This window comes from Pseudomonas sp. TE21394 (assembly GCF_054057835.1).
Genome location: NZ_JBSRZR010000001.1, coordinates 1,364,784 through 1,767,500, shown reverse-complemented (window position 1 = coordinate 1,767,500; position 402,717 = coordinate 1,364,784). Strand labels below are relative to the sequence as shown.

The following is a 402,717-nucleotide window of genomic DNA, read 5'->3' as shown; positions in this document are numbered from 1 at the left end:
CTGCGAGACAAACACGTCGAGCAGGTACGAAAGTAGGTCTTAGTGATCCGGTGGTTCTGTATGGAAGGGCCATCGCTCAACGGATAAAAGGTACTCCGGGGATAACAGGCTGATACCGCCCAAGAGTTCATATCGACGGCGGTGTTTGGCACCTCGATGTCGGCTCATCACATCCTGGGGCTGAAGCCGGTCCCAAGGGTATGGCTGTTCGCCATTTAAAGTGGTACGCGAGCTGGGTTTAGAACGTCGTGAGACAGTTCGGTCCCTATCTGCCGTGGACGTTTGAGATTTGAGAGGGGCTGCTCCTAGTACGAGAGGACCGGAGTGGACGAACCTCTGGTGTTCCGGTTGTCACGCCAGTGGCATTGCCGGGTAGCTATGTTCGGAAGAGATAACCGCTGAAAGCATCTAAGCGGGAAACTTGCCTCAAGATGAGATCTCACTGGAACCTTGAGTTCCCTGAAGGGCCGTCGAAGACTACGACGTTGATAGGTTGGGTGTGTAAGCGCTGTGAGGCGTTGAGCTAACCAATACTAATTGCCCGTGAGGCTTGACCATATAACACCCAAGCAATTTGCTGACGCAGATTGCGGTGGTGAAGATGATACGAACCGAAAGTTCGCAACGAACCACGAACATCACATATCCGGATTCGCTGGAGTGTCTACCAGGACCTTCTGGCAACAGAATTTCTTGACGACCATAGAGCATTGGAACCACCTGATCCCATCCCGAACTCAGCAGTGAAACGATGCATCGCCGATGGTAGTGTGGGGCTTCCCCATGTGAGAGTAGGTCATCGTCAAGATTCATTTCGCAAAACCCCTATCTGCGCATGCAGGTAGGGGTTTTGTCTTTAAGTAGAAGCTATCGCTTCTCCTGGTTGGCTGAACGGCCGGTCGGTGGCAAAAAGGTGGTTGACAGCGTTTTCGAATGCTGTATTATTCACCTCCCGCGACGAGATATCGAAGCGAGTTAAGTGTCTGAAGTTAAACGAGTTTCTTGCGAAAACTTCAAAATAAACGCTTGACAGGCAATGAGGAAAGCGTAGAATGCGCGCCTCGGTTGAGACGAAACGCTCTTGGCCAAACGCTCTTTAACAAATCGAATCAAGCAATTCGTGTGGGTGCTTGTGAGTACGGACTGATAGTCACAAAGATTATCAGCATCACAAGTGGCCATGCGAGAAATCACATAGTCATTTGAGATTGCTGAGCCAAGTTTAGGGTTTCTTAAAAACCCAAGCAGTATTGAACTGAAGAGTTTGATCATGGCTCAGATTGAACGCTGGCGGCAGGCCTAACACATGCAAGTCGAGCGGATGACGGGAGCTTGCTCCTTGATTCAGCGGCGGACGGGTGAGTAATGCCTAGGAATCTGCCTGGTAGTGGGGGACAACGTTTCGAAAGGAACGCTAATACCGCATACGTCCTACGGGAGAAAGCAGGGGACCTTCGGGCCTTGCGCTATCAGATGAGCCTAGGTCGGATTAGCTAGTTGGTGAGGTAATGGCTCACCAAGGCGACGATCCGTAACTGGTCTGAGAGGATGATCAGTCACACTGGAACTGAGACACGGTCCAGACTCCTACGGGAGGCAGCAGTGGGGAATATTGGACAATGGGCGAAAGCCTGATCCAGCCATGCCGCGTGTGTGAAGAAGGTCTTCGGATTGTAAAGCACTTTAAGTTGGGAGGAAGGGCAGTAAGTTAATACCTTGCTGTTTTGACGTTACCGACAGAATAAGCACCGGCTAACTCTGTGCCAGCAGCCGCGGTAATACAGAGGGTGCAAGCGTTAATCGGAATTACTGGGCGTAAAGCGCGCGTAGGTGGTTCGTTAAGTTGGATGTGAAAGCCCCGGGCTCAACCTGGGAACTGCATCCAAAACTGGCGAGCTAGAGTACGGTAGAGGGTGGTGGAATTTCCTGTGTAGCGGTGAAATGCGTAGATATAGGAAGGAACACCAGTGGCGAAGGCGACCACCTGGACTGATACTGACACTGAGGTGCGAAAGCGTGGGGAGCAAACAGGATTAGATACCCTGGTAGTCCACGCCGTAAACGATGTCAACTAGCCGTTGGAATCCTTGAGATTTTAGTGGCGCAGCTAACGCATTAAGTTGACCGCCTGGGGAGTACGGCCGCAAGGTTAAAACTCAAATGAATTGACGGGGGCCCGCACAAGCGGTGGAGCATGTGGTTTAATTCGAAGCAACGCGAAGAACCTTACCAGGCCTTGACATGCAGAGAACTTTCCAGAGATGGATTGGTGCCTTCGGGAACTCTGACACAGGTGCTGCATGGCTGTCGTCAGCTCGTGTCGTGAGATGTTGGGTTAAGTCCCGTAACGAGCGCAACCCTTGTCCTTAGTTACCAGCACGTTATGGTGGGCACTCTAAGGAGACTGCCGGTGACAAACCGGAGGAAGGTGGGGATGACGTCAAGTCATCATGGCCCTTACGGCCTGGGCTACACACGTGCTACAATGGTCGGTACAGAGGGTTGCCAAGCCGCGAGGTGGAGCTAATCTCACAAAACCGATCGTAGTCCGGATCGCAGTCTGCAACTCGACTGCGTGAAGTCGGAATCGCTAGTAATCGCGAATCAGAATGTCGCGGTGAATACGTTCCCGGGCCTTGTACACACCGCCCGTCACACCATGGGAGTGGGTTGCACCAGAAGTAGCTAGTCTAACCTTCGGGGGGACGGTTACCACGGTGTGATTCATGACTGGGGTGAAGTCGTAACAAGGTAGCCGTAGGGGAACCTGCGGCTGGATCACCTCCTTAATCGACGACATCAGCCTGCTGATGAGCTCCCACACGAATTGCTTGATTCATTGTAAAAGACGATGTTGCACGTGACCCTGTTATAGGTCTGTAGCTCAGTTGGTTAGAGCGCACCCCTGATAAGGGTGAGGTCGGCAGTTCAAATCTGCCCAGACCTACCATTACATGGTTCAGCCGTAGAATACGGGGCCATAGCTCAGCTGGGAGAGCGCCTGCCTTGCACGCAGGAGGTCAGCGGTTCGATCCCGCTTGGCTCCACCACTTTCTGCTGTTGTAAAATTGTTGCAGTTGATCAAACTCAGAAATGAACATTCGCTTCGAATGTTGATTTCTGGCTTTTGTCAGATCGTTCTTTAAAAATTCGGATATGTGATAGATATAGACTGATGGCCAGTTTCACTGCTGGTTATCAGGCTAAGGTAAAATTTGTGAGTTCTGCTCGAAAGAGCAACATGCGAATTTTCGGCGAATGTCGTCTTCACAGTATAACCAGATTGCTTGGGGTTATATGGTCAAGTGAAGAAGCGCATACGGTGGATGCCTTGGCAGTCAGAGGCGATGAAAGACGTGGTAGCCTGCGATAAGCTTTGGGGAGTCGGCAAACAGACTGTGATCCAGAGATCTCTGAATGGGGGAACCCACTCAGCACAAGCTGAGTATCTTGTACTGAATACATAGGTGCAAGAGGCGAACCAGGGGAACTGAAACATCTAAGTACCCTGAGGAAAAGAAATCAACCGAGATTCCCTTAGTAGTGGCGAGCGAACGGGGACCAGCCCTTAAGTTGATTTGAGATTAGTGGAACGCTCTGGAAAGTGCGGCCATAGTGGGTGATAGCCCCGTACACGAAAATCTCTTGTCAATGAAATCGAGTAGGACGGAGCACGAGAAACTTTGTCTGAACATGGGGGGACCATCCTCCAAGGCTAAATACTACTGACTGACCGATAGTGAACCAGTACCGTGAGGGAAAGGCGAAAAGAACCCCGGAGAGGGGAGTGAAATAGAACCTGAAACCGTATGCGTACAAGCAGTGGGAGCCTACTTTGTTAGGTGACTGCGTACCTTTTGTATAATGGGTCAGCGACTTATATTCAGTGGCGAGCTTAACCGAATAGGGGAGGCGTAGCGAAAGCGAGTCTTAATAGGGCGTTTAGTCGCTGGGTATAGACCCGAAACCGGGCGATCTATCCATGGGCAGGTTGAAGGTTAGGTAACACTGACTGGAGGACCGAACCGACTACCGTTGAAAAGTTAGCGGATGACCTGTGGATCGGAGTGAAAGGCTAATCAAGCTCGGAGATAGCTGGTTCTCCTCGAAAGCTATTTAGGTAGCGCCTCATGTATCACTCCAGGGGGTAGAGCACTGTTTCGGCTAGGGGGTCATCCCGACTTACCAAACCGATGCAAACTCCGAATACCTGGAAGTGCCGAGCATGGGAGACACACGGCGGGTGCTAACGTCCGTCGTGAAAAGGGAAACAACCCAGACCGTCAGCTAAGGTCCCAAAGTCATGGTTAAGTGGGAAACGATGTGGGAAGGCTTAGACAGCTAGGAGGTTGGCTTAGAAGCAGCCACCCTTTAAAGAAAGCGTAATAGCTCACTAGTCGAGTCGGCCTGCGCGGAAGATGTAACGGGGCTCAAACCATGCACCGAAGCTACGGGTGTCATCTTTGATGACGCGGTAGAGGAGCGTTCTGTAAGCCTGTGAAGGTGAGTTGAGAAGCTTGCTGGAGGTATCAGAAGTGCGAATGCTGACATGAGTAACGACAATGCGAGTGAAAAACTCGCACGCCGAAAGACCAAGGTTTCCTGCGCAACGTTAATCGACGCAGGGTTAGTCGGTCCCTAAGGCGAGGCTGAAAAGCGTAGTCGATGGAAAACAGGTTAATATTCCTGTACTTCCAGTTATTGCGATGGAGGGACGGAGAAGGTTAGGCCAGCCTGGCGTTGGTTGTCCAGGTTTAAGGTGGTAGGCTGGAATCTTAGGCAAATCCGGGATTTCAAGGCCGAGAGCTGATGACGAGTTGCCTTCAGGCGACGAAGTGGTTGATACCATGCTTCCAAGAAAAGCTCCTAAGCTTCAGATAACTGGGAACCGTACCCCAAACCGACACAGGTGGTTAGGTAGAGAATACCAAGGCGCTTGAGAGAACTCGGGTGAAGGAACTAGGCAAAATGGCACCGTAACTTCGGGAGAAGGTGCGCCGGCGAGGGTGAAGGACTTGCTCCGTAAGCCCATGCCGGTCGAAGATACCAGGCCGCTGCGACTGTTTATTAAAAACACAGCACTCTGCAAACACGAAAGTGGACGTATAGGGTGTGACGCCTGCCCGGTGCCGGAAGGTTAATTGATGGGGTTAGCGCAAGCGAAGCTCTTGATCGAAGCCCCGGTAAACGGCGGCCGTAACTATAACGGTCCTAAGGTAGCGAAATTCCTTGTCGGGTAAGTTCCGACCTGCACGAATGGCGTAACGATGGCGGCGCTGTCTCCACCCGAGACTCAGTGAAATTGAAATCGCTGTGAAGATGCAGTGTATCCGCGGCTAGACGGAAAGACCCCGTGAACCTTTACTATAGCTTTGCACTGGACTTTGAATTTGCTTGTGTAGGATAGGTGGGAGGCTTTGAAGTGGGGACGCCAGTTCTCATGGAGCCATCCTTGAAATACCACCCTGGCAACTTTGAGGTTCTAACTCAGGTCCGTTATCCGGATCGAGGACAGTGTATGGTGGGTAGTTTGACTGGGGCGGTCTCCTCCCAAAGAGTAACGGAGGAGTACGAAGGTGCGCTCAGACCGGTCGGAAATCGGTCGTAGAGTATAAAGGCAAAAGCGCGCTTGACTGCGAGACAAACACGTCGAGCAGGTACGAAAGTAGGTCTTAGTGATCCGGTGGTTCTGTATGGAAGGGCCATCGCTCAACGGATAAAAGGTACTCCGGGGATAACAGGCTGATACCGCCCAAGAGTTCATATCGACGGCGGTGTTTGGCACCTCGATGTCGGCTCATCACATCCTGGGGCTGAAGCCGGTCCCAAGGGTATGGCTGTTCGCCATTTAAAGTGGTACGCGAGCTGGGTTTAGAACGTCGTGAGACAGTTCGGTCCCTATCTGCCGTGGACGTTTGAGATTTGAGAGGGGCTGCTCCTAGTACGAGAGGACCGGAGTGGACGAACCTCTGGTGTTCCGGTTGTCACGCCAGTGGCATTGCCGGGTAGCTATGTTCGGAAGAGATAACCGCTGAAAGCATCTAAGCGGGAAACTTGCCTCAAGATGAGATCTCACTGGAACCTTGAGTTCCCTGAAGGGCCGTCGAAGACTACGACGTTGATAGGTTGGGTGTGTAAGCGCTGTGAGGCGTTGAGCTAACCAATACTAATTGCCCGTGAGGCTTGACCATATAACACCCAAGCAATTTGCTGACGCAGATTGCGGTGGTGAAGATGATACGAACCGAAAGTTCGCAACGAACCACGAACATCACATATCCGGATTCGCTGGAGTGTCTACCAGGACCTTCTGGCAACAGAATTTCTTGACGACCATAGAGCATTGGAACCACCTGATCCCATCCCGAACTCAGCAGTGAAACGATGCATCGCCGATGGTAGTGTGGGGCTTCCCCATGTGAGAGTAGGTCATCGTCAAGATTCATTTCGCAAAACCCCTATCTGCGCATGCAGGTAGGGGTTTTGTCTTTAAGTAGGAACTACAGAGATTCGCAGGCACGTCCGAGGGACGGGCCAGCACACAGAATTTCTTGACGACCATAGAGCATTGGAACCACCTGATCCCATCCCGAACTCAGCAGTGAAACGATGCATCGCCGATGGTAGTGTGGGGCTTCCCCATGTGAGAGTAGGTCATCGTCAAGATTCAAACCCAAAGCCCCTGTCTGCGCTGCAGACAGGGGCTTTGTCTTTTCCCGGCATAACTCTCAAGCTAGGGCGATAGCGGTACAGGAGCCTGCAGCTACCGCGAGGTCAGAACTGGTAGCTGACGGTGGCACTTACATTGCGTTCTTCACCCATGTAACAGTAGTCCAAACTGGCACACGAAGTGATGTAGCTCTCATTGGTCAGGTTGTTGGCGTTCAGGCGAACATCCACACCCTGAAGGCCGAGCTTACCCAGGTCATAGCCGATCGATGCGTCAAATAGGGTGTAGGCAGGCACTTTCATGCTGTTTTCCGCATCGGCCCAGCTGTACCCCACGTATCGCACCCCACCGCCCAGTCTCAGGCCATCCAGAGGCCCCTGCCGGAAGTTGTAGTCGGCCCAAAGGGAGAGCATTTGTTTCGGCGCCTGGGTTGGCGACTGGCCCTTGTTGTCCAGGTTGCCCGACACCAGGCTGGGCATGGATTTGGTGTACTCGATATCGGTGAAGGTATAGCCGCCCAGCAACTTCAGGCTGTCGGTCAGCTGCACATGGGCCTCCAATTCCAGCCCTTGCGAGCGTACTTGGCCTACAGGGCGATAGAAGTCTTCATCAGGCTGCTTGGACGCCAGGTTCTCCTGCTCGATGCGGAACAACGATGCGGTAAACAGATTGTCGCTCCCAGGTGGCTGATACTTGAGGCCGGCTTCCCATTGGGTGCCCTCGGTCGGTGCCAGCGGGCGACCGTCCTGGTCGGAAACGGTATTGGGGTTGAATGACTCCGAATAGCTGACATAAGGCGCAATGCCGTTTTCGAACAGGTAGAGCAGCCCAGCGCGGGTACTGAACCTGGAGCGTTGGTCACTGACCTTGGTGTTGCTATCGCGATTTTCCTCGGACACCTTCACCCAGTCCTGGCGCAACCCCAAGGAGAAGCGCCACTGGTCCAGTTCCACCAGGTCCTGCAAGTACACACCCGTTTGTTGCAAACGGCGCTGGTAGCGGTTTTCGCCCAGCACCTGCAGGTTCCCCTTGTCGTACTGCGGGTTGCTGGCATCCAGCGGGTCGACTGTGCCATAACGCCAGGCCACATCGGCCTTGCGTCGTTGATAGTCGGCGCCCAGCAGCAAAGTATGTTTGGCGGCCCCTGTAAAGAATTCCGCCTGCAGCATATTGTCGATGATGTACGAATGCAGGCGCTCGTCGCCGCCGGTGTAGGCACGGTTGAGGATATTGCTGTCGGCATCCGCCCAACCGGCGGAGTACACCTGGTCCATCGACACGTCCGAATCCTGGTAGCGGAAATTCTGCCGCGCCGTGAACACGTCGTTGAAGCGATGCTCGAACTGGTAGCTGAACGACTGCTGGGTGCGCTCATAGTTGTCGATACCTGGCTCGCCCTCGAAGAAATGGTCCGACAGGCGCAAGCCGTTGCGCTTGTGCAGCATGCCGTCTGCAGGGTTGCCGCCGTGGTACCCGCCGTTGGGGTCGTGTTGCAGGTAGGCCTGCAAGGTAAGCGAGGTGTCCTCGCTGAAATCCATGCTGATTGCCGGCGCGATGGCGTAGCGTTCTTCCTTGTTGTGGTCGAACTGCGTGTCGGAAGCATCCGCAAGGCCAGTCAGGCGATACGCAATGCGCTTGTGGTCATCCACAGGGCCACTGAAGTCGAAACCCATGCCGCGGTGGCCTTGGGTACCGACCGTTGCCTGAACCTGGCGATAACGGGTAAACAGCGGCTTTTTAGTGGTCAGTGCCACCAGACCTCCTGGGGAACTACGGCCATACAGTACCGAAGAAGGTCCCTTCAGGATGTCTATTCGCTCCAGGAAGTATGGGTCCACCTGCATGGTGCTGTAGGTACCGTTGTCCCCCATCGACTTGAGCCCATCGACATAGATGTTGTCAACCGAGCCGTCATTGAAGCCACGCATGGCCACATAGTCGTAGCGGTGAGTGGCACCGTAGGGGTTGGTCAGTACGCCGGGCGTATAGCGCATGGCCTGGGCAACCGTCTGTGAGCCTTGGTCGTCTATCTGCTGACGGGTAACCACCGAGACTGATTGAGATGTCTCTACCAACGGCATGCTGGTCTTGGTCGCTACCTGGCTATGGGTAGCGTTGTAACCATCCATGCTGCCTAGTGCATTGCCTAGGGTGAAACCCCGGACATCGGTGTCTGGCAACGACAGTGCGGCGCCCTGGGGCTGTGCTTGCAGTACATAGCTGCGCCCATCCTGTGTGACCGCTTCCAGGCCGCTGCCATTGAGCAACTGGCGCAGTGCCTTGTCGGTAGGGTATTGCCCCTGCAGGCCGTTGGATTGCAAACCCTGGGTGAGCTGCGGCGTAGCTGAGAGCGTGATGCCGGCCTGTCGGGCGAACTGATTGAGCACATCATCCAGCTGGCCAGCCGGGATTGCATAGTGTGGGTTGAGTTCGACAGTTTCAGCTGCCACCGATACCGGCATGACTGTTGTCAGGCCTAACGCGGTGCCAAACAGCGCAGCCCGGACGGCTTTACGCAATAGAGTTGAGTCTAAGACAGGTCGAAAATCATTCGCATTGATAGAGCGCGTGTTCGCAAAGGCGGTAGGCATGATGGGTCCATCAAGAGTAAGGGCAGGAGGATCGCTTACTGTCCTAGCCGGACCGGCAGCCAAAACCCGTCAAAAAAGCTGTCGGGATGCGCCGCGGCCACGAAGGCAGCAGCCGCTACCAGGTCAGGCCAACCCCTCCACATGCACCCACCAGCGTGTGAGTTGGCGAAGCTGCACAGGCAGTGTCCGGGGCAGTACCAGCAGCAGTTGCTCCGGATCTTCAAGGCGGAATACGCCTGACAGGCGCAAGTCGGCGATGTCATCGCTGCAGCCCAGGTAACCGTGGCGATAACGGCTGACCTGGGTGAGAAAGTCGGACAGGCGAATGTCCCGGGTGACGATCAGCCCTTCCGTCCAGGCCATTGCATCCATGTTCACCTGGTCGAGCCGGTAGGCGCCTTGCGCATCCAGGCGCCAGTTCTGGCCACGTTCGATCCACTCCACAGGGGCTTGGCCAGGCCGATGTATCGCGACCCTGCCATGGCTTACACTCACCCACGTGCAATCGCTGTCCTGGCGTGCCACGAAGCGTCCACCGAACCCTTCCAGCAACCCGTCGCGAGTTTGTACCAGAACCTGTCGCTGAGGGCTGCAGGTAATCATCAACTCCCCTTGCTTCAGGTGGAGCAGGTGCTGCCGCTCAGTGGAAGCCCGGTCCACCGCGCTGCGGGTATTCAGTTGCAGCAGCGTTCCATCGGAAAGCCGGAAGGCGCGCCGTTCGCCGGTGCCGGTGGCATAGTCCGATGTCCAGGCGCTGGTTGTATCGAGGTCCTTGGCCAGCCATGCCGCTGAACCCAGCATGGCAACTCCGCCAAGCAGCTTCAAGGCCTGCCGGCGATGCAGGCGGCGCTGGCTGCTCTCCAAGGTCTGCAAGGCCAACCCGGCTCCGGGGAGGGAGCGCAGGTCCAGTTCTTGTTGCAGGTGAGTCACCCGTTGCCAAGCCAGTTCGTTTTCGTGGCGGGCGCTGCGCCATTGCGCACACTGTTGCTGCAGTGCGGAGTCATGCCCGTTCTCGCGCAGTTTCAGTATCCACTGGATAGCCTGCTTGACCAACGTTGCATCAGGTCGCGCGGCGGTCATTGGTCGCACTCGTCTGTGTAGCGCAACAGGTAGCAATGGTAGAGCGCATCGGCGATGTAGCGCTCCACGGTACGCACCGAGATTCCCATCTGGTCGGCAATGGCCTGGTGCTTGAGCCCCTCGCATTGGGCCAGCAGGAATGCACGGCGTACCTTGGGTTTGAGGCCGTCGAGCATGCGCGCGATGCGCTCCAGCAACTCCAGCAGCAGCTCCCGGGTTTCGGCCGAGGGGGCTTGTGCTTCCGGCATATGAGCCAGCGCCTCGAGATAGGCCCTGTGCAATTCCTCGCGTCGCCAGTGATCGATCACCAGTCCACGCGCGACTGTGCGCAGGAAGGCCCGTGGCGCGTTCAGTTGCAGGTGCTCGCGCCGCTGTAGCAGGCGCATGAACGTGTCCTGGGCCAGGTCCGCGGCATCGGCGGCATTGCCCAGCGTGTTGCGCAGCCAGGCATGCAACCAGCTGTGGTGGTCACTGTACAGCGTTTGCAAGGAATCGTTGCTAGGCATGGGCGAGAACACTGCCATCAATAGACATGAATGATAATTAGTCTCATTGTTGGCGGGGGCGAAGCAATTTGCAACCCATTGCCACCCCCTGCTTGCAATCAGTGCCCGGTTAACGTCTCAACTGGGTGTCCAGGTACATGCGGATAACCCGCGCTGCGGTATTGAGGTGACTTTCCAGTACCGCTATCGCTTCATCTACCAGCTTGGCGCTGGCGGCATTCACCAGCGCGTTGTGATCGTCCTGGGTTAGCTTGCCCAAGCCCATGGTCGAAAGATGAAACCGCAGGAAACGTTCTTCTTCGTTCAATTCGTCTTCGATCAGGCGCAGCAGTTTCTTGTTAGGCGCCTTGTTGTACAACGACATGTGGAACAGGCGATTGAGACGGCCGATTTCCGCATGCCGGGTTTCGTTCTCCAGTTGCTGGATATACCCACGGGCGCTGGCGATGTCGCTGGCATCGAGTAACGGGATGGACTGCCGCAGCGCCTCGGTCTCAAGCAGGACGCGCAGGGCGTAGGTATCCACCGCGTCCTCCCCGATCAACGGCGCAACCACTGCGCCCTTGTGCATCTCGACTTTCAGCAGTGATTGGGCCTCGAGCTGGCGCAAGGCCTCGCGCACCGGCATGCGGCTGACGCCGAACAAGGTCGCGAGCTCTTGTTGTCGAACGGCAGTCCCTGCGGGCAGACGGCCATCAAGAATGGCGCTGCGCAGGCGTTCTTCGATGACGGCACGGGCCTGGTGAGGCAACAGCTGCTCGCTGGCCAGCACATTGCTCAATTTGATTTTCTGGGCCACGCGACGTCTGCCTCAACGATGACTAACTTGGATCCAATGACACTAGTAAAGCTCGCGGAGGTGTCAAACCCGCACCTTCAGTGGAACGGCTGCCGCAAGAGCGCGGCTATGGTGGATGAAGTTGCCGGCCAAAGGAAGCGCCCCATAGAAGGTTATAACCATAAAGTGTAGGTGGTCTGACAAGCGGGTGCATGATTGCAGGGTGCCATTGTCTTTTGCCGCTGCAAGCCGCACCATCGCTGCTTTCGACAGGCCTGAACAGGGCTTCGCAGTGGCGATATCCTGGATGCTCAAAACCGTTGTGCAACGTATCGGCCTTGCTGCGCTGCTGGGCAGTCTGCTGCTGGGCGGCCTGCACGCGGATTGGGACTTTTCCCAGATCAGCCGCAAGTCGCAGGCCCTGTATGGCCCGTTGGGGAGCGGGCAGGGCCGCATCGATGCCTGGCAGAACCTGATGGCTACCCAGAAGCAGGGTACGGAGCTCGAGCGGCTGCAGGTGGTCAACCGCTTCTTCAACCAGCAACTGCGTTATGTCGAGGACATCGACCTGTGGCACGAGGTCGATTACTGGGCTACACCGGTCCAGGCGCTGATCAAGGGCGCAGGGGACTGCGAGGACTATGCCATCGCAAAGTATTTCAGCCTGAGGCGCATGGGCGTCCCCAGCGAGAAACTGCGTATCACTTACGTCAAGGCGCTGCGGCAGAACCGGGCGCATATGGTCCTGACCTATTATTCAAGCCCACAAGCGCAGCCATTGGTGCTCGATAGCCTGATGGACGCCATCAAGCCGGCCAGCCAGCGCACCGACCTGCTGCCGGTTTACGCTTTCAATGGCGAGGGGCTTTGGTTGACCGGGGCCGCAGGCAACAAGAAGGTCGGCGATACCAAGCGGCTGTCACGCTGGCAGGATCTGTTGAAGAAAATGCAGGCCGAAGGGTTCCCGGCCGAACCGGTTTACTGAAGGAGCACAGATGTCACTGTTCAAACAATTGCTGTTGGCCATTTGCCTGTTCCTGGTGGTTGCCTTCAGTGGCAGTTTCATGGTCAGCCTGGAAAGTTCGCGCAACCAGTACGTCAACCAGTTGCGCTCGCACGCCCAGGATGCGGCAACAGCGCTGGCACTGTCGCTGACGCCGAATATCGACGACCCGGCGATGGTCGAACTGATGGTCAGTTCAATCTTCGACAGCGGTTATTATTCGAGCATCAAGGTCATCGACCTGGGCTCCAGTGCGGTACTGGTGGAACGCCATGCCGAACCGGACCCTGGCGGTGTGCCACGCTGGTTTATACGCCTGATCGGCCTGGAAGCCGCCGGTGGTGATGCCATCGTCAGCCGCGGCTGGCAGCAGGCCGCGCGTGTCGAAGTTATCAGCCACCCGATGTTCGCCATTGCCAAGCTCTGGCAAAGTGCCTTGGGTAGCCTGGGCTGGTTGCTGCTGTGTGGCGCGGCCAGTGCGGTGCTCGGCGCCTTGTTGCTGCGCCGCCAATTGCGCCCTCTGGACTACATGGTCGAGCAGTCCCACGCTATTGCCCGCCGCGAATTCCTCAGCCTGCCGGAGTTACCGCGTACGCCCGAACTGCGCCGCGTGGTGCAGGCGATGAACCAGATGGTCGAAAAGCTCAAAGCCCTGTTTACCGAACAGGCCGAGCGCAGTGAGCGGCTGCGTGCCGAGTCCTATCAGGACAGCCTCACCGGGTTGTCCAACCGGCGTTATTTCGAGATGCAGCTGAACACCCGTGTAAGCAACCTGGAAGAAGCGCGCGCCGGCTACCTGCTGTTGTTGCGGGTACAGGGGCTGGCAGGGTTGAACGCCCGCCTTGGTGGTCAGCGTACCGACCAGTTGCTGCAGGCCGTAGGCGAGCAGTTGCGCCGCACCTGTGCCAGTTACCCGGAAACCAACGACCTGATTTCACGCAGCCGGGGTGGCGAGTTTGCCGTGCTCGCGCCAGGCATGGTGCATGAAGAGGCGGTGCATCTTGCCCAAGCCCTGGAGGCGACTCTGCACAGCCTGCATGAGACCGGCGCCAGTGATATAGACCCGGTCGCCTGCATCGGCCTGGCACCCTACAGCCCTGGTGACTCACCGCAGGCGCTGCTGAAGCTTGCCGACGAGGCCTTGGCCCGCGCCGAAAACCAGCCGACGCCGGGCTGGGTCTGCCTCGAACAGGGTGTGGCAGCCGTCGCGGCCGACAGCCAGCATGCCTGGCACGAGCGGCTCGACCAGGCGTTCATCGGCGGGCGTTTCGAGCTGTTCTTCCAGCCTGTGGTGGATTGCGGCACTGGGCAACGGGTGCTGCACCACAAGGTGATCTCACGCTTGCAGGATGGCCAGGGCGAGGCGCTGCCGGCAGGCCGTTTCCTGCCCTGGCTGGAACGCTTCGGCTGGATGCCACGACTGGATGTGCTGGTGCTGGAGAAGGTGCTCGCACACCTGCGCGGGCATGACCAGGTGCTGGCGCTGAACCTGTCTGCAGCGACCTTGGCCGACACCAGGGCCTTGCAGCGTGTCTTCGAATTGCTGAGCCAGCATACGGTGCTGGGGCCGCGGCTGATTTTCGAGATCGGCGAAGAGCAACTGCCCGAGCAGTCAGCTCTGGAACAGCTGACCCGCCGCCTGCACGCGCTTGGCTTCGGTCTGGCGCTGCAACGCTTTGGCGGGCGCTTCAGCATGATCGGCAACCTGGCACATCTGGGCTTGGCGTACCTGAAGATCGACGGCAGTTATATCCGTAACATCGACCACGAGCAGCACAAGCGGCTGTTCATCGAGGCGATCCAGCGCGCGGCACACAGCATTGACCTGCCGCTGATTGCCGAGCGGGTCGAGACGGAAGGGGAGCGGCTGGTGTTGCGCGAAATGGGCGTGGGCGGTATTCAGGGGCAGTTGGTCGGCGAACCTGCGCCCTGGCGCTGACAGTTTACAGGTATCGCCGAGCAACAATGCCTACCTGAGCGGCCTTGTGTCGAGAAAGGGCCGCACAGCGGCCCGCAACTCAGCAGCGATGCATGAATCGCTGGGGCTGCTGCGCAGCCCTTTCGCGACACAAGGCCGCCGCTACGGCGAACTTGGCAGAAATGGCTATCAACGCTCGCGCAGTGCTTCTGAACGCGCCTTCATGATCGGCTTGAGCAGGTAGCTCATGATGGTCTTCTTGCCGGTCATGATGTCCACTGTGGCCACCATTCCCGGAATGATCAGCAACGGTTTCTCGTCAGTTCCCAGGTGGCTGCGATCAGTACGCAGCTTGATCAGGTAGTAGGTGGTCTTCTTGTCTTCATCGGTGATGGTATCGGCGCCGATCTGCTCGAGTTTGGCCTTGAGCCCGCCGTAGATGGTGTAGTCATAGGCCGTGAACTTGACCGTCGCCTCCTGGCCCGGGTGCAGGAAGGCGATGTCCTTGGGCAGGATTTTCGCCTCGATGACCAGCGTATCGTCCAGTGGCACTACCTCAAGTATGTCGCTGCCAGGCTGGATGACCCCGCCAATAGTGTTGACCAGCAGCTGTTTGACGATGCCGCGCACTGGCGACGTGACCAGGGTGCGGTTGACCCGGTCATCCAGGGCCTTGCTGGTCGCAGTGGCCTTGTTCAGCTCGGTACGCGCTTCGTTCAGCTGGGTCAGCGCTTCGCTGCGGAATTTGCCGCGGGTTTCTTCGATCTTGCTTTGCACCTCGCGGATCGCCGCTTCCGCCCGCGGGATGGCCAACGCGGTGGAATCCAGCTGGCCACGGTTCTCCACTTCGGCACGACGCAAGCGCAGCACTTCGACCTGGGAGATCGCACCGGTAGCCACCAACGGCTCGGACATGCTGATTTCCTTGCGCAGCAGCTCCAGGCTGTTGGCGTACTGGGCGCGTTTGGAGCTGTATTCACGCAGCTCCTGCTGGCGCTGTACCAGCTGTTGTTGCAGGCCGCCGATCTCATCCTGCAGTTGCTGGCGCCGGCTCTGGTACAGCGACTCTTCACTGGCGGCCTGGCTTGGTGCGGCCTTGCGCAGCGCCTCGTCGATCTTCAGCGGGCGGTCCTCAACTTCGGCACTCAGGCGCTCAACCCGCAGGGCCATGGACAGGCGGTCGGCCTCGGTTTCACCAACGTTGGAGGCGAAGCGCGTCTCATCAAGGCGCAACAACGGCTGGCCCACTTCGACGATCTGCCCTTCCTTGGCGAAAATCTCGGCGACAATGCCGCCTTCCAGGTTCTGGATCTTCTGTACCTTGGATGACGGAATGGCCTTGCCTTCGCCCCGCGTGACTTCATCGATGGGGGCGACGCTGGCCCATACGATAAGGAACACGAAGAACAGTATCACGCCCCAGATGGTCAGCCGCACGACCCGCGGTGCATCCTCGATCAGGGCCTTGTTGACCTCGGGCAGCGGCTGGCCACCCAGTGAGTCGGAGCCTTTGAAATAGCGGCGCAGGCCATCCTTGAATTGCCCCATATCCAGCTTATGCAACACTGATCTGCCCCTTCTTCAACGCATCCATGACCGCGGCCTTAGGGCCGTCGGCAACAATCTGCCCGCGATCGATCACGATCAGTCGGTCTACCAGCGACAGCAGCGAGGCACGGTGCGTGACCAACAGCACGGTCTTGCCTTCCACCACTGCTTGCAGGCGTTGCTTGAGGCGTTCTTCACCGGTGTTGTCCATGGCGCTGGTCGGCTCGTCCAGCAGAAGGATCTGCGGGTTGAGCAGCAGGGCACGGGCAAGGGCGACGTTCTGCCGCTGGCCACCGGACAGGTTCTGTCCACGTTCACCTACCTGCAGTTCGTAACCGTCCGGGTGGAGCCGGGCGAATTCATGCACGCCCGCCAGCTCGGCGGCTTGCAGGATCAACTCGTCCTCGATGTAACGGGCGCCGCTGACCAGGTTGTCGCGCAAGGTGCCCGCCAGCAACTGGATGTCCTGCGGCACGTAGCCGATGTTGTGGCGCAGTTCGCTGACGTCGATCTGACGAATGTCCACGCCATCGACCAGCAGCGACCCGCCATCGGCCTCGTAGAGACCGACAATGAGCTTGGCCAGCGAGCTTTTGCCCGAGCCGCTGCGGCCAATGATGCCCACCTTCTCGCCGGGGCGGATGGTCAGGTTGATGTTCTTCAGGGCCTGGTTCTGCTGGTTCGGGTAGGTGAAGTCGACGCCGCGGAACTCGACGCTGCCCTGCAGCACCTTGCGGCTCAGCGGGCGCTCTTCGAAGTTGCGCTCTTGTGGCAGCTCCATCATGTGGTCGGTGGAGACCATGGTCACCTTGGCCTGCTGGTAGCGGGCGAGCAAGCCGTTGAGCTGGCCCAGCGGGCCGAGGGCACGGCCGCTGAGCATGTAGCAGGCCACCAGGCCGCCCATGCTGAGGTTGCCGTCGATGATCAGGTAAACGCCGACGCAGATCATCGCCACCCCTGCCAGTTGCTGGATCAGCAGGGTGATGTTCATCGCCAGGCTCGACAGTAATTTCACCCGCAATTCCAGGCGGCTGAGGGTGCCCAAGGTCTGCTCCCACAGGTACTGGCGTTCACTTTCGGCGTTGTTGACCTTGACCGCATCCAGGCCGGCCAGCGTCTCGATCAGGCTGGACTGGCGCTCCGAGGCCAGAGCCATGGTCCGCTCCATGGTCGCCATGAGGGGCCGCTGCAGGGCATAACCGATACCCAAGGCCAGTGGAAAGGCGATAATCGGGATCCATACCAGGTGCCCGCCAATGATGGCGATGACGACCAGAATGAGGATGGTGAACGGCAGGTCGATCAGGCTGGTAAGGGTCAGCGAGGCGAGAAAGTCGCGCAGGCCTTGGAACTCGTGGATGTTCTGGGCAAAGCTGCCGACTCTGGCCGGGCGGTACTTCATCGACATGCCGACGATACGTTCGAACAGCGTTGCCGAGATGATCAGGTCAGTCTTCTTGCCCGCCAGGTCCAGGCACAAGCCACGCAGTCCCTTGAGGATAAGGTCGAAGATGTAGGCGCCGGCGATACCGATGGCCAGTACCCAAAGGGTCGAAGTGGCCTGGTTGGGCACTACCCGGTCATACACGTTCATCACGAACAAGGGGGCCGCCAGGGCGATCAGGTTGATCACCAGGCTGGCGGCGATGGCATCGATGTATAGCCACTTGCTCCGCAGCAAGGTGTCACGGAACCACGATTTCGCTCGCGGGATGAGGTTACCGTGGTTGACGTCGAACTTGTGCTGCGGCTGGGCGAAGAACACCCGGCCACTGTAATCGCTCTGCAAGGCTTCGCGGCTGACATGCACCTCGCCACCATCGCTCTCGCTGAGCAGCAGACGTGCAGTGTCTTCGTTTTCCCAGCCCAGCAGGACGGCACTGCGGCCTTCCTTGAGCAGCAGCATGGCCGGCATGGCGATGCTCGGGATCTGCTCCAGCTTGCGCTGCAACAGGCGCCCCTGCAGCCCGGCTCTGGCGGCAGCTCGAGGCAGCAGCTCGGGGCTCAGGCGCTGGGCTGGCAGCGGCAGGCCGGTGGTGAGCATGACCCGGCTGGCGGGCTTTTGGTGCAGGACACACAGGCTCAGCAGACTATCCAGCAGCGGATCGTCATGCTGACTGCGTGGATCGTGGTTGAGTTGGACTCGACTGACTTCGGATTCCACGCGGCGCTCTCTTCATCCTTGTGGTGGGTGGGAAGGGTGATCGGCCGTTGAGGTCGGCTGGCTCACCTTGGCGTTTCAAATGCTGCTGCCAGGCAGCTTTATCGAGGGCTGCAGCATCTGTCGGCCGGGCAACCGGCCAATGGTCGCCTTGAATCGATATTGAGTAAACACTTCTACGGCCTTCATTCCTGCGCGACGATGCCTCATCGGAGTTGTTTCATTCTTGGAACAGTCAACGTAAAGCGAGGGCTGATTTCCAGCATAGCCTGCCATACAGTTGGCGTCAGCGATGCAACCGGATTCCTCCTTTATCGTTGCCATTAAACAGGCGCTGGCATGTTGACGGTTTTCGACAGCTAGTTAGTCAAAATTCATGTACTGAACCCGCTGCCTTTCATCAGGCCTGGTTGTGGCAATTCGCAATGCGTTCCCATGTTGAGCCCGCAGTATTTCTGCGGTTCTTTTTTATCTCTTTGATCTGACGCAAATCGTCGCGTCGGGTTACGCAGAGCCGCAGGTGAATGCCGAGCGAATTCCCCTGAAACCTTGATTCGGCTTGGCTTGCGGCGAGTATCAGGCCGGAATCGGCAAGGTTTATGCTTGTCCTCCCACCATGGTCGGGTGGGCAAAAGTCTTCCAGAATATTGGCGCCCCCTTCCAAGACAGTTGCCCGATGAACGGTTGGGCTGAACGCCATGTCGGTGTCTATCCAAGCATATGAAATAGCACTCGAAGCAGCCGTCGAACACGCTTTCGATGATGTGCGACAGTTGTTCTCGAGAAACGGTTGGCTAAGGTTCAAATATCAATGTGACATTACATTGCCGATTGTTTAGGATGGCATGTATAAGGTCAATAGTTTGGCAGTTGTACGCCCAAAAAACGTTATAGACGAAATATTGACGCATAAAAGCGTCAAGAGATTATCGACATAGTTCCGCCTGAAGTGGCTTGCGAATGCCGCTCTGGCAGGGAAGTACCCATCGGGTCACACGGAGAGTCCAATGAGCAGCGTTGTAGCCATCGTCAAAAGTATTGTCGGCCAGGTTATTGCGGTATCCCCAGAGGGCATCCGGCGTGTCTTGATCGAAGGGGACCGTCTGTTGGCGGGTGAGGAAGTTCTCACCGGCCCGGGTGGCGCGGTAACTCTGGAGCTGGCCGATGGCCGTCTGCTCGACCTGGGCCGCGACAGCCAGTGGAGCGCTGATGCGCCGGACAGCAGTGCTGACCTTAGCCAGGCGACTGCCCAGGCCGCCCCTTCGGTGGAAGAGCTACAACAAGCGATCGCTGCCGGTCTCGACCCGACTACCGCGCTCGAAGCGACTGCGGCTGGCCCATCGGCAGCGGGCGGTGGCGCGTTGGGCGGTGGCCACAGCTTCGTCATGCTCGAGGAAACCGCGGGCCGGGTTGACCCTACCGTCGGCTTCCAGACAGAAGGGCTGGGCTTCGCCGCCGTGCCTGGTGATGAAGATGTTGGCGCGCTGGACACAACCAGCAATGCCCTCGTGACTACCCCGACCACGGAAGCCAATGTCACTACTGGCCTGGTTCTTGGCGCTACCCCTTCAATCAGCGAAGCGGGTGGCGTTATCGTTTATACCGCCACGGTCGGTCAGGCGCCGACCAGCAACCTGGTTGTCACCCTGTCCAACGGTGCCGTGATCGTCATTCCCGCTGGGCAGACCAGTGGTAGCGTCAATGTGGTGGTGCCCGCGAGCGATACCCCATACATCGACGGTGGCCAGATTTCGGCGACAGTGACGGGTACCAGCGGAGGTAACGGGCTGACGGTGACCGTGCCGCAGACGCCAGCGGTTACCCAGATTACCGATACCATCGATACCACCACCGCGACCCTGACGGCCACGCCGTCGGTGACCGAAGGTGGCGTGATCACTTACACCGTGACCCTGAGCAATCCGGCTCAGACCCCGGTGACCGTGACCCTTTCCAACGGCCAGACCATTACCGTTGAAGCCGGCAAAACCCAGGGCAGCGTTGACTTCGAGACCCCGGCGAACGACGTCTACAACAACGGTTCAACCATCAGCACCACGATTACCGGTGCGACTGGTGGCAACTTCGAACAGCTGACGCCGAACCCGACCTCGGCCCAGACCACCATCAACGACTCGGTCGATGTCACCACCGCGACCCTGACGGCCACACCGTCGGTGACCGAAGGTGGCGTCATCACCTATACCGTGACCCTGAGCAATCCAGCTCAGACCCCGGTAACCGTGACCCTTTCCAACGGCCAGACCATTACCGTTGAAGCCGGCAAAACCCAGGGCAGCGTGGATTTCGAGACCCCGGCAAACGACGTCTATAACAACGGCTCGACTGTCAGCACCACGATTACCGGTGCGACCGGTGGCAACTTCGAACAACTGACCCCGAATCCAACTCCGGCTCAAACCACCATCAACGACTCGGTCGATGTCACCACTGCGACCCTGACGGCGACGCCGTCGGTAACCGAAGGTGGCGTGATCACTTACACCGTGACCCTGAGCAACCCGGCTCAGACCCCGGTGACCGTGACCCTGTCGAACGGCCAGACCATCACTGTTGAAGCCGGCAAGACCCAGGGCAGCGTTGATTTCGAGACCCCGGCGAACGATGTCTACAACAACGGTTCGACCATCAGCACCACGATTACCGGTGCGACCGGCGGCAACTTCGAACAGCTGACCCCGAACCCGACTCCGGCCCAGACCACCATCAACGACTCGGTCGATGTCACCACTGCGACCCTGACGGCCACGCCGTCGGTAACCGAAGGTGGCGTGATCACCTACACCGTGACCCTGAGCAACCCGGCTCAGACCCCGGTAACCGTGACCCTTTCCAACGGCCAGACCATTACCGTTGAAGCCGGCAAAACCCAGGGCAGCGTTGACTTCGAGACCCCGGCAAACGACGTCTATAACAACGGCTCGACTGTCAGCACCACGATTACCGGTGCGACGGGCGGCAACTTCGAACAGCTGACCCCGAACCCGACCCCGGCCCAGACCACGATCAACGACTCGGTCGATGTCACCACTGCGACCCTGACGGCCACGCCGTCGGTGACCGAAGGTGGCGTGATCACTTACACCGTGACCCTGAGCAACCCGGCTCAGACCCCGGTGACCGTGACCCTGTCGAACGGCCAGACCATCACTGTTGAAGCCGGCAAGACCCAGGGCAGCGTTGATTTCGAGACCCCGGCGAACGACGTCTACAACAACGGCTCGACCGTCAGTGTGACCATCGAGAACGCCACGGGCGGCAACTTCGAACAGCTGACCCCGAATCCAACTCCGGCTCAAACCACCATCAACGACTCGGTCGATGTCACCACTGCGACCCTGACGGCGACGCCGTCGGTAACCGAAGGTGGCGTGATCACTTACACCGTGACCCTGAGCAACCCGGCTCAGACCCCGGTGACCGTGACCCTGTCGAACGGCCAGACCATCACTGTTGAAGCCGGCAAGACCCAGGGCAGCGTGGATTTCGAGACCCCGGCGAACGATGTCTACAACAACGGCTCGACCGTCAGTGTGACCATCGAAAACGCCACGGGCGGCAACTTCGAACAGCTGACTCCGAATCCAACTCCGGCTCAAACCACCATCAACGACTCGGTCGATGTCACCACCGCGACCCTGACGGCCACACCGTCGGTGACCGAAGGTGGCGTCATCACCTATACCGTTACCCTGAGCAATCCGGCTCAGACCCCGGTAACCGTGACCCTTTCCAACGGCCAGACCATTACCGTTGAAGCCGGCAAAACCCAGGGCAGCGTGGATTTCGAGACCCCGGCAAACGACGTCTATAACAACGGCTCGACTGTCAGCACCACGATTACCGGTGCGACCGGTGGCAACTTCGAACAACTGACCCCGAATCCAACTCCGGCTCAAACCACCATCAACGACTCGGTCGATGTCACCACTGCGACCCTGACGGCGACGCCGTCGGTAACCGAAGGTGGCGTGATCACTTACACCGTGACCCTGAGCAACCCGGCTCAGACCCCGGTGACCGTGACCCTGTCGAACGGCCAGACCATCACTGTTGAAGCCGGCAAGACCCAGGGCAGCGTTGATTTCGAGACCCCGGCGAACGATGTCTACAACAACGGTTCGACCATCAGCACCACGATTACCGGTGCGACCGGCGGCAACTTCGAACAGCTGACCCCGAACCCGACTCCGGCCCAGACCACCATCAACGACTCGGTCGATGTCACCACTGCGACCCTGACGGCCACGCCGTCGGTAACCGAAGGTGGCGTGATCACCTACACCGTGACCCTGAGCAACCCGGCTCAGACCCCGGTAACCGTGACCCTTTCCAACGGCCAGACCATTACCGTTGAAGCCGGCAAAACCCAGGGCAGCGTTGACTTCGAGACCCCGGCAAACGACGTCTATAACAACGGCTCGACTGTCAGCACCACGATTACCGGTGCGACGGGCGGCAACTTCGAACAGCTGACCCCGAACCCGACCCCGGCCCAGACCACGATCAACGACTCGGTCGATGTCACCACTGCGACCCTGACGGCCACGCCGTCGGTGACCGAAGGTGGCGTGATCACTTACACCGTGACCCTGAGCAACCCGGCTCAGACCCCGGTGACCGTGACCCTGTCGAACGGCCAGACCATCACTGTTGAAGCCGGCAAGACCCAGGGCAGCGTTGATTTCGAGACCCCGGCGAACGACGTCTACAACAACGGCTCGACCGTCAGTGTGACCATCGAGAACGCCACGGGCGGCAACTTCGAACAGCTGACCCCGAACCCGACCCCGGCCCAGACCACGATCAACGACTCGGTCGATGTCACCACTGCGACCCTGACGGCCACGCCGTCGGTGACCGAAGGTGGCGTGATCACCTATACCGTGACCCTGAGCAATCCGGCTCAGACTCCGGTAACCGTGACTCTTTCGAACGGCCAGACCATCACTGTTGAAGCCGGCAAGACCCAGGGCAGCGTGGATTTCGAGACCCCGGCGAACGATGTCTACAACAACGGCTCGACCGTCAGTGTGACCATCGAAAACGCCACGGGCGGCAACTTCGAACAGCTGACTCCGAATCCAACTCCGGCTCAAACCACGATCAACGACTCGGTCGATGTCACCACCGCGACCCTGACGGCCACACCGTCGGTGACCGAAGGTGGCGTCATCACCTATACCGTGACCCTGAGCAATCCAGCTCAGACCCCGGTAACCGTGACCCTTTCCAACGGCCAGACCATTACCGTTGAAGCCGGCAAAACCCAGGGCAGCGTGGATTTCGAGACCCCGGCAAACGACGTCTATAACAACGGCTCGACTGTCAGCACCACGATTACCGGTGCGACCGGTGGCAACTTCGAACAACTGACCCCGAATCCAACTCCGGCTCAAACCACCATCAACGACTCGGTCGATGTCACCACTGCGACCCTGACGGCGACGCCGTCGGTAACCGAAGGTGGCGTGATCACTTACACCGTGACCCTGAGCAACCCGGCTCAGACCCCGGTGACCGTGACCCTGTCGAACGGCCAGACCATCACTGTTGAAGCCGGCAAGACCCAGGGCAGCGTTGATTTCGAGACCCCGGCGAACGATGTCTACAACAACGGTTCGACCATCAGCACCACGATTACCGGTGCGACCGGCGGCAACTTCGAACAGCTGACCCCGAACCCGACTCCGGCCCAGACCACCATCAACGACTCGGTCGATGTCACCACTGCGACCCTGACGGCCACGCCGTCGGTAACCGAAGGTGGCGTGATCACCTACACCGTGACCCTGAGCAACCCGGCTCAGACCCCGGTAACCGTGACCCTTTCCAACGGCCAGACCATTACCGTTGAAGCCGGCAAAACCCAGGGCAGCGTTGACTTCGAGACCCCGGCAAACGACGTCTATAACAACGGCTCGACTGTCAGCACCACGATTACCGGTGCGACGGGCGGCAACTTCGAACAGCTGACCCCGAACCCGACCCCGGCCCAGACCACGATCAACGACTCGGTCGATGTCACCACTGCGACCCTGACGGCCACGCCGTCGGTGACCGAAGGTGGCGTGATCACTTACACCGTGACCCTGAGCAACCCGGCTCAGACCCCGGTGACCGTGACCCTGTCGAACGGCCAGACCATCACTGTTGAAGCCGGCAAGACCCAGGGCAGCGTTGATTTCGAGACCCCGGCGAACGACGTCTACAACAACGGCTCGACCGTCAGTGTGACCATCGAGAACGCCACGGGCGGCAACTTCGAACAGCTGACCCCGAATCCAACTCCGGCTCAAACCACCATCAACGACTCGGTCGATGTCACCACTGCGACCCTGACGGCGACGCCGTCGGTAACCGAAGGTGGCGTGATCACTTACACCGTGACCCTGAGCAACCCGGCTCAGACCCCGGTGACCGTGACCCTGTCGAACGGCCAGACCATCACTGTTGAAGCCGGCAAGACCCAGGGCAGCGTGGATTTCGAGACCCCGGCGAACGATGTCTACAACAACGGCTCGACCGTCAGTGTGACCATCGAAAACGCCACGGGCGGCAACTTCGAACAGCTGACTCCGAATCCAACTCCGGCTCAAACCACCATCAACGACTCGGTCGATGTCACCACCGCGACCCTGACGGCCACACCGTCGGTGACCGAAGGTGGCGTCATCACCTATACCGTTACCCTGAGCAATCCGGCTCAGACCCCGGTAACCGTGACCCTTTCCAACGGCCAGACCATTACCGTTGAAGCCGGCAAAACCCAGGGCAGCGTGGATTTCGAGACCCCGGCAAACGACGTCTATAACAACGGCTCGACTGTCAGCACCACGATTACCGGTGCGACCGGTGGCAACTTCGAACAACTGACCCCGAATCCAACTCCGGCTCAAACCACCATCAACGACTCGGTCGATGTCACCACTGCGACCCTGACGGCGACGCCGTCGGTAACCGAAGGTGGCGTGATCACTTACACCGTGACCCTGAGCAACCCGGCTCAGACCCCGGTGACCGTGACCCTGTCGAACGGCCAGACCATCACTGTTGAAGCCGGCAAGACCCAGGGCAGCGTGGATTTCGAGACCCCGGCGAACGATGTCTACAACAACGGCTCGACTGTCAGTGTGACCATCGAAAACGCCACGGGCGGCAACTTCGAACAGCTGACTCCGAATCCAACTCCGGCTCAAACCACGATCAACGACTCGGTCGATGTCACCACCGCGACCCTGACGGCGACGCCGTCGGTAACCGAAGGTGGCGTGATCACTTACACCGTGACCCTGAGCAATCCGGCTCAGACTCCGGTAACCGTGACTCTTTCGAACGGCCAGACCATCACTGTTGAAGCCGGCAAGACCCAGGGCAGCGTGGATTTCGAGACCCCGGCAAACGACGTCTATAACAACGGCTCGACCGTCAGTGTGACCATCGAGAACGCCACGGGCGGCAACTTCGAACAGCTGACCCCGAACCCGACCCCGGCCCAGACCACGATCAACGACTCGGTCGATGTCACCACTGCGACCCTGACGGCCACGCCGTCGGTGACCGAAGGTGGCGTGATCACCTATACCGTGACCCTGAGCAATCCGGCTCAGACTCCGGTAACCGTGACTCTTTCGAACGGCCAGACCATCACCGTTGAAGCCGGCAAGACTCAGGGCAGCGTGGATTTCGAGACCCCGGCAAACGACGTCTATAACAACGGCTCGACCGTCAGTGTGACCATCGAGAACGCCACGGGTGGCAACTTCGAGCAGTTGACCCCAGACCCTACTCCAGCATCTACCGTCATCAATGACAGCGTCGATACTGTCACGGTGAGCATCGTCAGCAATGGCAACGTGACCGAAGACCAGCAGCCTTCCTTCACCGTGAAAGTAAGCCAGACGCTGGATCGGCCGTTGACTGTAACCCTGTCGAACGGCGACACCGTGACCATCGAGGCAGGTAAAACCGAGGTCGAGTACAAGACTCCAGCCCAGGGCGACGACGTCATCAAGGACGCCGGCTCTGTTACCCTGAGCGTCACTAATGCCACTGTTCCGGGTGCAACTTTCGAGAACCTGGCCTTGGGCGGCCCGGCTACCGTAGAGATCTCGGATACGATCAGTGAGGTCGTGGCCAAGCTGACCGCAACGCCGTCGGTGACCGAAGGCGGTGAAATCACTTACACCATCACGCTGACCAACAAAGACGGCTTGCCGATCAACAACCACTCGGAGCTGTACTTCAAGCTGACCGATGGTACTACCGTTGTCGTGGCAGCCAACAGCACCACGGGCTCGGCCACCGCAACCGCGCCGGATAACGTCTATGTCGGTGCCAACCAACCGGTGGTCAATGCCATCGAGGCGGTCAGCGGTGCGGATGTCTGGAAGTTCGAAAATCTGAATCTGGACCAGACTCCGGTCAGCACTTCCGTCACCGACGAGCCGGGTACCCCGGGCAACGAAGGCGACCTGGTCAAAGTTACCATCACAGCCGACCAGCCTTCGGTAGCCGAAAACGTCAAACCGACCTTCACCGTGCACCTCAATCAGGCGCTGGCCCACGACCTGGTCGTGACCCTGAGCAACAATGCCCAGGTCACCATCAAGGCAGGTGAAACCAGCGCAGCGTACGAGCATGCTGCGCAGGGCGATGACGTCTACAAGGACTCGGGCGAAGTCAGTCTGGGCATCAAGTCCGCTGTGGACGTTGATGGTCGTACCTTCGAGAACCTGCAACTGGGCGATGCGGCCAAGGTCCATGTCACCGACACCACTGACGAAGTCGTGGCCAAGCTGACCGCAACGCCGTCGGTGACCGAAGGCGGCGAGATCACCTACACGATTACGCTGACCAACAAAGATGGTCTGCCGATCAACAACCACTCGGAGCTGTACTTCAAGCTGACCGATGGTACTACCGTTGTCGTGGCAGCCAACAGCACCACGGGCTCGGCCACCGCAACCGCGCCGGATAACGTCTATGTCGGTGCCAACCAACCGGTGGTCAATGCCATCGAGGCGGTCAGCGGTGCGGATGTCTGGAAGTTCGAAAATCTGAATCTGGACCAGACTCCGGTCAGCACTTCCGTCACCGACGAGCCGGGTACCCCGGGCAACGAAGGCGACCTGGTCAAAGTTACCATCACCGCCGACCAGCCTTCGGTGGCCGAGAACGTCAAACCGACCTTCACCGTGCACATCAATCAGGCGCTCGCTCATGATCTGGTCGTGACCCTGAGCAACAACGCCCAGGTCACCATCAAGGCAGGGGAAACCAGCGCGGCGTACGAGCATGCTGCGCAGGGCGACGATGTCTACAAGGATTCGGGCGAAGTCAGTCTGGGCATCAAGTCGGCTGTGGATGTCGATGGCCGTACCTTCGAGAACCTGCAACTGGGCGATGCGGCCAAGGTCCAGGTCACCGATACCACTGATGAAGTGGTGGCCAAGCTGACTGCTACCCCTTCGGTTACCGAAGGCGGCGTAATCACCTACACCGTGACCCTGACCAACAAAGACGGCTTGCCGATCGACAAGCATTCGGCGTTGACCTTCACGCTGAACGATGGCACCACCATCACCGTCCCGGCGAACAGCACCACCGGCAGCACTACCGTCACTGCGCCAGACAACGTCTACGCAGGCGCCAACGACCCTGTGGTCAAGTCGATCGCATCGGTCAACGGCACCGACGCCGGCAAGTTCGAGCAGCTGACCCTGGACAAGACCCCGGTCAGCACCACCGTCACCGACGAACCGGGTACTCCGGGCAACGAAGGCGACCTGGTCAAAGTCACCATCACTGCCGACCAGCCTTCGGTGGCCGAGAACGTCAAACCGACCTTCACCGTGCACATCAACCAAGCGCTCGCTCATGATCTGGTCGTGACCCTGAGCAACAATGCCCAGGTCACCATCAAGGCAGGTGAAACCAGCGCGGCGTACGAGCATGCTGCACAGGGCGATGATGTCTACAAGGACTCGGGTGAACTCAGCCTGGGCATCAAGTCCGCTGTGGACGTTGATGGCCGCACCTTCGAGAACCTGCAACTGGGCGATGCGGCCAAGGTCCAGGTCACCGATACCACTGATGAAGTGGTGGCCAAGCTGACTGCTACCCCTTCGGTTACCGAAGGCGGCGAGATCACCTACACGATTACGCTGACCAACAAAGACGGTCTGCCGATCAACAACCACTCGGCACTGACCTTCACGCTGAGCGACGGAAAAACCATTACCGTGCCGGCTAATGGCACGACCGGTTCGGTCACGGTCACCGCTCCTGACAACGTCTACGCAGGCGCCAACGACCCTGTGGTCAAGTCGATCGCATCGGTCAACGGCACCGACGCCGGCAAGTTCGAGCAACTGACCCTGGACAAAACCCCGGTCAGCACCACGGTTACCGACGAGCCGGGTACGCCGGGCAATCCAGGTGGCAACAACGAAGGCGACCTGGTCAAAGTCACCATCACTGCCGACCAGCCTTCGGTGGCCGAGAACGTCAAACCGATCTTCACCGTGCACATCAACCAGGCGCTCGCTCATGATCTGGTCGTGACCCTGAGCAACAACGCCCAGGTCACCATCAAGGCAGGGGAAACCAGCGCGGCGTACGAGCACGCTGCGCAGGGCGATGACGTCTACAAGGATTCGGGTGAACTCAGCCTGGGCATCAAGTCCGCTGTGGACGTTGATGGCCGCACCTTCGAGAACCTGCAACTGGGCGATGCGGCCAAGGTCCAGGTCACCGATACCACTGATGAAGTGGTGGCCAAGCTGACTGCTACCCCTTCGGTTACCGAAGGCGGCGTAATCACCTACACCGTGACCCTGACCAACAAAGACGGCTTGCCGATCGACAAGCACGGCGCGTTGACCTTCACGCTGAACGATGGCACCACCATCACCGTCCCGGCGAACAGCACCACCGGCAGCACTACCGTCACTGCGCCAGACAACGTCTACGCAGGCGCCAACGACCCTGTGGTCAAGTCGATCGCATCGGTCAACGGCACCGACGCCGGCAAGTTCGAGCAACTGACCCTGGACAAAACCCCGGTCAGCACCACGGTTACCGACGAGCCGGGTACGCCGGGCAATCCAGGTGGCAACAACGAAGGCGACCTGGTCAAGGTCACCATCACTGCCGACCAGCCTTCGGTGGCCGAGAACGTCAAACCGACCTTCACCGTGCACATCAATCAGGCGCTGGCCCACGACCTGGTCGTGACCCTGAGCAACAACGCCCAGGTCACCATCAAGGCAGGTGAAACCAGCGCGGCGTACGAGCATGCTGCACAGGGCGATGATGTCTACAAGGATTCGGGTGAACTCAGCCTGGGCATCAAGTCAGCTGTAGATGTCGATGGCCGTACCTTCGAGAACCTGCAACTGGGCGATGCGGCCAAGGTCCAGGTCACCGATACCACTGACGAAGTGGTGGCAAAACTGACCGCAACGCCGTCGGTGACCGAAGGCGGCGAGATCACCTACACGATTACGCTGACCAACAAAGACGGTCTGCCGATCAACAACCACTCGGCACTGACCTTCACGCTGAACGATGGCACCACCATCACCGTCCCGGCGAACAGCACCACCGGCAGCACTACCGTCACTGCGCCAGACAACGTCTACGCAGGTGCCAACGACCCTGTGGTCAAGTCGATCGCATCGGTCAGCGGCGACGATGCCGGCAAGTTCGAGCAGCTGACCCTGGACAAGACCCCGGTCAGCACCACCGTCACCGACGAACCGGGTACTCCGGGCAACGAAGGCGACCTGGTCAAAGTCACCATCACTGCCGACCAGCCTTCGGTGGCCGAGAACGTCAAACCGACCTTCACCGTGCACATCAACCAAGCGCTCGCTCATGATCTGGTCGTGACCCTGAGCAACAACGCCCAGGTCACCATCAAGGCAGGGGAAACCAGCGCAGCCTATGAGCACGCTGCACAGGGCGATGATGTCTACAAGGACTCGGGTGAACTCAGCCTGGGCATCAAGTCGGCTGTGGACGTTGATGGCCGTACCTTCGAGAACCTGCAACTGGGCGATGCGGCCAAGGTCCAGGTCACCGATACCACTGACGAAGTGGTGGCAAAACTGACCGCGACGCCGTCGGTGACCGAAGGCGGCGAGATCACCTACACGATTACGCTGACCAACAAAGACGGTCTGCCGATCAACAACCACTCGGCACTGACCTTCACGCTGAGCGACGGAAAAACCATTACCGTGCCGGCTAATGGCACGACCGGTTCGGTCACGGTCACCGCTCCTGACAACGTCTACGCAGGCGCCAACGACCCTGTGGTCAAGTCGATCGCATCGGTCAGCGGCGACGATGCCGGCAAGTTCGAGCAGCTGACCCTGGACAAGACCCCGGTCAGCACCACCGTCACTGATGAGCCGGGTACTCCGGGCAACGAAGGCGACCTGGTCAAAGTCACCATCACTGCCGACCAGCCTTCGGTGGCCGAGAACGTCAAACCGACCTTCACCGTGCACATCAACCAAGCGCTCGCTCATGATCTGGTCGTGACCCTGAGCAACAACGCCCAGGTCACCATCAAGGCAGGGGAAACCAGCGCGGCGTACGAGCATGCTGCGCAGGGCGATGATGTCTACAAGGACTCGGGCGAAGTGAGCCTGGGCATCAAGTCGGCTGTGGACGTTGATGGCCGTACCTTCGAGAACCTGCAACTGGGCGATGCGGCCAAGGTTCAGGTCACCGATACCACTGACGAAGTGGTGGCAAAACTGACCGCGACGCCGTCGGTGACCGAAGGCGGCGAGATCACCTACACGATTACGCTGACCAACAAAGATGGTCTGCCGATCAACAACCACTCGGCACTGACCTTCACGCTGAGCGACGGAAAAACCATTACCGTGCCGGCTAATGGCACGACCGGTTCGGTCACGGTCACCGCTCCTGACAACGTCTACGCAGGTGCCAACGACCCTGTGGTCAAGTCGATCGCATCGGTCAGCGGCGACGATGCCGGCAAGTTCGAGCAACTGACCCTGGACAAAACCCCGGTCAGCACCACCGTCACCGACGAACCGGGTACTCCGGGCAATCCAGGTGGCAACAACGAAGGCGACCTGGTCAAAGTCACCATCACTGCCGACCAGCCTTCGGTGGCCGAGAACGTCAAACCGACCTTCACCGTGCACATCAACCAAGCGCTCGCTCATGATCTGGTCGTGACCCTGAGCAACAACGCCCAGGTCACCATCAAGGCAGGGGAAACCAGCGCGGCGTACGAGCATGCTGCGCAGGGCGATGATGTCTACAAGGACTCGGGCGAAGTGAGCCTGGGCATCAAGTCGGCTGTGGACGTTGATGGCCGTACCTTCGAGAACCTGCAACTGGGCGATGCGGCCAAGGTTCAGGTCACCGATACCACTGACGAAGTGGTGGCAAAACTGACCGCGACGCCGTCGGTGACCGAAGGCGGCGAGATCACCTACACGATTACGCTGACCAACAAAGATGGTCTGCCGATCAACAACCACTCGGCACTGACCTTCACGCTGAGCGACGGAAAAACCATTACCGTGCCGGCTAATGGCACGACCGGTTCGGTCACGGTCACCGCTCCTGACAACGTCTACGCAGGTGCCAACGACCCTGTGGTCAAGTCGATCGCATCGGTCAGCGGCGACGATGCCGGCAAGTTCGAGCAACTGACCCTGGACAAAACCCCGGTCAGCACCACCGTCACCGACGAACCGGGTACTCCGGGCAATCCAGGTGGCAACAACGAAGGCGACCTGGTCAAAGTCACCATCACTGCCGACCAGCCTTCGGTGGCCGAGAACGTCAAACCGACCTTCACCGTGCACATCAATCAGGCGCTGGCCCACGACCTGGTCGTGACCCTGAGCAACAACGCCCAGGTCACCATCAAGGCGGGTGAAACCAGCGCGGCGTACGAGCATGCTGCGCAGGGCGACGATGTCTACAAGGATTCGGGTGAACTCAGCCTGGGCATCAAGTCCGCTGTGGACGTTGATGGCCGTACCTTCGAGAACCTGCAACTGGGCGATGCGGCCAAGGTTCAGGTCACCGATACCACTGACGAAGTGGTGGCAAAACTGACCGCGACGCCGTCGGTGACCGAAGGCGGCGAGATCACCTACACGATTACGCTGACCAACAAAGATGGTCTGCCGATCAACAACCACTCGGCACTGACCTTCACGCTGAGCGACGGAAAAACCATTACCGTGCCGGCTAATGGCACGACCGGTTCGGTCACGGTCACCGCTCCTGACAACGTCTACGCAGGTGCCAACGACCCTGTGGTCAAGTCGATCGCATCGGTCAGCGGCGACGATGCCGGCAAGTTCGAGCAACTGACCCTGGACAAAACCCCGGTCAGCACCACCGTCACCGACGAACCGGGTACTCCGGGCAATCCAGGTGGCAACAACGAAGGCGACCTGGTCAAAGTCACCATCACTGCCGACCAGCCTTCGGTGGCCGAGAACGTCAAACCGACCTTCACCGTGCACATCAATCAGGCGCTGGCCCACGACCTGGTCGTGACCCTGAGCAACAACGCCCAGGTCACCATCAAGGCGGGTGAAACCAGCGCGGCGTACGAGCATGCTGCGCAGGGCGACGATGTCTACAAGGATTCGGGTGAACTCAGCCTGGGCATCAAGTCCGCTGTGGACGTTGATGGCCGTACCTTCGAGAACCTGCAACTGGGCGATGCGGCCAAGGTTCAGGTCACCGATACCACTGATGAAGTGGTGGCCAAGCTGACTGCTACCCCTTCGGTTACCGAAGGCGGCGTAATCACCTACACCGTGACCCTGACCAACAAAGACGGCTTGCCGATCGACAAGCACAGCGCGTTGACCTTCACCCTGAACGATGGCACCACCATCACCGTCCCGGCGAACAGCACCACCGGCAGCACTACCGTCACTGCGCCAGACAACGTCTACGCAGGCGCCAACGACCCTGTGGTCAAGTCGATCGCATCGGTCAGCGGCACCGACGCCGGCAAGTTCGAGCAGCTGACCCTGGACAAGACCCCGGTCAGCACCACCGTCACCGACGAACCGGGTACTCCGGGCAACGAAGGCGACCTGGTCAAAGTCACCATCACTGCCGACCAGCCTTCGGTGGCCGAGAACGTCAAACCGACCTTCACCGTGCACATCAACCAGGCGCTCGCTCATGATCTGGTCGTGACCCTGAGCAACAACGCCCAGGTCACCATCAAGGCAGGGGAAACCAGCGCAGCCTATGAGCACGCTGCACAGGGCGATGATGTCTACAAGGACTCGGGTGAACTCAGCCTGGGCATCAAGTCCGCTGTGGACGTTGATGGCCGTACCTTCGAGAACCTGCAACTGGGCGATGCGGCCAAGGTCCAGGTCACCGATACCACTGACCAAGTGGTGGCCAAGCTGACTGCTACCCCTTCGGTTACCGAAGGCGGCGTAATCACCTACACCGTGACCCTGACCAACAAAGACGGCTTGCCGATCGACAAGCACAGCGCGTTGACCTTCACCCTGAACGATGGCACCACCATCACCGTCCCGGCGAACAGCACCACTGGCAGCACTACCGTCATTGCGCCGGACAACGTCTACGCAGGCGCCAACGACCCTGTGGTCAAGTCGATCGCATCGGTCAGCGGCGACGATGCCGGCAAGTTCGAGCAGCTGACCCTGGACAAGACCCCGGTCAGCACCACCGTCACTGATGAACCAGGCAGCGGCCAGGGAGATGTCACCACGGTCGGCATCAGCGGTAGCACCTCGCTGACCGAAGGTGAAACTGGCCACTACACGCTGGCCCTGAGCAACCCGTCGAAGTCTGAGGTCACCATCACCCTCAGCTACAGCGGCACCGCCAAGAATGGCGAGGACTTCACCGGTGTCACCACTGTGAAGATCCCGGCCAACAGCACCGGCACCACATTCGACATCGCGACCATCAACGACAAGCTTGTCGAGGGTACCGAGAACTTCACCGTGAAGATCGAAAACGCCACCGGTGGCGGTTTCGAGAACCTGAAGGTCGACAGCGGCAATGCCAGCGTGACCACTTCCATCCTGGACAATGACCACCTGCCGGTTTCGCCTGGCGGTGCAGTGTTTGGCGTGGAAGACACCGCCTACGTGTTTGCCTGGAGTGATTTCAAGGTCACCGATGCCGATGCCAATACCGGCTTGTCCGTGACTATTACCTCGCTGCCGGCCGCCGGTACCCTGCAGTTCTTCAACGGTACAACATGGGTGAACGTGGCCGTTGGCCAAGTGGTCAGCCAGGCTGACATCACTGCCAGCAACCTCAAGTTCGTGCCGGCCCTCAACCAGTCGGGTACGGATAACTACGGTGGTAATGGCGTAGGTAACCAGCAGGCCGACTACGCGCAGTTCAAGTTCAAGCCGAACGATGGCACCAACCTGGGCAGTGAAGTGACCATGAAGGTCGATATCAGCCCGGTGGCCGACAAACCGACCCTGAGCTTCGGCAGCGCCGAGATCGCGTCCAAAGGCCTGACCAAGGAAGTGTGGACCAGCCTCAAAGGGCTGGGTACCGACGGTAACGGCATTACTGGCGACTCGCTGAAGACAGTCTTTGCCAACTCGGGCAATGCCAACGCCAGCAGCACCACCACCAATGTGCAGTCCGATGGCAGCGTCAGCGCTGGCACCGGCTCGAAGACGTCGGGCCTGATCTATCTGGAAGCCGGCAAGACCTACAATTTCAGCGGGACCGCCGACGACAGCTTCGTGGTCACCATCGGTGGCAAGACCGTGGTCACGGCCACCTGGGGCGCGGGTGGCCAGGTTTCGGGCAGCTTCACGCCGAACTCCAGCGGTTACTACCCGATCGAGGTCTATCATGCCAACCAGAGCGGGCCAGGCAGCTATGACCTGAACATCCAGATCGGCTCGGGTGCTGTCACCGACCTGAGCAGCTCGAACATCAAGATGTACCAGAACGTGACCGAGATGGCCAACGCCGGCCTGGGCGTGTCCGACCTGCACACCGTCAATGGCCAGAGCTATTACGACGGCTACAAGCTCAATGAAGGGCCGGAAGGTGGTTCGGTGAAACTGGTCGGTATCTCGACCGCGCTGACCGATACCGACGGTTCCGAAAGTCTGAACGTGTCCCTCAGCGGCATTCCGAAAGGCACCGTGCTGAGCGATGGCGCAGGCCACACTGTCACGGTCGGTACGGGCCCCGTAGACGTGACCGGCTGGAAACTCAGTAGCTTGACGCTGACTCCGCCGGCCTACTTCAAAGGCTCGTTCGACATCACGGTCACTTCGGTCGCGACCGAAAGCGTCGGCGGTTCGGCTGTCACCACCGGCAATATTCCGGTGACCGTATACGCTGCGACCTACAAAGCCAACGTGGGTACTTCGGGCAACGATGCGATGACCGGCAGCGAAGGCAACGACATCATGGTTGCTGACGTATCCGGCCTGAACGTGGTTCAAGGCAAGAACTACAACATTGCCTTCATCGTCGACAGCTCGGGCAGCATGAGCGACAAGTCGCTTTCCGATGCAAAGACCCAGCTCGCCTCGGTGTTCAATACGCTCAAAGCCAGCCTGGGTTCGGACACCTCGGGCACGGTCAACATCTTCCTGGTCGACTTCGACACCCAGGTCAAGCAGAACGTGGCGGTCAACCTTGCCGACCCGAATGCCTTGAGCAAGCTGCAGTCCGTACTGAACTCCATGTCGAGCGGTGGTGGTACCAACTACGAAGACGTGTTCAAGGCAACGGCCAACTTCTTCAAGAGCACCATGGCCAGCGGTAACACCAATGCCGAGAACCTGACCTACTTCATCACCGACGGCAAGCCGACCTACTACCAGAGCGGGGAGAGCACCAACCCGCGGCTGTGGACCAACGGCAAGTACCTGGACGACGTGGTCAACGTCAACAACTACAAACTTGGCGACACTTTCAGCGTTTGGGCAGACGCCACTCACAAAGTCGAGATCAGCAGCAGTGGCTCGGTCAAGGTGCTGACCTACAGCGAGAACAAACGGGGTGAATTGGTGCTGCAGTCCACCAACACCGTCGGAACCTTGCATGCCCAGGGCGATGGCACCTACGAGTTCTCCAGCCTTGACGGTTCTGGCTACGGTGAGTATTGGAACTACCAGGAGTCGGCAGCAGGCACTACCGCCAGCTTCAACCTGCTTGGCGGCACCAACGGCGTGAGCAAAGTGCAGGCCATTGGCTTGAACAGCGATGTCACGCTGAACGATCTGAAACCGTACGACTCTGCTGGCAAACCTCAAGCAGGCATTGACCCATCCGACTTGGCCAAGGCGATTCTCGGCCATTCCGAGGCGACCTTGCCAGGCGCTGACAGCATTGATGGCGGCAACGGCAACGACATCATCTTCGGCGACCTGATTACCTTCAACGGTGTAGTCAGCGAGGGCTACCAGGCGCTGCAGACATATGTGGCGCAGAAGAGCGGTGTCGAAGCCGGTGCAGTCACCACCAGCAATGTCCACCAGTACATTACCGAGCACTACAACGAGTTCGATATCTCCGGTGCCAACGACGGCCACGACCTCCTGTCCGGCGGCAATGGCAATGACATCCTCTTTGGCCAAGGCGGTAACGACACGCTGGATGGTGGCAAAGGTAACGACATCCTGCTGGGCGGTACCGGCAACGACACCCTCATCGGTGGCCAGGGTAACGATATCCTGATCGGCGGAAGCGGTGCCGACACCTTTGTGTGGAAGGCTGGTGACATCGGCAACGATGTGATCAAGGACTTCAAGGTGGCCGAGGGCGACCGGATCGACCTGAAGGACCTGCTCCAGGGCGAGAAGGGCAGCACCATCGACAACTACCTGAAGCTAACCACGGTGGAAGGCACGACGACGCTGCAGGTCAGTAGCGAAGGCAAGCTGAACGCCGAAGGTGGTATCGCCAATGCCGACGTCACCATCAAGCTGGAAGGGGTGAACTGGTCCAACACCACGATCAACTCGTTGATCAGCGGTGCTGACCCGACCATCATCATTCACAACAAGGACAGCTGATAGCGACGAACCGGCTAGTGTGCTCGCCATAGAAGCGTCCTTGTGTCGCGAAAGAGCTGCGGAGCGGCCCCGGGATTTCGGCAACAATGCTGGAATCGCCGGGACCGCCTTGCGGCCCTTTGGCATCACAAGGCCGCTGCTGCAGATCTTTCCCGCAACCCTGGGACAGCGCATACTCTGTTGCTGTGCCTGCGTGCCCGGCAATCTTTGCCTATGCTGCTGTCTACCACCAAGGAACCATTGTGACGAGGGACGCCATGTTCTATGTGCAACGCGACGCTGCCGGCCAGTTGCGACGGGTAGAGGCAGCTGCTTTCGACGAGTTCACAGAAATGCTCCCTGCCGACCATGCCGATATCCAGGCCTGGTTCGCCGATGACATTGTGGAAAACAGCCTCAACCAGCTCAAGCAAAGCGATCTGGACATGATCCGTGTGCTCGAGGACCTGATCGACGTCCTCACCGCCAAGGGTGTATTCAAGATCACTGACCTGCCCCCCGGGGCACAGGCCAAGCTGCTCAACCGCTCCACTGCGCGCAAGGCGCTGAGCAGCCTGAATAACCTTATTGAGGAAGAAGAGCATGGCGGCCTGATTTGAAGGCAGATACCCGTGCTATGCTTATTCACTAAAGATATTTAAAATATCGCCTTTATGCATTTATAGTCGCTTCCACTGCGTACTCGTCGACCAATCGGCGCGCCGCACGACTTGAACCCACACGGGAAATCCCCGTGCGTTTCTGATCGTTGCGCGCCATAGATGTCGCGCACTGCGTGGGAGTGAAAAATGTCAGCCGCCTCGAACGCCTTGTCGATCATCGACAGCGCCCAGTCGCAACGCTTCGAAATCCGCCCGTTCGCCGGTGCCCCAGGCGCCGAGATCACCGGTCTGGACCTGACCCGGCCGGTCAACGTGGAGGATTTCGCCCGTATCCATCGTGCCCATCTTGACCACCATGTGCTGGTGTTCCGCGACCAGCGCATCAGCCCCGAGCAGCAGATCGCCTTCAGCCGACGCTTCGGCGAGTTGCAGATCCACGTGCTCAAGCAGTTCCTGTTGCCCGGTTACCCCGAGATCCTGATCGTATCCAATATCATCGAAGACGGTCGCAACATCGGTTTGGGCGATGCCGGCAAGTTCTGGCATTCGGACCTGTCGTACAAGGAACTACCGAGCCTCGGCTCCATGCTGCATGCCCAGGAGCTGCCCAGCGAGGGCGGCGATACCCTGTTCGCCGACATGCACAAAGCCTGGGATGCCGTCCCCGAAGCCTTGCGCAAGGTGGTCGAGGGCCGTAGTGCCGCGCACTCCTACACGGCCCGTTATGCCGAGGCCAAGTTCGAAGGCAACTGGCGCCCGACCCTGACCGCAGAGCAGTTGGCGCAAGTTCAGGAAGTCATCCACCCGGTCGTCCGTACCCACCCGGAAAACGGTCGCAAGGCGCTGTTCATCAGTGAAGGCTTCACCACCCGCATCGTCGGCCTGCCAGACGACGAAAGCCGCGACGTGCTGCAACAGCTGTATGCCCTGAGCGTGCTGGAACAGAACATCTACCGCCACCAGTGGCAGCCCCATGACCTGGTGTTCTGGGACAACCGCTCGCTGATCCACCTGGCCACCGGCTGCCCCGCACACCTGCGCCGCAAGCTGTATCGCACCACTATCCAGGGCGATGCCCCGTTCTGACGACTGAGGAACCCGACATGCGCAAATCCATCAGCCGCCTGGCGGCAAGCATCGGCCTGGGCGCGAGCCTGCTGGTCGGCAGCCTGGCCGCCCCTGCCGCGGCGCAGGCAGAAGGCAAGATCCGCATCGCCGAGCAGTTCGGTATCGTCTACCTGCTGCTTAATGTCGTGCGGGACCAGCACCTGATTGAAAAACACGGCAAGGCGCAGGGCATCGACATCGAAGTCGACTGGGCCCAGCTGTCCGGTGGTTCGGCCATCAATGACGCTTTGCTGTCCGGTTCGGTGGATATCGCCGGCGCTGGCGTCGGCCCGTTGCTGACGGTGTGGGACCGCACCCAGGGCCGGCAGAACGTCAAGGCTGTGGCCTCGCTGGGCAACTTCCCGTATTACCTGGTCAGCAGCAACCCCAACGTCAAGACCATCGCCGACATCTCCGACAAAGACCGCATCGCCGTGCCGGCGGTAGGCGTTTCGGTGCAGTCGCGCTTCCTGCAGTACGCTGCCGCCCAGCAGTGGGGCGACAAGCAGTACGACCGCCTCGACAAGTACACCCTGGCCGTGCCGCACCCGGATGCCACCGCTGCGTTGCTGGCCGGCGGCACCGAGCTCAACGGGCACTTCTCCAACCCACCGTTCCAGGACCAGGTGCTGGCCAACAAGGCCGTGCACGTGGTGCTCAACAGCTACGACCTGCTTGGCCCCAACTCGCCGACCTTGCTGTTTGCCACCGAGCAATTCCGCAAGGACAACCCCAAGACTTACAAGGCCTTCGTCGATGCGCTGGCCGAGGCTGCCGACTTCGCCCAGAACGACAAGGCGGCCGCTGCCGACACCTATATCCGCGTGACCAAGGCCAAGATCGACCGCGACACGCTGATAAAGCTGATCGACAACCCGCAGTACGAATTCACCATCACGCCAAAAAACACCTACAAGCTGGCCGACTTCCTCTATCGGGTAGGCGCCATCAAGCACAAGCCGGAGTCGTGGAAGGACTACTTCTTCCAGGATGAACGCCCGCTGCAGGGGAGCTGACCGATCATGACCGCCCCATTGCCAGGCCACACGGCCAGCAACCTGAGCCGTGTCGCCACGCCGCCTCTACTCAAGGTGGACAATCTCAGCCTCGAATATCGCACCGCGCAACGCGTGGTGCGCGCCACCCACCAGGTCAGCTTCGAAGTCGACCGCGCTGACCGGTTCGTGCTGCTCGGCCCCTCTGGCTGTGGCAAGTCCACCTTGCTCAAGGCGGTAGCCGGCTTCATTTCGCCCCAGGAAGGGCAGATCCTCCTGCAGGGCCAGGCCGTCAGAGGCCCGGGCCCCGATCGCATCGTGGTATTTCAGGAGTTCGATCAGTTGCCGCCATGGAAGACGGTGAAGCAGAACGTCATGTTCCCGCTGCTGGTGTCAGGCCAGCTCAAGCGTGTGGAAGCCGAGGAGCGGGCGTTGCATTACCTGGACAAGGTTGGCCTGGCCGCGTTCGCCGATGCCTACCCGCACACCCTGTCGGGCGGCATGAAGGCCCGCGTGGCCATTGCCCGGGCCTTGGCCACGCAGCCGAAGATCCTGCTGATGGATGAGCCGTTTGCTGCACTCGATGCGCTGACCCGACGCAAGATGCAGGAAGAGCTGTTGCTGCTGTGGGAGGAGGTGCGCTTCACCTTGCTGTTCGTCACCCACTCTATCGAAGAAGCGCTGGTGGTCGGCAACCGTATCCTGCTGTTGTCGCCACACCCGGGGCGGGTACGGGCCGAGGTGCACAGCCACCAGTACGGCCTGGGCAGCCTGGGCGGCAACGACTTCCAGGCCAGCGCGCGGCGCATCCACCGTTTGCTGTTCGACGAGGCGGACACGCCGGAACCGGCTGGCGACCTTGGCTTCAACGATATCCGTATCGCCTACTGACAGGAGCTTTCAGCCATGACCACTACACCTGTACGCCAGGAATACGAAGTGCAGTTGCAACCCCTGCTCAGTGTACCCGTGGAACGTCAACTGCCCTTGCTGCAGCGCCTGTGGCAGCAAGGCTGGCTGCGCAAGGCGCTCATCCTGCTGGTGATTGCCGTGCTCTGGGAGGCGGTGGCCCGCTACCAGGCCAATGACTTGTTGCTGCCCAGCTTCCTGCAAACCGCAGTTGCCTTGTGGGACGGCTTGTACAGCGGCGAGCTGCCGGCCAAGGTCGGCGTCTCGCTGGTGATTTTGCTCAAGGGTTATGTGCTGGGCATCGTCCTGGCCTTCGTCCTGACCAGCCTGGCAGTGTCGACCCAGTTGGGACGTGACCTGCTGGGCACACTGACCTCGATGTTCAACCCGCTGCCGGCGATTGCCCTGCTGCCATTGGCCTTGCTCTGGTTCGGGCTGGGCGACAACAGCCTGATCTTCGTGCTGGTGCACTCGGTGCTATGGGCCTTGGCGCTGAACACCTACGCGGGCTTCCTCGGCGTGTCGGAAACGTTACGCATGGCCGGTCGCAATTACGGCCTGAAAGGGTTGCGGCTGGTGCTGCACATCCTGATACCGGCGGCGCTGCCTTCGATCCTGTCGGGGCTGAAGATCGGCTGGGCATTTGCCTGGCGTACCCTGATCGCAGCCGAACTGGTGTTCGGAGCCAGCAGCGGCAAAGGCGGGTTGGGCTGGTACATCTTCCAGAACCGCAACGAGCTCTACACCGACAAGGTATTCGCCGGGTTGGCGGTGGTGATTCTGATTGGCCTGCTGGTGGAAGGGCTGGTGTTCAATACCCTGGAGCGGCTGACCGTGCGGCGGTGGGGAATGCAGCGCTAGCGGGCATGCCTGTACCGGCCCCTTTCTCGGTACAGGCTATGAATTCTGGTATTGCGCAGCCGCATTGCTGAGGATCTTGCCGATTTCCTCCCGCAAGCCGCCAGGCTGTTCAACCACTACCCCGTCGCCATGGCTCAACAGCCACCAGCGCAACGGCCAGCCATCGCTCACCGTGGCCCGCATCCGATGCCCGTGTTCCAGCGCCGTCAGCTGCATGTCGCTACTCAGCGGAGCATCCCGCAGCTGCCGCGCCAGTGCATCGCTGATCCGTGCCACCAGCTCGACCCCCTCTCCCCGTGCCGGTTGCAACGCATCGCCGCGCAAATGCGTCAGCAGGTCGAAATTGCCGCGTAATTCGCCCACGGCACTGGCCGACCAGTGCCAGCCGAACGGAATGCTCTTGTCATTTCGCTCCAGCGGAAAAATCAGCGACAGCTCGTTGAGGTCGCGTTCGACGGTGCGTTTGCTGACAGTGAAGCCCACGTCCCGCAGGCGCCAGACCAGCTCGGCGCTGGTGATGCCTGGAGATCGGCTGGGCAGCTGGCGCAGCAGCGCCCACTGACGGCTGAGGGTGGCGCGGGTAGTGGCGAACGGCAAAAGGTAACGTCCTTGTCTAGGCTTGCCGCAATAGGATGGCGGCAGGCGTGGGGCATGGCAATTGGCCACAGCCTGCTCAGATCAAGGAAGTCGCATTTGGTTGCCCGGTGCCGATTCGTTCGCGACAGGTTTTGACGTGTCGTCACGCAGAATCACGCCTCATCACAGCCGAAGGTTGGGGTTGTGCGTCGTTCAATGAGGATGAACATGTCTGCTGCCAGCAATATCCATTCGCTGCTTGCCCGTCTCCTGCCCGAGCGGGTCATTGCCCCACCGATTGCCGTCGGGAGGCGACAGCGGCTGTTTGCCGGGGTAGGGCTGCCCAGCCAGCGCGCGCTACTGATCAACCGCCTGGACGAGGCCAGCGATTTGCAGGCGGTATATGCCGACCTGCGCCGCCAGGCGCTGCAAGGCAATGTGGCGGCGCTCAATGACCTCGGCTGGGTCTGGCTCAACGGCAAGTACTGGCGTGCCGACACCGTGCTGGCTGGCCACCTGTTGCGCATGGCCGCCCTGCAGGGCAATGCCGCCGCCTGGTTCAACCTCGGGCAGCAACACTACTTCGGTAAAGGTATCGAACCGTCCTACGTGCAGGCGGCAGAGTGCTACCGGCAGGCGTTCGAGCGCGGCCTGTTGCATGCCGCCGCCGCGCTGGGGGACTTGTACGAGGAAGAGGTGTGCGATGGCGACCTGCAGTGGCAAGTCGACCTGGTGCAGGCTTACCAATGGTTCCTGCGCGGCGCTGAGCGCGGCGAGGCGCGTTGCCGTTTCGAGGTGGGGTACCGATTGATGCACGGGCTGTACGTGGAAGCCGATATCAAGGCTGCGTTGTACTGGCTGGAGCTGGCGGCAGCCGCGGGTGTGGTGCAGGCTGCAGAAGAGCTGGCGGTACACTTCAGCAGCCGTGACGAGGTGCGGTACCAGGAATGGCGCGACCGGGCGGTACAGATGGGCAGCACGTTGGCGTTGACCATGAAGCTGGAAGACCAGATTCAGCCATGAGTTGTTCTGCCAGGCCGGTACTGACAAGAAGCATGAACAACATTTCACCCAGGCTATCCATCACCGCTGGTTGACGACAGGGGGAGGGCCAAGCGTATATTGATAGTTAGCAAACTATGAATATCCTTGGTTTCTTCAATGTCCCTTGATCTCCTGCGCCTGCACGTCAGCAGCGGTATGGTGGTGGCCGCCCGGCATTGGCGGCGCATCTGCCACACCGCCCTGACCGGTTATGGCATCTCCGAAGCCTGCGCCACGCCCCTGCTGATGATCGTGCGCTTGGGCGATGGTGTGCACCAAGTTGCCGTGGCCCAGGCTGCGGGCCTGGAAAGCCCGTCGCTGGTACGTCTGCTCGACCAGCTGTGCAAGGCTGGCCTGGTATGCCGCAGCGAAGACCCGCTGGACCGTCGTGCAAAGGCCTTGAGCCTGACCGCTGAAGGCCGCGCCCTGGCCGAATCCATCGAAGCCGAACTGGTGCGCTTGCGTCGAGAGGTGCTGCAGCGAATCGACCAGGCCGACCTGGAAGCTGCCTTGCGCGTGCTGCGTGCCTTTGAAGCTGCCGGCCTGGGCAGCACAGGCGAGGCCGCATGAACGGTTTCTTCAGCTCGGTGCCGCCGGCTCGCGACTGGTTCTATGGCGTGCGTACCTTCGCCGCCTCCATGATCGCCCTGTACATTGCCCTGCTCATGCAGCTGCCACGCCCTTATTGGGCCATGGCCACGGTGTACATCGTTTCCAGCCCCTTCCTCGGGCCGACCAGCTCCAAGGCCCTGTACCGTGCCTTGGGCACGCTGCTTGGCGCCGGCGGGGCGATTTTCCTAGTGCCGCCGCTGGTACAGTCGCCGTTGCTGCTGAGTATCGCCATTGCTCTTTGGACCGGCACCTTGCTGTTCCTTTCGTTGAATCTGCGCACCGCCAACAACTACGTGCTCATGCTGGCGGGCTACACCTTGCCGATGATCGCCCTGGCGGTGGTCGACAATCCGTTGGCAGTGTTTGACGTGGCGTCTTCCCGTGCCCAGGAAATCTGCCTGGGAATCGTCTGCGCAGCAGTGGTCGGGGCCATCTTCTGGCCGCGCCGGCTGGCGCCGGTGGTGGTCGGTGCCACCAGCACCTGGTTCAGCGAGGCGATCCGCTACAGCGATACCTACCTCGCCCGTGAGGCCAGTGCCGACCAGGTGGGCAGCCTGCGCGGCACGATGGTCACCACGTTCAACTCGCTGGAACTGATGATCGGTCAGCTCGGCCATGAAGGGGCTGGCCCGCACACGCTGAAGAATGCTCGTGAATTGCGCGGGCGCATGATCCACCTGCTCCCGGTGATCGACGCTCTCGATGACGCCCTGGTCGCCCTCGAAGGCCGCGCCCCGGACAGGTTCGCCCAGTTGCTACCGCTGCTGGAGGCCGCCCGCGAATGGCTCAAGGGTACTGCCGACAGCGCTTCGCCCGCCCGCTGGGCCGCCCTGCACGAGCAGATCGAGCGCTTGCAGCCTGGCGCCGCCGCCCTTGACCAGCGCGCCGACCTGCTGCTGTCCAACGCCCTGTATCGCCTGACGGAATGGGCCGACCTGTGGCAAGACTGTTGCAGCCTGCAACACGCCCTGCGCAGTGACGACGCCAAACCCTGGCGCGCGGTGTACCGCCACTGGCGCCTGGGCCGCCTGACAGCGTTCTTCGACCGCGGGTTGATGTTGTATTCGGTAGCCTCCACCGTGCTGGCCATCGTTGTCGCCTGCGGCCTGTGGATCGGCCTGGGCTGGCACGACGGGGCCAGCGCGGTCATTCTCGCCGCCGTGTCGTGCAGCTTCTTCGCTGCCATGGACGACCCGGCGCCGCAGATCTACAGGTTCTTTTTCTGGACTCTGATGTCGGTCATCTTCTCCAGCCTCTACCTGTTCCTGGTTCTGCCCAACCTGCATGATTTCCCGATGCTGGTGCTGGCCCTTGCCGTGCCATTCATCTGCGTCGGCACCCTGACCGTGCAGCCGCGGTTCTACCTCGGCACCCTGCTGACCATCGTCAACACCTCGACGTTCATCAGCATCCAGGGCACCTACGACGCAGATTTTTTCACCTTCCTCAACTCCAACCTCGCCGGCCCCGTCGGCTTGCTGTTCGCCTTCATCTGGACCCTGGTGATGCGCCCGTTCGGTGTGGAGCTGGCGGCCAAACGCATGACCCGCTTCGCCTGGCGCGATATCGTCGAAATGACCGAACCGGCCACCCTTGCCGAACACCGCCACGTGGGTGTGCAGATGCTTGACCGCCTGATGCAGCACCTGCCGCGCCTGTCGCAGACCGGCCAGGACAGTGGCGTGGCACTGCGCGACCTGCGCGTGGGGCTCAACCTGCTGGACCTGCTGGCCTACATGCCGCGTGCCGGCCAGCAGGCCCGTGCGCGCCTGGGCTCCGTGATCGAGGAAGTCGGCGCGCATTACGCTGCCTGCCTGCGCGCCGGTGAACGCCTGCATGCGCCCGCCGCGCTACTGCGCAACATGGAGCACGCGCGCCTGGCGCTGAACCTCGATGAGCTGTACGAGCGCGGCGATGCACGCACCCACCTGCTGCATGCCCTGAGCGGTTTGCGCCTGGCGCTGCTGCCGGGTGTCGAGGTCATGCTCGAACCTGCCGAACAGCCGCAATTGCCCCCCGGACTCGACGGAGCGCCCCTGTGATTGGTGAACTGGATATCAGCGGGGTATTCCTGCCCACGTTGCTGGTGATGATGTTTGGCACCTACCTGCTGTTCCTCGGGGTGCACGCGGTGCTGGTGCGCGTGCATTTCTACCGCCTGGTCTGGCACCGGGCGTTGTTCAACGTTGCCTTGTATGCCGTGCTGCTTGGCGCGGTGGACCACTTTTGCCGAAACCTGATGCTGCCATGAAAAAACCTTTGCTGACCTTGGGCCGTGTGGTCCTGACATTGCTGGTAGTGAGCTTCGCCGCCATGCTCGTTTGGCAGATGGTGGTCTACTACCTGTTCGCCCCGTGGACCCGCGACGGCCACATCCGCGCCGACGTGATTCAGATCGCCCCGGATGTTTCCGGGCTGATTCAGAAAGTCGAGGTGCGCGACAACCAGACCGTCAAGCGCGGCGATGTGCTGTTTACTATCGATCAGGACCGCTTCACCCTGGCCCTGCGCCAGGCCAAGGCGACCCTGGCCGAGCGCCAGGAAACCCTGGCCCAGGCTTCCCGCGAAGCGCGGCGCAACCGCAAATTGGGCAACCTGGTGGCCGCCGAGCAACTGGAAGAAAGCCAGTCCCGTGAGGCCCGTGCCCGCTCGGCGGTCAGCGCGGCGCAAGTGGCGGTCGATACCGCCCAGCTCAACCTTGACCGTTCGGTGGTGCGCAGCCCGGTGGACGGCTACCTGAATGACCGTGCGCCGCGTAACCATGAATTCGTCACCGCTGGCCGGCCGGTGCTGTCGGTGGTCGACAGCGCCTCGTACCACGTTGACGGCTACTTCGAAGAAACCAAGCTGGGCGGTATCCACGTTGGCGATGCTGTGGATATCCGGGTCATGGGCGACAACACCCGTCTGAGCGGCCGTGTACAGAGCTTTGCAGCGGGCATCGAGGACCGCGACCGCAGCAGCGGTGCCAACCTGCTGCCCAACGTCAACCCGGCTTTCAGCTGGGTACGCCTGGCCCAGCGCATTCCGGTCCGCATCGCCTTCGATGAGGTGCCGCAGGACTTCCGCATGATCGCCGGGCGAACCGCCACGGTGTCGATCATCGAGGGCCAGCAGCCATGAAAAAGTTGATCCTGGCCGGCCTGTGCCTGTCGCTGGGGGCCTGCATGATGGTTGGCCCCGACTACCAAGTGCCGAAGGATGCCGCGGTGCAGCGCAGCGACCTCAATGGCCCGTTGCGCCAGGATGCTGACAGCGTGATGTCGACACCGGTGCCTGAGGACTGGTGGCAGTTGTACCAGGACCCGCGGCTGAACGAACTGGTGCGCCAGGCCCTGAGAGCCAACACCGAACTGCGTGTGGCCGCTGCCAACATCGCCAAGGCCCGCGCTCAGGTCGAAGTGGCCGAGTCGCAAGGCGGCTTCAACGGCGGCGTCAAACTGGGTGCACAGCGCCTGCAGGAGTCTGGCGAAGCCTTCCTGCTGCCCGAAAAGGTGCCGGTAGCCAACATCGGCGAGGCCATCGTCAGCGCCTCGTACCAGTTCGACCTGTGGGGCACCTTCAAGCGCGGCACCGAGGCTGCCAAGGCCAATGCCGATGCTGTCCAGGCCGCTGCCGATACCGCGCGCATCACCTTGGTGGCAGACGTGGTCAAGGCCTATACCCAGGTTTGCTCGGCCAACGAGGAATACCATATCGCCCGCCAGTCGCTTGGCCTGCAGGAACAAAGCGTCAAGCTCACCCAGCGCCTGCGTGATGCCGGCCGTGGCGATGAAACCCAGGTCACCCGCTCGCAGACCCAGTTCAAGTCCCTGCGTGCCGAGCTGCCACGCTTCAAGGCCGAACGCGAGGCCGGCATGTACACCCTGGCGGCCCTGTTGGCCAAGCCGGTGGAACAACTGCCCGCCGGTACCGCCGATTGTGCCGAACTGCCGCACCTGAACCAGCTGGTGCCGGTGGGTGATGGCGCAGCGCTGCTCAAACGACGCCCCGACGTGCGCCAGGCTGAACGCCAGCTGGCCGCTGCCACTGCCAACATCGGTGTTGCCACCGGCGCGCTATACCCGGATATCAGCATCGGCGCCCAGGTCGGCACCATCGGTCTCGTCGACAACCTTGGCGAGCCCTCGACCAACCGCTGGGGCTTTGGCCCGCAGGTCAGCTGGACCATCCCCACCAACGGCACCCGCGCTCGCATTCGCATGGCCGAAGCCTCGACCCAGGCGGCCTTGGCGAACTTCGACGGGGTGGTGCTGAACGCCATTCGCGAAACCCAGACCCGCCTGGCGCAGTACAGTGCCTTGCTGGATCGACGCGACGCACTGGCCGAGGCGGAGAGGTCGGCCAAGGACGCGGCCGACCAGACCCACCGCTATTACCAGGCGGGGCGTGAGTCGTTCCTGGCGGACTTGCAGGCAACGCGCACCTATACCGACATGCGCGCGCAACTGGCCGCAGCCAATAGCCAGGTGGCGATGGGGCAGATTGCTGTGTTCCTGGCGTTGGGTGGGGGGTGGAAGGAGGCGGGGAAGCAGTGAAGTTGCGCAGTGTCTGACGCAGACCGGGGGCTGACAGGTGCCTGCTTTGGCATTTTCAGCATCACCAATCTCCCGCCGGGCTCCCCAGGCATCCACTGCATTGCCAGCCCACATGCCTTTCCCTCACTTCATCTGATTTGTCACAAGATTTTTCATGAAATTCACCCCCCGACCCTTGAGCGAAGCAAAGTGGAAGTGAACAATGTTCTCTTTCGCATTCCCACCGAGACTGGCCATGAAAACCCGTTCCCGTCTGCTCGCCTGGCTGCCCGCTTTATTGCTGGGCCCGGTACTGGCGCTATGCAGCACCCTGGCGCAGGCTGAAGCCCCCGCTGAGGCCGTCAAGGCCCTGCATTTGCTGGACTATATTGGTGCCGACTACCCGCCGACCGTGGAAAACGGCAAGGTCATCGACGACGGCGAATACCGCGAACAGCAGGAATTCAGCACGGTGCTGGCCGACCTGGTCAAAGGCCTGCCTGCGCACGCCGAGCAAGCGGCACTGGAACAGGGCGTGCAGGCGTTGCGCCAGGCCATCGACCAGCGCCAGGAAGGCCCGACAGTCGCCAAGCAGGCCCGTCAGCTGGGCGCACGCCTGGCGGTGGCCTACGAGGTCAGCCAGGCCCCGGTGATTACTCCAGACCCAGCCCGTGGCGCGGCGCTGTACGCGCAAAACTGTTCGATCTGCCACGGTGCCACTGGAGCCGGCGACGGCCCGGCTGGCGTGGGCCTGGAGCCGGCGCCCGCCAACCTGCGCGATGTCTCACGCCTCGACCAGTTGAGCCTGTTCGACCTCTATAACACCCTGGCCCTGGGGATCGACGGCACCGAGATGCCGTCGTTCGCCGACCAGCTGGATGATCGCCAACGCTGGGACGTGGCCGCCTACATCGCCAGCTTCACCGCCAAGCCGGAAGCCGGAAAAGGCGACAAGACCTGGAACATTGCCGACCTGGCCCGCCAGACCCCAGCTGAAGTCGCCGCCAGCGAAGGCAACGCCGTTGTGGAGGCGTTTCGCGCCCAGCGTGCGCAGCCACCCCAGGTCAAGCGTGGCCCAGCGCAATTGCTCGCGTACACCGCCAGTACCCTGGACAAAAGCCTGGCGGCCTACCGTGCAGGTGACCACGACCAGGCCTATGACCTGTCGGTGGCAGCCTACCTGGAAGGCTTCGAGCTGGTGGAAAGCTCACTGGACAACATCGATACCCAGGCGCGCAAGGATACCGAAAAATCCCTGATGGCCTACCGCCAGGCATTGCAGGATGGGGCGCCTGTCGCCCAGGCCGAACTACGCCTGGGCGAAGCCAAGGCCAAGCTCGAGCAGGCGGCCAAGCTGCTGGGCAGCGATGGCTTGAGCTGGTCTTTGAGCTTCGTCTCCGGATTGTTGATCCTGCTGCGCGAAGGCCTCGAGGCGATCCTGGTCCTGGCGGCGATCCTGGCCTTCCTGCGCAACACCGGCCAGCAGTCGGCGGTGCGTAGCGTCAACATGGGCTGGGGCCTGGCGCTGGTGGCTGGCTTCGCCACCTGGGCCTTGGCAGCCTATGTGATCGACGTGGGCGGCGCCCAGCGTGAGCTGCTGGAAGGCTGCACGGCGCTGTTCGCTGCGGTGATGGTGCTGTGGCTTGGCGTGTGGATGCACGATCGCCGCCACGCCGCCGCCTGGCAGGACTATATCAAGAGCAGCCTGGTCAGTGGCGGCGGGCGTTTCGGCTTTGCCGTGCTGGCCTTCTTCTCGGTGTACCGCGAACTGTTCGAAGTGATCCTGTTCTACGAGACCCTGTGGCTGCAGGCAGGCCCCGGCGGGCACCAGGCTGTGCTGGCGGGGGGCGCCACGGCGCTGGTGCTGCTGGTGGGCTTGGCCTGGGTGATCCTGCGCGGCTCGGCCAAGCTGCCATTGTCGCTGTTCTTCAGCATCAACGCCGGGCTGCTGTGCGCCTTGTCGGTAGTATTCGCCGGGCATGGCGTGAAGGCGCTGCAGGAAGCCGGGGTGCTGGGTACCCGGCCAGTGGCGTTCTTCGAGTTCGATTGGCTGGGGATCCATGCCGATGCCTACTCGCTGTCGGCACAGGCCGTGGCCTTGCTGGCGGTTGTGTTCCTGTACGGGCGCTCACGCCTGGCGGAAAAGCGCAGGGCGGTGGCTAACTGATTGGGGCCGCAGCGCGGCCCCGTACAAGCTTGGCTCAGGCCGGCTGTGGCGTCTTGAGGATGTTCTGCAACAGCTGCACACTTTCAACGGCGTCATGACCCAGGCTGGTCAGGTAGCCGCCATCAGGTTGATCGGTCAGGCCCTTTTCATACAGGCGTTGCGCAGCGGCAACCAAGGCAGGCGAGGCGTTCTTGTGAATCTTGATGCCTTCCTGGCTGCTGTCATGCTTGAACAGTGCGAGCACTTCCAGTTCGGCGATCAGATCGGGGGTGAAGGACATGGCGACTCCAGACTTCCAGACAAGGATGGCGGCACCGTTGACGGTGCCTGATCCTGGAGTGTAGACGGGTTATTCGTCGTCGCCTTGATCCATCTCAGGCGGCAACTCCGGCAGCGCCCGCAACGCGCTTTCATACCACTTGCTGTCGAACGCGCGGTCTTCCACCAGCATGTTGTCGATCTCGAAGGCCAGTACATGGGCCATCAGGTTGAGAGTGTCTTCGCGCGTATAGCCGACCAGGGTCAGCTTGTTGAAAGTGGCCTTGGCCGCAGGCGGCTCGCCGCTTTCGATCTGGTTTTCGATGGCCTGGGTCAGCGTCGCCTCGGCGAAGGCTTCGTCGTCGTCATTGTCGATGTCGGTGGGCTCGCTCATGGCGGTACTCCTGTGATGGGATGCACAGTGTGCCATGCCTGTGGCGGCAATGCCCGGGCATTGACGGGGCGCATGACACTGGTCAAGGGGCTGGCGATCGGTCTATAAAAGCCAGGCCAACCCCTTACGGCCTGGAGGCTGTTACCTCATGCTCAAGCTTCATGGATTCGCGGTCAGCAACTACTACAACATGGTCAAGCTGGCCCTGCTGGAAAAAGGCCTGCCCTTCGAGGAGGTCACCTTCTATGGCGGCCAGGCGCCGCAGGCGCTGGAATTGAGCCCACGGGGCAAGGTGCCGGTGTTGCAGACCGAACATGGTTTCCTCAGCGAAACCAGTGTGATCCTCGACTATATCGAGCAGACGCAGGGCGGCAAGGCGCTGCTGCCGGCCGACCCGTTCGGGCAGGCCAAGGTGCGTGAGCTGCTCAAGGAAATCGAGTTGTACATCGAGCTGCCGGCGCGTACCTGCTACCCCGAGTCGTTCTTCGGCATGTCGGTGGAGCCACTGATCAAGGAAAGGGCGCGTGCCGACCTGCTGGCCGGGTTTGCCACGCTCAAGCGCAACGGCCGCTTTGCTCCCTATGTGGCGGGCGAGCAACTGACGCTGGCAGACCTGATGTTCTGCTTCTCGGTGGACCTGGCCTGTGCGGTGGGCAAGAAGGTGCTGAACATCGACTTCCTGGAAGACTTCCCACAGGCCAGGGCGCTGCTGCAGCTGATGGGCGATAACCCGCATATGGCGCGGATCGTGGCGGACAAGGAGGCGGCGATGCCGGCCTTCATGGAGATGATTCGCAGCGGCAAGCGCTAAAAGCCAGAAGCGGCTTCACAGCCCGTCGCGACCCAAGGCCGCTGCTGCACAGGGTAGACGAACCCCTGCAGCAGCGGCCTAGGGTCGCGATGGGCCGCACAGCGGGCGCAAGGCCAGGGCTTAACGCGAAGCCAGCAACGCCTTGCCGCGAGCCACTGCCGCACGCACCTGCGCCGGTGCGGTGCCACCAATGTGGTTGCGGGCATTCACCGAGCCTTCCAGGGTCAGCACGGCAAACACGTCCTGCTCGATCTGGTCGCTGAACTGGCGCAGCTCGTCCAGGCTCATCTCGGCCAGGTCCTTGCCGGTGTCCACACCATATTTCACTGCATGGCCAACGATCTCGTGGCAGTCACGGAACGGCAGGCCACGGCGCACCAGGTAGTCGGCCAGGTCGGTGGCGGTGGAGAAACCGCGCAGAGCCGCTTCACGCATGATGGCGTGCTTGGGCTTGATCGCCGGAATCATGTCGGCAAATGCACGCAGCGAGTCGCGCAGGGTGTCGGCGGCGTCGAACAGCGGCTCCTTGTCTTCCTGGTTGTCCTTGTTGTAGGCCAGCGGCTGGCCTTTCATCAGGGTCAGCAGGCCGGTCAGGGCGCCGAACACACGGCCGCTCTTGCCGCGTACCAGTTCCGGCACGTCAGGGTTCTTTTTCTGCGGCATGATCGAGCTGCCGGTGCAGAAGCGGTCTGGCAGGTCGATGAACTGGAATTGCGCACTGGTCCACAGCACCAGCTCTTCGGAGAAGCGCGACAGGTGCATCATCGCCACGCTGGCAGCTGCACAGAACTCGCATGGCGAAGTCTCGGTCCGACACGCCATCCAGCGAGTTGCCGGCCACGGCTTCGAAGCCCAGCAGCTTGCAGGTAAGTTCACGATCGATCGGGTAGGTGGTGCCGGCCAGCGCGGCGCTGCCCAACGGCATGCGGTTGGCACGTTTGCGGCAGTCGACCAGGCGCTCATAGTCGCGGCTGAGCATTTCGAACCAGGCCAGCAGGTGATGGCCGAAGGTTACCGGTTGTGCGGTCTGCAGGTGGGTGAACCCGGGCATGATGGTTTCGGCTTCACGCTCGGCCTGTTCCAGCAGGCCCTTCTGCAGGCGGGTGATCTCGCCCAGGATCAGGTCGATCTCGTCACGCAGCCACAGGCGGATGTCGGTGGCCACCTGGTCGTTGCGGCTACGGCCGGTGTGCAGCTTCTTGCCGGTGATGCCAATGCGGTCGGTCAGGCGTGCCTCGATGTTCATGTGCACGTCTTCGAGGTCGACGCGCCAGTCGAAGGTGCCGGCTTCGATCTCACCCTGGATGGTCTTCAGGCCATCGATGATGGTATCGCGCTCGGCATCGCTGAGCACGCCGACCTGCGCCAGCATGGTGGCATGGGCGATCGAACCCATGATGTCGTGGCGGTACAGGCGCTTGTCGAAATCGACCGAGGCGGTGAAACGGGCGACGAAAGCGTCGACGGGCTCACTGAAGCGGCCGCCCCAGGACTGATTGGTCTTGTCGGTGCTCATGAATTCACTCATTGCAGGCGTGAACGAAGGAAGTGGCGCGGATGATAGCAGGGTTGTGCCGGGCGCCGCAGGGCACTGGTCGTGAGAAATGCCGGAAAACCGCGAGCAACGATTTCATGGAATGAACGGCAGTGTTCCACGGACCGTCTACAGTTGGACAGAGGACTGGCAGTGAATCTGCCTGACGAGTGAATCTTTGGCCATCGCACCGGTCTAGAGCCTGACCGCAGTGTCGCTCGAACCACACGTCTACGCTATACCTGTGCGAGACTCATTCAGGAATCCAGCGCAATTATGAATGTCCTGATCGTTGATGACGAACCCCAAGGCCGTGAACGCCTCAGCCGGCTGCTCGGCGAACTGGAGGGATACACCGTGCTGGAGCCTAGCGCCACCAACGGCGAGGAGGCCCTGGCGCTGATCGACAGCCTCAAGCCCGATGTAGTCCTGCTGGACATCGGCATGCCAGGTCTGGACGGCCTGCAGGTCGCTGCGCGCTTGTGCGAACGCGAGGCGCCGCCGGCCGTGGTGTTTTGCACCGGGGACGATGAATACGGTGCCGAGGCATTCAAGGACAGCGCCCTCAGCCATGTGAGCAAGCCTCTCCAGGCCCAGGCTCTACGTGATGCCTTGCGCAAGGCCGAAAAACCCAATCGCGCCCAGCTGGCCGCGCTCACCCGGCCGGGCCATGAAGGTGGCGGGCCGCGCAGCCACATCAGTGCCCGCACCCGCAAAGGCATCGAGCTGATCCCGTTGCCCCAGGTGATCTATTTCATTGCCGACCACAAGTACGTGACGTTGCGCCATGAAGCCGGGGAAGTGCTGCTCGACGAGCCGCTCAAGGCCCTGGAGGACGAATTTGGTGAACGCTTCGTGCGTATCCACCGCAACGCGCTGGTCGCGCGCGAACGTATCGAACGCCTGCAGCGCACCCCGCTGGGGCATTTCCAGCTGTACCTGAAGGGCCTGGACGGCGATGCCCTGACCGTCAGCCGACGCCATGTGGCGGGCGTGCGCAAGATGATGCAAACCCTCTGATACGGCACCCGCATGGCGATGGCTGCGCCCTTGTTCGCGGCTGCAGCCGCGCCCGCAGGTTCAGCATTGCCCTGTCCAGCGGCGCTGTACCCTGTGCGGCGGCTTCAGGCGCAAAGAGGCCCTTGACTGATCCACATCTGCTAGCGATAGCGGCGATGCTGTTATCATCGGCAGCATTTCTCTGGATCGGGGCGTTTCATGTCCACTCGCGAAATCCGCATCGCCACCCGTAAAAGTGCCTTGGCCCTGTGGCAGGCCGAATACGTCAAAGCCCGCCTCGAGCAGGCTCACCCCGGTTTGCTGGTGACCCTGGTGCCCATGGTCAGCCGCGGTGACAAACTGCTCGATGCGCCGCTGGCGAAGATCGGCGGCAAGGGGCTGTTCGTCAAGGAACTGGAAACCGCACTGCTGGACAATGAAGCCGACATCGCCGTGCATTCGATGAAGGACGTGCCCATGGACTTCCCCGAAGGCCTCGGCCTGTACTGCATCTGCGAACGCGAAGACCCGCGCGATGCCTTCGTCTCCAACCGCTTCGCCAGCCTCGACGCACTGCCGGCCGGCAGCATCGTCGGCACTTCCAGCCTGCGCCGCCAGGCGCAGTTGCTGGCGCGCCGCCCCGACTTGCAGATCCGTTTCCTGCGCGGCAACGTCAACACCCGCCTGGCCAAACTGGACGCCGGCGAGTACGACGCGATCATTCTCGCCGCCGCTGGCCTGATCCGCCTGGGCTTCGAAAAACGCATCACCTGCACCATCAGCGTCGAGGACAGCCTGCCGGCGGGTGGCCAGGGTGCAGTGGGCATCGAATGCCGCAGCGCCGACCGCGAAATCCACGCGCTGCTGGCACCGCTGCACCACGCTGACAGCGCCGACCGGGTGGTGGCCGAACGCGCCCTGAACAAACGCCTAAATGGCGGTTGCCAGGTGCCGATCGCCTGCTATGCGGTGCTGGAAGGTGACCAGTTATGGCTGCGCGGCCTGGTCGGTCAGCCCAGCGGCGGCACCCTGCTGGTGGCTGAATCTCGCGCTCCCCGTGGCAGCGCCGAGACGCTGGGCGTGCAGGTCGCCGAAGACCTGCTGCGGCAGGGCGCCGAGGCCATCCTCAAGGAAGTCTACGGCGAGGCCGGCCACCCGTGAGTCCCTGGCGCCTGTTGCTGACCCGGCCTGCCGAAGACTGCGCAGCGCTGGCGCAGAGCCTGGCGGCGGCGGGGGTGGGCAGTAGCTGCCTGCCGTTGCTGGCGATCGAGCCCGTCGCTGTGGATAACCGGCAGCGCCAGGTACTGGAGGGCCTGTCGGGTTTCAAGGCAATCATCGTGGTCAGCAAGTCGGCCGCCAGGTTATTGCTCGAACGACTGGCCCAGGCCGGCCTGCAGCCACCACGGCAAGGCTGGTTCAGCGTTGGCGAGGCAACCGCGGCGGTGCTGCAGGCGGCGGGCCTGGCAGTGAGTGTCCCGCAGAGTGGTGACGACAGCGAAGCCTTGCTGGCCCTGCCAGCACTGCGCCAGGCTGTAGCCGTGCCGACGTCGCGCATCTTGATCGTGCGTGGGGTTGGAGGTCGCGAACTGCTGGCAGAGCGTCTTGCAGAGCAAGGTGCTAGTGTCGATTATCTGGAACTGTATCGTCGTTGTCTGCCGGATTACCCGCCAGGCACCTTGATGCGCCGCATCGAAGCGGAACGCCTCAATGGCCTGGTGGTCAGCAGTGGGCAGGGTCTTGAACACTTGCAGCAGATGGCTGGCGCCGACTGGTCACGGCTGGCGCGCCTGCCGCTGTTCGTGCCCAGCCCGCGGGTCGCCGAACAGGCCAGGGCCGCCGGGGCCCAACAGGTTGTGGATTGCCGTGGCGCCAGTGCCACGGCCTTGCTGGCAGCCGTGCAGCGCAGCGCTGCACCTGCCTCCTAAGGCGCTAAGCTGAACGCGGTGCGCCCCCATGCAAAGGATGGATACGTGAGCGAGACTGTCTTGTCCAAAAACGATCAGCCGTCGGCACAGGCGCCGGCGGAACCCGTCACCACCCCACCTGCCAAGCGCTCCGGCAGTGGTCTGGCAACGCTGGCCCTGCTGCTGGGTGCGGCTGGGGTCGCGGTCGGTGGCTGGGGTGTCTGGCAGGTGCGTCAACTGCAAGGCAGCGAATTCAACCAGGGCCAGCACATCGAGGCGCTGAACCAGCGCGCCGAGGCCCTGCAGCAACGCGAGCAGCAGATCAGCGCGCAGCTGGCCAGCCTGCCGGCTGCCAGCGAGCTGGAAGACCGCCGCCGCCTGGTGGCGCAGTTGCAAGGCGACCAGCAACGCCTCAGCCAACGCCTGGAAACCGTGCTGGGTGAAAGCCGCAAGGAATGGCGCCTGGCCGAGGCCGAGCATTTGCTGCGCCTGGCCACCCTGCGCCTGTCGGCGCTGCAGGACATCACCAGTGCCAAAGCACTGGTCGAGGGTGCCGACGAGATCCTGCGTGAACAGAGCGACCCAGGCGCCTTCGCCGCCCGCGAGCAGCTGGCGCGTAGCCTGGCCACGCTCAACAGCACGCAGCAGCCGGACCGCACCGGGCTGTTCCTGAAGCTGGCTGCGCAGCGCGAACTGGTGCAGCAACTCAGCGCCCAGTCGCCCGAGTTCGCCAGCAATGCCGATGCGCTCGGTGCGCTGACCTCCGACGGCGATGGCGCCAGCCGCCTGTCGCAGTGGTGGGCCGAGATCTCCAAGTACTTCCAGATCGACTTCAACGCCGATGACAACGTGCGCCCATTGCTGGCCGGGCAGCAGCTGAACCAGCTGCGCCTGGCCCTGAGCCTGACCATCGAGCAGGCCCAGTGGGCGGCGCTCAACGGCGAGGCCAAGGTCTATACCCAGGCTCTGGATGATGCCCGCAGCGTGCTGCTGGCCAACTTCAATGCCGACAATCCGCAAAGCAAGGCCATGCTCGACAGCCTCAACGCCCTGGCAGAGCAACCGGTCTCGGTGGTCACCCCCGACCTGAGCGAAAGCCTGGCCGCGGTGCAGGCTTATATCCAGCGCCGCCATCTGTCGGCCGAGCCTGAAGGGGGCAAGCCATGAAGCGCGTCTACCTGTTGGCCGTGCTGGCAATCGTGATCGCTGCTGCGCTGGGTATCGCAGTCGCCAGGCACAGCGGTTATGTGCTGATCTCGTATGGCAGTTTCCGCTACCAGTCCGGGCTGTGGGCAGCCCTGGCCGGCTTGTTGGCGGTGATCGTGCTGCTGTGGCTGTTGCGCTACCTGGTCGGCCTGGTGCTGACCTCCAGCGGCGTGGTCAACCCATGGTCGCGGCGCAACCGCAGCCGGCGCATTCGCTTGTCCATCGAACAGGGCCAGCTGGACCTTGCCGAGGGCCGCTGGGCCAGCGCCCAACGCCACCTGCACCGGGCCGCCGAGGCCGAGCGCCAGCCGCTGCTGTTCTACCTCGGTGCGGCGCGCGCCGCCAACGAGCAAGGCCGCACTGAAGACAGTGACAACCTGCTGGAGCGTGCCTTGGAGCGCCAGCCGCAAGCGGAACTGGCCATCGCCCTGACCCATGCGCAGTTGCAGATGGACCGTGGCGAAAAAGACGGCGCCCTGGAAACCCTGCTGGCCATGCAGGACCGCCACCCGCATAACAGCCAGGTGCTGCGCCTGCTGCAGCGCCTGTACCAGGAGCGCGGCGACTGGTCGGCCCTGATCCGCCTGTTGCCCGACCTGCGCAAAGGCAAGGTGCTGCCGGCTGCCGAGCTGGCGGCCCTGGAGCAGCGCGCCTGGGGGCAGAACCTGAGCCTGGCCTCGACCCGGGGCGAGGATGCGCAAAGTGCGCGTCAGGCCCTGGAGCGCGCCTGGCAGCAACTGACCGCGGCGCAGCGCCAGGAACCACAGCTGGTGCTGGCCTATGCCGAACAGTTGCGCCAGGTGGGTGCCCAGAGCGAAGCCGAGCAAGTGCTGCGCACTGCCCTCAAGCGTGAATACGAAAGCCACCTGGCTCGCCTGTACGGCCTGGTGCGCGGCGATGACCCGGCGCGCCAGTTGCAAACCGCCGAAGGCTGGCTCAAGGCCCACCCGCAGGACGCCAGCCTGCTGCTGACTTTGGGTCGCCTGAGTTTGCAGAACCGTTTGTGGGGCAAGGCGCGCGACTACCTGGAAAGCAGCCTGCGCATGGAGCGCAACCCTGAGGCCTGTGCCGAGTTGGCCCGGTTGCTGGCCAGCCTCGGTGAGACCGAGCGCAGCAACCAGCTGTTCCAGGAGGGCCTTGGCCTGCTGGATGAACGCCTGCTGGCGTTGCCATTGCCAGACGCTGTGCGCGCCTGACCTACCCATGGCCCGCGCCAAGGTGCGGGCCATGGCGCTGGGTAACTTATCCGGTGATGCAAGCTGGATCTGCAGTATCTTTCTTCAGACGTTTCCTACCTATCAGCTAGAAATTTCCTTCGCGATTCAGTGAGTTGTCGTTGTTGTCGTGCCTTGAAACAAAGCGTGTCTTTCCTCTACCGTTTTAAGCCACTTCATCATTCCCGGACCTTCACCTCCCATGCTGCCGGCCCGTTTGCGTACCTTTTTCCTACCCGCCTGCCTGGCCGCACTGGCGGTGCTGGCTGCGTCCTTTCAGCTGGAAAACGCCCCCGGGCTGGTGCCGTGTCCATTGTGTTTCAGCCAACGGCTGTTGCTTGGCCTGTACGCACTGTTGTGCCTCACGGCCACTGTGCAGGCGCCGGGTTCGCGCGGTGTGCGCTGTTATGCGTGGGCGACACTGGGCTGTTCGCTGGCCGGGGCATTGCTGGCCGCGAGGCATGTCTGGTTGCAGGGGGCGGACGATGCCTTTGCACTGTGTCCGGTGCCGATCGGGCGGGTATTTGAGCAATCCTGGAGCGAAGCGGCGCGGCAATTGCTGCTCGGTGGCCCTGACTGCAACGCGCTGACCTGGAGTTTTCTCGACCTGACGCTGCCCGAGTGGAGCCTGTTGGCTTTCCTGCTGCTGGCGGTGCCACCCGCGAGCTGCCTGCTGGCGTATCGTTTCCGCACCCTGGCCATTAATTGACCTGGCGCAAGGCTTGGCCGGTAGCGCGACCAATGGTGGTGTAACAGGGTATTAAACGCTTGTATGAACTTTGTCTGCTGCGTACCTTGATGGGTAGCACGCGCGGGAATAATCTCGCAGCACGCATACCGAAAACACAACTGCTCGATGCCGTCCTGCTGATGTCACCTTTGTGCTGCACGGTCGTAGTGCGAGGTGCAGCGGCATCTACCCAGAAGGGAAGAGATCGCCATGCTCGATAGTTGTCAGAACGCTCAGGAACGCTGGGGTGGGGTTCACAAGCTGATCGACCGCTGGCTGGAGGAGCGCCAGGAACTGGTGCAGGCTTTCCGCGCATTGCGCGATATGAAGCCGACCTTTGCCGACAAGGATAAAAACCGTGATTTCTGCGCGGTTCTGGTCGACTACGTTTCGGCGTGGCATTTCGAAGTCTGCGAACAGTTGGTCAGTGAGGCCAAGGCTTTTGACGACGAGAAGGCGCTGAAGCTGGCCGAAGAGATCAACCCGCGGATAAACGACATCACCCAGATCGCGCTGGCTTTCAATGACCATTGCGAAAAGGGTGAATGCAAGGATACCGAACGCTTCGCCGAGAAGCTGGCCAAGCTGGGAGCCTTGCTGCACGAGCGCTTCGAACTCGAAGACTGCCTGATCGAGGTGCTGCACAACGCGCACAAGGAAGAGGGCGCGGTCGAGGCCTGAAGGCGGAGGTCAATCACCCACCGCCAGCAGTTCGATTTCGAACACCAGAGGGGTGTAGGGTGCGATCAGGTCACCCGCACCCTCGGCGCCATAAGCTTGTGCCGACGGAATTACCAGGCGCCATTTGGCGCCAGCGTGCATCTGCGGCAACGCCACCTGCCATCCTTCGATCACCGAATCCAGGCTGAACCACTGCGGTGTCTGGTTCTGGTCGAATACCGAGCCGTCGGGCAGCCTGCCCACATAACGCACCTGCACCTTGCCACCAGTTTTGGGCTGCGCGCCCGTGCCTGCCTGCAGTTCGCTGTAGAGCACGCCCCCTGGTAGTTCGTGTACACCATAGCGACCGCGCTCGGTGGCCATGAAGCGTGCCTCGGCGGCGTGCTGCTTCTGCATGGCGGCATCGCCTGCCTGTGCTTCATGCTGCTGCAGCACAGCCTGCATGCGTGTCTTGTCGAGCTTCAGCGGTTGCCCTTGGTAAGACGCACGCAGGCCTTCGACCAGCGCATCCAGTTGCAGGCCCGGCATCTCCTGGCGCAGCCGCTCGCCCAGGCTGGCGCCGAGGCTGTAGGCCAAATCGTGTTCGTCGCTGTTGGCCAAGGCGAGAGGGGCCAGCAGGCATAAACCTAAAACCAGATATCGAGGCATGATCAGTTCCTGCGCCAATGAGCGGGGAATTATGCCAGTGTTCAGTTTTTATTGTGGCGTGGTCGCGGTCTTGTAGGCGCGACACAAGGCTGCTCCTGCGGGGCATGGTGCTATTCAGGTAATTGCCGAACATCGGCAATCATTTATTCAGCAACTACACTTGCTCGGAGCTGCAAGATAACAACTTTGCCCAGGCATGCAACGCGGCGTAAACAATACTGTCAACATGCCCTAGCGGCGGTAGCAGCAGAAGCATAGTATGAGCCGCAATCTCATCAGCCAGGAGGTAAACCATGTCGGCCAAAAAGAAGCCAGTAAGTACGCCGTTACACCTGCTCCAGCAACTTTCGGGCAGCCTGCTCGAACACTTGGAGGATGCCTGCTCGCAAGCGCTGGCTGATGCGGAAAAACTGCTGGCCAAGTTGGAAAAGCAACGTGGCAAGGCCCAGGAAAAATTGCACACCGGTCGCCAGAAACTGCAAGACGCGGCCAAGGCAGGTAAAACCAAGGCACAAACCAAGGCGCATAAAGCCATTGGTGAACTGGAAGAATTGCTTGATTCGCTCAAGGAACGTCAAACCCAGACCCGTTCTTATATCCAGCAGCTCAAGCGCGATGCCCAGGACAGCCTCAAACTGGCTCAAGGTGTAGGCAAGGTTCGTGAGGCTGCAGCCAAGGCCCTTGACCAGCGCGCTGCGGCCAAGCCAGCGGCCAAAACCACTGCTGCCAAACCGGCGGCCAAGCCAGCAGCCAAGACCACTGCTGCCAAACCGGCGGCCAAGCCAGCAGCCAAAACCACTGCTGCCAAACCGGCGGCCAAGCCAGCAGCCAAAACCACTGCTGCCAAACCGGCGGCCAAGCCAGCAGCCAAAACCACTGCTGCCAAACCGGCGGCCAAGTCAGCAGCCAAAACCGCAGCTGCCAAACCTGCGACCAAGCCAGCAGCCAAGACCGCTGCCGCGGCCAAACCGGCAGCCAAGCCAGCGGCCAGAACCACTGCTGCGGCCAAACCGGCAGCCAAGCCAGCGGCCAAGACCGCTGCTGCGGCCAAACCGGCAGCCAAGCCAGCGGCCAAGACCGCTGCTGCGGCCAAACCGGCAGCCAAGCCAGCGGCCAAGACCACCGCAGCTGCCAAGCCAGCTCCAGCCAAGACCGCTGCTACCAAGCCCGCCGTGAAACCGGCTGCTGCAAAAGCGCCAACCCGTACCGCGGCCAAACCAGCAGCGGCCAAGCCCGCCGAAACGAAGCCGGCCACGCCCGCTGCCAGCAGCCCGGTCGGCGCGACCAACTCGGCTACTCCTGCCGCTTCGGTGGCCCCTTCGGCACCCGCCAGTACCTCGGTTCAGGCGCCGTCTTCGGCATCCTGAAGCGCGGTCGCCGCGACGCGCAACTGGTCCAGCGCGTCGTGGCGGCGGGCCAGGTCCGGTACCAGCCGGGCCAGCCAGTCGTCCGCGGGCACATCGGCGTCCGCGGGCCACTGTTGTGCACACGCTTGCAAGCGTTCCAGCAAGGCCTTTTCGGCCTGCAATTCCAACTGCTTCACCTGATCCCGCAGCACCGCCAGCTGCGCATCACCCTGCGCCGCCGTGCGCCATTGTTGCCGCAAGTTGCGTAACGGCGCGACCACGTCACGCTGCCAGGGCTCGGCAACCTCGCGCAGCCGCTGCGCGCGTTCGTCCAGCACAGCCACGCCATGCGCTTGCAGCCAGGTTGCGCAAAGCAACAGGCAGACATCGCTACCCTGCGCCTGCAAGGCGAGGCAGGCCGCTTCCACGCCGGGCCTGGCGTACAGGGCCAGGGCATAATTCCACAGGTCGGTGTGCATGGTTCCACTCGCGCTATGGGCCGAGGAAGCTGGTAGACTCCGCGACCATCATGATCAGACTATCCAACCTCACTTTACAGCGTGGTCCGCAGCGCTTGCTAGAAGGCGCCGAGATGACCCTGCACGCCGGTCACAAGGCCGGCCTGATCGGCGCCAACGGTGCCGGAAAATCCAGCCTGTTCGCCTTGCTGCGTGGTGAGCTGTCGCCCGATGCCGGCGATTGCCAACTGCCCGGGGATTGGCGCATCGCCCACATGCGCCAGGAGGTCGACACGCTCGACCGCCTGGCTGTGGACTATGTGCTTGACGGTGATGCGCGCCTGCGCAAGGTGCAGGCCGAGCTGGCTGCGGCAGAGCAGGCCCACGATGGCACCGCCCTGGCACGTCTGCACAGTGAGCTGGAAAGCGCCGACGGCTATACCGCCGATGCACGTGCCCGCAAGTTGCTGGCTGGCCTGGGCTTCACCAACGAGCAGATGGACCGCCGCGTCGGCGACTTCTCCGGGGGCTGGCGGATGCGCCTGAACCTGGCCCAGGCACTGATGTGCCCGTCCGACCTGCTGCTGCTCGACGAGCCCACCAACCACCTCGACCTGGACGCAATCCTGTGGCTCGAGGACTGGCTCAAGGGTTACCCCGGCACGCTGTTGCTGATTTCTCACGACCGCGACTTCCTCGATGCCGTGGTCGACCATGTGCTGCATGTCGAGCAGCGCAAGCTGAACCTGTACAAAGGCGGCTACACCGCCTTCGAGCGCACCCGTGCCGAGCGCCTGGCGCAGCAGCAACAGGCCTACGAGAAGCAACAGGCGCAGCGCGCGCACATGGAAAAGTACATCGCCCGCTTCAAGGCCCAGGCCACCAAGGCGCGCCAGGCCCAGAGCCGGATCAAGGCCCTGGAGCGCATGGAAGAGCTGTCGGCGGCGCATGTCGATTCGCCATTCGACTTCGTCTTCCGCGAGTCGCAAAAGATTTCCAGCCCGCTGCTGAGCCTGTCCGAAGGCCGCCTGGGCTATGGTGACAAAGCCATTCTCGACAAGGTCAAGCTGCAGCTCACTCCAGGGGCACGCATTGGTCTGCTCGGCCCCAACGGTGCCGGCAAGTCGACCTTGATCAAGAACCTGGCAGGCGAGCTCGAGCCGTTGTCCGGCCGCCTGGTACGGGGCGAAAACCTTGCTGTCGGTTACTTCGCCCAGCATCAGCTGGACTCGCTGGACGACAAGGCCAGCCCGCTGCTGCACCTGCAGCGCATCGCCCCTGCCGAGCGCGAACAGACGCTGCGCGATTTCCTTGGCGGTTTCGACTTCCATGGCGACCGTGTCGACGAGCCGGTGGTGAATTTCTCCGGTGGCGAAAAGGCCCGCCTGGCGCTGGCGCTGATCGCCTGGGAGCGGCCGAACCTGCTGTTGCTTGACGAACCGACCAACCATCTCGACCTGGAAATGCGCCTGGCGCTGACCATGGCCCTGCAGGAGTTCGCCGGTGCTGTGGTGGTGGTGTCCCACGACCGCCACCTGCTCAAGAGCACCACCGACGACTTTCTGCTGGTAGCCGACGGCAAGGTTGAAACCTTCGACGGCGACCTGGACGACTACAGCCGCTGGCTGGTCGAATTCCGCCAGCGCAGCGCGCCGGCCAGTAATGCCCCGGTCAACCCGGACAAGACCGACAAGAAAGCCCAGCGCCAGGCGGCCGCCGCATTGCGCCAGCAACTGGCCCCGCACAAGAAGGCCGCCGACAAGCTCGAGACCGAGCTCAACCAGGTACACGCACAACTGGCCGAGATCGAAACCGCGCTGGGTGATGGTGGCCTCTACGACGCGGCGCGCAAGGATGAACTGCGCGACCTGCTGGCGCGCCAGACCAAGCTCAAGCAGCGCGAAGGCGAACTGGAAGAGGCCTGGATGGAAGCGCTGGAAACCCTTGAAAGCATGCAGGCCGAGCTCGAGGCACTGTCCTGATGGAAGAACTGCGTTCGCTGCTGCCAGGGCAATGGATGGACACCTTCTGGCTGGGCCTGCAGATTCTGTTGATCCTGGTGGCGGCGTTCGTCCTGCAGCGCATCATTGCCCGTGGGCTGAGCCGCCTGGGCCAGCGTTATCCATTGCCGCCGGAGTTGCTGGTGCCGGTGCGCGGTGGCCTGCGCTGGCTGATCATGGGCAGCGCGCTGCTGTTCGTGCTGGAGCGCCTGGGTGTATCGGCAACGGTGCTGTGGACGGCATTGTCCGGCTTCGTCGCGGTGGCGGCGGTGGCGTTCTTCGCCATCTGGAGCGTGCTGTCCAACCTGCTGTGCGCGGTACTGATCTTCACGGTCGGGCCGTTTCGCATCGGCGACGTGGTCGAACTGGTCGACACCCTGGACAAGCCAGGGGTAAAGGGCCGGGTTATTGCCATCAACCTGCTGTTCACCACCCTGCTGGAAATGCCCGAGGCGGGAGGGGCACTGGTGCAGGTACCGAACAGCCAGTTTTTCCAGAAGTCGGTGCGGCGCTGGCGCGGCGCTGAGGTGCAGTCGCCGCAACAAGAGTCGCCGGCCGAGGCTGACTGAAACCAGTACCGGCCTCTTCGCGGGTGCAGGCAATACAAATACTGCAAAATCTGCTGGTTATTTTTTCATCAACACCTTAGCTTTACGTTTTGCAACATATGTTCGAGCGAGGTGTGTGATGTCGATGGACGTGTGGTTGGGCTTCTTTGCCGCCTGTTGGGTGATCAGCCTTTCACCTGGCGCCGGGGCAATTGCCTCGATGTCCAGCGGCCTGCAATATGGTTTCTGGCGTGGTTACTGGAACGCCCTCGGCCTGCAGCTGGGCCTGGTTGTGCAGATTGCCATCATTGCCGCCGGCGTCGGTGCCATCCTGGCCGCTTCGGCCACGGCGTTTCACATCATCAAATGGTTCGGGGTCGGTTACCTGGTGTACCTGGCCTACAAGCAGTGGCGGGCCTTGCCGCTGGACATGAGCGATGACTCCGGCGTGCGCCCGATCGGCAAGCCACTGAGCCTGGTGTTCCGTGGTTTCCTGGTCAACGTCAGCAACCCCAAGGCGCTGGTGTTCATGCTGGCGGTGCTGCCACAGTTCATCAACCCGCATGCCGCACTGCTGCCGCAGTACGTGGCCATCACCGTGACCATGGTCGCTGTCGACATGCTGGTAATGGCCGGCTACACCGGCCTGGCTGCGCGGGTGCTGCGCCTGCTGCGTACGCCCAGGCAGCAGAAGCGTCTGAACCGGACCTTTGCCGGGTTGTTCCTGGGGGCTGCAACCTTCCTGGCGACCTTGCGCCGCGCGCCAGTCTGATCGACCCGAGGGGGCTCCTGCAGGCGTTATGCGTTCCTTGCAGGAGCGGCCTGGTGTCGCGCGCAACGGGCCGCCAGTCATTTCTGTTTGTCCATCAACCCCTTGAGCAACTCTACCGGTAGTGGAAAGACAATGGTCGAGCTCTTGTCACCGGCGATTGCCCCCAGCGTCTGCATATAGCGCAACTGCATCGCGCCCGGCTCCTTGCTCAGCATCTGCGCTGCCTGCATCAACTTCTCCGACGCCTGCAACTCGCCTTCTGCATGGATGACCTTGGCCCGCCGTTCGCGCTCGGCCTCGGCCTGGCGGGCAATGGCGCGCACCATCGATTCGTTGAGGTCGACGTGCTTGATCTCGACGTTGGCCACCTTGATACCCCAGGCGTCGGTCTGGGCGTCCAGCACCTGGCGGATGTCCGCGTTCAGTTGTTCGCGTTCGGCCAGCAACTCGTCCAGTTCGTGCTTGCCCAGTACGGCGCGCAAAGTGGTTTGGGCCAGCTGGCTGGTCGCCACCAGAAAATCCTCGACCTGGATGATCGCTTTCTGCGGGTCAAGCACACGGAAGTAGACCACGGCATTGACCTTGACCGAGACGTTGTCGCGGGTGATCACGTCCTGCGGCGGTACATCCAGCACCACCGTGCGCAGGTCGACCCGCACCATCTGCTGCAGCACCGGAATCAACAGGATCAGCCCCGGCCCCTTTACCTGCCAGAAGCGGCCCAGCTGGAACACCACCGCGCGCTCGTATTCGCGCAGGATGCGGAACGCCGACAGCAACAGCATCAGCAGTACGACCAGTACCGCGCCGAAACCCAGTTGCATGAACATGGTCACTCTCCTTGCGCCGCAGGTGCGGCGGCGCTCACTTCCAGCATGACACCTTGGCGGGCTGTCACCCGCACGCGCTGGCCTGGCTGCAATGGCGTTGCACATTGCACCTGCCATTGCTCGCCCTGGGCCAGGACAAAACCGCAGAGCGGGTTGCCGGCCATTACCCCGGTGACCGTGACCATGCTGCCAACCAGGCCTGCATCGCCGCTGAGCACCGCTCGGCGACGGGCCTTGAGGGCCATGCCCATCACACCGCCGATCAGCAACGCCGAGAGCAGCGCCAAGGTGCCGATCAGGGCCAGTGGAATGCCGAAGCCGGGGGCGTCGGTGTCGATCAGGATCAGCGCGCCGACCACGAAAGCGGCTATGCCGCCAAAGCCGACCACGCCGAAACTGGGCAGGAAGGCCTCGCCGATCATGAAGGCGAGGCCGAGCATTATCAGGGCCACCCCGGCAAAGCTCACCGGCAGCAGCTGCAGCGCATACAGGGCCAGCAGCAAGCAGATGCCGCCGACCACACCACCGACCGTCGAGCCAGGGTTCATGAACTCGAACAGCAGGCCGTACACCCCGATCATGATGAGGATCAGCGCCACGCTCGGGTTGGTGATTACCGCCAGTACCCGTGTACGCCAGTCCGGCAAGTGCTCGACCAGGCTGGCGCCGATGGTCTGCAGCTGACGGGGCTGGCCCGCGATAGTGAGGGTTTGGCCATCGAGCTTGCGCAGCAGCCCGGGTAGGTCATCGGCCACCTGATCGATCACGTTCAGTCGCAAGGCCTCGCTGGCCGACAGGCTTACCGCCTCGCGCACGGCTTTCTCCGCCCAGTCGGCGTTGCGACCGCGCAGCTGCGCCAGGCCACGTATGTAGGCCGCGGCATCATTGACCTGCTTGCGGGCGAGGGTTTCGTCAGCGCTGCCTTTGGCCTTGTCCTGTCTGGCAGCGCCGGGCGGGCCGCCGATCTGTACCGGCGTGGCGGCGCCGAGGTTGGTCCCTGGGGCCATGACCGCGATGTGGCTGGCGTAGAGAATGTAAGTACCGGCGCTGGCGGCGCGGGCCCCGCTTGGGGCCACGAAGGTGGCGACCGGTACCGGGCTGGCGAGAATCGCCTTGACCATCTGGCGCATGGCGCTGTCCAGCCCACCCGGGGTATCCATACGGATGACTACCAGTTTCGCGCCCTGCGCCTGGGCCTGGTCGAGGCTGCGCACCAGGTAGTCGGCGCTGGCCGGGCCGATGGCATCGTCGATGCCCAGTACCCACACGGCACCGGGCGCACCCTGGCCGCCCGGCGCGATGCCAAGCAGCAACAGCAGCAACAGCCAGCGCCAGCAGCGGGCAATCACCTGTCGTCACCTCGTGTGTTCTATTGCACAAGTTTAGCCCTGCCGGTCGGTAGCCGACCTAGAATTGGACATTGGGGGACGAAACCGGAGGTGCATCATGCGTATGGCAAAGACTCTGCAGGATCGCCTGAACCAGGCCAACTGCGACTACGACATCATTCCCCATCCCCATTCGGCCACCAGCCTGGAGTCGGCCCGCACGGCCGGGGTGCCCGCGGAACGAGTCGCCAAGTCGGTGGTGCTCGATGACCGTCATGGCAACTACATCATGGCCGTGTTACCGGCCAACCGGCACCTGGACATGACCAAGGTGCGCATGTCCGGGGCCTGGCAACTGACCCGCGAGAGTGGCCTGCCGAGCCTGTTCGGCGATTGCGAGCGCGGTGCCGTACCGGCGCTAGGCGATGCCTACCAGATAAAGATGCTGCTTGATTCGAGTCTTACCCGCCAGGGCGATGTCTATCTGGAGGCGGGTGACCACGATCACCTGATCCACATGAGCATGGAGCAATATCTCAAGCTGGTGCCGCGCGCCGAAGTGCGCGAGCTCAGCTGATGCTCCCAACCCATGCCGGGCCGGCATCGTTGACGACCGGCCCGGCGCCGAGGAGGAACCATGGACAAGCCGATTCATCCGTTGTCTGAGATTTTCAAACAGCTGGGGCTGTCTGACGATCCGGTCGACATCGACCGCTTCATCACCACCCATTCGCCGCTGGATGACGATGTAAAGCTGGTTGACGCGCCTTTCTGGAGCGATTCACAGCGTGCGTTCCTGAAAGAGAAGTACATCGCGGATGACGACTGGATCCCGATGATCGACCAACTGAACGAGGCGTTGCACCCGCGCAAGAAATAAAGCGCCGAGTGGTGGCTGACGAGTGATTGGCCGTTGCTATGCTCAGGAAAACAACAAGGGGATAGCGCGATGAAAGATCCCTATGCACCGGGTTTCTGGTGCTCCGTGACGATCCTGGGCACCCTGACGGCCAGTTACTTCTATGGCATCAGGCAGGCGCAACAGATGAACCAGGCTGTGCATTTCCTGTATGCCGCTGCTGCGGTCACCGTGGCGGTGGCACTGGTGGCGCTGACCTGGATCGCCTGGCAGCAACTGCACCTGAACAAGCGCGAAGTGGTGCAGGGGCGAACGTTACTGACCATCTGGAACACCAAGGTGGCATTGCGCCGCGTCGAAACGGTGTTCGATCGCTATTTCTGGGGCAGCTACTGGCATTCCGGGCGCACCTTCGAAGAAGTCATGGGCGAGCTGAAAGGCACACCGCTGGAGCAGAGTCTGGATGCGCTGAAACACCAATGTCGGGTGCTGGACCGCGAGATTCATGACCATCATCACCACTGGCTGGCCAATGCCCGCGACCTGTCCAGCGTTGCCCAGGCGATGGCCCGTGAGCGCTACCAGCTGGACCTGGGCGAGCCCACCCACAGCGGCCATGGCAACACCGCCGTGCTCAATCGTGACCTGGAAGTGCTGGTGTACACCTGGTCGGCACGCCTGCGCAGCTTCGACCATCAACTGGACGAACTGGAGCGCGCCTACCATTGAGGATATTCATTCGCCGCGGATGTACTGTTCCAGCTGCAGGATCAGGCGGGCCTGTTCGGCGATGGTTTCCTTGACCAGGTCACCGATCGACAGCAGGCCGAGCAGTTCGCCATTGCTGACCACCGGCAGGTGGCGCAGGTGGCGGTTGGTCATCAGGTTCATGCAGTACTCGAGGTTCTGCTTCGGCTCAACGGTGACCACCGGAGCGCTCATGATTTCGCGCACCGGCGTGGCAGCGGAAGAGCGGCCCCTGAGCACCAGTTTGCGCGCATAGTCCCGTTCACTGATGATACCCACCACCTGGTTGCCCTCGACCACGGGCAGCGCACCGACGTTTTTCTCCGCCAGCATTTTCAGGGCGTCGAGTACCGAGTCATCCGGGCCGATGGTGTAAACGGTCTGGTGCTGGGACTTGGTCTTGAGGATTTGTTCGACGGTCTTCATACGAGCCTCTGCGGGTGGAAAAGCCATGTCTCGGAGTAAATAAAGCATCCGGCACTGCGCTCTGCACGGCAATGCAGGAAACGGCATGGAGTCGATTGAAAAACGTCATGAATGTGCTCTGCCTGTACCGCCCCTCGAGGGCAAGCGCGCTGCCACAGGTAGCGGCGGGGCATCCTGTGGCAGCGGGCGTGCCCGCGAAGAGGCCGGTACTGCCAATCAGAGCTTCGGCATCTGCCCGATTCGCGCAACCATCTCGCTCACCACCTGCAGGTCCAGCATGAACTGTTCCACGGTCTTGAACTCGTTGTCGTTGTGCCCGGTGTATTTCACGTCCGGCATGGCCAGGCCGAACTGCACGCCGTTGGGCAGGTCGTGCACCGAGGTTGCCCCTGCCGAGGTACCGAACTCGTGCTTCATGCCCAGGTTCTCGGTGGCGACATCAAGCAGGGCCTTGACCCATTCGCCCTCGGGGTTGCGGTACATCGGCTCGTCCAGGCTGTAGTCGAAGGCCACCGAGGTGTGGCTTTGCCGGGTCCATTTGCCCAGCTTGTCGGCCAGCTCGTCCTTGATCGTGGCGATCGGCTTGCCTTTGGGGATGCGCAGGTTCACGGCCAGTTTCAGGCCTTTGTCATCAACCCCGACAAAAGTCAGCGAAGCCGTCAACGGGCCCATGAATGGGTCCTTGAAGGCCACGCCAAGCTTGTTGCCGAGGTAGTCCAGGCCCCAGTTGTCGGCGGCGTAGCGGGCGGCATCGGTGAAGTGGTTGTGCTTGATTGGCACCTGCTGGCCGAGGCCATTGATGAAATCAAGCATGCGCGCCACTGGGTTCACCCCGGATTCCGGCTCCGAAGAGTGGGCAGAAACGCCGGTCACCGTCAGCACCACGGTGTCGCCTTCGGGCTTGGCGTCGATGCTGAAATCGCCGCCATGCTGCTTCACGTACTTGGTGCCGGCCTGCTGCAGATGCTTGGCAAGCTGTGCCGGGTTATCGGAGACCAGTGTCGCCACCGAGGTGGTCGGGATCTGGTTGGTGGCCAGGCCGCCGGTCAGGTTGACGATTTCCGCACCCTTGCCCGTGCCCGGGCGCTTGCTGAAGCTGGCCATGATCGTGCCGTAGCCTTTCTCGGCGATCACCACCGGATAGCCGCCGTCGAGCGCCAGGTTGTAGTCCGGCGTGGGGTTGCGTTCGAAATAGTACGGGATGGCATCGCCGCTGGTTTCTTCGGTGGTATCGATAAGCAGCTTGAACTGCCGGGCCAGTGGCAGGTTTTCGTCCTTGGCCACTTTCAGTGCGTACATCGCCACGACAATGCCGTTCTTGTCGTCTTCAGTACCGCGCCCATACATGCGGTCTCCGACCAGGGTCACCTTGAACGGGTCCAGGCGCGTGCCATCGGCCAGCTTCCAGTTGTCCGGGTTGACCGGTACCACGTCGGCGTGGGCGTGAATGCCGACCACTTCCTTGCCACTGCCCAGCGAAATCTCGTACACCCGGTTGTCGATGTTGCGGAAGGCCAGGCCGAAGCTCTCGGCAAGGGCCTTTATCCTGTCGGCGATCTTGAGGAACTCGGGGTTCTCGTGCTGCGGTATGCCTGCGACATTGAAGGTCGGGATAGCCACCAGTTCACGCAGGGTTTCGCTGGCGGCCTTGCCGTACTTGATGCGGGTATACAGGCCGAGCAGGCGGTTGATCTCGTTCTGTTGCTCGGCTGCCAGTGGCTTGCCGGCCAGGTAGGCATCCAGCGTTGCCTCGAGATTGTCGGCCTTGGCCAGATCATTGCCCTTGAGCTTGCCGAGGAACTGCTTGAAGTCGCTTGGGTCGCTGCCGTCGAAGGCTTTGACGATGGCAGCGGACTGCTGCTGGGTAAGGTTGGCCTGGGCCGGCAGGGTGAAAAGACCGATGCTGGCTAGCAGCAGGGCGGTGGCGGTAAGTTTTTTCAGGTGCATGGTTGTGCGCATTCCTTCGCCAATCATTGTGTGGGTAACCCGTCGGGAACGGGAAGATGCCCACGCTAACACCAATGAACGGTGGTACGGGAGTGCCAGAAGCGCGACATGGCGCACAAACGAAAAAGCCCGCGCTAGGGCGGGCTTTTGAAGTAGATGGCGCACTCGGCGGGATTCGAACCCACGACCCCTGCCTTCGGAGGGCAGTACTCTATCCAGCTGAGCTACGAGTGCAACGCGCACGCATGATACCCATCTGTGCCGATGGCGTCCATCGCCTTGATCTGTAGCTGTTTTTCCTTCTTCAGGCCGGAGGGGCCAGACACGCCGGCGCAAGCCACTGCAAATCCATCTAACCATATGCGATATCAGTATTTGCCTGTCGAGTCTTATACCCTCTAGGCTCTGGTCACAACTTGTTATAACAAGTCATCGATCAGCGAAGAGACCCATGGCCGAATTGCTTCCCCTGTCCCCGGTACCGCTCTATACCCAGTTAAAGGAACTGCTGCGCGAGCGCATCCTTGACGGCACCTATCCGTCGCACAGCCGCATGCCCTCCGAAAGCGAGCTGGGCAAGGCTTACAATGTCAGCCGCATTACCGTGCGTCAGGCGCTCGGCGACCTGCAGAAAGAAGGGCTGATCTTCAAGATCCACGGTAAAGGCACCTTCGTCGCCAAGCCCAAGGCGTTCCAGAACGTCAGCACACTGCAGGGCCTGGGCGAGTCGTTGACGCAGATGGGTTACGAAGTGATCAACCGCCTGCGCAGCTTCCGTCATGTGCCCGCCAGTGCCATGGTGGCGGCGCGCCTGCAGGTCGAGGAAGGCAGTCTGGTCACCGAGATCCACCGCGTGCGGCTGATCAACCGCGAGCCAGTGTCCCTGGAACTGACCTGGTTGCCCAAGGCCGTTGGCGAAAAACTGGAAAAGGCCGATCTGGTCACCCGTGACATTTTCCTGCTGCTGGAAAACGACTGCGGCATCGCGCTCGGCCACGCCGACCTGGCGATCGATGCGGTGCTGGCCGACAGCGACCTGACCCAGGCGCTGGAGGTGGAAGAGGGTTCGCCAATCATGCGTATCGAGCGTCTGACCCACGCCGCCGATGGCACACCCCTGGACTTCGAACACCTGTATTACCGCGGCGATGCCTTCCAGTACCGCCTGCGCATCGACCGCCAGAAGGGGAGCAAGGAATGAGTATCCAGACCCAGGACTACGACATCATCGTCATCGGCGGTGGCACTGCCGGGCCGATGGCGGCGATCAAGGCCAAGGAGCAAGACAAGCATTTGCGCGTGCTGCTGCTGGACAAAGCCAACGTCAAGCGCAGCGGTGCCATCAGCATGGGTATGGATGGCCTGAACAACGCCATCATTCCCGGCCACGCCACCCCCGAGCAATACACCAAGGAAATCACCGTGGCCAATGACGGCATCGTCAACCAGGCCACGGTCTATGCCTATGCGACCCACAGTTTCCAGACCATCGAGCAGCTCGACCGCTGGGGCGTGAAGTTCGAGAAGGACGAAACCGGTGACTACGCGGTGAAGAAGGTTCACCACATGGGCGCCTACGTGCTGCCGATGCCCGAAGGGCACGATATCAAGAAGGTACTGTACCGCCAGCTCAAGCGCGCCCGGGTGGAGATCAGCAACCGCATGGTCTGCACCCGTGTGTTGCTCGATGGCGAAGGGGCGGCGGCGGGTGTCCTCGGCTTCGACTGCCGCAGCGGCGAGTTCCGCGTGGTGCGGGCCAAGGCGGTGATTCTCGCCTGCGGGGCCGCCGGGCGCCTGGGGTTGCCGTCGTCCGGCTACCTGATGGGGACCTACGAGAACCCGACCAACGCGGGTGACGGTTACGCCATGGCCTACCATGCCGGCGCCGAGCTGGCCAACCTCGAGTGCTTCCAGATCAACCCGTTGATCAAGGACTACAACGGCCCGGCCTGCGCCTATGTCACCGGCCCGCTGGGTGGCTATACCGCCAATAGCAAGGGCGAGCGCTTCATCGAGTGCGATTACTGGAGCGGGCAGATGATGTGGGAGTTTCACCAGGAACTCGAAGGTGGCAACGGTCCGGTGTTCCTCAAGCTCGACCACCTGGCCGAGGAGACCATCCAGACCATCGAAGACATCCTGCACAGCAACGAGCGCCCCAGCCGTGGCCAGTTCCATGCCGGGCGCGGCACTGACTACCGCCAGCACATGGTTGAAATGCACATCTCCGAGATCGGCTTCTGTTCCGGGCATTCGGCATCGGGAGTGTGGGTCAACGAAAAGGCCGAGACCAGCGTCAAGGGCCTGTATGCCGCCGGCGACATGGCCGCAGTGCCGCATAACTACATGCTCGGTGCTTTCACCTATGGCTGGTTTGCCGGGGTGAATGCCGCAAAGTTTGTGGCCGGGCGCGAGTTGGCCGAGGTCGATATGGCGCAGGTCGAACGTGAGCGGGCGCGGGTATTCGCCCCCCTGCAGCGCGAACATGGCCTGCCGCCGGCCCAGGTCGAGTACAAGCTGCGGCGCATGGTCAACGATTACCTGCAGCCGCCGAAGGTGACCAGGAAGATGGAGATCGGCCTGGCGCGCTTCGCCGAAATCGAGCGCGACCTGGCGCAGATGAAAGCCAGCAACCCGCATGAGTTGATGCGTGCGATGGAGGTCTCGGTTATTCGAGACTGCGCCGAAATGGCTGCCCGGGCCTCCCTGTTCCGCGAGGAAAGTCGCTGGGGCCTTTATCACCACCGGGTGGACTTCCCCGAACGCAACGATGGCGAATGGTTCTGCCATTGCCACCTGAAAAAGGGCGGTAACGGTGAAATGACCAGCTTCAGGAAAGCGGTCGAGCCGTACCTGATTGCCGTGGATGCTGAAGAGCAGGCCGCCTACGACCGCTTGCGAGTCAAGGCCGACGTGGAAGCGGGCTTGCCCACCAACATCGGTGAAGCTGCCACGCACTGCGTCGCCTGATCGCGCGCCAGCCCGCGCCCATAGAGAAGGTGCAAACCTCCGTAGAAACGAGGGCCAACGGCCCCGAGGACCCCGTGAAATGGCTTATCAGCCACAGGATATTTTCTTCCGCAGCAGTGCGCCGGTGACCATCGATGAAGACAAGTGCATTGCCGAAAAAGGCTGCACGGTGTGCGTCGAGGTTTGCCCCATGGACTTGCTGGCCATCAACCCGGCGACGCAAAAGGCGTACATGGCCTTCGACGAATGCTGGTACTGCATGCCCTGCGAGAAGGACTGCCCCACCGGCGCGGTCAAGGTCGATATTCCCTACCTGCTGCGCTGAGCCAGCCAGGCAACCCAGCCATCCGGAATACCCCCGGACGCCCACCTGAAATGCCCCTCGTTTCCCACCACCCAAGCCCGGTGGCGGAGACGATGCCAGAACTCAAAACGATTCGAGGGGAGACACCCATGCGCCTTGTAGCAACTGTGGCCGGCCTCGCGCTGGCGTTCGCCGGCCTGCATGCCAGCGCCGAAACCATCCGCATCGCCATCGGCACCCAGGACACCACCATCAACTGCGCTACCGGCGGGCTGCTGATTCGCGAACTGGGCCTGCTCGACAAGTACCTGCCGCACGACGGCAAGTACAAGGATGCCAAGTACCAGATCGAATGGAAGAACTTCACCAGCGGGGCACCACTGACCAACGAAATGGTCGCCGGCAAACTGGATTTCGGTGCCATGGCTGACTTTCCCGGCTCGTTCAATGGTGTCGCCCACCTGGAGGCCGGCAAGCGCAGCCTGTTCATCAGCGTACTGTCGGGCAGCGTGCATGGCAGCGGCAACGGCATTGTCGTGCCGGCGTCGTCAGCCGTGCAGTCGCTGGGCGAGCTCAAGGGCAAGACCATTTCCGTGCCGTTCGCCTCCACCGCCCACGGCATGTTGCTGCGCGCCGTTGCGGCACAGGGCTGGGACCCGCAGAAGGACCTGCGCATCATTGCCCAGGCCCCGGAAATAGCCGGCTCTGCATTGCGCAGCAACCGCATCGATGCGCATGCCGACTTCGTGCCGTTCGCCGAACTGTTTCCCAACCGCGGCTTCGCACGCAAGATCTACGATGGCGCCCAGGCGAATGCCCCGACCCTGCACGGCGCCCTGGTCGATGCCGACTATGCGCAGCAATACCCCGAGGTGGTTACCGCCTACCTGCGCGCCAGCCTTGAGGCTGACCGCCTGATTGCCGCCGAGCCGGAGAAGTACAGCGAGTTGATCGAGCAGGTCACCGGCATCGAAGCCGAGGTCAACTACCTGTTCCATGGCCCACTTGGCCTGCAGACCCGCGACCTGACCTGGAAGCCTGAGTACCGCAACGCCGTAGCAACGTCGATCAAAACCCTCAAGCTGCTGAAGAAGACCAACCGCGGCCTGGACACCGCCAGCTTCATCGATGACCGCTACATCCGTGCTGCCTTCAGCCAGGCCGGCCTGGACTACGACAAGGCACTGCACAACTACGAGCCACTGCCGCTCGTGGCCAACGATGCGCTCACCGGCAAGCCGATCACCGACTTCAGCCGCTTGGCGCAGATCTGGGTGCGCGGTGAAGCCAAGGTCCGCCATTACGCTTCGCCGGAAGCCGCCCTTGGCGCCCTGGCCCAGCTTGAGCAGGAAGGCAAGGATGTTCGCGCCATCTACGCCCAGGCTGCAGACAGTGGTATCAAGTTGCTGGCCAACCAGGCCTGGTTCGTGCGCAACGGCAAGGGCGAACTGACGGCGTTCCTGCTCAAGGACCAGGCCGAGCAGTACGCCAAGGTCCATGGCGGTGAGGCGCTGGACTTCGTCAGCGCCAACCAGAAGCTGGTCGCCCAGCGCTGATCGGGAGGCATGAGCATGATCCACGATCTCAAGCGCTGGCCGTTGCGCCTGGTTTCGCTGCTGGCCTGCCTGCTGTTCTGGAAGCTGGCAGCCAGCGTGAAACTTGACCTTGGCCTGTTGACGTTCACTTATGTCCCGGCGCCCGGGGCAGTGCTCGAAGCAGGCTGGCAGTTGCTCGCCTCCAGCGCGCTGCTGGCTCATCTCACCAGCAGCCTGACGCGGGTGCTGGTCGGGTATGCCGCTGCGGTGCTGCTGGGGGTGACCCTGGGGCTGCTGATCGGTCGCTCCCGATGGGCCGAAGACACTCTGCTGCCACCGCTCGAAGTGCTGCGGCCGATTCCTGCGGTGGCGTGGATCCCGCTGGCGATCCTGATGTTCCCCTCGGCGGAACTGTCGATGGTGTTCATCACCTTCACTGGCGCGCTGTTCCCGATCCTGCTCAATACCGTGCACGGTGTCGAGGCCGTCGACCGGCGCCTGGTCGCGTCGGCGCGCAGCCTGGGTGCCGGGCGTGGGGCGATTCTGCGCGAAGTGGTACTGCCCGGCGCGCTGCCGAGCATCTTCACCGGGCTGGCCATCGGCATGGGCACCTCGTGGTTCTGCCTGGTCACTGCCGAAATGATTTCCGGGCAGTTTGGCATCGGCTACTACACCTGGGAGTCGTACACCTTGCAGAACTACCCGGACATCATCGTCGGCATGCTGCTGATCGGTGTGCTCGGCATGGGCAGCAGCGCCCTGGTCAAGTGCCTTGGGGCGTTTGTCACCCCTTGGTATCGCACCGGGAGGGCCGGCTGATGAACCGTTATCAACAGCCCGGGCGGGTCGACGGGCATGCGCTATCGATCCGTCTGGGGCAGGGCCGCGAGGCGTTCGAGGCGGTGCAATGTGTGGATCTGGCGGTGGAAGCTGGCGAATTCGTCTGCATTCTCGGGCCTTCCGGTTGTGGCAAGTCGACCTTGCTTGGCGCGCTGGCCGGGCACCTGATACCCAGTACTGGCCGGTTGAGCCTGGACGGCCAGCCCATCTCCGGGCCTTCGCCACAGCGTGGCATGGTGTTCCAGCAGCACACCCTGCTGCCCTGGCGCAACGTCCTCGACAACGTCGCCTTTGGCCTGAAGATGCAAGGCCTGGGCAAGGCCGAACGCCATCGAAAGGCGGCTGAATTGCTGCAACTGGTGGGCCTGGCCGAGTTTGCCGGGCGTTGGCCCAGCCAACTGTCGGGGGGCATGCAACAACGGGCCGAGATTGCCCGGGTACTGATCAACCGCCCGCGGCTGCTGCTGATGGACGAGCCGTTCGGTGCGCTCGACGCGCAAACCCGGTCGCGCATGCAGGAGCTGCTGCTGGACATCTGGGCGCGCATCCGTACCACGGTGGTGTTCGTCACCCATGACATCGACGAGGCGCTGTTCCTGGCCGACCGCATATTGGTGATGAGCCCACGCCCCGGGCGTTTCATCGAGGACCTGCGTCTGGACTTCCCGCGCCCGCGCCGCACCAGCCTGCTGACCAGCCCTGAATTCACCCACTTGAAGCGTCACTGCCTGGCCCTGTTGCGCCATGAAGATGGGCGCGAATTGCCGCGCCTGACCCCGCTGGGCTTGCCAGCCACTGACCACCCGCCGCTACGGATCGCGCTATGACTCGAACAAGCACCGATAATCCCGACATTCTCGAACTGCTGCCGCGCCTGGAGGCTGCCGACCCGGGCGTGCGCCATATTGCCTTGATCGCGCTGGCCGACCTTGAGGTCGCAGAAGCCCTGCCGTGGCTCACCGATGCGCTGCTGGTCGATAGCGCAGATGAGGTGCGCGCCGAGGCGGCGCGCCTGCTTGAAGCCTGGGAACAGCCGCAGGTGGTGCAGGCTCTGTGTGCCGCGCTGGCCGACAGCGCAGAGACGGTGCGCCTTGCCGCGGCGCAGAGCCTTGGCGAGCTGAAGAGCGCCGCCGCCGGGCGGTTGATCCTGCCATGGGCCAGCCATGCTGACCCGTTTGTCCGCGCCAGCGCCTTGCGTGCGTTGCGTGAAATACGCCTGGAAGACGCAGCGGCCCCGGCATTGCTGGCGCTGACTGACCCGGACGCTGCCGTGCGCCGCGAGGCTGTCGGGATCCTCGGGTGGCTCAAGCATGAGCCTGCACTGCCAGCACTGGCCGAGTTGGCCGGGCATGAGCCTGATACCGAGGTGCGGCGCGCGGCCATTGGCGCGCTGGGCTTGGCCCGTGATGCGCAGGTGTTGCCAACGTTGTTAGGCGCATTGCATGACCCGGCCTGGCAGGTGCGCGAGGAGGCGGCGACCACACTGGGCAAGGTGGGCTACTCCCAGGCCGGCCCGGCGCTTGAGGCTGCGCTGGGCGATGGCTTCTGGCAAGTGCGCTTGCGTGCCGCCCGTGCGTTGGGCCGACTGCGTCATGCCGAGGCGCTGGATGCCTTGGCCGACCTGCTTGGCCATGCCGTGGCCAACCTGCGCAAGGAAGCTGCGCTGGCGCTGGGTGAACTGGGCCAGGGTCGTGCCCTGGCGGCGTTGCAGGCAGCCGAGCACGACAGTGACCCGGAAGTGCGCAAGGCGGTGCGCATTGCCCAGGCGCAGTTGCGCGGTGTGGTTTGATGGACAGCCCCTGCGCAATCTGCAACCAGCGCGAGGCGCGGCAGCTGATCGTGCGCTGGCCGGGCGCCGAGCAGGCCATCAGCCATCGCCGTTTGCGCGGCGCCTGTCCCTGTTCGCAATGCCGCGCCGCGCGTTTGCGCGGAGGCATCAGCCTGGTGCCAGATGAAGTGCGGGTGGAGCGCATCGAGCCGCAGGGTTATGGCGTGCAACTGCTGTTCAGCGATGGCCACGAACGCGGCATCTACCCCTGGGCGTACTTGCGCAGCCTGGGGTGAATGGCGGCGCGGGATGGAGGCCGATGCCTTCGGCCACAGCCTCGCCTGGGTCACAGCCGGTGAGGCCAGTGCCGCCCATGATCGCGGCTGCGGACTGAGCCTAGAGCGCGATCAGCTCTGGCCGCAACCCTTCTACCCGGGGCGTTGGCGGCGGCAGCTGGCCACCGTCGCCGGTGATCTGATGCAGTACTTTTTCGCGCAGGCTGTGCAGGGCCACGCCGGAGCGCAAGCGCGGGTGCGGCAGGCCGACCTCTACTACCGATTTGATCCGCCCCGGGCGTGGTTCCAGTACCACGACCCGGTCGGCCAGGTAGGTGGCTTCCTCGGCGTCATGGGTGACCAGCAGAATGGTGATACCGGCCCGCTCGCGAATGGCCAACAGCTCGTCCTGCAGTTGCTGGCGGGTCAGGGCATCCAGCGCGCCGAACGGCTCGTCGAGCAACAGAATGCGTGGGCTGGCCACCAGGCCGCGGGCAATCGCCACGCGCTGGGCCATACCGCCGGACAGCTGGTGCGGGTAAGCCGCTTCGAAGCCGACCAGGCCCACCAGCTGTACGAACTCGTGCACACGCCGGGCGCGCTCACCCTGGGTAAGCGCTTCGTTGACCAGCCCCAGGGCAATGTTCTGCTCCACGCTCAGCCACGGAAACAGCCGATGTTCCTGGAACACGATGCCGCGTTCGCCACCGATGCCGCTGACCGCCTGGCCGTCGACTCGGATGCTGCCGCTGTAGTCGGTATCCAGCCCCACCAGCAGGCGCAGCAGGGTGGACTTGCCACAGCCCGAGGCGCCGACGATGGCGATGAATTCGCCCTGGTTGATCGACAGGTTGAAGTTGCGGATCGCCTCGAACGGTTGGCCATCGACACTGAATACCTTGCCGACCCCCTCGAAGCTGACCAAGGGCGGCGTGGCGTCGGGCTGGTTGGCTGCGTGCAGGTGCGAGGTGTTGAAGGCGTTCATGCGGTTCTCCAGCGCGTGGCGCGCGACTCGAAACGTTGTCCAAGGGTGCCCAGCAGCGCACCGACCAGGCCGATCAGCAGCATTGCGGCCATCACCTGGTCCATGCGGAACAGTTGCTGGGCACCGATCATCAGGCTGGCGATGCCCCCGTCCGAGGGCATGAAATATTCAGCGCCGATGGTGCCCAGCCAGGCGTAGATAAGCGACAGGCGCAGGCCGGCGAAAATCGCCGGGGCCGCGCCGGGCAGCACCAGCAGGCGCAAGCGTTGCCAAAGGTTCAGGCGCAGGGTGCGGGCGGCTTCGCCCAGCTGCGGCGAAAGGCTGGCGATACCACGTTGGGTGGCTATCAGCAGCGGGAAGAACGCGGCCATGCCGACAAACACGTGCTTGGCTGCCTCGCCCAGGCCGAACCAGGCGGTCAGCAGAGGTACCCAGGCAAACAGCGCCACCTGGCGCAACGCCGACAGGCTGGGCCCGAAGATGCGCTCGGCAGGGCGGGACAATCCCAGCAGCAAACCGGCCAGCAAACCAGCGCCGCCCCCCAGCAGCAGGCCGGTCAGGGTGCGCTGCAGGCTCAGCAGCAGAGCTTGCGGCAGCGAACCATCGGCCAGGCCGGCCAGCAGGGCGTGCAACACCTCAAGCGGTGACGTCAGGATGTTCGGGTCAACCCAGCCAAGGCTGTTGCTGGCCTGCCACAGCACCAGCAACGCCAGCGGCAGCAGCAGGCTTTGCCAGCCACGCGGCAGCGGCCCGCGCTGTTGTTCGCCAGTGGCCGTTTGCGGCCAGTACAGCAGGCGTTTTTCCACAGCCGAAAAACCGCGCTCCAGCATGGCGCCAACCAGGCCGATCACCAGGATGCACAGCAGCACCAGGTCGAGCATGAACAGTTGCCGTCCCCACACCATGAGGTAGCCAATACCTTCGCTGGACGCCAGCAGTTCGACTGCCAGCAGCGAAGTCCAGCCAGTGGCCAGGGCCAGTCGCACACCGGTGAGAAAGGCCGGCAGGGCGGCTGGCAACAACAGGCGCCGGAACAACAGGTGACGGGGCAGGCGCAGGGCAGCAGCGGCCTCGCGCAGTTTGGGCTGGGCATCGCGCACACCGACCAAGGTGTGCAAGGTGACCGGGACGACCACGGCCTTCACCAGCACGACCAACTTGAGCAACTCGCCGATGCCGAAGAGCAGCATGAACAACGGAATCCAGGCCAGGGTAGGGATCTGGGCCAGCGCGACGAAAGTTGGCAGCAGCAGCGTCTGCGCTTGTCGCGAAGCACCCAGCCAAACCCCCAGCAGCAACCCGCTGGCAATGCCGACAGCCAATCCGCAGAACAGTCGTTGCAGGCTTATCCACAGGTGCCCCCAGAGTTCGCCGGAGCCAAACTCCAACGCGCTCTGCCACACCAGCGTCGGCCCCGGCAGGATCTGCTCGCTCATCCAGTGCTGCCGGGTGGCTGCCACCCACAGCAAAACAACCATCGCAGGCGCCAGGTAGGCGAGGCCTTTGCTGGAGCGGCCTTGTATCGCAATACGGCCGCGCAACGGCCCCAGAAGCCAACCTCGACCTCTGCTCAGAACTCCATTCATGGGCATCTCTCGAAGCGTTGTTAATTTATTCACTTATGGAATTAAAAAATCCAACAAGCGACCTTCAAGAGATAAGAGCATGTGACACAGGTGTTCGGAAGCCCCTACCCGTTGCGTTTTCCTCATATTTTCCATGCGCTTTGCGCAAGCGACCGGCAGACCCGCACAACGCCTGCTTTATGCAATTCAGTTAGTTAAACATGAAGTTTTTGTCTTTGTAGGTTCTAACCAGACCTGCCTAGCTTCTGGCCCAAGCGCCGGCCATCGCCGGTGGCAGCCTGCCAAGGAGCCTTGTCATGAAAATCCCATTACGCCACCTGGCCACCGCCCTTGGGCTGGCTTTTACCCTCGGTACCCACGCGGCTGAGCCTGCCAAGCCCGAAAGCATTCGCATCGCCGTGCCCGACCTGAGCGCGGGTAGCAAGCCCAGCGCTGGCGGCGTGGTCGATGTACTGCGTGACCAGCAGCTGCTGGAGAAAGAGTTCGCCAAGGACGGCATCCGCGTCGACTGGCACTTCTTCAAAGGGGCGGGCCCTGTCATCAACGAGGCCTTGGCCAACGGCCAGGCCGATTTCGCCTACCTGGGCGATCTGGCCGCGATCGTCGGCAAAGCCAATGGCCTGGACACCCATGTGCTGTCGGCTGGCGTGCGTGGCGTGAAGAGCTACCTGGGCGTGGTACCCGGTTCCGGCATCAAGACCCTGCACGACCTCAAGGGTAAGCGCGTGGCGGTGTTCCGCGGCACCGCCAATCAGCTGTCGTTCGCCAGCGCCCTGGCCAGCCAGGGCCTGACCGAGCGCGACCTGAAAGTGATCAACCTGGACTTCAACGCCGCCAACGCGGCATTGGCCGCCAGGCAGGTCGACGCCACCTGGGGCCTTTCCAGCCTGCTGTCGTTACGTGAACGCGGGCTGGTCGAGCTGCCGATCAGCTCCCGTGATCTGCAAGGCGCCGGGAGTACCCAGGCAGTGCTGTTGGGCACGGGCGATTTCATCCGCCACTACCCGGAGCTGGTCCAGCGCCTGGTCAACGCCCAGCAGCAGGCCAGCAGCTGGCTGCGTGACGAGCACAACCGCGAGGCCTATGTCGAACTGGTGGCCGCCAATGCCAACTGGCCGCGCAGCATCCTGCGCGATGACCTTGCCCAGGAAGACCTCGCCCATTACTTCGACCCACGGCTGGACGCCGACTTCGTTGGCCAGTTGCAGCAAGGCGTTGATCTGGCCGCCAAGGAACGTCTGATCCGCCGTGGTTTCCAGGTAGCCGAATGGATCGAGCCACGCTTTCTCGATGCTGCCCTGAAACAGCAGCAGGCCGCCCGCTGAATTCTCACCCCCGACCATGACTGCAAGGACCTAGACCATGAGCAACGCTGCACTGGCCACCGCGCCACAATCCCTCCAATTCGACCTCCATCCGGTTGCCGGCCGCATCGGTGCCGAAATCCGTGGCGTGCAATTGTCTGCCGACCTCGATGCCGCCACCGTTGATGCCATCCAGGCCGCCCTTGTGAAGCACAAGGTGATCTTCTTCCGCGGCCAGACCCAGCTGGATGACCAGAGCCAGGAAGCCTTTGCCAAGTTGCTCGGCGAGCCGGTTGCCCACCCCACCGTGCCGGTGGTCGACGGTACCAGCTACCTGTTGCAGCTCGATGGTGCCGAAGGCCAGCGGGCCAATTCCTGGCACACCGACGTGACTTTCGTCGACGCCTACCCCAAGGCCTCGATCCTGCGCAGCGTGGTGGCGCCTGCCTCGGGCGGTGACACGGTGTGGGCCAACACCGCCGCTGCCTATCAGGAACTGCCGGAGCCGCTGCGCGAACTCGCCGACAAGCTGTGGGCGGTGCACAGCAACGAATATGACTATGCCACGGTAAAGCCCGACGTGGACCCGGCCAAGCTCGAGCGTTATCGCAAGGTGTTCACTTCTACCGTTTACGAGACCGAGCACCCGGTGGTCCGCGTGCACCCGATCAGTGGCGAGCGGGTGTTGCAGCTGGGGCATTTCGTGAAGCGCATCAAGGGATATTCGCTGGCCGATTCGCAGCACCTGTTCGCGTTGCTGCAAGGGCATGTGACACGCCTGGAGAACACCGTACGCTGGCGCTGGCAGGCGGGGGACGTGGCAATCTGGGACAACCGGGCGACGCAGCATTATGCGGTGGACGATTACGGCACCCAGCCGAGGGTGGTACGCCGGGTCACTCTCGCCGGCGAGGTGCCGGTGAGTGTCGATGGCCAATTGAGTCGGACTACGCGTAAAGGCTGATGTCGCCGGGGCCGCTTTGCGGCCCTTTCGTCGGCAGGCCGGCTCCCACGGGAATAGCGCCAACGCTATCGGGCTGAAGCCGGCTTGCCGCTGATTGAGAGCAACCTACAGTTCGGTATCACAGGTAATCAAGTGCCTGACCAGCCCCTGCGCCAAGGGCGACAAGCCATACCCCACTCGGCTCACCACGCCATAACGGGTATAGAACGCCTCGTCCTGCTCCGGCTTGAGCCCGGCCAGCTGCAACGCTACCAACCCGCCCTCGCGCTGATACGGCCGCAGATTGGCATTGCAGGCAATGCCGATGGTGTTCGAATGCATCACCACGTTCAGCAGCGCATAACCATGCTCGCATTCCACTGACGGCAGGAAATCCTGTCGCCCGCTGAGGTCGCTGAGAATCTTGCGAATATTCGGCGGGCGCAAGGTGGTAGCCAGCGGGTAGTCGAACAGGTCCCGGGCCCGCACGCTATCGCGCTCGGTCAGCGGGTGCCCGGTGCGGCAGCAGAAGTGCCAGCGCTGTGGCGTCAGCTTGTGTACCTGGTAGTCCGGGTCGGACTCGAACTGGCGGGTGTCGGCAACGAAGAACTCGATCTCCTCGGCTACCAGCTTGCGGTTCAGTGCCTGCCAGTTATCCACCTGGAAACAGGTGCGCGCCGCCGGGTACTCGGCGACGAAGCGCGCCACTGCGCGCGGCACCAGGTCACCGGCTGGCGCCGGGCCGGAACCGAAACGCACTACACCTGTGGTGGCGCCGTTGAACTGGTGAATCTCGTTGACCAGGTTATGCGCGCCATGCACCAGCCGCCGCGAATGCTCCAGCACCAGCAGGCCCTGGCGGGTCGGTGCCAGTTCCTTGCTGGCCCGGTCGACCAGGCGGCAGCCGATGTTGTGTTCCAGGGTCTGGATGCTTCGGCTGAACGCCGACTGCGAGAGGTTAACCGCAGCCGCCGCAGCGACGAAGCTGCGGTGCTCGACGAGGGCAATGTAGTGGCGCAACTGACGGAGATCGATATGCATTTTTTACATTGAAACTTTCGGTCGAATGCAATTGCTGACAAGGGTTAGCCCCCTTATAAAGGGCGTTACTTATTCCACAAAATATGAATTCAAAATATTTATATTTCTTAAAAGAATATAAGCCCGATTGACCGCGATTCGGTTCCGCCAACGGAAATGCTCGCCAGGGCCTCGCCTCAAGGAGCATTTGCATGTCCCGATTTTCCCGTTGGCCTGCGCGCGCGTCGCGTTTCACCTTGCAACCCCTGGCCGCCGGCGTGTTGCTGGCGGCGTCCAGCGGCAGCTTCGCAGAAGAGCCGGTTACTGCCACCCCCGCACTCGAGCAGGAGGCCAAGCTCGGCACTGTCACGGTCAATGCCCGCCGTCGCGAAGAAACCGCGCAGAGCGTACCCGCGCCGATCAGTGTGCTCGACAGCGAAACCCTGGAAACCCAGCGCATCTACCGCGTGCAAGATCTGCAACAGCTGGTGCCCAGTACCAACGTCGCCTATGTACATGCGCGCCAGTCGAGCATTTCGATCCGTGGCCTGGGCAACAACCCGGCCAGTGACGGCCTGGAGGGCAGCGTCGGCATCTACCTCGATAACGTCTATCTCGGCCGCCCGGGCATGGCGGTGTTCGACCTGCTCGACGTCGAGCAACTGGAGGTGCTGCGTGGCCCGCAAGGCACGCTGTTCGGCAAGAACACCACGGCCGGCGTGCTCAACATCACCACGCGCAAGCCGACCTTCCATCGCGAGGGCAGCCTCCAGCAATCCATAGGCGAAGACGGCTACCTGCAGACCCAGGGCAGCTTCTCGGGGCCGATCAGCGAAACCCTGGCCGGGCGCATCAGCGTCTACCGGACTGAAGACGACGGTTACGTGAAGAACGTCCATGACGGCGAAGACCTCAACGGCGGCAAGCGCCAGGGCTTTCGTACCCAGTTGCTGTTCCAGCCCAGCGACACCTTCAACCTGCGCTGGATCGGCGAGTACAACGAAGAAGATTCGGACAACGGCATCCTCAGCCTGTACAGCACCGGGCCGACTATCAATGGCGTCAACCGCTACGAGAGCCTGGCCGCGCAGGCGGGCGCGACACTGGTATCGGGCAAGGATCGCAAGGTCAATTTCGACGCCGACCAGCAGGTGACGGTGTTCCAGGGCGGTACCTCGGTCGAGGCCAACTGGACCCTGCCCAACGACTTCACCCTGACCTCGATCACTGCCTACCGTTGGTGGGACTTCACGCCGCGCAACGACGACGGCCTCGATGTACCGGTGTTCTACAGTGCCGGGGTGTCGGTGCGTGACAAACAGTATTCCCAGGAAATCCGCCTGGCTTCGCCCACCGGTGGTGCCTTCGACTACGTGCTGGGCGCCTATTACTTCAAGCAGGACCTGGACAACAAGTCCTTCACCTACTACGGGCCGCAGGCGGATATCTGGAACATCACTCCGGCCGGGGCCCTGGCCAATGTCGACACCATCGGCAACGGCCACATCGATACCGACAGTTACGCCTTGTTTGCCCAAGGCACCTGGCACATCACCGAGCGCCTGGACTTCACCGCCGGCGTCCGCGGTACCTATGAAGAAAAGAGTGCCTGGGTGACACGTGATGCACCGGCCGGCGGCGCAGCCGTGACCGGTGCTGCCGCTGCCGCGCGCCAGGCCAGGGTAGGGGCCTATGACTCGGGCGACCTCAACCAGTACAGCTTCAGCCCCTCTGGCCTGCTTGGCCTGAGCTACCGCTTCAACGAGCAATTGCTGGGCTACGCGACCCTGACCCACGGCGAGAAGTCCGGGGGTATCAACCTGACCGTTGGTGCAGCGCCACGGCTGGGCACCGATTCCCTGCTGGTTGGCACCGAGCGGGTCAACAACGCCGAGGTCGGCTTGAAAAGCACGCTGTTCGACGATCGCCTGCAACTCAATGCCAACCTGTTCTGGGCCGAAGTGCATGGCTACCAGGCCAACGTCTACGACCAGGTCAACCGCGTGCAGTACCTGGCCAACGCCGGCAGCGTGCGTTCGCGTGGCCTGGAGTTCGAAGCCACGGCGTTGCCGCTTCGTGGGCTCACGGTCAACTTCAACGGCTCGTGGAACGACGTGCGCTACACCGAGTATGAGGACGCGCCATGCCCACCCGAGGTCAGCCTGGCCAATGCCACCGCCACCTGCGACCTGTCAGGCCACCAGGTGGTGGGTGCCTCCAAGTACATCGCCAACCTCAACACCCAGTACAAGTGGCAGGCCACCGACCATGTCGAGCCGTACGTCACTGCCAGCTACGCCTTCCGCTCGAAGGCGGTTGGCACCATCGATGATTCCGATTTCGGCCAGATCCCCAGCTATGCACTGGTCAACCTTTCCGCCGGTGTGCGCCTGGACCAGGGCGATGGCGTGGTCGACCTGTCGCTGTGGGTAAAGAACGCCGGTGACAAGACCTACTTCACCAGCCTGTGGAACTCCGCCAACGGTGGCTACGCCGGGGTGCTCGGTACCCCGCGCACGTTTGGTGCCACCGCCCGTTACGACTTCTGAGCACAAGGAGCTTTGCCATGAATGCCAAGACCGAAACCCCCGCGTTGCCTGAAGGCGCCTGCCTGACTGCCAAGGTGCCCGAACCTGACGAGACGCTGCTCGGCGACGTGGTGGTCAACCCGTACCGCCTGGCGCCGCTGACCGCGATCATCCGCGACGGCGGGCGGAGCCTGAGTGCCGCCCATGTGCGCGTGCTGGGACGCGGTGAACGCGGCGTGGACATCGCCTACGAGGTGTCCGACCGATCGTTGTGGACCTATGGCGGTATCCCGGTATTCGGCCTGTACCCGGATCACGTCAACCAGGTAGAAGTGACTTACAAGCTCGATGGCGAACGTATTCGCGAGCACTACCAGATCTACGCCCCGGCGGTACGCTTGCCGGTGGTGGCGAAGCAGACCGCAGCATTGCCGGAAGTGGAGCCGATCAAGGTGGCGCCAGGGTTCGAAAAGCGTCTGTACCTGTTCAACCACCTGCTCGGTGACATCCCTGGTGGACGCGCCTTCAAGTGGAATGCCTTGGGCGGCGCGGCGGAATGGGACCAGGTGGGCAACAACTGGATCGCCGACAGTAACGGTGACGTGCGCTGGTACCTGGACATCGAGCAGATCCACGACTCCAACCGCCGTGATGGGCTGGGCGGCACCATGGGCTTCCAGCAGACCCGCGACGGCAAGCTGATCTGGGGCCAGGGCCAGACCTATTCCAAGTACGACCTGCTGGGCCGGCGCATCTGGCAACGCAGCCTGCCCGACAAGTTCGCCGACTTCTCACACGAAATCCGCGAGACAGCCAACGGCACCTACCTGCTGCGGGTGGGCACCAGCGACTACCGCCGGCCTGATGGCAAGCGCGTGCGTTCGATCCGCGACCACATCATCGAAGTCAACGAAGCCGGTGACGTGCTGGACTTCTGGGACCTCAACCAGATCCTCGACCCGTACCGTGGTGACCTCCTCGAAACCCTGGGCAAGGCAGCGCTCCAGTTGCCGCAAGGCGTGCAGAAGCAGGACGAGCGGCTGGCCAACGAGCTGGCCGAAGGCGACTTGCCATTTGGCGACATCCCGGGGGTTGGGACCGGGCGCAACTGGGCGCACGTCAATGCCATCGATTACGACGCCGATGACGACAGCATCATCGTTTCAGCGCGTCATCAGGGCGTGGTCAAGATTGGCCGCGACAAGCAAGTGAAGTGGATCCTCGCCTCGCCCCAGGGATGGCCTGAGCGCCTGCGCAAGAAAGTACTCACCCCAGTCGCGACCGAAGGCTTCGACTGGTCGTGGACGCAGCACACCGCCTGGCTGACCGGCAAAGGCACGCTGACCGTGTTCGACAATGGCTGGGGCCGGGGCTTTGCGCCAACCAGGCTGTCGGGTAACTACAGCCGGGCGGTGGAGTACCGCATCGACGAGTCCAGGGGCACCGTCGAGCAGCTGTGGGAGTACGGCAAGGCGCGCGGCGACGAGTGGTACAGCCCGGTGACCTCGGTGGTGGCTTACCGGCCGGAGACTGACACCCAGTTCATCTACTCGGCTTCGGTGAATTTCCTCACGCCCGAGAAGCTGACCACCACAGTGCTCAACGAAGTACGTCGAGGAACTCAGGAAGTGCTGGTGGAGCTCAAGGTACACAGCCGGCAGCCGGGTTCCGTCGGTTATCGGGCGCTGGTGATCGATCTGGCCAAGGCGTTCTGAGCTTTATGGGTCTGACGTGGATGTGCGTGGATGCGTAAATCGAGCGCCGCCCGCGCGGCGCTCGATCCCTCATGCGCCGACAATGTCACGGCAAGGCCCTCCGGCTTTCACATTTCCTTCCGCTCGATGGTCTAACCTCTAACGACCATTTCGGACAGGCTGTTCAACCATTCGTTCTTTTTTTCGAACAGCCTATTGTCCAACACCCCAGCAGCCGCTTAGCATTCGTTTGAGATTTCAAACGCTCGATGCCCTGCCTTGGGCGCTTTTCAACAATCAACAATTCGGGAAGCCGACATGCAGCTCAAAGACGCTCAGTTGTTCCGCCAGCAAGCCTACATCAATGGTGAGTGGCTGGATGCGGACAACGGCCAGACCATCAAGGTGACCAACCCGGCCACCGGTGAAGTCATCGGTACCGTGCCGAAGATGGGCACTGCGGAAACCCGCCGCGCCATCGAAGCTGCCGACAAGGCCCTGCCGGCCTGGCGTGCCCTGACCGCCAAGGAGCGCTCGGCCAAGCTGCGTCGCTGGTTCGAGCTGATGATCGAGAACCAGGACGACCTGGCGCGCCTGATGACCACCGAACAAGGCAAGCCGCTGGCCGAAGCCAAGGGTGAAATCGCCTACGCTGCCTCGTTCATCGAGTGGTTCGCCGAAGAAGCCAAGCGCGTCTACGGCGACACCATCCCTGGCCACCAGCCAGACAAACGCCTGATCGTCATCAAGCAGCCAATCGGTGTTACCGCGGCCATCACTCCGTGGAACTTCCCGGCCGCAATGATCACCCGTAAAGCCGGCCCGGCCCTGGCCGCTGGCTGCACCATGGTGCTCAAGCCGGCCTCGCAGACCCCTTACTCCGCCCTGGCCCTGGTCGAACTGGCCCACCGTGCCGGCATCCCGGCTGGCGTGCTGAGCGTGGTTACCGGCAGCGCCGGCGAAGTGGGTGGCGAGCTGACCAGCAACTCCCTAGTGCGCAAGCTGTCGTTCACCGGCTCGACCGAAATCGGTCGCCAGCTGATGGAAGAATGCGCCAAGGACATCAAGAAGGTTTCCCTGGAGCTGGGTGGTAATGCCCCGTTCATCGTGTTCGACGACGCCGACCTGGACAAGGCGGTCGAGGGCGCGATCATTTCCAAGTACCGCAACAACGGCCAGACCTGCGTTTGCGCCAACCGTATCTACGTGCAGGACGGCGTCTACGACGCGTTCGCCCAGAAGCTGGCCGCCGCTGTTGCCAAGCTGAAGATCGGTAACGGCCTGGAAGAAGGCACCACCACCGGCCCGTTGATCGACGGCAAGGCTGTGGCCAAGGTCCAGGAGCACATCGAAGACGCCGTCGGCAAGGGCGCCAAGGTGCTGGCCGGTGGCAAGATCATCGAAGGCAACTTCTTCGAGCCGACCATCCTGGTCGACGTACCGAAGACCGCTGCCGTCGCCAAGGAAGAAACCTTCGGCCCGCTGGCGCCGCTGTTCCGCTTCAAGGACGAGGCCGAAGTCATCGCCATGTCCAACGACACCGAGTTCGGCCTGGCCTCGTACTTCTATGCGCGCGACATGAGCCGTGTGTTCCGTGTTGCCGAAGCGCTGGAATACGGCATGGTGGGTATCAACACCGGCCTGATTTCCAACGAAGTGGCACCGTTCGGTGGCATCAAGGCCTCCGGCCTGGGCCGCGAAGGTTCCAAGTACGGTATCGAGGACTACCTCGAAATCAAATACCTGTGCATCAGCATCTGATCGCACGGTAACGGTTTTACCTCTGCCAGCGGGGCGCGAGAGCGACGTCTCGCTGGCCTTTTTGACATCGCAGTACCTGGTGGCCCGGACGTTCACGGCAGTCGATCAACGAATACTGTTCGCTAGCGCATCCAGCCACCCCCGAATAAAAGCGCCATTCAGAACGGCGCAATGAGGGCATTATGAGCAAGACCAACGAATCCTTGATGCAACGTCGTGTCGCCGCCGTCCCACGTGGCGTTGGCCAGATCCACCCGATCTTCGTCGATACCGCGAAGAACTCGACTGTGATCGACGTTGAAGGCCGCGAACTGATCGACTTCGCCGGCGGCATCGCAGTACTCAACACTGGCCACCTGCACCCGAAAGTGGTTGCGGCCGTGCAAGAGCAGCTGACCAAGGTCAGCCACACCTGCTTCCAGGTGCTGGCCTACGAACCCTACGTAGCGCTGTGCGAGAAGATCAACAAGCTGGTCCCGGGCAACTTCGACAAGAAGACCCTGCTGGTCACCACGGGCTCCGAAGCGGTGGAAAACGCCGTCAAGATCGCCCGTGCCGCTACCGGCCGCGCTGGCGTCATCGCCTTCACCGGCGGCTACCACGGCCGCACCATGATGACCCTGGGCCTGACCGGCAAGGTCGTGCCGTACTCCGCTGGCATGGGCCTGATGCCGGGCGGCATCTTCCGTGCCCTGTTCCCGAGCGAACTGCACGGTATCAGCGTTGACGACGCCATCGCCTCGGTCGAGCGCATCTTCAAGAACGACGCCGAGCCGCGCGACATCGCCGCGATCATCCTCGAGCCGGTACAAGGCGAAGGCGGCTTCCTGCCAGCGCCGAAAGAGCTGATGCAGCGCCTGCGCGCCCTGTGCGACCAGCACGGCATCCTGCTGATCGCCGACGAAGTACAGACTGGTGCTGGCCGTACTGGCACCTTCTTCGCCATGGAACAGATGGGCGTGGCGCCTGACCTGACCACCTTCGCCAAATCCATCGCTGGCGGCTTCCCGCTGGCCGGTGTGTGCGGCAAGGCCGAGTACATGGACGCCATCGCCCCAGGCGGCCTGGGCGGTACCTATGCCGGTTCGCCGATCGCTTGCGCTGCCGCCTTGGCCGTGATCGAAGTGTTCGAAGAAGAGAAACTGCTGGACCGCAGCAAGGCTGTCGGTGAGCGCCTGACCACTGGCCTGCGCGAAATCCAGAAGAAGTACCCGATCATCGGCGACGTGCGTGGTCTGGGCTCGATGGTCGCTGTGGAAGTCTTCGAGAAAGGCACTCACACGCCAAACGCTGCCGCTGTTGGCCAGGTTGTGGCCAAGGCCCGCGAGAAGGGCCTGATCCTGCTGTCCTGCGGCACCTACGGCAATGTCCTGCGGATCCTGGTTCCGCTGACCGCCGAAGACGCGCTGCTGGACAAGGGCCTGGCCATCATCGAAGAGTGCTTCGCTGAAATCGCCTGATGTGACGCGCTGCAGAAAAAACCCGCTTCGGCGGGTTTTTTTATGCCCGCAACGTCCACGATGGCGCTATCGTTGTGGGCAGGACTCGCTTGGCAAGCTGCAAGGACTGAATCAGGGATTTTCAGGAGTTTTGGCGATGAACGCTGCGCACCCCTCCCCACCCAGTGTACTGATCGTCGAAGGTGACCCCTGGGTACGCGACATGCTCAGCGAAATGCTGCTTAGCGTGCGCTGCGATGCCCGCCTGCAGGTGTGCGCCGATGGCGAGCAGGCGCTGAGCGCGCTCTCGAGCAAGCCCGACCTGATCATCGCCGCGCGTGAACTGGCCGGTGTCGATGGCCTCGACCTGTTGCGCAAGGTCCGCGCCAGGGGGCCGGGGTTGCCGTTCATCCTCATGAGCAATCGCAGTGACAGCGCCAGCGTGCATGAGGTCCTGCCCCTGCATCCGACCGCATACCTGAGCAAACCGCTGAACCTGGACAATTTGCGCAAGCGCCTGGAAGAGCTGTTGCTCTCTGTTGACGAAGAGGTCGCCTGCCCGCCGCCAGCGTTGCAGGCGGGTGCCAGCCTGCCGGCGTACCTTGAGCAACGTCGCGCCAGCGCCGATGGCGGGCCGCTGATGGCCGATGTGCAGGCGGCGCTCAAGCGCGCGCTCAACCCACAAGGCCTGAACCTGAAAGTGCTTGAAGAGGAGCTGCATGACGACCCGCAGATCACCGCCGTTCTGATCGCTGCGGCCAACAGCGCTGCGCTGCACCGGGAAGCACCGGTGCAGACGTTGTTGCAGGCCTTGAACAAGCTTGGCAGCACACAGAGCATGAACCTGGTCCTGGGGATGACCCTGAAACGCAGTGCCCGCCTCAGCGACCCGTTGCTGACGAAGCATGCAGCCCGGTATTGGAACCTTTCGCTGCATGCTGCCGAATATGGCCGTACCTTGGCACGTATGCTCGAACTGGACGAAGGGCGTTGCTACTGCGCAGGTTTGCTGCATTGCCTGGGCGACCTGGCAGTGCTTCGTTGCCTGCAGGAGTGGCGGCTGGCTGGGGGCGAGCTGGATGAGGGCCAGGTGCAGCGGTCGCTCGACGAGTTTGGAGCTGCGTTCGGCTCGGCGCTGCGCACCCGCTGGCGGTTGCCATTGGCATTGCGCGAGCTGATTGCGGCCATCTACCAGCTGGGTGGCGGGGTGTATTCGCGGGAGATCCTGGCCATGAACCTGGCTGGGCAGTTGGCGCGGCTGCCGGCCGGGCTGGGGCTGGACAAGGTGGCCGACAGCAAGACGGCGCGTTTGCTGAAGGTTGGCCTGCCGGAGCTGAGCCGGTTGCGCAAGGCGGAGAACCCGGAGGCGAAGGCGCAGGAACAGCCGCCGACGGCTGAGGGCTCCAGCTGAGGTTCAGGAGCCGCCAAGCGGCGCCACGGCTCAGGCGCGCACGATCTGGTTCTTGCCCTGGCGCTTGGCCTGGTACATCGCCGCGTCGGCTCGCGCATACAGGCTGTCCAGCGCCACATCTTCATCGGTCAATGCGGTCACCCCCTGGCTCACCGTCACGCCGTAGGTCTGCTCGCCATGGCTGAAACTCAAACGCTGGATATGCCGCTGCAAACGTTCGGCAATCTGCTCGGCCACCAGGGCGTTGCAGCCAGGGAACACCGCCGCGAATTCCTCACCACCAATGCGCCCGAACAGGTCACCACGGCGTAGCACGGCCTTGCCGCTGTCGGCGATGCGTTGCAACACCTGGTCGCCTTCCTGGTGGCCGTAACTGTCGTTGATGCGCTTGAAGTCGTCGATGTCCAGCAGCAGGAAAGCCAGCGGCGTGCCTTCGTCGCGTGCGCTATCGAAGGCCTGCTGGGCGCATTCGAAGAAATGCCGGCGGTTGCTGCTCTGGGTCAGCACGTCGGTAGTGGCCAACCGCTGCAGTTCGCCTTCGAGTTGCTTCTTTTCGGTGATGTCCTCGGCAATGCCGACGATGATTACCCGGTCACCATCGCGTTGCTGGTTGATGTAGCACTTGTCACTCAGCCAGCGCACCTGGCCATCGGCGTTCAGGATGCGGTACTCGCGGTCTTCTACCGAGCCCTTGACCAGCACCTGGGCCAGGCTGCGTTCGGCGAATTCCAGGTCGTCGGGATAGATGCTGTCGCGCCACTCGTTGTAGTCGGCCAGTACCAGGCTGGCGGGGCGGCCGAAGATGCGTTCATAGGCGGGGCTGACGTACAGCACCTGACGGGTTTCCCAGTCGAAGGCCCACAGTACCGCATTGACGCTGTCGAGCAGCGCGCTGAACAACTGCTCACGCTCGCTCAGGCGAGCAACTTCGCCCTGGGCGTGAAGCAGCGCAAGCAAGGTCTGGGCGGCCTCGGGAGGTTGGGTGCCGGGCAGTGTCGTTGGAATGTTCTTGGCCATGTGCACGAAGCAGGTCTCGACGTGAAAGCGTGCGGCCAGCATCCGGCCCGCCACGCGGGGCGATGTGCCAGATTCGAGTGGAAGCGACGGGGGGAAGTTCCGGGCGGCACGCCCTGCCAGGAGGGCGTGCCGATCAACGGTGGTCAGGCGCCGGTCGGGCGCAGCGAGTAGGTCTTGAGTTGCGCCGCGAAGTCGCGCAAGGCATGGATACCGCTGGTTTCGGCCTCGTGGACCCAGTCTTTCATGGCGGCCAGCATGTCGTGGCCATTGGCGCTGGTGCGCGCCCAGATTTGCTGCAACGCCAGGCGTTTTTCGTAGATGGTCTTCAGCGCCTGGCTGTGTGCGAGCATCGACTCGATACGTACATGGTGACGGTCCTGCAGCAGGCTGGTCTCGCGCGACAGCAGGCGCTTGGCGCGGCGGAAATGGTGGCGCACCGAGGCATCGACGCGGGCCAGTTCCTGCTTGACCAGCGGGCCGATCACCAGCTTGCGGTACTGGGCCATGATCTGGAAGCGGTTGTTGAGGATCGCCATGGCAGTGTCCATGTCCAGGCTGGCCTTGCCGGCCACCCGGTGGGCGATGGGCGCCACGCGTTGGACCTTGGCCAGGCGCAGCAGGCAGAACAGGCGGATCCACGCCCAGCCCATGTCGAACTCCCAGCGCCTGACCGACAGCTTGGCCGAGTTGGGATAGGTGTGGTGATTGTTGTGCAACTCCTCGCCACCGATGAGGATGCCCCATGGCACCAGGTTGGTGGCGGCATCGCGGCATTCGAAGTTGCGGTAGCCAAGGGCATGGCCCAGGCCGTTGACCACCCCGGCGGCCCAGAACGGGATCCACATCATCTGCACCGCCCAGATGGTGATGCCGATGGTGCCGAACAGCAGCAGGTCGATTACCGCCATCAGCGCGATGCCGCCCAGCTTGTAGCGCGAGTAGAGGTTGCGCTCGATCCAGTCGTCCGGGCAGTTCTTGCCGTAGATGCGCAGGGTTTCCGGGTTGCGCGCCTCTTCCCGGTACAGCTCGGCGCCCTTGCGCAACACCGTGCCCAGGCCCTTGTACACCGGGCTGTGCGGGTCTTCGGGGGTTTCGCACTTGGCGTGGTGCTTGCGGTGCACGGCGGTCCATTCGCGGGTGTTCTGGGCCGTGGTCAGCCACAGCCAGAAACGGAAGAAGTGCTTTAGCACGCCGTTGAGCTCCAGGGCTCGGTGCGCGGAGTAGCGGTGCAGGTAGACCGTGACGCTGACAATGGTCACATGGGTCATCAGCAAGGTGATGCCGACCAGTTGCCAGGCCGACAAGTCGAGCAGGCCGTTGTACCACATAGGTGCAGATACCCTCGAAATGCAGGGGGAAGGGGGTGATTATCCCTTGGTGAGGAAATAAAGCCAGTCAACCGTTCAGATAGGAAGTCACGACATGTTTCAGCCTTTATAATGCCCCTTCCTTTCTGATGGGCTATCGCACCCGACATGTCTGTTTCCGTTCGCGACGCCTTGCGCATGGCTGCGCTGTATGTGGTGCTATCGGTCCTCTGGCTGACGCTGGCCGAGGTGGTGCTGCAGAGCATGACCGACGACCCACTGGCACAGACCGTGGGGCGACAGATCAACGTGGTGGTCTGGGTACTGTTCAGTGCCTTGCTGATTTATGTGTCGCGGGTGCGCCTGCTCAACTTCATCGGCCGTGGCGCGCGTTTGCGTTGCGAAGACCGCGAGCGGCTACGCATGGCTGCCGCCGTGTTCGACAGCACCCTGGAAGGCGTGCTGGTGACCGACCGCCAGGGCCTGATAGTGCACGTCAACCGGGCCTTCATGCGCATTACCGGCTACCAGCAGGATGAGGTCATCGGCCAGCGTCCGAACAAGTTCAAGTCGGGCCGCCATGGCCTGGCATTCTATCAGCAGATCTACGCCACCCTGGCGGATAGGGGCGAGTGGAGCGGCGAAATCTGGAACCGGCGCAAGAGCGGCGAAATCTACCCGCAATGGCAGACCATCTGCGCCATTCACGACGACGAAGGTGAACTCAGCCACTACGTGGCGGTGTTCAGCGACATCAGCGCGATCAAGCATTCGGAACAGGAGCTGGCCTACCTGGCCCACCACGACCCGCTGACCGGCCTGCCCAACCGCCTGCTGTTCACCGACCGGGTCGGGCAGGCCCTGACCGCAGCCCAGGCCAACAAGCGCGGCTGTGCCCTGCTGTTGCTGGACCTCGACCATTTCCAGAGCATCAACGACGGCCTTGGCCACACCATTGGCGACCAGTTGCTCAAGCTGGTGGGCGAGCGCCTCGGCGAGGTGCTGGGCAGCGGCGTGACCCTGGCGCGACTGGGGGGCGACGAGTTCGGGGTGCTGGCCGAGAACTGCCAGCAGGTCGGCCAGGCCGGCAAGCTGGCACAGGGCATCATCGAGCGCATGCGCGAGCCGTTCCTGTTCGAGGGTCATCGCCTGTTCATCAGTGTCAGCGCGGGTATCAGCCTGTTCCCCAGCGACGCCCTGAGTGCCGAGCAATTGCTGCGAAACGCCGACTCGGCCTTGTACAAGGCCAAGAGCAACGGGCGGGCCTGCTATGCGCTGTACACCGAAGAGCTGACCGCCCACGCCCAGCACCGGGTCGAAACCGCAGGTGAACTGCGCCGGGCGCTGGAGCAGGACGAGTTACGGGTGTTCTACCAGCCGGTACACGACTTGGCGAGCGGCCGCCCGGTCGGGGTCGAAGCACTGGTGCGCTGGCAGCACCCGCAGCGCGGCCTGGTGCCGCCGGGCGAGTTCATCCCGATTGCCGAGCGCACCGGGCTGATCGCCGAGATCGACGCCTGGGTGCTGCGCCAGGCATGTCGGCAGATGGTGCAATGGCAAGGTCAGGGCCGGCAGCTGGCGTTCGTGGCGGTGAACATTTCCAGCCGTCTGTTTGGCCAGCATGAGCTGTACCAGCAGGTGGCCGAGGTGCTGCACGAAACCGGCCTGGCCCCGGCCTTGCTGGAGCTGGAGGTGACCGAGAGCGCGGTGATGGAGGACCCGGAGGTGGCGCTGGAGCAATTGCATCGCCTGCGTGAGCTGGGCGTGACCCTGGCCATCGACGACTTCGGTACCGGGTATTCATCACTGCTGCGGCTGAAGCGTCTGCCGGTGCAGAAGCTGAAGATCGACCAAGGCTTTGTCGCCGGGTTGCCGCAGGACGAGGACGATATCGCGATCGTCCGGGTGATCATCGCCCTGGCTCGCAGCATGGGCATGCAGGTGCATGCCGAGGGTATCGAGCAGGCCGAGCAGGCCAGCTTCCTGCTGCAGGAGTTGTGTCAGCTGGGGCAGGGGTACTGGTTCGGGCGGCCGGTGCCGGCTGCGGATTTACCCTGGCTGTAGGTCTTCAGCGCATTTGAGATCGAGCGCCGCCTGCGCGGCGCTCGATATCCCAGGCGCCACAGCTATCACGCTTGGCACTTCAGCGCTTGTTCAAGCCCTTCGCCAGGCGGTCCCCACCCAGCTGGATCAATGCCACCAGCGCCACCAGCATGGCAATCACGGTCAGCATGATCTGGCTGTCGAAACGCTGGTAACCATAGCGGTAGGCAATATCCCCCAGGCCCCCGGCGCCGATCGCGCCGGCCATGGCCGAAGAGTTGATCAGCGTCACCAGGGTAATGGTGAACCCCCCCACGATTCCCGGCAGTGCCTCGGGCAACAACACATGCCAGACGATGTGCCAACGCCGACAACCCATGGCCTGCGCCGCTTCGACCAGGCCATGGTCGACTTCGCGCAGGCTGACCTCGGCAATCCGTGCGAAGAACGGCGTGGCGGCAATGGTCAGCGGTACCACTGCCGCCCACACGCCGTAGGTGGTGCCTACCACCAGGCGGGTGAAGGGGATCAGCGCGACCATCAGGATCAGGAACGGGATCGAGCGGAACAGGTTGACGAAAGCGCCGAGCACCCGGTTCAGCACGGGGGCCTGGAAGATCCCGCCCTTGTCGCTGGTTACCAGCAATACTGCCATCGGCACCCCTGCCAGCAGGGCGATCAACGACGACACGCCGACCATCAACAACGTATCGAGCAAGCCTTCGAGCAGGCGATCAAACCACATGGCCTAGTACCTCCACGTCCTCGGCCCAGCGGCGGGCGCGTTCCAGCAATTGATGTGGGGCGTGCGGCGAGTGCTGCACCGACAGGATCAGCTGCCCCAGGGCATGCTCGCCGATGATTTCCACGCCACCCTGCAGCAGGCGCACGCGGCCGCCCAGGTCATTGAACAGGGCCGACAGTTCCGGCTCGCCGAGCACAGTCAGCTTCAACACCACGGCACTGTCATGGCTCGCCGGAGTCGCTTGCAGGCTGGCCTGCAACGCCGCAGGCAGCCTGGCCTGCAAAGGCGCGAGCAGGGTCCGGGTGACCTCGTGGCGCGGGGCGCCGAATACCCGCCAGACTTCGCCCTGCTCGATCACTTCACCGCGCTCGAGTACCACCACCCGGTGGCAGATGTCGCGGATCACTGCCATCTCGTGAGTGATCAGCACAATGGTCAGGCCCAGGCGCTGGTTGATATCGCGCAGCAGCTCGAGGATCGACGTGGTGGTTTCCGGGTCCAGCGCTGAGGTGGCCTCGTCGCACAGCAGGATCTCGGGGTCATGCACCAGCGCCCGGGCGATGCCGACCCGCTGCTTCTGCCCGCCGGACAGCTGCGCCGGGTACACGTGGTGTTTTTCCTGCAGGCCTACCAGTTCCAGCAGTTCACGCACTTTGCGTTGGCGCTCGGCCTTGGCTACGCCGGCCACCTTCAGTGGCAGCTCGACGTTCTGCCACACGGTCTTGGCCGACATCAGGTTGAAGTGCTGGAAGATCATGCCGATACGCCGACGCAGGGCTACCAGCTGGTCTTGGTGAAAAGGCGCGATGTCCACCTGGTCGATCAGTACCCGGCCCTGGCTGGGCTGTTCCAGCCGGTTGATAGTACGCAGCAGCGATGACTTGCCGGCACCACTGCGGCCGATGATGCCGAAGATCTCGCCATGGCGGATATTCAGGTCGATGCCGCGCAAGGCCGGTTGCGCCTGGCCCGGGTAGGTCTTGCCCAGGCCGATGAAGCGCACGTGGGCCTGATTGACATCCGGGCGCAGGGCCTGTTCCTTGGCCGTCGCTGGTAGTGATTGTGTGGTGGGCGCCCGGAGCGCGCTGGCCTGGCTCATGTCAGCCCTCCCAGCCGGCCTGGTAAAGCTTGCCGTGGGCCTTGTCGAGGGCCGCGCGCACCGCTGGCGAATGCTGGTAGATGTCGACGAACCTGGCCAGGCGCGGGTCGTCCTTGCTTTGCGGGCGAATGACGAACTGGATGACGTATTCCTTGTTCTCCAGGCCGTCGAACAGCAGCGCCGAGCCAGCGTCGAAGCTGTTCGCCAGGCGGATATATGCCGGGTAGCCCTGCACCAGATCGGCGTCGTCATAGGCTCGTACCAGTTGTACCGCCTCGACCTGGAGGATCTTCAGGTTCTTCGGGTTGGCGACGATGTCGGCCTCGGTGGCTTTGTAGCCCACTCCCGGCTTGAGGCTGATCAGGCCAGCCTTGGCCAGCAGCTGCAGGCCACGGCCGCTGTTGATCGGGTCGTTGGCGATGGCCACGCTGGCGCCTTCGGGCAGGTCGGCGAAACTTTTGTACTTTTTCGAGTACAGGCCGACATTGTTGATGATGCCGGAGGCGTAGGGCACCAGGTTGAAACCTGCGGCAGCCTTGGCGTTCTCCAGGAACGGGATGTGCTGGAAATAGTTCACGTCGATGTCGCCGCTATTGAGGCTGACATTCGGCGCGATCCAGTCGCTGAACTCGATCAGCTTCACTTCCAGGCCTTGTTTGTGTGCTTCTTCCACGGCCGCTTCCAGTGGTATGGCGAAGGCGGCAGTGGTACCGATCTTCAGCGGTTCGGCGGCCAGGGCGCTGGCGCACAGACCGAGGCTGACGGCGATGGCCGCGACGGGCCGGAACAGTTTCTCAAGCATGGTGCAGGGCTCCAGTCGTGGTAGGGGTAGAGGCAAAGCGGTAAGCCGAGCCAGGATGGTCGGCGGGCAGGTACGGGTGGTCGGCCTGGAACAGCTTTTCGCGCAATGTGCCTTCGGCGTAGGCGGTCTTGTAGCGGCCACGCTGCTGCAGTTGTGGGATGACCAGGTCGATGAAGTTCTCGAAGCTTTCCGGGGTGACGGTGCGGGTCAGGTTGAAGCCGTCCAGGCCGGTTTCATCGATCCAGGCGATCAGTTGCTCGGCCACTTGCTCCGGCGCGCCAACCAGGGTCACGTAGCGACCACCCAGGGCGTGCTGCTGCAACAGGCGACGTCGGGTCCAGGCGTTGTCCTGCAACTGGCGCGTGGCGGACTGGATGGCGTTGCCCTGGCGGAAGGCGATCGGTTCATCCAGCTCGAAGGCGGCAAAGTCGATACCGGTGGAGGCTGCGAAATGCGCGACCCCGGCCTCTGCACTGGCATGTTGCAGGTACTCGGCGTGCCTGGCCTGGGCCTGTTGCTCGGTGGCCGCGACGATCACCGTGATGCCCATGAACACCTTGACCGCTTGCGCGTCGCGCCCAGCGGCCTGGGCGGCGGCACGCACCTTGTCGACCTGGGCGCGGGTGGCGGCTTTGTCCTGGCCACTGATGAACACGCATTCGGCATGATTGCCGGCGAAGGCCAGGCCTCGCGGTGAGCTGCCGGCCTGGAACAGCACCGGCGTGCGCTGCGGCGACGGTTCGCTCAGGTGGTAGCCCTCGACCTGGTAGAACTCGCCTTGATGGCGGACCTTGCGCACCTTGTCGGGCCGCGCGTAGATGCGCTGCTGGCGGTCGGCGACCACCGCATCGTCGGCCCAGCTACCCTCCAGCAGTTTGTACAGTATCTGCAGGTATTCGTCGGCCTGGTCGTAGCGGCGGTCATGTTCGGGTTGCTGGGCCAGGCCCATGGCCCGGGCGGCACTGTCGAGGTAGCCGGTGACGATGTTCCAGCCCACCCGGCCATTGCTCAGGTGGTCCAGGGTGGAAAGGCGCCGGGCGAACAGGTACGGCGCCTCGTAGGTGAGGTTGGCGGTAAGGCCGAACCCCAGGTGGCGGGTGACGGCGGCCATGGCCGAAACCAGCAGCAGCGGGTCGTTGACCGGCAGCTGGATCGACTCCTTCAGGGTGACATCCAGCGACTGGCCATAGATATCGTAGGTGCCGACGATATCGGCAAGGAACAGCCCGTCGAACAGGCCGCGTTCCAGCAGCTGCGCCAGGTCGGTCCAGTAGTCCAGGGTCTTGTACTGGGTCGAAGTGTCCCGTGGGTGGGTCCACAGGCCGTGGTTGATGTGCCCGATGCAGTTCATGTTGAAGGCATTGAGCAGGATCTGCCTGGCCATCAGATGGTCCCCCGACGTGGCGGGTTGGCATCGTTGAGGTAGTAATTGCCGATGGCGTGGTATTTCCAGCGTACCGGGTCATGCAGGGTGTGCACGCGGGCGTTGCGCCAGTGGCGATCGAGGTTGTGTTCGGCCAGGGTGGCCTGGCTGCCGCTCAGTTCGAACAGCGTCGTGCCGGCTGCCAGGGCTATCTCGGTGCTGATGGCGCGGGCTTCGGCCACGGCGATGGAAGCAGCGGCAACCTTGGCGGCGGTGCTGTCGTCGCGGGCGCGGTCCAGGTATTCGCCGGCACGCTCCAGCAGGGCTTCGGCGGCGTGCAGACGGATCGCCAGCTGACCGAAGCTTTTCAGCGTCAACGGATCATCGCTGGCCTTGTCCAGGCCGGAGTCGACCCACGGCCGGCTACGGCTGCGCACGAACTGCAAGGCGTCCGCATAGGCGGCGCGGGCAATGCCGGTGTCGATCGCGGCATGAAGAATCTGCGCTAGCGGGCCAACCGGGGTGGGGCGCTCGAAGGCGCTCTGGAACGGCACCACGTCGGCGGCGCTGACATAGACGTTGTCGAACACAACCGAGCCGCTGCCGGTGGTGCGCTGGCCGAAACCGCTCCAGTCGTCGATCACCTGCAGGCCCTGGCTGTCGGCCGGAACGAACGCCAGGTGCTGCACGCCGTGCTCGTCGACCACCGAGGTGGGAATACGCTGGGCGTAGATGGCCCCGGTGGCGTAGAACTTGCGGCCATTGATGCGGAAATCGTCGCCGTCACGGCTCAGGCGGGTGGTGCGGTCGTTGGCGGTCTTGGTGCCCAGTTCGGCCAGGGCGTTGCCGAAGCGACGGCCAGCCAGTACTTCGCCATACAGGCGCTGCTGCTGTTCGGGCGAGCCGTTCACCCGCAGCACTTCCAGGGCGTAGAAGTGGTTCTGCGGAATCTGCCCGAGCGAGCCGTCGGCCTGGGCGATGCGGGCGATGACCTTGGCCAGGGTGACATTGGACACGCCGGCACCGCCGAAGGCCTTGGGCACGCTGATCGCCCACAGCCCGGAGCGGGTGAACAGCTCCAGCTCGGCGTGCGGCAGGCGGCGTTCACGGTCGCGCTGGGCGCTGTCGCGGCGCAGTTGCCGGGCGATGTCTTCGGCGACGGCCAGGGCGTGGCTATCGTTGGTAATGATGGTTGTGGTCATGGTGTTCTCCGGGCTATTGGGGCCGCTTTGCGGCCCATCGCGAGCAAGGCCGGCTCCACAGGGTGCGCACACGGGGCCTGTGCAAGAGCGGGCTGGTGTCGCGATGGGCTGCAAAGCGGCCCCAAAGCCAAAAAATCAGATCCAGGAATGCCGCGCAGGCAGCGTGCCGTTGAGGTGGTAAGCGCCCACCGCGTGGTACTTCCAGCGCACCGGGTCATGCAGGGTGTGCACCCGGGCGTTGCGCCAGTGGCGGTCGAGGTTGAACTCGGCAAGCGTGGCGCGGCTGCCGGCCAGCTCGAACAGCTTCTCGCTGGCCTGCAGGGCGATTTCGGTGGTCAGCACCTTGGCCTCGGCCACCGCGATCGAGGCCCGCGCCGCGCTTGCGGCGTCGATCGGCGCGGCGTTGACTTCGTCGAGAACCCGCGCAGCCTTGCGCAGCAACGCTTCGGCGGCATGCAGTTCGAGCTTCAGGCGACCGACGTCGGCAATCACATACGGATCGTCACTGGCACGCTCGACATTGGCGTCGACCCATGGGCGGGACTTCTCGCGGACGAATGTGATCGCATCATTGATCGCCGCTTCGGCAATACCGGCATCGATGGCCGCCTGGATCAGCTGCGAAGCTGCACCCTGGGTATTGGGGATGTCGCGCTGGCGCCAATTGTCGATCACCAGCTCGGCATCCACCGGCACCTGGTCGAGCAGTACGGTGCCGCTGGCGGTAGTGCGCTGGCCGAACCCGGACCAGTCATCGACGATGCGCAGCCCGGGGCTACCACGGCGGACGAACGCCAGGCGCTGGCGGCCTTCGTCGTCCAGCGCCTTGACCGCCACCCAGTGGGCGAACAGAGCACCCGTGGAATAGAACTTTTCGCCGCTGATGCGATAGCCGTCGCCGGCCCGGGTAAGCCTGGCCTTGAGTGTGAGGGTATCTTTGGTGCCGCGCTCAGGGCCGGCATTGCCGATACGCCAGCCGTCGAGCACGCTGCGGTAGATCGCCGCCTGCTGCGCTTCGGTTCCTGTCAGGCGCAGCAGTTGCAGGATGCCGAACTGGTTCTGCGGGATCTGCCCCAGGGCCGGATCGGCCGCGCTGATCAGGCGGAATACTTCGGCGATGGTCTCGAATGACACCTCGGGGCCGCCGAAGGCTTTGGGGACGCTGATGCTGCCCAGGCCACTGCGGGTGAACAGCTCGATCTCGGCCCATGGCAGTTTGCGTTGCTGGTCGCGGCGGGCGGCCTGCTCACGGGCAACCTCGGCCAGTTCGCGGGCCGCTTGCAAGGCTTCGGCGTCGTTGCGCAGCACCTTGGCTGGCAGCAGCACCGGCGAGCTGTCGAGATCGCTGTGGAATCGGGTATTGGCTTGGCTGGACATCAGTGCCGCTCCTTGGCTGCACTCAATGCCCTGGCGTTGCGCACTGGGGTGATTGCGATCCTGACCATTCCTGACCTCACAAATTGGTTATGTCGCTGTAGCTGGTCGCGACGGATGTGTGCTGGTCCGGTGGTCCGGTTCATATACCCTAATGCTTTATAAAAACTTTATGAACTAACTCTTTGGAATATGTATAGAAGAAGGGATTTGTTGCGGATGTGCCGGCCTCGCGGGCGCGCCCGCGAGGCCGGCACAGGCTTACTCGGAAGCCGCAGTCCCGAGGAACTTGCGCAGGAATTGCCGGGTACGTTCTTCCTTCGGCGCCGCGAACAGCGCCTTGGCCTCGCCCTGTTCCACGATCACTCCCTTGTCGAAGAAAATCACCCGGTTCGCCACGTCCCGGGCAAAGCTCATCTCGTGGGTCACGATGATCATGGTGCGTCGCTCCTCGGCCAGGCCGCGGATGGTCGCCAGCACTTCACCCACCAGCTCCGGGTCGAGCGCCGAGGTCGGTTCGTCGAACAGGATCACCTCCGGTTCCATGGCCAGGGCGCGGGCGATGGCCACCCGTTGCTGCTGGCCACCGGACAGGCGCCGTGGATAGGCGTCTTCCTTGCCTGCCAGGCCGACCTTGGCCAACAGGCGCCGGCCCAGTTCGATGGCCTGCTCGCGAGGCGTCTTCTTGACGATCACCGGGCCTTCGATGACGTTTTCCAGGGCAGTGCGGTGGGGGAACAGGTTGAAGTTCTGGAATACGAACCCGGCCTGCTGGCGCAGGCGGCGGATCGCGCCTTGCTGGCCACCCAGCGGGCGGTTGGCGTCGATGCTGATGTCGCCGATCTGGATCTGCCCGGCATCGGGGGTTTCCAGCAGGTTCAGGCAGCGCAGGAAAGTGGTCTTGCCAGAGCCGCTGGGGCCGATGATCGCCACCACTTCGCCCGGCTGCACGGCCAGATCAATACCGTTGAGCACGGTCTGGCCCTTGAACCGCTTGGTCAGGCCTTTGACTTCAATCATGCTCAATGCTCCTGGTCATGCTGGTTGACGCGCGCTTCCATGCGGTTCTGGAAGTGCGCGAGGATGCTGCACAGCACCCAGTAGATGACCGCGACCGCCACGTACATGGTGAACACTTCGAAGGTGCGTGCGGTAATCAGCTGGGCCTGACGGAACAGCTCGGGCACCTGGATGGTCGCCGCCAGGGCGGTGTCCTTGACCAGCGAGATGAAGCTGTTGCCCAACGGTGGCAGGGCGGTGCGCAAGGCTTGCGGCAGGATGGCCCGACGCATGGCCTGGACGCGGGTCATGCCGATGCTGGCGGCGGCTTCCCACTGGCCGCGGTCGATCGAGGAGATCGCCGCGCGCAGGATTTCGCAGATGTAGGCCGCCATGTTCAGCGACAGACCGATCAGCGAGGCCGGGATCGGGTCCAGTTCGATGCCGATCTGCGGCATGCCGAAATAGATCACGAACAGCTGCACCAGCAGTGGTGTGCCGCGGAAGAACGACACATAGACCCGGGCCAGCCAGTTCAATGGCAGGACCTTCGACAGCCGCATCAGCGCCAGGGCAAACCCCAGCAGCAGGCCGAAGAACATGCCCCCGACGCTGAGCAGCACGGTATAACCCGCGCCCTTCAGCAGGAAGGGCGCAGAATCGACAACGAGTTGCAGGCTTTCAGCGATCATTTGGTGACATCGGCACCGAAGTACTTCTCGGACAGCTTGGCCAGCGTGCCGTCAGCCTTGAGCTTGTCCAGTGCCTTGTTGATTGCCGCCAGCAGTTCCGGCTCGCCCTTGCGCAGTGCCACGCCGCTTTCGAGGCGCGAGAAGGCATCGCCGGCCAGCTGGGTGTCCTTGGCTTTCTGGGCATATTCCAGCGCGGCCAGGCGGTCGATCAGGATGGCATCGATACGGCCGTTACGCAGGTCGGCGAACTTGCTTGGGTCGTCTTCATAGGTGCGCACATCGGCTTGCGGCACGTCCTGTTTCACCCACTGCTCGTAGTTGGTGCCCAGGCCTACGCCAACCTTCTTGCCGGCCAGGTCGGCGGCCTTGTGGATGTTCAGCTGCTCGGCCTTCTTCTTCAGGATCAGCGCCTGGATGCCGGAGATGGTGTAGGGCTCGGAGAAGTCGTACTTCTTCTTGCGCTCTTCGGAAATGGTCACCTGGTTGATCACCACATCCAGGCGCTTGGACTCCAGGGCGGCGAGGATGCCGTCCCACTTGGTCGGCTGCACCTTGGCCTTGACTCCGAGCTCCTTGGCCAGCAGTTCGGACAGCTCGACTTCGAAGCCGGTGAGCTTGCCGTTCTCGTCCTGGAAGCTGAACGGTGGGTAGGTGCCTTCCAGGCCGACGTTGATCACGCCTTTTTCCTGGATAGTCTTGAGCTGCTCGCCGGCAAAAGCCTGGCTGAACAGGCCGGCACCCAGCAGGAGAGCCAGGCTGGCGTTGAGTAGCGGTTTGGCGAATTTCGACATGTGGAAGCCCCGCGCTTGTGATCAGTGGTGGGTGGCGACTATAGGGATGGCCACTTAGGCCAGGAAATAATAAAAAATTATTTTGTTATTTCCTTTTGTGTTTTTGTCAGTCCCGACTGCATTGAGGGTAGGTGAGTATCCGCCCCCCGTCATCGCTGCTTATGCCGGACTTAGTGCAGGATGGAATAAAGCGTTGTTTTTTCCAAGGGATGGTTTTGCCGTAGAGTGGATTGCATGTACGCAGGCCCGGCCCTTTCGCGGGTCAGCCAAATAAAAATGAGTCTGGCCTACTCAGGCAGGAGAAAACCGTGAGCGAACAACCTTCATCCGGGCACTGGCAGCTGCAGAGCATCGTCGCCGGTCTGCGCGGCGCCCGTGAACAATGGCGCGCCCGCAATGGCCGCAGCAGTGGCGAGCAAGGCGGGCGTGAGTTGCCTTCGCGCGAGGCCATGCGGCAGATTCTCGAACAACTGTGCGGCGCGCTGTTCCCCATGCGCCTTGGCCCTGTCGACCTGCGCGAAGAAAGTGAAGACTTCTACGTAGGCCATACCCTGGATGCCGCGTTGACCGCCTTGCTGGTCCAGGCTCGCCTCGAGCTGCGCTACGCCGCACGGCAAAACAAGGCCGAGCTGGACGGCGTTGATGCCCATGCGCTGCGCCTGGTCCAGGGCTTTGCCGCCGCCCTGCCGGGCCTGCGCGTGCTGCTCGATACCGACGTGCTGGCCGCTTACCACGGTGACCCGGCGGCGCGCAGCGTCGATGAAGTGCTGCTGTGCTACCCCGGCATCCTGGCGATCATTCACCACCGTCTGGCGCACCACCTGTACCAGGCCGGCTTGCCACTGCTGGCGCGGATCAGCTCGGAGCTGGCGCATTCGGCCACGGGCATCGACATTCATCCCGGGGCACAGATCGGCCCGAGCTTCTTCATCGACCATGGTACGGGTGTGGTGATTGGCGAAACCGCGATCATTGGCGAGCGCGTGCGTATCTACCAGGCCGTGACCCTGGGAGCCAAGCGCTTCCCCAGCGACGAGTCGGGGACCTTGCACAAAGGCCTGCCGCGTCACCCGATCGTCGAAGACGATGTGGTCATCTATGCTGGCGCCACGGTTCTGGGGCGGATCACCATCGGCAAAGGTTCGACCATCGGTGGCAATGTCTGGCTGACCCGCAGCGTGCCGGCCGACAGCAACATTACCCAGGCCAATCTGCAGCTGGATTGCCAGGACAAGAACTGATATCCGTACCGGCCTCTTCGTAGCCAAGCCCCGCGAAGAGGCCGGCCAGGGAGGGCGCCAGCCAGCGCCCTGATTCGCATTGAAATCCGATCCATGTTTAACTTGAACGCTTGTTCAATGAAAAACGCTGGTCCGCTGCCGGTGTTCAACAGGAGGATTCCTTTGCTGAACCCGTTCATTCCGAACCTTACGTCATTCGACGAGGTGCGCCGCCCATGAGTGCACCGATCCCATCCCTTGCCAATGGCAAGATCCGCATGAACCCCCCGGTGTTCTATTTCGCGGCAAGTTTCATCCTGCTCTTCGGCCTGGTGGTCATTGCCAACCCGCGCAGTGCCGGCGACTGGTTGCTGGCGGCGCAGAACTGGGCGGCCAACACCGTCGGCTGGTACTACATGCTGGCGATGACGCTGTACCTGGTCTTCGTGGTGGTCACCGCCTTGTCCGGTTACGGCAAGATCAAGCTCGGTGCCGACCACGACGAGCCCGAGTTCAGCTATCTGTCGTGGGCCGGCATGCTGTTCGCCGCCGGTATCAGCATCACCCTGTTCTTCTTCTGCGTGTCCGAGCCGCTGACCCACATGCTGCAGCCGCCCCAGGGCGAGGCGGCTACCGCCGAAGCCGGGCGCCAGGCCATGCAGATCCTGTTCCTGCACTGGGGCCTGCATGGCTGGGGCGTGTTCGCCTTCGTCGGCATGGCCCTGGCCTACTTCGCTTACCGGCACAACCTGCCGCTGGCCTTGCGTTCGGCGTTGTACCCGCTGATCGGCAAGCGCATCAACGGGCCGATCGGCTACGCGGTGGACGGTTTCGGCATCATTGCCACGGTGTTCGGCCTGGGCGCCGACATGGGCTTTGGCGTGCTGCACCTGAATGCCGGCCTCGACTATCTGTTCGGCATCAGCCACAGCCAGTGGGTGCAAGTGCTGTTGATCGTCCTGATGATGGGCGCGGCGGTCGCCGTGGCCGTTGCCGGGGTGGAGAAGGGCGTGCGGGTGATGAGCGACATCAACCTGTTCCTGGCCTGCGCGCTGTTGCTCTTCGTGCTGTTCGCCGGCCCTACCCAACACCTGTTCAACACGCTGATCCAGAACCTTGGCGATTATCTCGGTGCCTTGCCACGCAAGAGCTTCGATGTGTATGCCTACGGCGAGAACAGCGGCTGGCTGGGCGGCTGGACCGTGTTCTACTGGGCCTGGTGGATTGCATGGGCACCGTTCGTGGGGCTGTTCATCGCCCGTATCTCCCGCGGCCGTACGATTCGCGAATTTGTCTTCGGCGTGCTGCTGATTCCGCTGGGCTTCACCCTGGCGTGGATGTCGATCTTCGGCAACAGCGCCTTGGACCAGGTGATCAACCACGGCATGACCGCGCTGGGCCAGTCGGCACTGGATAACCCGGCGATGAGCCTGTACCTGCTGTTGGAAACCTACCCCTGGAGCAAGGCGGTGATTGCCGTGACGGTGTTCATCAGCTTCGTGTTCTTCGTTACCTCCGCCGACTCGGGCACCGTGGTGCTGTCGACCTTGTCGGCGACAGGAGGTGATGCCGACGAGGACGGACCGAACTGGCTGCGTATATTCTGGGGCGCAATGACGGCGCTGATCACCAGTGCACTGCTGTTCGCCGGCAGCATCGATTCGCTGAAGTCCGCTGTGGTGCTGACCTCGTTGCCGTTCTCGCTGATCTTGCTGTGCATGATGTGGGGGCTGCACAAGGCGTTCTACCTGGAGTCGCAACGGCAGATCGCGCAGATGCACTCACTGGCCCCGTTCGCGCATTCACGTCGCGGGCGCGGTGGCTGGCGCCAGCGCCTGAGCCAGGCGGTGCATTTCCCGTCGCGCGACGAGGTGTACCGCTTCATGGACGACGTGGTGCGCCCGGCAATTGCCGATGTGCGCGAGGTGTTCGAGCAGAAGGGCCTGGTGCTGATTACCCAGGACGACCCGAGCCATGACAACGTCAGCCTGAAGATTGGCCATGGCGAGGAGCAGCCGTTCATCTACCAGGTGCAGATGCGTGGCTACTTCACGCCATCGTTCGCCCTCGGTGGGCTGGGCACGCAGGAGTTGAAGAACCGCCGTTACTACCGGGCGGAGGTGCACCTGAGCGAAGGCAGCCAGAACTATGACCTGGTGGGCTATAGCAGGGAGCAGATCATCAACGACATCCTCGACCAGTACGAACGGCACATGCAGTTCCTGCATCTGGTCAGGTAACCCGCTGGGGGCCGCCGTGCGGCCCACCCCGACAAGGCTGCGCCTGCAGAGGTACGCGACTCCTGCAGACGCGGCCTTGTGTCACGAAAGGAGGCCCAAGCCTCCCCGGGGTGGTGTCAGAAAGGCACATCCCCAAGGATGGTCGCCCGATGCATCACCCGCCGGTTGGGCCGGTAGTCATCCACGGCAAAGTGCTGCGTTACCCGGTTGTCCCAGAACGCCACATCATTCTCCTGCCAGCGCCAGCGGATACTGAACTCCGGCCGCGTGGCATGGGCGAACAGCAGCTTCAACAGCGCTTCGCTTTCCAGTTCGCTCAGCTCATTGATCCGCGTGGTGAACCCTTCATTGACGAACAGCGCCTTGCGCCCGCTCGCTGGATGCGTGCGCACCACCGGGTGTGACAAAGGTGGGTTGTTGCGCCGCGTGGCCTCCCAGCGCGCCAGGTCCTCTGGCGTGGTACCAAAGCGCTCCAGCGGGAACGACTTGGTGAAGTCATGGGTAGCGTTGAGCCCGTCGAGCAACGTGCGCAAGGGCGCCGACAAGGCTTCGAAGGCCGCGATCCCGCTGGCCCACAGGGTATCGCCACCATAAGCCGGCAGCTGCTTGGCACTGAGGACTGCTCCCAGGGCCGGGGTCGGCAGGAAGGTTACGTCGGTGTGCCACACGGCATTGTCGCGCACATCGGTGACCGCCGTGTCGAGGATCAGCACCTGCGGGGTTTCCGGCACATTGGGATAGATCGGGTGGATGTGCAGGTCTCCGAAGCAGGCAGCAAAGCGTGCCTGCTGCTGCGGGGTGATCGGTTGGTTGCGGAAGAACAGCACCTGGTGTTGCAACAGCGCCTGTTCGATGGCGTCGCGCTGTTCGGTGCTGATGTCGCGGCTGAGGTCCACGCCGCTGATCTGGGCGCCGAGCGCCGGGCTGAGTGGAGTAATGGTCAGGCTCATGTCGGTCTCTTCGTCAGGCGCCAGGCTGCTGGCGTGGTCAACAGGGTTCAGTGGCTTTGCCCGTGCCAAGGCACCAGCTTGCGTTGCAGGGCGCGCAAGCCCATTTCCAGGGCGAAGGCGATCAGGGCGATCAGCAGGATGCCAAGCACCACCACATCGGTTACCAGGAACTGTGCTGCCGACTGCACCATGAAGCCCAGGCCACTGGTGGCCGCGATCAGCTCGGCGGCCACCAGGGTCGACCAGCCGACTCCGAGGCCGATACGCAGGCCGGTGAGGATGTCCGGCAAGGCGCTGGGCAGGATCACATGGCGGATCAGCTGGGCCCTGGTCGCTCCAAGCGACTGTGCCGCCCGCATTTTGGCCGGGTCGACCGTGCGCACGCCGGTGGCTGTGGCGATGGCGATGGGCGCGAAGATCGCCAGGTAGATCAGCAACACCTTCGACAGCTCGCCGATGCCGCACCAGATGACGATCAGCGGCAGGTAGGCCAGCGGCGGGATCGGCCGGTAGAACTCGATCAACGGGTCGAGAATGCCACGGGCCACGCGGTTGTAGCCGATGGCGATACCCACCGGAATGGCCGTAAGAGTGGCGACCAGCAGGGCTACGCCGATGCGCCCCAGGCTGGCACCCAGGTGCTGCCACAGGCTGGCATCCATGTAACCCTGGGTCAGCAAGGTCCAGGCCCTGGCCACGATATCGGCGGGCGCGGGGAGGAACAGCGGCTCGATCCAGCCGGCTGCGGTCACCAACCACCAGGCCAGCAGCAGGCTGGCCAGGGTCAGCGTGCTGATCCAGCGGGTGGCCAAGGGGCTGCGCAGCCTGGCGGTTGGCCGGGGGCCGGCGTTGCGTTTGCCGATGACCGGCAGGTCCAGACTGCTCATGCGCGCTCCTGCAGGCTTTGCCGTTGCGAGAACACCCGCGCCAGCACATGCTCGCGGGTTTCGATGAAGGCCGGGTCGGACTTGATCGCCCGGGCCGGTTCGCCGGCGGCATGACGCTGGCCGAAATCCAGTTGCAGGCGTTCCACCACACGCCCCGGGTTGGGGGCCAGCAGCACCAGCTCGCTGGCCAGGAACACCGCTTCTTCGATGTCATGGGTAATCAGGAACACCGGTTTGGCCGTGCGTTGCCACACCTGCAGCAGCAACTCCTGCATCTGCTCACGGGTAAAGGCATCGAGCGCGCCGAACGGCTCGTCCATCAGCAGTACCCGAGGGTCGGCTGCCAGCGCCCGGGCCAGGCCCACGCGCTGTTTCTGGCCGCCGGACAATTGCCAGATGCGCCGCTCGCCATAACCCTCGAGGTCAACCAGGGCCAGCATTTCGCGGGCTCTGGCTTCGCGCTCGGCGCGGGGCATGCCGGCCAGTTCCAGGCCGAAGGCGACATTGGCCAACACGTTCTGCCAGGGCAGCAGGGCATCATCCTGGAACACCACACCGCGCTCGGCCCCGGGGCCCTGAACCGGTACGCCGTCCAGCGTGATGCGCCCGCCGCTGGGGGCGACGAAGCCGGCGATCAGGTTCAGCAGCGAGGTCTTGCCGCTGCCGGAAGGCCCCAGGGCCACCAGCAACTGGCGCGGCCCCAAGGTCAGGTTGATATCGGCCAGCACCGGGGTAGTGGCGCCGGGGTACTGTGCGCTGATGCGCTCCAGCTCGAGCAAGGCCATGGCAGGCTCCGGTCGGTTTCTACAGGCTTAGTTGGGCAGGTACTGGGCGCTGACGTAGGGCGAGTAATCCGGCAGTACCGCGTCGACCTTGCCTTGCTGCTTGAGGAAGGTGGCAGTGTCGGTCAGCGCCTGGGTGGTCGGCGTGCCCAGCGCACTGGCCTGGTCGGCCGCCAGCGGGTAGACGTTGCCCTGCAGCAGTACCGGGATATCGGTAGGCTTGGCGCCGGAGAGCTTGGCCAGCTTGGCGACGTTGCCCGGGTTGGCGAGCCAGGCTTTGGGATCCTTGCGGTAGTCGGCGTAGGCGTCGAGGGTGACCTTGGCGAAGGCCTTGACCACGTCCGGGTGCCTGGCGGCGAAGTCCTTGCGCACGATCCACGCGTCGAAGGTCGGCGCGCCTTTCTCGGCCAGCTCACCCGAGGTGATCAATACCTTGCCGTTTTCCTTGGCCACGCCCAGGGCCGGGTCCCATACATAGGTAGCGTCGATGTCACCACGCTTCCAGGCAGCAATGATCGCTGGCGGTGCGAGGTTGAGAATCTGTACTTTGGCCGGGTCGATGTTCCAGCTTTTCAGGGCCGCCAGCAGGCTGTAGTGGCCGGTGGAAACGAACGGCACGGCGACTTTCTTGCCGACCAGGTCTTGCGGAGTGTTGATACCGTCGCGGGCGACCAGGGCCTCACCGGCGCCAATCTGCGTGGCGATCAGGAAGGTCTCGACCGGCAGCTTGCGGGTAGCGGCAGCGGCCAGCGGGCTGGAGCCCAGGTAACCGATCTGTACATCGCCACTGGCTACTGCGGTGATGACGTCGGCGCCGTTGTCGAACTTGCGCCAGTCGATGCTGGCCTTGCTGGCTTTTTCATAACTGCCATCAACCTGCGCGACTTTGGCGGGGTCGACGGTGGTCTGGTAGGCCACGGTCAGGTCGGCAGCCTGGGCCAACCAGCTGGCGCTGGCGAGGGTCAGGGCGGCAAACAGACGCAGCGGAGCGTGCGGAATCATGGTGAACCTCTCGTCAGCCATCGGGTGTTGGATGGCGAGAAGGCTAAATGATCTAAGAAAAGTAAAATAAATAACTTTTTTGCATTAGCTTAGGAGCCAATCGCTTTAACCTGTAGGCGCACCGCTTTGGGCTCGATCGGATATGACCACAGCCAATGGCACAACCCGGAAGTGCTGCTAGCCTTTTCCGACTCGTTAGAACGATATGGAATTAGGTTATGAGCAAACGTTTGCAAATAACCTATGGTTATGAGTCGCTTGGTTTTTACAACAAAATCCAGTAACAGTTCCTAACATATTCCAGAAAAATCTTACCAATTCATAAAACGGTCATTTTGGATTTATAGGATTGTCATTATCCTGTAGCGCAGGTGGCGTCTTAGACCAAAGTCGCGAAACGTTTAGAAACGATTGACTTAATGGTCACGCTTTGGGACTAAATCGCCAATCCACGGTGAGCGGGGCAGCAGATCCCGCCGCCAGAGATACACAAGAATTAGAACGTAGAGGAGCAAAATATGTACAAGTCCAGCCTGGCCCTGGCCGTGGCATTGGGGGTTCTCGCCCAACAAGCAGGCGCTGCCGGTTTCGTTGAAGACAGCAAACTGTCGCTCAGCTCGCGCACCATGTACTTCAACGATGACAACCGCGAAAGCGGCATCGACCAGAAGGAAAGCGGACAGGGCTTCAAGCTTGACTATCTGTCTGGCTTCACCGAAGGCACCGTAGGCTTTGGTGTTGACGTTCAAGCATTGTGGGGCATTCACCTGGACGGTGGCCGTGGTAGCCGCCCGGATGCCAACAACACCTTCTTCCCAAGCGACTCGGATGGTTCGGCAGTCCACGACTGGGCGCGCATTGGTGGTAACGCGAAGGCTCGCTTCTCCAAGACAGAAGTTCACTACGGTAGCGCCCTGGCGCCTAACCTGCCGATCCTGGTGTCCAACGATGGCCGCCTGCTGCCGCAAACCTTCGAGGGCGGCACCTTGCAGTCGAAGGAAATCGACAACCTGACCGTCAACGCAGGTCAGCTGACCCACGCGATGGGCCGTGCTTCGAGCAACCGGACCGGTCTTTCCGTTTCTGGCGCCTTCCGTGACAGCAACAAGTTCCAGTTCGCCGGTGGTGACTACAAGCTCACCCCTGACCTGACCTTGCAGTACTACTACTCGAACCTGGAAGACTTCTACAAGCAGCACTTCCTGGGTGCTACTCATGTCTTCAAGATTGCCGACAACCAGTCGTTCAAGACTGATCTGCGCTACTTCGACAGCAGCAGCGATGGCAAGAACGGCCAGACCGGGTACGCCTTCGACAACAATGGTGGCTTCGCGAAGAACACCGGTGAAGTCGACAACAAGACCTGGAGCGCCATGTTCACCTACACCCTGGGTGGCCACGCGCTGATGCTCGGCCACCAGCAGGTGGGGGATGACGGTGGTTTCGTCTGGCTGAACCAAGGTAGCGTACGCAAGGACGGCGCCACCTCTTCGCTGGAAGGCAACGGTGGCTCGAGCTTCTACCTGTTCACCGACAGCATGATCAACCAGTTCGCCCGCGCTGGCGAAAACACCACCTTCGGCCAGTACTCCTATGACTTCGCGGCTCTGGGTGTGCCTGGCCTCAAGGCTTCGGTGGCCTATCTGCGTGGTGACGACGTACGCAACAGGTCTGGTGATGGCACCTATAACGAATGGGAACGTGACGCGCGCGTCGACTACACCCTGCAACAAGGCACCCTCAAAGGCCTGGGCTTCAGCCTGCGTCAGGGCGTCTACCGTGGTAGCGGCGAAAGCGCTGCGGACAAAGACCAGACCCGCTTCATCGTGAACTATACTTACAATTTCCTGTAAGCCGTAGCCAAACAAGAAGCCTCGCCTAGTGCGAGGCTTTTTTGTGTCTGCGCATTGATGTGCTTTTCAGTTATAAATAAATCGTTATTTATTCTTTTTATTTTTATTCCGGCGCAGGCACATTGAACCCACACGCTACAGAACCCAGCACAGGAGCCGCAGCCCATGAGCCTCAAACTCGGCGATATCGCCCCCGATTTCGAACAGGATTCCAGCGACGGCAGGATTCGCTTCCACGAGTGGCTGGGCAATAGCTGGGGCGTGCTGTTCTCGCACCCGGCGGACTTCACCCCGGTGTGCACTACCGAGCTGGGTCTGACTGCCAAGCTCAAGGACGAATTCGCCAAGCGCGGGGTCAAGGCCATCGCCTTGTCGGTCGATCCTGTCGACTCGCACCAGCGCTGGATCGAGGATATCAACGAGACCCAGAACACCGTGGTCAACTTCCCGATCATCGCTGACGCCGACCGCAAGGTGTCCGATCTGTACGACCTGATCCATCCGAATGCCAGCGACACCCTGACCGTGCGCTCGCTGTTCGTTATCGACCCGAACAAGAAGGTACGCCTGACGATCACCTACCCGGCCAGTACCGGGCGCAACTTCAATGAAATCCTGCGGGTGATCGACTCGCTGCAACTGACCGACAACCACAAGGTGGCGACGCCAGGCAACTGGCAGGACGGTGACGACGTGGTGATCGTGCCTTCATTGAAGGACGAAGAAGAGATCAGGCAGCGCTTCCCCAAAGGTTACCGGGCGGTCAAGCCCTACCTGCGGCTGACCCCGCAGCCTAATCGCTGAAGGATTCCTCGTTGCATTGCTCTTAGCCATAGCAGGGATATTCGGGCCGTTTCGACGGCCCTTTTTTATGCCTGTAGAAATTGCCTCGGTTTTTCGCAGGCCGTCAGGATTAAAAATAAAATGGAATAAATAAATGAAAAAATATGATTTCTAGATATATGAATGCGCTGGTAATGTCACTTCCAACCCAGACAAGGAAACGCTGCAATGTTGGTCGTCTCAATCGGTGGTAGTCCCAGTACCCGTTCACGCTCCGGCGTGCTGCTGGAGCGTTCGCGCCTGTGGCTGCAGGATCGTGGTATCGAAGTGGTAACGTTCCAGGTACGAGACTTCCCCGCAGAAGACCTGCTGCATGCCCGTTTCGACAGCCCGCAGGTGCAGCATTTCCTGCAGCTGGTAGCCCAGGCTGATGGCCTGATCGTTGCCACCCCGGTGTACAAGGCCTCCTTCGCCGGCGCCCTGAAAACCTTGCTCGACCTGCTGCCTGAACGGGCCCTGGCCCACAAGATCGTGTTGCCGATCGCCACCGGCGGCAGTATCGCCCACATGCTGGCGGTGGATTACGCACTGAAACCTGTGCTGTCGGCACTCAAGGCGCAGGAGACCCTGCAAGGGATCTTCGCCGACGACAGCCAAGTCGCCTACGCAGACGGCAGCAAGCCCGCGCAGCTGCTACCGGCGCTGGAAGAACGCCTGCAGGAATCGCTGGAGACCTTCCACGTCGCCCTGGCCCGCCGGCCACGCCCTGTAGCCCCCGGCGTGCTGAAAGAACGCCTGATCAGCGCTCGCTGGAGCATCTGACCGGCCTCACTTGCTTGACCACCTTACTCGCCCGACAACGAGGCAAGCAGGTGCAACCCGAACCCCATCGCACAGGAGAGCGCCATGCGCACAGTCTTCTTGCGTCGCGGTCTGGTCGCCCTGTTTGCGGCGGCTGTGTCCTTCGGCGCCATTACCCAAGCCCAGGCCGAGAGCCTGCGTATCGGTTATCAGAAATACGGCACCTTGGTGCTGCTCAAGGCCAAAGGCACGTTGGAGAAGCGTCTGGCCGAGCAGGGCGTGCAGGTGCAGTGGACCGAGTTCCCTGGCGGCCCGCAGCTGCTTGAAGGGCTGAATGTCGGCTCCATCGATTTCGGCGTCACTGGCGAAACACCGCCAGTGTTCGCCCAGGCCGCTGGTGCCGACCTGCTGTACGTCGCCTATGAGCCGCCAGCACCGCACAGCGAGGCGATCCTGGTGCCGAAGGGGTCGCCGGTACAGTCGATCAACGATCTCAAGGGCAAGAAAGTCGCCCTCAACAAGGGCTCCAACGTGCATTACCTGCTGGTCCGCGCCCTGGAAGACGCCGGCCTCAGGTACACCGACATCCAGCCCGTCTATCTGCCACCGGCCGATGCTCGCGCGGCCTTCGAGCGCGGCAGCGTCGATGCCTGGGTGATCTGGGATCCCTACCAGGCCGCGGCCGAACAACAGCTGCAAGCACGCACCCTGCGCGACGGCAAGGGCCTGGTCGATAACCACCAGTTCTATCTTGCCACCCGTAGCTATGCGACCCAGCACCCGGCGGTGATCAACACGCTTATCGAAGAAGTTCGTGCGGTGGGCCAGTGGTCCCAGGCCAACCCGCAGCAAGTGACCGAGCAGGTTGCACCACTGCTTGGCCTGCCTGCCGATATCACCCTGACCTCGGTCAAGCGCCAGGGCTATGGCGCCGCAGCGCTCACCCCGGAAGTGGTGGCTGCGCAACAGAAGATCGCTGACACGTTTCAGGCCCTGAAGCTGATTCCCAAACCACTGAGCATCAAGGACGTGATCTGGACACCCCCGGCCAAGGTCGCCAGTGCGCCTTGATTGACTTGCCGCGCCGGGGCCTTGCCCTGGCTGAGCCCCCCTTGAGGAGACAACTCCAATGAGCCTGAACATTTTCTGGTTTCTGCCCACGCATGGTGACGGTAAGTACCTGGGCACCGCTGATGGCGCCCGCGCTGTCGACCACGGCTACCTGCAGCAGATCGCCCAGGCGGCCGACCGCCTCGGTTTCGGTGGCGTACTGATCCCTACCGGGCGTTCCTGCGAGGACTCCTGGCTGGTTGCCGCGTCGCTGATCCCGGTGACCCAGCGCCTGAAATTCCTGGTCGCCCTGCGCCCCGGCATCATTTCGCCGACCGTGGCGGCTCGCCAGGCGGCCACCCTCGACCGGCTGTCCAATGGCCGCGCGCTGTTCAACCTGGTGACCGGCGGTGACCCGGACGAACTGGCCGGGGACGGCCTGCACCTGAACCACCAGGAGCGCTATGAGGCGTCCGTGGAATTCACTCGTATCTGGCGCAAGGTGCTGGAAGGCGAGGTGGTCGACTACGATGGCAAGCATATCCAGGTGAAGGGTGCCAAGCTGTTGTACCCGCCGATCCAGCAACCACGCCCGCCACTGTATTTCGGCGGCTCCTCCGAAGCCGCCCAGGACCTGGCTGCCGAGCAGGTAGAGCTGTACCTCACCTGGGGCGAGCCGCCCAGCGCGGTCGCGGAAAAAATCGCCCAGGTGCGTGAGAAAGCCGCTGCCCAGGGCCGCGAAGTGCGCTTTGGCATCCGCCTGCACGTAATCGTGCGGGAAACCAACGAAGAAGCCTGGGCCGCCGCCGACAAGCTGATCTCGCACCTGGACGACGACACCATCGCCCGCGCCCAGGCCTCGCTGGCGCGCTTCGATTCGGTCGGCCAGCAGCGCATGGCGGCGCTGCACAACGGCAACCGCGACAAGCTGGAGGTCAGCCCCAACCTGTGGGCCGGCGTCGGCCTGGTGCGTGGCGGTGCCGGTACCGCGCTGGTGGGGGACGGCCCGACCGTTGCGGCGCGGGTCAACGAATACGCCGCGCTGGGCATCGACACCTTCATCTTCTCCGGTTACCCGCACCTGGAAGAGTCGTACCGGGTGGCCGAGCTGCTGTTCCCGCACCTGGATGTGCAGCGCCCGGAGCAAGCCAGTGCTGGCGGCTACGTGAGCCCGTTCGGCGAGATGGTGGCCAACGACATCCTGCCCAAGTCCGTTGCGCAAAGCTGAGGGCCAGGCCATGAGTCGTGCAACTTCCAATAGCCTTGGCCAGCGCCTGGCGCCTTGGGCGCTGCCGGTACTGCTGCTGGCCGCCTGGCAGCTGGCGGTCAGCGCCGGCTGGCTGTCGACGCGCATCCTGCCGGCGCCCAGCGCCGTGGTCAACGCAGGCGTGGAGCTGGTGCGCAGCGGCGAGATCTGGTCTCACCTGGCCATCAGTGGCTGGCGGGCCGGGCTGGGCTTCGTCATCGGCGGCAGCATCGGCCTGGTACTGGGCTTCATCACCGGCTTGTCGAACTGGGGCGAACGCTTGCTCGACAGCTCGGTGCAGATGATCCGCAACGTGCCGCACCTGGCGCTGATCCCGCTGGTGATTCTCTGGTTCGGTATCGACGAGTCGGCGAAGGTCTTCCTGGTCGCGCTGGGCACGCTGTTTCCGATCTACCTGAACACCTACCACGGCATCCGCAACGTCGACCCGGCTCTGGTGGAGATGGCGCGCAGCTATGGCCTGTCCGGCTTCAGCCTGTTCCGCCAGGTGATCCTGCCGGGTGCCTTGCCATCGATCCTGGTCGGCGTGCGTTTCGCTCTCGGCTTCATGTGGCTGACTTTGATCGTTGCCGAAACCATATCGGCCAACGCCGGTATTGGTTACCTGGCGATGAACGCCCGGGAATTCCTGCAGACCGACGTGGTGGTACTGGCCATCGTCCTGTACGCCGTGCTTGGCAAGCTTGCCGACCTTGCCGCGCGGGGCCTGGAGCGCGTGTGGTTGCGCTGGCACCCGGCCTATCAAGTGGCCAAGAAGGGGGGCGCATGACTGTGCTCAAGGAACAGCCGCCACGCCTGTTGCGTGGCATCCCGCTGGCTTCCAGCGGCCTGCGCAAGACCTTCGGCCAGCGCGAAGTGCTCAAGGGCATCGAGCTGCATATCCCGGCTGGCCAGTTTGTCGCCATTGTCGGTCGCAGCGGTTGCGGCAAGAGCACCTTGCTACGCTTGCTGGCCGGCCTCGACCAGCCCTCGGCAGGACAGCTGCTGGCTGGCGCCGCCCCGTTGGAGGAGGCCCGCGAAGAAACCCGCCTGATGTTCCAGGACGCGCGCCTGCTGCCGTGGAAGAAGGTGATCGACAACGTCGGCCTGGGTCTGTCCGGCGATTGGCGCCCGCGTGCGCTGGAAGCCCTGGAAGCCGTTGGCCTGGCCGACCGCGCCAACGAATGGCCGGCAGCGCTCTCCGGTGGCCAGAAGCAACGCGTGGCCCTGGCCCGGGCGCTGATCCACCAGCCGCGCCTGCTGCTGCTGGACGAGCCGCTCGGCGCACTGGATGCACTGACCCGTATCGAGATGCAGCAACTGATCGAACGCCTGTGGCGGCAGCACGGCTTCACCGTGCTGCTGGTCACCCACGACGTCAGCGAGGCGGTAGCCGTGGCTGACCGGGTGATCCTGATCGAGGACGGCGAGGTCGGGCTCGACCTCACTGTCGACCTGGCACGGCCCCGGGCGCGTGGCTCGCACCGCCTGGCCGCGCTGGAGAGCGAGGTGCTCAACCGTGTTCTGTCGGCTCCGGGCGCTGCGCCCGAGCCGGATCCTGTCGCCCCTTTGCCCACGCAACTGCGTTGGGCGCACTGAACCCCAGAAACCAAGAGAAGGAATTACAGCATGACCATCAAAGCCATCAACGTTCGCAACCAGTTCAAAGGCACCGTGAAAGAAATCCTCGAAGGCCCGGTACTGTCGGAAATCGACGTGCAGACCGCCTCGGGTATCGTGACCTCGGTCATCACCACCCGCTCCGTACGCGAGCTTGAGTTGCAAGTGGGCAGTGAAGTCATTGCCTTCGTGAAGTCGACCGAAGTGTCTATCGCCAAGCTGTAAGCGGTCATCACCTGGTCTGTCAGGCAGACCAGGTGATGACGCAGGATCAACTGGCCGGCCGCAGGCCACCAAAAAGCGTGGTGGCTTGCGTCTCGGTCATGCTGCCTCGCCACGCGCCATCGCCCAGGTCGCGTTCGCTCGCCAGTTTCAGGTGACCTGCTTCCAACCGTGTGAAGCCTTGTGCCGGTTTCTGCCGGAAGTGGAAGTGCGCATACCACAATACCTGCCGGGTGCTCCGATCGAGGATGCTGTATTCCTCCAGATACTCGATCGGTCTGCCCTTGCGGTCCAGCTTCGGGCTCAAGGTACGCGACCAGGCAATTTCCACTTCCTGCTGGTCAAGCAGGTATTGCAGGTAACCCACGGTAGGCTTGCTGGTCGCCTTGGTCTGGGCGATGCGCAACTGGCGGCCAAGCGTCTGCATCTGCTCGGCGGCGGCTTCCAGGCTCTGCGTCAAGGCGGTTTGCCCGGTGGTCATTGCGTTGCCTGCTTTCTCGCGAATACTGGCGGCGATGAAGCGCAGCTGCTGCGCGTGCCCTTCGGCGATGTCTTCCAGATCGACAGGCAGCGCTTGCGGCGTCTGGTACTGGCGTAGCCTGGCCTGCTGTCTCGGGACGTCGTCCAGGCGAGCAGTGGCAGCTTTTACCAGGCTCGACATCGACTGGGCAGGCGCTGCGCGTTGTGGCGCGGCTATTTGCCAGCGACCTGCCTCGTTCATGGCATAGACAGTATGGGGCTGATCGGAGTTAGGCTGGTTGATGCGCATGCGCGTCTGCCCGCGTTCCACGAACTGTTCCCCGATCAGTGGCCCGTCCACTGTTTCGAACAAGCGCGGTCGGCTGGTGCCACGGCCGGGTTGAGCGGTCGGGCGTGGCCGGGCTGCGTTGGCGTTGCCGAGGGTATTTTCGATTTCCTCGACAAACTGCCGTAGCAACTGGCGGAGAGCCTCGGTCTCACTGGGTGACAGCAAGTCCTGGAAGTTGTCTTCCCATGCCGTGACATGGTTCAGAAAACGCTTGTAATGGCTTTGCGCGCTGGTCAGGAAAATGCGTTCCTGGGCTCGGGTGAGACCGGCATTGGGCATCTGCAGGTGACTGTAGAGAGTGCTGCGCAACGCAACACCTTGTTCATGGAAATGCCCCATGAATGCGTTCATTTGCGAATGCTCGACGGCGCTTGTCTTGAACAGTGTCGAGGAGAGAATAGAAGCCTGAACCAGTTGGGCATTGGCCACATCAAGCCGCAAACCCGTTTGGTCCACTTTGCGCAGGTACTTGGCCAGTGCGCTGCCCTGCAAGACATTGCGTCTGGCGTGATGGCGGACGGCCAAATGCTCTACCTCTCGCAAGGTAGCGATCATTTCCCGGTTTGCCATCAGCGAGTCCTGTGTCAGGCGCATTACCAGTGCGGTGGGGGCTGTGGGCCCAGGCAGGGCCTGGATTGCATTGATGGCCAACCGTACCTGGTTCGTGGCCATGATGAATCGGTCGGACACCAGATGCATCTCGAGCACGATCATTTCGCTGATGTTCTCCTCGCACAGTGCAGTGAACCGGGTGTAGTCCGCCCTGCTCAACGTTGCCCGATGCTCTCTGAGGCGGGCAATGCTGCGCGAGTTGAATTCGATATTGCGTTGCAGTTCATCGCTCAGTTGTTTGCGTGCCTTGACGATCTCTGCCTTTTGCGCAGCGGTCAGTTGTACGCCTTCGCCAGCCTGGCGTTTGGCTGTGTTGTAGGCCGCCTCCTTGGCACGTTGGCGTATGACGATGCGTTTCAGTTCGTCGTTGATGTCATGTGCGAGCGCCATGCCGGTCAGCCGTGGAGGTTGTCGCCGAAGCACCATGCGCCAATACGCTACGCCATGGTTGTAGAGGGTAGTGAGTGCACCGCCGCCACCCGCCAGGCCGTTGTCGACCAGAAGGCCGCTCAACCTGCCAGGGGTGTCCCATATACCCTGATCACTCAGCCGCACTGCTTGACGGTAGGCGCGAATACCCTGAGGGGTGAGACGCCAGGTAGCGTTTGTCGGGTCCCACTCGACCGCGTGCCATACGTTGTTCCGCGCAATGTAATGTTGTCGGGTTTCTACATGTTGAAATACCCCCGCGCCTTGCGGGTGCGTGGAGCGCACCATTGGGCCGGTCGGCAACTCCACCTCATAACCGGCGAATGGGTTGGGGGGCATCTTGCGCATACTGGCCACAGGTCGAAGGCCGCCAGCGCGTTGGCGCTGCTGGGTCAACAGGCGCGCCGCCGGCACAGGTCTGGCAACGGTGGTGGCCAGGGGCGCGAGCGTGAGGATGGCATCGGTCAATGATTGCAGCAGGCTGGTCAGGTGTTGAAGGCCCTCGTCCACATTGCCCGTCTCGAAGGCCCAGACGGCCGCATTCGCCGCCTGCCAGCCATCGTATAGCGCGATGGCCGTGCCCATGCCCGGCAAGAAGCTGAGCGCCAGTTTCAAGCCTTTGAAAAAATAATGATCGAAGGTGTCGGTTGCACTCAGCGCCAGGTCGGCCTGGCTGCGTGAGGTGGCGCGGTGTTCGCGGATGCGCTCGCCCATGTCCAGGTGAGACTCATGCGTCGGCAGCGATTCCGAGCGCGCCAGACCAATCCCGATGAAGCCTCTGAAGTTCTTTTGCAGTGCAGTATTGATGTAGCTTTCATGGTGGTCGGGGTCGCCAGACAGGGACCGGGTCGCCAGAAAGCGGGCCATCTCGTTGTCCAGTGCCATGGTTTGCAGGGCCTGGCAAGCCTCGTCGGAGCTTGTGTACTGGCTGATGACCTTGCCATTGGGGGCATCCGGCATATACAGCAGCACAGGACCCGTAGCGCCTTTTATGACATAGATGGCAGAAAGCTCCACACTGTCGCTTGAGCCGTCTGCTGCCACGCCAGGTCTGAGCATCACCGAATGATAGGCGATCGTTCTGGCTGTCACGGTATCGGCCTGTTCCTGGCAGAACTGTTCCAACAGTCGCTGGCCATTGGCGTCAAGGCTGGTCGGCCTGGAAAGCACCAGCAGTCGCAAGCGATGTTGGTACGGGGTACGGTAGGTTTCCTGGCGCCACTGCACCTGCCAAGGCGACTCTTCGGCAAACCCCAGATATGCGTTGATGATACGTTTTTCATAGCTGCCCGCGAGGTCCATCTGCTCGATCAGGTTGGCGATGTAGGCCGGGGTAATCGCATTCTGCAGACGTGGGTTGTTTGCCGGCTCGAACTTGACCGTGGCGTCGCCCAGTCGCAGGCGCCCATTATCATCCAGTGCCCTCAGCATGAATGATTCCAGGAGAACCTCACTGCGCGCCTCGCTGAATACGGCTACCTCTCTCGACCCGGCCCCGCCCAGTGCCGATTGGCCGGTCACAATCATTTTCGTGGTGACGCTGTCGGCGATGTCGAGGGAAATCTGCGGTACTGTCTGAAGGTCGAATTCGCTGCGCAGGTGTTGCTGCAACATGAACCTCGCGAATTGCTGGCGCGGTGGCAGGCTCAGTTTGAGCAATTCGCCCGAGGCTTGTAGAGAGCGTTCCAGCGTGCCGACCTGGCTGGCCAGTTCGGTCAGCTGCTCTTTGCCAAGATGCTGCAAGGGTGTCAGTCGCGGCTGGATATAGCTGCTGCGGTTCTGTTCTACGAAGCGTGCCAGGGCGTGGGTCCTGGCGCGGTTTTCACTGACGCACAGGCGCCGTCTGGTCTGCTCCCTGGTAGCATTGGCAGGGAGTGCGCTGATGATGGATTGCACGCAATGCTGCATGAAGTGGGTAACGACAGGCGGGTACCTGAGCGTTACCGTTGGCGAGTTGGCCAGCACCTCGAAGAGCTGTGAGGTATCGGTTGGCAGGGCAGACTCGAGCAGGGCGTCGGGCCACGCGCCATGGAGGGTTGTCAGCAGGCGCCTGGTGAGCTCCGCCTCATTCCTGAAGGCCATCAGGCCGCCAGATTGCCCGGGCCGGTACAACAGCAGCGTATCATCCTCGGGTTCTTCGTCTTCCTTGAGCATGGCGCGGAACGTCATGTAACCCCGCAACTGCCACGTATGGGCGCCGGCGACCAGTTCCAGGGTACTGACCTGCACATGGCGTTGCAGGCTCGGCACCGGCCTGTCGACGAGCTGTTCGACCCAGTCCAGTTGGGTAGCTGAAAGGTCGCCTAACGCATTCTGCAGCCGTGCCTCCTTCAGCAAGGCCTGGGATAACCCTTGGGCGATCTGCTCTGCACGGGTTTGCTCACCATTGCTTGCCAGCAGCTCGGCGTCAGTCACCTGGTCGGGAAGCTCTAGCAGCAAGGTGTCCAGCGAATCCTGCAGCAAGTCCAACGCGGTCTGGCCTTCCCGCAACAGCGTTACTTTGGCCGAAGCGGGTTCAACTTGCCCATCCAGATACTGTTCCAGCAGTGTTGCCTGGTGCTCGACACACTGGTTGCGCCAGCCTATCGGTGTATGGTCTTCCAGGCAGGCAAAGTGGACTTCTTCGTCGGCAAGTGCGATATCGGCTGCGATCACCGCGTCGACGGTGGCTTCGACTGTGGCAGACAGAGAGGCTTGTATGATCGCGCTACGCTCGGCTTCCCAATGCTGTAAGTCGCTCCAGTCCAGTGGGGCGGTTTCGCTTTGCTTGCAGGCCTGCAGCAGATGGTGGTCGGAAACCTCCTGGAACCGCAGCAGCTGTTCCGCTATTGCCGCGTTGAAGCCGTCGTCGTGCAGCCTCGTGACAATAACGTTGTCGCGCGTGCCGGTTGAAATCGGCAGGCCGGGATCCGACCAGAACCAGGAACGGTTCAGGAAGATCCAGTCGCGCATGCTTTCAAGATTATCGAACGACAGCACGGTGTTCGGGGCGCTGGGCCTGTAGATCAACCAGCGTGTATCGCTGGGCTGGGGACAGATCGACAGTGCTGCGGTGCTGATAAGCCTACGCCCGCTTGGAAAGCGCCATTCCACCTGTGCATGGCACAGTTCAGGCTGTTTGCCTTGCTGCCAATCTTGGCTGTCCAGCTCGCCGATACCGAATGCGATATCCACGCTACTGGAAAAATGTTGACGCAGCAGGTCGCATGCATGCTTTTGCCGCGAGACGGCTGTACCCGGCATTCGCCCTGCCCAGTAACCGTCGCTAGCATGCAGTCTTGCTGCGTTCACGATCGGCGTCAGGTGGTATGTCCAGTCCGCGACTGTCCATCTGGCGTGTGCCGGAGAATTGTCGAAACCCCATGTGGACCAGGTGGTGAAAGGGTTGGCGAACACCGGGCTGGCCATCAGCCGAGCGGCGAAGGTCAGCATGGTTACTTGATGGTTGCCATCGTGCAGGCCGCACTGGTAGGGGTCTACCGGCAGGTGGGCTTGCAGCGCGCTGTGCAGGGTGTGGCGCAGTGTGGGCGCTTGGCTGAAAAGGCTGCGCAGTTGCTCGGCGCTTTGCTTCTGCGTTTGCCGAGCGGCCACGAGTAGATTGCTTTTGCCGGCCAATTGTTGGGCGATGACGGCTATGTCGCTGAGGGGCAGTGCCTTGACGATGTCCGCCTGGCTGCTTTCTGACGTTTGCATGAACGGTGATCTCAATGAGGATGCGCGAGCGCTGGAGCCTCATTGAAAGGATCGTGGGGGTGTGCCGGGCGGTAGATGTATATTGGCTCAGGCGGTGCGGCGCAGCGGCAGGAAAGGCGGTAGGTAGAGCGACATATAGGCTTCGAACACACGCATCCCTTCTTCTGCCATGCGTGGCGTAATCTGTTCGAACAGTTGCATCGAGCGGGCGTAGACGCGATCGCTCAGTTCCATGGCCAGGGCGAAGACATCCACATCGCTCGGCATTGTCGGCAGCTGAAAATGCCGGTCGAACAGGCTGTGCATCAGTTCACCCAGCTCCATGTCGTGTTGGCGGTCGGCTTGCACCACTTCGCTCAGACCATGCTGTGCGAGGATCAACTGACGCGCCGCAGCATCCTCGTTGTAGATATCGAGCATGCGCTGTTCGATCAGCCGCGACAGCTGATGCCAGGTGGTGAAAGCGCGGCTGTCGATCGGGGCGCTCAAGGCTTCGCGAAATGCGCGGTGCACGTCGGCGGTCAACGCTTCCAGCAACGCTGGCACGCTGGCGAAGAAGTGATACACCGACGATGGCGGGATCTGGGCGCGCTCGGCCACGCTGTAGATCGACAGTGCTGCCACCCCTTGTTCGGCCAGCAGCTCGCGTGCAGCTGCCAGGATCGCCTCGATCCTGGCCTGGCTGCTGGCGCGCGGCTTGCGCGGGGTGGCCGTGCGGGTCATCAGTTGCTGATCGCCAGGATGCTGGCCTGGTAGGCGCCGACGAACAGGTCGAAGTCGCCGACCTCTTGCTGCTCCAGGCGCGACTGCTCGGCCAGCGAGTCGCGGGCGAGGGTTTCGAAGGCCTGCTGGCGCTCGACCGGCAGCGGTTGCTCGCGGAAGGTCTCGGCGTGGAGACGGCTCTGGCGCAAGGCGAACTGGACGAAGCTTTCGTTGTGCTCGGTCATGCGCGCCAGCACCTGGGCCGATGGGGTCAGCGAGGCATCGTCGACCTTCGCCTGCTGCGCCTCCAGGGCCTTGGCGTGTTTGTCGCCGCCATGTGCCTGGTCGAGCAGGTCGGCCAACTGGCGAATGCGCCCGATCAGCTCGCTGGCCCAGTCCTTCAGGCCGATCGGCTGGCCATCGCGCCGCAGTACCAAGCCAGGGCGACGGCCTTCCTTGACCACGGTCAGGAAGTTGCTGGTGCACTGGCCGCATTCGCCGTTATCCAGTTGCGGGCTGTCTTCCAGGGCACAGAACAGCAGGAACGCATCGAGGAAGCGCGCCTCGGTCAGGTCGATGCCCACCGGCAGGAACGGGTTGATGTCCAGGCAGCGCACTTCCACATACTGCACGCCGCGCGAGGTCAGGGCCTGAATTGGTCGCTCGCCGGTGTAGGTGACGCGCTTGGGGCGGATGTTCGAGTAGTACTCGTTTTCAATCTGCAGGATGTTGGTGTTCAGTTGCACCCACTCGCCGTCCACATGTGTGCCGATTTCAACGTAGGGCGGGTAGGGCGTGCCGACCGCCTTGCGCAGGCTGTCGGTATAGCTGGCCAGGTTGTTGTAGCACGGAGTGAGGCCGGCCTGGGCATTGCTCTGGTAGCCCAGGTCGCTCATGCGCAGGCTGGTGGCATAGGGCAGGTACAGGGTTTCGGCGTCGAACTCTTCGAGCTGATGTGGGCGGCCTCGCAGGAAGCCTTTATCCAGGGCGGGCGAGGCGCCGAACAGGTACATCAACAGCCAGCTGTAGCGGCGGAAATTGCGGATCAGCGCGATGTATGCCGACGACTGGTAGTCGCGGTCGCTCTCGCTGCTGCCCTCGGCGCTGCGCAGCAGCGGCCACAGGGTCTCAGGCAGCGAGAAGTTGTAATGGATGCCGGCGATGCACTGCATGGTGCGGCCGTAGCGCAGGGCCAGGCCCTTGCGGTAGACGTGCTTGAGCTTGCCAATATTGGAGCTGCCGTATTCGGCGATCGGGATGTCTTCCTCGGCCGGCAGCGTGCACGGCATCGATGGGCTCCACAGGTATTCGTCGCCCAGCTTGCTGTAGACGAAACGGTGGGTCTCTTCGAGGCTTTCGAGCACCTTGGCCGGGTCGGGCAGGGCCGGGGTGATGAACTCCAGCAGCGACTCGGAATAATCGGTGGTGATCTGCTCGTTGGTCAGCGCCGACCCCAGTGCTTGCGGATGCGGGGTCTGGGCCAGGCGACCTTCGTCGGTCACACGCAGGCATTCGCGCTCAATACCGTGCAGGCACTGCTTGAGCAGGGGGAGATTGGCGCCGAGCAGGCTCAGGCGGCGGTTGAGGAGGTCGCTCAAGATGTATTCCTTCACGCGTCAGTCGCCCCAATATGGGGGTAGAGATAACGGTCTACAAGGGTAGGAAGAAAGGAACTGGCGTTGTCGCCTGGTTTACGCGGTTCCAGCAGTGCCAGCGCACTGCTGAAAATACCGCACATTCCGCTTGGTGGGCTAGAGAACCGCGAAGGTTCCTTGCGCTTTCGCCACCAGTTTGTCGCCCTGGACTACGTCGGCGTCGACCACCAGGGTGCGCCGCCCGGCATGCAGCACGCGGGCGGTGCACAGCACTTCGCCGTCACTGACGGCGCGCATGTAGTTGATCTTGCACTCGATGGTCACGCTTTGCTGGTCAAAGCCATGGCTGGCCGAGCAAGCCAGGCCCATGGCAATGTCCACCAGGCTGAAGATGGCCCCGCCGTGCAGCTTCCGGCCACGGTTGCGCAAATGCGGCCCGAGTGCCAGGGCTACCTTGGCAACACCTGTGTCCAGGTGTTGCAGGCGGCAACCGAGTAGCTGGCTGAAGGCGCTTTCGACGTATTCGCCGGGTACGTCCATCACTTCTTCTTCAACTGCTTGGCGTTGGCGAACAGCGCGGCCATGGCATTGTTGGCCGGGGCGGCAGTGGCGGCTTCACGTTGGCGCGGCGCCTGCTGCTGGCGGTTGGCGCCCGCGCCACGGTTGCCGCCGCGGTTGCCTTCGACCTTCTCGCCCGGGGTGTCACTCATGCGCATGGACAGGCCGACGCGCTTGCGCGGGATGTCCACTTCCATGACTTTGACCTTGACCACGTCGCCGGCCTTGACCGCCTCACGCGGGTCCTTGACGAATTTCTCCGACAGCGCCGAGATGTGCACCAGGCCGTCCTGGTGTACACCAATGTCGACGAAGGCGCCGAAATTGGTGACGTTGGTCACCACGCCTTCGAGAATCATGCCCGGCTCCAGGTCCTTGAGGTCTTCGACGCCGTCCTGGAAGGTGGCGGTCTTGAATTCGGGACGCGGGTCACGGCCAGGCTTGTCCAGTTCCTGCAGGATGTCGGTGACGGTTGGCAGGCCGAAGGTTTCATCGGTGAATTGCTTTGGGTCCAGGCGCTTGAGGAAGCTGCTGTCACCGATCAGCGAACGAATGTCGCGGCCGGTATCGGCAGCAATGCGCTGCACCAGCGGGTAGGCTTCGGGGTGCACCGCGGAGGCGTCCAGCGGGTTGTCGCCGTTCATCACGCGGAGGAAGCCGGCGGCCTGCTCGAAGGTTTTCTCACCCAGGCGGCTGACCTTCTTCAGCGCCGCGCGGGTTGCAAACGGCCCGTTGGCATCGCGGTGCGCGACGATGTTTTGCGCCAAGGTGGCGTTGAGGCCGGAAATACGGGTCAGCAGCGCCACCGAGGCGGTGTTGACGTCGACACCCACGGCGTTCACGCAGTCCTCGACCACGGCGTCCAGGCCACGTGCCAGCTTCACCTGAGACACATCGTGCTGGTACTGACCGACGCCTATGGATTTCGGGTCGATCTTCACCAGCTCGGCCAGCGGGTCCTGCAGGCGGCGGGCGATGGATACGGCGCCACGGATCGACACGTCGAGGTCCGGGAATTCGCGGGCGGCCAGTTCCGATGCGGAGTACACCGAAGCACCGGCCTCTGAGACCATGACCTTGGTGATCTTCAACGCTGGATACTTCTTGACCAGCTCGGCGACCAGCTTGTCGCTTTCGCGGCTGGCGGTGCCGTTGCCGATGGCGATCAACTCCACCGAGTGCTTGGCGCACAGCGCGGCCATGATGGAAATGGTGCGGTCCCAGTCGTTCTTCGGTGCGTGCGGGTAGACCGTGGTGTGGTCCAGCAGCTTGCCGGTGGCATCGACCACGGCGATCTTGCAGCCGGTGCGCAGGCCCGGGTCGAAGCCCAGAGTAGCGCGCGGGCCGGCCGGGGCGGCCAGCAACAGGTCGTGCAGGTTGTGGGCGAAGACATTGATCGCCTCGCCTTCGGCGTTGTCGCGCAGCTCGCCGAACAGGTCGGTTTCCAGGTGGGTGTACAGCTTGACCTTCCAGGTCCAGCGCACCACCTCGCCGAGCCACTTGTCGGCCTGGCGATCGCGGTTCTCGATGCCGACATGGTTAGCGATCATCAGCTCGCATGGGTGCATGGTGCCGGGCAGTTCTTCGCCAACCTTGAGCGACGCGCTCAGCACGCCCTCGTTGCGCCCACGGAAGATCGCCAGGGCACGGTGCGACGGCGCGTTGCGCAGCAGTTCGTCGTGGGCGAAATAATCGCGGAACTTGGCACCTTCCTCTTCCTTGCCCGGCACCACGCGGGCGCTGAGCACCGCTTCCTGCTTGAGGAAGCTGCGCAGCTTGTCGAGCAGGGCGGCGTCTTCGGCGAAGCGCTCCATGAGGATGTACTTGGCGCCCTCCAGTGCGGCCTTGACATCGGCCACGCCTTTGTCGACGTTGACGAAGCGTGCGGCTTCGCTTTCCGGGGCCAGGTCGGGGTTGTTGAACAGGCCATCGGCCAGCTCGCCGAGGCCCGCCTCCAGGGCGATCTGGCCCTTGGTGCGGCGCTTCTGCTTGTACGGCAGGTACAGGTCCTCGAGGCGGGTCTTGGTGTCGGCCAGCTTGATCTCGCGAGCTAGTTCCGCGGTCAACTTGCCCTGCTCCTCGATGCTGGCCAGGATGCTGGCGCGGCGCTCGTCGAGTTCGCGCAGGTAGCGCAGGCGCTCTTCCAGATGGCGCAGCTGGGTATCGTCCAGGCTACCGGTCACTTCCTTGCGGTAACGGGCGATGAAGGGCACGGTCGAGCCTTCGTCCAACAGGCCCACGGCCGCCTCGACCTGCTGGGGGCGTACGCCCAGTTCCTCGGCGATACGGCTGTTGATGCTGTCCATGTAAACCACCTGACATTATGAATACGGGGGTCGCCGCCTGTGGGCCTTTCGCCCGGCGGCGCTGGATGAAAGCCGCGCATTATACCCATCGCAAACGCCTTGCGGTGATGGCGCCCGGCCAGCCGGAACTGGCGCCGGGGGAAAAATCTGCTAACAATGCTCACGCAACGTGCAGCAATGGCTACGCCATAATGCGCGGCGATACCAGAGGAGTAATTCATGACCGGCACGCCAAACACCGCTGAAGGTGAAAAGATTCTCATCGTCGATGACGACCCGGGGCTGAGCAGCCTGCTGGAACGTTTCTTCGCCAGCAAGGGCTACCGTGCCCGTGCGGTGCCCAATACCGAGCAGATGGACCGCCTGTTGCAGCGCGAGGTGTTCAACCTGGTGGTGCTCGACCTGATGCTGCCCGGTGAAGATGGCCTGTCGGCATGCAAGCGCCTGCGCCAGCAGAACAACCAGATCCCGATCATCATGCTTACCGCCAAGGGCGACGAACTCAGCCGCATCAAGGGCCTGGAACTGGGCGCCGACGACTACCTCGGCAAGCCGTTCAACCCGGACGAACTGATGGCCCGGGTCAAGGCCGTGCTGCGCCGCCAGGCCCCGAGTGTGCCAGGGGCGCCGGGCAGTGAAGACGAGTCGGTCACCTTCGGCGACTACGAGCTGTCGCTGGCCACCCGCGAGCTCAAGCGTGGCGACGAGGTGCACATGCTGACCACCGGTGAGTTCGCCGTGCTCAAGGCGCTGGTCATGCACGCACGCGAGCCGCTGACCCGCGACAAGCTGATGAACCTGGCCCGTGGCCGCGAATGGGATGCGCTGGAGCGTTCCATCGACGTGCAGATTTCGCGCCTGCGCCGCATGATCGAGCCGGACCCGTCCAAGCCGCGCTATATCCAGACTGTCTGGGGCGTGGGCTACGTGTTCGTGCCGGACGGGAACGCCGGCAAATGATCCCTCGCCATTGATGAAAACACCGCTGTGGTTTCCGCAAAGCTTCTTCGCCCGCACGCTGTGGCTGGTGCTGATCGTCGTCCTGTTCTCCAAGGCCCTGACCCTGGTCTACCTGTTGATGAACGAGGACGTGCTGGTCGACCGTCAGTACAGCCACGGTGTCGCGCTGACCTTGCGTGCCTACTGGGCTGCCGACGAAGAAAACCGCGACAAGATCGCCGAAGCGGCAGGCCTTATCCGGGTTACCGGCTCTGGGGTGCCTGAGGGCGAACAGCACTGGCCCTACAGTGAGATCTATCAGCGGCAGATGCAGGCCGAGCTGGGCGATGACACCGAGGTGCGCCTGCGTATTCACGCGCCACCGGCGTTGTGGGTCAACGCACCCAGCCTGGGCCCCGGCTGGCTGAAAGTGCCGCTGTACCCGCACCCGTTGCGGGGGCAGAAGATCTGGAACGTGCTGGGCTGGTTCCTGGCTATCGGCCTGCTGTCCACTGCCTCGGCCTGGATCTTCGTGCGCCAGCTGAACCAGCCGCTCAAGCGCCTGGTGTTCGCCGCACGCCTGCTGGGCCAGGGGCGCAGCGTGCGCTTGCCGATCAGCGATACGCCCAGCGAGATGACCGAGGTGTACAAGGCCTTCAACCAGATGGCCGAGGATGTCGAGCAGGCCGGGCGCGAGCGCGAGCTGATGCTTGCCGGAGTTTCCCACGACCTGCGCACACCGCTTACGCGCCTGCGCCTGTCGCTGTCATTGTTGAACAGCGACAGCGAACTGAGCGACGACATGGTCCGTGACATCGAGGACATGGATGCGATCCTCGATCAGTTCCTCGCCTTCATTCGCGATGGCCGTGACGAACCGCTCGAAGAGGTTGACCTGGCCGACCTGGTACGAGAGGTGGTGGCGCCTTACAACCAGCCGGAAGAACGCGTGCGCCTGTGCCTGGAGCCGATTCCGCCGTTTCCGCTGCGGCGGGTTTCGCTCAAGCGCATGCTGGGCAACCTGATCGGCAACGCCTTGCACCATGCCGGCAAGGGGGTCGAGGTGGCGGCCTATGTGTCGGGCGACGAGAGCGCGCCATACGTGGTGCTGAGCGTGCTGGACCGCGGCACCGGGATCGACGAGTCGGAGCTTGAAACCATCTTCAATCCGTTTATTCGTGGTGACCGGGCTCGCGGCGGCAAGGGCACCGGGCTGGGGCTGGCGATCGTCAAGCGGATCGCGGCGCAGCATGGCGGCAATGTTGAGCTGCGCAACCGCTCCGGGGGCGGGATCGAGGCGCGGGTAAGGTTGCCATTGGGACTGTTGCTGCCGCGTAATGCCGTGTGACTATCGGGGCTGCAAAGCAGCCCCGGAATCTCAACCCTTGCCCTTGGTCCGGGTCTGATTAGGCCCGCCATTCTTCTCCAGATGCTCGATGATCATCGCCGCCACGTTCTTGCCGGTGGTCACCTCTATGCCCTCCAGCCCCGGTGACGAGTTCACCTCCATTACCAGCGGCCCATGGTTGGAACGCAGGATATCCACACCCGCCACGCTCAAGCCCATCACCTTGGCCGCGCGAATGGCGGTCATGCGTTCTTCCGGCGTGATCTTGATCAGGCTGGCCACCCCGCCACGGTGCAGGTTGGAGCGGAACTCGCCGGGCTTGGCCTGACGTTTCATCGAGGCGATGACCTTGTCGCCGACCACGAAGCAGCGGATGTCCGCGCCGCCTGCCTCCTTGATGTATTCCTGCACCATGATGTTCTGCTTCAGGCCCATGAACGCCTCGATCACCGACTCCGCCGCCTTGGTGGTTTCGCACAGCACAACGCCGATGCCCTGGGTGCCTTCCAGTACCTTGATCACCAGCGGAGCGCCGTTGACCATCTGGATCAGGTCGGGGATATCGTCTGGCGAGTGGGCGAAGCCGGTAATCGGCAGGCCGATGCCACGCCGCGATAGCAGCTGCAGTGAGCGCAACTTGTCCCGCGAGCGGGCAATTGCCACCGACTCGTTGAGCGGATACACGCCCATCATCTCGAACTGGCGCAGCACTGCGCAGCCATAGAAGGTCACCGAGGCGCCGATACGCGGGATCACCGCATCGAAACCTTCCAGCGGCTTGCCGCGGTAATGGATCTGCGGCTTGTGGCTGGCAATGTTCATGTAGGCCCGCAGGGTATCGATCACCACCATTTCGTGGCCCCGCTGGGTTCCGGCTTCGACCAGGCGGCGGGTGGAATACAGACGCGGATTGCGCGACAGCACAGCGATCTTCATGCAGCACCTGTGACAGGGGAAAGGGTGGCCGGGAAGGCCGGTTTGTCTTGTACGTATTTCAGCCCGGGGTTGACCACCAGCTGGCCGTGGATCAGTGCCTTGGAGCCCAGCAGCAGGCGGTAACGCATGTTCTTGCGGCAGGCCAGGGTGAACTCCACCTCCCACACACCATCGCCCAATGCCAGTGACGTGCGGATGACATAGCGGGTCTGGGCCTGGCCGTTGGAGCTCTTGATGGTCTTCATGGTCACCAGCGGTGCCTCGCAGCGGCGATGGCGCAACTGCACCACCGAGCCCAGGTGTGCGGTGAAGCGGACCCAGGGCTGGCCGTCGCGCTCGAACGCTTCGATTTCGGTGGCATGCAGGCTCGAGGTGCTGGCGCCGGTGTCGATCTTGGCGCGCAATCCGGCCACGCCGAGGTCGGGCAGGGCTACCCACTCGCGCAGGCCGATCACAGTCAAATGGTCAAATGTCTTCACGAAACGCACCCTGCTGATGAGGTGTTGAACTGTAAGCACGGCGGGGATTTTTTGCATCCGCTCGTTACGGTAGTACAGTTCGATGAAACACAGCGTTCGAGGTAACGGGATGGCACAAAAAGCCGAAGACGACGACAAGGTGCGCCTGGACAAATGGCTGTGGGCGGCACGCTTCTACAAGACCCGCGCACTGGCCAAGGCGGCGATCGAGAGCGGCAAGGTGCATTGCCGGGGTGAGCGCTGCAAGCCGGGGAAGGAGCCGCGAGTGGGCGACGAGTTCGTGCTGCGCACTGGGTTCGATGAGCGCACGGTGGTGGTGAAAGCACTGTCGGTGGTGCGGCGTGGGGCGCCGGAGGCGCAGACCTTGTACGAGGAAACCGAAGACAGCGTGCGCCGGCGTGAGCAGGCGGCAGAAATGCGCAAGGCAGGAGCCATGGGGGTGACGACCGATGGTCGGCCGACCAAGAAGCAGCGGCGGCAGATTCACCAATTGCATGGCAGTTTCGATTGAAAGGGGCCGCTTTGCGGCCCCAGGGGCTAGCGGATAACCGCCAGGCGGCCGACCAACGGTAACTTGCCCGCGATCGAGAACAATGGCCCCGTCCAGCGCACCAACAATGCGCTACCTTTGGCCGCCAGCGGTGTGTAGCAGCTCCAGCCCAACGCCAGCAGCGCCATCAGCAGCCCGCCGATGTAGTCGTCCTGCCCCCAGTGGGCGCCGGCTACCAGGCGCGGCAGCATGAACAGCAGCGCCAACCCCCAGATCACCAGGTACTGCACCACGCGGCGGCTGAACACGCTCATGAACAGCGCCCAGATCAATAGCACCGAGGCGTGGTCGCCAGGGAAACTGTTGCTGGAGCGGTCCTTCAGCTCCCAGGCCTTTTCCAGGTCCGGGTAGTAATCGCTCAGGTGCACGACGTTGTCGAATACCATCGACGGGCTATCGTGTTGCCAGCCCATTGCGTTTACCCACTTGGAAAACAGCGCGCGAATCACCACTAAAAGGATCAGCGTTACCAGAAAGCCGAAAAAGGCCTGGCGAACCTGCGCTGCCTTGAATACCCAGTCGCCACGAATCAGCACTGCCAGCAGGATCAGGCCAACGACGATGTCGAACGGACGCAGGCTGCCGAGCGTCCAGATGTAGCGCCAGGTGGCGTTATCGGCCAGCGGTGCATTCAGGCTGTGGAACAGCCATTCGTCGAAAGTCAGGCACAGGACCTGGCCAACGGGCCATAACCAGAAACACAGTAGAGCGATGGGAAGCAGCGTGCAGGCTGCCAATGGCCCGAAAGACCACCTTGCTTGGAACAGTGGTGGATTGTCCATAAAATGCCTCTATTGCAAACAGGAAGCTGAGCGCACCTGCAGCGCTCTATAACGGGGTTTTCGCTGGTGTTTCGACAACCCTTGTAACCATTTTGTCATTATTTTCAGATAGCCAAAACCTATGAGCGAATTGCCTGATACCGATTTCACCCAACGTTTCATCTTCGACGAGCGCGACGTGCGCGGCGAGTGGGTGTCTCTCGATGACAGCTACGCCGCGGTGCTGGCACGTCATGACTACCCGCAGCCGGTACAGACTCTGCTCGGTGAGCTGATGGCCGCCACTGCGTTGTTGGTCGGGGCGCTGAAGTTCGATGGCCTGCTGGTGCTGCAGGCACGGTCGGAGGGGCCGATCCCGCTGCTGATGGTCGAATGCTCCGGAAACCGCGACATCCGCGGCATGGCCCGCTACGAAGCGGACCAGATCCCGGCTACCGCGACCCTGTCGCAGCTGATGCCAGACGGCCACCTGACCCTGACCATCGACCCGCTCAAGGGCCAGCGCTACCAGGGCACCGTCGACCTCGATGGCGCCAGCCTGTCGGAATGCTTCACCAATTATTTCGTGCAGTCGCAACAGCTCAATACCCGTTTCTGGCTGCATGCCGATGGCGGCAAGGCCCGTGGCCTGCTGCTGCAGCAACTGCCGCGCGATCGCCAGCCCGACGACGAAGAGCGTGAAGAAAGCTGGCAGCACGTGGTGGCCCTGGCCTCGACGCTCAAGGCCGAGGAATGGGCGCTGGACAACGAAACCCTGTTGCACCGCCTGTACCACGAAGATGCTGTGCGCCTGTTCGACATCCAGCCGCTGCGCTTCAATTGCAGCTGCTCTCGTGAACGTTCCGGCAATGCGCTGGTCAGTCTGGGCGAGCAAGACGCCAAGGCGTTGGTGGAAGAGTGCGGCGGGCAGGTCGAGATCGATTGCCAGTTCTGCAACGAGCGCTATTTCTTCGACGCCAGTGACGTGGCGCAATTGTTTGCCGGTGGCGGCACGGACACGGCCTCAGAAACTCGTCACTGAAACGTTTAACTACAGGATAATCTCCTGCCGAATTGCGCAAAAGCGCAGTTCTGACAGGAGGGGCCTACTTTTTTTGGGCGTTTCTGGCATAATCCGGCCACTTTTTTCGCTGTAGTAGTTTTTTCGAGACAACTACAAAACGTTTGGAGCACTCGGCCTCGGGCCGGATGGGGTATCTCATGACGCAAGCCAACAACACCGTGTACACCGACCTGAGTGTCGATGAGCTGGTAAAAGAAGCGCTGCAACGCGGTGAAGGCGTACTAGCCGATACTGGTGCACTGGTCGTGGAGACTGGTCACCGTACTGGCCGTTCGCCGGCTGACCGTTTCATCGTCGAAGAACCTTCCACCCAGGACGCCATTGCCTGGGGCCCGATCAACCGCAAGTTCCCGGCCGACAAGTTCGATGCCCTGTGGGACCGCGTCGAGGCGTTCAACAATGCCCAGGATCACTTCGTTTCCTACGTTCACGTAGGGGCGGCTGCCGAGCACTACCTGCCGGTGAAGATGACCACCCAGACCGCCTGGCAGAACCTGTTCGGTCGTTGCCTGTTCATCAACCCGGAGCAGTACAACCCGGCTGGCCGCGGCGAGTGGCAGATCCTCAACGTCGCCAACTTCGTCTGCGAACCTGAGCGTGACGGTACCAACTCCGACGGTTGCGTGATCATCAATTTCGCCCAGAAGAAGGTGCTGATCGCTGGCATGCGTTACGCCGGCGAAATGAAGAAAGCCATGTTCTCGGTGCAGAACTTCCTGCTGCCGGCTGCCGACGTGCTGCCGATGCACTGCGCTGCCAACATCGGCGAAGCTGGCGACGTGACCCTGTTCTTCGGCCTGTCCGGCACCGGCAAGACCACCCTGTCGGCCGACGAAAGCCGTTACCTGATCGGTGACGACGAGCACGGCTGGGGCGAGGGCGTGGTGTTCAACATGGAAGGTGGTTGCTACGCCAAGTGCATCGACCTGTCCGAGAAGAACGAGCCGGTCATCTGGAAAGCCATCAAGCATGGTGCAGTGCTGGAAAACGTCGTTCTCGACGCCAACAAGCACGCCGACTACACCGATGTCAGCCTGACCCAGAACAGCCGTGCGGCCTACCCGCTGGAGCACGTTGCCAAGCGTTCCGAAGCGAACCTGGGTGGCGAGCCGAACGCAGTCATCTTCCTGACCTGCGACCTGACCGGTGTTCTGCCGCCGGTGTCGATCCTGAACAACGAGCAGGCGGCCTACCACTTCCTGTCCGGCTACACCGCGCTGGTCGGTTCCACTGAAATGGGTTCGGGTGGCGGCATCAAGTCGACCTTCTCTACCTGCTTCGGCGCACCGTTCTTCCCGCGCCCGGCTGGCGAATACGCCGAGCTGCTGATCAAGCGTATCAACGGCTTCAACTCCAAGGTCTACCTGGTCAACACCGGCTGGACCGGCGGTGGCTACGGTGTTGGCAAGCGCTTCAGCATCCCGACTACCCGTGCGGTGATCGCTGCGATCCAGAGCGGCGCACTGGTCGGTGCCGAAACCGAGCACCTGGACATCATCAACCTGGACGTGCCGAAGGCTGTTCCGGGCGTTGAAACCGAACTGCTCAACCCGCGCACCAACTGGGCTGACAAGGCTGCCTACGACGAGGCTGCCAAGGGCTTGGCCAAGCTGTTCATCGAGAACTTCAAGAAGTTCGACGTATCCGACGCTATCAAGGCCGCTGGTCCGCAGCTGTAAGCTGCAGCCGGTTGCAACGAAAAGCCGCCCTTCGGGGCGGCTTTTTTGTTCTTCCCGACTGCCACGCGCCACTACCAAGAGCCCGCACAAGCAGCGCAAATCAGGTTTTTCTGTTTCACTGTCAGCATCCATCGCGAAGACAAGAGCCAGCCAGATGACCGAATCCCCTCAGCGCACTGCCTTCTTCCACTTCCACCCCATCCTCACCCGCCCGCAGGACAATGATGTCAACGGCCACATCGCCGGCGCCACCGTGCACGGCTTCTTCGAGACCGCGATCCAGGCCTTCCTTGTCGAACAGGCCGAACTGGATCTGCGCGACGGCGAACTGGCAACTTTCGTGGTCAGTTCCGCAGCGGACTACTATGCGTTGCCGGGCTTTCCGGATGTACTGGAAGTCGGGTTGGGAGTGACGCGTCAGGTTGGCAGTACGGTGGAGTACCGCCTGGCGCTGTTCCGTCCGGGCGAGCCCGAGGCCTGTGCGGCAGGGACGGTGGTGCAGGTGTTCATCGAACGCGCCAGTGGCCGGCCTGTAGCGTTGCCAGAGACGCTACAGGTGATCCTGTCCGGCGTCATGCTGGAACAGCAGGCATGAAAAAGCCCCGCTGGCAGGGGCGGGGCTTTTAATGCCGGGGCAGGGCCCCAGGCTTTAGTCGCGCCAGTGGCGCTTGTGCTTGCGGTGGCCGTAGTGGTGGCCACGGTCCCAGTGACGGCGGTCGTCATCATAGCCACGACGGTAGCGGCGGCCATCGCGGTAATCATCTTCGTCTGCTTCCTTGCCCAGGTAGTTACCCAGTGCGCCACCGGCACCACCGCCGGCTGCCGCGCCAATGTAGCTACCAGTAGTGCCGCCTACCGAGCGACCGACTACGTTACCACCTGCAGCGCCCAGCGCGCCGCCGATTGCGGCCTCGCCACGCTGGCGTTTGTCAGCGCCCAGGGCGCCACCCGCTGCGCCACCCAGACCCGCACCAATGGCGCCGCCTGTGCTACCGCCGATGGAGTTGCCCACGACAGAGCCCAGTACCCCACCCAATGCGCCGCCAATGCCGGCTTCGGTGGTGCCGCCTGCCATGGCAACGCCGCTGAGCAAGCTGAAAGACAACAACAATATCGAGGAGTACTTCTTCATCAAGAGAGCCTCATAGGGATGACGAGGCGAATTTGAGGCTTACAAGCATGCCTTGCAATGGAAATCCGACGAGTAACACGAGTTGTACACAATTCTCTAAGTTGCTGTATTTATTGTGAAACTTTATCTATTTTTCACTGTCTGAGACTTTTATGACAAAGCCCTGAACCGCACTGGAACAGGGCTTTTTTCGTTTTTGCCGGTGGGGGCTTCTGGCTTCTCCGCGGGCGCGCCCGTGAACAGGCCAACACATTTCCTACAGAATACGCCCGTCGCTCTGCGACCGTTCCAGTTTGATAGCAATGAACTTCGAGGTTGGCGTGTAGCTGCCATCACCAACGCTCTCCAGCGGCACCAGTGGGTTCACCTCTGGGTAGTACGCCGCCGCCTGGCCGGCCGGGATGTCAAAGGCCAACAGGGTGAAGCCCTGCACCCGGCGCACATGCCCATCACTCCACAACGACACGATGTCGACCTTCTGTCCTGGCTGGAAGCCCAGGCGGAGAATATCGGCTTCGTTGGCGAACAATACCTCGCGCTGGCCGCGCACACCGCGGTAGCGGTCGTCCAGGCCGTAGATGGTGGTGTTGTACTGATCGTGCGAGCGCATCGATTGCAGGATCAGGTCGGGCTGTTGGCCGCTGGCGCGTACACGCTCGTCGAGCAGTGTGTCGGGCAGCAGGTTGGCCTTGAAGTTGGCCCGGCTGGTACTGGTTTTCCACTCGCGGCTGGCGGCGCTGTTACCCAGGTAGAAACCGCCCGGTTGGCGCAGGCGCTGGTTGAAACCGCTGAAGCCGGCAATGGTATCGGCAATCAGGTCGCGGATGCGGTCGTAATCGGCCACCAGCCAATGCCAGTCCACGGGGGTCTTGCCCAGGGTCGCGGCGGCGATACCGGCGACAACCGCCGGTTCCGAGCGCATCTGCGGCGACAGCGGTTTCAGCTGGCCATTGGAGGCGTGGACCATGCTGAACGAGTCCTCCACGGTTACCGCCTGTGGCCCATCGGCCTGCAGGTCGATGTCGGTACGCCCTAGGCACGGCAGGATCAGCGCCTGCTTGCCATGCATCAGGTGGCTGCGGTTGAGCTTGGTGCTGATGTGCACGGTCAGCTCGCAGTTGCGCAGCGCCTGGGCAGTGCGCTCGGTATCTGGCGTCGCCTGGGCGAAGTTGCCACCCAGGCCGATGAACACCTTGGCCCGGCCATCGAGCATGGCGTGGATCGCCTCGACGGTGTTGTGGCCATGCTGCCGTGGTACGGGGAAGCCAAAGCGCTTTTCCAGGGCGTCGAGCAGCGCCACTGGTGGCCGCTCGTTGATTCCCATGGTGCGGTCACCCTGCACATTGCTATGCCCACGCACCGGGCACAGGCCCGCGCCTGGCACGCCGATATTGCCGCGCAACAGTTGCAGGTTGACGATTTCCTGGATGGTCGCCACCGAGTGGCGGTGCTGGGTAATGCCCATTGCCCAGCACATGATTACCCGCCTGCCACGGCAATACATGCGTGCAGCCAGTTCGATGTCGGCCAAGGGCAGGCCGGACTGCGCCTGGATGTGTTGCCACGGGGTGGCGTCCACCACCGCCAGGTAATCGTCGACACCATGGCCATGCGCGGCGATGAAGGCGTGGTCGAACACCGCCGGTTCGCCCTTGGCCTGGGCTTCGCGTTCCCACTGCAGCATGAACTTGGCCATGCCGCGCAGCATCGCCATGTCGCCGCCCAGGGCTGGGCGGAAGTACGCGGTGTTGGTCGGGCGGTCGCTGTTGGTCAGCATTTCCAGCGGGTGCTGGGGGTGCTGGAAGCGCTCCAGGCCACGTTCCTTGAGCGGGTTGACGCACACCACCTGGGCACCGCGCTTCACCGCGTCGCGCAGCGGGTCGAGCATGCGCGGGTGGTTGGTTCCCGGGTTCTGGCCCCAGACGAAGATCGCATCGGCGTGTTCGAAGTCGTCGAAGGTGACGGTGCCCTTGCCCACCCCGACGCTTTGCGCCAGGGCCACACCACTGGCCTCATGGCACATGTTCGAACAGTCGGGGAAGTTGTTGGTGCCGTAGGCGCGCACGAACAGCTGGTACAGGTACGCCGCTTCGTTGCTGGCGCGGCCCGAAGTGTAGAACTCGGCCTGGTCAGGGCTCGCCAACTTGTTGAGTTCGCGCCCGATCATGGCGAAGGCGGCATCCCAGCTGATCGGCAGATAGCGGTCGCTGGGGGCGTCGTAGACCATCGGTTCGGTCAGGCGCCCCTGGTATTCAAGCCAGTAGTCGCTCTGACCTAGCAGCGAAGTGACGCTGTAGCGGGCAAAGAAGGCCGCGTCGACGCGGCGCTTGGTCGCTTCCCAGTTCACCGCCTTGGCGCCATTCTCGCAAAACTTGACCATACCGCTTTCCGGCGAGTCGCCCCAGGCGCAGCCGGGGCAGTCGAAACCGCCGTTCTGGTTGGTCTTGAGCAGTGCGCGAATGTTCTTCAACGCGTTATCGCTGCCGACCCAGGCCTTGGCCACGCTGCGCAGTGCACCCCAGCCACCGGCAGGGCCGTGGTAGGGCTTGTAGCGAGGAGGGGAGGCTGGGGCGTTTTCCGGGATGTGCTGGTACGAGGTCACGACTGTTACGACTCCGCCGCGGGGCTGTAGACCCGCGGTGCGCTGTGCTTGGGCAGATGGATGAGATTGAGGTTGTGCTTGCGCGCCCATTGCAGGGCAAGGCCGGTCGGCGCTGACAGGCTGACCAGGGTCTGGATACCGGCGCGCAGCACCTTCTGGATCAGTTCCAGGCTGCAACGGCTGGTGACGATGGCCAGGCCACCGTGACTGTCGATGCCCTGACGCAGCAGGGCGCCAATCAGCTTGTCGAGGGCGTTGTGCCGACCGATGTCTTCGCGGCCGAGCAGCAGTTCGCCGTGGCGGTCCATGAACAGCGCCGCGTGTACCGCGCCGCAATGCTGGCCAAGAGGTTGGAAAGCATCGATGCGTTCACGCAGCCCGGCCAGCCATTGCGCGGGCGGCAAGGGGGCACCAGGCAGCTCGGCCAGCTCCGGCAGTGCCTGTTCCAGTGCTTCGACGCCGCACAGGCCACAACCACTGGTACCGGCCAGCTGGCGGCGCTGGTTTTTCAGGTTCCAGAACGCTCGGCTGGAGATCTCCAGGTCGGCATACATCGCCGAGCCACTGCCGGAGAGTTTCAAGTCGTAGATTTCGGCAGTGCCTTCGACAATACCGCTGCCGACACTGAAGCCGACCGCGAAGTCTTCCAGGTCGGTGGGGCTGACCAGCATGACCGCCTGGTTAAGGCCGTTGTAGGCGATGGCCAGGGCCACTTCTTCGGCCAGGGGGGTGCTGTCGCGTCTGGCGTCGTCGAGCTGGACGTAATCGTAGGTGTTGCTGGCTGCGGGCATGGACAAGGGCGAGGCCGCGCAGAGCGGAGGCTTGCTTTTCATCGGGGCTGGCTGTTCACCGGAGCTATCGGCAGCTTTCTGATAGCACAAGCCTAGGCGTGCAGGCCGGCGGCGTCTAATCGCTAGGGTCTATGCCTTGATAGAGCACGTCGATGAGGTGCACCGGCATGCTCGGCGATTCTTCGCCTAGACTTCACTGTCCAACGGTTTCACGTCAACAAGGAGAGTGTCATGAGTCTGTTCAGCTTTGTGAAAGAGGCGGGGGAAAAGTTGATCGATCTGCTGACTCCGGGGAATGCCAATGCCGAAGAACAGCTGAAGAAGCACGTGGAGAGTGTCGGCTTGGGTAATCCGAACATCAGTGCCACGGTCGAGGGCGACAAGATCATCCTCAAGGGCGAGGTGGCCAGCCAGGAGGAAAAGGAAAAGATCATCCTGGCGGCGGGCAACATCAGCGGTGTGGCCAGTGTGGATGACCAGATCACCGTGACCGGGCCGGTGGCCCAGGCGGCGAAGTTCGTGACTGTGGAGAAGGGCGACACGCTGAGTGCGATTTCAAAGAAGGTGTATGGCGATCCCAACAAGTACCAGAAGATCTTCGACGCCAACAAACCGATGCTCAAGCACCCGGACAAGATCTACCCGGGGCAGGTGCTGCGTATTCCTGACTGATCTCTGCAACTGACAGTGGCCTCTTCGCGGGCATACCGCGAAGAGGCCCTTACAGGCCTGCCAACAGCTCCCGGTAATCCTCGACCGCAGCGAATTCTTCGGTATCCCGTGGCCCCGCCTGGCTATCGGGCTGGCGCACTGCCAGCAGATGCATCACACCAAACCGCCGCGCACTGCGCAGGATAGCCAGGGTGTCATCAATGAACAGGCTGCGCTCCGGTGCAAAGCCGATATCCGCCTGCAAGGCATCCCAGAACTGCGGGCTCTCCTTCGGGTAGCCATAATCATGCGAGCTGATCAGCCGCTCGAAGTACGGCGCCAGCTCCACTCGCTCCAGCTTCAGCGACAGTGAGTCCCGGTGCGCATTGGTGATCATCACCACGCGCTTGCCGGCCTTGCGAATCGCCGCCAGGAATGTATCGGCATCCGGGCGCAAGGCGATCAGGTCGGCGATTTCCCGTTTCAGCTCGCGAATCGGCAGGCGCAGCTCGCGGCTCCAGAAGTCCAGGCAATACCAGTTGAGCGTACCGGCATTACGTTCGAACAGCGGTTGCAGTTCCATTTCCGCCATGGCCCGGCTTACCCCATGCAGCTCGGCATAGCGCTGGGGCAGATGGTCCAGCCAGAAGCGGTTGTCGTAATGCAGGTCGAGCAAGGTGCCGTCCATGTCCAGCAGGACAGTATCGATGGCAGACCAGGGAAGAACAGGCATGGGAAATTCTCGTTCAGTCGGCAAGCCACGGTATAGTAACCCGTTCACGCCAAGGAGCCGCCCCATGCGCCAGAAACCCACCGTCCTCAGCCGCGAAATCGTCGCCAGCAGCCGCCTGTTCCGCGTCGAAGCCGTGCAATTGCGTTTCAGCAATGGCAACGAGCGCACCTACGAGCGCCTGGTGGGGCGCGGCAATGGCTACGGCGCGGTAATGATCGTGGCCATGCTCGACGCCGAGCACGCCGTGCTGGTGGAAGAATACTGTGGCGGTACCGATGAATATGAACTGTCGTTGCCCAAGGGCCTGATCGAGCCGGGCGAGGACGTGCTGGCCGCGGCCGACCGGGAGCTCAAGGAAGAGGCCGGTTTTGGTGCGCGCCAGCTGGAGCACCTGACCGAGCTGTCACTGTCGCCGGGCTACATGAGCCAAAAGATCCAGGTGGTGCTGGCCAGCGACCTGTACGAGGAGCGCCTGGAGGGCGACGAGCCGGAGCCGCTGCGGGTCGACAAGGTCAACCTGCGCGAGCTGTCGGCCTTGGCCATGCACCCGCAGTTCACCGAGGGCCGTGCCCTGGCGGCGCTGTACCTGGCGCGTGACCTGCTGATCCAGCGGGGGTTGCTGGAAGCATGAACGACCTGCAGCTGATGCACGAAGTGGTCAAGCTGGCGCTGAAGGCCGGCGAGGCGATCCTGCCGTTCTGGCGCGCCGATGTGGCCGTGACCAGCAAGGCGGACGATTCGCCGGTGACTGCCGCCGACCTGGCGGCGCACCGGGTGCTTGCCGATGGCCTGCTGGCGCTGGCGCCGCAGATTCCGCTGCTGTCGGAAGAAGACTGTGATATCCCTTTGGCCGAGCGCCAGCGCTGGCAGCGCTGGTGGCTGGTCGACCCGCTGGATGGCACCAAGGAGTTCATTGCCGGCAGCGAGGAATTCACCGTCAACATTGCCTTGGTGGAAAACGGCGAGGTGGTATTTGGCGTGGTCTCGATGCCAACCAACCGGCGCTGCTACTTCGGTGGTCGTGGGCTGGGCGCCTGGCGTGCGCAAGCCGACGAAGCCGCTGAGCCAATCCAGGTACGCAATGCACCACCGCTGGGTGAGCGCTTTACCGTGGTGGCCAGCCGTCGGCATTCCAGCCCCGAGCAGGAAGCGCTGTTGGCCGGGCTGGGTGCTGCGCTGGGTGAACTGCAGCTGGCCAACATCGGCAGTTCATTGAAATTCTGCCTGTTGGCAGAAGGTAGCGCCGACTGTTATCCACGCCTGGCGCCGACCTCTCAGTGGGATACGGCAGCGGCCCAGGGGGTGGTGGAAGGCGCCGGAGGCGAGGTGATCGGGCTGGATGGCCTGCCGTTCCGCTACCCGCCACGGGAGTCGTTGCTCAACCCGCACTTCCTGGCGTTACCGGCCAATGCGCAATGGCGGCAGGCCTTCCTGAGCCTGATCTGACCGCCGTACACGATCGTGTAGGAGCGGCCTTGTGCCGCGAAAGGGCCGCAAAGCGGCCCCAGCAATTCAGGCGGCGAAGCTGAAACCTTGGCGCCGCGTTGCGGCCCGATCGCGGCACAAGGCCGCTCCTACAGGTGGTTCAGCGGTGCAGGACGTACTGCCCGCTGAACCTCACCGCCGGCTCATCACCCCCGGCATTGCTCACCGTGGTTTCCAGCGTCAGCCGCGCCCGCCCGCGACGCTGGTATAGCGTCACGAAGCGTTCCCAGGATTTCTCATCCGGCGCTGCGCAACGTGCCACCGCCGCACCGGTCACCGGCAGCGGATAACTGATCTGCCCCTCCTGGATGACGATATGCCCGTCATCGATACCCAGCTCGCGCAGGCGCAGGTGCAGCCAGCCCCAGCCCACCAATACGGCCGCGCAATACAGGCTGCCACCGAACATGGTGCTCTTGTGGTTGACGTTGGCCGCCAATGGCAATTGCAGGCGCAGGGTGTGCTGCTGCCAGTCGAGCACTTCCAGGCCCATTTCACGGGTGAGCGGGATGTCGCCGTGCAGCACGGCCTGTAGATACTGGCTATCGCTATTCATCAACGGTGGTCCTCGTGATCGTCATGCCCGCCGCTGCCACCGTCAAAGCTCAAGCCATGCTTGCGCAGCTTGTCGTGGAGGGTCTTGCGGGGGATGCCCAGCGCTTCGGCCAGGCTGCGCATGGAGCTGTGTGGCCGGGCCAGTTCGGCGGCGATCAGCGAGCGCTCGAACTGCTCGACCTGCTCGCTGAGGTTGCCGCCCGGCATGGGCGCAGCGGGTTTTGCAGCAGGTGGTGCCTGGCCATCCAGGGCCAGTTCCAGGCCCAGGGCGAAGCGTTCGGCGGCGTTCTGCAGCTCGCGCACATTACCTGGCCAGTCGTGGCGCAACAGCATGGCGCGCTGGGCCGGCTGCAGGGCGTGCGGGGGCAGGCCATGGCGCTGGCTGGCGGCGTCGGCGAAGTGCTGGAACAGTACCAGGATGTCATCGCCGCGTTCGCGCAGCGGGGGAATACGCAGCGGCGCCACGTTCAGGCGGTAGTACAGGTCGGCGCGGAAGCGTCCCTGGTCGGCGGACTGGCGCAGGTCTTCCTTGGTCGCGGCAATGATGCGGATGTCCAGCGGGATCAGCTGGTTGCCGCCCAGGCGTTCGACCACCCGTTCCTGCAGCAGGCGCAGCAGTTTCACCTGGACGTCCAGGCTCATGCTCTCGATCTCGTCGAGGAACAGGGTGCCGCCGTTGGCAAACTCGAACTTGCCGATGCGGCGCTTCTGCGCACCGGTGAAGGCACCGGGCTCATGGCCGAACAGCTCGCTTTCGACCACCGACTCGGCCAGGGCGCCGGCATTGATCGCCACGAACGGGCCATCGCGGCGGCTGGACAGGTCGTGCAGGGCGCGAGCAACAACCTCCTTGCCCGCGCCGGTCTCGCCCAGGATCAGCACGTCGGCGCGGGTGCCAGCCAGGGCGCCGATCTGCTCGCGCAGGCGCTGCATGGCCGGCGAATGGCCCACCAGGCGGGTGGCCAGTTGCTGGCGGTCGCTCAAGGCCAGGCGCAGGCTGCGGTTGTCCAGCACCAGGCGGCGCAAGGCCAAGGCGCGGCGCACGCTGTCGAGCAGCGCGTCGCTGGCAAAGGGCTTTTCCAGGAAGTCGTAGGCACCGGCGCGCATTGCCTGCACCGCCAGCGGCACGTCGCCGTGGCCGGTGATCAGCAGCACCGGCAATTCGTTATCGCGGCCATGCAGTTGTTCCAGCAACTGCAAGCCATCGATACCGGGCATGCGGATGTCGCTGACCACCACACCGGGCCAGTCGGCTTCGATGCGCTCGGCCAGGCCCTGGGCATCGGTCAGCGCGACCACCTTGAGCCCGGCCAGGTCCAGGGTCTGGCTGAGAGCCTGGCGCAGGTGCGGATCGTCGTCGACCAGGATGACCTGGGCTTGGCTGTCGATGAGTGTCTCGGTGGTCATGCCGAGGGGTCCTCCGAATTGGGCAAGGTAGCGCCAGGCGCGGCCACACGCAGCTGCAAGGTCAGCAGTGCGCCCCCTTCCGGGTGGTTGGCCAGCAACAGTTCACCGCCCAGGGCACGCATCAGGCTTTCGCAGATGGCCAGGCCCAGGCCAAGGCCCTGGGTGCGGGTCTTGGTGGTGAAGAATGGCTCCTTGGCGTGTTCCAGGGCCTGGCGGCTGAAGCCGGGGCCGTTGTCGCGAATGTACAAGTAGACGCAGTCATCGCGTTGTTCGGCACTTAGCCACAGGCGACGGGGGTTGGCCTTTTCGGTCAGGGCATCGAGGGCATTGGCCAACAGGTTGCCGAGCACCTGGCGCAGTCGGGTCTCGCCGGCCTGTACCCACAAAGTGGCTTCCGGCAGGTCGCGAATCAGCTCCACGGCCATGGCGCGCCGACGCTTGGCCAGCAGCGCGAGGGCGTCATCCAGGGCCGGCTGCAGGGCCACGCTCTCCGGTGCGTGGCGGTCACGGCGGGCGAAGGCACGCAAGTGAGCGATGATCGAGGCCATGCGCCCGGTCAGCTCGCCGATCAGCTTGAGGTTGCCGCGGGCATCCTCGATGCGCTGGTGGTCGAGCAGGATCTCGGCGTTTTCCGCGTAGCTGCGGATGGCGGCCAGCGGCTGGTTGAGTTCATGGCTGATGCTGGCCGACATCGTGCCGAGTACCGAGAGCTTGCCGGCCTGTACCAGTTCGTCCTGGGCGCGCACCGCCTCCTGCTGGGCGTTCTCGCGTTCCAGTACGGCGCGCTTGAGCCGGGTGTTCAGGCCTTCAAGGTCGGCGGTGCGCTCGGCCACGCGTTGTTCCAGTTCCTGCCGGCCACGGGCCTCGAAGTCGATTCGGTCGATGTAGTGGCGGCGCCGTTGCATCACCAGGCCGGCCAGCAGCATCAGTACCAGCAAGGTACCGGCACCGATGGCCATCACCGTTTGCACCGAGCGGTCGACCAGCATGCGCGGGGCAAGAATGCTCACCTGCCAGCCGGTTTCCTCGATGTCGCGGGTCTGGGTTATCCACGCATCCGGGTTGAGTACCAGCGGTTGCGGGGCCTGGGTCGGGTAGGGCTGGATGGCGATGATGGCCTGGCGCTCGGCCTCGGTCAGCGGGCGGGTGGCGCGGAAGCGCCAGTCAGGCCGTGAGGTGAGGATGACCACGCCATTGTGGTCTGTCAGCAGCAGTTGCTCGGGCGTACGGCCCCACAGGGTTTCGGTGTGATCGAGGTCGACCTTGACCACCAGCACGCCGACGATGCGCTCACGGTCACGTACCGCGGCGGCGAAGAAGTAGCCGCGCTTGGCCGATGTGGTGCCCTGGCCAAAGAAGCGCCCCAGGCGGCCGGCCATGGCTTCATTGAAGTAGGGGCGAAAGGCGAAATTGCGCCCGACGAAGCTGTCGCGTTTGTCCCAGTTGGAGGCGGCCAGGGTGTTGCCGTTGACGTCCATCAGGTACATCACTTCGGCGCCGGTCTGCTCGACGATGCCTTTGAGCAGGCGGTTGGCGTTGGTCACCGCCTCCAGGCGCAACGGGTCGGCCAGTACGCTGCGCAGCGCCGGCAGGTCGCCGAGGATCTGCGGCAAGGTCTCGTAGCGGTGCAACGTTCCGAGCAGGTTGGCCACGTACAGGTCGAGCGTCTGGCGGTTCTGCGAGGCCAGCTCTTGCTGGTAATAACGTTCGGCCAGGTGATGCAGTGGCCACAGTAACGGGACCAGGCACAGGGCCAGCAAGGCCAGGCTGCGCCAGCGGGGACGGCGTGGGGGCGTGGGTTTTGCGATCATCACGTAAGGGCGCCAGAAAAGTCTGACGCAATTATGCGCTAGTTACGGCAGCAGTTCCGCCTCTGCCCATGGCCGGCCAGCTTTGTCCTTGTCGGAAAGCACCGGTGGCTGGGTCAACCCCCAGTCGATCGCCAGGTCGGGATCATCCCAGCGGATGCAGCGGTCGGCGTCCGGGTTGTAGTAATCGGTAGTCTTGTACAGGAACTCGGCGGAGTCACTCATCACTGCAAAACCATGGGCGAAGCCGGGTGGGATCCACAACTGGCGATGGTTGTCGGCTGACAGCTGCACCGTTACCCATTGGCCGAAGGTGGGCGAGCTTTTGCGTACATCCAGGGCTACATCGCGGATTTCCCCCTGCACCACGCGCACCAGCTTGCCTTGGGTGTTCTGTACCTGGTAATGCAGGCCGCGCAACACCCCTTTGATGGAGCGCGAGTGGTTGTCCTGGACGAACTCCGCTTTAACACCGGTCAGGCGAGCGAACTCACGGGCGTTGAATGCCTCGAAGAAAAAACCACGGCTGTCACCGAAAACCTTCGGCTCGATGATCAGGACATCGGGGATTGCGCTAGGGATGATATTCATGCTGGTTCGCTGGCCGGTTAGCTAAATATTGACCCTAGCCGTTCGCGCTGGCTTTGTCCCCCTGCGCCGCAATGGATTCACAGATCGGCCAGGGTGGAACTCAGGGCCGTTCGGACGTTGGGCATGCTTGCGTGTCTGCCGATTGTTATCGGGTTATTTTTGCTTTTTGTACTATTTTAGTCCGTCGTATCGGCTTTAAATATCGATATATATCGGTTATAAATGCGCCGACGCCCCAGCTCAGTCCGGCTCAGGGCCGCCACCACAGAGGTCAACCATGAAAACCCTCAATTCCACCCCCCGTGCCGATGGTTTCCACATGCCCGCCGAGTGGGCCCCGCAAACCCAGGTGTGGATGGTCTGGCCCGAGCGCCCGGACAACTGGCGCCTGGGCGGCAAGCCGGCGCAGGCTGCCCATGTGACCCTGGCCAAGGCCATCGCCCGTTTCGAGCCGGTAACCGTCGCGGTTTCCGCTGGCCAGTACGAAAACGCCCGTCGCCAACTTGACCAGCCGAACATCCGTGTGGTCGAAATCAGCAACGATGACGCCTGGGTACGCGACACCGGCCCGACCTTCGTCATTAACGACCGGGGCGAAGTACGCGGGGTCGACTGGGGCTTCAATGCCTGGGGTGGCTTCGATGGCGGCCTGTATGCGCCGTGGAACCGCGACGAGGAACTGGCTGCCAAGGTGCTGGAAATGGAGCGCTGCCAGCGCTACCACACCGAAGGTTTCGTGCTCGAAGGCGGTTCGATCCACGTCGACGGCGAAGGCACCGTGATCACCACGGAAGAATGCCTGCTCAACCGCAACCGCAACCCGCACCTGAGCCGCGAACAGATCGAAGCGGTATTGCGCGAGCATCTGGCGGTGGACACCGTGGTCTGGCTGCCGGATGGCCTGTATAACGACGAGACCGATGGGCACGTCGACAACTTCTGCTGTTACGTGCGCCCGGGCGAAGTGTTACTGGCCTGGACCGATGATTCCAACGACCCCAACTACGCCCGCTGCCAGGCTGCAATGGAGGTGCTGAAGAACACCCGCGACGCCAAGGGCCGTGAGTTCGTCGTGCACAAGATGCCGATCCCGGGCCCGCTGTTCGCCACCGCTGAAGAGTGCGCCGGTGTCGATCACGTGGCCGGTAGCCAGGAGCGTGACCCGTCGGTGCGTCTGGCCGGTTCGTACGTCAACTTCCTGATCGTCAACGGTGGCATCATTGCGCCAAGCTTTGACGACCCGGCGGATTCCGAGGCCAGGGCGATCCTGGAGAAGCTTTTCCCCGACCATGAAGTGGTGATGATCCCCGGTCGTGAACTGTTGCTGGGCGGTGGCAATATCCACTGCCTGACCCAGCAGCAGCCGGCGCCGCTAAAGCGTTGACCGCACCTTGAAGGAAGAGGCCCGTCACCTGACGGGCCTTTTTTATTTCCGGGCGATATCCGGTGGGCCGTGCTGGCATATGTTTTGTATTGATTTCAAAGGGATAGCCAGATCGATAGCTCGGCCAGGCCGCGCGATCAGATCTGTAACAATACATAAGTAAATTTGCCGTCCATGGGCCAGGGAGTACGTGTAGAAATGAACGCAGCAAGTGAGTCGGCTTCGCGCCCATCGGCAGTGGATCACCAGTCGCTCAAGCTTGTGGCGAAGTGGTTGAAACACCATGGAAGCATCAGGGTCAGGACGACCGACCCACGACGTCTGCTTGCCGGACGATATCCCCAAGGGCTGATCAGCGAAGCAGAAATGCAGGCGCTGATGGCGGTGTGGCACTGATCGATTGCTTGAACCTCTACCGGCCGCTTCGCGGCTGAAGCCGTGAAGGGGCCGGTAAATTGCCAGATATCAGAAGCTGTAGCTGCCAGTCACCACCAGGCTGCGCGGGTCACCCAGCTGGATCTGCGCTGCACTGGTTGCCGAGCTGTAATAAGTCTTGTCGGCAATGTTGCTCAACGCCGCTCGCACATCCCAGTCTTGCGCGCGGTACCCCGCCAGCGCATCCCAACGGCCATAACCCGGTAACACCGTGGTGTTCTGGTTATCGGCATAGCGCTCGCCCACCAGCGTCAGGCCGGTCTCGGCGTACCAGCCCAGTTGCGGCTTCCAGGTGATGAACAGGCTGCCGTTGCGCTTGGCCACGTCATTGATGCGGTTGCCTTGCTGGCCGTTGTTGTCCTTCACGATGGTCGCATCCTGCAGGCCGATGCCGCCGCGCACATACCAGTTGCCAGTGATATTACCGGTGGCGGTCAGCTCGACACCGCGCGAACGCTGCAGGCCACTGAGCAGGATGTTTTCCGGCACCAGCGGGTCACGGGTACGGCGGTTGTACAACTCCAGCTCATAAATGGCCAGGGTGGTGGTCAGGCGCTGGTCAAGCCAGTCGCTCTTCACGCCGATTTCTTTCTGTCGGGTTTCTTCTGGCTTGGTGTCGTTGGTGTTGCCCTTCGCCTGCGGGGTAATGCCGATCAGGCCGCCGCCAACTGGCGAGAAGGTCTTGCTCCACGAGGCATAGAACGAATGGTCGCGCCACGGTGTGTAGACCACCCCCAGGCGTGGGCTGGTGCTATTGCTGTCATGTGATTCGCGGTGTCCATCCTTGTCGGTGGTCTGCACTTCGAACTGGTCGAAACGTACACCGGCAAGGACCTGCCACTGATCGTTCAGGCGGATCTGGTCCTGAAGGTAAAGGCCGCGGCTATCGACCACGGTGTGATTGTCACTCCATAACGCCAGGTTGCCATCGAGCTGGCGGTCGGGCGCTTTGTACAGCACAGGGTCACGCTTCTGGTTGCCGATCTCCAGGCCCAGCAACAGCTTGTGCTCCAGGCCCAGAGTGTCGAAATCGCCCTCGGCCTCCAGGTTGTTGGACAGGTTGCGGGTATTCAGGTCCTGCTGCCAGCGCTGGCGGGTCAGGGTGTCGGTGCTGGCGTCATAGTTGGTGACATAGGTGTTGTCGAACTCGCTGTCGAGCTTGAACAGGCCCAAGGTATGGCGCAATTGCCAGGTTTCGTTCAGCTGGTAGTTCAGGCGCGAGCGCAGCGACTGGGCATGGTCGTCAATGTAGTCGCGCGGGTCGCCGTAGGTAGTGCTGCGGCTGACGTTGGCCGGGCGACCGTTGGCCCCGGGGATACCGCGGTCCGGGGTGCGGTTGTAGCGGCTGTATTCATATTGCACCAGCCAGTTCAGGTCGGGGTTGACCTGCCAACTGAGCGACGGTGCGAACAGTTGGCGGCTGCCGTGGACGCCGTCGCGGAAACTGTTGTTGTCCTGGTTGCCCATGTTCAGGCGCAGGCTGACGGTGTCGCTGGGGTCGGCACTGAGGTCGGCATACAGGCTGCGCAGGTCTTCGCTGCCGGCCTGTGCCTCGAGGGTCGAGCGGCGGCCGGGCTCCGGCGCCTTGCTGACCCGGTTGACGATACCGCCCTGGCTGCCACGGCCATACAGTACCGCCGCCGGCCCCTTGAGCACTTCGACACGCTCGATGTTATGCAGGTCGCGGATGTACTGGCTGTCGTCGCGGATGCCGTCCAGGTAGAAATCGTTGCTGGCCTCGAAGCCGCGGATACGCACGCTGTCGAAACGGGTATCCGCACCACTGCTGACATTCGGGATGCCTTCCAGCGCCTTGCCCAGCGTATTGCTGCCGTAATCCAGCACATTGGCGGTCTTCACCGCGTCGATAGCCTGCGGCACATAGCGCAGCGGCGTCGCCGTGCGGGTCGCCGTGCTTACCTCGCGGACCTGTGGGTTGTCCTTGTCGCGCTCGCTATCGGCGGTCACCGACAATTCCGGCAGGGTGGTGGTGGCAGCACTGGCCAGGCCGGCGCTGAACAGCAGCGACAGGCCAAAGGGCAGGGGTGAGAGACGGCAGGGTACAAGCATGGGCACATCCGGATCGAGCAAGTGAAAAAGAGGTGCGGATGTTAATGCTTGCTATTTGCTATTGCATGGCTATTCGAAATGACTTGTTCTTACATGTGTATCTGTTTGTAAAAAATCCTTCGCATGGGGTTTCCCGCCAGCAGCAGCTGCGCAGGAATTATCCGCTCGGTCAGGAAGCCAATTCCGCCCAGGATAAATTGCCCGCTGATAGCGCAAACCTCTACGTAAATGCACTGAAGTAGCCGTCGATTTTGGTTATATCAACCTTCATTTCACGATTTTTTGACATTTCTAAACGCGCGCGGCTAGGATTCGGCCAACGCCTGCTGGCCACCACCGTGGCCACGCAACTGTCAGTGCCGCCGTTTGATTAACGGCAGGCCTTCCAGTCTGGATCCGCATAGCGTCGAACCTACGAAGGGGCGTGGGTTCCTGGCGTCATATTGCAGAGCGTTTTTGATTAGGAACAAGGAAAACAACATGTTGAAAACCAGGATCAGCCTGGTCGCCCTGGCGATGATCGCCGCGACCCAGGCACAGGCCAATGACCAGGCCGATAGCAAGGGCTTCATCGAGGACAGCCACGCCAACGTCCTGCTGCGCAACGCCTACATCAATCGTGACAAGAAGCACGGCACCGACGACCAGATCGAATGGGGCCAGGGCGTCATCGCCAACTTCTCCTCCGGTTTCACCCAGGGCACCGTCGGTGTCGGCGTCGATGCATTCGGCCTGTACGCCGTGCGTCTGGACGGCGGCAAGGGCCATAACGGTGGCGCCGGTGTCGACTTCTTCAAGCCTTCGGACTTCAAGGACCAGAACGGCAACGCCAACTCGCCGCACAACCTGGCCCGTGGTGGCGCTGCAGTGAAGTTCCGCATCTCCAACACCGTGCTTAAGTACGGTGACCAGATGCCGGCACTGCCAGTGCTGCAGTACGACGACGCCCGCCTGCTGCCAGAAAGCTTCACCGGTACCCTGATCACCTCCAAGGAAATCCAGGGCCTGGAACTGAACGCTGGCCGCTTCACCCAGGAAGCGCGCAAAAGCGCCGAGCGCCGTGACGGTGGTGGCCTGAAGTCGATCAACGTGCTTGGTGGCAGCTACAAGTTCACCGACAACTTCACCGCTTCGCTGTACACCGCCGACAACGAAGACGTGATGAAGAAGCACTACCTGGGCCTGAACTATGTCTTCCCGATCGCCAGCGACCAGTCTCTGACCCTGGACTTCAACGGCTACAAGTCGGACATCGACAACAAGTTCGTCAAGAGCGCCGAACTGAACGGCGACTCCAACACCATCTGGAGCCTGGCCGCCACCTACGCCTACGGTGCGCACTCGTTCACCATCGCCCACCAGCGCAGCACCGGCAGCACCGGCTACAACTACGGCTGGTACCAGAACGCCGGTGGCGTGGGTGACGGTGGTTCGACCATCTACCTGGCCAACTCGTACTGGTCCGACTTCAACGCCGAAGACGAGCGTTCCTGGCAACTGGGCTACGGCCTGGACTTCGGTGCCTACGGCATTCCGGGCCTGACCTACAAGCTGGCCTACGTGGTGGGTGACAACATCAATACCCGCAACGTCGCCAACCCGCAGGGCTTCGGCGAAGGTAAAGAGCGCGAGATCTTCAACCAGATCCGTTACGTGGTGCAGGACGGCCCGGCCAAGGACCTGTCGATCAAGCTGCGTAGCTCGTTCGTGCGTACCAACAACGCCGTGCAGCAGAACGGTTACAACGACGACGGTAACGAAGTCCGCGTATTCGTCGAGTACCCGATCAGTATCTTCTGATCCTGGTCTGATGTATCGAGCAGCCCTGGCCTATGCCGGGGCTGTTTCTTTCCGGCGTACGGTCAGCTGGGGCCTGTCTCCTGCTCGCGATCAATCGGCTTCTCCAGCCAGTCATCAAAACTGTCCCAATCCTCGCCAAACAGTTCCGCCGGATGCATGGTCCGGCTCGCGCCATTGCCACAAGCCAACGCCTTGGCCGAGCAGTAAAGATCGCAACCCCAGCAGATGCGTTCGGGGTGGCTGGGGTTCGTGGGGAATTTCTTGGCCATACTGTGCTTCCCTCGCAACTGCCTGACCTGAGCGTATGCCGCATGTCCTAGGCAGCGTTGATCGATATCAAGCTTTGTCGCATCTGCACAGGCAGTACTTCTTCGGGGAATGGGCATGACGGCACCAGGCTCAGGCTGCGCGCTGACTTTTCATGAGGGTGCCGCCATGGTTCACCTTGCATCCAGCGAGTTCCAGGCACTGGATATCGCCGGACGGTGTGGCGCAGCGCCTTGGCCCGGACTATCCCCCAAAAAAACTGGACCGCCATCGGAGTTTGAAGGCGTAATACGCCCGCCATGAGGCTCGGCGTTTCATCGCATCTGTCCCATTGCTGTATTTCATGAGCATCGCCAAGCCGCACGATAGTCGCGCTAATTCTGGAGAGCAGGGAATGGAACATGTCGATCACGTATTGATCGTGGATGATGATCGGGAGATCAGGGAACTGGTTGGCAACTACCTGAAGAAGAATGGCCTGCGCACCACGGTGGTCGCCGATGGTCGCCAGATGCGGGCCTTCTACCCTTATTAGCGCTGGCTACCCTCGGAATCCGACGGAACGCTAAAACGAAAAAACCCGCCAGAAGGCGGGTTTTTCGGGGGTTCCAGAGATTTTGAAAGCTTTCTATGGAACCTTGAATGGTGCCGGCACCAGGAATCGAACCCGGGACCTACTGATTACAAGTCAGTTGCTCTACCATCTGAGCTATACCGGCAGTGGGGCGTCATTATAACGATCGGTTGGCGCCTGTAAACCACTTCCTTGCGATTGTTCGCAAATGACCTAAGTTACCGGTCTGAAAGAAGAATTTTCCTACCAGCCGCGGTGGATGGTGGTGACGCTTGGCTCGGTTTTGCCCGGGTTGAAGAACAGCTTGTCGTTGTCGCAGCCACGCTTGCGGCAAGGGCTCTCGGTGCGCAGGGGCAGGCCGTTGTCGCCGCCCAGTTGCATACCAGGATGGTTCCAGCCCAGGCTGCTGCGGGGTTGGGGCGGGGTGCTGCTGGCGCAGGCGCTCAGGGCCAGGGTGAGGCACAACAGGGCGAGGGGCTTGGTCTGGGTCACGATGGTCGAGTCCGTTAGTCCATTGTCGGTTCTGGCGCAACGCCAGAAGGTCGCGGGGCTGGCGGGCAGCGCGCGACGTCACTTTTTAATGATTTGGGGGGCGAATGATACACCGTTGCGGTGGTCGAGCATTAGCCTTGTGTAGCCTGGCCGGGGCTCTTCGCGGGTTATCGCGTTCCCAAAGGTGCCGCGCCGCACTGGAGACAGGGGTCAGACAATTCTGCACTTGGGGGCAAATGCTTCAAGGTTTGGATGCTTCGGACCTATCCTACGCGCGCCGCTGAAGTATCGCTGTTGTCGGGGAAATGGCTCACGGATACCGTTTTCGGGTCGCTCTGGCGACCGGGTGTGAGAACCCGACTCGAATAAGCGCTACCCATCTATGGTGGCCGTACGCGGGCAGACTTCGGTCTGGCCGGGCTTCCTTATTCGACCGGTTTCTCACCCCGCGTACGGCTGCCACCCAAATCCGTGAGAAAGATTTATGGCAGTGCCTTCCCCGAATAAGGATTTATGCCATGAAGAAAGCCATCATTGAACCCGTTACCACCGCCGGCGTGGAAACCTTCCTCGCAGCCGGTAACCCGTCCCTCAACTGCTACGCGTCGAGCCCGGTATCCCGGTGGATGCTGTCTACGAGCACGTTTCGATCCTGATGGGCTACATCAAGCACCTGGTGCGCGAGGGGGATATGGAGGATAACCACAAAGTCCTCGGTGCAGCCGACTATTTGTGCGGCATTGCCAAGGCGCTGATGAACGATGTCGAGATTGCCAAAAACAAGGCGCATTGAGCAGACAACGCCCCTCGTGCCAACCACAACAAATGTTTATGCACAAGTGGCATTGATGGCTTGCGCGAAACGCATGCCGGATCGATACGCCGTCGGTCTTTGCGCAAACGCCTGTTTTTACTGGGCTTGAAGTACCGGGCGGAATAAGTCGGCCGCTTGAAATAGCGCTTGGATCCAACAGCTAATCAAAAGCTTGTGCACAGAGTTATCCACAGGTTGTACTGCGGCTAACGGTCGCGTTCGGCGAGGATCAGCAGGTTGCGTGGGGTCAGCGGGTAGTCGCAGAACAGGCCCAGTTGCACGTTATAGCCGCGTTCTTCCAGAAACAGGGCGCGATCCAGTACCAGCCACAGCTCCAGCGGCCGACGAAACAGGTTGCGCACGCGCTCCAGGTTACGGACCTCGACCAGGCGTTGCCAGCCGGCTGCTTCCAAGGCTGCCCAGTCCGGGTTGCCGGTCAATTGCAGTTGCTTGAGCTCGGCCAGGTCGCGGCAGTATTGCTCGAAGGGCTTTTCCAGCCAGGCCACAGGCAACGAAGGCGTCGGTAGGTAGTCGGCGCTCTGGCGTTGCTGGCGTTGCAGCAGGTCGAAACCCAGGCGCCGGGCCATGGAGGCGTCGCGCTGGCGCCGCACGCGGGCGCCTGCGGTGACGGTTTCGCTCAGCGGCAGGCCCAGGTCATCCAGCGACAGCTGCAGGCTGGACGCTTGCGCGGCTGTGGATAACGCCTGGTACTGTTGCGCTGCAATGCGGTTGTAGCAGCAAGGGGCCACGGCCAGTTGCCGGCAGCCTTGCTGGCTGGCCAGCTGTATCAGGTGTACATGCAAGTCGCCACAGGCGTGCAGGGCGACCACGGTTTTGTCGTCTGCCAGGTGGCGGGCGCTGTCCTCGGCCATCACATCCTGCTGCAGGTGCAGCGCCGGCAAATGATGGTGCGCACTCAGGGCCTGGCCGGCGGCGACCAGGGCGGCGTCGTATTCCAGGCAGGTCAGGTGCTGGCCGGGTTGCAGCAGGCGGCGGCCGAGGTGGCCTTTGCCGGCGCACCAGTCCAGCCAGTGGCGCGGCTGCGTGCGGAAGCTCAGGTGGCTGGCGAAGGCTTCGATCTGCTGCCATTTGCGGCCGGGAACGGCGACGTCGAGGCGGTGGGCGGCGGGGCGAAGGTCGGTGGCCGGGAGGTTGCCGAGGGTAGAGAGCTGTTGGGCTTGCCGGGCCAGCTGTGGGAATGGGGCGGGTAAGCTCGCAGCGGTGCTTTCGCTTTCGGCGTCTGCCAGGGAGCATTGGCGCAGGTGGGCGGCAAGCTCGGGATATGCGGTTTCCCAGTCCAGCTGCAGGGTGCTGAAGGGACGGGGTTTCCACAGCCGCTGGTGCTCGATCAGGAACTGGTCGAGGGCCTGGAAACGGGTGCTCAGGTGGTGGCTGTGGAGGTGGCTTGGCATGGCAAGGATGTGCGGTGGGTTTGAGGGCTTCTTCGCGGGCACGCCCGCGAAGAAGGCCAGGAGATGTCAGCGCCCTTGGCAGGCATCCACACGCAGCCAGCGCTCCAGCAGCTTGAAGCCCTGTACCAGCACGAACGAGATCACCAGGTAGAACACCCCGGCGGCAAAGAAGATCTCTACCGGCAGGTAGGTCCGGGCAATGATGGTGCGGGCCATGCCGGTCAGTTCCAGCAAGGTCACGGTACTGGCCAGGGCGCTGGCCTTGAGCATCAGGATCACTTCGTTGCTGTACGCCGGCAGGCCGATACGCGCGGCGCGCGGCAGCATGATGTAGAACAGCGTCTTGCCACGCGACATGCCCAGTGCGCGTGCCGCCTCGATTTCGCCCTTGGGGATCGACTGCAGCGCACCGCGCAGGATCTCGGCGATATAGGCGGCGGTGTGCAGGGTCATGGTCAGCACCGTGCACCAGAACGGATCGCGCAGGTAGGGCCACAGCGAACTCGAACGCACCACGTCGAATTGCGCCAGGCCGTAGTAGACCAGGAACAGCTGCACCAGCAGCGGCGTACCGCGGAAGAAGAAGATGTAGCTGAACGGCACGGCGCGCACGTACCAGTGGCGCGAGGAGCGGGCGATGCCCAGCGGGATGGCCAGGATCAGCCCGGCCACCACGGCAATGGCTACCAGCTCCAGGGTCAGGGTCGCACCCTGGGCCAGGCGGGGCAGCCATTTGATGATCACTTCCCAGTTCATTGCACGGCCCTCGCAAAGCCGCGAGCGGCGCGTTTTTCCATGAAGTGCATGCCGGTCATGGCAATGATGGTCAGGCTCAGGTAGATGCAGGCGGCGACCATGTAGAAGGTGAATGGCTCCTTGGTCACGGTCACGCCGATTTGCGCGTGGCGCATGATTTCTTCCAGGCCGATCACCGACACCAGTGCAGTGTCCTTCATCAGGATCATGAACAGGTTGCCAAGACCCGGCAGGGCGATGCGCCACATCTGCGGCAGGATGATCCGCGACAGGATGCGGCCCTTGGACAGGCCCAGCGCCAGGCCGGCCTCACGGTGGCCCTTGGGGATTGCCAGGATGGCGCCACGGAACACTTCGGTGGCGTAGGCGCCGAAGCACAGGCCCAGGGCAATCACCCCCGCCGCGAAGGCGCTGAGCTCCAGGCCCGGCATGTTCAGGGCTTCACCGAGGGCATTCATCAAGCCTACGGTGCCGAAGTAGATAAGCAGGACCCACAGCAGTTCGGGCACGCCGCGTACCAGGGTCGAATAGAAGCCGCCAAGCCATTGCAAAGGCTTGACCGAGGAAGTCTTGGCCAGGGCGCCGAGCAGGCCCAGCACCAGGCCCAGCAGCAAGGCGCAAAGCGCCAGTTTTACGGTCATCAGGGTACCGGCCATCATGGCCGGACCGAATCCGTGCAGGTCGATATTCATGGGCAGGTCATTCTAGGGACTGGCGCGCCGCAAGGGCGCGCCAGTCAGGGCGGGTCATTCGATGCTGAACGGGAAGTACTTGTCGTTGATCTTCTTGTACGTACCGTCGGCCTTGATTTCTGCCAGGGCTTTGTTCAGGTCGTTGCGCAGCTTGTCGTCGCCCTTGCGCACGGCAATGCCGATCTTGTCGCTGTCCATCACCGGCTCGCCCTTGAACTCGAAGTTCATGCCGTCCTTGCTCTTCAGCCACTCGTACTGCACGTACTTGTCGGCGAGGATACCGTCGATGCGGCCGGAGACCAGGTCGAGGTAGGCGTTTTCCTGGGTGTCATACAGCTTGATCTCTACGTCATCGCCGTAGTTGTCTTCCAGCCAGGTGCCGGCCAGGGTGGCGCGCTGGGTGCCGATCACCTTGCCCTTGAGCGAGGCCTTGTCGGTCTTGAAGTCGACGTTCTTCGGCGCGATGAACTGCAGCTTGTTGGAGTAGTACGGGTCGGTGAAGTCCACTGCCTGCTTGCGCTCGTCAGTGATCGACAGCGACGACACCAGGAAGTCGAACTTCTTGGCATTCAGCGCCGGGATGATGCCGTCCCAGTCCGAGGTGACGACCGAGCATTCGACTTTCATCTTGGCGCACAGGGCGTCGCCGATGTCCTTGTCGAAGCCGACCACGTTACCGCTGGCATCCTTGTTGTTGAACGGTGGGTAAGCGGCCTCGATACCCATGCGCAGTTTTTCTGCGGCCATGGCGTTGGCCGACATCACCAGCGTGGCAGCAGCTGCCAGGAGAAACTTCTTGTAAGTGTGCATGTATTGCTCCGTTAACGGTGGCTGGACATGAATTGCTTGCAACGCGCCGAGGTCGGGTTCTCGAACACCTGCTGCGGCGATCCCTGCTCTTCGACCAGGCCCTGGTGCAGGAAGACGACTTCACTGGACACATGCCGGGCAAAGCTCATCTCGTGCGTGACCAGCAGCATGGTACGGCCTTCTTCGGCCAATGCGCGGATAACGTTTAGCACTTCCTGGACCATTTCCGGATCGAGTGCCGAAGTTGGCTCGTCGAACAGGATGACCTTGGGCTTCATGGCCAGGGTACGGGCAATGGCGGCACGCTGTTGCTGGCCACCGGAAAGCTGGGCGGGATAACTGTGGCGCTTGTCGTAGATGCCGACCTTGTTCAGCAGTGCTTCGGCGGCTTCGATGGCCTCGGCCTTGCTCTGGCCAAGTACGCGGCGGGGCGCCTCGATGATGTTGTCGAGGATCGACATGTGCGGCCACAGGTTGAAGTTCTGGAAGACGAAGCCGATCTCGCTGCGCAGGCGGTTGATCTGGCGATTGTCGGCGGCGACCAGGTCACCGTTCTTGGCGGCCTTGAGCCTGAGCGCTTCACCGGCGACCAGGATTTCGCCCTGGTGCGGGTTCTCGAGCAGGTTGATGCAGCGCAGCAGGGTGGACTTGCCGGAGCCGGACGACCCCAGGATGGAGATCACGTCACCGTCGCGTGCGGTCAGCGAAATGCCCTTGAGAATTTCCTGCTCGCCGTAGCGTTTGTGCAGGTTGCGGATTTCCAGCGCGGGCGTGGCCTGAGCCATGTGCGGTCCTCATTGTGTTCGGGTGCGTTCCCAGCTGTTGGCGGCCTTCCTGGCGAGCGCCAAGCTAGCATAGCGGTATCGCGGCGGCCAACAGGGGCGCCAGGTGCTCGGGGCGCTGGTGGGGCAGTTTGTCGCATCGCTGCAGCGCAACGTCGCGCGGATGTCCGCGAAGGTCTCGCCCAGCACCAGAGCCTTGATGAAAAAAGGCGCGATGGTGCCAGCTTTGGCCGGCTCATGGAAGCGGTTTTAGACCATTCGCGGGTAGTTCCGGACTGACAAGGTAGCAGATCCCGAGAAAACGGGTTCGCCTGCGGAGGCCTTTGCACGGTATGGGGTTGTACCCATAGGTTGCACTTTTTTGCTTTGCATCGGTGCAAAGGTGTTACCGAGGAGCACCTTTGGGGCGTTTGTAAGTGGGTATTTCAGTAATCCGACAGTTTGATGCCCTTTCGGTCAGCTCTTGGCCGAAAGCCCTCCGAACCGTGTGTGGAAAGGCCTCCCGGGCTTTCTGACGAATGCTTTCAGCACATGGCGCACTTATTGCCAGCAGGAAACCGCCGATTGCACCGACGCCCAGGTCAACCCTTGGTGCGCTTTACACCCGCAGTCGGCGTGGTCCACCTCCTTACAAAGGTAGTTTTATGAGCGGTAACAATTCCAATGACCTCGCTCAGGGGCTCAAACAACGGCATGTGACCATGCTGTCCATCGCTGGCGTGATCGGTGCCGGCCTCTTCGTTGGCTCCGGCCACGCCATTGCCGCTGCCGGCCCTGCCGTGCTGCTGGCTTATGCTGCCGCGGGCACGCTGGTCGTGCTGGTCATGCGCATGTTGGGTGAAATGGCGGTCGCCTCGCCTGACACCGGTTCGTTCTCTACTTATGCCGACCGCGCCATCGGGCGCTGGGCCGGTTTCACCATCGGCTGGCTTTACTGGTGGTTCTGGGTGCTGGTTATTCCGCTGGAAGCCAACGCTGCCGCAGCCATCCTGCATGCCTGGTTCCCTGCGGTTGACCTGTGGGCGTTCTCCCTGGTCATAACCCTGGCGCTGACCCTGACCAACCTGTGCAGCGTGAAGAACTATGGCGAGTTCGAGTTCTGGTTCGCCCTGCTCAAGGTCCTGGCGATCATCGGCTTCATCGCCGTGGGTTGTGCTGCCTTGTTCGGCTTCGTGCCGAGCAGCCAGGTCAGCGGTGCCAGCCACCTGTTCGACACCCAGGGCTTCATGCCCAATGGCCTTGGCGCAGTGCTTGCAGCCATGCTGACCACCATGTTCTCGTTCATGGGTACCGAAATCGTCACCATCGCCGCGGCCGAGTCGAAGGACCCGGGCAAGCAGATCAGCCGTGCTACCAACTCGGTCATCTGGCGTATCTGCCTGTTCTATCTGGTGTCGATCTTCCTCGTTGTGGCCCTGGTGCCGTGGAACGACCCGGCGCTGGCCGAAACCGGCTCCTACCAGACCGTGCTGAGCCTCATCGGTGTGCCGAACGCCAAGCTTATCGTCGACATCGTCGTGCTGATCGCCGTCACCAGCTGCCTGAACTCGGCGCTGTACACCTCGTCGCGCATGCTGTTCTCGCTGAGCAAGCGCGGTGACGCCCCGGCCATCGCCCAGCGCACCACCAAGTCGGCGACCCCGCACGTGGCGGTACTGCTGTCCACCGCAGCGGCGTTCCTCTGCGTGTTCGCCAACTTCGTGGCCCCGGCCCAGGTGTTCGAGTTCCTGCTGGCCAGCTCGGGTGCCATTGCCCTGCTGGTGTACCTGGTGATTGCCGTTTCACAGCTGCGCATGCGCGCCCAGCGTGAGGCCCGTGGCGAGAAGATCACCTTCAAGATGTGGCTGTTCCCAGGCCTGACCTGGGCGACCATTGCCTTCATCATTGCAATCCTGGTGGTGATGGCGCTGCGTGAAGACCACCGTGCCGAAATCATCGCGACCGCGCTGCTGAGCATTGGTGTGGTGGCGGCTGGCTTGCTGGTGCACCGCAAGCGTGAAGCTGCCGGGCGGGTAGCGCTGGATAACTGATCCGCGCTGGCTGTTATGAAAAGGCCGCGTCCTGTGCAGGGCGCGGCCTTTTTTATTGCCTGGTGCGGCCCTATCACCGGGCAGGTAATACAGCCCTGTCAGCCAAACTGCTTCTGCTGCTGTTGCTGCTTGGCAACCAGCTCCGAGGCTGCCACATAGGCTGCCTGGAATTCGTCGCTTTCCAGCCAGGCCATGGTGGCTTCTTCATCGGCCCCGTCCAGCCACTTACGGTAGGCGTTGAACACCAGCACGATATAGTCGGTGGCGTGTTCTTCCTTGTGCCCCTTGAGCACCAGGCCCAGCAGTGGGTCTACCAGGAACACCGAGATCATCGGTACCAGGCCGCCCTCCTGGGCTTCCTTCATCTTCTTGAACAGCGCGTCGTAGCTGCCCGACTCCATGGCCTTGTTGTACACCTGCTCGACGCTGGCGCTGTCACCGGCGCTGGCCTTTACCGCCTGGCCACTGCGCACCATGCGGTTCTGTTTGGCCTTGCTGGCAGCGCGTTTGGCACGTTTCTGTTGCTTGGTAGGGGTGGCCATGGGGAATCCTGTTATCTGAAATTGCGCATATTGAAGCGCAATTGCCCGATAAACCCAAGCCGCACTCCGGCGCAACGTAGCTCGGTGAGGTGTGTCCGGGATAAGCATCCAGATTATGCCGGGCGTGAACCCTGCGTAAGTTCTCTCCCGCTGCCGCGCCTGTTGGCTGGCAGCGTGTCGCTAGGCCAATTCGGCATCCGCACAATGCACAGGTTTGCGCTGGAGGAGAGGATCATGAAGCACTTTTATCTTGTCACCCTGTACGGCTACATGGACGATGGTAGCGTTTACTATCCAACCGGTTTCGTCAGTTGCAACGAGCAGATGATTACCAAGGCTGACATCATGGCAATTATCGAAAAGAGCAAGGAACACGGCAGCGAGGTTCAGCTACACAGCATATCTTACATGGGGCACATGACCGAAGACACGTTCGAGAATGTTCGTTCCATGTCGGGCGCATAAGCTTCGACCCGCAGTCTGTCTTCAGGCTGCGGGTGTCTGTCGATCGCGTGGCCAGGCTTCAGGCTGCCGACTGTGGCGTCTCATCTTCTTCGAAGCCGCGTGACGCTCGGCCTACCAGCAGAGGGTCCGGTGCGTATGCCACCTCAGGGTCTTTGCCTGGATAGTCCAGCGAATGCAGGAAGTGCCGGATACAGTTGATCCGCGCCCGCTTCTTGTCATCGGACTTGATCACCGTCCATGGTGCATCGGCCGTATCGGTATGGAAGAACATCGCCTCCTTGGCGGCGGTATAGTCCTCCCACTTGTCCAGCGACTTGATGTCGATGGGTGACAGCTTCCAGTGCTTGAGCGGGTCGTCCCGGCGCGAAATGAAGCGGCGCAGCTGCTCTTCGCGGTTCACCGAGAACCAGTACTTGAACAGCAGGATGCCGCTGTTGCACAGCATGCGCTCCAGCTCCGGCGCCTGGCGCATGAACTCCAGGTACTGCAGTGGCGTGCAGAAATCCATCACCTTCTCGACCCCGGCGCGGTTGTACCAGGAGCGGTCGAAGAACACCATTTCACCCGCCGTGGGCAAGTGCTGGATGTAGCGCTGGAAGTACCACTGGCCTTTTTCCTGCTCTGAAGGCTTCTCCAGGGCCACGATGCGCGCACCGCGTGGGTTGAGGTGCTCCATGAAACGCTTGATGGTCCCGCCTTTGCCCGCCGCATCGCGCCCCTCGAACAGGATCACCACGCGCTGGCCGGTTTCCTTCACCCAGCTTTGCACCTTCAGCAATTCTATCTGCAGCGCGTGCTTGGCCTTTTCATACTCCTGGCGGCGCAGCCGGGTGCGGTACGGGTAGCTTTCTGGCAGGCGGGCTGAAGTGCTGTCTTCGTTGCTGCCTTTGGGTGCTGTGGCCACTTCCAGGGCTGCGGGTTGCTGGCTGACGCGGGTGATGCTCGGCGCTGGCTTGCGCTGGCGTGGGCGGCGGGTGCGGGCTGGTGCGGCAACGGGTTCGCTGGGGGCGGGGAGCAGGAGGGGGGATTCTTCGCTCATGGAGGTCCTTGCAGAATCGATTCGAAAGTCCATCATCGATTATGAAGGTGGGCGAAAAGTGGCTGTTTGATGCTGATCAATGCAAAAACACAGACAACAAAAAACCCGCACCAGGCGGGTTTCTTGTTGTTGCTTCGGGTAACTTTGCAACCACCAGAAGCTGAAGGTGGTGCCCAGAGACGGAGTCGAACCGCCGACACGAGGATTTTCAATCCTCTGCTCTACCGACTGAGCTATCTGGGCGACGAGGTGAATTAAATAGACTTTCAGACCGCCCGTCAACGACTTTTTGAAAAAATTTTAAATTAATTCCGTCGCTTACGTTCCGTGGGGTCATTCCGAGGGTGGTACGTAGCCTTCCGCCTGGGCGTACTCTTCGCCGGCGAAAAACTTGTCCATCTCGCCCTGGAGGAATTTGCGGTCCTCGGCGTTCATCATGTTCAGGCGCTTTTCGTTGATCAGCATGGTCTGGTGTTTCTGCCAGTCGGCCCAAGCCTTCTGCGAGATGTGTTCGAAGATGTCCTGGCCCTTGGCGCCGGGGTAGGGCGGGCGCTCCAGGCCTGGCAGTTCTTCTTTGTACTTGCGGCACATCACGGTGCGGGTCATCGGGCGTCTCCTGCAATCAGTTCGTCGGCCGCGCGTTTGAGCAATTTTTTCACCGGGGCGGCAAGGCCCAGGCGCGGCGGGGTTGCGAGGTTATACCAGAGCCAGTCGGCCTCGGCCACGTGCTGGCCGACCGGGTCGACGCGCACCAGCCAGGGCTCGATCGCCAGCTGGAAGTGGCTGAAGGTATGGGTCAGGCCGTCCATGGCGCGGCTTTCGGCCAGGCGCAGGCCGTGCTGGTAGGCGAGGTCGTCGAGCTGGCCGATGTCGTCCAGTTCCGGCAGGCTCCACAAGCCACCCCACAGCCCGCTGGACGGGCGGCGGTAAAGCAGGATGGCGCCATCGTGGTTGGCCAGCAGCGGCATCAGCGTGCGCCGTTGTGGCAGCGCCTTGCGCGGCTTGGGTTCCGGGTAGCGGGCTTGTTCACCGTGCAGGTGCGCTTCGCAGCCCCGCCGCAGTGGGCAGATCAGGCAGCTGGGCTTGCTGCGGGTGCACAGCGTGGCGCCCATGTCCATCATCGCCTGGGTGTAGTGGTTGGCGCGCTGCTGCGGGGTAAAGCGCTCGGCCGTGGCCCACAGCTGGTTGGCCACCTTGGGCTCGCCAGGGTAGCCGGCCTGGGCAGTGTAGCGGGCCAGCACGCGTTTCACGTTGCCGTCGAGGATCGGTGCGCGGATACCCATGCTGATGCTGGCGATGGCGCCCGCGGTAGAGCGACCGATGCCAGGCAGCTCGGTGAGCTGCTCGACACTGCGCGGAAATTCGCCACCATGCTGCGCGACCACGATCTTCGCAGCCTTCTGCAGGTTGCGCGCGCGGGTGTAGTAGCCCAGGCCGGTCCACAGGTGCAGCACCTCGTCCTCCGGCGCCTCGGCCAGGGCCTGCACGGTCGGCAGGGCCTGCATGAAGCGGTCGAAGTAGTTGAGCACGGTGCTGACCTGGGTCTGCTGCAGCATGATCTCCGACACCCACACCCGGTACGGGGTGATGCCCTGCTGCCAGGGCAGGTCGTGCCGGCCGTGTTCGTCATACCAATCCAGCACAGCGCTGGAGAACTGCTCTGGGGTCATCGCTTGAACAGCCCCTTGAGCGCGTCTTTCACTTCCGGGCTCACTTTGTCTCCGAGTTTTTCGTCGATCTTTTCCTGCAGGCGGTTGCCGGCCAGCTTGGCAGCGACCTTGCCCATGCCATCCTGGTCCAGGCGGCAGGCCTTGGCGCCCAGCTCCAGCGGGCCACGGCAACGCAGTGGCACTTCAACGCCAACATAGCGTTCGTTGACCTGGCAGGCCGGGTCAGGCATGGCACGCTGGTCGCCTTCAACAACCACGCCGACCTTGTAGTCCATGCCCAGCACGCGCAGGTCGAGGTCACCCTGGCCGTTGACGGTGAGGCCCGGGATGCGCGCCTTGAGGTCCGGGTTGCTGGCGACCCCATTGCGTACCACCAGGCTACCGCGCAGTTCCTGGAAGGGGGTGTCCTTGCCACGAGGCTCGCCGCTCAGCGATTTGCGGTTGAGCGTGGCGATGGCCTGGCACAGTTGCTGTTCCAGGTTGGCATTGACCAGCACGCCGTCGTTGATGACGAAATTGGCGTTGCCGTTGACGGTATCGACCAGGGCCTTCTGGCTGTTGCCGGTGGCGGTCAGGTCGCTGGTCAGGGTCAGCAGGCCTTTGACCGGCGGCTGCTGTTCCTTGCCCTCGGTCTTGACGAAGTGCTCTACCGGCACCCGCTGGATGTTGGTGTTCACGCCCAGTTGCGGCACGGCAGGGCGAACATCGACGGTACCCTTGGCCTCGAACGTGCCGTTGTACAGGCCACCGCGCAGGGTTTGCAGGGTCAGCAGGCCGCCCTGGCCGACGGCCTTGAGCTGGGCGTCTTCGATCGGCAGTTTGTCCAGGGTCAGCGAGCCAAAGGCCAGGTCAGCCTGCAAGTCGAGGGCGCGCAGGCGGTCCACCGGCAGCAGCTTGTCGTCGCTCCAGGCAACCTGGGTCGGGGCGTTGGGCAGCGGCGTGGTACCTGCACCGGCGACCGCGCTGGCTTCCTGCTGCTTGACCTCGGCCTGGCGTGCGGCAGTAGCGCCCTTGGCCTGTTCGCTCTTGGCCGGCAGGTAGCGGTCGGCGTCGAAGGTATCGCCTTTGAGCTGCAGGCGCAGGGCCTGCCTGGCGAAGTCTTCAATGGCCACGCGGCCAGTGAAGGTGCTGTCGTCCAGCTTCACGGCCAGGTCTTCCAGGGCCAGGCTGTGCGGCGTGCCTTGCAGGCGGGTGACCATTTCCAGCCTGGAGAAGGCTGCCGGATCGTTGCTGGCCGGCAGCGGGCGACCAATGCTGTCGAGGAACATACGCAGGTCGAACTGGGCGATAGACAGGCCGCCGCTCAGCTGGGGTGTCTTGTCCAGGTCGCGCAGGTTCAGCTCACCCAGGGCACGCAGCTGGTTGGCCGAGACTTTCAGGCCGCTCCACGAAGCGACATTGGCGCCCAGGTCGACCAGCAACTGGCCCTGCGCGGCGAAGGTTACAGTCTTGCCGCCGGTTGGCTCACCCGAGGTTTCGCCCGACAGGCGCATGTCTTCGAAGTTGTAGCGCTTGAGCTTGCGGTCGAAGCGCAGCTCGCCGGCCAGTTCGGTGCGGGCCTTGATGTTCGGCTGGCTGGCGCTGAGGAAGGCGCTGGCCTTGAGCGGAATGTTCGCGCCTTCGTGGACCGGGCCGGTGCTCAGCTGGATGCTCTCGGCGCTATAGCTGTGGCCGGTCTTGGCATCGGTGTACTGCACGCGGGCGTTGTTCACGGTAAGGCTGTCGATGTCCAGCTTGACCGCACGGCCGTCGCTGGTAGCCGGTGCCGGTTGCTGTTCGGCGGGTGCCTGGGCCGGGGCATTGGCTTGCGCGCCGGCGTCCTGTGCGGGCAACGGCTTGCCGATGTCTTCCCAGTTGCCATGTCCCTGTTCGTCACGCGCCAGGTTCAGGTTCAGACCCTCGACGCGTACGTCGCTCATCTGCACTTCGCGGCGCAGCAGCGGCAGCACACGCACCGACAGGCCCAGCATCTGCAGGTCGGCGAACGGCTCCTTGGGTTTGTTCAAGGTGGCGATGCTTGCTTCGTGCAGCTCCAGCCCCAGCCACGGGAACAGGCTCCAGCCGATATCACCGTTGAGGGTGAGCTCGACGTGTGCCTTGTCGCGAGCCAGCTGGCGAATCTCGTCTTTGTAGTCGTTGGGATCGAAGAGGTGGGTCAGGGCGAAGCCCAGCGCCACGATGATCAGCAGCAACCCGAGAAGCCCAAGTCCCAGGATTTTGCCGAACGCTTTCATGGGCGAGTCCTTGTAGTCCGTTTGAAATTCAAGCGCCAGAGTATAGCGCTGCAGTGGTTGTCCCTGCGTATTCGACAAGAGATACAGGGCATTTCCTACGTGTAAAGCACAGGATACGGCTTTCGACAGCCTGGGCGTCGTCAGTTCCGAAAGTGTGGCCGTTACCAAGCATGACCGTTTCAGCCGAGCAAAAAATTGCAATATCAGATTGCCTTCACGCTACTTGATGCTGCTACCCTTGCGCCGCTTTGCTGCACTCTCCCCATATAAGAAGGATTCGATCCCATGAGCAGTACCGTCGCGGCGGGGGCCCTGGTCAGTGCGCCAGGCTTCCTGTCGAAGGAGCGCATTATCGCCCGCCCGGGCTTCAACCGTTGGCTGGTTCCGCCGGCCGCCCTGGCCATTCACCTGTGCATCGGCATGGCTTATGGCTTCTCGGTGTTCTGGCTACCTCTGTCGCAAGCCCTCGGCATCACCGCCCCGGTCGCCTGCGCGGCGGACATGGGCTTCATGGCCCGCATGTTCAGCGCCGAATGCGACTGGCCGATCTCGATGCTGAGCTGGATCTACACCTTGTTCTTCGTCTTCCTCGGTTGCTCGGCCGCGGTGCTGGGCGGCTGGCTGGAGCACGCCGGCCCACGCAAGGCTGGCCTGGTCTCGGCGCTGTGCTGGTGTGGCGGCATGCTGATCTCGGCCGTGGGCGTAAAAACCCACCAGCTGTGGCTGATGTGGCTGGGCTCCGGTGTAATCGGCGGTATCGGCCTTGGGCTGGGTTACATTTCGCCGGTCTCGACCCTGATCAAGTGGTTCCCGGACAAACGCGGCATGGCCACCGGCATGGCGATCATGGGCTTTGGCGGCGGCGCCATGGTCGGTGCACCGCTGGCCACTGCGCTGATGGGGCACTTCGGCAACGCTCAGGAAGTAGGGGTGTGGCAGAGCTTCGTGGCCATGGCCGCTATCTACTTCGTGTTCATGACTGCCGGCGCCTTGGCGTATCGCGTGCCACCGACCGGCTGGAAGCCCGAAGGCTTCACTGCGCCGCTGAAGAAAGCCGGCAACACCATGGTCACCGACCGCCACGTGCATGTCAGCGTGGCGTGGAAAACTCCACAATTCGCGTTGATCTGGCTGGTGCTGTGCCTGAATGTTTCGGCGGGTATCGGCATTCTCGGCATGGCCTCGCCGTTGCTGCAGGAAGTGTTCGCCGGGAAACTGCTGGGCAACGGGTTGAGCTTCAGCGAACTAAACAGCGCCCAGCTGGCGCAAATTGCCGCGATCGCCGCCGGCTTCACCGGCTTGCTGAGCCTGTTCAATATCGGTGGGCGGTTCTTCTGGGCTTCGTTCTCCGACTACATTGGCCGCAAGAACACCTACTTCGCGTTCTTCGCGCTCGGGGTTGGCCTGTACAGCCTGGTGCCGAACATGGGGCACCTGGGTAACGTGGCCCTGTTCGTGGCGGCGTTCTGCATCATCCTGTCGATGTATGGTGGTGGCTTCTCCACCGTACCGGCGTACCTGGCCGACCTGTTCGGCACGCAGATGGTCGGCGCCATTCACGGTCGCCTGCTGACCGCCTGGGCGGCGGCGGGTGTGCTGGGGCCGGTGCTGATCACCTACCTGCGCGAATATCAACTGGCCGCCGGGGTTGAACGTGCCGCAGCCTATGACATGACGCTGTACATCCTGGCCGGCCTGCTGGTGCTGGGCTTTGTCTGCAACACGCTGGTGCGCCCGGTGGCCGACAAGTACTTCATGAGCGATGCCGAGCTGGCTGCCGAGCGTGCGCTGAGCCACGACAAGGGCGCCGATGGTGTCCAGTCGCTGGAGTGGAAAGCAGCGCCGGGCAGCCTGCCGCTGGTGCTGCTGGCCTGGGCGGTGGTGGTCGTGCCGCTGGCTTGGGGTGTTTGGGTGACCCTGCAGAAGACGGCTGTGCTGTTCCATTGATGTGCCAGCCTGGGGGCGCCTTGCGCCCCTTTCGCGGCGCAAGGCCGCTCCTACAGGGATCGCGCGAGCGTCGGGAGTGCGCGATCCTGTGTAGGAGCGGCCTCGCGCCGCGATGGGCTGCAAAGCAGCCCCATGTACCAGGTTGTATAGACCTGTAGGCCCGTCCATCCCCACAGTTCCTTGCCTTGCCATATGTCATCCGCGTTTCAAGCGGGCGCGTTCTGGGCCTATAATGAAGCCCTTTTCGCCCAATGATTTTGCGGAGCTGGTGATGGTTGAACGTAAGGCGTCCGTCGAGCGCAACACCCTGGAAACCCAGGTCAAGTGCTCGATCAACCTCGATGGCAGTGGCAAGGCCCGGTTCGATATCGGTGTGCCTTTCCTTGAACACATGCTGGACCAGATCGCCCGCCACGGGCTGATTGATCTGGATATCGAGTGCAAGGGTGACCTGCATATCGACGATCACCATACCGTCGAGGACGTCGGTATCACCCTGGGCATGGCATTTGCCCAGGCCATCGGTGACAAGAAGGGCATCTTCCGCTACGGCCATGCCTACGTACCGCTGGACGAAGCGCTGTCACGCGTGGTCATCGATTTTTCCGGTCGCCCGGGCCTGCAGATGCATGTGCCTTACACCCGCGCTACCGTCGGTGGCTTCGACGTCGACCTGTTCCAGGAATTCTTCCAGGGCTTCGTCAACCACGCCCTGGTGACCCTGCATATCGACAACCTGCGTGGCCACAATACCCACCACCAGATCGAAACCGTGTTCAAGGCCTTCGGCCGCGCCCTGCGCATGGCCATCACCCTCGACGAGCGCATGGCCGGGCAGATGCCTTCCACCAAAGGGTGCCTTTAAATGCAGACGGTAGCCGTAATCGACTATGGCATGGGCAACCTGCACTCGGTGGCCAAGGCGCTCGAGCACGTAGGGGCCGGCAAGGTACTGGTCACCAGCGATGCCGCAGTCATCCGCGAGGCCGATCGCGTGGTGTTCCCGGGTGTGGGCGCGATTCGCGACTGCATGGCTGAAATCCGCCGCCTGGGCTTCGACAGCCTGGTGCGTGAAGTCAGCCAGGACCGCCCGTTCCTGGGTATCTGCGTAGGCATGCAGGCACTGCTGGAGCACAGTGAAGAAAACGACGGTGTCGACTGCATTGGCCTGTTCCCCGGCCAGGTGCGCTTCTTCGGCAAGGACCTCAAGGAAGACGGCGAGCACCTCAAGGTGCCGCACATGGGCTGGAACGAGGTCGGCCAGACCAACCACCACCCGTTGTGGCATGACATCCCCGACCGTGCGCGCTTCTATTTCGTGCACAGTTACTACATCGATGCCGGCAAGCCGGCGCAGGTGGTCGGGCGCGGCCATTACGGCGTCGACTTTGCTGCGGCGCTGGCCGATGGCTCGCGCTTCGCCGTGCAGTTCCACCCGGAGAAGAGCCATACCCATGGCCTGCAGCTGCTGCAGAACTTCGTCGCCTGGGACGGGCGCTGGTAAATGAGCAGATCGAAGACCAAGGCCCCGGTCGTCACCCTGGCCCCCGAGCAGGAGCGCGCAGCGCTCGACACGCTCAAGCGCTTCCTCGAAGACCGTTTCGAGTTGACGCTGGGTTCGTTCGAGGTGGCCGAGGTCCTCGATGTGTTCAGCAAGGAAATTGCACCCCATTACTACAACAGGGCGATTGCCGATGTTCAGCTGCACCTCAAGGAGCGGTTCGACAGCATCGAAAGCGATCTGTGGGCGCTCGAAAAGCCCTGAAACCCCAAGAACAGACAGGTTCCCAAGATGCTGATTATCCCCGCTATCGATCTGAAGGACGGTGCCTGCGTGCGCCTGCGCCAGGGCCGCATGGAAGACTCCACGGTATTTTCCGACGACCCGGTGAGCATGGCCGCCAAGTGGGTCGAAGGTGGCTGCCGCCGCCTGCACCTGGTCGACCTCAACGGCGCCTTCGAAGGCCAGCCGGTCAATGGTGAAGTGGTTACCGCCATTGCCAAGCGCTACCCGACCCTGCCGATCCAGATCGGTGGTGGCATCCGCTCGCTGGAAACCATCGAGCACTACGTCAAGGCCGGCGTCAGCTACGTGATCATCGGCACCAAGGCGGTCAAGCAGCCAGAGTTCGTCGCCGAAGCGTGCAAGGCCTTCCCGGGCAAGGTCATCGTCGGCCTGGACGCCAAGGACGGGTTCGTCGCCACCGACGGCTGGGCCGAAGTCAGCTCGGTGCAGGTCATCGACCTGGCCAAGCGTTTCGAGGCCGATGGCGTCTCGGCGATCGTCTACACCGACATCGCCAAGGACGGCATGATGCAGGGCTGCAACGTGCCCTTCACCAAGGCGCTGGCAGAAGCGACTTCGATCCCGGTGATCGCCTCGGGCGGTATCCACAACCTGGGCGACATCAAGGCCCTGCTGGACGCCAAGGCCCCGGGGATCATCGGTGCCATTACCGGCCGTGCCATCTACGAAGGCACCCTCGATGTTGCCGAGGCCCAGGCCTTCTGCGACAACTACCAAGGCTGAGGACTGAACCATGGCACTGGCCAAGCGCATCATCCCTTGCCTGGACGTGGATAACGGCCGGGTGGTCAAGGGCGTCAAGTTCGAGAACATCCGTGATGCCGGCGACCCGGTGGAAATCGCCCGTCGCTACGACGAGCAAGGTGCCGACGAAATCACCTTCCTCGACATCACCGCCAGCGTCGATGGCCGCGACACCACCTTGCATACCGTCGAACGCATGGCCAGCCAGGTGTTCATCCCGCTGACCGTGGGCGGTGGCGTGCGCACCGTGCAGGACATCCGTAACCTGCTCAATGCCGGTGCCGACAAGGTCTCGATCAATACGGCCGCAGTGTTCAACCCGGAGTTCGTCGGCGAGGCGGCCGACCGTTTCGGTTCGCAGTGCATCGTCGTAGCCATCGATGCCAAGAAAGTTTCCGCGCCGGGTGAAGCACCGCGCTGGGAAATCTTCACCCACGGTGGGCGCAAGCCGACCGGGCTGGATGCAGTGGAGTGGGCGAAGAAGATGGAGGGCCTGGGAGCCGGCGAGATCCTGCTGACCAGCATGGACCAGGACGGCATGAAGAACGGCTTCGACCTGGGCGTCACCCGCGCGATCAGCGATGCCCTGGGTATTCCGGTCATCGCGTCCGGGGGGGTGGGTAACCTGCAGCACCTGGCTGACGGCATTCTCGAAGGGCATGCCAGTGCGGTGTTGGCGGCCAGCATCTTCCACTTTGGTGAGTACACGGTGCCGGAAGCCAAGGCCTACATGGCTTTGCGCGGAATCGTGGTGCGCTGAAACAGTGATTGGGGCTGCTTTGCAGCCCATCGCGGCTAAAGTCGCGCCTACAGGAACACCTGTTCTCCTGCAGGCTCGGCTTTAGCCGCGATGGGCCGCAAGGCGGCCCCAATGCCATCAACCGTGGTTCTTGCCCAGCAGCGCGTGATACAGCTCGCTGTCGCCGAGAATACCCACCACCTTGTCATTTTCCTGCAGCACCAGCTTGTTGCCGGTGTGGTAGCGAATCTGCAGCGCATCACGCATGCCGATATCCGCCTGCACCAGGGTTGGCTTGCGGCCCAGGCCTTCCACCGACTGCCCCGGTGCCCAGTTCTGCATCTCCAGGCCGTTCTGGCCCTGACGCGCACGCTTGATCGAGTTGCCTTCGCCCAGGTCCAGCCAGGAATCGCCACCCGGGTCCAGGCACACCGAGCCGTTGACCCGCTTGCACTTGTCCAGGCTGCGCATCAGGCTGCGGCCGCACAATACGTTCAGTGGGTTGGTATGAGCGACGAAGGTGCGCACATATTCGTCGGCCGGGTTCAGCACGATCTCTTCCGGCTTGCTGTACTGGATGATCCGCCCGTCCTTCATGATCGCGATGCGACTACCCAGCTTCAACGCCTCGTCCAGGTCGTGGCTGACGAACACGATGGTCTTGCTCAGCTTCGCCTGCAGGCCCAGCAACTCATCTTGCAGGCCCTGGCGGATCAGCGGGTCGAGTGCCGAGAACGGTTCGTCCATCAGCAGGATGTCGGCATCCATCGCCAGCGCCCGGGCCAGTCCCACGCGCTGTTGCATGCCGCCAGACAGTTCGTCCGGCTTCTTGTTGCGCCACTGGGCCAGACCCACCAGTTCGAGTTTCTCGTCAACCAGCTTGCGCCGTTCCTTCTCAGGCCGGCCCTGCATTTCCAGGCCAAAGCTGATGTTCTCGCGCACCGTCAGCCAAGGCATCAGGGCAAACTTCTGGAACACCATGGCAATGCGCTTGGTACGCATCATCTTCAGCTCGGCCGGGGTGCAGTGGGCAATGTCGATGTGCTTGCCTTCGTGTTCGACGAACAGCTTGCCGCGGCTGACAGTGTTGAGGCCGTTGATACAACGCAGCAGGCTCGACTTGCCCGAGCCTGACAAGCCCATCAGTACGCAGATCTCGCCCTTCTGGATGTCCAGGTTGGCCTTCTCGACACCCACCACCAGGCCGGTTTCCTTGAGGATCTGCTCACGTGTCTTGCCTTGGTCGAGCAGCGCCAGCGCCTCGCGCGGCTTGCTGGAGAAGATGACGTCGACGTCTTCGAATCGAATGATACTCATGCTTCACCCCTTGCCGGCAGGTCCGGTTGCTTGCAGATACGGTCGAGCATGATCGCCAGCAGCACGATCGCCAGGCCCGCTTCGAAGCCCAGGGAGATATCAGCGGTGTTCAGTGCGTTGACCACAGGTTTGCCCAGGCCGTCAGCGCCGACCAGGGCGGCAATCACCACCATCGACAGCGACAGCATGATGCACTGGGTTACGCCGGCGGCGATGCTCGGCATCGCGTGCGGCAGTTCGATACGGGTTAGCAGCTGGCGGCGCGAGCAGCCAAACGCCTTGCCGGCGTCCATCAGCTCCTGCGGTACATCACAGATGCCCAGGTAGGTCAGGCGGATCGGCGCGGCGATGGCGAACACCACCGTCGAGATCAGCCCCGGCACCACACCCAGACCGAACAGGGTCAGGGTGGGAATCAGGTAGACGAAGGTGGGGACCGTCTGCATCAGGTCGAGCACCGGGCGCATGGCGGTGTAGAACATTGGCTTGTGTGCGGCGACGATGCCCAGCGGCACGCCGATGGCCACGCACACCACCGTGGCGAAGGTGACCTGCGCCAGGGTTTCCATGGTTTCCTGCCAGTAACCCAGGTTGAGAATCAGCAGGAACGACAGGGCAACGAATGCGGTCAGCGCCCACTTGCGCTGGATCAGGTGCGCCAGGGCGGCGAACAGGGCGATTAGGACGAACGGGTTGAACCAGGTCAGGGCACTGGTGACGCCATGGATCATGAACTCCAGGCCTTGGGCGATGGCGTCGAAATAATTCGCGCCGTTCTGGGTCAGCCATTCGACGAACGACGCGATGTACTGTCCCAGGGGTATTTTCTGATCGATAAGCATGATAGCGAGCTTCCACCTGCATAGATTGAACTCAACCCGGGGCAGACACGCTCCGGCCCCGGGGTAGCGCTATTGCATATTTCGTTATTGCGTCAGCTTGGCCTTGGCTGCCTCGAGGCCTGGTTTGCCGTCCACGGTAGTCACACCGGCCAGCCAGGCATCCAGCTTGGCTGGGTTTTCCTTGAGCCACTTCTTGGCAGCCGCTTCGGGTTTCATCTTGTCGTCCAGGACATAGCCCATCATGGTGCTTTCATCCTTGAGCTCGAACGACAGGTTCTTCAACAGCTGGCCAACGTTGCTGCATTCCTGCACATAGCCCTTGCGGGTGTTGGTCAATACGGTCGCCTTGCCGAACTCGGGGCCGAAGAAGTCGTCCCCGCCGGTCAGGTACTGCATCTTGAAACGGGTGTTCATCGGGTGCGGTTCCCAACCGAGGAACACGATGGCTTCGCCGCGCTTCTGCGCACGGTCGACCTGCGACAGCATGCCGGCCTCGCTGGACTGCACGATCTTGAAACCGGCGTCTTTCAGGCCGAAGGCGTTCTTGTCGATCATGCTCTGGATGGTGCGGTTGCCATCGTTGCCCGGCTCGATGCCGTAGATCTTGCTGTCGAGTTCCTTCTTGAACTTGGGAATGTCGCTGAAATCCTTCAGGCCCTTGTCATACAGCGCCTGGGGCACTGCCAGGGTGTACTTGGCGTTCTCCAGGTTGGCGCGCACGGTTTCTACGGTGCCGGCGTCGCGATACTGCTTGATGTCGTTCTCCATGGTCGGCATCCAGTTGCCGAGAAACACATCCAGGTCCTTGCCGGTGGCCAGCGACTTGTAGGTCACCGGTACCGAGATCATGGTGGTGTGGGTCTTGTAACCCAGTGCTTCGAGCACAACGCTGGTGGTGGCGGTGGTGACCGTGATGTCGGTCCAGCCGACATCCGAGAACCTGACCGTCTGACATTGCTCGGGCTCGGCGGCATGGGCCAGCACGGGCGCTGTCAGCATCGCAGCCAGCAACAGCGAGAGTGAACCTTTCATGGATGGACTCCTGTGGATTTTGTCTTCGGGTTCGCGTGGGTCGCCGGGCATTCTGGGTGTCCGGTCGACAAGGCCTGCAGAGGGCAGGATGCGTGGCCGTGCTTTACGAGTCGCTTTCGATAATCCTCCAGCGCTGGGCAATCGCCTACTGGTGGAGTCGTAACCAGTACGGAACGGGTCGTATCCAGTACAGACGATGTCGCTTATGGATTTTTCCACCCCCTCGACCGCATTTTTACGTCACCAGGCCGCCGTAAAACGGCGTGCTGAGGGCCGGAATCGTGCGGCGCTGCTGGACAAAATTACGTCGGTTGCAGACGGCGAGGGCTACGACAAAAGCCCGATGATGCGTGCATTCAAGGCGGCCTGCTGCTTCAGCCTAGCAGCTGCCCCGCCCTGCGCATGGCGCGCAGAGACAAGCCCAGCAAGAGGTGATTCGACAATGGCCATCAGCGTGTTCGACCTGTTCAAGATCGGTGTCGGGCCTTCCAGCTCCCACACCGTCGGCCCCATGCGTGCCGGCGCCCTGTTCGTTCAGGGCCTGCGCGAACGCGGCGAGCTGGAGCGTGTGAAGCGGATCGAAGTGCGCCTGTATGGCTCGCTGTCAGCCACCGGCATCGGTCATGGCACCGACAACGCCACCATCATGGGCCTGATGGGCGAATGGCCTGATGCCATTGACCCGACCCAGATCGTGCCGCGTATCGCCGACCTGCGGGAAACCGGCACGCTGCTGCTGGATAACCGCCTGCCCATCGAGTTCGTCTGGGCCCGCGACATGCTGCTGCTGGACGAGAACCTTCCGTACCATCCCAACGCCATGACCCTGATTGCCGAAGGCGAGCAGGGCGAGCTGCACCGCGACACCTATTACTCGGTGGGTGGCGGCTTCGTGGTCGATGCCGCCCAGGCTGCCAGTGGCGTGCTGGATGCCGACCAGACCGAGCTGCCATACGACTTCAACAGCGCCGCCGAGCTGCTGCGCCTGTGCAAGCAAAACGACCTCAGCGTGTCGCAATTGATGATGGCCAACGAGAAGGTCTGGCGCAGCGAGGAAGAGATCCGCGCCGGCCTGCACAAGCTCTGGGAGGCCATGCAGGAGTGCGTCAACAATGGCCTGAAGTACGAAGGCACGTTGCCCGGCGGCCTGAACGTGCGGCGTCGCGCTGCCAAGCTGCACCGCAGCCTGCAGGAAATCGGCAAGCCCAACGTGATCGGCTCGACCATGAGCGCCATGGAATGGGTCAACCTGTTCGCCCTCGCGGTCAACGAAGAGAACGCTGCCGGTGGGCGCATGGTCACCGCGCCGACCAACGGCGCTGCCGGCATCATTCCGGCGGTGCTGCATTACTACATGCGCTTCAGTGACGCGGTAACCGAATCCAGCGTGGTCGACTTCTTCCTCGCCGCGGCTGCGGTAGGCATCCTGTGCAAGAAGAACGCGTCGATTTCCGGTGCCGAGGTTGGCTGCCAGGGCGAAGTCGGCTCGGCCTGTGCCATGGCCGCGGCCGGGCTGGCCGAAGTGCTGGGGGCGACCCCGCCGCAGGTGGAAAACGCCGCCGAAATCGCCCTGGAACACAACCTCGGCCTGACCTGCGACCCGGTTGGCGGGTTGGTCCAGGTGCCGTGCATCGAGCGCAACGCCATTGCTGCGGTGAAAGCCATCAATGCGGTGCAGATGGCCTTGCGTGGTGACGGCGAGCACTTCATTTCCCTCGACCAGGTGATCCGCACCATGCGTGACACCGGGGCCGACATGCACGACAAATACAAGGAGACCTCGCGCGGTGGCCTGGCCGTCAGCGCCATCGAATGCTGAGTGTCGAGTCCCCTTGAGGGCCTCATCGCGGATGAATCCGTTCCTGCAGGGTCATGCATTCCCTGTAGGAGCAGCGTCATCCGCGATGAGGCCCTTGAACGTTTCAAGTGCGCCGTGCCCTGTTTCAGTGCGTGACCTGAGCTCACCAATCGTCGGCTGTCGCTATCAGTACGAGCATTGTCGGTGACACTCAATAGTGTCGTTTCTGGGCAACCTGCCCATTGCGTGTCACCAAATTGCTCAGTTGCTGCATGCGAAGCGCTAGGACGGGGCTTTGCGAAGACCAGTCAACGCGATCGAAGTACCTGATTTGCCGGAGGAAGGCGTCGTTTTCAGGTTTTTTTGGATGGCCGTTCAATTTCAGGCACGGCCTTTGCGTTGATATTGGAAACAAGCCCCCTGCACATGAACCCGGGGGCCATAACAAGAAAATCAGTGCCCGCCTGAGGCACACACCCTGCATTTGTGTGAGGAGAAATCGCGATGACGTCGTACACCTCCGGGAACCCAACCCAGAACCGCACAACCCCCCAGTCCATCGGGTTTCTCCTTCTGGACAATTTCACCCTGATTTCCCTGGCATCGGCCGTTGAGCCGCTGCGCATGGCCAACCAGCTGTCCGGTCGCGAGCTGTACCGCTGGCACACCCTGACCGTCGATGGCGGCCAGGTGTGGGCCAGCGACGGCCTGCAGATCACCCCGGACGCGGCCATGCACAGCGCCCCGCCGATGGACACCGTCATCGTCTGCGGCGGCGTCGGCATCCAGCGCACCGTTACCCGTGAGCATGTCACCTGGCTGCAGGCCCAGGCCCGCCAGTCGCGCCGCCTGGGTGCGGTGTGCACCGGCAGCTGGGCACTGGCTTGCGCCGGCCTGCTTGACGGTTTCGATTGCAGCGTGCACTGGGAATGCCTGGCGGCCATGCAGGAGGCCTACCCGCGGGTGAACATGAGTACTCGCCTGTTCACCCTGGACCGTAACCGCTTCACCAGCTCCGGCGGCACCGCGCCGCTGGACATGATGCTGCACCTGATCAGCCGCGACCATGGCCGCGAGCTGTCGGCGGCGATCTCGGAGATGTTCGTCTACGAGCGTATTCGCAACGAACAGGACCACCAGCGCGTGCCGCTCAAGCACATGCTCGGCACCAACCAGCCGAAGCTGCAGGAGATCGTCGCGTTGATGGAGGCCAACCTCGAGGAGCCGATCGACCTGGATGAACTGGCGGTGTACGTGTCGGTATCGCGCCGCCAGCTCGAGCGGCTGTTCCAGAAGTACCTGCACTGTTCGCCATCGCGCTATTACCTGAAGCTGCGCCTGATCCGCGCCCGGCAGTTGCTGAAGCAGACGCCGATGTCGATCATCGAGGTGGCCTCGGTATGCGGCTTCGTGTCGACCCCGCACTTCTCCAAGTGCTACCGCGAGTATTTCGGTATTCCGCCGCGTGACGAGCGTGTGGGTTCCAATACCGCGCAACAGGTGGCCATGATGCCGATCCCGCAGGCCATGACCCTGTCGCCGCACAGCGGCCCGATGGCCGCCTTGAGCCAGGCGCGCAACGAGTCGACCTTTGCCAGTGTAAGGCTCTGAAACGGCACTGGCCTCTTCGCGGGTAAACCCGCTCCCACAGGTACTGCACTGCTTTTGAGTTCAGTGCAGTACCTGTGGGAGCGGGTTTACCCCGCGAAGAGGCCAGTACAGGAAAATCGGTCAGGCGCGCTGGTTGAATTGCGCCAGCGCCGGCAACAGCTGTTTGTCGATGGCCTGGCGCACCGCCGGCAAGATCGTCGCGCTACCGGTATACATCTGCTCCACCATCCCCTTCAGCGCCCGCGCATTGGGCTCGGTCAGCCCGCGCACCACCGCCTCGCAGGCCTGCTCGGCGCTGGCACCGGGCGGAATGTCGAACCCGCGCGCGCGCAGGTGGCCTGCCAGGTCGTCCTGGTCAATCAAATCCGCATGCATCATGGCTGTTGTCCCTTTTATCGCTAAGAGAGTGCTGCTGTGATTTACGACCGATTCTGTGACGCCGGCGACATACCCGCAACCACAGAATGGCGCCATGGCTGCTTTGGCTAAGAACAGGTCGTTTCCGGCTAAATCGAACTGCCGGGAACTGCGCAAACTCAAGCCATCTACCGCAACGGAGGGTTTGGTCACCCTCGTTCGTGCAACGTGGATGCTGCTCGCTCTTGGCCCCGGGTGCTCACGGCTTCCCGGGGCTATTTTTTTGCCTTCGATGCAGGCGGGCCGCTCCTACACGGGCCTGGTGTTCAAGCCCATCACCCGGCCCAGGTATTCGGCGGGTGGCAGATCCTGTTGCTGGTCCAGCAACTCTTGCAGTAACCCGACACTGCGCTCACTGAACGGCGCCGACTTTGGCCCGGCCAGGTCCACATGCAGCAGCATCTGCTCGCTGGCCGCCAGCACCTCGTCGAACCCCGCCCGATGCAGGCTGTGGTAGACGTGCAAGCGCTTGCGATCGACGCCGATGATCTGGGTCTGCACCCACACCTCGCAGCCCAGCTTCACTTCGTGCAGGTAGTTGATGTGCGCTTCCAGGGTGAACAGCGAATTGCCGCTTTGCCCCCGGCTGTCGGCATCCAGGCCGATGCGCTCCATCAGCGCATCGGTGGCATAGCTGAAAATCAGCAGGTAGAAGGCATCGCGCAGATGCCCGTTGTAGTCGACCCAGTCCTTCTGGACCGGGGTGCGGTAGGTGATCAGTGCGGGCATTACAGGGTCCTCAATCGCCGAAGGCCATGCCGTGGTGGGCCTTGCTGGTCTTCACGGCGTCCAGCACGGCCAGCAGGGTGTCATCACGATAGCGCTCCAGCGCGGCGATGCTACGTTCGCCCAGCTGTTCCGAGGTGCCTGCGACCACGTCGTCGATCAGTTTGTCGGTCAGCTCCGGTGCTGGCAGGTAGGTCCAGGGCAGCTTCAGCGCCGGGCCGAACTGGGCCATGAAGTGGCGCATGCCGGCGTCGCCCCCGGCCAGGGTGTAGGTGAGAAACGTGCCCATGAACGACCAGCGCAGGCCGGCGCCGAAGCGGATTGCATCGTCGATTTCGCCCGTGCTGGCCACGCCGTCGTTGACCAGGTGCAGGGCTTCGCGCCACAGCGCCTCAAGCAGGCGGTCGGCGATGAAGCCGGGGACCTCCTTGCGCACATGCAGCGGGCGCATGCCCAGTGCGGTGTAGATGGCCTTGGCTGCTTCGATGGCCTCGGGCGCGGTGCGTTTGCCGCCGACAATCTCTACCAGCGGCAGCAGATACACCGGGTTGAACGGGTGGCCGACCACGCAGCGCTCGGGGTGGGTGGCCGACTCGTAGAACTCGCTGGGCAACAGGCCTGAGGTGCTGCTGCCGATGATGGCGTCGGGTTTGGCCGCGGCGCTGATTTTCGCGTGCAGGTCGAGCTTCAGGTCCAGCCGCTCCGGCGCGCTTTCCTGGATGAAATCGGCGTCACGCACGCATTCCTCGATGGTGGCCACGAACTTCAGCCGGTCCGGGGAAGCACCCGGCGCCAGGCCTTGCTTTTGCAATGCCGGCCAGGCATTGGCAATCCGTTTGCGCAGCGCCTGTTCGGCGCCGGGCGCCGGGTCCCAGGCGACCACGTCCAGGCCGTGGGCCAGGGCGCGGGCGACCCAGCCGCTGCCGATCACGCCGCTACCCAGGGCAGCGAAGGTGTTGATCTGGGTGATGAAGGTCATGCTGTTCTCCTGAATGGCTCAGCGGCGGTTGAGGTTCATCTTTTCCCGGCCTTCAGCCGGGGTAAGCACACGGGCACCAAGGCGCGAAATGATTTCTACCGCGCGCTCGACCAGCTGGCCGTTGCTGGCCAGCACGCCGCGGTCCAGGTACAGGTTGTCTTCCAGGCCCACCCGCACGTTGCCACCCAGCAGCACCGCCTGGGCGGCCATCGGCATCTGCATGCGGCCGATGCCGAAGCCGGCCCAGGTGACATTGGCCGGCAGGTTGTCGACCATCGCCTTCATGGTGGTTGTATCGGCCGGCGCACCCCACGGAATGCCCAGGCACAGCTGGAACAGCGGGTCGTCCAGCAGGCCTTCCTTGATCATCTGCTTGGCGAACCACAGGTGGCCGGTGTCGAAGATTTCCAGCTCGGCCTTGACCCCCAGTTCGGTGATGCGCCGGGCGCCGGCACGCAGCTGCGCCGGGGTGGAAACGTAGATCGAATTGCCGTCACCGAAGTTGAGGGTGCCGCAGTCCAGGGTGCAGATCTCCGGCAGCAGCGCTTCGACATGGGCCAGGCGTTCCAGCGGGCCGATCAGGTCGGTGCCGGGGCCGAACTCCAGCGGCGTTTCGCCCGGGCCGATCTCCAGGTCGCCGCCCATGCCGGCGGTGAGGTTGACGATGATGTCCACATCGGCTTCGCGGATGCGTTCCATGACTTCGCGGTACAGCGCCACGTCGCGGCTGAAGCGGCCGGTCTGCGGGTCGCGAACGTGGCAGTGCACCACGGTGGCGCCGGCTCTGGCTGCTTCCACGGCGGCTTCGGCGATCTGCTTGGGGGTGACCGGGACCAGGTGGCTTTTCGAGGCGGTGTCGCCAGCGCCGGTGAGCGCACAGGTGATGATGACGTCGTGGTTCATGGTGGGTTCCTTTGTTGTCCGTAGTGGCCTTGTCGCCGGCAAGCCGGCTCCCACAGGGTTCGCGGTCAACCCTGGCGAGCATTGTTCCTGTGGGAGCCGGCTTGGCGGCGATGGGGCCTTGTCAGTTGGCGGTGAGCTTGAGGTTGTCCGCCGCCGGCTTGCCATCGAAGGTGGTCACCCCCTCAAGCCAGCGGGCCTTGTCCTGGGGATGGTCCTTGAGCCATTGGCGGGCCGATTCCAACGGGTCCTTGTGATCGAGCAGCGGCTGCATCATGCGGCTCTCGTCTTCGGCGCTGAAGTTGAGGTTGGCCAGCAGGCGGTTGGCGTTGGGGCAGCGTTCGGCATAATCCGGCGCGGTCACTGTCCAGACCGTCGCGCGGCCTTCGTCAGGGCCCAGGGCGTCCTGGCTGTCGCCGAGATAGACCATGTCGATGTTCACGTTCATCGGGTGCGGCGCCCAGCCGAAGAACACCACCGCCTCCTTGCGCCGTACTGCGCGGTCGACGGCGGCGAGCATGCCGGCCTCGCTGGACTCGACCAGCTGGAACTTGCCCAGGCCGAACTGGTTCTTGGCGATAATCGCCTTGATCTGGGTGTTGGCGCCGGAGCCCGGCTCGATGCCGTAGATTTTACCGCCCAGCTCCTTTTCGAACTTGTGGATATCGGCGAAAGTCTTCAGGCCCTTGTCGGCCAGGTACTTCGGCACCGCCAGGGTGGCGCGGGCATCTTCCAGGCTCGGCTTGTCGAGCACCTTGACCTGTTTGGCGTCGATGAACGGGGTGATGGTCTGGGTCATGATCGGGTTCCAGTACCCGAGGAACATGTCCAGGCGTTTGTCACGGATGCCGGCAAAGATGATCTGCTGCGACGCACTGGTCTGCTTGGTCTGGTAGCCCAGGCCGTCGAACAGTACCTGGGCCATGGCGCTGGTGGCGATGACGTCGGTCCAGTTGACCACGCCCAGGCGGACGTTCTTGCAGGCCGCGGGTTCGGCGGCATAAAGCGGGGAAGCGACGATAGTGCTCAGGGCTACGGACAACAGGCTGCGGCGGATCAAGCGTTGCATGGTGGCTCTCCATCGGCAGGGCGTTTTTTATAGGGGCCGGCCTCTCTGGGCCGTGTGAACACGCTACGCTGCTGCCAGGGTGGAAAATCGCACCCTGGCGACCAACAATTGCACGGAGGCGACCACCTTTGCCGTGGAGCATGCAATGCCGCAAATCATCCATTTCCTGCTGTTGCCTGGTTTCTCGGCGATCGGCTTCATCAGTGCCCTGGAGCCGTTGCGGGTGGCGAACCGTTTCAAAGGCCCATCGTATAGCTGGCAGGTGCTGAGCCTGGATGGCGGCGCGGTGCAGGCCAGCAATGGCATGTCGGTGAATGCCGATGCAGCGCTGGCGGCGGCTGAACCTGGCGGTGTCCTGCTGATCGTCGCCGGTTTCGACCCTCTGGCCTGCTACGGGCCGGCCTTGCAACACGCGCTGCGCCGCCTCGACCGCGATGGGGTGATTCTGGGCGGCATAGACACCGGTGCGGTGGTGCTGGCCGAGGCCGGCCTGCTGGATGGCCACCGCGCCACCGTGCATTGGGAGGCGCTCGAAGCGTTCAAGGAGAACTACCCGAACCTGCAGGCGACCCAGGAGCTGTTCGAGATCGACCGGCGGCGCATCACCTGCGCCGGCGGTACCGCTTCGATCGACCTGATGCTCGACCTGATCGCACAAGCCCACGGTAGCGAACTGGCTGTGCAAGTGTCGGAGCAGTTCGTGCTGGGGCGTATCCGCCAGCGCCAGGACCATCAGCGCATGCAGATCGCCAGCCGCTACGGCATCAGCAACAAGAAGCTGGTGAAGGTGATTGGCGAAATGGAGCGCAACACCGAACAGCCGCTCAACACCCAGGTGCTGGCCGATGCGGTGCAGGTGACCCGGCGGCAGCTGGAGCGCCTGTTTCGCCTGCACCTGGACGACACGCCCAGCGGTTTCTACCTGCGCCTGCGGCTGGACAAGGCCCGCCAGCTGTTGCGCCAGACCGACATGAGCGTGCTGGAGGTGGGGGTGGCGTGCGGGTTCGAATCGGCTTCGTACTTCACCCGCTGCTATCGGGCGCGCTATCAGCGCTGCCCGCGGGAGGACCGTCTGGCCCGGGCGGTTTGATTTCCGCCCGTTCTCAGCCTGTCGCCGGCACGGCTACGGGATCTTACTGCTGGCCTATGGACTGCAAATACTCCGAGCGGTCATCACTGCGCTGCGCCACGCAGGTATCCCAGGCTGCCTGGAACGCCTTGCTGCCGGGTTTTTCGGCGAAGGTCTCGACCTTGCAGTCGGCATCGCGCAGCTGCGTCCACAGTTTTTCGGCAGCCTCCATGCGCGTGACCAGTGCGTTCGCCTGGCTGCCTTCGTCGGCGTATTGGTCATGGATGCGCTGGATCAGGTCGTCATATGCCGCTTTCAGCTCGCGTTCGGCGGTCTGCTTGTTGAAAGCAGCGCAGGCGTAGCTCTGCTGGTCGGTCTCGACGTTGTCGCACGGGGTGCTTTCTTCCTCGCCGGCCTGGGCGCCCGACACGACAGCCAGCAGTACCAGCCATGCCATTGATTTCATCCGTATTCTCCTCAACAGGCTGACGAATCGCAGGGATTCTCGCTCAGACGACGGCGCCGCGGTAGCTACCTGAACAAATGTTCATAAAAGCCGGGAAAACGTCGTTATCGAGACTGTCTCTCATCCCCGAACGGCGTCGCCAAGGCGCTGGAACAGGCGTGTTGTCGCGCATTGACGCTTTCGGCAAACCCCCTGTCGTTTTTGCATCGGGGCGCCGTTGGGCACAGGCATATGCTGGCCCCAAAGCGCCGGCACAAGGTTTGGCGCCTACCTATTCAATAAAAGGGGACAGCCTGATGAGCCCAGCCGAACTTCACGCCGACAGCATCGTCATCGACGGCCTGATCATTGCCAAATGGAACCGCGAGCTGTTCGAAGACATGCGCAAAGGCGGGCTGACTGCGGCCAACTGCACGGTTTCGGTCTGGGAAGGCTTCAAGGCAACCGTCGACAACATCGCCGCCAGCCAGAAGCTGATCCGCGAAAACAGCGACCTGGTCATGCCGGTGCGCACCACCGCCGACATCCGCAAGGCCAAGGAGCTGGGCAAGACCGGCATCCTCTTCGGCTTCCAGAACGCCCACGCGTTCGAAGACCAGATCGCCTACGTAGATGTGTTCAAGCAACTGGGCGTGGGTATCGTGCAGATGTGCTACAACACCCAGAACCTGGTGGGCACCGGTTGCTACGAGCGTGACGGCGGCCTGTCGGGCTTCGGTCGCGAGATCGTCGCCGAGATGAACCGCGTCGGCATCATGTGCGACCTGTCCCACGTTGGCTCCAAGACCTCCGAAGAAGTCATCCTCGAATCGAAAAAGCCGGTGTGCTACTCGCACTGCCTGCCGTCGGGCCTGAAAGAACACCCACGCAACAAGTCGGACGAAGAACTGAAGTTCATCGCCGACCACGGTGGTTTCGTTGGCGTGACCATGTTCGCGCCGTTCCTGGCCAAGGGCATCGACTCGACCATCGACGACTACGCCGAAGCCATCGAATACACCATGAACATCGTCGGTGAAGACGCCATCGGTATCGGTACCGACTTCACCCAGGGCCACGGCCAGGACTTCTTCGAGTACCTGACCCACGACAAGGGCTATGCCCGTCGCCTGACCAACTTCGGCAAGATCATCAACCCGCTGGGTATTCGTACCGTGGGCGAATTCCCCAACCTCACCGAAACCTTGCTCAAGCGCGGCCACTCCGAGCGCGTGGTGCGCAAGATCATGGGCGAGAACTGGGTCAACGTCCTCAAGGACGTGTGGGGCGAATAAGCCGCTCTCCAAGCCTGTAAGCCCCTGCCAGCAACGCCGGGGCATCCCAAACAAAATTTTTATGGAGTTGAGTTTCCATGGCCAAGATCGCCCCGCAATTGCCAATCGAAGTCGACAGCGAAACCGGTGTCTGGACCAGCGACGCCCTGCCGATGCTGTATGTACCGCGCCATTTCTTCGTCAACAACCACATGGGGATCGAAGAAGTCCTCGGCGCCGACAAGTACGCCGAGATCCTCTACAAGGCCGGCTACAAGTCCGCCTGGCACTGGTGTGAAAAAGAAGCCGAATGCCATGGCCTGGAAGGCGTAGCGGTGTTCGAGCACTACATGAAGCGCCTGAGCCAGCGCGGTTGGGGCCTGTTCGAGATCCAGGACATCGACCTGGACAAGGGTACCTGCAGCGTCAAGCTCAAGCACTCGGCGTTCGTGTACGTCTATGGCAAGTGCGGCCGCAAGGTCGACTACATGTTCACCGGCTGGTTCGCCGGCGCCATGGACCAGATTCTCGCTGCCCGCGGCAGCTCGATCCGCACCGTGGCCGAACAGGTCTACGGCGGTTCGGAAGAAGGCCACGAAGATGGCCTGTTTGTCGTCAAGCCGTTGTAAGCCGGAGATAGCGTCATGGCATTCGAAGCAATGTTCCAGCCGATCCAGATCGGCAAACTGACCATCCGCAACCGCGTGCTCAGCACCGCACACGCGGAGGTCTACGCCACTGACGGCGGCATGACGACCGACCGCTATGTGAAGTACTACGAGGAAAAGGCCAAGGGCGGTATCGGCCTGGCGATCTGCGGCGGCTCGTCTGTCGTCGCCATCGACAGCCCGCAGGAATGGTGGTCGTCGGTCAACCTGTCGACCGACCGCATCATCCCGCACTTCCAGAACCTGGCTGACGCCATGCACAAGCATGGCGCCAAGATCATGATCCAGATTACCCACATGGGCCGGCGCTCGCGCTGGGACGGCTTCAACTGGCCGACCCTGATGTCGCCGTCGGGTATCCGTGAACCCGTGCACCGTGCCACCTGCAAGACCATCGAGGTAGAAGAGATCTGGCGCGTGATCGGCAACTACGCGCAAGCGGCACGCCGCGCCAAAGAGGGCGGCCTGGACGGCGTGGAACTGTCGGCCGTGCACCAGCACATGATCGACCAGTTCTGGAGCCCGCGGGTCAACAAGCGTACCGACGAATGGGGCGGCACTTTCGAAGGCCGCATGAAGTTCGGCCTGGAAGTGCTCAAGGCCGTGCGCGCCGAGGTCGGTGACGACTTCTGCGTGGGCATGCGCATTTGTGGCGACGAGTTCCATCCGGACGGCCTCAGCCATGAAGACATGAAGCAGATCGCCGCGTACTACGACGCCACCGGCATGATCGACTTCATCGGTGTGGTCGGCTCGGGTTGCGACACCCATAACACCCTGGCCAACGTCATCCCCAACATGAGCTACCCGCCGGAACCGTTCCTGCACCTGGCGGCCGGCATCAAGGAAGTGGTCAAGGTCCCGGTACTGCACGCGCAGAACATCAAGGACCCGAACCAGGCCACGCGTATCCTCGAAGGCGGCTACGTGGACATGGTCGGCATGACCCGTGCGCATATCGCCGACCCGCACCTGATCGCCAAGATCAAGATGGGCCAGATCGACCAGATCAAGCAGTGCGTCGGTGCCAACTACTGCATCGACCGCCAGTACCAGGGCCTGGACGTGCTGTGCATCCAGAACGCCGCGACCTCCCGTGAATACATGGGCGTGCCGCACATCATCGAGAAGACCACCGGTGCCAAGCGCAAGGTGGTGGTAGTGGGCGCCGGCCCGGCCGGCATGGAAGCGGCCCGCGTGGCTGCCGAACGTGGCCACGACGTGACCCTGTTCGAGAAGAAGGAGCAGATCGGCGGGCAGATCACCATCGCCGCCAAGGCGCCGCAGCGTGACCAGATCGCTGGTATTACCCGCTGGTACCAGCTGGAGCTGGCGCGCCTGAAGGTCGACCTGCGCCTGGGCACCGCCGCCGACGTGGCGACCATCCAGGACTTGCGCCCGGACATCATCGTGCTGGCAGTGGGTGGGCATTCGTTCCTCGAGCAGAACGAGCACTGGGGCGCCGCCGAAGGGCTGGTGGTCAGCAGCTGGGACGTGCTCGACGGCAAGGTGGCACCGGGCAAGAACGTGCTGGTGTACGACACCATCTGCGAATTCACCGGCATGTCAGTGGCCGACTTCATTGCCGACAAGGGCAGCCAGGTCGAGATCGTCACCGACGACATCAAGCCGGGCGTGGCCATGGGCGGTACCAGCTTCCCGACCTACTACCGCAGCATATACCCGAAAGAAGTGATCATGACCGGCGACATGATGCTGGAAAAGGTCTACCGCGAGGGTGACAAGCTGGTGGCGGTGCTGGAGAACGAATACACCGGCGCCAAGGAAGAGCGCGTGGTCGACCAGGTGGTGGTGGAGAACGGCGTGCGTCCTGACGAGCAGCTGTACTACGCGCTGAAGGAAGGTTCGCGCAACAAGGGCCAGATCGACGTGGAGGCGCTGTTCGCCATCAAGCCACAGCCGATCCTCAGCCAGCCGGGCGAAGGCTACCTGCTGTACCGCATCGGCGACTGCGTGGCCCAGCGCAACGTGCATGCGGCGATCTACGACGCCTTGCGCCTGTGTAAGGACTTCTGATCGAGAAAAATCGTCACCAACGGGCGCGGTCCCTGTGGGAGCGGGTTCACCCGCGAAAGCGTCAGCACAAGCAACAGAGTTGTCTGATCTGACGCATTCGCGGGTAAACCCGCTCCCACAAGGGGCCAATCCCATCTTCAGAGTGGCGCAAGAATCCAGCTGTTGTGGGAGCCTCCCATGTTGAACACCCTTCTACCCATCCTGCTGTTCGCTGCCCTTGGCCTGGCAGTGCTCGGCGCCCTGCGCCGGGTGCGCATGTGGCGGCGTGGCCGGCCCTCCAAGGTCAACCTGATCGGCGGCCTGCTGGCCATGCCGCGCCGTTACCTGGTGGACCTGCACCACGTGGTCGAGCGCGACAAGTACATGTCCAAGACCCACGTGGCCACCGCAGGCGGCTTCGTGCTGTCGGCCGCATTGGCGATCCTGGTGCACGGCTTCGGCCTGCAGAGCAAGATCCTCGGCTACGCGTTGCTGGTGGCCACGGTGATCATGTTCACTGGCGCCATCTTCGTCTTCAAACGCCGCCTCAACCCGCCTTCGCGGCTGTCCAAGGGGCCGTGGATGCGCCTGCCGAAGAGCCTGCTGGCGTTCGCCGCGAGCTTCTTCATCGCCACCTTGCCGGTCGCCGGCATCCTGCCTGCCAATACCGGCGGCTGGGTGATGGTCGCCATTCTCGGCCTGGGCGTGCTGTGGGGCGTGTCCGAACTGTTCTTCGGCATGACCTGGGGCGGGCCGATGAAACACGCCTTCGCCGGTGCCCTGCACCTGGCCTGGCACCGCCGTGCCGAGCGCTTCGGCGGCGGCCGCTCCACCGGCCTCAAGCCGCTGGACCTGGAAGACCCGAACGCACCGCTGGGCGTGGAAAAACCGGTGGACTTCACCTGGAACCAGCTGCTGGGCTTCGATGCCTGCGTGCAGTGCGGCAAATGTGAAGCCATGTGCCCGGCGTTTGCCGCCGGCCAGCCGCTGAACCCGAAAAAGCTCATCCAGGACATGGTCATCGGCCTGGCCGGTGGTACCGACGCCCAGTTCGCCGGCAGCCCATACCCTGGCAAACCGATCGGCGAGCATGGCGGCCACCCGCACCAGCCGATCGTCAATGGCCTGGTCGATGCCGAAACGCTGTGGTCCTGCACCACCTGCCGTGCCTGCGTCGAGGAATGCCCGATGATGATCGAGCACGTCGATGCCATCGTCGACATGCGCCGCCACCTCACCCTGGAAAAGGGCGCCACGCCGAACAAGGGCGCCGAGGTGCTGGACAACCTGATCGCCACCGACAACCCGGGCGGCTTCGCCCCCGGTGGGCGCATGAACTGGGCCGCCGACCTCAACCTGCAACTGCTGTCGGAGGTGAAAACCACCGAGGTGCTGTTCTGGGTCGGTGATGGTGCCTTCGACATGCGCAACCAGCGCACCTTGCGTTCGTTCGTCAAGGTGCTCAAGGCATCCGGCGTGGACTTTGCCGTGCTCGGCCTCGAAGAGCGCGACAGCGGCGACGTGGCGCGCCGTCTGGGCGACGAAGCGACCTTCCAGCAACTGGCCAAGCGCAATATCCAGACCCTGGCCAAGTACAGGTTCCAGCGCATCGTCACTTGTGACCCACACAGCTTCCATGTGCTGAAGAACGAGTACGGCGCTTTGGGCGGTGAGTACCAGGTGCAGCACCACAGCACCTACATCGCCGAACTGATCGCGGCCAACAAGCTCAACCTTGGCCAGCATAAAGGTGGCAGCGTCACTTACCACGACCCGTGCTACCTGGGTCGCTACAACGGTGAATACGAAGCCCCGCGGGCAGTGCTCAAGGCGCTGGGTATCGAAGTGCGCGAAATGGAACGCTCCGGCTTCCGCTCGCGCTGCTGTGGCGGTGGCGGCGGTGCGCCGATTACCGACATCCCGGGCAAGCAGCGGATCCCCGACATGCGCATGGACGACATCCGCCAGACCGAGGCCGAGCTGGTGGCCGTGGGTTGTCCACAGTGCACCGCGATGCTCGAAGGCGTGGTCGAACCGCGCCCACAGATCAAGGACCTGGCCGAGCTGGTCGCCGACGTGCTGATCGAAGAGGACGCGCCTGCAGCGGCCAAGACGCAAACGGCCAAACGTGAACCTGCGGAGGTGCACTGATGAGCGACATTATCCGCCGCGATCCGCGCGCCGAGTGGATCGCCCGTAACCGTCTGCACCCGCTGCACGCAGCGATGCAGACCCAGCAAACCCGCTGGATGGGGCCGAACGGCCTGATCCGCAAGAACCCTCACGCGATAGCCGCAGGCTTCATCGGCCCTGCCGGCCTCAAGCGCATCGACCGCAGTGGTGCCCAGCAGGGCACCGGTGTGGGCGGGCGACGCACGGCGGCGGAGGTCAAGCTGCCGTTGCACCAGGTGGCGGCACCGGCGTTCTACATCGCCGTGGTGCCGGACATGGTCGGTGGCCGCCTGAGCAGCCACGACCGCGACCTGCTCGGCCTGGCCCACAGCCTGGCCGGCAGTGATGGTGCGGTTTTGGCGGTGGTGTTTGGCGAGCACAAGGAAAGCAACTTTTCCACAGCCGGTGTCGACCGCCTGCTGGTCATCGAGGGCGAGGCCTTCGAAGGTTATGCACCGGAGCAACTGGTGCAGGGCCTGCGCGCTGTGGATAACCAGTTCACGCCACGCCACTGGCTGCTGCCCGACAGCCGCACCGGTGGCGGCGAACTGGGCCGACGCCTGGGTGCAGCGCTGGGCGAGCGCCCGGCGACGCGGGTATGGCAGGTCAAGGATGGCCAGTGCATCGGCCGTGCTGGTGCCGGCCAGCAAGACCTGCAACGCGCCGTGCCGCGCCTGATCCTGGCGGCGGCCGAATGCGCCGAGCCGGTCAGCGAAACCCGCCATGAAGCGCTGCCGGTAGAGTTGTCCACAAGTGTTCCGCGCAGCCTGTCGCGTATCGAAGACCTCGGCTCGGTGGCCGTCGACCCGGCCACAATTGCCATGGCCGAGGCCGAGTTCATTGTCTCCGGTGGTAACGGGGTCAAGGACTGGGACCTGTACCACCAGGCTACTGCAGCGTTGGGCGCTACCGAAGGCGCCTCGCGGGTAGCGGTGGATGATGGTTTCATGCCGCGCAACCGCCAGGTGGGCGCTACCGGTACCTGGGTTACCGCACGGGTCTACGTGGCCGTGGGTATCTCGGGTGCGATCCAGCACCTGCAGGGCATTGGTGCCTGCGACAAGGTGGTGGCCATCAACATGGACCCAGGCTGCGACATGATCAAACGGGCCGACCTGTCGGTAATTGGCGACAGCTCGGCAATCCTCAAGGCACTGATCGAAGCTGTGGATAACTACCGCAGCGGCGGCCAGCGCGACGCGGCATAAGGGCAAGAGCATGAGTACCAAAGTGATCAGCCTGGTTTCCATCGGTGCCCACCCCAGCTCTGGCCGCGCGCGCCGCGCCGAGCAGGATGCCCGCGCGGTGGAACTGGGCTTGCAGCTGGCTGGGGATAATTTGCAGGTGGTGCATGCCGGCGACCCACGCGAAGAGGCACTGCGCGCCTACCTGGGCATGGGCCTGGACCATCTGGATGTGCTGGAGCAGCCGGCCGGTGCCGATGTGCTGGGCGTGCTCGGCGACTACCTGCGTGACGCCGGAGCCCAGTTGGTGCTGACCGGTAGCCAGGCAGAGACCGGCGAAGGGTCGGGCATGCTGCCATTCTTGCTGGCGGAAAAACTCGGCTGGCCGTTGATCGTGGGCTTGGCCGAAGTGGAATCGATCGATAATGGCACCGCCCAGGTATTGCAGGCTTTGCCACGTGGTCAGCGGCGCCGGCTGAAGGTGCGCCTGCCGCTGCTGGCGACTGTGGATAACGCCGCGCCCAAACCGCGCCAGAGTGCCTTCGGGCCGGCGCGCCGGGGTGTCCTGGCGGCACGCAACGTGGCCATCGTCGAAGACCCGCTGCTGGCCGAGGCCGAGCTGCAGCCGGCCCGCCCGCGGCCCAAGCGGCTGAAAGTGATCAAGGCCAAGAGCGGCGCCGACCGCATGAAGGCGGCAACCGCCAAAGCCAGTGGTGGCGGTGGCAAAGTGTTGAAAGACGTTACTCCGCAGGAAGGCGCCGAAGCCATCCTCAAGCTGCTGGTGGAAGAAGGCGTCCTGCGCTGAAGTTGTAGAAGCGGCCTTGCGTCGCGATGGGCTGCGCGGCGGCCCCCGGATCTTGAGCCAGACTCAGGGTTGCGGGGCTACTGCGCAGCCCATCGCGGCGCAAGGCCGCTCCTGCATTCAGGACTAGATATCGGCCGTGTAATTTTGCCCACCAAATCTGTTCGCCAACATGTGGATAAAGTGTTGGCGCATGGCCGCAGGCCTAGTGTCACGCCGCCTCTATTGATTTGCTCAAAAAACAGTCAGTCTCTTTCAGGGTGCCTGCATGCCTGGCACATCAGCATCTTCCTGATTTGCCCACAATCGCTGTTAGCCCCTCTGTGGATAATATGTTCGGTATCCGCTGCGAGCCACGTATTCCGGGGCGTTGACAGATTTGTTCAAAAACTGATCAAGCCTCGCTTTTCACCCACTCCGAACTTGATAATCAGGGCCTTGCAGCGCTTATCCACAATTCCGTTGCGAATGCTTCCGCGGTTGCCCACAAACTCTGTTGGTGGCTCTGTGGATAAGGTGTATGAACACCGCTGCATCCGAGTGTGCATGCGGGTTTGACCGAGTTGGTCAAACAATGATCAGCCATTCACGGGGCGGGTGTTTCGGGGGGAGGGGTGAACGCGGTTTCGGACGGGGAGTGAAGGCAGGAAAAACCCCGCCACCAAACATCGTTCAGTGGCGGGGGGCGGGCTTACTGCGCCTGCACTTCCTTCAGGTAAGGTGCCGGCTCAGCCCCCAGGTTGTTGAGCAACCGCTGGCTGTACCAGTCGATGAAATTGACCACGCCGAACTCGTAGGTCTTCGAGTAAGGGCCAGGCTGGTACGCAGTGGAGTTGATCCCGCGCTGGTTCTCTTCGGCCAGGCGGCGGTCCTGGTCGTTGGTGGCGTCCCACACCTTGCGCATGCGCTCCGGATCGTAATCGACACCTTCCACGGCATCCTTGTGTACCAGCCACTTGGTGGTGACCATGGTTTCCTGGGCGCTGATCGGCCACACGGTGAACACGATCATGTGGTCGCCCATGCAGTGGTTCCACGAGTGTGGCAGGTGCAGGATGCGCATCGAGCCCAGGTCCGGGTTCTTGATGCGGCCCATCAGCTTCTGGCAGGCCTGCTTGCCGTCCATGGTCATCGACACGGTGCCCTTGAGCAGCGGCATGCGCACGATGCGGTTACGCAGGCCATGGCTCTTGTGCAGGTACGGGATTTTCTCGGCTTCCCAGGCAGCGGCCGAGGCGGCCACGTGGTCCTTGAATTCCTGGCTGGCGCGCGGATCGTTGGTGTCGTCCCATTCCAGCAGGGTCTGCAGCAGTTCCGGGTGCGAACCGTTGCAGTGGTAGCACTCGCGGTTGTTTTCCAGCACCAGCTTCCAGTTGGCCTTTTCCATCAAGGTGGTTTGCACCGCCACCTTGGTGTTCTCCATGTCGTACGGCTCCATGTAGTGGTCCAGGGTGGCCAGGAAGTCGTCGATGGCAGGCGGGTTCTCCGCCAGGCTGATGAAGATGTAGCCGCCGGCGACTTTGACGTTCACCGGCTTCAGGCCGTACTGGTTCATGTCGAAGTCGGCGCCCATTTCGGTGCCGGCGAACAGCAGGCGGCCGTCCAGTTCGTAGGTCCACTGGTGGTACGGGCAGACCAGCTTGGCCACCTTGCCCTTGTCGCTGACGCACAGGCGCGAGCCGCGGTGACGGCAGACGTTGTGGAAGGCATGCACCTTGCCTTCGGCACCACGCACCACAATGATCGGGTTTTTGCCGATCTGCAGGGTGATGTAATTGCCCTTGGCCGGAATCTCGCAGGTCATGCCGGCAATCAGCCACTCCTTGTGGAAGATCTCCTGCATGTCGATCTGGAACAGACGCTCGTCGTTGTAGAACGGCTGCGGCAGCGAGAAGGTGCGCTCGCGGGTCTGCAGCATTTCGGCGGTTGCCTTGCGTGCAGGTTCCAGTGGATCGCCCAGGCTCAGGGTTGCGGTGACGTCCATCGTGTATTCCTCGGGGCCGTGTGCGGCCGGCAAAAGGTGGCTAATCGTTGTTGTGGTGCCGCAAGGCTGCTTATCAAGAAACAGCGGTTGTTTTGCCGTGGAGTGTGCGTCCGAAGACGTCGCGAACCGTATCCATGGGCGACATGGCCGAATTGAATTACGACTCCGCAGCCCTTGTGGTGCGCGGCTGGTCGCGATAAGCACGCCGATGTCGCTGGCAGGAATGTACGTCGTCTTCAGCTTGCGCATTATCCAAGCCATAAAAGGCCAATAGTCGGCTGCTGGAGATGAACATGTCCGATACCTTCCTCAATCCGGTCACCACCCAGACCTGGGCCAACGGCCGCCACATCGTGCGCTGCGTCAAGGTCATCCAGGAGACCTGGGACGTGCGCACCTTCTGCTTCATGGCCGACCAGCCGATCATGTTCTTCTTCAAGCCTGGGCAGTTCGTCACCCTGGAGCTGGAGATCGAAGGCAAGCCGGTGATGCGCTCCTACACCATCTCCAGCTCGCCTTCGGTGCCCTACAGCTTCTCGATCACGGTCAAGCGCGTACCGGGCGGCCTGGTGTCCAACTTCCTCCACGACACCATGCACGAAGGCGCCGAACTGCCAGTGCACGGCCCGGTCGGGCTGTTCAACGCCATCGATTTCCCGGCGCAGAAGGTGCTGTACCTTTCCGGTGGCGTGGGCATTACCCCGGTGATGTCGATGGCGCGCTGGTTCTACGACACCAACGGCAATGTCGACATGGTATTTGTGCATAGCGCCCGTTCGCCGAAGGACATCATCTACCATCGCGAGCTGGAGCAGATGGCTTCGCGCATCCCCAACTTCAGCCTGCACATCATCTGTGAAAAGCATGGCCTGGGTGAGCCGTGGGCGGGTTATCGCGGCTACCTGAACCAGCGCCTGATGGAACTGATTGCGCCGGACTACATGGAGCGCGTGGTGTTCTGCTGCGGCCCGACGCCTTACATGAGCGCGGTCAAGCGCATGCTCGAAGCGGTGGGCTTCGACATGAAGAACTACCACGAGGAGTCGTTCGGCGCCACGCCGCCGGAAGCCAAGGCGGACGCGGTCGAGCATGCCGAACAGGCTGCCGATGCGCCGGTACTGGACGCCGCCGACCTCAACCTGGTGGAGTTCATCGGCAGCGAGAAGAGTATCCGCATCGCCCCGGGCGAGACCGTGCATGCAGCGGCGGCCAAGGTTGGCCTGATGATCCCGAAAGCCTGCGGTATGGGCATCTGCGGCACCTGCAAGGTGCTCAAGCTGGGCGGTGAAGTCGAGATGGAGCACAACGGCGGCATCACCGAAGAGGACGAAGCCGAGGGCTACATCCTGTCGTGCTGCAGTGTGCCGAAAGGGGATGTGCGGATCGATTACTGATGTGCGGGCCTTTTCGCGGGGCAAGCCCGCTCCCACAGGTTTCACCGCTGGCCTGAGGTAGCACAGAACCTGTGGGAGCGGGCTTGCCCCGCGAAGAGGCCATCAAATCCACACAGCATCCCAATGCGGATAATCGCCAACCCGGCGAACCAACCCCGCTCTCATGGGATTGGCAACGATATACCTGGCCACCTGCACAACACTCTCCTCACGGCGCAAGGCATGGTCGTGGTAGCCTGGCTGCCATAGCCGCCTGCGCGGCATGCCGACTTTATAAAGCGCATGAGTGCTGCGCGACTTGAACCTGCGCATCAAGCAGCACAACGTGCCACTTCGTAATTCGATCAACCAGTGGACATGGTCTGGCATCACTACCCAGGCCAGGGAGCGGCAGAGGCCATCGAGCTCGGTTTGCCTCAGTTGGTGGATCACACTGCGGGCGAGCTGGAAGTGGGTGAAGATCCGTTCGCGTTCGTGAGTGACGGTGGTCAGCAGGTAGAGCCCGCCTGGCTGTGAGAAACGGCCACGGCGCAGCAGGTGGGAATGGGCACGGTCCATGTGTTGCTCCCTTTGAAGATTCAGGGAAAAACACTAGGTCAGCTGGGCTCAGTGCGGGGTGGGGAATGGTTGCGGGATGTTGGCTGACAGTGCCGGCCTCTTCGCGGGGCAAGCCCGCTCCCACAAGTTGAACTGCCAACACTATCCACTGTAGGAGCGGGCTTGCCCCGCGAATGGGCCGCAAAGCGGCCCCGGCAATCTCAGGTCCGGAAACGAGCCACCAGCCCATTCAAGTCCACAGCCAGCCGCGACAATTCAGCACTCGCCGCACTGGTCTGATTCGCGCCCGTAGCGCTCTGCACCGACAGGTCATTGATGTTCACCAGGTTGCGGTCCACTTCCCGCGCCACCTGCGCCTGTTCTTCCGCAGCGCTGGCAATCACCAGGTTGCGTTCGTTGATCTGCGCCACCGCCCCGGCAATGGTATCCAGCGCCAGGCCCGCGCCCCGGGCGATATTCAGGGTCGATTCGGCACGTTCGGTGCTGGTGCGCATCGACTCCACGGCCTCTTCGGTACCGCCCTGAATGCTGCCGATCATCCGCTCGATCTCGCTGGTCGACTGCTGGGTTCGGTGGGCCAGCGCCCGCACTTCATCGGCGACCACGGCAAAACCACGGCCTGCCTCGCCGGCACGTGCCGCCTCGATCGCCGCGTTGAGCGCCAGCAGGTTGGTCTGGTCTGCCAGGCCACGGATCACGTCGAGCACCTTGCCGATATCACGCGACTGTTCGGCCAGGTGGGTGATCAGCTTGGCGGTGGCTTGTACGTCGCCGCTCATGCGTTCGATGGCACCCACGGTTTCCATGACCAGGTCGCGGCCATCGCCAGCCGAACGGCTGGCTTCGCTGGAGGCTTCCGAGGTGCTGACCGCATTGCGCGCCACTTCCTCCACGGCGCTGGTCATCTCTGTGACCGCCGTGGCGGCCTGTTCGATTTCATTGTTCTGCTGCTGCAGGCCACGGGCGCTTTCGTCGGTGACGGCATTCAGTTCCTCGGCAGCGGATGCCAGCTGAGTCGCCGAGCCGGCAATCAGCTGCAAGGTGTCGCGCAGCTTGTCTTGCATGCGGGCCATGGCGCGCAGCAGGCGGGCAGCTTCGTCGGTACCCTCGGCATGGATGACGTGGGTCAGGTCGCCGTCGGCGATCTGCTCGGCGCATCTGAGCGCCGCGTCGATCGGCTTGACGATGCTGCGGGTCAGCAGGAGCGCGCAGACAAACGTCAGCACGGTGGCGGCGACCAGCAGGACGATCACCAGAGAGAAGGCCGCGTCATACTGGCTGGCGGCTTTCGCGTTGGTGTCACGGGTCTGCTCGGTGTTGATCCGTACCAGTGTCTCCATGATCTTGTTGATCTGCTCGGAGTTGGCCTGCAAGTCACGGTTGAGGACATCTCTCAGTTCGTCGAGGCGGCCGGCCTGGTTCAGGCTGCGCATGTGCGCTTCTAGCTGGCGGTACTGGTTGAGCGACTGGACGTACTGGTCGTACGCGGCCTGTTCGTCGGCGGCAGTGATCAGCGGCACATAGGCTTCGCGCGCGCGGTCCATCTGCTGGTTGCGCTGGTCCATCAGGTTGAGGATTTCCTGCTGGCTTTGCGGGTCGCGGTTGACCAGCAGGCGGTAGGAGAGGCTGCGCAGGCGCAGGTTCAGCGCGCTTATTTCATCCAGCGTCTTGATGGCGGGGACGCTGACTTGCTCGATGACCAGGCCGGCCTGGCGGATGTTGCCCATCTGCATCAGGGAGAAAATACCGAGGCCGAGCATCAGCAGGCCGATAAGCGCAAAGCCCAGCAGTGCTCGCGGGGCAATATTGATGTTGCGTAATGACATGGAGGGCAGATCCAGGGAAGTGAAGGAGAGGCACCCAGTGCGACAGAATGTGTCTCTTTGAGTATCGGTCGTGACCAGTCAGTCTTGAGTGTGCGCCTGGCAAAATTCCGGGCTGGCCCGGGGTGTTCCTGACCGGCGGTTGACCCAGGTCGGAACAAGGGGCCGGTTACCCTGTCAATCTGCGGGTTCGACACGTTGTGAATCCGATATTTAATGGCGACGAGCGGCACTTTTCTTTATCGTGTGCGCCCCTCGCAACAACCTGAGATAGACCCATGCTGGAATCTTCCCTGAATCAAATCGAGCAACTGGTCAACGACCTGCTGCAGAAGAACGCCCAACTCACCGAGCAGAACTCGGCTCTCGGCCAGGAACTGGCCCAGGCCAAGGAAGAGAACGAGACCCTGCAACTGTCGCTGATGGAGCAGGAAGAGAAGAACGGCAGCACCGCCGCGCGCCTGCAAGCCCTGGTCGAGCGCGCCAACGCCAACGCCGGCGTCGTCGGCGCATGACGCTACGTGCCCAGCCGATCAATGTCGTGTCGATCCTCGGCAACGACTATTCGATCAAGGCGCCTGAAGGCCAGGAAGCGACCTTGGCCCAGGCCGTGCAAATGCTCAATACCGCCCTGGCCCAGACCAAGCGCCAATACCCGACGCTGATCGGCGACAAGCTGCTGGTGCTGGCTGCGTTGAACCTGTGTTCGCGGCAGATCGAACTGCAGGATGAGCACCGCAAGACGCTGGAGCGTACCCAGGCGCAGATAGACGCCACCGTGGACACCATCGTCCGGACTATTGCCGAACAATGACGGGCTGATGCCGAAATTCCTGTGGGAACAGTGCCGTTGTTCTAGATTGCTGGATTAACTGAATACGCGAGTGTATACACTTTCCGCAAAACAATAATTATGCGGGGAGCAGGGGCATGCGTATCTGGCGTAAGAGCATCCAGTGGCAAATGATCACCAGCATGGGCGCTGCCCTGCTGGTGAGCATTCTGGTCGTTGTCATCATTTTCACCGTGGCGCTCAACCGCCTCACCGAACGCTACTTGGTGGGCAGTGCCCTGCCGGCCAGCATCGAAGCCATCCGCAACGACATCGAGCGCATGCTTGGCCAGCCGCTGGTAGCGGCGGCGGACATCGCCGGCAATACGCTACTGCGTGACTGGCTCGCCGAAGGCGAGAACCCCGCGCAGGTGCCGCAGTTCATCGAATACCTCACCGCTGCCAAACAGCGCAATCAGGCGTTCACCACCCTGTTCGTGTCCACCGAAACCGGTCATTACTACAACGAGAATGGCCTGGACCGCACGCTCAGCCGCAGCAACCCGAAGGACAAGTGGTTCTACGGCTACATCGACAGCGGCGCCGAGCGGTTCATCAATATCGACATCGATGGCGCCACCGGCGAGCTGGCGCTGTTCATCGACTACCGTGTGGAAAAGCACGGCCAGCTGGTCGGCGTGGCCGGCATGGGCCTGCGCATGACCGAGCTGTCGAAGCTGATTCACGACTTCAGTTTTGGCGAAAGCGGCAAGGTGTTTCTGGTGCGCAATGACGGCTTGATCCAGGTGCACCCGGATAATGCCTTCAGCGGCAAGCGGCAGTTGGCCGAGCAGCTCGGTGCGGACGCCGCCAAGGCTGTGATGAGCGGGGCGCAGGGCCTGCGCAGCAGCCGCTTCAGCCGTGACGGCGAACGCTACCTGGCGCTCGGCCTGCCTTTGCGCGAGTTGAACTGGACCTTGGTCGCCGAGGTGCCGGAGCAGGAAATTTACGCGCAAATGCAGCAGGCGGTGTGGCTGACCAGCCTGATCGGCGGTGGCGTGGCGCTGCTGTCACTGCTGCTGGTAGTGCTGCTGGCGCGCGGCCTGGTACGGCCGATCCGTCGCGTCACCGCCGCGTTGTTGCAGATAGGCAGTGGCGCGGGAGATCTCAGTCAGCGCCTGGACGATACACGCCAGGACGAACTGGGTGACCTGGCTCGCGGATTCAACCGTTTCCTCGACAGCCAGCGCCGGCTGATCGGTGACGTGCTGCAGACTTCCGAACGCCTGCACCGGGCGGTGGAACAGGTGACCGTGGTGGTGGACAACACGGCCGAACGTTCCGGGCGCCAGCAGGAAATGACCGAAATGGTTGCCACGGCCGTGCACGAGATGGGCCTGACCGTGCAGGACATCGCCCGCAATGCCGGCGATGCGGCCCAGGCCTCGCAGGCGGCGCGCGATGAAGCCGTGCAGGCGCGCGAAGTGGTGCGGCGCTCGGTCCAGGGCATCGAGGGCATGTCGGGCGATATTGGCAAGGCGGCCGAGGCTGTGGGCCAGTTGGCCGGTGAAGTCGCCTCGATCGATGAAGTACTCGCGGTGATCCGCAGCATTTCCGAACAGACCAACCTGCTGGCGCTGAATGCCGCCATCGAGGCCGCACGGGCAGGGGACATGGGGCGCGGGTTCGCCGTGGTGGCCGATGAAGTGCGCACCTTGGCGCGGCGCACGCAGCTGTCCACCGACGAGGTGCAGCAGATGATCCAGCGCCTGAAGCAGGGCGCAGGCGTGGCGGTGAGTTCGATGCAGGCCGGGCAGCAGGCCACCGGCAGCGGTGTCGAGTCGAGCCAGCGCACAGGCGCATCGCTGGGGGCCATTACCGAGCGGGTCGAGCATATCAGCGACATGAACCATCAGGTTGCGACGGCCACCGAAGAGCAATCGGCGGTGACCGAGGAAATCAACCGCACGGTGCAGGGGATCTCCGACCTGGCGCGCGAGACGGCGGCGGAGGTGCAAGGCTGTCGCGAAGAGTGCCGGGCGTTGCGTGGGCTGGCCGATGACCTGGCGCGGCAGATGGGTGGGTTCAAGCTCTAAACGGTGTTGGTTTCTTCGCGGGCCGGCCCGCTTCCACGGGTCCTGCACAGTGCTCGAAGGCAGCAGTACCCTGCGGTAGCGGGCGGGCCCGGGGCAGGTCAGGCGCCGATGATGCTGCGGATATCCGCAGCCAGCTCGCGCACTCGCTCTTCCTCGGTATCCCACGAGCACATGAAGCGCGCCCCGCCACTACCGATGAAGGTATAGAACCGCCAGCCCTTGGCCCGCAGCGCTTCGATCGCATGCTCCGGCATCTGCAGGAACACCCCGTTGGCTTCCACCGGGAACATCAGTTCCACACCCGACAGATCGCTGACCAGCGAAGCCAGCAACTGTGCGCAGCGGTTGGCATGTGCGCCGTAGCGCAACCAGGCGCCGTCTTCCAGCAGGCCCACCCATGGCGCCGACAGGAAGCGCATCTTCGATGCCAGCTGGCCGGCCTGCTTGCAGCGGTAGTCGAAGTCCTCGGCCAGCTGGCGGTTGAAGAACAGGATTGCTTCACCCACGGCCATGCCGTTCTTGGTGCCGCCAAAGCACAGCACGTCGACGCCGGCCTTCCAGGTCAGCTCGGCCGGGCTGCAACCCAGGAACGAGCAGGCGTTGGAAAAGCGCGCGCCGTCCATGTGCAGGTTCAGGCCCAGCTCCTTGCAGGTGGCGCTGATCGCCCGCAGCTCGTCGGGGCGGTACACCGTGCCTACTTCGGTGGCCTGGGTAATGGTTACCACGCGTGGCTTGGGGTAGTGGATGTCCTGCCGCTTCAGGGCCACTTCACGAATCGACTGCGGGGTCAGCTTGCCGTGGACGCTGGCTGCGGTCAGCAGCTTGGAGCCGTTGGAGAAGAATTCCGGCGCGCCGCATTCGTCGGTTTCGACGTGGGCGGTCTCGGAGCAGATAACGCTGTGGTAGCTCTGGCACAGCGAGGCCAGGGCCAGGGAGTTGGCGGCGGTGCCGTTGAAGGCGAAGAATACCTCGCAGTCGGTTTCGAACAGGTTGCGGAAGTATTCGGCGGCGCGCTCGGTCCACTGATCGTCGCCGTAGGCGCGGTCGTGACCGTGGTTGGCCTTTTCCATCGCCGCCCAGGCTTCGGGGCAGATACCGGAATAATTGTCGCTGGCGAATTGTTGGCTCTTATCTGTCATGACACTGTCCTGTGAACGACGCAGGACAGCACTCTAAACCATTGCTGAAACGGTTGCCTATACAAGCTGCCAGTGCCGCCCCTTCGCGGATAAATCCACCTACGAACGGCGCATGGCGTGTAGGCGCGGATTTATCCGCGAAGGGCCGGCATGTGCACCACAAAAGCCAATGTCGTAAACGCGCCATTGCAAGGCGTGCGCAGGCATCTGACCCGCCCCGGCCAGTCATAACATCGCCACAAAGGGTCACAGTGCCCCACGACAAGAAATGTTCGCCGCCGGGAGATACACGATGTTCAGCAAGCAAGACCAGATCCAGGGTTACGATGATGCACTTCTGGCGGCGATGAATGCCGAAGAACAGCGCCAGGAAGACCATATCGAGCTGATCGCCTCGGAAAACTACACCTCCAAGCGCGTGATGCAGGCCCAAGGCAGCGGCCTGACCAACAAGTACGCCGAAGGCTACCCGGGCAAGCGCTACTACGGTGGCTGCGAGCATGTGGACAAGGTCGAGGCGCTGGCCATCGAGCGCGCCAAGCAGCTGTTCGGCGCCGATTACGCCAACGTCCAGCCGCACTCCGGCTCGTCGGCCAACAGCGCGGTCTACCTGGCCCTGCTGCAGCCTGGTGACACCATTCTCGGCATGAGCCTGGCCCATGGCGGCCACCTGACTCACGGCGCCAAGGTGTCGTCCTCGGGCAAACTGTACAACGCCGTGCAGTACGGTATCGACACCAACACCGGCCTGATCGACTATGACGAAGTCGAACGTCTGGCGGTCGAGCACAAGCCGAAAATGATCGTTGCCGGCTTCTCGGCCTACTCCAAGACCCTCGATTTCCCACGCTTCCGTGCCATCGCCGACAAGGTCGGTGCGCTGCTGTTCGTCGACATGGCCCACGTTGCCGGCCTGGTCGCCGCTGGCCTGTACCCGAACCCGATCCCGTTCGCCGATGTGGTCACCACCACCACCCACAAGACCCTGCGCGGCCCGCGTGGCGGCCTGATCCTGGCCAAGTCGAACGAAGAGATCGAGAAGAAGCTCAACGCCGCTGTATTCCCGGGCGCCCAGGGCGGCCCGCTGATGCACGTGATTGCCGCCAAGGCCGTGTGCTTCAAGGAAGCGCTGGAGCCTGAATTCAAGGCCTACCAGAAACAAGTGATCGAAAACGCCCAGGCCATGGCCCAGGTGTTCATCGACCGTGGCTACGACGTGGTCTCCGGTGGTACCGACAACCACCTGTTCCTGGTCAGCCTGATTCGCCAGGGCCTCACCGGCAAAGACGCCGATGCCGCCCTGGGCCGCGCACACATTACCGTCAACAAGAACGCCGTGCCGAACGACCCGCAGTCGCCGTTCGTCACTTCGGGCCTGCGTATCGGTACCCCGGCCGTCACCACCCGCGGCTTCAAGGTCGCCCAGTGCGTGGCCCTGGCCGGCTGGATCTGCGACATCCTCGACAACCTCGGTGACGCAGACGTCGAAGCCGATGTGGCGAAGAACGTCGCGGCGCTGTGCGCAGATTTCCCTGTTTACCGCTGAGTGGAGCCACACACCATGCAACGTTACTCGGGCTTCGGCCTTTTCAAGCACTCCCTCAGCCACCACGAGAACTGGCAGCGCATGTGGCGCACGCCAACCCCTAAAAAGGTCTACGACGTAGTTATCGTCGGCGGTGGCGGCCATGGCCTGGCCACGGCCTACTACTTGGCCAAGGAGCACGGCATCACCAACGTTGCCGTGATCGAGAAGGGTTACCTGGGCGGCGGCAACACCGCCCGTAACACCACCATCGTGCGTTCCAACTACCTGTGGGACGAGTCGGCGCACCTGTACGAGCACGCCATGAAGTTGTGGGAGGGCCTGTCCCAGGACCTCAACTACAACGTGATGTTCTCCCAGCGCGGCGTCTACAACCTGTGCCACACCCTGCAGGACATGCGTGATTCCGAGCGCCGCGTCTCTGCCAACCGCCTGAATGGCGTGGATGGCGAACTGCTGAACACTGCCCAGGTCGCGGCCGAGATCCCGTACCTGGACTGCTCGAAGAACACCCGTTACCCGATCCTTGGCGCCACCGTACAGCGCCGTGGCGGCGTGGCCCGTCACGACGCCGTGGCCTGGGGCTTCGCCCGTGCTGCCGACGCCCTGGGCGTGGACCTGATCCAGCAGACCGAAGTGACCGGTTTCCGCAAGGAAAACGGCGCGGTCATCGGCGTGGAAACCAACAAAGGCTTCATCGGCGCCAAGCGCGTGGGCGTGGTCACCGCTGGTAACTCCGGGCACATGGCCAGGCTCGCCGGCTTCCGTCTGCCGCTGGAGTCGCACCCGTTGCAGGCGCTGGTATCCGAGCCGATCAAGCCGATCATCGACAGCGTGATCATGTCCAACGCCGTACACGGCTACATCAGCCAGTCGGACAAGGGCGACCTGGTGATCGGTGCCGGCATCGACGGCTGGGTCGGCTACGGCCAGCGCGGTTCGTACCCGGTGATCGAGCACACTCTGCAGGCCATCGTCGAAATGTTCCCCAATCTTTCGCGCGTTCGCATGAACCGCCAGTGGGGCGGCATCGTCGATACCTCGCCGGACGCCTGCCCGATCATCACCAAGACCCCGGTCAAGAACCTGTTCTTCAACTGCGGTTGGGGTACCGGCGGCTTCAAGGCAACCCCGGGTTCGGGCAATGTCTTCGCCGCAAGCCTGGCCAAGGGCGAGATGCACCCACTGGCCGCGCCGTTCTCCATGGACCGTTTCTACAACGGCGCACTGATCGACGAACACGGCGCCGCCGCCGTCGCCCACTAACCGGAGACACCGTCATGTTGCATATTTTCTGTCCCCACTGCGGCGAGCTGCGCTCCGAAGAAGAGTTCCACGCCTCTGGCCAGGCGCACATCGCCCGCCCGCTGGACCCCAACGCCTGCTCCGACGAAGAGTGGGGTACCTACATGTTCTACCGTGACAACCCACGCGGTATCCACCACGAACTGTGGGACCACGTTGCCGGCTGCCGCCAGTACTTCAACGTCACCCGCGACACCGTGACCTACGAAATTCTGGAAACCTACAAGATTGGCGAGAAGCCGCAAGTGACCGCCAACGGCAAGCAAAGCAGCGCACCGTCGACCGTCAAAGGCCAAGGGGAAAAAGTATGAGCCAGACCTATCGCCTCGCCAGCGGCGGCCGTATCGACCGCAGCAAGGTCCTTAACTTCAGCTTCAACGGCAAGACCTACCAGGGTTATGCCGGCGACACTCTGGCCGCCGCGTTGCTGGCCAACGGCGTCGACATCGTTGGCCGCAGCTTCAAGTACTCGCGCCCGCGCGGCATCATCGCCGCCGGTACCGAAGAGCCGAATGCCATCCTGCAGATCGGCTCCAGCGAAGCCACCCAGATCCCCAACGTGCGTGCCACCCAACAGGCACTGTACGCAGGCCTGGTCGCCACCAGCACCAACGGCTGGCCGAACGTCAACAACGACGTCATGGGCATCCTCGGCAAGGTCGGCGGCAGCATGATGCCGCCGGGCTTCTACTACAAAACCTTCATGTACCCGAAATCGTTCTGGATGACTTACGAGAAGTACATCCGCAAAGCCGCCGGCCTTGGCCGCGCGCCGCTGCAGAACGACCCGGACAGCTACGACTACATGAACCAGCACTGCGACGTGCTGATCGTCGGTGCCGGCCCTGCTGGCCTGGCTGCGGCCCTGGCCGCTGCGCGCAGCGGTGCCCGGGTGATCCTGGCTGACGAGCAGGAAGAGTTCGGCGGCAGCCTGCTCGACACCCGCGAAACCCTCGACGGCAAGCCTGCCACCGAATGGGTCAACGCCGTGGTCAAAGAGCTGGAAAGCCTGCCGGAAGTGACCCTGCTGCCACGTGCCACGGTCAACGGCTACCACGACCATAACTTCCTGACCATCCACGAGCGCCTCACCGACCACCTTGGCGACCGCGCCCCGATCGGCCAGGTACGCCACCGTGTGCACCGCGTCCGCGCCAAGCGCGTGGTGCTGGCCACCGGCGCCCACGAGCGCCCGCTGGTGTACGGCAATAACGACGTGCCGGGCAACATGCTGGCCGGTGCCGTTTCCACCTATGTGCGCCGTTACGGTGTGGCCCCGGGTCGCAAGCTGGTGCTGTCGACCAACAACGACCACGCCTACCGCGCCGCGCTGGACTGGCACGATGCCGGCCTGCAAGTGGTCGCCATCGCCGACGCCCGCCACAACCCGCGTGGCTCGCTGGTTGAAGAAGCGCGTGCCAAGGGCATCCGCATCCTCACCTCCAGCGCCGTGATCGAGGCCAAAGGCAGCAAGCATGTCACCGGCGCCCGCGTGGCCGCCATCGACGTTCAGGCGCACAAGGTCACCAGCCCTGGCGAGACCCTGGACTGCGACCTGATCGCCACTTCCGGCGGTTACAGCCCGGTCGTGCACCTGGCTTCGCACCTGGGCGGCCGGCCGATCTGGCGTGAAGACATCCTCGGCTTCGTACCGGGTGATGCGCCGCAGAAGCGTGAATGTGTCGGCGGTATCAATGGTGTGTACCCCCTGGGCGACGCGATTGCCGATGGTTTCGAAGGCGGCGTGCGCGCAGCCACCGAAGCCGGCTTCAAGGCCACTGTCGGCAGCCTGCCGAAAACCGTGGCGCGCAAGGAAGAGGCCACAGTGGCGCTGTTCCAGGTGCCGCACGACAAGGGCACTGCCCGTGCGCCCAAGCAGTTCGTCGACCAGCAGAACGACGTAACCGCGGCCGCCATCGAACTGGCCACCCGCGAAGGCTTCGAGTCGGTCGAGCACGTCAAACGCTACACCGCGCTGGGCTTCGGTACCGACCAGGGCAAGCTGGGCAACATCAACGGCCTGGCCATCGCCGCCCGTTCGATGGGCATCACCATCCCGGAAATGGGCACCACCATGTTCCGCCCCAATTACACGCCGGTAACTTTCGGCGCGGTAGCAGGCCGGCACTGTGGCCACCTGTTCGAGCCCGTGCGCTTCACTGCCCTGCATGCCTGGCACGTGAAGAATGGCGCCGAGTTCGAAGATGTCGGCCAATGGAAGCGCCCCTGGTACTTCCCGAAGGCCGGTGAAGACATCCATGCCGCGGTTGCCCGTGAATGCAAGGCCGTGCGCGACAGCGTGGGCCTGCTGGACGCCTCGACCCTCGGCAAGATCGACATCCAGGGCCCGGATGCGCGTGAGTTCCTCAACCGCATCTACACCAATGCGTGGACCAAGCTCGACGTGGGCAAGGCCCGCTACGGCCTGATGTGCAAGGAAGACGGCATGGTCTTCGACGACGGCGTGACTGCCTGCGTCGGCGACAACCACTTCATCATGACCACCACCACCGGCGGCGCTGCACGGGTGCTGCAGTGGATGGAGCTGTACCACCAGACCGAATGGCCGGAACTGAAGGTGTACTTCACCTCGGTCACCGACCACTGGGCCACCATGACCCTGTCCGGCCCCAACAGCCGCAAGCTGCTGAGCGAGCTGACCGACATCGACATGGACAAGGAAGCCTTCCCGTTCATGACCTGGAAGGAAGGCAATGTCGGCGGCGTGCCGGCCCGGGTGTTCCGTATCTCGTTCACCGGTGAGCTGTCGTACGAAGTCAACGTGCAGGCCAACTACGCCATGGGCGTGCTGGAGCAGATCATCGAGGCGGGCAAGAAGTACAACCTGACCCCGTACGGCACCGAGACCATGCACGTGCTGCGTGCCGAGAAGGGCTTCATCATCGTTGGTCAGGACACCGACGGCTCGATGACCCCGGACGACCTGAACATGAGCTGGTGCGTGGGCCGCAACAAGCCGTACTCGTGGATCGGCCTGCGTGGCATGAACCGTGAAGACTGCGTGCGCGAGAACCGCAAGCAGCTGGTGGGCCTGAAGCCGGTCGACCCGACCAAGTGGCTGCCGGAAGGTGCCCAGCTGGTCTTCGATCCAAAGCAGCCGATCCCGATGGACATGGTCGGCCACGTCACCTCCAGCTACGTGGCCAACTCCCTGGGTTATTCCTTCGCCATGGGTGTGGTCAAGGGCGGCCTCAAGCGCATGGGCGAGCGCGTGTACTCGCCGCAGGCGGATGGCAGCGTGATCGAGGCGGAGATCGTGTCTTCGGTGTTCTTCGATCCGAAGGGTGAGCGGCAGAACGTCTAAGGCCCCGGATGACGGCGCAGCCTGCTTGCAGTGCTGCGTCGCCCTGACGAACAAGAATACAAGGCAGGTAAGAAATGAGCGCTATCAACGTCTTCCAGCAAAACCCCGGCGCCGAGGCCAAGGCCCAGTCGCCACTGCACCATGCCGACCTGGCCAGCCTGGTTGGCAAAGGCCGCAAGAACGCAGGCGTGACCCTGCGTGAACGCAAGTTCCTCGGCCACCTGACCATTCGTGGCGATGGCCATGACCCAGAGTTCGCCGCCGGCGTGCACAAGGCCCTGGGCCTGGAGCTGCCAGTGGCCCTGACCGTGGTCGCCAACAACGAAATGTCGCTGCAATGGATGGGCCCTGACGAGTGGTTGCTGATCGTCCCGGGCGGCCAGGAATTTGCCGTCGAGCAAAAACTGCGTGCAGCCCTTGAAGGCCAGCACATCCAGGTGGTCAACGTCAGCGGTGGGCAGAGCCTGCTCGAGCTGCGCGGCCCGCACGTGCGCGAAGTGCTGATGAAGTCCACCAGCTATGATGTTCATCCGAACAACTTCCCGGTGGGCAAGGCCGTCGGTACCGTGTTCGCCAAGTCGCAACTGGTGATCCGCCGCACCGCCGAAGACACCTGGGAGCTGGTGATTCGCCGCAGCTTCGCCGACTACTGGTGGCTGTGGCTGCAGGACGCTTCGGCCGAGTACGGCCTGAGCATCGAAGCTTAAGGAGAGCGAGCATGAGTCGGGCACCGGATACCTGGATTCTCACCGCCGACTGCCCGAGCATGCTCGGTACCGTCGACGTGGTGACGCGTTACCTCTTCGAGCAGCGCTGCTACGTGACGGAGCACCACTCCTTCGATGACCGGCTGTCGGGGCGTTTCTTCATTCGCGTGGAGTTTCGCCAGCCGGACGATTTCGACGAGGCCGGCTTCCGTGCCGGCCTCGCCGAGCGCAGTGACGCATTCGGCATGGCCTTCGAGCTGACTGCGCCGAACCACCGCCCCAAGGTGGTGATCATGGTGTCCAAGGCTGACCACTGCCTCAATGACCTGCTGTATCGCCAGCGCATCGGCCAGCTGGCCATGGATGTGGTCGCGGTGGTGTCCAACCACCCTGACCTCGAACCTTTGGCGCACTGGCACAAGATTCCTTACTACCACTTCGCCCTTGACCCCAAGGACAAGCCGGCGCAAGAGCGCAAGGTGATCCAGGTGATCGAGGAAACCGGTGCGGAGCTGGTGGTGCTTGCCCGTTACATGCAGGTGCTGTCGCCGGAGCTGTGCCGCCGCCTGGATGGCTGGGCGATCAACATCCACCACTCGCTGTTGCCCGGTTTCAAAGGCGCCAAGCCTTATCACCAGGCGTACAACAAGGGCGTCAAAATGGTGGGCGCCACGGCGCACTACATCAACAACGACCTGGACGAAGGGCCGATCATCGCCCAGGGCGTGGAGGTAGTGGACCACAGCCATTACCCGGAAGACCTGATTGCCAAGGGACGTGACATCGAATGCCTGACCCTGGCGCGGGCGGTGGGCTATCACATCGAACGCCGGGTGTTCCTCAACGCCAACAGGACGGTCGTTCTCTAACAACCTGCACCGGCCATTCGCGGGCAAGCCCGCTCCCACAGGTTATATGCGGCCTTCACAGCTGGCATTCTTCCTGTGGGAGCGGGCTTGCCCGCGAATGGACCAACACAATTTCCCCTGCCGTTAAATGGCATCTCCCTGTCGCTTCCAGTCAGTGCAAGTCGCCGTATCAGGCCCACAATTCCCTGCATTCCAGAAACACATGCCGCCCATGGATGGCGGCGCGATCAACCACCGCTGCATAAATACAAATCAAGCGAGGTAAGAGCATGTCTGGCAATCGTGGAGTGGTATATCTCGGCGCCGGCAAGGTCGAGGTGCAGAAGATCGACTACCCGAAAATGCAGGACCCACGCGGCAACAAGATCGAGCACGGCGTGATCCTGAAGGTGGTCTCCACCAACATCTGCGGCTCAGACCAGCACATGGTCCGCGGTCGCACGACTGCCCAGGTCGGCCTGGTCCTGGGCCACGAAATCACTGGTGAAATCGTCGAGATGGGGCGTGATGTCGAACGCCTGAAAATCGGTGACCTGGTGTCGGTACCGTTCAACGTTGCCTGCGGCCGCTGCCGCTCCTGCAAGGAAATGCACACCGGTGTCTGCCTCACCGTCAACCCGGCGCGCGCCGGCGGGGCCTACGGTTACGTCGACATGGGCGACTGGACCGGCGGCCAGGCCGAATATGTGCTGGTGCCGTATGCCGACTTCAACCTGCTGAAACTGCCTGATCGCGACAAGGCCATGGAGAAGATCCGTGACCTGACCTGCCTGTCCGACATCCTGCCGACCGGCTACCACGGTGCTGTCACCGCTGGCGTAGGCCCGGGCAGCACCGTTTATGTCGCCGGTGCCGGCCCGGTCGGCCTGGCCGCCGCCGCCTCGGCACGCTTGCTCGGTGCCGCCTGTGTCATCGTCGGCGACCTCAACCCGGCCCGTCTGGCCCACGCCAAGTCGCAGGGTTTCGAAGTGGTCGACCTGTCCAAGGACACCCCGCTGCACGAGCAGATCGTCGACATTCTCGGCGAGCCGGAAGTGGACTGCGCCGTCGACGCCGTTGGCTTCGAGGCTCGCGGCCATGGTCACGAAGGTGCCAAGCATGAAGCCCCGGCCACGGTGCTGAACTCGCTGATGCAGGTGACCCGTGTTGCTGGCAATATCGGTATCCCGGGCCTGTACGTGACTGAAGACCCGGGTGCGGTGGATGCTGCTGCGAAGATCGGCGCGCTGAGCATCCGCTTCGGTCTGGGCTGGGCGAAATCGCACAGCTTCCACACCGGCCAGACCCCGACCATGAAGTACAACCGCCAGTTGATGCAGGCGATCATGTGGGATCGGATCAACATCGCCGAAGTGGTGGGGGTTCAGGTGATCAACCTGGATCAGGCGCCGGAAGGCTATGGCGAGTTCGATGCGGGCGTACCGAAGAAGTTTGTAATCGACCCGCACAAGATGTGGGGCGCGGCGTAACCTCTACATGCAACGCCCCCGCCCGGGGGCGTTGTTGTCATTCATGCCTCTGTGGACGACAGCGGCACGTCATCCGCCACCACCGCCAGTGGTTCGTCCACCACCGGCACGCCGGCCGGCCAGCGGTAGCCGCTGACTCTGCCCAGCTCGAATGCCCTGATATTCACCGCATCGTTTTGATTGCCGCCGAGCACCAGCAAATTGCCATCCACCGTTTTTCCGGTGGCGAAGCCGACATGCCCGCCGCCAACGCGGGTGAAAACGACGATGCAGCCAGTGACCGGGCGTTGCAGCTCAATCCCCCAGTTCAGGTAGGACGTGGCACTCTCGAAACGTGAGGAACGTACGCCCACGCGTTCCAGCATCGCGCCGACGAAGGCTGCGCACCAAGGGGTCTCGTCGTCTTTTATTCCACCGCGCCTTATGTCTTTCCACATCTGTAGGACCTCTGGGTTGTGCTGAACACCGACAACCTCTTCGAGGCCGATATGTTTGCGCGCTTCGTCGAGCCAGGGGTAGTTGCTCATGGGTGGTTTTTCTCGGTTCGCTACAGGTGCAGCCACACTATCGAGCCCCGGCGGGCAGGGGCGGCGGGTAGCGCTGCCCCCGATGATCGGCCCGGAACCAAGCCCTGTTGCGCCAGTCGAATGCCTCGTTTCCCAGGCCATAGCGGCCAATGAGGCTCCTCCGATGAAAGCATTCACCCTGGCAACCCTGATGACCCTGGCTGCAAGCCCGGCGTTCGCCTTCAACCTCGGCGATGCAGCCAATGCCGTCTCTGCCATGCAGACGCAAAAGCAGCAGGGGCAGGTGCAGGCGCCCGAAGCACAGGCCAACCTGCTCAACACCCTTGGCAGCGAGCTGAAGATCACCCCGGAGCAGGCCGTGGGCGGCGCAGGGGCGATGCTGGGGCTGGCGCGCAACAACCTCAGCAGCGATGACTACGGCCAGTTGACCAAGGCCGTGCCCGGGCTCGACCTGCTCTCCGGCGTCAATGCCCTGGGTGGCCTGAGCGGCCTGGGCGCATTGCTCGGCGATAACAGCGAAAACCAGTCGGCCCTGAGCAAGGCGCTGGGCAACGATGTGGAGAACCGTAGCGACCTGGATGCTGCATTCAAGGCATTGGGGATGGATACCGGCATGATCGGCCAGTTCGCCCCGCTGATCCTGCAGTACCTGGGGCAGCAAGGCATTGCCGGTTCTCTTTTGCAAAATCTGGGAAGTTTGTGGGCGACACCGACCACGGTACCAACCGTTTAACGATCGATATCAGCGCTTTCACAGCCGATTGGCCGCACTTCATACAGTTCAGTACCTATCATTTTTGCCAGTTACTTCGCTGCATCGTATTGCTTAGGATCAAGTCGCGTGGGTAAGCCCCGCTTCGATCATCCAGCGGGTTGATGGCGCAAGCCACCTGCCAGCGCTTGATCCTTCATCCGGTCTGATCTTTTATCCGGTGCTCAACACGCCGCCAGGCAAGAACTCCAACATCAATATTCTGTGCACTTTCCCTTTGATGGAGGTACTGTGAGGTACTGGTACAGGTGCGACGTTGTCGATTCAGTCATTCTTTTATGTCGTGGGTAGCGCTGGCTTGCCCTTGGCGAAGTAGTACCTGTCATCCGCGTGACGATGCCCGCCGATAGAAGTGGAAAAGCAAGCTTCGTGTATGACGCCAGGGATCAAGTCTTCTCAGTGCATCTCGGCGCGCAAGGCCGCGATGCGCTGGTCTTTGTCCATCCACAGCTGGTTCACCCAGGCCTGGACGGTTTGGCGAAACGCCGAATCGTTTTCGTAATCCCCGGCCCACAATGCCGGGTCCAGCTCACGCACCTGGATGTCGATGATAACCCGGTTGATACTACCATTGAGCAGGTCCCAGAACCCCGGTGCAGAGACGCCGGGATAAACGATGGTCACATCCAGCAGCGCATCCAGCTGTTCGCCCAGCGCCGCCAGCACGAAGGCCACGCCGCCGGCCTTGGGTTTGAGCAGGTAGCGGTAGGGCGATTGCTGCTCGCGGTGCTTGGCCTCGGTAAAACGGGTGCCTTCAAGGTAATTGACCACGGTCACCGGCTGACGCTTGAACAGCTCACAGGCGGCCTTGGTGATTTCCAGGTCCTTGCCCTTGAGCTCGGGGTGCTTCTCGAGGAAGGCCTTGCTGTAGCGCTTCATGAACGGGTAGTCCAGGCCCCACCAGGCCAGGCCCAGCAGCGGCACCCAGATCAGCTCCTTCTTGAGGAAGAACTTGAAAAACGGTGTGCGGCGGTTGAGGCTTTCGATCAGCGCCGGGATGTCGACCCAGGTCTGATGGTTGCTGACGGCCAGGTAAGAAGTGTGCCTGCGCAGGTTCTCGACCCCACGTATGTCCCACTGCGTAGGAATGCACAGGGCGAAAATGGCCTTGTCGATCTCCGACCAGGTTTCGGCCACCCACATTACCGCCCACGAAGCATAGTCACGCCCTCGGCCTGGCAGCACCAGCTTGAGCAGGGCGAACACCAGCAGTGGGCCGATCAGCACCAGGGTGTTGAGCAGCAGCAGGGTGGTGGTGAGGATGCCGGTCAGCAGGCGACGCATAAGGAGACTCTTGTTGTGGGATGAAAACGGTTGGCAATGATAAGCAGGGCCGTGGCCTACGCCAAATTTCCAGTGCCCGGCGGTTGGGACAAATGTTTCACATTATGTTGGTTAGGCTTGTGACAGCGAACCTATCCTGCCAGTGCAGTCTAAGCACTGACACTTCTCAAGGAAGCCTGCCTGTGAAATATCTGTTTGCCATGTTGTCGCTGTTGGCCCTGCCAGCAATGGCTGCCGAGCCGACCCTTTATGGTCGTTATGAAAACATTGCCCTGCCCGAGCTGGGTGAAACCCTGAAAGCCAAGATGGACACCGGTGCCTTCACCGCGTCGCTGTCGGCCAAGGACATCGAAATGTTCACCCGCGATGGCGACGAGTGGGTGCGTTTCCGCCTGGCCACCAAGGACTCGGACGGCAAGGTGTACGAGCACAAGGTGTCGCGCATCAGCAAGATCAAGGCACGTGCTGACGAGGAAGACGAAGGCGATGGGCCGGAAGTCTCCAAGCGCCCGGTAGTGGACCTGGAGCTGTGCCTGGGTGACATGAAGCGCACCGTGGAAGTGAACCTGGTGGACCGCAGCAGCTTCAACTACCCGCTGCTGGTGGGTTCCAAGGCACTGCGCGAGTTCAAGGCGGCGGTCGACCCGGCGAAGAAGTTCACCGCCGGCAAGCCTGACTGCTGATACCGGTGCTGGCCTCATCACGGATAAATCCGCCCCTGCAATGCCGGCAGGAGCGGATTTATCCGCGATTGGCCGGTCAGGCTGTCGGGGCTGTAGCAACCATCGATGGGCGCTTGGCCACCTCGGCATACCATGCAGCCAAGCCAGGCTGGTGCTCACGCCAACCGAACTCTGGCTGACGCAGGTCCAGATACCCTAGCGCACAGGCCACGCCAATCGCCGCAAGATCGAATCCGGACGCCAGCTCTGCCAGGTGCTGTTGCTCGAGGTTTGCCAAGCTGCGGCGAATCTTCTCGGCTTGCGCTTGCAGCCAGCCATCCCAGCGTTTGTCTTGCGGCCGCAGGAAGCTCTCGTAGCGGCTCGAAACCGCCGCATCCATGATCGCATCCGCCTGGGAGGCCAGCGTCATGCGCCGCCAGCGTGCCGAACCCTCACGTGGCAGCAGCGGCTGGCCGACATGTTGCAGGTCGAGGTATTCACAGATCACCCGGCTGTCGTGCAGCACGGTGCCATCTTCCAGGCGCAAGGCCGGGATCTTGCCGATCGGGTTGTCCTGGTTCAGCTGGGGGTCGCCACTGACCGGGCTGATATTCACCGGTTGCAACTTGACCCGCTCCAGCTGGCCGGTTTCGTGCAATACCACCATGACCTTGCGCACGAAAGGCGACAGCGGCGCGTGGAACAGCGTCATCGTGCTCACGCTCAGTTACCCTGCAGGCTGGGTGGCAGGCATACACCGGTACCGCCGATACCGCAGTAGCCGTCCGGGTTCTTGGCCAGGTACTGCTGGTGGTAGGCCTCGGCGAAGTACACGGTCGGCGCCTGGTCGATCTCGGTGGTGATTTCGCCGAAACCGGCTTTGCTCAGTTCGGCCTGGTAGGCGTCGCGGCTGGCCTTGGCCTGTTCCAGCTGTTCCGGGCTGGTGCAGTAGATGGCCGAGCGGTACTGGGTACCGACATCGTTGCCCTGGCGCATGCCCTGGGTCGGGTTGTGCAGCTCCCAGAACATCGCCAGCAGCTCGCGGTAGCTGACCTTGTCCTTGTCGAACACCACCAGCACCACTTCGGTGTGGCCGGTCAGGCCCGAGCAGACTTCCTCGTAGGTAGGGTTCGGGGTGAAACCGCCAGCGTAGCCAACCACGGTGCTGACCACACCTTCACGCTGCCAGAAGCGACGTTCGGCGCCCCAGAAGCAACCCAGGCCGAAGATGGCGAAGTCGACGTTCTGGAAGAACGGGCCGAGCAGCGGCGTGTCTTTGAACACGTAGTGGAACTCGGGCAACTTCATTGGCGTTTCGCGGCCAGGCAGGGCCTGCTCCGCGGTAGGCATGACATTTTTGTTCACCAGGATTTCCGAACGCAGGACCATGGCCATTCCTCTGTATGTCCGTTGAATTGGGTAAGCCCTATCGCGGATGAATCCGCGCCTACGGGAATCGTGCAGGCGTGGCTTTGTCCGCGATGAGGCCCGAATGGGATCTAGTGTGCCCGAGCTTGGCGCTGCTGTCAGGCCAGCGGACCACGCGGATAGCGCTTCAGCCGTTCGGCCAGCTCACGCCCGGGGATTGGCCGGTCGAACAGGTAACCCTGGCCAACGTCGCAGCGGTGCCGGCGCAGGAACGCCAGTTGTTCCGGCGTCTCGATACCCTCGGCCACCACCTTCAGCTTGAGGTTGTGAGCCATGGCCACTACCGCCGAAGTGATCTCCATGTCGTCCTGGTTGTCCGGTATCTCGTTGATGAAGCTGCGGTCGATCTTGAGGATGTCGATGGGAAACTTCTTCAGGTAGCTCAGCGACGAATAGCCGGTACCAAAATCGTCCATGGCCAGGGTCAGGCCCAGGGCCTTCAGCTCGTCCAGCTGGCGGTGGGTGTCTTCGGTGGCCTCCAGCAGCAGGCCTTCGGTCAGTTCCAGCTCCAGCAAGTGCGGGGGCAGGGCTTCTTCCTTGAGGATAGTGCTGATCGACGCCACCAGGTCGGGGTCGGAGAATTGCTTGGGCGACAGGTTGATGGCCACATGCAGGTTGCCCATGCCGGCTTCGCGCAGCTGCTGGCTCATGCGGCACGACTGGCGCACCACCCATTTGCCGATAGGGATGATCAGGCCGGTCTCTTCCGCTACGCTGATGAACTGGTCCGGGCGGATCATGCCGCGCTCGGGGTGGTTCCAGCGCAGAAGAGCCTCCAGCCCTAGCAGGCGACCGCTGCGCAGGCACAGCTTGGGCTGGTAGAACACCTCCAGCTCATTCTGGGTCAGGGCGCGGCGCAGGTTGTTCTCGACGAACAGCTTGTAGCTGGCTTCGGCATTCAGCACCTCGGTAAACACCTGCACCTGGTGCTTGCCGTTGGCCTTGGCCTTGTGCAGTGCCAGGCCGGCATTCTTCATCAGGCTGGCCGGGTCGGTACCGTGCAGTGGCGCGTAGGCCAGGCCCACCGATGCGGTGACGTTGATCAGCTGGTTGTCGACGAACATCGGCTTGTCGAGGGTACGCAGCAATTGCATGGCAACGCCTTGGCCTTCTTCGAGACGGGTATCGTCGAGCAGCACGGCGAACTCGTTACTGGCGAAGCGCGCCAGGATGCCGCCGGTGTGCAGGCTGTTGCGCAGGCGTCGGGCCAGGCTGATCAACAGCTTGTCGCCGGTCTGGTGGCCCAGGCTGTCGTTGATGCGCTTGAAGTTGTCGATGTCCACCAGCAGCAGGCACATGGCGTTTTCGCCGTCACGGGCGAAGCACTCGTCCAGGCTGCGGATGAACGCCGGGCGGTTGCCCAGGTTGGTCAGGTTGTCGGTGTAGGCCAGGCGCTCGATGCGTTGCTGGGCCAGCTTGGTCTGGGTGACGTCTTCGTAGATGCCGATGTAGTGGGTCAGCTCACGGTTGTCGCCGTACACCTTGGAGATCGACAATTGGCCCCAGTAGGGCTCCAGGTTCTTGCGCCGGCTTTTGAACTCGCCCTGCCAGCTGTTGCCCATGGCCAGGCTCGAGGGCGAGTCGAACAGCAATTCGCTGAGGTTCTCCAGGGCCGGTAGCTCACCCAGGTGGCGGCCCTGGACTTCCTCGGTGCTGTACTGGGTGATCGCGGTGAAACTTGGGTTGACGTACTCCACCACGCCGTCGCGGTTGACCAGCAGGAAGGCGCTGGCGCTCTGCTCCACTGCGCGCTGGAACAGGTGCAGGGCACTGGCCGCAGCGCGCCGGTTGTGGTTGGTGATGACTTGGGCGAACTGGTCGGCCAGCTCGCCGGCAAAGGCAATTTCGTCCGACTGCCAGGCCCGCGTCTGGCCGGTCTGCTCCAGGCACAGTACGCCAACTACCTGGCCATCAACGCGAATGCTGGCATCGAGCATGGCCTTGTTCGCCGAAAACAGGCTTTGCGCCAGCGCGCGGGTGCGCGGGTCGTGGCCGGCATTGTGGGCATCGATGGCGCGGCTGGCATGCAGTGCGTCGAGGTAGTCGGGGAAGCGGCTGGCATCGATGGCTTCGGGCTGGCGATGCGCTTGTGCATCGCGGTACCAGGCAGTGATCGGTTCCAACTGCTGGCCGTCCAGGTGCCAGATGCTGGCGCAGTCGACCTTGTAGATTTCACAGGCGCTCTGGGTGATCAGCTGGGCAGCCTCCAGCAGCGAATTTCCGCCGCTGTAGCGCTGGCGGGCCAGGCGCAGGATCAGGTCCTGCTGGCCGCGTACCCGCTCCAGGTGCTCGAGTTGTTCCTGTTGCGCGCGCTGGTTCAACTGCAGGGCCAGTTGCAAGCGGTTGTTACGCGATTCCAGGTCACTGGCCCCGGCTTCGCCGCTCTCTTCGGCGTGGTCATCAAGCACGCTGAGGTAGCCACGCACCAGTTGGCGGTTGTGCTGCTTGTAGGTTTCCCCCACCTCCAGCAGGCGTAGCGGTGCCGTTGGCGTGTGCAAGGTGTAGCGCACGCGGTAGTAGCCGCGCTGGGCCAGCTGCAGCTGGATCTCGTCGTGCAGCCGGTAGCGGGCTTCGGGCTCCATCAGGCTGGCGTAGGGAGCATCGACCAGGGCGCACAGGTCGCTGGCGTGCAAGCCGAACTGGCGTTCGCAGGCCGGGTCCAGGTAGAGCATGGCCCAGGTGGCTTCGTTGAGCCTTTCGAAACGCAGCATGCCGAGCCGCGAGGGCACGGGTAACTGCGTGACGACCTCGGCCGCCACACGGCTGGCGGCATCGGGTTGGCTTTTCATCGAAGACTCGCTTGAAGAAGGGACGCGGCCTATGGGCAGCGGCTGATCTGGCAAGGTTGCATCATGTCCAGGGGGCTGGCAAGCCGCCATATGTGATGCTGTGTACGGGTTATCGGCTTGTGGGCTGGAATCTGTAGTTCGTCTTGATTGTTTCGGCGCTCGATCGCACAGGCGCAAAACGTTTATCGCCAGGCAAAAAAAAGCCCCGCCAATCGACGGGGTTGAGGTACGAGCGTGGCAGCTCGAAAAGGGTACCGCCCCTCGCCGTGAGGGGCAGTGTGCAACGTTACAGCAGCATGGTGCGGATATCGCCCAGCACGTCGCCAAGACGCTTGGTGAAGCGCGCGGCGGCAGCGCCGTTGATCACACGGTGATCGTAGGACAGCGATAGCGGCAGCATCAGCTTCGGCTGGAAGGCCTTGCCGTCCCAGACCGGCTGCATGGTCGCCTTGGAAACGCCCAGGATAGCCACTTCCGGCGCATTGACGATCGGCGTGAAGCCGGTGCCGCCAATGTGGCCGAGGCTGGAGATGGTGAAGCAGGCGCCTTGCATCTCGTCGGCCGACAGCTTCTTGGTGCGGGCCTTTTCAGCCAGCGCAGCGGCTTCGGCAGCCAGTTGCAGCAGGCTCTTCTGGTCGACGTTCTTGATTACCGGGACCAGCAGGCCGTCCGGGGTGTCCACGGCGAAGCCGATGTGCACGTACTTCTTGCGGATGATGGCCTTGCCGCTTGGCGCCAGCGAGCTGTTGAAGTCCGGCAGTTCCTTGAGCAGGAAAGCACAGGCCTTGAGCAACAGTGGCAGCACGGTCAGCTTCACGCCAGCTTTCTCGGCCACGGCCTTCTGCGCCACGCGGAAGGCTTCCAGTTCGGTGATGTCGGCGGAGTCGAACTGGGTCACGTGCGGCACGTTCAGCCAGCTGCGGTGCAGGTTGGCGGCACCGACCTGCATCAGGCGGGTCAGGGCGACTTCTTCCACTTCACCGAACTTGCTGAAGTCCACGGCCGGGATCGGCGGGATGCCGGCACCACCGGTTGCGCCGGCGGCGGCCGGAGCTTCCTTGGCCTTCTGCATCATCGCCTTGACGTAGACCTGCACGTCTTCCTTCAGAATGCGGCCGTGCGGACCGGTGGCAGCAACTGCGCCCAGGTCGACACCGAATTCACGGGCCAGTTGGCGAACCGCCGGGCCGGCGTGAACCTTGGCGTTGCTGCCGGCAGCCGGTGCGCTGGCAACCGGAGCAGGGGCAGCAGCAGGGGCAGCTGCCGCAGCTGCGGCAGCCGGAGCCGCCTCAGCCTTGGCCGGAGCAGCAGCGGCAGGAGCCGGAGCGGCAGCCGGGGCGGCACCCGCGACTTCCAGCTTGAGGATGAGGTCACCGGTGCCGACTTCGTCGTCCAGCTTGGCGATCACTTCCTTCACCACACCAGCGGCAGGCGAAGGGATTTCCATGGAGGCCTTGTCGGATTCCAGGGTAATCAGCGACTGGTCGGCTTCGACGGTATCGCCGGCCTTGACCAGCACTTCGATGATCTTGGCCTTGCCCGACGAGCCGATGTCCGGCACGTGGATGTCCTGCACGCTGGCGGTAGCCGGGGCTGCGGCTGGAGCAGGCGCTGGGGCGGCTTCAGCGGCCGGAGCCGGCGCAGCAGCTTGCGCCGGAGCGGCGGCAGGCGCCTCGGGGGCCGCAGCAGCGGCACCCTCGGCTTCCAGAACCAGCAGCTCGTCGCCTTCTTTCAGGCGGTCGCCCAGTTTGACCTTCAGCTCCTTGATGACGCCGGCTTTCGGCGCCGGAATTTCCATGGAGGCCTTGTCGGACTCCAGGGTCAGCAGGCTCTGGTCAGCCTCGATACGGTCACCGACCTTGACGAACAGCTCGATGATTTCACCTTCACCGCTGCCGATGTCAGGTACGCGAATGAGTTCGCTCACTTAAAAATACTCCTCAGCAGTCCAGTGGGTTGCGCTTGTCCGGGTCGATGCCGAACTTGACGATGGCGTCAGCCACAACCTTGGGTTCGATCTCGCCACGGTCAGCCAGGGCTTCCAGCGCGGCCAGCACCACGAAGTGGCGGTCGACTTCGAAGAAGTGACGCAGCTTCTTGCGGCTGTCGCTGCGACCGTAACCGTCGGTACCCAGGACCTTGAACTCTTTGCTCGGTACCCACTGGCGGATCTGCTCGGCGAACAGCTTCATGTAGTCGGTAGAGGCGATGACCGGACCTTTGCGGCCGCTCAGGCACTGCTCGACGTAGGTCTGCTGTGGCTTCTGGCCAGGCTTCAGGCGGTTGGCGCGTTCCACTGCCAGGCCGTCGCGACGCAGTTCGTTGAAGCTGGTCACGCTCCACACGTCGGCACCGATGTTGAACTCGTCACGCAGGATCTTCGCCGCTTCGCGAACTTCGCGCAGGATGGTGCCGGAGCCCATCAGCTGTACGTGGTGCGCGGCTTCGCGGGTGTCTTCTTCGAGCAGGTACATGCCCTTGATGATGCCTTCCTCGACACCGGCCGGCATGGCTGGCTGCTGGTAGGACTCGTTCATCACGGTGATGTAGTAGAAGATGTCCTGTTGCTCTTCGGTCATCTTCTTCATGCCGTCCTGGATGATCACCGCCAGCTCGTAGCCGTAGGTCGGATCGTAGGTGCGGCAGTTCGGGATGGTGCCCGCCATCATGTGGCTGTGACCGTCTTCGTGCTGCAGGCCTTCACCGTTGAGGGTGGTACGGCCGGCGGTACCGCCGATCAGGAAGCCACGGGTACGGCTGTCGCCAGCGGCCCAGGCCAGGTCACCGATGCGCTGGAAGCCAAACATCGAGTAGAAGATGTAGAACGGCAGCATCGGCTGGTTGTGGCAGCTGTACGAGGTACCGGCAGCGATGAACGACGACATGGCGCCGGCTTCGTTGATGCCTTCCTCGAGGATCTGGCCCTTCTTGTCTTCGCGGTAGAACATCACCTGGTCTTTATCGACCGGCTCGTAGAGCTGGCCGACCGACGAGTAGATGCCCAGCTGGCGGAACATGCCTTCCATACCGAAGGTACGGGCTTCGTCCGGGATGATCGGGACGATGCGCTGGCCGATTTCCTTGTCCTTGACCAGCTGCGCCAGAATACGCACGAAGGCCATGGTGGTGGAGATTTCGCGGTCGCCCGAGCCGTCCAGGATCGCTTTCAGCGTTTCCAGTGGCGGGGTTGGCACGCTGAAGCTCTTGGCGCGGCGTTGTGGCACGAAACCGCCCAGGGCAGCACGGCGCTCGGCCAGGTACTTGGCTTCGGCAGAACCTTCTTCCGGCTTGAAGAACGGCAGGTTCTCCAGGTCGGCATCCTTGACCGGGATGTCGAAGCGGTCACGGAAGTGGCGCAGGCTGTCGACGTCGACCTTCTTGGTGTTGTGCGCGGTGTTCTTGGCTTCGCCGGCACCGGTACCGTAACCCTTGATGGTCTTGGCCAGGATGACAGTAGGCTGGTCCTTGTGGTTGACCGCCTGGTGGTACGCCGCGTAGACCTTGTACGGGTCGTGGCCACCACGGTTGAGCTTCCAGATCTCGTCGTCGGACAGGTCTTCGACCATCGCCTTGAGCTCTGGGGTGTTGAAGAAGTGCTCGCGGACGTACGCACCGTCCTTGGCCTTGTAGTTCTGGTACTCGCCGTCGATGACTTCGTCCATGCGGCGCTGCAGGGCACCGTTGGTGTCCTTGGCGAACAGTGGGTCCCAGAAGCGGCCCCAGACGACCTTGTTGACGTTCCAGCCACCACCACGGAACACGCCTTCGAGTTCCTGGATGATCTTGCCGTTGCCGCGAACCGGGCCGTCGAGGCGCTGCAGGTTGCAGTTGATGACGAAGATCAGGTTGTCCAGCTTCTCGCGGCCGGCCAGGGCGATCGCGCCCAGGGATTCCGGCTCGTCGCACTCGCCGTCGCCCATGAAGCACCAGACCTTCTGCTTGCCGGCCGGGATGAAGCCGCGCGCTTCCAGGTACTTCATGAAACGTGCCTGGTAGATGGCCTGGATCGGACCCAGACCCATCGATACGGTCGGGAACTGCCAGAAGTCAGGCATCAGCCAGGGGTGCGGGTACGAAGACAGGCCCTTGCCGTCCACTTCCTGACGGAAGTTGTTCATCTGCTCTTCGCTGATGCGGCCTTCCATGAAGGCACGGGCGTAGACGCCTGGCGAAGCATGGCCCTGGAAGAAGATCAGGTCGCCGCCGTGTTCTTCGGTCGGGGCCTGGAAGAAGTAGTTGAAGCCGATGTCGTACAGGGTGGCGCTGGAGGCGAAGCTGGAGATGTGTCCGCCCAGGTCCGAGTCTTTCAGGTTGGTACGCATGACCATGGCCAGGGCGTTCCAACGCACCATCGAGCGAATGCGGCGTTCCATGAACAGGTCGCCAGGCATGCGTGCTTCGTGGGTGACAGGGATGGTGTTGCGGTATGGCGTGGTGATCGCGTATGGCAGCTGGGAGCCACTACGGGTGGCCAGCTCGCCCATACGGGTCATCAGGTAATGAGCGCGGTCTTCGCCTTCTTTGTCGAGGACCGACTCCAGGGCATCCAGCCATTCCTGGGTTTCGATTGGATCGAGGTCTTGCATGGCTTGCTCCAGGGCGGAAAGGCAACCAGAATCGATTGCCTGAGTTTGCGACTGGCCTTATGGGCAGACGTCGTGAATTCTTGGATTACCGGGATGTCCTCCGGCGCCGTGTAGTTTTACTACATTTGCTTTCGCATTTCATGCTTTTACACGACAGGGGTAGTAGTAAAACTACATTCGTGCGACGTTTCGTCGCATGCCGGCTTGTGAGGAAAAACGTTCATGTTGGTTGGCATTGTGGCGCTAGCGGGTAATTCTTGATGGTTGTTGCCAATTTTAAGGCTGTTTCAGCTATTTCCAACTTTTGTACGACAGTCCAACCGTGGTCCGGTTTCCCCTTGGCCGCTTTTTCCCCTCTATTTCACGCCGATCAAGGATAGACCATGCGCCTGCCTTTGCCGTCCGATCTGCCCGCCACCTTGCAACCGCTGGTCGCTCGCAACCAGCAATTCCTTCGCGATGCCGTGGCGTTTCACCCGGAACTCGACCTGCAGGCCTGGGGCCCGGCGCACCGGCAACAGTTCGACCAGGTAGCCGCTGCCAGCGACTTCGTGCTTGGCCTGGCCCGGCGCGAGCCGGCCATGTTGTTTGGCTTGCTGGCCAGTGGCGAGATGGACCGGCCGTACGCCATGGGTGAGCTGCGTGGGCACATCGCCACAGCCGCCCAGGCGGCGCAGAGCGAGGACGAGCTGGCGCGCAACCTGCGTCGCGAGCGCAACCGCCAGCAGTTGCGCATCATCTGGCGCGACATCACCCGCCAGGCCGCGCTGGGTGAAACCTGCCGCGACCTGTCCGACCTGGCCGATGCCGCCATTGATGCGGCCTATCAATGGCTGTACCCGCGGCATTGCCAGCAGTTTGGCACGCCGATCGGCAACCGCAGCGGCCAACCGCAGCACATGGTGGTGCTGGGCATGGGCAAGCTGGGGGCGGTGGAGCTGAACCTGTCGTCGGACATCGACCTGATCTTCGCCTTCCCCGAAGGCGGCGAAACCGAAGGGGTGAAGCGCTCGCTGGATAACCAGGAGTTCTTCACCCGCCTGGGCCAGCGTCTGATCAAGGCACTGGACCCGGTCACCGTGGACGGCTTCGTGTTCCGCGTCGACATGCGCCTGCGCCCCTACGGCTCGGCTGGCGCACTGGTGCTCAGCTTCAATGCGCTGGAGCAGTATTACCAGGACCAGGGCCGCGACTGGGAACGCTACGCGATGATCAAGGCGCGCGTGGTGGCTGGTGACCAGGCCGCCGGCGCACAGTTGCAGGAGATGCTGCGGCCATTCGTGTATCGCCGCTACCTGGACTTCTCTGCGATCGAAGCGCTGCGCACCATGAAGCAGTTGATCCAGCAGGAAGTGCGGCGCAAGGGCATGGCCGACAACATCAAGCTGGGCGCCGGCGGCATACGCGAGGTGGAATTCATCGCCCAGGCGTTCCAGCTGATCCACGGTGGGCGCGACCTCAGCCTGCAGCAACGGCCATTGCTGAAAGTGCTGGCCACCCTCGAAGGCCAGGGCTACCTGCCGCCCGCCGTGGTGTCCGAGCTGCGCGAGGGCTACGAGTTCCTGCGCTATACCGAACACGCCATCCAGGCCATCGCCGACCGCCAGACGCAAATGTTGCCGGATGGCGAGCTTGACCAGGCGCGGGTGGCCTACATGCTCGGCTTTGTCGACTGGCAGAGCTTCCAGGACCAGCTGGTGTACTGGCGAGGCCGTATCGACTGGCACTTCCGCCAGGTGATCGCCGACCCGGACGACGACGACGGCGAAGGCGAACTGGTGGTAGGTGGTGAATGGTCGCCACTGTGGGAGCAGGCGCAGGATGAAGAGGCTGCGGGCCGCCAACTGGAAGAGGCCGGTTTCAAGCAGCCCGCCGACGCCCTGCGGCGCCTGGCTGCGCTGCGTTCGAGCCCGCAACTGCGTTCGATGCAGCGTATCGGCCGTGAGCGCCTGGATGCCTTTATTCCCCGGTTGCTGGCCCAGACAGTCGAACATGCCGACCCCGACCTGGTGCTGGAGCGTGTGCTGCCGCTGGTCGAAGCCGTGGCGCGGCGTTCTGCCTACCTGGTGCTGCTGACCGAAAACCCCGGCGCCCTGGGCCGCCTGTTGACCCTCTGCGCCGCCAGCCCCTGGATCGCCGAGCAAATTGCCCGCTACCCGCTGCTGCTCGATGAGCTGCTCAACGAAGGCCGCCTGTACAGCCCGCCGCTGGCGCCGGAACTTGCCAGCGAGCTGCGCGAGCGCCTGACGCGTATCCCCGAGGACGACCTGGAGCAGCAAATGGAAGCGCTGCGCCATTTCAAGCTGGCCCACAGCCTGCGCGTGGCTGCCTCGGAGATCAGCGGCAACCTGCCATTGATGAAGGTCAGCGACTACCTGACCTGGTTGGCCGAAGCCATCCTCGACCAGGTGCTGGCCCTGGCCTGGCGCCAGACCGTGGCCCGTCATGGCCAGCCCAAGCGCAGTGACGGCAGCCTGTGCGACCCGGGCTTCATCATCATTGGCTACGGCAAGGTCGGTGGCCTGGAACTCGGCCACGGCTCGGACCTGGACCTGGTGTTCATTCATGACGGCGACCCGCAGGCGGAAACCGACGGCGCCAAGCCGATCGACGGTGCGCAGTTCTTCACCCGGCTGGGCCAGCGCATCATCCACCTGCTGGCGACCCAGACCAACTCCGGCCAGCTGTATGACGTGGACATGCGCCTGCGCCCGTCCGGGGCCGCCGGGCTGCTGGTCAGCTCGCTGGGCGCGTTCGAGCGCTACCAGCAGAACGAAGCCTGGACCTGGGAGCACCAAGCCCTGGTGCGGGCCCGGGTACTGGTGGGCTGCCCGCAGGTGGGGGCAGCGTTCGAAGGCGTGCGCGCCAAGGTGCTGGGCCAGCCTCGCGATCTGCAGAAACTGCGCAGCGAAGTGAGCGAAATGCGCGCCAAGATGCGCGACAACCTTGGCACCAAGGCCACCGCTGCCGGCACCGCGGCCAATGCGTTCGAGCCCGGTGTGCCGTTCGATATCAAGCAGGATGCCGGCGGTATCGTCGATATCGAATTTATGGTGCAATACGCCGCCTTGGCCTGGTCGCATGACCATCCGGCCTTGCTTCGATGGACCGATAACATCCGCATTCTGGAAGAGCTGGAGCAGGCAGGTCTGATGCCGGCCAGTGACGCGGTGCTGTTGCGTGAAGTGTACAAGGCGTTCCGCTCTGCCTCGCACCGCCAGGCCCTGCAGAAGCAGGCCGGGGTGATCGACGCCGCGCAGTTTGCCGATGAACGCCGTGAGGTGCGGCGGATCTGGGGTGAACTGGGTTTGACTTGAAGGCCTGCGCCGGCCCTGTGGGAGCGGGTTTACCCGCGAAGAAGACGGCGCGGTGCATGGCACCGGCTTCGCCGGTGTTCGCGGGTGAACCGCTCCCACAGGGTCTGTGATCAGCGACGGATATGCCTGAGTGGTACACTGTCGGCCACATAGCCTGAATATAAAGAGGGGAGGCCAGGCTGTACTGCAGCCTGTCGCCTCCCCGAGTGTTTCTGGACCAAGCATGAGAATACTGATCATTGGCCCCAGCTGGGTCGGCGACATGGTGATGGCGCAGACCCTGTTCCAGTGCCTGAAACAGCAGCATCCCGACTGCGTGATCGATGTGCTCGCCCCCGAGTGGAGCCGGCCGATCCTCGAACGCATGCCCGAGGTCCGTCAGGCCTTGAGCTTCCCGCTCGGCCATGGCGCGCTGGAACTGGCCACGCGACGACGCATCGGCAAGTCCCTGGCCGGCCAGTATGACCAGGCCATCCTGCTGCCCAACTCGTTGAAGTCGGCGCTGGTGCCGTTCTTTGCCGGTATCCCGAAACGCACCGGCTGGCGCGGCGAGATGCGCTTCGGCCTGCTGAACGACGTGCGCAAGCTGGACAAGGCCCGCTATCCGCTGATGATCGAGCGTTTCATGGCCCTGGCCTACGCGCCCGGTGCCGAGTTGCCGCAACCGTATCCGCGCCCCAGCCTGCAGATCGAAGCACAGAGCCGCGATGCCGCCCTGGCCAAGTTCGGCCTGGAGCTGGACCGCCCGGTGCTGGCGCTGTGCCCCGGCGCCGAGTTCGGCGAGGCCAAGCGCTGGCCGGCCGAGCACTATGCCAGCGTGGCCGATGCAATGATCCGTCAAGGCTGGCAGGTATGGCTGTTCGGCTCGAAGAACGATCACCCGGTCGGTGAGCAGATCCGCGACCGGCTGATCCCGGGCCTGCGTGAAGAGTCGTCCAACCTGGCCGGGGAAACTTCGCTGGCCGAGGCCATCGACCTGATGTCCTGCGCCGACGCCGTGGTGTCCAACGACTCTGGCCTGATGCACGTGGCCGCAGCCCTGAACCGGCCGCTGGTGGCAGTGTACGGCTCGACATCGCCGGGCTTCACCCCGCCGCTGGCCGAGCACGTGGAGGTGGTGCGCACCGGCATCGAGTGCAGCCCGTGCTTCGACCGTACCTGCCGCTTCGGCCATTACAACTGCCTGCGCCTTCTGGAGCCGGGCAACGTCGTTACCGCCCTGCACCGCCTGAGCGGGCCGGAGCTGATCGATACCGTGGCCGAGGTCGACTAAGTGCGGGTACTGATCATCAAGACCTCGTCGCTGGGTGATGTGATCCACACCCTGCCGGCGCTTACCGATGCCGCCCACGCCATTCCCGGTATCCGCTTCGACTGGGTGGTGGAAGAAGGCTTCGCCGAAATCCCCAGCTGGCACCCGGCGGTCGACCAGGTCATCTCGGTGGCCATCCGTCGCTGGCGCAAGAACCTGTGGCAAACCATCAAGAGCGGCGAGTGGAAAGCGTTCAAGCAACGAATGCGCGAGCGCCAGTACGATCTGGTGATCGACGCCCAGGGCCTGGTCAAGTCGGCCTGGCTGACCCGCTACGTAAAAGCGCCGGTGGCTGGGCTGGATCGCTACTCGGCCCGCGAAGGCTGGGCCAGCCGCTTTTATGATCGGCGCCTGTCGGTTGCCGTCGGCCAGCATGCAGTAGAACGGGTACGCCAGCTGTTCGCCATGGCCCTGGCCTACGACCTGCCGGAAGGCATCGGCAACTACGGCCTTGACCTTGACCGCCTGCAGCTACCGCCCGCCGCCCCTTACGTGGTGTTCCTGCATGGCACCACCTGGGCGACCAAGCACTGGCCCGAAGCCTACTGGCGCGATTTGGCCGAGCGCATGGGCCGGCGCAGGCTGGAAGTGCGCCTGCCGTGGGGCAACCCGGCCGAGAAGGCGCGGGCCGAGCGCATTGCCCAGGGCTTGAACAATTGCCAGGTACTCCCCAGATTGAACCTGGCCGGTGTTGCCCGCGTACTCGCGGCGGCCAAGGCCTGCGTGGCCGTCGATACCGGCCTGGGCCACCTGGCGGCGGCCCTCGATGTGCCCACCATTTCGCTGTTTGGCCCGACCAACCCGGGGCTGACCGGCGCCTACGGACGGACCCAGATTCACCAGGCCAGTGACTGGCCATGCGCTCCCTGCCTGCAGAAGAAGTGCACTTACAAACCGAGCGCCGACGACCTGCGCCGGTACGATCTGAAACGCGAGTGGCCGCTGTGCTTCACTCGCCTGAATCCCGAGCATGTGGCGAGCCGCTTGAGCGCGCTGCTGCTGGCTGAGGATGTCCGTTGATGCAACTGGCTTTCGTGCTGTACAAATATTTCCCCTTCGGCGGGCTGCAGCGCGATTTCATGCGCATTGCCCTGGAGTGCCAGAAGCGGGGCCACCAGATCCGTGTCTACACGCTGATCTGGGAGGGTGACATTCCGCCAGGCTTCGAAGTGCTGGTGGCGCCGGTGAAGGCGATCTTCAACCACCGTCGCAACGAGAAGCTCAGCGCCTGGATGGCTGCCGACCTGGCCAAGCGCCCGGTCGATCGCCTGGTCGGCTTCAACAAGATGCCGGGGCTGGACGTGTACTACGCCGCCGACGGCTGCTTCGAGGACAAGGCGCAGACCCTGCGTGGCGGCCTGTACCGCCGCTGGGGTCGCTACCGGCATTTCGCCGAGTACGAACGTGCGGTGTTCGCCAAGGACGCGCATACCGAAGTGCTGATGATTTCCGAAGTGCAGCAACCGCTGTTCATCAAGCACTACGGCACCCCGGTGGAACGTTTCCATCTGCTGCCGCCAGGCATTTCCCAGGACCGCCGCGCGCCGGCCAACGCTGCCGAGATCCGCGCCGAATTCCGCAAGGAGTTCAACCTCGGCGATGACGACCTGTTGCTGGTGCAGATCGGCTCTGGCTTCAAGACCAAGGGCGTGGACCGCAGCCTCAAGGCCTTGGCCGCACTGCCATCGGCCCTGCGCAAGCGGACCAGGCTGATGGTGATCGGCCAGGACGACCCGAAGGTGTTCCAGTTGCAAAGCGCTACCCTGGGCCTGGGCGAGCAGGTGCAGTTTCTCAAGGGGCGCAGCGACATCCCGCGTTTCCTGCTGGGCGCCGACCTGCTGATCCACCCGGCGTACAACGAGAACACCGGCACGGTACTGCTCGAAGCGCTGGTGGCCGGCCTGCCGGTGCTGGTTTCCAAGGTGTGCGGCTACGCCCACTACATCGCCGAGGCAGACTCTGGCCTGGTGCTGGACGAGCCGTTCGAACAAGAGCAGCTCAATACCTGTCTGCAGCGCATGCTCGAAGACCAGCAGGCTCGTGCCAGCTGGTCGCGCAACGGCCTGGTGTTTGCTGAAACCGCCGATCTGTACAGCATGCCGCAGCACGCTGCCGACGTGATCCTGGGGCAGGAGTCCGCATGAAGCTGATACTGGCCGAACCGTTCAAGCACCTGTGGGCCGGGCGGGATGCCTTCGATGCCGTGGAAGCGCTGCAAGGCGAAGTCTACCGCGAGCTGGAAGGGCGCCGTACGCTGCGCACCGAGGTCGCCGGAGAGGGTTTCTTCGTCAAGATTCACCGCGGCATCGGCTGGGGCGAGATCTTCAAGAACCTGTTTACTGCCAAGCTGCCGGTACTGGGTGCTGGCCAGGAATGGCAGGCCATCCAGCGCTTGCACGAGGTTGGCGTGCCGACCATGACGGCGGTTGCCTATGGCGAGCGTGGTAGCAACCCGGCCGCGCAACATTCGTTCATCATCACCGAAGAACTGGCGCCGACCATCAGCCTGGAAGACTTCAGCATCGACTGGGTCCGGCAACCCCCCGAGCCGCGCCTGAAGCGCGCGCTGATCGCCGAGTTGGCCAGGATGACCGGCGGCATGCACCGTGCCGGGGTCAACCACCGCGACTGCTACATCTGCCACTTCTTGCTGCATACCGACCGTCCGGTGACGGCGGATGACTTCAGACTGTCGGTTATCGACCTGCACCGCGCGCAGACCAGGGCGAAAATCAGCCGCCGCTGGCGCGACAAGGACCTGGCCGCGCTGTACTTCTCGGCGCTGGACATCGGCCTCACCCAGCGCGACAAGTTGCGCTTCCTGCGTGGGTATTTCCAGCGCCCGCTGCGGCAGGTGCTCAAGGACGAGGCCGCGCTGCTCGCGTGGCTGGAGCGCAAGGCGCAGAAACTCTATGACCGCAAGCAACGCTATGGGGATGCACTCTGATGTCGGGTTGGACACTGGCGCCGGGCTATGAACACCTGGCGGCGGACTTCGGCAGCCTCGAGGCGGTATTTGCTCTGCAAGGCGAACGCCTGACCCGTGATCCGCTTAGCGAAGTGGTGCGCATCACGCGTGACGGGGTCAATTACTACGTCAAGCGCTACACCGGGGCCGGCAAGCACATGCGCCGTTACCTGGGGCGGCCGCGGATCAAGGCTGAATGGCAAAACCTGAAGCTGTTCGCCAAGTGGGGCATTCCCACCGCCGAGGTGGTGGCCTGGGGCCTGGAGCGCAATGGCCTGGCCTTCGCGCGGGGGGCGATGATTACCCGTGAGCTGCCACGTACCGAAGACCTGTCGGCGCTGGCCGAGCGCAACGATGCACGCCTGGGCGACCGCGCCTGGGTCGGGCATGTCAGCACCCAGCTCGCGCGCCATACCCGGGTCATGCACAAGCACCATTTCGCTCATAACGACCTGAAATGGCGCAACCTGCTGGTCGATGACCAAGGCACGCTATTCTTCATTGACTGCCCCACCGGCGACTTCTGGCGCGGTTTCATGTGGCGGCACCGGATGATCAAGGACCTGGCATGCCTGGACAAAGTGGCCAAGTACCACCTGTCGGCGACCCAACGCCTGCGGTTCTACCTGCAATACCGTGGCCGCGACCGGTTGAATGTGCGCGACAAGAAGCGCATTCGCCAGGTGGTGGGCTTTTTCGAGGGAAGGGAATGACCGATTACCTGGCCAGCGCGGACCACGCGCTGCTCAAGCGCCACGGCCTGGACGACTTCGAGGCATTGTGGGCGCTACAACTGGATGCCGTGGATGAACCGAACACCGGTCGTGGCGGCTGGAGCAGCGTGTTTCGACTGGAACTCGAAGGCAAGGGCTATTACCTCAAGCGCCAGTGCGACTACCTGACCCGGACCTTGCACCGGCCATTCGGCGAGCCAACCTTCGCCCGTGAATTCCGCAATATCAGCCGCTACCAGAAGCTGCACATTCCTGCCTTGCAGGCGGTGTTCTATGGCGAGCGCAAGCAAGGCGGCCAACACCGGGCCATCCTGATGACGCGCGCCCTGGACGAATGGGTCGACCTCGACAGCCTGCTGGCCCGCTGGGCACAACTGGAGCATGCCGAACGCAATGGCGTCCTGCAGGCCTGCGGCCAGCTGGCGCGCACCTTGCACAGTGCCGGGCAGGTGCATGGCTGCTTCTACCCCAAGCACATCTTCCTGCGCCAGCGCCGGGATGGCTGGGACGCACAACTGATCGACCTGGAAAAGACCCGTCCCCTGCTGTTCGGCATGCGTGACCGCCTCAAGGACCTGGAGCCGCTATTGCGCCGTGCCCGGTCCTGGAACGAGCACGATGTACGTACGTTGCTGGCCACTTACCTGGCGCAGCCAGCCGATGGCACGCTGGTCGATACCTGGCTGCAACGCCTGACGCAACGCCGTCGTGAAAAAGAGGCCCGCTGATGCGTTTGTCTGAACTGAAAGAGGCCGGGCGCAACCCATCGCTGCCCCTGAGCATCACCCTGGCCGACGCGGCCGGCAGCGCTGAGCTGCAATTGCTCAGCCTGTTGCGCGTGCTGCCAGGCCAGCGCTACGTGGGCGCCGGGGTTTGGCGCGGCACGCCGGTGTTGGCCAAGCTCATGGTCGGTGGCAGCGCCGCCCGGCATTTCCAGCGAGAACTGCAGGGCGTGAAGCTGCTGGCCGAGCAGGGCCTGACCACGCCGAAACTGCTGGCCGATGGCCTCAAGGAAGGCGAGGGCGGTTGGCTGCTGTTCGAGTTTCTCGACGCTGCCGAGAGCCTGGCCGATGCCTGGGCGGCAGTGGAAGACTTGCCGGTACTGGCCGATGAGCAGCACCTGGTGCTGGGCGAGGCGCTCACCGCTGTGGCACACATGCATGCCAAGGGCCTGTGGCAGGAGGACCTGCACCTGGACAACCTGTTACGCCACGGCGGCAAGCTGTACCTGATCGACGGCGCCGGCATCAAGGCCGAAACGCCAGGCCAGCAGCTGTCGCGCCCGCGGGTCCTGGAAAACCTCGGCGTGTTCTTCGCCCAGTTGCCCAAGCGCCTGGAGCCGTTCATCGAGGAGCTGCTGGTGCATTACTTGCTGGCCAACGCCGAACATGCGCTGCCGCTGGAAGCCTTGCAGAAGCAAGTGGACAAGGTGCGCAACTGGCGCCAGAAGGACTACCTGGAAAAGGCCGGTCGCGAATGCAGCCTGTTCAGCGTCCAGCGCAGCCTGTCAGGCCTGCGCGCGATCCGGCGCGCCGAAGTCGAAGCCATGCTGCCGGTGTTGGCGCAGGCTGACCAGTGGATCGACCGGGGCCACCTGTACAAGACTGGAGGTGCGGCAAGTGTCGCGCGCATCGAGGTAGGCGACCGTACGCTGGTGCTCAAACGCTACAACATCAAGAACACCGCACACTGGATCAAGCGGTTCTGGCGCCCGAGCCGGGCCTGGCATTCGTGGATCGAAGGACATCGCCTTGAGTTTCTCGATATAGCCACCCCACGTCCGCTGGCGGTGCTGGAGCAACGCGTGATGGGCTTGCGCAGCCGTGCCTATCTGGTCACCGAGTATGTTGATGGCCCGGACCTGACCGAGTGCTTCGCGCCCTATGTGGAGGATGGCAATGCCCCCGAAGAGCAGGTGGATGCGCTGGTGCATGTGATGCAGCAACTGATTCGCGAGCGTATCAGCCACGGCGACTTCAAGGGCCACAACCTGTTCTGGGACAAAGGCCGCTGGTCGCTGATCGACCTCGATGCGATGTGCCAACATGCCACTCAGCTCAGCTTCGCCCCGGCTTATGCCCGTGACCGGGCGCGGCTCCTGCGCAACTGGCCGAGCGGAAGTGGCCTGTATCAGCGGCTCGACCGGCTGCTGCCAAGGCTTGCCGAGTAGGCATCCGGCAACGGCAGCCACTCACTGCTGCGCCCTGCCTGGCGCACGCGGATTCGCCACTGGCCGTGCAGCCAGCGCAAGGTCGCCCAGGGCACGACCTTGGCCTGGGCGGCCTCGGGTATCTGTAAATGGTAGCGGTCGGGCAACAGGTGCCGACGTAATGGCAGTTGCCCGCTGCGGGTCTGCAGGTACAACTGATCGTGTGCCTGGAACAGACCTTCAGGTTCGCCTGCCAACGTGCCGTGCAGGTGCACCTTCAGGCGGCAATCATCAAACAGACGTTCCAGGTTCGGTAGGCCGTCGTACCACAGCAATGGCGAGTCGATCACCCAGTCACCGTTGGCCAGGCGCTTGATGGGCTGCGTGAGGTAGGCGTCGGGCACGTCCGGGTCGATCGCCCGCCAGCGGCTGCCATCGAAGGAAACCTTGTAGTAGCGACCGTGGCGGTCCTGAATGAAGTACTCGGACAATCCTTCAAAGGCTGATGCCTTCTCATACACTTGCTCGCCATGCACGCCGTCGATTCGATAACGCAGGGAGCTGGTTTCCGGGTTGATGCTGAAACGCAGTGGTAGCGGCAATGGTGGTTGCTTGGGCATGCCGCGCATCAGGCGGCGCATCAGCCCGGTGCTGGCCAGGCTGGTGCCGGCATCGTTGATATGGCTTAGGGCATTGTAGGCATGAGTCAGTACTCCGTTGAGGTCCTCGCGGCGATACGCTTCGACGCCGTTCCAGATTTCCAGGGCCATGCGCCCAAGTGAAAGCGGGATCATGAGCTTCACCGGTAGAACGATGCTGATCAGGTCCAGCAGGGTCCAGCTTAACGACAGCGCTTGCTCGGCATCGACCTCGGCTGTACTGCGGCTGTCACTGTCAGCCGCTGCCAGCAGGCTGCGAACTTCAGCCATGTAGCAACTGTAGAACAGGTCGTCGTTGATGGCGGGGGTTTGCAACTGCTTGCCCAGCCCACCGTTGCGCAGAAGATCCTCGACCCAGGAGGGTGGCAGAAGCATGAGACGTTGTGCGATATAGGTGCGCAGTGGTGGTTTGTCGCGAAGCAGCTTCAGCAACGCACGTGGCCCTGAAAATGACCGCCAGGCACGCCTGTCGGGTGCGTCGGGCGTATAGAGCACGAACGAGTTGACGCTGGGCGAGTTACTGGCAAGCAGCAGTACTCCCTGTACCGTATGTTGATTGACCAGGAGCTGGCGGACCACCACGGTGTGCCCATCCACGGGTGGGCGCAGGGCATTGTGCGGCTGTGCCAGTACTTGCTCTATCCAACGGTAGTCCCGTTCCGACCACGCCTGCGACAAGTGCCCTGCATAGCGCGCCTTGGCTGCTTCGGCGCGCATGCGGGCCCGATTGACCTTGGCGTGGGCGTGCAGTCGCCACCTTCCCGCAGATGAGTCGATCAGTTGGGTACGCAGGTAGCTCGCATAGCCATCCCCCACATTCAGACTTCTGACCAGCGCCTTGATGTATGCAGGGCTCAGTGCTGCTGGAAGGGTTGTACCGTCACGGGCCGTCACCCGCGCGGTCAGCCAGAAGTCATAGTCGAACCATGCCAGGTTGCGTACGGCCAGTTCATCCAGCGGATAACTCATGCGTACGGCTTCCACCAGCTCGCCATTGACCCTCTGGAAACCTCGCCAGGTGACGTAGCTCGAGGGATTCAGCGGGTTGATCCAAGGCCCGGTCTGACGCGTGTGAACGACGTTGACGATGATATTTGAAGGTGCAATCGTCAGCCCCAGATCGTTGCGCAGCCTGGATCGCACGCGTTCCCTGGCCCAGGCTTGCAACGTATTGGCCTGTTTGAACTGCCTGAGGGTAAGAATGCCGGGGGCCGCAACGCTTTGGCCGGCGGCAACAAGCTCCTGCATGCTTTGCATGATGTGAGTGAGCGCCTGCGGACTTGCCGAGCGTAGCCAGTCGGGAAGGTTTTTCTCAAGGAGCATGGCGTAGCGGGTATCGAGCAGGGCCTTGCTACCGGATTCCTCCGCAAGCGTCATGGCTTTGCGCAAATCGTCGCCGGCCACAGTTGCATTTGGCGGCAGCCTCGACCAGACGAGGTTGAGCCGCAGGCGCTGCGCATCGAGCAGGCTATCGACCTGATCCAGCAGGGGGTCATCGGCGTACCACTTGTAACTCAGGCGGTCGGCTTGCCCGGCGGTTTCGATGCGTCCTTCGTCTACCAGCAACTGCAGCAGCGGGGAGCGCTGCAGCGGGTCGTCGAGGCGTTCGCACAGTTCGTGGTGCAAGTCACCCAGTGATGAATAGGTTTCAATGCCTTGGGACAGTCCGCAGAGTATTACCGGGCCTGTCGCCTGGCCGGGCTCAAGGTCGTTACCTTCTTCCTGACCGGTAACGATCACGAACATGCCGGGGAGGCTCGCTCGCCATGCCGGGCTGCTGCGCGAGAGGGTGGGGCGGTAGGCCTGGGCGCGTTGTGCCCGTGGCTGGGCGCTGCGCTGCCAGGCGCAGGGCAGGTCGAGAAAAGTGGTGATGACGGTAGCCAGGTCTTTGCTCAGCGTCTGGTCGGCCAGGCGCAGGGCAATTTCGGCGTGCATCATTGCACGACGAATGTCGGCAAGCCGAACGCGTCGCGAACGGCCCTGGCTATCAACAGCGGCCCAGAACTCGGCAATTTCGCCATGCAACTGCTGGCGTGATGGCTGTGGCAGGCCAGGGGCCGGCATCTTTGCAAGCAGCTCCAGCACTTGCAGGTTCAGGAAGTCGATACGTTGCAGGGGTAGCATGCTGAGCTCCTGGCGAATGGGAGCAGGCATTTTGCGGGCCGATGCGGTGGCCGGGCGGTAGCTGGCTACCTCACCGCCACAACAGGCTGCGCAGGCCTAGCCATGCCGGGATGCCAAGGCCGAACCAGGCAAGCATGTCCCAGGCGCCGTCACCGAGCAGGGCCGCGAACAAACCCAGTGCACCGAGCAGGGCAATGGCTGCCGGCCAGGCAAAGACCTTGGCAGAAGATTGCGAACGATGGCTCATGCCTTTACCGCCCTGGCACGCCGTTGCTTGCCCCACCATAGATAGACGCCACTGCCGAGCACCACGATCGTCAGCACGTCGAGCACGGCCCAGAGGATCTGCATGGGCCTGCCGCCGTAATCACCAAAGTGCAGCGGCTGCGACAACCCCATTGCATCCATGTACCAGGGACGAGCGCCAACGGCGGTCACTTGCAGGGTGCGCGCATCGATCAGCACCGGTGTCAGCAGGTGCGAGGTCAGGTGCGTGGTGCCCTTCATGAACACCGCATAGTGATGCTCGCTGGAGAAACGGGTACCGGGGAAGGCAATAAAGTCGGGACGCATGCCAAGGGTGGATTGCCTGGCGATGCTTGGCAGCTGGCTGATCGAGGCGCGCTCGGTGAGGGGTGGGGCGTCACGATAAGGGGCAACCATGGCCGCCAGGCTGTCGTTGCGCCAGGCCGCGATGACCAGGTCGGACAGCGCGCTGATGACTCCGGTGACCCCTACCGTCAGTGCCCAGGCCAAGGTCACGATGCCGATCAGGTTATGCAGGTCGAGCCAACGCAAGTGGCGGGACCTGTCATGGCGTACCGTACCGAACTGGAGGCGACGCATGAATGGCGCGTAGAGCACGATGCCGGAAATGATCGCGACCATGAACAGTACGCCCATCGAGGCCAGCAGCAGCTTGCCGGGCAACCCGGCGAACATGTCGACATGCAGGCGCAGCATCACCATCATGAAGCCGCCATTGGCGGCGGGCATGGGCACCGGCTCGCCGGTGCGGGCGTCGAGCATGAAGGTATGCGAGGCGTTGGGTTCGGTGCCGGCGGTGGCAGCCGTGATGGCTATCACGCCGTTGGGTTCGTCTTCGTCGTAGCCGAAGTACTGCACCACTTCGCCTGGGCGATGCTGTTCGGCGCTGGCCAGCAGTTGCTGAAGGTCCAGATGCGGGGTGTCGGCCGGCATTTCGCGCAGTTCGGGCGCGTCGCCGAGCAACTGTCCGAGTTCGTGGTGGAAGATCAGTGGCAGGCCGGTGAGCGCCAGCAACAGCAGGAACAGTGTGCAGATCAGGCTGCTCCAGGTGTGGATCACCGACCAGCGGCGGATGGTTGGGCTTTTCATCACAGTACCGATTGCTTGCCTGTTGGTGACTGGGGCCGCAAGGCGGCCCCAGTGCACTCAGAACTTATAAGTGGCACTGGCCACGACGCTACGCTCGTCACCGTAGTAGCAGTAGTACGAGTCACAGGTGGAGAGGTAGTCTTTGTCCAGCAGGTTGGTGGCATTGACCGCCACTGAAGCGCCCTTCAGGCTGTTGTTCAGGCGGCCCAGGTCGTAATGCACGGAAGCATCGAAAACCGTGTAGGCGTTGGCCTTGCCCAGGTAGGTATTGGCCTGGTCGCCATAGGTATTGCCGGTATACCGCGCACCCAGGCCAATGCCGAAGCCATCGAGTACGCCCGCATGCCAGGTGTAGTCGCCCCACACCGACGCCTGCTGGTTGGGCATCAGTTGCAGGCGGTTGCCTTTGAAATCGCCATCCTGCACTTCCGACTTGGCCAGGGTGTAGGCGGCAATCAGCTTCAGGTTCTCGGTCACATCGGAAACTGCTTCGAGTTCCAGGCCACGCACTTTCACTACGCCGGTCTGGCTGGTGATGGTCACGCCACCGACGCTGTCGGTCACCGAGACGTTTTTCTGGGTCAGGTCATACACGGCCGCCGACAGCAGGGTGTTGGAGCCCGGAGGCTGGTATTTCACGCCCAGTTCCCACTGCTTGCCTTCGGTGGGCTTGAACGAGTCGGTTGCCGACACACTGGCATTGCTGGACGGCTGGAACGACTCGGCATACGACAGGTAGGGTACGAAGCCTGAATCGAACACGTAGCTGATGGCTGCGTTGCCGCTGAACTTCTTGTCGCGCTGGGTATTGGTGGCATCGCTCTGGTTGAAGAACCTGGTGCCGGTATGCACCCAGTCTTCACGCCCACCGAGGGTCAGGCGCCAATTGTCGAGGGCCATCTGGTCCTGGACATACACGCCGGTCTGGCGGGTTTTCTGGTTGTAGTCGTAGAACGCGGTGGAGCGGTCCGGACGGGTGATCGGCAGCCCGTAAACCGGTTTGTTGACGTTGCTGTCCGGCACGTTGAAGCCGAATATCGACAGGTAGTTGGTATTGATGCGCTGGTGGTCCAGGCCGATCAGCAAGGTGTGGGTAATGTCACCGGTGGCAAAGTCGGCCTGGAAGTTGTTATCCACCGCGAACTGGCTGATGTCCTCGTCGGTGTTGGTGGACATGCGGCTGACCGTGCCGTCGTCTTTCACCGGAGGATTGTCCTTGTTGTAACTACCGGGCGTGATCGTCTGGAAGGCCAGATCCGACTTGGTGTAGCGCAGATTCTGACGGAACTGCCACACGTCGTTGATGCGGTGCTCGAAGGCGTAGCCCAGCGCGTAGTAGGTGCGGTCGTAGAATTCGTAGTCAGGGTCACCGAGGTTCTTGTGGTGGGAGATCTTGCCGAACGGCATGTCGATCTTGGTGCCCTGGATTGGCCGGAACTGGCTGGTGGCGCCAGTATCGTCGCGGGTGAACTGGGTGAGCAAGGTGAGCGAGGTGTCTTCGTCGATGTTCCAGGTCAGGCTCGGGGCGATGTTGTAGCGCTTGTCGTCGATATGGTCGATCTGCGTACCACCGTCGCGGATGACCCCGCTGACGCCATACAGAAAGTGGCCTTCGTCGTCGATCTTGCCGGTGCTGGCGAAGTTGATCTGGCGATGGTTGTCGCTGCCGTATTGCAGCTCGACTTCATGCGCGCTTTCCGCTTGCGGGCGGCGGCTGACCATGTCCAGCAGCCCACCGGGCGGAGTCTGGCCATAGATCGACGAAGCCGGCCCGCGGAGCAGGGCGAGGCGGTCGAGGTTCCAGGTCTCGGCTTTTGGGTTCGCGTATACCCCACGTGGCAACGGCAGGCCATCGAGAAACTGGGTCGGCTCGAAGCCCCGCACGCGCATCCAGTCATACCGCGTGTCACTGCCAAAGCTGGCCGACACGATACCCGGCATGTAGCGCACGGCATCGTCGAGGCTGTGTACGCCGCGGTCTTTCATTTGCTCGCGGGTGGCGACGGAGACCGAACGCGGCACCTCGACCAGGGCGGTATCGGTCTTGGTACCGACGGCGGTGCGCTTGGCCACGTAGCCTTCGACCGGACCCCACGCGCTTTCGCTGATGCTGGCCCCCTCCACGGTGGTTGCCGGCAAGGCCAGGCTGCCTTGCGGGACTGGCACCAGACTGTAGCTGCCAACGCTGCTCTGTTGCAGCTGTAGCCCGGTGCCGAGCAAGGCGGCCTGGAGCGCGCCCAGGCCGTCGTACTGGCCGCTTACCGGGGCCGAACTGCGGCCGCTGACCAGAGCCGGGTCGATGGCCAGGGCGATGCCGGTCTGGCTGGCGATCTGGTTGAGGGTGGAAGCCAGCGGGGCGCTGGGCAGGTCGTAGGCGCGCGCGGCGGTTGGCTCGGCGGCGTACAGGGCAGGGCTGACCACTGGCGCGGCTACCGCGATGGCCAGGGCGATCAGGCTGGGGCGCAGGATACGTTCAACAGCACGGGACATGCAGCGGCTCCTCGACGGGTAAGTGCTTACTGCTTCCTTGCCGAGCGAGATTGGAAAAGTGACAGGGCGAATCTGAAAAATATCGAGAATTATTTCAACTTGGCGCTTGCCGACCCTGTGGGGGCGGGTTTACCTGCGAACTATCCAACCCGGTGCATGGACCGGCTTCGTCGTCGTTCGCGGATGAACCGCTCCAACACGGGCCTGCTCGCTACTTGGGCACCACGGTCACCCACCACTGGGTATGCCGTTGGATCTTCACCGGCAATACCGGCACCAACGACGCCAAGGCCAGGTCGGTGTCGGTCAGCGGGAAGCTGCCGGTCACCCGCAGGTCGGCGACTTTGGCATCCACGCCGAGGTAACCGCTGCGGTACTGCCCCAATGCGGCCAGCAGTTCAGCCAGACGCACGTTGTCCACCACCAGCATGCCGCGAGTCCAGGCGTCGGCACCGGCGTCTACCGCGCTGACCCGGCCAAGGCCGTTGGCGTTCATCAGCACTTGCTGGCCTTCGCGCAGCACCTGTTCATCACCGCTGTTCAGCGGCATGGCGGCGACCGAGGCTTGCAGCACTTCCAGGCGTGTACCCTTGGCTTCACGGCGCACCAGGAAGCGCGTGCCCAATGGACGCAGGCGCCCATCGTCGGTGCTGACCAGCAACGGGCGCGGGTCCTGATGGCCGGTCTGTACCGAGATTTCCCCCTGGTGCAGGACGATGCTCCGCTGTTCCCCTGCGTAGTCGATATCCACGGCGGTATGGCTGTTCAGGCTCAGCAAGGTGCCGTCTTCCAGGCGCAGGGTACGCAGCTCTCCGGTGGCGGTGCGTTGGTCGGCCAGCCAGTAGCTCGGCGCGAGCGACGGTGCGCCGACCCAAGCCAGCAGCGAGCCGAGCAGGAACATGCCGGCCAGCCCACTGCCAACCTTGCCGATACGCCGGCGCAGGCCGACGCGCGACTGCACCAGGGCCTGGCGTGCCGGGCCGGCTGCCGCGCCGACGCGCTGGTCCATCGCGCCCAGTTGGCGCCAGGCGCGGGCATGCTCCTCGCTGGCAGCATGCCAGCGCATGAATTCGCTGCGGTCATCGGGCGTGCCACTGCCACTGTCGAGGCTGAGTTTCCAGGCAATCGCGGCTTCCAGCACGCGGGATGAAACCGGGGCATTGCTCACGTTGGCTCCCCGTACAGGGCCGTGTAGCACTGGCGCAGGCCCTGGGCGATGTACTGGCGCACCCGTGACACCGAAACGCCCAGGCGCTCGGCAATTTCGCCATGGCCCATGCCGTCCAGACGGTTGTACAGGAACGCCGCGCGCGCCTTGCTCGACAACTTGCCCAGCAGGCGGTCGATGGCCTTGAGGTCCTCGAGAACCAGGTGCTGCACTTCCGGAGAAGGTTGCTCGGCTTCCGGCATCAGGGCCAGCTCGGCCAGGTAGGCCTGTTCCAGCGCGGCGCGGCGGAAGTGGTCGAACAACAGGCCCTTGGCCACTGCAGCGAGGAATGCCCGGGGTTCGCGGGGGGTGTCCAGTTGCGCGCGGCCGAGCAGGCGTACGAAGGTGTCCTGGCTGAGGTCTTCGGCACGTTGGCGGCAGGCCATGCTGCGTTGCAGCCAGGCGAGCAGCCAGCTGCGATGGTCGCGGTACAGCGCACCGACCAGATCGACATTTGGACTCTGTGCAGAAGACAAGCAGCGCCCCCGGAACGAATGCATTAACTAACGATAATTATTCGCGATTGTTACAGAGGCAGGGGCAGGGCGCAATGGGCGCTTATCGGATGGCCATCATGGAAAGGCCAGAACTGCAAAAGCGATTACAGGCCGTGACTCTGGACTTTGCGCCGCCGCCACCCGCGCAGTCGCTGCTCCAGTTGCAACGGGCTGTCCAGCTGCTGGCGCCGGGCCTGGCTGAACAGGATCAGCGCCAACTCGGCGGTCACCAGGGCGTCGGCACTGGCATGGTGGCGTTCTTCCACCTGCAGGCCGAACCGCGCCACCCAGTCATCGAGACCAGCCTCGCGCAGTACCGTGTCGGGGTTGAGCATCGGGGCCAGTTCGGCAATGTCGAGGAACGGCGACAGCAGGCGATAGCCCAGGCTTTCCTTCAACGCGCGGGCCAGCATGCGCTGGTCGAAGGGGGCATGGAACGCCAGCACCGGGCTGTTACCAATGAACTCGAGCAAGTCGAGCAAGGCTTCGGCCGGGTCGCAACCGGCCGCCAGGGCACTTGGGCCCAGGCCGTGGAGCAGCACGCTGGCGTTGGTCTTGTGCGTTGGCCGGTGCAGGGTGCGTTCGAACTGCTGGGCAAAGTCGATGGCGCCGTCTTCGATGGCCACGGCGCCGATCGATAGCACCTGGTCACGGTTGAGGTTCAGGCCGCTGGTCTCCAGGTCCAGCACTACCCAACGCTGTTCGCGCAGGGTACACACACCCAGGGGAGCGGGCTTGGCCAGCCGGGCCAGGCGCTGGCGCGTGGCAACGTCCAGCTCGGGCGCGCTGGGGCGCAACCAGGTGAACAGGCTCATAACTGGAACCGCAGGGCGAGGCTGCTTTGCAGGCGTTGAGCCTGGCGCAGGGATTCGCGCAGGATGCGCCGGTCAAGGTGGTTGAGGCTGTCCGGGTCGAGCCGGTTGGAGTACGGCAGGTTGTCGCGCGTCTGGCGCTGGTGCTGCTGCATGCGGGTTTGCTGGATGAAGTGGTAGGCCTCCTCATACGCCGCGCCGTCCTGCGCCTCGATTACGCCCTTGGCGACCAGCTGGCGCAGGCGTTCCAGGGTATTGCAGGCGCCGATGCCATTGGCCAGGGCCAGCAGCCGGGCGCCATCGACGAAGGGCGTCAGGCCCTGGACCTTGAGGTCGAGGGTGGCAGCCTTGTCGTTGCCCTGGCGGGTCAGCACGAACTCGCGCAGGCGGCCAACCGGCGGGCGCTGGCGCAGGGCGTTGTCAGCCATCAAGCGCTGGAAAAGACGGTTGTCGGCCACTTGTTCGAGCACGCCCTGGCGCAGTTGCTCGCAACCCTGATCATCGCCCCACACCACACGCAGGTCGAAGTAGATGCTCGAGCCCAGCAGGTTTTCCGGGCTGGCTTCGCGGACAAAGCCGGCAAAGCGCCGCGCCCATTCACTGCGCGACAGGCACAATTCCGGGTTGCCGGCCATGACGTTGCCCTTGCACAAGGTAAAGCCGCATTGGGCCAGGCACTGATTGATGTATTGCGCCAGTGGCAGCAGGCGGCTGCGGATGGCGTTGGCATCGGCGCTGTCGGCTGCCTCGAAGAGGATGCCGTTGTCCTGGTCGGTGTGCAGGGTTTGCTCGCGGCGCCCTTCACTGCCAAAGCACAGCCAGCTGAACGGCACGCCGGGGTCGCCGCGCTCGGCCAGTGCCAGCTCGATCACGCGGCACACGGTGTGGTCATTGAGCAGGGTGATGATCTGGGTTATCTGCGTGGACGATGCGCCATGGGCCAGCATGCGCTCGACCAGCTGGCTGATTTCGCCGCGCAGCGAGACCAGGGTCTCCAGCCTTGGGGCATGGCGGATGGTGCGCGCCAGGTGCACCAGGTCGACCCGTTGCAGGGAGAACAGATCGCGTTCTGAAACCACCCCGCACAGGCGGCGGTTTTCCACCAGGCATACGTGGGCAATGTGCCGCTCGGTCATGGCCATGGCCGCGTCGAAGGCGCTGGCCTGGGGGCTGAGGTAGAACGGCCGGGCGGTCATGTGTCGCTCGATCGGCGCGCCCAGCTCGGCATCGGCTGCGGCCACCACCTGGCGCAGGTCGCGCAGGGTGAAAATCCCGGTGGGGTAGCGGTGGGCATCCACCACCACGATGCTGCCTACCTGCTGCTCGTGCATCATCCGCACGGCCTCGCGCAGCGGGGTATCGGCGCTGCACACCACCGGGTGGCGCATGGCCAGCTCACCGAGGGGGGTGTTGAGGGAATACTGGGTGCCGAGGGTTTCCACGGCGCGCTGACGAACCTGCTGGTTCACCTGGTCGAGCAGGCTGCTTACGCCGCGCAGGGCAAAATCGCGAAACACCTCGGACATCGAGAACACACGGATGAACGCTGCCTTGTTCAACTGCAGGCAGAAGGTGTCTTCACCGGCCAGGTGCTCGGTACGGGTCGCCCGCTCGCCGAGCAGGGCAGCCAGCGGGAAGCATTCGCCGCTGGTGATCTCGAACGTGGTCTCGACACCGGGTTTGACCAGGTGCTGGCGCTCGCCGACCACGCGGCCCTGCTTGACGATGTAGAAGTGCTCCACCGGCCCGTCGGCAGGTTTGACAATGCTTTCGCCGCAGGCATAGAAGCGCAGCTGGCACTGCTCGACCAGGTAGGCCAGGTGGCTGTGCTCCATCTGGTTGAACGGCGGAAAGCGCTGCAGGAACTGCAGGGTACCCTGGATGTTCTGCAGCACTGCTGTCCTGCCCGCCTGGCTGTAGGCGTCCTTTTTGCTCATGAAACTGACCGTATCGCTATGCCGATCTATATATATCTATATAGGTACCGACCATGTTGTTCTCTGCCTCCATGGTCGGCTTGCAGCGGGGTGGTGCCCATTGGACGTAAGTCTATGAGCGGCCCGTCAAAGACCCGACGAAAGGCGGGACGAGTTACGCAAGTTCTGTGGTCCTAAAGCTGAAGCGGAGTTTTTTTGACGAGATGACCATGCCTGAGCCACACGACATCCTGAGCGACGCCGAGCGCGAGGCGTTGGCCCTGGCCAATGCGCCGGCGGCGGCCAAGCCACTGGTGCTGGTGGTGGATGACAACGCGGCCAACCGCGATGCGCTGATCTATTACCTGAAAAGCCGGGGTATCGACTGCGTGGGGGCGGACGGCGCCGAGGAAGCCAGGCTCTATCTGTATTATCAGCCGCGCATAGGCCTGATGATCACCGATTTGCGCATGCAACCCGAGGATGGCCTGGAGCTGATCCGGCAGATTCGCGAGTCGGAGCGGGCAGCGTTGTCGATTATCGTGGTGTCCGGCGACACCGATGTCAAAGAGGCGGTGGACGTGATGCACCTGGGGGTGGTGGATTTCCTGTTGAAGCCGGTGGACCTGGAGAGGTTGCTGGAGCTGGTGAGGAAAGAGCTGCAGATCAGCTGAAGCGGTTTGGGGCCGCAAAGCGGCCCCGTGTACAGATGCTACTTACAACCCGTTACGTGCCTTGAACTCGCGGCGACGGCGGTGCAGTACCGGCTCGGTGTAACCGTTCGGCTGCTTGCCACCTTCCAGCACCAGCTCCACAGCTGCCTGGAATGCGATGTTGTCGTCGAAGTTCGGGGCCATCGGCCGGTACAAGGCGTCGCCTGCGTTCTGCCGGTCGACCACCACGGCCATGCGCTTGAGGCTCTCCACCACCTGGTCCTGGCTGACCACCCCGTGGCGCAGCCAGTTGGCCAGCAGCTGGGCCGAGATGCGCAGAGTGGCGCGGTCTTCCATCAGGCCGACGTTGTTGATGTCCGGTACCTTCGAGCAGCCGACGCCCTGGTCGATCCAGCGCACCACGTAGCCGAGGATGCCCTGGGCATTGTTGTCCAGTTCGTTGCGGATCTCTTCGGCCGACCAGTTGGTGTCGGGCGCCAGCGGGATGGCCAGGATATCGTCCACCGAGGCGGGGGTACGCGTGGCCAGTTCGCGCTGGCGCGCCTGCACATCCACCTTGTGATAGTGCAGCGCATGTAAGGTGGCGGCGGTCGGCGAAGGCACCCAGGCGGTGTTGGCGCCGGCCAGCGGGTGGGCGATCTTCTGCTCGAGCATGGCCGCCATCAGGTCAGGCATGGCCCACATGCCTTTGCCAATCTGCGCTCGGCCTTGCAGGCCGGTGGCCAGGCCAACGTCGACGTTGTTGTTCTCGTAGGCGCCGATCCACTTCTCGTTCTTCATGGCGCCCTTGCGCACCACGGCGCCGGCTTCCATCGAGGTGTGGATCTCATCGCCGGTGCGGTCGAGGAAGCCGGTGTTGATGAACACCACGCGCTCGGCGGCTGCCTTGATGCAGGCCTTGAGGTTGACCGTGGTGCGGCGCTCCTCGTCCATGATGCCGACCTTGACGGTGTTGCGCTTCATGCCCAGCAGGTCTTCGACGCGGCTGAAGATCTCGGCGGCGAAGGCAACTTCTTCCGGCCCGTGCATCTTCGGCTTGACGATGTACACGCTGCCGGTGCGGGTGTTCTTGCGGCTGGTGTTGCCATTGAGGTTGTGCAGGGCGATCAGGTTGGTGAACAGGCCATCCTGGATGCCCTCAGGGATTTCGTTGCCCTGGGCGTCGAGGATCGCCGGGTTGGTCATCAGGTGGCCAACGTTGCGCACGAACAGCAGCGAACGGCCGTGCAGGGTCACGCTGCCGCCGTTGGGCGCGGCGTATTCGCGATCCGGGTTCATGGTGCGGGTGAAGGTCTTGCCAGCCTTGCTCACGTTTTCCGCCAGGTCGCCTTTCATCAGGCCCAGCCAGTTGCGGTAGACGACCACCTTGTCGTCGGCATCGACAGCGGCGACCGAGTCTTCGCAGTCCATGATGGTGGTGAGTGCCGATTCCATCAGGATGTCCTTCACGCCGGCGGCGTCGGTGCTACCGACCGGGGTGCTGGCATCGATCTGGATTTCGAAGTGCAGACCGTTGTGCTTGAGCAGCACGGCAGTCGGTGCGCTGGCATCGCCGTGAAAGCCGATCAGCTGGGCGTCGTCGCGCAGGCCGCTATTGCTGCCGCCTTTGAGGGCGACGATCAGCTTGCCAGCTTCGATGCGGTAGGCGGTGGAGTCGACATGCGAGCCGGCTGCCAGTGGTGCGGCTTCATCAAGGAAGGCGCGGGCGAAGGCGATGACCTTGTCGCCCCGTACCTTGTTGTAGCCCAGGCCTTTCTCGGCACCGCCCTCATCGCTGATGGCATCAGTACCATACAGCGCGTCATACAGCGAGCCCCAGCGGGCATTGGCAGCGTTCAGGGCGAAGCGGGCGTTCATCACCGGGACGACCAGCTGCGGGCCGGCCATGTGGGCAATTTCTTCGTCCACGTTCTGCGTGGTGGCCTGGAAATCGTCTGCTTGTGGCAGCAGATAGCCGATTTCCTGGAGGAATGCTTTGTAGGCTGCGGCGTCGTGGGCCTGGCCTTTGCGTGCCTGGTGCCAGGCGTCGATCTTGGCTTGCAGCTCGTCGCGCTTGGCGAGCAGGGCTTTGTTCTTTGGAGCGAGGTCATCGATGATCTTTTCTGCACCGGCCCAGAACTGCTCGGCGACGATGCCGGTCCCGGGGATGGCTTCGTTGTTCACGAAGTCGTACAGGACCTTGGCGACCTGAAGGCCACCGACTTGAACGTATCCAGTCATTGCTTGCCTCACTCTGCTCAGCTATTTCGCTCTTCTGTATTAAGCCTGTAGCGCTTCTCTAAACACGGCACCAGTGCATGCGCCCGGGTAACGTCCGAGCGCGGCTGGGTGTGGCCTGCCAGACCGGCTGGCAGACAGTGTGCGTATTTTCACAGGCGCCTTGGCAGACATCCAAACGACGTTTTGTAGTCCGCGCCACGGGATACTACATGAAGCAGTAGGCGGGGCAAAATCAGACTAAAAGCGCCGTTATGCGACCCGTTGGTCGCGTATGGTCACGCTGGGAGTGGCTATGTTCGCAAAAAACAGGTGGATTGTTCCAGATAAATCTTGAAACAGTACACGATTAGTCATGCAAATTGCCCTGCGGCAGGTTGCCGCGCCTTGCCTATACTGAGTCGATCGCCTGATTTCCCGCCGCCCGGCGCGGTCCGACACACGAGGAAGGGCTTGTGGATCATCTTGTACTGACTGTGATTGCCCCGGACAAGGCCGGCCAGGTCGAGCGTATCGCCCAGTGCATTGCCGACCACAGTGGCAACTGGCTGGAAAGCCGCATGTCGCGCATGGCCGGACAGTTTGCCGGCATCCTGCGGGTGGCTGTGCCGGCAGAAAACTACGACGAGCTGGTGGCCTCGCTGCAAGGGCTGGTGCGGTATGACATTCGTGTGCTGATCGCCGAGAGCGGGATCGAGCCGTCATGCACCTGGAAACCGATTGCCATGGAACTGGTGGGCAATGACCGGCCGGGTATCGTGCGTGACATTACCCGATTGCTGGCAGACCTGGGGGTTAACCTCGAACGCTTTACCACTGAAGTGCGCCCGGCACCGATGAGCAGCGAGCCGCTGTTTCATGCCGATGCGTTGCTGGCCATGCCGTTGACGCTGCCGTTGGATCAGTTGCAGCAGAAACTGGAGAGCCTGGCAGATGATTTGATGGTGGAATTGAAGCTGCGCCCGCACGAATAGTCAGAGAGCGCCAGGCCGCTTTGCAGCCTCCGTGTTATCCCGATAATACGGGGAAGGCCTTGTGGATAACCTGGGGGTGTACCTCTCCAGCCCAAAGGACCCGTGCCTTGTACGGCTTTGCTCAAAAAACACTCACAAATCAGCAGCTTGTGCACAAAGCGCGGGGACGAGGGTGTGGATAACCTTTGGAGATGTCGCTGCAGGCCACGAACCGTGCGGCCTGCAGGGTAATGGTCATTTTTTGTTCAGCTACGCTTGCGCAAACTCAACCACACATCGACGCTATACACCGCCAGCCCCGCCCAGATGAACATGAACGCCACCAGTGTGCTGGAGGACAGATGCTCGTCGAACAGCAGCACCGCCTGCAGCAGCACCAGGGTCGGCGCCAGGTACTGCAGGAAGCCCAGTGTGGTATACGGCAGGTGCCGTGCGGCAGCGTTGAAGCACACCAGCGGTATCAGCGTTACCGGCCCTGCGGCCATCAGCCACAACGCTTCGCTGCTGGTATAGAACACGCTCTGCGCACTCATTGCCGCCGGGTGCAGCAGCAACCAGCCAAGGGCCAGAGGTACCAGCATCCAGGTTTCCACCACCAGGCCCGGCAGTGCCGCTACCGGTGCCTGTTTGCGGATCAACCCGTAAAAGCCGAAGCTCAGTGCCAGCGCCAGCGACACCCATGGCAGGCTGCCCACCTGCCATACCTGCTGGGCCACGCCCACGGCGGCCATGGCCACGGCCAGCCATTGCAGGCGGCGCAGGCGCTCGCCAAGAATAAGCATGCCCAGCAGCACATTGATCAGCGGGTTGATGTAGTAACCCAGGCTGGCCTCAAGCATGCGGCCGTTGTTTACCGACCATACATAGGTCAGCCAGTTGCCGGCAATCAGCGCTCCGCTGAGGGCCAGGATGCCCAATCGGCGCGGGTTGTCGCGCAGTTCGCGCCACCAGCCGGGGTGTTTCCACACCAGTAGCAGAAGCGAGCCGAACAGCGCCGACCACAGCACCCGATGAACGATGATTTCCACCGCCGGGACGCTCTGGATCGCCTTGAAGTACAGGGGAAACAGCCCCCAGATGATGTAGGCGCTCAGGCCCAGTAGGTACCCGCGACGCGGGTTTGCGGCGTGCATGCAGAATCCTTGCTTAGGTAGCTAAATGAAGCGACGCCTATTGTAGACAGAGGTGGGCGTGCTTCTAGAACAATTTCAATGCCGGTTCACCCAGAGCCGCCAATTGTTCGCGTAATGCCAGGATCTGGTCGCCCCAGTAGCGTGGCTGGCCGAACCAGGGGAAGCTGGGCGGGAAGGCCGGGTCGTCCCAGCGCCGCGCCAGCCAGGCGCTGTAGTGCAACTGGCGCAGCGCGCGTAGTGCTTCGATCAGGGCCAGTTCGCGCGGATCGAAGTCGTGGAACTCGTTGTAGCCATCGATCAGTTCAGCCAGTTGCCCCAAGCGCTCCTCACGGCTGCCGGCCAGCATCATCCACAGGTCTTGAACGGCCGGCCCCATGCGGCAGTCGTCAAGGTCGACCACGTGGTACACCTCGTCGCGATGCATCAGGTTACCGGGGTGCAGGTCGCCGTGCAGGCGGATAAGGTGGTGCGGCGTACGGGCATAAATGTCTTCCACACGCTTGAGCAGGTCGCGGGCCACCGACTCGAAGGCCGGCAGCAGGTCACGGGGCACGAAGCCACCTTCCAGCAAGGTTTTCAGCGAGGCGTGGCCGAAGTTTTCGACCGCCAGCGCTTCGCGGTGCTCGAACGGTTTGCTGGCGCCTACGGCATGCAGGCGGCCAAGCAACTGGCCAAGGCGGTAGAGTTGGTCGAGATTGCCCGGCTCCGGGGCGTGGCCGCCACGGCGGGGAAACAGGGCGAAGCGGAAACCCTGGTGTTCGAACAACGTGCGGCCGTCATGCTGCATCGGGGCAACCACCGGGACCTCACAGTCGGCCAGCTCAGCGGTGAAGCTGTGCTCTTCGAGGATGGCCGCATCGCTCCAGCGGCCTGGGCGGTAGAACTTGGCCACCAGCGGTTGCGCACCTTCGATACCTACCTGGTAGACGCGGTTCTCGTAGCTGTTGAGTGCCAGCACCCGGGCGTCACTGAGAAAGCCCAGACTCTCCACGGCGTCGAGGATCAGGTCGGGGGTGAGGGTGTCGAAGGGGTGGGACATGAGAACTCCGGGGATAAGCGGCACAAGACCCATGGTACCGCGTTATCCCTGTGCCGGCCTCTTCGCCGGCATGCCCGCGAACCGCGCTACCCGCCTACGCGGGAATCCCGATCAATACATAAGAGGGATGAAACTGCACGCGTAGCCTGCTGCCGTTCGCTACCCGGTGCTCGGCCAGCCAGGCCGCTTCGGCAAAGGCACACAACGTCTGCCCGTTGCCCAGCGCCAGCCTGACCTCGCTCGGCCCGTCAGCCTCCGCCAGCACACCCTGCACCGTCGCTTTCAGGCAGTTGTTACCCGTTTCGGCCTCTTCCCCTGCCGCCAACAACCGCACCCACCCGGCCTTGAGCAGTGCCACAACCATCGTACCCAGCGTCAGCTCCAGCCGCGCAGTGCTGTCGCGGGTGATCAGCGCCTCGATCTCCAGCCCGTCGCCCAGCGTCAGGCTGACGCGATCAAGCCGTCCTTCACGGCGCAGGCCACTGACCTGGCCCTGCAACTGGTTACGCGCACTGGTGCGCAGCATCAGGCGACCGAGCAGGTCGAGGTCACTGGATTGTTCTGCCGCTTCGAGCATTTGTGCCTGCAAGGCCTGCAGACGCTGATACAGGCGCAGTACTCGTTCGCCCTCCGGCGACAACCGTGCTCCACCGCCGCCTCGCCCGCCGGCGCTACGTTCGACCAGCGGTTGGCCGGCCAGGTTGTTGAGCTCGTCGATGGCATCCCAGGCGGCTTTGTAACTGATGCCCGCAGCCTTGGCGGCGCGAGTGATCGAACCTTGATCGGCAACGTGCTGCAGCAGCGCGATACGCTGGGGGCGGCGGGCGATGTGCTGGGTAAGGAGGCTGGGCAAGGGCATGGTATCCAGTCGTCATAAGGCTCAGGTGAAGCGGCCACGGGGTTTGCGCCGTGGCAGATATCGTTGGGTCATGCATACCCCGGTTTGGGCGTGCGTGCCAGGCAATAGACATCCACGCGCCGCGCCCCGGCCGTGCATAGCAGCTCGGCAATTGTATGCGCGGTTGCCCCCGTGGTCAGCACGTCATCGACAATGGCGACATGCTGACCCTTCAACTCCCCCGTGAGCGCAAACGCCTGGCGCAAATTGCGCTGCCTTGCCCTGGCGTCCAGCTGCTGCTGCGCGGGTGTTTCGCGTGTACGCGTCAGCAACCGTTCGTCGCACCGTACCCCGAGCTGCACCGATAACCAGCGCGCCAACATTCCTGCCTGGTTGAAACCACGCTCGCGCTGTCGACGCCTGGCCAGGGGCACCGGTAACAGCAGGTCGGGCCGGGCCACCCCCTCTGCAAAGCGATGCAGCAATCCATGGCCCAGCAGCTCCGCCATCAGACGCCCCAGCGGCCACTGGCGCTTGTGCTTGAAGCGGCTGACCAGCGTGTCTACCGGAAAGCCGAAATGCCACAGCGCAATCACTTGCTCGAAAGCCGGCGCGCGGCGGCTGCATTGCGCGCAGGTCAGGCCAGACATCGGCATGGGCAAGGCGCAGCGCAGGCATTGATCATCCAGCCAGGGCAGCGCCTGTTCACAGGCGACGCACAGCGGGTAGGCCTGCCCGGCACGCTCGTCGCATAGTAAACATGTTTGATTAATAATTGAGCACTTGTAAACCAGCCTTTCCCAGTGTGGTTGACAGTTCATAGGCCTTCCATGACTATGCGAGCTAACCGTGATGCGCTGGCGGGCTTTCCTGTCCCGGCGCCAGCTACAGCCTAAACAAGGAAACACCGATGAGCGCCAGCACAACTGCAACAACACGTCACGACTGGTCCCTGGCAGAGGTCAAGGCGCTGTTCCAGCAACCGTTCAATGACTTGCTGTTCCAGGCACAGACCGTGCACCGCGCGCACTTCGACCCTAACCGCGTGCAGGTTTCGACATTGCTGTCGATCAAGACCGGCGCCTGCCCGGAAGATTGCAAATATTGCCCACAATCCGGCCACTACAACACCGGGCTGGAAAAACAGAAGCTCATGGAAGTGCAGAAGGTGCTGGAAGAAGCGGCACGCGCCAAAGCCATCGGCTCCACCCGCTTCTGCATGGGCGCGGCCTGGAAGCACCCGTCGGCCAAGGACATGCCTTACGTGCTGGAAATGGTCAAAGGCGTGAAGGCCATGGGCCTGGAAACCTGCATGACCCTCGGCAAGCTCGACCAGGAGCAGACCAAGGCCCTGGCCCAGGCCGGCCTGGATTACTACAACCATAACCTCGATACCTCGCCGGAGTTCTACGGCAGCATCATTACCACCCGCACCTACAGCGAGCGCCTGCAAACCCTGGCCTACGTGCGTGAGGCCGGTATGAAGATCTGCTCCGGCGGTATCCTCGGCATGGGCGAGTCGCTGGACGACCGCGCCGGCCTGCTGATCCAGCTGGCCAACCTGCCGGAGCACCCGGAGTCGGTACCGATCAACATGCTGGTCAAGGTCGCCGGTACGCCGCTGGCCGAGGAAGAGGACGTCGACCCGTTCGATTTCATCCGCATGCTGGCCGTGGCGCGTATCCTCATGCCCAAGTCGCACGTGCGCCTGTCCGCCGGCCGGGAGCAGATGAACGAACAGATGCAGGCCCTGGCCTTCATGGCAGGCGCCAACTCGATCTTCTACGGTGAAAAACTGCTGACCACCGCCAACCCGCAGGCCGACAAGGACATGCAACTGTTCGCCCGCCTGGGTATCAAGCCCGAAGCCCGCGAGGAACACGCCGACGAAGTGCACCAGGCCGCCATCGAGCAGGCGCTGGTCGAGCAGCGCAGCAGCGAGATGTTCTACAACGCCGCGTCGGCCTGAGATGGCCTTCGACCTGGCCGCGCGCCTGGCCGAACGGCGCGCCGCAGACCTGTATCGGCAGCGGCCGCTGCTGCAGAGCCCGCAGGGGCCGGAAGTGGTGGTCGACGGCCAGCCCTTGCTGGCCTTTTGCAGCAACGATTATCTCGGCCTCGCCAACCACCCGGAGGTGATTGCCGCCTGGCAGGCCGGCGCCGAGCGCTGGGGGGTCGGAGGGGGCGCCTCGCACCTGGTGATCGGCCACAGCACCCCGCACCATCAGGTGGAAGAGGCTTTGGCCGAGCTCACCGGGCGGCCGCGTGCGCTGCTGTTCTCCACCGGCTACATGGCCAACCTGGGCGCTATCACCGCGTTGGTGGGGCAGGGTGACAGCGTGCTGCAGGACCGTTTGAACCACGCTTCGTTGCTGGATGGCGGGCTGCTCAGCGGTGCCCGTTTCAGCCGTTATCTGCACAATGACGCGGCCAGCCTGGTCAGCCGCCTGGACAAGGCGGTTGGCAATACCCTGGTGGTGACCGACGGCGTGTTCAGCATGGACGGCGACCTGGCTGACCTGCCGACGCTGGCCGCTGTCGCCAAGGCGCGGGGTGCCTGGCTGATGGTCGACGATGCCCATGGCCTGGGCACCCTTGGCAAGCATGGCGGCGGTGTCGTCGAGCACTTCGGCCTGGGCGTGGATGAGGTTCCGGTCCTGATCGGTACGCTGGGCAAGGCGTGCGGTACCGCCGGTGCCTTCGTCGCTGGCAGCGAAGAACTGATCGAGGCGCTGGTGCAATTCGCCCGCCCCTACATCTACACCACCAGCCAGCCACCGGCGCTGGCCTGCGCCACGCTGAAAAGCCTGGAACTGCTGCGCTGCGAAACCTGGCGCCGCGAGCACCTGGCAGCGTTGATTCGCCAGTTCCGCGAAGGCGCACGGCAGATCGGGCTGCAATTGATGGACAGCCCGACCCCGATCCAGCCGATCGTCATCGGCGACAGCGCGCAGGCCCTGCGCCTGTCGCGCATGCTGCGCGAGCGCGGCCTGCTGGTGACGGCCATCCGCCCACCCACCGTACCGGCGGGCAGTGCGCGCCTGCGGGTGACCTTGAGCGCCGCCCACAGTGAGGCGCAGGTGCAGCTATTGTTGAATGCATTGGCCGAGTGTTATCCACAGTTGGAGAACGCCGATGCGTAATCGCCTTGTTCTATTGCCCGGCTGGGGCCTGGGCACTGCGTCCCTGGAGCCGCTGGCCGCCAGCCTGCGGCTCCAGGACACCCGCCTGCAGGTAGAGCTGATGCCCCTGCCGGAGCTGCCGCACAGCGATGTCCAGGCCTGGATCGAGCATCTCGATCGCAAGCTGCCGAGCGATGTCTGGTTGGGCGGCTGGTCGTTCGGCGGGATGCTGGCCAGTGCCCTGGCGCACAAGCGCGGCGACCACTGCTGTGGCCTGCTGACCTTGGCCAGCAACCCCAGTTTCGTGGTGCGCCCGGGCTGGCCGCATGGCATGGCCGAAGATACCTTCGGTACCTTCCTCGACGGCTGCCGCAGCCATACCCAGGTCACCCTCAAGCGTTTCCGTACGCTGTGCAGCGACGGTGCCCAGCAACCGCGTACCCTGCTGCGCCAGCTGGGTATCGGCGTGCCGGACACCGACCCGTTGTACCTGGCCACCGGCCTGGAAGTGCTGGCGAAGCTGGATGTTCGCGAAGCCTTGCAGGCCTACGCCGGCCCGCAGCTGCACCTGTTCGCCGGCAGCGACGCACTGGTGCCGGCAGAAGCGGCAAAAGCCCTGAGCGAGCTGTTGCCCGATGTGGAAGTGGGCCTGGTCGAAGACAGTTCCCACGCGTTCCTGCTGGAGTACCCGCAGGAGCTGGCGGCGGGCATCAAGAGTTTCCTGCATGAGAGTGGCGATGACTGATCTATCCCGTCCGACCCCGCCGGGGGCACTGCCCGACAAGCGTCAGGTGGCGGCCTCGTTCTCCCGCGCTGCGGCCAGCTATGACAGCGTGGCGGCGCTGCAGCGTGCCGTGGGCCAGGACCTGCTGAGGTTGTTGCCGGAAGGCCTGCAGCCGTCGCGCTGGCTGGACCTGGGCAGCGGCACCGGTCACTTCAGCCGGGCGCTGGCCGAGCGTTTCGCCGCCGCCAGCGGCGTGGCGGTGGATATCGCCGAAGGCATGCTGCGCCATGCGCGCAACGAGCAAGGTGGGGCGCACTATCACGTCGCTGGCGATGCCGAGCGTTTGCCGTTGCGTAATGCCAGCGTCGACCTGGTGTTCTCCAGCCTGGCGGTGCAGTGGTGCGACCAGTTCGCCAGCGTGCTGGCAGAGGCGCAACGGGTACTGCGCCCAGGTGGCGTTATGGCTTTCAGCAGCCTGTGCGTGGGCACCCTGGCTGAATTGCGCGCCAGCTGGCAGGCGGTGGATGGCCTGGTGCATGTGAACCGCTTTCGCCGTTTCGAAGACTACCAACGCCTGTGTGCGGCCAGCGGTTTCGAGCAACTCGAATTGCAGTGTTGCCCACATGTGCTGCACTACCCGGATGTGCGCAGCCTGACCCACGAACTGAAGGCGCTGGGTGCGCACAATCTCAACCCAGGCCGGCCTTCTGGCCTGACCGGGCGGGCTCGCATGCAGCGCTTGCTGCAGGCCTACGAGGCGTTTCGCCAGCCTCAAGGGCTGCCAGCCACTTACCAAGTGGTCTATGGTGTGTTGCGCAAGCAACAGGCGTAAGGGGAGCGAGATGAGCCAGGCCTATTTCATTGCCGGTACCGATACCGACGTTGGCAAGACCACCATCGCTGCCGGGCTGTTGCATGCGGCACGCTTGCAGGGCCTGAGCACCTTGGGAGCCAAACCGGTGGCTTCGGGTTGCACGATGACCGCGAAAGGGCTGCGCAACAGCGATGCCCAGGCATTGATCGACGAGAGTTCGATCAAGCTGCCCTACGAGCAGGTCAACCCGTTCGCCTTCGAACCGGCTATCGCACCGCATGTGGCGGCGCGGGAAGCGGGGGTAACCCTTGCGGTACCTGAGCTGCTCGCGGCGATGCGCAGTGTGCTGCAACAGCATGCCGATTTCACCCTGATCGAAGGGGCTGGCGGCTGGCGCGTGCCGTTATCGGGGCAGGACAACCTGTCGGACCTCGCTATTGCCCTCCAGCTTCCCGTAATCCTGGTGGTGGGAGTGCGGCTGGGGTGTATCAGCCATGCCTTGCTCAGCGCCGAGGCGATTGCCCGCGACGGGCTGCAGCTGGCGGGGTGGGTGGCGAACATCATCGAACCTAGTACCTCGCGGCTGGAAGAGAACCTGGCCAGCCTGGCCGAACGGTTGCCGGCGCCTTGCCTGGGGCGGGTGCCCAAGCTCAAGCAGGCCAGTGCCGACATGGTGGCTGAGCATCTGCAACTGGATCTTCTGGATTAGCGCTGCAGGAATACTCGAGGGCTATCAAATGGCATCGGGCCATTAGCGATTTAAACGGGCCTTTTTGCGCCCAGCCTGCTTTAATTGGGCCTGTCCGTTATCCAGCGTCAATGGAGTCCTGACATGGAAATCACCGGTAGCTCCGCCTATTACGCGGGCCTGAGCGCAATCCAGACCGGCCAGAACCGCGTCGATCAGGCCGCCAGCCAGATTGCCAATACCACCGCCGAACGTACTGCCACCAGCCAGTCCAGCGACTTTCAGGCCGAACGCTTGCGCGCGGTCGACCGCAGCCAGCAGATGGACCTAGCCACCAGCACGGTGCAGCTGGCCGTAGGCAAGCATGAGGTCGAGCTTGGCGTGAAGCTCGCCAAGGCATCCGACGAAATGCTCGGCCGGTTCATCGATACCTACGCCTGATCGCTGGCATCTACCTCCGTATTAACGCCTGCGCCCCTGTGGGAGCGGGTTACCCCGCGCGTGCGTCAGCCCTGACAGCTGTTTTCCGGGCTGACTTTTTTCGCGGGTGAACCCGCTTCTGTAGTAGTCATGACAAGTGTTGGCGTATTTGCCATTTTTCGTGGCGCAAATGACACAATAGTCCATTCTTGACATCCGGCGGAGCTAAACGTAAGTTTCAAACAACTGTTTGATCGATGCCGCACGGCGCGCGTCACCCCACAGAACTCACCTAGAGGTTCATCGCAATGCCTGACTACAAAGCCCCCTTGCGTGATATCCGCTTCGTTCGCGACGAACTGCTCGGCTATGAGGCGCACTATCAGAGCCTGCCGGGTTGCCAGGACGCCACGCCCGACATGGTCGACGCGATCCTTGAAGAAGGCGCGAAGTTCTGCGAGCAGGTGCTTTCGCCGCTGAACCGTGTGGGTGACCAGGAAGGCTGCACCTGGAGCGAAGCGGGCGTGAAAACCCCGACTGGCTTCAAAGAGGCCTATCAGCAGTTCGTCGAAGGCGGCTGGCCAAGCCTGGCGCATGATGTCGAGCACGGCGGCCAGGGCCTGCCGGAGTCGCTGGGCCTGGCCCTGAGCGAAATGGTCGGCGGGGCGAACTGGTCGTGGGGCATGTACCCTGGCCTGTCCCACGGTGCGATGAACACCATTTCTGCGCACGGTACCCCTGAGCAGCAGCACACCTACCTGACCAAGCTGGTATCCGGCGAATGGACCGGCACCATGTGCCTGACCGAGCCACACTGCGGTACCGACCTGGGCATGCTGCGCACCAAGGCCGAGCCTCAGGCTGACGGCAGCTACAAGGTGTCGGGAACCAAGATTTTCATTTCGGCCGGTGAGCACGACATGGCCGACAACATCGTCCATATCGTCCTGGCCCGCCTGCCGGATGCACCGGCCGGTACCAAGGGCATTTCGCTGTTCATCGTGCCGAAGTTCCTGCCCAACGCCGAAGGTGGTGTGGGCGAGCGCAACGGCGTCAGCTGCGGGTCGATCGAACACAAGATGGGCATCCACGGCAACGCCACCTGCGTGATGAACTTCGACGCTGCCACCGGCTTCCTGATCGGCCCGGCCAACAAAGGCCTGAACTGCATGTTCACCTTCATGAACACCGCCCGGCTGGGAACCGCGCTGCAAGGCCTGGCTCACGCCGAGGTGGCCTTCCAGGGTGGCCTGAAATACGCCCGCGAACGTCTGCAGATGCGTTCGCTGACCGGCCCGAAAGCACCGGACAAGGCCGCTGACCCGATCATCGTGCATCCCGACGTGCGCCGTATGCTGCTGACCATGAAGGCCTTCGCCGAAGGCAACCGCGCGATGGTGTACTTCACCGCCAAGCAAGTGGACATCGTCAAGTACAGCCAGGATGAAGAAGAGCGCAAGAAGGCCGACGCCCTGCTGGCGTTCCTGACGCCGATCGCCAAGGCATTCATGACCGAAGTCGGCTTCGAGGCGGCCAACCATGGCGTGCAGATCTACGGTGGCCACGGCTTCATCGCCGAGTGGGGCATGGAGCAGAACGTGCGCGACAGCCGGATCTCCATGCTGTACGAGGGCACCACCGGCATCCAGGCCCTCGACCTGCTCGGCCGCAAGGTACTGATGACCCAGGGCGAAGCGCTGAAGGGCTTCACCAAGATCGTGCACAAGTTCTGCCAGGCGCAGGAAGGCAACACTGCGGTGACGGAATTCGTCGAACCGCTGGCGGCACTGAACAAGGAGTGGGGTGAGTTGACCATGAAGGTCGGCATGGCCGCCATGAAGGACCGTGAAGAAGTGGGCGCGGCCTCGGTCGATTACCTGATGTATTCCGGTTATGCCTGCCTGGCCTACTTCTGGGCCGACATCGCCCGCCTGGCCGCCGAGAAGCTGGCTGCCGGCACCAGCGAAGAGGCGTTCTACACCGCCAAGCTGCAGACCGCGCGCTTCTACTTCCAGCGTATCCTGCCGCGTACCCGCACCCATGTGGCAGCGATGCTGTCCGGAGCCGACAACCTGATGGCGATGGACGAAGAAAGCTTCGGCCTGTCCTACTGATTCACCGGTTGTGACCGAAACCCGCCTGCCCTCACCGGCAGGCGGGTTTTTTTGTTTCAAGCCCGGCGCGTGGCTTTGCAGAAGCGGTGCATGATTTGAAATTCAACTGTTCATGTGCGCTGCCGATGAAGTATGGGCACAATGCCACCATTGATCTGCCGGGTTGGAGATTACCCTTGCTTCGTCTTAACGCTGTTCGCGCGAGCCACTTCCTGCCTTCGCTGATTCTGTTGCTGGCAGGCCTCGCCGCGGCTTACGTGAGAGACCTCAGTGTCTTTTTCACATCATTGTTCAATGTCCTGCCCACCTTGGTCCTGCTGCTGGGTGGCGCCTACTGCGCGGTGTACCGCCGTCAGCGCGAGCTGTTCCTGATGCTCACGGTGTATATCGCCTACTTCCTGCTCGATACCCAGACCGACTTCTACCGTGACCATGGCCGCGTGCGCGAAGATGCCGCGGTAACCTTCCATTTGGTATGCCTGCTGTTGCCCACCCTGTTCGGGTTGTACGGTGCCTGGCAGGAGCGCACCCACCTGCTGCAGGACCTGGTTGCCCGCGGCGCCGTGCTGTTCGCCGTGGGCAGCGTGGCGGTGGCTCTCGAACAGAGCTACCCCGAGGCGCTGCTGACGTGGCTGGCGGAAATTCGCTGGCCGTCGTTGCATGGCCGGTGGATGAGCCTCATCCAGATGGTCTACCCGTTGTTCCTCGGCGTGTTCATCCTGCTGGTGGTGCAATACCTGCGTGCCCCGCGGCCGCTGCACGCCGCGTTGATCTCGGGCCTGCTGGGAATTTTCTGGATGTTGCCGCAAACCTTCATCCTGCCGTTCACCCTCAACATCATGTGCAGCCAGGTAATGCTGATGATCGCGGCATCGGTAGCTCATGAGGCCTACCAGATGGCCTTTCGCGACGAGCTGACCGGCTTGCCGGGGCGGCGTGCGCTGAACGAGCGCATGCAGCGCCTGGGGCGCAACTACGTGATTGCCATGACCGACGTGGACCACTTCAAGAAGTTCAACGATACCCATGGCCACGACGTCGGCGACCAGGTGCTGCGCCTGGTCGCCAGCCGCCTGGCCAAGGTGACCGGCGGTGGCCGCGCCTACCGTTATGGCGGCGAGGAATTCGCCCTGGTATTCGCCGGCAAGACAGCCGAAGAATGCGTGCCGCACGTGGAAGCGGTGCGTGAAGTGATCGCCAATTACGTGATGCACCTGCGCGACCAGCATAACCGCCCACAGGACGATAGCGCCGGGCGCCAGCGACGCGCGGGCAGCACGGGCGGGACGGTGTCGGTCACCATCAGCATCGGCGTAGCCGAGCGCCAGGCCGACCACCGCAACCCCGAGGCAGTACTGAAATCCGCCGACCAGGCGCTGTACAACGCGAAGAGTGCGGGGCGCAATTGTGTCATGGTGCACGGGCAGCAATCACAGCGTGGCGCAGTGCGCATGGCGTGACCGAAACTGACTATGCGGTCTAGTGATGACCCTATGTCTCGTAAAAGTTGTTCGGTTACACTGCTCGTTACCCAGTGTCGCGGTTCCCCGAGACCGCCCCGACCCGACTAGCGAGAGGTTGTCATGGCTGAATATAAAGCGCCCTTGCGCGACATGCGCTTCGTACTGAATGAAGTCTTCAACGTGGCCGAGCAGTGGGAGCAGTTGCCCGGGTTGGCCGAGGTTGTCGACGCCGACACAGCCATGGCGGTGCTGGAAGAGGCCGGCAAGGTCACTGCCAGGTCCATCGCGCCGCTCAGCCGTGCCGCCGATGAAGAGGGCTGCCACTGGGACCAAGGTGCGGTGCGCACTCCAGCTGGTTTCATCGAGGCCTACAACACTTACGCCGAAGGCGGCTGGGTGGGCGTGGGCGGCGACCCGCTGTTCGGCGGCATGGGCATGCCCAAGGCCATTTCGGCCCAGGTCGAGGAAATGGTCAACGCCTCCAGCCTGGCGTTCGGCCTCTACCCGATGCTGACCGCCGGTGCCTGCCTGTCGATCAACGCCCACGCCAGTGAGGCACTGAAGCAAAAATACCTGCCGAACATGTATGCCGGTGTGTGGGCGGGCTCCATGTGCCTGACCGAGCCGCACGCCGGCACCGACCTGGGCATCATTCGCACCAAGGCCGAGCCCCAGGCAGACGGCAGCTACAAGGTCAGCGGCACCAAGATCTTCATCACCGGTGGCGAGCACGACCTGACCGAGAACATCATCCACCTGGTGCTGGCCAAGCTGCCGGATGCACCGGCGGGGCCGAAAGGCATTTCACTGTTCCTGGTGCCGAAGTTCCTGGTCAATGAGGACGGCAGCCTTGGCGCACGCAACTCGGCCACCTGTGGTTCGATCGAACACAAGATGGGTATACAGGCCTCGGCCACCTGCGTGATGAACTTCGACGAAGCCGTTGGCTATATCGTCGGCGAGCCTAACAAGGGCCTGGCGGCGATGTTCACCATGATGAACTACGAGCGCCTGGGTGTTGGTATCCAGGGCCTGGCCTCGGCCGAGCGCTCCTACCAGAACGCCGTGGAATACGCTCGTGATCGCCTGCAGAGCCGCGCCCCGACCGGGCCGCAAGCCAAGGACAAGGCCGCCGACCCGATCATCGTCCACCCGGATGTGCGCCGCATGTTGCTGACCATGAAGGCGCTGATCGAAGGCGGCCGGGCGTTCTCCACCTACGTGGCCATGCAACTGGACAGTGCCAAGTACAGCGAGGACGCCAGCGTGCGCAAGCGCAGCGAAGAGCTGGTGGCATTGCTCACGCCGGTAGCCAAGGCGTTCCTCACCGACCTCGGCCTGGAATGCGCGGTGCATGGCCAGCAGGTGTTCGGCGGGCATGGCTACATTCGCGAGTGGGGGCAGGAGCAACTGGTGCGCGATGTGCGTATCACGCAGATCTACGAAGGCACCAATGGCATCCAGGCCCTGGACCTGATGGGGCGCAAGGTGGTCGCCAGTGGTGGGGCATACTACCGCCTGTTCTCCGACGAGATTCGCCAGTTCATTGCCAGTGCCGGCAGCCAGTTGGAGGAATTTGCCAAGCCGCTGGCGGCCAGCCTCGACCAGCTGGACGGGCTGACCGAGTGGGTGCTGGAACAGGCCAAGGGCAACCCGAATGAAATCGGCGCGGCTTCGGTCGAGTACCTGCACGCCTTTGGCTATGTAGCTTACGCCTACATGTGGGCGTTGATGGCGCGTGCGGCGCAGGCAGGTGAGGGGGATGCGGCGTTCTACGCCGGTAAGCTGGGTACAGCGCGGTTCTACTTTGCGCGGTTGCTGCCACGGGTGAATTCGCTGGTGGCAGCGGTCAAGGCGGGGAGTGAATCGCTGTACCTGCTGGATGCTGAGCAGTTCTGACAGGGTTTGGGGGCGCGTAGCGGCCCGATTCCAGGCTGCATGCGACCAACTCTGCCGTTGTAAGCTTTTTCCTACATGACGTGGTGACTTTTCACCACTGTTATCGCATTGGATCCAGGGTTAATCTTTCCCACATGGACGTTGTGCAGGAAGCGCAAAGTACAGATCAAGGAAGACGACGAAGGACCACCTGCCAGGATGGCGGGGCGATACGGATGTCACAGGGAAACAGTCTGGAAAACCCCGCTTAGGCGGGGTTTTCTTTGTGCGCGCGTTTTTCAGGCGAGCACATCCAGTGGCGATGCCCCCGCCAAACGTGCGTCGCTCTCCTCTTCCAGCAGCGTACGCAGCAGCTCCACAGAGGCCTGCTGGCGCTGGGCATCGCGAAATACCAAGCCAACCTTGAGCGGCACGCGCGGCTCGCTCAACGGCTTCCACAGCAGCGCCTGGTCTTCCTCGGCGGCGTCCTTGGCCCGGCCTGGCAGGATGGTCGCCAGCGCCGTGTGGGCCAGGCTGTCGAGTATCCCTGCCATGTTGTTCATCTCGGCCTGCACTTGCGGCCGACGCCCCTGGCTGGCCAGTTGCGCCTGCCAGATCTGGCGGATCTGGAACTCTTCGCCCAACATCAGCATGGGCAGCTCGGCGGCCTGGCGGATGGATACTTTCTTGAAGTCCTTCAGCGGGTGTGTAGCCGGGATGACCAACTGCAGCTCATCTTCATACAGCAACAGGCCATGTAGCCCCGGCTGGCGTGGCGGCAGGTAGCTGATGCCGATGTCCAGGCTGCCATTGAGCAGGCGCCGTTCGATTTCCAGCCCCGACAATTCGTAGATCTGCACGACAAGGTGCGGCTGTGCCTTGCGCAGGCGTTCGAGCAGTTGCGGCACCAGGCTGGGGCGCACGGTCTGCAGCACGCCGATGGCCAGGGTACGCAGCGACTGGCCCTTGAAGTTGCGCATGGCCTGGTGGGCGCGTTGCAGGCCGTCGAGCAGCGGCAGGGCGTGGTTGTACAAGGTATGCGCAGCCAGGGTCGGCAGCAGGCGCTTGTTGCTGCGCTCGAACAGGCTCAGGTCGAGGCTGTGTTCCAGCTGGCGGATCTGTTGGGAAAGCGCCGGTTGGGACAATGACAGGCGTTCGGCGGCACGGCCCACATGGCCTTCTTCATACACCGCGACGAAATAACGCAGTTGGCGGAAATCCATAAGTGATACTTATCGAAAATGCTGAAAAAACGAAATGGCCGAAAACCCCGGCGAGGCCTAGTCTATCGCTGTATTCCAAAGGGTTACAGCGATGAATGGCTCGATTGTTACCCTGGATGAAAAACACTTTTGATAGGAAAGGCAGAATATCGAGTGGCGGCATCCGGACCGCACCGACAAAGCCTTCTACCGTGACTGGTTGGAGCCCTGATGAACCTGTTCAAGCTGCGCCGCCCGGCCCTCGCTGCCGTCGCCGAGCCCAAGCGTGCGCCGGTGACCGTGCCGCAAGCGTCGCAGCTGTCGCGTGAGCGACTGATGCCTGGCTGCGAGCGTGCAGCGCAGGTATTCGTACGTGGCCAGGGTTCCTGGTTGTGGGACAACGAAGGGCATGCCTACCTGGACTTCACCCAAGGTGGCGCGGTCAACAGCCTGGGGCACAGCCCGAGCGTGCTGGTCAAGGCATTGGGCAACCAGGCCCAGGCGCTGATCAACCCGGGGGCGGGGTTGCACAGCCGTGGGCTGCTGGAATTGGCCGACCGCCTGTGCCAGAGCACCGGCAGCGATCAGGCCTACCTGCTCAACAGCGGTGCCGAAGCGTGCGAGGGCGCAATCAAGCTGGCGCGCAAGTGGGGCCAGCTGCACCGCAACGGCGCCTATCACATCATCACCGCCAGCCAGGCCTGCCACGGCCGTAGCCTGGGGGCGCTGTCGGCATCCGACCCACTGCCGTGCAATCGCTGCGAGCCCGGCCTGCCCGGTTTCAGCAAGGTGCCGTTCAACGACCTGGCGGCGCTGCACGCTGAGGTGGACTCACGCACCGTGGCGATCATGCTGGAGCCGATCCAGGGCGAGGCGGGTGTCATCCCGGCGACGCAGGACTACCTCAAAGGGGTGGAAACCCTCTGCCGTGAACTGGGCATCCTGTTGATTCTCGATGAAGTGCAGACCGGTATCGGTCGCTGCGGTGCGCTGCTGGCCGAAGAAACCTATGGCGTGCGCGCCGATATCGTCACCTTGGGCAAAGGCCTGGGCGGTGGCGTGCCACTGGCAGCGTTGCTGGCCCGGGGCACGGCGTGCTGCGCCGAACCTGGCGAACTGCAAGGCAGCCACCACGGTAACGCGCTGATGTGTGCTGCGGGCCTGGCGGTGCTGGACGCCGTGCTCGAGCCTGGCTTGCTTGCCCAGGTGCGCGACAACGGGCGCCACCTGCGTGAAGGCCTTAGCCGCCTGGCCGGGCGTTATGGCCAGGGCGAAGTGCGTGGGCAGGGCCTGCTATGGGCGCTGCAACTGAAAGAAAACCTGGCCTGCGAGCTGGTGGCCGCAGCCCTGCATGAAGGCCTGCTGCTCAATGCCCCGCAGGCGGATGTGGTGCGCTTTTCGCCAGCCCTGACCGTGAGCAAGGGCAACATCGACGAAATGCTGCTGCGCCTGGCCCGCGCCTTTGCCCGCCTGCACACCCGGCAGCAGGCCCGCCGGGAAATGCCGGCATAGCGTACTGGCGAAACCGAGAATTCTACGAACCGTCTGGCGTTCCTGCGCATCGCCCCTGGCCTGTTTCATTCGGCCCGGGGCGTTTTTTTTGCCGGTGGAACCTCTGCGGCGGGAGGCTAGTCTGTGAGGTAACCCCTACAGGAGAGACTCGCATGGACTTCATACGCATCATCATCGCCATCATCCTGCCACCGCTGGGTGTGTTCCTGCAGGTGGGGTTCGGCGGGGCGTTCTGGCTGAATATCCTGCTGACCTTGCTGGGGTATATACCGGGCATCGTGCACGCGGTGTACATCATCGCCAAGCGCTGAGACCTTTTGGGGCCGCAACGCGGCCCCAGACCCTCAGGCCCTCAGCACCCGACAATAGAACTTCCACTCTTCTTCCAGCGCATGCGCCAGGTTCCCGGCCTTGCGGAAGCCATGCCGCTCCCCGGCATAGAAGTGCCCTTCGGCATCGACCCCGCTAGCCTGCAACGCTGCCAGCATCGACCGAGTCTGCTCCGGCACCACTACCGCATCCAGTTCGCCCTGGAAGAAAATAACCGGCACCCTGATCTGCCCGGCATGCAGCAGCGGTGTGCGCTGGCGATAACGCTCGGCGTCCTGCTGCGGGTCACCGATCAACCAGTCCAGGTAGTCGCCCTCGAACTTGTGCGTCGCCCGGCCCAGTGCCAGCGGGTCGCTGACCCCGTACAGGCTCGCACCGGCGCGGAATACATCATGAAACGCCAGGGCGCACAAAGTGGTATAGCCGCCTGCGCTGCCGCCGCGGATGAACGCCTTGTTGCGGTCGATCAGGCCACGGGCGGCGAGGTATTCGACTGCTGCACAGGCATCGGCCACATCGCTTTCTCCCCAGCGCAGGTGCAAGGCCTGGCGGTAGTCCCGACCGTAGCCGCTGCTGCCCCGGTAATTGAGGTCGGCTACGGCGAAGCCGCGCTGGGTCCAGTACTGCACGCGCGGGTCGAGCACCGGATAACAGGCCGAGGTCGGGCCGCCATGGATGAACACCACCAGCGGTGTGGCCCCTTGTGATCGGGCTGCCGGGTAGAAGAAACCGTGGGCCTGGTGGCCGTCACTGCCATAATGGATCGGCTGCGGCAGGCTGATATCCGTGGCCGCAAGCACTTCGGCGCCACCGGCCAGTACGCTGACCTGGTGGTTGCTGCGGCTGATGCTGATGACTGCCGGCGGGCTGATCGGCGATGCGGCGATGGCGTACAGGTGCTGGTCATCCATGGCCAGGCTGCGAAAGCGCGTATAGGCACTGGCGAATCGCTCCAGGCCAGCGGCGCTGCGTAGGCCCAGTTGCCCGAAGCCGTCTTCGAACCAGCTGGCCAGGTAGTCTTGCTGCCCCAGCGCCAACCAGGTGCTCGCGCCCAGTTGCCAGGGGGCGGCGGCATGGTCTGCCGGCTCGGCAGGCAGCGCCTGCCAGCGGCCAGCAACCTCACCCCAGGGTTGCCAGAAGCCGTTACGGTCGGACAGACAGTAAAGCCGGCCTTGTGCATCGAAGCGTGGCTGCTGCAGCGACTCATCGGCACCGGCCACGGATTGCGCGGGTCCCCATTGGCCGCTGTTGTCACGCCTGCGACACATCAGCCGGGTGACCGTCCAGGGCTGTGCCGGGCGGTCCCACTCGATCCACGCCAGGCGCTGGCCATCGGCACTCATGGTAGGCGAGGCGTAGAAGTCGGCACCTTCGGCAAGCACCTGCCGGCTTCGTTCAGCCAGTGCCACCAGCCGATGCTCGACCCGTTCGCCATGCTGCTCCTCGACCGCCAGCACCAGGCCAGCGTGCCACTGCAGGTCGCCGTAGCGGCAGTTCGCGTGGTTCGTCAGGGCGCGCGGTGGCGTTGCTGCCAGGCCCTGGGTGTATACCTGCTGGTCCTTCTCGTTGACGAACAGAATGCCGTCGCCACCCAGGCAGAAACTGCCACCGCCGTATTCATAGACCCGGCTGCGCACGCTGAAACCATCGGGCGTCAGGCAGCGGGCCTGCTGGTGCTGCCAATGCCAGATGCGACAAGCACCATCGGCGGGGCGGAACTCGTTCCAGAACAGCCCGGCAGCGCTGACCTTGAGGTCGGCGAAGTCGGTGCCGGCCGCGACTGCCTGGGCCGCAGTGAATTCAACCGCGGGCGATGACACGGGAGTTTCGCTCATTGCGGAAGGTCATCTGTTCAATCGCGAGCTGGGCGCTTTCTGCCTCCTCGCGGGCCTTGAGGATGATGCCGTGGTCGGCCGACTTGGCGCACACCGGGTCGGCGTTGCTGGCATCGCCGGTGAGCATGAAGGCCTGGCAGCGGCAGCCGCCGAAGTCCTTTTCCTTTTCGTCGCAGGAACGGCAGGGTTCGGGCATCCATTCATAGCCACGGAAGCGGTTGAAGCCGAACGAGTCGTACCAGATATGTCGCAGGTCATGGTCGCGCACGTTGGGGAACTGCACCGGCAACTGGCGCGCGCCGTGGCACGGCAGCGCGGTGCCGTCCGGGGTGATGGTGAGGAACAGGCTGCCCCAGCCGTTCATGCACGCCTTGGGTCGTTCTTCGTAGTAGTCCGGGGTGACGAAGATCAGCTTGCACGGGTTGCCTTCGGCCTTGAGCTTGTCGCGGTACTGGTTGGTGATGCGCTCGGCCCGTTCGAGCTGCGCGCGGGTTGGCAGCAACCCCAGGCGGTTGAGGTGGGCCCAGCCGTAGAACTGGCAGGTGGCAAGCTCGACGAAGTCCGCTTCCAGGGCGATGCACAGCTCGATGATGCGATCGATCCTGTCGATGTTGTGCCGGTGGGTGACGAAGTTGAGCACCATCGGGTAGCCGTGGGCTTTCACCGCGCGGGCCATTTGCAGTTTTTGCGCAAAGGCCTTCTTCGAGCCGGCCAACAGGTTGTTCACCTGCTCGTCGCTGGCCTGGAAGCTGATCTGGATATGGTCCAGGCCAGCCTTCTTGAAGTCGGCGATGCGCGCCTCGGTCAAGCCGATGCCGGAGGTGATCAGGTTGGTGTAGTAACCCAGCCGGCGCGCCTCGCCGATCAGTTCGGCGAGGTCCTGGCGTACCAGTGGCTCACCGCCGGAAAAGCCGATCTGCGCGGCGCCCATTTCCCGGGCTTCGGCCATCACCTTGAACCACTGCGCGGTACTCAGCTCCTGGCCCTGGGCGGCGAAGTCCAGCGGGTTGGAACAGTACGGGCACTGCAGCGGGCAGCGGTAGGTGAGCTCGGCCAGCAGCCACAGCGGCAGGCCGACTGCGGGCGTGGGCGGTAATTCAGGCGAGGACGATCCAGTGTTCGGCACGGGCCACCTCCATGAACTGCTCGATGTCGTCGGCCACTTGCGGGACACCGGGGAACTGTTGTTCGAGTTCGGCGATGATCGCAGCAACGTCGCGTTGGCCGTCGATCAGGCCACCGATCAGGGCCGCGCTGTCGTTGAGCTTGATCATGCCCTCGGGGTACAGCAGCACATGGCCCTTCTGCGCCGGCTCGTACTGGAAGCGGTAGCCGGGGCGCCAGTTCGGCACTTGCTTACGGTCGAAACTCATAGGGTGATCCCTTTGTGCCACACCCGTTCCTGGGTGACGGAGTGATAGGGCGGGCGGTTCAGCTCGTAGGCCATGCTCATGGCGTCAAGCATGCTCCAGAGGATATCCAGCTTGAACTGCAGGATCTCCAGCATACGCTCCTGGCCCGCGCGGGTGGTGTAGTGCTGCAGGGTAATCGCCAGGCCGTGCTCCACGTCACGCCGGGCCTGGCCCAGGCGGGTGCGGAAATATTCGTAGCCGGCCGGGTCGATCCACGGGTAGTGCTGCGGCCAGCTGTCCAGGCGCGACTGGTGGATTTGCGGGGCGAACAGTTCGGTCAACGAGCTGCTCGCGGCTTCCTGCCAGCTGGCCCGCCGGGCAAAGTTGACGTAGGCGTCCACGGCAAAACGTACGCCGGGTAGCACCAGCTCCTGCGAGCGCAGTTGGTCCGGGTCCAGGCCCACGGCCTGGCCCAGGCGCAGCCAGGCCTCGATACCGCCGTCTTCGCCGGGTGCGCCATCATGGTCGAGCAGGCGCTGGATCCATTCGCGGCGTACTTCGCGGTCCGGGCAGTTGGCCAGGATCGCCGCGTCCTTCATCGGAATGTTGACTTGGTAGTAGAAGCGGTTGGCCACCCAGCCCTGGATCTGCTCACGGGTGGCTCGGCCCTGGTACATCGCCACGTGGTAGGGGTGATGAATGTGGTAATAGGCGCCCTTGGCGCGCAGGGCCTGCTCGAATTCGGCAGGGGACATTGGCAGTGCGTCGCTCATTCGGCTGGCTCCTGTAAAACGATTATCCGGCCTGGCAATACCCACAGGGTTTCTGCCACCTCTTGTGCAGTTGTTACAACTCGATACTCATGCCATCGAAGGCCACTTCCACACCTCTGCGCAGCACTTCGGCGCGTTCGGGCGAGTTCTCGTCGAGGATCGGGTTGGTGTTGTTGATGTGGATAAGCACCTTGCGCTGGCGCGGGAAGCCCTCGAGCACCTCCAGCATGCCGCCAGGGCCGTTCTGCGCCAGGTGGCCCATCTCACGCCCGGTACGGGTGCCCACACCACGCCGTTGCATCTCGTCATCTTCCCACAGGGTGCCGTCGACCAGCAGGCAGTCGGCGTCGTCCATCATCTTCAGCAGCTTGTCATCCACCTGGCCCAGGCCCGGGGCATAGAACAGTTTGCCGCCGGTGCGGGTGTCCTCGACCAGCAAGCCCAGGTTGTCGCCGGGGTGCGGGTCGAAGCGGTGCGGCGAATACGGCGGTGCGGCGCTACGCAGGGGGAACGGGGTGAAACGCAGGTTGGGGCAGGCGTCGATCACGAAGCTGCCTGCCAGTTCGATGCGGTTCCATTGCAGGCCGCCGTTCCAGTGGCTGAGCATGTTGAACAGCGGGAAACCGGTGGTCAGGTCCTGGTGGACCATGTCGGTGCACCACACCTGGTGCGGGCAGCCTTCGCGCAGGCTGAGCAGGCCTGTGGTGTGGTCGATCTGGCTGTCCAGCAGCACGATGGCATTGATGCCGGTATCGCGCAGGGCACGGCCCGGCTGCATCGGCGCAAAGGCCTGGAGCTGGGCGCGGATATCGGGCGAGGCATTGCACAGTACCCAGTGCACGCCGTCATCGGACAGGGCAATGGACGACTGGGTGCGCGCCGTGGCCCGCAAGGTGCCGTCACGGTAGCCCTTGCAATTGACGCAGTTGCAGTTCCACTGAGGGAACCCGCCACCGGCGGCGGAACCGAGAACCTGGATATACATGGCCACTCTCTATGCAGAAAACCGTAGCGAATAAACGAAAACGCCCCGGCAGGCCGAGGCGTTGAACCGTAAGCCAGGCTTAGCGGTTGGCGAAGTACATGGTGACTTCGAAGCCGATGCGAAGATCAGTGTAAGCAGGTTTGGTCCACATGGAATTACTCCTTCCGGATGAGGGTTGGGTTTGTCAGCTAATACTAGGGTACCGCCATGGGCTGGAGGTTCCCTTGAATCGGGATTGCGCTATCTTACAAGAAATAGCTGTACCGAAAGGTTAATTATTAAGAAAAGTGCCCTTGCAGCTGGCGTAATAATCACGCGGTTGCGGTCAGCCAGGCGCCCTTAGGTGCGGCGGCATTGGCCAGGCACAGCCACCGGCTGTCGCTGTCGAGGAGGTAGCCCAGCAGGTGCTCCAGATCCGCTTGTTGCGTGCCGAGAATCGCCCCGCGCAGCGCATCCAGGCCCCCGGTTTGCCTAGCCAGGCATGTCTGCCATGCCCATTCGGCGACTTCCTCGTTGGCCATCGCGGGTTCCGCGAATTGCCCGGCCAGCGCCTGACGAGCGGCAGGGTCGAAAGTAATGCCCTGGCGTAGCAAGGTGAGCAAGTGGTCGAGTATCTGCGTCTGGCTGGTATGTGGCGACTGCACGCCGAACAGCAGGCCGCCGACCCCTTCGACCTGACGAAAGGCACTGAATACCGCATAGCCAAGTTGCAGTTCTACCCGCAGCCGTTGATAGACCGGCCCTTGCAGCAGTTGGGCAAGCAGGCGGCCAGCGGCTTCCCACGCCGCCGGCAATGGGCAGAACAGCAGCAGGGCATGTTCACTGCCCGGGACGTCGACCTGCTGCCAGCGGTGGTTGGCCCAGGCCGGCAGCGGGCCAGGCGCCGTGGCCCGACCAGGGCAATGCTGCAATGCCGCCGCCAAGGCGTTCAGGGCGCTATCGTCGAAGCCAACCGCCAGGCCGTGCCAGCGCGCATGCTGCCAGAGACTGTCGAGCTGAGGCCGCGCCAGCGTGCCGGGTGGAACAGGCGCAGGCAAGGCACCGAGCACGGTGTCGGGCAGCTGCTTGAGCAAGGCCCTGATCGGTATCAGCGGCGGAGGCGGGGTCGAAGGGGCGAGCCAGCTATCGTCCGGTGGCTCTGCCAGCAGCATCAACGCCTGTTCCAGGGTACCCAGCACCGCTGCCGGCAGCCCGGCGCAGCGCAACTGCCAGTATTCGCCAGCGGCGCTCAACTGCAACTGTACCGACGCCCGCGCGCAGCGCTCCTGCAGGGGTTGCAAGGCGCGTTCGAGCACCGCGTACAGCGGCTGACGCGAGGGGGCCGGGACCTGCCAGCGCAGGTACAGCGTCGCGTACTGACGGGTGGCCGGCAGCTGGTCGCTGATCTTCAGGGCTGCTGGCAATGGTTGTGGCCTGGCAGCAGGCAGGTCGGCCTTGAGCAAGGGCTCTACGGCGGGCAAATGCCAATGCCCATGTACACAGCTCGGCAGGCCCGCCAGCAGGCTACGGAAGGCCTGCAGGGTATTTGTATCCAGGCCGGTAAATGGCAGACCGGCACTGTCCCGGCGGGCCAGCTCAAGCGCGCTGGCACTGCGTTCGCGGCTTTGCTGCAGCAAGCCGAATTCGGCGTTCAATTGCTCGGCTTCGGTTTGTCGGAGGAAGCCGAACCATCCTTGCAGCAGGGCATCCACCTCTTCCCCGCACGCGTCCTCGGCAAGCTGCAGGTCGATATGCCACAACAATTGCCCGGCGTATGCATACAACGCCTCGGCCTTGAAACCCTGCAGCCAGCCGCGTTGGCGAAGCGCAGCCAGCCAGGTGCCCGGGCGGCTGTCGCCAAGGCAACTGATCAGCAGCTCCAAGGCTTGCTCGGCACCCACCGGCAAGTGCGTGTGGCTGAATACGCGCGCCGTGGTCGCCGCGGCCAGCGGCGGTGGCAGGGCCTGAGGTACCCGTTCACCCGTTGTGAACTGCGCAGCATGCTGTCGGCCGAGCATTTCCAGTTCATCCAGCGGCTGCGGGCCGCACAGGCTCAAGGTGATCTGGCCGCCTTGGTAAAAGCGTTGATGAAAGCCCTGCAATGCTTGCTGGAAGGCCGGGTCGTGCAAGGCCAGGGTGTACCGGTTGCCGGCGTGGAAAGCACTCAGTGGGTGGCCGGGCGCTGCGGCCTGCAGCAAGGCGAACTGCTGCTGGGCCTGCGGGTTGCGCGACCAGGCAATGAACTCGGCGTGGATCACCTCACGCTCGCGGCGTTGGCGCTCGATGCCCAGGTCCGGTTCGGCGAGCATCTGGCACAAGCGCTCGAGCCCGCCCGCCAGGGCCCTGGGCGGTACCTCGAAGAAAAAGTCGGTGGTGCGTTCCCGGGTGCTGGCATTGACCTGGCCACCCAGTGCCTGCACGTAGCGCATCAGGCCGTCTGCAAGCGGGAAACGCGGGGTGCCGAGGAAGAACAGATGTTCCAGGAAGTGGGCCAGGCCGGGCCATTTACCCGGGGCATCGTGGCTGCCCGCGTGCACCCGCAGGGCAGCGGCCGAACGCTTCAGGCGCGGGGCGTGGCGCAGGGTCAGCTGCAGGCCGTTGGCGAGGGTCAGGTGGCGGATGGCGTCAGGCATGGGGGCTCCGGTTGCTGCATGCCATGCTAACCCATTTGTTGGCAGGCTCGGCCTCTTCGCGGGTTAGCCCGCGAACAGGCCGTCAACCTTTATGCAGGTGCAGTTCCTGGCGCAGATCGGTCAGGTAGGGAAATGCCGCCCGTCCCTGTACCACCCGCTCATGCTCGAGTTCGGCCAGCAACTGGCACTCGTCATGCCCGGCCATTGCCAGCAGGCTGCCATCGGGGCCGATGATGCTGCTCTGCCCGCAATAATGGATCTCGTCTTCGGCACCACAGTAGTTGGCATACACCAGGTAGCACTGGTTCTCCTGAGCCCGCGCCCGCACGGTCACCTGGCAAACGAAGTCGTACGGTGTCATGTTCGCCGTCGGCACCAGGATCAGCTCGGCGCCGTCCAGCGCCAGGCGGCGGGCATTCTCCGGGAACTCGATGTCGTAGCAGATCAGCAGCCCGACCTTCCAGCCATCCAGCTCCACCACGGGGAAATGGTCAGGACCTGGGCTGAACATCGAGCGGTCCAGTTCTCCGAACAGGTGGGTCTTGCGGTAGTTGCCCAGGCTGCGTCCCTGTGCATCGATCAGCTGCACGCTGTTGTAGATCGCGCCGTCAGCGCCGCGCTCCGGGTAGCCATAGACAATGGCAATGCGGTGCGCCTGGGCGATCTCCACCACTTCCATGGCGGCCGGGCCATCGTCGGCCTCGGCCAGGCGTTCGACCTGGCCCAGGCCGATGTTGTAACCGGTCAGGAACATTTCCGGGCACACCAGCAACCGCGCGCCGCGTTCGGCCGCCAGTTGCGCCTGGTGGCGCAAGCGTTGCAGGTTGCCGGGCACGTCCAGTGGCTTGGGCGTGCCCTGGAACAGAGCGATGCGCATGCTGCCTCCTTGTCTCAGTCCGCCAGGGCGATCGGGCCGATGTCGTTGAACACGTCGCCTGGGCCTGGGTTTTCCGGGTGGGTGCGGCCACCAAAGTGGTTCATGATACCCCACACCGCATTCAGCGAGGTCTGCACAGCGCCTTCGACCCAGGCAGGGGTCCAGGACACGTCGTCACCGGCAATGAAGATGCCACGCTGCTCGGCAGGCATGTCTTGCTGCATGAAGTGCGCATACATGCGCTGGTTGTAGCGGTAGTGGCCAGGCAGCGCACCCTTGAAGGCGCCGAGGAAGTACGGGTCGGCTTCCCAGGAAACGGTGATCGGGTCGCCGATGATGTGCCCGGCGATATCGGTCTTCGGGTAGATCTTCTTCAGCGCGTCCAGGGCCAGCTGCACGCGTTTCTCCACCGGGTGCGGCAGCATCTTCAGGGCGTCGCTCATCCAGGCGTAGGACAGGCAGATCACCCCCGGCTTGTCGTCGCCGTTGTCGAACAGGTAGGTACCGCGGGTGAGGCGATCGGTGAGGGTCATGCTCATCAGGTCGCGGCCGGTTTCCGGGTCCTTGTCCTTCCAGAATGGCCGGTCGACCATGACGAAAGTCTTCGACGACTGCATGTAGCGGGTGCGGTCCAGGGCCATCCACATCTTTTGCGAGAACAGCGATTCCTCGCAGTCGATCTGGGTGGTCAGCAGCCAGGTCTGGCAGGTGGCGAGCACGGCGCTGTAGTGCCGCGTGTCGCCCCAGTTGTCGGTCACCGCCAGGCGCCCATCGGCAGCGCGGGCGATGCGTTTTACCCCGGTACGCGGCGCGCCGCCATGCAGGGAGCTCAAGCTGGTGCCTTCGGGCCAGTGCACGCAACGCTCCGGCACATGGCGCCAGATGCCTTGCGGCACCTGCTCGACACCGCCGACCACCAGGTGCTGGTGGTCGTCGCAATTGGTCATGACCACGCGGAAGATTTCCAGCATCGAGTTGGGGAAGTCCGAGTCCCAGCCACCGGTGCCGAAGCCAACCTGGCCGAACACTTCGCGATGCTGGAAGCTCAGCTTGGCGAACGAGCGCGAGGTGGCCACGAAGTCGTAGAAGGTGCGGTCATCCCACAGCGGTACCAGTTTGTTCCACAGTTCCTTCAGGCGCGGTACGTCACGGTCGCGGATGGCCTGCTGGATGTCGGCGAACTGGGCACCGCTTTCCAGCGCGTCGGCCCAGGCGTCGGCCACCTCCTGGAACAGCTTGGGCAGGTCGCCGGGTTTCTCGGCGTAGTAGGTCTGGCCTTCCAGGTCGATCACGGTGCTGCCGGAGGCCGGCGTCAGCGGGTTGGGGAAGGGCTTGGTTTCCAGGCCCAGCTTGTCCACATAGTGGTAGAAGGCGGTGGACGATACCGGAAACCGCATGCCACCCAGTTCGGCGATGACCCCGTCGGTACCGTTGAAGGCTTGCGAACGCAGGCGGCCACCCAGTTTGGAGGCCTCGTACACCACCGGCTTGAGGCCCAGCTTCATCAGCTCGTAGGCCGCCACCAGCCCGGCGATACCGGCGCCCACGATGGCCACTTCCTCACCATGGCGCTCGGCCGGGATGCTGCCCAGGCCGGCGGGGTGTTCCAGCCAGTCGTCGAAGGCGAAGGGGAAGTCCGGGCCGAAAATGGTGATGGGCTGTTTGCCGTCGGCGGGGTGGCGGTTTTTCTTGTTCATGGAAGTGACCTTGCCAGAGGGGCTGCGCTGGGAGCGGAGCCTGAGTATAGGAGATGCCTGGGGCCATTTTAGGGAGTGGGGTGTTCGTTATTAAGGTGCATAGTGTTGTCCAAATGTCGCTTATCTCGTCTGAATGACGATTAATTCGACGTTTATGACGGATAGCCTATCCGAAGCAGACGACTTTCCCTGTGGGCTTTGAGTCGGAGGTGATCAGCCATTTCCTACACCCGCGCCGGGCGTTAAAGAATTACCTTACGCCCGCTATAGCCTCGGTCTGGCTGCGTGGGAAACGCCTCATCGTTAACTTCACTGGGTCGCCCCCGTTCGGGCGATCGGGTGTGAGAACCCATCTCCAACTTCGCACCAAGGCTTGTGTCATGGCAGCTGTGCGCGGGCAGGCTTCGGCCTGGCCGGATTTCCAAGTTGGCCGGTTTCTCACCCCGTGCATGGCTGCCGCCCAGTCCCGTGAGAAGGAGTTGGCAGGCAGTTTCCTCAAGTCTCAATTTGGAAATTGCATCATGAAGAGTTCTGATTCCGGTCAACCCGAAAAACTCAGACCCACCGCCGAGAAATCCTTCTGCAACTGCGACTCCAGCCACCCATCGCTGTTCGCCATCCGCCCCGGCATCGACGCCGCAGACGCCCTCGTCCACGCTTGCCTTCTGGCCCGTGGCCTCAACCAGATCGCCAGCGACTACGCCCAGCACCATGCCCCCGAGCGCAGCCGTGACAGGGTCTGGTCGATGCAGCATTGCGCCGAAAGCCTCTCGGCGATCCTGGAGGGCTTGCTCGACGGCCAGGAGGCCTGACCGCCAGCTGGCTCAGAGCGGCTGCCCGCGGTCCACCTTGCTGCTGAGGATGATCGACGTGGTGGTCTTCTCCACCCCGTCGAGACTGCCGATCTGGTCGAGCAACTGGTCCAGCTGTTCGGGCGAGTCGGTACGCAACCAGGCCACATAGTCGAACTCGCCGCTTACCGCACACAGCTGTTGCACCTGCCCCATGGCACTCAGGCGCCGCACCACCTCCTTGCCCGAGCGCGGCTGCACCTTGATCCCCACATACGCCTGCAGCCCGCCGCCCAGCACCCGCTGGCCCAGGCGCACACCATAGCCGGAGATGACCTTGTTCTTCTCCAGCCGCTCCAGACGCGAGTTGACGGTGGTGCGGGCGATACCCAGCTGGCGGGCGAGGGTGGCGACGCTTTCGCGGGCGTTGATCTGCAGCAGGGCGATCAGCTGGCGATCGATTTCATCCAGCGTGATGGAGCGGGGATCCGACATGGCAAGTCTCTACGGTTGGCCCGCTAGCCTAGCCAGCCCTTGGCAATCAGGGCAAGGGCAGCCGCAGTGGCTTTTGTTGACGAGGTGCTGTGCTGGTAGCAGGTGAGGCGTCGGGAGGGGGGGAATCAGGTGTTGGGTTTTTGGCCATCGGCACATGCAGAAACCGAAGCGACGGCGTCCTTGAGGAACGTCAGCAGACCAGGATGGAGCCAGGTGCCGATGTGCAGCTCTGGCTCCGACTCCTCGGCCCGTCGCATGGTCTGGAGGGCAGCGTCGTCCAGCGCGAGCTTGCGGCGCATGTCCAGCCACGACCTGGCGATAGCCTGCACCTCGGCGTTCGTGGTCGGACAACGAGCCTTGCGCAGGGCTTCCAACCTGTCCAGCAGGCGCGGCCACTCGCGCATGACGTCGATGTAGGTGCGTCGCAGATGTTTATAGGCGTTGGCAGTCAGGTGCTTGCGATAAACCAGCAGGCGGTGCTCACAGAACGCACTCAGGATGTACTCTGCGAGTTGTGGAGTAAAACCTGTGTTCGCCAGATCGGCGCTTTGCGAAGTCAGCAGATTATCTACGCGCACGAACATTCCGGCATTGGACCGCGTGTCTTTTTCCAACAGCGCCATCCAGTCGCGTGCTGCATGGCGAGCAACCGATGCGCGTGGTGACACGCCCTTTGCAAGCAAAGCGCGAAGGCCATCAACCCGCCCCTGCCAAGCAGCCGCGAATTTTCCGTTGCTTCCCAGCAAAGGCAAGCTGAGATCGTCCTCGGTGAGGTGTTGGCGGTAGCACGCCAAGGCTTCCAGTGTGCTCAGGCAAGCCGCCTCAGACGGTTCCTCTTCAAGTAGTGCGCGCTGGAGACGTTCCAGGCTGGCGCGAAGCTTCTGCTGACGTGCTATTTCCGCATCGACACGGGCCAGCTGTGCAGCGAGAACCGCTGGAGTTGAAAGCACGCCTCCATCAAGGGTGTGGCGAATTTCATCCAGCGGAATGCCCAGCTCGCGAAGCGCCAGGATCTTGCCGAGCCTTTGGATGTCTGTCGCGCCATAAAGTCGATAGCCGGCGTCAGACGAACGGACGGTTTAAGCAGCCCAAGGCTGTCATAGTGGTGCAGGGTGCGTACCGAAAGCCCCGACCGCCTGGCAAGTTCGCCGACTTTAAGTCGCACGGCAATATCTCCTCCTATAACCCGGTGGCGAATGTAGGTTAACCGACGGTGGCCCTGTACAGGCGCAAACCGCCATCCAGAGTCTGCAGGCCGTCTCGCCGGCGCATGAAGTAGCGAGCGTTGATGGCTTCAGCGTCCAGGCATTCCACCTCGCAGAACCCACTGCCAAGGAGCGTCGCCTGCAGTTCGGCGGGGTCAAACGCGCTTAGCCAAGGCTCGCCTGCGGCCGCGAATGAGCGTGCAGCCATATCGTCCATCCATTGCTCGACCGGTGACAGCAAGCCACGCGTAACGCGCGCATCGAACACAATCTCGCTCTGGGACGGATAAAGGGCAACCTGGCGGACCATTGCCAAAGCGACGGAGGTTTCCAGGTAGGGAAGTACGCCCAGGCAGCTGAAAAAGGTCGGGCGTTCCGGGTCGATTCCATGTTTATCGAGCACTGCTGGCAAAGAAACTTCGGCAAGGTCTGCGGTAACGAAGGCGACGTTGGAAGGGATTGCGACACCGCTCTCCTGCAAACGCTCCAGTTTCCATTGTTGGATTTCTGCCTGATCCAGCTCGATGCATCTGACGCTGTCGGGGAGGCGGAGCGACAGCGTGTCCAGGCCGGCTCCGAGGATCACGACCTGGCGCAGCCCAGCGCTTATGGCAAGGGCCACTCGGTCTTCCACCAGCTTGCTGCGTGCGATCACGGCTGCGCGCAGCGTACGGAGCATTGGCGCATTGTAGGCATAAGGGTCGACGACCGTTTGCCGTGCCAGGTTGCTGCCCAGTACGTCGAACGCGTGCCTGTCCTGCAATAGCGTGGGTTCATCGAGAAGTTGGTGGGCCGCACGCGCAAGGGCCATGGTAAGTGCTGACCGGCGGCGGGGAATGCCCTCGAGAAGGGGTTGTTGTTTCATCATTACCGTTACATCCCATCACGTCTGGTTGACCATACGCATGGTCAAGCCTCCCGTAGCGTGAGGGTCAAGTCCGCTTACGCGATCTGTTGGTGCGGGGGTGGCCATTGTTCTACGGGCTGATGAAGCAGTGCGGCAGATGAGAGTGGTTCAGCTGCTCAGCGTGTTATCTGATAGCGTGTGCTGCGCCCGCCACCAGGCAGCCGTTCGATACAGCCCTTTTCCAGCAAGTCGCTCAGGTGACGGGTCGCGGTGGCTTTGGATACCTTGGCTACCGCTTGGTACTGAGCGGCGCTGATGCCATTTTCAAAGCCACGTTCTCCACCATCCAGCAGGTGATTGAGCACTTTGACCTGCTCTACCGACAACGCCTGGCTGCGATGCGCCTGCCAGAAGCGTGCCTTGGCCAGCACGCGATCGATACGAGCAAGGGCCTGATCCAGGCTGTTGAGCAAGGTCGCGAGGAACCATTGCAGCCAGGCGGTGATGTTCAGGAAGCCTTTCTGGCTGGCCTCGAGGATGTGGTAGTAACCGGTGCGGTCATCGAGGATGCTTGCGGACATGGCGTAAAAGCGGATGGCCTGCTGCTCGCCCTGGGCCAATGCCAGGTCGGTGATTGCGCGCGTAAGGCGACCGTTGCCGTCATCGAAGGGGTGCAAGGTAACGAACCACAAATGAGCGACGCCCGCGCGTACAAAGGGGTCGAGGCTCGTATCACTGCGACTGCGCTCGAACCAGGCGAGGAATTCTGCCAGTTGCGCTTCCAGCCCTGCGCGAGGAGGGGCTTCGAAATGTACGGTAGGGCAGTCGATCCGGCCTGATATGACCTGCATCGGCTCATCGCCACGCAGTGCGCCGATGTGTAACGGTCGAGCCAGCAGTTGCTCGTCGCGGGGGAATAACCAACGGTGCCAGGTGAACAGTCGCTGTTCGTCCAGCGCTTGCTGGTGGGCACGGGTGGCGTCGAGCAGGAGTTCCGCCAGGCCTTCGGAGCGTGAGGTGGTGCGGCCTTCTTCCTTCAACCCCAAGCGCCGTGCCAGTGATGAGCGTACCGAACCGACATTCAGTTGTTCGCCCTCAATGGCAGAAGAGGTGATGATGTTCTGCAGCATGGCATCCAGGCTGCTCTGCACTTCGCTGTCTTTCCCCACCGCGCCGAGCATGCCCAGCAAACGTCCCTGTGCCTGACCGCAAGCGCGCAGCAGCGGTGCAAGCGCTTCGGCTTGCCAGCTGAAGTGCGGCCAGTCGGGCTGCTGCCAGATCCAGAGTGGGTCGTTCATAAGGTTCGCTGAGCCGATTAACGAGCCTATTCGGCTCACATGATGAGCCGATAATGCCGGCTATTCGGCTCACTGTCTATTTTCCAGGCAGGTTGTTTGGTTATTGCGTGTTGTGAAACGTCAAAGTCACATTGCGTTTTCGCAGCGCTAGAAACGCAAAAGCCGCGCAATCGCGCGGCTTCGTCGTAGCTGGTGGGCCCACACGGACTCGAACCGTGGACCAAAGGATTATGAGTTGCTGGGCGAGCTGATATGCCTGGAGAAAGCGCTGTAAAGTGAACGTAGCTTGGCATAGCTGTAGGCCCCGTAATGCCGGATGTTGAGCTTAATCTTGAGAAGGTCGCCCAAGCTGAGCATTGTACCGCTTCCGTACCGATTTTCAGTAGAAATATCCAACGATACTTGGAGTACGGGGCGTCTGAATGCCCACGTGTAGCTCTGCTACCAAACGGTTAGGTTGAGCAACCGGCGTACCGGGCATTCCTAAGATTGCGCGCTACAAGTAAATGGACCGTGAATTCAGTGCTTCGACTTTTTTAGTGAAAGTAAACGAGCTCGATCCTCTAAAATTATGTTCTTAACTTTCTCATGGCTTCGTTGCTTTGCTCGTAACTCGAAAGCTTCTGCTTGGAAAATATTTGAAATAGAGTTCATGCGTCTTTCACCTAGTCGAGCTAGTAGCCAGTCTACAAATTCCTCGTTAAAAAAAGGGAATGTAAGCGAAGACTTTCGGTGCATTGCCATTGCGCGTAGCTCTGTAAGTCTGAGGATGTCAGCCACATCGGTATCAAAGGTGATTAAATTGCCAAGGTAAAATTCAGCTTCAGGTAGAGTATTCGTGTTGGCCATTGCATCTAAAGCTCTTGGTAAATAAAGATCCCATGAGCAATTCTTTATTATTGCAAGTGGGTCTTTCTTATCAAGCAAAGAGTTGAGTTTTTTTGATAGCGCAGATCGGCCGCTTCGACATAATATGTCAGCGCAAACAATCAACTCTCTTAGCATAAAAATTGATAGATCTTCATGCATGAACTGCATAAGCTCTTCCATCTTGTACTCTGATGATTTGGAAGAGCTTGCTTCAATAATTTTGGTGCGTAAAATCATGCATTCCACAAGGCTTACTTGTTGTTCAATGCCCTCGCTCAACCCATTATCTAGTTGGCTTTGAAAATCAGAAATTAATTGGTCTGCCTGATATTCAGCTTGCTCTTTGTGAAGTTTTCTAAATCGTAAGCCCCAAGACTCGTCTAGAGGGTTAGGGTCTAGTGACAGTGCATGGATTGCTGCGAGAGTCATGCGGCTGTTCTCGATCGTTTGTGAACTCCAGGAACGTTGCGCCTCCCACAGATACAAATATGGATTTAGGTTAGAAAGCTCCTCTCGGTTGAGGTTTTTTCGTAGAGATAGCCCGCGATTAATCAGTTCCGAAGACGGCTTGTCGCGATATCCCAGTGCCTTAATGAAGCTTGCTGCATTGGAATCAACAAACGTACCATACCCCATTTGAAATCTTACTGGCGACAAAGTGCTGATTGCTTCAGTGTCCAATATCCAAAGTGATTTTCCGCGAAAACAGGTTGATATAAAGCCTCGGTCAGCGAACTCTTGGCGTCTAAGTTTAAATGGACCTCGATCATCAGCCGCGGCATAAATTATCCTCCAGTCCTTGAGCAAATGGTGGTTACTTTCATACGCCCTTAATGCTGAGAGCGGATCTGGAGAGGAACATACCTGATGCAGAGCGAACTGCATGTCATAGCTGGCGTGGCTGAGGTCCATAGGATTAAATACTCCTGTCAGAGTGGATGCGCATTTAATTTGGCTGCCTGGCAAATCCAGCATCGTTGACGTAACACTTATATCTGGCCATCATCTATTTGTGTAAGGGAATGCTTTTGGGGGGGCGGCTAAGTCCCAGTCATCAATAAGGCCGGTCGGAAGACCATTCACTCCATTTGACCTATAGTGTGCAATTTCCAACCCTTGGATTTCGTAGGCAACGTTATGAGGTATGTCGTTGTCAACCAAAATTATCTGGCAAAGTTTGTTTTTATTGTCGAATTGCTCGGCGGTTTTAATAAGTGCTTCGAATAGGTTTTTGTACTTCTCAGGATCCGCAACTCCATCTGCTTCGTTTAGATCATCGGTTTGATCTGTGGCAGAATTTTCGGGAGTCTTACCCAAAAACTTACCTACGGTGTCAATCATTAGCAGTCCCGGAAGATTGGTGTCCTTCCGTAGCTTTTGAGAAAGGATAGCCGTCAGATAACCAATTGAGACGATCGTGCGCAGACCTCCAGAATTGATTTTCCGATACTCAGTGCCTCTCACTACAGGGAAAAAAGTTTTTGAATGAATTCCTACGCCGTTGTGGTTTTTTATTTTAATTTCTTTTATGAAGTTGTTGAGGTCAATGCCTAAGTCTCTAATTACGTTGTCGAGCGAAGGCGCATTCTTTCGAAGCTCTTCCAATTTTATTTTAAGATTCTCAATATTTCCTGCTAAGCGCGCTATCTGATCAGCAATTCCTGTTTGAGTGTTTCTTACACGCAGAGAATGCACCGCTTTTCCTCTGCGTTCATCAAGCTGGGCAAGTTCTGAAATGATCGCATCTCGCTCTGCTAAGTAAGGCGATATCGAGGTTTTTAGCTCGTCGTCGATCATCTCGCGAGCTTTGTTTTTCTCTGTGTAAAGCGCTGAAAGAAGGCTGTTGGCTATCTCCAGGTCAGCTCTGTTCTCTGCGATTAGCTGCTTCAGATCCCTAGTTCTACGGGTGATAGCTGAAAGTTCGTTTTTTAAACGGCTATCGTCAGGTAAGTCAAATTTTTCAGATAGATCTTGGATTTCGATAACTGTTTCACAAATTGGGCAATTAGTTTGCTCTTGGACGTCACGTCCGATGATTTCCCTGGCTGAAACCCCAGCCTTTATTCGCTCAATATCGTTTTCATACTCGTTGAGGAGCCGAGTGAATCGTTCAATGTTACGTAACTTTGACTTCTTTGTATTTTCTTGCTGATCTATCTTGAGGCTTATTGTGTTTAGCACGTCCTTCAGCCCTTGGTACAGTGCATTATTGCTCGTCATTCTTTTGTTTAAATCAGATACTTGATCCTTTAGCTCTGCTTTAATAAGGTCGATGTTGCTAATTTCTTCATCAAGTGACTCAGTATCTTTGAATTCCGTTTGCTTCAAAAATGAAGTAATTGCCGTATACTGACTGATCAGCTGTGTCTTATCAGTTGATTTTTTTGAGATTTCAACCTCGAGTTCCGAAGCGCTAGAATCTAGAACATTAAAAATGTATTTTAAGACTTCCCTGTTTTTAGTTTCCAAAACAGGGTTGCCGATGTTGAGCATATGAGAGCTGCCTACATCATCTTGGTCTAAATACATGAACTTAAATAAGTCTAAAAAGCTCAATCGAGCTGTTTCTGACGAGTCTTTTGTCGGTGCTTGCTTCAGCCGAACAGTAGGGAACTCCAAAGCCTCTAGCAAAAAGTCAGAAAGACTCTTGTTTTGCTCATCTCCCTTTGTAACGCTTGACCTAAATTTTTCCGGGAAAGAATCAGATATTTTTGAAAGCTCGCAGAAGTATACGTCAATGTCTTTTGACGGATTGAATAAGTCTCGACTTATGCAGTACGGTCTTCCATTGATGTGAAGTTCAAGAGTTGCGTGTTTTACCGAGGAGGTGATTTCTTTGTCCAGCTTGATTTCTTTGCCGCCGAGTAAATAATAAACAAGACGCAGAATGCTTGATTTTCCGGTGTCGGCATCGCCATAGATTATGTTGATGCCGGGATGGAAAGGGACTCGATATTCTTTTCGATGTCCATGCAGAATTAGATTCTTGAGAAGAAGACCTTCAGATGTATTCATTATGCTTCCTGCCTTAAGGCTGAATTTATATATCCATTGAGTTTCGAAGAGGGCTGTGACTGAAGCTCTGATAATAATTTGATGAAGGAAGATATTCTTTGAAAATATCCCTCGGTTAATTCGCTGGCTTTGTTTTTGCCGATGTCAGTCAGGTCGAATAAAAAACCATCGTTATTGGAATATTCTACGGATAGGAAGTCCTTTGAAGCTAGAATTTTTAGCATAGTCAGAATCCTTTCTCGGTCGAATAGCTCTTCGACGTTTGGAGACAAAGTCCCGACTGTGTAATAATCCCTTTCTTCTATAAGGATTTTATTTTTGTTAGCAAGCTTCAGGACGCTATTGAGTAAGGAAGGGCGAGTGGTAAGAAAGTAGAAAGATTGAATTCTATCTAGATTCAATACCTTTTTACGTTTTTTTGTTACGGCGAGCCCGCTTATTACTAGCAATAGCACGCCAAGATTATAGTGAAGCTCTCTCTCTGGTTGTATGTAAGGTAGCTTACTCATTTTTGTCCTCGCTTATAAGTTTTTTCAAGGACGAAGCAGGGATGTCTTTGGTCCACCAAATATTCTCGTCTTCAGAGTTTGAAAGTTGATGGAGCATTCCTTGCTTATGGATGGCATTTATGAAAGGGATGAAGGTTTCTAAAAAGCCCTTGTCTTCTTTTAGAATTACTTCGTGGACGTCTGTTAACAAAAGGCCTGAATTGGGAATGCCGTCATGAAGATATTTAGAGTAGCTAGTTTGGTATATTTTTCTGATTTTTTTGTAAAGATCGGCGAGGCGTTTTTGATCGGATGGGCTGTTAAATATTTTTCTAATATATTCGGCATTTAGAAAGACTTCTTTGGCCTCTCTTATGGAAGTTTTATGTATATCTGCGCTGATAAGCTTTAGTACAAACAGTTCGTCATCAAAATTGGTTTCGTCTAGAAGCTCTTGAAATTCTAGATTGGACATTCCAGGGTCGCTTTTTTCAAAATCTAAAATTGTTTGTCGAACTGCGATAAAGATTGTGCTGCCTGGGCCCTCAGGCTTAGTTATACTTGTGTGATCTTCGTTAACAGGGATGATATCTGACTTTTCTTTGTCCGATGGAGCTGCGCTGGTTTTTTTCACTACTGTGTCATAAGCGCCATAAAAATATTTTGTGGTAGGTCTGAGACTTGTTTTCAGCCACTCGTCACTGATCTTGTGTATGAAGTCGTTAAGCGGGGCCAACCCTTCAATCTGAAGGTTCTCGCTTATTAGCTTTCCGTATGTCGCTGCTTCCGCTCCGTGATGTGGCACAGCTAATGAAATGAATAGCTTTATTTTCGAAGGGTTTTTATCTAACAGGTCACTAATTATCGCGCTCTTCGTAACTAGCCCGCCCATGCTATGAGCAACAATAATTATATTTTGGTAGGACTGTAGTCTGAAACGGATCTCGGTTCTCAGCAGATTTCCTATTTCTTCAATACTTATATTCTTGGCAAGTTTTCCATGAGAAGTGGAGAAAACTCTTTTGAGAATTGTGGAGACTTTTCCCGCTTTTGCAAATAGATTCAGTAGCTTGGTAAAGTAAGAAAATTGAGCAATGTCGTATTTTTCTGAAATTTCAGGGTCGTCAAGGAGCAGCTCTGGGAAAGACTTGGCCGTTCCATTTCTCCAGGTTGCTTCTCCGCCGCAGAAACCATGTACGAACAAAATTAGGTTTTGCTTGTTATTCTGAGAGATAAATTCAATCATTGTTTTTACCGAATTATTAGTTTTTCAGAATGCATGTATTATTTGCATAGCCAAAAATTTTTGGCGGCGCTTACCAATCGAGGTGTTAGCCAGCCCGGCTTCCCGGCAGTTTAGGTTCACGGTTGTTACGCGTTCGCTGCACCCGGCATCAGCCACCGAAAATGCCCGATCTGTTACCTTTGTTTTTACAACGAAGATGGTGGGATGTAAGAAAGCTTCGAGGATGGTCGAATGTTGTAGCCTGTCGCGGCCGTGTGCAGGATGACGGGCGTCTAGCTTTCTAGCTCTGAGGGCGAAGTAGCCCCTTAGAAGCTCGTGCATGCAGCCCTTGAGTAGAGGCGTTTTGATCAACCAGATGAGCATCGCCACCCGAGTGACCCTGGTCGGCGTGCCCTGCACTCGGGCGTCGAAGGGGTTGAATTCCATTTTCTGATCTTCGGTAGTCGTGAGCTAACCGAATCTTACCGAATCTTCATGTGATGGCACGATAGTATTGCGTAATTTATGCGGATTCCGGGTGCAACGGGGGCTTTCCTAGGCATAGAGCCGAACACGATGACTGAAATGGCTTCATCAATGGTCTGGCTAGATCGTATTCTTCGCCCTCGATCATGAAGGTCTCCAAGCGTGGATCACTCTCGGACCTTCAGTCTCGCAAACCCCGGCATCATTCGAGGCTCCAGCGCTCAAGACTGGCTCGGATCGCGTCACTTACGATGTCCGTATACTTGTTGATAAGACGGCTAAGCGCCTCGATTCGCGCAACGGTGATCGGCTCGTAATGACCTTCATTCAAGCTCCTGGCGATCTGGTTGAGATTCCGTCCCAGGGCGAGTAACTGATAGTTGGATTCGCCCAAGGCGTCGACTTCAGACATACCGAACTGGGGTTCATGGGTTAGTCCTATGCGGACGGCATCTACAATCCAGCGCCGCATAGAACAGCGCTCAACTTGAGCCCTTTCTTTGACAGCAGCTTTTTCGGAGATGGTCAGAAGAATTTCGAAACGCTCCTTCGGCTCCTTGGCGTTCTCCGTTTGGCGGTAGATCTTATGAGTGGGGAGGGCTTCGGCGGTTTTCAACTGTTGTTCGATAGCCATCTTTGATGGCAGAGCTGGGAGCACGGCCTAACCCCTCGCAATAGGTTTCCCATCGTTCTTTAAGAACAGGTCCTAACCTGACACTAAGAATGGGTGATTTGTTTCACTACCCATAACGCGAACCTTATCTAAGCCCTGGTGGGCATAAGTGGTATGCAGGATGTATGACACAGTACCGGTGATTAGCCTATCCTGCAGTAGTCATTTTGAATCGCCCCTGGTTTCCTAGACACCTCCTAGCCTCATAATGAAGCCCAAATAGGAGGTGCCATGAGTCGTCAGCGTTACCCTGAAGAATTCAAGATCGAAGCGGTCAAGCAAGTGACCGAGAAAGGCAAGCCTGTCGCCGATGTTGCCCAGCGCTTGGGCATGTCCGCTCACAGCCTCTACGCCTGGATCAAGCTCTACAGCAAACCCCAAGAGCAGCGTCAGCAAGACGATGACCAGCAAGCCGAACTGCGCAAGCTGCGCGCTGAACTCAAGCACGTGACGGAAGAGCGAGACATCTTAAAGAAGGCCGCCGCGTACTTTGCCAAGGAGTGCGGCTGAAGTACGCCTTCATCAAGAAGCACTCGACGGATTACCCGGTGCGGCGCCTTTGCCAAACCCTAAAGGTGCATCCCAGCGGCTATTACGCCTGGTTGGCCGAGCCTCAATCTGCCCGAGCAAAAGAAGATCATCGTCTGCTTGGCTTGATCAAACATGCTTGGCTCGAAAGCGGAGGCGTGTACGGCTACCGCAGAATTCATGATGACCTACGTGAGCTGGGAGAGACATGCGGGCGAAATCGAGTCGGTCGTTTGATGCAGGCAGAGGGGTTGCGTTCGCAAACAGGCTATCGCCGTCGACCTGGGTTTTATAGCGGAAAACCAACCGCGGCCTCGCCCAACCACCTTGCCCGGCAGCTCAAGGTCAGCGAGCCGAACAAGGTCTGGGTGACAGATATTACTTATGAAGGATGGCTTTATCTGGCGGTAGTGCTGGATCTCTTCTCACGCCAGGTAATTGGTTGGTCAATGAAGCCAAGGATGTGCAGCGACCTGGCTATCGACGCGATGTTGATGGCCGTGTGGCGACGCAAGCCACAGCAGCAAGTAATGATTCACACAGATCAAGGCAGTCAGTTCAGCAGCTCAGATTGGCAAAGCTTTTTGAAGGCCAACAATGTAATCAGCAGCATGAGCCGGCGGGGAAACTGCCATGACAATGCCGTAGCCGAGAGCTTTTTCCAGCTTTTGAAGCGGGAGCGAATCCGACGAAGGATCTACGCAACGCGTGACGAAGCCAGAAGTGATATTTTCGATTACATCGAGATGTTCTATAACCCAAAACGTCGACACAGCAGCGCTATGCAGCTGTCTCCAGTAGAATATGAGAAACGCTATTTTCTGAGCTTGGAGAGTGTCTAGGAAGCCAGGGGCGATTCAATTTGGCTGAGTTGGTAAATCTAAATCCGATGGCTGATAGGGTAGGCAGGTGATTTCATGAGTAATAATGCACTCGGGGTAGCTCTTCCGTTAAGTGAAGAGATCCTGACCGATATAGAATTGGGGCGCGTCTCGCTAACCAGTATCGCGCTGAAAGCCAGCCGACTGGCTAGGCTTCTGGGTGATTTTGAAAAGCAGCAGATAATGCTGTATGAGGCTAGCGGGTATCCAAGCAGTCCCAATGGTATACCGTCTGAAGTTTGGTCACTAGCGAAGATTGCTGGGCGCGTATATCAGAAGAAAATTGAAGATGAGATCAAAGAGTTCGCTCGGACCGAATCGCTTGACCAAATAGCTTTGGAAATTGAAGCCGCTCGTGAAGGTGTGAAAGCGGCTGCTGATCCGGACCTTTCAATTTCGTCAGCAAACCCCAATCAGTATGTTTTCAATCCGACGGGTAACGCTAAAGAAAGGAAGGGATATATTGATGTTATTACAATTAAGTCGAAGCTTTTAGCTGAGCGTCGAGCATATGTTCATAATTATGTTAGCGGTGTGTTTTATGAGCTCAAATTCTCCGCTGTGCCGGAGGACGTTTTTCAGCGCACGCGGATCAGAGTTGATAGCAAAGTAGGTGAGATCGTCCCAACCGCAATGAAGAAATTCGCTGCGGTATATGACAACTTGCTGTCTGAAAATGATGAGGACTGGGCGAATGCAGTTCATAGTTGCAGGCGAATTCTTCAAGATACAGCTGACGCTCTTTATCCTCCGACGGCGGATAAGGTTATAGGCGAGGGGAAAAACCAAAAAACGATAAAGCTCGGGCCGGATAACTATATCAATCGTTTAGTCGCTTACGTTGAGCAGAACTCTCACTCCGCTCGTTTTAACGAAATTGTCGGCTCCCACATGAGCTACTTGGGTGAGCGACTGGATGCAATTTTCCAAGCTGCTCAAAAGGGTTCTCATCATGTTATCGCATCGCAGGATGAAGCAGACCGCTACGTGATTTATACATACTTGGTGATTGGCGACATCTTGCAGCTGAGGGAGGATATCAAGAACGCCGAGGCTGCTGAAGGTGGGGACGACTAGAAGCGTGGACGCTTTGTGGACGTTTTCAGTCGTAGCTGAGCGATTCGGGGAGAGAGAAGCAATAATGAAAGCCACGCCCTGCGTGGCTTTGAAGGTGGTGGGCCCACACGGACTCGAACCGTGGACCAAAGGATTATGAGTCCTCTGCTCTAACCGACTGAGCTATAGGCCCTCAGTAAGTGGCCGGATTATAACGAGGGTTTCGCACCTGTGCCATCTGAAAGATCCGATAGTGCTATGCGAAGGAAACCGGCCGCAAATTCCTCCGGTGGCAGCGGCAGGCTGACGATGTAGCCCTGGATCTGCTCGCACCCTTCGGCAGCCAGAAAACGCTGCTGGGCCTGGTTTTCCACGCCTTCGGCGATGATGGTCAGCTGCATGCTGCGGCCCAGGGCGATGATCGCGCGGGCAATGGCGGCGTCGTGTGGGTCGTCGGGCAGGCCGCGAATAAACGACTTGTCGATCTTCAGGATGTCCAGCGGCAGGCGCTTGAGATAGCTCAGCGAGGAGTACCCGGTGCCGAAGTCGTCAATGGCCAGCTGCACGCCAAGTTTCTTCAACTGGTACAGCACGGCCAGGGCTTCTTCTGCCTGGCTCATGATGAAGTTCTCGGTGATTTCCAGCTGCAGGTCGCCGGCCCTCAACTGGTAGTGCCTGAGCAGCTGTTCGATACGCCGGGCCAGGTGCGGGTGGCGCAGTTGCGCGCCGGCCAGGTTGATCGACAGCGGGCCGAAAGGCTCGTAGTGCTGCTTCCAGGCCTGCATCTGGCGGCAGGCCTGCTCCAGCACCCAGTCGCCAAGCTGCAGAATGGTGCCGTTCTCTTCCGCCAGGTGGATGAAGTGCTCCGGCGGTACCTCGCCGAAGGTCGGGTGGCTCCAGCGGATCAGTGCTTCGGCACCTACCAGGCTCTGGGTCTTGAGGCTGAGCTTGGGCTGGAAGCAAAGGCTCATTTCGTTGCGTTCGATGGCGCGGCGCAGCTCATGCTCCAGGGCGATGCGTTCGCTGGCCTGGGCGGTAAGGTCGACGGTATAGGCTTCGACGCGGTTGCGGCCCTTGGCCTTGGAGCGGTACATGGCCGCGTCGGCGTTGCGGATCAGGGTGGAAACGTCGATGCCGTCCTGTGGATAAAGGCTGATGCCGATGCTGGCACTGGTAAAGAATTCGTGCTCGCCGGCCTGGAACGGCGCATTGAAGCAGGCCAGCAGCTTGTTGGCGATGGTGCTGGCGTCGCTGGGTTTGTGCAGGCCGGGCAGCAGGATGATGAATTCGTCACCGCCCAGGCGGGCCACGGTGTCGACGTCACGTACCTGCTCCTTCAGGCGTTGGGCGATGCCTTTGAGCAGCAGGTCGCCAACCGGATGGCCAAGGCTGTCATTGATGTGCTTGAAGCGATCGAGGTCGAGGAACAGCACCGCGCCCTGGCGGTTGGATTGCTGTTCACTGGTGAGCACGGCCTGCAGGCGACTTTCGAACAGGGCGCGGTTTGGCAGGCCGGTGAGCGGGTCGTGGTGAGCCTGGTAGTCGAGCTTGGCCTGGGCGTGCTTGAGGCTGGAGATGTCGGCGAACACGGCGACGAAGTGGGTGATTTCGCGCTCGCTGTTGCGCACGGCGCTGATGGTCAGCCAGCCAGGGTACAGTTCGCCGTTCTTGCGTTTGTTGTAGATCTCGCCTTGCCAGTGGCCTTCGGCAGTCAGCTGGTGCCACATGGCGGCATAGAAGGCGCTGTCGTGCTGGCCGGAAGCGAGCAGCCGCGGGGTCTGGCCGAGCGCTTCGATCTCGCTGTAGCCGGTGATTTCGCTGAAGGCGCGGTTGACGGCACTGATGCGCTGGTCGATGTCGGTGATCAGTACGCCTTCGGCGGTGTTCTCGAACACGGTGGCGGCCAGTTGCAGTTTTTCCTGCATCAGGTGGCGCTCGGTGATGTCGCGGGCGATGGTCAGCATGCAGTCGACGCCGGCAATCGGCAGGGGCCGCGCGGACAGTTCACAGAGGCGGATCTGCCCGTCGCTACGGCGAATGTGGCAGGTGAAGTCGCGCACGAAACCGTCGCGGTTGAGCTGGTCGACCAGGCGCTTGCGTTCGTTGAGGTCTACCCAGATGCCCAGATCCAGCGAGGTCTGGTCGAGGGTCGGGTGAAGGTCGTAACCGGTCAGGCGGCAGAAGCCCTCGTTCACTTCAAGCAGCAGGCCGTCGGCCTGGCGCGACAATAGCAGGCCGTCGGGGGAGGCGTGGAAGGCCTTGGCGAATTTTTCTTCCGAGGTTTGCAGCTGCTCCTGGGTTTCCTTGAGCTGGCTGATGTCGCGTACCGCAACCACCAGCGCGGGGGTACCGTCGAGCTCGAAGGTTTCGGCCGAGGTCAGGCCGGTGAACAGTTGGCCGTTACTGCGCCGGAAACTCATCTCCAGGTTGCGGATGCCACCCTGGTGCAAGCGTTCGAGCAGGCGCGGGCCGCTGCCTTCGATGCCCCACAGCTTGAGGTCGGTGGCAGTGCGACCGATGACCTGGTCCGGGGTGAGGCCGATCTGCTCTTCGAAGGCTTCGTTCACCTCCAGCAGGCAGCCGTCGCTGTGGCGGGCAATCAGCAATATGTCGGGGCACTGCTGGAACACCGAGGCGAACTTCTGTTCCGACAGGCGCAGGGCATTCTCGGTGCGCTTGGTTTCGCTGATGTCGATCATCAGCCCACGCATCACCGGCTTGTGGCCATGCTCGATCATGCTGACGATGTTGCGTACCCACAGTGGCTGGCCATCGGCCCGGATCACCCGACAGTCCAGGCTGTGGTCACGTCCGGCCGCCGTTTCGCTGTCGCAGTAGGCCTGGGCCCAGAGGGCATCATCCGGGTGCAGGATACTGGCCCAGAAGCCGGGTTTTAACCAGTCGCTCAGCGGATAACCCAGCAGGTCTTCGGCGTGAGGTGAAACGTAGCTGTAGATGAAGTCGTTGGCGTCGGCCTCCCAGGCTATGGCGGAAAGGCCCTCGACCAGGCTGCGGTAGCGATATTCGCTGCTGCGCAGCTCCTGTTCGAGGGCGATGCGCCGGGAAATCTCCGAGCTGAGGCGACGATTGATGCGAATGACCACTGCCAGCACCGCCATCAATACCAGTACCGTTGGCAGGCCATACACCAGCAGGTCGGACCAGAACATCCGTTGGTCGACCACATTGCCCACCCAGCGTTGCTGGATCTGGTTGACTTCGCCGCTGCTCATGTCGGCCATCACTTTGTCCAGAATGCCAACCAGCACCTTCTTGTCGCGTGGGGCGGCCATCGCCAGCTGGTAGCGGTAGGGCGTCTCGCCACTGACATAGAGGCCGTCCAGCTTGAGCTGGCGCAGGCTCCAGATACTCGATGCGAGGTCACCGACCACGGCGTCCACCTCATCGGTGGCCAGGGCTTGCAGCGTGGAGCTGACATTGGGCAAGGCCACCAGGTTGAGGTCTGGGTGATGCGTGCGCAGCAATTCGTGAGGGGCGTAGTTTTCCACCACGGCCACCTTCAGGCCGTACAGTTCGTCGAGGTTGCGCGGCTGTGCTCCGCCCTTATGGGCGAGGATGACGATGGGGAAGTCGAGGTACGGGCGGGTGAAGGCCAGGTAGGCCTGGCGCTCGGGGGTGGACATGATGCCGGGCAGCAGGTCGATGCGGTTTTCCCGCGCCAGCGTCAGTACTTCGGTCCAACTGTGGGGTTCGACCGGTTTGAGCGCCACTTCCAGGCGTTGTTGGATGGTAGCGATGTAATCGGCGGCCAATCCCTGGTACCGGCCCTCCTGGTCGCGAAACTCGAACGGTGGCCAAGAGGCGTCTACACCCAGGCTCAGCTGCGGGTGGGCAACCAGCCAGGCTTTTTCCTCATCTGTCAGGGTCAGGGCGCCGGCCGTTGTGTTCCACAAAACCAGGAACATCAACAGGATGGCCGGCAACAGGGACATAACGGCCTCGCATTCAGGGGGACTGAATCGAGTGTAGACGGGCATTGCTGCCGGTGTGGGGTGGAAGGTGCAGTCTTTCTTGGAGGCTGCACGATCCATGTGGGCGTTTCCGGAAGCGGAAAGAAAAACCCCGGCCTGGGCCGGGGTTTGTCATCACTCGTCGAGGAAGGAGCGCAGGTGCTCGCTGCGAGTGGGGTGGCGCAGTTTGCGCAACGCCTTCGCTTCGATCTGACGGATCCGCTCACGGGTCACGTCGAACTGCTTGCCCACCTCTTCAAGGGTGTGGTCGGTGTTCATGTCGATACCGAAGCGCATGCGCAGCACCTTGGCTTCACGCGCGGTGAGGCCCGAGAGCACGTCGCGGGTGGCTTCCTTGAGGCTTTCGACCGTGGCTACGTCGATCGGGGACTGCATGGTCGAGTCCTCGATGAAGTCGCCCAGGTGCGAATCTTCGTCATCACCGATCGGGGTTTCCATGGAGATCGGCTCTTTGGCGATCTTCAATACCTTGCGGATCTTGTCCTCAGGCATTTCCATGCGCTCGCCAAGCTCTTCCGGGGTCGGTTCGCGACCCATTTCCTGCAGCATCTGGCGGGAAATGCGGTTGAGCTTGTTGATCGTCTCGATCATGTGCACCGGGATACGGATGGTGCGTGCCTGGTCGGCGATCGAACGGGTAATCGCCTGACGGATCCACCAGGTGGCATAGGTCGAGAACTTGTAGCCGCGACGGTATTCGAACTTGTCCACCGCTTTCATCAAGCCGATGTTGCCTTCCTGGATCAGGTCGAGGAACTGCAGGCCACGGTTGGTGTACTTCTTGGCGATGGAGATCACCAGACGCAGGTTCGCCTCGACCATTTCTTTCTTGGCGCGGCGGGCCTTGGCTTCGCCGATCGACATGCGACGGTTGATTTCCTTGATCTCGGCAACGGTCAGGCCGCTTTCGTTCTCAAGGTCGATCAGCTTCTGCTGGCAAGCGACAATGGCAGCGTCCTTTTCACCCAGGGCGGCAGCCCACTTGGTGTTGCGCTTGGCCAGGTCACCGCTCCAGGTCTGGTCGGTTTCGTTGCCCGGGAACATGCGCAGGAAGTCGGCGCGTGGCATGCGCGCATCACGCACGCACAGCTGCATGATGGCACGCTCTTGCTGGCGCAGGCGGTTCAGCGCGTCACGAACACGCTCTACCAGTACCTCGAACTGCTTGGGTACCAGCTTGATCGGCATGAACAGGTCGGCCAGGGCCTGCAGGGCCTCGATGCTGTCCTTGTGCGCGCGACCGTTTTTCTTCAGGACCTTGTTGGTGGCCTGCAGCTGGTCGGAGACGGCACCGAAACGCTGGCGGGCAACTTCCGGGTCCGGGCCGCTCTCGGCCTCTTCCTCGTCGTCACCGCTTTCGGCCTCTTCCTCGTCGTCGTCGGACTCTTCCTTCGCAGCTGCGGCCTTGGCGCCCGGGATCGGCACTTCTTCGGTCGGTGCGGCGATGTTGTCGTCAGGGTCGATGTAACCGCTGAGCACGTCGGACAGGCGACCGCCTTCGCTGGTAACGCGATCATATTCGCCGAGAATGTAATCGACAGTGCCCGGGAAGTGGGCGATGGCGCCCATGACTTCACGGATGCCTTCCTCGATACGCTTGGCGATTTCGATCTCGCCTTCGCGGGTCAGCAGCTCGACGGTACCCATTTCGCGCATGTACATGCGCACCGGGTCGGTCGTGCGGCCGATATCGGTTTCAACTGCCGCCAACGCAGCAGCGGCTTCTTCGGCCGCAGCTTCGTCGGTGTCGGCTTCCGCCAACAGAAGGGCATCCGCATCCGGAGCACTCTCGAATACGTTGATCCCCATGTCGTTGATCATGCGGATGATGTCTTCCACCTGTTCCGGATCTGAAATATCCTCAGGCAGGTGGTCGTTGACCTCCGCGTAAGTCAGGTAGCCCTGCTCACGGCCGCGGGTGATCAACTCTTTGATACGAGACTGCTGTTGCGCTTTTCCGGACATAACACCCTATCCACTGAAGGTCTTGGCGGGCAAAAAACAAGCCGAGGATTATACCCGAGCATGGGCCTCACGCGCCAGATGAGGTCGGCGTTTGTGCGGGAACATTCCGGCTCAGCAGGGCGAGGAGCTGGGATTTTTCCTCGCTGGTCAATTCGCTTTGACGTGATTTCCTGAGCAGTTGTTCCAGGCTGCGCTCGCGTTGGCGGGCGGACAAGCTAGTTATAGTGTCGAAAAACTGTTGTTCAAGGTTGTCGGCCACGATCAGCCATTCCTTTTCCGCCAGCGCCCGTAGCAGACGGCCCTGTTCGGTGCCGTGCCAACGTGCGATCAACTGCATTGAGCTTAGCCCAGGATTTTTCTGCGCGGCTTCGATCAGGGCCACCAGCAGTTGGCTGTACAGGTGTTCTTCGTCGGCGAAGTGGCTGGCGTCTTCAACCTTGCCGGCCAGCAACGGATGGTGCAGCAGGGTACGCAGGGCGGCCAGGGTTGGCGGTTCGACCGGGGCCGGTACGCGCGGTGGTGCTTCGTCACGTTGTTGCCAGGGTTTGCCGCCCTTGCGGTTCTTGTCCCAGGGCTTGTCGCCCCATTGCTTCTTGCCGCTGCCCTTGTTCGGTTTCCAGGCCTGTTCCTGATGGGCGGCGGCGTAGTCGTGCTGCGGCATGTCGCCGTAGTCGGGGGTGTAGCTGGCCATGGCATCGTAATCGTAGCCAGGGTCGTAGTCCGGCACGTTGCCGGCGGCCGGAGCATGTTGCGCCAGCTGCTCGACCTGCTGCGGGTCGAGGCCGGTGATCTCGCGCAGGCGGTTGCGCATCAGCTGGCGCAGGTTGGCGCCAGGGATCTTTTCGATCAGCGGCGCCGCCAGGGTCGCCATGTGCGCCTTGCCTTCCAGCGAGCGCGGGTCGGCTTCGACGCCAAGTTGCTCGAAGAAGTAGTCGGCCAGCGGCTGGGCGTGCTGGTTGATGCGGGCCATGAAGGCATCGGTGCCTTCGGCGCGCACCAGGCTGTCCGGGTCCTCGCCTTCGGGGAGGAACAGGAAGCGCGCACGGCGGCCATCCTGCAGGTTCGGCAGGGTCGACTCCAGGGCGCGCCAGGCGGCCTTGCGCCCGGCCTGGTCGCCGTCGAAGCAGAACAGCACGCTGGGCACCACGCGGAACAGGCGCTTGAGGTGCTCTTCGCTGGTGGCTGTACCGAGGGTGGCCACGGCATTGCGCAGGCCCTGCTGGGCCAGGGCGATGACGTCCATGTAGCCCTCGACGACGATGATTTCGTCGAGGTTGCGGTTGTGCTTGCGTGCCTCGTACAGGCCGTACAGTTCCTGGCCCTTGTGGAACACCGGGGTTTCCGGAGAGTTCAGGTACTTCGGCTTGTCATCGCCGAGCACCCGGCCACCGAAGGCGATGATGCGCCCGCGGCTGTCACGGATCGGGAACATCACCCGGTCGCGGAAGCGGTCGTAGCGCTTGCCGGTTTCGGCGTTTTCGATCAGCAGGCCGGCGTCGATCATCACCTTCTGCTGCAGGCTATCGGCACCCAGGTGCTTGAGCAGGTTGTCCCAGCCAGGCGGGGCGAAACCCAGGCCGAAGTCGCGGGCGATCTCCCCGGACAGGCCGCGGCCCTTGAGGTAGTCCACCGCCGCCTTGCGGGTCGGGTGGCTGCGCAGGGCCTGACGGTAGAACTCCGAGGCCGCATCCAGTAGCGGGTACAGCGGCGAATCGGTGGGCTGGCGCGGTTTGTGGTCGCGGCGGCCTTGCTCGCGGGGTACTTCCATGCCAGCGGCGCGGGCCAGCTCCTCGACTGCCTGGGGAAAGTCCAGGTTGTCGTGGTCCATGACGAAGCCCAGGGCATTGCCACCGGCACCGCAGCCGAAGCAGTAATAGAACTGCTTGTCGGGGCTGACCGTGAAGGAAGGGGTCTTTTCCTTGTGGAACGGGCAGCAGGCAGAGTAGTTCTTGCCAGTCTTTTTCAGCTGGACGCGCGAACTCACCACATCGACGATGTCGAGGCGGTTGATCAGGTCGTCAATGAAACTCTGGGGAATCAGCCCGGCCATGGCAGTCTCGTCATCTGGCAACTGGCAAGTCTAATCGCTCACGCGCCGAATGGGGCGGGTGCCGCTTGGAGAAGTACGAGGGAAAATGTGCTCGTCGCCAGCCCCGTAGGGCTCGTCAGTCGGACGTGCACGTCTGGTCATACAACAAGGAGGACCAGCTCTGACGTTTCAGGCAGGTTGCCCATGTGCAGTTCGCAAGAAGCTTGTGCTGGGCCTTGAGCTAGCTGCTCAAGTGTGAAGCGACCACTGCCATCGCCCGGCGGTTAGCCGGGCAGGGCAGAAGCTTTGCGTAGAACGCCTGTATTAGTACAGACGAACGGCGCGGCGCTGTTCGCGCTGAACTTTCTTGGCGTGACGCTTAACAGCAGCAGCTGCTTTGCGCTTACGCTCGGCGGTCGGCTTCTCGTAAAACTCGCGGCTACGAACTTCAGCCAGTACACCGGCTTTTTCGCAGGAGCGCTTGAAACGACGCAGAGCTACGTCGAAGGGTTCGTTCTCTTTAACTTTGACGGCTGGCATCCAGGGCTACCTTAATTCATTACCGGGGTAGACGTGCTCCTGGCAAAACAAAGGTGTGCTGGAGAACGTCGGTTTTCAAGGGTTGCGGATGTTAACCCTTAGCAAGCCGGAATGCAAAGCCTCTGATCGAAAACCGCTGGTCGGCATTCGACACGGGGACTATCATGCGCGGCTTCGAATTCAGCCCCCACAAGGGACGAACCCATGCTAGTACTGGGATTGGAAACATCCTGCGACGAAACTGGTGTCGCATTATATGACAGTGAGCGCGGTTTGTTGGCCGACGCCCTGTTCAGCCAGATCGACCTGCACCGCGTGTTCGGCGGGGTGGTACCCGAGCTTGCCTCGCGTGACCACGTCAAGCGCATGTTGCCGCTTATCCGCCAGGTTCTGGACGAGGCCGGCTGCGTCGCCACCGAGATCGACGCCATTGCCTATACCGCCGGCCCCGGCCTGGTCGGGGCGTTGCTGGTGGGCGCGTCCTGTGCCCAGGCGCTGGCCTTTGCCTGGGGCATCCCGGCGATTGGCGTGCACCATATGGAAGGCCATCTGCTGGCGCCCATGCTGGAGCAGAATCCACCTGAGTTTCCGTTCGTCGCCTTGTTGGTCTCGGGCGGCCACACCCAGCTGGTGCGCGTCGATGGCATCGGCCATTACGAGCTGTTGGGCGAGAGCCTGGATGACGCCGCCGGCGAAGCGTTCGACAAGACCGCCAAGCTGATCGGCCTGAACTATCCCGGTGGCCCGGAAATCGCTCGCCTGGCCGAGCGTGGTGTGCCGGGGCGCTTCGTGTTCCCGCGGCCGATGACCGACCGCCCGGGCCTGGAGTTCAGCTTCAGCGGCCTGAAAACCTTCGCCCTGAACACCTGGCAGCAATGCCGCGATGCCGGCGACGACAATGAGCAAACCCGTTGCGACCTGTCCCTGGCATTCCAGCAGGCGGTGGTAGAGACTCTGACCATCAAGTGCAAGCGGGCACTGAAGCAGACCGGCCTCAAGCGCCTGGTCATCGCCGGTGGCGTCAGCGCCAACAATGCGTTGCGCGCATCCCTCGAGGACATGCTCGCCAGCATCAAGGGCAACGTGTACTACGCGCGCCCGCAGTTCTGTACCGATAACGGCGCGATGATCGCCTACGCTGGCTGCCAGCGGTTGTTGGCCGGGCAGCAGCAGGACCTGGCAATCAGCGTGCAGGCACGCTGGCCGATGGAGCAGTTGCCGCCGGTCTGACGGCTAGAAATGCCGCTCGCGCCCGGCGAACAGGTCTCGCAGGTTGCTGCGGTGGCGCCATACGATCATGACCGTGAGCACGCTGATCGGCAGCAGGGCCTCGGGCTCGCGCCACGCCAGCAAGGGCAAGGCCAGCGGTGTGGCGATCAGCGCGGCCAGCGAACTGGTACGGGTAAGGTAGAAGGTCAGCAGCCAGGCGCCGATGGCCAGTAGCGCGGCCGGGAAGTACAGGGCCATGAGCATGCCGGCGGCGGTCGCCACGCCCTTGCCGCCGCGGAAGCGGAAGTACAGCGGGAACAGGTGGCCCAGCACCGCGCACACGCCAACCCAGGCCTGCGCCTGCAGGTCCAGCCCGGCAAGGCGGGCGAGCAATACCGGCAACAGGCCCTTGCACAGGTCGCCAAGCAGGGTCAGGATCGCCAGTTTGCGGCCTGCCAGGCGTAGCATGTTGGTGGCGCCGGCGTTGCCTGAACCGCTGGAACGCGGGTCCGGGCTGCCCGCAAGGCGGCTGAGTACAATGGCGAAGGACAGCGAGCCGAGCAGGTAGGCGAGCAGCGCCAGTAACCAAAACATGCTAACTATTCCGGGCGAGGACGCCCTGATTCTAACGGCGCCAGTCGCCCTTGTCGTGCTGTGGAGAGAAGTGCTTGGACAGAGTGTTCATCGAAGGCCTGGAAGTCGATACCGTCATCGGTGCCTATGACTGGGAGCGGGATATTCGCCAGTGCTTGCGCCTGGATCTGAGCTTTGCCTGGGACAACCGCCCGGCTGCTGCTGGTGACGACCTGAGCCTGGCACTGGATTACGCCAGTGTGTCGGCGCGTATCCAGGCGTTTGCCGAACAGGCCCGCTTCGAACTGGTGGAAACCTTCGCCGAGCGCCTGGTGGCAACGTTGATGGACGAGTTCCACATTCCGTGGGTGCGGTTGAAGCTGACCAAGCCGGGGGCTGTGCCGGCGGCCCGAGGTGGTGTTGGCGTGGAGATCGAGCGCGGATGTCTCTGAGCACGGTTTACCTGGGCCTTGGCAGCAACATCGACCGCGAGGCGCACTTGTGCGCCGGGCTCGATGCTTTGGCCGGCATCCTCACCGGCATGCGCTGTTCGCCGGCATTCGAAAGCCAGGCGGTAGGTATCAAGAGCGGGCCGTTCATCAACTTCGTGGTAACCGGGCAGACGGCGTTGCCGTTGATCGAGCTGGACCGCCGGCTGAAGTTCATCGAGGCCGACAACGGCCGCTATGCACCAGACCGCAAGGGGCTGCCGCTGGATATCGATGTGCTGATGTACGACGATTTGCTCGGCACCTTCGACGGGCTTGTGCTGCCCCGCGCCGAGATCCTGAAGAACGCCTTCGTGCTGTGGCCGCTATCGCTGCTGGCGCCTGACCTGGTGCATCCGGGAGTGGGCAAGAGCATGGCGCAGTTGTGGCAGGAAGCGCGGATTGACCAGGTATTGGCGCCGGTTGCCTTTGAATGGCATGGGTTGCAGCTGACTCCGGCTTGAGCCTGTACCGGCCCTTTCGCGGCTAAAGCCGCTCCATAGGGATGGCTTGAGCCTTGTAGGAGCAACTTTTTTAGCCGCGAAAGGGCCGCTATGTCCTAATTGCGCTGGTAAGCCTCAAGCGCTTTCAACCGCTCGGCCTTGAGCGCTTCGCCCAGTGCCTGGCCGGTCAGCCCGGCCTGCACCAGCGGTTTTACATCCACCGCCCGCGCTGCAGCTGCCGCGCCTCGCAGGTAATCGGCCTGTGGATAACCTGCCTTGCCCTCGCCCAGTGCGATCATCTGGCAAGCGACCAGGAAATCCTCGAACCGCTGCGGCCGCCGGTACACATCGAACTTGTGCAACAACTCCAGTAGCGCCGTGGCAGGCAGCGCCAATGCCTGGTTGCCCTGTGCCAGGCATTCCCCCGTCAGCAGCGCCAGCTCCTGGCATTCCCGCGGCGCCTTGAGACGCTGATTGACGGCTTTGATCGAGGCAGGGGGCAGCCCATGCAGCAGGCAGGCCCAGCGCACATGCAGGGCTTGCTCGTGCAGCGCCGCCTGTTCCAGCGCCAGCAGCGCCTGGGTATCGCCTTCAAGCTCGGGCAGCAGCTCCGGCAGGGCACCGCAGGCATGCAGCACCTGGAAGAACACTTGCGGCTGCGCTTCCATCAGCGCCCGCTCGATTTCCTTCCAGCTGCGTTCGGCAGTCAACGCCTGCAGCTCGCCCGAAGCACTGATCTGGCGCATCAGTTCCAAGGTTTCCTCGGCCACCCGGAAACCCAGCGGTGCATAACGGGCAGCGAAACGCGCGACGCGCAGCACGCGTAAGGGATCTTCGGCAAATGCCGGGGAAACGTGGCGTAACAGGCGCTGATCGAGATCGCGCTTGCCGTGGTAGGGGTCGTACAGGACGCCCGCTTCGTCCTCGGCCATCGCATTGATGGTCAGGTCGCGGCGAATCAGGTCTTCCTCCAGCGTCACGTCGGGGCTGGCATGGAAGGTGAAGCCACCGTAACCACGGCCGCTTTTGCGCTCGGTGCGTGCAAGGGCGTATTCCTCGCCGGTTTTCGGGTGCAGGAATACCGGGAAGTCAGCTCCGACCGGGCGGTAGCCCTTGGCGTGCATTTCCTCGACCGTGGCGCCGACCACCAGCCAGTCGATGTCGCTGACCGGGCGGCCGAGCAAGCGGTCGCGCACGGCGCCGCCGACTTTGTAGATGTGCATGTGCAGCTCTCCATAACTGCCGACAGGATAACCCGTCGGCAGCCATGGCGTTGCATCAGAGGTGGTGGATGACAGCCAGGTCCATGCGCCCGTAGTCGGCGTTTTCGCCGTGCTCGCCGCGCGGTGGCATGTGGTGGGTCTTCATCACCTGGTCGCCCTGCACGGTTTCCAGGTGGATGTCGAAGCCCCACAGGCGGTGCAGGTGCTTGAGCACTTCATCGGTGGAATCGCCCAGCGGTTTACGGTTGTGTTGCTGGTGGCGCAGGGTCAGCGAGCGGTCGCCGCGGCGATCGACGCTCCAGATCTGCACGTTCGGTTCGCGGTTGCCCAGGTTGTACTGTGCCGCCAGTTGCTCGCGAATGATCCGGTAGCCGGCCTCGTCATGAATGGCCGGCACCAGCAGGTCGTCGCGCTGGTCATCATCGAGGATGCTGAACAGCTTGAGGTCACGCATCACCTTGGGTGACAGGTATTGCAGGATGAAGCTCTCGTCCTTGAAGCTGCTCATGGCGAACTTGATGGTAGAAAGCCAGTCACTGCCGGCAATGTCGGGGAACCAGTGGCGATCTTCCTCGGTCGGGTTTTCGCACATGCGGCGGATGTCGGTGTACATGGCAAAACCCAGCGCGTAGGGGTTTATGCCGTTGTAGTACGGGCTGTCGAAGCCGGGCTGGAACACTACACTGGTGTGCGATTGCAGGAACTCCATCATGAAGCCTTCGGTAATCAGCCCCTCGTCGTACAAGTCATTCATCAGGGTGTAGTGCCAGAAGGTCGCCCAACCTTCGTTCATGACCTGGGTCTGACGCTGCGGGTAGAAGTACTGGGCAATCTTGCGCACGATGCGTACCACTTCACGCTGCCACGGTTCCAGCAGCGGGGCGTTCTTCTCGATGAAATACAGGATGTTCTCCTGCGGTTCGGCGGGGAAGCGCGCATCATCGCGCTCATTGCCCTTGTCAGCGCTCTTCGGAATGGTCCGCCACAGGTCGTTGATCTGCCGTTGCAGGTGCTCTTCGCGGTCCTTCTGCCGGCGCCGTTCTTCTTCGGCGGAAATCGGGTAAGGGCGCTTGTAGCGGTCGACGCCATAGTTCATAAGCGCATGACAGGAGTCGATCAGGTCCTCCACGGCATCGATGCCATGGCGCTCTTCACACTGGGCGATGTACTGCTTGGCGAACACCAGGTAGTCGATGATCGAGCTGGCGTCGGTCCAGGTGCGGAACAGGTAGTTGCCCTTGAAGAAGCTGTTATGGCCGTAGCAGGCATGGGCGATCACCAGTGCCTGCATGCACATGGTGTTTTCTTCCATCAGGTAGGCGATGCACGGGTCGGAGTTGATCACGATTTCGTAGGCCAGGCCCATCTGGCCACGGCTGTAGGACTTTTCCGTGCTGAGGAACTGTTTGCCATAGGACCAGTGGTGGTAGCCCAGCGGCATGCCGACCGAGGCGTAGGCATCCATCATCTGCTCGGCGGTAATCACTTCGATCTGGTTGGGGTAGGTGTCCAGGGCATAACGCTCGGCCAGGCGGCTGATTTCCCGGTCGTAGGTCTGGATCAGTTCGAACGTCCACTCGGACCCGGTGGAAATGGGTTGGCGTCTCTGTGCTCTGGCGGTCATGTGGCTAACCTGCGCTGGAAGAGTTCACGGAAGACCGGGTAGATATCACCGGCCGATACCAACTGTTGCTGGGCGAACGTGTCGGGGAAGGCTTCACCGATGCGCTCGTATTCGTACCACAGCGCCTGGTGCTCACGTGGGGTGATCTCGACGTAAGTGTAGTACTGCACATGCGGCATGATCTGCTTGGGCAGGATGTCGCGGCAGATCGGCGAGTCGTCGTTCCAGTTGTCGCCGTCGGAGGCCTGGGCGGCGTAAATGTTCCAGTCACTGGCCGGGTAGCGCTCGGCCATGATTTCCTGCATCAGCTTGAGCGCGCTGGAAACGATGGTGCCGCCGGTTTCCCGGGAATAGAAGAATTCTTCCTCGTCGACTTCACGGGCGCTGGTGTGGTGACGGATGAACACCACTTCGATGCGGTCGTAGTTACGCTTGAGGAACAGGTACAGCAGGATGAAGAAGCGTTTGGCGATGTCCTTGGTGGCCTGGGTCATCGACCCGGACACGTCCATCAGGCAGAACATCACCGCCTTGGAGCTGGGGTTAGGCTGCTTGACCAGCAGGTTGTACTTGAGGTCGAAGGTATCGAGGAAGGGCAGGCGGTTGATGCGGGCCTTCAGGCGCTCGATTTCCTGCTCGACTTCCTGGATATCGGTGAAATTATCCGGCTCCTCGACCTTCAGGCGTGCAAGTTCCTTCTGCGCTTCGCGCAGCAGGGCGCGGCTGCTACCAGTCAGGGCGATGCGCCGGGCATGCGCCGAGCGCAGGGTGCGCACGATGTTGATGCGTGACGGGTTGCCTTCGTTGGCGATACCGGCGCGCACGGTCTTGAAGGTATCGGCACCGGTCAGGTGGCGTTTGACCAGGTTGGGCAGTTCGAGGTCCTCGAACATGAACTCGAGAAACTCTTCCTGGGTGATCTGGAAAACGAAGTCGTCCATGCCCTCGCCGGAGTTTCCGGCCTTGCCACGGCCGCTACCACCACCGCCACCTTGTGGCCTGGGAATGTGTTCGCCGGCGGTGAATTCCTTGTTGCCCGGGTGCACGATGGTCTGCTTGCCGCCGCGACCATGGTGCAGCACCGGTTCGTCGATGTCGCGCCCCGGAATGCTGATCTGCTCGCCATGTTCCATGTCCATGATGGAACGGCGGCTTACCGCCTCTTCGACGGCTTTCTTGATGTGTTCGCGGTACCGCCGCAGAAAGCGCTGGCGGTTGACCGTGCTCTTGTTCTTGCCGTTCAGGCGTCGGTCTATAACGTAGCTCATGGTCCCTCCGGTAGCTGGAGCAGCTGCAAGCCACAAGCTTCAGGCTGCAGGAAAATGCAGCCACCGCCGCTGCAGGCTGCAGCGCCGGGCTCGCGCTCGGCGCCGTGCAACCTGGAGCTTGCGGCTTGTAGCTTGCCGCCTTATTGCGATTTCCTGACCCGCAGGTACCATTCCGACAGCAGGCGAACCTGTTTGTCGGTGTAGCCACGCTCCACCATGCGCGTGACGAAGTCGTTGTGTTTCTGTTGGTCCTCCTTGCTGGCCTTGGCGTTGAAGCTGATGACCGGCAGCAGGTCCTCGGTGTTGGAGAACATTTTCTTCTCGATCACCACCCGCAGCTTTTCGTAGCTCAGCCAGCTCGGGTTCTTGCCGTTGTTGTTGGCACGCGCGCGCAGCACGAAGTTGACGATCTCGTTGCGGAAATCTTTCGGGTTGCTGATGCCGGCCGGCTTCTCGATCTTCTCCAGTTCTTCGTTGAGGGCGATACGGTTGAGAATTTCGCCGGTCTCCGGGTCGCGGTATTCCTGGTCCTGAATCCAGAAGTCGGCGTACAGCACGTAGCGGTCGAAGATGTTCTGCCCGTACTCGCTGTAGGACTCCAGGTAGGCGGTCTGGATTTCCTTGCCGATGAACTCGATGTAGCGAGGGGCAAGATACTCCTTCAGGTAGCGCAGGTAGCGCTCGCGCACTTCAGCGGGGAACTGTTCCTGCTCGATCTGCTGCTCCAGCACGTACAGCAGGTGCACCGGGTTGGCAGCCACTTCATGCGGGTCGAAGTTGAACACCTTGGACAGGATCTTGAAGGCGAAGCGGGTCGACAGGCCATTCATGCCCTCATCGACGCCTGCGGCATCGCGGTACTCCTGGATCGACTTGGCCTTTGGATCGGTGTCCTTGAGGTTTTCCCCGTCATACACCCGCATTTTCGAATAGATATTTGAGTTTTCCGGCTCTTTCAGGCGCGAAAGCACAGTGAACTGGGCCAGCATCTTCAGCGTGTCCGGGGCGCAGTGGGCCTTGGCCAGCGAACTGTTGACCAGCAGCTTGTCGTAGATCTTGATCTCGTCACTGACGCGCAGGCAGTACGGCACCTTGACGATGTAGATCCGGTCGATGAACGCCTCGTTGTTCTTGTTGTTGCGGAAGGTGTGCCATTCCGATTCGTTGGAGTGGGCCAGGAGGATCCCGGAGTAGGGGATGGCACCGAGGCCTTCGGTACTGTTGTAGTTGCCTTCCTGGGTGGCGGTGAGCAACGGGTGCAAGACCTTGATCGGGGCCTTGAACATCTCGACGAATTCCATCAGGCCCTGGTTGGCCCGGCACAGCGCGCCCGAATAGCTGTAGGCGTCGGCGTCGTTCTGCGGGAATTCCTCGAGTTTGCGGATATCCACCTTGCCGACCAGGGCCGAGATGTCCTGGTTGTTCTCGTCACCCGGTTCGGTCTTGGCGATGGCGACCTGGTTGAGGATCGACGGGTACAGCTTCACCACCTTGAACTTGCTGATGTCGCCGCCGAACTCTTGCAGGCGCTTGGTGGCCCAGGGCGACATGATGGTATTCAGGTAGCGCCGCGGAATGCCGAATTCTTCCTCGAGGATCGCCCCGTCTTCGCTGGCATTGAACAGCCCCAGGGGCGACTCGAACACCGGCGAACCCTTGATGGCATAGAAAGGAACCTTTTCCATCAGCTGTTTGAGTTTTTCGGCCAGCGACGATTTACCGCCGCCCACCGGGCCCAGCAGATAGAGGATCTGCTTCTTCTCTTCCAGGCCTTGGGCGGCGTGGCGGAAGTACGACACGATCTGGTCGATGCACTCTTCCATGCCATGGAAGTCGGCAAACGCCGGATAGCGGCGGATGACCTTGTTGGAGAAGATACGCGACAGCCTGGAGTTGGTAGAGGTGTCGATCAGCTCTGGCTCACCGATGGCCAGCAACAGCCGTTCGGCCGCCGATGCGTAGGCACTGCGATCCTCTTTGCACAGCTCGAGGTACTCCTGCAGCGTTAGTTCTTCCTGGCGCGTTGACTCGAAACGTTGTTGGAAGTGGCTAAAAATACTCATGACGTCACCTCGCTCGATACCTTGAGACGACGCCGGATCAGTCAGCTGATGCTGGCACGCAACCGGGTTTGCCGGTTGCTGTATACCCCCCAAACACCCTGTAACGCTACCGATGACCCGCACGCCGGTGTACCGGCTCTCCCCTTTTTCTGGATGGCCTGCGCTTAAGAATAGTTGGTTATCCGCAAGGTCAAGGGCGAGGGGCGGAGAAGTTGCGACCGACCGTTCGTCAGATATGCCGCGAGCCCGCACAGGGCGCGGGCTGCAGTGTGTATGAAAAATTTATTCGGCAGCGCCCTGGGCGGTCTCGTTCGGGTAGGTGGCACGCCACAGCTCGAAGCCGCCGTCGACGCTGTAGACCTCGGAAAACCCTTGGTTTGCCAGGTAGGCCGCGGCGCTTTGGCTGGAATTGCCGTGGTAGCACACCACCAGGGTCGGGGCATCGAGGTCGGCATTGCGGATGAACTCGGCAACCGAATGGTTATCCAGATGCTTGGCACCGGTAATGTGGCCGGCGGCGAAAGCCTGGGGGTCGCGAATATCGACGACGACCGCACCGTCTTTCTTGCGAAGCTCCAAGGCCTGCTCGGGAGGGATGCGCTTGAATTCGCTCATGGGTACTACTTCCTTCAGGTGTGGTCGTTGAGTGTAGTGGGTTGCGCCGGTTGGCGCAGGGTGCCGTCGTCGGCGCAGTCACAGCGGTGGTACTCACCGCTGTCGACGTTGTACAGGGTCATGGCGCCACCCCACACGCAGCCGGTGTCCAGGGCAATGATGCCAGGTTCGTTGACGTGGCCCAGCAGGGCCGCCCAGTGGCCGAAGATGATCTTCACGTGGCGTGAGCGGCGCTCCTTGTGGGCGAACCAGGGCTTGTAGCCTTTGGGAGCGGTGTCCAGGCCTTCCTTGCTCTTGAGGTCGAGCTTGCCCTCGGCAGTGCAGAAGCGCATGCGCGTGAGGTAGTTGGTGATGACCCGCAGGCGTTCGACGCCGCAAAGGTTCTTGCTCCACTTGTTCGGCTCGTTGCCGTACATGCCGTCCAGGTACTGCTTCAGGCGGCTATCGTCGCGCAGCACTTCCTCGACTTCGCCAGCCAGGGCCAAGGCCTTGCCCAAGGTCCATTGCGGTGGAATGCCGGCGTGCACCAGGGCAATGCCCCGGGGCTCGTCATAGTGCAGCAGCTTTTGCTGGCGTAGCCAGTCGAACAATTGGTCGGCATCCGGCGCTTCGATGATCTCGCGCAGGGTGTCGCTCTTCTTCAGGCGTTCGACGTTATGCCATACGGCCAGCAGGTGCAGGTCATGGTTGCCCAGCACGCACACCAGCGACTGGCGGATCGAATACAAAAAGCGCAGGGTTTCCAGCGACTCGGGGCCACGGTTTACCAGGTCGCCGACCAGCCACAGGCGGTCGACGGCGGGGTTGAAGCTGACGCGTTCAAGCAGGCACTTGAGTGGCTGCAGGCAGCCCTGCAGATCCCCGACAGCATAGGTAGCCATCAGTGCAGCGCCCCGGGTACCGCCAGGCGGAAGGGGGCGATCTGTGCATCGAAGCGTTTGCCGTCTTCGGCGAACATCTGGTAGCTGCCCTGCATGGTGCCTACGCGGGTGCTTATGACGGCGCCGCTGCTGTAGGTGTGGCTCTGGCCGGGAGCGATGTTGGGCTGCTGGCCGACCACGCCGGCACCGCGTACTTCCTCGACCTCGCCGTCACCGTTGGTGATCAGCCAGTGGCGCGACAGCAACTTGGCATTGAGCGAGCCGTTGTTCTGCACGGTGATGGTGTAGGCGAAAGCGAAACGACTGTTTTCCGGGTCGGATTGTTCTTTGAGGTAGCGGGTCACGACGCTGACGTCGATCTGATAGCGGGGGTCGGACATGCAAGGGCCTTGGGAGAACTGACGCAAAAACGCAGTCTAGGCCATTGAGCGGGGGGAGGGCCAGCGGTGTGGCGACTTGGGGATATCTACAGTCTGTGCCGGCCTGTTCGCGGGCCATGCTCGCGAACAGGCCGATCCAGTCAGGCTTGCTGGTCGGCCAGCTGGTCAGCCAGGCGCACGAAGGCCGCCAGGTCCAGCTGTTCAGGGCGCAGGCTACCGTCCACACCTGCCGCCTCGATGGCTGCGCTGTCGAGCAGGCCCTTCATGGTGTTGCGCAGGGTCTTGCGGCGCTGGTTGAACGCCTCGCGTACCACGCGCTCCAGCAGTTGCGCATCCTTGGCGGGATGTGGCAACACTTCATGCGGCACCAGGCGGACGATCGCCGAGTCCACTTTCGGCGGCGGGTTGAAGGCGCCAGGGCCGACATTGAACAGGTGCTCGACCCGGCAGTGGTACTGCACCATGATCGACAAACGTCCCCAGTCGCCACCGCCAGGGCCGGCGGCCATGCGCTCGACCACTTCCTTCTGCAGCATGAAATGCATGTCGCGGATCAGCCCGGCGTGGCTGAGCAGGTGGAAGATCAGCGGGGTGGAGATGTTGTAGGGCAGGTTGCCCACGACCTTGAGGCTGCGCGGTGGTACACCCAGCTGGTTGAAATCGAATTTCAGCGCGTCGCCTTGGTGCAGGCGGAAGTTGCTGCGGCCGGCGAACTTGTGCTGCAGGATCGGCACAAGGTCCTTGTCCAGCTCCACTACGTCCAGCTGTGCGCCGCTGCCCAGCAGGCCTTCGGTCAGGGCGCCCTGGCCCGGGCCGATTTCCAGCAGGTGTTCACCGGCCTTGGCGTTGATGGCGCGCAGGATGCGGTCGATGATGCCGGCGTCGTGCAGGAAGTTCTGACCGAAGCGCTTGCGCGCCCGGTGTTGGTATTGCTCGTTCATGGTCGGTTCTCGGCCATCTGGTAGGCGGTGTCCAGCGCGACGCGCAGGCTGCCAGTGTCGACCTTGCCGGTGCCGGCAAGGTCCAGGGCGGTACCGTGGTCAACCGACGTGCGGATGATCGGCAGGCCCAGGGTGACGTTCACGGCTGCGCCAAAACCTTTGTACTTGAGTACGGGCAGGCCCTGGTCGTGGTACATCGCCAGCACTGCGTCGCAGTGCTCCAGATACTTGGGGGTAAACAGGGTATCGGCCGGCAGCGGCCCGCGCAGGTCCATGCCCTCGGTACGCAGGCGGGCCAGGGTCGGCTCGATGATGTCGATTTCCTCGCGGCCCAGGTGGCCACCTTCACCCGCGTGCGGGTTGAGGCCGCACACCAGGATGCGCGGGTTGGCAATGCCGAACTTGTCGCGCATGTCTGCATGCAGGATACGGGTCACACGTTCGACGCGCTCGGCAGTGATGGCGTCGGCAATGTCGCGCAGCGGCAGGTGTGTGGTCACCAGGGCCACGCGCAGGCCGTGGGTGGCCAGCATCATCACCACCTGCGCGGTGTGGGTCAGTTCGGCGAGGAATTCGGTATGCCCGGAAAAAGCGATGCCGCTCTCGTTGATGACGCCCTTGTGCACCGGGGCGGTGATCATCCCGGCGAAATGCCCGTCCAGGCAGCCTTGCCCGGCGCGGGTCAGGGTTTGCAGCACGAAGGCGGCATTGGCCTTGTTTAGCTGGCCAGGCACTACCCGGGCCGCCAGGGGCGTGTCCCAGACGTACAGGCTGCCCGCCGGTGCCGGCTGTTCGGGCCATTGGCCTGGCGCTACCGGCAACAGCTTGACGACCAACCCCAAGCGCGCGGCCCGCTCGGCGAGCAGGTCACGGCTGGTGATGGCGATCAGGGGGTGCGGTTGGGCGTCTGCGGCGAGCAGCAGGCACAGGTCGGGGCCTATGCCGGCTGGTTCGCCGGGGGTGACGGCGAAGCGCAGGGGCTTCACGGGGCAGCCTGGTCAGCGCCAGGCAGCTTGATTTCAACGTAGGCTTCGTCGCGAATCTGGCGCAGCCAGGTTTGCAGCTCTTCGTCGTACTTGCGGTTGCGCAGTACGCTCAGGGCCTGCTGTTCGCGAGCTTGCTCTGTGCTGTCGGTGGCGCGGCGGCCCAGCACTTCCAGGACATGCCAGCCGTACTGGGTCTTGAACGGACGGGTGACTTCGCCTTGGGTGGCGTTGGCCATCTGCTCACGGAACTCCGGTACCAGGCTGTTCGGGTCCACCCAGTTGAGGTCGCCGCCATTGAGCGCCGAACCCGGGTCTTCCGAGAAGCTCTTCGCCAGTTCGCCGAAGTCTTCGCCGTTCTTGATGCGCTCGTACAGGCGCTCGGCCAGTTGCTCGGTGGCCGCTTCGCTGCGGATTTCGCTCGGCTTGATCAGGATGTGGCGCACGTGCACTTCATCACGCAACACGTTCTCGCTGCCGCCTCGCTTCTCTTCGAGCTTGAGGATGATGAAGCCGTTGGGAATGCGGATCGGCTGGGTGATTTCGCCAACCGGCATGCTGCTGAGCATCTTGGCGAAATCCGGCGGCAGCTGGCCGGCTTTGCGCCAGCCCATCTCGCCGCCTTCCAAGGCGTTTTCGCTGGCCGAGTTGGCGATTGCCATCTGCCCGAAGTCGGCGCCCTGACGCAGTTGCTGGTACAGGTCACCGACCTTGCGCGCAGCTTTCTGGATGTCTTCCGAGCTGGCCGCTTCCGGGGTCGGGATGAGGATGTTGGCCAGGCGGTACTCTTCCGACATCTGCATCTTGCCGAGGTCGGAGTTGAGGTAGTTCTTCACTTCCTGCTCGGACACCTGGATGCGCTCGGCCACGCGGCGCTGGCGCACGCGGCTGATGATCATCTCGCGCTTGACCTGCTCGCGGGCGTCGTCGAACGACAGGCCGTCACGGGCCAGGGCCGCGCGGAACTGGTCCAGCGACATGCCATTGCGCTGGGCAATGGTGCCGATGGCCTGGTTCAGCTCTTCGTCGGTGATGCGGATGCCGGAGCGTTCGCCGATCTGCAACTGCAGGTTCTCGACGATCAGGCGCTCCAGCACCTGCTGCTCCAGGGCACCCGTCGGCGGCACGCCGCCGCCACGTTTGGCGATGGTCTGCTGCACCTCGTGGATGCGCTGGTCCAGCTGGCTTTGCATGACCACGTCGTTGTCGACGATGGCCACTACCCGATCAAGGGGTTGCACCGCGGCATGCACCGCGCCACTCAGCAATGCGACGCCCAGCAACGCTGGGCGCAGTCGATCAATAAGCTTGGTCTTCACGTTCACGGTAACCTTGAATGCCTTCGTCGAGGAAAGACTCGACCTTGTTGCCGACTACACCACCGAGACCCTTCAGGACGATCTGAAGGAAGATGCCATGGTCGCCTTTTTCGTTCGTCGGAAGCGCCTGGCTGAAGTCGTCGTAGTCCAGCCAGTAACGGTTGATCAGGCGCAGCTTCCAGCAGCAGTTGTCGTATTCGAAACCGCCCATGGCTTCCAGGGTACGGTTGCGGTTGTAGTCATGCTGCCAGCGCGCGATGACGCTCCACTGTGGAACGATCGGCCAGATGACCGAGAAGTCATGCTGCTGGATCTTGTAGTAGTCCTTGATGTAGTTCGGGCTACCCGGGACGCCGTAGTCGCCACCGCCCACTTTCCAGGTACCGGTCGCGGAGTCGTAGGAGATGGTGTCGTTACGGTAGCGATAACCGAGGTTGACCACCTTGTTCGGGTTGTCTTCAGGCTGGTAGTGGAACATCGCGCTGCCCGAACGGGTGCTGCGGCTGTCCGGGTCCCAGTTGAAGTCCGAATTGAAGCGCCAGTCGCGGTTGAAGAAGTAGTTGTAGACCAGGGCGTACGGCGATACGTCGGACTGTGCATCGTCGCGGGTGCGGTAGTCGATGCCCGGCAGCTGGACCTTGCGGTCCTTGAAGTAGTACGCCTGGCCAATGCTGAAGTTCTGGCGTTCGAAGCCATTGTCCTCGATCCAGCGGGTGGTCACGCCCAGCGACAGCTTGTTCTCGTCACCGATGCGGTCGGTGCCGCTGAAGCGGTTGTCACGGAACAGCGAGTCATAGCTGAACAGGGTTTCACCCGAGTCGAACAGCGGGATGTCCTTCTGGTCCTCGTACGGGACGTACAGGTAGTACATGCGCGGTTCAAGGGTCTGCTTGTAATTGGTGCCGAACAACGACGTCTTGCGGTCGAAGTAAAGCCCGCTGTCCACGCTGAAGATCGGGATATCGCGGTTCAGCGAGCTGTTGTAGCTGCCGTACGCCGGGTTGGCCGACTGCGCGATTGCCTGGGCCTTGCCCTGGCTGTCCAGATCCAGGTCGTAATGGGTGTACGCATACTTCAGCTTGGGGGTCAGGAAGCCGTAGCTGGCCTCCATCGGCAGGCTGATCGACGGTGCCACATTGAAGCGGTTGCCGTTGGCACGGGCAATACCGCTGACGTTCTGGTCGAGGCGACGGCCTGCTGCACCGGCGGAGAAGTCCGGGTTGCCGTCCTTGTCGAATACGAAGTCGTCTTTCAGGTCACGATCGAAGCGGACTGCTTCGGTTTCGTAGGCGATGTTGAGCCCACCTGGTTCGTACGGCAGCTTACCGTTGAAGGTGATCTGCGGCAGGCGATCATACGGGGTGATCCTCGAGATGGTCGCCATCTCGTAGGCATGCACGTTCAACCGCGCGGTGTAGCTGTCACCACGGTAGGTCAGCGCGCCCTGCTGGTTCAGCAGGTCCTGGGATTCAACACCAATCTGGTCGGTTTCCAGGTCCTGGAAGTAGAACGGGTCGCTGATGTCGGTGTAGTCCACCTCGGTCATCAGGCGCTCGTTCAACCCACCCTTGTGCTGCCAGTTGGTCATCCAGCGCTGTTCTTTGTAGTCAGTCTGGTCTTTGCGGTCGTCGCTCTTGTCGTTGAGGTACGCACCACCGAACTGGCCTTCGCTGGAAGGCGTCAGGTAGCGGAACTCGCCTTCCATCAGCAGGCCGCGCTTGGTCATGTAGCGCGGGTACAACGTGGCGTCGTAGTTCGGCGCCAGGTTGAAGTAGTACGGCGTGACCAGCATGAAGCCGGTGTCGCTGGTGCTGCTGAACGATGGCGGCAGGAAACCGGACTGGCGACGGTCGTCGATCGGGAAATAGATGTACGGTGTGTAGAACACCGGGAAATCCTTGACCCGCAGCGTAACGTTGGTCGCGGTACCGAAACCGGTGGCCGGGTTCAGGGTGATGTTGTTGCCCTTCAGCTGCCAGGCGTTGCTGCCCGGTTCGCAGGTGGTGTAGGTACCATCCTTGAGGCGGATGATGGCGTTTTCGCCACGCTTGGCGTACAGGGCACTGCCGCGGATGTGCGACTTGTGCATCACGTATTCGGCGTTGTCGACCTGGGCTTCGCCGGTGTCGAGCTGGATCTGCGCCTCGTCACCGACGACCAGCGAACCGTTGTCACGGATCCTGACGTTGCCCTTGAGCTCGCCACGGTTTTCGGTCTGGTAAAGGTTGGCCTCGTCCGCCTCGGCCTGCATGCTGCCCTGGCGCATGACCACGTCACCGGCGAGGGTAGCGATCTGCTGCTCCTGCTGGTACTTGGACACCTTGGCGTTGATGTAGGTCGGCGACTCGTCCTTCGGCGTGGTGTCGGCCATGCCCGGGCGGGTTGGCTCGATGTACGCGCCACCACAGTACGGGCCGGTTTCGGCCAGCTGCGCAGCAGTGAGCTTTTCTCGCGGTACCCAGTCCAGGTGGCTGTAGTCTTCGCTGCGCGACTTCAGGGCACGGCCCTTGGCTTCGGTGACCAGCATCGGCCGGTCCGCCGTTTCGCCTTCGCTCGCGGCTTCGGTACCGGTGCTGACGGCAGCGCCCTCATGCACGGGGCGCGGCGGCAGGTTGTTGACTGGGGTCTTGGGCTTGCAGTCCCAACCACCGGAGGCGGACACTTGGCAGTCGAACTGTTCGGCTGCCACCACGTAAGACGTGGCCAGAGGTTGCAGGGCCAGCAGACCGCCGGTTACCAGCAACGGAAACTTTCTACGAAACGCGGGGGATTTCAATGCCATCTTATTAGTCCGGGCTTCCTGCGTGCCATCTGCCCGCGTGTGGGGCCGCACGCCTCTCGATGGTCTGAAAAAGATGCTGGATAATAAAGCATGACCCGCTTGACGGCTAGGGCCGTCGGAGACCCTTGTAATGCCTGAACACGATGTACGCCTGCAACAACTGTCGGTCTGGCTCGATGAGCAGCTCAAAGATCTTTTCCGGAAAAACGCCTGGGGCGAAGTGCCCGACGGCAGCCTGACCGCGGCCAGCAGCGACGCCAGCTTCCGGCGTTATTTCCGCTGGCAGGGCGCCGGGCACAGCTTCGTGATCATGGATGCGCCACCGCCACAGGAGAATTGCCGACCGTTCGTCGCCATCGACCACCTGCTGGCCAGCGCCGACGTGCACGTGCCGCTGATCCACGCCCAGGACCTGGAGCGCGGCTTCCTGCTGCTGGGCGACCTGGGCCAGCAGACCTACCTCGACATCATCAATGCCGACAACGCCGATTGCCTGTTCAGCGATGCCATCGACGTCCTGCTGGCCTTCCAGCGCCTGCCGATGGAGGCGCCACTGCCCAGCTATGACGACGCCTTGTTGCGCCGCGAAGTCGAGCTGTTCCCCGAATGGTACGTGGGCCGTGAGCTTGGCCTGGCCTTCAATGACGCCCAGCAAGCCGCCTGGCAGCGTGTCAGCCAGCTGCTGATCGATAGCGCCCTGGCCCAGCCCAAGGTGCTGGTGCACCGCGACTACATGCCGCGCAACCTGATGCAGAGCAGCCCCAACCCTGGTGTGCTGGACTTTCAGGACGCGGTCTATGGCCCGGTCACCTACGACATCACCTGCCTGTTCAAGGACGCCTTCATCAGCTGGCCTCAGGCGCGGGTCGAGGGCTGGCTGCGTGATTACTGGCAGAAGGCGCGGGCTGCCGGTATCCCGGTGCAGGCTGACTTCGAGGCATTCCAGCGCGCCAGCGATCTGATGGGGGTGCAGCGTCACCTGAAGGTGATCGGCATCTTTGCCCGTATCTGTCACCGCGATGGCAAACCTCGCTACCTGGGCGACGTGCCGCGTTTCTTCGCCTATATAGAAGAAGTGATCGGTCGTCGGCCCGAATTGGCGGAGCTGGGCGAACTGATTGCCCAGTTGCAGGCCGGAGCGCGTGCATGAAGGCAATGATCCTGGCAGCGGGCAAAGGTGAGCGCATGCGGCCGTTGACCCTGCATACGCCCAAACCGTTGGTGCCGGTCGCGGGCCAGCCGCTGATCGAGTATCACCTGCGCGCCCTGGCGGCGGCGGGCATCCGCGAGGTGGTGATCAACCACGCCTGGCTTGGCCAGCAGATCGAAGACCACCTGGGTGATGGCAGCCGTTTCGGCCTGAGCATCCGCTATTCGCCGGAAGGCGAGCCGCTGGAAACCGGCGGTGGCATCTTCAAGGCCTTGCCACTGCTGGGGGATGCGCCGTTCCTGCTGGTCAACGGTGATGTCTGGACCGACTATGACTTCACGAAGTTGCAGGCGCCCTTGCAAGGCCTGGCTCACCTGGTCCTGGTCGATAACCCGGGCCACCATGGGCGTGGTGACTTTCGCCTGGTCGATGGACAGTTGGTCGATGGCGATGATGCGCCTGGCACGCTCACCTTCAGCGGTCTCTCTGTGCTGCACCCGGCGTTGTTCGAGGGCTGCCAGCCTGGTGCCTTCAAGCTGGCGCCGCTGCTGCGCCAGGCCATGGCGGCGGGGCAGGTCAGTGGCGAACACTACCGCGGGCGCTGGGTGGATGTCGGCACCCTCGAACGCCTGGCCGAGGCCGAGCGCCTGATCGGCGAGGGTGCCTGAAATGTGGTGGCCAAGCACGGTGATTGGCGCTGGTGCCGGCTTTGCCGTCGCCAGTATTCCCGGCGCTCTGCTCGGCGCCTTGCTCGGGCAGTTTATCGACCGCCGCCTGCGTTTGCAGGGCTGGGACGACCTGCGTGAACGCCTGGGCGGGCGCCCGGCCTTGCAGGACGATGAGTTGCTGTTCGTGATGCTCGGTCGTCTGGCCAAGTGCGATGGCCGGGTGGCCGAGCAGCACATCCAGCAGGCGCGTCAGGAAATGGTGCGCCTGGACCTGGCCGAAGAGGCGCGGTTGCGCGCAATTGCCGCGTTCAACCGCGGCAAGGCCGGCAAGGACCGGCTGAGCGGGCACCTGCGGCGCATCCGCCAGCAGCCACATGCGGCGGAAGGCACCCTGCGCGCCTGCTGGCGCATGGTCTGGGCCGACGGCAAGATGGGCAACAAGGAACGCGAACTGCTGCTGGACTGGGGGCAGAAACTGGGCCTGAGCCGACGCCAGGTTCAGGCCATGTCGCTGGAGTACGAGCCGCGCAAGGCTGCCGGTGCGCGTGAGGCGCCCATGACTTATGCGGCTGCGCTGCGGCTGTTGGCGGTCGAGGCGGACACCGAGGGCGACAAGGTCAAGCAGGCCTATCGTCGGCTGGTCAGCCGTCACCACCCAGACAAGCTGGCGGGCACGGGGGCGAGCGAGGCACAACTGCGTGAGGCGACCGAGCGCACCCGCGAGTTGCACCAGGCCTATGCCTTGATCCGCAAGCGGCGCGGCCTGTAAAGGGCAGAGCAGCCTTTTAGCGACACACGGCCGCTCCTACAGGCTCATCCACCCCCGCACCCGGCGGAACAGCTGCTCCTGTTCAGCCGCCCTGTTCCCGGGCATGGCAATCAGCGACAACTGCCGGTACTGGCTGTCCTTTTGCCGCTTGCTGGCTTGCAGGCGCTGCGCGGCCGCGCTGCGGTCAGCGCTGCGGGTAGCGTAGTAAATGTCGGCAGTAGGCACCCTCAAGGTCGGTACCAGGCTTTCCAGGTCATGCTCCACTCGCGCCGGTGTCTGCGCGGCGACCATCACCAGCTTCTGCACCTGTGGTGGCTGCGTTTCGCTCAGGTAACGGGCCGCCCAATAAGCGCCGCTGCCATGGCCGATCAACACGATGCTGCGGGCGTTGTGCTGCTGGGCGAAGGCCACCGCGGCATCCAGCCGCGCAAAAATGCGCGCGGCATCGGCCGGGTCGGTTTGCTCGCTGGCCTGTTCGGCATCGGTGCTTTCTGCCGTGTCGGCATCGGCCGCGGTGGCCTGGGCGACGTTGGCGTTGGCATCGGCCGGCAGGTCCTTGGCTGGAGCGCTTTCGCCCTGTTCTGGTGCCGGCTTGGCAGCCGGCTTGGCTTCGACCCGCGCCTGTGGGCTGTCGGCGAGCAGGTCGGGCAGGCTGATGCTCAGGCTGTGCCAGCCGACATCCGGGAACTTCTGCCGCAGCGGGCCGACCGCGTTCGGCCAATCGGCCGTTTCGCCAGCCCCGGGCACGATGATCACGGCCCCTTGCGGGTCGCTGTCGTTGGCCGGTTTCCACAGTGCCAGGAAGCTGTCGGCACCGCCTTGCAGCGTCTGTTGCTCGGCCTTTGGCACCAGCCGTGCAAGCGCCTGGGCGTCCTCCTGGCTACGCTCCAGCAATGGCGGGCGCGGGGCTGGGGCAGCCGGTGTCTCGCTGGCAGCAGGCGGTTGTTCGGCATCGGCGGCCAGGGCGCCGAATGGAAGGAACGAGGCGAGGCAGCACATTGCCAGCGTCGTGCGATAAAGTGTGGACATGAATCAACCCAAGGCCAGAATGATTCCGGCAGCCTAATAGTATTTGCCCGTGACGGCCATGCCGCATGGCCGCCTTTGCCAAGACGAGCGTGTAGATGAAGCGAGTGCGTCGCCTGTTGGTTATCGGCTGTCTATGGCTGCCCTTGATGGCGTTGGCCCAACCTGAGGCGCAGCCATCGGTGGTGCTGGAGCCTGCGCAACAGCAATGGCTGGACAACCATCGCAGCCTGCGAGTCGGCCTGGTGCTGCAGGCGCCTTACGCCCAGTTCGACCGGCGCCTGCAGCAGTTGTACGGGGCCAATGTGGAGTTGGTCAGCAGCCTGGCACAGGCGCTGCGCCTGGACCTGACCTGGCGCAATTTCGCTGACCAGGCCAGCCTCGAGCACGCCCTGCGGGCGGGTGAGATCGATTTTGCCCCGGGCCTGACCCAGACCCCCGCCAGCCTGCGCCTGTGGTTGTTCAGCGACCCCTACATGCGCGTGCCGCAACTGGTGGTCGGGCCTCGCACCGGGGCCATGGCCGTGGAGCTGGAAAAACTCGAAGCCGAGCAACGTGTGGCGGTACGCATGCCCAGCCAGCTGGCGGACTACCTACGCGCCAACTACAACAACCTCAACCTGCAAGGGGTGCCCAACGAGCGCGAAGCGTTGCAGTTGGTAGTGGGCGGCCAGGCCAGTTTCGCGGTGCTGGATGAAGCCCAGCTCAGCCGCCTGTCGCGCGAGAGTGAATTCAGCGAGTTGGCTGTGGTGGGTGACATCGGCTTGCCACAGTTGCTACGCATCGGTTCCAGGCGCGACTGGCCGCTGCTGGCCGATGTGCTTGAGCGTGGCCTGCAGGCGCTGCCAGCCAAGCAGCTGGAGCAACTGCATCAGCGTTGGCTGCAACCGAAGTACCCACGCCTGAGCGAGTCGACCGGTTTCTGGCAGAACCTGGCCTTGTTGTCCTGCATGTTGCTGTTGTGCGCGCTGGCAACCCTGGTGTGGCAGCGCCGACAGCAGCGCCAGCTGGAGCGCAGCCTGCTGGCCACGCGGGAGAACCTGGCAGAGCGGCAGGTTCGCGAGGAAGCACTGCGCCTGAGCCAGTTCGCCATCGACCAGAGCACGGTGGGCATCCTCTGGGTCAACTGGGACAGCCATGTACGCTACGCCAACCACGCCGCCGAGCGCATGCTGGGGTACGGCGAAGGCGAGCTGCTGGAGCGGCCATTGAGCACCTTCGAACCCAACCTGACCATGGACCGCTGGCTGGAGCTATGGAAGGGCGCGCGCACCGGGGAAGGCGGTGTCGGCCAGTTCGAGACGCGATGCCGGCGGGCCGACCAAAGCCTGCTGCCGGTGGAGCTGTCGCTGAGCTTCCTGCGCTTTCGTGATTCCGAGTATCTGGTGGTCTACCTTGCCGATGTCACCGAGCGCCACCGCGCCCTGGCGGCCCTGCGTGAAAGCGAGGCGCGGCTCAAGGGTATTGCCGGCAACGTGCCGGGGCTGGTGTTCCGCCTGGAGCGCGACCCGGCCGAGGGCGACCTCGAGTTCCCTTATATCAGCGAGGGCAGCGAGGCGCTGGTGGGTTACGCACCCAGCGAGATCCAGCACCCGCAGATGGGCTTGCGCAACCTGGTGCACCCCGACGACCGCGCCGATTATCACCGGGTACAGGACCTGGCCCTGGCCAGCGACCAGGACTGGTCCTGGCAGGGGCGTATTGTCACCCGCCAGGGTGAACAGCGCTGGGCCGACATCAAGGCCAGTACCCGGCGCCTGGCCGATGGCCGGGTGGTGTGGGACGGGGTGGTATGGGACATCAGCCAGGGCAAGCGGGCCGAGTTGGCGTTGGCCAGGTCTCAGGAGCAACTGCGCGAATTGTCGGCCCATCTGGAGAGCGTGCGTGAAGAGGAAAAAGCCCGCATCGCCCGCGAGGTGCACGACGAGCTGGGGCAGATGCTGACCGTACTCAAGCTGGAAGTGTCGATGTGCGAGCTGGCCTTCGCCGAACTGGACCCGGGCCTCAATGAGCGCCTGGACAGCATGAAGCGCCTGATCGCCCAGCTGTTCCAGCTGGTGCGCGACGTGGCTACCGCCTTGCGCCCGCCGATCCTTGATGCCGGCATCGCCTCGGCCATCGAGTGGCAGGCGCGGCGCTTCGAGACGCGCACGCAAATCCCCTGCCTGGTACAAGTACCGGATAATCTGCCCGCATTGAGTGATGCCAAGGCCACCGGCCTGTTTCGTATCCTGCAGGAGGCGCTGACCAATGTGATGCGTCATGCCCAGGCACACAGCGTGGAGATCGAACTGGTGCATGAGCACGGGCAATTGCGCATGACCGTCAGCGACGATGGGCAAGGTTTTTGCCGTGATCAGCCCCGGCCTGCCTCGTTCGGCCTGGTAGGCGTACGTGAGCGGGTGCTGATGCTGGGCGGCAGCATGGCGCTGGACAGTGAACCGGGCGAAGGCACCAGCCTGAGCGTGGCCATTCCGTTGGAGTAGGAGAGCGATCGTGATTCGAGTGCTGGTGGCCGAAGACCACACCATTGTCCGCGAGGGCATCAAGCAGTTGATTGGCCTGGCCAAGGACATGCAGGTGGCGGGGGAGGCAGCTAACGGCGAGCAACTGCTGGAAACCCTGCGCCATACGCCGTGCGAAGTCGTGTTGCTGGATATCTCGATGCCTGGCGTGAATGGCCTGGAGGCAATCCCGCGGATCCGTGCAATGCATGACGCACCGGCGATCCTCATGTTGTCGATGCACGATGAGGCGCAGATGGCGGCGCGGGCGCTGAAAGCCGGGGCGGCGGGCTATGCCACCAAGGACAGCGACCCGGCGTTGTTGCTGACCGCCATTCGCCGGGTTGCCGCAGGAGGGCGCTATATCGACCCGGCGCTGGCCGACCGCATGGTATTCGAAGTGGGCCTGACCGAGTCACGGCCGTTGCATACGCTATTGTCGGAGCGCGAATTTTCGGTGTTCGAGCGCCTGGCCCAGGGCGCCAACGTCAACGACATCGCCCAGCAGCTGGCGCTGTCTAGCAAGACCATCAGCACGCACAAGGCGCGCTTGATGCAGAAGCTGAAGGTGAACTCGCTGGCAGAGTTGGTGAAGTATGCCATGGAGCACAAGCTGGTCTGATTGCGACACAGGGTTCTCACAATTGGCACCGGTCTCTGTGGGAGCGGGTTCACCCAGGAAAGGGCCGGGCTTGCCATGTGCATTGTCCGGGCTGGCCTCTTCGCGGGTGAACCCGCTCCCACAGGCGACGCCACAGGGCGGAGGTGAGCATTCCAAATCCGCCATCCTTGTAGGGGAATCCCTACAACAAATCTTCCATCCGGATGATGGCATTCTCTCAGCACCCCCGATTTCCGGGCGCATACGCCTTCTCTAATCTTTTGCCTACGCAGTCATCCAACAAGAAGGTGCAGGCATGAGCGAGGCGAAGTCGAACGCTGCAACCGGCGAAACGCTGGTCAGCTTCCGTGGTGTGCAGAAGAGCTACGACGGCGAGTCGCTGATCGTCAAGAACCTCAACCTGGATATCCGCAAGGGCGAATTCCTCACCCTGCTCGGCCCGTCCGGCTCGGGCAAGACCACCAGCCTGATGATGCTGGCCGGCTTCGAGACCCCCACCGCTGGTGAAATCCAGCTGGCCGGGCGTTCGATCAACAACGTGCCGCCGCACAAGCGCGACATCGGCATGGTGTTCCAGAACTACGCGCTGTTCCCGCACATGACCGTGGCCGAGAACCTGGCGTTCCCGCTGACCGTGCGCAACCTGAGCAAGACCGACATCAGCGAGCGGGTCAAGCGCGTGCTGAACATGGTCCAGCTTGACGCCTTCGCCAAGCGCTACCCGGGCCAGCTGTCCGGCGGTCAGCAGCAGCGCGTGGCCCTGGCCCGTGCCCTGGTGTTCGAGCCACAACTGGTGCTGATGGACGAACCGCTGGGTGCCCTCGACAAGCAGCTGCGTGAGCACATGCAGATGGAGATCAAGCACATCCACCAGCGCCTGGGCGTGACCGTGGTCTACGTGACCCACGATCAGGGCGAAGCGCTGACCATGTCTGACCGCGTGGCGGTGTTCCACCAGGGCGAGATCCAGCAGATCGCCGACCCACGTACCTTGTACGAAGAGCCCTGCAACACCTTCGTGGCCAACTTCATCGGTGAGAACAACCGCATCAACGGCACCTTGCTGGCCAGCGATGGCAAACGCTGCCAGGTGCAGCTGGCGCGTGGCGAGCGGGTCGAGGCGCTGGCGGTGAATGTCGGCCAGGCCGGCGAGCCAGTGACCCTGTCGATCCGCCCGGAGCGTGTGCGCCTGAACGGCCACAGCGAGCGCTGCGTGAACCGCTTCTCGGGGCGAGTGGCCGAATTCATCTACCTGGGCGACCACGTGCGGGTGCGCCTGGAAGTTTGCGGCAAGGGCGACTTCTTCGTGAAGCAGCCCATTGCCGAGCTCGACCCGGCCCTGGCCGTGGGCGATGTAGTACCCCTGGGCTGGGAGGTGGAGCACGCCCGCGCGCTCGATCCGATTGCCGAAGCCCATTGATGGATTGCTTCACCAACCCTGTACTGTGGAGAGAATAATAATGCGCAAGCAGTTGAAACTGACCGCCCTGGCCCTGGGGCTGTTCGCCGCTGGCCAGGCCATGGCCGCAGACCTGACCGTGGTGTCCTTCGGTGGTGCCAACAAGGCGGCCCAGGTCAAGGCTTTCTATGAACCATGGGAGAAGGCCGGCAAGGGCAAGATCGTCGCTGGCGAATACAACGGCGAGATGGCCAAGGTCAAAGCCATGGTCGACACCAAGAGTGTGTCGTGGAACCTGGTGGAAGTGGAATCGCCAGAACTGGCCCGCGGCTGTGATGAGGGCATGTTCGAAGAACTCAACCCAGCCCTGTTCGGCAACGAGGCCGACTACGTGCCAGGCGCCATCCAGCCCTGTGGCGTGGGCTTTTTCGTGTGGTCCACGGTGCTGGCCTACAACGCCGACAAGCTGAAGACCGCACCCACCAGCTGGGCGGATTTCTGGGACACCAAGAAATTCCCGGGCAAGCGCGGCCTGCGCAAGGGCGCCAAGTACACCCTGGAGTTCGCCCTGATGGCAGATGGTGTCGCGCCGAAGGACGTATACCAGGTACTGGGCACCAAAGAGGGCGTGGACCGCGCCTTCAAGAAGCTCGACGAGCTCAAGCCGAGCATCCAGTGGTGGGAAGCCGGCGCCCAGCCGCCGCAATACCTGGCATCGGGTGACGTGGTCATGAGCTCGGCCTACAACGGCCGCATCGCTGCGGTGCAGAAAGAGAGCAACCTGAAAGTTGTGTGGAACGGCGGCATCTACGACTTCGACGCCTGGGCCATCCCGAAAGGGGCCAAGGATGTCGAGCAGGCGAAGCAGTTCATTGCCTTCAGCGTGCAGCCGGAGCAGCAGAAGATCTACTCCGAGAACATCGCCTACGGCCCGGCCAACTCGAAAGCCGTGAGCCTGCTGTCGGACGAGGTGAAGAAGGACATGCCGACCACGCCTGAGAACATTGCCAACCAGGTGCAGATCGACGTGGCCTTCTGGGCCGACAACAGCGAGCAACTGGAGCAACGCTTCAACGCCTGGGCGGCGAAGAAGTAACAGCCCGGTGTGTGGGGCCGCATGGCGGCCCCTATTTCAGCCTGTATTGCGGAGTTCGCCATGGCCATTGCAGTGCCCCTCAACGAAGGCGCAGGTCCAAGTCTCAAGCAGCGCCTCAAGCACGCCGAGCGGGTCAACCGCTGGAAGGCGCAGGCGTTGATCGCGCCGCTGGCGCTGTTTCTCCTGCTGGTGTTCCTGGTGCCGATCGCGGCACTGCTGTACAAGAGCGTGGGCAACCCGGAAGTGGTTGGCGGCCTGCCGCGTACGGTGGGCGTCATCACCCAGTGGGACGGCAAGAGCCTGCCGGGCGAGGACGTGTACAAGGCGCTGAGCCAGGACTTGGCCGAATCGCGCAAGAACCAGACCCTGGGCGACTTGTCCAAGCGCCTGAACATGGAGCTGGCCGGCTACCGCAGCCTGTTGGCCAAGACCGCGCGGGCGCTGCCATTCAAGAGCGAGCCCGCTTCCTACAAAGATGCCTTGCAGGCGCTCGACGAGCGTTGGGGTGACCCGGCCTACTGGCAGGCGATCCGCCGCAACACCAGCACGGTGACCTCGTTCTACCTGCTGGCCTCGCTCGACCATCGTATCGACGACCTTGGCGAGCTGGCCAAGGCCACCCCTGACCAGGCCATCTACCTGGACATCTTCGCCCGCACCCTGTGGATGGGGGTGGTGATCACTGCCATCTGCCTGGTGCTGGCCTACCCGTTGGCCTACCTGCTGGCCAACCTGCCGACCCGGCAGAGCAACCTGCTGATGATCCTGGTGCTGCTGCCGTTCTGGACTTCGATCCTGGTGCGGGTGGCCGCGTGGATCGTGCTGCTGCAGTCCGGTGGCCTGATCAACAGCGCGCTGATGGCCATGGGCATCATCGACCAGCCGCTGGAACTGGTGTTCAACCGCACCGGCGTGTACATCTCGATGGTGCATATTCTGTTGCCGTTCATGATCCTGCCGCTGTACAGCGTGATGAAGGGCATTTCGCCCAGCTACATGCGCGCGGCGATCTCCCTGGGCTGCCACCCGTTCGCCAGCTTCTGGCGGGTGTACTTCCCGCAGACCTACGCCGGTGTTGGCGCGGGTTGCCTGCTGGTATTCATTCTTGCCATCGGCTACTACATCACCCCGGCGTTGCTGGGCAGCCCGAATGACCAGATGGTCAGCTACTTCGTCGCCTTCTACACCAACACCAGCATCAACTGGGGCATGGCCACCGCGCTGGGTGGGCTGTTGCTGCTCGCGACCGTGCTGTTGTACCTGATCTATAGCTGGCTGGTCGGCGCCAGCCGCCTGCGCCTGAGCTGAGGAGCCTTGTCATGCTGAGCCCTTACATGTCGCCCGTGGAGCGGGTGTGGTTCTACAGCCTGCGTATTCTCTGCGGTCTGATCCTGCTGTTCCTCATTCTGCCGGTGCTGGTAATCGTGCCTCTGTCGTTCAACAGTGGCAGCTTCCTGGTGTACCCGTTGCAGGGCTTCTCGTTGCACTGGTACCAGGACTTCTTCGGCTCCGCTGAATGGATGCGCGCCTTGAAGAACAGCATCATCGTCGCCCCGGCGGCCACGGTGCTGGCCATGGTGTTCGGTACCCTGGCGGCGATCGGCCTGACCCGTGGCGACTTCCCGGGCAAGTCGCTGGTCATGGCACTGGTGATCTCGCCTATGGTGGTGCCGGTGGTGATCATCGGTGTGGCCAGCTACCTGTTCTTCGCCCCGCTTGGCATGGGCAACAGCTTCACTTCGCTGATTCTGGTGCATGCGGTGCTGGGCGTGCCGTTCGTCATCATTACCGTGTCGGCGACCTTGCAGGGCTTCAACTACAACCTGGTGCGCGCGGCGGCCAGCCTCGGTGCCTCGCCGCTGCTGACCTTCCGCCGGGTCACCCTGCCGCTGATTGCGCCTGGGGTCATTTCCGGGGCCTTGTTCGCCTTTGCCACGTCGTTCGACGAGGTGGTGGTGACGCTGTTCCTCGCCGGCCCGGAACAGGCGACCTTGCCACGGCAGATGTTCAGCGGCATCCGCGAAAACCTGAGCCCGACGATTGCGGCGGCGGCCACCTTGTTGATCGCCTTCTCGGTGATACTGCTGCTGACCCTGGAATGGTTGCGCGGGCGCAGCGAGAAGCTGAGGACCCAGCAGCCTGGCTGAAGGTATGTTGCCTGTGCTGGCCTCTTCGCGGCTAAAGCCGTTTGTGCAGCTTTCAATGCCTGCCCGGTCCAGCTGTCTTGCTCAAATGTCCAAAGCTGGCGTTATTCCTGTAGGAGCGGGCTTGCCCCGCGAACACCGGCGCAGCCGGTGCCATCCTCCGCGTCGCCTGCTTCGCGGCACAAGGCCGCTCCCACACGGTACTGCGCTGGCTTCGAGTTGACACTACACCTGTGGGAGCGGCGTAAGCCGCGAAGAGGCCGGTACAGATTGATGCTAATCAGCCCTCATCCGCTTGCCTGGGTTACAATGCGCGCCACCGTGATTCTGCCAACAGGTGCGCCATGCAGCCCTACGCTATTGCTCCCTCCATTCTCTCCGCCGATTTCGCCCGCCTGGGCGAGGACGTCGACAAGGTATTGGCGGCGGGTGCCGACATCGTCCACTTCGATGTCATGGACAACCACTACGTCCCCAACCTGACCATTGGTCCGATGGTTTGCAGCGCCCTGCGCAAGTATGGTGTAACCGCACCGATCGACGTGCACCTGATGGTCAGCCCGGTCGACCGCATCATTGGTGACTTCATCGAAGCCGGCGCCACCTACATCACCTTCCACCCGGAAGCCACGCAACACATCGACCGCTCCCTGCAACTGATCAAGGACGGCGGCTGCAAGGCCGGCCTGGTGTTCAACCCGGCCACCAGCCTGGACGCCCTGAAATATGTGATGGACAAGATCGACATGGTGCTGCTGATGAGCGTCAACCCGGGCTTTGGCGGGCAGAAGTTCATCCCTGGTACCCTCGACAAGCTGCGCGAGGCGCGTGCGCTGATCGATGCCAGCGGCCGCGATATCCGCCTCGAGATCGACGGTGGCGTCAATGTCAACAACATCCGCGAGATCGCTGCCGCTGGCGCCGACACTTTCGTGGCCGGTTCGGCGATCTTCAACGCCCCGGACTACCAGGAAGTCATCGCCAGGATGCGCGCCGAACTGGCCCAGGCGCGCCCATGAGCGGCTTCGAGCAGCTGTTCCCGGGGACGCTGCCCAGGCTGGTGATGTTCGATCTGGACGGTACCCTGATCGATTCCGTGCCAGACCTGGCCGCCGCCGTGGACCGCATGCTGCTCGAACTGGGGCGCCCGCCTGCCGGCCTTGAAGCCGTGCGTCACTGGGTCGGCAACGGCGCCCAGGTATTGGTGCGCCGGGCGCTGGCCGGGGGCATCGACCACGCCACGGTGGACGACGCGCTGGCCGAGCAGGCATTGGCGCTGTTCATGGACGCCTATGCCGAAAGCCACGAGCTGACCGTGGTCTACCCCGGCGTGCAGGAAACCCTGCGCTGGCTGCACAAGCAGGGCGTGGAGATGGCGCTGATCACCAACAAGCCCGAACGTTTCGTCGGCCCGCTGCTGGACCAGATGAAGATCGGCAAATACTTCCGTTGGATCATCGGCGGCGACACCCTGCCACAGAAGAAGCCGGACCCGGCGGCGCTGCTGTTCGTCATGCAGATGGCCGGTGTTACCCCGCAGCAATCGCTGTTCGTCGGCGATTCGCGCAGTGACGTGCTGGCGGCCAAGGCGGCTGGTGTGCAGTGTGTGGGCCTGAGCTACGGCTATAACCACGGCCGGCCGATCCACGACGAAGCCCCCAGCCTGGTGATCGACGACCTGCGTGCACTGCTGCCCGGTTGCGCAGACCCAGCCACTGGGATAACGTTGGCGGACCTTCAAGCCTCACAAGACAGAGAGTCCACCGTGGCGGTTACTGGCAAGTTCTGGATGAAAGTCATCAAGGCCCTGGCCCGTTGGCGTTGGCGCGCCTGACTTCTGCCTGCCGGCGCGTGCCGGCCTGTCCGTTTGCCTGACCCATTGCTGCTTGCCACGAGGCTACCCATGACCCGCGAAGAATTCCTGCGCCTGGCCGCTGCCGGCTATAACCGCATTCCCCTGGCCTGCGAAACCCTGGCCGACTTCGACACGCCGCTGTCGATCTACCTGAAATTGGCTGACCAGCCGAACTCGTACCTGCTCGAATCGGTGCAGGGCGGCGAGAAGTGGGGCCGTTACTCGATGATCGGCCTGCCGTCGCGCACGGTGCTGCGTGTCCATGGCTACCACGTCAGCATTCTGCAAGATGGCGTGGAGGTGGAAAGCCACGACGTCGAAGACCCGCTGGCCTTCGTCGAAACCTTCAAGGACCGCTACAAGGTTGCCGATATTTCCGGCCTGCCGCGTTTCAACGGCGGCCTGGTCGGTTACTTCGGCTATGACTGCGTGCGCTACGTGGAAAAACGCCTGGGGGCCAGCCCAAACCCAGACCCGCTGGGCGTGCCGGATATCCTGTTGATGGTGTCGGATGCGGTGGTGGTGTTCGACAACCTGGCGGGCAAGATGCACGCCATCGTGCTGGTCGACCCGGCCGAAGAGCAGGCATTCGAGCGCGGCCAGGCACGTCTGCAAGGGTTGCTGGAAACCTTGCGCCAGCCGATCACACCGCGCCGGGGCCTGGACCTGAGCGGCCCGCAGGCCGCCGAGCCGGCATTCCGCTCCAGCTATACCCGCGAGGACTACGAGAACGCCGTTGGCCGTATCAAGGAATATATCCTGGCCGGCGACTGCATGCAGGTGGTGCCATCGCAGCGCATGTCGATCGACTTCAAGGCCGCGCCCATCGACCTCTATCGCGCGCTGCGCTGCTTCAACCCGACGCCGTACATGTACTTCTTCAACTTTGGCGACTTCCACGTGGTCGGCAGCTCGCCTGAAGTGCTGGTGCGGGTCGAGGACAACCTGGTCACCGTTCGGCCGATTGCCGGTACCCGCCCGCGTGGTGCGACCGAAGAGGCCGACCGTGCGCTGGAAGACGATCTGCTGTCGGATGACAAGGAGATCGCCGAGCATCTGATGCTGATCGACCTGGGCCGCAACGATGTCGGCCGTGTGTCCGCGACTGGTAGCGTGCGTCTGACCGAGAAGATGGTGATCGAGCGCTATTCGAATGTGATGCACATCGTATCCAACGTCACCGGCCAACTGCGTGAAGGGCTGACGGCGATGGACGCACTGCGGGCCATTCTGCCGGCCGGTACGCTTTCCGGGGCGCCGAAGATTCGCGCAATGGAGATCATCGACGAACTGGAGCCGGTCAAGCGTGGGGTCTACGGTGGGGCGGTCGGTTACCTTGCCTGGAATGGCAACATGGACACCGCGATTGCCATCCGTACCGCAGTGATCAAGGACGGCGAGCTGCATGTGCAGGCCGGCGGCGGTATCGTTGCCGACTCGGTGCCGGCGCTGGAATGGGAAGAAACCATCAACAAGCGCCGGGCAATGTTCCGCGCGGTGGCGTTGGCTGAGCAGACCTCTGCCAGGTAGATTGGTTGGGGCCGCAAAGCGGCCCCGGCGACCTAGAAGTCGACACTGACCGCCAGGCTAACCCCCTGCTGCGTCAGCTCATCACTCTTGCGCCAGTTGTAATTCCCACTCAGGTGCACCCCCGTCGCCACCTCATGGCTCACTCCAATACTGGACCGGGTCATGTCGCTGTGCGGTGTATACCCGGTCAGGGTAAAGTCATTAGCCGGCAGGCTGGTCAGGTGCAGGGTCACATCCTGCTGGTCATCCTCGAACTCATGCTCCTGCGCCACCTCAGCGAACAGCCGGGTGCTTGGCGCAACCTGCACGCTACCCAGCAACCCCACGCCCAGTCGGCGGGACGTGCGTTGCTGGTCATCGAAGCCCAGCGAGGTCGAGCGCCCGCTCTTCTCGTCATAGCCATCCACTTTCACCCGTGCATAGTCGGCGCTGATGAACGGCGCCAACTGCCAACCGCTGCTCTCTGCCGCCAGGTTGTAGCCGAGCCGTGCCGACATCGCCCAGGCTTCGCCATCGGTATCTCCCTTTTCGCTGCGGTCGTTCACGCCAAGGGCGAAGGTGCGCTTGAGATCGCGATAGTCCAGATGCCCTGCGGTCAGTGCCGCATCAGCCCACCAGCGGTCCTGGCGGTATTGGGCGAAGGCGCTGGCCAGGTAGCTGTCCAGCTTGTAGTCCGAGTCTTGTTCGCCGGCTTCCAGCTTCTGCCGATACACGCCGCCGGCCAGGCCCAGGCGCCAGGCGTCAGTCAGCCGATAGCTGCCGCCCAGGGTCAGGTTGTAACCGCGGCCATCACCGCTGGCCGCGCTGCGCTGGCTATCGAAGTCCAGGTCCTGGGCGCCGGTGGAGACGAAGGCCTGCCATTGGCCAACTGCCTGCCAGGGACTCTGCCACTGGCTGCGCAATTCGTCCTGGTGGGTGCGCAGGCTGGCGTGGGCCATTTCCGGTAGCAGGGTCAGCTCCCACGGGGCGGCGAGGATTGAATAGGCGTAGTCGGCAATCAGTTGCTGGCCGGCGATGGTCGGATGCACCGCGTCGTTGAACAGAAGCTTGGTAGGGTCTGGCGTGCTGCCATTGATGCCATACACCGGGTTCTCCACGCAGCCTTCGCCGCTGTAGCAGGTACCGACCAGGTTCTGGCCATTGGCCAGGCCATACTGGCTGGGGTCGGCCAACGCTTCACTCAACAGCACCGGGATATTGAGTGGAATGATTTCGGCATCGATCTGCCCCAGCTGGCCAAGCAGGGACTGGTTGAACGCGCCGGACAGCAACGACAGCGGGTTTTGCTGTGGCGTACCACTGTAGTTCGGGGTCTGGCCGAGGTCGGGCAGCAGCCACACCATGATGTAGCGGGCGCCACCTTGTTGCAGGGCCTGGGCGCTGGCGGCCAGGCGGGCACCGGCGGCCACCGCGTCGGCGGGGCTGTTGATCAACCCTTGGAGGAAGTCATTGCCACCGCCATTCAGGTAGTACAGCGCGTTGGGGTCGGCACGCAGGCCGTTGGCCAAGTAGCCTGGGCGATCGCGAAGCACCAGCCCGGCGCCGGGGTTGCCGGGCGGAATGACGGTCTCGGAAATCGTCGTGATCGAATCGAGGATCTGCTGGGTGGTGTAGCCGCCGACGGCCCAGTTGTTGCCGTCGGGCCGAATGCCCAGCGACGTCGAGGGATTCAGGTCGTCTGGCGCAATGCCCAGCCGCCCACCCAGGATCATTGGCGACACCGGTGCAAAATTGCCGTTGCCATCCCGGTTGGTAAACCGTGAGCCGGACGTACCGCCGGTCAGGTCGGGAAATTGCCCGGCATCGGCCAGGCTGTCGCCAAACACGATCAGCGAGGAGTAGGGCGAGGGTGCAGCGAAAGCCTGGCTGCAAGCCAATGCCAATGAGGCGAGGGTAAAACGTACGAACGGAGCTTTTCGCATCGGAGAACATCCTTTTCTTTGTTTTTATCAAGACAACCCGCCCGACCTTAGCAAATCGCAGGGCATCCCTCCCAAGTCCATTCGTTTCCCCGTGTTTACGGGGCATATTGCGCCCGTCGCCCCGGTAGGCTACTGTGCCGTGACGTATGAGCGAGACCTATCCTGTGTTGATCGTCAGCAAACTCTTGATGCGCGTAATCAAGGCCCATGCCCGTTGGCGTTGGCGCGCCTGACTTTATCTCCTGCCGGCCCGCCCGGCCCGCCCCTGTTTTCCTTCCTGTCTACCGCCCCTTGGGGCAAAGCCGCGCCTGTTGGCGGGCGCAGGAAGGTCGAATTCTGAAGTCAGTAGATTCAAGAGGTTTAACCCGATGTTACTGATGATCGACAATTACGACTCATTCACTTACAACGTCGTCCAGTACCTTGGCGAGCTGGGTGCCGAGGTCAAGGTCATTCGCAATGACGAAATGACCATCGCCCAGATCGAAGCCCTGAACCCCGAGCGCATCGTTGTTTCCCCAGGGCCATGTACGCCGAGCGAGGCGGGTGTGTCCATCGAGGCCATCCTGCACTTTGCCGGCAAGCTGCCGATTCTCGGGGTATGCCTGGGCCACCAGTCGATCGGCCAGGCCTTTGGCGGTGACGTGGTGCGTGCCCGCCAGGTGATGCATGGCAAGACCAGCCCGGTCTACCACCGTGACCTGGGCGTGTTCAGCGGCCTCAACAACCCGCTGACGGTGACCCGCTACCATTCCCTGGTGGTCAAGCGTGAAACCCTGCCCGAATGCCTGGAAGTGACGGCCTGGACTGCCCATGCCGATGGTTCGCTCGACGAAATCATGGGCCTGCGCCACAAGACCTTGAATATCGAAGGGGTGCAGTTCCACCCTGAATCGATCCTTACCGAACAGGGTCACGAGCTGTTCGCCAACTTCCTCAAGCAGACCGGCGGCCGCCGCTAAGGATCGACCATGGATATCAAGAGCGCGTTGAGCCGTATCGTCGGCCACCTGGACCTTTCCACCGAAGAAATGCGCGATGTCATGCGCCAGATCATGACCGGCCAGTGCAGCGAAGCGCAGATCGGTGCCTTCCTGATGGGCATGCGCATGAAAAGCGAAAGCATCGACGAAATCGTCGGTGCGGTGTCGGTAATGCGTGAGCTGGCCGACAAGGTCGAGCTGCAAAGCCTCGATGGCGTGGTCGATATCGTCGGCACCGGCGGTGATGGCGCCAACATCTTCAACGTGTCTACCGCCTCCTCGTTCGTCCTGGCAGCGGCGGGTTGCACCGTGGCCAAGCACGGTAATCGCGCGGTTTCGGGCAAGAGCGGCAGTGCCGACCTGCTGGAGGCGGCTGGCATCTATCTGAACCTGACGCCTACCCAGGTGGCCCGCTGCATCGACAGCCTGGGCATCGGCTTCATGTTTGCACAAAGCCACCACAGTGCCATGAAGCATGCCGCCGGCCCGCGCCGCGACCTGGGGTTGCGTACCCTGTTCAACATGCTCGGCCCGCTTACGAATCCGGCCGGAGTGAAGCATCAGGTAGTCGGGGTGTTCACCCAGGCCCTGTGCCGCCCGTTGGCCGAGGTGCTGCAGCGTCTGGGCAGCAAGCACGTGCTGGTGGTGCACTCGAAGGATGGCCTGGATGAGTTCAGCCTGGCTGCGCCCACCTTCGTCGCCGAACTGAAAAACGGCGAGATCACAGAATATTGGGTCGAGCCGGAAGACCTCGGCATGAAGAGCCAGAGTCTGCACGGCCTGGCGGTCGAGAACCCGCAGGCGTCGCTGGAGCTGATTCGCGACGCCCTGGGGCGGCGCAAGACCGAGAACGGCCAGAAGGCCGCCGAAATGATCGTGCTCAATGCCGGCGCAGCGCTGTATGCCGCTGACCATGCCATGAGCCTGAAGGCCGGTGTGGAGCTGGCCCATGACGTACTGCACACCGGGCTGGCCTGGGAGAAGCTGCAGGAACTGGGTGCCTTTACTGCAGTATTCAAGGTGGAGAACGAAGCATGAGTGTGCCGACGGTGCTGGAAAGGATCATTGCTCGCAAGTTCCAGGAAGTGGCCGAGCGCAGTGCGCGCGTCAGCCTCGCTGAACTGGAGGCCCTGGCCAAGGTTGCCGACGCCCCGCGTGGCTTTGCCAAGGCGTTGATCGAGCAGGCCGGACGCAAGCAGCCGGCAGTCATTGCCGAAATCAAGAAGGCTTCGCCGAGCAAGGGTGTGATCCGCGAGCATTTCGTGCCGGCGGAAATTGCCGTGAGCTATGAGAAAGGCGGGGCGACCTGCCTGTCGGTGCTGACCGATGTGGATTATTTCCTGGGCGCCGATGCCTATCTGCAGCAGGCCCGTGCGGCAGTTTCGCTGCCGGTGATCCGCAAGGACTTCATGGTCGACCCGTACCAGATCGTCGAAGCCCGCGCCTTGGGCGCAGACTGCGTGCTGCTGATCGTGGCAGCGCTGGAGGACGTGAAGATGGCCGAGTTGGCGGCCACGGCCAAGGATGTCGGCCTTGACGTGCTGGTGGAAGTGCATGACGGCGATGAGCTGGAGCGCGCACTGAAAATCCTCGATACGCCGCTTGTGGGGGTGAACAACCGCAACCTGCACACCTTCGAGGTCAGCCTGGAAGCCACCCTTGACCTGCTACCACGTATTCCGCGTGATCGCCTGGTGGTTACCGAAAGCGGCATCCTGAACCGGGCCGATGTGGAACTGATGGAAATCAACGAGGTTTATTCGTTCCTGGTGGGTGAGGCGTTCATGCGTGCCGAGCAGCCTGGGTTGGAATTGCAGCGGTTGTTCTTCCCGGAACTGGTGAAGAAGACTGTTCAGCAACTGGACTGACCAAACAAAGCCGGCCGTTTTGGCCGGCTTTTTTGTATGCCAGGCCTGGCCTTTCGCGGGTTCACCGGGAAGAGGCCGTAGACATCAATATCGAAGGTGGATCAATGACCGATCAACCCCTGGCCCTGACCGTCGAACAAGGCCTGCACGCCGAACAGGACCTGCTGGCCGCCGTGTGCCGCGGCGAACGCGACAGTGGCGTACTGTTCTGGCGCCCTACCGACCACGCTCTGGTCATGCCGCGACGCATGAGCCGCCTGGACAATTTCGAGGCTGCCTGTGCGGAGCTGGCCATTGCCGGCTGGCCGGTGCTGCTGCGCGAAACCGGCGGCGAGCCCGTGCCGCAGTCGCATGCGACGGTAAACGTTGCACTGGTCTACGTTGCCCCGCGTAGCGAAGGCGACCATGGCCGTATCGAAAATGCATACGAGCGCCTGTGCCTGCCGCTGTGCGACGTGCTGCGCGAGTGGGGCGCAGTGGCGTCGGTGGGTGAGATCGACGGGGCGTTCTGCGACGGCCGCTACAACGTCAACCTCAATGGTCGCAAACTGGTGGGCACCGCACAACGCTGGCGTCAGGGGCTGGGTGGCAAGCGCCCGGTAGTGCTGGTACATGGCGCATTGCTGCTGGACAACGAGCGCGAGTCGATGGTGGCCGCGGTCAACCGCTTCAACGAGTGTTGCGAACTGGACCAGCGCTGCCGTGCCGACGCACATATCGCCTTGCACGAAGTGGCGCCCGAGGCGCCCTGGTTCGAGCGCCTGTCGCAGGCCTATGCCAAGGTGCTGGCTGACCTGCCCAAGGCTTAACGCGTACCGTAGACCACCATGGTCTTGCCTTTGACCTGCACCAGGCTGCGCTCCTCGAGGTCCTTGAGGACGCGGCCGACCATTTCTCGGGAGCAGCCGACGATCCGTCCTATCTCCTGACGGGTAATCTTGATCTGCATGCCGTCGGGGTGGGTCATGGCGTCAGGTTGCTTGCACAGGTCAAGCAGGCAACGGGCAACCCGCCCGGTGACGTCGAAGAACGCCAGGTCGCCTACCTTGCGTGTGGTGTTGCGCAGGCGTTGGGCCATCTGGCTGCCCAGCGCGTAGAGAATCTCCGGATCCTGGCGCGCCAGTTCGCGAAATTTCTCGTAACTGATTTCGGCCACTTCGCATTCGGTTTTCGCGCGCACCCAGGCACTGCGGTGTTGCTCGCTGCCAGCAGGCTCGAACAGGCCCAGTTCGCCAAAGAAATCGCCACTGTTGAGGTAGGCGATGATCATTTCATGGCCTTCGTCGTCCTCGATGAGGATGGTGACAGACCCTTTGATGATGAATGACAGCGTCTCGGCCCGGTCGCCGGCGCAAATGATATTGCTTTTGGAGGGGTAGCGGCGGCGCTGGCAGTGCACCAGCAGCCTGTCGATGTTCTTTATCTTGGCGGGTAAGGCGGAAGCAACCATCACGAAATCCTGTTCGATGCGACGCATGGGCTTTTTGAAAGGGGTAGCCGGCGCGAAGCGCCAGTCATTTGGCGCCAGCTTATCAGACACTACAAGATGTTTCGGTATTAAACCGACAGGACTCGTGCTTTTCCCACGGCCATACAAGGTCTAAGCTGACACCCTTTTCCGAAAATCAGGAGTCCGGGTAGATGAAGGCACGTATCCAGTGGGCCGGTGAGGCAATGTTCCTCGGCGAATCGGGGAGCGGCCACGTCGTCGTGATGGACGGCCCGCCCGAGGCCGGCGGCCGCAACCTGGGTGTGCGACCGATGGAGATGCTGTTGCTGGGCCTGGGTGGCTGCAGCAGCTTCGATGTGGTGAGCATTCTGAAGAAGTCGCGGCAGGCAGTGGAAAGCTGCGAGGCGTTTCTCGAGGCCGAGCGTGCAGGCGAAGACCCGAAGGTGTTCACCAGGATTCATATGAACTTCGTGGTGAAAGGGCGCGGGCTGAAAGAGGCGCAGGTCAAGCGCGCGGTGGAGCTGTCGGCAGAGAAGTACTGCTCGGCTTCGATCATGCTGGAGCGTGCCGGTGTGGCGATCAGCCATGGCTATGAAATCGTAGAGCTGGGTTAAGGCCATGGTTGGGGCTGCTGCGCGGCAGCCCCAACGCTATCACCTGCGAAGCGCAGGCAATGCCGCCCGCACCCACTCAGGCAGCCAACCGCGCATCACCTGGCTCAATCGCTCGCGCCGTTTCTGATAAGCCAGGCCCAGCCCTATGACTGCAAGCCCGATCAAGCTCACCACCAGCGGAAACAGCAGCGAGTCGGCAAACACCTCATACGACAGGTAGCCCAGGTAGGCCGCCACTCCCAGCGCGCCGAATACCATGAACACCGGCCGGCGCAGCAGTACTGCCATGCCCATGAGTACAACGTTGACCAGGCAGTACATGGCCTTGCCCAGCTCGCTGCCGCTGTCCGTCAGCGTCAGCCCGCCCCAGAAAGCCGCCAGCCCGGCCAGATAGCCCCAATGTGCATAGTCTTCGCGAGTGCGGCCATCGACCACGATGCATACCACCAGCAGACCCAGCCCGAACCACAACGACACCTCGCGACGTTGCTCCCAGCTGAACGGCGAGCCGAACCACCATTCGCTCAGGTCCATCGACATGAACCACAACGCCACGGCCATCGGCATGATGATGAACGGGTAGGGGATCAGCCTCAGTATCAGCAGCCCGGCGAGTACCGTGGCCGCTTCCATTGCCAGCCAGCCGCCCTGCACATAGGTGTAGTACTGGTGATAGTTGGCCTGCACATCGTCGAGTGGCCACCAGCCGGCCAGCCGTTCGACGGCGAATACCGCCAGCGGCACGATGCTGACCGCGACTGCTGCCAGCACCCCGGCGGCGACGGGCTGGGCGCGATGTTGCAGGTTAACGGCGAACAGCGTGAGTAACAGGATGTAAAGGCTGGCGATGGCCAGCAGTGCCCAGTCGCCAATACTCATCCAGGCTTCGGTGAGCAGCCAGCCCATCGCCGCCATGATCAGCATGGCGCCGAAATAGAATGCGACATGGGCCAGCTGGAAGCTGCCGCGTGGCGCCGGCCGCTGGCGCAGGAAGGCTGCGAGGGCCAGGTCCTGGCCTGGCTGGAGAATGCCGGCGTGCACGGCGCGCGCCAGGTCCTTGGCGTCGAAACGGTCCGTCATGGTGATGCCTTCAGATACGGTAGGTACTCTTGGTCATGACCTTGGCCAGCAGGCTCATGCCAAAACGGACCGGTGCGGGGAAGCGATAACCACCGGCTGCCAGTGCGGAGTCGGCGTGCTGTTCCTCATCGATGCGCATCTGTTCGAGAATGGCCCGGGACTTTTCGTCTTCCTGCGGGATCTGCTCCAGATGTTCGTCGAGGTGCTTGCACACCTGGTGCTCGGTGGCAGCGACGAAGCCCAGGCTGACCTTGTCGCTGACCAGCCCGGCGAGTGCGCCGATACCGAACGACATGCCGTAGAACAGCGGGTTGAGCACACTGGGGTGGCTGTTCAGCTGGCGGATACGCTGTTCACACCAGGCCAGATGGTCCACTTCTTCCTCGGCGGCATGCTCCATGGCCTTGCGCACTTCAGGCAGCTTTGCGGTCAGGGCCTGGCCCTGGTACAGCGCCTGGGCACAGACTTCACCGGTGTGGTTGATGCGCATCAGCCCGGCAACGTGGCGGGCCTGCTGCTCGTCCAGGTCGACGTCCGGCTGGATGATGGCCGGCGAGGGACGGGCGGGTTGGCCGCTGAAGGGCAGCAAGGTGCGCATGGCGGTATCGGCCTGCAGCAACAAGCGGTCGAGCGGCGAGTAGTGACGTTCGGTAGCCATCGGGCACCTCCGCAAGAATGTGCCCGACAGTTTACCGCAATAGTGGCATGGTGGCTTGCCGTGGATCAGCCCGGAGGCCAGTGCATCTGGCGCTGGCCAAGCACGTGCATGTGGATGTGGTAAACGGTCTGGCCGCCTTGCTCGTTGCAATTCATGACAACGCGGAAGCCGTCCTCGCAGCCAAGTTCCCTGGCCAGGCGCTGGGCGGTGAACAGGATGTGGCCCGCCAGGCCCTTGTCTTCTTCGGTCAGGTCATTGAGGGTGCGGATGTGCTTTTTCGGGATGACCAGAAAATGCACGGGCGCCTGGGGGGCGATATCGTGGAACGCCAGGACCTGGTCGTCCTCGTAGATGATCTTCGCCGGGATTTCCCGGTTGATGATCTTGATGAATAAATCGTCCACAGCACTTGCTCCATGGTGAGGGTCGGGCCGAGTGTACTCAGCCAGGCGCCGCTCGCCCAGTGGCTATTCCATGCCGAGCGGGCAGTAGCGGCGGTGCATGAAGCCGGCCAGCTTGCGCACCAGCCAGCGGGGCAGCAGGCGCGGGACGAAAGCCAGCCAGCGGTTGCGCAGGCCGGGCATGATCAGTGCGCGGTTCTTGTCCAGTGCGCGCACGGTGTACAGCGCCACCTCCTCCGGGCTGAGGCAACGCGGCTTGCCATCGAGCCGCGGTATGCGCCGGCGCGAGGAGCGCACCGGGCCGGGGCACAGCACCGAGACCTTGATGCCGGTACGCTTGAGTTCTTCGCGCAGGGCCTGCGAGAAGCTCAGTACATAGGCCTTGCTGGCGGCATAGGTGGCCACCCACGGGCCCGGCGCCACACCGGCCAAGCCTGCAACGTTGAGGATCTGGCCGCCGCCCTGCACCGCCATCAGGTTGCCGATGGCGTGGCATAGCCGGCTCAGGGCGAGCACGTTGACTTCCAGCAGGTCCTGCTCATCGGCCCACTCATGGGCCAGGAACGGGCCGTAGGTGCGCAGGCCGGCACAGTTGACCAGCAGGTCGATGCGCCGTTCGCCTTCTTCCAGTTCCAGCACGAAGCCCGACAGGCGCAGTGGCTGGCTGAGGTCGCAGGCGCGGAACAGCACTTCCACACCAAAGCGCTGGGTAAGCTCGATGGCCACTGGTTCCAGCGTTTCACGCTGGCGTGCCACCAGGATCAGGTTGCGCCCGCGCCGCGCCAGCGCTTCCGCCAGGGCCAGGCCCAGGCCGCTGGAAGCACCAGTGATCATGGCGTAACGGGTCATGCAAGGCTCCTGGGGGCTGAAGAGGGCGCCTAGTGTACAGCTTGGCCGGGCCAGGTGTTGCCTTTTGCTAGGCGGTGCTGGTGGCTAGGGCCTGGCAGCGCAACAGGGCTTGCTGATACTCGTTGTGAAGGCGTTCGATCAGCGCACCGGCACCCGGCAGGTCATCGATACCGCCGACGCCTTGGCCTGCCGACCACACGGTCTTCCAGGCCTTGGCTTCGTCGTCTATCGGCTTGAGCTTGCCTTCGTTGCCAGCCTTGAGCGCGTCCATGTCGTAGCCCGCCTGTTCCAGGCTCGGGCGCAGGAAGCTGGCGGGGACACCGGACACCGCCGGGGTATGGACGATGTCGGCAGCATGGGCGCCCAGCAGCATCTGCTTGTAGGCGCTCTGAGCCTGGCTTTCGGTTGTGGCGATGAAGCGGGTGCCCATGTACGCCAGGTCGGCGCCCAGCACCTGTGCCGCCAGTATTTCGTGGCCATGGTTGAGGCAGCCGGCCAGCAGCAAGGTCTTGTCGAAGAACTGGCGAATTTCCGCGGCCAGGGCAAACGGGCTCCAGGTGCCGGCATGGCCGCCTGCGCCTGCCGCAACGGCGATCAGGCCATCGACACCGGCCGCGGCAGCCTTTTCGGCATGGCGGCGGGTGGTGACATCGTGGAATACCAGGCCGCCGTAACCGTGCACGGCATCGACCACTTCCTTTACTGCGCCGAGGCTGGTGATGACGATCGGCACACGCTGTTCCACACACAAGGCCAGGTCAGCCTGCAGCCGCGGATTGCTCGGGTGGACAATCAGATTGACGGCATAGGGCGCTGGCGCCGGCAATTGCGCCAGGCCGTCCTCGATCTCTTCCAGCCAGGCCTTGAAACCGGCGCTGTCGCGTTGGTTCAGGGCGGGGAAGCTGCCGACGATGCCGCCGCCGCAGCACGCCAGCACCAGCCTGGGGTTGGAGATCAGGAACATCGGGGCGGCAACCACGGGCAAGCGCAGGCGTTGTTCGAGCGAGGCGGGTAACGACATGGCGAGGCTCCTTGAGCGTGTGGCGATGTCAGAATGGCTTGACCACCACCAGAATCACGATGCCCAGCAGGAACAGCACGGGCACTTCATTGAACCAGCGATAGTAGACGTGGCTGTGGCTGTTGCTGCCGTTGGCGAAGCGTTTGCGCTGGGCGCCGCACATGTGATGGTAGACGGTCAGCAGGATGACCAGGGTCAGCTTGGCATGCAGCCAGCCCTGGCTGAGCCAGCCCGGGGTGAGGTAGAGCATCCACGCGCCGAACACGTAGGTGGCGATCATCGCCGGATTCATGATGCCGCGGAACAGCTTGCGCTCCATGATCACGAAGCGTTCCTGGCTGATGCTGTCCTGGCTCTGGGCGTGGTAGACGAACAGCCGCGGCAGGTAGAACAAGCCGGCAAACCAGCACACCACGCTGACTATGTGCAGCGCTTTGATCCATAGGTAAAGCATGGGGGAGTTCCTTCAGGTATTCACGGTCGTCAGATAGTAGTGGTCAAGCGCCCGAAGGGTCACCCGAAGAGTTGTTACAGGCGCCTTGCACCCCTATTATCGTGCGCTTTCCAGACGGCTCGTTGATAAGGGGCAAGCGTTATGATCAAGGTCGGTATCGTCGGCGGCACGGGTTACACCGGCGTCGAACTGTTGCGTCTGCTGGCACAGCATCCACAGGCCGAAGTGGCGGTCATCACTTCGCGCTCCGAGGCCGGCGTGGCGGTGGCGGACATGTACCCGAACCTGCGCGGCCACTATGACGGGCTGGCGTTCAGCGTGCCGGACAGCAAGACCCTGGCGGCCTGTGACGTGGTGTTCTTCGCCACGCCGCACGGCGTTGCCCATGCCCTGGCCGGCGAACTGTTGGCGGCGGGTACCAAGGTGATCGACCTGTCGGCCGACTTCCGTTTGCAGGATGCCGCCGAATGGGGCAAGTGGTACGGTCAGCCGCACGGCGCACCGGAGCTGCTGAAGGACGCGGTGTACGGCCTGCCTGAAGTCAACCGTGAGAAGATCCGCCAGGCGCGCCTGATCGCCGTACCGGGTTGCTACCCGACAGCCACTCAGCTGGGCTTCCTGCCGCTGCTGGAAGCAGGCCTGGCCGACCCGTCGCGCCTGATCGCCGACTGCAAGTCCGGGGTCAGCGGTGCTGGCCGTGGTGCGGCGGTGGGCTCGCTGTTCTGCGAAGCCGGCGAGAGCATGAAGGCCTATGCGGTCAAGGGCCATCGCCACCTGCCGGAAATCAGCCAGGGCCTGCGCCTGGCGGCTGGCAAGGACATCGGCTTGACCTTCGTGCCGCACCTGACGCCGATGATCCGTGGCATTCATGCCACCCTGTACGCAACCGTCGCCGACACTTCGGTCGACTTGCAGGCGCTGTTCGAGAAACGCTATGCCGACGAGCCGTTCGTCGACGTGATGCCGGCTGGCAGCCACCCGGAAACCCGCAGCGTGCGCGGCGCCAATGTCTGCCGCATAGCCGTTCATCGCCCACAGGGCGGCGACCTGGTGGTGGTGCTTTCGGTGATCGACAACCTGGTCAAGGGCGCATCCGGCCAGGCGGTGCAGAACCTCAACATCCTGTTCGGCCTGGACGAGCGCATGGGCCTGTCCCACGCAGGCCTGCTGCCGTAAGCCACCATCGGTGGAAAAGGCCCGCGTCGTGCGGGCCTTTTTGTATGTCGCGACTAAAGCCGCACAATTCTTGACCGATTTTCTCGGGAAAGCGGATAATGCGCGTCATCGAGTTTTATGGCGGCTAGCGCGCCGGGAGAATCAACATGAGCGTCGAAACCTTCACCCCTACGGCTTTGGAATTCACCCACGGCGCTGCGCAGAAGGTGAAGAACCTGGTTTCCGAGGAAGGCAACGATCGTCTGAAGCTGCGCGTGTTCGTCACCGGTGGCGGTTGCTCCGGTTTCCAGTATGGCTTCACCTTCGATGAAGACGTGGCCGAGGATGACACCATCGTCGAGCGCGAAGGGGTTTCCCTGGTGGTCGACCCGATGAGTTTCCAGTATCTGGCCGGCGCCGAGGTGGATTACCAGGAAGGCCTGGAAGGCTCGCGCTTCGTGATCAAGAACCCCAATGCTGCAACTACCTGCGGCTGCGGCTCGTCGTTCTCGATCTGAGGCCTGGCCATACGAAAACGCCGCGCAATTGCGCGGCGTTTTACTTTCTGCCGGATGCTCAGGCTGGGTAGATTGCGCCCAGTACCCGCAGGCCCTTGGCCGCTGTTACGCTAGGGCGGTTGGCAGCGATATTTTCCAGGCAACAATGCGCCAGCCAGGCGAATGCCATGGCTTCGACCCAGTCCGGGTCAACACCGTGGGTGCCGGTACTGGCGACCCGCGCGGCTGGTAGCAGCTGGCCAAGCCGTGCCATCAGGGCGCCGTTGCGCGCACCGCCGCCGCACACCAGCAGCGCTTCGGTGCCTTGTTGGGCATTGCTCAGCGAGTCGCTGATGCTGCGTGCGGTCAGCTCCAGCAGGGTTGCCTGCACGTCTTCGTCGCGGTAGGCGGGCAGGCGGGCAAGGTGACCGTCCAGCCAGGCCAGGTTGAACACCTCGCGGCCTGTGCTCTTCGGGCCGCTGCCAGCGAAGAACGGGTCGGCCAGCATTGTGTCGAGCAAGTTGGCCTGCACCCTACCCGAAGCCGCCCAGGCACCATCCGCATCATAGGCCTGGCCACGCTTGCGCTCGATCCAGGCGTCCAGCAGCACGTTACCCGGGCCGCAGTCGAAGCCACGGACCGGCTTGTCCTGCTCGATCAGGCTCAGGTTGCTGAAGCCGCCCACGTTGAGAATGGCCAGGCGCTGGCCGAGATGGCTGAACAGGGTTTCATGGAAGGCCGGGACCAGCGGTGCACCTTGACCGCCGGCTGCCACATCGCGGCGGCGGAAGTCAGCGACCACACTGATGCGGGTAAGCTCGGCCAGCAGCGCCGGGTTGCCGATCTGCACGGTAAAACCGCGCGCGGGCTCGTGGCGGATGGTCTGGCCGTGGCTGCCGATGGCGCGGATGGCATCAGCCTGCAGCCCCTGGCTGGCCAGCAACTGGCGGACACCTTCGCTGGCAAGCGTGGCCCAGCGGTTCTCCGCCAGCGCGGCGCGCGCGATCTCATCAGGGCCGCTGCTGCAAAGGGCAAGCAGTTCCTGGCGCAGGTCGCCGGGCATGGGCAGGTAGTGGGTGGCGAGCAGCTCGGGCTGCTCGCCTTGTTCGATCAGGGCAATGTCCAGGCCATCGAGGCTGGTGCCGGACATCACCCCCAGGTAGAGCGCCACGGCTTAGCGCTTGTTTGCCGCGAGCAGGGTGGCCTTTTCCTGATCCATGCGGGCAATCAGGGGCTGGCTCTGCTGCAGGAAGCGCTGGCGTTCGTTCCGGGCGATCGGATCGGCCATCGGCACTTTCTGGCTCAATGGGTCGACGTGCACACCGTTGACCTGGAACTCGTAGTGCAGATGCGGGCCGGTGGACAGGCCGGTGGTGCCGATGTAGCCGATGATCTGGCCTTGCTTGACCATGCTGCCGGTCTTGACGCCCTTGGCGAAGCCCTGCATGTGGCCATACAGCGTCTTGTAGCGGTTACCGTGCTGGATGATCACGGTGTTGCCGTAACCGCCACGGCGCCCCGCCAGTTCGATACGGCCGTCACCGGCCGCCTTGATCGGGGTACCGCGTGGAGCGGCGTAGTCAACGCCCTTGTGCGCGCGGATCTTGTTCAGGATCGGGTGCTTGCGGCCTGCTGAGAAGCGCGAGCTGATGCGGGCGAAATCTACCGGGGTGCGAATGAACGCCTTGCGCAGGCTGTTGCCGTCGGCGGTGTAGTAGCTGGTGTTGCCCTGCTTGTTGGTGTAACGCACGGCGGTGTAGGTCTTGCCACGGTTGGTGAACCGCGCGGAGAGGATATTGCCGGTGCCGACGACCTTGCCGTCCATCACCTTCTGCTCGTAGACCACGTCGAATTCATCGCCCGGGCGAATGTCCTGGGCGAAATCGATGTCGTAACCCAGCACGCGGGCCATGTCCATGGTCATGCTGTGGGACAGGCCGGCGCGTTGCGCCGAGGCCGACAGGGAGCTTTTGATCACGCCATGGGCATAGGCGGTACGCACGACCGGCTTGCTGATTTCGCGGTTGAAGGTGTAGCCCTTGTCGGTCTTGGTCAGGCGGATGGTTTCGAGGTTGCTGACCTTGCTATGCAGGCTGGCCAGCTGGCCGTCCTTGTCGAGCTCGAACTGCAGCACCTGGCCATGCTTGAGCTGGCTGAACTGCTTGGCCTGCTTGTTGCTGGCCAGCAGGTCATGCACCGCATTGGCCGGCAGGCCCACCTTGGCGAACAGGGTCGACAGCGTGTCGCCGCGGGCCACAGTGACTTCGCGGTGGCTGGGCTCCTTGGCGGTTTCGGCGGCCGGTTCTGCGGCAGGGGCGTCTTCCTGCGTGGCGTTCTGGGTTTCAGGGGTGGCGCCCTCGATCTGGGCAAATGGCGAGCCTTGCTCACCTCCTGCCTGTACCAGGGGCGCAGCGCGGGATTCGTCCTTCAACTGCTCGGCAGGGCTCTCCAGCTCGAGGTTGAGGGTGGTTTTCTTTGCTTCCACTTCGCTGGAGGGAAATACCAGCAGGGCCAGGCTGAGCAGGGCGGCGATGCCGCTGGCGGCCAACAGATGGCTTTTCGGATAAAGCGGGGGCGCTTTAGGCGGTTCGTTGGTCATGGGCACGGTGACTTTGAATAGGTGAAATGGAAAAGATGAATGACATGATGAAGATGAAATAACTGTATAAAATATAACCAAAACCATTTTCACGCAAGGGCGCGTAGACGCCGCAAGCCTGTATCCGGGTCACATTCCTTTGCGAAACTTGTAATTGACGGCCGATCTTGTATGGTTGGCTCCCCCTGAATCTGAGCCTTGCGGGTTTGTCTATGAAGTCGGTTGAAGAGCAGCTGGCGCTTATCAAGCGCGGTGCAGAAGAAGTACTGGTCGAGTCGGAACTGGTGGAGAAGCTCAAGCGCGGCCAGCCTCTGCGCATCAAGGCCGGCTTCGATCCGACTGCGCCGGACCTGCACCTTGGGCATACGGTGCTGATCAACAAGCTGCGTCAGTTCCAGGACCTGGGGCACCAGGTCATCTTCCTGATCGGTGACTTCACCGGCATGATCGGCGACCCGAGCGGCAAAAGCGCCACGCGTCCACCGCTGACTCGCGAGCAGGTGCTGGAAAACGCCGAGACCTATAAGCAGCAGGTGTTCAAGATCCTCGACCCGGCCAAGACCGAGGTCGCGTTCAACTCCACCTGGATGGACAAGCTGACCCCGGCTGACTTCATTCGCCTGGCTTCCCAGTACACCGTGGCGCGCATGCTTGAGCGTGATGATTTCGACAAGCGCTACACCACCAACCAGCCGATTGCTATCCATGAATTCCTGTACCCGCTGGTACAAGGTTATGACTCGGTGGCACTGAAGGCTGATGTCGAGCTGGGTGGCACCGACCAGAAATTCAACCTGTTGATGGGGCGCGAGCTGCAGCGTGCCTATGGCCAGGAAGCGCAGAACATCGTGACCATGCCGCTGCTCGAGGGGCTCGACGGCGTCAAGAAGATGTCCAAGTCGCTGGGTAACTATGTTGGTATCCAGGAAGCGCCGGGCGTGATGTACAGCAAGCTGGTGTCGATCCCGGATACCTTGATGTGGCGCTACTTCGAGCTGCTGAGCTTCCGCTCGATGGAGGAGATCGAGCAGTTCCGTGCCGACGTCGCCGCTGGGGCCAACCCGCGTGATATCAAGATCAAGCTGGCGGAAGAGATCGTGGCGCGTTTCCATGGCGAGGAAGCTGCGGCCAATGCACACCGTGCCGCAGGTAACCGCATGAAGGATGGCGAGTTGCCGGAAGACCTGCCGGAGGTTGAAGTGACTGCGGCGGAAGACCTGCCGATCGCTGCCGTGCTGAATCGTGCTGGCCTGGTGAAGAACTCGGCGCAGGCTCGTGATCTGCTCAGTGGTGGCGCGGTAAAGGTTGACGGCGCCGTGGTCGAACGGGATTTCATGTTTGCCCTGGGGGCGACCCACGTTTGCCAGGCAGGCAAGAAGTCGTTTGCGCGGGTAACCCTCAAGGCAGAGTGATAGCCGATAGTTGTAGCTATATAGAAGCGGGGAGGCCGTCAGGCCTCCCCGCTTGTTTTTCAGGAACGTTAAAGTTTCTTGAAATTAAAGGTTGACGCGATTTCGAATGCCCTTATAATGCGCCCCACTTCCAGCAACATCGGAACGAAAAACTCCTTGTTCATCAATGGGTTAAGTAGTTGCGGAAAAGCTGGAGGGGCTACGGTCGAATGATCGCAGCGGTCGAGATGAAGCTTGACAGCGGTTTTGGGCGCTGTATGATTCGCCTCCCGCTACGAGCGATCGCAGCGAGTCAAGTGTTTGAAGCTAAACGAGTTTCTCGCGAAAAACTTCAAAATAAACGCTTGACAGGCAATGAGGAAAGCGTAGAATGCGCGCCTCGGTTGAGACGAAACGCTCTTGGCCAAACGCTCTTTAACAAATCGAATCAAGCAATTCGTGTGGGTGCTTGTGAGTACGGACTGATAGTCACAAAGATTATCAGCATCACAAGTGGCCATGCGAGAAATCACATAGTCATTTGAGATTGCTGAGCCAGGTTTAGGGTTTCTTAAAAACCCAAGCAGTATTGAACTGAAGAGTTTGATCATGGCTCAGATTGAACGCTGGCGGCAGGCCTAACACATGCAAGTCGAGCGGATGACGGGAGCTTGCTCCTTGATTCAGCGGCGGACGGGTGAGTAATGCCTAGGAATCTGCCTGGTAGTGGGGGACAACGTTTCGAAAGGAACGCTAATACCGCATACGTCCTACGGGAGAAAGCAGGGGACCTTCGGGCCTTGCGCTATCAGATGAGCCTAGGTCGGATTAGCTAGTTGGTGAGGTAATGGCTCACCAAGGCGACGATCCGTAACTGGTCTGAGAGGATGATCAGTCACACTGGAACTGAGACACGGTCCAGACTCCTACGGGAGGCAGCAGTGGGGAATATTGGACAATGGGCGAAAGCCTGATCCAGCCATGCCGCGTGTGTGAAGAAGGTCTTCGGATTGTAAAGCACTTTAAGTTGGGAGGAAGGGCAGTAAGTTAATACCTTGCTGTTTTGACGTTACCGACAGAATAAGCACCGGCTAACTCTGTGCCAGCAGCCGCGGTAATACAGAGGGTGCAAGCGTTAATCGGAATTACTGGGCGTAAAGCGCGCGTAGGTGGTTCGTTAAGTTGGATGTGAAAGCCCCGGGCTCAACCTGGGAACTGCATCCAAAACTGGCGAGCTAGAGTACGGTAGAGGGTGGTGGAATTTCCTGTGTAGCGGTGAAATGCGTAGATATAGGAAGGAACACCAGTGGCGAAGGCGACCACCTGGACTGATACTGACACTGAGGTGCGAAAGCGTGGGGAGCAAACAGGATTAGATACCCTGGTAGTCCACGCCGTAAACGATGTCAACTAGCCGTTGGAATCCTTGAGATTTTAGTGGCGCAGCTAACGCATTAAGTTGACCGCCTGGGGAGTACGGCCGCAAGGTTAAAACTCAAATGAATTGACGGGGGCCCGCACAAGCGGTGGAGCATGTGGTTTAATTCGAAGCAACGCGAAGAACCTTACCAGGCCTTGACATGCAGAGAACTTTCCAGAGATGGATTGGTGCCTTCGGGAACTCTGACACAGGTGCTGCATGGCTGTCGTCAGCTCGTGTCGTGAGATGTTGGGTTAAGTCCCGTAACGAGCGCAACCCTTGTCCTTAGTTACCAGCACGTCATGGTGGGCACTCTAAGGAGACTGCCGGTGACAAACCGGAGGAAGGTGGGGATGACGTCAAGTCATCATGGCCCTTACGGCCTGGGCTACACACGTGCTACAATGGTCGGTACAGAGGGTTGCCAAGCCGCGAGGTGGAGCTAATCTCACAAAACCGATCGTAGTCCGGATCGCAGTCTGCAACTCGACTGCGTGAAGTCGGAATCGCTAGTAATCGCGAATCAGAATGTCGCGGTGAATACGTTCCCGGGCCTTGTACACACCGCCCGTCACACCATGGGAGTGGGTTGCACCAGAAGTAGCTAGTCTAACCTTCGGGGGGACGGTTACCACGGTGTGATTCATGACTGGGGTGAAGTCGTAACAAGGTAGCCGTAGGGGAACCTGCGGCTGGATCACCTCCTTAATCGACGACATCAGCCTGCTGATGAGCTCCCACACGAATTGCTTGATTCATGGTTGAAGGCGACCAACGCCCTGCCTGGGGCGCGTTGTACCTGATCAAACTCAGAAATGAACATTCGCATCGAATGTTGATTTCTGGCTTTTGTCAGATCGTTCTTTAAAAATTCGGATATGTGATAGATATAGACTGATGGCCAGTTTCACTGCTGGTTATCAGGCTAAGGTAAAATTTGTGAGTTCTGCTCGAAAGAGCAACATGCGAATTTTCGGCGAATGTCGTCTTCACAGTATAACCAGATTGCTTGGGGTTATATGGTCAAGTGAAGAAGCGCATACGGTGGATGCCTTGGCAGTCAGAGGCGATGAAAGACGTGGTAGCCTGCGATAAGCTTTGGGGAGTCGGCAAACAGACTGTGATCCAGAGATCTCTGAATGGGGGAACCCACTCAGCACAAGCTGAGTATCTTGTACTGAATACATAGGTGCAAGAGGCGAACCAGGGGAACTGAAACATCTAAGTACCCTGAGGAAAAGAAATCAACCGAGATTCCCTTAGTAGTGGCGAGCGAACGGGGACCAGCCCTTAAGTTGGTTTGAGATTAGTGGAACGCTCTGGAAAGTGCGGCCATAGTGGGTGATAGCCCCGTACACGAAAATCTCTTGTCAATGAAATCGAGTAGGACGGAGCACGAGAAACTTTGTCTGAACATGGGGGGACCATCCTCCAAGGCTAAATACTACTGACTGACCGATAGTGAACCAGTACCGTGAGGGAAAGGCGAAAAGAACCCCGGAGAGGGGAGTGAAATAGAACCTGAAACCGTATGCGTACAAGCAGTGGGAGCCTACTTTGTTAGGTGACTGCGTACCTTTTGTATAATGGGTCAGCGACTTATATTCAGTGGCGAGCTTAACCGAATAGGGGAGGCGTAGCGAAAGCGAGTCTTAATAGGGCGTTTAGTCGCTGGGTATAGACCCGAAACCGGGCGATCTATCCATGGGCAGGTTGAAGGTTAGGTAACACTGACTGGAGGACCGAACCGACTACCGTTGAAAAGTTAGCGGATGACCTGTGGATCGGAGTGAAAGGCTAATCAAGCTCGGAGATAGCTGGTTCTCCTCGAAAGCTATTTAGGTAGCGCCTCATGTATCACTCCAGGGGGTAGAGCACTGTTTCGGCTAGGGGGTCATCCCGACTTACCAAACCGATGCAAACTCCGAATACCTGGAAGTGCCGAGCATGGGAGACACACGGCGGGTGCTAACGTCCGTCGTGAAAAGGGAAACAACCCAGACCGTCAGCTAAGGTCCCAAAGTCATGGTTAAGTGGGAAACGATGTGGGAAGGCTTAGACAGCTAGGAGGTTGGCTTAGAAGCAGCCACCCTTTAAAGAAAGCGTAATAGCTCACTAGTCGAGTCGGCCTGCGCGGAAGATGTAACGGGGCTCAAACCATGCACCGAAGCTACGGGTGTCATCTTTGATGACGCGGTAGAGGAGCGTTCTGTAAGCCTGTGAAGGTGAGTTGAGAAGCTTGCTGGAGGTATCAGAAGTGCGAATGCTGACATGAGTAACGACAATGCGAGTGAAAAACTCGCACGCCGAAAGACCAAGGTTTCCTGCGCAACGTTAATCGACGCAGGGTTAGTCGGTCCCTAAGGCGAGGCTGAAAAGCGTAGTCGATGGAAAACAGGTTAATATTCCTGTACTTCCAGTTATTGCGATGGAGGGACGGAGAAGGTTAGGCCAGCCTGGCGTTGGTTGTCCAGGTTTAAGGTGGTAGGCTGGAATCTTAGGCAAATCCGGGATTTCAAGGCCGAGAGCTGATGACGAGTTGCCTTCAGGCGACGAAGTGGTTGATACCATGCTTCCAAGAAAAGCTCCTAAGCTTCAGATAACTGGGAACCGTACCCCAAACCGACACAGGTGGTTAGGTAGAGAATACCAAGGCGCTTGAGAGAACTCGGGTGAAGGAACTAGGCAAAATGGCACCGTAACTTCGGGAGAAGGTGCGCCGGCGAGGGTGAAGGACTTGCTCCGTAAGCCCATGCCGGTCGAAGATACCAGGCCGCTGCGACTGTTTATTAAAAACACAGCACTCTGCAAACACGAAAGTGGACGTATAGGGTGTGACGCCTGCCCGGTGCCGGAAGGTTAATTGATGGGGTTAGCGCAAGCGAAGCTCTTGATCGAAGCCCCGGTAAACGGCGGCCGTAACTATAACGGTCCTAAGGTAGCGAAATTCCTTGTCGGGTAAGTTCCGACCTGCACGAATGGCGTAACGATGGCGGCGCTGTCTCCACCCGAGACTCAGTGAAATTGAAATCGCTGTGAAGATGCAGTGTATCCGCGGCTAGACGGAAAGACCCCGTGAACCTTTACTATAGCTTTGCACTGGACTTTGAATTTGCTTGTGTAGGATAGGTGGGAGGCTTTGAAGTGGGGACGCCAGTTCTCATGGAGCCATCCTTGAAATACCACCCTGGCAACTTTGAGGTTCTAACTCAGGTCCGTTATCCGGATCGAGGACAGTGTATGGTGGGTAGTTTGACTGGGGCGGTCTCCTCCCAAAGAGTAACGGAGGAGTACGAAGGTGCGCTCAGACCGGTCGGAAATCGGTCGTAGAGTATAAAGGCAAAAGCGCGCTTGACTGCGAGACAAACACGTCGAGCAGGTACGAAAGTAGGTCTTAGTGATCCGGTGGTTCTGTATGGAAGGGCCATCGCTCAACGGATAAAAGGTACTCCGGGGATAACAGGCTGATACCGCCCAAGAGTTCATATCGACGGCGGTGTTTGGCACCTCGATGTCGGCTCATCACATCCTGGGGCTGAAGCCGGTCCCAAGGGTATGGCTGTTCGCCATTTAAAGTGGTACGCGAGCTGGGTTTAGAACGTCGTGAGACAGTTCGGTCCCTATCTGCCGTGGACGTTTGAGATTTGAGAGGGGCTGCTCCTAGTACGAGAGGACCGGAGTGGACGAACCTCTGGTGTTCCGGTTGTCACGCCAGTGGCATTGCCGGGTAGCTATGTTCGGAAGAGATAACCGCTGAAAGCATCTAAGCGGGAAACTTGCCTCAAGATGAGATCTCACTGGAACCTTGAGTTCCCTGAAGGGCCGTCGAAGACTACGACGTTGATAGGTTGGGTGTGTAAGCGCTGTGAGGCGTTGAGCTAACCAATACTAATTGCCCGTGAGGCTTGACCATATAACACCCAAGCAATTTGCCGACGCAGATTGCGGTGGTGAAGATGATACGAACCGAAAGTTCGCAACGAACCACGAACATCACATATCCGGATTCGCTGGAGTGTCTACCAGGACCTTCTGGCAACAGAATTTCTTGACGACCATAGAGCATTGGAACCACCTGATCCCATCCCGAACTCAGCAGTGAAACGATGCATCGCCGATGGTAGTGTGGGGCTTCCCCATGTGAGAGTAGGTCATCGTCAAGATTCATTTCGCAAAACCCCTATCTGCGCATGCAGGTAGGGGTTTTGTCTTTGTGGCGCAAAAGTCCTTGCGCAGCCCAGGTGGCTGCGGGCGACGTGGTAGTCGGTGCTCGCGGGCGTGCCCGTTCCCACATCGGACCTGATGCCAGGTCGCAACAAAGGCCGCTCGCCCTTGTCGACAGGCCCTTTTCCTATGCAAGCCAACAGCCCATAGCTATCATGCCTGCCTTATTCCAAGTCGAGACTGGCATGCTGAAGTTGTTGAATCTTCTCAAGGATGGCCGGTTCCATTCCGGAGAAGCTCTGGGGGTAGCCCTCGGGGTGAGTCGCAGCGCCGTTTGGAAGCAGCTGCAGCACCTGGAGAGTGAACTGAACCTCACCATTCACAAGGTCCGTGGGCGCGGCTATCAATTGGCGGCGCCACTGGCCTTGCTCGATGCGCAGGCGATCGCCGGGTTTGCTACAGGCGAGCAGTGGCCCGTTTTCATTCATGAGACCATTGATTCGACCAATGCCGAAGGTCTGCGACTGGCCGGTGAAGGGCAGACGGCTCCGTTTCTGGTTCTGGCCGAACGGCAGAGCGCCGGTCGTGGCCGACGCGGCCGGCAATGGGTCAGCCCGTTTGCTGAAAATCTCTATTACAGCCTGGTGCTTCGTGTGGATGGCGGCATGCGCCAACTCGAGGGCCTGAGTCTGGTGGTTGGGTTGGCGGTAATGCGCACGCTGCAGGTGTTCGGGGTGAAGGATGTGGGGCTAAAGTGGCCAAACGACGTCCTTGTTCGCGGGCAGAAGATTACCGGCATTCTCCTAGAGCTGGTCGGCGACCCGGCAGATGTCTGTCATGTGGTGCTGGGTATCGGTATCAATGTGAACATGCAGGCCAACGATCAAGTCGACCAGGAGTGGACTTCGATGCTCCGTGAGGTGGGTGTAGCAATCGATCGCAACCGTCTGGTCGCGTTGCTCAGCCAGCAGTTGCAGCATGAGCTGGCCCGGCATCGTCGTTATGGATTTGCCGCATTCCAGGAAGAATGGGAACAGGCGCACCTATGGCAAGGACGTAACGTTTCACTGATCGCCGGTAGCACACGTATTGATGGCGTGGTTCTGGGCGTCGATGGGCAGGGCGGCTTGCGCCTTGAGGTGGGCGGAGTGGAGAAGAGCTTCAGTGGTGGTGAGCTCAGTTTGAGGTTGCGTAATGATTCTTGAGCTCGATTGCGGTAACAGCTTCATCAAGTGGCGGGTAATCCATGTCGCTGATGCAGCGATTGAGAGCGGCGGCATCGTTGACTCTGACCAAGCTTTGGTGGCTGAAGTGGCTGCACTGGCGTCGGTGCGTTTGACTGGCTGCCGTATTGTCAGCGTGCGCAGCGAGGATGAAACCGACGCGCTTTGCGCCCTGATTGCCCAGGCGTTTTCCGTACAGGCGCTTGTAGCGCACCCGGCCCGGGAAATGGCTGGTGTGCGCAATGGCTATGAGGATTACCAGCGCCTGGGGATGGACCGTTGGCTGGCCGCTCTGGGGGCGTTCCACCTGGCCAGAGGTGCTTGTCTGGTCATTGACCTGGGTACAGCTGCAAAAGCGGATTTCGTTGCTGCGGACGGTGAGCACCTCGGTGGTTACATCTGCCCGGGTATGCCATTGATGCGTAGTCAGCTGCGCACGCATACCCGGCGTATCCGTTATGACGATGCCTCCGCCGAGCGTGCATTGACCAGCCTGGCGCCTGGTCGCTCGACTGTAGAAGCGGTCGAGCGCGGATGCGTATTGATGCTCCAGGGCTTTGCGCGTACCCAGCTCGAACAGGCGCGTGCCCTGTGGGGGGAAGATTTCGCGGTGTTCCTTACTGGTGGTGATGCGCCGCTGGTCAGGGAGGCCGTGCCGCAGGCGCGAGTCGTGCCTGACCTGGTTTTCGTTGGCCTGGCCATGGCCTGCCCATTGAATTGAGGTGCCTATGCGTTGGTTGTTTCTGTTGTTGCTGGTGCTCAACGTCTTTTATTACGTGTGGCATCAGCAGGAAGCCCCGCTGAAGGTCAAGGAGGTCGCCCCTCTGTCGTTGTACAAGGGGAATCAGCAGGAAATCCGTCTGTTGCGTGAAACGGGCGTGTCAACACCGGCCAAGCGCCGGGATGAGTGCCTGGTGGTGGGTGGCGTGATGGGGCAGGGCGAAATCGATGCGCTGCGTCAGCGCCTGTTGAGCCTGGATATTGCCACGCTACCGGTGATGGGGCAGCTGCCGGGGGCGGATGGTCGCTGGCTCAAGGTTGCCCCTGAGAGCGAGCGTTTGTTGGACCAATCCGTGCTCGCCGCTCTTTCCAATGATTTCAAAGACTTAAAACATAAAATTATTTTCTGCCAGGGTATTGCAACTGGTGAATAGCTTGATAGAATGGCGCCCGCTTCACAGGGAACACCACTCAGGTGGTAGAACCGGAAGCGGTGTCAAAGTAGCTAAGTTTCAGATTTTATTGAAAAAATTTGAAAAAACGCTTGACACTAGGGCGGCAGACAAATAGAATGCCGGCCACATCTGGAGGGATTCCCGAGCGGTCAAAGGGGACGGACTGTAAATCCGTTGCGAGAGCTTCGAAGGTTCGAATCCTTCTCCCTCCACCAGTTTTAGCGAGAGCCGCAAGCTCCGCGGGTATAGTTTAGTGGTAGAACCTCAGCCTTCCAAGCTGATGATGCGGGTTCGATTCCCGCTACCCGCTCCAAGTTTGCTGGATTTTGCACAAAGTGTTTCGCTCTTGTAGCTCAGTTGGTAGAGCACACCCTTGGTAAGGGTGAGGTCAGCGGTTCAAGTCCGCTCAAGAGCTCCATATAAACAAGGCAGATATGAAAATATCTGCCTTTGTTTTATCAGCGCAAGACTATTTCTTCTGCGGAGGATTGTATCGATGGCTAAGGAAAAGTTTGATCGTTCCCTTCCCCACGTTAACGTCGGCACTATCGGCCACGTTGACCACGGTAAGACCACTCTGACCGCAGCTCTGACTCGCGTCTGCTCCGAAGTTTTCGGTTCGGCAGTCGTTGAGTTCGACAAGATCGACTCGGCTCCGGAAGAAAAAGCGCGCGGTATCACTATCAACACCGCTCACGTCGAGTACAACTCGAACATTCGTCACTACGCTCACGTTGACTGCCCAGGTCACGCTGACTACGTGAAGAACATGATCACCGGTGCTGCCCAGATGGACGGCGCGATCCTGGTTTGCTCGGCCGCCGATGGTCCGATGCCACAAACCCGTGAGCACATCCTGCTGTCCCGTCAGGTAGGCGTTCCGTACATCGTGGTCTTCCTGAACAAGGCTGACCTGGTAGACGACGCCGAGCTGCTGGAACTGGTCGAGATGGAAGTTCGCGACCTGCTGTCCACCTACGACTTCCCAGGCGACGACACCCCGATCATCATCGGTTCGGCTCGTATGGCGCTGGAAGGCAAAGACGACAACGAAATGGGTACTACCGCAGTCAAGAAGCTGGTAGAAACTCTGGATGCCTACATCCCTGAGCCAGTTCGTGCCGTTGACCAGCCGTTCCTGATGCCGATCGAAGACGTATTCTCGATCTCGGGTCGTGGTACCGTTGTTACCGGTCGTATCGAGCGTGGTATCGTCCGCGTTCAGGATCCGCTGGAAATCGTTGGTCTGCGTGACACTTCGACCACCACCTGCACCGGTGTTGAAATGTTCCGCAAGCTGCTGGACGAAGGCCGAGCTGGCGAGAACTGCGGCGTTCTGCTGCGTGGTACCAAGCGTGACGACGTTGAGCGTGGCCAGGTTCTGGTCAAGCCAGGTTCGGTCAAACCGCACACCAAGTTCACCGCAGAAGTCTACGTTCTGTCGAAGGAAGAAGGCGGTCGTCACACTCCGTTCTTCAAAGGCTACCGTCCTCAGTTCTACTTCCGTACCACTGACGTGACCGGTAACTGCGAACTGCCGGAAGGCGTTGAAATGGTAATGCCAGGTGACAACATCCAGATGACTGTCACCCTGATCAAGACCATCGCAATGGAAGACGGTCTGCGCTTCGCTATCCGTGAAGGCGGTCGTACCGTCGGCGCTGGCGTCGTAGCAAAAATTATTGAATAAGTAGTTGATTTACTTGATCAGGCCGGTATAATGGCCGGCCTGATACAGCGTTACAGGTCAGTAGCTCAATTGGCAGAGCGACGGTCTCCAAAACCGTAGGTTGGGGGTTCGATTCCCTCCTGACCTGCCATTTCACCTCGGTGTGATGGCTTTCTTCTCACAGGATCCTCCTCGATGACTCCCAAAACTGAAGCCCAAGAATCGCGTTTTGATCTGTTCAAGTGGCTGGCTGTAGTGGCTTTGGTGGTTGTCGGTGTAGTGGGTAATCAATATTACTCCGCCTCTCCGATCCTGTATCGCGTTCTTGCACTTCTCGTCCTGGCTGCTGTCGCGGGCTTTGTAGCTCTGCAGACTGCGAAGGGCAAGTCGTTCTTTGCGCTGGCGAAGGAAGCTCGTACCGAGATTCGTAAAGTCGTGTGGCCGACCCGCCAGGAAACCACCCAGACCACGCTGATTGTCGTGGCTGTCGTGCTGGTTATGGCACTGCTGCTGTGGGGTCTTGATTCCCTGCTCGGCTGGGCGGTCTCCTTGATCGTTGGCTAAAGGTGTCCCGTGGCTAAGCGTTGGTATGTTGTGCATGCTTACTCGGGTTACGAGAAGCATGTAATGCGCTCCCTGATCGAGCGCGTCAAGCTGGCTGGCATGGAAGACGGTTTCGGCGAGATCCTGGTCCCGACCGAAGAAGTCGTCGAGATGCGCAATGGCCAGAAGCGCAAGAGCGAGCGTAAGTTCTTCCCTGGCTATGTTCTGGTCCAGATGGAGATGAACGAAGGGACTTGGCACTTGGTCAAGGACACCCCTCGCGTGATGGGCTTTATTGGTGGTACTGCAGACAAGCCTGCACCGATTACCGATAAAGAAGCCGAAGCTATCCTCCGTCGCGTTGCCGACGGTAGTGACAAGCCGAAGCCGAAGACGCTGTTCGAACCGGGTGAAGTGGTTCGCGTCATTGACGGTCCGTTTGCAGACTTCAATGGTAGCGTCGAAGAGGTCAACTACGAGAAGAGCCGCCTGCAGGTTGCAGTGCTCATTTTCGGTCGCTCTACTCCGGTAGAGCTCGAGTTCAGCCAGGTCGAAAAGGTCTAGGCGAACGCAGCATCCCATACCCCGCAGCCCTGTGTGCTGCGGGGTTTTGTCGTCACTGGGATAAAACGCAAGTCATCCGGGGAGCCATCAGGCGTTCGTACCCGATTTTGGAGTAGCTCATGGCTAAGAAGATTCAGGCTTACATCAAGCTGCAAGTTAAGGCCGGCCAGGCCAACCCAAGCCCACCCGTTGGTCCAGCACTGGGCCAACACGGTGTGAACATCATGGAATTCTGCAAGGCCTTCAACGCCCGTACCCAGGGTCAAGAAGCCGGCCTGCCGACTCCTGTGATCATCACTGTCTACAGCGACCGTAGCTTCACCTTCGAGACCAAGAGCACCCCTGCCTCGGTTCTGCTGAAGAAAGCTGCTGGCCTGACCAGTGGTTCGGCTCGTCCGAACACCGTTAAAGTCGGTACCGTTACCCGCGCTCAGCTGGAAGACATCGCCAAAGCCAAACAGGCTGACCTGACTGCCGCTGACCTGGACGCAGCTGTACGCACCATCGCTGGCTCTGCCCGCAGCATGGGCCTGAACGTGGAGGGTGTGTAATGGCTAAGCTGACCAAACGCCAAAAGGCAATCGCCGAGAAAATCGAAGCAGGCAAAGCCTACAACTTCGAAGAAGCGGCCACTCTGCTGGCCTCGCTGCCGGCTGCCAAGTTCGTAGAGTCCTACGACATCGCCGTTAACCTCGGCGTTGACCCGCGTAAATCCGACCAGGTCGTACGTAGCGCTACCGTGCTGCCACACGGCACTGGCAAGACTGTTCGCGTTGCCGTCTTCACCCAGGGTCCAGCTGCTGAAGCCGCTCTGGCTGCCGGCGCTGACCGCGTAGGTATGGACGATCTGGCTGCCGAAATGAAAGGCGGCGACCTGAACTATGACGTCGTCATCGCATCGCCTGATGCCATGCGCGTTGTAGGCCAGCTGGGTCAGGTTCTCGGTCCTCGTGGCCTGATGCCTAACCCGAAAGTGGGTACCGTGACCCCAGACGTAGCCGGCGCCGTCAAGAACGCCAAGGCTGGTCAGGTTCGCTACCGTACCGACAAGAACGGTATCATCCACACCTCCGTTGGCAAGGTCGGCTTTGAAGCTGGCAAGCTGAAGGAAAACGTTGAGGCCCTGATCGCTGACCTGAAGCGTATCAAGCCGGCTTCCTCGAAAGGTATCTACGTCAAGCGCGTTACCCTGAGCACCACCATGGGCCCAGGTCTGGTCATCGATCAGAGCTCGCTGAACGTATAAGTACATGGTGGCGCGACCTGTCGTGCCACCAGCAAAAATTGGGGTCCCTGCCTGGCGGGGGCTATCCAAGACCGTAGGCGGCGCAAGCCTTAAAAGACCAGCCCACGCAGATGGTGCTCCCGATTCGTTACCGAATCAGACACCAAAACGACATCCGGCTTCGGCCAGATGAAACGGTAAAAACCAGGAGTAAACCCGTGGCAATTAAACTCGAAGACAAGAAGGCCATCGTCGCTGAAGTCAACGAGGCTGCCAAAGTCGCTCTGTCCGCTGTCGTGGCTGATGCCCGTGGTGTGACTGTAGGCGCAATGACCGGACTCCGTAAAGAGGCCCGCGAAGCTGGCGTTTACGTACGTGTCGTACGTAACACCCTGCTCAAGCGCGCTGTTGAAGGCACCGAATTCTCGATCCTCAACGACGCGTTCAAAGGCCCGACCCTGATTGCTTTCTCCAACGAACACCCGGGCGCTGCTGCTCGTCTGTTCAAAGAGTTCGCCAAGGGTCAGGACAAGTTCGAGATCAAGGCAGCTGCGTTTGACGGCAAGTTCCTTGCCGCTAACCAGATCGACGTGCTGGCAACTCTGCCAACTCGCGACGAGGCTATCGCACAGCTGATGAGCGTAATCCAAGGTGCAACCAGCAAGCTGGCTCGTACCCTGGCAGCTCTGCGCGACCAGAAAGAAGCTGCTGCTGCCTAAGGCACACGCAACTCTTTCAAAATCATACGTTTAATTTGATGGCTGCGTAGGCTGTCACCCCAATACAGGATTTAAGTCATGTCTCTGACTAACGAACAAATCATCGAAGCGATCGGCCAGAAAACCGTTCTGGAAATTGTTGAACTGATCAAAGCGATGGAAGAAACCTTCGGCGTTACCGCTGCTGCCGCTGTTGCCGCTGGCCCAGCTGCTGGCGCTGCTGCCGCTGTTGAAGAGCAGACCGAGTTCAACGTCGTTCTGACCGAAGCTGGCGACAAGAAAGTAAACGTGATCAAGGCCGTTCGTGAACTGACCGGTCTGGGCCTGAAAGAAGCCAAAGAGAAAGTCGACGGCGCTCCTCAGGTTATCGCTGAAGGCGTTTCGAAAGAAGCCGCTGAAGACGCGAAGAAGAAGCTGGAAGAAGCTGGCGCTAAAGTCGAGCTGAAGTAATCTCGACCTTGCGACTCCAGTCCGAGCGTTGAGCGAAGGGCTGATGGCTGGTGGCTTATGCCACCGGCCTTTTTCCGTTATTGGTGGCCGGTCAGGCCGGCCCCGATAACAAGCTGCAAGACACCCATGTGGGTGGCGCAAACCAAGGGGTTTGCACGATTTTCTGGCTGCTCCCGCCGGGAGAAGCCAAACAAGCAGGTGACCAAGCTGGGGAACGCTGATGGCTTACTCATACACTGAGAAAAAACGTATCCGCAAGGACTTTAGCAAGTTGCCGGACGTCATGGATGTGCCTTACCTCCTGGCCATCCAGCTGGATTCGTATCGCGAATTCCTGCAAGCGGGAGCATCCAAGGATCAGTTCCGCGACGTCGGCCTGCACGCGGCCTTCAAATCGGTATTTCCGATCATCAGCTACTCCGGCAATGCTGCCCTGGAGTACGTAGGCTATCGCCTGGGCGAACCCGCCTTCGATGTGAAGGAATGTGTCCTGCGTGGCGTGACCTTCGCGGTCCCACTGCGGGTCAAGGTGCGCCTGATCATCTTCGACAAGGAATCGTCGAACAAAGCGATCAAGGACATCAAAGAGCAAGAAGTCTACATGGGTGAAATCCCCCTGATGACTGAGAACGGTACCTTCGTTATCAACGGTACCGAGCGTGTGATCGTTTCCCAGCTGCACCGTTCGCCTGGCGTGTTCTTCGACCACGACCGTGGCAAGACGCACAGCTCCGGCAAGCTGCTGTACTCCGCTCGCATCATCCCTTACCGCGGTTCCTGGCTGGACTTCGAGTTCGACCCGAAGGACTGCGTGTTCGTACGTATCGACCGTCGCCGCAAGCTGCCGGCCTCGGTGCTGCTGCGTGCCCTGGGCTACAGCACTGAAGAAGTGCTGAACACCTTCTACACCACCAACGTCTTCCACATTTCCGGCGAGAAACTCAGCCTGGAACTGGTGCCGCAGCGTCTGCGTGGTGAAGTTGCGGTCATGGACATCCATGACGAAACCGGCAAGGTCATTGTCGAGCAGGGCCGCCGTATTACCGCGCGCCATATCAATCAGCTCGAGAAGGCTGGCGTCAAGCAGCTGGACGTTCCAATGGAATACGTCCTGGGCCGTACGACTGCCAAGGCCATCGTGCATCCGGCTACCGGTGAAATCCTGGCCGAATGCAACACCGAGATGACCACTGAGCTGCTGATCAAGGTCGCCAAGGCACAGGTTGTCCGTATCGAGACCCTGTACACCAACGACATCGATTGCGGTCCGTTCATCTCCGACACCCTGAAGATCGACACCACCAGCAACCAGCTGGAAGCTCTGGTCGAGATCTATCGCATGATGCGTCCTGGCGAGCCGCCAACCAAGGATGCCGCCGAGACCCTGTTCAACAACCTGTTCTTCAGCGCCGAGCGTTACGACCTGTCCGCCGTTGGCCGCATGAAGTTCAACCGTCGTATCGGTCGTACCGAGATCGAAGGTTCGGGCGTGCTGAGCAAGGAAGATATCGTCGAGGTTCTGAAGACCCTGGTCGACATCCGTAACGGCAAAGGCATCGTCGACGACATCGACCACCTCGGTAACCGTCGCGTGCGTTGCGTCGGCGAAATGGCCGAAAACCAGTTCCGCGTTGGCCTGGTGCGTGTCGAGCGCGCGGTCAAGGAACGCCTGTCGATGGCGGAAAGCGAAGGCTTGATGCCGCAAGACCTGATCAACGCCAAGCCGGTTGCGGCGGCGGTGAAAGAGTTCTTCGGTTCCAGCCAGCTGTCGCAGTTCATGGACCAGAACAACCCGCTCTCCGAGATCACCCACAAACGCCGCGTCTCCGCACTCGGCCCAGGTGGTCTGACCCGTGAGCGCGCGGGCTTCGAAGTCCGTGACGTACACCCGACCCACTACGGCCGTGTGTGCCCGATCGAGACCCCTGAAGGTCCGAACATCGGTCTGATCAACTCCCTGGCAGCCTATGCCCGCACCAACCAGTACGGCTTCCTGGAAAGCCCGTACCGCGTGGTGAAGGAAGGCGTGGTCAGCGACGACATCGTGTTCCTCTCGGCCATTGAAGAGGCCGATCACGTCATCGCCCAGGCTTCGGCCGCGATGAACGAGAAGAAGCAACTGATCGATGAGCTGGTAGCGGTTCGTCACCTGAACGAATTCACCGTCAAGGCGCCGGAAGACGTCACCTTGATGGACGTTTCGCCGAAGCAGGTTGTTTCGGTCGCTGCGTCGCTGATTCCGTTCCTCGAGCACGACGACGCCAACCGTGCGCTGATGGGTTCGAACATGCAGCGTCAGGCTGTACCGACCCTGCGCGCCGACAAACCGCTGGTAGGTACCGGCATGGAGCGCAACGTTGCCCGTGACTCCGGTGTCTGCGTGGTTGCTCGCCGCGGTGGTGTGATCGATTCGGTCGATGCCAGCCGTATCGTTGTTCGCGTTGCCGACGACGAAGTGGAAACCGGCGAAGCAGGTGTGGATATCTACAACCTGACCAAGTACACCCGTTCGAACCAGAACACCTGCATCAACCAGCGTCCGCTGGTGAGCAAGGGTGACAAGGTTCAGCGTGGCGACATCATGGCCGACGGCCCGTCCACCGACATGGGTGAACTGGCACTGGGTCAGAACATGCGCATCGCGTTCATGGCGTGGAACGGCTTCAACTTCGAAGACTCCATCTGCCTGTCCGAGCGTGTGGTTCAGGAAGACCGTTTCACCACCATCCACATCCAGGAACTGACCTGTGTGGCGCGTGACACCAAGCTTGGCCCAGAGGAAATCACTGCGGACATCCCGAACGTGGGTGAAGCCGCACTGAACAAGCTGGACGAAGCCGGTATCGTCTACGTGGGTGCCGAAGTCGGCGCTGGCGACATCCTGGTCGGCAAGGTCACGCCAAAAGGCGAAACCCAGCTGACTCCGGAAGAAAAACTGCTGCGCGCGATCTTCGGTGAGAAGGCCAGCGACGTTAAGGACACCTCCCTGCGCGTGCCGACCGGCACCAAGGGTACCGTCATCGACGTACAGGTCTTCACCCGTGATGGCGTCGAGCGCGACAGCCGCGCCCTGGCCATCGAGAAGATGCAGCTGGACGAGATCCGCAAGGACCTCAACGAAGAGTTCCGCATCGTCGAAGGTGCAACCTTCGAGCGTCTGCGTTCCGCCCTGAACGGCCAGGTGGTCGACGGTGGCGCGGGCCTGAAGAAAGGCACCGTGATCACTGACGAAGTGCTGGACGGTCTGGAGCACGGCCAGTGGTTCAAACTGCGCATGGCCGAAGATGCACTGAACGAGCAGCTGGAAAAGGCTCAGCAGTACATCGTCGACCGTCGTCGTCTGCTGGACGACAAGTTCGAAGACAAGAAGCGCAAGCTGCAGCAAGGCGATGACCTGGCGCCGGGCGTGCTGAAGATCGTCAAGGTTTACCTGGCAATCCGCCGTCGCATCCAGCCGGGTGACAAGATGGCCGGTCGTCACGGTAACAAGGGTGTTGTCTCGGTCATCATGCCGGTCGAAGACATGCCGCACGACGCCAACGGTACTCCGGTCGATGTCGTACTGAACCCGCTGGGCGTACCTTCGCGTATGAACGTCGGTCAGATCCTCGAAACCCACCTGGGCCTGGCGGCCAAGGGTCTGGGCGAGAAGATCGATCGTATGATCGAAGAGCAGCGCAAGGCGGCTGAACTGCGTGTGTTCCTGACCGAGGTCTACAACGAGATCGGCGGTCGCCAGGAAAACCTGGACGAGTTCAGCGACGAAGAAATCATGGCCCTGGCCAACAACCTGAAGAAGGGCGTGCCGATGGCTACCCCGGTCTTCGACGGTGCCAAGGAACATGAGATCAAGGCCATGCTGAAGCTGGCCGACCTGCCAGAGAGCGGCCAGATGGTGCTGTTCGACGGCCGTACCGGCAACAAGTTCGAGCGTCCTGTGACCGTTGGTTACATGTACATGCTCAAGCTGAACCACTTGGTGGACGACAAGATGCACGCGCGTTCCACTGGTTCCTATAGCCTGGTTACCCAGCAGCCGCTGGGTGGTAAGGCGCAGTTCGGTGGTCAGCGTTTCGGGGAGATGGAAGTGTGGGCGCTGGAAGCATACGGCGCGGCATACACCCTGCAAGAAATGCTCACAGTGAAGTCGGACGACGTGAACGGCCGTACCAAGATGTACAAGAACATCGTGGATGGCGATCACCGTATGGAGCCGGGCATGCCCGAGTCCTTCAACGTGTTGATCAAAGAGATCCGTTCGCTCGGTATCGATATCGATCTGGAAACCGAATAACACGTGACGCGAAGGGGAGTGGGGCAGGTAATGCCCGCTCCCTGCTCCGCCAGGAGGAAAGGCCTTGAAAGACCTACTGAATTTGCTGAAAAACCAGGGTCAAGTCGAAGAGTTCGACGCCATCCGCATCGGTCTGGCGTCGCCTGAAATGATCCGTTCGTGGTCGTTCGGTGAAGTTAAGAAACCGGAAACCATCAACTACCGTACGTTCAAGCCTGAGCGTGACGGCCTGTTCTGCGCCAAGATCTTTGGCCCAGTCAAGGACTACGAGTGCCTGTGCGGCAAGTACAAGCGCCTCAAGCACCGCGGCGTGATCTGCGAGAAGTGCGGCGTTGAAGTTGCCCTGGCCAAGGTTCGTCGTGAGCGCATGGCGCACATCGAGCTGGCCTCGCCGGTCGCCCACATCTGGTTCCTGAAGTCGCTGCCGTCCCGTATCGGCCTGCTGATGGACATGACCCTGCGTGATATCGAGCGCGTGCTCTACTTCGAGAGCTACGTGGTTATCGACCCGGGCATGACCACCCTGGAAAAGGGCCAGCTGCTGAACGACGAGCAGTACTTCGAAGCGCTGGAAGAGTTCGGTGACGACTTCGACGCCCGCATGGGTGCCGAAGCGGTCCGCGAGCTGCTGCACGCTATCGACCTGGAGCACGAGATCGGCCGCCTGCGTGAAGAGATTCCGCAGACCAACTCGGAAACCAAGATCAAGAAGCTGTCCAAGCGCCTGAAGCTGATGGAAGCGTTCCAGGGCTCGGGCAACCTGCCTGAGTGGATGGTTCTGACCGTCCTGCCAGTGCTGCCGCCGGACCTGCGTCCGCTGGTGCCGCTGGATGGCGGCCGCTTCGCCACTTCCGACCTGAACGACCTGTATCGTCGGGTGATCAACCGTAACAACCGTCTGAAGCGCCTGCTCGATCTGTCGGCGCCGGACATCATCGTGCGCAACGAAAAGCGCATGCTGCAGGAAGCGGTCGACGCCCTGCTGGACAACGGCCGTCGCGGTCGCGCCATCACCGGCTCGAACAAGCGTCCGCTGAAGTCCCTGGCCGACATGATCAAAGGTAAGCAAGGTCGCTTCCGTCAGAACCTGCTCGGTAAGCGTGTGGACTACTCTGGCCGTTCGGTAATTACCGTAGGCCCGACCCTGCGTCTGCACCAGTGCGGTCTGCCGAAGAAGATGGCCCTTGAGCTGTTCAAGCCGTTCATTTTCGGCAAGCTGGAAATGCGTGGTCTGGCGACCACCATCAAGGCTGCCAAGAAGATGGTCGAGCGTGAACTGCCAGAGGTTTGGGACGTGCTCGCCGAGGTGATCCGCGAACACCCCGTGCTGCTCAACCGTGCGCCGACCCTGCACCGTCTGGGCATCCAGGCTTTCGAGCCGGTTCTGATCGAAGGCAAGGCCATCCAGCTGCACCCGCTGGTCTGTGCCGCGTACAACGCCGACTTCGACGGTGACCAGATGGCCGTTCACGTGCCGCTGACCCTGGAAGCCCAGCTCGAAGCGCGCGCGCTGATGATGTCGACCAACAACATCCTGTCGCCAGCCAACGGTGAGCCAATCATCGTTCCGTCGCAGGACGTTGTACTGGGTCTGTACTACATGACCCGCGAAGCCATCAACGCCAAGGGCGAAGGTCGCGTATTCGCCGACCTGCAGGAAGTCGACCGCGTATTCCGCGCCGGCGAGGCTGCCCTGCACGCGAAAATCAAGGTTCGTATCAACGAAACCGTGAAAGAGCGTGACGGTTCCGTGGTCAAGAACACCCGCATCGTCGACACCACTGTCGGCCGTGCGCTGCTGTTCCAGGTTGTACCGGCAGGCCTGCCGTACGACGTGGTCAACCAGCCGATGAAGAAGAAGGCGATCTCCAAGCTGATCAACCAGTGCTACCGCGTGGTTGGTCTGAAAGAGACCGTTATCTTCGCTGACCAACTGATGTACACCGGTTTCGCTTACTCGACCATTTCCGGCGTTTCCATCGGTGTTAACGACTTCGTTATCCCGGACGAGAAAGCCCGCATCATCGGTACCGCTACCGATGAAGTGAAGGAGATCGAGAGCCAGTACGCCTCCGGCCTGGTAACCCAGGGCGAGAAGTACAACAAGGTCATCGACTTGTGGTCGAAGGCGAACGACGAAGTGTCCAAGGCGATGATGGCCAACCTCTCGAAAGAGAAGGTCATCGACCGCGAAGGCAACGAAGTCGAGCAAGAATCCTTCAACTCGATGTACATGATGGCTGACTCCGGTGCGCGGGGTTCCGCGGCCCAGATCCGTCAGCTGGCCGGTATGCGTGGCCTGATGGCCAAGCCGGACGGCTCGATCATCGAGACGCCGATCACTGCGAACTTCCGTGAAGGCCTGAGCGTTCTGCAGTACTTCATTTCGACCCACGGTGCTCGTAAGGGTCTGGCGGATACCGCACTGAAGACTGCGAACTCCGGTTACCTGACTCGCCGTCTGGTAGACGTCGCCCAGGATCTGGTGGTTACCGAGATCGACTGCGGCACCGACCAGGGCCTGCTGATGACTCCGCACATCGAAGGCGGCGACGTTGTGGAGCCGCTGGGTGAGCGTGTACTGGGTCGTGTCATCGCCCGTGACGTGTTCAAGCCAGGCACCGAGGACGTCATCGTTCCGGCCGGTACCCTGGTCGACGAGAAGTGGGTCGAGTTCATCGAGCTGAACAGCATCGACGAAGTGGTCGTGCGTTCGCCGATCAACTGCGAAACCCGCTACGGCATCTGCGCCAAGTGCTACGGTCGTGACCTGGCTCGCGGTCACCAGGTGAACATCGGTGAAGCTGTCGGCGTTATCGCTGCCCAGTCGATCGGTGAGCCGGGTACCCAGCTGACCATGCGTACCTTCCACATCGGTGGTGCTGCAAGCCGTACCTCGGCTGCCGACAGCGTCCAGGTGAAGAACGGCGGTATGGTGCGTCTGCACAACCTCAAGCAGGTAGAGCGTGCCGATGGCAATCTGGTTGCCGTATCGCGTTCGGGCGAACTGGCCATTGCCGACGAATTCGGCCGTGAGCGTGAGCGCTACAAGCTGCCTTACGGTGCGGTGATTTCGGTCAAGGAAGGTGAAAAGGTCGAAGCTGGCGCCATCGTCGCCAAGTGGGACCCGCACACCCACCCGATCGTTACCGAGCTGAAAGGTACCGTGACCTTCGTGGGCATGGAAGAAGGCATCACCATCAAGCGTCAGACCGACGAACTGACCGGTTTGACCAACATTGAAGTCCTGGACGTCAAGGATCGCCCTGCCGCTGGCAAGGAAATCCGTCCGGCAATCAAGATGGTCGACGCTTCTGGCAAGGACCTGTACCTGCCAGGTACCGACGTGCCTGCCCAGTACTTCCTACCGGCCAACGCCCTTGTCGGTGTGGCTGACGGTGCGCAGATCGGTGTTGGTGACGTTATCGCGCGTATCCCGCAAGAAACGTCGAAGACCCGTGACATCACCGGTGGTCTGCCGCGCGTTGCCGACCTGTTCGAAGCGCGCCGTCCGAAAGAAGCCTCGATTCTGGCTGAAGTCAGCGGCACCATCGCATTCGGTAAAGAGACCAAGGGCAAGCGTCGCCTGGTCATTACTCCGACCGATGGCAGCGAGCCGTACGAAGAGCTGATTCCGAAGTGGCGTCACCTGAACGTCTTCGAAGGCGAACAGGTAAACCGCGGCGAAGTTATCTCCGACGGCCCGAGCGATCCGCACGACATCCTGCGTCTGCTGGGTGTGAGCGCGCTGGCGAAGTACATCGTCAACGAGATCCAGGACGTTTACCGTCTGCAGGGCGTGAAGATCAACGACAAGCACATCGAGACCATCCTGCGTCAGATGCTGCGTAAGGTCGAGATCACCGAGTCGGGCGATTCCAGCTTCATCAAGGGCGACCAGATGGAACTGACCCAGGTGCTGATAGAGAACGAGCGTCTCGCCGCCGAGGACAAGTTCGTCTCCAAGTTCACCCGCGTGCTGCTGGGTATCACCAAGGCCTCGCTGTCGACCGAGTCGTTCATCTCCGCGGCTTCCTTCCAGGAAACCACCCGCGTACTGACCGAAGCGGCGGTAACCGGCAAGCGCGACTACCTGCGCGGCCTGAAGGAGAACGTGGTCGTAGGTCGTCTGATCCCCGCCGGTACTGGTCTGGCCTACCACAGCGAGCGCAAGCGCCGCCGTGATGCCGACAAGCCGCTGCGTGTGAGCGCCAGTGAGGTGGAAGCCGCACTGACCGAAGCGCTGAACTCCAGCGGTAACTAAGTACAGGGCAAGGCCCCGGCGCATCTCGCAAGGCCATCGGTGACATCAATTGTTGCCGATGACCGGGCGGGGAGGGCCGGGGCCTCGTCTTGACTGGGTGCAAGATCCTCTTTAGACTTTTGTACCCTTAAATTTGGTGAGGCTCCGTCTCGCCAATTTTTGGCTTTCTTGCAAGACAATAGCGTCGCAAGACAATCAGTGGAGCTAGTAGATGGCAACTATCAACCAGCTGGTACGTCAGCCGCGTAAGCGTACCGTCGAGAAATCCGACGTACCTGCGCTGCAGAACTGCCCGCAGCGTCGTGGCGTGTGCACCCGTGTGTACACCACCACGCCGAAAAAACCTAACTCGGCACTGCGTAAAGTATGCCGTGTGCGTCTGACCAACGGTTTCGAGGTCTCCTCGTACATCGGTGGTGAAGGCCACAACCTGCAAGAGCACAGCGTCGTCCTGATCCGTGGCGGCCGTGTAAAAGACTTGCCAGGTGTTCGTTACCACACCGTTCGCGGCTCTCTGGATACTTCGGGCGTTAAAGGCCGTAACCAGGGTCGTTCGAAGTACGGTACCAAGCGTCCGAAGTAATCGGCCGTTTGCAGACATCCATTTATTTGAGTCGATAAGAGTAAGGTCGGGCAGGGGTCGAGAGACCTGGTCCCGGGCTAACCTGAAGACCGTTTGAGGGCTTATCATGCCAAGACGTCGTGTAGCAGCAAAACGTGAGATCCTTGACGATCCGAAGTACGGATCCCAGATTCTCGCCAAGTTCATGAACCACGTGATGGAAAGCGGCAAGAAGGCCGTAGCCGAGCGCATCGTTTACGGTGCCCTGGATACCGTCAAAGCACGCAAGAACAGCGACCCCCTGGAAATCTTCGAGAAAGCTCTCGACGCCATCGCTCCGCTGGTCGAAGTTAAGTCCCGCCGTGTCGGCGGTGCCACTTACCAGGTTCCGGTTGAAGTTCGTCCATCCCGTCGTAACGCTCTGGCAATGCGCTGGCTCGTAGACTACGCCCGCAAGCGCGGCGAGAAGTCGATGGCCTTGCGCCTGGCCGGCGAACTGCTGGATGCTGCTGAAGGCAAGGGTGCTGCAGTCAAGAAGCGTGAAGACGTGCACCGTATGGCCGAAGCCAACAAAGCGTTCTCGCACTACCGCTTCTAATTCAAGCATCAATCATTTTGCGAGGGCTTTATGGCTCGTACTACAGCAATTAACCGCTACCGTAACATCGGTATCTGCGCCCACGTTGACGCGGGCAAGACTACCACTACCGAGCGGATCCTGTTCTACACAGGTCTGAGCCACAAGATGGGCGAGGTGCACGACGGCGCCGCGACCACCGACTGGATGGTGCAGGAGCAGGAGCGCGGTATCACCATTACCTCCGCTGCCGTTACCACCTTCTGGAAAGGTTCCCGTGGTCAGTATGACAACTACCGCGTAAACGTCATCGATACCCCCGGCCACGTTGACTTCACCATTGAAGTAGAACGTTCGCTGCGCGTACTCGACGGCGCGGTCGTTGTGTTCTGCGGTACCTCCGGCGTTGAGCCGCAGTCCGAAACCGTATGGCGTCAGGCCAACAAGTACGGCGTTCCACGTGTTGTCTACGTGAACAAGATGGACCGTGCCGGTGCCAACTTCCTGCGCGTTGTCGGCCAGATCAAGAACCGCCTGGGTCACACCCCGGTTCCGGTCCAGCTGGCCATCGGTGCAGAAGACGACTTCCAGGGTCAGGTCGACCTGATCAAGATGAAAGCCATCTACTGGAACGAAGACGACAAGGGCACCACCTACCGCGAGGAAGAAATTCCTGCGGATATGGTTGACCTGGCTAACGAATGGCGCAGCAACATGGTTGAGGCTGCTGCCGAAGCCAACGAAGAGCTGATGAACAAGTACCTTGAAGAAGGTGACCTGTCCGTCGAAGACATCAAGGCTGGTCTGCGCGCCCGTACTCTGGCGAGCGAGATCGTTCCTGCTGTCTGCGGTTCGTCGTTCAAGAACAAGGGCGTGCCCCTGGTTCTCGATGCCGTTATCGACTACCTGCCGGCCCCGACCGAGATCCCTGCAATCAAGGGTATCAACCCGGACGACGCCGACCTGGCCAAGGACGATCCGGCTGTTCGCCAAGACGAGCGTCACGCCGACGACAACGAGCCGTTCTCGGCTCTGGCGTTCAAGATCGCTACCGACCCGTTCGTAGGTACCCTGACCTTCGTTCGCGTCTACTCGGGCGTTCTGAGTTCCGGTGACTCGGTCATCAACTCGGTAAAAGGCAAGAAAGAGCGCGTTGGTCGTATGGTGCAGATGCACGCCAACCAGCGTGAAGAGATCAAGGAAGTACGCGCTGGCGACATCGCGGCCCTGATCGGCATGAAGGACGTTACCACGGGTGAAACCCTGTGCGACGCCGACAAGCCAATCATCCTTGAGCGTATGGACTTCCCTGAGCCGGTAATTTCCCTGTCGGTTGAGCCGAAGACCAAGCAAGACCAGGAAAAGATGGGTATCGCTCTGGGCAAGCTGGCCCAGGAAGACCCGTCGTTCCGCGTCAAGACCGACGAAGAAACCGGCCAGACCATCATCTCCGGTATGGGTGAGCTGCACCTGGACATCATCGTTGACCGCATGAAGCGCGAGTTCAACGTTGAGGCCAACATCGGCAAGCCGCAGGTTTCCTACCGCGAGAAGATCACCAAGTCTGGTGTCGAGATCGAAGGTAAGTTCGTTCGTCAGTCCGGTGGTCGTGGTCAGTTCGGTCACTGCTGGATCCGCTTCTCCGAGCCGGATCAGGACGAAAAAGGCAACATCACCGAAGGCCTAGTCTTCACCAACGAAGTCGTTGGCGGTGTGGTTCCTAAGGAATACATCCCGGCGATCCAGAAGGGTATCGAAGAGCAGATGAAGAACGGCGTTGTTGCCGGCTATCCTCTGATCGGTCTGAAGGCTACCGTGTTCGACGGTTCGTACCACGACGTCGACTCCAACGAGATGGCGTTCAAGATCGCGGCCTCCATGGCGACCAAGCAGCTGGCCCAGAAGGGCGGCGGTGTTGTGCTTGAGCCGATCATGAAGGTTGAGGTAGTAACCCCTGAGGACTACATGGGTGACGTGATGGGTGACCTGAACCGTCGTCGTGGTCTGATCCAGGGTATGGATGACTCGGTTTCCGGCAAGGTTATCCGTGCAGAAGTCCCGCTGGGAGAGATGTTCGGTTATGCGACCGACGTTCGTTCCATGTCTCAGGGTCGCGCAAGCTACTCCATGGAATTCTCCAAGTACTCCGAAGCTCCGTCGAACATCGTCGAAGCACTCGTTAAAAAACAAGGCTAATCCAGCCCTTTAGGCAAGAGGTTCACTGTCGTGGCTAAAGAAAAATTTGATCGTTCCCTTCCCCACGTTAACGTCGGCACCATCGGCCACGTTGACCACGGTAAGACTACTCTGACCGCAGCTCTGACTCGCGTCTGCTCCGAAGTTTTCGGTTCGGCAGTCGTTGAGTTCGACAAGATCGACTCGGCTCCGGAAGAAAAAGCGCGCGGTATCACCATCAACACCGCTCACGTCGAGTACAACTCGAACATTCGTCACTACGCTCACGTTGACTGCCCAGGTCACGCTGACTACGTGAAGAACATGATCACCGGTGCTGCCCAGATGGACGGCGCGATCCTGGTTTGCTCGGCCGCCGATGGTCCGATGCCACAAACCCGTGAGCACATCCTGCTGTCCCGTCAGGTAGGCGTTCCGTACATCGTGGTCTTCCTGAACAAGGCTGACCTGGTAGACGACGCCGAGCTGCTGGAACTGGTCGAGATGGAAGTTCGCGACCTGCTGTCCACCTACGACTTCCCAGGCGACGACACCCCGATCATCATCGGTTCGGCTCGTATGGCGCTGGAAGGCAAAGACGACAACGAAATGGGTACTACCGCTGTCAAGAAGCTGGTAGAAACTCTGGATGCCTACATCCCTGAGCCAGTTCGTGCCGTTGACCAGCCGTTCCTGATGCCGATCGAAGACGTATTCTCGATCTCGGGTCGTGGTACCGTTGTTACCGGTCGTATCGAGCGTGGTATCGTCCGCGTTCAGGATCCGCTGGAAATCGTTGGTCTGCGTGACACTTCGACCACCACCTGCACCGGTGTTGAAATGTTCCGCAAGCTGCTGGACGAAGGCCGAGCTGGCGAGAACTGCGGCGTTCTGCTGCGTGGTACCAAGCGTGACGACGTTGAGCGTGGCCAGGTTCTGGTCAAGCCAGGTTCGGTCAAACCGCACACCAAGTTCACCGCAGAAGTCTACGTTCTGTCGAAGGAAGAAGGCGGTCGTCACACTCCGTTCTTCAAAGGCTACCGTCCTCAGTTCTACTTCCGTACCACTGACGTGACCGGTAACTGCGAACTGCCGGAAGGCGTTGAAATGGTAATGCCAGGTGACAACATCCAGATGACTGTCACCCTGATCAAGACCATCGCAATGGAAGACGGTCTGCGCTTCGCTATCCGTGAAGGCGGTCGTACCGTCGGCGCTGGCGTCGTAGCCAAAATCATCGAGTAATCACTCGGCCGATTGAAAAAACCCCCGCTCAGCGGGGGTTTTTTTTATTGGGTTGACACTAAATGGGGGCGTCTATAGAATCACGCCTCCTTTTAGCGGGCGTAGTGCGTCCGTTGGGAACAGCCTGGAGTCTGAAATCCAATGCAAAATCAGCAAATCCGTATCAGGTTGAAGGCTTTCGACCATCGCCTGATCGACCAATCCACCCAGGAAATCGTGGAAACCGCGAAACGTACTGGTGCACAAGTGCGTGGTCCAATTCCACTGCCTACCCGCAAAGAGCGTTTCACCGTTCTGGTTTCCCCGCACGTCAACAAAGACGCGCGTGACCAGTACGAGATCCGCACTCATAAGCGTGTTCTGGACATCGTCCAGCCAACGGATAAAACCGTTGACGCGCTGATGAAGCTCGATCTGGCGGCAGGTGTGGAAGTACAGATCAGCCTCGGCTAAGACTTCGGTCTGGTCGTGTAACGCTCTGAAATGGGCGGCCATAGCGGGTGAAAGCCCCGTACACTCATGAGGTTTACAACATGACTATTGGTGTAATCGGTCGCAAGTGCGGTATGACCCGCATTTTCACCGAAGAAGGTGTCTCCATTCCGGTCACGGTCATCGAGATCGAGCCGAATCGCGTCACCCAGTTCAAAACTGAAGAAACCGATGGCTACCGTGCAGTGCAAGTCACTGTCGGCGAGCGTCGTGCTTCGCGTGTGACTGCCGCTCAGGCAGGCCACTTCGCCAAGGCCAACGTTGCCGCTGGTCGCGGTGTCTGGGAGTTCCGTCTTGAAGAAGGCGATTTCCAGGCTGGCGATCTGATCAAAGCTGAACTCTTCACTGCAGGCCAGCTGGTAGACGTTACTGGTCAGTCCAAAGGTAAAGGCTTCGCCGGTACCATCAAGCGCTGGAACTTCCGTGGCCAGGACAACACCCACGGTAACTCCGTGTCGCACCGTGTCCCAGGTTCCATCGGCCAGTGCCAGACTCCTGGTCGTGTGTTCAAGGGCAAGAAAATGTCCGGTCACATGGGCGCCGAGCGCGTGACTGTTCAGTCCCTGGAAGTTGTTCGCGTAGACGCTGAACGCAACCTGCTGCTGGTCAAGGGTGCCGTTCCAGGCGCTACTGGCGGCGACGTGGTTGTACGTCCGGCTGTCAAGGCTCGCGGTTAAGGGGAAACTGACATGCAACTCAATGTAAATGACGCTCAGGCGATCGAAGTTTCCGAACTGACTTTCGGTGGCGAATTCAACGAGACGCTGGTACACCAAGCAGTCGTGGCCTACATGGCCGGCGGCCGTCAGGGCACCAAGCAGCAGAAGACCCGTTCCGACGTGGCTGGTGGCGGTAAGCGCCCATGGCGTCAGAAGGGTACTGGCCGTGCTCGTGCTGGTACCACTCGTGGTCCGATCTGGCGTGGCGGTGGTGTCACCTTCGCAGCTCGCCCTCAAGATCACTCGCAGAAGCTCAACAAGAAGATGTACCGCGCAGCCCTGCGCTCCATCCTCGCTGAGCTGGTGCGTAGCGACCGTCTGGTCGTGGTTCAGGACTTCGCTGTCGAAGCACCGAAAACCAAAGATCTGCTGAACAAGCTGAACGGCATGGGTCTGAACGACGTACTGATCGTTTCCGACGCTGTTGATCAGAACCTGTACCTGGCTGCTCGCAACCTGCCGCACGTCGACGTACGTGACGTACAAGGTTCCGACCCGGTCAGTCTGATCGCATACGAGAAAGTGTTGATCACTGTCTCGGCCGTGAAGAAATTCGAGGAGCTGCTGGGATGAACCAGGAACGCGTATTCAAAGTCCTCCTTGGCCCGCACGTTTCCGAGAAGGCTACCGTTCTGGCTGAGAAAAAAGGCCAGTTCGTATTCAAGGTTGCTACCGATGCAACCAAGCTGGAAATCAAGAAAGCTGTCGAAGGCCTGTTCAACGTAAAAGTTGAAAACGTGTCGACTGTTAACGTTCTGGGTAAAACCAAGCGTACCGCACGTGGTCTGGGCAAGCGTAATGACTGGAAGAAGGCGATCGTCTCCCTTCAGCCAGGCCAAGATCTCGATTTCAGCAGCAGTGCTGAGTAAGGAAGGGGTGCATCATGGCAATCGTTAAATGCAAACCGACTTCCCCTGGCCGCCGTTTCGTGGTCAAGGTGGTCAACCAGGAGCTGCACAAAGGCGCTCCTCACGCACCGCTGATCGAGAAGAAATCGAAGTCTGGTGGTCGTAACAACAATGGCCGCATTACCACTCGTCACGTTGGTGGTGGTCACAAGCAGCATTACCGTCTGGTCGACTTCCGTCGCAACGACAAAGATGGCATTCCAGCCACTGTCGAGCGTATCGAATACGACCCGAACCGTACTGCTCACATCGCCCTGCTGTGCTACGCAGACGGTGAGCGTCGCTACATCATCGCCCCTAAAGGCGTGAGTGCTGGCGATCAGCTGATCGCAGGTGCCCTGGCCCCAATCAAGGCCGGTAACTCCCTGCAGCTGCGCAACATTCCAGTAGGTAGCACCATTCACGGCATCGAACTGAAGCCGGGTAAGGGTGCTCAGATCGCTCGTTCCGCTGGTGCTTCGGCTCAGCTGATCGCTCGCGAAGGTGTCTACGTGACCCTGCGTCTGCGCTCTGGTGAAATGCGTAAAGTCCTGGCTGAATGCCGTGCGACCCTGGGCGAAGTCTCGAACTCCGAGCACAGCCTGCGCTCGCTGGGTAAAGCTGGTGCCAAACGCTGGCGCGGCGTTCGCCCAACCGTTCGTGGTGTTGCCATGAACCCGGTTGACCACCCGCATGGTGGTGGTGAAGGTCGTACCTCCGGTGGTCGTCATCCGGTATCGCCATGGGGCTTCCCAACCAAGGGTGCGAAGACCCGTGGTAATAAGCGTACCGACAACATGATCGTCCGTCGTCGCAAGTAACTAGAGGGATACGACAGTGCCACGTTCTCTGAAAAAAGGTCCTTTTATCGATCTTCACCTGCTGAAGAAGGTCGAAGTGGCGGTGGAGAAGAACGATCGCAAGCCAGTTAAAACCTGGTCGCGCCGTTCGATGATCCTGCCACAAATGGTCGGTCTGACCATCGCGGTACACAACGGTCGTCAACATGTCCCAGTTCTGGTGAACGAAGACATGGTCGGCCACAAACTGGGCGAGTTCGCCGGTACCCGCACCTACCGCGGGCACGTGGCTGACAAGAAAGCCAAGCGTTAAGGGGTAAGGAAATGGAAGTAGCCGCTAAGTTGTCGGGCGCTCGCATCTCCGCCCAGAAAGCCCGCTTGGTCGCCGACCAGATCCGCGGGAAGAAGGTGGGCGAAGCGCTCAACCTGTTGGCCTTCAGCAGCAAAAAAGCCGCTGAAATCATGAAGAAAGTCCTCGAGTCGGCCGTAGCCAACGCCGAACACAACGAAGGCGCAGACGTTGATGACCTGAAGGTCTCCACCGTCTTCGTCAACGAAGGGCGTTCGCTGAAGCGCATCATGCCACGTGCCAAGGGCCGTGCTGATCGCATCGTCAAGCGGTCTTGCCATATCACTGTCAAGGTTGCGGACAAGTAACGGAGTCGATCAGATGGGTCAGAAAGTACATCCCACTGGCATTCGCCTGGGAATCGTCAAGGAGCACACCTCCGTCTGGTACGCAGACGGTGCTACTTACGCAGATTACCTGTTGAAGGATCTGAAAACGCGTGAGTACCTCCAGGACAAACTAAAAAGCGCGTCCGTAAGCCGTATCGATATTCATCGTCCGGCTCAAACTGCACGCATCACCATCCACACCGCTCGTCCCGGTATCGTTATCGGCAAGAAAGGTGAAGATGTCGAGAAGCTGCGTCAGGACCTGACCAAGCAGATGGGTGTGCCTGTGCACATCAACATCGAAGAGATCCGCAAGCCGGAACTCGACGCCATGCTGGTTGCGCAGAGCGTAGCTCAGCAGCTGGAACGCCGCGTAATGTTCCGTCGCGCCATGAAGCGCGCCGTACAGAACGCCATGCGTATTGGTGCCAAGGGCATCAAGATCCAGGTGAGCGGTCGTCTCGGCGGTGCTGAGATTGCTCGTACCGAGTGGTATCGCGAAGGTCGTGTGCCTCTGCACACCCTGCGTGCCGATATCGACTACAACACCTACGAAGCTCACACCACTTACGGTGTGATCGGTGTGAAGGTTTGGATCTTCAAAGGCGAAGTGATTGGTGGTCGCCAAGAAGAACTGAAACCACAAGCACCAGCGCCTCGTAAAAAAGCTGCTAAGTAAGGGGTACGCCAAATGTTGCAACCAAAGCGTACAAAATTCCGCAAGCAGATGACTGGCCACAACCGTGGTCTGGCACTGCGCGGTAGCAAAGTCAGCTTCGGCGAGTTCGCCCTGAAAGCTGTTGCTCGCGGTCGCCTCACCGCTCGCCAGATCGAGTCCGCACGTCGTGCGCTGACCCGTCACGTTAAGCGTGGCGGCAAGATCTGGATCCGTGTGTTCCCGGACAAGCCGATCTCCAAGAAGCCTCTCGAGGTTCGTATGGGTAAAGGTAAGGGCTCCGTGGAATACTGGGTTGCCCAGATTCAGCCAGGCAAAGTCCTGTATGAAATCGAAGGTGTTTCTGAAGAGCTGGCGCGCGAAGCTTTCGCCCTGGCTGCTGCAAAGCTGCCTCTCGCCACCTCCTTTGTTAAGCGGACGGTGATGTGATGAAAGCGAATGAACTTCGTGAAAAATCGGCACAGCAACTGAATGAGCAACTGCTCGGCTTGCTGCGCGACCAGTTCAATCTGCGTATGCAGAAAGCAACTGGCCAGTTGGGGCAGTCGCACCTGCTCTCGCAAGTTAAGCGTGACATCGCTCGCGTGAAAACTGTGCTCAACCAGCAGGCAGGTAAGTGATCATGGCTGAAGCTGAAAAAACCGTCCGTACGCTGACTGGCCGTGTCGTCAGCGACAAAATGGACAAGACCATCACCGTTCTGATCGAGCGTCGCGTAAAGCACCCGATCTACGGTAAATACGTTAAGCGTTCGACTAAGCTGCACGCGCACGACGAATCCAACCAGTGCAAGATCGGCGACAAGGTTTCCATCCGTGAAACCCGTCCGCTGGCCAAGACCAAGTCCTGGGCACTGGTTGAAGTCCTCGAACGCGCTGTTGAAGTCTAAGGGCTAAGGGTCGGAGAAATTTTATGATTCAGACTCAATCCATGCTCGATGTGGCCGATAACAGCGGCGCTCGTCGCGTCATGTGCATCAAGGTACTCGGCGGTTCGCACCGCCGTTACGCCGGCATCGGTGACATCATCAAAGTAACCGTCAAGGAAGCAATTCCGCGCGGCAAGGTCAAGAAAGGCCAGGTGATGACCGCTGTTGTCGTCCGCACCCGTCACGGTGTTCGTCGCGCCGACGGTTCCATCATTCGTTTCGACGGCAACGCTGCTGTTCTGCTGAACAACAAGCAAGAGCCGATCGGCACTCGCATCTTCGGGCCAGTGACCCGTGAGCTTCGTACCGAGAAGTTCATGAAGATCGTCTCGCTCGCCCCTGAAGTGCTGTAAGGAGATCCGACATGCAAAAGATTCGTCGTGACGACGAGATCATCGTGATCGCCGGCAAAGACAAGGGTAAGCGCGGTAAGGTGCTGAAGGTTCTGGCTGATAACCGTCTGGTTGTTGGTGGTGTGAACCTGGTCAAGCGTCATACCAAGCCTAACCCGATGGCGGGCGTACAGGGCGGTATCGTCGAGAAAGAAGCGCCTCTGCACGCTTCCAACGTTGCCATCTTCAACGGCGAAACCAACAAGGCTGACCGCGTTGGTTTCAAAGTAGAAGACGGTAAAAAAATTCGTGTCTTCAAGTCGACCCAAAAAGCGGTTGATGCTTGAACACTGCTAGGTAGAAGACCATGGCACGACTGAAAGAGATTTACCGGAACGAAATCGCTCCTAAGCTTAAGGAAGAACTTAAGCTGTCGAACGTGATGGAAGTTCCGCGCGTTACCAAGATCACCCTGAACATGGGTCTGGGCGAAGCGATCGGCGACAAGAAAGTCATCGAGCACGCTGTTGCCGACCTGGAAAAGATCACCGGTCAAAAGCCGGTCGTGACTTTCGCTCGTAAATCCATCGCGGGCTTCAAAGTCCGTGAGGGCTGGCCGATCGGCGTCAAGGTGACCCTGCGTCGCGACAAGATGTACGAATTCCTGGACCGCCTGCTGGCGATCTCCCTGCCTCGGGTACGCGACTTCCGCGGCCTGAATGCCAAGTCCTTCGATGGCCGTGGCAACTACAGCATGGGCGTGAAAGAGCAGATCATCTTCCCGGAAATCGATTACGACAAGATCGATGCTCTGCGCGGTTTGGACATCACCCTGACCACCACTGCTCGTTCGGATGACGAAGGCCGCGCTCTGCTGCGTGCTTTCAAGTTCCCGTTCCGCAACTGATTGGAGTAGGAAAATGGCCAAGAAGAGCATGAAAAACCGCGAGCTGAAGCGTCAGCTCACGGTAGCCAAGTTCGCTAAGAAGCGTGCTGAGCTGAAAGCGACCATCGTCAACCTGAACGCTTCTCCTGAAGAGCGTTTCGCTGCCGTTGTCGCTCTGCAGAAGCAGCCACGTGACGCTAGCGCTTCGCGCCTGCGCAACCGTTGCCGCCTGACCGGTCGTCCTCACGGTGTATACCGTAAGTTCGGCCTGGGCCGTAACATGCTGCGTCAAGCTGCAATGCGCGGTGACGTACCGGGTCTGGTCAAGGCCTCCTGGTAATCGCTGCCGGTGTGATCCCGGTGGAAGGGGGGTAATCTTCCGACCGCCGGTGACCTCGCCAACAAACAAGCCCCTATATGGGGCTTGTTTCGTTTCTGCCTTGTGTCTAGAATGACCGGCTCACCTGAGCCTGGGTTTTTTGCCCTGCCTGCTCGGGTGGTTGTGATAGCCGCAAGGCTAATAATTCTTGTATCAGGAGCATCTAGCCCATGAGTATGCAGGACCCGTTAGCGGACATGCTAACTCGCATCCGTAATGCCCAGATGGCTGAAAAGTCCGTCGTAAGCATGCCTTCCTCCACCCTGAAGGTCGCGGTTGCCAAAGTTCTGAAGGACGAAGGTTACATCGCTGGCTACCAGGTAACTGGTGAGGCCAAGCCTTCCCTGTCGATCGAACTGAAGTACTTCGAAGGCCGTCCGGTCATCGAGGAGCTGAAGCGCTCCAGCCGTCCAGGCCTGCGCCAGTACAAGTCCGTCGCAGAGCTGCCGAAAGTACGTGGCGGCCTGGGCGTGTCTATCGTCTCCACCAACAAAGGTGTGATGACTGATCGCGCTGCGCGCGCTGCCGGTGTCGGCGGCGAAGTTCTGTGCACAGTGTTCTAAGGGGAGATAGGCATGTCTCGCGTCGCTAAGAACCCCGTTAAGCTGCCAGCAGGCGTCGAAGTCAAATTCGCCGGCCAGCAGCTTTCGGTGAAGGGTGCCAAAGGCACTCTCGAACTGAACGTTCACTCGTCTGTTGAAGTTACCGAAGAAGCTGGTGAGCTGCGTTTCGCTGCTCGCAACGGTGACCAGCAAGCTCGCGCCATGGCCGGTACCACCCGCGCTCTGGTGAACAACATGGTCCAGGGCGTAAGCCAAGGCTTCGAGCGCAAGCTCCAGCTGATCGGTGTTGGTTACAAGGCACAGGCCAAGGGCACCGTCCTCAACCTGGCTCTGGGCTTCTCGCACCCAGTGGACTACGAACTGCCAGCCGGTATCACCGCTGAAACCCCAAGCCAGACCGACATCCTGATCAAGGGTATCGACAAGCAGCTGGTGGGTCAGGTGGCCGCTGAAATCCGCGACTTCCGTCCGCCAGAGCCTTACAAAGGCAAGGGTGTGCGTTACGCGGACGAAGTAGTCCGTCGTAAAGAAGCCAAGAAGAAGTAGGGCCTAGCAAATGACCGACAAAAAAGTTACTCGACTGCGTCGCGCTCGCAAAGCACGCCTCAAGATGCACGAACTCGAAGTCGTGCGCCTGTGCGTGTTCCGCTCCTCGCAGCACATCTACGCCCAGGTCATTTCGGCCGACGGCAGCAAGGTTCTGGCAAGCGCCTCGACCTTGGACAAAGAACTGCGTGATGGCGCCACTGGCAACATCGACGCGGCCACTAAGGTTGGCAAGCTGGTAGCTGAGCGTGCGAAAGCCGCCGGTGTATCTCAAGTTGCCTTTGACCGTTCCGGCTTCAAGTACCACGGCCGCGTCAAGGCGCTGGCTGATGCTGCTCGTGAAGGCGGGCTGGAGTTCTAAGTTATGGCAAATAACGATCAAAAGCGCGACGAAGGCTACATCGAGAAGCTGGTTCAAGTTAACCGCGTTGCCAAAACCGTAAAAGGCGGCCGTATCTTCACCTTCACCGCGCTGACCGTGGTAGGTGATGGCAAAGGTCGTGTTGGCTTCGGCCGTGGCAAGTCGCGCGAAGTACCTGCCGCGATCCAGAAGGCTATGGAAGCTGCTCGCCGCAACATGATCCAGGTAGACCTGAAGGGCACCACCCTGCAGTACGCCACCAAGGCTGCCCACGGCGCCTCGAAGGTTTACATGCAGCCTGCTTCGGAAGGTACCGGTATCATCGCCGGTGGCGCAATGCGTGCTGTCCTGGAAGTTGCTGGTGTTCAGAACGTTCTGGCCAAGTGCTACGGTTCGACCAACCCTGTGAACGTGGTTTACGCCACCTTCAAGGGTCTGAAAGCCATGCAATCTCCTGAATCCATTGCTGCCAAGCGCGGCAAGAGCGTTGAGGAGATCTTCTGATCATGGCAACCGTAAAAGTAACGCTGATCAAGAGCACTGCCGGCCGTCTGCCTAACCACAAACTGTGCGTTAAAGGCCTGGGTCTGCGTCGCATCGGTCACACTGTAGAAGTCCAGGATACTCCCGAGAACCGCGGGATGATCAACAAGGCTTACTACATGCTGAAGGTCGAGGGTTAATCGATGAAACTCAATGATCTGAGTCCAGCGCCGGGTTCCCGTCGCGAGAAGCATCGTCCGGGTCGTGGTATCGGTAGCGGTTTGGGCAAGACTGGTGGCCGTGGTCACAAAGGTCAGACCTCCCGTTCCGGTGGCACCATCGCTCCGGGCTTCGAAGGCGGTCAACAGCCGCTGCACCGTCGTCTGCCGAAGTTCGGCTTCGTATCCCTGAAGGCCATGGACCGCGCTGAAGTGCGTCTGTCCGAGCTGGCCAAGGTGGAAGGCGACGTGATCTCCGTGCAATCCCTGAAGGATGCCAACGTGATCGGCCAGAACGTACAGCGCGTGAAAATCATGCTGTCTGGCGAAGTCACTCGCGCAGTCACCATCAAGGGTATCGCAGCCACCAAGGGTGCGCGTGCGGCTATCGAAGCAGCTGGCGGCAAGTTCGAGGAATAAATGGCTAAGCAAGGTGCTCTCTCTTCGCTCGGTAAGGGCGGGATGTCGGAACTCTGGGCTCGTCTGCGCTTTCTGTTCATGGCGATCATCGTCTATCGGATAGGTGCGCATATCCCGGTTCCTGGCATCAATCCAGACCGTCTGGCGGATCTGTTTCGGCAGAATGAGGGGACCATTCTTAGCTTGTTCAACATGTTTTCCGGCGGCGCGCTCGAGCGCATGAGCATCTTTGCGCTGGGGATCATGCCGTACATCTCGGCATCGATCATCATGCAACTGATGACGGCGGTCAGCCCGCAGCTGGAGCAGTTGAAGAAGGAAGGTGAAGCTGGCCGTCGCAAGATCAGCCAGTACACCCGCTACGGCACCGTTATCCTGGCACTGGTTCAAGCCATTGGCATGTCCATTGGCCTGGCCAACCAGGGCGTGGCGTTTTCTGTAGGCCTGGGCTTCCATGTCGTTGCTGTCTCCACCTTCGTGGCAGGCGCGATGTTCATGATGTGGCTGGGCGAGCAGATCACCGAGCGCGGTGTGGGCAACGGTATCTCGATGTTGATTTTCGCAGGTATCGTTGCCGGTCTTCCGAGAGCAATCGGGCAGTCTTTCGAGTCTGCACGCACAGGCGATATCAATATTTTCGCCCTGGTCGCTATCGGTTTGCTGGCAGTAGCGATTATCGGCTTCGTGGTGTTCATTGAGCGTGGTCAGCGTCGTATCGCCGTTCACTACGCCAAGCGTCAGCAGGGCCGCAAGGTCTTCGCTGCGCAGACCAGCCACCTGCCGCTGAAGGTGAACATGGCCGGGGTTATCCCAGCCATTTTCGCGAGCAGCATTCTGCTGTTCCCGGCTTCGCTGGGTGCCTGGTTCGGTCAGTCCGAAGGTATGGGCTGGCTGCAGGACATCTCGCAGTCGATCGCTCCTGGTCAGCCGTTGAACATTCTGCTGTTTAGTGCAGGGATCATTTTCTTCTGCTTCTTCTACACAGCTTTGATGTTCAACCCGAAAGACGTAGCGGAAAACCTGAAGAAGTCCGGTGCCTTTATTCCGGGTATCCGTCCTGGTGAGCAGTCGGCGCGCTACATTGATGGCGTTCTGACCCGTCTGACCATGTTCGGTGCTCTTTACATGATGGCCGTCTGCCTTCTGCCCCAGTTCCTGGTGGTGGCAGCAAATGTGCCGTTCTACCTTGGCGGGACCTCGTTGCTGATTGTGGTGGTGGTTGTGATGGACTTCATGTCCCAAGTACAATCGCACCTCGTTTCGCACCAGTACGAATCCCTGATGAAGAAAGCCAACCTGAAAGGCTATGGTGGCAGCGGTCTGCTGCGCTGATACGCCCCTAAGGTTCGAGGAGTCGGTAATGAAAGTTCGTGCATCGGTGAAAAAGCTGTGCCGTAACTGCAAGATCATCCGTCGCGAAGGCGTCGTACGAGTGATCTGCAGCGCGGAACCGCGTCACAAACAGCGCCAAGGCTGAGTGTGATCTGCGCTTCAAACCCAGCAGCTAGTGTGCTGCTGGGTTGATTATTCGTTTCTACAGCGATATTATCTCGCGCCCTATTTCTTGGCTTCCGGGGCGTAGGTAGCTGTCAATTGGAGTCCCACTGAATGGCCCGTATTGCAGGCGTCAACATTCCAGATAACAAGCATGCTGTTATCTCGCTGACCTACATCTATGGTGTCGGTCGCACTACTGCACAGAAGATCTGTGCAGACGCTGGTGTAAACCCAGCCGCTAAGATCAAGGATCTGAGCGACGAGCAAATCGAAACCCTGCGTGGCGAAGTCGCGAAGTTCACCACCGAAGGTGACCTGCGTCGTGACATCAACATGAAGATCAAGCGCTTGATGGACCTGGGTTGCTACCGCGGCCTGCGCCATCGTAAAGGTCTGCCGGTTCGCGGTCAGCGCACCAAGACCAACGCACGCACCCGTAAGGGCCCGCGTAAGCCGATCCGCAAGTAATCGCCCAGGAATATAGACATGGCAAAACCTGCTGCTCGTCCTCGTAAGAAAGTCAAAAAGACAGTGGTTGATGGCATCGCCCACATCCATGCCTCTTTCAACAACACCATCGTGACCATCACCGACCGTCAGGGCAACGCTTTGTCCTGGGCGACCTCCGGTGGTTCGGGTTTCCGTGGTTCGCGCAAATCCACCCCGTTCGCAGCCCAGATCGCTGCTGAGCGTGCTGGTCAAGCTGCGCTGGAATACGGTCTGAAGAACCTCGACGTAAACGTCAAGGGTCCAGGTCCAGGTCGTGAGTCCGCCGTTCGTGCACTGAACAGCTGCGGCTACAAGATCGCCAGCATCACCGACGTGACGCCAATCCCGCACAACGGGTGCCGTCCGCCGAAGAAGCGTCGCGTGTAATCAGGAGACAGATAAATGGCACGTTACATTGGTCCAAAATGCAAACTGTCTCGCCGTGAAGGCACTGACCTGTTCCTGAAGAGCGGCGTTCGCGCTCTGGAATCGAAGTGCAACATCGAAGCAGCCCCAGGTATCCACGGCCAGCGCCGTGGCCGTCAGTCCGACTACGGTACCCAGCTGCGCGAGAAGCAAAAAGTTCGTCGTATCTATGGTGTTCTGGAGCGTCAGTTCCGCGGTTACTACCAGGCTGCAGCCTCGAAAAAAGGCGCAACCGGTGAGAACCTGCTGCAACTGCTCGAGTGCCGTCTGGATAACGTCGTCTACCGTATGGGCTTCGGTTCGACTCGCGCCGAATCCCGTCAGCTGGTTTCGCACAAAGCGATCAGCGTCAACGGTAAGACTGTGAACATTCCATCCTACCAAGTTCGTCCGGGTGACGTGGTCGCGGTTCGCGAGAAGTCGTCGAACCAGCTGCGCATTGTTCAAGCCCTTGAACTGTGCGCCCAGCGTGGCCGCGTTGAGTGGGTTGATGTGGATGCTGCTAAAAAGTCGGGCGTTTTCAAGAACGTTCCTGCTCGCAGCGACCTGTCTGCCGACATCAACGAGAACCTGATTGTCGAGCTCTACTCCAAGTAAGGGCTAGAAAATAGGTGCATCCATGCAGATTTCGGTAAATGAGTTCCTGACTCCCCGCCACATTGATGTGCAGGTAGTCAGTCCGACCCGCGCCAAGATCACGCTCGAGCCTCTCGAGCGTGGTTTCGGCCATACCCTGGGCAACGCGCTGCGCCGCATCCTGTTGTCCTCCATGCCTGGCTGTGCAGTAGTCGAGGCCGAGATCGATGGCGTACTCCACGAGTACTCCGCGATCGAAGGTGTACAGGAAGACGTCATTGAAATCCTGTTGAACCTGAAAGGCCTGGCTATCAAGCTGCACGGTCGTGACGAAGTTACGCTGACCTTGTCGAAAAAGGGTTCGGGGGTGGTTACCGCTGCCGATATTCAGCTGGATCACGATGTCGAGATCGTCAACCCCGATCACGTAATCGCGAACCTGGCGTCGAACGGCGCCCTGAACATGAAGCTCACCGTAGCTCGTGGTCGTGGTTACGAGCCGGCCGACTCCCGTCAAACCGACGAAGACGAAAGCCGTAGCATTGGCCGTCTGCAGCTGGACGCTTCGTTCAGCCCGGTGCGTCGTATCGCCTATGTGGTCGAGAACGCCCGTGTTGAACAGCGTACCAACCTGGACAAGCTGGTCATTGATCTGGAAACCAACGGCACCCTGGACCCTGAAGAGGCTATCCGCCGCGCCGCGACCATCCTGCAACAGCAGCTGGCCGCGTTCGTCGACCTCAAAGGTGACAGCGAGCCTGTCGTAGTCGAGCAGGAAGACGAGATCGATCCGATCCTGCTGCGTCCGGTTGACGACCTGGAACTGACTGTACGTTCGGCCAACTGCCTCAAGGCGGAGAACATCTACTACATCGGCGACCTGATTCAGCGTACCGAAGTAGAGCTGTTGAAGACTCCTAACCTGGGCAAGAAGTCCCTGACTGAAATCAAGGACGTGCTGGCCTCTCGTGGTCTGTCTCTCGGCATGCGCCTCGACAACTGGCCGCCTGCAAGTCTTAAGAAAGACGACAAGGCGACCGCCTGATCGTCGTAATCACCGAACGTAGTGTTTGGTAAGGAATGAATCATGCGTCATCGTAAAAGTGGACGTCACCTGAGCCGTACCAGCTCTCACCGCAAGGCTATGTTCCAGAACATGGCAGTGTCGCTGATCGAGCACGAGCTGATCAAAACCACCCTGCCGAAAGCCAAGGAACTGCGCCGCGTTGCCGAGCCGCTGATCACCCTGGCCAAGGAAGACAGCGTAGCTAACCGCCGTCTGGCCTTCGACCGTACCCGTTCGAAGTCCGCTGTTGGCAAGCTGTTCAACGACCTGGGCAAGCGTTATGCCACCCGTCAGGGCGGCTACCTGCGCATCCTGAAGTGCGGTTTCCGCGCTGGCGACAACGCGCCTATGGCGTATGTCGAGCTGGTTGATCGTCCGGTCGGCGGTGCTGTAGAAGCTGCTGAGTAAGACGTTCTGTCTGCTACAAGGAACCGGGCCTAGTGCCCGGTTTTTTGTTTCTAAATGTATTGTCAATTTCTATTGATGTAAGACATTTAATGAATTTGTTCCTGTAACGATGCTCGTCGATACTCTCTCCAAAGCCGGTCACCCGGCGCTTGAAGACCGATATGGAGAGCCCATGAGCAAGATTCTGACCACCGCCAGCGGTGCCCCTGTAGCCGACAACCAGAATTCCCGTTCCGCCGGCCCCCGTGGTCCGCTGTTGCTCGACGACTTTCACCTGATCGAGAAACTTGCTCATTTCAACCGGGAGAACATCCCGGAGCGGCGCGTACACGCCAAGGGTTCGGGCGCCTACGGCACCTTTACCGTTACCCGCGATATTACTGGTTACACCAGTGCCAAGCTGTTTGAACAAGTCGGCAAGCAGACCGAGACTTTCCTGCGCTTTTCCACCGTAGGTGGTGAGCGTGGCTCTGCAGATACCGAGCGCGATCCGCGTGGCTTTGCCGTGAAGTTCTACACCGAGGAAGGCAACTGGGACATCGTGGGCAACAATACGCCGGTGTTTTTCATCCGCGACCCGCTGAAGTTCCCCGACTTCATCCACACGCAGAAGCGCCACCCGCAGACCAACCTGAAAAATGCGCAAATGATGTGGGACTTCTGGTCGCACTCCCCCGAGGCACTGCACCAGGTCACCATCCTGTTCTCTGACCGCGGCATTCCGGATGGTTATCGCCACATGCATGGCTTTGGCAGCCATACCTACAGCCTGATCAATGCCGCGGGGCAACGTACCTGGGTCAAATGGCATTTCAAGACCCAGCAAGGGATCAAGAACCTGGCTCCGGCAGATGCCGCACGCCTGGCCGGTACTGATCCGGATTACGCCCAGCGCGATCTCTACGAGGCCATCGAGCGCGGCGATTACCCGCGTTGGACGGTATGTATCCAGGTGATGAGCGAAGCCGAGGCTGCCAGACGTGAAGAGAACCCCTTCGATGTGACCAAGACCTGGTCGCAAAAGGACTATCCGCTGATCGAGGTGGGTGTGCTTGAACTCAACCGCAACCCGCTGAACTACTTCGCCGAAGTCGAGCAGGCTGCCTTTGGCCCAAGCAACATGGTGCCGGGTGTTGGTCTGTCGCCAGACCGCATGCTGCAAGGTCGTGTATTCGCCTACGCTGATGCGCACCGCTACCGGGTGGGTACCAACCATCAGCAATTGCCAGTGAACGCGCCGCGTTGCCCGGTCAACAGCTATCAGCGCGATGGCTCGATGGCGACCGGCAACTACGGTAGCGCGCCGAACTATGAGCCCAACAGCTACAGCGAGGCGCCAAAGCAATCGCCACGGCATGCTGAGCCAGCCCTGGCTCTGGAAGGGGCGGCCGGCCGCTACGACCACCGTGAGGACAGCGATTACTACAGCCACGCCGGTGCTCTGTTCCGTCTCATGGGCGATGAACAGAAAGCCCTGCTGATCAACAACATCGCCGGGGCCATGGCCGGGGTAAGCCGGGACGTGATCCAGCGCCAGCTGCAGTACTTCTTCAAGGCCGATCCGGCCTACGGTGAAGGAGTGGCCAAGGCTCTGGGCATCGAGCTTGCCTGAGTCGAAGTGATAAGAAGAACCGCCCTCATTTGGGCGGTTTTTCAATGAATATCACTACTGTTTAGCCGTTTTTTTGCTTGTTATTGCGCATTTCTCAGTGACCGCAGGCAAAAGCTGGTTCACACTATGTGGCATAGACGTTTTCACATGGAGAAACAGGGCGATGCAAGGCCACCCGGACGTAATCAACTATCTCGTCACGCTGTTGAAGGGCGAACTGGCTGCGCGCGACCAGTACTTCATTCACTCGCGTATGTACGAAGATTGGGGCCTGTCCAAGCTCTACGAGCGCATCAATCACGAGATGGAAGAAGAGACGCAACATGCCGACGCCCTGATGCGGCGTATCCTCATGCTCGAAGGCACACCGGACATGCGCGCGGACGATCTGGAGGTAGGCAGCACCGTACCGGAAATGATCGAGGCGGATCTCAAGCTCGAGTACAAGGTGCGCGCTGCGCTGTGCAAAGGCATCGAACTGTGCGAGTTGCACAAGGATTACGTCAGCCGCGACATCCTGCGCGCGCAGTTGGCCGATACCGAAGAAGATCACACCTACTGGCTGGAAAAGCAGCAGGGGTTGATCAAAGCCATTGGCCTCGAGAACTACCTGCAGTCGCAGATGTAATATTCCGGGGGCGCCGCGCGCCCCCGGTTCCCTCAAGCCCGATCCCGCTCCAGAAGCGGTTTCAGGTAATGCCCGGTATAGGACTGCTTCATTTCGCTCAGTTCTTCCGGCGTACCGCAGGCAATGATCTGCCCGCCTTTCGAACCTCCCTCTGGTCCCAGGTCCACCAGCCAGTCCGCAGTCTTGATCACGTCCAGGTTGTGCTCGATCACCACCACGGTATTGCCGTGGTCGCGCAGGCGATGGAGCACGTCCAGCAACTGCTGGATATCGGCAAAATGCAGGCCCGTGGTCGGCTCGTCGAGGATGTAGAGGGTCTTGCCGGTGTCACGCTTGGACAGCTCGCGCGACAGTTTCACCCGCTGTGCCTCGCCACCCGACAGCGTAGTCGCCGACTGCCCCAGCTTGATGTAGGACAACCCCACGTCCATCAAGGTCTGCAGCTTGCGCGCCAGCGCCGGAACTGCGTCGAAGAACTCGCGTGCATCCTCGATGGTCATTTCCAGCACTTCGTGGATGTTCTTGCCCTTGTACTTGATTTCCAGCGTTTCGCGGTTGTATCGCTTGCTCTTGCACACGTCGCAGGGCACGTAGATGTCCGGCAGGAAGTGCATCTCCACCTTGATCAGGCCGTCGCCCTGGCAGGCTTCGCAACGGCCGCCCTTGACGTTGAACGAGAAACGTCCGGGGCCATAACCGCGTGAGCGCGATTCCGGAACGCCAGCGAACAACTCGCGGATCGGCGTGAAAATGCCGGTGTAGGTTGCCGGGTTCGAACGTGGGGTACGGCCAATCGGGCTCTGGTCGATATCTACTACCTTGTCCAGGTGTTGCAGGCCATCCATGCTGCTGTGCGGCGCAGCCTCCAGGCTGCTCGCGCCATTCAGGGCGGTGGCGGCCAGTGGGAACAAGGTATTGTTGATGAGCGTCGACTTGCCCGAGCCGGATACCCCGGTCACGCAGGTCAGCAAGCCGATCGGGATTTCCAGGTCGACGTTCTGCAGGTTGTTGCCACGTGCGCCCTTGAGCTTGAGTTGCAGCTTCTTGTTGCGCGGCGTGCGCTTGGCCGGCACGACGATCTTCTTGCGCCCGGACAGGTACTTGCCAGTCAGCGAGTCGGGGTGAGCCATGACATCCTGCGGCGTGCCTTCGGCGACGATCTTGCCGCCATGCACGCCGGCGCCCGGGCCGATGTCCACGACGTAGTCGGCCAGGCGGATGGCGTCCTCGTCGTGTTCCACCACGATCACCGTGTTGCCGAGGTCGCGCAGGTGGTTGAGTGTGGCCAGCAGGCGGTCGTTGTCACGTTGATGAAGGCCGATGGACGGCTCATCAAGGATATACATCACCCCCACCAGGCCGGCGCCGATCTGGCTGGCCAGGCGAATACGCTGTGCCTCGCCACCGGAGAGGGTGTCGGCGCTGCGGTCGAGGGTGAGATAGTCGAGGCCCACGTTGACCAGGAACTGCAGGCGTTCGCAGATTTCCTTGAGGATCTTCGCGGCGATTTCGCCACGGCGACCGGTCAGGGTCAGGTCGCCGAAGTAGTTGCTGGCTTCACCGATCGGCAGGTTGGTCACTGCCGGCAGGGTCTTTTCGCCCACCCAAACATGGCGCGCTTCGCGGCGCAGGCGAGTGCCGCGGCAATCCGGGCAGGGCTGGGTGCCGAGGAACTTGGCCAGCTCTTCACGCACGGTAGCCGACTCGGTTTCGCGATAGCGCCGTTCGAGGTTTGGCACGATGCCTTCGAAGGGGTGCGAGCGCTTGACGATATCACCCCGGTCGTTGAGGTACTTGAAGTCGACACTCTGCTTGCCACTGCCCTGCAGAATTACCTTCTGGTGTTCGGCCGAGAGCTCGCCGAACGGCTCCTCCAGGCTGAAGCCATAATGCGCGGCCAGCGAGCCCAGCATCTGGAAGTAGTAAACGTTGCGCCGGTCCCAGCCGCGGATCGCGCCTTCGGCCAGGGTGAGCTCGGCGTTGACCAGGCGCTTGGTGTCGAAGAACTGCTTGACCCCCAGGCCATCACAGGTCGGGCAGGCGCCGGCAGGGTTGTTGAAGGAGAACAGCTTCGGTTCCAGCTCGCTGATGGCATGGCCGCAGACCGGGCAGGCGAAGCGTGCGGAGAAAATGATTTCTTCGCCAGGTTCGTCATCCATCGGCGCCACGAGGGCGATGCCATCGGCCAGCTTGAGTGCAGTCTCGAACGACTCGGCCAGGCGTTGCTGCAGGTCGCTGCGCACCTTGAAGCGGTCGACTACCACGTCGATGCTGTGCTTCTTCTGCTTGTCCAGCTTGGGAAGCTCATCGAGTTCGTAGAGCTTGCCGTTGACCCGTGCCCGGACGAAGCCCTGGGCGCGCAGTTCGTCGAACACCGCCAGATGCTCGCCCTTGCGCTCACGCACCACCGGGGCCAGCAGCATCAGCTTGCTGCCTTCCGGGCGCTCCAGCACCAAGTCGACCATCTGGCTGATCGTTTGCGCCTCCAGCGGGATATCGTGGTCCGGGCAGCGTGGGGTCCCGACGCGGGCATACAACAGACGCAGGTAGTCGTAGATTTCGGTGATGGTGCCGACCGTGGAACGGGGGTTGTGCGAGGTCGACTTCTGCTCGATGGAAATGGCCGGCGACAGGCCTTCGATGGTGTCGACGTCGGGCTTTTCCATCATCGACAGGAACTGCCGGGCATAGGCCGACAGCGATTCCACATAGCGACGCTGGCCTTCGGCGTAGAGGGTGTCGAATGCCAGGGATGACTTGCCCGAACCGGACAGGCCGGTGATCACGATCAGCTTGTCCCGGGGCAGGGTCAGGTCAATGTTCTTCAGGTTGTGGGTGCGTGCCCCACGAATCAGGATCTTGTCCACTGCGGCCTCGCTCGGCGGGCATAAACAAGGAAGTATACGGCGCGCTGCCAGTACGCGGCAAAGCGTCGCGTAGATGCCGTCAAGCTGTCGGACTGATAGAATCGCCGCCGGTTCACACGAGATTAATCCATGCACGACACCCACAACGAACGCATGAGTGGCGGCGAAACCCGCGCCGCTGGCGGCCTGGCCCTGGTCTTTGCCTTTCGTATGCTGGGCATGTTCATGGTCTTGCCGGTGCTGGCCACCTACGGCATGGACCTGGCCGGTGCCACACCTGCATTGATCGGCCTGGCCATTGGTGCCTATGGCCTCACCCAGGCCGTATTGCAGATTCCGTTCGGCATGATTTCCGACCGCATCGGCCGCCGGCCGGTGATTTACCTGGGGTTGGTCATCTTTGCCCTGGGTAGTGTCCTGGCGGCCCAGGCCGACTCCATCTGGGGGGTGATCGCCGGACGTATCCTGCAGGGCGCCGGGGCGATTTCCGCTGCGGTCATGGCACTGCTGTCCGACCTTACCCGCGAGCAACACCGAACCAAGGCCATGGCCATGATCGGCATGAGCATCGGCCTGTCGTTTGCCGTTGCCATGGTCGTCGGCCCGTTACTGACAAGTGCCTTTGGCTTGTCAGGATTATTCCTGGCTACGGCAGGACTTGCCTTGGTAGGTATCCTGCTGATCGCCTTTGTCGTGCCCAACACCCACAGCATCCTGCAGCACCGCGAGTCGGGGGTGGCTCGCCAGGCGATCGGCCCGACCCTGCGCCACCCGGACCTGCTGCGCCTGGACGCCAGCATTTTCATCCTGCATGCCATCCTCATGGCCAGCTTCGTCGCGCTGCCCCTTGCCTTCGTCGAGCGCGGCGGCCTGCCGAAGGAGCAGCACTGGTGGGTGTACCTGACCGCGCTGTTCATCTCATTTTTTGCAATGGTCCCGTTCATCATCTATGGCGAAAAAAAGCGCAAGATGAAGCGCGTGCTGGCCGGTGCGGTGAGTGTCCTGCTGCTGACGGAGATATACTTCTGGGAGTGGGCTGACGGTTTGCGCGGACTGGTGGTTGGCACCGTGGTATTCTTTACTGCATTCAACCTGCTGGAGGCATCGCTGCCTTCGCTGGTGAGCAAGGTGTCGCCTGCAGGTGGCAAGGGAACGGCAATGGGGGTTTACTCCACCAGCCAGTTCCTCGGTGCCGCGCTGGGAGGAATCCTAGGTGGCTGGTTGTTCCAGCACGGCGGGCTGAACACGGTGTTCCTCGGTTGTGCGGTACTGTGTGCCATCTGGTTGGTCGTCGCCTTGCGCATGAACGAGCCACCTTATGTGACCAGCCTGCGCATGCCGCTGACGCCAGAGGCAGTCCGGGAAGCCGGCCTGACCGAACGTCTGATGGCCGTACCGGGCGTGACTGACGCCGTCGTGGTGGCAGAAGAAGCCGCCATCTATATCAAACTGGATACGAAAATTTTGGACCGTACGACCCTCGAGCGCCTGGTGAACCCGGCCTCTTCGGCGTGCGAAGCCTAGGAGAACGTTATGGCCCGTGGGGTTAACAAAGTCATTCTGGTCGGCACCTGTGGCCAGGATCCCGAAGTCCGCTACCTGCCCAACGGTAACGCCGTGACCAACCTGAGCCTGGCTACCAGCGAGCAGTGGACCGACAAGCAGTCGGGCCAGAAGGTCGAGCGTACCGAGTGGCACCGCGTGTCGCTGTTCGGCAAGGTTGCCGAAATCGCCGGCGAGTACCTGCGCAAGGGGTCGCAGTGCTACATCGAAGGCAAGCTGCAGACCCGCGAGTGGGAAAAAGACGGTATCAAGCGCTACACTACCGAGATCATCGTCGATATCAACGGCACCATGCAGCTGCTCGGCGGTCGTCCGCAGGGCCAGCAGCAGGGCGGTGACCCGTACAATCAAGCTGGCGGCAACTATGGCGGTGGCCAGCAGCAGTACAACCAGGCCCCACGCCAGCAGGCCCCGCGCCCGCAACAGGCTCCGCAGCGCCCGGCGCCGCAGCAGCCAGCACCGCAACCGGCGGCTGACTTCGACAGCTTCGATGACGATATTCCGTTCTGATCAGAGCCGTTAAGCAGCTGGAAAGACTAAAAACCCAAGGCAGTTGCCTTGGGTTTTTTTTCGAGCGAACCCGAGGCTTTAGGAAGAGCTAACCTTGAGTATCAGAGATTTCTGAAGTTCCTCTCTACTCCTGGTTGGGTAAATGACGCTGCAATGCCAATCTGGTCCAGTTCAATAAAACAACCGAGGTTCCGGTGAGTCCAGCAAGCTGACCAACTTGGTCAGGGCAAACCCCAGTTCTTCGCGCTTGGGGGCCATCAAGGCGATACGGACGCCGCAGGTGGCGTGGCTGCGTTCTGGCAGGAACTGGCTGCCGCTGACGACCGTGACGCCGTTGTTGCGCGCCAGGTTGGCGAATTCGTCGCTGGTCCACGGTTCCGGTAGTTCCAGCCAGATGTGGAAGCTGTTCGGCTGGCTGCGGATCTTGTACCTGCCAAGAATTTCCCGCGCCATTTGCTGGCGCGCTGCAGCTTCGTCCTGCTGTACCCGCACCAACTGGTCGGCCATGCCGCTGTTGATCAGGTTACTGGCCAGTTGCGCCATCAACGGGGATGGCATCCAGACGCTGCTGCGTACCATCGACGATAGCCGCGAAAGGGTTTGCGGTGGGGCGTACAGGTAGCCAATACGCAGCGCCGGCAGCACACTCTTGGACAGGCTGGTGAGGTACACCGAGCGCTCGGGCGCATAGGCGGCCACTGGCTGGTAGTCCGGTGCGGGCTCGAGGAAGCCGTAGATGTCGTCATCAACGATGAACAAATCGAACTCGCGGGCGATCTCGGCGATGGCCTGGCGCCGTGCGTGGGGCATGATCGAGTTGGTCGGGTTCTGGTGGGTGGTGACGCACACCAGCAGCGACGGGCGATGCTCCAGGCAGGCTGCGCGCAATGCTTCGGGAACAAGGCCGTACTCGTCCATGGCCACGCCGCGCAGGCGGCGACCCATGCTGTGGGCCAGGGAAATTATGCCTGGGTAGCAGAAAGATTCGCACAGCACCACATCACCGCTTTTCGACAGGCTGCTGATGGCCACCAGCAGGCCGTGTTGCGCCCCTGAAGTCAGCACCACCTGCTGCCAGCGCGCCTCGGGTAGCCAGCGCTGGATCCAGGCGGCACCGGCCTGCTTGTGGGTCGCGTGGCCGCCCTCGGTGACGTAATCGAGCACTTGCCCCAGGTCTGGCGAGGCGGCCAGCTCGTTTATGGCCCCGCGCAGCCAGTCGGTCATGTGGGCATCGTTGGGCTTGATGATCGACAAGTCGATCTGGCCGCTTTCACGCTGGGCGGTTGTGGGCTTCGATGGTGCGACCGGCACAGGGGCAGCGCCTTGCAGCTGCCGTTGCTGGAGTACGAACGTACCGCGACCGACTTCACCCACCACCAGGCCGCGCTTGGCGGCTTCGTCATAGGCGCGGCCGATGGTGCCGGGGGTCACGTTCAGGGCTTCGGCCAGGTCCTTGAGCGTCGGCAAGCGTTCGCCAGCCACCAGCCGGCCACTGCCAATGTCCTGCTCCAAGGCGTCGGCAATCATCAGGTAGACCGGCTGCGCCAGGTCGCTGTAGTGAGGAACCCACATAGAAATGGCACCAGAATCTGCGAGAACGCGGAAGCCTAGCACGAAAGGTCTGATGGAAGTAATTGTGTTTTCGTACGCGCAAATTGCACCGATTGATGCGGTTGGGGTTTGTCTGCTGCGATATTGGCTGAGCGTTCGCGAAGGCGCCCACCGCTTCTGAAGGGCAAGCGACGCTCGCCTCAACACACAGAAAACTTTTGAAATCAATAAGTTGATTGAGTCGATGCAATCAGCGAATTTT

General features: G+C 61.7%; 336 protein-coding genes, 11 tRNA genes, 9 rRNA genes and 8 pseudogenes (1 of these 364 cut by a window edge). 211 read left to right on the top strand and 153 right to left on the bottom strand.

The features are described from left to right. The 8 genes from ACVWZT_RS08175 to rrf (ACVWZT_RS08140) all read left to right on the top strand — a co-directional run. Positions 1 to 558: ribosomal RNA gene (locus ACVWZT_RS08175) — 23S ribosomal RNA — on the top strand (it extends 2,334 nt beyond the left edge of the window). A 134-nt stretch (positions 559 to 692) separates the two neighbouring features. After that, a 5S ribosomal RNA gene (rrf, locus tag ACVWZT_RS08170) occupies positions 693 to 808 on the top strand. 444 nt (positions 809 to 1,252) lie between these two features. Next, positions 1,253 to 2,789: ribosomal RNA gene (locus ACVWZT_RS08165) — 16S ribosomal RNA — on the top strand. Between the two features lie 84 nt (positions 2,790 to 2,873). Then, positions 2,874 to 2,950: transfer RNA gene (locus ACVWZT_RS08160), tRNA-Ile, on the top strand. A 24-nt stretch (positions 2,951 to 2,974) separates the two neighbouring features. Next, positions 2,975 to 3,050: transfer RNA gene (locus ACVWZT_RS08155), tRNA-Ala, on the top strand. A gap of 249 nt (positions 3,051 to 3,299) precedes the next feature. Beyond that, positions 3,300 to 6,191 (top strand): 23S ribosomal RNA (locus ACVWZT_RS08150). Positions 6,192 to 6,325: 134 nt separating this feature from the next. Continuing rightward, positions 6,326 to 6,441, top strand: a 5S ribosomal RNA gene (rrf, locus tag ACVWZT_RS08145). Positions 6,442 to 6,550: 109 nt separating this feature from the next. Then, a 5S ribosomal RNA gene (gene rrf / locus ACVWZT_RS08140) occupies positions 6,551 to 6,666 on the top strand. Together the 16S, 23S and 5S rRNA genes with 2 tRNA genes alongside form the textbook arrangement of a ribosomal RNA operon. A 108-nt stretch (positions 6,667 to 6,774) precedes the next feature. Here the strand turns inward: rrf (ACVWZT_RS08140) and ACVWZT_RS08135 are convergent. The 4 genes from ACVWZT_RS08135 to ACVWZT_RS08120 all read right to left on the bottom strand — a co-directional run bounded on the left by ACVWZT_RS08135 (position 6,775) and on the right by ACVWZT_RS08120 (position 11,646). Next, positions 6,775 to 9,189 (bottom strand): TonB-dependent siderophore receptor, encoded by a 2,415-nt coding sequence (locus tag ACVWZT_RS08135; protein ID WP_457468882.1) that lies wholly within the window; start codon positions 9,187 to 9,189, stop codon positions 6,775 to 6,777. Between the two features lie 195 nt (positions 9,190 to 9,384). Next, on the bottom strand, positions 9,385 to 10,341 hold the full coding sequence (locus tag ACVWZT_RS08130; protein WP_457468881.1) for a FecR domain-containing protein: 957 nt from the start codon (positions 10,339 to 10,341) through the stop codon (positions 9,385 to 9,387). Then, positions 10,338 to 10,847 carry a sigma-70 family RNA polymerase sigma factor gene (locus ACVWZT_RS08125; RefSeq protein ID WP_457468880.1) on the bottom strand — a complete coding sequence of 170 codons (510 nt, stop codon included), beginning with the start codon at positions 10,845 to 10,847 and terminating at the stop codon, positions 10,338 to 10,340. Before ACVWZT_RS08125 ends, ACVWZT_RS08130 begins: the two co-directional genes overlap by 4 nt. 109 nt (positions 10,848 to 10,956) lie before the next feature. After that, entirely contained in the window at positions 10,957 to 11,646 is a 690-nt protein-coding gene (locus tag ACVWZT_RS08120; RefSeq protein WP_457468879.1) for a GntR family transcriptional regulator, read from the bottom strand. A 202-nt stretch (positions 11,647 to 11,848) separates the two neighbouring features. Here ACVWZT_RS08120 and lapG point away from each other — a divergent pair, with 202 nt between their 5' ends. Beyond that, positions 11,849 to 12,610, top strand: coding sequence for a cysteine protease LapG (lapG, locus tag ACVWZT_RS08115; RefSeq protein ID WP_296235061.1), 762 nt, complete (start codon positions 11,849 to 11,851; stop codon positions 12,608 to 12,610). A gap of 10 nt (positions 12,611 to 12,620) precedes the next feature. Next, on the top strand, positions 12,621 to 14,567 hold the full coding sequence (gene lapD / locus ACVWZT_RS08110) for a cyclic di-GMP receptor LapD (RefSeq protein WP_457468877.1): 1,947 nt from the start codon (positions 12,621 to 12,623) through the stop codon (positions 14,565 to 14,567). Positions 14,568 to 14,735: 168 nt separating this feature from the next. Here lapD and ACVWZT_RS08105 read toward each other — a convergent pair whose 3' ends face one another. The 3 genes from ACVWZT_RS08105 to ACVWZT_RS08095 form a co-directional block, all read right to left on the bottom strand. Further along, on the bottom strand, positions 14,736 to 16,094 hold the full coding sequence (locus ACVWZT_RS08105) for an HlyD family type I secretion periplasmic adaptor subunit (protein ID WP_296235066.1): 1,359 nt from the start codon (positions 16,092 to 16,094) through the stop codon (positions 14,736 to 14,738). 7 nt (positions 16,095 to 16,101) lie between these two features. Beyond that, the gene (locus tag ACVWZT_RS08100) at positions 16,102 to 18,258 is read right to left on the bottom strand and encodes a type I secretion system permease/ATPase (RefSeq protein ID WP_296235059.1); all 2,157 of its coding nucleotides are present in this window, start codon (positions 18,256 to 18,258) and stop codon (positions 16,102 to 16,104) included. A gap of 397 nt (positions 18,259 to 18,655) precedes the next feature. Further along, positions 18,656 to 18,955, bottom strand: coding sequence for a hypothetical protein (locus ACVWZT_RS08095; RefSeq protein WP_457468875.1), 300 nt, complete (start codon positions 18,953 to 18,955; stop codon positions 18,656 to 18,658). Positions 18,956 to 19,262: 307 nt separating this feature from the next. Here ACVWZT_RS08095 and ACVWZT_RS08090 point away from each other — a divergent pair, with 307 nt between their 5' ends. The 6 genes from ACVWZT_RS08090 to ACVWZT_RS08065 all read left to right on the top strand — a co-directional run bounded on the left by ACVWZT_RS08090 (position 19,263) and on the right by ACVWZT_RS08065 (position 41,826). Next, the gene (locus ACVWZT_RS08090) at positions 19,263 to 37,352 is read left to right on the top strand and encodes a retention module-containing protein (protein WP_457468873.1); all 18,090 of its coding nucleotides are present in this window, start codon (positions 19,263 to 19,265) and stop codon (positions 37,350 to 37,352) included. Between the two features lie 257 nt (positions 37,353 to 37,609). Then, complete coding sequence (locus ACVWZT_RS08085) at positions 37,610 to 37,951, top strand: tryptophan synthase subunit beta (RefSeq protein ID WP_289131850.1); 342 nt, start codon at positions 37,610 to 37,612, stop codon at positions 37,949 to 37,951. Positions 37,952 to 38,140: 189 nt separating this feature from the next. After that, positions 38,141 to 39,040: a TauD/TfdA dioxygenase family protein gene (locus ACVWZT_RS08080; RefSeq protein ID WP_296235390.1), complete on the top strand. Its 900-nt coding sequence runs from the start codon at positions 38,141 to 38,143 to the stop codon at positions 39,038 to 39,040. A gap of 17 nt (positions 39,041 to 39,057) precedes the next feature. After that, a complete protein-coding gene (locus ACVWZT_RS08075; RefSeq protein WP_457468870.1) occupies positions 39,058 to 40,077 on the top strand; it encodes an ABC transporter substrate-binding protein in 1,020 nt (339 codons plus the stop codon). A 6-nt stretch (positions 40,078 to 40,083) separates the two neighbouring features. Next, complete coding sequence (locus ACVWZT_RS08070; RefSeq protein WP_457468868.1) at positions 40,084 to 40,947, top strand: ABC transporter ATP-binding protein; 864 nt, start codon at positions 40,084 to 40,086, stop codon at positions 40,945 to 40,947. A gap of 15 nt (positions 40,948 to 40,962) precedes the next feature. Then, the gene (locus ACVWZT_RS08065; protein ID WP_296235387.1) at positions 40,963 to 41,826 is read left to right on the top strand and encodes an ABC transporter permease; all 864 of its coding nucleotides are present in this window, start codon (positions 40,963 to 40,965) and stop codon (positions 41,824 to 41,826) included. A gap of 36 nt (positions 41,827 to 41,862) precedes the next feature. On the opposite strand, the gene ACVWZT_RS08060 is transcribed toward ACVWZT_RS08065, so the two are convergent. After that, complete coding sequence (locus tag ACVWZT_RS08060; RefSeq protein ID WP_296235386.1) at positions 41,863 to 42,423, bottom strand: WCX domain-containing protein; 561 nt, start codon at positions 42,421 to 42,423, stop codon at positions 41,863 to 41,865. A 207-nt stretch (positions 42,424 to 42,630) separates the two neighbouring features. Here ACVWZT_RS08060 and ACVWZT_RS08055 point away from each other — a divergent pair, with 207 nt between their 5' ends. The 7 genes from ACVWZT_RS08055 to ACVWZT_RS08025 all read left to right on the top strand — a co-directional run bounded on the left by ACVWZT_RS08055 (position 42,631) and on the right by ACVWZT_RS08025 (position 50,742). Next, on the top strand, positions 42,631 to 43,425 hold the full coding sequence (locus ACVWZT_RS08055; RefSeq protein WP_457468866.1) for a tetratricopeptide repeat protein: 795 nt from the start codon (positions 42,631 to 42,633) through the stop codon (positions 43,423 to 43,425). A 138-nt stretch (positions 43,426 to 43,563) separates the two neighbouring features. Beyond that, on the top strand, positions 43,564 to 44,016 hold the full coding sequence (locus tag ACVWZT_RS08050) for a MarR family winged helix-turn-helix transcriptional regulator (RefSeq protein WP_296235384.1): 453 nt from the start codon (positions 43,564 to 43,566) through the stop codon (positions 44,014 to 44,016). Beyond that, a complete protein-coding gene (locus ACVWZT_RS08045) occupies positions 44,013 to 46,100 on the top strand; it encodes an FUSC family protein (RefSeq protein WP_457468865.1) in 2,088 nt (695 codons plus the stop codon). The genes ACVWZT_RS08050 and ACVWZT_RS08045 overlap by 4 nt, the downstream gene beginning before the upstream one ends. Next, positions 46,097 to 46,309: a DUF1656 domain-containing protein gene (locus ACVWZT_RS08040; RefSeq protein WP_114169105.1), complete on the top strand. Its 213-nt coding sequence runs from the start codon at positions 46,097 to 46,099 to the stop codon at positions 46,307 to 46,309. Before ACVWZT_RS08045 ends, ACVWZT_RS08040 begins: the two co-directional genes overlap by 4 nt. After that, positions 46,306 to 47,181 carry an efflux RND transporter periplasmic adaptor subunit gene (locus ACVWZT_RS08035; RefSeq protein WP_457468863.1) on the top strand — a complete coding sequence of 292 codons (876 nt, stop codon included), beginning with the start codon at positions 46,306 to 46,308 and terminating at the stop codon, positions 47,179 to 47,181. The genes ACVWZT_RS08040 and ACVWZT_RS08035 overlap by 4 nt, the downstream gene beginning before the upstream one ends. Beyond that, positions 47,178 to 48,596: an efflux transporter outer membrane subunit gene (locus ACVWZT_RS08030; protein WP_457468862.1), complete on the top strand. Its 1,419-nt coding sequence runs from the start codon at positions 47,178 to 47,180 to the stop codon at positions 48,594 to 48,596. Before ACVWZT_RS08035 ends, ACVWZT_RS08030 begins: the two co-directional genes overlap by 4 nt. A 202-nt stretch (positions 48,597 to 48,798) precedes the next feature. Then, positions 48,799 to 50,742, top strand: a complete 1,944-nt coding sequence (locus tag ACVWZT_RS08025) for an FTR1 family protein (protein WP_457468861.1) — start codon at positions 48,799 to 48,801, stop codon at positions 50,740 to 50,742. A gap of 34 nt (positions 50,743 to 50,776) precedes the next feature. Here the strand turns inward: ACVWZT_RS08025 and ACVWZT_RS08020 are convergent, their stop codons facing one another. Both ACVWZT_RS08020 and ACVWZT_RS08015 read right to left on the bottom strand, forming a co-directional pair. Further along, on the bottom strand, positions 50,777 to 51,022 hold the full coding sequence (locus tag ACVWZT_RS08020) for a TIGR02647 family protein (RefSeq protein ID WP_296235379.1): 246 nt from the start codon (positions 51,020 to 51,022) through the stop codon (positions 50,777 to 50,779). Positions 51,023 to 51,091: 69 nt separating this feature from the next. Next, complete coding sequence (locus tag ACVWZT_RS08015) at positions 51,092 to 51,394, bottom strand: hypothetical protein (protein WP_457468859.1); 303 nt, start codon at positions 51,392 to 51,394, stop codon at positions 51,092 to 51,094. A gap of 148 nt (positions 51,395 to 51,542) precedes the next feature. Between ACVWZT_RS08015 and ACVWZT_RS08010 the strand changes: the two genes are divergently transcribed. After that, entirely contained in the window at positions 51,543 to 52,205 is a 663-nt protein-coding gene (locus ACVWZT_RS08010; RefSeq protein ID WP_296235377.1) for a glutathione S-transferase, read from the top strand. A 120-nt stretch (positions 52,206 to 52,325) separates the two neighbouring features. Here ACVWZT_RS08010 and argH read toward each other — a convergent pair. Beyond that, positions 52,326 to 53,721 (bottom strand): annotated as a pseudogene (argH, locus tag ACVWZT_RS08005) (argininosuccinate lyase). A 294-nt stretch (positions 53,722 to 54,015) separates the two neighbouring features. On the opposite strand from argH, the gene ACVWZT_RS08000 reads away from it, so the two are divergent. The 7 genes from ACVWZT_RS08000 (at position 54,016) to rsd (ending at position 60,473) form a co-directional block, all read left to right on the top strand. Next, the gene (locus ACVWZT_RS08000; protein ID WP_296235375.1) at positions 54,016 to 54,759 is read left to right on the top strand and encodes a LytR/AlgR family response regulator transcription factor; all 744 of its coding nucleotides are present in this window, start codon (positions 54,016 to 54,018) and stop codon (positions 54,757 to 54,759) included. A gap of 198 nt (positions 54,760 to 54,957) precedes the next feature. Continuing rightward, positions 54,958 to 55,899, top strand: a complete 942-nt coding sequence (hemC, locus tag ACVWZT_RS07995; RefSeq protein WP_296235374.1) for a hydroxymethylbilane synthase — start codon at positions 54,958 to 54,960, stop codon at positions 55,897 to 55,899. Beyond that, the gene (locus ACVWZT_RS07990; protein WP_296235373.1) at positions 55,896 to 56,663 is read left to right on the top strand and encodes a uroporphyrinogen-III synthase; all 768 of its coding nucleotides are present in this window, start codon (positions 55,896 to 55,898) and stop codon (positions 56,661 to 56,663) included. The genes hemC and ACVWZT_RS07990 overlap by 4 nt, the downstream gene beginning before the upstream one ends. A 45-nt stretch (positions 56,664 to 56,708) precedes the next feature. After that, positions 56,709 to 57,809, top strand: a complete 1,101-nt coding sequence (locus ACVWZT_RS07985) for a uroporphyrinogen-III C-methyltransferase (protein WP_457468857.1) — start codon at positions 56,709 to 56,711, stop codon at positions 57,807 to 57,809. Continuing rightward, the gene (locus tag ACVWZT_RS07980; protein ID WP_457468855.1) at positions 57,806 to 59,044 is read left to right on the top strand and encodes a heme biosynthesis HemY N-terminal domain-containing protein; all 1,239 of its coding nucleotides are present in this window, start codon (positions 57,806 to 57,808) and stop codon (positions 59,042 to 59,044) included. The genes ACVWZT_RS07985 and ACVWZT_RS07980 overlap by 4 nt, the downstream gene beginning before the upstream one ends. Before the next feature lie 220 nt (positions 59,045 to 59,264). Then, positions 59,265 to 59,771, top strand: coding sequence for a disulfide bond formation protein B (locus ACVWZT_RS07975; protein WP_457468854.1), 507 nt, complete (start codon positions 59,265 to 59,267; stop codon positions 59,769 to 59,771). 231 nt (positions 59,772 to 60,002) lie between these two features. Further along, positions 60,003 to 60,473 (top strand): sigma D regulator, encoded by a 471-nt coding sequence (gene rsd, locus ACVWZT_RS07970; RefSeq protein ID WP_296235369.1) that lies wholly within the window; start codon positions 60,003 to 60,005, stop codon positions 60,471 to 60,473. Positions 60,474 to 60,482: 9 nt separating this feature from the next. Here the strand turns inward: rsd and ACVWZT_RS07965 are convergent, their stop codons facing one another. Next, on the bottom strand, positions 60,483 to 61,121 hold the full coding sequence (locus ACVWZT_RS07965; protein ID WP_457468852.1) for an FKBP-type peptidyl-prolyl cis-trans isomerase: 639 nt from the start codon (positions 61,119 to 61,121) through the stop codon (positions 60,483 to 60,485). Between the two features lie 293 nt (positions 61,122 to 61,414). Here ACVWZT_RS07965 and ACVWZT_RS07960 point away from each other — a divergent pair, with 293 nt between their 5' ends. Beyond that, positions 61,415 to 62,488 (top strand): AlgP family protein, encoded by a 1,074-nt coding sequence (locus tag ACVWZT_RS07960; RefSeq protein WP_457468851.1) that lies wholly within the window; start codon positions 61,415 to 61,417, stop codon positions 62,486 to 62,488. Here the strand turns inward: ACVWZT_RS07960 and ACVWZT_RS07955 are convergent. Further along, positions 62,464 to 62,946 (bottom strand): TIGR02444 family protein, encoded by a 483-nt coding sequence (locus ACVWZT_RS07955; protein WP_457468849.1) that lies wholly within the window; start codon positions 62,944 to 62,946, stop codon positions 62,464 to 62,466. The two genes, ACVWZT_RS07960 and ACVWZT_RS07955, sit on opposite strands and share 25 nt — an antisense overlap. A 50-nt stretch (positions 62,947 to 62,996) precedes the next feature. Between ACVWZT_RS07955 and ACVWZT_RS07950 the strand changes: the two genes are divergently transcribed. The 3 genes from ACVWZT_RS07950 (at position 62,997) to ACVWZT_RS07940 (ending at position 66,245) form a co-directional block, all read left to right on the top strand. Further along, positions 62,997 to 64,907 carry an ATP-binding cassette domain-containing protein gene (locus ACVWZT_RS07950; protein ID WP_457468848.1) on the top strand — a complete coding sequence of 637 codons (1,911 nt, stop codon included), beginning with the start codon at positions 62,997 to 62,999 and terminating at the stop codon, positions 64,905 to 64,907. Continuing rightward, positions 64,907 to 65,494, top strand: a complete 588-nt coding sequence (locus ACVWZT_RS07945) for a mechanosensitive ion channel family protein (protein ID WP_296235365.1) — start codon at positions 64,907 to 64,909, stop codon at positions 65,492 to 65,494. Before ACVWZT_RS07950 ends, ACVWZT_RS07945 begins: the two co-directional genes overlap by 1 nt. 118 nt (positions 65,495 to 65,612) lie before the next feature. Beyond that, positions 65,613 to 66,245, top strand: coding sequence for a LysE family transporter (locus tag ACVWZT_RS07940; RefSeq protein ID WP_296235364.1), 633 nt, complete (start codon positions 65,613 to 65,615; stop codon positions 66,243 to 66,245). A 77-nt stretch (positions 66,246 to 66,322) separates the two neighbouring features. Here ACVWZT_RS07940 and ACVWZT_RS07935 read toward each other — a convergent pair whose 3' ends face one another. After that, entirely contained in the window at positions 66,323 to 67,075 is a 753-nt protein-coding gene (locus ACVWZT_RS07935; protein ID WP_296235363.1) for a slipin family protein, read from the bottom strand. A 2-nt stretch (positions 67,076 to 67,077) separates the two neighbouring features. After that, the gene (locus tag ACVWZT_RS07930) at positions 67,078 to 68,424 is read right to left on the bottom strand and encodes an NfeD family protein (RefSeq protein WP_457468847.1); all 1,347 of its coding nucleotides are present in this window, start codon (positions 68,422 to 68,424) and stop codon (positions 67,078 to 67,080) included. A 97-nt stretch (positions 68,425 to 68,521) separates the two neighbouring features. On the opposite strand from ACVWZT_RS07930, the gene ACVWZT_RS07925 reads away from it, so the two are divergent. The 3 genes from ACVWZT_RS07925 to ACVWZT_RS07915 all read left to right on the top strand — a co-directional run bounded on the left by ACVWZT_RS07925 (position 68,522) and on the right by ACVWZT_RS07915 (position 69,991). After that, the gene (locus ACVWZT_RS07925) at positions 68,522 to 68,980 is read left to right on the top strand and encodes an aminoacyl-tRNA deacylase (protein WP_225779965.1); all 459 of its coding nucleotides are present in this window, start codon (positions 68,522 to 68,524) and stop codon (positions 68,978 to 68,980) included. A gap of 60 nt (positions 68,981 to 69,040) precedes the next feature. Next, a complete protein-coding gene (locus tag ACVWZT_RS07920; RefSeq protein ID WP_289131614.1) occupies positions 69,041 to 69,283 on the top strand; it encodes a DUF2789 domain-containing protein in 243 nt (80 codons plus the stop codon). Between the two features lie 69 nt (positions 69,284 to 69,352). Continuing rightward, complete coding sequence (locus tag ACVWZT_RS07915) at positions 69,353 to 69,991, top strand: NADH:ubiquinone oxidoreductase subunit N (protein WP_296235360.1); 639 nt, start codon at positions 69,353 to 69,355, stop codon at positions 69,989 to 69,991. A gap of 6 nt (positions 69,992 to 69,997) precedes the next feature. Here the strand turns inward: ACVWZT_RS07915 and ACVWZT_RS07910 are convergent, their stop codons facing one another. The 3 genes from ACVWZT_RS07910 to ACVWZT_RS07900 form a co-directional block, all read right to left on the bottom strand. Then, a complete protein-coding gene (locus ACVWZT_RS07910; protein WP_296235359.1) occupies positions 69,998 to 70,435 on the bottom strand; it encodes a CBS domain-containing protein in 438 nt (145 codons plus the stop codon). A gap of 216 nt (positions 70,436 to 70,651) precedes the next feature. Beyond that, positions 70,652 to 72,382, bottom strand: coding sequence for a dipeptidase (locus tag ACVWZT_RS07905; RefSeq protein ID WP_457468845.1), 1,731 nt, complete (start codon positions 72,380 to 72,382; stop codon positions 70,652 to 70,654). Between the two features lie 157 nt (positions 72,383 to 72,539). Next, a tRNA-Arg gene (locus tag ACVWZT_RS07900) sits at positions 72,540 to 72,616 on the bottom strand. A 217-nt stretch (positions 72,617 to 72,833) separates the two neighbouring features. On the opposite strand from ACVWZT_RS07900, the gene ACVWZT_RS07895 reads away from it, so the two are divergent. The 8 genes from ACVWZT_RS07895 to ACVWZT_RS07860 all read left to right on the top strand — a co-directional run bounded on the left by ACVWZT_RS07895 (position 72,834) and on the right by ACVWZT_RS07860 (position 80,095). Further along, the gene (locus tag ACVWZT_RS07895; RefSeq protein WP_457468844.1) at positions 72,834 to 73,583 is read left to right on the top strand and encodes a GntR family transcriptional regulator; all 750 of its coding nucleotides are present in this window, start codon (positions 72,834 to 72,836) and stop codon (positions 73,581 to 73,583) included. Then, on the top strand, positions 73,580 to 75,352 hold the full coding sequence (locus ACVWZT_RS07890) for a fumarate reductase/succinate dehydrogenase flavoprotein subunit (protein WP_296235356.1): 1,773 nt from the start codon (positions 73,580 to 73,582) through the stop codon (positions 75,350 to 75,352). Before ACVWZT_RS07895 ends, ACVWZT_RS07890 begins: the two co-directional genes overlap by 4 nt. Before the next feature lie 79 nt (positions 75,353 to 75,431). Continuing rightward, positions 75,432 to 75,677, top strand: coding sequence for a 4Fe-4S dicluster domain-containing protein (locus tag ACVWZT_RS07885; RefSeq protein ID WP_011531611.1), 246 nt, complete (start codon positions 75,432 to 75,434; stop codon positions 75,675 to 75,677). A 128-nt stretch (positions 75,678 to 75,805) separates the two neighbouring features. Next, a complete protein-coding gene (locus ACVWZT_RS07880) occupies positions 75,806 to 77,212 on the top strand; it encodes an ABC transporter substrate-binding protein (protein WP_457468843.1) in 1,407 nt (468 codons plus the stop codon). Positions 77,213 to 77,227: 15 nt separating this feature from the next. Next, entirely contained in the window at positions 77,228 to 78,010 is a 783-nt protein-coding gene (locus tag ACVWZT_RS07875; RefSeq protein WP_457468842.1) for an ABC transporter permease, read from the top strand. Continuing rightward, a complete protein-coding gene (locus ACVWZT_RS07870; protein WP_457468841.1) occupies positions 78,010 to 78,858 on the top strand; it encodes an ABC transporter ATP-binding protein in 849 nt (282 codons plus the stop codon). Before ACVWZT_RS07875 ends, ACVWZT_RS07870 begins: the two co-directional genes overlap by 1 nt. After that, on the top strand, positions 78,855 to 79,820 hold the full coding sequence (locus ACVWZT_RS07865) for a HEAT repeat domain-containing protein (protein ID WP_457468839.1): 966 nt from the start codon (positions 78,855 to 78,857) through the stop codon (positions 79,818 to 79,820). Before ACVWZT_RS07870 ends, ACVWZT_RS07865 begins: the two co-directional genes overlap by 4 nt. Beyond that, positions 79,820 to 80,095, top strand: a complete 276-nt coding sequence (locus ACVWZT_RS07860; RefSeq protein WP_457468838.1) for a DUF971 domain-containing protein — start codon at positions 79,820 to 79,822, stop codon at positions 80,093 to 80,095. The genes ACVWZT_RS07865 and ACVWZT_RS07860 overlap by 1 nt, the downstream gene beginning before the upstream one ends. Before the next feature lie 100 nt (positions 80,096 to 80,195). Here the strand turns inward: ACVWZT_RS07860 and ACVWZT_RS07855 are convergent, their stop codons facing one another. Then, a complete protein-coding gene (locus ACVWZT_RS07855) occupies positions 80,196 to 81,059 on the bottom strand; it encodes an ABC transporter ATP-binding protein (protein WP_457468837.1) in 864 nt (287 codons plus the stop codon). Then, entirely contained in the window at positions 81,056 to 82,645 is a 1,590-nt protein-coding gene (locus ACVWZT_RS07850) for an ABC transporter permease (RefSeq protein WP_457468836.1), read from the bottom strand. Before ACVWZT_RS07850 ends, ACVWZT_RS07855 begins: the two co-directional genes overlap by 4 nt. Before the next feature lie 296 nt (positions 82,646 to 82,941). On the opposite strand from ACVWZT_RS07850, the gene ACVWZT_RS07845 reads away from it, so the two are divergent. Both ACVWZT_RS07845 and ACVWZT_RS07840 read left to right on the top strand, forming a co-directional pair. Continuing rightward, on the top strand, positions 82,942 to 83,970 hold the full coding sequence (locus ACVWZT_RS07845; RefSeq protein WP_457468834.1) for an ABC transporter substrate-binding protein: 1,029 nt from the start codon (positions 82,942 to 82,944) through the stop codon (positions 83,968 to 83,970). Between the two features lie 37 nt (positions 83,971 to 84,007). Continuing rightward, positions 84,008 to 84,913: a TauD/TfdA dioxygenase family protein gene (locus tag ACVWZT_RS07840; protein WP_457468832.1), complete on the top strand. Its 906-nt coding sequence runs from the start codon at positions 84,008 to 84,010 to the stop codon at positions 84,911 to 84,913. Positions 84,914 to 85,018: 105 nt separating this feature from the next. Here ACVWZT_RS07840 and ACVWZT_RS07835 read toward each other — a convergent pair whose 3' ends face one another. Next, positions 85,019 to 85,933, bottom strand: coding sequence for a LysR family transcriptional regulator (locus ACVWZT_RS07835; RefSeq protein ID WP_457468831.1), 915 nt, complete (start codon positions 85,931 to 85,933; stop codon positions 85,019 to 85,021). 191 nt (positions 85,934 to 86,124) lie between these two features. On the opposite strand from ACVWZT_RS07835, the gene ACVWZT_RS07830 reads away from it, so the two are divergent. From ACVWZT_RS07830 to ACVWZT_RS07810, 5 genes are all read left to right on the top strand, one after another. After that, complete coding sequence (locus ACVWZT_RS07830) at positions 86,125 to 88,461, top strand: TonB-dependent receptor (RefSeq protein ID WP_457468829.1); 2,337 nt, start codon at positions 86,125 to 86,127, stop codon at positions 88,459 to 88,461. A gap of 17 nt (positions 88,462 to 88,478) precedes the next feature. Beyond that, a complete protein-coding gene (locus ACVWZT_RS07825) occupies positions 88,479 to 90,155 on the top strand; it encodes an aryl-sulfate sulfotransferase (protein WP_457468827.1) in 1,677 nt (558 codons plus the stop codon). A gap of 297 nt (positions 90,156 to 90,452) precedes the next feature. Next, positions 90,453 to 91,895: an NADP-dependent succinate-semialdehyde dehydrogenase gene (gene gabD / locus ACVWZT_RS07820; protein ID WP_170027787.1), complete on the top strand. Its 1,443-nt coding sequence runs from the start codon at positions 90,453 to 90,455 to the stop codon at positions 91,893 to 91,895. Between the two features lie 182 nt (positions 91,896 to 92,077). Then, positions 92,078 to 93,355, top strand: a complete 1,278-nt coding sequence (gabT, locus tag ACVWZT_RS07815) for a 4-aminobutyrate--2-oxoglutarate transaminase (RefSeq protein ID WP_225779984.1) — start codon at positions 92,078 to 92,080, stop codon at positions 93,353 to 93,355. Positions 93,356 to 93,491: 136 nt separating this feature from the next. Further along, on the top strand, positions 93,492 to 94,745 hold the full coding sequence (locus ACVWZT_RS07810) for a response regulator (protein WP_296235343.1): 1,254 nt from the start codon (positions 93,492 to 93,494) through the stop codon (positions 94,743 to 94,745). 30 nt (positions 94,746 to 94,775) lie between these two features. Here the strand turns inward: ACVWZT_RS07810 and ACVWZT_RS07805 are convergent, their stop codons facing one another. Further along, positions 94,776 to 95,804, bottom strand: coding sequence for a GGDEF domain-containing protein (locus ACVWZT_RS07805; RefSeq protein WP_296235342.1), 1,029 nt, complete (start codon positions 95,802 to 95,804; stop codon positions 94,776 to 94,778). A gap of 101 nt (positions 95,805 to 95,905) precedes the next feature. Then, a complete protein-coding gene (gene desA / locus ACVWZT_RS07800) occupies positions 95,906 to 97,090 on the bottom strand; it encodes a delta-9 fatty acid desaturase DesA (RefSeq protein ID WP_296235341.1) in 1,185 nt (394 codons plus the stop codon). Positions 97,091 to 97,237: 147 nt separating this feature from the next. On the opposite strand from desA, the gene dibA reads away from it, so the two are divergent. Further along, entirely contained in the window at positions 97,238 to 99,133 is a 1,896-nt protein-coding gene (gene dibA, locus ACVWZT_RS07795) for a phosphodiesterase DibA (RefSeq protein WP_457468825.1), read from the top strand. Positions 99,134 to 99,212: 79 nt separating this feature from the next. Here dibA and ACVWZT_RS07790 read toward each other — a convergent pair whose 3' ends face one another. From ACVWZT_RS07790 to tcyJ, 9 genes are all read right to left on the bottom strand, one after another. Next, the gene (locus ACVWZT_RS07790; protein WP_170027793.1) at positions 99,213 to 99,857 is read right to left on the bottom strand and encodes a methionine ABC transporter permease; all 645 of its coding nucleotides are present in this window, start codon (positions 99,855 to 99,857) and stop codon (positions 99,213 to 99,215) included. Further along, entirely contained in the window at positions 99,847 to 100,956 is a 1,110-nt protein-coding gene (locus ACVWZT_RS07785) for a methionine ABC transporter ATP-binding protein (protein ID WP_457468823.1), read from the bottom strand. Before ACVWZT_RS07785 ends, ACVWZT_RS07790 begins: the two co-directional genes overlap by 11 nt. 1 nt (position 100,957) lies before the next feature. Continuing rightward, positions 100,958 to 101,758 (bottom strand): MetQ/NlpA family ABC transporter substrate-binding protein, encoded by an 801-nt coding sequence (locus ACVWZT_RS07780; protein WP_296235338.1) that lies wholly within the window; start codon positions 101,756 to 101,758, stop codon positions 100,958 to 100,960. Then, a complete protein-coding gene (locus ACVWZT_RS07775) occupies positions 101,751 to 103,142 on the bottom strand; it encodes an LLM class flavin-dependent oxidoreductase (protein ID WP_457468821.1) in 1,392 nt (463 codons plus the stop codon). Before ACVWZT_RS07775 ends, ACVWZT_RS07780 begins: the two co-directional genes overlap by 8 nt. Continuing rightward, positions 103,142 to 104,323: an SfnB family sulfur acquisition oxidoreductase gene (locus tag ACVWZT_RS07770; RefSeq protein ID WP_457468820.1), complete on the bottom strand. Its 1,182-nt coding sequence runs from the start codon at positions 104,321 to 104,323 to the stop codon at positions 103,142 to 103,144. Before ACVWZT_RS07770 ends, ACVWZT_RS07775 begins: the two co-directional genes overlap by 1 nt. A 135-nt stretch (positions 104,324 to 104,458) precedes the next feature. Next, positions 104,459 to 105,700 carry an SfnB family sulfur acquisition oxidoreductase gene (locus ACVWZT_RS07765; protein ID WP_457468819.1) on the bottom strand — a complete coding sequence of 414 codons (1,242 nt, stop codon included), beginning with the start codon at positions 105,698 to 105,700 and terminating at the stop codon, positions 104,459 to 104,461. Positions 105,701 to 105,958: 258 nt separating this feature from the next. Then, complete coding sequence (gene tcyN, locus ACVWZT_RS07760; protein WP_296235334.1) at positions 105,959 to 106,717, bottom strand: L-cystine ABC transporter ATP-binding protein TcyN; 759 nt, start codon at positions 106,715 to 106,717, stop codon at positions 105,959 to 105,961. 2 nt (positions 106,718 to 106,719) lie between these two features. After that, entirely contained in the window at positions 106,720 to 107,388 is a 669-nt protein-coding gene (tcyL, locus tag ACVWZT_RS07755) for a cystine ABC transporter permease (protein WP_296235333.1), read from the bottom strand. Continuing rightward, a complete protein-coding gene (gene tcyJ, locus ACVWZT_RS07750) occupies positions 107,385 to 108,179 on the bottom strand; it encodes a cystine ABC transporter substrate-binding protein (protein ID WP_296235332.1) in 795 nt (264 codons plus the stop codon). The genes tcyL and tcyJ overlap by 4 nt, the downstream gene beginning before the upstream one ends. A 308-nt stretch (positions 108,180 to 108,487) precedes the next feature. Between tcyJ and epsC the strand changes: the two genes are divergently transcribed. Together epsC and betT are read left to right on the top strand one after the other, a co-directional pair. Further along, positions 108,488 to 109,420 carry a serine O-acetyltransferase EpsC gene (gene epsC / locus ACVWZT_RS07745; protein ID WP_296235331.1) on the top strand — a complete coding sequence of 311 codons (933 nt, stop codon included), beginning with the start codon at positions 108,488 to 108,490 and terminating at the stop codon, positions 109,418 to 109,420. A 257-nt stretch (positions 109,421 to 109,677) separates the two neighbouring features. Then, complete coding sequence (gene betT, locus ACVWZT_RS07740; protein ID WP_457472038.1) at positions 109,678 to 111,639, top strand: choline transporter BetT; 1,962 nt, start codon at positions 109,678 to 109,680, stop codon at positions 111,637 to 111,639. Between the two features lie 116 nt (positions 111,640 to 111,755). Here the strand turns inward: betT and tauD are convergent, their stop codons facing one another. The 4 genes from tauD to tauA are packed head-to-tail and all read right to left on the bottom strand — an operon-like array spanning position 111,756 to position 115,260. Next, the gene (gene tauD / locus ACVWZT_RS07735; RefSeq protein ID WP_457468817.1) at positions 111,756 to 112,589 is read right to left on the bottom strand and encodes a taurine dioxygenase; all 834 of its coding nucleotides are present in this window, start codon (positions 112,587 to 112,589) and stop codon (positions 111,756 to 111,758) included. A 47-nt stretch (positions 112,590 to 112,636) separates the two neighbouring features. After that, positions 112,637 to 113,476: a taurine ABC transporter permease TauC gene (gene tauC / locus ACVWZT_RS07730; protein WP_457468816.1), complete on the bottom strand. Its 840-nt coding sequence runs from the start codon at positions 113,474 to 113,476 to the stop codon at positions 112,637 to 112,639. Then, positions 113,473 to 114,261, bottom strand: coding sequence for a taurine ABC transporter ATP-binding subunit (gene tauB, locus ACVWZT_RS07725; protein ID WP_457468814.1), 789 nt, complete (start codon positions 114,259 to 114,261; stop codon positions 113,473 to 113,475). The genes tauC and tauB overlap by 4 nt, the downstream gene beginning before the upstream one ends. Before the next feature lie 27 nt (positions 114,262 to 114,288). Beyond that, the gene (gene tauA / locus ACVWZT_RS07720) at positions 114,289 to 115,260 is read right to left on the bottom strand and encodes a taurine ABC transporter substrate-binding protein (protein ID WP_457468812.1); all 972 of its coding nucleotides are present in this window, start codon (positions 115,258 to 115,260) and stop codon (positions 114,289 to 114,291) included. Positions 115,261 to 115,778: 518 nt separating this feature from the next. Between tauA and ACVWZT_RS07715 the strand changes: the two genes are divergently transcribed. The 8 genes and pseudogenes from ACVWZT_RS07715 (at position 115,779) to ACVWZT_RS07680 (ending at position 122,838) form a co-directional block, all read left to right on the top strand. After that, positions 115,779 to 117,113 (top strand): OprD family porin, encoded by a 1,335-nt coding sequence (locus ACVWZT_RS07715; protein WP_296235326.1) that lies wholly within the window; start codon positions 115,779 to 115,781, stop codon positions 117,111 to 117,113. A gap of 165 nt (positions 117,114 to 117,278) precedes the next feature. After that, the gene (locus tag ACVWZT_RS07710; protein ID WP_296235325.1) at positions 117,279 to 117,917 is read left to right on the top strand and encodes a peroxiredoxin; all 639 of its coding nucleotides are present in this window, start codon (positions 117,279 to 117,281) and stop codon (positions 117,915 to 117,917) included. Between the two features lie 207 nt (positions 117,918 to 118,124). Further along, positions 118,125 to 118,718: an NADPH-dependent FMN reductase gene (gene ssuE / locus ACVWZT_RS07705; RefSeq protein ID WP_296235324.1), complete on the top strand. Its 594-nt coding sequence runs from the start codon at positions 118,125 to 118,127 to the stop codon at positions 118,716 to 118,718. Between the two features lie 84 nt (positions 118,719 to 118,802). Beyond that, entirely contained in the window at positions 118,803 to 119,768 is a 966-nt protein-coding gene (locus ACVWZT_RS07700) for a sulfonate ABC transporter substrate-binding protein (protein WP_296235323.1), read from the top strand. Positions 119,769 to 119,826: 58 nt separating this feature from the next. Beyond that, on the top strand, positions 119,827 to 120,975 hold the full coding sequence (gene ssuD / locus ACVWZT_RS07695) for an FMNH2-dependent alkanesulfonate monooxygenase (protein WP_296235322.1): 1,149 nt from the start codon (positions 119,827 to 119,829) through the stop codon (positions 120,973 to 120,975). 10 nt (positions 120,976 to 120,985) lie between these two features. Further along, complete coding sequence (gene ssuC, locus ACVWZT_RS07690) at positions 120,986 to 121,783, top strand: aliphatic sulfonate ABC transporter permease SsuC (RefSeq protein WP_296235321.1); 798 nt, start codon at positions 120,986 to 120,988, stop codon at positions 121,781 to 121,783. Further along, positions 121,755 to 122,592 (top strand): annotated as a pseudogene (gene ssuB / locus ACVWZT_RS07685) (aliphatic sulfonates ABC transporter ATP-binding protein). Before ssuC ends, ssuB begins: the two are co-directional and overlap by 29 nt. Before the next feature lie 30 nt (positions 122,593 to 122,622). Then, entirely contained in the window at positions 122,623 to 122,838 is a 216-nt protein-coding gene (locus ACVWZT_RS07680; RefSeq protein ID WP_003255829.1) for a TOBE domain-containing protein, read from the top strand. Positions 122,839 to 122,884: 46 nt separating this feature from the next. Here ACVWZT_RS07680 and ACVWZT_RS07675 read toward each other — a convergent pair whose 3' ends face one another. The 5 genes from ACVWZT_RS07675 to ACVWZT_RS07655 all read right to left on the bottom strand — a co-directional run bounded on the left by ACVWZT_RS07675 (position 122,885) and on the right by ACVWZT_RS07655 (position 133,538). After that, positions 122,885 to 128,377 (bottom strand): dermonecrotic toxin domain-containing protein, encoded by a 5,493-nt coding sequence (locus ACVWZT_RS07675; RefSeq protein WP_457468810.1) that lies wholly within the window; start codon positions 128,375 to 128,377, stop codon positions 122,885 to 122,887. 87 nt (positions 128,378 to 128,464) lie between these two features. Continuing rightward, entirely contained in the window at positions 128,465 to 129,100 is a 636-nt protein-coding gene (locus ACVWZT_RS07670) for a TetR/AcrR family transcriptional regulator (RefSeq protein ID WP_296235318.1), read from the bottom strand. Beyond that, positions 129,100 to 130,677, bottom strand: a complete 1,578-nt coding sequence (gene gshA, locus ACVWZT_RS07665) for a glutamate--cysteine ligase (protein ID WP_457468808.1) — start codon at positions 130,675 to 130,677, stop codon at positions 129,100 to 129,102. The genes ACVWZT_RS07670 and gshA overlap by 1 nt, the downstream gene beginning before the upstream one ends. Positions 130,678 to 130,830: 153 nt before the next feature. Next, complete coding sequence (locus ACVWZT_RS07660; protein WP_296235316.1) at positions 130,831 to 131,214, bottom strand: PaaI family thioesterase; 384 nt, start codon at positions 131,212 to 131,214, stop codon at positions 130,831 to 130,833. Continuing rightward, positions 131,214 to 133,538: a Tex family protein gene (locus ACVWZT_RS07655; RefSeq protein ID WP_457468805.1), complete on the bottom strand. Its 2,325-nt coding sequence runs from the start codon at positions 133,536 to 133,538 to the stop codon at positions 131,214 to 131,216. The genes ACVWZT_RS07660 and ACVWZT_RS07655 overlap by 1 nt, the downstream gene beginning before the upstream one ends. A 219-nt stretch (positions 133,539 to 133,757) precedes the next feature. Here ACVWZT_RS07655 and ompR point away from each other — a divergent pair, with 219 nt between their 5' ends. Together ompR and ACVWZT_RS07645 are read left to right on the top strand one after the other, a co-directional pair. Then, positions 133,758 to 134,498: an osmolarity response regulator transcription factor OmpR gene (ompR, locus tag ACVWZT_RS07650; RefSeq protein WP_170027818.1), complete on the top strand. Its 741-nt coding sequence runs from the start codon at positions 133,758 to 133,760 to the stop codon at positions 134,496 to 134,498. Positions 134,499 to 134,511: 13 nt separating this feature from the next. After that, positions 134,512 to 135,825: an ATP-binding protein gene (locus ACVWZT_RS07645; RefSeq protein ID WP_296235314.1), complete on the top strand. Its 1,314-nt coding sequence runs from the start codon at positions 134,512 to 134,514 to the stop codon at positions 135,823 to 135,825. A gap of 30 nt (positions 135,826 to 135,855) precedes the next feature. Here ACVWZT_RS07645 and rimK read toward each other — a convergent pair whose 3' ends face one another. Continuing rightward, complete coding sequence (rimK, locus tag ACVWZT_RS07640) at positions 135,856 to 136,761, bottom strand: 30S ribosomal protein S6--L-glutamate ligase (RefSeq protein ID WP_013970455.1); 906 nt, start codon at positions 136,759 to 136,761, stop codon at positions 135,856 to 135,858. Further along, entirely contained in the window at positions 136,758 to 137,240 is a 483-nt protein-coding gene (gene rimB, locus ACVWZT_RS07635; RefSeq protein ID WP_296235313.1) for a retropepsin-like aspartic endopeptidase RimB, read from the bottom strand. Before rimB ends, rimK begins: the two co-directional genes overlap by 4 nt. A gap of 109 nt (positions 137,241 to 137,349) precedes the next feature. Here rimB and ACVWZT_RS07630 point away from each other — a divergent pair, with 109 nt between their 5' ends. Then, the gene (locus tag ACVWZT_RS07630) at positions 137,350 to 137,751 is read left to right on the top strand and encodes an RNA-binding S4 domain-containing protein (protein WP_296235312.1); all 402 of its coding nucleotides are present in this window, start codon (positions 137,350 to 137,352) and stop codon (positions 137,749 to 137,751) included. A gap of 26 nt (positions 137,752 to 137,777) precedes the next feature. Here the strand turns inward: ACVWZT_RS07630 and ACVWZT_RS07625 are convergent, their stop codons facing one another. Next, positions 137,778 to 138,572: a phosphatase PAP2 family protein gene (locus ACVWZT_RS07625; RefSeq protein WP_457468802.1), complete on the bottom strand. Its 795-nt coding sequence runs from the start codon at positions 138,570 to 138,572 to the stop codon at positions 137,778 to 137,780. A 121-nt stretch (positions 138,573 to 138,693) separates the two neighbouring features. Between ACVWZT_RS07625 and hslO the strand changes: the two genes are divergently transcribed. The 3 genes from hslO (at position 138,694) to ACVWZT_RS07610 (ending at position 141,909) form a co-directional block, all read left to right on the top strand. Further along, positions 138,694 to 139,593, top strand: a complete 900-nt coding sequence (gene hslO / locus ACVWZT_RS07620) for an Hsp33 family molecular chaperone HslO (RefSeq protein WP_296235310.1) — start codon at positions 138,694 to 138,696, stop codon at positions 139,591 to 139,593. 179 nt (positions 139,594 to 139,772) lie between these two features. Beyond that, a complete protein-coding gene (locus ACVWZT_RS07615) occupies positions 139,773 to 141,314 on the top strand; it encodes a phosphoenolpyruvate carboxykinase (protein WP_170027823.1) in 1,542 nt (513 codons plus the stop codon). A 154-nt stretch (positions 141,315 to 141,468) separates the two neighbouring features. Continuing rightward, a complete protein-coding gene (locus tag ACVWZT_RS07610) occupies positions 141,469 to 141,909 on the top strand; it encodes an acyl-CoA thioesterase (RefSeq protein WP_296235309.1) in 441 nt (146 codons plus the stop codon). 54 nt (positions 141,910 to 141,963) lie between these two features. On the opposite strand, the gene ACVWZT_RS07605 is transcribed toward ACVWZT_RS07610, so the two are convergent. The 3 genes from ACVWZT_RS07605 to fdhD form a co-directional block, all read right to left on the bottom strand. Further along, positions 141,964 to 142,446, bottom strand: coding sequence for a glycine zipper domain-containing protein (locus tag ACVWZT_RS07605; protein ID WP_003255803.1), 483 nt, complete (start codon positions 142,444 to 142,446; stop codon positions 141,964 to 141,966). Between the two features lie 256 nt (positions 142,447 to 142,702). Beyond that, positions 142,703 to 145,048, bottom strand: coding sequence for an FdhF/YdeP family oxidoreductase (locus tag ACVWZT_RS07600; RefSeq protein WP_457468799.1), 2,346 nt, complete (start codon positions 145,046 to 145,048; stop codon positions 142,703 to 142,705). A gap of 5 nt (positions 145,049 to 145,053) precedes the next feature. After that, the gene (fdhD, locus tag ACVWZT_RS07595; protein ID WP_296235307.1) at positions 145,054 to 145,881 is read right to left on the bottom strand and encodes a formate dehydrogenase accessory sulfurtransferase FdhD; all 828 of its coding nucleotides are present in this window, start codon (positions 145,879 to 145,881) and stop codon (positions 145,054 to 145,056) included. 189 nt (positions 145,882 to 146,070) lie between these two features. Here fdhD and lysM point away from each other — a divergent pair, with 189 nt between their 5' ends. Further along, complete coding sequence (gene lysM / locus ACVWZT_RS07590; protein WP_296235306.1) at positions 146,071 to 146,511, top strand: peptidoglycan-binding protein LysM; 441 nt, start codon at positions 146,071 to 146,073, stop codon at positions 146,509 to 146,511. A gap of 49 nt (positions 146,512 to 146,560) precedes the next feature. Here lysM and yrfG read toward each other — a convergent pair whose 3' ends face one another. Beyond that, on the bottom strand, positions 146,561 to 147,223 hold the full coding sequence (gene yrfG, locus ACVWZT_RS07585; RefSeq protein WP_296235305.1) for a GMP/IMP nucleotidase: 663 nt from the start codon (positions 147,221 to 147,223) through the stop codon (positions 146,561 to 146,563). A 64-nt stretch (positions 147,224 to 147,287) separates the two neighbouring features. On the opposite strand from yrfG, the gene nudE reads away from it, so the two are divergent. After that, positions 147,288 to 147,854: an ADP compounds hydrolase NudE gene (gene nudE, locus ACVWZT_RS07580; RefSeq protein ID WP_296235304.1), complete on the top strand. Its 567-nt coding sequence runs from the start codon at positions 147,288 to 147,290 to the stop codon at positions 147,852 to 147,854. Next, on the top strand, positions 147,851 to 148,669 hold the full coding sequence (gene cysQ / locus ACVWZT_RS07575; RefSeq protein ID WP_296235303.1) for a 3'(2'),5'-bisphosphate nucleotidase CysQ: 819 nt from the start codon (positions 147,851 to 147,853) through the stop codon (positions 148,667 to 148,669). Before nudE ends, cysQ begins: the two co-directional genes overlap by 4 nt. 139 nt (positions 148,670 to 148,808) lie before the next feature. Here cysQ and ACVWZT_RS07570 read toward each other — a convergent pair whose 3' ends face one another. From ACVWZT_RS07570 to rfbC, 4 genes are read right to left on the bottom strand one after another with little or no spacing between them, the layout of a single operon-like run. Then, positions 148,809 to 149,264, bottom strand: coding sequence for a thioesterase domain-containing protein (locus tag ACVWZT_RS07570; RefSeq protein ID WP_457468797.1), 456 nt, complete (start codon positions 149,262 to 149,264; stop codon positions 148,809 to 148,811). Next, a complete protein-coding gene (locus ACVWZT_RS07565) occupies positions 149,264 to 150,670 on the bottom strand; it encodes a sigma-54-dependent transcriptional regulator (protein WP_296235301.1) in 1,407 nt (468 codons plus the stop codon). The genes ACVWZT_RS07570 and ACVWZT_RS07565 overlap by 1 nt, the downstream gene beginning before the upstream one ends. Beyond that, entirely contained in the window at positions 150,667 to 152,481 is a 1,815-nt protein-coding gene (locus tag ACVWZT_RS07560; RefSeq protein WP_457468796.1) for a sensor histidine kinase, read from the bottom strand. Before ACVWZT_RS07560 ends, ACVWZT_RS07565 begins: the two co-directional genes overlap by 4 nt. Before the next feature lie 42 nt (positions 152,482 to 152,523). After that, positions 152,524 to 153,069, bottom strand: a complete 546-nt coding sequence (gene rfbC / locus ACVWZT_RS07555; RefSeq protein WP_457468795.1) for a dTDP-4-dehydrorhamnose 3,5-epimerase — start codon at positions 153,067 to 153,069, stop codon at positions 152,524 to 152,526. A gap of 277 nt (positions 153,070 to 153,346) precedes the next feature. Between rfbC and aguA the strand changes: the two genes are divergently transcribed. Both aguA and ACVWZT_RS07545 read left to right on the top strand, forming a co-directional pair. After that, complete coding sequence (gene aguA / locus ACVWZT_RS07550) at positions 153,347 to 154,453, top strand: agmatine deiminase (protein ID WP_296235298.1); 1,107 nt, start codon at positions 153,347 to 153,349, stop codon at positions 154,451 to 154,453. Positions 154,454 to 154,651: 198 nt separating this feature from the next. Further along, complete coding sequence (locus tag ACVWZT_RS07545) at positions 154,652 to 154,849, top strand: hypothetical protein (protein WP_296235297.1); 198 nt, start codon at positions 154,652 to 154,654, stop codon at positions 154,847 to 154,849. A 69-nt stretch (positions 154,850 to 154,918) separates the two neighbouring features. Here ACVWZT_RS07545 and ACVWZT_RS07540 read toward each other — a convergent pair whose 3' ends face one another. Then, a complete protein-coding gene (locus ACVWZT_RS07540; protein WP_457468794.1) occupies positions 154,919 to 156,958 on the bottom strand; it encodes a TonB-dependent receptor in 2,040 nt (679 codons plus the stop codon). A gap of 480 nt (positions 156,959 to 157,438) precedes the next feature. Between ACVWZT_RS07540 and ACVWZT_RS07535 the strand changes: the two genes are divergently transcribed. Beyond that, positions 157,439 to 158,758, top strand: coding sequence for an OprD family porin (locus ACVWZT_RS07535; protein ID WP_296235294.1), 1,320 nt, complete (start codon positions 157,439 to 157,441; stop codon positions 158,756 to 158,758). A gap of 62 nt (positions 158,759 to 158,820) precedes the next feature. Here ACVWZT_RS07535 and ACVWZT_RS07530 read toward each other — a convergent pair whose 3' ends face one another. Continuing rightward, on the bottom strand, positions 158,821 to 159,027 hold the full coding sequence (locus ACVWZT_RS07530; RefSeq protein WP_457468793.1) for a DUF3079 domain-containing protein: 207 nt from the start codon (positions 159,025 to 159,027) through the stop codon (positions 158,821 to 158,823). A 392-nt stretch (positions 159,028 to 159,419) separates the two neighbouring features. Here ACVWZT_RS07530 and ACVWZT_RS07525 point away from each other — a divergent pair. Further along, positions 159,420 to 159,548, top strand: a pseudogene (locus ACVWZT_RS07525) (DNA-binding response regulator); the annotation flags it as partial. 120 nt (positions 159,549 to 159,668) lie between these two features. On the opposite strand, the gene ACVWZT_RS07520 reads toward ACVWZT_RS07525, so the two are convergent. Together ACVWZT_RS07520 and ACVWZT_RS07515 are read right to left on the bottom strand one after the other, a co-directional pair. Beyond that, a tRNA-Thr gene (locus ACVWZT_RS07520) sits at positions 159,669 to 159,744 on the bottom strand. A 98-nt stretch (positions 159,745 to 159,842) separates the two neighbouring features. Continuing rightward, positions 159,843 to 160,091, bottom strand: coding sequence for a hypothetical protein (locus tag ACVWZT_RS07515; RefSeq protein ID WP_296235292.1), 249 nt, complete (start codon positions 160,089 to 160,091; stop codon positions 159,843 to 159,845). Between the two features lie 518 nt (positions 160,092 to 160,609). Here ACVWZT_RS07515 and ACVWZT_RS07510 point away from each other — a divergent pair. Further along, positions 160,610 to 160,884, top strand: a pseudogene (locus tag ACVWZT_RS07510) (DUF3077 domain-containing protein). Positions 160,885 to 161,111: 227 nt separating this feature from the next. Here ACVWZT_RS07510 and ACVWZT_RS07505 read toward each other — a convergent pair. The 5 genes from ACVWZT_RS07505 to ACVWZT_RS07485 all read right to left on the bottom strand — a co-directional run bounded on the left by ACVWZT_RS07505 (position 161,112) and on the right by ACVWZT_RS07485 (position 165,360). Then, positions 161,112 to 162,317, bottom strand: coding sequence for a methyltransferase (locus ACVWZT_RS07505; RefSeq protein ID WP_457468791.1), 1,206 nt, complete (start codon positions 162,315 to 162,317; stop codon positions 161,112 to 161,114). Between the two features lie 66 nt (positions 162,318 to 162,383). Then, positions 162,384 to 163,073, bottom strand: a complete 690-nt coding sequence (locus tag ACVWZT_RS07500; RefSeq protein WP_170027845.1) for an ABC transporter permease — start codon at positions 163,071 to 163,073, stop codon at positions 162,384 to 162,386. Further along, positions 163,070 to 163,765: an ABC transporter permease gene (locus ACVWZT_RS07495; RefSeq protein ID WP_296235290.1), complete on the bottom strand. Its 696-nt coding sequence runs from the start codon at positions 163,763 to 163,765 to the stop codon at positions 163,070 to 163,072. The genes ACVWZT_RS07500 and ACVWZT_RS07495 overlap by 4 nt, the downstream gene beginning before the upstream one ends. Before the next feature lie 54 nt (positions 163,766 to 163,819). Next, complete coding sequence (locus ACVWZT_RS07490) at positions 163,820 to 164,575, bottom strand: ABC transporter substrate-binding protein (protein ID WP_296235289.1); 756 nt, start codon at positions 164,573 to 164,575, stop codon at positions 163,820 to 163,822. 11 nt (positions 164,576 to 164,586) lie between these two features. After that, the gene (locus tag ACVWZT_RS07485; protein WP_296235288.1) at positions 164,587 to 165,360 is read right to left on the bottom strand and encodes an ABC transporter ATP-binding protein; all 774 of its coding nucleotides are present in this window, start codon (positions 165,358 to 165,360) and stop codon (positions 164,587 to 164,589) included. A gap of 641 nt (positions 165,361 to 166,001) precedes the next feature. Here ACVWZT_RS07485 and gabP point away from each other — a divergent pair. Next, complete coding sequence (gene gabP / locus ACVWZT_RS07480) at positions 166,002 to 167,387, top strand: GABA permease (protein ID WP_296235287.1); 1,386 nt, start codon at positions 166,002 to 166,004, stop codon at positions 167,385 to 167,387. A gap of 98 nt (positions 167,388 to 167,485) precedes the next feature. Here gabP and ACVWZT_RS07475 read toward each other — a convergent pair whose 3' ends face one another. Then, entirely contained in the window at positions 167,486 to 167,929 is a 444-nt protein-coding gene (locus tag ACVWZT_RS07475) for a hypothetical protein (RefSeq protein ID WP_296235286.1), read from the bottom strand. A 234-nt stretch (positions 167,930 to 168,163) separates the two neighbouring features. Between ACVWZT_RS07475 and ACVWZT_RS07470 the strand changes: the two genes are divergently transcribed. Beyond that, positions 168,164 to 168,394 (top strand): hypothetical protein, encoded by a 231-nt coding sequence (locus tag ACVWZT_RS07470; protein ID WP_457468788.1) that lies wholly within the window; start codon positions 168,164 to 168,166, stop codon positions 168,392 to 168,394. Between the two features lie 58 nt (positions 168,395 to 168,452). On the opposite strand, the gene ppk2 is transcribed toward ACVWZT_RS07470, so the two are convergent. The 5 genes from ppk2 to ACVWZT_RS07445 all read right to left on the bottom strand — a co-directional run bounded on the left by ppk2 (position 168,453) and on the right by ACVWZT_RS07445 (position 173,337). Continuing rightward, positions 168,453 to 169,433: a polyphosphate kinase 2 gene (ppk2, locus tag ACVWZT_RS07465; RefSeq protein ID WP_457468786.1), complete on the bottom strand. Its 981-nt coding sequence runs from the start codon at positions 169,431 to 169,433 to the stop codon at positions 168,453 to 168,455. Positions 169,434 to 169,600: 167 nt separating this feature from the next. Further along, positions 169,601 to 169,676, bottom strand: a tRNA-Phe gene (locus ACVWZT_RS07460). Positions 169,677 to 169,766: 90 nt separating this feature from the next. Then, positions 169,767 to 170,039, bottom strand: a complete 273-nt coding sequence (locus ACVWZT_RS07455) for an oxidative damage protection protein (protein WP_003257478.1) — start codon at positions 170,037 to 170,039, stop codon at positions 169,767 to 169,769. Continuing rightward, positions 170,036 to 171,103: an A/G-specific adenine glycosylase gene (mutY, locus tag ACVWZT_RS07450; RefSeq protein WP_457468785.1), complete on the bottom strand. Its 1,068-nt coding sequence runs from the start codon at positions 171,101 to 171,103 to the stop codon at positions 170,036 to 170,038. Before mutY ends, ACVWZT_RS07455 begins: the two co-directional genes overlap by 4 nt. Further along, a complete protein-coding gene (locus ACVWZT_RS07445) occupies positions 171,100 to 173,337 on the bottom strand; it encodes an AsmA family protein (protein ID WP_457468784.1) in 2,238 nt (745 codons plus the stop codon). Before ACVWZT_RS07445 ends, mutY begins: the two co-directional genes overlap by 4 nt. A 285-nt stretch (positions 173,338 to 173,622) precedes the next feature. Between ACVWZT_RS07445 and ACVWZT_RS07440 the strand changes: the two genes are divergently transcribed. The 6 genes from ACVWZT_RS07440 (at position 173,623) to hisF (ending at position 178,595) form a co-directional block, all read left to right on the top strand. Next, positions 173,623 to 175,284 carry an OFA family MFS transporter gene (locus ACVWZT_RS07440; RefSeq protein ID WP_296235280.1) on the top strand — a complete coding sequence of 554 codons (1,662 nt, stop codon included), beginning with the start codon at positions 173,623 to 173,625 and terminating at the stop codon, positions 175,282 to 175,284. A 271-nt stretch (positions 175,285 to 175,555) separates the two neighbouring features. Beyond that, positions 175,556 to 176,149, top strand: a complete 594-nt coding sequence (gene hisB / locus ACVWZT_RS07435; protein ID WP_087501952.1) for an imidazoleglycerol-phosphate dehydratase HisB — start codon at positions 175,556 to 175,558, stop codon at positions 176,147 to 176,149. Further along, a complete protein-coding gene (gene hisH / locus ACVWZT_RS07430) occupies positions 176,150 to 176,788 on the top strand; it encodes an imidazole glycerol phosphate synthase subunit HisH (RefSeq protein ID WP_170027853.1) in 639 nt (212 codons plus the stop codon). After that, on the top strand, positions 176,789 to 177,049 hold the full coding sequence (locus ACVWZT_RS07425) for a DUF2164 domain-containing protein (protein WP_296235279.1): 261 nt from the start codon (positions 176,789 to 176,791) through the stop codon (positions 177,047 to 177,049). Positions 177,050 to 177,076: 27 nt separating this feature from the next. Beyond that, on the top strand, positions 177,077 to 177,814 hold the full coding sequence (hisA, locus tag ACVWZT_RS07420; RefSeq protein ID WP_003257484.1) for a 1-(5-phosphoribosyl)-5-[(5-phosphoribosylamino)methylideneamino]imidazole-4-carboxamide isomerase: 738 nt from the start codon (positions 177,077 to 177,079) through the stop codon (positions 177,812 to 177,814). 10 nt (positions 177,815 to 177,824) lie between these two features. After that, complete coding sequence (gene hisF / locus ACVWZT_RS07415; RefSeq protein ID WP_457468780.1) at positions 177,825 to 178,595, top strand: imidazole glycerol phosphate synthase subunit HisF; 771 nt, start codon at positions 177,825 to 177,827, stop codon at positions 178,593 to 178,595. A gap of 117 nt (positions 178,596 to 178,712) precedes the next feature. Here hisF and choV read toward each other — a convergent pair whose 3' ends face one another. The 3 genes from choV to ACVWZT_RS07400 form a co-directional block, all read right to left on the bottom strand. Then, positions 178,713 to 179,891: a choline ABC transporter ATP-binding protein gene (gene choV / locus ACVWZT_RS07410; RefSeq protein ID WP_296235277.1), complete on the bottom strand. Its 1,179-nt coding sequence runs from the start codon at positions 179,889 to 179,891 to the stop codon at positions 178,713 to 178,715. Next, positions 179,888 to 180,736, bottom strand: coding sequence for a choline ABC transporter permease subunit (gene choW, locus ACVWZT_RS07405; RefSeq protein WP_225780782.1), 849 nt, complete (start codon positions 180,734 to 180,736; stop codon positions 179,888 to 179,890). Before choW ends, choV begins: the two co-directional genes overlap by 4 nt. 81 nt (positions 180,737 to 180,817) lie before the next feature. Next, positions 180,818 to 181,765: a choline ABC transporter substrate-binding protein gene (locus ACVWZT_RS07400; protein ID WP_296235276.1), complete on the bottom strand. Its 948-nt coding sequence runs from the start codon at positions 181,763 to 181,765 to the stop codon at positions 180,818 to 180,820. Between the two features lie 442 nt (positions 181,766 to 182,207). On the opposite strand from ACVWZT_RS07400, the gene ACVWZT_RS07395 reads away from it, so the two are divergent. After that, on the top strand, positions 182,208 to 183,584 hold the full coding sequence (locus ACVWZT_RS07395) for an L-serine ammonia-lyase (protein WP_457468778.1): 1,377 nt from the start codon (positions 182,208 to 182,210) through the stop codon (positions 183,582 to 183,584). A gap of 483 nt (positions 183,585 to 184,067) precedes the next feature. Beyond that, positions 184,068 to 185,174: a choline metabolism transcriptional regulator GbdR gene (gene gbdR, locus ACVWZT_RS07390; protein WP_296235274.1), complete on the top strand. Its 1,107-nt coding sequence runs from the start codon at positions 184,068 to 184,070 to the stop codon at positions 185,172 to 185,174. A gap of 120 nt (positions 185,175 to 185,294) precedes the next feature. Here gbdR and ACVWZT_RS07385 read toward each other — a convergent pair whose 3' ends face one another. The 5 genes from ACVWZT_RS07385 to choX all read right to left on the bottom strand — a co-directional run bounded on the left by ACVWZT_RS07385 (position 185,295) and on the right by choX (position 189,265). After that, positions 185,295 to 185,552, bottom strand: coding sequence for a hypothetical protein (locus tag ACVWZT_RS07385; RefSeq protein ID WP_296235394.1), 258 nt, complete (start codon positions 185,550 to 185,552; stop codon positions 185,295 to 185,297). Between the two features lie 288 nt (positions 185,553 to 185,840). After that, entirely contained in the window at positions 185,841 to 186,320 is a 480-nt protein-coding gene (locus ACVWZT_RS07380; protein WP_457468776.1) for a thioesterase family protein, read from the bottom strand. A 10-nt stretch (positions 186,321 to 186,330) separates the two neighbouring features. Then, complete coding sequence (locus ACVWZT_RS07375; RefSeq protein ID WP_296235396.1) at positions 186,331 to 187,296, bottom strand: L-carnitine dehydrogenase; 966 nt, start codon at positions 187,294 to 187,296, stop codon at positions 186,331 to 186,333. An 18-nt stretch (positions 187,297 to 187,314) separates the two neighbouring features. After that, positions 187,315 to 188,199 carry a 3-keto-5-aminohexanoate cleavage protein gene (locus ACVWZT_RS07370; protein ID WP_457468774.1) on the bottom strand — a complete coding sequence of 295 codons (885 nt, stop codon included), beginning with the start codon at positions 188,197 to 188,199 and terminating at the stop codon, positions 187,315 to 187,317. Positions 188,200 to 188,320: 121 nt separating this feature from the next. Further along, the gene (gene choX, locus ACVWZT_RS07365) at positions 188,321 to 189,265 is read right to left on the bottom strand and encodes a choline ABC transporter substrate-binding protein (protein ID WP_457468773.1); all 945 of its coding nucleotides are present in this window, start codon (positions 189,263 to 189,265) and stop codon (positions 188,321 to 188,323) included. Between the two features lie 145 nt (positions 189,266 to 189,410). On the opposite strand from choX, the gene ACVWZT_RS07360 reads away from it, so the two are divergent. Then, positions 189,411 to 190,355 (top strand): GlxA family transcriptional regulator, encoded by a 945-nt coding sequence (locus tag ACVWZT_RS07360; protein ID WP_289131694.1) that lies wholly within the window; start codon positions 189,411 to 189,413, stop codon positions 190,353 to 190,355. A gap of 43 nt (positions 190,356 to 190,398) precedes the next feature. Here the strand turns inward: ACVWZT_RS07360 and ACVWZT_RS07355 are convergent, their stop codons facing one another. Next, complete coding sequence (locus ACVWZT_RS07355) at positions 190,399 to 190,800, bottom strand: lysozyme inhibitor LprI family protein (RefSeq protein WP_296235400.1); 402 nt, start codon at positions 190,798 to 190,800, stop codon at positions 190,399 to 190,401. Positions 190,801 to 191,096: 296 nt separating this feature from the next. On the opposite strand from ACVWZT_RS07355, the gene ACVWZT_RS07350 reads away from it, so the two are divergent. The 6 genes from ACVWZT_RS07350 to etfB all read left to right on the top strand — a co-directional run bounded on the left by ACVWZT_RS07350 (position 191,097) and on the right by etfB (position 198,898). Next, positions 191,097 to 192,074: a dipeptidase gene (locus tag ACVWZT_RS07350; protein WP_023382781.1), complete on the top strand. Its 978-nt coding sequence runs from the start codon at positions 191,097 to 191,099 to the stop codon at positions 192,072 to 192,074. 77 nt (positions 192,075 to 192,151) lie between these two features. After that, positions 192,152 to 192,682 (top strand): DUF5943 domain-containing protein, encoded by a 531-nt coding sequence (locus tag ACVWZT_RS07345; protein ID WP_046614486.1) that lies wholly within the window; start codon positions 192,152 to 192,154, stop codon positions 192,680 to 192,682. Positions 192,683 to 192,697: 15 nt separating this feature from the next. Then, the gene (gene dgcA, locus ACVWZT_RS07340) at positions 192,698 to 194,758 is read left to right on the top strand and encodes a dimethylglycine demethylation protein DgcA (protein ID WP_225780054.1); all 2,061 of its coding nucleotides are present in this window, start codon (positions 192,698 to 192,700) and stop codon (positions 194,756 to 194,758) included. 177 nt (positions 194,759 to 194,935) lie between these two features. Next, the gene (gene dgcB / locus ACVWZT_RS07335; RefSeq protein WP_296235401.1) at positions 194,936 to 196,888 is read left to right on the top strand and encodes a dimethylglycine demethylation protein DgcB; all 1,953 of its coding nucleotides are present in this window, start codon (positions 194,936 to 194,938) and stop codon (positions 196,886 to 196,888) included. After that, positions 196,888 to 198,117, top strand: a complete 1,230-nt coding sequence (gene etfA, locus ACVWZT_RS07330; protein ID WP_457468771.1) for an electron transfer flavoprotein subunit alpha — start codon at positions 196,888 to 196,890, stop codon at positions 198,115 to 198,117. The genes dgcB and etfA overlap by 1 nt, the downstream gene beginning before the upstream one ends. 10 nt (positions 198,118 to 198,127) lie before the next feature. Further along, on the top strand, positions 198,128 to 198,898 hold the full coding sequence (etfB, locus tag ACVWZT_RS07325; protein WP_296235403.1) for an electron transfer flavoprotein subunit beta: 771 nt from the start codon (positions 198,128 to 198,130) through the stop codon (positions 198,896 to 198,898). Positions 198,899 to 199,586: 688 nt separating this feature from the next. Here etfB and gbcA read toward each other — a convergent pair. Continuing rightward, the gene (gbcA, locus tag ACVWZT_RS07320) at positions 199,587 to 200,879 is read right to left on the bottom strand and encodes a glycine-betaine demethylase subunit GbcA (RefSeq protein WP_186674967.1); all 1,293 of its coding nucleotides are present in this window, start codon (positions 200,877 to 200,879) and stop codon (positions 199,587 to 199,589) included. Between the two features lie 293 nt (positions 200,880 to 201,172). On the opposite strand from gbcA, the gene gbcB reads away from it, so the two are divergent. Further along, positions 201,173 to 202,273: a glycine-betaine demethylase subunit GbcB gene (gbcB, locus tag ACVWZT_RS07315; protein WP_296235405.1), complete on the top strand. Its 1,101-nt coding sequence runs from the start codon at positions 201,173 to 201,175 to the stop codon at positions 202,271 to 202,273. Positions 202,274 to 202,375: 102 nt separating this feature from the next. Here gbcB and ACVWZT_RS07310 read toward each other — a convergent pair whose 3' ends face one another. The 3 genes and pseudogenes from ACVWZT_RS07310 to ACVWZT_RS07300 all read right to left on the bottom strand — a co-directional run. Next, entirely contained in the window at positions 202,376 to 202,831 is a 456-nt protein-coding gene (locus tag ACVWZT_RS07310) for an REP-associated tyrosine transposase (protein WP_457468768.1), read from the bottom strand. 200 nt (positions 202,832 to 203,031) lie between these two features. Then, positions 203,032 to 203,895, bottom strand: coding sequence for a methyl-accepting chemotaxis protein (locus tag ACVWZT_RS07305; RefSeq protein ID WP_457472036.1), 864 nt, complete (start codon positions 203,893 to 203,895; stop codon positions 203,032 to 203,034). Next, positions 203,887 to 204,657, bottom strand: a pseudogene (locus ACVWZT_RS07300) (MCP four helix bundle domain-containing protein); the annotation flags it as partial. The gene ACVWZT_RS07305 and the pseudogene ACVWZT_RS07300, both read right to left, overlap by 9 nt. A gap of 275 nt (positions 204,658 to 204,932) precedes the next feature. On the opposite strand from ACVWZT_RS07300, the gene ACVWZT_RS07295 reads away from it, so the two are divergent. From ACVWZT_RS07295 to ACVWZT_RS07280, 4 genes and pseudogenes are all read left to right on the top strand, one after another. Next, positions 204,933 to 205,169, top strand: coding sequence for a hypothetical protein (locus ACVWZT_RS07295; RefSeq protein ID WP_457468766.1), 237 nt, complete (start codon positions 204,933 to 204,935; stop codon positions 205,167 to 205,169). Next, on the top strand, positions 205,166 to 205,468 hold the full coding sequence (locus ACVWZT_RS07290; RefSeq protein ID WP_170027875.1) for a cell division protein ZapA: 303 nt from the start codon (positions 205,166 to 205,168) through the stop codon (positions 205,466 to 205,468). Before ACVWZT_RS07295 ends, ACVWZT_RS07290 begins: the two co-directional genes overlap by 4 nt. A gap of 116 nt (positions 205,469 to 205,584) precedes the next feature. Beyond that, positions 205,585 to 206,658, top strand: a pseudogene (locus tag ACVWZT_RS07285) (HAMP domain-containing protein); the annotation flags it as partial. A gap of 126 nt (positions 206,659 to 206,784) precedes the next feature. Then, on the top strand, positions 206,785 to 207,522 hold the full coding sequence (locus ACVWZT_RS07280) for a methyl-accepting chemotaxis protein (RefSeq protein WP_457472035.1): 738 nt from the start codon (positions 206,785 to 206,787) through the stop codon (positions 207,520 to 207,522). A 98-nt stretch (positions 207,523 to 207,620) separates the two neighbouring features. Here the strand turns inward: ACVWZT_RS07280 and ACVWZT_RS07275 are convergent, their stop codons facing one another. Then, entirely contained in the window at positions 207,621 to 208,661 is a 1,041-nt protein-coding gene (locus tag ACVWZT_RS07275; protein ID WP_457468765.1) for a threonine aldolase family protein, read from the bottom strand. 292 nt (positions 208,662 to 208,953) lie between these two features. On the opposite strand from ACVWZT_RS07275, the gene ACVWZT_RS07270 reads away from it, so the two are divergent. The 7 genes from ACVWZT_RS07270 (at position 208,954) to fdhA (ending at position 217,882) form a co-directional block, all read left to right on the top strand. Beyond that, the gene (locus tag ACVWZT_RS07270) at positions 208,954 to 210,207 is read left to right on the top strand and encodes a serine hydroxymethyltransferase (RefSeq protein WP_296231244.1); all 1,254 of its coding nucleotides are present in this window, start codon (positions 208,954 to 208,956) and stop codon (positions 210,205 to 210,207) included. 15 nt (positions 210,208 to 210,222) lie between these two features. Further along, positions 210,223 to 211,473 carry a sarcosine oxidase subunit beta family protein gene (locus ACVWZT_RS07265; protein WP_296231245.1) on the top strand — a complete coding sequence of 417 codons (1,251 nt, stop codon included), beginning with the start codon at positions 210,223 to 210,225 and terminating at the stop codon, positions 211,471 to 211,473. A gap of 14 nt (positions 211,474 to 211,487) precedes the next feature. Next, the gene (locus tag ACVWZT_RS07260) at positions 211,488 to 211,823 is read left to right on the top strand and encodes a sarcosine oxidase subunit delta (protein WP_170027881.1); all 336 of its coding nucleotides are present in this window, start codon (positions 211,488 to 211,490) and stop codon (positions 211,821 to 211,823) included. Then, entirely contained in the window at positions 211,820 to 214,837 is a 3,018-nt protein-coding gene (locus ACVWZT_RS07255; protein WP_296231248.1) for a sarcosine oxidase subunit alpha, read from the top strand. The genes ACVWZT_RS07260 and ACVWZT_RS07255 overlap by 4 nt, the downstream gene beginning before the upstream one ends. Before the next feature lie 74 nt (positions 214,838 to 214,911). Continuing rightward, positions 214,912 to 215,544 carry a sarcosine oxidase subunit gamma gene (locus ACVWZT_RS07250; protein ID WP_296231249.1) on the top strand — a complete coding sequence of 211 codons (633 nt, stop codon included), beginning with the start codon at positions 214,912 to 214,914 and terminating at the stop codon, positions 215,542 to 215,544. An 11-nt stretch (positions 215,545 to 215,555) separates the two neighbouring features. Continuing rightward, complete coding sequence (gene purU, locus ACVWZT_RS07245; protein WP_198757337.1) at positions 215,556 to 216,413, top strand: formyltetrahydrofolate deformylase; 858 nt, start codon at positions 215,556 to 215,558, stop codon at positions 216,411 to 216,413. 269 nt (positions 216,414 to 216,682) lie between these two features. Further along, positions 216,683 to 217,882 (top strand): formaldehyde dehydrogenase, glutathione-independent, encoded by a 1,200-nt coding sequence (gene fdhA / locus ACVWZT_RS07240; RefSeq protein WP_051095434.1) that lies wholly within the window; start codon positions 216,683 to 216,685, stop codon positions 217,880 to 217,882. A 41-nt stretch (positions 217,883 to 217,923) separates the two neighbouring features. Here fdhA and ACVWZT_RS07235 read toward each other — a convergent pair whose 3' ends face one another. Beyond that, positions 217,924 to 218,409, bottom strand: coding sequence for a TIGR02594 family protein (locus ACVWZT_RS07235; protein ID WP_457468762.1), 486 nt, complete (start codon positions 218,407 to 218,409; stop codon positions 217,924 to 217,926). A 163-nt stretch (positions 218,410 to 218,572) separates the two neighbouring features. On the opposite strand from ACVWZT_RS07235, the gene ACVWZT_RS07230 reads away from it, so the two are divergent. After that, on the top strand, positions 218,573 to 219,142 hold the full coding sequence (locus ACVWZT_RS07230) for a DUF2780 domain-containing protein (protein ID WP_457468761.1): 570 nt from the start codon (positions 218,573 to 218,575) through the stop codon (positions 219,140 to 219,142). Positions 219,143 to 219,577: 435 nt separating this feature from the next. Here the strand turns inward: ACVWZT_RS07230 and ACVWZT_RS07225 are convergent, their stop codons facing one another. Beyond that, positions 219,578 to 220,465 carry an acyltransferase gene (locus ACVWZT_RS07225; RefSeq protein ID WP_296231255.1) on the bottom strand — a complete coding sequence of 296 codons (888 nt, stop codon included), beginning with the start codon at positions 220,463 to 220,465 and terminating at the stop codon, positions 219,578 to 219,580. A 182-nt stretch (positions 220,466 to 220,647) separates the two neighbouring features. On the opposite strand from ACVWZT_RS07225, the gene rloA2 reads away from it, so the two are divergent. Continuing rightward, positions 220,648 to 221,148: a retropepsin-like aspartic peptidase RloA2 gene (rloA2, locus tag ACVWZT_RS07220; RefSeq protein ID WP_457468759.1), complete on the top strand. Its 501-nt coding sequence runs from the start codon at positions 220,648 to 220,650 to the stop codon at positions 221,146 to 221,148. A gap of 76 nt (positions 221,149 to 221,224) precedes the next feature. On the opposite strand, the gene ACVWZT_RS07215 is transcribed toward rloA2, so the two are convergent. From ACVWZT_RS07215 to aceE, 5 genes are all read right to left on the bottom strand, one after another. Further along, positions 221,225 to 221,848, bottom strand: a complete 624-nt coding sequence (locus tag ACVWZT_RS07215; protein ID WP_457468758.1) for a glutathione S-transferase — start codon at positions 221,846 to 221,848, stop codon at positions 221,225 to 221,227. 2 nt (positions 221,849 to 221,850) lie between these two features. Beyond that, positions 221,851 to 222,516, bottom strand: coding sequence for a peptide-methionine (S)-S-oxide reductase MsrA (gene msrA, locus ACVWZT_RS07210; RefSeq protein ID WP_296231258.1), 666 nt, complete (start codon positions 222,514 to 222,516; stop codon positions 221,851 to 221,853). Positions 222,517 to 222,653: 137 nt separating this feature from the next. Continuing rightward, positions 222,654 to 225,344 (bottom strand): putative bifunctional diguanylate cyclase/phosphodiesterase, encoded by a 2,691-nt coding sequence (locus tag ACVWZT_RS07205; RefSeq protein ID WP_296231259.1) that lies wholly within the window; start codon positions 225,342 to 225,344, stop codon positions 222,654 to 222,656. Positions 225,345 to 225,630: 286 nt separating this feature from the next. Then, on the bottom strand, positions 225,631 to 227,271 hold the full coding sequence (gene aceF / locus ACVWZT_RS07200; RefSeq protein ID WP_457468756.1) for a dihydrolipoyllysine-residue acetyltransferase: 1,641 nt from the start codon (positions 227,269 to 227,271) through the stop codon (positions 225,631 to 225,633). A 13-nt stretch (positions 227,272 to 227,284) separates the two neighbouring features. Then, a complete protein-coding gene (aceE, locus tag ACVWZT_RS07195; protein ID WP_296234749.1) occupies positions 227,285 to 229,930 on the bottom strand; it encodes a pyruvate dehydrogenase (acetyl-transferring), homodimeric type in 2,646 nt (881 codons plus the stop codon). A 383-nt stretch (positions 229,931 to 230,313) separates the two neighbouring features. Between aceE and glnE the strand changes: the two genes are divergently transcribed. From glnE to ACVWZT_RS07155, 8 genes are all read left to right on the top strand, one after another. Further along, positions 230,314 to 233,247: a bifunctional [glutamate--ammonia ligase]-adenylyl-L-tyrosine phosphorylase/[glutamate--ammonia-ligase] adenylyltransferase gene (glnE, locus tag ACVWZT_RS07190; protein ID WP_457468755.1), complete on the top strand. Its 2,934-nt coding sequence runs from the start codon at positions 230,314 to 230,316 to the stop codon at positions 233,245 to 233,247. A gap of 223 nt (positions 233,248 to 233,470) precedes the next feature. Continuing rightward, a complete protein-coding gene (waaF, locus tag ACVWZT_RS07185; protein ID WP_296234747.1) occupies positions 233,471 to 234,520 on the top strand; it encodes a lipopolysaccharide heptosyltransferase II in 1,050 nt (349 codons plus the stop codon). After that, on the top strand, positions 234,521 to 235,579 hold the full coding sequence (gene waaC, locus ACVWZT_RS07180; RefSeq protein WP_457468754.1) for a lipopolysaccharide heptosyltransferase I: 1,059 nt from the start codon (positions 234,521 to 234,523) through the stop codon (positions 235,577 to 235,579). Next, a complete protein-coding gene (locus ACVWZT_RS07175; RefSeq protein WP_296234744.1) occupies positions 235,579 to 236,703 on the top strand; it encodes a glycosyltransferase family 4 protein in 1,125 nt (374 codons plus the stop codon). The genes waaC and ACVWZT_RS07175 overlap by 1 nt, the downstream gene beginning before the upstream one ends. Then, positions 236,700 to 237,506 (top strand): lipopolysaccharide core heptose(I) kinase RfaP, encoded by an 807-nt coding sequence (gene rfaP, locus ACVWZT_RS07170; protein ID WP_457468753.1) that lies wholly within the window; start codon positions 236,700 to 236,702, stop codon positions 237,504 to 237,506. Before ACVWZT_RS07175 ends, rfaP begins: the two co-directional genes overlap by 4 nt. Continuing rightward, entirely contained in the window at positions 237,506 to 238,240 is a 735-nt protein-coding gene (locus ACVWZT_RS07165; RefSeq protein WP_296234741.1) for a lipopolysaccharide kinase InaA family protein, read from the top strand. The genes rfaP and ACVWZT_RS07165 overlap by 1 nt, the downstream gene beginning before the upstream one ends. Next, on the top strand, positions 238,237 to 238,989 hold the full coding sequence (locus ACVWZT_RS07160; RefSeq protein ID WP_457468752.1) for a lipopolysaccharide kinase InaA family protein: 753 nt from the start codon (positions 238,237 to 238,239) through the stop codon (positions 238,987 to 238,989). Before ACVWZT_RS07165 ends, ACVWZT_RS07160 begins: the two co-directional genes overlap by 4 nt. Continuing rightward, positions 238,989 to 240,431 (top strand): lipopolysaccharide kinase InaA family protein, encoded by a 1,443-nt coding sequence (locus ACVWZT_RS07155; RefSeq protein ID WP_457468751.1) that lies wholly within the window; start codon positions 238,989 to 238,991, stop codon positions 240,429 to 240,431. Before ACVWZT_RS07160 ends, ACVWZT_RS07155 begins: the two co-directional genes overlap by 1 nt. Here the strand turns inward: ACVWZT_RS07155 and ACVWZT_RS07150 are convergent. The 8 genes from ACVWZT_RS07150 to ACVWZT_RS07115 all read right to left on the bottom strand — a co-directional run bounded on the left by ACVWZT_RS07150 (position 240,392) and on the right by ACVWZT_RS07115 (position 251,492). After that, entirely contained in the window at positions 240,392 to 243,193 is a 2,802-nt protein-coding gene (locus ACVWZT_RS07150) for a dermonecrotic toxin domain-containing protein (RefSeq protein WP_457468750.1), read from the bottom strand. The two genes, ACVWZT_RS07155 and ACVWZT_RS07150, sit on opposite strands and share 40 nt — an antisense overlap. Before the next feature lie 70 nt (positions 243,194 to 243,263). Next, positions 243,264 to 243,440, bottom strand: coding sequence for a hypothetical protein (locus tag ACVWZT_RS07145; protein WP_296234734.1), 177 nt, complete (start codon positions 243,438 to 243,440; stop codon positions 243,264 to 243,266). Then, positions 243,437 to 244,549 (bottom strand): PepSY-associated TM helix domain-containing protein, encoded by a 1,113-nt coding sequence (locus ACVWZT_RS07140; RefSeq protein WP_457468749.1) that lies wholly within the window; start codon positions 244,547 to 244,549, stop codon positions 243,437 to 243,439. The genes ACVWZT_RS07145 and ACVWZT_RS07140 overlap by 4 nt, the downstream gene beginning before the upstream one ends. A gap of 57 nt (positions 244,550 to 244,606) precedes the next feature. Beyond that, positions 244,607 to 247,039: a TonB-dependent siderophore receptor gene (locus ACVWZT_RS07135; protein ID WP_457468748.1), complete on the bottom strand. Its 2,433-nt coding sequence runs from the start codon at positions 247,037 to 247,039 to the stop codon at positions 244,607 to 244,609. A gap of 211 nt (positions 247,040 to 247,250) precedes the next feature. Further along, on the bottom strand, positions 247,251 to 248,207 hold the full coding sequence (locus ACVWZT_RS07130) for a FecR domain-containing protein (protein ID WP_457468746.1): 957 nt from the start codon (positions 248,205 to 248,207) through the stop codon (positions 247,251 to 247,253). Then, positions 248,204 to 248,746, bottom strand: a complete 543-nt coding sequence (locus ACVWZT_RS07125) for an RNA polymerase sigma factor (RefSeq protein ID WP_296234727.1) — start codon at positions 248,744 to 248,746, stop codon at positions 248,204 to 248,206. Before ACVWZT_RS07125 ends, ACVWZT_RS07130 begins: the two co-directional genes overlap by 4 nt. Before the next feature lie 101 nt (positions 248,747 to 248,847). Next, positions 248,848 to 249,558, bottom strand: coding sequence for a 3'-5' exonuclease (locus ACVWZT_RS07120; protein ID WP_296234726.1), 711 nt, complete (start codon positions 249,556 to 249,558; stop codon positions 248,848 to 248,850). After that, positions 249,555 to 251,492, bottom strand: coding sequence for a putative nucleotidyltransferase substrate binding domain-containing protein (locus ACVWZT_RS07115; protein ID WP_457468744.1), 1,938 nt, complete (start codon positions 251,490 to 251,492; stop codon positions 249,555 to 249,557). The genes ACVWZT_RS07120 and ACVWZT_RS07115 overlap by 4 nt, the downstream gene beginning before the upstream one ends. A gap of 209 nt (positions 251,493 to 251,701) precedes the next feature. On the opposite strand from ACVWZT_RS07115, the gene ACVWZT_RS07110 reads away from it, so the two are divergent. Further along, positions 251,702 to 252,145: a response regulator gene (locus tag ACVWZT_RS07110; protein ID WP_296234723.1), complete on the top strand. Its 444-nt coding sequence runs from the start codon at positions 251,702 to 251,704 to the stop codon at positions 252,143 to 252,145. Positions 252,146 to 252,187: 42 nt separating this feature from the next. Here the strand turns inward: ACVWZT_RS07110 and ACVWZT_RS07105 are convergent, their stop codons facing one another. Continuing rightward, complete coding sequence (locus ACVWZT_RS07105; protein ID WP_457468741.1) at positions 252,188 to 254,365, bottom strand: malate synthase G; 2,178 nt, start codon at positions 254,363 to 254,365, stop codon at positions 252,188 to 252,190. A gap of 452 nt (positions 254,366 to 254,817) precedes the next feature. On the opposite strand from ACVWZT_RS07105, the gene ACVWZT_RS07100 reads away from it, so the two are divergent. Next, positions 254,818 to 255,336: a glycine cleavage system protein R gene (locus ACVWZT_RS07100; RefSeq protein ID WP_296234717.1), complete on the top strand. Its 519-nt coding sequence runs from the start codon at positions 254,818 to 254,820 to the stop codon at positions 255,334 to 255,336. A 245-nt stretch (positions 255,337 to 255,581) separates the two neighbouring features. Here ACVWZT_RS07100 and rarD read toward each other — a convergent pair whose 3' ends face one another. The 4 genes from rarD to ACVWZT_RS07080 form a co-directional block, all read right to left on the bottom strand. Continuing rightward, entirely contained in the window at positions 255,582 to 256,469 is an 888-nt protein-coding gene (gene rarD, locus ACVWZT_RS07095; protein ID WP_457468740.1) for an EamA family transporter RarD, read from the bottom strand. A 64-nt stretch (positions 256,470 to 256,533) separates the two neighbouring features. Continuing rightward, entirely contained in the window at positions 256,534 to 257,508 is a 975-nt protein-coding gene (locus ACVWZT_RS07090) for a serine/threonine protein kinase (protein WP_457468738.1), read from the bottom strand. Between the two features lie 94 nt (positions 257,509 to 257,602). Next, on the bottom strand, positions 257,603 to 258,367 hold the full coding sequence (locus ACVWZT_RS07085) for a TOBE domain-containing protein (protein ID WP_457468737.1): 765 nt from the start codon (positions 258,365 to 258,367) through the stop codon (positions 257,603 to 257,605). 68 nt (positions 258,368 to 258,435) lie between these two features. Beyond that, complete coding sequence (locus tag ACVWZT_RS07080) at positions 258,436 to 259,167, bottom strand: phosphoribosyltransferase family protein (protein WP_457468736.1); 732 nt, start codon at positions 259,165 to 259,167, stop codon at positions 258,436 to 258,438. Between the two features lie 89 nt (positions 259,168 to 259,256). On the opposite strand from ACVWZT_RS07080, the gene bioB reads away from it, so the two are divergent. From bioB to ACVWZT_RS07035, 9 genes are all read left to right on the top strand, one after another. Further along, complete coding sequence (gene bioB, locus ACVWZT_RS07075; protein WP_296234709.1) at positions 259,257 to 260,315, top strand: biotin synthase BioB; 1,059 nt, start codon at positions 259,257 to 259,259, stop codon at positions 260,313 to 260,315. Position 260,316: 1 nt separating this feature from the next. Continuing rightward, positions 260,317 to 261,489: an 8-amino-7-oxononanoate synthase gene (gene bioF, locus ACVWZT_RS07070; RefSeq protein WP_457468734.1), complete on the top strand. Its 1,173-nt coding sequence runs from the start codon at positions 260,317 to 260,319 to the stop codon at positions 261,487 to 261,489. Then, positions 261,482 to 262,213 (top strand): alpha/beta fold hydrolase, encoded by a 732-nt coding sequence (locus ACVWZT_RS07065; protein ID WP_457468733.1) that lies wholly within the window; start codon positions 261,482 to 261,484, stop codon positions 262,211 to 262,213. The genes bioF and ACVWZT_RS07065 overlap by 8 nt, the downstream gene beginning before the upstream one ends. Next, positions 262,206 to 263,024, top strand: a complete 819-nt coding sequence (gene bioC / locus ACVWZT_RS07060) for a malonyl-ACP O-methyltransferase BioC (protein ID WP_457468732.1) — start codon at positions 262,206 to 262,208, stop codon at positions 263,022 to 263,024. Before ACVWZT_RS07065 ends, bioC begins: the two co-directional genes overlap by 8 nt. Positions 263,025 to 263,034: 10 nt before the next feature. Beyond that, positions 263,035 to 263,715: a dethiobiotin synthase gene (gene bioD, locus ACVWZT_RS07055; protein WP_296234704.1), complete on the top strand. Its 681-nt coding sequence runs from the start codon at positions 263,035 to 263,037 to the stop codon at positions 263,713 to 263,715. Between the two features lie 123 nt (positions 263,716 to 263,838). Continuing rightward, positions 263,839 to 264,135, top strand: a complete 297-nt coding sequence (locus tag ACVWZT_RS07050; RefSeq protein ID WP_296234703.1) for a pyrroloquinoline quinone biosynthesis protein PqqE — start codon at positions 263,839 to 263,841, stop codon at positions 264,133 to 264,135. Between the two features lie 287 nt (positions 264,136 to 264,422). Beyond that, on the top strand, positions 264,423 to 266,228 hold the full coding sequence (locus ACVWZT_RS07045) for a phenylacyl-CoA dehydrogenase (RefSeq protein WP_296234702.1): 1,806 nt from the start codon (positions 264,423 to 264,425) through the stop codon (positions 266,226 to 266,228). A 176-nt stretch (positions 266,229 to 266,404) separates the two neighbouring features. After that, complete coding sequence (locus ACVWZT_RS07040; RefSeq protein ID WP_296234700.1) at positions 266,405 to 267,688, top strand: GGDEF domain-containing protein; 1,284 nt, start codon at positions 266,405 to 266,407, stop codon at positions 267,686 to 267,688. A 123-nt stretch (positions 267,689 to 267,811) separates the two neighbouring features. Then, the gene (locus ACVWZT_RS07035; RefSeq protein WP_457468730.1) at positions 267,812 to 269,590 is read left to right on the top strand and encodes an acyl-CoA dehydrogenase C-terminal domain-containing protein; all 1,779 of its coding nucleotides are present in this window, start codon (positions 267,812 to 267,814) and stop codon (positions 269,588 to 269,590) included. A 278-nt stretch (positions 269,591 to 269,868) separates the two neighbouring features. Here ACVWZT_RS07035 and ACVWZT_RS07030 read toward each other — a convergent pair whose 3' ends face one another. Next, on the bottom strand, positions 269,869 to 270,792 hold the full coding sequence (locus ACVWZT_RS07030) for a LysR family transcriptional regulator (RefSeq protein WP_296234697.1): 924 nt from the start codon (positions 270,790 to 270,792) through the stop codon (positions 269,869 to 269,871). A gap of 210 nt (positions 270,793 to 271,002) precedes the next feature. Here ACVWZT_RS07030 and ACVWZT_RS07025 point away from each other — a divergent pair, with 210 nt between their 5' ends. Both ACVWZT_RS07025 and ACVWZT_RS07020 read left to right on the top strand, forming a co-directional pair. After that, positions 271,003 to 272,283 (top strand): aspartate aminotransferase family protein, encoded by a 1,281-nt coding sequence (locus ACVWZT_RS07025; protein WP_296234696.1) that lies wholly within the window; start codon positions 271,003 to 271,005, stop codon positions 272,281 to 272,283. A gap of 152 nt (positions 272,284 to 272,435) precedes the next feature. Continuing rightward, the gene (locus ACVWZT_RS07020) at positions 272,436 to 272,594 is read left to right on the top strand and encodes a YqaE/Pmp3 family membrane protein (protein WP_009681539.1); all 159 of its coding nucleotides are present in this window, start codon (positions 272,436 to 272,438) and stop codon (positions 272,592 to 272,594) included. 33 nt (positions 272,595 to 272,627) lie between these two features. Here the strand turns inward: ACVWZT_RS07020 and ACVWZT_RS07015 are convergent, their stop codons facing one another. The 9 genes from ACVWZT_RS07015 to ACVWZT_RS06975 form a co-directional block, all read right to left on the bottom strand. Beyond that, a complete protein-coding gene (locus ACVWZT_RS07015; protein ID WP_296234687.1) occupies positions 272,628 to 274,448 on the bottom strand; it encodes a S9 family peptidase in 1,821 nt (606 codons plus the stop codon). After that, a complete protein-coding gene (pqqE, locus tag ACVWZT_RS07010; RefSeq protein WP_296234685.1) occupies positions 274,414 to 275,574 on the bottom strand; it encodes a pyrroloquinoline quinone biosynthesis protein PqqE in 1,161 nt (386 codons plus the stop codon). The genes ACVWZT_RS07015 and pqqE overlap by 35 nt, the downstream gene beginning before the upstream one ends. After that, entirely contained in the window at positions 275,546 to 275,821 is a 276-nt protein-coding gene (gene pqqD / locus ACVWZT_RS07005; RefSeq protein ID WP_225780108.1) for a pyrroloquinoline quinone biosynthesis peptide chaperone PqqD, read from the bottom strand. The genes pqqE and pqqD overlap by 29 nt, the downstream gene beginning before the upstream one ends. Further along, positions 275,818 to 276,573 carry a pyrroloquinoline-quinone synthase PqqC gene (gene pqqC / locus ACVWZT_RS07000; RefSeq protein WP_003255592.1) on the bottom strand — a complete coding sequence of 252 codons (756 nt, stop codon included), beginning with the start codon at positions 276,571 to 276,573 and terminating at the stop codon, positions 275,818 to 275,820. Before pqqC ends, pqqD begins: the two co-directional genes overlap by 4 nt. A 73-nt stretch (positions 276,574 to 276,646) precedes the next feature. After that, a complete protein-coding gene (pqqB, locus tag ACVWZT_RS06995; protein ID WP_296234683.1) occupies positions 276,647 to 277,558 on the bottom strand; it encodes a pyrroloquinoline quinone biosynthesis protein PqqB in 912 nt (303 codons plus the stop codon). Between the two features lie 79 nt (positions 277,559 to 277,637). Then, positions 277,638 to 277,709: a pyrroloquinoline quinone precursor peptide PqqA gene (gene pqqA, locus ACVWZT_RS06990; RefSeq protein ID WP_003243383.1), complete on the bottom strand. Its 72-nt coding sequence runs from the start codon at positions 277,707 to 277,709 to the stop codon at positions 277,638 to 277,640. Between the two features lie 160 nt (positions 277,710 to 277,869). Next, the gene (pqqF, locus tag ACVWZT_RS06985; protein WP_457468728.1) at positions 277,870 to 280,170 is read right to left on the bottom strand and encodes a pyrroloquinoline quinone biosynthesis protein PqqF; all 2,301 of its coding nucleotides are present in this window, start codon (positions 280,168 to 280,170) and stop codon (positions 277,870 to 277,872) included. Between the two features lie 82 nt (positions 280,171 to 280,252). Then, a complete protein-coding gene (locus tag ACVWZT_RS06980; protein ID WP_296234681.1) occupies positions 280,253 to 281,047 on the bottom strand; it encodes a carbon-nitrogen hydrolase family protein in 795 nt (264 codons plus the stop codon). A 14-nt stretch (positions 281,048 to 281,061) separates the two neighbouring features. Continuing rightward, on the bottom strand, positions 281,062 to 282,744 hold the full coding sequence (locus tag ACVWZT_RS06975) for a flavin monoamine oxidase family protein (protein ID WP_457468727.1): 1,683 nt from the start codon (positions 282,742 to 282,744) through the stop codon (positions 281,062 to 281,064). Positions 282,745 to 283,265: 521 nt separating this feature from the next. Between ACVWZT_RS06975 and ACVWZT_RS06970 the strand changes: the two genes are divergently transcribed. Continuing rightward, entirely contained in the window at positions 283,266 to 283,556 is a 291-nt protein-coding gene (locus ACVWZT_RS06970) for a hypothetical protein (protein ID WP_296234679.1), read from the top strand. A gap of 12 nt (positions 283,557 to 283,568) precedes the next feature. Here the strand turns inward: ACVWZT_RS06970 and ACVWZT_RS06965 are convergent, their stop codons facing one another. The 12 genes and pseudogenes from ACVWZT_RS06965 to mobC form a co-directional block, all read right to left on the bottom strand. Further along, entirely contained in the window at positions 283,569 to 284,030 is a 462-nt protein-coding gene (locus ACVWZT_RS06965; RefSeq protein ID WP_296234678.1) for an Lrp/AsnC family transcriptional regulator, read from the bottom strand. A gap of 125 nt (positions 284,031 to 284,155) precedes the next feature. Next, positions 284,156 to 285,085 (bottom strand): annotated as a pseudogene (locus tag ACVWZT_RS06960) (MerR family DNA-binding protein); the annotation flags it as partial. Positions 285,086 to 285,108: 23 nt separating this feature from the next. Further along, positions 285,109 to 285,195, bottom strand: a pseudogene (locus ACVWZT_RS06955) (MerR family DNA-binding transcriptional regulator); the annotation flags it as partial. Between the two features lie 38 nt (positions 285,196 to 285,233). Beyond that, on the bottom strand, positions 285,234 to 286,103 hold the full coding sequence (locus ACVWZT_RS06950; RefSeq protein ID WP_457468726.1) for a class I SAM-dependent methyltransferase: 870 nt from the start codon (positions 286,101 to 286,103) through the stop codon (positions 285,234 to 285,236). Between the two features lie 155 nt (positions 286,104 to 286,258). Beyond that, a complete protein-coding gene (locus tag ACVWZT_RS06945) occupies positions 286,259 to 287,380 on the bottom strand; it encodes a Fic family protein (RefSeq protein WP_457468724.1) in 1,122 nt (373 codons plus the stop codon). Positions 287,381 to 287,570: 190 nt separating this feature from the next. Beyond that, a tRNA-OTHER gene (locus ACVWZT_RS06940) sits at positions 287,571 to 287,685 on the bottom strand. A gap of 214 nt (positions 287,686 to 287,899) precedes the next feature. After that, positions 287,900 to 289,162 carry a hypothetical protein gene (locus ACVWZT_RS06935; RefSeq protein WP_296234673.1) on the bottom strand — a complete coding sequence of 421 codons (1,263 nt, stop codon included), beginning with the start codon at positions 289,160 to 289,162 and terminating at the stop codon, positions 287,900 to 287,902. A gap of 90 nt (positions 289,163 to 289,252) precedes the next feature. Next, positions 289,253 to 291,265, bottom strand: coding sequence for a hypothetical protein (locus ACVWZT_RS06930; protein WP_457468722.1), 2,013 nt, complete (start codon positions 291,263 to 291,265; stop codon positions 289,253 to 289,255). Continuing rightward, the gene (locus ACVWZT_RS06925) at positions 291,265 to 291,774 is read right to left on the bottom strand and encodes an ABC-three component system middle component 4 (protein WP_457468720.1); all 510 of its coding nucleotides are present in this window, start codon (positions 291,772 to 291,774) and stop codon (positions 291,265 to 291,267) included. Before ACVWZT_RS06925 ends, ACVWZT_RS06930 begins: the two co-directional genes overlap by 1 nt. Next, entirely contained in the window at positions 291,767 to 292,999 is a 1,233-nt protein-coding gene (locus ACVWZT_RS06920; protein ID WP_457468719.1) for an ABC-three component system protein, read from the bottom strand. Before ACVWZT_RS06920 ends, ACVWZT_RS06925 begins: the two co-directional genes overlap by 8 nt. A 24-nt stretch (positions 293,000 to 293,023) precedes the next feature. After that, positions 293,024 to 293,425 carry a hypothetical protein gene (locus tag ACVWZT_RS06915; protein WP_457468718.1) on the bottom strand — a complete coding sequence of 134 codons (402 nt, stop codon included), beginning with the start codon at positions 293,423 to 293,425 and terminating at the stop codon, positions 293,024 to 293,026. Between the two features lie 241 nt (positions 293,426 to 293,666). Next, positions 293,667 to 294,098: a plasmid mobilization relaxosome protein MobC gene (mobC, locus tag ACVWZT_RS06910; RefSeq protein WP_457468716.1), complete on the bottom strand. Its 432-nt coding sequence runs from the start codon at positions 294,096 to 294,098 to the stop codon at positions 293,667 to 293,669. A 270-nt stretch (positions 294,099 to 294,368) separates the two neighbouring features. Here mobC and ACVWZT_RS06905 point away from each other — a divergent pair. Both ACVWZT_RS06905 and ACVWZT_RS06900 read left to right on the top strand, forming a co-directional pair. After that, a protein-coding gene (locus ACVWZT_RS06905) for an IS3 family transposase (RefSeq protein WP_457468714.1) occupies positions 294,369 to 295,507 on the top strand; the annotation gives its coding sequence in 2 pieces (ribosomal slippage) (positions 294,369 to 294,612 and positions 294,612 to 295,507; 1,140 coding nt in all). Positions 295,508 to 295,582: 75 nt separating this feature from the next. Beyond that, positions 295,583 to 296,623 (top strand): AbiTii domain-containing protein, encoded by a 1,041-nt coding sequence (locus ACVWZT_RS06900; RefSeq protein ID WP_296234663.1) that lies wholly within the window; start codon positions 295,583 to 295,585, stop codon positions 296,621 to 296,623. A gap of 95 nt (positions 296,624 to 296,718) precedes the next feature. Here ACVWZT_RS06900 and ACVWZT_RS06895 read toward each other — a convergent pair. The 5 genes from ACVWZT_RS06895 to rpsU all read right to left on the bottom strand — a co-directional run bounded on the left by ACVWZT_RS06895 (position 296,719) and on the right by rpsU (position 305,128). After that, positions 296,719 to 296,795: transfer RNA gene (locus ACVWZT_RS06895), tRNA-Ile, on the bottom strand. Between the two features lie 16 nt (positions 296,796 to 296,811). Beyond that, positions 296,812 to 300,555, bottom strand: a complete 3,744-nt coding sequence (locus tag ACVWZT_RS06890; protein ID WP_457468712.1) for an EAL domain-containing protein — start codon at positions 300,553 to 300,555, stop codon at positions 296,812 to 296,814. A 153-nt stretch (positions 300,556 to 300,708) separates the two neighbouring features. Beyond that, complete coding sequence (gene rpoD / locus ACVWZT_RS06885; protein WP_457468711.1) at positions 300,709 to 302,559, bottom strand: RNA polymerase sigma factor RpoD; 1,851 nt, start codon at positions 302,557 to 302,559, stop codon at positions 300,709 to 300,711. A gap of 67 nt (positions 302,560 to 302,626) precedes the next feature. Next, a complete protein-coding gene (gene dnaG, locus ACVWZT_RS06880; protein ID WP_457468709.1) occupies positions 302,627 to 304,609 on the bottom strand; it encodes a DNA primase in 1,983 nt (660 codons plus the stop codon). 303 nt (positions 304,610 to 304,912) lie between these two features. Further along, on the bottom strand, positions 304,913 to 305,128 hold the full coding sequence (gene rpsU, locus ACVWZT_RS06875; protein WP_003255575.1) for a 30S ribosomal protein S21: 216 nt from the start codon (positions 305,126 to 305,128) through the stop codon (positions 304,913 to 304,915). A gap of 204 nt (positions 305,129 to 305,332) precedes the next feature. Between rpsU and tsaD the strand changes: the two genes are divergently transcribed. Then, a complete protein-coding gene (gene tsaD, locus ACVWZT_RS06870; RefSeq protein WP_457468707.1) occupies positions 305,333 to 306,358 on the top strand; it encodes a tRNA (adenosine(37)-N6)-threonylcarbamoyltransferase complex transferase subunit TsaD in 1,026 nt (341 codons plus the stop codon). Between the two features lie 3 nt (positions 306,359 to 306,361). Here the strand turns inward: tsaD and plsY are convergent, their stop codons facing one another. Continuing rightward, on the bottom strand, positions 306,362 to 306,931 hold the full coding sequence (plsY, locus tag ACVWZT_RS06865; RefSeq protein ID WP_457468706.1) for a glycerol-3-phosphate 1-O-acyltransferase PlsY: 570 nt from the start codon (positions 306,929 to 306,931) through the stop codon (positions 306,362 to 306,364). 74 nt (positions 306,932 to 307,005) lie between these two features. Between plsY and folB the strand changes: the two genes are divergently transcribed. Both folB and folK read left to right on the top strand, forming a co-directional pair. Next, positions 307,006 to 307,362 (top strand): dihydroneopterin aldolase, encoded by a 357-nt coding sequence (gene folB, locus ACVWZT_RS06860; protein ID WP_003255570.1) that lies wholly within the window; start codon positions 307,006 to 307,008, stop codon positions 307,360 to 307,362. Further along, positions 307,353 to 307,862, top strand: coding sequence for a 2-amino-4-hydroxy-6-hydroxymethyldihydropteridine diphosphokinase (gene folK / locus ACVWZT_RS06855; RefSeq protein WP_296234654.1), 510 nt, complete (start codon positions 307,353 to 307,355; stop codon positions 307,860 to 307,862). Before folB ends, folK begins: the two co-directional genes overlap by 10 nt. A 95-nt stretch (positions 307,863 to 307,957) precedes the next feature. Here folK and ACVWZT_RS06850 read toward each other — a convergent pair whose 3' ends face one another. The 11 genes from ACVWZT_RS06850 to ACVWZT_RS06800 form a co-directional block, all read right to left on the bottom strand. Next, positions 307,958 to 309,064: a multifunctional CCA addition/repair protein gene (locus ACVWZT_RS06850; RefSeq protein WP_457468704.1), complete on the bottom strand. Its 1,107-nt coding sequence runs from the start codon at positions 309,062 to 309,064 to the stop codon at positions 307,958 to 307,960. A gap of 55 nt (positions 309,065 to 309,119) precedes the next feature. After that, on the bottom strand, positions 309,120 to 310,688 hold the full coding sequence (locus ACVWZT_RS06845; protein WP_457468702.1) for a SpoVR family protein: 1,569 nt from the start codon (positions 310,686 to 310,688) through the stop codon (positions 309,120 to 309,122). Next, the gene (locus tag ACVWZT_RS06840) at positions 310,685 to 311,956 is read right to left on the bottom strand and encodes a YeaH/YhbH family protein (protein WP_457468701.1); all 1,272 of its coding nucleotides are present in this window, start codon (positions 311,954 to 311,956) and stop codon (positions 310,685 to 310,687) included. Before ACVWZT_RS06840 ends, ACVWZT_RS06845 begins: the two co-directional genes overlap by 4 nt. Before the next feature lie 140 nt (positions 311,957 to 312,096). Beyond that, positions 312,097 to 314,019, bottom strand: a complete 1,923-nt coding sequence (locus ACVWZT_RS06835) for a PrkA family serine protein kinase (RefSeq protein ID WP_225780133.1) — start codon at positions 314,017 to 314,019, stop codon at positions 312,097 to 312,099. Positions 314,020 to 314,301: 282 nt separating this feature from the next. Then, positions 314,302 to 314,634 carry a thiosulfate sulfurtransferase GlpE gene (gene glpE, locus ACVWZT_RS06830; protein ID WP_296234646.1) on the bottom strand — a complete coding sequence of 111 codons (333 nt, stop codon included), beginning with the start codon at positions 314,632 to 314,634 and terminating at the stop codon, positions 314,302 to 314,304. Between the two features lie 14 nt (positions 314,635 to 314,648). Continuing rightward, on the bottom strand, positions 314,649 to 315,515 hold the full coding sequence (locus ACVWZT_RS06825) for a symmetrical bis(5'-nucleosyl)-tetraphosphatase (RefSeq protein ID WP_296234644.1): 867 nt from the start codon (positions 315,513 to 315,515) through the stop codon (positions 314,649 to 314,651). Next, entirely contained in the window at positions 315,515 to 315,895 is a 381-nt protein-coding gene (gene apaG / locus ACVWZT_RS06820) for a Co2+/Mg2+ efflux protein ApaG (protein ID WP_186675034.1), read from the bottom strand. Before apaG ends, ACVWZT_RS06825 begins: the two co-directional genes overlap by 1 nt. A gap of 140 nt (positions 315,896 to 316,035) precedes the next feature. After that, positions 316,036 to 316,836, bottom strand: coding sequence for a 16S rRNA (adenine(1518)-N(6)/adenine(1519)-N(6))-dimethyltransferase RsmA (gene rsmA / locus ACVWZT_RS06815; RefSeq protein WP_457468698.1), 801 nt, complete (start codon positions 316,834 to 316,836; stop codon positions 316,036 to 316,038). Beyond that, on the bottom strand, positions 316,833 to 317,822 hold the full coding sequence (gene pdxA, locus ACVWZT_RS06810; RefSeq protein ID WP_296234640.1) for a 4-hydroxythreonine-4-phosphate dehydrogenase PdxA: 990 nt from the start codon (positions 317,820 to 317,822) through the stop codon (positions 316,833 to 316,835). Before pdxA ends, rsmA begins: the two co-directional genes overlap by 4 nt. Continuing rightward, complete coding sequence (gene surA / locus ACVWZT_RS06805; RefSeq protein WP_457468697.1) at positions 317,819 to 319,138, bottom strand: peptidylprolyl isomerase SurA; 1,320 nt, start codon at positions 319,136 to 319,138, stop codon at positions 317,819 to 317,821. The genes pdxA and surA overlap by 4 nt, the downstream gene beginning before the upstream one ends. After that, a complete protein-coding gene (locus tag ACVWZT_RS06800; protein ID WP_457468696.1) occupies positions 319,119 to 321,920 on the bottom strand; it encodes an LPS-assembly protein LptD in 2,802 nt (933 codons plus the stop codon). Before ACVWZT_RS06800 ends, surA begins: the two co-directional genes overlap by 20 nt. Positions 321,921 to 322,050: 130 nt before the next feature. Between ACVWZT_RS06800 and ACVWZT_RS06795 the strand changes: the two genes are divergently transcribed. The 3 genes from ACVWZT_RS06795 to ACVWZT_RS06785 are packed head-to-tail and all read left to right on the top strand — an operon-like array spanning position 322,051 to position 324,507. Then, positions 322,051 to 323,070: an aminoglycoside phosphotransferase family protein gene (locus tag ACVWZT_RS06795; RefSeq protein WP_457468694.1), complete on the top strand. Its 1,020-nt coding sequence runs from the start codon at positions 322,051 to 322,053 to the stop codon at positions 323,068 to 323,070. Then, a complete protein-coding gene (gene murU / locus ACVWZT_RS06790; protein ID WP_296234634.1) occupies positions 323,067 to 323,738 on the top strand; it encodes an N-acetylmuramate alpha-1-phosphate uridylyltransferase MurU in 672 nt (223 codons plus the stop codon). Before ACVWZT_RS06795 ends, murU begins: the two co-directional genes overlap by 4 nt. A gap of 1 nt (position 323,739) precedes the next feature. Next, positions 323,740 to 324,507 (top strand): TerB family tellurite resistance protein, encoded by a 768-nt coding sequence (locus ACVWZT_RS06785; protein ID WP_457468692.1) that lies wholly within the window; start codon positions 323,740 to 323,742, stop codon positions 324,505 to 324,507. Positions 324,508 to 324,543: 36 nt separating this feature from the next. Here the strand turns inward: ACVWZT_RS06785 and ACVWZT_RS06780 are convergent, their stop codons facing one another. Beyond that, positions 324,544 to 325,536: an alpha/beta hydrolase family protein gene (locus ACVWZT_RS06780; RefSeq protein WP_457468691.1), complete on the bottom strand. Its 993-nt coding sequence runs from the start codon at positions 325,534 to 325,536 to the stop codon at positions 324,544 to 324,546. Positions 325,537 to 325,631: 95 nt separating this feature from the next. Here ACVWZT_RS06780 and ACVWZT_RS06775 point away from each other — a divergent pair, with 95 nt between their 5' ends. The 9 genes from ACVWZT_RS06775 (at position 325,632) to trpE (ending at position 336,683) form a co-directional block, all read left to right on the top strand. Further along, positions 325,632 to 328,019, top strand: coding sequence for a PAS domain-containing sensor histidine kinase (locus ACVWZT_RS06775; RefSeq protein WP_296234630.1), 2,388 nt, complete (start codon positions 325,632 to 325,634; stop codon positions 328,017 to 328,019). 7 nt (positions 328,020 to 328,026) lie between these two features. Then, positions 328,027 to 328,659 carry a response regulator gene (locus tag ACVWZT_RS06770; RefSeq protein ID WP_296234752.1) on the top strand — a complete coding sequence of 211 codons (633 nt, stop codon included), beginning with the start codon at positions 328,027 to 328,029 and terminating at the stop codon, positions 328,657 to 328,659. Positions 328,660 to 328,954: 295 nt separating this feature from the next. Continuing rightward, positions 328,955 to 330,079, top strand: a complete 1,125-nt coding sequence (locus ACVWZT_RS06765; RefSeq protein WP_296234629.1) for an ABC transporter ATP-binding protein — start codon at positions 328,955 to 328,957, stop codon at positions 330,077 to 330,079. Between the two features lie 40 nt (positions 330,080 to 330,119). Next, complete coding sequence (locus ACVWZT_RS06760; protein ID WP_457468689.1) at positions 330,120 to 331,154, top strand: ABC transporter substrate-binding protein; 1,035 nt, start codon at positions 330,120 to 330,122, stop codon at positions 331,152 to 331,154. Between the two features lie 60 nt (positions 331,155 to 331,214). After that, a complete protein-coding gene (locus ACVWZT_RS06755; RefSeq protein WP_144170299.1) occupies positions 331,215 to 332,462 on the top strand; it encodes an ABC transporter permease in 1,248 nt (415 codons plus the stop codon). 11 nt (positions 332,463 to 332,473) lie between these two features. Continuing rightward, positions 332,474 to 333,301: an ABC transporter permease gene (locus tag ACVWZT_RS06750; RefSeq protein WP_296234624.1), complete on the top strand. Its 828-nt coding sequence runs from the start codon at positions 332,474 to 332,476 to the stop codon at positions 333,299 to 333,301. Positions 333,302 to 333,642: 341 nt separating this feature from the next. Continuing rightward, positions 333,643 to 334,317: a ribulose-phosphate 3-epimerase gene (gene rpe / locus ACVWZT_RS06745; protein WP_289131808.1), complete on the top strand. Its 675-nt coding sequence runs from the start codon at positions 333,643 to 333,645 to the stop codon at positions 334,315 to 334,317. Beyond that, the gene (locus ACVWZT_RS06740) at positions 334,314 to 335,132 is read left to right on the top strand and encodes a phosphoglycolate phosphatase (RefSeq protein ID WP_457468685.1); all 819 of its coding nucleotides are present in this window, start codon (positions 334,314 to 334,316) and stop codon (positions 335,130 to 335,132) included. The genes rpe and ACVWZT_RS06740 overlap by 4 nt, the downstream gene beginning before the upstream one ends. A gap of 69 nt (positions 335,133 to 335,201) precedes the next feature. Beyond that, positions 335,202 to 336,683, top strand: a complete 1,482-nt coding sequence (trpE, locus tag ACVWZT_RS06735; RefSeq protein WP_296234620.1) for an anthranilate synthase component I — start codon at positions 335,202 to 335,204, stop codon at positions 336,681 to 336,683. A 32-nt stretch (positions 336,684 to 336,715) separates the two neighbouring features. Here trpE and estP read toward each other — a convergent pair whose 3' ends face one another. Beyond that, positions 336,716 to 338,605 (bottom strand): esterase EstP, encoded by a 1,890-nt coding sequence (estP, locus tag ACVWZT_RS06730; RefSeq protein ID WP_457468684.1) that lies wholly within the window; start codon positions 338,603 to 338,605, stop codon positions 336,716 to 336,718. A gap of 368 nt (positions 338,606 to 338,973) precedes the next feature. On the opposite strand from estP, the gene ACVWZT_RS06725 reads away from it, so the two are divergent. From ACVWZT_RS06725 to ACVWZT_RS06710, 4 genes are all read left to right on the top strand, one after another. Continuing rightward, on the top strand, positions 338,974 to 339,567 hold the full coding sequence (locus ACVWZT_RS06725; RefSeq protein WP_296234616.1) for an aminodeoxychorismate/anthranilate synthase component II: 594 nt from the start codon (positions 338,974 to 338,976) through the stop codon (positions 339,565 to 339,567). Between the two features lie 9 nt (positions 339,568 to 339,576). After that, positions 339,577 to 340,626: an anthranilate phosphoribosyltransferase gene (gene trpD, locus ACVWZT_RS06720; protein ID WP_170027969.1), complete on the top strand. Its 1,050-nt coding sequence runs from the start codon at positions 339,577 to 339,579 to the stop codon at positions 340,624 to 340,626. After that, a complete protein-coding gene (trpC, locus tag ACVWZT_RS06715) occupies positions 340,623 to 341,456 on the top strand; it encodes an indole-3-glycerol phosphate synthase TrpC (RefSeq protein WP_296234612.1) in 834 nt (277 codons plus the stop codon). The genes trpD and trpC overlap by 4 nt, the downstream gene beginning before the upstream one ends. Before the next feature lie 104 nt (positions 341,457 to 341,560). Further along, on the top strand, positions 341,561 to 342,265 hold the full coding sequence (locus ACVWZT_RS06710) for a lipoate--protein ligase family protein (RefSeq protein WP_296234611.1): 705 nt from the start codon (positions 341,561 to 341,563) through the stop codon (positions 342,263 to 342,265). On the opposite strand, the gene crp is transcribed toward ACVWZT_RS06710, so the two are convergent. After that, the gene (gene crp, locus ACVWZT_RS06705; protein WP_457468681.1) at positions 342,262 to 342,906 is read right to left on the bottom strand and encodes a cAMP-activated global transcriptional regulator CRP; all 645 of its coding nucleotides are present in this window, start codon (positions 342,904 to 342,906) and stop codon (positions 342,262 to 342,264) included. The genes ACVWZT_RS06710 and crp overlap by 4 nt on opposite strands. A 191-nt stretch (positions 342,907 to 343,097) precedes the next feature. Here crp and ACVWZT_RS06700 point away from each other — a divergent pair, with 191 nt between their 5' ends. Beyond that, entirely contained in the window at positions 343,098 to 343,520 is a 423-nt protein-coding gene (locus tag ACVWZT_RS06700; RefSeq protein ID WP_457468679.1) for an OsmC family protein, read from the top strand. A gap of 39 nt (positions 343,521 to 343,559) precedes the next feature. On the opposite strand, the gene ACVWZT_RS06695 is transcribed toward ACVWZT_RS06700, so the two are convergent. The 6 genes from ACVWZT_RS06695 to hemJ form a co-directional block, all read right to left on the bottom strand. Next, positions 343,560 to 344,600 carry a DUF2157 domain-containing protein gene (locus tag ACVWZT_RS06695; RefSeq protein WP_296234607.1) on the bottom strand — a complete coding sequence of 347 codons (1,041 nt, stop codon included), beginning with the start codon at positions 344,598 to 344,600 and terminating at the stop codon, positions 343,560 to 343,562. A gap of 10 nt (positions 344,601 to 344,610) precedes the next feature. Beyond that, positions 344,611 to 345,258, bottom strand: a complete 648-nt coding sequence (gene coq7 / locus ACVWZT_RS06690; RefSeq protein ID WP_296234606.1) for a 2-polyprenyl-3-methyl-6-methoxy-1,4-benzoquinone monooxygenase — start codon at positions 345,256 to 345,258, stop codon at positions 344,611 to 344,613. Positions 345,259 to 345,323: 65 nt separating this feature from the next. After that, the gene (locus ACVWZT_RS06685; protein WP_225780157.1) at positions 345,324 to 345,662 is read right to left on the bottom strand and encodes a histidine triad nucleotide-binding protein; all 339 of its coding nucleotides are present in this window, start codon (positions 345,660 to 345,662) and stop codon (positions 345,324 to 345,326) included. Between the two features lie 63 nt (positions 345,663 to 345,725). Further along, positions 345,726 to 346,508, bottom strand: coding sequence for an SDR family NAD(P)-dependent oxidoreductase (locus ACVWZT_RS06680; protein ID WP_457468677.1), 783 nt, complete (start codon positions 346,506 to 346,508; stop codon positions 345,726 to 345,728). A gap of 67 nt (positions 346,509 to 346,575) precedes the next feature. Then, a complete protein-coding gene (locus tag ACVWZT_RS06675) occupies positions 346,576 to 347,529 on the bottom strand; it encodes an NAD(P)H-dependent flavin oxidoreductase (RefSeq protein ID WP_457468676.1) in 954 nt (317 codons plus the stop codon). Between the two features lie 28 nt (positions 347,530 to 347,557). Then, positions 347,558 to 347,983: a protoporphyrinogen oxidase HemJ gene (hemJ, locus tag ACVWZT_RS06670; RefSeq protein WP_457468674.1), complete on the bottom strand. Its 426-nt coding sequence runs from the start codon at positions 347,981 to 347,983 to the stop codon at positions 347,558 to 347,560. Positions 347,984 to 348,124: 141 nt separating this feature from the next. On the opposite strand from hemJ, the gene argC reads away from it, so the two are divergent. Together argC and erpA are read left to right on the top strand one after the other, a co-directional pair. After that, positions 348,125 to 349,159 carry an N-acetyl-gamma-glutamyl-phosphate reductase gene (gene argC, locus ACVWZT_RS06665; protein ID WP_025337480.1) on the top strand — a complete coding sequence of 345 codons (1,035 nt, stop codon included), beginning with the start codon at positions 348,125 to 348,127 and terminating at the stop codon, positions 349,157 to 349,159. Positions 349,160 to 349,305: 146 nt separating this feature from the next. Then, positions 349,306 to 349,656 carry an iron-sulfur cluster insertion protein ErpA gene (gene erpA, locus ACVWZT_RS06660; protein WP_015268740.1) on the top strand — a complete coding sequence of 117 codons (351 nt, stop codon included), beginning with the start codon at positions 349,306 to 349,308 and terminating at the stop codon, positions 349,654 to 349,656. A gap of 58 nt (positions 349,657 to 349,714) precedes the next feature. On the opposite strand, the gene ACVWZT_RS06655 is transcribed toward erpA, so the two are convergent. After that, positions 349,715 to 350,806: an anhydro-N-acetylmuramic acid kinase gene (locus ACVWZT_RS06655; protein ID WP_457468672.1), complete on the bottom strand. Its 1,092-nt coding sequence runs from the start codon at positions 350,804 to 350,806 to the stop codon at positions 349,715 to 349,717. Between the two features lie 3 nt (positions 350,807 to 350,809). Beyond that, positions 350,810 to 352,234, bottom strand: a complete 1,425-nt coding sequence (locus tag ACVWZT_RS06650) for a peptidoglycan DD-metalloendopeptidase family protein (RefSeq protein ID WP_457468670.1) — start codon at positions 352,232 to 352,234, stop codon at positions 350,810 to 350,812. Positions 352,235 to 352,446: 212 nt separating this feature from the next. Between ACVWZT_RS06650 and tyrS the strand changes: the two genes are divergently transcribed. The 54 genes from tyrS (at position 352,447) to bfr (ending at position 395,964) form a co-directional block, all read left to right on the top strand. Next, complete coding sequence (gene tyrS, locus ACVWZT_RS06645; RefSeq protein WP_296234592.1) at positions 352,447 to 353,646, top strand: tyrosine--tRNA ligase; 1,200 nt, start codon at positions 352,447 to 352,449, stop codon at positions 353,644 to 353,646. A gap of 570 nt (positions 353,647 to 354,216) precedes the next feature. After that, positions 354,217 to 355,753, top strand: a 16S ribosomal RNA gene (locus ACVWZT_RS06640). Positions 355,754 to 356,066: 313 nt separating this feature from the next. After that, positions 356,067 to 358,958: ribosomal RNA gene (locus ACVWZT_RS06635) — 23S ribosomal RNA — on the top strand. A gap of 134 nt (positions 358,959 to 359,092) precedes the next feature. After that, a 5S ribosomal RNA gene (gene rrf / locus ACVWZT_RS06630) occupies positions 359,093 to 359,208 on the top strand. A 246-nt stretch (positions 359,209 to 359,454) separates the two neighbouring features. After that, entirely contained in the window at positions 359,455 to 360,414 is a 960-nt protein-coding gene (gene birA / locus ACVWZT_RS06625; RefSeq protein ID WP_457468668.1) for a bifunctional biotin--[acetyl-CoA-carboxylase] ligase/biotin operon repressor BirA, read from the top strand. Further along, complete coding sequence (locus tag ACVWZT_RS06620; protein ID WP_457468667.1) at positions 360,404 to 361,153, top strand: pantothenate kinase; 750 nt, start codon at positions 360,404 to 360,406, stop codon at positions 361,151 to 361,153. Before birA ends, ACVWZT_RS06620 begins: the two co-directional genes overlap by 11 nt. Before the next feature lie 7 nt (positions 361,154 to 361,160). Beyond that, positions 361,161 to 361,586, top strand: coding sequence for a hypothetical protein (locus ACVWZT_RS06615; protein ID WP_296233365.1), 426 nt, complete (start codon positions 361,161 to 361,163; stop codon positions 361,584 to 361,586). A gap of 152 nt (positions 361,587 to 361,738) precedes the next feature. After that, a tRNA-Tyr gene (locus tag ACVWZT_RS06610) sits at positions 361,739 to 361,822 on the top strand. Positions 361,823 to 361,846: 24 nt separating this feature from the next. After that, positions 361,847 to 361,920 (top strand) — tRNA-Gly (locus ACVWZT_RS06605). Between the two features lie 29 nt (positions 361,921 to 361,949). Then, a tRNA-Thr gene (locus tag ACVWZT_RS06600) sits at positions 361,950 to 362,025 on the top strand. 78 nt (positions 362,026 to 362,103) lie between these two features. After that, positions 362,104 to 363,297, top strand: coding sequence for an elongation factor Tu (gene tuf / locus ACVWZT_RS06595; RefSeq protein WP_013970634.1), 1,194 nt, complete (start codon positions 362,104 to 362,106; stop codon positions 363,295 to 363,297). Positions 363,298 to 363,351: 54 nt separating this feature from the next. Continuing rightward, a tRNA-Trp gene (locus tag ACVWZT_RS06590) sits at positions 363,352 to 363,427 on the top strand. Positions 363,428 to 363,471: 44 nt separating this feature from the next. Then, positions 363,472 to 363,840 carry a preprotein translocase subunit SecE gene (gene secE / locus ACVWZT_RS06585; RefSeq protein ID WP_003257081.1) on the top strand — a complete coding sequence of 123 codons (369 nt, stop codon included), beginning with the start codon at positions 363,472 to 363,474 and terminating at the stop codon, positions 363,838 to 363,840. 9 nt (positions 363,841 to 363,849) lie between these two features. Beyond that, entirely contained in the window at positions 363,850 to 364,383 is a 534-nt protein-coding gene (gene nusG / locus ACVWZT_RS06580; protein ID WP_003255501.1) for a transcription termination/antitermination protein NusG, read from the top strand. Positions 364,384 to 364,502: 119 nt separating this feature from the next. Next, positions 364,503 to 364,934 carry a 50S ribosomal protein L11 gene (gene rplK, locus ACVWZT_RS06575; protein WP_003255500.1) on the top strand — a complete coding sequence of 144 codons (432 nt, stop codon included), beginning with the start codon at positions 364,503 to 364,505 and terminating at the stop codon, positions 364,932 to 364,934. Further along, complete coding sequence (gene rplA / locus ACVWZT_RS06570) at positions 364,934 to 365,629, top strand: 50S ribosomal protein L1 (RefSeq protein WP_013970629.1); 696 nt, start codon at positions 364,934 to 364,936, stop codon at positions 365,627 to 365,629. The genes rplK and rplA overlap by 1 nt, the downstream gene beginning before the upstream one ends. Before the next feature lie 197 nt (positions 365,630 to 365,826). Continuing rightward, positions 365,827 to 366,327: a 50S ribosomal protein L10 gene (rplJ, locus tag ACVWZT_RS06565; RefSeq protein WP_003257082.1), complete on the top strand. Its 501-nt coding sequence runs from the start codon at positions 365,827 to 365,829 to the stop codon at positions 366,325 to 366,327. Between the two features lie 78 nt (positions 366,328 to 366,405). Next, the gene (rplL, locus tag ACVWZT_RS06560; protein ID WP_013970630.1) at positions 366,406 to 366,777 is read left to right on the top strand and encodes a 50S ribosomal protein L7/L12; all 372 of its coding nucleotides are present in this window, start codon (positions 366,406 to 366,408) and stop codon (positions 366,775 to 366,777) included. 220 nt (positions 366,778 to 366,997) lie between these two features. After that, on the top strand, positions 366,998 to 371,071 hold the full coding sequence (gene rpoB, locus ACVWZT_RS06555) for a DNA-directed RNA polymerase subunit beta (RefSeq protein WP_457468665.1): 4,074 nt from the start codon (positions 366,998 to 367,000) through the stop codon (positions 371,069 to 371,071). 64 nt (positions 371,072 to 371,135) lie between these two features. Beyond that, positions 371,136 to 375,335, top strand: a complete 4,200-nt coding sequence (gene rpoC / locus ACVWZT_RS06550) for a DNA-directed RNA polymerase subunit beta' (protein WP_457468663.1) — start codon at positions 371,136 to 371,138, stop codon at positions 375,333 to 375,335. A gap of 211 nt (positions 375,336 to 375,546) precedes the next feature. Beyond that, on the top strand, positions 375,547 to 375,918 hold the full coding sequence (rpsL, locus tag ACVWZT_RS06545) for a 30S ribosomal protein S12 (RefSeq protein WP_003257088.1): 372 nt from the start codon (positions 375,547 to 375,549) through the stop codon (positions 375,916 to 375,918). A 106-nt stretch (positions 375,919 to 376,024) separates the two neighbouring features. Then, complete coding sequence (gene rpsG, locus ACVWZT_RS06540) at positions 376,025 to 376,495, top strand: 30S ribosomal protein S7 (protein WP_003246741.1); 471 nt, start codon at positions 376,025 to 376,027, stop codon at positions 376,493 to 376,495. Positions 376,496 to 376,525: 30 nt separating this feature from the next. Further along, on the top strand, positions 376,526 to 378,670 hold the full coding sequence (gene fusA / locus ACVWZT_RS06535) for an elongation factor G (RefSeq protein WP_457468661.1): 2,145 nt from the start codon (positions 376,526 to 376,528) through the stop codon (positions 378,668 to 378,670). A gap of 30 nt (positions 378,671 to 378,700) precedes the next feature. Further along, complete coding sequence (gene tuf / locus ACVWZT_RS06530; RefSeq protein ID WP_013970634.1) at positions 378,701 to 379,894, top strand: elongation factor Tu; 1,194 nt, start codon at positions 378,701 to 378,703, stop codon at positions 379,892 to 379,894. 141 nt (positions 379,895 to 380,035) lie between these two features. Continuing rightward, a complete protein-coding gene (rpsJ, locus tag ACVWZT_RS06525) occupies positions 380,036 to 380,347 on the top strand; it encodes a 30S ribosomal protein S10 (protein WP_003186070.1) in 312 nt (103 codons plus the stop codon). Between the two features lie 80 nt (positions 380,348 to 380,427). Further along, positions 380,428 to 381,063 (top strand): 50S ribosomal protein L3, encoded by a 636-nt coding sequence (rplC, locus tag ACVWZT_RS06520; protein ID WP_003257089.1) that lies wholly within the window; start codon positions 380,428 to 380,430, stop codon positions 381,061 to 381,063. A gap of 12 nt (positions 381,064 to 381,075) precedes the next feature. Next, positions 381,076 to 381,678 (top strand): 50S ribosomal protein L4, encoded by a 603-nt coding sequence (gene rplD / locus ACVWZT_RS06515; RefSeq protein ID WP_008089819.1) that lies wholly within the window; start codon positions 381,076 to 381,078, stop codon positions 381,676 to 381,678. Then, complete coding sequence (rplW, locus tag ACVWZT_RS06510; RefSeq protein ID WP_003255484.1) at positions 381,675 to 381,974, top strand: 50S ribosomal protein L23; 300 nt, start codon at positions 381,675 to 381,677, stop codon at positions 381,972 to 381,974. Before rplD ends, rplW begins: the two co-directional genes overlap by 4 nt. Before the next feature lie 14 nt (positions 381,975 to 381,988). Beyond that, positions 381,989 to 382,813, top strand: a complete 825-nt coding sequence (rplB, locus tag ACVWZT_RS06505) for a 50S ribosomal protein L2 (protein ID WP_015268750.1) — start codon at positions 381,989 to 381,991, stop codon at positions 382,811 to 382,813. Between the two features lie 16 nt (positions 382,814 to 382,829). After that, positions 382,830 to 383,105: a 30S ribosomal protein S19 gene (rpsS, locus tag ACVWZT_RS06500; RefSeq protein WP_003255482.1), complete on the top strand. Its 276-nt coding sequence runs from the start codon at positions 382,830 to 382,832 to the stop codon at positions 383,103 to 383,105. Between the two features lie 11 nt (positions 383,106 to 383,116). Beyond that, positions 383,117 to 383,449 (top strand): 50S ribosomal protein L22, encoded by a 333-nt coding sequence (gene rplV, locus ACVWZT_RS06495; protein ID WP_003103908.1) that lies wholly within the window; start codon positions 383,117 to 383,119, stop codon positions 383,447 to 383,449. A 13-nt stretch (positions 383,450 to 383,462) separates the two neighbouring features. After that, a complete protein-coding gene (gene rpsC, locus ACVWZT_RS06490) occupies positions 383,463 to 384,149 on the top strand; it encodes a 30S ribosomal protein S3 (RefSeq protein WP_003255481.1) in 687 nt (228 codons plus the stop codon). A gap of 12 nt (positions 384,150 to 384,161) precedes the next feature. Next, a complete protein-coding gene (gene rplP, locus ACVWZT_RS06485) occupies positions 384,162 to 384,575 on the top strand; it encodes a 50S ribosomal protein L16 (RefSeq protein ID WP_003255479.1) in 414 nt (137 codons plus the stop codon). Continuing rightward, complete coding sequence (gene rpmC / locus ACVWZT_RS06480) at positions 384,575 to 384,766, top strand: 50S ribosomal protein L29 (protein ID WP_002555481.1); 192 nt, start codon at positions 384,575 to 384,577, stop codon at positions 384,764 to 384,766. The genes rplP and rpmC overlap by 1 nt, the downstream gene beginning before the upstream one ends. 2 nt (positions 384,767 to 384,768) lie before the next feature. Then, positions 384,769 to 385,035, top strand: coding sequence for a 30S ribosomal protein S17 (gene rpsQ, locus ACVWZT_RS06475; protein WP_008089812.1), 267 nt, complete (start codon positions 384,769 to 384,771; stop codon positions 385,033 to 385,035). 23 nt (positions 385,036 to 385,058) lie between these two features. Continuing rightward, positions 385,059 to 385,427 (top strand): 50S ribosomal protein L14, encoded by a 369-nt coding sequence (rplN, locus tag ACVWZT_RS06470; protein WP_002555479.1) that lies wholly within the window; start codon positions 385,059 to 385,061, stop codon positions 385,425 to 385,427. 11 nt (positions 385,428 to 385,438) lie between these two features. After that, on the top strand, positions 385,439 to 385,753 hold the full coding sequence (rplX, locus tag ACVWZT_RS06465) for a 50S ribosomal protein L24 (RefSeq protein WP_013970637.1): 315 nt from the start codon (positions 385,439 to 385,441) through the stop codon (positions 385,751 to 385,753). A gap of 20 nt (positions 385,754 to 385,773) precedes the next feature. Continuing rightward, complete coding sequence (rplE, locus tag ACVWZT_RS06460; RefSeq protein ID WP_003257095.1) at positions 385,774 to 386,313, top strand: 50S ribosomal protein L5; 540 nt, start codon at positions 385,774 to 385,776, stop codon at positions 386,311 to 386,313. A gap of 13 nt (positions 386,314 to 386,326) precedes the next feature. Beyond that, a complete protein-coding gene (rpsN, locus tag ACVWZT_RS06455; RefSeq protein ID WP_003255472.1) occupies positions 386,327 to 386,632 on the top strand; it encodes a 30S ribosomal protein S14 in 306 nt (101 codons plus the stop codon). A 209-nt stretch (positions 386,633 to 386,841) separates the two neighbouring features. Further along, entirely contained in the window at positions 386,842 to 387,234 is a 393-nt protein-coding gene (gene rpsH, locus ACVWZT_RS06450; RefSeq protein ID WP_009681971.1) for a 30S ribosomal protein S8, read from the top strand. A gap of 12 nt (positions 387,235 to 387,246) precedes the next feature. Beyond that, a complete protein-coding gene (gene rplF, locus ACVWZT_RS06445; protein WP_170027993.1) occupies positions 387,247 to 387,780 on the top strand; it encodes a 50S ribosomal protein L6 in 534 nt (177 codons plus the stop codon). Positions 387,781 to 387,790: 10 nt separating this feature from the next. Then, positions 387,791 to 388,141 carry a 50S ribosomal protein L18 gene (gene rplR, locus ACVWZT_RS06440; protein WP_009397496.1) on the top strand — a complete coding sequence of 117 codons (351 nt, stop codon included), beginning with the start codon at positions 387,791 to 387,793 and terminating at the stop codon, positions 388,139 to 388,141. 3 nt (positions 388,142 to 388,144) lie between these two features. Beyond that, positions 388,145 to 388,645 (top strand): 30S ribosomal protein S5, encoded by a 501-nt coding sequence (rpsE, locus tag ACVWZT_RS06435; RefSeq protein WP_003255465.1) that lies wholly within the window; start codon positions 388,145 to 388,147, stop codon positions 388,643 to 388,645. A 2-nt stretch (positions 388,646 to 388,647) separates the two neighbouring features. Further along, on the top strand, positions 388,648 to 388,824 hold the full coding sequence (gene rpmD / locus ACVWZT_RS06430; RefSeq protein WP_028690238.1) for a 50S ribosomal protein L30: 177 nt from the start codon (positions 388,648 to 388,650) through the stop codon (positions 388,822 to 388,824). A 3-nt stretch (positions 388,825 to 388,827) separates the two neighbouring features. Next, positions 388,828 to 389,262: a 50S ribosomal protein L15 gene (gene rplO, locus ACVWZT_RS06425; protein ID WP_170027994.1), complete on the top strand. Its 435-nt coding sequence runs from the start codon at positions 388,828 to 388,830 to the stop codon at positions 389,260 to 389,262. Then, a complete protein-coding gene (secY, locus tag ACVWZT_RS06420) occupies positions 389,263 to 390,594 on the top strand; it encodes a preprotein translocase subunit SecY (RefSeq protein ID WP_003257108.1) in 1,332 nt (443 codons plus the stop codon). Positions 390,595 to 390,622: 28 nt separating this feature from the next. Continuing rightward, positions 390,623 to 390,739 carry a 50S ribosomal protein L36 gene (rpmJ, locus tag ACVWZT_RS06415; protein ID WP_002555468.1) on the top strand — a complete coding sequence of 39 codons (117 nt, stop codon included), beginning with the start codon at positions 390,623 to 390,625 and terminating at the stop codon, positions 390,737 to 390,739. 131 nt (positions 390,740 to 390,870) lie between these two features. Beyond that, complete coding sequence (gene rpsM, locus ACVWZT_RS06410; RefSeq protein WP_003257112.1) at positions 390,871 to 391,227, top strand: 30S ribosomal protein S13; 357 nt, start codon at positions 390,871 to 390,873, stop codon at positions 391,225 to 391,227. Positions 391,228 to 391,245: 18 nt separating this feature from the next. After that, positions 391,246 to 391,635, top strand: a complete 390-nt coding sequence (gene rpsK / locus ACVWZT_RS06405) for a 30S ribosomal protein S11 (protein WP_003255454.1) — start codon at positions 391,246 to 391,248, stop codon at positions 391,633 to 391,635. 15 nt (positions 391,636 to 391,650) lie between these two features. Next, positions 391,651 to 392,271, top strand: coding sequence for a 30S ribosomal protein S4 (rpsD, locus tag ACVWZT_RS06400; protein WP_087503320.1), 621 nt, complete (start codon positions 391,651 to 391,653; stop codon positions 392,269 to 392,271). Between the two features lie 22 nt (positions 392,272 to 392,293). Beyond that, on the top strand, positions 392,294 to 393,295 hold the full coding sequence (locus ACVWZT_RS06395; protein ID WP_003255452.1) for a DNA-directed RNA polymerase subunit alpha: 1,002 nt from the start codon (positions 392,294 to 392,296) through the stop codon (positions 393,293 to 393,295). Positions 393,296 to 393,337: 42 nt separating this feature from the next. After that, a complete protein-coding gene (gene rplQ / locus ACVWZT_RS06390) occupies positions 393,338 to 393,724 on the top strand; it encodes a 50S ribosomal protein L17 (protein ID WP_003255451.1) in 387 nt (128 codons plus the stop codon). A gap of 172 nt (positions 393,725 to 393,896) precedes the next feature. Then, complete coding sequence (locus ACVWZT_RS06385) at positions 393,897 to 395,336, top strand: catalase (RefSeq protein ID WP_457468657.1); 1,440 nt, start codon at positions 393,897 to 393,899, stop codon at positions 395,334 to 395,336. A 163-nt stretch (positions 395,337 to 395,499) separates the two neighbouring features. Continuing rightward, the gene (gene bfr / locus ACVWZT_RS06380; protein WP_084857331.1) at positions 395,500 to 395,964 is read left to right on the top strand and encodes a bacterioferritin; all 465 of its coding nucleotides are present in this window, start codon (positions 395,500 to 395,502) and stop codon (positions 395,962 to 395,964) included. Between the two features lie 32 nt (positions 395,965 to 395,996). On the opposite strand, the gene uvrA is transcribed toward bfr, so the two are convergent. Next, positions 395,997 to 398,831 carry an excinuclease ABC subunit UvrA gene (uvrA, locus tag ACVWZT_RS06375; protein ID WP_296235458.1) on the bottom strand — a complete coding sequence of 945 codons (2,835 nt, stop codon included), beginning with the start codon at positions 398,829 to 398,831 and terminating at the stop codon, positions 395,997 to 395,999. Positions 398,832 to 398,960: 129 nt separating this feature from the next. Between uvrA and ACVWZT_RS06370 the strand changes: the two genes are divergently transcribed. Together ACVWZT_RS06370 and ACVWZT_RS06365 are read left to right on the top strand one after the other, a co-directional pair. Continuing rightward, positions 398,961 to 400,355 (top strand): MFS transporter, encoded by a 1,395-nt coding sequence (locus ACVWZT_RS06370; protein WP_457468655.1) that lies wholly within the window; start codon positions 398,961 to 398,963, stop codon positions 400,353 to 400,355. Between the two features lie 9 nt (positions 400,356 to 400,364). Then, a complete protein-coding gene (locus ACVWZT_RS06365; RefSeq protein ID WP_170027998.1) occupies positions 400,365 to 400,904 on the top strand; it encodes a single-stranded DNA-binding protein in 540 nt (179 codons plus the stop codon). A 171-nt stretch (positions 400,905 to 401,075) separates the two neighbouring features. Here the strand turns inward: ACVWZT_RS06365 and ACVWZT_RS06360 are convergent, their stop codons facing one another. Further along, positions 401,076 to 402,476 (bottom strand): aminotransferase-like domain-containing protein, encoded by a 1,401-nt coding sequence (locus ACVWZT_RS06360; protein WP_457468654.1) that lies wholly within the window; start codon positions 402,474 to 402,476, stop codon positions 401,076 to 401,078. Positions 402,477 to 402,717 lie beyond the last annotated feature (241 nt).

Excerpts from the sequence above, each read along its gene's own strand:
- etfB (WP_296235403.1), top strand. The coding sequence starts at position 198,128 with ATGAGTACCAAAGTGATCAGCCTGGTTTCCATCGGTGCCCACCCCAGC.
- ACVWZT_RS07850 (WP_457468836.1), bottom strand. The coding sequence starts at position 82,645 with ATGAATGGAGTTCTGAGCAGAGGTCGAGGTTGGCTTCTGGGGCCGTTG.
- cysQ (WP_296235303.1), top strand. The coding sequence starts at position 147,851 with ATGAACGACCTGCAGCTGATGCACGAAGTGGTCAAGCTGGCGCTGAAG.
- ACVWZT_RS08105 (WP_296235066.1), bottom strand. The coding sequence starts at position 16,094 with ATGGGGCAATTCAAGGATGGCCTGCGCCGCTATTTCAAAGGCTCCGAC.
- rpe (WP_289131808.1), top strand. The coding sequence starts at position 333,643 with ATGCAGCCCTACGCTATTGCTCCCTCCATTCTCTCCGCCGATTTCGCC.
- ACVWZT_RS07680 (WP_003255829.1), top strand. The coding sequence starts at position 122,623 with ATGACCATCAAAGCCATCAACGTTCGCAACCAGTTCAAAGGCACCGTG.
- ACVWZT_RS07175 (WP_296234744.1), top strand. The coding sequence starts at position 235,579 with ATGCAACTGGCTTTCGTGCTGTACAAATATTTCCCCTTCGGCGGGCTG.
- ACVWZT_RS06615 (WP_296233365.1), top strand. The coding sequence starts at position 361,161 with ATGCGTTGGTTGTTTCTGTTGTTGCTGGTGCTCAACGTCTTTTATTAC.
- ACVWZT_RS07910 (WP_296235359.1), bottom strand. The coding sequence starts at position 70,435 with ATGAAGACCGTCGAACAAATCCTCAAGACCAAGTCCCAGCACCAGACC.
- ACVWZT_RS07305 (WP_457472036.1), bottom strand. The coding sequence starts at position 203,895 with ATGCAAGACAAGCTGCGCGACACCTTGCAGCTGATTGCCGGCTCGGCG.
- rpmC (WP_002555481.1), top strand. The coding sequence starts at position 384,575 with ATGAAAGCGAATGAACTTCGTGAAAAATCGGCACAGCAACTGAATGAG.
- ACVWZT_RS07670 (WP_296235318.1), bottom strand. The coding sequence starts at position 129,100 with ATGACCCGCACGGCCACCCCGCGCAAGCCGCGCGCCAGCAGCCAGGCC.
- rplL (WP_013970630.1), top strand. The coding sequence starts at position 366,406 with ATGTCTCTGACTAACGAACAAATCATCGAAGCGATCGGCCAGAAAACC.
- ACVWZT_RS06795 (WP_457468694.1), top strand. The coding sequence starts at position 322,051 with ATGCCTGAACACGATGTACGCCTGCAACAACTGTCGGTCTGGCTCGAT.
- rpsD (WP_087503320.1), top strand. The coding sequence starts at position 391,651 with ATGGCACGTTACATTGGTCCAAAATGCAAACTGTCTCGCCGTGAAGGC.
- ACVWZT_RS06850 (WP_457468704.1), bottom strand. The coding sequence starts at position 309,064 with ATGCACATCTACAAAGTCGGCGGCGCCGTGCGCGACCGCTTGCTCGGC.
- ACVWZT_RS07275 (WP_457468765.1), bottom strand. The coding sequence starts at position 208,661 with ATGACAGATAAGAGCCAACAATTCGCCAGCGACAATTATTCCGGTATC.
- ACVWZT_RS08080 (WP_296235390.1), top strand. The coding sequence starts at position 38,141 with ATGTCAGCCGCCTCGAACGCCTTGTCGATCATCGACAGCGCCCAGTCG.
- ACVWZT_RS06775 (WP_296234630.1), top strand. The coding sequence starts at position 325,632 with ATGAAGCGAGTGCGTCGCCTGTTGGTTATCGGCTGTCTATGGCTGCCC.
- ACVWZT_RS07385 (WP_296235394.1), bottom strand. The coding sequence starts at position 185,552 with ATGATGCATGCGGATTTGATTGACCAGGACGACCTGGCAGGCCACCTG.
- ACVWZT_RS07470 (WP_457468788.1), top strand. The coding sequence starts at position 168,164 with ATGAAGCACTTTTATCTTGTCACCCTGTACGGCTACATGGACGATGGT.
- ACVWZT_RS08055 (WP_457468866.1), top strand. The coding sequence starts at position 42,631 with ATGTCTGCTGCCAGCAATATCCATTCGCTGCTTGCCCGTCTCCTGCCC.
- rplE (WP_003257095.1), top strand. The coding sequence starts at position 385,774 with ATGGCACGACTGAAAGAGATTTACCGGAACGAAATCGCTCCTAAGCTT.
- ACVWZT_RS07885 (WP_011531611.1), top strand. The coding sequence starts at position 75,432 with ATGGCTTATCAGCCACAGGATATTTTCTTCCGCAGCAGTGCGCCGGTG.
- ACVWZT_RS07280 (WP_457472035.1), top strand. The coding sequence starts at position 206,785 with ATGACCGAAATGGTTGCCACGGCCGTGCACGAGATGGGCCTGACCGTG.
- ACVWZT_RS07610 (WP_296235309.1), top strand. The coding sequence starts at position 141,469 with ATGACCGAATCCCCTCAGCGCACTGCCTTCTTCCACTTCCACCCCATC.
- rplV (WP_003103908.1), top strand. The coding sequence starts at position 383,117 with ATGGAAGTAGCCGCTAAGTTGTCGGGCGCTCGCATCTCCGCCCAGAAA.
- ACVWZT_RS07780 (WP_296235338.1), bottom strand. The coding sequence starts at position 101,758 with ATGCTTGAGAAACTGTTCCGGCCCGTCGCGGCCATCGCCGTCAGCCTC.
- ACVWZT_RS08075 (WP_457468870.1), top strand. The coding sequence starts at position 39,058 with ATGCGCAAATCCATCAGCCGCCTGGCGGCAAGCATCGGCCTGGGCGCG.
- ACVWZT_RS06755 (WP_144170299.1), top strand. The coding sequence starts at position 331,215 with ATGGCCATTGCAGTGCCCCTCAACGAAGGCGCAGGTCCAAGTCTCAAG.
- ACVWZT_RS06765 (WP_296234629.1), top strand. The coding sequence starts at position 328,955 with ATGAGCGAGGCGAAGTCGAACGCTGCAACCGGCGAAACGCTGGTCAGC.
- ACVWZT_RS07920 (WP_289131614.1), top strand. The coding sequence starts at position 69,041 with ATGGACAAGCCGATTCATCCGTTGTCTGAGATTTTCAAACAGCTGGGG.
- ACVWZT_RS07380 (WP_457468776.1), bottom strand. The coding sequence starts at position 186,320 with ATGCCCGCACTGATCACCTACCGCACCCCGGTCCAGAAGGACTGGGTC.
- hisH (WP_170027853.1), top strand. The coding sequence starts at position 176,150 with ATGCAGACGGTAGCCGTAATCGACTATGGCATGGGCAACCTGCACTCG.
- ACVWZT_RS07895 (WP_457468844.1), top strand. The coding sequence starts at position 72,834 with ATGGCCGAATTGCTTCCCCTGTCCCCGGTACCGCTCTATACCCAGTTA.
- ACVWZT_RS07370 (WP_457468774.1), bottom strand. The coding sequence starts at position 188,199 with ATGAACCACGACGTCATCATCACCTGTGCGCTCACCGGCGCTGGCGAC.
- rpsC (WP_003255481.1), top strand. The coding sequence starts at position 383,463 with ATGGGTCAGAAAGTACATCCCACTGGCATTCGCCTGGGAATCGTCAAG.
- ACVWZT_RS06920 (WP_457468719.1), bottom strand. The coding sequence starts at position 292,999 with ATGATTGAATTTATCTCTCAGAATAACAAGCAAAACCTAATTTTGTTC.
- aguA (WP_296235298.1), top strand. The coding sequence starts at position 153,347 with ATGAAAACCCTCAATTCCACCCCCCGTGCCGATGGTTTCCACATGCCC.
- ACVWZT_RS06370 (WP_457468655.1), top strand. The coding sequence starts at position 398,961 with ATGCACGACACCCACAACGAACGCATGAGTGGCGGCGAAACCCGCGCC.
- ACVWZT_RS08035 (WP_457468863.1), top strand. The coding sequence starts at position 46,306 with ATGAAAAAACCTTTGCTGACCTTGGGCCGTGTGGTCCTGACATTGCTG.
- rplK (WP_003255500.1), top strand. The coding sequence starts at position 364,503 with ATGGCTAAGAAGATTCAGGCTTACATCAAGCTGCAAGTTAAGGCCGGC.
- ACVWZT_RS06930 (WP_457468722.1), bottom strand. The coding sequence starts at position 291,265 with ATGAATACATCTGAAGGTCTTCTTCTCAAGAATCTAATTCTGCATGGA.
- nudE (WP_296235304.1), top strand. The coding sequence starts at position 147,288 with ATGCGCCAGAAACCCACCGTCCTCAGCCGCGAAATCGTCGCCAGCAGC.
- ACVWZT_RS07710 (WP_296235325.1), top strand. The coding sequence starts at position 117,279 with ATGAGCCTCAAACTCGGCGATATCGCCCCCGATTTCGAACAGGATTCC.
- trpE (WP_296234620.1), top strand. The coding sequence starts at position 335,202 with ATGACCCGCGAAGAATTCCTGCGCCTGGCCGCTGCCGGCTATAACCGC.
- ACVWZT_RS07560 (WP_457468796.1), bottom strand. The coding sequence starts at position 152,481 with ATGATCGCAAAACCCACGCCCCCACGCCGTCCCCGCTGGCGCAGCCTG.
- choV (WP_296235277.1), bottom strand. The coding sequence starts at position 179,891 with ATGAGTATCATTCGATTCGAAGACGTCGACGTCATCTTCTCCAGCAAG.
- ACVWZT_RS08015 (WP_457468859.1), bottom strand. The coding sequence starts at position 51,394 with ATGAGCGAGCCCACCGACATCGACAATGACGACGACGAAGCCTTCGCC.
- ACVWZT_RS06800 (WP_457468696.1), bottom strand. The coding sequence starts at position 321,920 with ATGGCATTGAAATCCCCCGCGTTTCGTAGAAAGTTTCCGTTGCTGGTA.
- secY (WP_003257108.1), top strand. The coding sequence starts at position 389,263 with ATGGCTAAGCAAGGTGCTCTCTCTTCGCTCGGTAAGGGCGGGATGTCG.
- ACVWZT_RS07500 (WP_170027845.1), bottom strand. The coding sequence starts at position 163,073 with ATGAACTGGGAAGTGATCATCAAATGGCTGCCCCGCCTGGCCCAGGGT.
- ACVWZT_RS07395 (WP_457468778.1), top strand. The coding sequence starts at position 182,208 with ATGGCCATCAGCGTGTTCGACCTGTTCAAGATCGGTGTCGGGCCTTCC.
- ACVWZT_RS07295 (WP_457468766.1), top strand. The coding sequence starts at position 204,933 with ATGCTGGAATCTTCCCTGAATCAAATCGAGCAACTGGTCAACGACCTG.
- pqqC (WP_003255592.1), bottom strand. The coding sequence starts at position 276,573 with ATGAGCGACGCACTGCCAATGTCCCCTGCCGAATTCGAGCAGGCCCTG.
- ACVWZT_RS07350 (WP_023382781.1), top strand. The coding sequence starts at position 191,097 with ATGAGCCCAGCCGAACTTCACGCCGACAGCATCGTCATCGACGGCCTG.
- msrA (WP_296231258.1), bottom strand. The coding sequence starts at position 222,516 with ATGGTCCTGCGTTCGGAAATCCTGGTGAACAAAAATGTCATGCCTACC.
- rpoD (WP_457468711.1), bottom strand. The coding sequence starts at position 302,559 with ATGTCCGGAAAAGCGCAACAGCAGTCTCGTATCAAAGAGTTGATCACC.
- ACVWZT_RS07810 (WP_296235343.1), top strand. The coding sequence starts at position 93,492 with ATGAACGCTGCGCACCCCTCCCCACCCAGTGTACTGATCGTCGAAGGT.
- ompR (WP_170027818.1), top strand. The coding sequence starts at position 133,758 with ATGACCGGCACGCCAAACACCGCTGAAGGTGAAAAGATTCTCATCGTC.
- choX (WP_457468773.1), bottom strand. The coding sequence starts at position 189,265 with ATGCAACGCTTGATCCGCCGCAGCCTGTTGTCCGTAGCCCTGAGCACT.
- ACVWZT_RS06695 (WP_296234607.1), bottom strand. The coding sequence starts at position 344,600 with ATGACGGACCGTTTCGACGCCAAGGACCTGGCGCGCGCCGTGCACGCC.
- ACVWZT_RS07770 (WP_457468820.1), bottom strand. The coding sequence starts at position 104,323 with ATGACCACAACCATCATTACCAACGATAGCCACGCCCTGGCCGTCGCC.
- rplN (WP_002555479.1), top strand. The coding sequence starts at position 385,059 with ATGATTCAGACTCAATCCATGCTCGATGTGGCCGATAACAGCGGCGCT.
- ACVWZT_RS07455 (WP_003257478.1), bottom strand. The coding sequence starts at position 170,039 with ATGACCCGCACCGTGATGTGCCGCAAGTACAAAGAAGAACTGCCAGGC.
- tauC (WP_457468816.1), bottom strand. The coding sequence starts at position 113,476 with ATGAGCAGTCTGGACCTGCCGGTCATCGGCAAACGCAACGCCGGCCCC.
- ACVWZT_RS07880 (WP_457468843.1), top strand. The coding sequence starts at position 75,806 with ATGCGCCTTGTAGCAACTGTGGCCGGCCTCGCGCTGGCGTTCGCCGGC.
- ACVWZT_RS06840 (WP_457468701.1), bottom strand. The coding sequence starts at position 311,956 with ATGAGCTACGTTATAGACCGACGCCTGAACGGCAAGAACAAGAGCACG.
- murU (WP_296234634.1), top strand. The coding sequence starts at position 323,067 with ATGAAGGCAATGATCCTGGCAGCGGGCAAAGGTGAGCGCATGCGGCCG.
- ACVWZT_RS08125 (WP_457468880.1), bottom strand. The coding sequence starts at position 10,847 with ATGCCTAGCAACGATTCCTTGCAAACGCTGTACAGTGACCACCACAGC.
- rplQ (WP_003255451.1), top strand. The coding sequence starts at position 393,338 with ATGCGTCATCGTAAAAGTGGACGTCACCTGAGCCGTACCAGCTCTCAC.
- ACVWZT_RS07775 (WP_457468821.1), bottom strand. The coding sequence starts at position 103,142 with ATGGCCAGGCAGATCCTGCTCAATGCCTTCAACATGAACTGCATCGGG.
- rpsU (WP_003255575.1), bottom strand. The coding sequence starts at position 305,128 with ATGCCAGCCGTCAAAGTTAAAGAGAACGAACCCTTCGACGTAGCTCTG.
- rplW (WP_003255484.1), top strand. The coding sequence starts at position 381,675 with ATGAACCAGGAACGCGTATTCAAAGTCCTCCTTGGCCCGCACGTTTCC.
- hisF (WP_457468780.1), top strand. The coding sequence starts at position 177,825 with ATGGCACTGGCCAAGCGCATCATCCCTTGCCTGGACGTGGATAACGGC.
- ACVWZT_RS06785 (WP_457468692.1), top strand. The coding sequence starts at position 323,740 with ATGTGGTGGCCAAGCACGGTGATTGGCGCTGGTGCCGGCTTTGCCGTC.
- ACVWZT_RS07855 (WP_457468837.1), bottom strand. The coding sequence starts at position 81,059 with ATGAACGCCTTCAACACCTCGCACCTGCACGCAGCCAACCAGCCCGAC.
- ACVWZT_RS07655 (WP_457468805.1), bottom strand. The coding sequence starts at position 133,538 with ATGGACAGCATCAACAGCCGTATCGCCGAGGAACTGGGCGTACGCCCC.
- ACVWZT_RS06385 (WP_457468657.1), top strand. The coding sequence starts at position 393,897 with ATGAGCAAGATTCTGACCACCGCCAGCGGTGCCCCTGTAGCCGACAAC.
- pqqD (WP_225780108.1), bottom strand. The coding sequence starts at position 275,821 with ATGAGTTTCGACCGTAAGCAAGTGCCGAACTGGCGCCCCGGCTACCGC.
- gabP (WP_296235287.1), top strand. The coding sequence starts at position 166,002 with ATGAGCGGTAACAATTCCAATGACCTCGCTCAGGGGCTCAAACAACGG.
- ACVWZT_RS07860 (WP_457468838.1), top strand. The coding sequence starts at position 79,820 with ATGGACAGCCCCTGCGCAATCTGCAACCAGCGCGAGGCGCGGCAGCTG.
- ACVWZT_RS07205 (WP_296231259.1), bottom strand. The coding sequence starts at position 225,344 with ATGAAAAGCCAACCCGATGCCGCCAGCCGTGTGGCGGCCGAGGTCGTC.
- plsY (WP_457468706.1), bottom strand. The coding sequence starts at position 306,931 with ATGTTTTGGTTACTGGCGCTGCTCGCCTACCTGCTCGGCTCGCTGTCC.
- rpmJ (WP_002555468.1), top strand. The coding sequence starts at position 390,623 with ATGAAAGTTCGTGCATCGGTGAAAAAGCTGTGCCGTAACTGCAAGATC.
- ACVWZT_RS08085 (WP_289131850.1), top strand. The coding sequence starts at position 37,610 with ATGTTCTATGTGCAACGCGACGCTGCCGGCCAGTTGCGACGGGTAGAG.
- rpsE (WP_003255465.1), top strand. The coding sequence starts at position 388,145 with ATGGCAAATAACGATCAAAAGCGCGACGAAGGCTACATCGAGAAGCTG.
- ACVWZT_RS06890 (WP_457468712.1), bottom strand. The coding sequence starts at position 300,555 with ATGTCCCTGTTGCCGGCCATCCTGTTGATGTTCCTGGTTTTGTGGAAC.
- tauA (WP_457468812.1), bottom strand. The coding sequence starts at position 115,260 with ATGATTCCGCACGCTCCGCTGCGTCTGTTTGCCGCCCTGACCCTCGCC.
- mobC (WP_457468716.1), bottom strand. The coding sequence starts at position 294,098 with ATGGCTATCGAACAACAGTTGAAAACCGCCGAAGCCCTCCCCACTCAT.
- ssuC (WP_296235321.1), top strand. The coding sequence starts at position 120,986 with ATGAGTCGTGCAACTTCCAATAGCCTTGGCCAGCGCCTGGCGCCTTGG.
- hemJ (WP_457468674.1), bottom strand. The coding sequence starts at position 347,983 with ATGCTTTACCTATGGATCAAAGCGCTGCACATAGTCAGCGTGGTGTGC.
- bioD (WP_296234704.1), top strand. The coding sequence starts at position 263,035 with ATGAGCCAGGCCTATTTCATTGCCGGTACCGATACCGACGTTGGCAAG.
- ACVWZT_RS07570 (WP_457468797.1), bottom strand. The coding sequence starts at position 149,264 with ATGAATAGCGATAGCCAGTATCTACAGGCCGTGCTGCACGGCGACATC.
- ACVWZT_RS07825 (WP_457468827.1), top strand. The coding sequence starts at position 88,479 with ATGAATGCCAAGACCGAAACCCCCGCGTTGCCTGAAGGCGCCTGCCTG.
- rfbC (WP_457468795.1), bottom strand. The coding sequence starts at position 153,069 with ATGAATATCATCCCTAGCGCAATCCCCGATGTCCTGATCATCGAGCCG.
- gabD (WP_170027787.1), top strand. The coding sequence starts at position 90,453 with ATGCAGCTCAAAGACGCTCAGTTGTTCCGCCAGCAAGCCTACATCAAT.
- ACVWZT_RS08030 (WP_457468862.1), top strand. The coding sequence starts at position 47,178 with ATGAAAAAGTTGATCCTGGCCGGCCTGTGCCTGTCGCTGGGGGCCTGC.
- ACVWZT_RS07125 (WP_296234727.1), bottom strand. The coding sequence starts at position 248,746 with ATGCATTCGTTCCGGGGGCGCTGCTTGTCTTCTGCACAGAGTCCAAAT.
- dgcB (WP_296235401.1), top strand. The coding sequence starts at position 194,936 with ATGTTGAACACCCTTCTACCCATCCTGCTGTTCGCTGCCCTTGGCCTG.
- glnE (WP_457468755.1), top strand. The coding sequence starts at position 230,314 with ATGCGCCTGCCTTTGCCGTCCGATCTGCCCGCCACCTTGCAACCGCTG.
- ACVWZT_RS08070 (WP_457468868.1), top strand. The coding sequence starts at position 40,084 with ATGACCGCCCCATTGCCAGGCCACACGGCCAGCAACCTGAGCCGTGTC.
- rplR (WP_009397496.1), top strand. The coding sequence starts at position 387,791 with ATGACCGACAAAAAAGTTACTCGACTGCGTCGCGCTCGCAAAGCACGC.
- ACVWZT_RS06945 (WP_457468724.1), bottom strand. The coding sequence starts at position 287,380 with ATGAACGACCCACTCTGGATCTGGCAGCAGCCCGACTGGCCGCACTTC.
- tauB (WP_457468814.1), bottom strand. The coding sequence starts at position 114,261 with ATGGCCTTGCTCGAGCTGGAGCGCATCAGCGCACAGTACCCCGGCGCC.
- ACVWZT_RS07475 (WP_296235286.1), bottom strand. The coding sequence starts at position 167,929 with ATGGCCACCCCTACCAAGCAACAGAAACGTGCCAAACGCGCTGCCAGC.
- fdhD (WP_296235307.1), bottom strand. The coding sequence starts at position 145,881 with ATGAAAAGCAAGCCTCCGCTCTGCGCGGCCTCGCCCTTGTCCATGCCC.
- ACVWZT_RS07660 (WP_296235316.1), bottom strand. The coding sequence starts at position 131,214 with ATGGACGTACCCGGCGAATACGTCGAAAGCGCCTTCAGCCAGCTACTC.
- ACVWZT_RS07135 (WP_457468748.1), bottom strand. The coding sequence starts at position 247,039 with ATGTCCCGTGCTGTTGAACGTATCCTGCGCCCCAGCCTGATCGCCCTG.
- ACVWZT_RS06360 (WP_457468654.1), bottom strand. The coding sequence starts at position 402,476 with ATGTGGGTTCCTCACTACAGCGACCTGGCGCAGCCGGTCTACCTGATG.
- ACVWZT_RS06780 (WP_457468691.1), bottom strand. The coding sequence starts at position 325,536 with ATGTCCACACTTTATCGCACGACGCTGGCAATGTGCTGCCTCGCCTCG.
- ACVWZT_RS07080 (WP_457468736.1), bottom strand. The coding sequence starts at position 259,167 with ATGAACTGTCAACCACACTGGGAAAGGCTGGTTTACAAGTGCTCAATT.
- ACVWZT_RS07145 (WP_296234734.1), bottom strand. The coding sequence starts at position 243,440 with ATGAGCCATCGTTCGCAATCTTCTGCCAAGGTCTTTGCCTGGCCGGCA.
- ACVWZT_RS07965 (WP_457468852.1), bottom strand. The coding sequence starts at position 61,121 with ATGCCTCGATATCTGGTTTTAGGTTTATGCCTGCTGGCCCCTCTCGCC.
- ACVWZT_RS07485 (WP_296235288.1), bottom strand. The coding sequence starts at position 165,360 with ATGGCTCAGGCCACGCCCGCGCTGGAAATCCGCAACCTGCACAAACGC.
- ACVWZT_RS07235 (WP_457468762.1), bottom strand. The coding sequence starts at position 218,409 with ATGAGCAACTACCCCTGGCTCGACGAAGCGCGCAAACATATCGGCCTC.
- rplP (WP_003255479.1), top strand. The coding sequence starts at position 384,162 with ATGTTGCAACCAAAGCGTACAAAATTCCGCAAGCAGATGACTGGCCAC.
- ACVWZT_RS07270 (WP_296231244.1), top strand. The coding sequence starts at position 208,954 with ATGTTCAGCAAGCAAGACCAGATCCAGGGTTACGATGATGCACTTCTG.
- waaF (WP_296234747.1), top strand. The coding sequence starts at position 233,471 with ATGAGAATACTGATCATTGGCCCCAGCTGGGTCGGCGACATGGTGATG.
- rarD (WP_457468740.1), bottom strand. The coding sequence starts at position 256,469 with ATGCACGCCGCAAACCCGCGTCGCGGGTACCTACTGGGCCTGAGCGCC.
- pqqB (WP_296234683.1), bottom strand. The coding sequence starts at position 277,558 with ATGTATATCCAGGTTCTCGGTTCCGCCGCCGGTGGCGGGTTCCCTCAG.
- gabT (WP_225779984.1), top strand. The coding sequence starts at position 92,078 with ATGAGCAAGACCAACGAATCCTTGATGCAACGTCGTGTCGCCGCCGTC.
- ACVWZT_RS07105 (WP_457468741.1), bottom strand. The coding sequence starts at position 254,365 with ATGACTGGATACGTTCAAGTCGGTGGCCTTCAGGTCGCCAAGGTCCTG.
- ACVWZT_RS06365 (WP_170027998.1), top strand. The coding sequence starts at position 400,365 with ATGGCCCGTGGGGTTAACAAAGTCATTCTGGTCGGCACCTGTGGCCAG.
- ACVWZT_RS07915 (WP_296235360.1), top strand. The coding sequence starts at position 69,353 with ATGAAAGATCCCTATGCACCGGGTTTCTGGTGCTCCGTGACGATCCTG.
- tcyL (WP_296235333.1), bottom strand. The coding sequence starts at position 107,388 with ATGATCGCTGAAAGCCTGCAACTCGTTGTCGATTCTGCGCCCTTCCTG.
- ACVWZT_RS07505 (WP_457468791.1), bottom strand. The coding sequence starts at position 162,317 with ATGCCAAGCCACCTCCACAGCCACCACCTGAGCACCCGTTTCCAGGCC.
- mutY (WP_457468785.1), bottom strand. The coding sequence starts at position 171,103 with ATGACCCCAGAGCAGTTCTCCAGCGCTGTGCTGGATTGGTATGACGAA.
- ACVWZT_RS07675 (WP_457468810.1), bottom strand. The coding sequence starts at position 128,377 with ATGCAAACGTCAGAAAGCAGCCAGGCGGACATCGTCAAGGCACTGCCC.
- ppk2 (WP_457468786.1), bottom strand. The coding sequence starts at position 169,433 with ATGAGCGAAGAATCCCCCCTCCTGCTCCCCGCCCCCAGCGAACCCGTT.
- trpD (WP_170027969.1), top strand. The coding sequence starts at position 339,577 with ATGGATATCAAGAGCGCGTTGAGCCGTATCGTCGGCCACCTGGACCTT.
- gbcA (WP_186674967.1), bottom strand. The coding sequence starts at position 200,879 with ATGGACGTCACCGCAACCCTGAGCCTGGGCGATCCACTGGAACCTGCA.
- ACVWZT_RS07490 (WP_296235289.1), bottom strand. The coding sequence starts at position 164,575 with ATGCACACTTACAAGAAGTTTCTCCTGGCAGCTGCTGCCACGCTGGTG.
- fusA (WP_457468661.1), top strand. The coding sequence starts at position 376,526 with ATGGCTCGTACTACAGCAATTAACCGCTACCGTAACATCGGTATCTGC.
- ACVWZT_RS07120 (WP_296234726.1), bottom strand. The coding sequence starts at position 249,558 with ATGAGCCTGTTCACCTGGTTGCGCCCCAGCGCGCCCGAGCTGGACGTT.
- betT (WP_457472038.1), top strand. The coding sequence starts at position 109,678 with ATGAACCCCCCGGTGTTCTATTTCGCGGCAAGTTTCATCCTGCTCTTC.
- ACVWZT_RS07835 (WP_457468831.1), bottom strand. The coding sequence starts at position 85,933 with ATGCATATCGATCTCCGTCAGTTGCGCCACTACATTGCCCTCGTCGAG.
- ACVWZT_RS07765 (WP_457468819.1), bottom strand. The coding sequence starts at position 105,700 with ATGTCCAGCCAAGCCAATACCCGATTCCACAGCGATCTCGACAGCTCG.
- rpsM (WP_003257112.1), top strand. The coding sequence starts at position 390,871 with ATGGCCCGTATTGCAGGCGTCAACATTCCAGATAACAAGCATGCTGTT.
- ACVWZT_RS07905 (WP_457468845.1), bottom strand. The coding sequence starts at position 72,382 with ATGCACCTGAAAAAACTTACCGCCACCGCCCTGCTGCTAGCCAGCATC.
- trpC (WP_296234612.1), top strand. The coding sequence starts at position 340,623 with ATGAGTGTGCCGACGGTGCTGGAAAGGATCATTGCTCGCAAGTTCCAG.
- purU (WP_198757337.1), top strand. The coding sequence starts at position 215,556 with ATGAGTCGGGCACCGGATACCTGGATTCTCACCGCCGACTGCCCGAGC.
- ACVWZT_RS07360 (WP_289131694.1), top strand. The coding sequence starts at position 189,411 with ATGCCGCAAATCATCCATTTCCTGCTGTTGCCTGGTTTCTCGGCGATC.
- ACVWZT_RS07265 (WP_296231245.1), top strand. The coding sequence starts at position 210,223 with ATGCAACGTTACTCGGGCTTCGGCCTTTTCAAGCACTCCCTCAGCCAC.
- ACVWZT_RS07875 (WP_457468842.1), top strand. The coding sequence starts at position 77,228 with ATGATCCACGATCTCAAGCGCTGGCCGTTGCGCCTGGTTTCGCTGCTG.
- ACVWZT_RS07845 (WP_457468834.1), top strand. The coding sequence starts at position 82,942 with ATGAAAATCCCATTACGCCACCTGGCCACCGCCCTTGGGCTGGCTTTT.
- ACVWZT_RS06710 (WP_296234611.1), top strand. The coding sequence starts at position 341,561 with ATGACCGATCAACCCCTGGCCCTGACCGTCGAACAAGGCCTGCACGCC.
- rplO (WP_170027994.1), top strand. The coding sequence starts at position 388,828 with ATGAAACTCAATGATCTGAGTCCAGCGCCGGGTTCCCGTCGCGAGAAG.
- secE (WP_003257081.1), top strand. The coding sequence starts at position 363,472 with ATGACTCCCAAAACTGAAGCCCAAGAATCGCGTTTTGATCTGTTCAAG.
- dnaG (WP_457468709.1), bottom strand. The coding sequence starts at position 304,609 with ATGGCCGGGCTGATTCCCCAGAGTTTCATTGACGACCTGATCAACCGC.
- ACVWZT_RS06650 (WP_457468670.1), bottom strand. The coding sequence starts at position 352,234 with ATGACCAACGAACCGCCTAAAGCGCCCCCGCTTTATCCGAAAAGCCAT.
- ACVWZT_RS07950 (WP_457468848.1), top strand. The coding sequence starts at position 62,997 with ATGATCAGACTATCCAACCTCACTTTACAGCGTGGTCCGCAGCGCTTG.
- ACVWZT_RS07645 (WP_296235314.1), top strand. The coding sequence starts at position 134,512 with ATGAAAACACCGCTGTGGTTTCCGCAAAGCTTCTTCGCCCGCACGCTG.
- ACVWZT_RS07290 (WP_170027875.1), top strand. The coding sequence starts at position 205,166 with ATGACGCTACGTGCCCAGCCGATCAATGTCGTGTCGATCCTCGGCAAC.
- ACVWZT_RS06740 (WP_457468685.1), top strand. The coding sequence starts at position 334,314 with ATGAGCGGCTTCGAGCAGCTGTTCCCGGGGACGCTGCCCAGGCTGGTG.
- ACVWZT_RS07115 (WP_457468744.1), bottom strand. The coding sequence starts at position 251,492 with ATGAGCAAAAAGGACGCCTACAGCCAGGCGGGCAGGACAGCAGTGCTG.
- ACVWZT_RS07935 (WP_296235363.1), bottom strand. The coding sequence starts at position 67,075 with ATGTTCATGCAACTGGGTTTCGGCGCGGTACTGGTCGTACTGCTGATG.
- ACVWZT_RS07625 (WP_457468802.1), bottom strand. The coding sequence starts at position 138,572 with ATGGACAATCCACCACTGTTCCAAGCAAGGTGGTCTTTCGGGCCATTG.
- ACVWZT_RS06835 (WP_225780133.1), bottom strand. The coding sequence starts at position 314,019 with ATGAGTATTTTTAGCCACTTCCAACAACGTTTCGAGTCAACGCGCCAG.
- ACVWZT_RS07805 (WP_296235342.1), bottom strand. The coding sequence starts at position 95,804 with ATGCTGGCCGCACGCTTTCACGTCGAGACCTGCTTCGTGCACATGGCC.
- ACVWZT_RS08000 (WP_296235375.1), top strand. The coding sequence starts at position 54,016 with ATGAATGTCCTGATCGTTGATGACGAACCCCAAGGCCGTGAACGCCTC.
- lapD (WP_457468877.1), top strand. The coding sequence starts at position 12,621 with ATGTCACTGTTCAAACAATTGCTGTTGGCCATTTGCCTGTTCCTGGTG.
- apaG (WP_186675034.1), bottom strand. The coding sequence starts at position 315,895 with ATGTCCGACCCCCGCTATCAGATCGACGTCAGCGTCGTGACCCGCTAC.
- erpA (WP_015268740.1), top strand. The coding sequence starts at position 349,306 with ATGAGCGTCGAAACCTTCACCCCTACGGCTTTGGAATTCACCCACGGC.
- ACVWZT_RS07025 (WP_296234696.1), top strand. The coding sequence starts at position 271,003 with ATGAACCTGTTCAAGCTGCGCCGCCCGGCCCTCGCTGCCGTCGCCGAG.
- ACVWZT_RS07925 (WP_225779965.1), top strand. The coding sequence starts at position 68,522 with ATGCGTATGGCAAAGACTCTGCAGGATCGCCTGAACCAGGCCAACTGC.
- ACVWZT_RS07065 (WP_457468733.1), top strand. The coding sequence starts at position 261,482 with ATGCGTAATCGCCTTGTTCTATTGCCCGGCTGGGGCCTGGGCACTGCG.
- rplD (WP_008089819.1), top strand. The coding sequence starts at position 381,076 with ATGCAACTCAATGTAAATGACGCTCAGGCGATCGAAGTTTCCGAACTG.
- hisB (WP_087501952.1), top strand. The coding sequence starts at position 175,556 with ATGGTTGAACGTAAGGCGTCCGTCGAGCGCAACACCCTGGAAACCCAG.
- rpsK (WP_003255454.1), top strand. The coding sequence starts at position 391,246 with ATGGCAAAACCTGCTGCTCGTCCTCGTAAGAAAGTCAAAAAGACAGTG.
- ACVWZT_RS07980 (WP_457468855.1), top strand. The coding sequence starts at position 57,806 with ATGAAGCGCGTCTACCTGTTGGCCGTGCTGGCAATCGTGATCGCTGCT.
- ACVWZT_RS07150 (WP_457468750.1), bottom strand. The coding sequence starts at position 243,193 with ATGCTACCCCTGCAACGTATCGACTTCCTGAACCTGCAAGTGCTGGAG.
- rplF (WP_170027993.1), top strand. The coding sequence starts at position 387,247 with ATGTCTCGCGTCGCTAAGAACCCCGTTAAGCTGCCAGCAGGCGTCGAA.
- ACVWZT_RS07540 (WP_457468794.1), bottom strand. The coding sequence starts at position 156,958 with ATGCTTGTACCCTGCCGTCTCTCACCCCTGCCCTTTGGCCTGTCGCTG.
- ACVWZT_RS08130 (WP_457468881.1), bottom strand. The coding sequence starts at position 10,341 with ATGACCGCCGCGCGACCTGATGCAACGTTGGTCAAGCAGGCTATCCAG.
- ACVWZT_RS07975 (WP_457468854.1), top strand. The coding sequence starts at position 59,265 with ATGCTGCCGGCCCGTTTGCGTACCTTTTTCCTACCCGCCTGCCTGGCC.
- ACVWZT_RS07230 (WP_457468761.1), top strand. The coding sequence starts at position 218,573 with ATGAAAGCATTCACCCTGGCAACCCTGATGACCCTGGCTGCAAGCCCG.
- ACVWZT_RS06935 (WP_296234673.1), bottom strand. The coding sequence starts at position 289,162 with ATGGACCTCAGCCACGCCAGCTATGACATGCAGTTCGCTCTGCATCAG.
- ACVWZT_RS08090 (WP_457468873.1), top strand. The coding sequence starts at position 19,263 with ATGAGCAGCGTTGTAGCCATCGTCAAAAGTATTGTCGGCCAGGTTATT.
- tcyJ (WP_296235332.1), bottom strand. The coding sequence starts at position 108,179 with ATGTCGAAATTCGCCAAACCGCTACTCAACGCCAGCCTGGCTCTCCTG.
- ACVWZT_RS06965 (WP_296234678.1), bottom strand. The coding sequence starts at position 284,030 with ATGTCGGATCCCCGCTCCATCACGCTGGATGAAATCGATCGCCAGCTG.
- rpsN (WP_003255472.1), top strand. The coding sequence starts at position 386,327 with ATGGCCAAGAAGAGCATGAAAAACCGCGAGCTGAAGCGTCAGCTCACG.
- ACVWZT_RS07960 (WP_457468851.1), top strand. The coding sequence starts at position 61,415 with ATGTCGGCCAAAAAGAAGCCAGTAAGTACGCCGTTACACCTGCTCCAG.
- ACVWZT_RS07375 (WP_296235396.1), bottom strand. The coding sequence starts at position 187,296 with ATGACCTTCATCACCCAGATCAACACCTTCGCTGCCCTGGGTAGCGGC.
- tuf (WP_013970634.1), top strand. The coding sequence starts at position 362,104 with ATGGCTAAGGAAAAGTTTGATCGTTCCCTTCCCCACGTTAACGTCGGC.
- ACVWZT_RS07630 (WP_296235312.1), top strand. The coding sequence starts at position 137,350 with ATGGCACAAAAAGCCGAAGACGACGACAAGGTGCGCCTGGACAAATGG.
- birA (WP_457468668.1), top strand. The coding sequence starts at position 359,455 with ATGCTGAAGTTGTTGAATCTTCTCAAGGATGGCCGGTTCCATTCCGGA.
- rplC (WP_003257089.1), top strand. The coding sequence starts at position 380,428 with ATGACTATTGGTGTAATCGGTCGCAAGTGCGGTATGACCCGCATTTTC.
- rpsQ (WP_008089812.1), top strand. The coding sequence starts at position 384,769 with ATGGCTGAAGCTGAAAAAACCGTCCGTACGCTGACTGGCCGTGTCGTC.
- tsaD (WP_457468707.1), top strand. The coding sequence starts at position 305,333 with ATGCTAGTACTGGGATTGGAAACATCCTGCGACGAAACTGGTGTCGCA.
- ACVWZT_RS07165 (WP_296234741.1), top strand. The coding sequence starts at position 237,506 with ATGTCGGGTTGGACACTGGCGCCGGGCTATGAACACCTGGCGGCGGAC.
- fdhA (WP_051095434.1), top strand. The coding sequence starts at position 216,683 with ATGTCTGGCAATCGTGGAGTGGTATATCTCGGCGCCGGCAAGGTCGAG.
- ACVWZT_RS07715 (WP_296235326.1), top strand. The coding sequence starts at position 115,779 with ATGTACAAGTCCAGCCTGGCCCTGGCCGTGGCATTGGGGGTTCTCGCC.
- ACVWZT_RS07425 (WP_296235279.1), top strand. The coding sequence starts at position 176,789 with ATGAGCAGATCGAAGACCAAGGCCCCGGTCGTCACCCTGGCCCCCGAG.
- ACVWZT_RS07345 (WP_046614486.1), top strand. The coding sequence starts at position 192,152 with ATGGCCAAGATCGCCCCGCAATTGCCAATCGAAGTCGACAGCGAAACC.
- rfaP (WP_457468753.1), top strand. The coding sequence starts at position 236,700 with ATGAAGCTGATACTGGCCGAACCGTTCAAGCACCTGTGGGCCGGGCGG.
- rpoB (WP_457468665.1), top strand. The coding sequence starts at position 366,998 with ATGGCTTACTCATACACTGAGAAAAAACGTATCCGCAAGGACTTTAGC.
- pqqF (WP_457468728.1), bottom strand. The coding sequence starts at position 280,170 with ATGCCTGACGCCATCCGCCACCTGACCCTCGCCAACGGCCTGCAGCTG.
- ACVWZT_RS07495 (WP_296235290.1), bottom strand. The coding sequence starts at position 163,765 with ATGAATATCGACCTGCACGGATTCGGTCCGGCCATGATGGCCGGTACC.
- ACVWZT_RS07830 (WP_457468829.1), top strand. The coding sequence starts at position 86,125 with ATGTCCCGATTTTCCCGTTGGCCTGCGCGCGCGTCGCGTTTCACCTTG.
- rpsJ (WP_003186070.1), top strand. The coding sequence starts at position 380,036 with ATGCAAAATCAGCAAATCCGTATCAGGTTGAAGGCTTTCGACCATCGC.
- ACVWZT_RS07565 (WP_296235301.1), bottom strand. The coding sequence starts at position 150,670 with ATGACCACCGAGACACTCATCGACAGCCAAGCCCAGGTCATCCTGGTC.
- bioC (WP_457468732.1), top strand. The coding sequence starts at position 262,206 with ATGACTGATCTATCCCGTCCGACCCCGCCGGGGGCACTGCCCGACAAG.
- ACVWZT_RS06950 (WP_457468726.1), bottom strand. The coding sequence starts at position 286,103 with ATGATGAAACAACAACCCCTTCTCGAGGGCATTCCCCGCCGCCGGTCA.
- ACVWZT_RS07865 (WP_457468839.1), top strand. The coding sequence starts at position 78,855 with ATGACTCGAACAAGCACCGATAATCCCGACATTCTCGAACTGCTGCCG.
- ACVWZT_RS07840 (WP_457468832.1), top strand. The coding sequence starts at position 84,008 with ATGAGCAACGCTGCACTGGCCACCGCGCCACAATCCCTCCAATTCGAC.
- ACVWZT_RS07045 (WP_296234702.1), top strand. The coding sequence starts at position 264,423 with ATGCCTGACTACAAAGCCCCCTTGCGTGATATCCGCTTCGTTCGCGAC.
- ACVWZT_RS07615 (WP_170027823.1), top strand. The coding sequence starts at position 139,773 with ATGACGCAAGCCAACAACACCGTGTACACCGACCTGAGTGTCGATGAG.
- tyrS (WP_296234592.1), top strand. The coding sequence starts at position 352,447 with ATGAAGTCGGTTGAAGAGCAGCTGGCGCTTATCAAGCGCGGTGCAGAA.
- rsd (WP_296235369.1), top strand. The coding sequence starts at position 60,003 with ATGCTCGATAGTTGTCAGAACGCTCAGGAACGCTGGGGTGGGGTTCAC.
- rplX (WP_013970637.1), top strand. The coding sequence starts at position 385,439 with ATGCAAAAGATTCGTCGTGACGACGAGATCATCGTGATCGCCGGCAAA.
- ACVWZT_RS08025 (WP_457468861.1), top strand. The coding sequence starts at position 48,799 with ATGTTCTCTTTCGCATTCCCACCGAGACTGGCCATGAAAACCCGTTCC.
- ACVWZT_RS06970 (WP_296234679.1), top strand. The coding sequence starts at position 283,266 with ATGAAGAGTTCTGATTCCGGTCAACCCGAAAAACTCAGACCCACCGCC.
- ACVWZT_RS07090 (WP_457468738.1), bottom strand. The coding sequence starts at position 257,508 with ATGTCCCACCCCTTCGACACCCTCACCCCCGACCTGATCCTCGACGCC.
- ACVWZT_RS07085 (WP_457468737.1), bottom strand. The coding sequence starts at position 258,367 with ATGCCCTTGCCCAGCCTCCTTACCCAGCACATCGCCCGCCGCCCCCAG.
- ACVWZT_RS06675 (WP_457468676.1), bottom strand. The coding sequence starts at position 347,529 with ATGTCGTTACCCGCCTCGCTCGAACAACGCCTGCGCTTGCCCGTGGTT.
- ACVWZT_RS08065 (WP_296235387.1), top strand. The coding sequence starts at position 40,963 with ATGACCACTACACCTGTACGCCAGGAATACGAAGTGCAGTTGCAACCC.
- ACVWZT_RS07260 (WP_170027881.1), top strand. The coding sequence starts at position 211,488 with ATGTTGCATATTTTCTGTCCCCACTGCGGCGAGCTGCGCTCCGAAGAA.
- ACVWZT_RS07155 (WP_457468751.1), top strand. The coding sequence starts at position 238,989 with ATGCGTTTGTCTGAACTGAAAGAGGCCGGGCGCAACCCATCGCTGCCC.
- rplB (WP_015268750.1), top strand. The coding sequence starts at position 381,989 with ATGGCAATCGTTAAATGCAAACCGACTTCCCCTGGCCGCCGTTTCGTG.
- hslO (WP_296235310.1), top strand. The coding sequence starts at position 138,694 with ATGAGCGAATTGCCTGATACCGATTTCACCCAACGTTTCATCTTCGAC.
- ACVWZT_RS06700 (WP_457468679.1), top strand. The coding sequence starts at position 343,098 with ATGAAGGCACGTATCCAGTGGGCCGGTGAGGCAATGTTCCTCGGCGAA.
- ACVWZT_RS08095 (WP_457468875.1), bottom strand. The coding sequence starts at position 18,955 with ATGGCGTTCAGCCCAACCGTTCATCGGGCAACTGTCTTGGAAGGGGGC.
- etfA (WP_457468771.1), top strand. The coding sequence starts at position 196,888 with ATGAGCGACATTATCCGCCGCGATCCGCGCGCCGAGTGGATCGCCCGT.
- ACVWZT_RS07160 (WP_457468752.1), top strand. The coding sequence starts at position 238,237 with ATGACCGATTACCTGGCCAGCGCGGACCACGCGCTGCTCAAGCGCCAC.
- rpsG (WP_003246741.1), top strand. The coding sequence starts at position 376,025 with ATGCCAAGACGTCGTGTAGCAGCAAAACGTGAGATCCTTGACGATCCG.
- ACVWZT_RS08050 (WP_296235384.1), top strand. The coding sequence starts at position 43,564 with ATGTCCCTTGATCTCCTGCGCCTGCACGTCAGCAGCGGTATGGTGGTG.
- ACVWZT_RS08020 (WP_296235379.1), bottom strand. The coding sequence starts at position 51,022 with ATGTCCTTCACCCCCGATCTGATCGCCGAACTGGAAGTGCTCGCACTG.
- ACVWZT_RS07035 (WP_457468730.1), top strand. The coding sequence starts at position 267,812 with ATGGCTGAATATAAAGCGCCCTTGCGCGACATGCGCTTCGTACTGAAT.
- ACVWZT_RS07870 (WP_457468841.1), top strand. The coding sequence starts at position 78,010 with ATGAACCGTTATCAACAGCCCGGGCGGGTCGACGGGCATGCGCTATCG.
- aceE (WP_296234749.1), bottom strand. The coding sequence starts at position 229,930 with ATGCAAGACCTCGATCCAATCGAAACCCAGGAATGGCTGGATGCCCTG.
- ACVWZT_RS07355 (WP_296235400.1), bottom strand. The coding sequence starts at position 190,800 with ATGAAATCAATGGCATGGCTGGTACTGCTGGCTGTCGTGTCGGGCGCC.
- rimK (WP_013970455.1), bottom strand. The coding sequence starts at position 136,761 with ATGAAGATCGCTGTGCTGTCGCGCAATCCGCGTCTGTATTCCACCCGC.
- dgcA (WP_225780054.1), top strand. The coding sequence starts at position 192,698 with ATGGCATTCGAAGCAATGTTCCAGCCGATCCAGATCGGCAAACTGACC.
- ACVWZT_RS07790 (WP_170027793.1), bottom strand. The coding sequence starts at position 99,857 with ATGTGGTTTGATCGCCTGCTCGAAGGCTTGCTCGATACGTTGTTGATG.
- ACVWZT_RS07535 (WP_296235294.1), top strand. The coding sequence starts at position 157,439 with ATGTTGAAAACCAGGATCAGCCTGGTCGCCCTGGCGATGATCGCCGCG.
- coq7 (WP_296234606.1), bottom strand. The coding sequence starts at position 345,258 with ATGGCTACCGAACGTCACTACTCGCCGCTCGACCGCTTGTTGCTGCAG.
- estP (WP_457468684.1), bottom strand. The coding sequence starts at position 338,605 with ATGCGAAAAGCTCCGTTCGTACGTTTTACCCTCGCCTCATTGGCATTG.
- ACVWZT_RS06900 (WP_296234663.1), top strand. The coding sequence starts at position 295,583 with ATGAGTAATAATGCACTCGGGGTAGCTCTTCCGTTAAGTGAAGAGATC.
- tauD (WP_457468817.1), bottom strand. The coding sequence starts at position 112,589 with ATGAGCCTGACCATTACTCCACTCAGCCCGGCGCTCGGCGCCCAGATC.
- ACVWZT_RS06915 (WP_457468718.1), bottom strand. The coding sequence starts at position 293,425 with ATGGAATTCAACCCCTTCGACGCCCGAGTGCAGGGCACGCCGACCAGG.
- rpsH (WP_009681971.1), top strand. The coding sequence starts at position 386,842 with ATGAGTATGCAGGACCCGTTAGCGGACATGCTAACTCGCATCCGTAAT.
- bioB (WP_296234709.1), top strand. The coding sequence starts at position 259,257 with ATGAGCGCCAGCACAACTGCAACAACACGTCACGACTGGTCCCTGGCA.
- tcyN (WP_296235334.1), bottom strand. The coding sequence starts at position 106,717 with ATGATTGAAGTCAAAGGCCTGACCAAGCGGTTCAAGGGCCAGACCGTG.
- ssuD (WP_296235322.1), top strand. The coding sequence starts at position 119,827 with ATGAGCCTGAACATTTTCTGGTTTCTGCCCACGCATGGTGACGGTAAG.
- ACVWZT_RS06750 (WP_296234624.1), top strand. The coding sequence starts at position 332,474 with ATGCTGAGCCCTTACATGTCGCCCGTGGAGCGGGTGTGGTTCTACAGC.
- gbcB (WP_296235405.1), top strand. The coding sequence starts at position 201,173 with ATGTCCGATACCTTCCTCAATCCGGTCACCACCCAGACCTGGGCCAAC.
- ACVWZT_RS08010 (WP_296235377.1), top strand. The coding sequence starts at position 51,543 with ATGCTCAAGCTTCATGGATTCGCGGTCAGCAACTACTACAACATGGTC.
- ACVWZT_RS07890 (WP_296235356.1), top strand. The coding sequence starts at position 73,580 with ATGAGTATCCAGACCCAGGACTACGACATCATCGTCATCGGCGGTGGC.
- ACVWZT_RS06975 (WP_457468727.1), bottom strand. The coding sequence starts at position 282,744 with ATGAACAAGAAAAACCGCCACCCCGCCGACGGCAAACAGCCCATCACC.
- ACVWZT_RS06760 (WP_457468689.1), top strand. The coding sequence starts at position 330,120 with ATGCGCAAGCAGTTGAAACTGACCGCCCTGGCCCTGGGGCTGTTCGCC.
- ACVWZT_RS07530 (WP_457468793.1), bottom strand. The coding sequence starts at position 159,027 with ATGGCCAAGAAATTCCCCACGAACCCCAGCCACCCCGAACGCATCTGC.
- yrfG (WP_296235305.1), bottom strand. The coding sequence starts at position 147,223 with ATGCCTGTTCTTCCCTGGTCTGCCATCGATACTGTCCTGCTGGACATG.
- ACVWZT_RS07310 (WP_457468768.1), bottom strand. The coding sequence starts at position 202,831 with ATGGACCGTGCCCATTCCCACCTGCTGCGCCGTGGCCGTTTCTCACAG.
- ACVWZT_RS07605 (WP_003255803.1), bottom strand. The coding sequence starts at position 142,446 with ATGAAGAAGTACTCCTCGATATTGTTGTTGTCTTTCAGCTTGCTCAGC.
- ACVWZT_RS07015 (WP_296234687.1), bottom strand. The coding sequence starts at position 274,448 with ATGAGCGAAACTCCCGTGTCATCGCCCGCGGTTGAATTCACTGCGGCC.
- ACVWZT_RS07255 (WP_296231248.1), top strand. The coding sequence starts at position 211,820 with ATGAGCCAGACCTATCGCCTCGCCAGCGGCGGCCGTATCGACCGCAGC.
- ACVWZT_RS07545 (WP_296235297.1), top strand. The coding sequence starts at position 154,652 with ATGAACGCAGCAAGTGAGTCGGCTTCGCGCCCATCGGCAGTGGATCAC.
- hemC (WP_296235374.1), top strand. The coding sequence starts at position 54,958 with ATGTCCACTCGCGAAATCCGCATCGCCACCCGTAAAAGTGCCTTGGCC.
- ACVWZT_RS06620 (WP_457468667.1), top strand. The coding sequence starts at position 360,404 with ATGATTCTTGAGCTCGATTGCGGTAACAGCTTCATCAAGTGGCGGGTA.
- ACVWZT_RS07110 (WP_296234723.1), top strand. The coding sequence starts at position 251,702 with ATGCCTGAGCCACACGACATCCTGAGCGACGCCGAGCGCGAGGCGTTG.
- gbdR (WP_296235274.1), top strand. The coding sequence starts at position 184,068 with ATGACGTCGTACACCTCCGGGAACCCAACCCAGAACCGCACAACCCCC.
- dibA (WP_457468825.1), top strand. The coding sequence starts at position 97,238 with ATGTCTGTTTCCGTTCGCGACGCCTTGCGCATGGCTGCGCTGTATGTG.
- ACVWZT_RS07940 (WP_296235364.1), top strand. The coding sequence starts at position 65,613 with ATGTCGATGGACGTGTGGTTGGGCTTCTTTGCCGCCTGTTGGGTGATC.
- ACVWZT_RS07700 (WP_296235323.1), top strand. The coding sequence starts at position 118,803 with ATGCGCACAGTCTTCTTGCGTCGCGGTCTGGTCGCCCTGTTTGCGGCG.
- ACVWZT_RS06980 (WP_296234681.1), bottom strand. The coding sequence starts at position 281,047 with ATGCGCATCGCTCTGTTCCAGGGCACGCCCAAGCCACTGGACGTGCCC.
- hisA (WP_003257484.1), top strand. The coding sequence starts at position 177,077 with ATGCTGATTATCCCCGCTATCGATCTGAAGGACGGTGCCTGCGTGCGC.
- desA (WP_296235341.1), bottom strand. The coding sequence starts at position 97,090 with ATGTGGTACAACGGCCTGCTCGACTTGTCGGCCTGGCAACTGGTCGGC.
- rpsL (WP_003257088.1), top strand. The coding sequence starts at position 375,547 with ATGGCAACTATCAACCAGCTGGTACGTCAGCCGCGTAAGCGTACCGTC.
- bioF (WP_457468734.1), top strand. The coding sequence starts at position 260,317 with ATGGCCTTCGACCTGGCCGCGCGCCTGGCCGAACGGCGCGCCGCAGAC.
- ACVWZT_RS07440 (WP_296235280.1), top strand. The coding sequence starts at position 173,623 with ATGAGCAGTACCGTCGCGGCGGGGGCCCTGGTCAGTGCGCCAGGCTTC.
- ACVWZT_RS06725 (WP_296234616.1), top strand. The coding sequence starts at position 338,974 with ATGTTACTGATGATCGACAATTACGACTCATTCACTTACAACGTCGTC.
- folK (WP_296234654.1), top strand. The coding sequence starts at position 307,353 with ATGTCTCTGAGCACGGTTTACCTGGGCCTTGGCAGCAACATCGACCGC.
- crp (WP_457468681.1), bottom strand. The coding sequence starts at position 342,906 with ATGGTTGCTTCCGCCTTACCCGCCAAGATAAAGAACATCGACAGGCTG.
- ACVWZT_RS06825 (WP_296234644.1), bottom strand. The coding sequence starts at position 315,515 with ATGGCTACCTATGCTGTCGGGGATCTGCAGGGCTGCCTGCAGCCACTC.
- ACVWZT_RS07020 (WP_009681539.1), top strand. The coding sequence starts at position 272,436 with ATGGACTTCATACGCATCATCATCGCCATCATCCTGCCACCGCTGGGT.
- lysM (WP_296235306.1), top strand. The coding sequence starts at position 146,071 with ATGAGTCTGTTCAGCTTTGTGAAAGAGGCGGGGGAAAAGTTGATCGAT.
- ACVWZT_RS07400 (WP_296235276.1), bottom strand. The coding sequence starts at position 181,765 with ATGAAAGGTTCACTCTCGCTGTTGCTGGCTGCGATGCTGACAGCGCCC.
- ACVWZT_RS07955 (WP_457468849.1), bottom strand. The coding sequence starts at position 62,946 with ATGCACACCGACCTGTGGAATTATGCCCTGGCCCTGTACGCCAGGCCC.
- ACVWZT_RS07140 (WP_457468749.1), bottom strand. The coding sequence starts at position 244,549 with ATGAAAAGCCCAACCATCCGCCGCTGGTCGGTGATCCACACCTGGAGC.
- glpE (WP_296234646.1), bottom strand. The coding sequence starts at position 314,634 with ATGAGCGAATTCAAGCGCATCCCTCCCGAGCAGGCCTTGGAGCTTCGC.
- ACVWZT_RS06395 (WP_003255452.1), top strand. The coding sequence starts at position 392,294 with ATGCAGATTTCGGTAAATGAGTTCCTGACTCCCCGCCACATTGATGTG.
- ACVWZT_RS06845 (WP_457468702.1), bottom strand. The coding sequence starts at position 310,688 with ATGACCGCCAGAGCACAGAGACGCCAACCCATTTCCACCGGGTCCGAG.
- ACVWZT_RS07030 (WP_296234697.1), bottom strand. The coding sequence starts at position 270,792 with ATGGATTTCCGCCAACTGCGTTATTTCGTCGCGGTGTATGAAGAAGGC.
- ACVWZT_RS06680 (WP_457468677.1), bottom strand. The coding sequence starts at position 346,508 with ATGACCCGTTACGCCATGATCACTGGTGCTTCCAGCGGCCTGGGCCTG.
- rplA (WP_013970629.1), top strand. The coding sequence starts at position 364,934 with ATGGCTAAGCTGACCAAACGCCAAAAGGCAATCGCCGAGAAAATCGAA.
- rpmD (WP_028690238.1), top strand. The coding sequence starts at position 388,648 with ATGGCAACCGTAAAAGTAACGCTGATCAAGAGCACTGCCGGCCGTCTG.
- ACVWZT_RS06925 (WP_457468720.1), bottom strand. The coding sequence starts at position 291,774 with ATGAGTAAGCTACCTTACATACAACCAGAGAGAGAGCTTCACTATAAT.
- ACVWZT_RS07445 (WP_457468784.1), bottom strand. The coding sequence starts at position 173,337 with ATGAAAGCGTTCGGCAAAATCCTGGGACTTGGGCTTCTCGGGTTGCTG.
- rsmA (WP_457468698.1), bottom strand. The coding sequence starts at position 316,836 with ATGAACGAGCAATACCAACACCGGGCGCGCAAGCGCTTCGGTCAGAAC.
- ACVWZT_RS07250 (WP_296231249.1), top strand. The coding sequence starts at position 214,912 with ATGAGCGCTATCAACGTCTTCCAGCAAAACCCCGGCGCCGAGGCCAAG.
- ACVWZT_RS07945 (WP_296235365.1), top strand. The coding sequence starts at position 64,907 with ATGGAAGAACTGCGTTCGCTGCTGCCAGGGCAATGGATGGACACCTTC.
- ssuE (WP_296235324.1), top strand. The coding sequence starts at position 118,125 with ATGTTGGTCGTCTCAATCGGTGGTAGTCCCAGTACCCGTTCACGCTCC.
- ACVWZT_RS07050 (WP_296234703.1), top strand. The coding sequence starts at position 263,839 with ATGGAAATCACCGGTAGCTCCGCCTATTACGCGGGCCTGAGCGCAATC.
- ACVWZT_RS08045 (WP_457468865.1), top strand. The coding sequence starts at position 44,013 with ATGAACGGTTTCTTCAGCTCGGTGCCGCCGGCTCGCGACTGGTTCTAT.
- argC (WP_025337480.1), top strand. The coding sequence starts at position 348,125 with ATGATCAAGGTCGGTATCGTCGGCGGCACGGGTTACACCGGCGTCGAA.
- ACVWZT_RS07785 (WP_457468823.1), bottom strand. The coding sequence starts at position 100,956 with ATGAGCCAGGCCAGCGCGCTCCGGGCGCCCACCACACAATCACTACCA.
- ACVWZT_RS07225 (WP_296231255.1), bottom strand. The coding sequence starts at position 220,465 with ATGCGTCGCCTGCTGACCGGCATCCTCACCACCACCCTGCTGCTGCTC.
- bfr (WP_084857331.1), top strand. The coding sequence starts at position 395,500 with ATGCAAGGCCACCCGGACGTAATCAACTATCTCGTCACGCTGTTGAAG.